General features: G+C 72.3%; 392 protein-coding genes, 7 tRNA genes, 1 other RNA gene, 1 pseudogene and 1 riboswitch (1 of these 402 cut by a window edge). Of the genes and pseudogenes, 230 read left to right on the forward strand and 171 right to left on the reverse strand.

Annotated features, from left to right (window positions below):
• The first annotated feature begins 131 nt into the window (after positions 1-131).
• Positions 132-755, forward strand: coding sequence for a GntR family transcriptional regulator (locus ACFQQL_RS11500; protein ID WP_382394445.1), 624 nt, complete (start codon positions 132-134; stop codon positions 753-755).
• A gap of 18 nt (positions 756-773) precedes the next feature.
• On the opposite strand, the gene ACFQQL_RS11505 is transcribed toward ACFQQL_RS11500, so the two are convergent.
• The 18 genes from ACFQQL_RS11505 to ACFQQL_RS11590 all read right to left on the reverse strand — a co-directional run bounded on the left by ACFQQL_RS11505 (position 774) and on the right by ACFQQL_RS11590 (position 20,544).
• Positions 774-1,574 carry an SDR family oxidoreductase gene (locus tag ACFQQL_RS11505; protein ID WP_382394447.1) on the reverse strand — a complete coding sequence of 267 codons (801 nt, stop codon included), beginning with the start codon at positions 1,572-1,574 and terminating at the stop codon, positions 774-776.
• A complete protein-coding gene (locus ACFQQL_RS11510; protein WP_382394449.1) occupies positions 1,528-2,448 on the reverse strand; it encodes a sugar-binding transcriptional regulator in 921 nt (306 codons plus the stop codon). Before ACFQQL_RS11510 ends, ACFQQL_RS11505 begins: the two co-directional genes overlap by 47 nt.
• Positions 2,449-2,604: 156 nt before the next feature.
• A complete protein-coding gene (locus ACFQQL_RS11515; protein WP_382394451.1) occupies positions 2,605-4,059 on the reverse strand; it encodes a sugar ABC transporter ATP-binding protein in 1,455 nt (484 codons plus the stop codon).
• Positions 4,060-4,079: 20 nt separating this feature from the next.
• Positions 4,080-5,024 (reverse strand): substrate-binding domain-containing protein, encoded by a 945-nt coding sequence (locus tag ACFQQL_RS11520; protein WP_382394453.1) that lies wholly within the window; start codon positions 5,022-5,024, stop codon positions 4,080-4,082.
• A 44-nt stretch (positions 5,025-5,068) separates the two neighbouring features.
• Positions 5,069-6,067, reverse strand: a complete 999-nt coding sequence (locus ACFQQL_RS11525) for an ABC transporter permease (protein ID WP_382394455.1) — start codon at positions 6,065-6,067, stop codon at positions 5,069-5,071.
• 46 nt (positions 6,068-6,113) lie between these two features.
• A complete protein-coding gene (locus ACFQQL_RS11530; RefSeq protein WP_382394457.1) occupies positions 6,114-6,923 on the reverse strand; it encodes an SDR family NAD(P)-dependent oxidoreductase in 810 nt (269 codons plus the stop codon).
• A gap of 26 nt (positions 6,924-6,949) precedes the next feature.
• Positions 6,950-8,428, reverse strand: a complete 1,479-nt coding sequence (locus ACFQQL_RS11535; RefSeq protein WP_382394459.1) for an FGGY-family carbohydrate kinase — start codon at positions 8,426-8,428, stop codon at positions 6,950-6,952.
• Positions 8,421-9,392 (reverse strand): transketolase family protein, encoded by a 972-nt coding sequence (locus tag ACFQQL_RS11540; RefSeq protein WP_382394461.1) that lies wholly within the window; start codon positions 9,390-9,392, stop codon positions 8,421-8,423. Before ACFQQL_RS11540 ends, ACFQQL_RS11535 begins: the two co-directional genes overlap by 8 nt.
• Positions 9,389-10,267, reverse strand: a complete 879-nt coding sequence (locus ACFQQL_RS11545; protein ID WP_382394463.1) for a transketolase — start codon at positions 10,265-10,267, stop codon at positions 9,389-9,391. The genes ACFQQL_RS11540 and ACFQQL_RS11545 overlap by 4 nt, the downstream gene beginning before the upstream one ends.
• A gap of 127 nt (positions 10,268-10,394) precedes the next feature.
• Positions 10,395-11,390, reverse strand: coding sequence for an acetamidase/formamidase family protein (locus ACFQQL_RS11550; RefSeq protein WP_382394465.1), 996 nt, complete (start codon positions 11,388-11,390; stop codon positions 10,395-10,397).
• 49 nt (positions 11,391-11,439) lie between these two features.
• A complete protein-coding gene (locus tag ACFQQL_RS11555; protein ID WP_382394466.1) occupies positions 11,440-12,867 on the reverse strand; it encodes an aminomethyl transferase family protein in 1,428 nt (475 codons plus the stop codon).
• A 17-nt stretch (positions 12,868-12,884) separates the two neighbouring features.
• Positions 12,885-14,525, reverse strand: a complete 1,641-nt coding sequence (locus ACFQQL_RS11560) for an FAD-dependent oxidoreductase (protein ID WP_382394467.1) — start codon at positions 14,523-14,525, stop codon at positions 12,885-12,887.
• Positions 14,417-16,069, reverse strand: a complete 1,653-nt coding sequence (locus tag ACFQQL_RS11565; protein WP_382394468.1) for a thiamine pyrophosphate-binding protein — start codon at positions 16,067-16,069, stop codon at positions 14,417-14,419. Before ACFQQL_RS11565 ends, ACFQQL_RS11560 begins: the two co-directional genes overlap by 109 nt.
• Entirely contained in the window at positions 16,066-16,797 is a 732-nt protein-coding gene (locus ACFQQL_RS11570) for an ABC transporter ATP-binding protein (RefSeq protein WP_465254052.1), read from the reverse strand. The genes ACFQQL_RS11565 and ACFQQL_RS11570 overlap by 4 nt, the downstream gene beginning before the upstream one ends.
• Positions 16,798-16,849: 52 nt before the next feature.
• Positions 16,850-17,425, reverse strand: coding sequence for an ABC transporter permease (locus ACFQQL_RS11575; RefSeq protein WP_382394472.1), 576 nt, complete (start codon positions 17,423-17,425; stop codon positions 16,850-16,852).
• A gap of 236 nt (positions 17,426-17,661) precedes the next feature.
• Positions 17,662-18,528: an ABC transporter permease gene (locus ACFQQL_RS11580; protein WP_382394474.1), complete on the reverse strand. Its 867-nt coding sequence runs from the start codon at positions 18,526-18,528 to the stop codon at positions 17,662-17,664.
• A complete protein-coding gene (locus tag ACFQQL_RS11585) occupies positions 18,525-19,466 on the reverse strand; it encodes an ABC transporter substrate-binding protein (RefSeq protein ID WP_382394476.1) in 942 nt (313 codons plus the stop codon). Before ACFQQL_RS11585 ends, ACFQQL_RS11580 begins: the two co-directional genes overlap by 4 nt.
• Positions 19,467-19,644: 178 nt before the next feature.
• Complete coding sequence (locus ACFQQL_RS11590) at positions 19,645-20,544, reverse strand: MarR family winged helix-turn-helix transcriptional regulator (protein WP_382395374.1); 900 nt, start codon at positions 20,542-20,544, stop codon at positions 19,645-19,647.
• A gap of 279 nt (positions 20,545-20,823) precedes the next feature.
• Here ACFQQL_RS11590 and ACFQQL_RS11595 point away from each other — a divergent pair, with 279 nt between their 5' ends.
• From ACFQQL_RS11595 to ACFQQL_RS11620, 6 genes are all read left to right on the forward strand, one after another.
• A complete protein-coding gene (locus ACFQQL_RS11595; protein ID WP_382394478.1) occupies positions 20,824-22,800 on the forward strand; it encodes an FAD-binding monooxygenase in 1,977 nt (658 codons plus the stop codon).
• A 5-nt stretch (positions 22,801-22,805) separates the two neighbouring features.
• On the forward strand, positions 22,806-23,744 hold the full coding sequence (locus ACFQQL_RS11600) for an amidohydrolase family protein (RefSeq protein WP_382394480.1): 939 nt from the start codon (positions 22,806-22,808) through the stop codon (positions 23,742-23,744).
• Between the two features lie 185 nt (positions 23,745-23,929).
• Positions 23,930-24,685 carry an RraA family protein gene (locus ACFQQL_RS11605; RefSeq protein WP_382394482.1) on the forward strand — a complete coding sequence of 252 codons (756 nt, stop codon included), beginning with the start codon at positions 23,930-23,932 and terminating at the stop codon, positions 24,683-24,685.
• A gap of 202 nt (positions 24,686-24,887) precedes the next feature.
• Positions 24,888-25,775, forward strand: a complete 888-nt coding sequence (locus ACFQQL_RS11610; protein ID WP_382394484.1) for a carbohydrate ABC transporter permease — start codon at positions 24,888-24,890, stop codon at positions 25,773-25,775.
• Positions 25,772-26,695 (forward strand): carbohydrate ABC transporter permease, encoded by a 924-nt coding sequence (locus ACFQQL_RS11615; protein WP_382394486.1) that lies wholly within the window; start codon positions 25,772-25,774, stop codon positions 26,693-26,695. The genes ACFQQL_RS11610 and ACFQQL_RS11615 overlap by 4 nt, the downstream gene beginning before the upstream one ends.
• A gap of 43 nt (positions 26,696-26,738) precedes the next feature.
• Complete coding sequence (locus tag ACFQQL_RS11620; RefSeq protein WP_382394488.1) at positions 26,739-28,112, forward strand: ABC transporter substrate-binding protein; 1,374 nt, start codon at positions 26,739-26,741, stop codon at positions 28,110-28,112.
• A 28-nt stretch (positions 28,113-28,140) separates the two neighbouring features.
• On the opposite strand, the gene ACFQQL_RS11625 is transcribed toward ACFQQL_RS11620, so the two are convergent.
• Positions 28,141-29,544: an amidohydrolase family protein gene (locus ACFQQL_RS11625; RefSeq protein ID WP_382394490.1), complete on the reverse strand. Its 1,404-nt coding sequence runs from the start codon at positions 29,542-29,544 to the stop codon at positions 28,141-28,143.
• A 134-nt stretch (positions 29,545-29,678) separates the two neighbouring features.
• On the opposite strand from ACFQQL_RS11625, the gene ACFQQL_RS11630 reads away from it, so the two are divergent.
• Positions 29,679-30,593 carry a GntR family transcriptional regulator gene (locus ACFQQL_RS11630; protein ID WP_382394492.1) on the forward strand — a complete coding sequence of 305 codons (915 nt, stop codon included), beginning with the start codon at positions 29,679-29,681 and terminating at the stop codon, positions 30,591-30,593.
• Positions 30,594-30,617: 24 nt separating this feature from the next.
• On the opposite strand, the gene ACFQQL_RS11635 is transcribed toward ACFQQL_RS11630, so the two are convergent.
• Positions 30,618-32,222 carry an FAD-dependent monooxygenase gene (locus ACFQQL_RS11635; protein WP_382394494.1) on the reverse strand — a complete coding sequence of 535 codons (1,605 nt, stop codon included), beginning with the start codon at positions 32,220-32,222 and terminating at the stop codon, positions 30,618-30,620.
• A gap of 141 nt (positions 32,223-32,363) precedes the next feature.
• Between ACFQQL_RS11635 and ACFQQL_RS11640 the strand changes: the two genes are divergently transcribed.
• The 3 genes from ACFQQL_RS11640 to ACFQQL_RS11650 are packed head-to-tail and all read left to right on the forward strand — an operon-like array spanning position 32,364 to position 35,370.
• The gene (locus ACFQQL_RS11640) at positions 32,364-33,377 is read left to right on the forward strand and encodes a zinc-binding dehydrogenase (protein ID WP_382394496.1); all 1,014 of its coding nucleotides are present in this window, start codon (positions 32,364-32,366) and stop codon (positions 33,375-33,377) included.
• On the forward strand, positions 33,374-34,963 hold the full coding sequence (locus ACFQQL_RS11645; protein WP_382394498.1) for a class I adenylate-forming enzyme family protein: 1,590 nt from the start codon (positions 33,374-33,376) through the stop codon (positions 34,961-34,963). Before ACFQQL_RS11640 ends, ACFQQL_RS11645 begins: the two co-directional genes overlap by 4 nt.
• A complete protein-coding gene (locus ACFQQL_RS11650; protein WP_382394500.1) occupies positions 34,960-35,370 on the forward strand; it encodes a PaaI family thioesterase in 411 nt (136 codons plus the stop codon). The genes ACFQQL_RS11645 and ACFQQL_RS11650 overlap by 4 nt, the downstream gene beginning before the upstream one ends.
• A gap of 72 nt (positions 35,371-35,442) precedes the next feature.
• Here ACFQQL_RS11650 and ACFQQL_RS11655 read toward each other — a convergent pair whose 3' ends face one another.
• Genes ACFQQL_RS11655 through ACFQQL_RS11665 form a run of 3 tightly spaced genes read right to left on the reverse strand, consistent with a single transcriptional unit; the run spans position 35,443 to position 37,984 of the window.
• Entirely contained in the window at positions 35,443-36,177 is a 735-nt protein-coding gene (locus tag ACFQQL_RS11655; protein ID WP_382394502.1) for an SDR family NAD(P)-dependent oxidoreductase, read from the reverse strand.
• Positions 36,174-37,682 (reverse strand): sodium:solute symporter family protein, encoded by a 1,509-nt coding sequence (locus tag ACFQQL_RS11660; protein ID WP_382394504.1) that lies wholly within the window; start codon positions 37,680-37,682, stop codon positions 36,174-36,176. Before ACFQQL_RS11660 ends, ACFQQL_RS11655 begins: the two co-directional genes overlap by 4 nt.
• The gene (locus ACFQQL_RS11665) at positions 37,682-37,984 is read right to left on the reverse strand and encodes a hypothetical protein (protein ID WP_382394506.1); all 303 of its coding nucleotides are present in this window, start codon (positions 37,982-37,984) and stop codon (positions 37,682-37,684) included. The genes ACFQQL_RS11660 and ACFQQL_RS11665 overlap by 1 nt, the downstream gene beginning before the upstream one ends.
• Positions 37,985-38,113: 129 nt before the next feature.
• Between ACFQQL_RS11665 and ACFQQL_RS11670 the strand changes: the two genes are divergently transcribed.
• The 6 genes from ACFQQL_RS11670 (at position 38,114) to ACFQQL_RS11695 (ending at position 46,042) form a co-directional block, all read left to right on the forward strand.
• The gene (locus ACFQQL_RS11670; RefSeq protein ID WP_382394508.1) at positions 38,114-39,052 is read left to right on the forward strand and encodes a LysR family transcriptional regulator; all 939 of its coding nucleotides are present in this window, start codon (positions 38,114-38,116) and stop codon (positions 39,050-39,052) included.
• Between the two features lie 112 nt (positions 39,053-39,164).
• Complete coding sequence (locus ACFQQL_RS11675) at positions 39,165-40,712, forward strand: sodium/proline symporter (protein WP_382394510.1); 1,548 nt, start codon at positions 39,165-39,167, stop codon at positions 40,710-40,712.
• Between the two features lie 67 nt (positions 40,713-40,779).
• Complete coding sequence (locus tag ACFQQL_RS11680) at positions 40,780-41,517, forward strand: enoyl-CoA hydratase/isomerase family protein (protein ID WP_382394512.1); 738 nt, start codon at positions 40,780-40,782, stop codon at positions 41,515-41,517.
• Positions 41,517-43,070, forward strand: a complete 1,554-nt coding sequence (locus tag ACFQQL_RS11685) for a class I adenylate-forming enzyme family protein (RefSeq protein WP_382394514.1) — start codon at positions 41,517-41,519, stop codon at positions 43,068-43,070. Before ACFQQL_RS11680 ends, ACFQQL_RS11685 begins: the two co-directional genes overlap by 1 nt.
• Positions 43,071-43,355: 285 nt before the next feature.
• Positions 43,356-44,591 carry a Gfo/Idh/MocA family protein gene (locus ACFQQL_RS11690; RefSeq protein ID WP_382394516.1) on the forward strand — a complete coding sequence of 412 codons (1,236 nt, stop codon included), beginning with the start codon at positions 43,356-43,358 and terminating at the stop codon, positions 44,589-44,591.
• A 167-nt stretch (positions 44,592-44,758) separates the two neighbouring features.
• Positions 44,759-46,042 (forward strand): sulfatase family protein, encoded by a 1,284-nt coding sequence (locus ACFQQL_RS11695; RefSeq protein WP_382394518.1) that lies wholly within the window; start codon positions 44,759-44,761, stop codon positions 46,040-46,042.
• Positions 46,043-46,063: 21 nt separating this feature from the next.
• On the opposite strand, the gene ACFQQL_RS11700 is transcribed toward ACFQQL_RS11695, so the two are convergent.
• From ACFQQL_RS11700 to ACFQQL_RS11735, 8 genes are all read right to left on the reverse strand, one after another.
• Positions 46,064-47,116 carry an ABC transporter substrate-binding protein gene (locus ACFQQL_RS11700; RefSeq protein ID WP_382394520.1) on the reverse strand — a complete coding sequence of 351 codons (1,053 nt, stop codon included), beginning with the start codon at positions 47,114-47,116 and terminating at the stop codon, positions 46,064-46,066.
• Between the two features lie 35 nt (positions 47,117-47,151).
• Positions 47,152-48,018 (reverse strand): ABC transporter permease, encoded by an 867-nt coding sequence (locus ACFQQL_RS11705; RefSeq protein WP_382394522.1) that lies wholly within the window; start codon positions 48,016-48,018, stop codon positions 47,152-47,154.
• Positions 48,015-48,776, reverse strand: a complete 762-nt coding sequence (locus ACFQQL_RS11710; protein ID WP_382394524.1) for an ABC transporter ATP-binding protein — start codon at positions 48,774-48,776, stop codon at positions 48,015-48,017. Before ACFQQL_RS11710 ends, ACFQQL_RS11705 begins: the two co-directional genes overlap by 4 nt.
• Before the next feature lie 33 nt (positions 48,777-48,809).
• Complete coding sequence (locus tag ACFQQL_RS11715) at positions 48,810-49,916, reverse strand: zinc-dependent alcohol dehydrogenase (protein WP_382394526.1); 1,107 nt, start codon at positions 49,914-49,916, stop codon at positions 48,810-48,812.
• A gap of 48 nt (positions 49,917-49,964) precedes the next feature.
• On the reverse strand, positions 49,965-51,206 hold the full coding sequence (locus ACFQQL_RS11720) for a Tm-1-like ATP-binding domain-containing protein (protein WP_382394528.1): 1,242 nt from the start codon (positions 51,204-51,206) through the stop codon (positions 49,965-49,967).
• Positions 51,206-51,847, reverse strand: coding sequence for a class II aldolase/adducin family protein (locus ACFQQL_RS11725; RefSeq protein WP_382394530.1), 642 nt, complete (start codon positions 51,845-51,847; stop codon positions 51,206-51,208). Before ACFQQL_RS11725 ends, ACFQQL_RS11720 begins: the two co-directional genes overlap by 1 nt.
• Positions 51,848-51,881: 34 nt before the next feature.
• A complete protein-coding gene (locus ACFQQL_RS11730) occupies positions 51,882-52,775 on the reverse strand; it encodes a creatininase family protein (RefSeq protein ID WP_382394532.1) in 894 nt (297 codons plus the stop codon).
• A gap of 66 nt (positions 52,776-52,841) precedes the next feature.
• Complete coding sequence (locus tag ACFQQL_RS11735; RefSeq protein WP_382394534.1) at positions 52,842-53,882, reverse strand: LacI family DNA-binding transcriptional regulator; 1,041 nt, start codon at positions 53,880-53,882, stop codon at positions 52,842-52,844.
• A gap of 432 nt (positions 53,883-54,314) precedes the next feature.
• Between ACFQQL_RS11735 and ACFQQL_RS11740 the strand changes: the two genes are divergently transcribed.
• The 5 genes from ACFQQL_RS11740 to ACFQQL_RS11760 are packed head-to-tail and all read left to right on the forward strand — an operon-like array spanning position 54,315 to position 59,184.
• Positions 54,315-55,250, forward strand: a complete 936-nt coding sequence (locus tag ACFQQL_RS11740) for a nucleoside hydrolase (protein ID WP_382394536.1) — start codon at positions 54,315-54,317, stop codon at positions 55,248-55,250.
• 13 nt (positions 55,251-55,263) lie between these two features.
• The gene (locus tag ACFQQL_RS11745) at positions 55,264-56,559 is read left to right on the forward strand and encodes an ABC transporter substrate-binding protein (RefSeq protein ID WP_382394537.1); all 1,296 of its coding nucleotides are present in this window, start codon (positions 55,264-55,266) and stop codon (positions 56,557-56,559) included.
• Positions 56,559-57,428: a carbohydrate ABC transporter permease gene (locus ACFQQL_RS11750; RefSeq protein WP_382395376.1), complete on the forward strand. Its 870-nt coding sequence runs from the start codon at positions 56,559-56,561 to the stop codon at positions 57,426-57,428. Before ACFQQL_RS11745 ends, ACFQQL_RS11750 begins: the two co-directional genes overlap by 1 nt.
• Positions 57,428-58,264 carry a carbohydrate ABC transporter permease gene (locus ACFQQL_RS11755; RefSeq protein ID WP_382394539.1) on the forward strand — a complete coding sequence of 279 codons (837 nt, stop codon included), beginning with the start codon at positions 57,428-57,430 and terminating at the stop codon, positions 58,262-58,264. The genes ACFQQL_RS11750 and ACFQQL_RS11755 overlap by 1 nt, the downstream gene beginning before the upstream one ends.
• Entirely contained in the window at positions 58,261-59,184 is a 924-nt protein-coding gene (locus ACFQQL_RS11760; protein ID WP_382394541.1) for a ribokinase, read from the forward strand. The genes ACFQQL_RS11755 and ACFQQL_RS11760 overlap by 4 nt, the downstream gene beginning before the upstream one ends.
• Here ACFQQL_RS11760 and ACFQQL_RS11765 read toward each other — a convergent pair.
• Positions 59,124-60,215, reverse strand: coding sequence for a LacI family DNA-binding transcriptional regulator (locus tag ACFQQL_RS11765; protein ID WP_382394543.1), 1,092 nt, complete (start codon positions 60,213-60,215; stop codon positions 59,124-59,126). The genes ACFQQL_RS11760 and ACFQQL_RS11765 overlap by 61 nt on opposite strands.
• 32 nt (positions 60,216-60,247) lie before the next feature.
• On the opposite strand from ACFQQL_RS11765, the gene ACFQQL_RS11770 reads away from it, so the two are divergent.
• On the forward strand, positions 60,248-61,405 hold the full coding sequence (locus ACFQQL_RS11770) for a nucleoside hydrolase (protein ID WP_382394545.1): 1,158 nt from the start codon (positions 60,248-60,250) through the stop codon (positions 61,403-61,405).
• Between the two features lie 16 nt (positions 61,406-61,421).
• Here the strand turns inward: ACFQQL_RS11770 and ACFQQL_RS11775 are convergent, their stop codons facing one another.
• Positions 61,422-62,519 carry a glycoside hydrolase family protein gene (locus ACFQQL_RS11775; protein WP_382394547.1) on the reverse strand — a complete coding sequence of 366 codons (1,098 nt, stop codon included), beginning with the start codon at positions 62,517-62,519 and terminating at the stop codon, positions 61,422-61,424.
• Positions 62,520-62,652: 133 nt separating this feature from the next.
• Positions 62,653-63,996, reverse strand: coding sequence for an aminotransferase class I/II-fold pyridoxal phosphate-dependent enzyme (locus ACFQQL_RS11780; protein WP_382394549.1), 1,344 nt, complete (start codon positions 63,994-63,996; stop codon positions 62,653-62,655).
• A gap of 74 nt (positions 63,997-64,070) precedes the next feature.
• Here ACFQQL_RS11780 and ACFQQL_RS11785 point away from each other — a divergent pair, with 74 nt between their 5' ends.
• From ACFQQL_RS11785 to ACFQQL_RS11805, 5 genes are all read left to right on the forward strand, one after another.
• Positions 64,071-65,054, forward strand: coding sequence for a hypothetical protein (locus tag ACFQQL_RS11785; RefSeq protein WP_382394551.1), 984 nt, complete (start codon positions 64,071-64,073; stop codon positions 65,052-65,054).
• 5 nt (positions 65,055-65,059) lie between these two features.
• The gene (locus ACFQQL_RS11790) at positions 65,060-65,866 is read left to right on the forward strand and encodes a deaminated glutathione amidase (RefSeq protein WP_465254053.1); all 807 of its coding nucleotides are present in this window, start codon (positions 65,060-65,062) and stop codon (positions 65,864-65,866) included.
• A gap of 19 nt (positions 65,867-65,885) precedes the next feature.
• The gene (locus ACFQQL_RS11795; protein ID WP_382394555.1) at positions 65,886-66,827 is read left to right on the forward strand and encodes an ABC transporter substrate-binding protein; all 942 of its coding nucleotides are present in this window, start codon (positions 65,886-65,888) and stop codon (positions 66,825-66,827) included.
• A 3-nt stretch (positions 66,828-66,830) separates the two neighbouring features.
• On the forward strand, positions 66,831-67,793 hold the full coding sequence (locus ACFQQL_RS11800) for an amino acid ABC transporter permease (protein ID WP_382394557.1): 963 nt from the start codon (positions 66,831-66,833) through the stop codon (positions 67,791-67,793).
• Positions 67,794-67,867: 74 nt separating this feature from the next.
• Complete coding sequence (locus tag ACFQQL_RS11805; protein WP_382395378.1) at positions 67,868-68,617, forward strand: amino acid ABC transporter ATP-binding protein; 750 nt, start codon at positions 67,868-67,870, stop codon at positions 68,615-68,617.
• Between the two features lie 28 nt (positions 68,618-68,645).
• Here ACFQQL_RS11805 and ACFQQL_RS11810 read toward each other — a convergent pair whose 3' ends face one another.
• A complete protein-coding gene (locus tag ACFQQL_RS11810) occupies positions 68,646-70,013 on the reverse strand; it encodes an endonuclease/exonuclease/phosphatase family protein (protein ID WP_382394559.1) in 1,368 nt (455 codons plus the stop codon).
• Positions 70,014-70,175: 162 nt separating this feature from the next.
• Between ACFQQL_RS11810 and ACFQQL_RS11815 the strand changes: the two genes are divergently transcribed.
• Positions 70,176-70,871: a cyclase family protein gene (locus tag ACFQQL_RS11815; RefSeq protein ID WP_382394561.1), complete on the forward strand. Its 696-nt coding sequence runs from the start codon at positions 70,176-70,178 to the stop codon at positions 70,869-70,871.
• On the opposite strand, the gene ACFQQL_RS11820 is transcribed toward ACFQQL_RS11815, so the two are convergent.
• The 4 genes from ACFQQL_RS11820 to ACFQQL_RS11835 all read right to left on the reverse strand — a co-directional run bounded on the left by ACFQQL_RS11820 (position 70,868) and on the right by ACFQQL_RS11835 (position 74,522).
• On the reverse strand, positions 70,868-71,524 hold the full coding sequence (locus ACFQQL_RS11820) for a response regulator transcription factor (RefSeq protein ID WP_382394563.1): 657 nt from the start codon (positions 71,522-71,524) through the stop codon (positions 70,868-70,870). The genes ACFQQL_RS11815 and ACFQQL_RS11820 overlap by 4 nt on opposite strands.
• A complete protein-coding gene (locus ACFQQL_RS11825) occupies positions 71,517-72,683 on the reverse strand; it encodes a sensor histidine kinase (RefSeq protein WP_382394565.1) in 1,167 nt (388 codons plus the stop codon). The genes ACFQQL_RS11820 and ACFQQL_RS11825 overlap by 8 nt, the downstream gene beginning before the upstream one ends.
• Positions 72,684-72,700: 17 nt before the next feature.
• Positions 72,701-73,819 carry a hypothetical protein gene (locus ACFQQL_RS11830; protein ID WP_382394567.1) on the reverse strand — a complete coding sequence of 373 codons (1,119 nt, stop codon included), beginning with the start codon at positions 73,817-73,819 and terminating at the stop codon, positions 72,701-72,703.
• Between the two features lie 79 nt (positions 73,820-73,898).
• Positions 73,899-74,522: a TetR/AcrR family transcriptional regulator gene (locus tag ACFQQL_RS11835; protein ID WP_382394569.1), complete on the reverse strand. Its 624-nt coding sequence runs from the start codon at positions 74,520-74,522 to the stop codon at positions 73,899-73,901.
• Between the two features lie 160 nt (positions 74,523-74,682).
• On the opposite strand from ACFQQL_RS11835, the gene ACFQQL_RS11840 reads away from it, so the two are divergent.
• The 6 genes from ACFQQL_RS11840 (at position 74,683) to ACFQQL_RS11865 (ending at position 81,550) form a co-directional block, all read left to right on the forward strand.
• A complete protein-coding gene (locus ACFQQL_RS11840; protein WP_382394571.1) occupies positions 74,683-75,768 on the forward strand; it encodes a Gfo/Idh/MocA family protein in 1,086 nt (361 codons plus the stop codon).
• Entirely contained in the window at positions 75,765-76,625 is an 861-nt protein-coding gene (locus tag ACFQQL_RS11845; RefSeq protein ID WP_382394573.1) for a hypothetical protein, read from the forward strand. Before ACFQQL_RS11840 ends, ACFQQL_RS11845 begins: the two co-directional genes overlap by 4 nt.
• Positions 76,626-76,672: 47 nt before the next feature.
• On the forward strand, positions 76,673-77,938 hold the full coding sequence (locus tag ACFQQL_RS11850) for an ABC transporter substrate-binding protein (protein ID WP_382394575.1): 1,266 nt from the start codon (positions 76,673-76,675) through the stop codon (positions 77,936-77,938).
• Between the two features lie 15 nt (positions 77,939-77,953).
• On the forward strand, positions 77,954-78,916 hold the full coding sequence (locus tag ACFQQL_RS11855; RefSeq protein ID WP_382394577.1) for a carbohydrate ABC transporter permease: 963 nt from the start codon (positions 77,954-77,956) through the stop codon (positions 78,914-78,916).
• Positions 78,913-79,797, forward strand: a complete 885-nt coding sequence (locus ACFQQL_RS11860; RefSeq protein ID WP_382394579.1) for a carbohydrate ABC transporter permease — start codon at positions 78,913-78,915, stop codon at positions 79,795-79,797. The genes ACFQQL_RS11855 and ACFQQL_RS11860 overlap by 4 nt, the downstream gene beginning before the upstream one ends.
• Positions 79,798-79,939: 142 nt before the next feature.
• The gene (locus ACFQQL_RS11865; protein ID WP_382394581.1) at positions 79,940-81,550 is read left to right on the forward strand and encodes a serine/threonine-protein kinase; all 1,611 of its coding nucleotides are present in this window, start codon (positions 79,940-79,942) and stop codon (positions 81,548-81,550) included.
• Between the two features lie 23 nt (positions 81,551-81,573).
• Here the strand turns inward: ACFQQL_RS11865 and ACFQQL_RS11870 are convergent, their stop codons facing one another.
• The 3 genes from ACFQQL_RS11870 to ACFQQL_RS11880 form a co-directional block, all read right to left on the reverse strand.
• A complete protein-coding gene (locus ACFQQL_RS11870) occupies positions 81,574-82,653 on the reverse strand; it encodes a sugar kinase (RefSeq protein ID WP_382394583.1) in 1,080 nt (359 codons plus the stop codon).
• A complete protein-coding gene (locus tag ACFQQL_RS11875; RefSeq protein WP_382394585.1) occupies positions 82,650-83,282 on the reverse strand; it encodes a bifunctional 4-hydroxy-2-oxoglutarate aldolase/2-dehydro-3-deoxy-phosphogluconate aldolase in 633 nt (210 codons plus the stop codon). Before ACFQQL_RS11875 ends, ACFQQL_RS11870 begins: the two co-directional genes overlap by 4 nt.
• Positions 83,283-83,412: 130 nt before the next feature.
• Positions 83,413-84,540, reverse strand: a complete 1,128-nt coding sequence (locus ACFQQL_RS11880; RefSeq protein WP_382394587.1) for an NDMA-dependent alcohol dehydrogenase — start codon at positions 84,538-84,540, stop codon at positions 83,413-83,415.
• A gap of 123 nt (positions 84,541-84,663) precedes the next feature.
• Between ACFQQL_RS11880 and ACFQQL_RS11885 the strand changes: the two genes are divergently transcribed.
• Entirely contained in the window at positions 84,664-85,662 is a 999-nt protein-coding gene (locus ACFQQL_RS11885) for an ABC transporter substrate-binding protein (RefSeq protein ID WP_382394589.1), read from the forward strand.
• Between the two features lie 7 nt (positions 85,663-85,669).
• Here ACFQQL_RS11885 and ACFQQL_RS11890 read toward each other — a convergent pair whose 3' ends face one another.
• A complete protein-coding gene (locus tag ACFQQL_RS11890) occupies positions 85,670-86,311 on the reverse strand; it encodes an MFS transporter (protein WP_382394591.1) in 642 nt (213 codons plus the stop codon).
• Between the two features lie 198 nt (positions 86,312-86,509).
• On the opposite strand from ACFQQL_RS11890, the gene ACFQQL_RS11895 reads away from it, so the two are divergent.
• From ACFQQL_RS11895 to ACFQQL_RS11910, 4 genes are read left to right on the forward strand one after another with little or no spacing between them, the layout of a single operon-like run.
• Positions 86,510-87,952, forward strand: coding sequence for a PTS ascorbate transporter subunit IIC (locus ACFQQL_RS11895; protein WP_382394592.1), 1,443 nt, complete (start codon positions 86,510-86,512; stop codon positions 87,950-87,952).
• A complete protein-coding gene (locus ACFQQL_RS11900; RefSeq protein WP_382394594.1) occupies positions 87,949-88,251 on the forward strand; it encodes a PTS sugar transporter subunit IIB in 303 nt (100 codons plus the stop codon). The genes ACFQQL_RS11895 and ACFQQL_RS11900 overlap by 4 nt, the downstream gene beginning before the upstream one ends.
• Complete coding sequence (locus ACFQQL_RS11905) at positions 88,242-88,688, forward strand: PTS sugar transporter subunit IIA (protein ID WP_382394596.1); 447 nt, start codon at positions 88,242-88,244, stop codon at positions 88,686-88,688. The genes ACFQQL_RS11900 and ACFQQL_RS11905 overlap by 10 nt, the downstream gene beginning before the upstream one ends.
• Entirely contained in the window at positions 88,681-89,388 is a 708-nt protein-coding gene (locus ACFQQL_RS11910) for a sugar isomerase domain-containing protein (RefSeq protein ID WP_382394598.1), read from the forward strand. Before ACFQQL_RS11905 ends, ACFQQL_RS11910 begins: the two co-directional genes overlap by 8 nt.
• 39 nt (positions 89,389-89,427) lie before the next feature.
• Here ACFQQL_RS11910 and ACFQQL_RS11915 read toward each other — a convergent pair whose 3' ends face one another.
• From ACFQQL_RS11915 to ACFQQL_RS11925, 3 genes are all read right to left on the reverse strand, one after another.
• On the reverse strand, positions 89,428-90,609 hold the full coding sequence (locus ACFQQL_RS11915; RefSeq protein WP_382394600.1) for a hypothetical protein: 1,182 nt from the start codon (positions 90,607-90,609) through the stop codon (positions 89,428-89,430).
• A gap of 51 nt (positions 90,610-90,660) precedes the next feature.
• The gene (locus ACFQQL_RS11920) at positions 90,661-91,272 is read right to left on the reverse strand and encodes a hypothetical protein (protein WP_382394602.1); all 612 of its coding nucleotides are present in this window, start codon (positions 91,270-91,272) and stop codon (positions 90,661-90,663) included.
• Positions 91,273-91,356: 84 nt separating this feature from the next.
• Positions 91,357-92,217: a dihydrodipicolinate synthase family protein gene (locus tag ACFQQL_RS11925; RefSeq protein WP_382394604.1), complete on the reverse strand. Its 861-nt coding sequence runs from the start codon at positions 92,215-92,217 to the stop codon at positions 91,357-91,359.
• A gap of 228 nt (positions 92,218-92,445) precedes the next feature.
• On the opposite strand from ACFQQL_RS11925, the gene ACFQQL_RS11930 reads away from it, so the two are divergent.
• Positions 92,446-93,477, forward strand: coding sequence for an Rv2578c family radical SAM protein (locus ACFQQL_RS11930; protein WP_382394606.1), 1,032 nt, complete (start codon positions 92,446-92,448; stop codon positions 93,475-93,477).
• A 17-nt stretch (positions 93,478-93,494) separates the two neighbouring features.
• On the opposite strand, the gene ACFQQL_RS11935 is transcribed toward ACFQQL_RS11930, so the two are convergent.
• Positions 93,495-94,286: an NAD-dependent epimerase/dehydratase family protein gene (locus ACFQQL_RS11935; protein ID WP_382394608.1), complete on the reverse strand. Its 792-nt coding sequence runs from the start codon at positions 94,284-94,286 to the stop codon at positions 93,495-93,497.
• Between the two features lie 163 nt (positions 94,287-94,449).
• Here ACFQQL_RS11935 and ACFQQL_RS11940 point away from each other — a divergent pair, with 163 nt between their 5' ends.
• The 10 genes and pseudogenes from ACFQQL_RS11940 to ACFQQL_RS11985 all read left to right on the forward strand — a co-directional run bounded on the left by ACFQQL_RS11940 (position 94,450) and on the right by ACFQQL_RS11985 (position 105,983).
• The gene (locus tag ACFQQL_RS11940; RefSeq protein WP_382394610.1) at positions 94,450-95,421 is read left to right on the forward strand and encodes an asparaginase; all 972 of its coding nucleotides are present in this window, start codon (positions 94,450-94,452) and stop codon (positions 95,419-95,421) included.
• Positions 95,422-95,487: 66 nt separating this feature from the next.
• On the forward strand, positions 95,488-96,366 hold the full coding sequence (locus tag ACFQQL_RS11945) for a polysaccharide deacetylase family protein (protein ID WP_382394612.1): 879 nt from the start codon (positions 95,488-95,490) through the stop codon (positions 96,364-96,366).
• A 79-nt stretch (positions 96,367-96,445) separates the two neighbouring features.
• Positions 96,446-97,654, forward strand: a complete 1,209-nt coding sequence (locus ACFQQL_RS11950) for a hypothetical protein (RefSeq protein ID WP_382394614.1) — start codon at positions 96,446-96,448, stop codon at positions 97,652-97,654.
• 216 nt (positions 97,655-97,870) lie between these two features.
• Complete coding sequence (locus ACFQQL_RS11955; RefSeq protein WP_382394616.1) at positions 97,871-99,037, forward strand: DUF4185 domain-containing protein; 1,167 nt, start codon at positions 97,871-97,873, stop codon at positions 99,035-99,037.
• A gap of 120 nt (positions 99,038-99,157) precedes the next feature.
• A complete protein-coding gene (locus ACFQQL_RS11960; protein ID WP_382394618.1) occupies positions 99,158-100,423 on the forward strand; it encodes an ABC transporter substrate-binding protein in 1,266 nt (421 codons plus the stop codon).
• Positions 100,424-100,432: 9 nt separating this feature from the next.
• Positions 100,433-101,356 carry a carbohydrate ABC transporter permease gene (locus ACFQQL_RS11965; protein ID WP_382394620.1) on the forward strand — a complete coding sequence of 308 codons (924 nt, stop codon included), beginning with the start codon at positions 100,433-100,435 and terminating at the stop codon, positions 101,354-101,356.
• Entirely contained in the window at positions 101,356-102,192 is an 837-nt protein-coding gene (locus tag ACFQQL_RS11970; RefSeq protein WP_382394622.1) for a carbohydrate ABC transporter permease, read from the forward strand. The genes ACFQQL_RS11965 and ACFQQL_RS11970 overlap by 1 nt, the downstream gene beginning before the upstream one ends.
• 19 nt (positions 102,193-102,211) lie before the next feature.
• Entirely contained in the window at positions 102,212-103,030 is an 819-nt protein-coding gene (locus tag ACFQQL_RS11975) for an SDR family NAD(P)-dependent oxidoreductase (protein WP_382394624.1), read from the forward strand.
• Between the two features lie 137 nt (positions 103,031-103,167).
• Complete coding sequence (locus tag ACFQQL_RS11980) at positions 103,168-105,207, forward strand: glucosidase family protein (RefSeq protein WP_465254054.1); 2,040 nt, start codon at positions 103,168-103,170, stop codon at positions 105,205-105,207.
• A 129-nt stretch (positions 105,208-105,336) separates the two neighbouring features.
• Positions 105,337-105,983: pseudogene (locus ACFQQL_RS11985) on the forward strand (dihydrofolate reductase family protein).
• A gap of 16 nt (positions 105,984-105,999) precedes the next feature.
• Here the strand turns inward: ACFQQL_RS11985 and ACFQQL_RS11990 are convergent.
• Both ACFQQL_RS11990 and ACFQQL_RS11995 read right to left on the reverse strand, forming a co-directional pair.
• Positions 106,000-106,848 carry an SMP-30/gluconolactonase/LRE family protein gene (locus ACFQQL_RS11990; protein WP_382394629.1) on the reverse strand — a complete coding sequence of 283 codons (849 nt, stop codon included), beginning with the start codon at positions 106,846-106,848 and terminating at the stop codon, positions 106,000-106,002.
• Between the two features lie 36 nt (positions 106,849-106,884).
• Positions 106,885-108,192 (reverse strand): cytosine permease, encoded by a 1,308-nt coding sequence (locus tag ACFQQL_RS11995; RefSeq protein ID WP_382394631.1) that lies wholly within the window; start codon positions 108,190-108,192, stop codon positions 106,885-106,887.
• Between the two features lie 160 nt (positions 108,193-108,352).
• Between ACFQQL_RS11995 and ACFQQL_RS12000 the strand changes: the two genes are divergently transcribed.
• Positions 108,353-109,876: a hypothetical protein gene (locus ACFQQL_RS12000; RefSeq protein ID WP_382394633.1), complete on the forward strand. Its 1,524-nt coding sequence runs from the start codon at positions 108,353-108,355 to the stop codon at positions 109,874-109,876.
• A gap of 105 nt (positions 109,877-109,981) precedes the next feature.
• On the opposite strand, the gene ACFQQL_RS12005 is transcribed toward ACFQQL_RS12000, so the two are convergent.
• Positions 109,982-111,667: a sodium:solute symporter family protein gene (locus ACFQQL_RS12005; RefSeq protein WP_382394635.1), complete on the reverse strand. Its 1,686-nt coding sequence runs from the start codon at positions 111,665-111,667 to the stop codon at positions 109,982-109,984.
• Positions 111,664-111,999 (reverse strand): DUF4212 domain-containing protein, encoded by a 336-nt coding sequence (locus ACFQQL_RS12010; protein ID WP_382394637.1) that lies wholly within the window; start codon positions 111,997-111,999, stop codon positions 111,664-111,666. Before ACFQQL_RS12010 ends, ACFQQL_RS12005 begins: the two co-directional genes overlap by 4 nt.
• 280 nt (positions 112,000-112,279) lie before the next feature.
• On the opposite strand from ACFQQL_RS12010, the gene ACFQQL_RS12015 reads away from it, so the two are divergent.
• The 5 genes from ACFQQL_RS12015 to ACFQQL_RS12035 all read left to right on the forward strand — a co-directional run bounded on the left by ACFQQL_RS12015 (position 112,280) and on the right by ACFQQL_RS12035 (position 117,059).
• The gene (locus ACFQQL_RS12015; RefSeq protein ID WP_382394639.1) at positions 112,280-112,729 is read left to right on the forward strand and encodes a hypothetical protein; all 450 of its coding nucleotides are present in this window, start codon (positions 112,280-112,282) and stop codon (positions 112,727-112,729) included.
• A 72-nt stretch (positions 112,730-112,801) separates the two neighbouring features.
• The gene (locus ACFQQL_RS12020; RefSeq protein WP_382394641.1) at positions 112,802-113,173 is read left to right on the forward strand and encodes a 6TM ABC transporter family protein; all 372 of its coding nucleotides are present in this window, start codon (positions 112,802-112,804) and stop codon (positions 113,171-113,173) included.
• A complete protein-coding gene (locus ACFQQL_RS12025; RefSeq protein WP_382394643.1) occupies positions 113,170-114,888 on the forward strand; it encodes a sodium/solute symporter in 1,719 nt (572 codons plus the stop codon). Before ACFQQL_RS12020 ends, ACFQQL_RS12025 begins: the two co-directional genes overlap by 4 nt.
• On the forward strand, positions 114,875-116,203 hold the full coding sequence (locus tag ACFQQL_RS12030) for a histidine kinase (RefSeq protein WP_382394645.1): 1,329 nt from the start codon (positions 114,875-114,877) through the stop codon (positions 116,201-116,203). Before ACFQQL_RS12025 ends, ACFQQL_RS12030 begins: the two co-directional genes overlap by 14 nt.
• A 115-nt stretch (positions 116,204-116,318) precedes the next feature.
• Complete coding sequence (locus tag ACFQQL_RS12035; protein ID WP_382394647.1) at positions 116,319-117,059, forward strand: LytR/AlgR family response regulator transcription factor; 741 nt, start codon at positions 116,319-116,321, stop codon at positions 117,057-117,059.
• A 3-nt stretch (positions 117,060-117,062) separates the two neighbouring features.
• Here ACFQQL_RS12035 and ACFQQL_RS12040 read toward each other — a convergent pair whose 3' ends face one another.
• The 13 genes from ACFQQL_RS12040 to ACFQQL_RS12100 form a co-directional block, all read right to left on the reverse strand.
• Positions 117,063-118,265 (reverse strand): MFS transporter, encoded by a 1,203-nt coding sequence (locus ACFQQL_RS12040; protein ID WP_382394649.1) that lies wholly within the window; start codon positions 118,263-118,265, stop codon positions 117,063-117,065.
• 88 nt (positions 118,266-118,353) lie between these two features.
• The gene (locus ACFQQL_RS12045) at positions 118,354-121,533 is read right to left on the reverse strand and encodes a DEAD/DEAH box helicase (RefSeq protein WP_382394651.1); all 3,180 of its coding nucleotides are present in this window, start codon (positions 121,531-121,533) and stop codon (positions 118,354-118,356) included.
• Between the two features lie 221 nt (positions 121,534-121,754).
• On the reverse strand, positions 121,755-125,138 hold the full coding sequence (locus tag ACFQQL_RS12050) for a GH92 family glycosyl hydrolase (RefSeq protein ID WP_382394653.1): 3,384 nt from the start codon (positions 125,136-125,138) through the stop codon (positions 121,755-121,757).
• Positions 125,135-126,391, reverse strand: coding sequence for a glycoside hydrolase 5 family protein (locus tag ACFQQL_RS12055; RefSeq protein WP_382394655.1), 1,257 nt, complete (start codon positions 126,389-126,391; stop codon positions 125,135-125,137). The genes ACFQQL_RS12050 and ACFQQL_RS12055 overlap by 4 nt, the downstream gene beginning before the upstream one ends.
• A complete protein-coding gene (locus tag ACFQQL_RS12060; RefSeq protein WP_382394657.1) occupies positions 126,388-127,419 on the reverse strand; it encodes a LacI family DNA-binding transcriptional regulator in 1,032 nt (343 codons plus the stop codon). Before ACFQQL_RS12060 ends, ACFQQL_RS12055 begins: the two co-directional genes overlap by 4 nt.
• 27 nt (positions 127,420-127,446) lie before the next feature.
• Complete coding sequence (locus ACFQQL_RS12065; protein WP_382394659.1) at positions 127,447-128,325, reverse strand: carbohydrate ABC transporter permease; 879 nt, start codon at positions 128,323-128,325, stop codon at positions 127,447-127,449.
• A complete protein-coding gene (locus ACFQQL_RS12070) occupies positions 128,325-129,167 on the reverse strand; it encodes a carbohydrate ABC transporter permease (RefSeq protein WP_465254055.1) in 843 nt (280 codons plus the stop codon). The genes ACFQQL_RS12065 and ACFQQL_RS12070 overlap by 1 nt, the downstream gene beginning before the upstream one ends.
• Positions 129,168-129,342: 175 nt before the next feature.
• Positions 129,343-130,629: an ABC transporter substrate-binding protein gene (locus ACFQQL_RS12075; RefSeq protein WP_382394663.1), complete on the reverse strand. Its 1,287-nt coding sequence runs from the start codon at positions 130,627-130,629 to the stop codon at positions 129,343-129,345.
• Between the two features lie 237 nt (positions 130,630-130,866).
• Positions 130,867-133,902, reverse strand: coding sequence for an alpha-mannosidase (locus ACFQQL_RS12080; protein ID WP_382394665.1), 3,036 nt, complete (start codon positions 133,900-133,902; stop codon positions 130,867-130,869).
• A 50-nt stretch (positions 133,903-133,952) separates the two neighbouring features.
• Complete coding sequence (locus tag ACFQQL_RS12085) at positions 133,953-136,652, reverse strand: hypothetical protein (RefSeq protein ID WP_382394667.1); 2,700 nt, start codon at positions 136,650-136,652, stop codon at positions 133,953-133,955.
• The gene (locus ACFQQL_RS12090) at positions 136,649-137,518 is read right to left on the reverse strand and encodes a carbohydrate ABC transporter permease (protein ID WP_382394668.1); all 870 of its coding nucleotides are present in this window, start codon (positions 137,516-137,518) and stop codon (positions 136,649-136,651) included. Before ACFQQL_RS12090 ends, ACFQQL_RS12085 begins: the two co-directional genes overlap by 4 nt.
• Positions 137,515-138,456, reverse strand: coding sequence for a carbohydrate ABC transporter permease (locus tag ACFQQL_RS12095; RefSeq protein WP_382394670.1), 942 nt, complete (start codon positions 138,454-138,456; stop codon positions 137,515-137,517). Before ACFQQL_RS12095 ends, ACFQQL_RS12090 begins: the two co-directional genes overlap by 4 nt.
• Positions 138,453-139,778 carry an ABC transporter substrate-binding protein gene (locus tag ACFQQL_RS12100; RefSeq protein ID WP_382394672.1) on the reverse strand — a complete coding sequence of 442 codons (1,326 nt, stop codon included), beginning with the start codon at positions 139,776-139,778 and terminating at the stop codon, positions 138,453-138,455. Before ACFQQL_RS12100 ends, ACFQQL_RS12095 begins: the two co-directional genes overlap by 4 nt.
• Positions 139,779-140,077: 299 nt before the next feature.
• Here ACFQQL_RS12100 and ACFQQL_RS12105 point away from each other — a divergent pair, with 299 nt between their 5' ends.
• From ACFQQL_RS12105 to catC, 7 genes are all read left to right on the forward strand, one after another.
• Positions 140,078-140,746: a sortase gene (locus ACFQQL_RS12105; protein WP_382394674.1), complete on the forward strand. Its 669-nt coding sequence runs from the start codon at positions 140,078-140,080 to the stop codon at positions 140,744-140,746.
• Positions 140,747-140,991: 245 nt separating this feature from the next.
• The gene (locus ACFQQL_RS12110; RefSeq protein WP_382394676.1) at positions 140,992-142,326 is read left to right on the forward strand and encodes a short-chain fatty acid transporter; all 1,335 of its coding nucleotides are present in this window, start codon (positions 140,992-140,994) and stop codon (positions 142,324-142,326) included.
• Positions 142,323-143,369 carry a cyclase family protein gene (locus tag ACFQQL_RS12115; protein ID WP_382394678.1) on the forward strand — a complete coding sequence of 349 codons (1,047 nt, stop codon included), beginning with the start codon at positions 142,323-142,325 and terminating at the stop codon, positions 143,367-143,369. Before ACFQQL_RS12110 ends, ACFQQL_RS12115 begins: the two co-directional genes overlap by 4 nt.
• Positions 143,366-144,061, forward strand: coding sequence for an SDR family oxidoreductase (locus tag ACFQQL_RS12120; RefSeq protein WP_382394680.1), 696 nt, complete (start codon positions 143,366-143,368; stop codon positions 144,059-144,061). The genes ACFQQL_RS12115 and ACFQQL_RS12120 overlap by 4 nt, the downstream gene beginning before the upstream one ends.
• Entirely contained in the window at positions 144,058-145,023 is a 966-nt protein-coding gene (locus ACFQQL_RS12125) for a 3-hydroxyacyl-CoA dehydrogenase (protein WP_382394682.1), read from the forward strand. The genes ACFQQL_RS12120 and ACFQQL_RS12125 overlap by 4 nt, the downstream gene beginning before the upstream one ends.
• A 5-nt stretch (positions 145,024-145,028) precedes the next feature.
• Positions 145,029-145,325 (forward strand): YciI family protein, encoded by a 297-nt coding sequence (locus ACFQQL_RS12130; RefSeq protein WP_382394684.1) that lies wholly within the window; start codon positions 145,029-145,031, stop codon positions 145,323-145,325.
• A gap of 34 nt (positions 145,326-145,359) precedes the next feature.
• Positions 145,360-145,638, forward strand: coding sequence for a muconolactone Delta-isomerase (gene catC, locus ACFQQL_RS12135; RefSeq protein ID WP_382394685.1), 279 nt, complete (start codon positions 145,360-145,362; stop codon positions 145,636-145,638).
• A 31-nt stretch (positions 145,639-145,669) separates the two neighbouring features.
• Here catC and ACFQQL_RS12140 read toward each other — a convergent pair whose 3' ends face one another.
• Positions 145,670-147,220, reverse strand: coding sequence for an ATP-dependent DNA ligase (locus tag ACFQQL_RS12140; RefSeq protein WP_382394686.1), 1,551 nt, complete (start codon positions 147,218-147,220; stop codon positions 145,670-145,672).
• Positions 147,221-147,331: 111 nt separating this feature from the next.
• Here ACFQQL_RS12140 and ACFQQL_RS12145 point away from each other — a divergent pair, with 111 nt between their 5' ends.
• The 5 genes from ACFQQL_RS12145 to ACFQQL_RS12165 all read left to right on the forward strand — a co-directional run bounded on the left by ACFQQL_RS12145 (position 147,332) and on the right by ACFQQL_RS12165 (position 154,666).
• Complete coding sequence (locus ACFQQL_RS12145) at positions 147,332-148,267, forward strand: DNA-3-methyladenine glycosylase family protein (protein WP_382394688.1); 936 nt, start codon at positions 147,332-147,334, stop codon at positions 148,265-148,267.
• 264 nt (positions 148,268-148,531) lie between these two features.
• Complete coding sequence (locus tag ACFQQL_RS12150) at positions 148,532-150,097, forward strand: sugar ABC transporter ATP-binding protein (protein ID WP_382394690.1); 1,566 nt, start codon at positions 148,532-148,534, stop codon at positions 150,095-150,097.
• On the forward strand, positions 150,094-151,119 hold the full coding sequence (locus tag ACFQQL_RS12155; RefSeq protein ID WP_382394692.1) for an ABC transporter permease: 1,026 nt from the start codon (positions 150,094-150,096) through the stop codon (positions 151,117-151,119). The genes ACFQQL_RS12150 and ACFQQL_RS12155 overlap by 4 nt, the downstream gene beginning before the upstream one ends.
• Positions 151,120-151,145: 26 nt before the next feature.
• On the forward strand, positions 151,146-152,177 hold the full coding sequence (locus ACFQQL_RS12160; RefSeq protein ID WP_382394694.1) for a substrate-binding domain-containing protein: 1,032 nt from the start codon (positions 151,146-151,148) through the stop codon (positions 152,175-152,177).
• Positions 152,177-154,666, forward strand: coding sequence for a glycoside hydrolase family 172 protein (locus tag ACFQQL_RS12165; RefSeq protein WP_382394696.1), 2,490 nt, complete (start codon positions 152,177-152,179; stop codon positions 154,664-154,666). The genes ACFQQL_RS12160 and ACFQQL_RS12165 overlap by 1 nt, the downstream gene beginning before the upstream one ends.
• Before the next feature lie 93 nt (positions 154,667-154,759).
• Here ACFQQL_RS12165 and ACFQQL_RS12170 read toward each other — a convergent pair whose 3' ends face one another.
• Positions 154,760-156,406: a fucose isomerase gene (locus tag ACFQQL_RS12170; RefSeq protein WP_382394698.1), complete on the reverse strand. Its 1,647-nt coding sequence runs from the start codon at positions 156,404-156,406 to the stop codon at positions 154,760-154,762.
• Between the two features lie 153 nt (positions 156,407-156,559).
• On the opposite strand from ACFQQL_RS12170, the gene ACFQQL_RS12175 reads away from it, so the two are divergent.
• The 6 genes from ACFQQL_RS12175 (at position 156,560) to ACFQQL_RS12200 (ending at position 163,278) form a co-directional block, all read left to right on the forward strand.
• Positions 156,560-158,200 (forward strand): hypothetical protein, encoded by a 1,641-nt coding sequence (locus ACFQQL_RS12175; protein WP_382394700.1) that lies wholly within the window; start codon positions 156,560-156,562, stop codon positions 158,198-158,200.
• Positions 158,201-158,328: 128 nt separating this feature from the next.
• Complete coding sequence (locus ACFQQL_RS12180) at positions 158,329-159,408, forward strand: glycoside hydrolase family 172 protein (RefSeq protein ID WP_382394702.1); 1,080 nt, start codon at positions 158,329-158,331, stop codon at positions 159,406-159,408.
• 120 nt (positions 159,409-159,528) lie between these two features.
• Positions 159,529-160,887: an ABC transporter substrate-binding protein gene (locus ACFQQL_RS12185; RefSeq protein ID WP_382394704.1), complete on the forward strand. Its 1,359-nt coding sequence runs from the start codon at positions 159,529-159,531 to the stop codon at positions 160,885-160,887.
• A 3-nt stretch (positions 160,888-160,890) separates the two neighbouring features.
• Entirely contained in the window at positions 160,891-161,832 is a 942-nt protein-coding gene (locus tag ACFQQL_RS12190; RefSeq protein WP_382394706.1) for a carbohydrate ABC transporter permease, read from the forward strand.
• Positions 161,832-162,758, forward strand: a complete 927-nt coding sequence (locus ACFQQL_RS12195) for a carbohydrate ABC transporter permease (RefSeq protein ID WP_382394708.1) — start codon at positions 161,832-161,834, stop codon at positions 162,756-162,758. Before ACFQQL_RS12190 ends, ACFQQL_RS12195 begins: the two co-directional genes overlap by 1 nt.
• A gap of 76 nt (positions 162,759-162,834) precedes the next feature.
• Entirely contained in the window at positions 162,835-163,278 is a 444-nt protein-coding gene (locus ACFQQL_RS12200; protein ID WP_382394710.1) for a hypothetical protein, read from the forward strand.
• 30 nt (positions 163,279-163,308) lie between these two features.
• Here the strand turns inward: ACFQQL_RS12200 and ACFQQL_RS12205 are convergent, their stop codons facing one another.
• Positions 163,309-163,689: a MerR family transcriptional regulator gene (locus ACFQQL_RS12205; protein WP_382394712.1), complete on the reverse strand. Its 381-nt coding sequence runs from the start codon at positions 163,687-163,689 to the stop codon at positions 163,309-163,311.
• Between the two features lie 84 nt (positions 163,690-163,773).
• Here ACFQQL_RS12205 and ACFQQL_RS12210 point away from each other — a divergent pair, with 84 nt between their 5' ends.
• The 3 genes from ACFQQL_RS12210 (at position 163,774) to ACFQQL_RS12220 (ending at position 166,330) form a co-directional block, all read left to right on the forward strand.
• Positions 163,774-165,024, forward strand: coding sequence for an MFS transporter (locus ACFQQL_RS12210; protein ID WP_382394714.1), 1,251 nt, complete (start codon positions 163,774-163,776; stop codon positions 165,022-165,024).
• A gap of 87 nt (positions 165,025-165,111) precedes the next feature.
• Positions 165,112-165,912, forward strand: coding sequence for a helix-turn-helix transcriptional regulator (locus tag ACFQQL_RS12215; protein ID WP_465254056.1), 801 nt, complete (start codon positions 165,112-165,114; stop codon positions 165,910-165,912).
• Positions 165,905-166,330 carry a VOC family protein gene (locus ACFQQL_RS12220; RefSeq protein WP_382394718.1) on the forward strand — a complete coding sequence of 142 codons (426 nt, stop codon included), beginning with the start codon at positions 165,905-165,907 and terminating at the stop codon, positions 166,328-166,330. The genes ACFQQL_RS12215 and ACFQQL_RS12220 overlap by 8 nt, the downstream gene beginning before the upstream one ends.
• Positions 166,331-166,353: 23 nt before the next feature.
• Here the strand turns inward: ACFQQL_RS12220 and ACFQQL_RS12225 are convergent, their stop codons facing one another.
• Positions 166,354-169,317, reverse strand: coding sequence for a helix-turn-helix transcriptional regulator (locus ACFQQL_RS12225; protein ID WP_382394720.1), 2,964 nt, complete (start codon positions 169,315-169,317; stop codon positions 166,354-166,356).
• Between the two features lie 52 nt (positions 169,318-169,369).
• On the opposite strand from ACFQQL_RS12225, the gene ACFQQL_RS12230 reads away from it, so the two are divergent.
• The 6 genes from ACFQQL_RS12230 (at position 169,370) to ACFQQL_RS12255 (ending at position 178,620) form a co-directional block, all read left to right on the forward strand.
• Positions 169,370-170,383, forward strand: a complete 1,014-nt coding sequence (locus ACFQQL_RS12230; protein WP_382395380.1) for a PHP domain-containing protein — start codon at positions 169,370-169,372, stop codon at positions 170,381-170,383.
• Positions 170,380-171,966 (forward strand): DUF7059 domain-containing protein, encoded by a 1,587-nt coding sequence (locus tag ACFQQL_RS12235; protein WP_382394722.1) that lies wholly within the window; start codon positions 170,380-170,382, stop codon positions 171,964-171,966. Before ACFQQL_RS12230 ends, ACFQQL_RS12235 begins: the two co-directional genes overlap by 4 nt.
• A gap of 156 nt (positions 171,967-172,122) precedes the next feature.
• Positions 172,123-175,644 (forward strand): bifunctional proline dehydrogenase/L-glutamate gamma-semialdehyde dehydrogenase, encoded by a 3,522-nt coding sequence (locus tag ACFQQL_RS12240; protein ID WP_382394724.1) that lies wholly within the window; start codon positions 172,123-172,125, stop codon positions 175,642-175,644.
• Entirely contained in the window at positions 175,641-176,297 is a 657-nt protein-coding gene (locus ACFQQL_RS12245; protein WP_382394726.1) for a GntR family transcriptional regulator, read from the forward strand. Before ACFQQL_RS12240 ends, ACFQQL_RS12245 begins: the two co-directional genes overlap by 4 nt.
• Complete coding sequence (locus tag ACFQQL_RS12250; RefSeq protein ID WP_382394728.1) at positions 176,294-177,280, forward strand: ornithine cyclodeaminase family protein; 987 nt, start codon at positions 176,294-176,296, stop codon at positions 177,278-177,280. Before ACFQQL_RS12245 ends, ACFQQL_RS12250 begins: the two co-directional genes overlap by 4 nt.
• The gene (locus ACFQQL_RS12255) at positions 177,277-178,620 is read left to right on the forward strand and encodes an MFS transporter (RefSeq protein WP_382394730.1); all 1,344 of its coding nucleotides are present in this window, start codon (positions 177,277-177,279) and stop codon (positions 178,618-178,620) included. The genes ACFQQL_RS12250 and ACFQQL_RS12255 overlap by 4 nt, the downstream gene beginning before the upstream one ends.
• Before the next feature lie 71 nt (positions 178,621-178,691).
• Here ACFQQL_RS12255 and ACFQQL_RS12260 read toward each other — a convergent pair whose 3' ends face one another.
• From ACFQQL_RS12260 to ACFQQL_RS12295, 8 genes are read right to left on the reverse strand one after another with little or no spacing between them, the layout of a single operon-like run.
• The gene (locus ACFQQL_RS12260) at positions 178,692-179,567 is read right to left on the reverse strand and encodes a sugar phosphate isomerase/epimerase family protein (RefSeq protein WP_382394732.1); all 876 of its coding nucleotides are present in this window, start codon (positions 179,565-179,567) and stop codon (positions 178,692-178,694) included.
• An 8-nt stretch (positions 179,568-179,575) separates the two neighbouring features.
• Positions 179,576-180,361: an SDR family NAD(P)-dependent oxidoreductase gene (locus ACFQQL_RS12265; RefSeq protein ID WP_382394734.1), complete on the reverse strand. Its 786-nt coding sequence runs from the start codon at positions 180,359-180,361 to the stop codon at positions 179,576-179,578.
• Between the two features lie 49 nt (positions 180,362-180,410).
• Positions 180,411-181,460 carry a sugar ABC transporter substrate-binding protein gene (locus tag ACFQQL_RS12270; protein WP_382394736.1) on the reverse strand — a complete coding sequence of 350 codons (1,050 nt, stop codon included), beginning with the start codon at positions 181,458-181,460 and terminating at the stop codon, positions 180,411-180,413.
• Between the two features lie 59 nt (positions 181,461-181,519).
• Entirely contained in the window at positions 181,520-182,506 is a 987-nt protein-coding gene (locus ACFQQL_RS12275) for an ABC transporter permease (RefSeq protein WP_382394738.1), read from the reverse strand.
• On the reverse strand, positions 182,507-184,099 hold the full coding sequence (locus tag ACFQQL_RS12280) for a sugar ABC transporter ATP-binding protein (RefSeq protein ID WP_382394740.1): 1,593 nt from the start codon (positions 184,097-184,099) through the stop codon (positions 182,507-182,509).
• Positions 184,096-185,166 carry a zinc-dependent alcohol dehydrogenase gene (locus tag ACFQQL_RS12285; RefSeq protein ID WP_382394742.1) on the reverse strand — a complete coding sequence of 357 codons (1,071 nt, stop codon included), beginning with the start codon at positions 185,164-185,166 and terminating at the stop codon, positions 184,096-184,098. Before ACFQQL_RS12285 ends, ACFQQL_RS12280 begins: the two co-directional genes overlap by 4 nt.
• A 10-nt stretch (positions 185,167-185,176) precedes the next feature.
• The gene (locus tag ACFQQL_RS12290) at positions 185,177-186,136 is read right to left on the reverse strand and encodes a transketolase family protein (RefSeq protein ID WP_382394744.1); all 960 of its coding nucleotides are present in this window, start codon (positions 186,134-186,136) and stop codon (positions 185,177-185,179) included.
• A complete protein-coding gene (locus tag ACFQQL_RS12295; protein WP_382394746.1) occupies positions 186,136-187,026 on the reverse strand; it encodes a transketolase in 891 nt (296 codons plus the stop codon). The genes ACFQQL_RS12290 and ACFQQL_RS12295 overlap by 1 nt, the downstream gene beginning before the upstream one ends.
• 268 nt (positions 187,027-187,294) lie before the next feature.
• Here ACFQQL_RS12295 and ACFQQL_RS12300 point away from each other — a divergent pair, with 268 nt between their 5' ends.
• The 9 genes from ACFQQL_RS12300 to ACFQQL_RS12340 all read left to right on the forward strand — a co-directional run bounded on the left by ACFQQL_RS12300 (position 187,295) and on the right by ACFQQL_RS12340 (position 195,870).
• On the forward strand, positions 187,295-187,825 hold the full coding sequence (locus ACFQQL_RS12300; protein ID WP_382394748.1) for a MarR family winged helix-turn-helix transcriptional regulator: 531 nt from the start codon (positions 187,295-187,297) through the stop codon (positions 187,823-187,825).
• A gap of 63 nt (positions 187,826-187,888) precedes the next feature.
• Positions 187,889-188,791 carry a class I SAM-dependent methyltransferase gene (locus ACFQQL_RS12305; RefSeq protein ID WP_382394750.1) on the forward strand — a complete coding sequence of 301 codons (903 nt, stop codon included), beginning with the start codon at positions 187,889-187,891 and terminating at the stop codon, positions 188,789-188,791.
• A gap of 106 nt (positions 188,792-188,897) precedes the next feature.
• Positions 188,898-189,854 (forward strand): ABC transporter ATP-binding protein, encoded by a 957-nt coding sequence (locus ACFQQL_RS12310; protein WP_382394752.1) that lies wholly within the window; start codon positions 188,898-188,900, stop codon positions 189,852-189,854.
• 5 nt (positions 189,855-189,859) lie between these two features.
• Positions 189,860-191,026: an ABC transporter permease gene (locus ACFQQL_RS12315; RefSeq protein WP_382394754.1), complete on the forward strand. Its 1,167-nt coding sequence runs from the start codon at positions 189,860-189,862 to the stop codon at positions 191,024-191,026.
• Positions 191,023-192,186: an ABC transporter permease gene (locus ACFQQL_RS12320; protein WP_382394756.1), complete on the forward strand. Its 1,164-nt coding sequence runs from the start codon at positions 191,023-191,025 to the stop codon at positions 192,184-192,186. The genes ACFQQL_RS12315 and ACFQQL_RS12320 overlap by 4 nt, the downstream gene beginning before the upstream one ends.
• A gap of 44 nt (positions 192,187-192,230) precedes the next feature.
• Positions 192,231-193,163, forward strand: a complete 933-nt coding sequence (locus tag ACFQQL_RS12325) for a 5'-3' exonuclease (RefSeq protein WP_382394758.1) — start codon at positions 192,231-192,233, stop codon at positions 193,161-193,163.
• Between the two features lie 52 nt (positions 193,164-193,215).
• Positions 193,216-193,653 carry an SAM-dependent methyltransferase gene (locus tag ACFQQL_RS12330; RefSeq protein ID WP_382394760.1) on the forward strand — a complete coding sequence of 146 codons (438 nt, stop codon included), beginning with the start codon at positions 193,216-193,218 and terminating at the stop codon, positions 193,651-193,653.
• A gap of 210 nt (positions 193,654-193,863) precedes the next feature.
• The gene (locus ACFQQL_RS12335) at positions 193,864-195,219 is read left to right on the forward strand and encodes an HNH endonuclease (protein ID WP_382394762.1); all 1,356 of its coding nucleotides are present in this window, start codon (positions 193,864-193,866) and stop codon (positions 195,217-195,219) included.
• A 225-nt stretch (positions 195,220-195,444) separates the two neighbouring features.
• Positions 195,445-195,870 carry a VOC family protein gene (locus ACFQQL_RS12340; protein ID WP_382394764.1) on the forward strand — a complete coding sequence of 142 codons (426 nt, stop codon included), beginning with the start codon at positions 195,445-195,447 and terminating at the stop codon, positions 195,868-195,870.
• 89 nt (positions 195,871-195,959) lie between these two features.
• On the opposite strand, the gene ACFQQL_RS12345 is transcribed toward ACFQQL_RS12340, so the two are convergent.
• The 3 genes from ACFQQL_RS12345 to ACFQQL_RS12355 all read right to left on the reverse strand — a co-directional run bounded on the left by ACFQQL_RS12345 (position 195,960) and on the right by ACFQQL_RS12355 (position 199,364).
• Positions 195,960-196,664 (reverse strand): response regulator, encoded by a 705-nt coding sequence (locus ACFQQL_RS12345; RefSeq protein WP_382394766.1) that lies wholly within the window; start codon positions 196,662-196,664, stop codon positions 195,960-195,962.
• Positions 196,661-197,767 carry a sensor histidine kinase gene (locus tag ACFQQL_RS12350; protein WP_382394768.1) on the reverse strand — a complete coding sequence of 369 codons (1,107 nt, stop codon included), beginning with the start codon at positions 197,765-197,767 and terminating at the stop codon, positions 196,661-196,663. The genes ACFQQL_RS12345 and ACFQQL_RS12350 overlap by 4 nt, the downstream gene beginning before the upstream one ends.
• A gap of 79 nt (positions 197,768-197,846) precedes the next feature.
• Positions 197,847-199,364 carry an FAD-dependent monooxygenase gene (locus tag ACFQQL_RS12355; RefSeq protein WP_382394770.1) on the reverse strand — a complete coding sequence of 506 codons (1,518 nt, stop codon included), beginning with the start codon at positions 199,362-199,364 and terminating at the stop codon, positions 197,847-197,849.
• Between the two features lie 171 nt (positions 199,365-199,535).
• Here ACFQQL_RS12355 and ACFQQL_RS12360 point away from each other — a divergent pair, with 171 nt between their 5' ends.
• From ACFQQL_RS12360 to ACFQQL_RS12385, 6 genes are all read left to right on the forward strand, one after another.
• Positions 199,536-199,814, forward strand: a complete 279-nt coding sequence (locus ACFQQL_RS12360) for an SHOCT domain-containing protein (protein WP_382394772.1) — start codon at positions 199,536-199,538, stop codon at positions 199,812-199,814.
• 86 nt (positions 199,815-199,900) lie between these two features.
• Positions 199,901-200,503 (forward strand): TOPRIM nucleotidyl transferase/hydrolase domain-containing protein, encoded by a 603-nt coding sequence (locus ACFQQL_RS12365; RefSeq protein ID WP_382394774.1) that lies wholly within the window; start codon positions 199,901-199,903, stop codon positions 200,501-200,503.
• A 155-nt stretch (positions 200,504-200,658) separates the two neighbouring features.
• Positions 200,659-202,179, forward strand: coding sequence for a molybdopterin-dependent oxidoreductase (locus ACFQQL_RS12370; RefSeq protein WP_382394776.1), 1,521 nt, complete (start codon positions 200,659-200,661; stop codon positions 202,177-202,179).
• Positions 202,176-202,970, forward strand: coding sequence for an MBL fold metallo-hydrolase (locus ACFQQL_RS12375; protein ID WP_382394778.1), 795 nt, complete (start codon positions 202,176-202,178; stop codon positions 202,968-202,970). Before ACFQQL_RS12370 ends, ACFQQL_RS12375 begins: the two co-directional genes overlap by 4 nt.
• Positions 202,971-203,074: 104 nt before the next feature.
• A complete protein-coding gene (locus ACFQQL_RS12380) occupies positions 203,075-204,073 on the forward strand; it encodes a serine hydrolase domain-containing protein (RefSeq protein ID WP_382394780.1) in 999 nt (332 codons plus the stop codon).
• A 60-nt stretch (positions 204,074-204,133) separates the two neighbouring features.
• On the forward strand, positions 204,134-205,108 hold the full coding sequence (locus ACFQQL_RS12385) for an aldo/keto reductase (protein WP_382394782.1): 975 nt from the start codon (positions 204,134-204,136) through the stop codon (positions 205,106-205,108).
• A 53-nt stretch (positions 205,109-205,161) separates the two neighbouring features.
• Here the strand turns inward: ACFQQL_RS12385 and ACFQQL_RS12390 are convergent, their stop codons facing one another.
• The gene (locus ACFQQL_RS12390; RefSeq protein WP_382394784.1) at positions 205,162-206,268 is read right to left on the reverse strand and encodes an NAD(P)/FAD-dependent oxidoreductase; all 1,107 of its coding nucleotides are present in this window, start codon (positions 206,266-206,268) and stop codon (positions 205,162-205,164) included.
• Between the two features lie 62 nt (positions 206,269-206,330).
• Between ACFQQL_RS12390 and ACFQQL_RS12395 the strand changes: the two genes are divergently transcribed.
• From ACFQQL_RS12395 to ACFQQL_RS12405, 3 genes are read left to right on the forward strand one after another with little or no spacing between them, the layout of a single operon-like run.
• The gene (locus ACFQQL_RS12395; RefSeq protein ID WP_382394786.1) at positions 206,331-207,320 is read left to right on the forward strand and encodes an adenosine deaminase; all 990 of its coding nucleotides are present in this window, start codon (positions 206,331-206,333) and stop codon (positions 207,318-207,320) included.
• Positions 207,317-207,949 (forward strand): DNA-3-methyladenine glycosylase I, encoded by a 633-nt coding sequence (locus ACFQQL_RS12400; RefSeq protein ID WP_382394788.1) that lies wholly within the window; start codon positions 207,317-207,319, stop codon positions 207,947-207,949. The genes ACFQQL_RS12395 and ACFQQL_RS12400 overlap by 4 nt, the downstream gene beginning before the upstream one ends.
• 9 nt (positions 207,950-207,958) lie before the next feature.
• Complete coding sequence (locus ACFQQL_RS12405) at positions 207,959-209,596, forward strand: AMP-binding protein (RefSeq protein ID WP_382394790.1); 1,638 nt, start codon at positions 207,959-207,961, stop codon at positions 209,594-209,596.
• Here ACFQQL_RS12405 and ACFQQL_RS12410 read toward each other — a convergent pair.
• Together ACFQQL_RS12410 and ACFQQL_RS12415 are read right to left on the reverse strand one after the other, a co-directional pair.
• Entirely contained in the window at positions 209,593-210,282 is a 690-nt protein-coding gene (locus tag ACFQQL_RS12410; RefSeq protein WP_382394792.1) for a hypothetical protein, read from the reverse strand. The genes ACFQQL_RS12405 and ACFQQL_RS12410 overlap by 4 nt on opposite strands.
• Positions 210,283-210,414: 132 nt before the next feature.
• A complete protein-coding gene (locus ACFQQL_RS12415; protein WP_382394794.1) occupies positions 210,415-211,140 on the reverse strand; it encodes a purine-nucleoside phosphorylase in 726 nt (241 codons plus the stop codon).
• Positions 211,141-211,310: 170 nt separating this feature from the next.
• On the opposite strand from ACFQQL_RS12415, the gene ACFQQL_RS12420 reads away from it, so the two are divergent.
• From ACFQQL_RS12420 to ACFQQL_RS12440, 5 genes are read left to right on the forward strand one after another with little or no spacing between them, the layout of a single operon-like run.
• A complete protein-coding gene (locus tag ACFQQL_RS12420; protein ID WP_382394796.1) occupies positions 211,311-212,546 on the forward strand; it encodes a glycosyltransferase family protein in 1,236 nt (411 codons plus the stop codon).
• Positions 212,536-213,849 (forward strand): glycosyltransferase, encoded by a 1,314-nt coding sequence (locus ACFQQL_RS12425; protein ID WP_382394798.1) that lies wholly within the window; start codon positions 212,536-212,538, stop codon positions 213,847-213,849. Before ACFQQL_RS12420 ends, ACFQQL_RS12425 begins: the two co-directional genes overlap by 11 nt.
• On the forward strand, positions 213,849-215,039 hold the full coding sequence (locus ACFQQL_RS12430; RefSeq protein WP_382394800.1) for a glycosyltransferase family 4 protein: 1,191 nt from the start codon (positions 213,849-213,851) through the stop codon (positions 215,037-215,039). Before ACFQQL_RS12425 ends, ACFQQL_RS12430 begins: the two co-directional genes overlap by 1 nt.
• The gene (locus tag ACFQQL_RS12435; RefSeq protein WP_382394802.1) at positions 215,036-216,844 is read left to right on the forward strand and encodes an ABC transporter ATP-binding protein; all 1,809 of its coding nucleotides are present in this window, start codon (positions 215,036-215,038) and stop codon (positions 216,842-216,844) included. The genes ACFQQL_RS12430 and ACFQQL_RS12435 overlap by 4 nt, the downstream gene beginning before the upstream one ends.
• Positions 216,831-219,227: a phosphotransferase gene (locus tag ACFQQL_RS12440; RefSeq protein ID WP_382394804.1), complete on the forward strand. Its 2,397-nt coding sequence runs from the start codon at positions 216,831-216,833 to the stop codon at positions 219,225-219,227. Before ACFQQL_RS12435 ends, ACFQQL_RS12440 begins: the two co-directional genes overlap by 14 nt.
• A 4-nt stretch (positions 219,228-219,231) precedes the next feature.
• Here the strand turns inward: ACFQQL_RS12440 and ACFQQL_RS12445 are convergent, their stop codons facing one another.
• Positions 219,232-220,437 (reverse strand): cobalamin-independent methionine synthase II family protein, encoded by a 1,206-nt coding sequence (locus ACFQQL_RS12445; protein ID WP_382394806.1) that lies wholly within the window; start codon positions 220,435-220,437, stop codon positions 219,232-219,234.
• A 95-nt stretch (positions 220,438-220,532) separates the two neighbouring features.
• Between ACFQQL_RS12445 and ACFQQL_RS12450 the strand changes: the two genes are divergently transcribed.
• Genes ACFQQL_RS12450 through ACFQQL_RS12460 form a run of 3 tightly spaced genes read left to right on the forward strand, consistent with a single transcriptional unit; the run spans position 220,533 to position 222,428 of the window.
• The gene (locus tag ACFQQL_RS12450; protein ID WP_382394808.1) at positions 220,533-222,074 is read left to right on the forward strand and encodes a sodium-dependent transporter; all 1,542 of its coding nucleotides are present in this window, start codon (positions 220,533-220,535) and stop codon (positions 222,072-222,074) included.
• The gene (locus tag ACFQQL_RS12455; protein ID WP_382394810.1) at positions 222,071-222,223 is read left to right on the forward strand and encodes a methionine/alanine import family NSS transporter small subunit; all 153 of its coding nucleotides are present in this window, start codon (positions 222,071-222,073) and stop codon (positions 222,221-222,223) included. Before ACFQQL_RS12450 ends, ACFQQL_RS12455 begins: the two co-directional genes overlap by 4 nt.
• Positions 222,207-222,428, forward strand: a complete 222-nt coding sequence (locus ACFQQL_RS12460; protein WP_382394812.1) for a DUF2283 domain-containing protein — start codon at positions 222,207-222,209, stop codon at positions 222,426-222,428. The genes ACFQQL_RS12455 and ACFQQL_RS12460 overlap by 17 nt, the downstream gene beginning before the upstream one ends.
• A gap of 11 nt (positions 222,429-222,439) precedes the next feature.
• Here ACFQQL_RS12460 and ACFQQL_RS12465 read toward each other — a convergent pair whose 3' ends face one another.
• Together ACFQQL_RS12465 and ACFQQL_RS12470 are read right to left on the reverse strand one after the other, a co-directional pair.
• A complete protein-coding gene (locus ACFQQL_RS12465) occupies positions 222,440-223,498 on the reverse strand; it encodes an ATP-dependent DNA ligase (protein ID WP_382394814.1) in 1,059 nt (352 codons plus the stop codon).
• Between the two features lie 15 nt (positions 223,499-223,513).
• Positions 223,514-224,608, reverse strand: a complete 1,095-nt coding sequence (locus ACFQQL_RS12470) for a DNA polymerase domain-containing protein (RefSeq protein ID WP_382394816.1) — start codon at positions 224,606-224,608, stop codon at positions 223,514-223,516.
• Between the two features lie 156 nt (positions 224,609-224,764).
• Between ACFQQL_RS12470 and ACFQQL_RS12475 the strand changes: the two genes are divergently transcribed.
• The 3 genes from ACFQQL_RS12475 to ACFQQL_RS12485 are packed head-to-tail and all read left to right on the forward strand — an operon-like array spanning position 224,765 to position 229,514.
• A complete protein-coding gene (locus ACFQQL_RS12475) occupies positions 224,765-225,796 on the forward strand; it encodes a 3-oxoacyl-ACP synthase III (protein WP_382394818.1) in 1,032 nt (343 codons plus the stop codon).
• On the forward strand, positions 225,793-228,537 hold the full coding sequence (locus tag ACFQQL_RS12480; RefSeq protein WP_382394820.1) for an alpha/beta fold hydrolase: 2,745 nt from the start codon (positions 225,793-225,795) through the stop codon (positions 228,535-228,537). Before ACFQQL_RS12475 ends, ACFQQL_RS12480 begins: the two co-directional genes overlap by 4 nt.
• Complete coding sequence (locus ACFQQL_RS12485; RefSeq protein WP_382394822.1) at positions 228,534-229,514, forward strand: NAD-dependent epimerase/dehydratase family protein; 981 nt, start codon at positions 228,534-228,536, stop codon at positions 229,512-229,514. The genes ACFQQL_RS12480 and ACFQQL_RS12485 overlap by 4 nt, the downstream gene beginning before the upstream one ends.
• 7 nt (positions 229,515-229,521) lie before the next feature.
• Here ACFQQL_RS12485 and ACFQQL_RS12490 read toward each other — a convergent pair whose 3' ends face one another.
• Entirely contained in the window at positions 229,522-230,349 is an 828-nt protein-coding gene (locus ACFQQL_RS12490) for an aldo/keto reductase (RefSeq protein ID WP_382394824.1), read from the reverse strand.
• Positions 230,350-230,472: 123 nt separating this feature from the next.
• Here ACFQQL_RS12490 and ACFQQL_RS12495 point away from each other — a divergent pair, with 123 nt between their 5' ends.
• The 3 genes from ACFQQL_RS12495 to ACFQQL_RS12505 all read left to right on the forward strand — a co-directional run bounded on the left by ACFQQL_RS12495 (position 230,473) and on the right by ACFQQL_RS12505 (position 233,702).
• On the forward strand, positions 230,473-231,240 hold the full coding sequence (locus tag ACFQQL_RS12495; RefSeq protein ID WP_382394826.1) for an HAD-IIB family hydrolase: 768 nt from the start codon (positions 230,473-230,475) through the stop codon (positions 231,238-231,240).
• 130 nt (positions 231,241-231,370) lie between these two features.
• Positions 231,371-231,880: a pyridoxamine 5'-phosphate oxidase family protein gene (locus ACFQQL_RS12500; protein ID WP_382394828.1), complete on the forward strand. Its 510-nt coding sequence runs from the start codon at positions 231,371-231,373 to the stop codon at positions 231,878-231,880.
• Positions 231,881-231,938: 58 nt separating this feature from the next.
• Entirely contained in the window at positions 231,939-233,702 is a 1,764-nt protein-coding gene (locus ACFQQL_RS12505; RefSeq protein WP_382394830.1) for a hypothetical protein, read from the forward strand.
• A gap of 48 nt (positions 233,703-233,750) precedes the next feature.
• On the opposite strand, the gene ACFQQL_RS12510 is transcribed toward ACFQQL_RS12505, so the two are convergent.
• The 3 genes from ACFQQL_RS12510 to ACFQQL_RS12520 form a co-directional block, all read right to left on the reverse strand.
• On the reverse strand, positions 233,751-235,697 hold the full coding sequence (locus tag ACFQQL_RS12510; protein ID WP_382394832.1) for an HNH endonuclease signature motif containing protein: 1,947 nt from the start codon (positions 235,695-235,697) through the stop codon (positions 233,751-233,753).
• Between the two features lie 183 nt (positions 235,698-235,880).
• Positions 235,881-236,939, reverse strand: coding sequence for a glutathione S-transferase family protein (locus ACFQQL_RS12515; protein ID WP_382394834.1), 1,059 nt, complete (start codon positions 236,937-236,939; stop codon positions 235,881-235,883).
• Between the two features lie 55 nt (positions 236,940-236,994).
• Positions 236,995-238,215 (reverse strand): amidohydrolase, encoded by a 1,221-nt coding sequence (locus tag ACFQQL_RS12520; RefSeq protein WP_465254043.1) that lies wholly within the window; start codon positions 238,213-238,215, stop codon positions 236,995-236,997.
• A 137-nt stretch (positions 238,216-238,352) separates the two neighbouring features.
• Between ACFQQL_RS12520 and ACFQQL_RS12525 the strand changes: the two genes are divergently transcribed.
• Positions 238,353-238,913, forward strand: a complete 561-nt coding sequence (locus tag ACFQQL_RS12525) for a hypothetical protein (RefSeq protein ID WP_382394838.1) — start codon at positions 238,353-238,355, stop codon at positions 238,911-238,913.
• 54 nt (positions 238,914-238,967) lie between these two features.
• Here the strand turns inward: ACFQQL_RS12525 and ACFQQL_RS12530 are convergent, their stop codons facing one another.
• Positions 238,968-240,446: a glutamate-cysteine ligase family protein gene (locus tag ACFQQL_RS12530; protein WP_382394840.1), complete on the reverse strand. Its 1,479-nt coding sequence runs from the start codon at positions 240,444-240,446 to the stop codon at positions 238,968-238,970.
• 85 nt (positions 240,447-240,531) lie between these two features.
• Between ACFQQL_RS12530 and ACFQQL_RS12535 the strand changes: the two genes are divergently transcribed.
• Both ACFQQL_RS12535 and ACFQQL_RS12540 read left to right on the forward strand, forming a co-directional pair.
• Positions 240,532-242,127, forward strand: coding sequence for a metallophosphoesterase family protein (locus ACFQQL_RS12535; protein WP_382394842.1), 1,596 nt, complete (start codon positions 240,532-240,534; stop codon positions 242,125-242,127).
• A 58-nt stretch (positions 242,128-242,185) separates the two neighbouring features.
• Complete coding sequence (locus ACFQQL_RS12540; RefSeq protein WP_382394844.1) at positions 242,186-242,980, forward strand: vitamin K epoxide reductase family protein; 795 nt, start codon at positions 242,186-242,188, stop codon at positions 242,978-242,980.
• A gap of 47 nt (positions 242,981-243,027) precedes the next feature.
• On the opposite strand, the gene ACFQQL_RS12545 is transcribed toward ACFQQL_RS12540, so the two are convergent.
• Positions 243,028-243,477: an HIT family protein gene (locus ACFQQL_RS12545; RefSeq protein ID WP_382394846.1), complete on the reverse strand. Its 450-nt coding sequence runs from the start codon at positions 243,475-243,477 to the stop codon at positions 243,028-243,030.
• Between the two features lie 86 nt (positions 243,478-243,563).
• Here ACFQQL_RS12545 and ACFQQL_RS12550 point away from each other — a divergent pair, with 86 nt between their 5' ends.
• From ACFQQL_RS12550 to ACFQQL_RS12585, 8 genes are all read left to right on the forward strand, one after another.
• The gene (locus ACFQQL_RS12550) at positions 243,564-244,871 is read left to right on the forward strand and encodes an ABC transporter substrate-binding protein (RefSeq protein ID WP_382394848.1); all 1,308 of its coding nucleotides are present in this window, start codon (positions 243,564-243,566) and stop codon (positions 244,869-244,871) included.
• A 61-nt stretch (positions 244,872-244,932) separates the two neighbouring features.
• Positions 244,933-245,400, forward strand: coding sequence for a MarR family winged helix-turn-helix transcriptional regulator (locus ACFQQL_RS12555; protein WP_382394850.1), 468 nt, complete (start codon positions 244,933-244,935; stop codon positions 245,398-245,400).
• A gap of 177 nt (positions 245,401-245,577) precedes the next feature.
• Positions 245,578-248,538 (forward strand): leucine--tRNA ligase, encoded by a 2,961-nt coding sequence (gene leuS / locus ACFQQL_RS12560; RefSeq protein WP_382394852.1) that lies wholly within the window; start codon positions 245,578-245,580, stop codon positions 248,536-248,538.
• A gap of 144 nt (positions 248,539-248,682) precedes the next feature.
• Entirely contained in the window at positions 248,683-250,332 is a 1,650-nt protein-coding gene (locus tag ACFQQL_RS12565; RefSeq protein WP_382394854.1) for a BCCT family transporter, read from the forward strand.
• A gap of 173 nt (positions 250,333-250,505) precedes the next feature.
• Positions 250,506-252,206, forward strand: a complete 1,701-nt coding sequence (locus ACFQQL_RS12570) for a carbon starvation CstA family protein (RefSeq protein WP_382394856.1) — start codon at positions 250,506-250,508, stop codon at positions 252,204-252,206.
• The gene (locus tag ACFQQL_RS12575) at positions 252,203-252,451 is read left to right on the forward strand and encodes a cory-CC-star protein (protein ID WP_382394858.1); all 249 of its coding nucleotides are present in this window, start codon (positions 252,203-252,205) and stop codon (positions 252,449-252,451) included. The genes ACFQQL_RS12570 and ACFQQL_RS12575 overlap by 4 nt, the downstream gene beginning before the upstream one ends.
• A gap of 1 nt (position 252,452) precedes the next feature.
• Positions 252,453-253,427, forward strand: coding sequence for an ArsA family ATPase (locus ACFQQL_RS12580; RefSeq protein WP_382394860.1), 975 nt, complete (start codon positions 252,453-252,455; stop codon positions 253,425-253,427).
• A gap of 30 nt (positions 253,428-253,457) precedes the next feature.
• Positions 253,458-254,432, forward strand: coding sequence for an aldose 1-epimerase (locus tag ACFQQL_RS12585; RefSeq protein ID WP_382394862.1), 975 nt, complete (start codon positions 253,458-253,460; stop codon positions 254,430-254,432).
• Here the strand turns inward: ACFQQL_RS12585 and ACFQQL_RS12590 are convergent.
• Positions 254,350-256,350, reverse strand: coding sequence for a TRAP transporter permease (locus tag ACFQQL_RS12590; protein ID WP_382394864.1), 2,001 nt, complete (start codon positions 256,348-256,350; stop codon positions 254,350-254,352). The genes ACFQQL_RS12585 and ACFQQL_RS12590 overlap by 83 nt on opposite strands.
• Before the next feature lies 1 nt (position 256,351).
• Positions 256,352-257,341: a TAXI family TRAP transporter solute-binding subunit gene (locus tag ACFQQL_RS12595; RefSeq protein WP_382394866.1), complete on the reverse strand. Its 990-nt coding sequence runs from the start codon at positions 257,339-257,341 to the stop codon at positions 256,352-256,354.
• 210 nt (positions 257,342-257,551) lie between these two features.
• Between ACFQQL_RS12595 and ACFQQL_RS12600 the strand changes: the two genes are divergently transcribed.
• The 4 genes from ACFQQL_RS12600 to ACFQQL_RS12615 all read left to right on the forward strand — a co-directional run bounded on the left by ACFQQL_RS12600 (position 257,552) and on the right by ACFQQL_RS12615 (position 263,046).
• Complete coding sequence (locus ACFQQL_RS12600; RefSeq protein WP_382394868.1) at positions 257,552-258,364, forward strand: helix-hairpin-helix domain-containing protein; 813 nt, start codon at positions 257,552-257,554, stop codon at positions 258,362-258,364.
• Complete coding sequence (locus tag ACFQQL_RS12605) at positions 258,361-260,784, forward strand: ComEC/Rec2 family competence protein (RefSeq protein ID WP_382394870.1); 2,424 nt, start codon at positions 258,361-258,363, stop codon at positions 260,782-260,784. Before ACFQQL_RS12600 ends, ACFQQL_RS12605 begins: the two co-directional genes overlap by 4 nt.
• Positions 260,785-260,813: 29 nt before the next feature.
• On the forward strand, positions 260,814-261,815 hold the full coding sequence (holA, locus tag ACFQQL_RS12610) for a DNA polymerase III subunit delta (RefSeq protein ID WP_382394872.1): 1,002 nt from the start codon (positions 260,814-260,816) through the stop codon (positions 261,813-261,815).
• Between the two features lie 79 nt (positions 261,816-261,894).
• A complete protein-coding gene (locus tag ACFQQL_RS12615) occupies positions 261,895-263,046 on the forward strand; it encodes a glycosyltransferase family 4 protein (RefSeq protein ID WP_382394874.1) in 1,152 nt (383 codons plus the stop codon).
• A 97-nt stretch (positions 263,047-263,143) separates the two neighbouring features.
• Here ACFQQL_RS12615 and rpsT read toward each other — a convergent pair whose 3' ends face one another.
• The 3 genes from rpsT to ACFQQL_RS12630 form a co-directional block, all read right to left on the reverse strand.
• Positions 263,144-263,404, reverse strand: a complete 261-nt coding sequence (gene rpsT, locus ACFQQL_RS12620) for a 30S ribosomal protein S20 (protein ID WP_382394876.1) — start codon at positions 263,402-263,404, stop codon at positions 263,144-263,146.
• Positions 263,405-263,619: 215 nt separating this feature from the next.
• Positions 263,620-264,201, reverse strand: coding sequence for a type II toxin-antitoxin system PemK/MazF family toxin (locus ACFQQL_RS12625; protein WP_382394877.1), 582 nt, complete (start codon positions 264,199-264,201; stop codon positions 263,620-263,622).
• Positions 264,202-264,218: 17 nt separating this feature from the next.
• The gene (locus tag ACFQQL_RS12630) at positions 264,219-264,794 is read right to left on the reverse strand and encodes a hypothetical protein (protein ID WP_382394879.1); all 576 of its coding nucleotides are present in this window, start codon (positions 264,792-264,794) and stop codon (positions 264,219-264,221) included.
• 155 nt (positions 264,795-264,949) lie between these two features.
• On the opposite strand from ACFQQL_RS12630, the gene lepA reads away from it, so the two are divergent.
• The 3 genes from lepA to hemW are packed head-to-tail and all read left to right on the forward strand — an operon-like array spanning position 264,950 to position 268,750.
• Complete coding sequence (lepA, locus tag ACFQQL_RS12635; protein ID WP_382394881.1) at positions 264,950-266,824, forward strand: translation elongation factor 4; 1,875 nt, start codon at positions 264,950-264,952, stop codon at positions 266,822-266,824.
• On the forward strand, positions 266,821-267,474 hold the full coding sequence (locus tag ACFQQL_RS12640) for an MOSC domain-containing protein (protein ID WP_382394883.1): 654 nt from the start codon (positions 266,821-266,823) through the stop codon (positions 267,472-267,474). Before lepA ends, ACFQQL_RS12640 begins: the two co-directional genes overlap by 4 nt.
• Positions 267,440-268,750 carry a radical SAM family heme chaperone HemW gene (hemW, locus tag ACFQQL_RS12645; protein WP_382395382.1) on the forward strand — a complete coding sequence of 437 codons (1,311 nt, stop codon included), beginning with the start codon at positions 267,440-267,442 and terminating at the stop codon, positions 268,748-268,750. Before ACFQQL_RS12640 ends, hemW begins: the two co-directional genes overlap by 35 nt.
• On the opposite strand, the gene ACFQQL_RS12650 is transcribed toward hemW, so the two are convergent.
• Positions 268,747-269,640 (reverse strand): DUF3097 domain-containing protein, encoded by an 894-nt coding sequence (locus ACFQQL_RS12650; RefSeq protein WP_465254057.1) that lies wholly within the window; start codon positions 269,638-269,640, stop codon positions 268,747-268,749. The genes hemW and ACFQQL_RS12650 overlap by 4 nt on opposite strands.
• 116 nt (positions 269,641-269,756) lie before the next feature.
• Here ACFQQL_RS12650 and hrcA point away from each other — a divergent pair, with 116 nt between their 5' ends.
• The 21 genes from hrcA (at position 269,757) to ACFQQL_RS12755 (ending at position 300,907) form a co-directional block, all read left to right on the forward strand.
• Positions 269,757-270,776, forward strand: a complete 1,020-nt coding sequence (hrcA, locus tag ACFQQL_RS12655) for a heat-inducible transcriptional repressor HrcA (RefSeq protein ID WP_382394887.1) — start codon at positions 269,757-269,759, stop codon at positions 270,774-270,776.
• 63 nt (positions 270,777-270,839) lie between these two features.
• A complete protein-coding gene (gene dnaJ, locus ACFQQL_RS12660; protein WP_382394889.1) occupies positions 270,840-271,970 on the forward strand; it encodes a molecular chaperone DnaJ in 1,131 nt (376 codons plus the stop codon).
• Between the two features lie 2 nt (positions 271,971-271,972).
• A complete protein-coding gene (locus ACFQQL_RS12665; RefSeq protein WP_382394891.1) occupies positions 271,973-272,746 on the forward strand; it encodes a 16S rRNA (uracil(1498)-N(3))-methyltransferase in 774 nt (257 codons plus the stop codon).
• A gap of 101 nt (positions 272,747-272,847) precedes the next feature.
• Positions 272,848-273,876: a PhoH family protein gene (locus ACFQQL_RS12670; protein ID WP_382394893.1), complete on the forward strand. Its 1,029-nt coding sequence runs from the start codon at positions 272,848-272,850 to the stop codon at positions 273,874-273,876.
• Positions 273,877-273,888: 12 nt separating this feature from the next.
• The gene (gene ybeY, locus ACFQQL_RS12675; RefSeq protein ID WP_382394895.1) at positions 273,889-274,341 is read left to right on the forward strand and encodes an rRNA maturation RNase YbeY; all 453 of its coding nucleotides are present in this window, start codon (positions 273,889-273,891) and stop codon (positions 274,339-274,341) included.
• A gap of 10 nt (positions 274,342-274,351) precedes the next feature.
• Complete coding sequence (locus ACFQQL_RS12680) at positions 274,352-275,632, forward strand: hemolysin family protein (RefSeq protein WP_382394896.1); 1,281 nt, start codon at positions 274,352-274,354, stop codon at positions 275,630-275,632.
• On the forward strand, positions 275,629-276,618 hold the full coding sequence (gene era / locus ACFQQL_RS12685) for a GTPase Era (protein WP_382394898.1): 990 nt from the start codon (positions 275,629-275,631) through the stop codon (positions 276,616-276,618). Before ACFQQL_RS12680 ends, era begins: the two co-directional genes overlap by 4 nt.
• Before the next feature lie 282 nt (positions 276,619-276,900).
• On the forward strand, positions 276,901-278,409 hold the full coding sequence (locus tag ACFQQL_RS12690) for an alpha/beta hydrolase family protein (protein ID WP_382394900.1): 1,509 nt from the start codon (positions 276,901-276,903) through the stop codon (positions 278,407-278,409).
• Positions 278,410-278,505: 96 nt separating this feature from the next.
• Positions 278,506-279,351, forward strand: coding sequence for a PP2C family protein-serine/threonine phosphatase (locus ACFQQL_RS12695; RefSeq protein WP_382394902.1), 846 nt, complete (start codon positions 278,506-278,508; stop codon positions 279,349-279,351).
• A 5-nt stretch (positions 279,352-279,356) separates the two neighbouring features.
• The gene (locus tag ACFQQL_RS12700; protein ID WP_382394903.1) at positions 279,357-280,799 is read left to right on the forward strand and encodes an FHA domain-containing protein; all 1,443 of its coding nucleotides are present in this window, start codon (positions 279,357-279,359) and stop codon (positions 280,797-280,799) included.
• Positions 280,796-282,421: a serine/threonine-protein kinase gene (locus ACFQQL_RS12705; protein ID WP_382394905.1), complete on the forward strand. Its 1,626-nt coding sequence runs from the start codon at positions 280,796-280,798 to the stop codon at positions 282,419-282,421. Before ACFQQL_RS12700 ends, ACFQQL_RS12705 begins: the two co-directional genes overlap by 4 nt.
• A 43-nt stretch (positions 282,422-282,464) precedes the next feature.
• A complete protein-coding gene (locus ACFQQL_RS12710; protein WP_382394907.1) occupies positions 282,465-283,169 on the forward strand; it encodes a hypothetical protein in 705 nt (234 codons plus the stop codon).
• Positions 283,170-283,312: 143 nt separating this feature from the next.
• On the forward strand, positions 283,313-289,519 hold the full coding sequence (locus ACFQQL_RS12715; RefSeq protein WP_382394909.1) for an Ig-like domain-containing protein: 6,207 nt from the start codon (positions 283,313-283,315) through the stop codon (positions 289,517-289,519).
• 43 nt (positions 289,520-289,562) lie between these two features.
• Positions 289,563-290,558 carry an AAA family ATPase gene (locus ACFQQL_RS12720; RefSeq protein WP_382394911.1) on the forward strand — a complete coding sequence of 332 codons (996 nt, stop codon included), beginning with the start codon at positions 289,563-289,565 and terminating at the stop codon, positions 290,556-290,558.
• 10 nt (positions 290,559-290,568) lie between these two features.
• Positions 290,569-291,855, forward strand: a complete 1,287-nt coding sequence (locus ACFQQL_RS12725; protein WP_382394913.1) for a DUF58 domain-containing protein — start codon at positions 290,569-290,571, stop codon at positions 291,853-291,855.
• Positions 291,852-294,161, forward strand: coding sequence for a transglutaminase TgpA family protein (locus ACFQQL_RS12730; RefSeq protein WP_382394915.1), 2,310 nt, complete (start codon positions 291,852-291,854; stop codon positions 294,159-294,161). The genes ACFQQL_RS12725 and ACFQQL_RS12730 overlap by 4 nt, the downstream gene beginning before the upstream one ends.
• 102 nt (positions 294,162-294,263) lie before the next feature.
• Positions 294,264-296,327 (forward strand): FHA domain-containing protein, encoded by a 2,064-nt coding sequence (locus tag ACFQQL_RS12735; protein WP_382394917.1) that lies wholly within the window; start codon positions 294,264-294,266, stop codon positions 296,325-296,327.
• Between the two features lie 132 nt (positions 296,328-296,459).
• Positions 296,460-298,223: a 2-isopropylmalate synthase gene (leuA, locus tag ACFQQL_RS12740; protein WP_382394919.1), complete on the forward strand. Its 1,764-nt coding sequence runs from the start codon at positions 296,460-296,462 to the stop codon at positions 298,221-298,223.
• A gap of 21 nt (positions 298,224-298,244) precedes the next feature.
• Positions 298,245-299,357, forward strand: a complete 1,113-nt coding sequence (locus tag ACFQQL_RS12745) for a hypothetical protein (RefSeq protein WP_382394921.1) — start codon at positions 298,245-298,247, stop codon at positions 299,355-299,357.
• 36 nt (positions 299,358-299,393) lie between these two features.
• Entirely contained in the window at positions 299,394-300,125 is a 732-nt protein-coding gene (gene recO / locus ACFQQL_RS12750; protein WP_382394923.1) for a DNA repair protein RecO, read from the forward strand.
• Positions 300,122-300,907, forward strand: a complete 786-nt coding sequence (locus ACFQQL_RS12755; protein WP_382394925.1) for an isoprenyl transferase — start codon at positions 300,122-300,124, stop codon at positions 300,905-300,907. Before recO ends, ACFQQL_RS12755 begins: the two co-directional genes overlap by 4 nt.
• Here the strand turns inward: ACFQQL_RS12755 and ACFQQL_RS12760 are convergent.
• Genes ACFQQL_RS12760 through ACFQQL_RS12775 form a run of 4 tightly spaced genes read right to left on the reverse strand, consistent with a single transcriptional unit; the run spans position 300,868 to position 303,929 of the window.
• Positions 300,868-301,290, reverse strand: a complete 423-nt coding sequence (locus tag ACFQQL_RS12760) for a Fur family transcriptional regulator (protein WP_382394927.1) — start codon at positions 301,288-301,290, stop codon at positions 300,868-300,870. The genes ACFQQL_RS12755 and ACFQQL_RS12760 overlap by 40 nt on opposite strands.
• Position 301,291: 1 nt before the next feature.
• Positions 301,292-302,212 carry a metal ABC transporter permease gene (locus ACFQQL_RS12765; RefSeq protein WP_382394929.1) on the reverse strand — a complete coding sequence of 307 codons (921 nt, stop codon included), beginning with the start codon at positions 302,210-302,212 and terminating at the stop codon, positions 301,292-301,294.
• Positions 302,212-303,012, reverse strand: a complete 801-nt coding sequence (locus ACFQQL_RS12770; RefSeq protein WP_382394931.1) for a metal ABC transporter ATP-binding protein — start codon at positions 303,010-303,012, stop codon at positions 302,212-302,214. Before ACFQQL_RS12770 ends, ACFQQL_RS12765 begins: the two co-directional genes overlap by 1 nt.
• Positions 303,012-303,929: a metal ABC transporter substrate-binding protein gene (locus ACFQQL_RS12775; protein ID WP_382394933.1), complete on the reverse strand. Its 918-nt coding sequence runs from the start codon at positions 303,927-303,929 to the stop codon at positions 303,012-303,014. Before ACFQQL_RS12775 ends, ACFQQL_RS12770 begins: the two co-directional genes overlap by 1 nt.
• A 186-nt stretch (positions 303,930-304,115) precedes the next feature.
• Between ACFQQL_RS12775 and ACFQQL_RS12780 the strand changes: the two genes are divergently transcribed.
• The 3 genes from ACFQQL_RS12780 (at position 304,116) to dusB (ending at position 308,084) form a co-directional block, all read left to right on the forward strand.
• Positions 304,116-305,519: a glycine--tRNA ligase gene (locus tag ACFQQL_RS12780; protein WP_382394935.1), complete on the forward strand. Its 1,404-nt coding sequence runs from the start codon at positions 304,116-304,118 to the stop codon at positions 305,517-305,519.
• 70 nt (positions 305,520-305,589) lie between these two features.
• Positions 305,590-306,867, forward strand: a complete 1,278-nt coding sequence (locus ACFQQL_RS12785; protein WP_382394937.1) for a YibE/F family protein — start codon at positions 305,590-305,592, stop codon at positions 306,865-306,867.
• Entirely contained in the window at positions 306,864-308,084 is a 1,221-nt protein-coding gene (dusB, locus tag ACFQQL_RS12790; RefSeq protein WP_382394939.1) for a tRNA dihydrouridine synthase DusB, read from the forward strand. Before ACFQQL_RS12785 ends, dusB begins: the two co-directional genes overlap by 4 nt.
• A gap of 20 nt (positions 308,085-308,104) precedes the next feature.
• Here dusB and ACFQQL_RS12795 read toward each other — a convergent pair whose 3' ends face one another.
• Positions 308,105-309,901: a glycoside hydrolase family 13 protein gene (locus ACFQQL_RS12795; protein ID WP_382394941.1), complete on the reverse strand. Its 1,797-nt coding sequence runs from the start codon at positions 309,899-309,901 to the stop codon at positions 308,105-308,107.
• A 113-nt stretch (positions 309,902-310,014) separates the two neighbouring features.
• Complete coding sequence (locus ACFQQL_RS12800; RefSeq protein WP_382394943.1) at positions 310,015-311,148, reverse strand: hypothetical protein; 1,134 nt, start codon at positions 311,146-311,148, stop codon at positions 310,015-310,017.
• Between the two features lie 120 nt (positions 311,149-311,268).
• On the opposite strand from ACFQQL_RS12800, the gene ACFQQL_RS12805 reads away from it, so the two are divergent.
• The 4 genes from ACFQQL_RS12805 (at position 311,269) to ACFQQL_RS12820 (ending at position 315,730) form a co-directional block, all read left to right on the forward strand.
• Positions 311,269-312,582 carry a deoxyguanosinetriphosphate triphosphohydrolase gene (locus tag ACFQQL_RS12805; RefSeq protein ID WP_382395384.1) on the forward strand — a complete coding sequence of 438 codons (1,314 nt, stop codon included), beginning with the start codon at positions 311,269-311,271 and terminating at the stop codon, positions 312,580-312,582.
• Complete coding sequence (dnaG, locus tag ACFQQL_RS12810) at positions 312,582-314,573, forward strand: DNA primase (RefSeq protein WP_382394945.1); 1,992 nt, start codon at positions 312,582-312,584, stop codon at positions 314,571-314,573. Before ACFQQL_RS12805 ends, dnaG begins: the two co-directional genes overlap by 1 nt.
• A gap of 143 nt (positions 314,574-314,716) precedes the next feature.
• Positions 314,717-315,532, forward strand: a complete 816-nt coding sequence (locus ACFQQL_RS12815) for a DUF4352 domain-containing protein (protein ID WP_382394947.1) — start codon at positions 314,717-314,719, stop codon at positions 315,530-315,532.
• A gap of 125 nt (positions 315,533-315,657) precedes the next feature.
• Positions 315,658-315,730, forward strand: a tRNA-Asn gene (locus tag ACFQQL_RS12820).
• Positions 315,731-315,815: 85 nt separating this feature from the next.
• Here ACFQQL_RS12820 and ACFQQL_RS12825 read toward each other — a convergent pair.
• Positions 315,816-316,319: a hypothetical protein gene (locus ACFQQL_RS12825; protein ID WP_382394949.1), complete on the reverse strand. Its 504-nt coding sequence runs from the start codon at positions 316,317-316,319 to the stop codon at positions 315,816-315,818.
• 73 nt (positions 316,320-316,392) lie between these two features.
• Between ACFQQL_RS12825 and ACFQQL_RS12830 the strand changes: the two genes are divergently transcribed.
• A tRNA-Ile gene (locus tag ACFQQL_RS12830) sits at positions 316,393-316,466 on the forward strand.
• Positions 316,467-316,497: 31 nt separating this feature from the next.
• On the opposite strand, the gene ACFQQL_RS12835 is transcribed toward ACFQQL_RS12830, so the two are convergent.
• Genes ACFQQL_RS12835 through ACFQQL_RS12845 form a run of 3 tightly spaced genes read right to left on the reverse strand, consistent with a single transcriptional unit; the run spans position 316,498 to position 319,657 of the window.
• Complete coding sequence (locus ACFQQL_RS12835) at positions 316,498-317,316, reverse strand: ABC transporter permease (RefSeq protein WP_382394951.1); 819 nt, start codon at positions 317,314-317,316, stop codon at positions 316,498-316,500.
• Positions 317,313-318,317, reverse strand: coding sequence for an ATP-binding cassette domain-containing protein (locus ACFQQL_RS12840; RefSeq protein ID WP_382394953.1), 1,005 nt, complete (start codon positions 318,315-318,317; stop codon positions 317,313-317,315). Before ACFQQL_RS12840 ends, ACFQQL_RS12835 begins: the two co-directional genes overlap by 4 nt.
• On the reverse strand, positions 318,314-319,657 hold the full coding sequence (locus ACFQQL_RS12845) for an FAD-binding oxidoreductase (protein ID WP_382394955.1): 1,344 nt from the start codon (positions 319,655-319,657) through the stop codon (positions 318,314-318,316). Before ACFQQL_RS12845 ends, ACFQQL_RS12840 begins: the two co-directional genes overlap by 4 nt.
• A 207-nt stretch (positions 319,658-319,864) precedes the next feature.
• Between ACFQQL_RS12845 and ACFQQL_RS12850 the strand changes: the two genes are divergently transcribed.
• The 6 genes from ACFQQL_RS12850 (at position 319,865) to ACFQQL_RS12875 (ending at position 323,987) form a co-directional block, all read left to right on the forward strand.
• Positions 319,865-320,635: a sensor histidine kinase gene (locus tag ACFQQL_RS12850; protein WP_382394957.1), complete on the forward strand. Its 771-nt coding sequence runs from the start codon at positions 319,865-319,867 to the stop codon at positions 320,633-320,635.
• The gene (locus ACFQQL_RS12855) at positions 320,632-321,294 is read left to right on the forward strand and encodes a response regulator (RefSeq protein ID WP_382394959.1); all 663 of its coding nucleotides are present in this window, start codon (positions 320,632-320,634) and stop codon (positions 321,292-321,294) included. Before ACFQQL_RS12850 ends, ACFQQL_RS12855 begins: the two co-directional genes overlap by 4 nt.
• Positions 321,295-321,343: 49 nt before the next feature.
• Positions 321,344-322,009, forward strand: a complete 666-nt coding sequence (locus tag ACFQQL_RS12860; RefSeq protein WP_382394961.1) for an SGNH/GDSL hydrolase family protein — start codon at positions 321,344-321,346, stop codon at positions 322,007-322,009.
• Between the two features lie 63 nt (positions 322,010-322,072).
• On the forward strand, positions 322,073-322,783 hold the full coding sequence (locus tag ACFQQL_RS12865) for an SGNH/GDSL hydrolase family protein (RefSeq protein ID WP_382394963.1): 711 nt from the start codon (positions 322,073-322,075) through the stop codon (positions 322,781-322,783).
• Positions 322,784-322,837: 54 nt separating this feature from the next.
• Positions 322,838-323,326: a peptide deformylase gene (gene def, locus ACFQQL_RS12870; RefSeq protein WP_382394965.1), complete on the forward strand. Its 489-nt coding sequence runs from the start codon at positions 322,838-322,840 to the stop codon at positions 323,324-323,326.
• Between the two features lie 160 nt (positions 323,327-323,486).
• A complete protein-coding gene (locus tag ACFQQL_RS12875; RefSeq protein WP_382394967.1) occupies positions 323,487-323,987 on the forward strand; it encodes a DUF3145 domain-containing protein in 501 nt (166 codons plus the stop codon).
• Between the two features lie 72 nt (positions 323,988-324,059).
• On the opposite strand, the gene ACFQQL_RS12880 is transcribed toward ACFQQL_RS12875, so the two are convergent.
• From ACFQQL_RS12880 to aceE, 10 genes are all read right to left on the reverse strand, one after another.
• Entirely contained in the window at positions 324,060-325,034 is a 975-nt protein-coding gene (locus tag ACFQQL_RS12880; RefSeq protein WP_382394969.1) for a hypothetical protein, read from the reverse strand.
• A 150-nt stretch (positions 325,035-325,184) separates the two neighbouring features.
• Entirely contained in the window at positions 325,185-327,776 is a 2,592-nt protein-coding gene (locus ACFQQL_RS12885; protein ID WP_382394971.1) for a DUF4153 domain-containing protein, read from the reverse strand.
• On the reverse strand, positions 327,773-328,462 hold the full coding sequence (locus ACFQQL_RS12890) for a response regulator (RefSeq protein WP_382394973.1): 690 nt from the start codon (positions 328,460-328,462) through the stop codon (positions 327,773-327,775). The genes ACFQQL_RS12885 and ACFQQL_RS12890 overlap by 4 nt, the downstream gene beginning before the upstream one ends.
• A 75-nt stretch (positions 328,463-328,537) precedes the next feature.
• On the reverse strand, positions 328,538-329,770 hold the full coding sequence (locus ACFQQL_RS12895) for a beta-ketoacyl-[acyl-carrier-protein] synthase family protein (RefSeq protein ID WP_382394975.1): 1,233 nt from the start codon (positions 329,768-329,770) through the stop codon (positions 328,538-328,540).
• Between the two features lie 94 nt (positions 329,771-329,864).
• Positions 329,865-330,113, reverse strand: a complete 249-nt coding sequence (locus ACFQQL_RS12900) for an acyl carrier protein (protein ID WP_382394977.1) — start codon at positions 330,111-330,113, stop codon at positions 329,865-329,867.
• A gap of 80 nt (positions 330,114-330,193) precedes the next feature.
• The gene (locus ACFQQL_RS12905) at positions 330,194-331,207 is read right to left on the reverse strand and encodes a beta-ketoacyl-ACP synthase III (protein WP_382394979.1); all 1,014 of its coding nucleotides are present in this window, start codon (positions 331,205-331,207) and stop codon (positions 330,194-330,196) included.
• Positions 331,204-332,127, reverse strand: a complete 924-nt coding sequence (locus ACFQQL_RS12910; RefSeq protein ID WP_382394981.1) for an ACP S-malonyltransferase — start codon at positions 332,125-332,127, stop codon at positions 331,204-331,206. The genes ACFQQL_RS12905 and ACFQQL_RS12910 overlap by 4 nt, the downstream gene beginning before the upstream one ends.
• Positions 332,128-332,256: 129 nt before the next feature.
• Entirely contained in the window at positions 332,257-333,471 is a 1,215-nt protein-coding gene (locus tag ACFQQL_RS12915; protein WP_382394983.1) for a PucR family transcriptional regulator, read from the reverse strand.
• Positions 333,472-333,525: 54 nt separating this feature from the next.
• Complete coding sequence (locus ACFQQL_RS12920; protein ID WP_382394985.1) at positions 333,526-334,107, reverse strand: hypothetical protein; 582 nt, start codon at positions 334,105-334,107, stop codon at positions 333,526-333,528.
• A 221-nt stretch (positions 334,108-334,328) separates the two neighbouring features.
• On the reverse strand, positions 334,329-337,082 hold the full coding sequence (gene aceE, locus ACFQQL_RS12925) for a pyruvate dehydrogenase (acetyl-transferring), homodimeric type (RefSeq protein ID WP_382394987.1): 2,754 nt from the start codon (positions 337,080-337,082) through the stop codon (positions 334,329-334,331).
• Positions 337,083-337,364: 282 nt separating this feature from the next.
• On the opposite strand from aceE, the gene ACFQQL_RS12930 reads away from it, so the two are divergent.
• The 3 genes from ACFQQL_RS12930 (at position 337,365) to ACFQQL_RS12940 (ending at position 338,400) form a co-directional block, all read left to right on the forward strand.
• Positions 337,365-337,787, forward strand: a complete 423-nt coding sequence (locus ACFQQL_RS12930) for a DUF3052 domain-containing protein (protein ID WP_382394989.1) — start codon at positions 337,365-337,367, stop codon at positions 337,785-337,787.
• Positions 337,784-338,266 (forward strand): peroxiredoxin, encoded by a 483-nt coding sequence (locus ACFQQL_RS12935; RefSeq protein ID WP_382394991.1) that lies wholly within the window; start codon positions 337,784-337,786, stop codon positions 338,264-338,266. The genes ACFQQL_RS12930 and ACFQQL_RS12935 overlap by 4 nt, the downstream gene beginning before the upstream one ends.
• 60 nt (positions 338,267-338,326) lie before the next feature.
• Positions 338,327-338,400: transfer RNA gene (locus tag ACFQQL_RS12940), tRNA-Val, on the forward strand.
• Positions 338,401-338,403: 3 nt separating this feature from the next.
• On the opposite strand, the gene ACFQQL_RS12945 is transcribed toward ACFQQL_RS12940, so the two are convergent.
• Complete coding sequence (locus tag ACFQQL_RS12945; RefSeq protein WP_382394993.1) at positions 338,404-339,108, reverse strand: haloacid dehalogenase type II; 705 nt, start codon at positions 339,106-339,108, stop codon at positions 338,404-338,406.
• 45 nt (positions 339,109-339,153) lie between these two features.
• On the opposite strand from ACFQQL_RS12945, the gene ACFQQL_RS12950 reads away from it, so the two are divergent.
• A complete protein-coding gene (locus ACFQQL_RS12950) occupies positions 339,154-340,473 on the forward strand; it encodes a hypothetical protein (protein ID WP_382394995.1) in 1,320 nt (439 codons plus the stop codon).
• Here the strand turns inward: ACFQQL_RS12950 and ACFQQL_RS12955 are convergent.
• From ACFQQL_RS12955 to ACFQQL_RS12965, 3 genes are read right to left on the reverse strand one after another with little or no spacing between them, the layout of a single operon-like run.
• A complete protein-coding gene (locus tag ACFQQL_RS12955; protein ID WP_382394997.1) occupies positions 340,376-340,927 on the reverse strand; it encodes a hypothetical protein in 552 nt (183 codons plus the stop codon). The genes ACFQQL_RS12950 and ACFQQL_RS12955 overlap by 98 nt on opposite strands.
• On the reverse strand, positions 340,924-341,514 hold the full coding sequence (locus tag ACFQQL_RS12960; RefSeq protein ID WP_382394999.1) for a hypothetical protein: 591 nt from the start codon (positions 341,512-341,514) through the stop codon (positions 340,924-340,926). Before ACFQQL_RS12960 ends, ACFQQL_RS12955 begins: the two co-directional genes overlap by 4 nt.
• On the reverse strand, positions 341,514-342,110 hold the full coding sequence (locus ACFQQL_RS12965) for a hypothetical protein (protein WP_382395001.1): 597 nt from the start codon (positions 342,108-342,110) through the stop codon (positions 341,514-341,516). The genes ACFQQL_RS12960 and ACFQQL_RS12965 overlap by 1 nt, the downstream gene beginning before the upstream one ends.
• A gap of 57 nt (positions 342,111-342,167) precedes the next feature.
• Between ACFQQL_RS12965 and ACFQQL_RS12970 the strand changes: the two genes are divergently transcribed.
• Both ACFQQL_RS12970 and ACFQQL_RS12975 read left to right on the forward strand, forming a co-directional pair.
• Positions 342,168-343,316, forward strand: coding sequence for a Nif3-like dinuclear metal center hexameric protein (locus tag ACFQQL_RS12970; RefSeq protein WP_382395003.1), 1,149 nt, complete (start codon positions 342,168-342,170; stop codon positions 343,314-343,316).
• Complete coding sequence (locus ACFQQL_RS12975; RefSeq protein ID WP_382395005.1) at positions 343,313-344,047, forward strand: zinc ribbon domain-containing protein; 735 nt, start codon at positions 343,313-343,315, stop codon at positions 344,045-344,047. The genes ACFQQL_RS12970 and ACFQQL_RS12975 overlap by 4 nt, the downstream gene beginning before the upstream one ends.
• Here ACFQQL_RS12975 and ACFQQL_RS12980 read toward each other — a convergent pair.
• On the reverse strand, positions 344,031-344,849 hold the full coding sequence (locus tag ACFQQL_RS12980) for a YaaA family protein (protein ID WP_382395007.1): 819 nt from the start codon (positions 344,847-344,849) through the stop codon (positions 344,031-344,033). The two genes, ACFQQL_RS12975 and ACFQQL_RS12980, sit on opposite strands and share 17 nt — an antisense overlap.
• Positions 344,850-344,888: 39 nt before the next feature.
• Between ACFQQL_RS12980 and rnpB the strand changes: the two genes are divergently transcribed.
• Positions 344,889-345,258: RNase P RNA component class A (gene rnpB / locus ACFQQL_RS12985), an RNA gene on the forward strand.
• 23 nt (positions 345,259-345,281) lie between these two features.
• On the opposite strand, the gene ACFQQL_RS12990 is transcribed toward rnpB, so the two are convergent.
• The 4 genes from ACFQQL_RS12990 to map all read right to left on the reverse strand — a co-directional run bounded on the left by ACFQQL_RS12990 (position 345,282) and on the right by map (position 347,546).
• Positions 345,282-345,491, reverse strand: a complete 210-nt coding sequence (locus ACFQQL_RS12990; protein ID WP_382395009.1) for a PspC domain-containing protein — start codon at positions 345,489-345,491, stop codon at positions 345,282-345,284.
• 33 nt (positions 345,492-345,524) lie between these two features.
• Complete coding sequence (locus ACFQQL_RS12995) at positions 345,525-345,734, reverse strand: PspC domain-containing protein (protein WP_382395011.1); 210 nt, start codon at positions 345,732-345,734, stop codon at positions 345,525-345,527.
• Positions 345,735-345,882: 148 nt separating this feature from the next.
• Positions 345,883-346,647: a polyphosphate--glucose phosphotransferase gene (ppgK, locus tag ACFQQL_RS13000; protein ID WP_382395013.1), complete on the reverse strand. Its 765-nt coding sequence runs from the start codon at positions 346,645-346,647 to the stop codon at positions 345,883-345,885.
• Positions 346,648-346,673: 26 nt separating this feature from the next.
• The gene (gene map / locus ACFQQL_RS13005) at positions 346,674-347,546 is read right to left on the reverse strand and encodes a type I methionyl aminopeptidase (protein WP_382395015.1); all 873 of its coding nucleotides are present in this window, start codon (positions 347,544-347,546) and stop codon (positions 346,674-346,676) included.
• A gap of 36 nt (positions 347,547-347,582) precedes the next feature.
• Here map and ACFQQL_RS13010 point away from each other — a divergent pair, with 36 nt between their 5' ends.
• Positions 347,583-347,771 carry an SPOR domain-containing protein gene (locus ACFQQL_RS13010; protein ID WP_382395017.1) on the forward strand — a complete coding sequence of 63 codons (189 nt, stop codon included), beginning with the start codon at positions 347,583-347,585 and terminating at the stop codon, positions 347,769-347,771.
• Here the strand turns inward: ACFQQL_RS13010 and panB are convergent, their stop codons facing one another.
• Positions 347,772-348,590, reverse strand: coding sequence for a 3-methyl-2-oxobutanoate hydroxymethyltransferase (gene panB, locus ACFQQL_RS13015; protein ID WP_382395019.1), 819 nt, complete (start codon positions 348,588-348,590; stop codon positions 347,772-347,774).
• A gap of 119 nt (positions 348,591-348,709) precedes the next feature.
• On the opposite strand from panB, the gene glnA (ACFQQL_RS13020) reads away from it, so the two are divergent.
• A complete protein-coding gene (gene glnA, locus ACFQQL_RS13020; protein WP_382395021.1) occupies positions 348,710-350,047 on the forward strand; it encodes a type I glutamate--ammonia ligase in 1,338 nt (445 codons plus the stop codon).
• Positions 350,048-350,064: 17 nt separating this feature from the next.
• Entirely contained in the window at positions 350,065-353,109 is a 3,045-nt protein-coding gene (locus ACFQQL_RS13025) for a bifunctional [glutamine synthetase] adenylyltransferase/[glutamine synthetase]-adenylyl-L-tyrosine phosphorylase (RefSeq protein WP_382395023.1), read from the forward strand.
• Here ACFQQL_RS13025 and ACFQQL_RS13030 read toward each other — a convergent pair.
• Positions 353,100-354,734, reverse strand: coding sequence for a lytic murein transglycosylase (locus tag ACFQQL_RS13030; protein ID WP_382395025.1), 1,635 nt, complete (start codon positions 354,732-354,734; stop codon positions 353,100-353,102). The two genes, ACFQQL_RS13025 and ACFQQL_RS13030, sit on opposite strands and share 10 nt — an antisense overlap.
• A gap of 260 nt (positions 354,735-354,994) precedes the next feature.
• On the opposite strand from ACFQQL_RS13030, the gene ACFQQL_RS13035 reads away from it, so the two are divergent.
• A complete protein-coding gene (locus tag ACFQQL_RS13035) occupies positions 354,995-355,264 on the forward strand; it encodes a hypothetical protein (RefSeq protein WP_382395027.1) in 270 nt (89 codons plus the stop codon).
• A 99-nt stretch (positions 355,265-355,363) separates the two neighbouring features.
• Here ACFQQL_RS13035 and ACFQQL_RS13040 read toward each other — a convergent pair whose 3' ends face one another.
• Entirely contained in the window at positions 355,364-356,767 is a 1,404-nt protein-coding gene (locus tag ACFQQL_RS13040) for a hypothetical protein (RefSeq protein ID WP_382395029.1), read from the reverse strand.
• Positions 356,768-356,924: 157 nt separating this feature from the next.
• Here ACFQQL_RS13040 and ACFQQL_RS13045 point away from each other — a divergent pair, with 157 nt between their 5' ends.
• Entirely contained in the window at positions 356,925-357,305 is a 381-nt protein-coding gene (locus ACFQQL_RS13045; RefSeq protein WP_382395031.1) for an MmcQ/YjbR family DNA-binding protein, read from the forward strand.
• 215 nt (positions 357,306-357,520) lie between these two features.
• Here the strand turns inward: ACFQQL_RS13045 and glnA (ACFQQL_RS13050) are convergent, their stop codons facing one another.
• On the reverse strand, positions 357,521-358,945 hold the full coding sequence (glnA, locus tag ACFQQL_RS13050) for a type I glutamate--ammonia ligase (protein ID WP_382395033.1): 1,425 nt from the start codon (positions 358,943-358,945) through the stop codon (positions 357,521-357,523).
• Between the two features lie 163 nt (positions 358,946-359,108).
• On the opposite strand from glnA (ACFQQL_RS13050), the gene ACFQQL_RS13055 reads away from it, so the two are divergent.
• Positions 359,109-359,465 carry an RDD family protein gene (locus ACFQQL_RS13055; RefSeq protein ID WP_382395035.1) on the forward strand — a complete coding sequence of 119 codons (357 nt, stop codon included), beginning with the start codon at positions 359,109-359,111 and terminating at the stop codon, positions 359,463-359,465.
• 68 nt (positions 359,466-359,533) lie between these two features.
• On the opposite strand, the gene ACFQQL_RS13060 is transcribed toward ACFQQL_RS13055, so the two are convergent.
• Genes ACFQQL_RS13060 through lipB form a run of 3 tightly spaced genes read right to left on the reverse strand, consistent with a single transcriptional unit; the run spans position 359,534 to position 361,979 of the window.
• Positions 359,534-360,259, reverse strand: coding sequence for a DUF4191 domain-containing protein (locus tag ACFQQL_RS13060; protein WP_382395037.1), 726 nt, complete (start codon positions 360,257-360,259; stop codon positions 359,534-359,536).
• Between the two features lie 18 nt (positions 360,260-360,277).
• On the reverse strand, positions 360,278-361,300 hold the full coding sequence (gene lipA, locus ACFQQL_RS13065; protein WP_382395039.1) for a lipoyl synthase: 1,023 nt from the start codon (positions 361,298-361,300) through the stop codon (positions 360,278-360,280).
• Between the two features lie 10 nt (positions 361,301-361,310).
• Positions 361,311-361,979, reverse strand: coding sequence for a lipoyl(octanoyl) transferase LipB (lipB, locus tag ACFQQL_RS13070; protein ID WP_382395041.1), 669 nt, complete (start codon positions 361,977-361,979; stop codon positions 361,311-361,313).
• Between the two features lie 124 nt (positions 361,980-362,103).
• Here lipB and ACFQQL_RS13075 point away from each other — a divergent pair, with 124 nt between their 5' ends.
• Together ACFQQL_RS13075 and ACFQQL_RS13080 are read left to right on the forward strand one after the other, a co-directional pair.
• A complete protein-coding gene (locus ACFQQL_RS13075; protein ID WP_382395043.1) occupies positions 362,104-364,248 on the forward strand; it encodes an MMPL family transporter in 2,145 nt (714 codons plus the stop codon).
• An 88-nt stretch (positions 364,249-364,336) separates the two neighbouring features.
• Positions 364,337-365,674: a protein kinase domain-containing protein gene (locus ACFQQL_RS13080; RefSeq protein WP_382395045.1), complete on the forward strand. Its 1,338-nt coding sequence runs from the start codon at positions 364,337-364,339 to the stop codon at positions 365,672-365,674.
• A gap of 86 nt (positions 365,675-365,760) precedes the next feature.
• Here ACFQQL_RS13080 and sucB read toward each other — a convergent pair whose 3' ends face one another.
• Both sucB and lpdA read right to left on the reverse strand, forming a co-directional pair.
• The gene (gene sucB / locus ACFQQL_RS13085; RefSeq protein WP_382395046.1) at positions 365,761-367,584 is read right to left on the reverse strand and encodes a 2-oxoglutarate dehydrogenase, E2 component, dihydrolipoamide succinyltransferase; all 1,824 of its coding nucleotides are present in this window, start codon (positions 367,582-367,584) and stop codon (positions 365,761-365,763) included.
• 24 nt (positions 367,585-367,608) lie between these two features.
• The gene (lpdA, locus tag ACFQQL_RS13090) at positions 367,609-368,988 is read right to left on the reverse strand and encodes a dihydrolipoyl dehydrogenase (RefSeq protein WP_382395048.1); all 1,380 of its coding nucleotides are present in this window, start codon (positions 368,986-368,988) and stop codon (positions 367,609-367,611) included.
• Positions 368,989-369,166: 178 nt separating this feature from the next.
• Here lpdA and ACFQQL_RS13095 point away from each other — a divergent pair, with 178 nt between their 5' ends.
• The gene (locus ACFQQL_RS13095; protein WP_382395050.1) at positions 369,167-369,502 is read left to right on the forward strand and encodes an oxidoreductase; all 336 of its coding nucleotides are present in this window, start codon (positions 369,167-369,169) and stop codon (positions 369,500-369,502) included.
• A 14-nt stretch (positions 369,503-369,516) separates the two neighbouring features.
• Here ACFQQL_RS13095 and ACFQQL_RS13100 read toward each other — a convergent pair whose 3' ends face one another.
• Positions 369,517-371,019: a leucyl aminopeptidase gene (locus ACFQQL_RS13100; protein WP_382395052.1), complete on the reverse strand. Its 1,503-nt coding sequence runs from the start codon at positions 371,017-371,019 to the stop codon at positions 369,517-369,519.
• A gap of 38 nt (positions 371,020-371,057) precedes the next feature.
• On the opposite strand from ACFQQL_RS13100, the gene ACFQQL_RS13105 reads away from it, so the two are divergent.
• Genes ACFQQL_RS13105 through ACFQQL_RS13115 form a run of 3 tightly spaced genes read left to right on the forward strand, consistent with a single transcriptional unit; the run spans position 371,058 to position 372,891 of the window.
• Positions 371,058-371,411 carry a hypothetical protein gene (locus tag ACFQQL_RS13105; RefSeq protein WP_382395054.1) on the forward strand — a complete coding sequence of 118 codons (354 nt, stop codon included), beginning with the start codon at positions 371,058-371,060 and terminating at the stop codon, positions 371,409-371,411.
• Positions 371,408-371,869, forward strand: a complete 462-nt coding sequence (locus tag ACFQQL_RS13110; RefSeq protein ID WP_382395056.1) for a hypothetical protein — start codon at positions 371,408-371,410, stop codon at positions 371,867-371,869. The genes ACFQQL_RS13105 and ACFQQL_RS13110 overlap by 4 nt, the downstream gene beginning before the upstream one ends.
• Positions 371,866-372,891, forward strand: a complete 1,026-nt coding sequence (locus tag ACFQQL_RS13115) for a quinone-dependent dihydroorotate dehydrogenase (RefSeq protein WP_465254044.1) — start codon at positions 371,866-371,868, stop codon at positions 372,889-372,891. The genes ACFQQL_RS13110 and ACFQQL_RS13115 overlap by 4 nt, the downstream gene beginning before the upstream one ends.
• On the opposite strand, the gene ACFQQL_RS13120 is transcribed toward ACFQQL_RS13115, so the two are convergent.
• From ACFQQL_RS13120 to ACFQQL_RS13130, 3 genes are all read right to left on the reverse strand, one after another.
• Positions 372,833-374,278: an HNH endonuclease gene (locus ACFQQL_RS13120; RefSeq protein WP_382395058.1), complete on the reverse strand. Its 1,446-nt coding sequence runs from the start codon at positions 374,276-374,278 to the stop codon at positions 372,833-372,835. The two genes, ACFQQL_RS13115 and ACFQQL_RS13120, sit on opposite strands and share 59 nt — an antisense overlap.
• Before the next feature lie 90 nt (positions 374,279-374,368).
• Positions 374,369-375,382 (reverse strand): aldo/keto reductase family protein, encoded by a 1,014-nt coding sequence (locus ACFQQL_RS13125; protein WP_382395060.1) that lies wholly within the window; start codon positions 375,380-375,382, stop codon positions 374,369-374,371.
• Between the two features lie 44 nt (positions 375,383-375,426).
• Positions 375,427-376,002, reverse strand: a complete 576-nt coding sequence (locus ACFQQL_RS13130) for a DUF3043 domain-containing protein (protein ID WP_382395062.1) — start codon at positions 376,000-376,002, stop codon at positions 375,427-375,429.
• 42 nt (positions 376,003-376,044) lie between these two features.
• On the opposite strand from ACFQQL_RS13130, the gene ACFQQL_RS13135 reads away from it, so the two are divergent.
• Positions 376,045-377,403: a dipeptidase gene (locus ACFQQL_RS13135; RefSeq protein WP_382395064.1), complete on the forward strand. Its 1,359-nt coding sequence runs from the start codon at positions 376,045-376,047 to the stop codon at positions 377,401-377,403.
• A 36-nt stretch (positions 377,404-377,439) separates the two neighbouring features.
• Here ACFQQL_RS13135 and ACFQQL_RS13140 read toward each other — a convergent pair whose 3' ends face one another.
• Positions 377,440-377,838, reverse strand: coding sequence for a DUF4333 domain-containing protein (locus ACFQQL_RS13140; protein WP_382395066.1), 399 nt, complete (start codon positions 377,836-377,838; stop codon positions 377,440-377,442).
• A gap of 51 nt (positions 377,839-377,889) precedes the next feature.
• Here ACFQQL_RS13140 and ACFQQL_RS13145 point away from each other — a divergent pair, with 51 nt between their 5' ends.
• From ACFQQL_RS13145 to ACFQQL_RS13170, 6 genes are all read left to right on the forward strand, one after another.
• Entirely contained in the window at positions 377,890-379,017 is a 1,128-nt protein-coding gene (locus ACFQQL_RS13145; protein ID WP_382395068.1) for a glycerate kinase, read from the forward strand.
• A 113-nt stretch (positions 379,018-379,130) separates the two neighbouring features.
• Complete coding sequence (gene erpA / locus ACFQQL_RS13150) at positions 379,131-379,484, forward strand: iron-sulfur cluster insertion protein ErpA (protein ID WP_382395070.1); 354 nt, start codon at positions 379,131-379,133, stop codon at positions 379,482-379,484.
• A gap of 88 nt (positions 379,485-379,572) precedes the next feature.
• On the forward strand, positions 379,573-380,514 hold the full coding sequence (locus ACFQQL_RS13155) for an FKBP-type peptidyl-prolyl cis-trans isomerase (RefSeq protein WP_382395072.1): 942 nt from the start codon (positions 379,573-379,575) through the stop codon (positions 380,512-380,514).
• Between the two features lie 131 nt (positions 380,515-380,645).
• Positions 380,646-381,554, forward strand: a complete 909-nt coding sequence (gene ctaC / locus ACFQQL_RS13160; RefSeq protein ID WP_382395074.1) for an aa3-type cytochrome oxidase subunit II — start codon at positions 380,646-380,648, stop codon at positions 381,552-381,554.
• The gene (ctaD, locus tag ACFQQL_RS13165) at positions 381,554-383,329 is read left to right on the forward strand and encodes an aa3-type cytochrome oxidase subunit I (protein WP_382395076.1); all 1,776 of its coding nucleotides are present in this window, start codon (positions 381,554-381,556) and stop codon (positions 383,327-383,329) included. Before ctaC ends, ctaD begins: the two co-directional genes overlap by 1 nt.
• Entirely contained in the window at positions 383,326-383,775 is a 450-nt protein-coding gene (locus tag ACFQQL_RS13170; RefSeq protein WP_382395078.1) for a cytochrome c oxidase subunit 4, read from the forward strand. Before ctaD ends, ACFQQL_RS13170 begins: the two co-directional genes overlap by 4 nt.
• 24 nt (positions 383,776-383,799) lie before the next feature.
• On the opposite strand, the gene ACFQQL_RS13175 is transcribed toward ACFQQL_RS13170, so the two are convergent.
• From ACFQQL_RS13175 to ctaE, 8 genes are all read right to left on the reverse strand, one after another.
• Positions 383,800-384,666: a carbohydrate ABC transporter permease gene (locus ACFQQL_RS13175; protein ID WP_382395080.1), complete on the reverse strand. Its 867-nt coding sequence runs from the start codon at positions 384,664-384,666 to the stop codon at positions 383,800-383,802.
• Complete coding sequence (locus tag ACFQQL_RS13180) at positions 384,663-385,544, reverse strand: carbohydrate ABC transporter permease (RefSeq protein ID WP_382395082.1); 882 nt, start codon at positions 385,542-385,544, stop codon at positions 384,663-384,665. The genes ACFQQL_RS13175 and ACFQQL_RS13180 overlap by 4 nt, the downstream gene beginning before the upstream one ends.
• Positions 385,541-386,929 (reverse strand): ABC transporter substrate-binding protein, encoded by a 1,389-nt coding sequence (locus ACFQQL_RS13185; RefSeq protein ID WP_382395084.1) that lies wholly within the window; start codon positions 386,927-386,929, stop codon positions 385,541-385,543. The genes ACFQQL_RS13180 and ACFQQL_RS13185 overlap by 4 nt, the downstream gene beginning before the upstream one ends.
• A 148-nt stretch (positions 386,930-387,077) precedes the next feature.
• Positions 387,078-387,704: a superoxide dismutase gene (locus ACFQQL_RS13190; RefSeq protein WP_382395086.1), complete on the reverse strand. Its 627-nt coding sequence runs from the start codon at positions 387,702-387,704 to the stop codon at positions 387,078-387,080.
• Positions 387,705-387,832: 128 nt separating this feature from the next.
• Complete coding sequence (gene qcrB, locus ACFQQL_RS13195; RefSeq protein ID WP_382395388.1) at positions 387,833-389,653, reverse strand: cytochrome bc1 complex cytochrome b subunit; 1,821 nt, start codon at positions 389,651-389,653, stop codon at positions 387,833-387,835.
• Positions 389,654-389,655: 2 nt separating this feature from the next.
• Complete coding sequence (gene qcrA / locus ACFQQL_RS13200; protein WP_382395088.1) at positions 389,656-390,711, reverse strand: cytochrome bc1 complex Rieske iron-sulfur subunit; 1,056 nt, start codon at positions 390,709-390,711, stop codon at positions 389,656-389,658.
• Positions 390,708-391,490: a cytochrome bc1 complex diheme cytochrome c subunit gene (qcrC, locus tag ACFQQL_RS13205; protein WP_382395089.1), complete on the reverse strand. Its 783-nt coding sequence runs from the start codon at positions 391,488-391,490 to the stop codon at positions 390,708-390,710. Before qcrC ends, qcrA begins: the two co-directional genes overlap by 4 nt.
• A gap of 51 nt (positions 391,491-391,541) precedes the next feature.
• Positions 391,542-392,198, reverse strand: coding sequence for an aa3-type cytochrome oxidase subunit III (gene ctaE / locus ACFQQL_RS13210; RefSeq protein ID WP_382395091.1), 657 nt, complete (start codon positions 392,196-392,198; stop codon positions 391,542-391,544).
• Positions 392,199-392,462: 264 nt separating this feature from the next.
• Between ctaE and ACFQQL_RS13215 the strand changes: the two genes are divergently transcribed.
• Positions 392,463-392,918: a response regulator transcription factor gene (locus ACFQQL_RS13215; protein ID WP_382395093.1), complete on the forward strand. Its 456-nt coding sequence runs from the start codon at positions 392,463-392,465 to the stop codon at positions 392,916-392,918.
• On the forward strand, positions 392,915-393,976 hold the full coding sequence (trpD, locus tag ACFQQL_RS13220) for an anthranilate phosphoribosyltransferase (RefSeq protein ID WP_382395095.1): 1,062 nt from the start codon (positions 392,915-392,917) through the stop codon (positions 393,974-393,976). Before ACFQQL_RS13215 ends, trpD begins: the two co-directional genes overlap by 4 nt.
• Positions 393,977-393,978: 2 nt before the next feature.
• On the opposite strand, the gene ACFQQL_RS13225 is transcribed toward trpD, so the two are convergent.
• From ACFQQL_RS13225 to ACFQQL_RS13245, 5 genes are all read right to left on the reverse strand, one after another.
• Positions 393,979-394,161 carry a hypothetical protein gene (locus ACFQQL_RS13225; protein WP_382395097.1) on the reverse strand — a complete coding sequence of 61 codons (183 nt, stop codon included), beginning with the start codon at positions 394,159-394,161 and terminating at the stop codon, positions 393,979-393,981.
• A gap of 98 nt (positions 394,162-394,259) precedes the next feature.
• A complete protein-coding gene (locus ACFQQL_RS13230; RefSeq protein WP_382395099.1) occupies positions 394,260-394,541 on the reverse strand; it encodes an Lrp/AsnC family transcriptional regulator in 282 nt (93 codons plus the stop codon).
• A gap of 14 nt (positions 394,542-394,555) precedes the next feature.
• Positions 394,556-396,361, reverse strand: coding sequence for a DEDD exonuclease domain-containing protein (locus tag ACFQQL_RS13235; RefSeq protein ID WP_382395101.1), 1,806 nt, complete (start codon positions 396,359-396,361; stop codon positions 394,556-394,558).
• Positions 396,362-396,418: 57 nt separating this feature from the next.
• Positions 396,419-398,251 (reverse strand): AMP-dependent synthetase/ligase, encoded by a 1,833-nt coding sequence (locus ACFQQL_RS13240; RefSeq protein WP_382395103.1) that lies wholly within the window; start codon positions 398,249-398,251, stop codon positions 396,419-396,421.
• 137 nt (positions 398,252-398,388) lie between these two features.
• A complete protein-coding gene (locus ACFQQL_RS13245) occupies positions 398,389-398,862 on the reverse strand; it encodes a hypothetical protein (protein ID WP_382395105.1) in 474 nt (157 codons plus the stop codon).
• A 119-nt stretch (positions 398,863-398,981) separates the two neighbouring features.
• On the opposite strand from ACFQQL_RS13245, the gene ACFQQL_RS13250 reads away from it, so the two are divergent.
• Genes ACFQQL_RS13250 through ACFQQL_RS13260 form a run of 3 tightly spaced genes read left to right on the forward strand, consistent with a single transcriptional unit; the run spans position 398,982 to position 402,189 of the window.
• Complete coding sequence (locus ACFQQL_RS13250; protein WP_382395107.1) at positions 398,982-400,208, forward strand: pyrophosphate--fructose-6-phosphate 1-phosphotransferase; 1,227 nt, start codon at positions 398,982-398,984, stop codon at positions 400,206-400,208.
• A 16-nt stretch (positions 400,209-400,224) separates the two neighbouring features.
• Positions 400,225-401,577, forward strand: coding sequence for a class II 3-deoxy-7-phosphoheptulonate synthase (locus tag ACFQQL_RS13255; protein WP_382395109.1), 1,353 nt, complete (start codon positions 400,225-400,227; stop codon positions 401,575-401,577).
• A 9-nt stretch (positions 401,578-401,586) separates the two neighbouring features.
• A complete protein-coding gene (locus tag ACFQQL_RS13260; protein WP_382395111.1) occupies positions 401,587-402,189 on the forward strand; it encodes a molybdopterin-dependent oxidoreductase in 603 nt (200 codons plus the stop codon).
• 6 nt (positions 402,190-402,195) lie between these two features.
• Here ACFQQL_RS13260 and pknB read toward each other — a convergent pair whose 3' ends face one another.
• On the reverse strand, positions 402,196-404,130 hold the full coding sequence (gene pknB, locus ACFQQL_RS13265) for a Stk1 family PASTA domain-containing Ser/Thr kinase (RefSeq protein ID WP_382395113.1): 1,935 nt from the start codon (positions 404,128-404,130) through the stop codon (positions 402,196-402,198).
• 78 nt (positions 404,131-404,208) lie between these two features.
• Positions 404,209-405,684: a LysM peptidoglycan-binding domain-containing protein gene (locus ACFQQL_RS13270; RefSeq protein ID WP_382395115.1), complete on the reverse strand. Its 1,476-nt coding sequence runs from the start codon at positions 405,682-405,684 to the stop codon at positions 404,209-404,211.
• Positions 405,685-405,822: 138 nt separating this feature from the next.
• Here ACFQQL_RS13270 and ACFQQL_RS13275 point away from each other — a divergent pair, with 138 nt between their 5' ends.
• Positions 405,823-406,194, forward strand: coding sequence for an Rv2175c family DNA-binding protein (locus tag ACFQQL_RS13275; RefSeq protein WP_382395117.1), 372 nt, complete (start codon positions 405,823-405,825; stop codon positions 406,192-406,194).
• Positions 406,195-406,216: 22 nt separating this feature from the next.
• On the opposite strand, the gene ACFQQL_RS13280 is transcribed toward ACFQQL_RS13275, so the two are convergent.
• Positions 406,217-407,305: a polyprenyl synthetase family protein gene (locus ACFQQL_RS13280; RefSeq protein ID WP_382395119.1), complete on the reverse strand. Its 1,089-nt coding sequence runs from the start codon at positions 407,303-407,305 to the stop codon at positions 406,217-406,219.
• Between the two features lie 147 nt (positions 407,306-407,452).
• Here ACFQQL_RS13280 and ACFQQL_RS13285 point away from each other — a divergent pair, with 147 nt between their 5' ends.
• The 6 genes from ACFQQL_RS13285 to ACFQQL_RS13310 all read left to right on the forward strand — a co-directional run bounded on the left by ACFQQL_RS13285 (position 407,453) and on the right by ACFQQL_RS13310 (position 415,351).
• Positions 407,453-408,565, forward strand: coding sequence for a DUF4192 domain-containing protein (locus ACFQQL_RS13285; RefSeq protein WP_382395121.1), 1,113 nt, complete (start codon positions 407,453-407,455; stop codon positions 408,563-408,565).
• A 69-nt stretch (positions 408,566-408,634) separates the two neighbouring features.
• Positions 408,635-409,042 carry a universal stress protein gene (locus tag ACFQQL_RS13290; RefSeq protein ID WP_382395123.1) on the forward strand — a complete coding sequence of 136 codons (408 nt, stop codon included), beginning with the start codon at positions 408,635-408,637 and terminating at the stop codon, positions 409,040-409,042.
• 65 nt (positions 409,043-409,107) lie between these two features.
• Positions 409,108-409,197, forward strand: a riboswitch (glycine riboswitch).
• 94 nt (positions 409,198-409,291) lie between these two features.
• Complete coding sequence (gene gcvT, locus ACFQQL_RS13295) at positions 409,292-410,440, forward strand: glycine cleavage system aminomethyltransferase GcvT (RefSeq protein ID WP_382395125.1); 1,149 nt, start codon at positions 409,292-409,294, stop codon at positions 410,438-410,440.
• 10 nt (positions 410,441-410,450) lie between these two features.
• Positions 410,451-410,834: a glycine cleavage system protein GcvH gene (gene gcvH, locus ACFQQL_RS13300; RefSeq protein WP_382395127.1), complete on the forward strand. Its 384-nt coding sequence runs from the start codon at positions 410,451-410,453 to the stop codon at positions 410,832-410,834.
• On the forward strand, positions 410,831-413,707 hold the full coding sequence (gcvP, locus tag ACFQQL_RS13305) for an aminomethyl-transferring glycine dehydrogenase (RefSeq protein ID WP_382395129.1): 2,877 nt from the start codon (positions 410,831-410,833) through the stop codon (positions 413,705-413,707). Before gcvH ends, gcvP begins: the two co-directional genes overlap by 4 nt.
• A 96-nt stretch (positions 413,708-413,803) precedes the next feature.
• A complete protein-coding gene (locus ACFQQL_RS13310; RefSeq protein WP_382395390.1) occupies positions 413,804-415,351 on the forward strand; it encodes an RNA polymerase sigma factor in 1,548 nt (515 codons plus the stop codon).
• Positions 415,352-415,546: 195 nt separating this feature from the next.
• Here the strand turns inward: ACFQQL_RS13310 and ACFQQL_RS13315 are convergent, their stop codons facing one another.
• A complete protein-coding gene (locus tag ACFQQL_RS13315; RefSeq protein WP_382395131.1) occupies positions 415,547-415,762 on the reverse strand; it encodes a DUF7455 domain-containing protein in 216 nt (71 codons plus the stop codon).
• 94 nt (positions 415,763-415,856) lie between these two features.
• Between ACFQQL_RS13315 and ACFQQL_RS13320 the strand changes: the two genes are divergently transcribed.
• From ACFQQL_RS13320 to ACFQQL_RS13330, 3 genes are all read left to right on the forward strand, one after another.
• On the forward strand, positions 415,857-417,998 hold the full coding sequence (locus ACFQQL_RS13320) for a DNA gyrase/topoisomerase IV subunit B (protein ID WP_382395133.1): 2,142 nt from the start codon (positions 415,857-415,859) through the stop codon (positions 417,996-417,998).
• Between the two features lie 67 nt (positions 417,999-418,065).
• The gene (locus tag ACFQQL_RS13325) at positions 418,066-419,127 is read left to right on the forward strand and encodes a GNAT family N-acetyltransferase (protein WP_382395135.1); all 1,062 of its coding nucleotides are present in this window, start codon (positions 418,066-418,068) and stop codon (positions 419,125-419,127) included.
• Positions 419,128-419,397: 270 nt separating this feature from the next.
• Positions 419,398-420,468, forward strand: coding sequence for a GNAT family N-acetyltransferase (locus ACFQQL_RS13330; protein ID WP_382395137.1), 1,071 nt, complete (start codon positions 419,398-419,400; stop codon positions 420,466-420,468).
• 265 nt (positions 420,469-420,733) lie between these two features.
• On the opposite strand, the gene ACFQQL_RS13335 is transcribed toward ACFQQL_RS13330, so the two are convergent.
• Positions 420,734-423,181 (reverse strand): DNA gyrase/topoisomerase IV subunit A, encoded by a 2,448-nt coding sequence (locus ACFQQL_RS13335; protein WP_382395139.1) that lies wholly within the window; start codon positions 423,179-423,181, stop codon positions 420,734-420,736.
• 80 nt (positions 423,182-423,261) lie between these two features.
• Between ACFQQL_RS13335 and ACFQQL_RS13340 the strand changes: the two genes are divergently transcribed.
• The 4 genes from ACFQQL_RS13340 to ACFQQL_RS13355 are packed head-to-tail and all read left to right on the forward strand — an operon-like array spanning position 423,262 to position 428,369.
• Entirely contained in the window at positions 423,262-426,000 is a 2,739-nt protein-coding gene (locus ACFQQL_RS13340; RefSeq protein WP_382395141.1) for a GNAT family N-acetyltransferase, read from the forward strand.
• Between the two features lie 4 nt (positions 426,001-426,004).
• Positions 426,005-426,580: a DUF5998 family protein gene (locus ACFQQL_RS13345; RefSeq protein WP_382395143.1), complete on the forward strand. Its 576-nt coding sequence runs from the start codon at positions 426,005-426,007 to the stop codon at positions 426,578-426,580.
• Positions 426,577-427,722: an alkaline phosphatase family protein gene (locus tag ACFQQL_RS13350; protein ID WP_382395145.1), complete on the forward strand. Its 1,146-nt coding sequence runs from the start codon at positions 426,577-426,579 to the stop codon at positions 427,720-427,722. Before ACFQQL_RS13345 ends, ACFQQL_RS13350 begins: the two co-directional genes overlap by 4 nt.
• A complete protein-coding gene (locus ACFQQL_RS13355; protein WP_382395147.1) occupies positions 427,722-428,369 on the forward strand; it encodes a thymidine kinase in 648 nt (215 codons plus the stop codon). Before ACFQQL_RS13350 ends, ACFQQL_RS13355 begins: the two co-directional genes overlap by 1 nt.
• Before the next feature lie 36 nt (positions 428,370-428,405).
• Here ACFQQL_RS13355 and sepH read toward each other — a convergent pair whose 3' ends face one another.
• Positions 428,406-429,512 (reverse strand): septation protein SepH, encoded by a 1,107-nt coding sequence (sepH, locus tag ACFQQL_RS13360; protein WP_382395149.1) that lies wholly within the window; start codon positions 429,510-429,512, stop codon positions 428,406-428,408.
• Between the two features lie 202 nt (positions 429,513-429,714).
• Here sepH and ACFQQL_RS13365 point away from each other — a divergent pair, with 202 nt between their 5' ends.
• Positions 429,715-430,542 (forward strand): inositol monophosphatase family protein, encoded by an 828-nt coding sequence (locus ACFQQL_RS13365; protein ID WP_382395151.1) that lies wholly within the window; start codon positions 429,715-429,717, stop codon positions 430,540-430,542.
• Between the two features lie 174 nt (positions 430,543-430,716).
• Complete coding sequence (locus tag ACFQQL_RS13370) at positions 430,717-431,016, forward strand: DUF4193 domain-containing protein (protein WP_382395153.1); 300 nt, start codon at positions 430,717-430,719, stop codon at positions 431,014-431,016.
• Positions 431,017-431,032: 16 nt separating this feature from the next.
• Here ACFQQL_RS13370 and ACFQQL_RS13375 read toward each other — a convergent pair whose 3' ends face one another.
• A complete protein-coding gene (locus ACFQQL_RS13375; protein ID WP_382395155.1) occupies positions 431,033-431,524 on the reverse strand; it encodes a DUF3093 domain-containing protein in 492 nt (163 codons plus the stop codon).
• Between the two features lie 86 nt (positions 431,525-431,610).
• On the opposite strand from ACFQQL_RS13375, the gene ACFQQL_RS13380 reads away from it, so the two are divergent.
• The 3 genes from ACFQQL_RS13380 to ACFQQL_RS13390 are packed head-to-tail and all read left to right on the forward strand — an operon-like array spanning position 431,611 to position 433,396.
• Positions 431,611-432,306 (forward strand): DUF3710 domain-containing protein, encoded by a 696-nt coding sequence (locus ACFQQL_RS13380; RefSeq protein ID WP_382395157.1) that lies wholly within the window; start codon positions 431,611-431,613, stop codon positions 432,304-432,306.
• Entirely contained in the window at positions 432,303-432,683 is a 381-nt protein-coding gene (locus tag ACFQQL_RS13385; RefSeq protein WP_382395159.1) for an OB-fold nucleic acid binding domain-containing protein, read from the forward strand. Before ACFQQL_RS13380 ends, ACFQQL_RS13385 begins: the two co-directional genes overlap by 4 nt.
• Complete coding sequence (locus ACFQQL_RS13390) at positions 432,680-433,396, forward strand: DUF3159 domain-containing protein (RefSeq protein WP_382395161.1); 717 nt, start codon at positions 432,680-432,682, stop codon at positions 433,394-433,396. Before ACFQQL_RS13385 ends, ACFQQL_RS13390 begins: the two co-directional genes overlap by 4 nt.
• Here ACFQQL_RS13390 and ACFQQL_RS13395 read toward each other — a convergent pair.
• Positions 433,311-434,030: a potassium channel family protein gene (locus ACFQQL_RS13395; RefSeq protein WP_382395163.1), complete on the reverse strand. Its 720-nt coding sequence runs from the start codon at positions 434,028-434,030 to the stop codon at positions 433,311-433,313. The two genes, ACFQQL_RS13390 and ACFQQL_RS13395, sit on opposite strands and share 86 nt — an antisense overlap.
• Positions 434,030-434,701, reverse strand: coding sequence for a potassium channel family protein (locus tag ACFQQL_RS13400; RefSeq protein WP_465254045.1), 672 nt, complete (start codon positions 434,699-434,701; stop codon positions 434,030-434,032). The genes ACFQQL_RS13395 and ACFQQL_RS13400 overlap by 1 nt, the downstream gene beginning before the upstream one ends.
• Before the next feature lie 63 nt (positions 434,702-434,764).
• Here ACFQQL_RS13400 and ACFQQL_RS13405 point away from each other — a divergent pair, with 63 nt between their 5' ends.
• The 5 genes from ACFQQL_RS13405 to dxs all read left to right on the forward strand — a co-directional run bounded on the left by ACFQQL_RS13405 (position 434,765) and on the right by dxs (position 444,379).
• Complete coding sequence (locus ACFQQL_RS13405; protein ID WP_382395165.1) at positions 434,765-436,741, forward strand: APC family permease; 1,977 nt, start codon at positions 434,765-434,767, stop codon at positions 436,739-436,741.
• Positions 436,738-438,030 (forward strand): class I SAM-dependent RNA methyltransferase, encoded by a 1,293-nt coding sequence (locus ACFQQL_RS13410; RefSeq protein WP_382395167.1) that lies wholly within the window; start codon positions 436,738-436,740, stop codon positions 438,028-438,030. The genes ACFQQL_RS13405 and ACFQQL_RS13410 overlap by 4 nt, the downstream gene beginning before the upstream one ends.
• Before the next feature lie 189 nt (positions 438,031-438,219).
• A complete protein-coding gene (gene acnA / locus ACFQQL_RS13415; protein ID WP_382395169.1) occupies positions 438,220-441,045 on the forward strand; it encodes an aconitate hydratase AcnA in 2,826 nt (941 codons plus the stop codon).
• 61 nt (positions 441,046-441,106) lie between these two features.
• Entirely contained in the window at positions 441,107-442,366 is a 1,260-nt protein-coding gene (locus ACFQQL_RS13420) for a serpin family protein (protein WP_382395171.1), read from the forward strand.
• Between the two features lie 99 nt (positions 442,367-442,465).
• Positions 442,466-444,379, forward strand: coding sequence for a 1-deoxy-D-xylulose-5-phosphate synthase (gene dxs / locus ACFQQL_RS13425; RefSeq protein WP_382395173.1), 1,914 nt, complete (start codon positions 442,466-442,468; stop codon positions 444,377-444,379).
• A 1-nt stretch (position 444,380) separates the two neighbouring features.
• Here the strand turns inward: dxs and ACFQQL_RS13430 are convergent, their stop codons facing one another.
• The 3 genes from ACFQQL_RS13430 to ACFQQL_RS13440 are packed head-to-tail and all read right to left on the reverse strand — an operon-like array spanning position 444,381 to position 448,359.
• Entirely contained in the window at positions 444,381-446,498 is a 2,118-nt protein-coding gene (locus ACFQQL_RS13430; RefSeq protein ID WP_382395175.1) for a 3-hydroxyacyl-CoA dehydrogenase NAD-binding domain-containing protein, read from the reverse strand.
• Positions 446,495-447,733, reverse strand: coding sequence for an HRDC domain-containing protein (locus ACFQQL_RS13435; RefSeq protein WP_382395177.1), 1,239 nt, complete (start codon positions 447,731-447,733; stop codon positions 446,495-446,497). The genes ACFQQL_RS13430 and ACFQQL_RS13435 overlap by 4 nt, the downstream gene beginning before the upstream one ends.
• Positions 447,734-447,774: 41 nt before the next feature.
• A complete protein-coding gene (locus ACFQQL_RS13440) occupies positions 447,775-448,359 on the reverse strand; it encodes a DUF3000 domain-containing protein (RefSeq protein ID WP_382395179.1) in 585 nt (194 codons plus the stop codon).
• Between the two features lie 98 nt (positions 448,360-448,457).
• Between ACFQQL_RS13440 and ACFQQL_RS13445 the strand changes: the two genes are divergently transcribed.
• The gene (locus tag ACFQQL_RS13445) at positions 448,458-449,708 is read left to right on the forward strand and encodes a carboxylate--amine ligase (protein WP_382395181.1); all 1,251 of its coding nucleotides are present in this window, start codon (positions 448,458-448,460) and stop codon (positions 449,706-449,708) included.
• Positions 449,709-449,715: 7 nt separating this feature from the next.
• On the opposite strand, the gene treZ is transcribed toward ACFQQL_RS13445, so the two are convergent.
• The 3 genes from treZ to glgX are packed head-to-tail and all read right to left on the reverse strand — an operon-like array spanning position 449,716 to position 456,163.
• Complete coding sequence (treZ, locus tag ACFQQL_RS13450) at positions 449,716-451,467, reverse strand: malto-oligosyltrehalose trehalohydrolase (RefSeq protein ID WP_382395183.1); 1,752 nt, start codon at positions 451,465-451,467, stop codon at positions 449,716-449,718.
• Positions 451,464-454,019 carry a malto-oligosyltrehalose synthase gene (gene treY / locus ACFQQL_RS13455; protein WP_382395185.1) on the reverse strand — a complete coding sequence of 852 codons (2,556 nt, stop codon included), beginning with the start codon at positions 454,017-454,019 and terminating at the stop codon, positions 451,464-451,466. The genes treZ and treY overlap by 4 nt, the downstream gene beginning before the upstream one ends.
• A complete protein-coding gene (gene glgX, locus ACFQQL_RS13460; protein ID WP_382395187.1) occupies positions 454,016-456,163 on the reverse strand; it encodes a glycogen debranching protein GlgX in 2,148 nt (715 codons plus the stop codon). Before glgX ends, treY begins: the two co-directional genes overlap by 4 nt.
• 173 nt (positions 456,164-456,336) lie before the next feature.
• On the opposite strand from glgX, the gene ACFQQL_RS13465 reads away from it, so the two are divergent.
• Positions 456,337-457,272: an SDR family NAD(P)-dependent oxidoreductase gene (locus ACFQQL_RS13465; RefSeq protein ID WP_382395189.1), complete on the forward strand. Its 936-nt coding sequence runs from the start codon at positions 456,337-456,339 to the stop codon at positions 457,270-457,272.
• Here ACFQQL_RS13465 and ACFQQL_RS13470 read toward each other — a convergent pair.
• On the reverse strand, positions 457,263-457,808 hold the full coding sequence (locus ACFQQL_RS13470; protein ID WP_382395191.1) for an HNH endonuclease family protein: 546 nt from the start codon (positions 457,806-457,808) through the stop codon (positions 457,263-457,265). The two genes, ACFQQL_RS13465 and ACFQQL_RS13470, sit on opposite strands and share 10 nt — an antisense overlap.
• Between ACFQQL_RS13470 and ACFQQL_RS13475 the strand changes: the two genes are divergently transcribed.
• Positions 457,789-457,953: a hypothetical protein gene (locus tag ACFQQL_RS13475; RefSeq protein WP_382395193.1), complete on the forward strand. Its 165-nt coding sequence runs from the start codon at positions 457,789-457,791 to the stop codon at positions 457,951-457,953. The two genes, ACFQQL_RS13470 and ACFQQL_RS13475, sit on opposite strands and share 20 nt — an antisense overlap.
• Positions 457,954-458,323: 370 nt before the next feature.
• Here the strand turns inward: ACFQQL_RS13475 and ACFQQL_RS13480 are convergent.
• Positions 458,324-458,395 (reverse strand) — tRNA-Val (locus ACFQQL_RS13480).
• A gap of 101 nt (positions 458,396-458,496) precedes the next feature.
• Positions 458,497-459,342 (reverse strand): aminotransferase class IV, encoded by an 846-nt coding sequence (locus tag ACFQQL_RS13485; RefSeq protein ID WP_382395195.1) that lies wholly within the window; start codon positions 459,340-459,342, stop codon positions 458,497-458,499.
• A 115-nt stretch (positions 459,343-459,457) separates the two neighbouring features.
• On the opposite strand from ACFQQL_RS13485, the gene ACFQQL_RS13490 reads away from it, so the two are divergent.
• From ACFQQL_RS13490 to ACFQQL_RS13500, 3 genes are all read left to right on the forward strand, one after another.
• A tRNA-Gly gene (locus ACFQQL_RS13490) sits at positions 459,458-459,530 on the forward strand.
• 33 nt (positions 459,531-459,563) lie between these two features.
• Positions 459,564-459,634: transfer RNA gene (locus tag ACFQQL_RS13495), tRNA-Cys, on the forward strand.
• 15 nt (positions 459,635-459,649) lie between these two features.
• Positions 459,650-459,709 (forward strand) — tRNA-Val (locus tag ACFQQL_RS13500); it runs 15 nt beyond the window's last position.

Here is a 459,709-nt window from a genome sequence, read left to right on the forward strand (position 1 = left end):
CGCGACCTCATTATCGATAATGTTGGTGATAACGATCGGTCGCTGAGTCAACCACGTGGGCGGTGAGGCAGGCAAACGGCATGCGAAACTGCTTCCTCCGACCGACGAACGACCCGAGAGGATGGCCGCGGGTGTCCCTGCTCGAGCAGCTGGAGGAGGAGATCGTCCTCGGGCTGCGCTACCCGCGCGAGAGACTCGTCGAGGACGACCTGATGCGCGACTTCGGCGCTAAGCGCCATGTCGTGCGCAGCGCCCTCGTCGAGCTCGAGAACCGGGGGCTCGTCGAGCGCCGCCCTAACGTCGGCGCGTTCGTCAAGGCGCACACCGCCAAGGAGGTGCGCGACCTCTACGCCGTGCGGGAGCTGCTGGAGACCCACTGCGCGAGCCTGATCCAGGTGCCGGTCTCGCAGGACCGGGTCGAGGAGCTGCTGGAGATCCAGCAGCAGCACGACGACGCGATCGCCGCCGAGGACCTGCGGGCCGTGGTGCGCGCCAACACGGCCTTCCACCAGGCGCTGTTCGCCCTGGCCGACAACGACGTGCTGGTCGCCGCGATCCGTCGACACGCCCAGATGGCCTACCCGATCAGGTCCGTCACGGTGACCAGCCCCGAGTTCCTCAGCCGCAGCCGGGACGAGCACTGGCAGATGATCCGTGCCCTGCAGGACGGTGACACCGCCGGCCTGGCGGAGGTGTGCCGGGCCCACCTGCTTCCGTCGCGCGACGCGTATCTCAGGCGGCTGGGGCCCGGGTAGGGATGGGTCCGAGAGTCGTCACCAGCAACAGAAGCCACCATCAACCAGGAGATCGACGCCTGTGCAGAACGATGCGGCAGACGAGAGGAGGAACACCGTGGGGCCGGCGATCTCCTCGGGCTCGGCCATGCGCTGCATGGGCGTCTCCGACGCGAACTGGCTCATTTGGTCGGCGACCTCCGGACGGGTGTTCATCGGGGTGGCCGTGTAGCCAGGGCTGATCGCATTGACCCGTACGCCACGATCTGCCCACTCCGCCGCGAGTGACTTGGTCAGGTGCTGAACAGCCGCCTTGGCGCTGTTGTAGTGGACCTGCTTAAGACCTCGGTTGGCGATCGTGCCCGACATCGACGCGATGTTCACGATGGAGCCGCGCCCACGTGCCAGCAATGCCCGACCCTGGGCCTGGCAGCTCAGGAAGACGCCGGTGACGTCGACGTCGTACAGCGTCTGCCACTGTTCGAGGGGCATGTCTTCGGCTGGAGCAGCGTTGGCGATCCCCGCGGCGTTGACGGCGAGCTCGAGCGGGCCGAGGGTGTCCTCAATTCGTTGAACGGCCTCGGTGAGCTGGTCGAGCGACGTGACGTCGCACGCAACCGCGAGGGCGGATGCGTCGTGCGCCTCGATCGCGGCGGTCGTCTCGGACATGTCGACTCCGGGCCGGTCCAGACACGCGACGTGCGCCCCGGACGCGGCCATCCCGATCGCCGCAGCCTGTCCGATTCCGCTCGCCGCCCCTGTCACCAGGCCGACCTGCCCCGCGAGCGAGAAATCAACTCCTCGGGACTTCAACGAGTGCGTCCGACTGGTCTCCATCATCAATTGCCTCTCCGCCAATCTCGTCGACGAGACCGTGCGCCGTGTTCTCGTCGGTGATGAGCACGTTCACCCATCCGCCACGCAGTACCGCGCGGATCGCTTCCAACTTGCCCGGTCCTCCAGCGACTCCGACTCGTCTGGGGATCTCCTTGAATGCTCCGGCCCCGATCCCGACGACTCGCTGATCCAGGTCCGTGCTCAGGTGGGTGCCCTCGGGATCGACGAACTTGAGTACGACGTCGCCGACGGCACCGAGCTCCCGGAGGGCGTCCATCTCCTCGGCCGGCACCGAGTTGCCCGACCGCAGCAGGAGGGGGGACGGGTCAAGACTGCCGATGCCTACGAGTGCCACGGTCAGCGCACTCCACATGCCTGCCGTGCGTGCCACCTGAGCATCCTCGAGGAGCGCGTCACGGACCGCGCGCGATGACACCAGACCCGGCGCCTGCAGGAAGTAGGGTTCGGCGCCCGTCACCTCGCTGAGGCGAGAGGCGAGCCGTGTCGCATCGAACTGCACCTCGGGTCGCCCGACACCACCCAGCAGCTGGACGACAGCCTGGGCCGACCGGGTTCGCGACTTCGTCATCGCGTCGACAGCCTCGAGCAACGTCTCCGACCATGACGAGATTCCGACGACATCTGCGCCGGTGAGCGTCGCCTCGATGTACTTGCCCGCCACGCCGCCGATCGCGGCGAGCAGGGCCCGATCGGTGATTCCCTGTGTGTGCACGACGACCACGTCGAGCAGGCCGTACCGGTCCCTGACTGCGTCCTCCAGCTCAGGTTCCAGGCCTGCGGGCGGGATCACCGAGATGCGGACGATCTCCCGGTCATGTGCCTCCTTGAGGAGGCGGGAGACACGTGATTGGGACATGTGCAGCTGGTTGGCTATGGTCGGCTGCCGCAGACCCGACTCGTAGTACAGGCGAGCCACTTTCGTCACCAGCTCGAGGTCTCCCTGGCTCCTCGCACCTCGCGAGCGGTGTCGCTTGGCCGGGATGTCGTTCACGAGCTCGCCTCCGTCGTCCTGCTAGACCGTTGCCAGTGCCATGATGCGCTCCGGTGTCATCTCTGACCGTTCGATGATTCCTTGCTGAGCACCCTGCGCGAGAACCATGATCCGGTGCGACAACCCCATCACCTCCTCCAGGTCGGAGCTGACAACGACGACCGCGAGTCCTTGCTCCGCAAGCCCTCGGACGACGTCGTAGATCGCGGCGCGCGCGCCGACGTCGATGCCCCGGGTCGGCTCGTCCAGCAGGACGACCCTGGGACCGAGCTCGAGCCACTTGCCGATGACGACCTTCTGCTGGTTACCGCCAGACAATGCCTCCGCTCGTGTCTCCGACCTGCCTTTGATCTTCATGGAGTTGATCACGCGCTGACCAAGCTGGGCGACCCGGGACCGGTCGATCCGGCCATGGCGCATCACCTTGGAGAAGTTCGTCAGCATCGTGTTGTCACCGACGGTGAGGTCGGCAACGAGGCCATGATGACGGCGGTCCTCCGGGACGAGCACGACGCCGTTCGTGATGGCTTCTGGCACCGAACCGGTGCGGATCCGCCGACCGGAGACCCGGACGCTGCCCGCGGTTGCCTGGTCTGCGCCGGCAATTGCCCGAACGAGTTCCGTCCGACCTGCGCCGACGATGCCCGCAATCCCGACGACCTCTCCCGCCCTGACTGAGAACGTCACGTCCCGGAAACGGTCGTCCGCCCCCGTGAGTCCCTCGACTTCGAGGACGACGTCCTCGGCCGGGTCGGGCATTCGGGGGAAGAGGCGGTCCACGGAGCGCCCCACCATCTCCGTAACCAGTCGATCCACCTCGACATCGCTGCTCTCATGCTCGGCGACCTTCCGCCCGTCCCGCAGCACGACGATGCGATCCGCGATCGTCCTGATCTCGGCCAGTCGATGGCTAACGTAGATGAACGAGTGACCTCGTTCCTTCAGCTCACGGATCCTGCTGAACAGCGCTTCCGTCTCGCTCTGACCCAGGGCGGCCGTCGGCTCGTCGAGGATCAGTAACTTGGCGTTCTGAGCGAGCGCCTTCGCGATCTCGACCTGCTGCTGTGCAGCCACGCTCAGATGGCGGACCAGGGTCTCCGGGTCCGGCTGGAAGCCCAGGCTCTGCAGGACCTCGGCAGCCTCGGCGAGGAGGCGCCTGTGGTCGACGAACCCGTGCGCCCCGGTGGGCCAGCGCCCGATGACGACGTTCTCAGCGGCGCTGAGCTCGGGCAACAGCCGCATCTCCTGATGGATGAGGGCGACGCCTGCCTCGAGCGCAGATCCGGGAGAGGGCGGGCGATAACGCTCGCCGAGCCACGTCATCTCGCCCGCGCTGGGTTCGGTCAGCCCGGCGAGGATCCCGGCGAGTGTCGACTTGCCGGCTCCGTTCTCGCCGAGGAGCGCGACCACCTCTCCGGGGCCCACGTCGAGATCGACGTCGTCGAGCGCCTGCGTCCCTGGGTAAGCCTTGCTCACGCCACTGATGCTGAGGCCACTCACGGGTGCTCCTCGATGAACTCCTCGACATTCTCCGGAGTGGTGAGGATCCCTTCCTGCAACTGTTCGGCCGGGAGGTCTTCGCCGTTCACCAGCTGGATGGCGGAATCGAACGCGAGCCTGCCCATGTGCTGTGTCTGCTGCGTGATGGTGGCATCGATGACGCCATCCCGAACGGCCTCCAGACCGGCGACATCGCCGTCGAATCCGACGATGAGGATGTCCTCGCGTGAGTATCCCGCTCCGCGGGCAGCCTGCGCGGCGCCGAGTGCCAGCGCGTCAGCTCGACCGAAGAAGATGTCGATGTCCGGGTTGGACTGCAGCATGTCCTGAGCAATGTCGAACCCCTCGTCCTGGTGCCAGCCCTCGGAGGCCTGCCGGGCGACTTCTTCGATGTTCGAGTCTTCGAGAGCCGCCTCGAACCCCTCGTTCCGCGCGATCTCCGGAGTGGTTCCGATCTGTCCCTGGATGACGCCGAGCCGACCCTCCCCGCCGGTCTGCTCGACCACCCAGTCGCCCAGCTCCCGGGCGGCCGCCACACTGTCGGTGGCGATGAAGGTGTCTCCCGGCGCGTCCTCCGGATTGCGGTCCACGGACACGACGGGGATGCCGGCCTCGCGTGCGTCGCGGACAGGCACCGATGCAGCAGTAGCACCGGCGGGGATGTAGATGATCGCGTCGACCTGCTGTGTGATGAAGTCTTGAACCTGACTGACCTGGCGGGAGGCATCACCACCGGCATCAGCCAGCACGATCTCGACCCCCTCGGCCTCGCCCTTGGCCTGCACGGCCTCACGGATCTGGTTGAAGAAGTCGGCTTGTTGATTCGCCACCGCGAGGCCGATCGTGACCTGCTCATCGTCGGACTCGGCGGTGAGCGCACATCCGGTGACCATGCTGGCCACACCGGCCACCACGGCCATTGCTGTCAGTCGCTTTGTCATGATCTCTCCCTCGAGACGTCGTGCTTGGGACGGCTTGGAAATGGCTATTTGTTTCGCTGGCGGAGGATGTCCGCCATCACGGCGAGCGCGATGACGACGCCGATGAAGATCTGCTGCATGAATGGCGAGACGCCCAGCAGATTGAGTCCGTTGCGGAGGATGCCCATGATCAGGACTCCGGCGATCGTCCCGGCCATGCGTCCGGTCCCGCCGCTGAGGCTTGCGCCGCCGATGACGACCGCCGCGATGACGTCGAGCTCGAGGGCGGTGCCGGCCGACGGTTGGGAGGAGTCGAGCCGGGTGGCCAGAACCACGCCAGCCACGCCAGCCAGCAGACCGGTCCAGACATAGGTCATCGTCACGATGCGACGGACCTTGATGCCGGCGAGACGTGCAACCTCCTTGCCGCCGCCGATCGCGTAGAGGGAGCGGCCGCCGGGCCGATAGCGCAGGTACAGGCCACCGATGATGAATGCGAGCACCATCACGACGGTTGTTACCGAGAGGAACCCGAGGAATCCCGATGAGGACAGTCTGAAGAACCAGTCCGGGTAGCCCACGATCTGCTGGCCGTCGGTGATCAGGTTCGCCAACCCGCGAGCGACCGACAGCATGGCCAGTGTCGCGATGAACGGTGGAAGCTTGGCGACCGTGACGCCGAGCCCGTTGATGAGGCCACACAGGCCGCCCACCGCGATTGCAGCGAAGATGGCGAGCCAGGTGGGAAGCCCACCGGCGTGTGACAGCCAGCCGAGCACCATCGTCGAGAGGGCCAGTACCGAACCGACTGAGAGGTCAATGCCACCGGCGATGATCACCATGGTGGCGCCGACGGCGATGATCGCGAGGACTGTGACTTGGTCGAGAATGTTGAGAAAGTTGTTCACGGAGAAGAATCCGGGCGTCGTCAAGGACAGGACGACGAACAGGACTCCGAGTCCCGCGAAGGCACCGCCAGAGCCGGCGAGTCGGGAACGCAAGGTCCCCCGAGCGTCGGGCGGACGCTCGAGGTCCAGCTGGCTTGGGGCTTGGGTCTGAGACATGGGTCGCTCCGTTGCGTGGTCGGAAGGGGGACCAAGTTGCGACGGCCTAGTTCATGAACATGCCGCCATCGACGTTGAGTGCCTGGCCGGTGATGTAGCTACCGGCATCTGACGCGAGGAACAGCAGGGCATTGGCGATGTCACCCTCGGTGGCCGCCCTACCGAGCGGGATGCTGGCGATGGCCTCGGCGACATACTCTCCGGGCTCGTACCCACCGAATAGTCGGCCCCACTCGCGGTCGTTGTACTCCCACATCGGTGTCTCGACGATGCCGGGGCAATACGCGTTGACGCGGATGTTGTCGGGCGCGAGCTCCTTCGCCAGGGACTGCGTCATACCGACGACCCCGAACTTGGATGCCGCGTAGCTCGGTGTGTACATAAAGCCCTGGCGGGCCTGGCCAGAGGCGGCGTTGAGGATCGTTCCGCCCCCAGCACGTCGGATCAGCGGGTGCGCCTCCCGGATGGCGGTGAACTGTCCGGTCGTGTTGACGGCCAGCACCCGGGCGAAGTCGTCCGTCGTGGTCTCGGCGAGCTTCTTGATCGAGATGATGCCGGCGTTGTTGACCAGCACGTCGAGCTTGCCCCACGTGTCACCGACACGCTCGAACACCGCCCGCACGCTGGTCGCGTCCAAGACGTCCGCTACAGCACTCTCCACGGTGAGTCCGACGGCGGACAGACGCTTGGACGTCTCGTGGACCGAGTCATCGAGGTCGGTGAGAAGCACGTCGGCGCCGCACCCGGCGAACGCTTCGGCGACCGTTGCTCCGATGCCACGCGCGCCGCCCATGACGACGGCCGTCTTCCCGGCGAAGTGTCCTTCGAAGATCTGTGAGTAGGCGTTCTGCGACATGAGGTGTTCCTCTCTCGACGTCGTGGTCAGACGTCGGCGAGTGGTGGGACGGGCATGCGCGACCTGGCCACGGCATGCGCCCAGCTGGTAATCCGTTGGAGGCGATCGGCGGGCCTGAGTGACGGCGCGAACTCGTCGCCCCGGCGGTGAAGGCCATCGAGGTCGGCCTCGCTCCAGAGCCCGATGCCGAGGCCGGCCATGTGTGCTGCGCCGAGCGCGGAGAGGCACGTTGCGGCGGGCCGGATGACTTTGCGGTCGCTGAGGTCGGCTTGGCACTGCATCAACCAGTCGTTGCTGGCCGGCCCTCCGTCCGCGAGAACTGTCGCGATGCGCCCGTCGACCAGGTCGTCGGCCCGGGTCAGGACGTCCTCGATCTGCAAGACGACGGATTCCATCGCTGCGCGTGCGAGATGTGCGGGTCGGCTGCCCAGGTCGAAGCCCTCGACGATCGCGACGGCCTGCTCGTCCCACCACGGCGCCCCGAGACCGGAGAACGCCGGCACGATGTTGACGTTGCCGCTGTCAGGAACACTCTCGGCCAGCACCGCCAGCTCGTCAGTGGGTCGCCCGAGAATCTCGGAGAGCCACACAAGGGTCGCTCCGGTCGCGAGGATGTTCCCCTCGAACGCGTGCGCCGCTGTTTCGGTCTGCCACGCCAGCGTCTCGACCAGGCCGGCGTCGCCAGGGACCTGGTGATCCGTGAGGCCCATCACCGAGGATCCGGTTCCATAGGTGGTTTTCACCGTTCCCGGTTCTCGCACACCGTGTGCGAAGAGGGCGGCATGCGAGTCGCCGAGTACGCCTGCCAAAGCAACGCCGGCAAGGCCGGGTAGGGGCTGGTCGAGAGGCGTGGAGAGGTCCGACCGGACCACGTCGGGGAGTGACTGCCGGGGAATGTCAAACAGTTCGAGAAGGCCCTCGTCCCAGTCCCCGGTGCGGACGTCGAGGAGTTGGGTCCGGCTCGCGTTGCCCGCCTCGATCTGGAACCCCCCAGTGAGCTGATACACAAGCCAGCTGTCGACCGTGCCCAGGCGGATGCGGCCCCGTCGCGCCTTCGACCGATCGGGATCGATCTCGTTCAGGAGCCACTCGAACTTGAGCGCTGAGAACATCGGGTCGATGGGCAGCCCGGACGTGGCGCGGACCTGAGCCGCATGATCCGCCTTCAGCTCGGTCGCGCGCTTAGCCGTCCGCCGGTCCTGCCACCCGAGCACCGGAGCGAGGGGCTCACCAGTCTTTGCGTCCCATGCCAATGCTGATTCTCGTTGGGTGCTCAGCCCGATCGCGCCCACGTGCCCTGGAACCAGCTCAGCCATGGCGGTCAACGCAGTTCGAACGCTCTCGAGGAGCTCGAGTGGGTCCTGCTCGACCCATCCGGGGCGGGGTTTCGCGAGGGAGAGCGGGACGCTTGGCCCTTCGCGGACGGCGCCGTCGGCGGAGAGCGCGACCGCCTTGGTCGAGCTGGTGCCCTGATCGACTGCGAGAACGTACGCCGTGTCAGACATCGGAAAGCGCCTCGCGCACTGCTGTGCTGATCGCAGAGGCCGTCAGACCGAAGTAGTCGAGGAGGTTGTCGTTGCTGCCGGTCGGGGCGAACTCGTCACGGACGCCGAGGATGCGCATCGGTAGGCGCCTCTTGGACTGTGCCACCTCGACAGCGATCCCGGCTCCGAGTCCTCCGGAGATGTTGGCCTCCTCGACGGTGACGAGGGCATTGACCGATGCCGCGGCGTCGGCGATGGCTGCGCGGTCCAAGGGCGCGACGTATGCCGCGTTGACGACGCGCACCTCGATGCCCTCCGACGCGAGCAACTCGGCGGCCCGGAGAGTACGCGAGACCATCGTTCCGATGGCGAAGACGGCCGCGTCATCCCCGTCCCGGAGCGTGGTCCAGTGTCCCCGTTCGAGCCGCGCACCCTCGGGCGTGACGTCGGGGACCTTGAACCTCCCGACGCGGATGAACGTGGGGTGGTCTGCGGCCGCGGCGATCCGGAGGGCTTGCCGTGTCTCGAGACGGTCCGCGGGCACGACGACGTCGAGGCCCGGCAGTGCGCGGAGCCAGGAGAGGTCCTCGACCGAGTGGTGAGTTGGTCCCAGCTCGCCGTACGCCATGCCCGGGCTCATGCCACACAGAACAACCGGGTATTGGCTGTATGCGAGATCTGCCTTGATCTGCTCGAGGGCGCGGCCGGTGAGGAAGGGGGCCGCTCCGCTGACGAAGGGCACGAATCCGCCGTTGGCTAGGCCGGCGCCCACACCGACGAGGTTCTGCTCCGCGATGCCGACGTTGATGAGTCGGTCGGGGAACTCTGACTTGAATCCGCCCAGCTTCGATGAGCCGACAGAGTCGTTGCACACCGCGACGACTCGTGGGTTCTCGCGCGCAAGCGCGATCAGTTCATCCGCGAAGGCATCGCGATTGTCGTACTCCGCCGGCTGGACGTCGCTGCCTCCCGTGGCTGTGCTCATGCCAGCTCCTCGAGCGCCGTTCGTACCTGTTCGTCAGTCGGCACCTTGTGGTGCCACGAGACGTCGTCCTCCATGAAGGAGATGCCCTTCCCCTTGGTGGTGTTGGCGACGACTGCGACGGGCCGCCCCCCGGAGGATGGCTCGAACGCATCGATGAGCGCCTCGAAGTCGTGCCCATCAACGGTCCGGACCTCCCAGCCGAAGGCATGGAGCCGTTCCGCCAGCGGGTCGAGAGCGTTCGTCTCCTCTGTCGGGGCACCTTGCTGAAGACGATTGCGGTCGATGACCGCGCACAGGTTGCTGAGCTGGTAGTGCGCGGCGGACATGAGCGCCTCCCAGTTGCTTCCCTCTTGCATCTCGCCGTCGCCGAGCACGGCAAAGACGCGATAGCGCGCTGATCGCAGCATCCCGGCATGGGCGATCCCGACGGCGATCGGCAGTCCGTGTCCGAGTGGACCGGTATTGGCCTCGACGCCGGGAACCTTCAGTCGATTGGGGTGGCCGTTGAGGCGGGATCCCGGTGCCATGAACGTGCTGAGCTCGCTCGAAGGGATGAACCCGCAGGAAGCGAGCGCCGTGTAGAGCGCCCCGGCGCAGTGCCCCTTGGACATCACGAGCCGATCGCGGTCAGGCCATGCCGGGTTCGCGGGATCGATACGGAGAATGTGGCAGTACAAGACGGTGAGGATGTCTGTGACCGACATGTCGCCGCCGATGTGCCCCTGTCCCGCCTCAGAGATCATCCGGACGTTTTGCCTTCTCCGCTGCCGCGCTTCCTCGGTGAGGAGCGCGCTGCGCTGCAAAGCAGAGGCATTGGCGAGGTCTTCCTTCAGTGAACGCCACAGATCAGTCTGTGCGACATCGTTGGCGATCATGCATATCCATTCAGTAGCGACTGGGTGTGCGGAGTCATGACAGCACCGTACGGATGGCGTGTCAACTGCCTCGGCGCTATGCCGAGTCCTGTTCGCGGCCCGGAACTGCGGTGACCGGTTCGGTCGGTTACGCCACCAGGTCCTTCGGCACGTAGGCGACGACGAGCTGGTTCCCGTCCACCGCCTCGGCGATGACGAAGTCGACCGCGAGGCTGCACAGGCGGTACGCCTCGGTGACCGACAGTGCGCCGTCGGTCTGCTCGCGGATGAGGGCGATCGCCTCGGTGGTGGCGATCTTGAGGGCCTCGTCGAGGTCGGTGTGGGCGCCCATCGCGAGGTGGTGGCCGGGCAGCTCGGCCCTGGGCCAGGTCAGGCTCCGGCCCTTGCGCAACGTGAACCGGGCGGTGAAGGACGTCGAGTGCTCGACGGCGGTCTGGTCGACCTCGCCGTGGCCCTGGGCGCCGTGGGTGTCGCCGACGTAGAACTGCGCGCCGGGCTGGAACACGGGCAGGTAGATCGTGGAGCCGGCTGTCAGGTCCTTGATGTCCATGTTGCCGCCCCACCGGTCCGGTGGGTTGGCGGAGACGAAGCCGGCGTCGTCGGGCGGGGCGACGGCGGTGATGCCGGCGAACGGGCGGAACGGGATCCGGATGCCGTGGCCGAAGTCGTAGGCGCGTTCCTGCTCGTCCAGCCGCAGCAGCCGGGTCGAGGGCTCGGGGATCAACCCGGTGCCCCTGAGGACTCCGGAGTGCGGGCCGGTCACGTTGACGCCGTAGGGCACCCGGGGCGCCAGGTGCAGGACGTCGACCTGGAGCACGTCACCCGGCTCGGCACCCTCGACGTGCACCGGGCCGGTCAGCACGTGTCCGGACGAGCCCGGCGTGCGGGGGATCGTCGCGATATCCGCCAGCTCGGGGATCACCTCGTCCGCAGGGACGCCGAGCTCCTCGAAGTACGCGACGGGCCCCTGCTCCGCGGAGACGCCGAACTGGTTGACCGCGTCGATCTTCACCACCGCACCGGACGGCACGGTCAGCACGGGCTCACGGCTGGTGGGGAACCATCCCCACAGCGAGGTCTCCTTGGTGGCTTTGAGGTACGCGTCGTACGCGGGCTCCGTCATGCGGTCATTCGACCATGCTGGTGTTTCGCGACATCCCGCATGCGCCGTGTCAGCGACCGCCCGTTGCCCCGACCGCCGCACTCCCTCGCTGGCGCACCGTGGCTGCGTACGGTGCCTCCGCCACGGTCGCACGCACGGTCGTCTGCTGGTGCAGCTCGACTTGGGGCTTACGGGAGCCGCCATCGGGTTCGCCCCAGACGATTTCGACCTCTTTGCCCGGTGTGGCGTGCTCGACGTCGATCATTGCGAGCGAGAGCAACTTGCGCTCGTTGATGCTGTAGCCGGTCTTGGTGGCTAGGCCGATGAGTCCTCCGTCGAGGCTCCGCACCTCGTCGCGGTGCATGAGGTTGCCATAGTCAGCGACCGGGAGCTCGAGATACTTGTAGGGAGTTCCGGGGTCGAGGAGCGAGCCGACGATGCGCAGGACGTCGTCCTTGTTCCAGACCAAGGTCACCTTGGTCCGGGCCGGGTTCGCCGCGAATGATTCGAGCGCCTCTTTCCCGATGAAGTCGTGGTCGAACTTGACGAGCTTCCCGTAGCCCATGTCGAACGGCGTGACGTAGTACGCCTCGATGCTGTCTGGGCGGAAGCTCCCGGCGAGCTGGAACCGTCCCTCCCAGCCGGTGGCGGGTAACCACTCCCGGTATGGGCGCAGCTCCTCGCCCGTGTATACACCAGGCAGCGGATACGCCATCCACCCACCTTCGAAGCTCGCGCTGTAATAGGTCTTCGCGCCGCCTCGGAGGAGCCCGTGCTGCGCGCCCGCCTCGAGGATGGCATCGCGCACGACGTCGCGGTGCAGATAGTCTCCCGAGATCTCCACGCCCCGGTGGCCGGACATGCTGTGGCGGAGAACCATGACGTCGACGCCTGCGATCGTCAGCCTCGCAGTCCGGAAGAACGGAATGTCAGGGGGCGTGCCGTCCACGATCTCGTCGAAGATCGCCCCGGCGTTGGGTCCGTCCAGCTGGAACCGGAACTTGGTTCGACGGCCCGTAGGGTTGTCCGACGTGTTGTTGTCCCGCTCGAGGCGCACGTCCCAGGAGCCGGTGGCGGCGTGGTACTCGATCCAGTTGAGCAGAGGGGTGCTACTCACCAGCTCATAGGTCTCGCCACCCAGGTCGTAGAGGATGCAGTCCCCGATCATGTGGCCGCGAGGGGTGCAGCCGATGAACTGCTTTGCTCGGCCGGGCTGCAGGTTCTCGAGGCTGTTGACGCCGATGTGACCGAGCAACCTTCGGGCGTCGGGGCCCGAAACGAAGAGCTCCGGCATGTGGTGCGACTGGTCGAAGAGGATCGCCGTCTCGCGCCATGACCGCTGCTCGTCACGCCAGTTGGTGAACTCCTGGCGGACAGGGGTCAGGTCGGGCCGGGTACGGCTGTGGGCGCCTGGGGTGTCGTTGTACAGGTAGTCGACAAGGTCTGGGGTCGCGTCGATCAGGTCCTGCAGCGAGCGCGTGCTGGCTTCAGCGGTCACGGATTTCGATTCCTCTCTCAAACGGGTCCGTCAGTTGATCGGGAACGTCGTGGTGAAACGGCTGGTGTGCCGACGAAGCCACGGCCCACCCCTGCCTGTTTCGCCGCCCAGCCGCCTGCGACCCGGCCGCTGAAGAGGGACGGGCCGAGCATCGTTCCCTCGAGCGCGGCGGCACCGTTGATGTGACCGCCGGCCATGCCCGCGACCTCACCCGCCGCGTACAGTCCGGCGATCGGCTCCGACTTCTCGTCCAGGACGCGGCACCTGAGGTCGGTCCGCACACCACCGAGCGTCTTGCGTGCGAGCGGGAACATCTGGATGGCGTAGTACGGCGCCACCCCAAGGGGTGAGCATCCGGCGAGGGGCTTGCCGTGATCCGGGTCGCGCTCGAGAGCCGCGGCGAAGAAGCTGTTGTATCTCGTGATCGTCTGTGCGAAGACCGCCGTGGGCATCCCCGTCGCGATGGCGAGCTGCTCGAGCGTGTGGCCCTTCTTGATGTGTGGTGAGGTCTCGAGCAGTTCGTTGACCCGCTCCCTCGAGGAGACGTCGCCCGTCTGGTAGTACGGGTCCGCGATCTCTAGCGACTTGGCCATCGCCGAGTCGAGAACGGCCCAGCAGTGGCGAGGCCGCTGGGCAAGTAGGGCTGGGAGGGCGCTCTTGCCGCCAGAAAGCGCCTCATTGTGGAATCGTTCGCCCCGTTGGTTCACCCAGACGTTGCCCGGTACTTTCCGGAAGACGAACCCGCGGTGCTCCGAAGTGTCGCGTGGGTCCGGCGTCGCGTGGACGTAGAACCAGATGTTGTCCATGTGACAGGACGCTCCGCCGGCAGCTGCTACGAGACGGTGACCTGAGCCTGTGGCCCCACGCCCGGACCCGAGCAGGATGCGTTCTCGGGCAAGGTCGGGCCGCTCGGTCAGGACCATCTCGAGATTCGACGCGAAGCCCCCGGTGGCTACCACCACCGCCCTCGCCCGGATTCGGATCGGAACGTCTTCGCCTCGGCGGCCTTCCAGGCCGCAGACACGTCCGTCCTCGACGAGCAGTCGCCGGACCTTCGTCGAGGTCAGCAGCTTGCCGCCGCGTTCGTCGAAAGCAGCGATGAGAGCGCGCATCATGCCCAGGCCACCGTTCTTCGGTCGGGTCCATCGGGGAACGGTGTTGCCCTCGTGATGGCTTAGTCCGATCCATCGGATCCCGTGCGTCTCGGCCCAGTGGTACACATCGTGCAGCGAGTGCTCGACGTAGAAGCGTGCCCAATCCGCGTCGACGGTCGGGCCACCCCAGGCGAGCCAGTCTGCAATCGCAAGTTCGGGGCCGTCTTCGATCTCGGACTGCTGCTGGAGCGGCGTGTCCACGACTAGGCAGCCGCCACCGGAGATGATCGCGGTACCACCAGCGGCGTCGAACTGCTCGATGACCACGACCCGTGCGCCTGCGTCGCGGGCCTCGATGCCGGCTGCTACGCCAGCCGCGCCCGCACCGACGACGGCGACGTCGGTCTCGAACGTCTCGCCGCGTGGAGGTGCGGTGTGCCGGTCTCGTCGGGGAGTCAGCGTTCGGCCCCGTCGGTCGTTCGGTGGTCGTACTCCTTGTACCGGGGTGCGTGCACGGCCCTGGTGATGTGAAAGTCGAGAAAGAGTGGTCCGGTGCGGTCCCACGCACTCAGTGCATGGCCGAGGTCGTCGAGGGACTCGACGACGACGCCGCTTGCTCCGAGCCCGATTGCCGCCTTGGCGAGGTCGGCGACCCCGAAGATCGCCTCATCGGGCGAAAGGTCTGCGTACTCCGCGAGGAGGAGTTCGGACCCGGCGGCGCCGTCATTGAAGCAGGCAACGACGAGGGGGATACGTTCACGGACCGCGACCTCGAGATCGCCCATGGCCATGTAGAAGCCGCAGTCGCCGACGACAAGGACGGTGGTCCGGTCCGGACGCCCGACCGCCGCACCGAGGCTCGGGCCAATCCCGGAGCCGACAGCTCCGAAGTCCGCGGTCCACAGCATGGTGTCTGGGCCCCGGTGACGCATGTGTGTGATCGGCCAGGATGTGAAGTGCCCGCTGTCGACAACCACGGTCCGCTCTGCAGGAAGCAGTCGGTCCAGCGTGGAGGCGACCGCTCGTGGGTCGAGCTGGTCAGTTGCCGAGACGTCGTCCCAGGGCTCCGCGGCCGGTGCGGTGGGTAGGCTCCGGGCCGGTTCGAGAGGGCAAGCCTCAAGCCTGCTGACGAGCGTCCGTGCCACGACGATGGTGTCCCCGTGCACGGGGACGGCCACGCGGTCATGCTTGTTGAGCGCCAGCTCGTCTGCGTCGACTTGCACGACGACCTTGCCAGTGAGGTACGTCGAGGAACGGGTCTGCAGGTGGTTGAGGCTCGCACCGAAGGCTAGGACGCAGTTCGCCTCGTCGATCGCCTGCTTGCCCGCTGCGTGCGTGAAGCCACCGAAGATGCCGAGGTTCGCGGGTGAGTCGTTGAAGATGCCGATGGCCTTGACTGACGTCGCGAGGTACGCCCCGGTGAGCTCGGCCAGACGTGCCAGCAGTGCGGTTGCCTCCGGGTGCGCCGCGCCACGCCCGGCGAGGATCACCACCTGCTTCGCGTCACGCAGCGCATGCTCGGCTGCGTCGATCGCCGCGTCCGACGGCACAACTGGGGCTGTCGTGACGTCCACCAGCCGGGTCGCGTTCTCGACGTCGTCGGCGCTGGCCGCTGTCTCGACCCCGTGCGGGATGACGAGCGCCACGGGCGAACGGGTCCGCTTCGCGGTCAGGTACGCGCTGACGGTGTCGTGCGCGGCGGTGTCTGCGCTCACTCGCACGACGGGCACGCCGATATCGGCGAGGATCCCGTCTGCGGCCAGCCCCTGGACGCCCGCCTCGAAAGGGTTCTGCCGGGGCGGGACCGCTGAGGTGTCCGGAAGGAGTAGGACCTGCGGGCTTCGAGCTTTGACGGCGGTCCGCAGGGCCGTCATGGCGTTGGTCAGTCCAGGTCCTTGGATCACGCTGCTCCAGCCGACATCTCCGGTCGCGCGCGCGTAGCCGTCAGCTGCGCCGACGACGGCGTTCTCGTGCCGGAGGTGGTGAAGGGCGGCGCCCGCATCCGCGAAGTGGTGGATGACGTGCATGTTCGTCCCACCCATGAGCATGAACAGGTGCTTGGCACCCAGTCGTACGGCCGCTGCCGCGATGACCGCGGCGGTGATCACGCTGATGCCTCCGTCGTCGCCCGCGTGATCAGCTTGAGAACGTCGGTTCGCAGCTCGGCGAACCGAGGCAGACTCTTTGTCGTGACCTGACTGCGCGGTCGCGGCAGGTCGACGCCGATCACGTCTGTGACCACCGTCGGTCGGCCCGACATCACCACCACGCGGTCTCCGAGGTAGACCGCCTCGTCGATGTCGTGAGTGACGAGGACGACGGTCAGGCCGGTGTCGTGGCGGACCCGCAGTATGAGGTCCTCGAGGTCGGCGCGGGTCTGTGCGTCCACGGACGCGAACGGCTCGTCCATGATCAAGAACTCCGGGCGGTATGCCAGTGCGCGGGCAATCGCCACCCGCTGCTGCATCCCGCCGGAGAGCTGCCAAGGGTAGGAGTCGGCGAACCCGTCAAGGCCTACCTCGTGGAGCGCCTCATCCACCGCCGACTGCCGGTCGCGCCGGTCGGGGATGGTGTTCTTGAGCGGCAGACCGACGTTGCGCCCCACCTTGAACCAGGGCATCAGCGAGCGGCTGTAGTCCTGGAACACACAGGCGATCTCCTTGGGTGGGGAGTCGATGACGGTCCCCGTACGCGTTAGGGTCACCGATCCGCCGGAGCGGGGGAGCAGTCCGGCAAGGCAACGCAGCAGTGTGGTCTTGCCCGCGCCGGACGGGCCGACCACCGTGACGAACTCACCCTCCTCGACGGTGAAGGTGATGTCGCGAAGCACCTCCAAGGGGCGTCCAGAGACGTCGTACGTCTTCTGCAGACGATCGATCGTGAGCACGTCAGTCCTCCCGTTCTTGGGCGTACCAGCGGAGGAGCCTGCGCTCCACCAGGACGAAGAGGCCGTTGACGAGGACACCGAGGATGCCGAGCAGCAGCATCCCGGACCACATCAAGGGCACCTGAAAGCTCTGCTGCGCCTGCAGGGTGACGTACCCGATGCCGTTGGTTGCGGCGACCAGCTCCGTCACGACCATCATCACGAAGGCGACGCTGAGCGCGATGCGCATCCCGGCGAGCACCTGTGGCGCGGCCGCAGGGAGTTGTACGTGGAGCACGCGCTGGGCCCTTGTCAATCGGTAGGAGCCGGACACGTCCTCCAGCACGGGATCCACGCTCCGGACGCCGTCGATCGTGTTGAGCATGACCGGGAAGAGGGTGACGAAGGCGATCAGGGCGATCTTCGGCACGTCGCCGACACCGAGCAGGACGATGCTGACGGGGACGAGTGCCGTCGCCGGGAGGGCGCGGCCGAACTGCAGAGTCGGGTTCAGGGCGCGGGCGACGAGCGGTAACCGTCCGAGGAGAGCGCCGAGCGCGACGCCGACGACCACGGCGATCGCGTACCCCGTGACCATGCGTCCAAGGCTTGGCAGGACGTCGGTGACGACCCGTGTGGACAGCCAGTTGTCGGCGAAGGCCTGCAAGATAGTGCTCAGCGGCGGATAGAAGGGCGACGCGCTGTTGGCTGACCCGAACCACCAGGCGACGATGATGCCGACAGGGATGATGAGTGAGGTCGCGATCCGACTGGGGTGGGTCGGCGACTGCCTGCGGTTCCGCGCGGCGGTGGCTCTAGCGTCGCTGGGCGCGGTCATGACTGCTTCTTCCGGTGCGAGCTGTGCCAGTGCAGGAGGCGGCGTTCGAGGGCCTCGAGCAGGAAGTTGATGAACACCCCGAGCAGGCCGACGATGCCGACGAGCGCGTACATCTCTGGGTAGACGCCGTTTGTGGCGTAGACGGAGATGTCCCGACCCAGCCCGTCTACGGTCGTGATGATCTGGACCGCGACGACGACCACCAACGCATGCAATGCTGCGATCCTTAGCCCGGTCGCGATGAACGGGGAGACCGCTGGCAGGACGATCTGCACGAGTCGCTGGTGGGGCTTCAGGCCGAAGACTCGACCGGTGTCCTTGAGGATCGGTGGCACCCCGACGACCCCGTAGTACGTCTGGAACAGCATCGGCCAGACCGTGCCGACAGCCGCGAGGATGTAGCAGGTCTGCGGTGTCGCGCCCAGTACGAGCACCAGGACGGGCAGGTAGACCACGGCTGGAATGAAGCGCAGGAAGTCCAGGACGTAATGCGTGAGGCGGTGCAGCAGTGGCACGGATCCGACGGTCACGCCGAGACCGACACCGACAACTGCTCCCGACGCCAGGCCGGCGGCGAACTGACCGATGGTGGCCATGAGGCTCGCCACGAACTCAGGTGTCGGTACGAGCCCGACAGCCGCTTGCACGACAGCGGTGAACGGGGGCACTTCGTCGGGCAGAGCTCCGACCCTGCTGAGCAGCTCTTCGACCACGACGATCGCCACCGTCGTGACCCACGGGACAGAACGCTCCAGCCGGCGTCGCCCAGGGGTCGCAGCGCTCGCTCCGACGTTGCCGGACCGTTCGGGACCGCTCGACTCGGTCGACATGTCCTTCGTGCGTGAGGTGAGGGTTGCCTTCACGGCGCGATGATCTCGTCGAGGCCCGGGGCCTCCTCGAGCACGCCGTACTTGACGAGAAACTCTGCTTCTCGCTCGATGGTCTCCCGGTCGATCTCCGCGGTGTACATCGGCAGGGGAGCGGCGTCGACCAGTGCGGCGTCCGTGCCCGTCTGGTCGACGATGTAGGAACGAGTCTCTTCCGGGTGCTCGTTCGCATAGTCGGACGACCGCTGCAGTGCAGTGCGCCACCGCTCGAGAACTCCGGGGTTCTCCTCGATGAACTGCTGGGCCATGTAGTACGTGGTGTTGCCGTTGTTGGGGTTGTCGAAGGCAATGGCTGCCGAGTCGCCGATGTCCCGGAAGCCCTCTTGCCGGAGGGCGGTGGCGAATGGCTGGAGCGTGCTGATTGCGTCGACATCGCCCTGGCGCAGTGCCGTGGCCGCGTCCGGGAAGGGCAGCTGGAGGAACTCCACCGTGCTTGCGTCGCCACCCTCTTGCTCGATGGCTTCGCGGATCCAGAACTCCCAACAGCATCGGAGCGAGTTGACGCCCACGGTGTGGCCAGCCAGGTCAGAGAACGACTCGATGTCACTGTCTCCGGGCACAAGGGTCTGGTATTGGGTGCCTGCAGGGTCTTCGCGGTCGTTGACCGAGCCCGAGACCATGACCACGGGTATGCCTTCAGCGACTGCCGTGATCGCCGGTGAGAGGGCGCCAAGCGCCACCTGGAGCTGACCGTTGATGAGCTGCGGGATCGCTCCAGCGCCGGTCGCTGAGTCGTCCAGGGTCAGGTCGATGCCTTCCTCTTCGAAGAACCCCTGCTCGACCCCGATGAAGAGAGGGGCCGAGGTCGGAGACGCCGCGACGCCGGCGGTGATGGCAATTATCTCTTGTCCGCCTTCGCCGCCGTCGGCCGGGCTGCTACCACAGGCAGCCGTCAGGCTGAGGCTGAGCGCCACCCCGGTCAGCGCGATGCGGTCCCTTTGTCTGCGAAACAACGCTCGGTCCTCCAGTCGTTGAGTGTCGGAGCGTGCAGGCCGCCATCGCAGCTAGGCCGCCAGTGGCCTTTCGTACGTACACGAACGGTAGACCTGCGTTGCATTCGGTGCAAGGGTCTGCCGACCTGACCGCGAAGGATCAGCGGTAAGCGACCGTGTGCAGAAGGTCGACGAAGCGGTCGATGTCTTGCCCGGACAGTGGTGCAGTCAGGTCCTGCTGTACGAGCGCTACCGTCGGCGTGATCTCCTGCAAGAGCTGGCGGGCCGTCTTGGTGAGCACGACCAGCTTTCGCCGGCGGTCCTTCTCGTCTGGCGCTCGGGTGACGAGGGCTCGTCGCGCCAGCCGGGCGACGATGTCGGCCGTGCTCGACTTGTCGAGAGAGGCGAGGTCGCCCGCCGTCCGCTGGTCGATCGGCGAGTTCCAGGCCAGTGCGGCGAGAAGGCCGTACTGGGGCGGCGTGAGGGTCGTCCCGACGCGGCGCGCCCAATGTATGCCGTGCAGCTGTTCTCCGCGCCGGATGAGGTGGCCTGGTGTGGTCGGCATGGGGAGGGCGCGACTCTGGCTGGGCTCAGGCGGCAGCTTTGGAGGGTCGCCGCCATAGGCCACCCGGGCCAGAGAATTGATGAACCAGGCGCGTTCGTCCGCGGCCAACGGTTCCAGGAGCAGCCGCTGGATCTCTGCCACCCGCGGCGTGATGTGTTGCAGCGCAGCCCGGGCCGGAGCCGTGAGGGACAGGAGGTAGCGGCGGCCGTCGGACGGGTCGCGGTGGCGGCTGAGCCACCCGTTCCGTTGCAGGCGGGCGACGATGTCCGCCGCTGTCGATGTGTCGAGCGAGGCCAGTCGCCCGGCGGAGCGCTGGTCGGTGGCCGGGCGCTGCGTGAGTGCGCTGAGCAGGGCGTACTGCGGTCCCGTGAGATCGCCGTCGAACTCCTCTGCCCATCGCGCGGTATGCACTTGCTGCGCTCTCCGAAGCAGGTGGCCGACAGTCGTGCCGAGCGGGAGTGTGACGGCCGCGCTCTTCGGGGGTCGTCTCTCCACAGCTGACAAGTGGTCCACTCTCCCGTCTCGCATTCGCTTCCGCGTGGCCGTACCAGCGACTCGCCTGGCGAGCAGCCTAAGGCGTAGCCCGTCCTCGAGGTATTGGAGCCATGAAGGATCGACGCTAGGTTAATCCGTATACGGAGTACTGTTCGTCGCGACGGCTGCGGGAGGTCAGTCCCGGCACGACGACGTCGGGGATCGCCGTGGAGTCGACTCAACGAAGTCTCGAATCCGAAGCGACCTGGCGACCAACAGGATGCGCAAGAGGGTGATCCCATGCAGTTCCATCTGAACGGCTTCCAGCACGGCGACCCAGAGCTCCATCCGGTCGATCCTCGGCGATCGCGCACCGAGCCGCTCCGGACCGGCGACGAGGTAGACGTGCTCATTGTCGGGAGCGGACCTGCAGGTCTGGTCCTGGCCGCGCAGCTGGCGGCCTTTCCCAGCATCGCCACGCGGATTGTCGAGCGCCGCTCAGGTCCGCTCGAACTCGGTCAGGCTGACGGGGTCGCCTGCCGGTCGGTCGAGATGTTCGACGCCTTCGGCCTCAGCGAGCGCTTGCTCAAGGAGGCCTACTGGGTGAACGAGACGGTTTTCTGGCGGCCGGATGCCGTGGGCAGCAGCCGGATAACCCGGAGCGGCCGCATACAGGACGTCGAGGACGGGTTGTCGGAGTTCCCCCACGTGATCGTGAATCAGGCCCGGATCCACGGGTTGCTGCTCGACGTCATGGGGCGGTCACCCAGCAGGCTGACGCCCGACTATGGAGTCGAGATGACCGGGTTGAGCATTCCCGAGGACGGCGACGCACCAGTCGACGTCACGCTCCGGAGAGCGGGCGACGATGCCACGGAGGAGATACGAGTCCGGGCGCGGTACGTGGTCGGCTGCGACGGTGCGCACAGCACGGTGCGCGAGGCGATTGGTCGCGCACTCCGGGGAGACTCGGCCAACCAGGCGTGGGGAGTGATGGACCTGCTCGCCGTCACGGACTTCCCAGACGTCCGGTTCAAGGCCGTGATCCAGTCCAAGGCGGGAAACATCGTCCTGATTCCGCGCGAGGGTGGCTACCTCTTCCGGCTCTACATCGAGCTCGATGAGCTGGAGCCCGGAGAGCGTGTGGCTTCACGAGGCATCACCGTTGACACCCTCATCGATACTGCCCGTCGGATCCTCCACCCGCACACGCTCGACGTGCGTCACGTCGTGTGGTGGTCGGTCTACGAGATCGGTCAGCGACTCACCGACGGGTTCGACGACGTCCGGGCACCTGACGTCGACGCCTGCCTACCGCGGGTCTTCATCACTGGTGACGCGTGCCACACGCACAGTCCCAAGGCCGGGCAGGGCATGAACGTCTCGATGCAGGACGGGTTCAACCTCGGCTGGAAGCTCGCCGCAGTGTTGCAGGGTCGATCAAGGCCCGAGCTCCTGCGCACGTACTCGGCGGAGCGGCAGGCAGTCGCACAGCGCCTTATCGACTTCGACCGAGAGTGGGCGGCGATGCACAGCGCCCGTACCGAGCACGCTGGGGATGAGACGGTTGCGAGCGATCTCCCGGGGTTGCAGCGGCTATACACCGAGCAGGGCCGGTTCACTGCCGGCGTCGCGACCCGGTACGAGGCCTCGGTGATCTGCCGGCCGTCCTATCACCAGAGGCTTGCAGAGGGCTTCGTCATCGGGGAGCGGTTCCACTCCGGGCCCGTCGTCCGGCTGGCCGACGCCAAGCCGATGCAGCTGGGGCACGTGGCGGAGGCCGACGGGCGCTGGCGCCTCTACGCCTTTGCCGACGCTGCTGACCCCCGTGACCCCAGCTCGCCACTCTGGCGCCTGTGCGACTACCTCGCCAACGATGAGGCATCCCCTGTCCGTCGCTTCACGCCGGCCGGCGCGGACATCGACGCGGTGCTCGACCTTCGCGCCGTGGTGCAGCAAGGCCACCGGGACCTGTCCGTCGTCGGCATGCCAAGCCTGCTGCTGCCGCACAAGGGACGCTATGGCTTGGTGGATTACGAGAAAGTGTTCTGCCCGAACCTGAGGTCGGCCCCGGACATATTCGACCTGCGAGGTATCGATCGGGATCGCGGTTGCATCGTCGTCGTCCGGCCGGACCAATATGTTGCGCACGTCCTGCCGCTCGATCACCACGACGAGCTTTCGCAGTTCTTCGGTGCCTTCATGGTGCAGGCCGACGCCCGAACCGCCGGGGGCAGCAGCGCCGTCCGGCCGGGCGAGACCGTGACGAGGAGGTGACTTCCGTGCCCGGCAAGATCGACACCCACGCGCACTACGTTCCGCCCGCCTACCGGCGATACCTGGAGGAGGAGGGCTTCTTCGGTGGGCAGGCGACGCCTCGATGGAGCTCGGATGAAGCACTGGAGATGATGGCGACGTTGGGCGTCGACACCTCGGTGCTCTCTGTCGCCCGGCCCGGATTCTGGTTCGGCGACGTCGAGCGCGCGGCGGCGATGGCTCGACAGGTCAACGAGTATGCCGCTGACCTGGTCCGCGACATGCCCGATCGATTCGGCCTGTTCGCTGCCCTGCCGTTACCCGATATCGACAGTGCGCTCCGTGAGGTCGAGCACGCGTTCGATGAGCTCCGGTGTGACGGCGTGGTCCTCCTCGCGAACTGCGATGGCGTCTACCTCGGCGACCCGCGCCTTGAAGAGCTGATGGCCGAACTGGACCGGCGCGAAGCGGTGGTGTTCGTGCATCCCAATGCACTTCCGGCTGATCCGGTCCCGGGCGTACCTGTTTTCGTCGCCGACTTCCTGCTCGACACCACACGCGCGGCACTCAACATGGTCCGTCACGGCGTGTTGCGCCGGCATTCACGACTCAAGGTCATTCTCTCTCACGGCGGCGGCCTGCTGCCCTATGCCGCCCACCGGATTGCGAGCCTGACGCCGACAGGGGAGTCGGGAGTGGTGGACCGGGAGGGATTCCTGGAAGCCGCCCGGTCGTTCTATTTCGACACGGCGCTCACCAGCAGCCCGGACAGCATGCCGAGCCTGCTCGCGTTCGCCCGGCCGGGACACGTTCTCTACGGCAGTGACTGGCCGTACGCGCGGGAGGACAACTCCGAGTACTTCACAGAGCAGCTCGATCGCTATTGTCTCGACGACCACGCGAGGCGCTCGATCGAGCGTGGTGCTGCAGAGCACCTGATACCGCGGCTGGGCCACGACGAATAGACGCTGTCGCGTCCCCTTGGCCGCCCCGCGCAATCCGCCGACGGCCCGCACCCGGCAGACTCCGCCTTCCTGCGCGCGTTCGACGTCGTCGTCTCGCTCACAGAGCACGCCCGACCCGGGGTTGCTTGGACGAGGCGTCTACTGTAGACAATAGTCGCGAACTGCTCAGCGTAGAGAGGAACACGATGACGTCGCCGACGACCACCCTCGAGAAGGCCGACCCGAACGACCTGAACAGCCTCTACAAGTACCTGCGGGTCTGTGACGTGGCGGATGCTCTCGACGGGATCGGCTACTTCAACCTCACGCTGATGTCGCGCGAGGTGCGCCCGCTCTGGGAAGGCATGAAGTTCTGGGGGCAGGCCGCCACCATGCGGTGCGTCCCCGCCAACAAGCCGATGTGGAAGCTCGACAGCACCGAGGACATCGTCGACGCCCACCGCATCTGGTTCGAGCGTCACGGGCACCGCAAGCTCCCCGGCGACCTCCCCCCGGGCCACGTCGTGGTCATGGACTCCGGCGGCGGCCCCGAGGTCGGTTTCTGGGGCTCGGAGAACACCATGGCCGCGGTCGCCGCCGGCGCCGTCGGCATCGTCAGCGACGGGTACTGCCGCGACACCGGCGAGGTGATCCTCCAGCGCACCCCCGTCGCCGTGCGCCGGCGCGGGCGCACGATCATCCCCGGCCGCATCGAGGTGGTCGAGGTGCAGGGCACGATCTCCTGCGGCGGCGTCCAGGTCCGCCCCGGCGACATGGTCGGGTGCGACGACGACGGCGTCGTGGTGGTTCCTGCCGAGGTGGCGCAGGAGGTGGCCACGCACGCGCGGGCCATCCTCCTCGCCGACATGCACAAGCGGCGCAAGCACTACAGCACGCTGGGGATCCAGCCCGACAGCACCGTCGACGTCGAGGCCGTGCTCGCCTACTACGACGGCGTCTGATCCGACACGGGTCCCGCGGCCCCGATCGGCCGCGGGACCCGCAAACCCCCTGTCCGTTCCCGACCACTCAGCGAGGTCTGGGCGCCCAGGCGCACCGACGCGCACCCCTGGAGGAGGACCGGTGGCAACACTCTCGACCGGGACCACGGCGGCCCCCGGACCGGCCCCGGACCGTCAGCCCGCACGGGAGCGGTCCGGATCGATGAGCCGACGCACGCGTGAGGCGATCGCCGGGTACGGCTTCCTCGCGCCGTGGATCGCCGGGATGGTGCTCCTGACGCTCGGCCCGATGGCGTACTCGCTCTACCTCAGCTTCACCGACTACGACCTCATGTCGCCGGCGCAGTGGATCGGGACGGGCAATTACGAGCAGATGGCCGCCGACCCGCGGCTGGCCGCGTCGGTGATCGTGACGCTCAAGTACGTGGCCGTCTCGGTCCCCGCCGTACTCGCGTTCTCCCTCGGCGTCGCGATGGCCCTCAACAAGGGCATGCGGTTCCTGCCGGTCTACCGCGCGGCGTTCTACCTGCCGTCCTTGATCGGGACGAGCGTGGCCATCGCGGTGCTGTGGCGGCAGGTCTTCGGCGGCGACGGCATCGTCAACGCGGCGCTGGGCACGCTCGGCATCAGCGGCCAGAGCTGGATCGGCAACCCCGACTCGGCGCTGTGGACGCTCGTGGTGCTCAACGTGTGGACGTTCGGCTCCACGATGGTCATCTTCCTCGCCGGCCTGCGCCAGATCCCCACCGACCTGTACGAGGCAGCGGCGGTCGACGGCGCCGGACCGATCCGCCGCTTCCTCAGCGTCACCGTGCCCCTGCTGACTCCGCTGATCTTCTTCAACCTGCTGCTGACGACCGTCAACGCCTTCCAGGCCTTCACCCCGGCCTACGTCGTCAGCGGCGGGACCGGCGGACCGCTGGACTCCACGCTCTTCTACACCCTGTACCTCTACCTGCGCGGCTTCGCCAACCTTGACATGGGCTACGCCTCCGCCATGGCGTGGGCGCTGGTGGCCGTGCTCGCCGTCTTCACCGCGGCGCTGTTCGCCACGTCGCGGTACTGGGTCCACTACGGAGACGAACGATGACCGCCACCGTCAGCTCCACCGGGCGCGCACGCGACCGTGCCACCGGCGAGCCCGCCCCGCCGCGCCAGTTCTTCGGACGGCGTCCGGTGCGCAACCGGCTCCTCGCCGGGATCGTGCGGCACGCGACCCTCATCGCCGTGCTGGCGATCGTGCTCTACCCGCTGCTGTGGATGGTGGGGGCGTCGCTGCGGCCCAGCAACGAGGCGTTCGGCACGCTGAGCTTCTGGACGTCCAACCCGACGCTGGAGAACTACCGCGCGGGGTGGAACTCCGGGTCGTTGAACTTCTCCCGGTTCTTCCTCAACTCGCTGGCCATCACGGCGCTGTGCGTGATCGGGAACGTCGTGGCCTGCTCCATGGCCGCCTACTCCTTCGCGCGGCTGAACTTCCCGTTCAAGCGCTTCATGTTCGCGCTCATGCTCGGCACGATGCTGCTGCCGTACCACGTGACGATGGTGCCCCAGTACGTGCTGTTCAACGAGCTGGCGTGGATCAACACGATCCTGCCGCTGACGGTGCCGAAGTTCCTGGCCACGGACGCGTTCTTCATCTTCCTCATGGTCCAGTTCATCCGGACCCTCCCGCGCGATCTCGACGACGCCGCGCTCCTCGACGGCTGCGGCCACGTGGGCACCTTCTTCCGCGTCGTCATCCCGCTGTCGCTGCCGGCGCTGGGCACCACCGCGCTGTTCACCTTCATCAACACCTGGAACGACTTCCTCGGGCCCCTGCTCTACCTCAACCGTCCGGAGCTGTGGACGGTGACCCTCGGCCTCAACGGGTTCCTCGACGCGACCGGTGAATCGGCCTTCGGGCCGCTCTTCGCGATGGCCACGTTGTCCCTGGCACCCGTCGTCGGGTTCTTCCTCGTCGCGCAGAAGCTGCTGGTCGAGGGCATCGCGACGACGGGACTGAAGTAACTGCCGATCGATCACTGAACGGTCATGACAGAGAGGACACCTCATGACTCCCACGACACGGCTGCGCAGGTCGGTCGCGGCAGCGGCCACGGCCGGCACATGCGTCGCCCTCATCGCCGCCTGCACCGGCGGCACGTCCATCGGTGAGAGCTCCGGCGGGGCGAGTCCCGGCCAGACCGTGGACGGCACCGGGCCGGTCGAGGGGACTGTCCGGCTGGCCTACTGGGGCTCGGGCCCGCGGATCGAGCGCACCCAGGCCGTGGCGGACCTGTTCCGCGAGGAGCATCCCGAGGTCACGATCGAGCACGAGAGCGCCGACTTCGCGCCGTACTGGGAGCGGCTCAACGTCCAGGCGTCGAGCGGCAACATGCCGTGCGTCACCCAGACCCAGGGGCGCCAGCTCAACGACTACACCACGCGCGACGCACTTCTCCCGCTGGAGCCGATGATCGAGTCCGGCGCCATCGACGTCAGCGACCTGCCCCAGGACGTGCTCGACACCGGGCGAGGGCTGGACGGCAATCTCTACATGGTCCCGTACGGCGCCGCCTACGACGCCGTCGTCATCAACGAGACTCTCGCCGAGGAGGCAGGGGTCGGGCTGCCCGAGGAGGGCTACACCTGGGAGGAGTTCGGGGACTACCTGCGTGAGGCCCAGGAAGGCCTGCCCGAGGGCGTCAAGGCCGCGAACCTCGGCGGCGGACTGCCGAACTACTTCATCGCCTACGTCCAGGGCACCGGCCAGGCGCTCTTCGACGGCAACCAGATCGGCTTCGACGAGCAGGTGCTGGTCGACTACTGGAGGTTCTGGGACGAGCTGCGTCAGGACGGCGTCACGACGACGCCGCAACAGTCCTCGGAAGAGCCGGACCAGACCGAGCAGCGGTACGTCGCCCAGGGCAGGGTCATGGTCGACAACCTTCCCGGCAACGCCCTCACGCCCGCGCAGGAGACCCTCGACGGGCTCGCGCCGGGACAGCAGCTCACCAGTGCGCCGGCCCCGTGGGGCGAGGCGGGGCAGGGCAATGCGCTGTTCACGTCGGGCTTCTCGATCCCGGCCAACTGCACCAACGCCTCCACGGCGGCCGCCTTCATCGACTTCTGGGTCAACAACGACGACGCCGGCCAGGCCTTCGCCTCGGACAACGGGGCCGCTACCAACACCCGGCATCTGGAGCAGCAGCTGGACGATCCGGAGCTCCCCGCGGAGAAGCAGCACGAGCTCCGGCTCTACCAGGACATCGTCGATCGCGAGCCGGAGTCGATCCTCTACCCGCCGGGCTACCAGGCGAACTTCGAGGACACCTTCACCCGCCACTGGGAGTCCATCGCCTTCGGCGAAGCCAGCGTGGAGGAGGCAGCCCACGCGTTCTACGAGGAGGTCAACGCGGCACTGGCGGCCGAGTCGACCGGGTAGGGAAGTAGGTACGTCCCGGGGCGGACCGTCACTCCGCCCCGGCGGCGATCCGCGCCGCCGTCGCCAGCAGCTCTCGGCGCTCGGCGGGGCCGACGTGGTGCCCGTCTGCGACCACGGAGTGGATCAGCCGGGTGTTGCGGATGTCGGCGAGCGGATCCGCGTCCAGCACCACGAGGTCTGCCACGCGGCCCGCTTCGACCGTGCCGGCCCAGTGCTCCCGGCCGAGGAACCTGGCCGGCTCGATCGTGGCGGCCTGCAGGGCCTGCAACGGGCTCAGCCCTGCCAGGACGAGCTGCTCGAGCTCGACGTGCAGGCTGAACCCGGGGAAGAGGCCCGGCCCGACCGAGTCCGTGCCGGCGAGCAGCCGCACCCCCGCCTCGGACATGGCGCCCACGGTCGCCCGTCGCCAGGTGAGCAGGTCGCGGTGCTGCACGTGCTCCTCGGCCGACCGGCCACCGCCGCAGTAGATGTGCCTGGTCAGGAACTCCCAGGACTCCGGCGTCCCGGGGACCAGGTAGTCCATCCGGGGGTCATCCAGCCGGATCGACTCCGGCTCGTCGACGGCCACGTGCACGGCGAGGGTAGGGGTGTAGGCGACGTCCGCCGCGACGAGCCGGTCGAACACCGAGCCCGCCGCCACGCGGTCGTACGTGGCGATCGCGTCCCACTCCACCTGGGCCACCTGCTTCAACCAGCTCCCGAGATGGAACTCCGGTGACGTCTGGATCGCGGCCAGCGCGGCCTCGAGACGGTCCATGTCCGACGATGCGGCAGTCCAGATGCCGCCGAACATGTGCTCGAAAGACCGCTGTCCGGACTCGATCTGCTCGACGAAGGGGACGTTGTCCGACCGATGGCCGGCGACCGGCACATCGCGCCGGTGCGCCTCGGCGAGGACGGCCCGGTAGCACTCCGGATCGAGCCGGGAGTACACCTTGACGAAGTCGGCTCCCGCGTCGACGGCCTCGCCCACGGCTCGGCGCGCCTGGGCGGGGTGGCCGATCGCCACGACCGGGGCGTCGGGGACGTCGGACCACAGTGCGGGGTCACCGTCGAGCAGCGGGCTGGCGATGGTCATCCGTGGTCCGAGGAGCGACCCGGAGTCCACCAGGTGGCGGATCCGGTGCAGCGAGGGGCGGCCCCACATCTCGCGGACCGCCGTCACGCCGTTGGCGATGTAGAGGCTGGCGAAGTGCCTGGGGTCGAGGGTCTCCGACTCGCTGTGCACGTGCATGTCCGTCAGGCCCGGGATCAGGTACTTGCCGCGGACGTCGTGGACGACTGCCCCGGGCGGAGTGGGCACCTGCGCTGCGGGGCCGACCGCCGTGATCATCCGGTCGGCGACCGTCACGGTCTGATTCGGTCGAGGCGGTGCGCCGGTGGCGTCGATGACGGTGGCGCCGACGTAGGCATGAACCCTCTTGTGTGACATGCGTACACCGTATGGCCGGCCCGGCGCAGACAGCACTGCGGTTAGTGCACTTCTTCCAGAATCCGCATGATGGCAGGCAAGCAGGGCGCCATTGCCTGTGCGGTGGTGCGGATCGCACTAGTACACTGGCACTCGTGGCGCCATCGGGCGAAGGACCCTCGGAGCGGATCGCGGCGAGTCTGCGGGAGCAGATCGCGAACGGGGATCTCCGTGCCGGCGATCGAGTCCCGTCGACTCGGCAGCTCGTCCGGGACTGGGGCGTCGCCATGGCGACGGCGAGTCGCGCCCTGGCGATCCTCCGGGACGAGGGCCTGGTCTCCGCGCGGACCGGCTCGGGAACGGTCGTGCGAGGCGGCCGGGGAGCGGGCGCAGCGTCCTTGACGCGAGCCCGCATCCTCGCCGTCGCCATCCAGATCGCCGACCGCGAGGGGCTGGAGGCGGTGTCGATGCGGCGGCTGGCCGGAGCGCTGAAGGTCGCCCCGATGTCGCTGTACCGGCACGTCGCCGGCCGCGAGGAGCTGGAGGTCCTGATGGTGCGCGCCATCTTCAGGTCCAACCCGCTTCCCCAGCCGATGCCGACCGGATGGCGGCAGCGACTCGAGACGGTCTACCGGCTGCAGTGGCGGCTGTACCGGTCCCACCCCTGGCTGGCGGAGCTGACCCTGGTCACCCGGCCGCCGTTGGCTCCGGAGGCGATGCTGCACAGCGAGTGGACTCTCGAGGCGCTGGCCGAGCTTGACCTCGACCCGCACACCCGGGTCCGCGTGGCCCTGGCGCTCCCGGCCCTGGTCCACGGCCTGGCGCTCGGGGCGCTCCGCGAGATCCACGCACAGCGGGAGACGAGCCTGCGGAACGAGCAGTGGTGGGCGACGATCGACGCCGAGGCGTCCCAGCTTCTGCAGGGCGGGGACTTCCCCCGGCTGTCCGAGCTCGACGCGCTCGGTGCCGGCGCGTCCGGGCTCCGCGGGCTGGACGACGCGTTCGAGCTCGCCCTCGGCCACTACCTGGACGGCCTCACCGCCGCCGCCCACCGGACGGGAGGGTCCTGACCGTCGTGCCGGGCCGGAGAGACGTCACCGGCCGGTCGCGCGCGCGAGCACCGCCTCCGCACCGGCAGCATCCGCCGCGTCATCCGTGCCAGCCGACCCGGCCCAGGCGACGTACTCGTCCGGCCGCACGAGGACCAGCCCGCTCTCGTACCTCGTCGCGGACGCGGCATCCAGCACGACGACGTCGAGCGGCACGCCCAGCTTCTCGGCCGCCGCACGGAACGGCTCCGCCGTCGTGGCGTCCGCCGCCAGCAGGGTGAAGGCGCTGCCGAGGGCCGCGAAGACCTCGCCGCCGTCCGCGGTGGTCCCCGGGGCGAGGTGGTGCCCGGCGCGTGCCCGCATCTGGTGGCCGCCCAGGGCACTCGGTGCTGCGCCGTCGTCCGCGCCGACGATGACGGGGGAGCCCGCGTAGTTCGGCTCGAACGCGTCCACCTCGCGCTCGGCGCCGTCGTCGCGGTGCCGCCACGCGGCCTCGAACGCGGCCCGGTCCGCCGCCGGGTCGTAGGCGGCGAGGAAGTCGCGGTCGTCGCGGATGGACCGGTCGATGAAGTCGTCACGGGTGGAGGCGAAGACCGGACGGCGCTCCGCGTCGTAGGAGTCGAGCAGCGCCGGCCCGGCCCACCCGTGCAGCTGCGCGGCGAGCTTCCAGGCGAGGTTCCGGGCATCCTCGAAACCGGAGTTGATGCCGTAGCCGCCGTAGGGCGGGTGGCTGTGTGCGGCGTCGCCGGCGATCAGCACGCGCCCGGCGCGGCCCGAGCGGTAGGAGTCGGCCAGCGCGAAGCGCAGGTCCCACTGGCCCAGGTACTCGACAGCGAAGTCGAACTCCTGGCCGACCGCACGCGCCAGCAGCTCCCGCAGGTCCACGTCGCGCACGTCGGCGGCGTCCACCGGCGCGTGGAAGAACCACGTCTCCTTCGCGTCCACCCGCCCGAAGAACTGCCAGTACCCCTCCAGCCCGGGGTTCATGACGTTGACGAACGCGACGCCCGGGTGGCGCTCCATGATCCGGTCGAACTCCGCGGAGCGGAACACCAGCAGCACCATGACGCGGTCGTGGTCGGCGAGGGTCTGGGTGATGCCCGCTGCCTCACGCACGCGCGAGCGGCTGCCGTCGCACCCCACCACGTAGCTGGCGCGGATCTCGCGCCGCTCGCCGTCACGGGACTCCATGCCCACCGTCACGCCGTCCTCGTCCTGGCGGATCGCGTCGGCGGTCCAGCGGTGCAGCACGCTCACGCCGTCCAGCTCGGTGGCCCGGTCTCGCAGCACGGTCTCCGTGGCGTACTGGGGGAGCCGCTCGTTGGCCGCCGCGTAGAACTCGCGTACCCAGGCGCGGTTGAGCCACGGGTACCGGTACTCGCCCAGCAGGCTGCCGTACGCCGTCATACCGCCGGCAGGCTGGTCGGCGCCCATGGTGCGCGCCGCCCGCAGCCTGTCCTCGATGCCCCAGCGGCGGAAGTGCTCCATGGTGCGCTGGGTGAGGTTCTGCCCCTTCGGCACCCGCTGCGGGGTCGCGTGCCGCTCGATCACGGTGCAGGCCACGCCCTGCTGGGCGAGGCTGATCGCCAGGGCGGTGCCGACCGGTCCGCCGCCCACGACGGCGACGTCGGTGTCGTTCTTCGTTCGCATCGGCCATGACTGTAACCAGTGCGGACCGCCCGTCTCGGACGTGTCCACGCCACGGTCCGAACCGGCCGCCGGCCCCGACCGGCGGACGTGAGAAAGTAGCGCCAGGACCGCCGAGACCGACTCCCTGGAGGACGACCGACCGTGGTGGATGCGACGCCGTCCGGCGCACCCGAGCAGATGCGTGCCGCGCTGATCGTCGAGCGCGGCGGACCCGAGGGGCGCGTGGTCGGGGAGCACCCCGTCCCCGACGTCGGACCGGACGACGTCCTCGTCCGGGTGCGGGCCTGCTCGCTCAACCACCTCGACGTGTTCGTCCGCAAGGGCGTGGCCGGCAAGCACCTGCCGCTGCCGCACATCTCCGGCGGCGACATCGCCGGCGAGATCGCCCGCGTCGGCCGGGACGTCACCGGCGTCGCGGTCGGGGACCGCGTCCTCATCGACCCGCTCGTGCACGGCAAGGCCCTCGGCGAGGACATGCAGGGCGGGCTCGCCGAGTACGCGGCCGTCCCGGCCGCCAACGGCATCCCGCTCCCGGACGACGTCGACTTCGTGACGGCCGCCGCCCTGCCCATCGCCTACGGCACCGCCCGCCGCCAGCTCATCACCCGCGGTCGGCTCCAGGCGGGGGAGACCGTGGCCATCCTCGGCGCCGCCGGCGGGCTCGGCACCGGCGCCGTCATGATCGCCAAGGCGATCGGCGCCCGCGTCATCGCCTGCGCCAGCACCCCGGCCAAGCGCGACCGGCTCACCGAGCTCGGCGCCGACGTCGTCATCGACTCCAGCGCCTCGGACTGGGGCGCCCAGATCTGGAAGGCCACCGGCAAGCAGGGCGTGGACCTCATGGTCGACAACACCGGCGCCGCCACCTGGCAGGACTCCATCCGGGCCACCCGCGCCGGCGGCCGCGTGGTCACCTGCGGCGCCACCAGCGGCTACGACGTCACCCAGTTCCAGCCCTACGTCTGGGTCCGCGAGCTGGACATCCTCGGCAGCAACGGCTGGCGCCGCGAGGACCTCGAGGCCCTCCTCGCGATGGTCCGCGACGGCACCCTCGCCCCGGTCATCGACAGCACCTACCCGCTGCAGGACATCCGTGCCGCCGAGCAGCGCCTGGAGGACCGCTCCGTCATCGGGAAGGTCGTCATCACGCTGTGACCGACCCCGGCACCCGCGACAACCTCGCCGTCCGGCTCCTCGCCGGCAGCGAGGCGCACCCGGGGCGGACCGCGATCCGGCAGGCCGATGACCGCATCAGCTATGCCGCGCTCGCCGAGGCGGTGCGCACCACCGCCGCCACGCTGCGCGCCGCCGGCGTGGGACCGGGGGACCGGGTCGCGCTGCTGTTCGGCAACCACCACCGCTTCGTCGAGGCGCTCCTCGGCGTCATCTGGGCCGGCGCCGTCGCCGTCCCGCTCAACACCCGCGCCGGCCGCACCGCGCTGCAGCACGTCATGTCCGACGCCGCACCCGCCGTGCTGCTCAGCCACGGCCCGCTCGCCGAGCGGGCACGCGAGCTGGCGGGCGGCGCCCGCCTCCTCCTGGCCGGCCAGGTCGGCTGGGACGACGGCGGAACGGGCGCCCCAGCGCCGTCGGACGGTGACCGTGCGCCCGCCCCGGTGCACGCCGACGACGTCTGCCTCCAGCCCTACACCTCCGGCTCCACCGGCAACCCCAAGGGCTGTCTGCTCACCCACGGCGGCCAGCACTGGAACGCCAGCACCGTCGCGCAGGTGTGGGAGCTGCAGGAGGACGACCGCGGCCTCATCACCGCGCCGATCTACCACAAGAACGCCATGATCTGCGTGATCAAGCCGCTCCTGCTGACCGGCGGCACGATCGTGATCGGCCGCGGTCCGGACCCCGCCGGCATCCCCGCCGAGGTGGCCGAGCACCGCTGCACCTACACCACCGGCGTCCCCGCCACGTACGAGATGCTGCTGGCCAGCGGCGAGCACACCCGGCACGACCTCGGCTCCCTGCGCTTCGTCATCTGCGGCTCCGCGCCGCTCTCGGAGGCCCTCGGGCGCAGCTTCGCCGAGGGGCTCGGTGCCCCGGTCATCGAGGCGTACGGGTTGACCGAGGGTGGGCCGCAGGTTCTCATGAACCCGCGCACCGCCACCCCGCGGTACGGCCTGGCCGGCCGGCCCATGCCCGGCGGCGAGGTCCACCTGCTCGACGTCGAGGAGATGCCGGCCACGCCCGTCGCCGAGCTGCCGCAGGTGCCCACCGGGCAGGTGGGGGAGATGTGGGTCCGCAACCCCGGCGTGACGGCCGGCTACCACCGGCTGCCCGAGGTCACCCGCGAGCGGATCTCGGTGGACGGCTGGCTGCGCACCGGTGACCTCGCCGTGGCCGACGACGACGGGTACTTCCGGGTGCTCGGCCGGGCGGACGACATGATGAACGTGGGCGGCGAGAACGTCTACCCGCTCGAGGTGGAGCAGCTGCTGCGCGGCATGCCCGGCGTCCAGCAGGCCGCCGTGGTGCCCGCGCCGCACACCCGCAAGGGACAGGTGCCGGTCGCGTTCGTGGCGGCCGAGGGCCTCACCGAGGCGGAGGTCAAGGAGTACGCGCTCGCCAACGGCGCCGCCCACGCCCACCCGCGGCGGGTCTGGTTCCTCGACGCGCTGCCGCTCGGAGGTACCGGCAAGATCGACTACGCACGACTCGCCGCGCTGGTCCGGGAGCACCTGGCGGACCGGCCGTTGGGCGCGGCGGCCGACGGAGAGGACCGACCATGACCGTGGACATCGCCACCGTGCGGGAGCTGCTCACCAGCCCCGCCTACCACCGGTGGCTCGGGCTGGAGCTGGTGGACGCCTCCGACGGCACCGTCACCATCGGCATGACCTGCCGCCCCGACCTGACCGCCGACGTGGCGGGCAGCTACGTCCACGGCGGCATCCTCGCCACCCTCCTGGACGTCGCCGGCGACTTCGCGCTCGTCTCCCAGCTCGGCGTGGGCCTGCCGACGATCGACCTGCGGGTGGACTACCTGCGGCCCGCCCGCCCGGGCGACACCCTCCTGGCGACCGGGACGGTGGTGCGCCGCGGCCGGTCCCTGGGCGTGGCCGACTCGAAGGTGGTCAACGGCGACGGCAAGGAGCTCGCCGTCGGGCGCGGCGTCTACAGCACCGCCGTCGCCTAGACCCGCCCGCGACTCGTCATCCGTGTGCCGAGTCGCAGGATTCTCGGGCGGGCGTGGGGTGCGCCCGATCCCTCAGCGGCCGACGAGGTTCGCCCCGCCGTCGACCGGGAGCACGACGCCGGTGATCCAGGCCGCCTCGGCGGAGAGCAGGAACGCGACCGCCGCTGCGACGTCCTCCGGGTTGCCCACCCGGCCCAGCGGGTACTCCGCGGCCCGGCGCTCCAGCAGCGCCGAGTAGTCCTCGGCCGCCATGCCGCCGGTCACCCAGATGCCGGTGTCCACCAGCGACGGGCGCACGGCGTTGACCCGGACCGGCGCGATCTCCAGTGCCAGCGCCCGGGTGAACGCCTCCACCCCGCCCTTGGCCGCCGCGTAGGCGCTCGCGGACGGCTGCGGATTGGCCGCGATCGAGGAGCTGAGCGTCACCACGGCGCCGCGGGCAACCCGCAGCGCCGGCGTGAAGGCCCGGCAGGCGTTCATCGTGCCCAGCAGGTTCACCTCCACCTGGCGGGTCAGGTCAGCCACCGGCGCCTCAGCCAGCGCGCCTCGGGTCACGGCGCCCGCGCACGTGACGAGCGCGTCCACGCGACCGAGCTCGGCCTGCACCTGCTCGGCAACCCGCGCGAGCGCGTCGGCGTCCGCGACGTCGGCCTGGTGCTCCACGGGAGGCGTCCATCCGCCGTCGGCATCGGCGCGGTGCCGGGCGATGCTCACCACGCGGTAGCCGCGGCGATCCAACCGCTCGCCAACCGCCCGGCCGATGCCGGCGGAGCCGCCGGTGACCACGGCGACCGGTGCGTCGCTCACCGGGTGGCCTCCGCCGTCGTCGCGGGCTCCTCGAACAGGCGGAAGTGCCGGTCGAGGTGCGCCGTGCTCGGCGGGCGCGTCAGCAGGCTGACGACCACGAGCACCACGACACCGAGGATCGCCGCGGGCATCGCGGGGTGCCACCCGGCCAGGTTGACCGGCAGCCAGCCGCGGTCGAGGGAGAGGAACAGCGCCTCGGAGACCACCATCGAGGACACCGCGCCGGCCGACGTCGCGCGTCGCCAGTACAGGCCCGCGAGCAGCGCGGGGAAGATGAGGAACACCGCGGGCCAGGTGATCTCGACGATGATCCCGATGATGCTCTCCGGGCCGAAGAACGCCACGAGCAGCCCGCCACCGACCAGGACCGGCAGCATGGCGCGGGTGGTGATCGTCAGGGTGCGGTCCAGCGCCCGCTCCGACGCGCCGCGCCGCGCCGCCACCGGGCGCACGTACTCCTTCGCGACGATGGAGCTGAGGGTGAGCACGATGGAGTTCGCGGTGCTGCCGGTGGCCGCGACGATCGCGAGGATCGCCAGCAGCAGCAGCCACTGCGGCAGCACCTCCACGATCATCGCCGGGTAGATCGACTCCGGATTCTCGAAGCCCGGCCGGGTCGCCACACCGACCATCGCGATGTAGAAGCAGCAGATGTAGATCAGGCCCGTGCCGATCGGGAACGTGATCGCGATGAACTTCAGGGTGGAGTGGCTGCGGGCCGCCATCCACCGCTGCTGCAGCTGCGGCATGGTGAAGTGCGAGGCGGCGAAGATCACCAGCACCGAGATGAGGTACGGCAGGCTGAACAGGGCGTCGCCGCCCGGGTTGGACAGCAGCTCGGACTGCTCGCCGACGGTGTCCATGAGGTTGGTGAACCCGCCGGTCTGGGTGAGCACCAGGATGAGCATCGCGACGGCGAGGATCACGTACATCAGGGCGCCCTGGACCACGTCCGTCCAGACCACCGACCGGAACCCGCCGCTCATCACGTACAGCGTCACGACCACCGCGAGGAACACGGCACCCGCCCAGTAGGGGATGCCGCCGCCGGTGACGGCCTCCAGGGTCAGGCCGCTGCCGCGGAACTGCGCACCCATGTATGGCACCAGCGCGACGATGACGATCACTCCGGCCACCAGGCCGACCGAGCGGGAGGCATACCGGTCCGTGAGGTACTCGGTGACGTTCACCAGGCCGTAGCGGCGGGCCACCAGCCAGATCCGCGTGCCGGCGAAGTAGATGATCGGCCCGACGGCGGCCGTGGTGGCCACCTGGATCCAGGACCCGATCCCGTTGCTGTAGAACTGCCCGGTGATCCCGAAGTAGCTGAAGGCGCTGAACAGGGTCGCGGTGACGGTGAAGAACGCCGGGAGCTTGGCCAGCTTTCGGTTGCCGAGGACGAAGTCCTCCATCGTGGTGGACGTCTGCCGGTTCCCGAGGTAGCCCAGGTAGATCAGCAGGACCGAGAACGCGATGAGGCCGATCCACATCATGGTGACCGACATCAGCGGGCCTCCTCGGGCTCGGCGGGACCGCTGGGTTCGGTGCGCGCGATGCGCGCCTCGTGCTCGGCGTTCGCGCGCCGCACGACGGCGGCGTACGGGTCCCACCGGTAGGCCAGCCAGGCCAGGTACGCCGTGAAGAGCCCGGTCCAGACGACCCAGAAGAACAGCGGCGCCGGGATGACTCCGAGGATGATCGGCGTCGCCGTCCCCTCCGGCCACGGGTAGACCATGAGAGCGGCCAGCACCACGCCGAGGACGACGGCGAGCACGGCCCTGGTGCGATTACCGCGCGACACAGTCATCGGTCCTACTTTCCGCGGCCACGGACGGCCGCCGGGATTCGTTGTCGGGGTCAGTGTCGTCTGCGAAGGACAGGAGCGACGCCGCGGACCTCCCGTATTCCCGAGCGGTGAGATCCCTATTCTCGTCGGATGGCCCTCGACCCCACGACACTCCGCACTCTCGCCGCCGTCATCCGTGGGGGTTCCTTCGCCGCTGCCGGGCGCGAGCTGGGCTATACGGCCTCGGCGGTCTCGCAGCAGATGTCGGCTCTCGAGCGGTTGCTGGGCCTGCAACTGTTCGAGCGGCAGGCGCGAGGCGTCACCAGCACCGAAGCGGCGCAGTACCTGTACGAGCGTGCCGGAGAGCTCCTCGATCTCGTCGACCAGCTCGAGGGCGATGCCGAACGCCTGGCGGCAGCGCAGGCGGGGCGACTGCGTATCGGGAGCTTTGCCTCGGCCGGTGCGCCCATCGTCGCGCAAGTGATTGCGCGGTTTCTGGTCCGGCGGCGTGACGTCGAGATCTCACTGGACGAGGGAGAGCCGCACGAGCTGTTCCCACGCGTGGTCGACGGAGACCTGGACGTCGCTCTCGGCTTCCGTTACGACCTCGTCGCCACCGCATGGCCGCGTGACGTACAGCTGACGCACCTCATGGTCGAGGACGTGCACGTCATCGCTCCGCGCAAGCATCGCCTGGCCCGCAGGGACGGAGTCGACCTGTCCGAGCTGGCCCGCGAGCGGTGGATCGCAAACACTGAGGACACCGCGGCCAGCCGCTGCCTCGTCGCACTCGGCGCGAGCGAGGGGTTCACCCCGCACATCGCATTCCGTAGCAACAGCTTCGCGACCGTCCGTGGTTTCGTCGCCGCGGGTCTCGGCGTCGCGATGATCCCGAACCTGGCTCACGAACCCGACGAGGCCATTGCGACCTTGCCCATCACCCGGCGGCTTCCGCAGCGGAAGATCGTGGCCGCGACGCGAAAGGTCCATGACAATCCGCTGACGAACGCCTTCCTCGCCGCCATTCGCCACGTCACGGCCTCCATGACGAGCACCCCGGTGGCTCCTGGAGCCATAAGCGATTCTTAGGCTCAGCCTCGCCAGTTGGCATCGCGTCCCCCTGTTGTGGGCGCGACCTGCGCCACCACGATCGGTAGCCAGCGGAGCACCACGGCGGTGAGCCACACAGATCGGAGACCACATGGCTGGCAGCACGATGTCCTCGGTCATCACCTTCAGCGTGTACCTGGTGGTCATGTTGGCCATGGGAGCGTGGTTCGCACGCAAGAACACGGAGTTGAGCGACTTCGCCATCGGCGGCCGGCGACTGGGCACGTTCGTCGCGACGGTCAGCGCCAAGGCCACCGACTCCAGCTCCTGGGTCTTCCTCGGCCTTCCCGGAGCGTTCTATGTGAGCGGGATGGCCAACATCTGGACGAGCGTGGGCCTGACGATCGGGTTCTACGTCAGCTGGCGAGTGGTGGCAGCTCGCTTGCGCGAGCATTCTGAGCGCGGATTCGACTTCCGGACCGGCGCAGCGGCGGAGTCCGTCACCCTTCCGGCTTTCCTCGCCAACCGGTTCCACAGCGACCTGCTCAGGGTCGTTTCGTCGGTGATCATCCTCGGGTTCTACGTCGTGTACGTCGGATCCGGGTTCGTCGCCGCCGGGCTCATGTTCCACCAGGTCTTCGGCGTTCCGACCGCGACCGGCGTGCTGCTCGGGGCGAGCGTCGTCATGATCTACTCCTGCCTCGGCGGATTTCTCGCCACGAGCTACACGGACGTTGTACAGGGCTGCATGATGTTCGCCAGCCTCGCGATCGTCTCGGTGGTCGCACTGGTCAGCGCCGGTGGGCCGGCCGCCGTCGCCGAATCACTCGCGGCGCGCAACGGCAACCTCATGTCACCTTTCGTCGAGGTCGCGTTGACGGACGGTGAGTGGGTGACCGGCCGATCAGTCGCCGTCGTCGCGATTCTCTCGGGACTGGCCTGGGGACTCGGCTATCTGGGTCAGCCACACATCCTGGCGCGATTCATGGGACTGCGCTCGTCGTCGTCGGCGAAGAACGGGCGCCGACTCGGACTCTTCCTCTCCATCACGCTGCTCGGATTCGCCGCCGTGATCGGGATGCTCGCGATCGTCAACTTCGGGCCGTCGCTGGCCAACCCCGAGAACGCCTACCTCGAGATGGTCGCCTCGCTCGTTCCGCCGTGGCTCGCCGGCATCTTCCTGGCCGGCATCCTCGCCGCGATCATGAGTACCGCGGACTCGCAGCTCGTGGTGGCTGCTACCACCCTGTCCGAGGACTTCTACCGCGCATTCGTCAAGCGGAACGCCACCGAACGTGCCCTGGTCTGGATCAGTCGCGGGACGGTGGTGGCCGTCTCGATCGTCGCTGCCCTCATCGCCCTGCGCGGCGGCACGGTGCTGGACCTGGTCTCCTACGCCTGGGCAGGCTTCGGTGCCGCTTTCGGACCAGTGATCCTTGCTGCCCTGTACTCACGCCGGACCACGCGGCTGGGGGCGTTGTGCGGGATGGCTGCCGGGGGAGTGACGGTGGTCGTGTACCCGATGGTCGACCGGATCGGACTCTACGAGATCATCCCCGGCTTTGCCGCCGGCCTGCTCGGAATCTGGCTGGGCAACCGCTTCGGTCCCGGTCCGCACCCGGTGGCGACCGAACAGTTCGACCTCGTCAGTACGCCTGCCGGGACGGAGCATGCGGCCGCCGTGGACTCGCGTCCCTGAGCCACGCGCACGAACCACGTACGAGACAACGAGTGGAGGACTCTTGGGAGTAGTCACGCAGGAGATCGTGAACGGCTGCGGAGTCGTCACCCTGGACAATCCGGATGCGCTGAACGCATGGACGCAGGCCATGCAGCGCACCGTCGCGCAAACCGTCCGTGATCTGGACGCCAACCCCGACGTGCGCTCCATCGTCATCACGGGTGCGGGGGACCGCGCTTTCTGCTCCGGGCAGGATCTCAACGAGCTGACCGAGTTCACGTCGGAGAACGTCGAGGATTGGCTGGACGGGTTCGCGCAGGTCTACGACGCCGTGCTCGGAGCGTCGACACCGGTCGTGGCAGCCCTGAACGGTGTCGCTGCGGGGTCCGGTTACCAACTGGCCCTGGTGTGCGACCTGCGTGTGGCGCATGACGGCGTTCGCATCGGCCAGCCGGAGGTCAAGTCCGGCATTCCGAGCATCACCGGGATGTACCTGACGTGGCAGTCCCTCGGACACGCCAAGACGGCGGAGCTCATGCTGACCGGGCGGCTGATGGACGCGGCCGAGGCTCACCGCCTCGGTCTCATCGCGGAGATCTGTGCCCCTGAACGAGTGCTCGAGCGCGCAATCGAACGAGCCGGTGAGCTCGCGAGCCAGCCCGCCCACGCCTTCACGATGACCAAGCGGTATCTGCACAGCATGCTCCGTCCGGGCCTGCAGGATGCATTCGCTGCAGCGCTGGACATCGACAAGGCCGCATACAGCGCCGGCGAGCCGCAGGACACCGCCGGCCGCTTCTTGTCCCAGCGAGCGAACGACTGATGCCCGTCCATCGGACGCCATCGGTACCGACAGATCTCGACGTCGACCTCGCCCAGGACCTCGCCGGCCTCGCCGCGAGGGAACCGCATCGGATGTACGCCCGTGAGCGCGGGCGGTCGGTCACGGTCGGAGACCTCGACGCCGAGGTGGATCGGGTCGTGTCCGTGCTGGCGGAGGCCGGCGTCGGGCCCGGTACCCGCGTCGCGGTGTCACTGCCGAACTCGGCCCTCCATATCGCGGTCGTCTTCGCCCTGATGCGTCATCGCGCTCTGTGGGTCCCGCTGAACACCAAACTCAAGGGCGCGCCGCTGGCCCACCTCCTCGACGACTCGGGTGCGACGCATCTCATCGCGGAGCGCGACGGCTCGATCGCGCAGGCGGTCGACGCCCAGCTACGAGCGGAGCACGGATGCGGTCTGGACGTGCTGGCGTCGTTGTCTAAGGACGCCGGCGTAGTCCTGTCCCGCGGCCGCGAGGTAGGTGACGTGCCGGATCCCATCCCGGACACCGCCCTGCTGATGTACACCTCTGGCACCACTGGGCCGCCGAAGGGGGTTCGGGTCACCCAGGCGATGCTGCGCGCCGCCGCGCTCGGGGCGGTGGAGGTCACGGACGTCGCCGTCGGGGACGTCCTGTATCTGTGGGAGCCGATCTTCCACATCGGCGGGGCGCAGGTGCTGCTGATACCGCTCTACACCCGCGCGTCGCTCGCGATCACTGAACGCTTCAGCGCCTCTCGCTTCTGGACCGAGGTGCATCAGTTCGATGTCACCCACATCCACTACTTGGGCGGGATTCTCCAGATCCTGCTCCAGTGTCCGGAGACCGACCTCGAGCGTGACAACCGGGTGCGGGTGGCGTGGGGCGCGGGTGCCACGCCCGCGGTCCGGGAAGCTTGCGCCAAGCGGTTCGGCTTCGCGCTCCACGAGACCTACGGCATGACAGAGACCTCGAGCATCGTGACGGTCAATCGTGGCGTCGCCGATCACGGTGTCGGCAGTCCGCTGCCGTGGTTCGACGTGCGTATCGCCGCAGACGACGACGAACCGGGTGCGGTCGGCGAGATCTTGGTCCGAGGGCACATCCCCGGTCTGTTGACCCCCGGTTACCTCGGCCGGCCGGAGGCCGACGCTGCCGCGCGCGACGGTGACTGGTTCCGGACCGGTGACAACGGCTACCTGGACGAGACGGGGCATCTCCACTTCGTGGGCCGGGCCAGCGACAGCATCCGGGTCCGCGGAGAGAACGTCTCTGCGTGGCAGGTCGAGGACGTTGTCGCCCGGCACCCCGACGTCGATCGATGCGCTGTGGTCGGCGTACCGTCGGACGTCGGTGAGTCGGACATCCTGCTCCTCATCACGAGCCCGCGTCCGCAGATGGTCGACGCGCGAGCCGTTGTCGAGTGGGCATCGGATCACCTGGCCCCGTTTCAGCTCCCGCGCTATGTCCGTGTCATCGACGAGATGCCGCTGACACCGAGCCAGCGGGTGGCCAAGCACGAACTGCCGCGTGGGCTCCAGAACGCGATCGACTGCGCACCCCGCCCCATCTGACGGAACATGCCGGGTGCGCCGCCCCCCCGCGACGCGGTCACGGGAACCACGGGAGCATCGACGCCCGTCCGAACGGGCCCGACCACGCCGGACGAGACCCGCGTGCCGCTCGCCGAGGTTCCCGGGCTCGAGGTGGATACCGCACTGGTGCTCACCGGCCGCTCACCAGCGGCCGCCTGATGATCAGCTGGCGGACATCCCCATCGACCCCCGACCGGTTTCGTGGTGGTCTAAGGATGCGCAAGCCCTCGCGCACCCACCCCCGTGACGAAGGAGTCGTCCCGCATGACCTTCAACCTCGGCATCGTCGGTGCCGGTCAGTTCTCCGGGCACTTCGCCGCGCTGTTCGACCTCCACCCCGGTGTGGGTCGCGTCAGCGTGACCGACGTGCTCCCCGACCGCGCCCACCGGCTCGTGGAGGAGATCGGCCTGGCCGGCACGCACGAGGACTATGACGCGATGCTCGCGGACCCGGACGTCGACGCCGTCGCGATCTTCACGCAGCGCTGGACCCACGGGCCGCTGGTGCTCCAGGCGCTCGAGGCCGGCAAGCACGTCTACTCGGCCGTCCCGATGGCCACCTCGCCCGCGGAGATCTCCGCGATCATCGAGGCCGTCTCCCGCACCGGCCTGACCTACATGATGGGGGAGACGAGCTACTACAACCCCGCCACCGTGTTCGTGCGCAAGAAGCACGCCGCCTGTGAGCTCGGGCGGGTCTTCTACACCGAGGGCGACTACCTGCACGACATGGACCTCGGGTTCTACGACGCCTACCGCTACAGCGGCGGCGAGGCCTGGAAGTCCACCGCAAGCTACCCGCCCATGTGGTACCCGACCCACTCGATCGGCGGCGTCCTCGGCGCGGTGCCGGGCCACGCCGTCGCGGTGAGCTGCGTCGGCGTGCGTGACCACCTCGACGACGGCGTCTTCGACACCGAGGTGTCGATGTTCGACAACGACTTCTCGAACATGACCGCGCTGTTCCACCTCGCCGACGGCGGGACGATGCGGATCAACGAGTTCCGGCGGGTCGGCTACCCCTCGCCGCTGCGCGAGAGCCGCTTCCGCTTCTTCGGCACCGACGGAAGCTTCGAGCAGCTCGCGACCACGTCGGTGTGGCAGGACAAGCAGGGCGTCACCGACGTCTCGGACCAGATCGCCACCCGCACGACGCTCAGCCACGACGACCCCATGCTGGCCGACGTCGCACCCTCGCTGCGCGAGGCGTTCACCTCCGGCCACGCCCCCGTCCACGACGACGACGCGCGCCGCCTCCCGGAGACGTTCGCCCACGCCCCGAACGGCCACGAAGGTTCCCACCAGCTCCTCGTCGACGACTTCGTCCGCGCCGTCGGGCAGGGCACCGTGCCGACCGTGAACGCCTGGGTCGCCGCCCGCTTCACCCTGCCCGGCCTGGTGGCCCTGGAGTCGGCGCGCCGAGGTGGCGAGCTGCTGCCGATAGAGGATCTCGGACCGGCACCGGAGCGGCTCGACGCGGCGGCACGCGGGCGCGTCTAGACGCCCCGGCCCGGCGCGGGTCACGCGCGAACGGCTACCGGCGTCTCCTTGACGGCTGTGCCACGCCAGTCCTACGGTCGCTGAAAACGATTACATCAGGGGGCGGGATGGCACAGCGGGGACCGGTCGGGGTCGGTAGGCGGGATCTGCTCGTCGGAGGTGCGGCAATGCTGGGTGCCGGTGCCGGTGCCGGTGCCGGCACGCCGTCGGCGGATGCGGAACCGGCGGCCGCGGCAACGTCGACGGGGCCACCCTCGTCCCGTCCGCCCAACATCCTCGTCGTCTATCTCGACGACCTCGGCTACGGCGACCTGAGCTGCTACGGCTCGCCCATGATCCAGACGCCGAATCTGGACCGACTGGCGCGCCAGGGCACCCGCTTCACCCACGGCTATGCCGGGCACACCGTGTGCACGCCGTCACGAGCCGGTCTCCTCACGGGTCGGGTCCCGCCGCGTGCGGGCCTGCCGCACGTGCTCTTCCCCGAGGACACCAAAGGCCTGTCGGCGGACGAACGCACCATTCCCGAGTACCTCAAGCAGGCCGGCTATACGACGACGTGCATCGGCAAGTGGCATCTCGGCTCGCAACCGGAGCACAACCCCACCCGGCACGGGTTCGACCACTTCTTCGGGGCGCTCTACAGCAACGACATGAGGCCGTTCCAGCTCTGGCGGGACGAGGAGATGGTCGAGGACCCGGTGGACCAGTCCACTCTGACCCGCCGGTACACGGAGGAGGCCATCGCGGCGATCGACCGTGCGGGTGACGATCCGTTCTTCATCTACCTCGCCGAGACGATGCCGCACCTGCCGCTCGCCGTCGAGCCGCGCTTCGAGGGCCAGTCCGAGGCCGGCGAGTACGGCGACGTCGTCGAGTCGCTGGACCACTACCTCGGGGTGCTGTTCGAGGCACTGTCCACCCGGGGCCTGGACGGGAACACGCTCGTGATCGTCACCAGTGACAACGGGCCGTGGTACGACGGCGACAGCGGCCCGTTCCGCGGCCGCAAGATCGGGACCTACGAGGGTGGGTTGCGGGTCCCGTTTATCGTGCGGTGGCCCGGGGTGGTGCCGCGCCGTGAGCACGACTTCCCGGTGACCGTCATCGACCTGCTGCCCACGCTGTGCTCCTACGCGGGCGTGACACCCGACCCGGACGTGCGGCTCGACGGCACGAACGTCCGGCGCGTCCTCGAGGGACGGCGAAGCGTGCCCCGCACCCCCATCTACTACTTCGACGACAACGACGGCAGCCTCGCCGCCGTCCGGGACGGCGGCTGGAAGCTGCACGTCCAGCGCCAGGACGGGACCACCCGGCGGCTGCCGGAGCTGTACGACCTCGAGCGAGACCCGGGGGAGAGCTACAACCTGGCCAGCCGGCACCCGGACGTCGTCGAGCGCCTCGCCGGGATCATCGACGAGATGGAGGCCGAGCTCGCGCCGGCCTGACGGCGCGCGCCCCGGTGAGCCTCACTCGCGCTCCTGCACCTCACCCAGCTCCTGCACCGCCGCCTCGATGGGCTCACGGTTCACGAGCGTGCCCAGGTCGACCTCCGCACCGGGAGCCAGGGTCTCCATCTGCGACATGCGCTCGATCGTGTACCGGAGGCGATCCTCCTCCAGGCCCACGTTCTGCGGGAACGCCTGGACGTCCTCCATGTAGACCTCCCACGCCTCGTCGATGACGGACTCCTCCATCGACGTCGCCTCCGCGATGATCGGGACCACCCGGTCACGCTCCTCGTACATGGCCCGGTGCGCCCTGGTGATCGCCTCGGCGAAGCCGCGGGCGGCCTCGGGGTCCTCCTCGATCCAGGCGTTGTCGGCGAAGTACGCGCCGTAGAAGTAGTCCGGCTCCACCTCGTAGAGGTTCACCAACGGGTGCAGGCCGGGGTCCTCCTGGGCCGCCTGGATGCTCTGCTCCGGGTGGAGCACGGCGGAGGTGATCTGGCCCTGGACCAGGCCCGAGACGTAGGCGTCCGCCGAGACGGAGACGTAGCTGACGTCGTCCTGCGTCATGCCGGCGTCCTCGAGGACCATGCGGGTCATGGCCTCGCGGAAGGCGCCGATCTCCTGGATGCCGAGGTCCTTCCCGGCGAGGTCTTCGACTGACTGGACGTCCTCGGGGACGACGAGCTCGACCTCGAGCCGGTCGGCATAGCTGGCGAACACCGAGATCTCCGCTCCGCCGGCGACGGCGTTGATGACGGGCTCGATGCTGGCGCCGCCGACCTCGAACTCGCCGCCGACCACGCCGTTGGTCACCGAGGTGCCGGACCGCAGGTTAGAGACCTCCACCTGCAGGCCGGCGTCCTCGAAGTAGCCGAGCTCTTGGGCCACCGCGACGTCGGCGTTGGCGAAGCTCGTGACGGACGTGGGCAGGGCGACGCGGACCTCGGCGGGCCCGCCGTCGTCGCTGCCGGCGGTGCCGGAGCAGGCCGCCAGGGCGGCGCCGAGCGTCAGCGCGCCGGCGATGGCCAGACCGCGGCGCACCGGCCGCGGAGCCGAGAGGGGTGCAGACATCGTGGTCACTTCCGTTCGGTTGTCACGCGGGGGCGTCAGGCGTCACGGCGCCACGGCGCGAGCTGCCGCTCGACGATGCCGAGGATCGCCGTGAGGACGACGCCCATGAGGGAGAGGGTCACGATCGGCACGAAGGTCCGCGCCGTCTGGAACGAGTTCGAGTTCGTGACGATGAGGTTTCCCAGGCCGGAGATCGCGGTGAAGAACTCCGCGACGATCACGCCGACCAGGCCACGTCCGATCGCCAGCTTGATGCCGGTGAACACGTACGGCAGCGACGCCGGGACGAGCAGGTCGCGCCACACGGCACGCTCGGGGGAGCAGAAGGACCGGGTCACCTCCAGCAGCTCGGAGTCGACCTCCTCCACGCCCCGCGTGGTGTTGATGACCACCGGGAAGAAGACGAAGAACGCGACGATGAAGATCTTGGCCGTGTCCCCGAAGCCGAACCACAGCACGATCACCGGGATCAGGGCCACGGCGGGCAGCGCGTAGAGCGCGCTGATCGGGATGTCGAGGACCTCCTTGGCCACCCAGCTGCGGCCGGCCAGCAGACCGGTGCCGATCCCGAGCACCACCCCGATCACCGAGCCGATGGCCAGGACCGAGCCGGTCTGCCACGTCGCCGTGAGCCACGTGCCGTCGGCGACCATCTCGATAGCCGCCTGCACGATCGCCACCGGGTAGGTGAAGAGCACCGGGTTGACGCTGCGGCCGTAGAGCTCCCACGCGAGCAGCAGGAGGGCCAGTGCGGCGTAGCGGACCACGATCCGCCGCCCGCGGGTGGGCTGGCTGATCCGCATCGCCCGCCGCTGCCTGACCTCCTCCTGGGACGCGGTGGTCGCCAGCGGGTCCACGCGGCGCGGCTCGACGTTGTTCGGGTGCGTCGGAGAGGTCGTCATGCGGCTGCCCTCCCGGCCTCGAGCGCGCTCCACAGCTCCTTGCGGAGCGTGAGGTAGTCGGGATGGCTACGGACGGACTCCAGGGTGCGGGGCCGGTCGATGGGGGAGCGGACGTCGAGCACCACGTGGGCGGGTGGGCCGCCCAGCACCACGATCCGGTCGGACATGATGATCGCCTCGTCGAGGTCGTGGGTGACCAGCAAGGCGGTCCGGGGCTCGGACTCGATGAGATGGATGACCTCCTGCTGCATGACCTCGCGGGTGATGGCGTCCACCGCGGAGAGCGGCTCGTCGAGCAGCAGCAGCTCGGGCTCGAGCACCAGCGCGCGGGCGATGCCGGTGCGCTGCTTCATCCCGCCGGAGAGCTGGCGCGGGTACTTCCTCCGGGCGTCGTCCAGGTGCATGACGTCGAGCAGGCGCTGGACCCGCTCGGTCGGCTCCTGGCGGTGCTGGACCCGGACGCCGTAGAGGATGTTCTCCTCCACCGTCTTCCACGGGAACAGCCCGAAGTGCTGGAAGACCATCGCCACCCGCGGCTCGGGTGTGCGCAGCGGCTCGCCGTGCAGCTCAGCCCGACCGATCCGCGAGCTCAGCGGCAGCAGACCGCCGAGTGCGCGCAGGAACGTGGTCTTGCCGCAACCGGACGTGCCCACGATGCTGACGAACTCGTCGTCGTCCACCGTCAGGGACATCCCGTCGATGATGGTCGCGTTCTTGAACGTCACGTGGACGTCCTCCACGCAGAGGGTCTGCGTCATGTCACTCACTCCTTCTGGGGGCCTGGTGAGCGGTCAGAGACGGATGACCGCCTTGAGCGGGTCGCCGTCGCGCTCGCGGACGACGCGCAGCGCCTCGGCGATGTCCTCCAGCGGGAACTCGTGGGTGACGAGCTCCTCGCCCTTGAGCCGCCCCATCTCGGCGAGCGCCAGTGCGCGGCGGACGTTGTTGCCCCCCTCGCCGCGCGTGGTGTGGACCTGGACTCCCTGCCGGACGACGGCGGAGAGGTCGATGGTCACCGGCTCCGGGTAGAAGGCGACGACGAGGATCGTCCCGCCGCGGCGGACCGCGTCGACGCACTGCTGGGGCGTCGCCACGTTTCCGGAGGTCTCGATGACGACGTCGGCGCCCTCGCCGCCGGTCAGGCGGCGGATCTCGGCGACCGGGTCGGTGCGGCGCGCGTCGACCACGTGGTCGGCACCGAGGCCGGCGCCGCGGGCGAGCCGGCTCTCGCGGGTCCCGACCAGCACGACCGTGCGCGCGCCGAGCTGCTTGGCGGCCTGGACCGTCATGAGCCCGACCGGCCCCGGCCCGAAGACCACGACGTCCTGCCCGAGCAGGTACCCGCCGATCATGTCGATCCCGAACAGGCCCGTGCCCGCCGTCGTGATGAGGACGGCGTCCTTGTCCGAGACGGCGTCCGGCATCCGCGACAGCGCCGCGACGTGGTGGATCGCGTACTCCGCGAACCCGCCGTCGACGGTCATGCCGGAGGCCTTGTGGCCCTTCGCGACGTCGCCGTAGTTCAGGCAGGCCGTGTAGCTGCCCGCCATGCAGTTCTCGCACCGGCCGCAGCCGTGGTGCGCCTCGATGCAGACCCGGTCACCGACGGCGACCTCGTCGACCGTCTCGCCGACCTCCACGACAGTCCCCGCCCACTCGTGCCCGGGCGTGTAGGTGCCGTACGGGGGCGTGCCGGGGAAGTGCCCGTCGTAGATCTTCAGGTCCGTCCCGCACATGCCGCAGACCGACACCTTGACGAGGACCTCGCCCGGCCCGGGCCGTGGGACCGGTTTGTCCACCACCCGGATGTCACCAGGGCCGAACATCACCGCCGCCCGCATCGTCTGGGGTACCTCGCCCGCAGGACGTGGCGTCGGTGCCACCTGTTCCGCAACCATTCCGTGCTCCTTCGCTCTCGGTCGTGCGTCCGCACACCCTCCAGGGCGTCAGCGGGCGGCGGGCATGAGCTCCAGCAGGGTGGAAGCCGCCGCCGCGGCGAACGCGGGATCGTTGATCGTGACGTCGTGCAGCTCGAGGCGGACCCGTGGGTCGAGGTCGGACTCGAGCACCTCCACGAACGCCCGGTTGGTGTCCGGGTCGTGGAGGACGCCGCCGGGGCTGCCGACCCCGGACCAGCCCTTGAGCGGGATGAGGACCGCGGCCGGGCCACGCGCGGCGTTGAGCCGCTCGGCCACCAGCCGGCCGACGTCCCGCAGCTCCTCCGCAGAGGTGCGGACGTTGGTGTTGTACGGGTTGTGCACGTGGACCGGCCGGTCCCGGTAGCGCTCCGGGATGGACTCGAGGGCGCCGAAGCAGAAGTACTCCAGCCCGCCCGGCGCCACCACCTGCGGCACGCCGCGGCGTCCGGCGGCGGTGAGCCGGCCGGGCCGGACCGGCGCGTAGATGTCGGCCGGCTCCAGCTCGCCCAGCACCTCGTGGGTGGTGAGGTCCAGGACGCCGGTGAGGATGCCGTCGTCGACGAGCCGCTCCATCGCCGAGCCGCACGCGCCGGAGGCGTGGAACGGCACGGACGCGACACCGGCCCGGTCGAGGTGCTCGATCGCCGCGACGACGGCCGGCTCGGTGTTGCCGAACGCCGTCACCCCGACCGTGGGCCGGCCGGGCTCGTCGCCGGCGGGCCCGTCTAGCACCGCCCGCGCCATGGCGACCACACCGGCCGCCGCCCGCCGCAGGATCATCCCGGTCACCCGGTTGGGACCGCCGAGGAGGTCTCCGACGGAGAACTGCATGGTGATGTCGGAGTCCCGCACGTAGTCGCGCACGTTCCCGGACGCCACGGTCGAGACGATGAGCTTCGGCGGTCCGATCGGCAGCTGCCGCATGGCGATCGCGGCGACGGCGCTGCCCTGGTTCCCGCCGACGGCGACCGCACCGTGCAGCTCGCCGGCGGCGTGCCACTCGGTCAGCTGGGCGCCGGCCGCCTCGCCCATCGTGGCCATGGCCTCGCCGCGCGGGCCGGCCCGCAGGTCTGCGAGATCCCGCCCGGTGCGGGCCGCCAACGCCTCCGCCGCGACGTCGACCGGGGCACCGTGCCCGGTGCCCAGCCCGACGTCGACCACGCGGGCGGTGCCGCCCGCGACCGCGACCTGATCCGCGAGGTAGTGCGCCTCGGCGGCCTTGGTGTCCACCGTGGCCAGGACGGCGATGACGGGTCCGTCGGCGGACATCAGCCGCCCTCCGCCGTCGGGTCCGGGTCATCGGCGAGCTCGACGTCGCCGGGCGGCCTGGCGGCGAGGATCCCCGCCGCCAGGGCGACCCGCGCGTTGTCCTCCATGTAGTCGGTGCGGTGCACCGCCGTCGCGAGGTCCGGCCCGACGGCGATCGTTCCGTGCTCGCGCATGAGCACGACCCGCACCTCGGTGCCGGTCATGACCTTCTCGACGGCCTCGGCCAGCTCCGGGGAGCCCGCCGGCAGCAACGGCACCTCCGCGATCTCACGGACGTGCCCGCGGGCCGCGGCGGTCACCAGCGGCGGGACCTGCCCGGCCACCGAGAACGCCACCGACAGCGGTGGGTGCAGGTGGGCGACGGCGCCGACCTCGGGCCGGGCGCGGTAGATGGCGGCGTGGAAGCGCCACTCCTTGCTCGGGTTCCGGCCCGGGTCGAGGACCTCGCCGTCGAAGGACATCACCACCGTGTCCTCGGTGGTCATGTCGCCCTGCGAGCATCCGGAGGTCTTGATGACCATCGTGCTCGTGCCGGGACAGCGGATCGAGTTGTTGCCGCTGACCCCGGGGACGAGCCCACGCTCGAAGCTGCGCCTCGACAGGCGCACGAGCTCCTCGCGAAGCGCGTCGGTGCCGGTCATGGGACCACCTCCCTGTGGTCGCCGCGGATGGTCGTCAGGCCCGCTCGGGATAGTCGGAGCGGACGTCGCCGACCTCGAACCCGCGGACCTCCTCGACGTACGCCGCGAGGTGGTCCGCCATGGCGTCGAACATCGCCAGACCCTTCTCCTTCGTGGCCCGGAACGGGTTGCCGATCGTCGCGGTGTCCGAGTACTCGTGGTGCTCCATCGGCACCCAGATGTTCTCCGAGCCGCGGAACTTCACGGTCCCGACGCCGTCGATCTTGGAGAACGCCTCGCCCATGTACGCGGGAGCGTGGGCGCGGTCGTCGACGGCGCGATCCATGTGCACGAGGTTGTCCGCCGTCGCCATGAGGCAGGCGGTCTCGAGCTCCGAGGAGTGCCAGCCGGGTGTCTCCTCCGGGGGGTTGTCGAACAGGTGCTGGACGACGTTCGCCTCGCGCTCGGTGGGTGTCTTGTAGAAGGAGATGTACGCGCCGGTGTGGTACCTCAGCTGGCGCATGAGCTCGTCGATCGGCTTGGTGTTCGAGCCGTGGTGGGAGACGAAGACGATCTTCTTGACGCCGTGGAAGATGAGGCTCCGGGCGACGTCGTGCAGCACGCGCCGGTACGTCTCCGCGCGCAGCGTGATGGTGCCCGCGCCCTCCTCGTTCCGGCCCATGTGGTGAGGGGAGTAGCCGAACGGCTGCAGCGGGGTGTGCAGCACGTCCACCGCCTCGGCGGCCCGGTAGACGACCTCCATCGTCACGTAGCTGTCCGTCCCGAGGGGAATGTGCGCCCCGTGCTTCTCGGTGCTGCCCATCGGGATCAGGACGGTGTCCTGCCCGGGCTCCGCGAGGCGCTCGGCGACCTCCGCGAACGACATGCCCAGGATGTTGTGCTTCCGCTCGCTCGCGGCATCGGTCTTGGCGTAGTCCTTCACCGACATTGTTGAGAACTCCTTCGTCTCGATCGACCTCTGCGTCGTGCCGGGGGAGTGCTGGTGCGCCGGCTGTCAGGTCCGGGCGCTCCGGGCGGCTCGTGGCTCGCCGTCGGCGGCAGGTCTCGCGCCGCAGCTCGCCCGCACGACGATCTCGCCGTCCACCGTGCGGTGGCGGGTGCTGGTGTCCCCTTCCTCTCGTTCCAGGATCAGCTGCATGGCCTCCGCCCCGAGCCGGCCGGAACGGAGGGAGTACGTGGTGAGCGCCGGACGGACGTAGGCCGAGATCGGCGTGTCGTCGAAGCCCGCGAGGGCGACGTCGTCCGGGACGCTCAGGCCCAGGTCGTGGGCCGCCGCCATGGCGCCGATCGCCATGCGGTCGTTGGCGGCGATGATCGCTGTCGGCCTGGCGGCCGCCTGCAGCAGCTCCATGGCCGCGGTGTAGCCGCCTTCCTCGGTGTAGCCGCCCCGCGCGGTCGCCGGGGGTTCGAGCCCGGCGGTTCGCAGCACCCGGCGCACGCCCTGCTGGCGCAGGCGGGTAGCGGTGGAGCCGCGGCTGCCGGCGAGGAACGCGACGCGCTCGTGCCCGAGGCCGAGGAAGTGCTCGGCCATCACCTGACCCGCCCGGACGCCGTCCGCCTGGACCGTGGAGAACGTCTCCGACGGTCGGCCGACCAGCACCACCTCGGTGCCGTAGGGGGCCACGTGCTCGGGTGTCAGGCGGATCTCCTCGCCGCCGCCGAGGACCACCAGCGCCGCCACACGACGGCGCAGCAGCGCCTCGAGGGCCGCGGCGGCGCGCGTCCGGCGCCTGTCGGTGCTGGAGAAGAGCACCTGGTAGCCCGCCGCGTGGGCGGCATCCTCGATGCCCCGGGTGACCTGCGCGTAGTACTGGTTGGCCATGTCCGGCGCGACGACGCCGACGAGGTGAGTGTCCCGCCTGCTGAGGTCGGTGGCGCTCTGGTTGGGCCGGTAGCCGAGCGCCTCGATGACCGCCTCGACCCGCTCCCGCGTCCGCGCGCCCACCGGGTAGTCCGAGCCGGACGCGATACGCGACACGGTCGCGACCGACACACCCGCGGCCTCGGCCACATCGCGGATCGTGACGACTGCCATCGTTGCGCCTCCCGCTCGGACGGACAGGACCTCGTCCCGGCGCTCGGGACTGGTGCAGCGCCGAAAGACAGTAACCGGCTACTGCTATAAACGCTTGTGCGGCAATTAATAGAAACCGCTTACTGTCGACCGTAGGCCCGCACCCTCCACCCCGTCAACCCGTGAGAGGCCGGCGCTCGGTGAGACGTCGCTCGGTGCAGCTCGCTCGCTGCCCCGGTGTGCGCGAGCCCGCGGCGGCCGGGGGCAGGCTCCACGGGCAGGCGGGAGGTGATCGGCGCGTGCTGCGAGCGGTCGACGGCAGATGGGCAGGAACGTGCGGTTCAACTCGTGTAGAGAGTCCCTTGTCGGCGTGTGTCTACTCGAGTAGCATCCGAGTGCCGGCGCTACCGAGGACCCGCTCTCGACGGATGAGAGCCGGTCGGACAGGACCTCATGAACGACTTCCCACCACTCGCCCACGCTCCCGGGGCCCGCGAGGGAACTGGCCGCACGTCTTTCGTCCTGGACACCGACATCGGGTCCGACGTCGACGACCTGCTCGCCCTCGCGATGACGCTCGGGTCACCGGAGCTCGACCTGACGGCGGTGACCACGGTCTACGGTGACGTCGAGCTGCGGGCCCGCATCACCGCGCGAGCGTTCGCGGCCGCCGAGCGACGGGCGCCGAGCATCGCGCCGGGCCTGCGCACCCCACGCTCCGGTCGCGAGGTCTGGTGGCCGGGTCACGAGGGCGAGACGATCGAGGACCTCGACAGACAGACGTACCGGACCCGGCGGGAGGCGGTCGCCGAGCTGGGCGACGCGAGCACCCTCGCGGCGATCGGCCCCCTGACGAACGTCGGGGCGGCGGTGGAGACGCCAGGTCGGTCGGTCGAGCGGATCGTGATGATGGGCGGTTGCTTCGACGGCGAACGGGTCGAGCACAACGTCCGGTGCGACACGGCCGCCGCCCACGCGGTCCTGAGCTCCGGCATCGACCTGACCGTGGTCGGCCTGGAGCAGACCGAGCGCATCAGCCTGGACGAGGCCGACCTCGCCCGGATCGGTCGCAACACGACCCTCGGGCGGCTCCTCGACGGTGAGGTCCGCCGGTTCTGGAGGTTCGTCGGCCGTTCCCGAAACACCCCGCACGACGCCCTCGCCGTCCTGGTCATGGCCCGCCCGGACCTCTTCGAGCTCCGGCGCGGCCACGTGAGCCTCACCGGCGACGGCGAGCAACCCGGCCTGACGACCTTCGTGGCGGACGACGGCGGGCCGCACCAGATCGTCACCGACTACGACCTGACGGCCGCGCACGACGAGATCGTCGCCCGGATCGCGACCGCCTGCCACGGCGGCAGGCCGGATCTCCGGGTAGCAGAACGATGACAGGAGACACGAGATGAAGACGACGACGCGCACGCTCGCAGTGCTCACCGGATCGCTCGCTGCGGCATCGATGCTCGCAGCGTGCTCGACCGGACCGACCGACGGAGGCGAGGACGGCGCGATCACCCTCACCTTCGCGAACGCTGACCCCGCCGAGACGTGGGCGCGGGTGATCGAGGCCTACGAGAGCGAGCACCCGGATGTGCAGATCGAGCAGCTGAACATCCCCTACGAGCAGTACACGAGCACGATCAATCAGCGGCTCGCCGGCGGCAGCAGTGGCATCGACCTGGTCGTCGTCGACGCCGGCGGAGCCGCACGAGACTGGGACAACCGTGGATTCCTCGCCGACATCAGCGACCTGCGGGACGAGGCGACCGACGCCGCCGTCAGTCCCGACATCGTGTCCTCCCGCGAGGTGGACGGTCGCCTGCTGGCCCTCGCGCCGTGGACCTCCTCGCAGTTCCTCTACTACAACACCGACGTCCTCGAGGCCGCGGGCGTGGAGCCCCCGCCGGCCGACCCGACGGCGCCGTGGACCTACGAGCAGCTGCAGGACGCTGCCCGTGCCGTGGCGGACGCAGGTGCGGCCCAGTACCCGTTGCTGTTCGACCAGTGGGACACCTACTACCAGCTGCAGATGCTCGGGGAGTCGGCCGGTGGCGGAAGCGGCATCGACGAGAACGGGGACGTCGACCTCACGAACGACGGGTGGCAGCACGCGCTGACCTGGTACCGGTCGCTGTTCGAGGAGGGGCTATCCCCGCGAGGGGTGACCAACGACCGGAACGGTGCCCTCTTCCAGACCGGGGAGGCCGGCTTCATCCTCTCCGGACCGTGGGGCGTCTCGGTGGCCAACGAGGGCGACATCAGCTACGGCGTCGCCCCGGCGCCGTACTTCGAGGGTGGCGAGCCGGCAACGTCCACCGACTCCTGGGCGGTGGGGGTGACCGCGTCGTCCCAGTATCCCGACGCCGCGAAGGAGTTCCTCCGGTTCATCACGATCGACCCCGAGGGCAACGCGACATCGGCCGAGGTCGCCGGGATCACGCCGACCAACGCGGAGGCCTACGCGCAGTACGCCGACAGCGTCGAGGCGTCGGCCGAGGGCGCTGCGGACACGTTCGGCGAGATCATGCAGCACCAGCTCGAGAACACCTCGGTGCATCGGCCGAACGTCATCGGCTACAGCGTGTTCGAGCCCGCCGCCGGCCAGGCGTTCTCCGACATCCGCAACGGCGCCGACCCCGCCGAGCGCGCCGCCCAGGCCGAGGACGAGATCGAGGCCCAGATCGAGCGGCTCCGGTGATGATGGCGCGCCGGACGAAGCACCTCCTCGTCGCGCTCGGGATGCTGGCGCCGGCGCTGGTCGTGCTCGTCACGATGCGCGTAGTCCCGATGGTCGGGGCCGTGGCGCAGAGCCTGCAGCACATCTCCCTGGCGACGGGGGAGACGACCTTCAGCGGCCTGGACAACTACATCTACCTCTTCACGGAACCGGGCTTCTACTCCGTGCTGACGGTGACCCTGCTGTTCAACCTGGTGCTCAACCCGGTCATCGTGGTGATCGCGACGGCGGTCGCCCTCCTGCTCGCGCAGACCATTCCGCTGGCCGGCCTGTGGCGCTCGCTGGTCTTCGTTCCGGCCGCCGTCCCCGGCCCCGTGGTGGCACTGATCTGGAGCGTCACGCTCCAGCCGGACGGCCTGGCGAACGCGCTCCTCGAGGCCGTCGGACTCCCGCCGCAACCGTTCCTCACCTCGAGTGGCCAGGCCGCCTTCTCGATCGGCCTGATGGTCACCTGGGGTGCGCTCGGCTACTGGATGGTCTTCATCACGGCCGGCCTCAAGGACATCCCCGAGAGCCTGCTCGAGGCTGCGGCGCTGGACGGCGCGGGCTGGTGGCGACGGCTGTTCTCCATCGTCCTGCCCCTCGTGAGGCGACCGATGGCGTTCGTGCTCATCGCCTGCACCGTCGGGTCGTTCCTGCTCTTCGCGCCGGTGCAGCTGCTCACCCAGGGCGGCCCGAACGGCTCGACGAACCTCATCATGTTCGACATCTACAACCGCGCCTACCTGCTGGGGGATCTCGGCGTCGGCCAGGCCGAGGTCGTGGTGCTCATGGCGATCCTCTCGGTGATCGTCGCCGTGCAGTTCCGGCTGATGCGGGAGGAGAGCTGATGCGTCATCCGCGGTGGATCACGGTTCTGCTGACCTTGGCGGCGGCGCTCACCGCGCTGACCGTCTTCATCCCGCTCTGGTGGGTGTTCGTCTCCTCCCTCCGCCCCGGGAACTCCTTCGTCGAGCACGTGACCCCCTTGTCCTGGCTCGCGTTCGTGCCGAGCGGCGGGGACTTCAGCAACTACGAGGTGCTGCTCAGCGGGCCGTTCGTCCGGGGCCTGCTCAACAGCCTCCTCGTCTCCGGGCTGACGATCGTGTTCGGGCTCGCCGTCGCGGTGCCCGCGGCCTACGTGCTGGCGACGATGTCGTTTCCCGGCCAGCGGCTCGTGTTCAGCTTCATCGTCGTCGTCGCGATGATTCCGTTCGACACGATCGCGATCCCGCTGTCTGCGCTGTTCCAGACCTGGGGCCTGTCAGACACCTACACGGGTCTGGTGCTGCCGGCCCTGGCCAACGGGTTCGCGATCTTCGTCCTCCGGCAGTTCTTCATGGGCATACCCCAGGAGCTCGTCGACGCGGCCGAGGTGGACGGCCTGGGACGGTTCGGCACGCTCTGGCGGATCTTCCTACCGCTCTCGCGCCCGGCCCTCATCGGAGCGGGGATGATGCTCTTCCTGTCGCAGTGGCAGGCGTACCTCTGGCCGCTCCTCATCGGCACCTCTCCGGAGCGACAGCTGGCGCCGATCGCCCTGGCGAACCTCAGCACCATGTTCTCGGTCGACCTCGGTCAGATCCTCGCCGGGGCGTTCGTCCTCAGCGTGATCCCGATGCTGCTCCTGCTGATGTTCCAGAGGCAGTACACCGCCTCGCTGTCCACGACGGGCATGAAGGGATGACGCCCTCCGTGTGCGTCGTGGGTTCCCTCAACCTCGACCGCGTCGCCCACCTCGCACGGCTCCCCACCACCGGAGAGACCCTCCACGCGGAGGGCGTCGCGCTGCTGCCCGGCGGCAAGGGGGCCAACCAGGCCGTCGCGGCCGCCCGGCTCGGTGGGGACGTGGCGATGGTCGGTGCCGTGGGGGAGGACGAGGCGGGCAGGACGCTGCTCGCGGCCGCCCGGGCCGACGGCGTCGACGTCGACGGCGTGGCGCGCGTCGCGGGCATCCGGACCGGCGAGGCGCTCATCCTCGTCGCGACCGGTGGCGACAACGTCATCGTGGTCTCCCGCGGCGCCAACTGGACCGTCGAACCGGCCGGCGTCCGGGCGTCGATGCCGTCAGCAGACGTCGTCGTCACCTCGCTGGAGATCCCCGACGACGCCGTCCTGACGGCCGCCCGACGGGCCCGGGAGCTGGGGGCGCACTTCGTGCTGAACCCCTCGCCGTACCGGCCGCTCGATGGGCAGCTGCTCGACCTGGTGGACACGCTCGTCGTCAACGAGACCGAGCTCGCCGAGCTCGCGGGCCGTCAGGACGGCGACCTCGAGGACGCGATGCGCACCGTCCGGACGGGCCGGCACCAGACGCTCGTCGTCACGCGGGGAGCGGCCGGAGCGGCAGTCCTCGGAAGTGGTGCGGACGGCGTCGAGCACGTCGCCGCGCCACGGGTCGACGCCGTGGACACGAGCGGGTGCGGCGACGCCTTCACCGGGGCGCTGGCCCTCGGGCTCGCCGCCGGGCACCGGGTCACCGAGACGCTGCCGCGGGCCCTCGCCGTCGGGGCCTTCGCCGCCACGCGGAGGGGAGCCCAGCCGTCCTACCCGTCGGCCGCCGAGCTGGCGGCCTGGCCGGCGGTGGCGTCGTCCGGAATCCGCTGAGTGGTCTGGTCGCACCCGCACGACCGTCGGACGACGAGCTGCACGGGGATCGATCGCGCCTCGTCGGGAGGGCTTTCGCCCAGCACCATCGCCAGGGCCGTCTCGACAATGCGGTCGACAGGCTGGCGCACGCTCGTCAGCGGCGGGTCGCTGAACACGGTCTCCTCGGTGCCGTCGAACGAGATGACGGCGAGCTCGTCCGGGACGGCGATGCCGAGCTCTCGCGCGGCGAGCAACAGACCCGTCGCCTGCACGTCCGAGGCGACGAAGACCGCGTCCGGGCGGGGCGACCGTTGCAGGAGCTCCCGCCCGGCGACCAGACCGCCGTCGCGCGAGAAGGGGGCGTGGACCACGAGGTCGTCGTCCGCCGGCAGGCCGGCGGCGAGGGCGGCCTCCTGCCACCCGCTCCGGCGGGCGGCCGTTCCGGGCGCCCCCTCGGGGCCGGCCAGGTGACCGATCCGCCGGCGTGCGTGCTCGGCGAGGTGGTGCACCGCCTGGCGCGCGCCGTCGGCGTTGTCCACCACCACCGAGGCCTGCCCCTTCGATGTGCGCTGGTCCAGGTAGACCACCGGCGTGGTCCCGACGTCGGCCGTCGAGCCGGGTTCGAGGCTCACGACGATCAGGCCGTCGACCCGGTGGGTGACGAGCGACTCGATCTGCGCGCGTTCCCGCTCGAGGTCGCTGTGCGAGTCGCCGAGGAGCATGGCGTACCCGGCCGAGAAGGCTCGGTCGGACAGGACCCGGGCGAGCGTGCCGAAGTAGGTGTTGGAGATGTCGGGGACCACGAGGCCGACGGCGTGGGCTCGCTGCATCCGCAGGGCCCGGGCGACGGCGTTCGGACGGTAGTCGAGGTCACGCATCGCCGCGAGCACCCGCTCGCGGGTCGCCGCCGCCACGGGGCGGGGACCGTTGTTGACCACGTAGCTCACGACCGCGGTGCTGACGCCGGCACGGCGCGCGACGTCGGAGCGCGTCGCGACCCGTCGCGCCGCTCCACTCGGCTCGGCTGGATCCACTGCTGCGTCCCTCACTGCTCGTCGGTCAACTCGAGTAGAGTACCGAGGTGCCTGTTCCGGTGATCTCGGTGACCGACCTCTACCATCCTCCGGAGGATCCTGGCGACAACTTCGACATCCTGCTGCCCTTCGGGTACGACCGGGTCGACCTGCGTGCCGTGATCCTCGACGCCTCCATCGAGAAGCGCGAGTCCGTGTCCGAAGGTGTGCGCGGGTACCCCGGCCCGCGCGAGCCGGGCCTGATCCCGGTGGCCCAGCTCAACGCAGTCTTCGGCACCCGCGTCCCGTGCGCCGTCGCGCCCCTGGCGCGCATGCGCTCGCCGGAGGACGCCATGCTCGACGTCCCGCGCTTCCAGCAGCAAGGGCCCGAGCTGCTGCTCGAGACGCTGCGTGCCTCCGACGAGCCGGTGCAGATCATGTCGTTCGGCTCGGCCCGCCCGATCGCGGTGGCACTCAACCGCGACCCGGACCTGATGCGCGAGAAGGTGGCGCGCGTCCACCTGTCTGCCGGGTCGACGAGCCTGGACTACCTCGAGTGGAACGTCTACCTCGACCCGGTCGCCATGCGCCGTCTGGTCGAGTCCGACCTCCCGCTCGCCCTCTACCCGTGCGCCACGGAACGCGACTGCTACTCCTACGGCCCGCACAATACGCTCTGGTGGTTCGAGGACCTCGCCTGGATCGAGGACATGCACCCGGCGCTGCGTCGCTATCTCACCTACGGCCTTGGTGCCTGTGACCGGATCGACTTCCTGCGCGCCCTCGACGAGGACGCTCCGCAGGGGATCAAGGACCGGGTCTACCGACGTCGTCATGCCGTCTGGGAGACCGCCGCCTGGATCACGGTCGCCGGTGCGGCACTGGTGCGGCACGCGGACGGCAGGGCCGAGATCGTCGGGGCCGAGGAGGTCCGCGACGGCGACGTCGTCGTCCCGAACGAGCAGGTGCCGTGCAGGGTCGCGTCCCACGAATCGGGTCTGTACACCTTCGAGCTCATGCCGGACGGGCCCAGCCGGACGACCGTCTTCAGGCGTGCTGACCCGTTCGACTACGAGGACGCGCTGCGCGAGGCGCTCCCTCGTCTGTATCGCTCGTTCGTCCCGGAGGCGTGGGCCGGATCGACGACCGGCCCGGTCCGGGACCGCCCTCCGACGCGGTACGCCGGGCCGATGACGGCGGCGCCGGTGACGGCGACCGCTGACTGACGCGCAGGGCAACGGCTCACTGCCCGTGCCCGGGCCGGTCCACCACGGTGCCGGTGATGGACCACAGGTCGTATTCGAACAGGGAGTCGCAGGTCGCCTGCGACCAGTCCGGGTCCTCGACCGTGGGCAGGCTCTCGCAGCTGTCGGTGAAGACGATCTCGATCCGTTCCCGTGCCGGCAGGTAGCCGTGCCACGTGCGCACGAGCCCTGCGTTGTGGTTCCGCGGGTGGCCGGTGACCTGCTGGTCGACGTCGGCCTCGACGCTCCACTCACCGCCTCCGGACAGCACGTTCGCCATCGGCATGCTCGCGAGCTGGACCGCCTCACCGATCCACCACGGGTTGAGCTCGGGGTACGGGTGCTGCTCGCGAACGGTGTAGACGCGGCCCCGGTCCCGGTCCAGCGCGACGTCGTACCCGTTGAGCCAGTCCGGTCCGCCGTCTGTGCCCACGAGGCCATCCGTGGTCAGGAGCGTGGGGGGACCCACCTCGGGGGTGCGCATGTCGCCGAGGTCCAGGACGCGCTGGTAGGCGCGCGTCGAGGTGTCACCCCGGGTGTAGAAGAGCATGACCCGACCGGACCCCGGCGCCAGCGCGACGGCGCTCGGCTGCCCGACGCCCCACTGGTCCTGTCGGTCGAAGGTGACCAGCGGGTCGGGATACTTCACCCACGGCCCTTCGGGGGCCTTGGCGAACGCGACGCCGATCTGGTTGTGCGCGCTCGCGTCGAGGTCGTTGCCCAGGTAGAACATCGCGTAGCCGTACCGCTCGCCGTCGAGGCGGAAGGAACCCGAGATGACGCTCGGGTCGCACACGTGGAAGCTGTCCCAGGCGGGGGCCGGTGACGCCTGCAGCACCGACCGGGACTCCACGACCACACCGTCCACGACCTTGGTCATGTAGATGTGGTCCTTGATGGCGTCGGCCTCGTCGTTGTGGCATGTCCAAATCCACTCGGTGTCGCCGTCCCGGACGACCGACGGGGCGTAGGTGTAGAAGCCGGGCGGCGGGTCGTAGACCTCGGACAGTGTCGTCCGGTCGAGGACGACCTCCGCCGTCGCCGCGGGCGCCGTGGTCGCGGTCAGCGAGGCGGCGACCGCGATCGTCGCGGTCACGCGAGCCCATCGGCTCCCATGGTCGGTGCGCATCATCGACACTCCCTGTGCTCGTGGGGGCGACCGCGACGAGTCTACTCGAGTAGTGCACGGCTGGGCCGCCGGAGCTCGTGGGCCTGTGGATCTCCGCGCCCTACCGGGCCTGCGCGGCGAGCGCGACGGCGTCGGCGACCCGTTCGACGTCGGGGATCGGCAACGACGTCACGATGCGGATCCCTGCCGGCGGGCGCCCGTACCAGCTCGCCCCGACGCCCATGGTGGCCACGCCGTGGGACGCCAGGACGAGGGCGGCCGGATGCTCGGCGAGGACGGGTACCCACAGCGCGAGGTGACCACCGCCGCGCACCTCCAGCCCGCGCTCGCGCACGAGGTCGGCGAAGCGCGCACGCCGCTCCTGGTACACCGTGCGGGCGTGGGCGACGGCGGCCCGGGTGTGCTCGTCCGTGAGCATCCAGGCGAGCGCGTTCTGCAGGATCCGGCTGGTCCAGCCGTCGCCGAAGTGCCGGTAGGCACGCACCCGCTCCACCGGTGCCGACGCGCCACCCATGACGCCCAGCCGCAGGTCCGGCGAGTGCGACTTGGAGTAGCTGCGGACCATGACGGTCCGGTGGGGGAGCACGGCACCCAGCCCGCGGTAGGCGACCTCCGAGAGGTCGCCCCACGGGTCGTTCTCGATGACGAGCACGTCCCGCGGCTCGAGGATCGCGGCGAGCTCGTCCCGCCGCTCCGTGGTGAGCGTGGCACCGGCCCAGGAGGAGTCCCGGGGCTCGTACACGAAGGCCACCGGGCGGTGCCGCAGCGCCGCCCGCAGGGCGTCCGGCCGTGGGCCGTCCGCGTCCACGGGAACGGGCAGGACGCGAGCGCGGACCTCGTCGAGGATGTCGAACAGGCGCGGCGTGGCCGGCTCCTCGACGGCGACGTACTCGCCGGCCACCACGCTCGTGCTCAGCAGGGCGTAGAGCCCGTCGTAGCCCCCGCGCGAGGCCAGCCACGCCTCGGCGGGGAACGGCCAGGTGGCGGCGGCGGCCTCGGCGAGCGGCCGGCTGATCGGCTCCACCTCGTAGGTGTGCATGTGGCTGTCGTCCAGCGCGGCCTGCAGGGCCGGGCCCAGGTCCGGCACCAGCGCCGGGTCGGGCACGGCGCGGCTGAGGTTGAGGGTCTGGGCGTCCCAGAACCGCACGAGGTTCTCGTACCGCAGCGGGCTGGCTCCGCCGACGCCGCTGGCGACGCGGATCCCGGCGCGCCCGCCGCCCTCGAGGAACCGCTGCTGCTTGAGGGTGGTCCACGCCGCGGACACCGTCCCGGGGCCCACGTGCAGCAGCGGCGCGAGCGCCCGGACCGTGGGAAGCCGGGTGCCCTCGGCGAGCGTGCCGTCGCGCACGAGCCGCGCCACGGCCGCCGCGATGCCTGCGGCGCTCGCCTCGTCGATGCGCTCGGCGAGCCACTCGGGTGTGCAGGAGTCGTCGATGTCCGCCACGGTGTCCACGGTACGTTCAGTAACGTTCCTAGAAATTGTTTCTGAGGTGCGGATCACAATAGCGTCGTCCGCCAATGAGCCCTCGACCCGTGCGTATCGGCACCCGGCACTGGGACCACGTCACCCCGATCGCCCTCGGTGACGTGATCTCGGACGTGCCGCTCGCCCACCGACGCCTCGAGACGACGCCGGACCTGTGGACCTCGACCGAGCTCGACGTCGCCGAGACCTCCCTGAGCCGCTACGTACGGGCGCGGGCGGCCGGTGACACCCGGGTCACAGCGCTGCCGGTGTTCGTCATGCGTGGCTTCCGGCACCGCTGCATCGTGGTCCGGGAGGACGCCCCGTTCGAGCGGCCGGCCGACCTCGCCGGCGGACGGGTCGGCCTGACCGGCTGGCCGGACAGCGGCAACGTGTGGACCCGTGCCCTCCTGCTCGACGCCGGACTCGCCCTGACCGACGTCGCGTGGTGGGTGGGACGCCTCGCGGCGGACCATCCGAACTTCGACCGGCTCGGTGGCACCACCCCTGGTGCGCACGTCCGCGTGCTGGATCCCGAGGACTCCCTGCTCGGCGCGCTCGGCGGCGGCCGGCTGGACGCCGTCATGACACCGTTCATGCCGCCCGGCTTCTACTCCGGATCCGGGCTGCGGACGCTGCACCGGGACAGCCGGGCCGCCGAACGGGCCTACTTCGAGCGCCACCGCTTCGTGCCCGGGATCCACCTCATCGCCGCCCGGACCGAGCTCCTGGAACGCTCGCCCGCACTTGCCCAGGAGCTGCTGGACGTGTTCGAGCGGGCCAAGCAGACCGCCGTACGGCGCCGGGTCAAGCTCCAGGACGTCCTGCCCTGGCTGAACGAGGAGATCGCGGCGACCGTCCCCGTCTTCGGCTCCGACTGGATGCCGTACGGCTGGGCCGCCGACCGCGCCATGGTCGCGGAGTTCCAGCGCCAGCTCCTCGCGCAGGACCTCCTGGAGGAGCCGGTCGCGGAGCGCGACCTCTTCCCGTGGCCCGTCGACCCCACCGTCCCGTCCCTCCAGGAGCAGCCGCTGTGAGCAGCCTGACCGCACGCGCGGCACAGTTCGCCGCCAGCACCGACTGGTCGCAGAACGCCGTGGCCGTCGAGCGCGAGATCGACCTCGCCGAGCACGACGGCGTGGACCTCCTCGTCCTTCCCGAGGGCGTCCTCGCCCGCTTCACCGACCAGAAGGAACGCATCCGCGAGTACGCCCAGCCCCTGGACGGCCCGTTCGTCACCCGGGTGCTGCAGGCGACCCGCGGCACGACGGTGACGGTCGTCCTCGGCGTGCACGAGACCTCCGACACCGACAAGCCGTACAACACCCTCCTGGCCGTGCGGGACGGCGAGCTCGTCGCGCGCTACCGCAAGATCCACCTCTACGACGCGTTCGCCGCCCGGGAGTCGGACAACATCACCGCGGCTGACGTGGTCCCGCCCCTCGTCGACGTCGCCGGGTTCCGCGTCGGCCTCATGACCTGCTACGACGTGCGGTTCCCCGAGCTGGCGCGGTTGCTCGCGCTCGCCGGCGCCGACGTGCTCGTGCTGCCCGCGGCCTGGGTGCGCGGGCCGCTGAAGGAGCACCACTGGAGCACGCTCGTGACGGCACGCGCACTGGAGAACACGACCTACGTCGTCGCCAGCGGCGAGTGCGGGGAGGCGAACATCGGCCGCAGCCTGGTCCTCGACCCGCTCGGCGTGGCCGTGGCGCAGGCCGGCGAGGGACCCGACCGCATCACGGCGCTCCTCAGCCGGGAACGGCTCACGGACGCCCGCACGCGGCTCCCCGTGCTCGAGAACCACCGGTTCGACGTCTCACCGACCCCGCGACCGCTGCCCGTCCGCTGATCCGACCGGAAGGAAGATCATGAACCGCTCACGCACCCTCGTGGCGTCGGCACTCGCCGTCTCCGCCGTGCTGCTCACCGCCTGCACCCCGGACCCCGGTTCCGAGCCGTCCGCCGACGGCGGCGGGGACACCTCGGGGGCGACCGAGGAGGTCACGATCCCCGAGCAGGAGGTCGACCAGGAGCTCCACGACGCGCTGCCCGCCGAGATCCGGGAGAGCGGGTCGATGGTGAGCGTCAACAGCGGCTCCTTCCCTCCGTACACGATCGTCGGCTCGGACGACCAGGTCACCGGCGCCACCGCCGACCTGGCTACCGCCCTCGGCCAGCTGCTCGACGTCGAGATCCGGCACGACACGGTCGACGGCCTGGCCAGCGTGCTGTCCGGCATGGACGCCGGCCGGTACGACATCTCCCTCGGACCCGTCGGCGACTTCACCGAACGCCAGCAGCAGGCCACCTTCGTCGACTGGGTCCAGGAGTTCGTCGTCTTCGCCGTCCCGACCGGCAACCCTGCGGGCATCGAGGACCTGGACTCCACCTGCGGGAACCGCATCGCCGTCCAGTCCGCGGGCTCGGCCGAGGAGGTCATCAAGGAGCAGTCCACCGTGTGCGAGGAGAACGGCCAGGAGCCGATCGACGTGCAGTCCTACCGGGACCAGCCGCAGTCCGTCCTCGCCGTGCAGTCCGGGCGGGCGGACGCCTTCTTCTCCTCGCAGGCACCCCTGACGCACTTCGTGGAGGAGTCCGGCGGCGAGCTCGAGCTCGCCGGCACCGGCCAGCCCAACGGCTTCGACAACCTCTACCAGGGTGCCCTCGTCCCGCGGGACTCCGAGCTCGCCGACGTCCTCCTGGCGGCCTTCGAGGAGCTGTACGCCAACGGCACCTACGAGGCGATCATGACGAAGTGGGGCCTCGAGGCGAACATGCTCGAGGAGCCCGGCATCAACCTGGGGAGCTGACCCGTGAGGACCGCCGAACCGGCCGCACCGGCCGGGTCCGCCGACGCCGAGGAGGGCCTCGACGTCTCCCGCGCCGCCCGTCGGCCGCACCCGTGGCGGTGGGTGGGTGCCGCCGTCGTGGCGGTGCTGCTGGCGATGCTCGCCAACATGCTCATCACGAACGATCGCTTCGAGTGGGACGTGGTCTTCGCGTGGCTGACGGCCGAGTCGATCATGAAGGGGCTGGGCGTCACGCTCCTGCTCACCGTCATCGCCATGACCATGGGCATCGTCCTCGGCGTGGTGCTGGCGATCTGCCGGATGTCGGACAACCCGCTGCTCGCCGGCACCTCGGCCGCCTATATCTGGTTCTTCCGCGGCACTCCGACGCTGGTGCAGCTGATCTTCTTCTACAACCTCTCGGCCCTCATGCCGCAGCTCTCGCTCGGCATCCCGTTCGGGCCGGAGTTCGTCACGTTCCAGACGAACGCGCTGATCACGCCGCTGCTGGCGGCCATCCTCGGCCTCGGGCTGAACGAGGCCGCCTACATGGCAGAGATCGTCCGCGGCGGGCTGCTGTCCGTGGACCCCGGGCAGCGGGAGGCCGGCGCCGCCGTCGGGATGTCCGAGGGCCGGATCCTGCGGCGGATCATCCTGCCGCAGGCGATGCGGTTCATCATCCCGCCCACCGGGAACCAGGTGATCAGCATGGTCAAGGCGACGGCGCTGGTCAGCGTGATCGCGCTCTCGGACCTGCTGTACACCGCCCAGTCCATCTACAACCGCACCTTCGAGACCATCCCGATGCTCGTGGTCGCCTGCCTCTGGTACCTCGTGATCACCTCCGTGCTGTACGTGGTGCAGGCGAACATCGAGCGCCACTACAGCCGGGGCGACCGGCACCGGAAGGCCGGGTTCTGGGACTTCGTCCGCATCCGGCCCAAAGGACCGGCCACCCCGCCGTCGGCCCAGGGAGCACCAGCGTGAGCACCGACCCGACCACCGAGCCCACCACCGACCCGGCAAGTGCGGACGCCGCCGACGGCGCGGCCGCCCCGGTCCTGGACGCGCGCGGGGTCCGCAAGAGCTTCGGCCACCTCGAGGTCCTCACCGGCATCGACCTGCAGGTGCACAAGGGGGAGACCGTCGTCGTCCTCGGGCCCTCCGGGTCCGGGAAGTCCACCTTGCTGCGCTGCGTGAACCTCCTCGAGAAGCTCGACGGCGGACGCATCCTGGTGGGCGGCCGGGACGTCGGCTACGACGTGCGGCGGGGACGGCTGCACGAGCTCGCGCCGGCCGAGATCGCGCGGCGGCGCGCCCGCATCGGCATGGTGTTCCAGCAGTTCAACCTGTTCCCGCACATGACGGCCCTGCAGAACATCATCGAGGGCCCGGTGGGTGTGCTCGGCGAGCCGCGCGAGCAGGCCGTCGCCCGGGCGCGCGGCCTGCTCGCCCGCGTGGGCCTGGAGGGCCGGGAGTCCTCCTACCCGCGGCAGCTCTCCGGTGGTCAGCAGCAGCGGGTCGCGATCGCCCGGGCGCTGGCCATGTCGCCGGAGCTGATGCTCTTCGACGAGCCCACCTCCGCGCTCGACCCGGAGCTGGTCGGCGAGGTGCTGGCCACCATGCGGCAGCTGGCCAGCGAGGGGCTGACCATGGTGGTGGTCACCCACGAGATCACCTTCGCCAAGGAGGCCGCGGACCGGGTGATCTTCATGGACGGCGGGCAGATCGTCGAGCAGGGCCCGCCGGGCGAGGTGCTCGACAGCCCGCAGAACGAGCGGACCAAGGCGTTCCTCGCGCGTTTCCTCTGACGCTCGCGCCCGTGCCCGGCGGCCGGAGTCAGCCGACCCGCTCCTCGCGGCAGCCCAGGACCTCCTCGCCGCGGACCACGCACGCTCGCAGCGTCGTGCCCGGCGTGAGCCGGCCGTGCCAGTGCTCGGTGGTGCACCGGTCACGTGAGGTGCCGCCGTCCTCGACGGTCCGCACGGCCGGGTCCGTGCCCGGGCGGTGGAGGCTTGCGCGCACCAGGGTGCCGTCGTCGGTGTCGGTGCCGGCGTTCTTGCACGCGGTGAGGCTGCCGCCGCCGGGACCGACGGCGGCCTGCCCCCAGCCTTCGGTCCCGTCCGTCCCGGCGGGGACGGCGGCGTGCGCCACCACCGGCGGCCGGCGGACCTGCAGGTCCGTCACCACGGCCAGGTGGTCGGCCGCCTCCCGGTCCACCAGCGAGACGTGGGCGTCGCGCACCGTCAGGTTGGGGGAGGCGTACACGTAGTCGATGCGCCGGTCCGGGTGGTCGCCGTCGGGCCGGCCGTGGGAGCCCGGAACCGTGACGCCGTCGCTGCTGTCGGCGACCCGGGTCCACGTGTCGATCAGGCCGGCGTCGGCGATCCGGGACTGCAGGAGGCTGTTCGCGGTCGGGACGCCGGCGGCGTCGGCGGGGCGCATGTTGAAGTCGCCCGCGAGGAGCGTCGGGTCGTCCACCGCGCCGATGTGCTCCAGGACCGTCGCCACCTGGGCCTTCTGGTCCTCGACGTGGGCCTGCGTGGCGGGCGCGCTGTGGTGCGTGACGAAGACGCGGACGTCACCGAGGGCCGGGACTCGCACGGTGACGCCGAGCATCCCGCGGCGGTCCCGGCCGCCGGGGTCGGCGTGGTCCGTGGGGAGGGTGACGTGCTCGGGGCCGTCCGGGTGTCCCGGGCCGGTCGGGAAGGGGTACTTCGAGAGCACCATGTTCCCGCACGTGTACGCGGCGTCCGGGCCGGACGTGGCGGCGCCGCCGGTTCCTTCGCCGGGTGAGTGCACCCCGCAGCCGGGCCCGGAACCGTCGTCGTGACCGGACGGGATCGTCTCGGTGGCGGCGTAGTAGCTGTACCGGTAGCCGTGCTGCGCGAGCAGGGCGGCGAGCTCGGCGGGCTGGTCGCCGTGGCCGCCCGGCAGTCCGTCGCCGTCCTGGTGGACCTCGTTGAGGGTGACGACGTCGGGGTCCTCGGAGCGGATGACGGCGGCCACCCGCTCCAGGTCCGGCTCGTCGCCACCGAGCGGCACGCCGTACTGGATGTTCCAGGTCATCACGCGCAGGCCGGCGCCACCCGACGGCGCGGGTGCGGCCGCGGCGGGGCCCGCGGCTGCCGCGCCGGCCAGGACCAGGCCAGGGATGACGCCGAGGACCAGCGCCAGGAGCGGGAGCTGCCGCAGCCGTCGTGCCACCACGTCGATCCTTCCTCGACCGGGTCGGAGACGGACCCGAGTCAACAGTCCGCGCGGGGTCACGTCAACGGTCTCGCGCACGGTCGGCGCCCGGTCGGTCAGGCACGTGCTGCGCGCGCCCGCAGGGCGGGCGTTGATCGCGTCGGCCCGTACGATCCACGCATGCGCCTGGTCGAGCTCAGCCACGTCATCGAGAACGGCACGGTCACCTACCCGGGCCTGCCCGCGCCGCGGATCGGGGAGCACCTGAGCTTCGCGGACTCCCGGAGCCACTACGCGCCGGGGACGGAGTTCGCCATCGGCCGGATCGAGATGATCGCCAACACCGGGACCTACCTCGACACGCCCGCCCACCGGTACCGAGACGGCCACGACCTCGCCGCGCTCCCGCTGGAGAGGTGCGCCGACCTCCCCGCCGTCGTGGTCGACGCCGCCGGCGCCGTCACCGCGGAGGACCTGGCCGGCCGGCAGCTCACCGGGGCAGCGGTCCTGGTCCGCACCGGCTGGGACGTGCACTGGGGGACCGGCCGGTACGGCGAGGCAGACCACCCGCACCTGACCGCCGACGCCGCCGAGGCGCTGGTCGCCGCGGGCGCCACCCTGGTGGGCATCGACTCCGTCAACATCGACGCGACCAGTACCGGTGAGCGGCCGGTGCACAGCGCGCTGCTGCGCGCCGGCATCCCAGTCGTCGAGCACCTCACCGGACTGGACCAGCTGCCGGTCACCGGTGCCCGGTTCACCGCGGTGCCGCCGCTGATCTCCGGGATGGCGACGTTCCCGGTGCGGGCCTTCGCGGTCGTGCCCGTGCGGGAGCCGCGCGGGCCCGGGTCCATCGAGGGCGACGGGGGCGTCTAGGGCTCCACGAGCCCGCTCCGGTAGGCGAGGACCACCGCCTGGGTCCGGTCCCGGGCCCCGAGCTTCGCCAGCAGCGACGCCACGTGCGTGCGCACCGTCTCCACCCCGAGCACGAGCGTCTCGGCCACCTCGGCGTTGCTCATGCCCTGGGCGATCAGCCCGAGCACCTCCGACTCGCGCGGCGTCAGCGGCGGCCCGGTGTGCCGGACCGTGCGGGCGCGCGGGCGCAGCAGGTCCCGCACGGCCTCGGGGAACAGCAGGCTCTGCCCGCCCGCGACGGTGCGCACCGCCTGGACCATCTCCTCCGACGTCGCCCGCTTGAGCAGGAAGCCGGACGCCCCCACGGTGAGCGCGTCGCGGACGTACTCGTCGTTCGCGAACGTGGTCACCACCAGCACCTTCGGCGGATCCGGCAGTCGCAGCACCAGCTCGGTGGCGCGGATGCCGTCGATCCGCGGCATCCGGACGTCCATGCACACCACGTCCGGCCGCAGGCCGCGGGCCAGGGCCACCGCCTCGGACCCGTCCCCGGCCTCGCCGACCACCCTCAGGTCGGGCTCGGCCTCCATGATCAGGCGCATGCCCTGACGGACCAGCGGCTCGTCGTCCACCAGGAGCACCGAGATCTGCCCGGCCGGGCTGGTGTCACTCACGCGCCGCCCCCTCCGGCACGGGCAGCGTGGCCCGCACGACCCACGTCTCGCCGTCGGCGCCGGCCTGCACCGTGCCGTCGAAGAGCGCCACCCGTTCTCGCAGCCCGGCCAGGCCCCGACCGCCCGACCGCCGGACGGCACCGCCGCCGCGCGGGTTGACCACCTCCACGGTGACCGTGTCGCCGGCGCGCGCGACGGTGAGGCGGGTCGCGCCGTCGCCGCCGTGGCGGTGGGCGTTGGTCAGCGCCTCGGCGACGATCCGGCGGATGTTGCGCTGCAGCATCGTCGGCAGCCCTTCCGGCAGGTCGATCGTGGCGACCACGTCGAGCCCGGCCCGCCGGTGGGCGTCCACCACGGCGTCCAGGTCGAGCGGGGCGACCGTCCCCGGGCGGTCCTCGCGCAGCACCGCGAGCATCTCGTCCAGCTCGGCCAGCGCCTCCCGGGCGGTGTCCTCGATGGTGCCCAGGGCGGCAGCCGCTCCGGGCGGGTCCTGCTCCAGCACGCGCCGGCCGGCCGCGGCCTGGACGCTGACGATCGTCAGGGCGTGGCCGATGCCGTCGTGGAGCTCGCGGGCCAGCCGGGTCCGTTCCGCCTCGCGCGCCGCCCGGTCGACGGCGACGTCGAGCAGGTCGTGCGCCGTCGGCCCGAGCATCCGTCCGGCGAGGCGTGCGGCCACGGCGCCCGCCGCCCACGGCAGCCCGAGCGCGACGAGGGCGACGAGCACCGCGAGTGCCCCCCGCGCAGGGCGAGGGAGCCCCGCCGTCGGGACCTGGAGGGTCGCCGTGAGGTCCCGCCCGCCGATCGCCTCGACGAGGACGAGGACGGCCGCCGGGAGGATCGCGAAGAGCCCGAACGCCACCAGCAGACCACCGACCAGGTGCAGGAGCACCCAGCCGGCGGTCTGTGCGCGGTGTGCCGTCCGTGGACGTCGCGGCGCGACGAGCTCGGCGTCCGTCCCGAGCATCGTCCGGGCGGCGGTCACCTCGAGCTCCCGCACGCCCGGGACGAGACTCAGGGCCCCGCAGCCGAGCATCGAGAGGACCACGGTCGCCCAGAGGGGTACCGCAGTTGTCGCCGCGACGAGGACGACGGCCAGTCCGATGGCGGCGCCGAGCATGAGCCACGCGGACCGGCGGACCAGCAGTCGGAAGGTCCGCATGGGGTGATTCTTCCCGATCAGACGGTCGCCGCACCGGTGGACGCCGGCACGTCAGGGATCGAGGTCTCCCCGCGGCGGTGCCCGACATACCCCCACACGGCCAGCGCGAGCGCCGGGCCCCAGAACCAGCACGGGAAGGCGACGGCGGCCGTGAGGAACTCCGCCAGGCCCTCGCGGGCCCCGGTGTAGAGCATCGGCACGGCGGTGAAGATCAGCACCGTGGCGACGACTCCACCCGGCACGGCGGCCGCGGCGACGGGCACCGGCCGGCTGGCGACCCGTGGCATCCACCGCGGCCACACCTCACCCCAGCGCCGGATGAGCCCCAGGGTGAGGACGATGCCGAGCCAGGCGCCGCTGGAGAGCGTCAGTCCCCAGATCCGGGTCGACATGGTGAGGTCCTCGGCCGGGATGTCGAGACTCCACGGCGTCAGCCAGGTCAGCCGCATCAGGGCGTACGGGAGCGGCCCGAGGGCGGCGACCACGGTGAAGAGCTTCCGGTGCCGCGTCACCCAGGCGGTGGCGCGGGCGGCTGCCGGAGTCCCCGCGGCCGCGGCGGCGGCCGCGGCCGCCCACGCGAAGCCGACGCCGATCAGGAGCAGGACCACGACCAGCCGGGGCCACGCCTCGGCGAGGCCGGTGCCGAGGTTGCCCAGGACGCCGCCGATCGCGTCCCGGCCGAGGATCACGCCGGCCCCTGCCGCGAGCAGGGCCGGGAGCCCCAGGGTCCAGCGCGCGACCGGGTAGCGCCGCGTCACCTGGAGAAGGATCAGCAGCAGGATCGCCGGCATCGCCATCGCGACGAGGTAGCCCGCTGTCGCCAGCGTGCCCATGCTGCCCAGCACGATCCCGAAGGTGAGGACCTGCAGCACCGCCGTGGCGACGATCGCGCCCCGGCTCACCACCCCGGCCAGGGCGGCGATGCCGGCGGCCAGACCGAGCAGGGCGACGATCGTGTGCACGACCGTGGCGGCGGTGGTGCCCGCGAGCGAGGCGAGCATGGCGTTCTCGGGGTTCGAGTAGAAGAAGCCGGTGTCCGGCCGGGTCAGCCAGATCAGGCCGAGAGCAGCGGCGAGGCCGGTGGTGGCGGTGGCGCCGGCGAGAGCGAGTCGAGCGGTTCTGTGTGGTGTGCGCATGGCTCCACGCTCGTCGCGGCGACGCTGCCGCACCTCCCCCGCGCGGGGGAGGTCACGCCCCGAGCGGGGGACCGGCGGCTCAGGCCTGCCAACGCTCGATCGAGGACTCGATGTACCTTGTGACGTGGCCGACCAGGTCGATCTGCGGGGTCAGGAACCACTGGATCTCGATCCCGTCCAGCACGGCGAGGAGGTTGTTCGCCTCGTACCGCCGGGTGGCCGGGTCCATCGGCCGGATCTCGCCCAGCTCCTCCGCCTCGGCAAGCCACTCCTCGAAGTTGCGCTGCGTCCGCGCGTAGCGCATGACCATGAACGGGTGCGCCGGGTGCGAGGGGTCGGTGGCCTCGGTGGCGAGCGTCAGGTAGACCTCGAGCAGGCCGGGATGCTCGGTGTGCCAGACCATCCGGTCGCGCACGCCGCGCACGGCGGCCAGGCCGGTGTGCCTGCGGGGCGCGTCGACCTGCTTCTCGTCCCACACGCGGAGCACCTCGAGGAGGAGCTGCTCCTTGCCGCCGAAGTGCTTCAGCACGGCGGCCGGCGTGATGCCGGCGCGGTCGGCGATCTCACGGATGGTGCTGGCGCGGTAGCCGTACTCGCTGAAGACCTCGACCGCCTTGTCGATGATCTGCGCCCGCCTGCGGATGCCGCTGCGGTACGGCCCTCGCACGCGTCGGGTCTGGGTCTGGGACTGGGGGTTCGTCACGAGCCTCCTCGCTTCGGGCCGCTCCGGGACACTCCACGTCCCGGCATTGACCTCTGACGCGAGTCCATCTAGTGTCGCCGGGGCCAAAGGTACCGCCAGCGTAACTATTCGTGTCGGCGGGACACCAGGGGTGAGACGACGCGGTCCTCGAAAGGAACACATGCCATCTCGAAGCGCCAGTGTCGGCGTCGTCGGCGCGGGCGCCGCGACCCAGGCCATCCACCTCCCGACCGTGGCCCGGTTCCCCGAGCTGCAGGTCACGGCGGTCACCGACGTCGACCAGGAGGTCGCCGCGGCCGTCGCCGGACGGGTGGGTGCGACGGCGGTGCCGACCCTGGCGGACATGCTCACCCCCCGCGCTCCCGACGTCGTGGTCATCTGCACGCCCAACGCCTTTCACGCCGAGCAGGTGATGGCCGCCTGCCGCGCCGGCGCCCGAGCCGTGCTGTGCGAGAAGCCGCTCGCCACGTCCCGGCAGGAGGCGGAGGCGGTCGCCGAAGTCTCCCGGGAGACCGGCGTGCCGGTGGTCGTCGGCACCATGCACGCCTACGACCCGGCGTGGCAGGCCGCGACCCGGCGCTGGGCCGAGTCCGGCGCGAGCGCCCACACCGTGCGCATCGCCGCCCACATCCCGCCCAACCCCTCGACCGAGGACCTGGCCACCGAGGTCGCCGGGCGGCCGGCCGCGTCAGCCGGGCGGGCGACGTCGGCGCGCCCGACGCTCGAGGAACGCCTCGCGCGCCTGCGTGGCGGAGTGCTCGGACTGGCGATCCACGACCTCCCGCTCGCCCGGCAGCTGCTCCCGGACGCGAGCCCACGGGTGATCGCCGTGCGGGAACCCGCCCCCGGCGGCTACGTGATCCTCGCCGACGTCGGCGGCCGGCACCTGGAGGTCCTCGGCGGCTCCACGCGGACGTGGCTGCCCGACTGGACGCTCGAGGCGATCGCCGACGACGCCGCGCTCCGCGCCGACTTCGGCCCCTCCTACGTCCACGGCGAGTCCGCCGTCGTCGAGCTGTCCGAGGCCTCGGGGGAGGCCGGCTTCACCGGCAGCCGGCTCGGACCGGCCACCGAGAACGGGTACGTGCGGCTGTGGCGTGCGATCTGCGACATCCTCGACGGCCGCACGGCCCCGCCGGTGCTCGACACCCTGGTGGCGGACCTCGACCTCGCCGTCCAGCTCGCCGACCGGGCCACCGAGGTGCTCGTCTCCCACGAGGCCGCGACGGCGGAGGTGACTGCATGACCGCTGCGCCCATGACCATCAGCCACGACGGCCTCGACGACGAGCAGCAGTCCCGGCTCGTCGCCACCCTCGCCTCCCTGCCCATGACGTTCCGCCCGGCGAAGGCCGGCCGGCCCGGGGACGTCGTCGCGGTCGGGGGACCGGACTGGGCGCTCCGCACCGACCGGGCGGCCGCCGCCGGTGCCCGCGGCATCCTGCTGCTGGACCCCTGGCCGCTCGAGCACCCAGCCCTGCGCGAGGTCGCGGCCGTGCGCCGCCCGGTCGTGGTCGACACCGGGTGGCGTCACAACCCGGCCGTGGACACCGTCCGCGACGGCGTGGCCCGATACCGCAGGCCCGGCGCCCTCCTCGAGGTGCGCTCGGCGGTCCGGCCGGGTGAGGACCTCGTCCGTGCCGCCGTCGGGCCGCTCGACCTCGTGACGGCGGTGGCTGGCGGGCTCGCCGGGCTGGAGGTCCTCCGGCACGACGCGCGCCACCTGGTGCTCGGCGGCGAGCTGGCCGACGGCGGAGACGTCCTCCTCACGGTCCTCACCACCCGCGCACGACCGCGGTCCACGTCGCTCACGGTCGCCGGCGACGACGGTCGCGCGGAGCTGGCGCTGCCGGACCCGGGCACCGCGGCGCCCGGCGTCGCCGCGCTGGTCGGCCCGGCCGGCCGGACGGTTCTCCCGCACGTCTCGGAGTCGGCCCGTCGCGGCGCCCTGCGGTGCCTGGCGGCCGCTGTCGAGACCGACGCCGCACCCGACGATCTCCCGCGCCTCCTGGACGCCGCCGCCCTGCTGGCGGCGGCGATCGAGGAGGGGCGACGCTCCGTCCCCGGAGCACAACCCACCCACGACACGACGGGGGTCCTGTGATGCCACGATCGTCTCCATACAGGCCGGGCGGTGTGAGCCGGCGGACGATGCTGAGAGCCGGTGCGGCGGGCGCCGCGGCCTTGGGCCTGTCCAGCTGCGCTCGCTGGGGGTTCGCGAGCGAGACCCCGCAGCTGAAGTTCTGGAACATGCCCTGGGGCGGCACGACGTTCAACCCGCTTGACCGGCAGATCACCACCGGCTTCGACGGCAGCCCGCCCGCCACGTACCAGGTGATCCAGTGGGCGAACTTCGTCCCGACGTTCACCTCCGCCGTCGCCTCGCGTACCGGGCCGGCCGTCAGCTCGGGGGGCGGCACCCAGGCCTTCCAGTTCGAGGACCAGGGTGCCATCGCCTACGCCGACGACCTCATCGCCGGCTGGGAGTCGAACGGGCTGGCGGAGGACTTCCTCCCGGGCCTGCTCGAGACGATGCGGGTGCCGAACGGCTACGCCGCCGTGCCCTACAACCTCGACATGCGTGTCCTGTGGTACAACCAGCGGCTGCTCGAGGAAGCGGGTGCCGCACCGCCGACCGACTGGCCGTCCTACCTGGAGGCCTGCGCCGCGCTCAAGGAGATGGACGTCTACGGGTACGGCACCGGCACCGGGGCCGGTGCCTTCACGGGCACGCACGCGCTGGTGTGCTGGATGATCAACAACGGCGGCGGGCTGTTCAACGAGAACCAGGAACCGGACTTGGTCACCCCGCAGAACATCGAGGCGATGGAGTTCGTCCTCGAGATGGTCGAGCAGGGCTACGTCGACCCCCGCAGCCCGTCGTACTCGGCCGACAACGTCCAGAGTCAGTGGGAGGCCAGGGCGTTCGGGATGGGCTTCGAGGGCGGAGGCCTGGCGAACAACATCGGCGGCCAGATCAAGGAGGAGCTCGCCGTGCTCTCGCCGCTGACCTCGCCGTCGGGCGAGAAGGGCGCCCTGTTCTTCCCGAACAACATCATGATGTACACCGACACCCCGAGCCAGGCGGCCTCGGAGGAGTTCGTCACCTACTACTACGAGAACATGGCGCCGCTGTGGACCGAGCAGACGGGCATCGGGCTGCCGCCGCTGACGTCGATCACCCAGACCGACGGGTTCCGGGCCGATCAGAACGCCGTGAAGATCATCGAGGAGTGGCAACCCATCGCCCGCACCTGGGCGGCGCCGGGCGGTGACGCCCTCTTCGTCGGGGTGACCGCCGCCGACGGCACGCCCGCGATGACCTCGTTCGCCCAGACGATCCTGAGCGGCCGGACCGATGCCGAGTCGGCGCTGACGCAGTTCCAGCGCGACCTCGAATCGACGCTCATCTCCTAGATCGGGGACCTGAACATGACGCAACGATCGCTGAAGGAAGGCCTCGACCGCGCCCAGCGCGGGGTCGCTGTCGCGGGACCCGGCAGGCCCGGCAGGCCGCGTGAGCGGCGCCAGGCCGGCCCGAGCGGGCGCACGCTGCTGGCGTTCGCCACGCCGGCCATCGTCCTGCTGCTCCTCATCAACCTCTACCCGCTCATCTACGCCGCCCTGCAGAGCGTGCGCAGCGGCACCCTCATCGACACGGGCGACTTCGTCGGCCTGACCAACTACGGCAACGTGCTGTCCGACCCGAGGTTCTGGGACAGCGCGGTCTTCACCGTGGTCTTCGTGCTCGTCGGCGTCTTCGGCAGCTGGGCGATCGGGCTCGGGCTGGCGCTGCTGCTGCGCTCGCACATCCCCGGCGGGGTGCTGTTCAAGGTGCTGCTGCTCCTGCCGTGGGTGGTGCCCGTCGTCGTCTCGGCGACGGCGTGGAACTGGCTGGTGGCCACTCCCCAGAGCCCGATCCCGGTCATCGCCTCGGCCATCGGGCTGGGGAACGTCAACTTCCTCGCCGACCCGACCCTGGCGCAGATCACGGTCTGCGTCTTCAAGGTCTGGATCAGCTTCCCGTTCATGATGATGATGATGTCCGCCGCGCTGGCGTCGGTGGACAAGAACGTCTACGAGGCGGCGAAGATGGACGGCGCCAGCCGCTGGCGCGAGCTCACCCAGATCACGTTGCCGCTGATCTCGAAGACGACCTACGTCAGCTGGGTGCTGATGACGATCTTCTGCGTCAACGACTTCCCGACCATCTATCTGCTCACCGGCGGCGGACCGGTCGACGCCACCAGCACGCTGGTCGTCCTCGCCTACCGCACCGTGTTCCAGGAGTTCGACACCGGCACCGGCGTCTCGATCGCGTTCCTCATGACCGCGGTCCTCATCGTCGTCTCGGTCGTCCTGTACCGCCGCATCAGGAAGGTGAACGTCGCATGAGCACCACGGACACGCTCCTGACGACGAGTGAGAAGGCACCCTCCCGGGGCGGAGGCACGCCCGTGAGCCAGCGGGAGCTGCGCGGCAGGTGGTGGCGCTTCGCGCTCATCACCGCGGTCACCGCCGTCGTGCTCGTGCCGATCGGGGCCGTCGTCGTCCTGTCGTTGCGTCCGTCGCTGGGCAGCGAGTCGGACGCCTCGGTGACGCTGGAGAACTTCGCGATCATCTTCCGGGACACCAACGTGCGGCTCTGGCTGGAGAACAGCCTCATGGTCAGCGCGGTGACGGTCGTGATCTCGCTGATGGTGGCGGCCCCGGCTGGCTACGTGCTCTCCCGCGGGCGGCACAGGCTCGTCTCGGGCTTCGCGCTCGTGCTGTTCATCGTGCAGTCGTTGCCGCTGGTGACGGCGGTGATCCCGCTGTTCATCCTGTTCGCCCGGCTCGGCCTGGTCGACAACCTCAGCGGCGTGACGATCGTGTTCGTCGGCATGACGATGTCGGTGGCGATCTGGATGATGGCGGCCTACTACGACTCGATCCCCATCAGCCTCGAGGAGGCCGCCTGGATCGACGGGTGCACGGTGCTGGGCAGCTTCGTGCGCGTGGTGCTGCGCAACTCGCTGCCGGGTGTGCTGTCGACGGCGATCTTCTCGTTCCTGCTGTCGTGGAACGACTACCTCGTGGCCCTGGTGTTCCTGCGATCCGACTTCGTCTACACGCTGCCGGTGGGCCTGCAGTCGTTCTTCCAGCAGAACGCGACGAGCTGGGGCCTCGTCATGGCGATCGCGGTCATCATGATGCTGCCGCCGGTCCTGCTGTTCGCGCTGCTGAACAGGTACTTCAGCATCGGCGGAATCGGCGGGTCGCTGGCGGGCCAGTGACGCGTCAGTGACGGCCCGGGTCGTGGGCGCGCGGGGCTACCGGCCCGTGGCGCCCACGGCCCGGCCGTGTCGTCAGGGGTGAGGCGACTGGCGGCCGGTCCGGCGACGTGACGGGCGCGTCGGTGCCGTCATGATGGTGGGCATGACGTCGGACCTGCTTCTCGGCCGCTACGAGCTGGGCCGCCTGCTCGGCAGGGGCGGCATGGCCGAGGTCTGGGAGGCGCGCGACACCCGGTTGGGTCGGCGCGTGGCGGTCAAGACCGTGAACCTCGCGGCCGCCCACGACCCGACACTCGGCGAGCGGCTCCAGCGTGAGGCCCGGGCCGTCGCGAGCCTCAAGCACACCGACATCGTCACCGTCTACGACGCCGGCCTCGAGGACGATACGGCCTACCTCGTCATGGAGCTCGTGGACGGGACCGACCTGGCGACGACCCTCCGCGAGGGCCCACTCCCGCCCGGCGAGGCGGCGCGCGTCGGAGCCCGGGTCGCGGGTGCGCTCGCGGCCGCACACGGCGCCGGGGTGGTCCACCGGGACGTCAAGCCCGGCAACGTGCTGCTGCACGGCGACGACGTCACTGTCGTCGACTTCGGCATCGCCGTGGCCACGCAGGCCGCCGGGGCGACGCTGACCGCGCCGGGCACCGTGATCGGCACGGCCGACTACATGGCGCCCGAGCAGGCCGAGGGTGGCGAGGTCACGGCGGCCACCGACGTCTACGCGCTGGGCTGCCTCGTCACCGCCATGACCGTGGGCCGGCCCCCGTTCGCCGGTGACCACCCGATGCAGGTCGTGCGCCAGCACCTCGACGCCACCGCGCCGCGGCTGAGCGCCGCGATGCCCGACGTCCCGCGCGAGCTGGACGACGTGGTGGCGCGGATGCTGGCCAAGGACCCGACCGCGCGGCCGAGCCTCGAGGAGGTGCGGCGCACACTGGAGCGCGTGGCCACCGACGCCTCGGGGGTCGGGGCGACGGCAGCGGTCGGGACGCCCGACGCCGAGGCCACCGCTGCGATGGCGTCGGCGTCGACCGCGGCGATGCCGGCGGGCGGCACCACGGCGGTGATGCCGGACGGTACGACGGTGGCGATGCCGGCGGGCGGGACGGCCGTGATGCCGGCGGGCGCCGAGCCACCCACCGAGACATCGAGCGAGGCAGCCGGTCCTCGCCGTCGTTGGTTCCTCGCCGTCGCGGTCGCGGCTGCGCTGCTGGTCGCGGTGATCGCCGTCGCCCAGCTCAGCGGCAACGGTCAGGAGCCGGCGGCCGGCGGCCCGACCGCGGAGGAGACAGCGCCGGATCGGGTCGAGACGACCGAACCCGAGACCGATCCCGAGGCCGCCACGACCCCTCCTCAGGAGGACCCGGGCCCGGAGGGCCCAGGTGGTGAGGGCCCCGGCGGCGGTCCCGGGCGTGCAGGCGAGGGTGGCCCCGGCGGGGGACGCCAGGGCGAGGGCAACGCCGGCCACGGCAACGCCGGACGCGGCAACGCCGGACGCGGCAACGCCGAGGCTCCCGATGACGACATGGGCCAGCTGATCTCCTCGCTCGGACTCGAGCCCGACGTCGAGCGGGACCTACTCAGGAAGTGGGAGGAGGTCCTCAAGGCCGTCGACGAGGGCAAGGAGGACAAGGTCGAGGACCGCACCGAGGACTTCGGTGACCGTGTCGACGAGCTCGAGGGCGAGGGCCGGATCTCCGAGGATCAGGCCGAGGCTCTCCAGGACGGTCTCGACTCCGCGTTCGGCGACTGAGAGGGCCGCTGGAACGAGCGGGATCACGCCCGCTCCCAGGGGTCGGTAGGAACGTCGTCGTCGACTGCGGCGGCGATGTCGGCCCGCCAAGACTCGGCCTTGCGTCGTGGGATCGGTGTGCTTGTCAGCAGGTCGGCGCCACGCACCCACCGCACCGCGTCGCGGGCGTCCGGCAGGCCCTGCGTGTCCCCGAACGCGCCGATGACCCCTGCGGCGAGGTCCGAGCCGAGCTCGGCCGCGGCGCGCGGTGAGGCGCCGGTCAGCCGGGCCGCGAGGTAGCCGCCGAGGAACGCGTCTCCGCCACCGACCGGGTCGACGACGCGCGTGGCCCGGCTCGCTAGGTGCACCGGTGCGCCTTCGGGGCCGGGGTACCAGCAGCCGCGCTCACCGCCCTTGAGGACGACCTCGCCGACGCCGCGGTCGCGGGCTGCGGCGAAGACCGCCGCGGGCTCGGTGGCACCGAGGACCGGCTCGGACTCGTCGTCGCCGAGGACGAGCAGGTCGGTGCGGGGCAGGATTTCCCCGAGCGTGGCGACCACGGCGTCGAGGTCGCCGAAGCCGGGGCGGAGGTTCACGTCGACGACGACGCTCGTGCCGTGGTCCGCGGCGCGTGCGGCCAGTGCGGTGACGAGATCGCGCGGTCCCGCGCCGAGCGCGGCGGTCAGCCCGGAGAGCACGACGGCGCGCGGCGGCTCGTCCCAGACCCGGGCCGCGTCCGTCGTCGTCATCGCCGAGGCGGCCGAGCCGGACCGGTAGTACGTGACCCGGCGGGCGCCGTCGGGTGGCACCTCGCGCAGCAGCAGCCCAGTGGGGCGGCCGGGGTCGGTCGCGACGAGCGCGTCGTCGATGTGGAGGTCGGCCATGGCGCGGCGGATGCGATCGGCGGGGGAGTCCGCGCCGAGCCGGGTGAGCAGCGCGGCGCGGCCGCCGAGCCGCGCGACGGCGGCGCACAGGTTGTACTCGGCGCCGGCGACGTCGACCAGCATCGTCTCGGCGTCCGCGACGGTCCGCGGGGGCGTGGCCTGCAGCAGGAGCATGACCTCGCCGACCCCGACGACGTCGAGACGCTCCCCGAGGGATCGGGGCTCAGGTGGCCAGCTCATCGGGCCGTGAGCCCGGCGGACCATGCGGCCTGCAGGGCGCTCGCCCGGTCGGTGAGCACGTCCCAGTGAGCGGCAGCGACGGTGCCCTCGTCCACCAAGGCGCTGCCGACGCCGACGCCCACGCAGCCGAGCGCGGCGTAGGCCCGTGCATTCTCGGCGTTCACGCCACCGGTGGGGACGAGCGGGACGTCCGGCAACGGCGCCTGGACGGCCTTGACGTACGCCGGTCCGCCGAGCGCGTCGGCCGGGAAGACCTTCACCGCTGCCGCACCCTGCTGCCATGCGGCGTCGATCTCGGTGGGGCTCAGGGCGCCCGGGACGATCGGCACGCCGGCGTCGCGGGCCACCGCGAGCACGCCGGAGACGGTGGTCGGGGTGACCAGGAACTGGGCACCGGAGTCGATCGCGCGGCGGGCGTGGTCGGGGGTGCGCACGGTGCCGACCCCGACGAGCGCGCCGCCGTCGTCGCGCCACCGCCCGATCGCCTCCAGCGCCCCCGGCGTGTCGATGGTGACCTCGACGGCACCGACACCGCCGGCGACCAGCGCCCTGGCGATCTCGTCCACGGCGCGCTCGCGGCGCAGCCGGACGATCGCGATGATCCCGGACGGCGCACCCGTCTCAGGCATGGGGACCTGCTCCTTCGTCGTCCTGACCTGGCAGCTGCGACCCTATCCGGCGCCAGGCGGGAACCTGGAGCGGGCGTCGTCCCTGCTCCGCGTTTCGGCGAACGTGGATTCGCGCAGCGGTCAGGCGAGCTCAGTCGAAGACGATCCCGCCGCGCACGTTCCGGCCCTCGAGCAGGTCCTGGTACCCGGCGGCCAGCTCCTCCAGCCGATAGGTGCGGCTGATGAGCTCGTCGAGCTTGAGGTGCCCGGCCTGGTAGAGCTGCAGCTGGCGCGGGATGTCGGCGCGCGGGTTGGCCGCCCCGTAGATGGCGCCCTGGATGCGCTTCTGGAAGCGGGTCAGCTCCAACGGCCCGACCGGGATGGAGTCCTCGCTGGCCGGCGCGATGCCGGTGATCACCACCACGCCGCCCTTGCCGATCGCGGCGACCGCCTCCGCCACGTGTGCGCCGGTCACCACGCCGACCGTCACCAGCGCCCGGTCGGCGCCCTGCCCGTTCGTGACCGAGCGGGCGTACTCGGCCGCCTCGTCCATGGTGGCGAACGCGTGCGTCGCGCCGACCTCGAGCGCCTTCTCGCGCTTCAGCTGGACCGGGTCGACGGCGATGACCGCCACCGCGCCGGCGTGCCGGGCGCCCTGGACCGCGTTGATCCCGATCCCGCCGATCCCCATGACGACGACGACGTCGCCCGGCCGGGTCTCCGCGGCGTACACCGCCGTGCCCCAGCCCGTCCCGACTCCACACCCGAGCAGCCACAGCGTCTCCAGCGGCGCGTCGTCGGGCAGCTTGACCGCCGAGTCCACGGAGACGACCGTGCGCTCGGCGAAGGTGCCCAGCGCGCAGAACTGCCCGACCGGTGTGCCGTCCTCGAGCTGGAATCGGTAGCTGTCGAGGTCGTCGAACCGGCTGCCGCGCAGCAGGTAGGCGCCGAGGTTGCACAGGTTGGTCATGCCCTCGTTGCAGTACCGGCAGCGCCCGCAGCTCGGGATGAAGGAGAAGACGACCTTCTCGCCCACGCTCCACCCGGGCGTCCCCGGGCCGACCTCCTCGATGATCCCGGTGCCCTCGTGGCCGCCGACCATCGGCAGGTGGCTCGGGACGGAGTCGCCGGTGACCAGGTGGTAGTCCGAGTGGCACAGCCCGGCTGCCACCATCTTCACGCGGATCTCGCCCTGGCGGGGGTCGTCGAGGCCGAGCTCGACGAGCTCGAAGTCTCCGGGGGTCTCGCGGATGATCGCGGCGCGTGTGGTGGTCGGCATGGCGGACGAGCGTAGGGCGGGCACGCCCGTCCGCGGCGGCCGCTTTCCGCCCAGTGGCAGAGCGTCTTCCGGAGTGCCGCGGCGCGGGGCACGATCGGCGCGACCTGGCGACGGAGGCAGCTCATGGGAACACGTCCGCACCGGACGACGATCGGCATGATCGGCGTCGCGACCGCGCTGTGCCTCGCTGCGTGCGGCGGGGCGACGGGAGCCGGCGAGGATCCGTCCGGCGGCGGGGAGGAGGCGGCCGGCGGGCTCACGCCCGTCACGATCGGCGCGATCCCGACGGCGGACGCCGCGGTGATCGAGCTCGGTGACCGGCAGGGGTTCTTCGAGGAGGAGGGCCTGGAGCTGACCATCGACCAAGGGGCCAGCGGTGCCGCCGTCGTGCCGGCGGTGGTCAGTGGCGAGTACCAGGCCGGGTTCAGCGCCACGCTGTCGGTGTTCCAGGGTGCCGAGCAGGGCCTGCCACTGGCGATGATCGCGGTGGCCAACGCCTCCTGGGGCGACCCGGACCGCGGCCAGAACGACATCATCGTCAACCCCGGCCAGTTCGAGACCGCGGCCGACCTCGAGGGCGAGTCGGTGGCGGTGAACTCACTCGGCGGCTACGCGGAGCTGCTCGGCCGGGCATCGGTCGAGGCCGCCGGCGGTGACCCGGACGCGGTCGAGTTCGTCGAGCTCCCGCTCCCGGACCAGGTACAGGCGCTGGAGACCGGCAACGTCTCGGCGTTCGTGGCGGGGGAGCCGTTCGGCACCATGGCGCTCGAGCAGGGCATGGTCTCCCTCGCCAACACCCACTGGGACCTCTCGCCCGAGCCATTCGTCATGGGCGCGTGGTTCATCAACCGGGAGGCGGCGGAGGCTGACCCGGAGCTCTACGGCGCCCTGCAGCGTGCGGTGGAGCGGTCGCTCTCGCACGCCGCCGCGCACGAGGAGGAGCTGCGCGAGCTCACGCCGGACTTCACCGGCATCTCACCGGAGGTGGCCGCGGTGACGCCGCTGAGCAACTTCGACGCCGAGCTCACCGCCGAGGGGCTCGCGCCGATCGCGGATGCGGCCCGCCGGTACGGGATGGTGGGCTCCGAGGTGGACCTGGAGTCGCTGATCTGGAGGCCGTGAGCGGCCCTCACGCCCGACGGCGCGCCGAGACCGCCTCGTAGTACTCGGTCGACTCCCGGTTCCACAGCAGCACGAGGATCGAGACGGCGAGCAGCAGCCGCAGCACCCCGAACGCGAGCTGGGCGGGCAGGGCCGTCTGCTGGCCGATGCTGAACAGGAAGCCCACCACCGCCAGACCGCCGAAGACCGTCGCCACGACCCTGGCCCAGGACCGGCCCTGACCGTTCTTGACCGCCATCCACACCCACAGCAGGACGGCGATGAGCGGCACGGCGACCGAGACCGTGAACACGAAGTCCGCCATCTGCCCCGCGAGCCCCGGCGCGCCCTGCTCGGTGGCCACCTGCTCCGCCATCTGGCGCTGCGCGTCACGCGTGGTGCTCGCCGCGATCGTGTCGAAGAGCGACATGACGGCGCCGACGTACATGAGGATGACGGCGAGCCGCAGCGGCCGCGGCCGCTCGAGTGCCGCGGGCCCGTCCTCGCCGGGCCCCGCCCCTCCGGGTCCTGCGGGCCCGGACGCGTCCGGTCCGCCGCCCGGCCCGTCCTGCGCGCCGTACCGCGGCGGACCCTCGGGGGGCAGGCGCTGGCCGAACCGGGGCGGCTCCGGCTCGCCGGGCTGACGCTGCGGGTCGTTCGGGTCCGACATGGCTCTCCTCGGTCACGGCGGCGTGGGGCACCAGTCTGCCGAAGATCGTGGCCGAGCGGCAGTACGGTTGCCGCCGACGTCGCAGGTCATGGCGCTCCCGGCCGGTGCGACGCGCCTCACCCGGCCGCGTTGACCGGCACCGCCGGCGGGGATACGTTCCGGACGGTCGGCAACCGTCCCCGCGCGCAGGAGCTACCCATGGAGATCGTGCAGAGCGTCCTCGCCGGCATCGCCAACAACATCTTCAACCAGGTGCCGATCCTCATCGGGATCATCGCGCTGGTCGGACTGCTGCTGCAGCGCAAGCCGAGCGAGACGGTGGTGGGCGGCACGCTGCGGGCGGTCGTCGGCGTCGTCATCCTGACGATCGGCGTGGAGATCTTCACCGGTGGGCTGTCCGCGTTCCAGGCCATCGTGGCCTCCGCCGTCGGGCTGGACCCGCCCACCTCGAACAGCACGCTCAACGACTTCCTCGCCGGCGCGGGCTCCGCGGTCCCGCTCATCATCGCCGTCGGGTTCGCGGTGCACCTGATCCTCGTGCGCGTCTTCCCCGCGGCCCGCTACGTCTACCTCACCGGCCACCTGATGTTCTGGATGAGCATCGTCATCGCTGCCTCGCTGGTGGAGGTGTTCGACGGGCTGCCGCGCACCACGCTGATCCTGGCCGGCGCCGTCATCATCGGCTGCTACTGGACGCTGCAGCCGCTGTGGGTGGCCCCGCTCATGCGACGCCTGATGGGGCACGACCAGTTCGGACTCGGGCACACGACCTCCACCGTGGCGCTGCTGGCCGGCTACGGCTCGCGGGCGCTGCGGCTCGGCGACGCCGCCGAGCACGACTCGGAGAAGCTGAAGCTGCCGCGCCAGCTCAGCTTCTTCAAGGACATCAACGTCTCCACGGCGCTCGTGGTGACCGCGATCATCCTGGCGGCCATCGCCTTCGCCGACCCGGCCGTCGTGGAGGAGCAGATGGCGGGCTCGGAGCTGTTGCCGTGGGCGTGGGGTCTGACCCAGGCGTTGCGGTTCGCCGCGGGCATCGCGATCCTGCTGTTCGGGGTGCGGATGTTCCTCGCGGAGATCGTCCCGGCGTTCAAGGGCATCTCGGACAAGGTGCTGCCCGGCACCCGGCCCGCGCTGGACATCCCGGTGACCTTCCCGAAGGCCCCCACCGCGGTGATGATCGGCTTCCTCTCCTCGACCGTGGTGTTCCTCATCCTCATGGGGGTCTTCGCCGCAGCAGGCTGGTTCGTCCTCGTGCCGCCGATGATCATGCTGTTCTTCGGCGGCGGGTCCGGCGGCGTCTTCGGCAACGCGGTCGCCGGCTGGCGCGGCGCGATCTTCGGCGGCGTGGTCAACGGCGTGCTGCTCGCGTTCGGGCAGTGGATCGGGTGGGGGCTGTACGGCGACACCGCCCCGGAGATCGCGACGCTCGCCGACCCCGACTGGTACGCCGTCGGGTGGCTGCTGCTCGTCCTGGCCCAGGCGCTCGCTCCGCTCGGCGCGGCGGGCGCGACCTGGGTGGTCGCCGCCGCGGTCCTGCTCGCCACGGTCGTGATCCTGCTGGTGCTCTCGCGCAGAATGACTCCCGACGACGCCTCCGCGGAGGCCGTCACCCCGAACAGGACGGAGGACGCCGCATGACGGACCGCCCCGACCCGCTGAAGGTGCTCGCCGTGTGCGGGCTGGGGATGGGCACCTCGCTCATCCTGCGCATGACCACCGAGACCGTCCTGCAGCGGCTCGGGATCCCGGCGCAGGTGGAGAACAACGACATCTCCTACGCCCGGTCCGCCGACGCCGACGTGATCGTCGGGCAGGGCATGCACACCTCCGAGCTCGACGGCGCCGCTCCGGTCACGGTCACGGTCGAGGACTTCGTCGACGACGCGGCGCTCGAGGCCCGGCTCAGGCCGGCGCTGGAGGAGCAGGGGTGGCTGTGACGCCCGGCAGCGTCCCGGTCCGCGCCGTGCTCGACGTCGACGCCCCGGACTGGCGGGCGGCGGTACGCGCCGGTGCCGAGCTCCTGGTCGAGCTCGGCACCGCAGACGAGGCGTACGTGGCGGCCTGCGTGCGGTCGGTCGAGGAGAACGGCCCCTACATCGTGCTGACGCCGGGCGTGGCCCTGGCACACGCGCAGGCACCGGACGGCACGACGACGGAGGGCCTGGCGGCCGCCCGGCTCGCCGAGCCCGTGGCGTTCGGGCACCCCAGCAACGACCCCGTGGACGTCGTGCTCGCCTTCTCCTCGGGCGGCTCCCACATGGCGATGATCAAGGCCCTGGGGACCGCGCTGTCCGGTGGGCTGGCGGACATGCTCCGCGGTGTCGGCGACGCGCGGGCCGCCGAGGAGCTGCTGGCCGGAGGGGTCCGTGTCTGATGCGCTCCGGGCGTACACCGCCGCAGCCCTCACCCACCTGCAGGACGTGGTCGCGGCCAACGCGGCGGCACTGACCGAGGCGGCCGGCCTGGTGCTCGCCGCGTGGCGCGCGGACCAGCTGGTGTACTCCCTCGGCTCCGGGCACTCGACCTCCGGCGTCGTGGAGACCTTCTACCGCGCGGGCGGCCTGCCGTTCGTCCGGCCGCTGTGGCACCCCGACCTGCTGCCGCTGAACGGTGCCGGCGCCTCGACCGAGGCCGAGCGCCGCACCGGTCTGGGCGGGGAGCTCGTGACCGACGTGGCCGAGGGGGACGTGCTCGTGGTGTTCTCCAGCTCGGGGATCAACCCGGTGCCCGTCGAGGCGGCGCTGGCCGCCCGTGACGCCGGTGCATCCGTGGTGGCGGTGACCTCGCGTGCGGCGTCCGACGCCGGACCGTCCCGGGCCGGGACACGGCTGTACGAGGTCGCCGACGTCGTGCTGGACACGCGCGTCCCGCCCGGGGACGTCACCTGGCCCGCGGCGGACCCCCGCACCGCGCCGCAGTCCTCGCTGGCGAACGCGCTGCTGTGGAACGCCGTGCTGGTGCTGTGCGCCGACGCCGAGCCGGCCGTGCCGTTCTGGCGCAGCGCCAACGTGGGCGAGGGCCCCAGCAACGAGACGCTGCTGCACCGGTACGGGACGCGAGTGCCCGAGCTGTAGGGAGCCTCCGGCCTCGGGCTGCGTGAGTCGCGGCGGAGGTCAGACCCGGGGTGAGCCGGCTGCCCGGTAGTAGCCGAGCGCCTCGGCGAGCTGCGCGATGCGCGGGTCCTGCGGGTCGAGCGGCCCGAAGGCCGCGATGTTCGCGAGCGCCTCGCGGTGGGTGTCCAGCGGGTGGTCGTCGTACACGGTCATGAGCCAGACGAACGCCTCGCTCGCCTCCGCCCAGTGCGGCGGCATGACGCGTACGGTCCCGCGCTCGGGCGCGGCCGGGTCGCTCAGCGCGCGGTGCACCTGCGCGGCCGTGCTGTCACGCCCGGCCTCCGGCCCTCGGTAGCCCCCGCCGGCCTCCGCGAGGCCGGCCGCCAGCGCCAGCACCATGACCGACTCGACCGGCTGGTCGGCGGGCGGGACGGGCCACCCGTCGGGGCCGGGCCCGACCGCCTGAGGATCGCCGAGCTCGGGTGCCTCCAGCTCGGGAGCGACCGGCGCGGGCGTGCCCGGCGCGGGCACGCCCGGCGGAGCTGCGTCCGGTGCCCCACCGGTCGAGGCACCGGCCATCTGCGGCGCGGCCTGGGGTGGAGCCGTGCGGGACGTCACGACGGACTGCCAGTCCGCCTCGCCGAGCATCAGCGCGGCCGCCTCGGCGGGGGAGACCTCCCCGGTCTCGACGGCGCGGCGCAGCTCCTCGCGTCCGGCCCAGAAGTCGTGCCGGAACTGCTGGGCGGGCCCGCGCATCCGCTGGGACACCTCCCACAGCCACAACCCGATGCCGATCGGCAGCAGACCGGGCACCACGAACCCGAGCAGCCCGGCGCCGAACGCGATCGGGAACGCGCCGAGCATGGCCTGCGGGCCGGTGAGGTCCGTCGTTGACGCGCTGCCGGCGATCACCGCGTAGACGATCAGCCACACGAGGAACCCGCCGGTGAGGATCCCGGTGCCGTAGCACCGCACGAGGCTCTTCTGCTTGCGGTCCCGCGGCGGTCGCTCCTCAGGGACCGCAGGCAGCGGTTGACCGGCCTCGAGGACCCGGACGTCGCTCTCCACGATCGACGTGGCCCAACCGAGGAGCTTGTCCTGGTACCTCCTGGCCACCCACTCCCCGAGGAAGCCGCCGACGATCGCCGAGGTGAGGGTCGTCGAGACCCAGCTGGGCACCTGCTGGATGACCCCGAAGCCGTACCGTGGACCGCCCGGCCCCGAGAAGGGCATGAAGCTCATGACGGGCAAGTGTGCACCACGGCATGGTCTCGGTCACCGGGTGGGCATGGGCTAGCCCCGCTCGCCGGCTGGTCTTGCCCGCGCACGGACGTACGCGGAGGAGGCCGGCAGCCACAGCAGCACGACCGCGGCCAGGCCCACGCCGACGTATGCCAGCCAGGGCAGGAGCCCCGGCAACATCTGCGGGTCGTCGAACCCCGGGGGCATCACGCCGGCGTAGGCGTCGGCGATGGCGTGACTGACGGCCAGCATGTTGCCGAGGTTGAACGCCGCGAGGACGGTCGCGACGACCCGTGCCCAGCGCCGGCCTCGCCGGTTCGTGATCGCCATGACGAGCCAGACGCTGGCGACGCCGAGGATGGCGATGGCGACAACCGTGGCCAGCATGCCGACGACCAGGCCGCTCCCGGGTAGCCCGCTCGTGCCGGCCTCGTCCTGGAGCGTGAGGTCCCGGCCGGCACGCACTCCGCCGGTGAGGACGAGGATCGCGACCGCGACGGTGACGGCGGCTCCGAGGTACATGAGGGCGACGGCGGCCCGGACGGTGCCCGGGCGGCGTGGCGTGACGAGGGCCGGTGCGGGTCGCGGGTCGGGCGTGACGTGGCCAGGGTCCGTCGGGACTGCTGCGTACGGATCGCCGACGCCTTGCTGCCGGTCCGGCATCTCGGTCCCCCTCGTCGCGACGGTGTGACGGACCTCAGTCTGCCGGGGTCGGCCGCACCGCGTGAGGGGCTGTGGACAACCCGCTCAGGGATGCTCCGCGACCGCGGCGGCGATCAGGTCCTGCACGTCCTTCGTGACCGTCGGCATGGCCATCCGGTGCCCCCAGACGGCGCCGTCGCGTGCGGACATGGCGGCCTTGAGACGCGAGATGCTGGCACCCACCAGGGGCAGCATCTCCTCGATGACCGCCTGGGCGGCGCGCGCCTCCTCGTCGTCTCCGTCGTCCAGCGCCGTGGCGAGCCGGGCGTACGTCGCGGGGAACGCCGCCGACAGCGCGGCGATCACCCCGGCACCGTCCTCCTCGACGACGGCCGGCAGCGTTCCGCCGTCGCCCGAGTACAGCTCCTGGTCCTGCTGGAGCGCCGGGGCGTACTCGCCGCGGCGCGCGCTCGCGCGTCCGGACAGCTTCACCCCCGCCACGCCGGGCAGGGCCATGATCTCGGCGAAGACCTCGGGGTCCAGGTCGGAGCCGGTGCGCTCCGGGAAGAGATAGGCGTACAGACGCACCTCGGGGAACGCCGTCGTCACCGCGCGGTAGTGGTCCACGATCGATGCGCCGTCGCCCTGCAGGTAGTAGGGCGTGACGAGGGCGAGCCGGTTGAGGCCGGTCTCGACGGTGGCCTCGGCGAGCCGGAGCACCTGGTGCGTGCTGCCGTGCCCGACGTGCGCGATGACCCGTTCCCGGCCGAGCGTCTCGCGCGCGGCGCGGAAGAGCGCGAGGCGCTCCGGGTCGTCGAGCGAGACGAACTCGCCGGTGGTGCCGGCGACCAGCACGCCGGCCACGTGAGGCTCGATCCGCTGCAGCGCCGCGTCGAAGGTGGAGAGGTCAACCTCGCCGTCGACGGCGAAGGGGGTGGGGATGGCGGTGACGACCTGCGCGGGCACGGGACTCCTGTCGGCCGGTGGTTGGGGGCGGTTGCGAGCCTGCCACGGGTCGGGTGCCCGGACCACCGGGATTCGGCGCGGGGGACTCGCTCGTGCACCTGCTCGGACGAAAGCGCGTCGTCGTGGTCCCGGGTCCGCGCCGGCCCACGTCTCTCGCGTGCCGACCGCTCGGGCGGACACGGTGCGTCAGCCGTGGACATCGGATCGAATACATGTTCGAATGCTGCTGTGCGATGGGAAGCCCAGCGGATCGACGGGACGGACCCGCAGGCGCTGCTGCCCCTCAAGGGGCTGGTCCGCAGTGTCCGGACGCCCGAGTTCGACGGCGTCACGTTCCACGAGGTGCTCTGCAAGAGCGCGCTCAACCGCATCCCGGCTCGATCCAGCATGCCGTTCACGTGGACCATCAACCCCACGCGGGGATGCCTCCATGCCTGCTCCTACTGCTTTGCGCGGAAGACGCACGAGTACCTGGACCTGGACTCCGGTGCGGACTTCGACACGCAGATCATCGTCAAGACGAACGTCGTCGACGTCCTGCGGCGCGAGCTGGCCAGGCCGTCGTGGCAGCGCGAGCACGTGGCCCTCGGCACCAACTCGGACCCGTACATGCGGGCGGAGGGGCGCTACCGGCTCATGCCGGGGATCATCCAGGCGCTCGCGGACTCCGGGACGCCGTTCTCGATCCTCACCAAGGGCCCGCTGCTGAAGCGGGACCTGCCGCTGCTCGTGGAGGCGGCGAAACAGGTGCCGGTCTCGATCGCGGTCTCGATCGCCCTGCTGGACCCCGATCTGCAGCAGCGTCTCGAGCCGGGCACGCCTGACCCGCGGGCCCGGCTGAACCTGGTCCGCGCCATCACCGACGCCGGGCTGGGCTGCAACGTGCTGGCGATGCCCGTCCTGCCCTGGCTGACCGACTCCGAGGAGCAGCTCGACGCGCTGCATGCCGCGCTGGCCGAGGCGGGCGCCGGCGACGTCACGACAGGTGCCCTGCACCTGCGGCCGGGGGCGCGCGAGTGGTTCATGGCCTGGCTGGCGCGGGAGTACCCGCAGCTCGTGCCGCGGTACCGGCGGATCTACGGGCGCGGCTCGTACGCCTCGAAGGAGTACCGGACGTGGCTCGGGGAGCGGGCCGGCCGGATCCGCCGTCGGCACGGCTTCGACCGGCGCGCCGAGCGCATGTGGCGTGAGCGTGATGCCGCCTCGACGCCGCAGGAGTCGCCCCCGTCCGTGGAGCCCGCCCAGCCGGCGCTGTTCTGACCGTCGCCTCGTGCCCGTCAGTCCGGCGTCTGCTCCACCATGCCGTGCCCGAGCACGTCGGGGCCGTCGTAGGTCTCGACGGCGTCCACGTACGCCTCGCCGTCGTCCTGCGGCTCGTACCCGAGGCCCCGGGCCGTGGACAGGTCCCACCAGGCTCGGGTGTTCGCCGAGATGCCGTAGGCCACCACGTGGCCCTCGACGGGACCGGCCAGGGCCGCCTGGACCAGGCGGACCGCGTCGCCCGGGCTCAGCCAGATGCCCAGGTCGAAGGTCGACGCGGGCCGGTCCGCGCACAGCCCGATCCGGAGCGAGACGACTTCGAGCCCGTACTTGTCGGCGTACAGGCTGCCCAGGGCCTCCATCGCCGCCTTGGAGACGCCGTAGAAGGAGTCGGGCCGTACGGGCCGGTCCGTCCGCGCCACCTCGTCCGTGGGGTAGAACCCGACGGCGTGGTTCGAGCTGGCGAGCACCACCCGCCGTACGCCGGCCTGCCGTGCCGCCTCGAGCACGCGATAGGTGCCGTCGATGTTGGTGCGGCGGATCCGGCTCCAGACGTCCTCGCTGGGGATCCCGGCCAGGTGGACGACCGCGTCGGCGCCCGTCATCGCCTCGCGCAGCACGTCGGAGGACTCCTCGAGGCTCACGTCCGCGGTGAACGCCTCCTCCTCCGGCCGGCCGTCCTCGACCGGTGTGACGTCGAGCAGCCGGAGTCGCCATCCGCGCTCGGCGAGGCCGCCGTCGACCGCTCGCAGGTACTGCCCGATCCGCCCCGATGCCCCGCTGACCACCACGGTCCCCGTTGCGCTCACCGCGCCTCCTCGCTCCGTTCCTGCTCTGCGGGACCAGGGTGGCGAAGGAGGGGCAGTGGCGCACGGCGAGCGGCGAGACGCCTGCCCGGACCCGCGCCCGACGCTCCGGTCCGCCGTGGCGCCGGTTCGCGCCGGCGCCGTCGCGTGAGCACACTGGGGCCACATGAGCCGCGTCGTCGTGATCGCCACCGGAGGAACCATCGCCTCGGCAGGTCGAGGGGATGACGGCGCCGTCGCCATGCACAACGCCTCGGACCTGCTGACCGGCGCCCCGGTGGACGACGTCGAGGTGATCGGCCGCGACCTGTTCACCATCGGCTCGTTCCTGCTGCGCCACCACGAGCTGCGCCTGCTCGCCGAGGCCGTGACCGAGGAGCTCCGCCGTGACGGCGTCGACGGCGTGGTCGTCACCCACGGCACCGACACGATGGAGGAGAGCGCCTACCTCCTCAGCCTCGTCGGTGACGGCGAGAAGCCGGTCGTGCTGACCGGCGCGCAACGGACCGCCGACCAGCCCGACACCGACGGTCCCCGTAACCTCCGGGACGCGATCGCCGTCGCCGCGTCGCCGCACACCCGGGGCTGCGGCGCCCTCATCGTCTTCGCCGGCGGGATCTACGACCCCGCCCGGACCCGGAAGCACCACACCATCGCGACCGGCCCGTTCCGCACGGGCGACGGCGGACCCGTCGGGACCGTCCGCGACGGGCACGTCTCGCTGACCGCACGCCCCGTCCGCCCGGCACCGCTGCCCGTGCCCGGCCCGAGGTTCGACGAGACGCGCGTCGACGTCGTCACCGTCCACCCCGGCGCCGACGCGGCACTCGCCCGGGCGGCCGTGGAGGCGGGCGCCCGCGGCGTCGTGCTCGCCGGGACCGGGGTGGGCAACGGCAACCACGCACTGCTGGACTGGACGCGCGAGGCCGTCCCGAGCGGCACGGTCGTCGGCCTGTCCACCCGGGTGCCCGAGGGCCCGGTCGTGCCGATCTACGGCAACGGCGGCGGCGTGGACCTCGTGGCCGCGGGCGCGTTGGTGCTCGGCGGCGTGCCGCTGTTCCACAGCCGTCTGCTGCTCGCGCTGCTGCTGTCGACCGGAGAGGACGTCACCCAGGAGGTGGTGGACCGCTACCTCTGACGGGCGGCTCCCGACTCCGGGGGGCGCCGGCGCACCGCAAGGCACCGACCGAGACGGAGGACCATCGTGGCCAAGGACATCTTCGTGGCGTTCGGCATCGACGTCGACGCCGTGGGCGGCTGGCTGGGCTCGTACGGCGGGGAGGACTCGCCCGACGACATCTCGCGCGGACTCTTCGCCGGAGAGGTCGGCGTGCCCCGGCTGAACACCCTGCTGGAGCGGTACGGCCTCCCGGCCACCTGGTTCTGGCCGGGCCACTCGATCGAGACCTTCCCCGAGCAGTTCGAGCAGGTGGTCGCCGCCGGCCACGAGATCGGCGTGCACGGCTACAGCCACGAGAACCCGATCGCGATGAGCCGGGAGCAGGAGTCGGCCATCCTCGACCACTGCATCGGCCTCATCGAGAGCCGGACCGGCCGCCGGCCGACCGGCTACGTGGCGCCGTGGTGGGAGTTCTCGCGGGTGACCAACGAGCTGCTGCTCGAGCGTGGCATCACCTACGACCACTCGCTCATGCACCGGGACTTCGAGCCCTACTACGTCCGCGTGGGGGACACGTGGTCGAAGATCGACTACGACAAGCCGGCCGAGGAGTGGATGAAGCCGCTGGTCCGGGGCGAGGAGACGGACCTCGTCGAGATCCCGGCGAGCTGGTACCTCGACGACCTGCCGCCCATGATGTTCATCAAGACCAGTCCGAACAGCCACGGCTTCGTCAACCCGCGCGACATCGAGCAGATGTGGCGCGACCAGTTCGACTGGGTCTACCGCGAGTGCGAGTACGCGGTCTTCACGATGACCGTCCACCCGGACGTCTCCGGCCGCCCGCAGGTGCTGCTCATGCTCGAGCGGCTCATCGAGCACATCAGCGGCCACGAGGGCGTGCGGTGGTCGACGTTCGACGCCATCGCGCAGGACTTCAAGGCGCGCCGACCGCGCGACTGAGCGGACCATCCGGAGGAGTTCACACCGGGTTCGGGAGGCGTTGTCCGGCCGTTCGCCCGTGCGCACAACCATCGTCCGCATGAGACGACACGGACGTAGGAGACGACCCGCGACCGCCCTGCTGACCGCCGCCATGGTCGCCGGGACGGGCGTGCCCGCCCTCGGAGCACCGGCCGCCGCGCACCCCGGCCACGGGACGCCGGGCGGCCCGCACGGTCACGACCTGCCGGCCCACATCGACGGCGGAGCCTGGGACGCCGGCCACGTGCAGGGCATCGCGGTCGACCGTCGCCGCGGGTACGTGTACTACTCGTTCACCACGATGCTGGTGAAGACGGACCTGGCGGGGAACGTCGTCGGGACGGTGACGGGCCTGACCGGTCACCTCGGCGACCTCGACCTCAACCCGCGCGACGGACGGGTGTACGGCTCGCTGGAGTACAAGGACGCCGAGGCGTTCTACATCGCCGTCATCGACGTGGACGAGGTCGACGAGATCGGCATGGACGCCGAGACCTCGGGCGTGCTCACCACGGTGCACCTCCAGGAGGTCGTGGACGACTTCACGGCCGACATGGACGGCGACGGCGTCTTCGACGGCGACGTGGCCGACACCGCCGACCACCGGTACGGGTGCAGTGGGATCGACGGCGTCTCCTTCGGGCCCGCCTTCGGCCATCGGCACGGCCGGCAGCACGGCCGGCAGCTGCTGTCGGTCGCCTACGGGGTGTACTCCAACACCGAACGGTCGGACAACGACCACCAGGTGATCCTGCAGTACGACGTCAGCCGGTGGCGTCACCTCGAGCGCCCGCTCAGCGAGGCGGAGCCGCACCGCTCCGGCCCGCGCGAGCCGGCCGGCAAGTACTTCGTCCGCACGGGGAACACCAGGTACGGCGTGCAGAACCTCGAGTACGACCCGTACACCGGCAACTGGCTGCTCGGGGTCTACCGGGGCGAGAAGCCGCAGTTCCCGAACCACTCGCTGTACATCGTCGACGGCGCCGCGCCACCGGTCCGCGGACCGGTCGTCGGCCAGCCGGAGCCGGAGGAGGGCATGCTGCTCTCGTTGGTCGAGGACGGCCGGCTGCACGAGCCGTCCGGCGTGCGAGGCTGGGAGTTCACCGCCGACGTCGGCATCGAGTCCTTCGGCGACGGCACCTACTACGTGGCCCGCCAGTCCGACGTCGTCGTCGACGGCCGGTCGCTCGAGGCGGCGGACCTGTACCTGCACCGGTGGACCGGCGAGGTACCGACGCCGTTCGAGCAGGTCGGCGGCACCCGGTAGCGCGACCGGCCGGCCGTCGGCACCGCTGCGGAACGCCGCAGTCCGACCGGGGAGGCCGTTGTCGCGCCCCCCGTCTGGTGGTTAGATCTGTCGGGTGCCAAGGGGTCATGCGGACGTCGCGTCGGCCGCGCCGACGACCCCGGGCGTGGGTCTCGCCGGAGAGGCCCGGAGAGGACTCGAGGTGACGCGCTCCCGACGACGTGCCGAGGTGCCCTCGTGAGGCGCTCGCGCACCGCCGTCGCCCTCGCCGGAGGTGTGCTGGCCGCGCTCCTCGCACCCCTCGCCACGGCCGCGCCCGCCGTCGCCGGACCGCGGCCCGACCCCGGCCGGGAGTGCACGCTCACCCACGCGACGATCTCCGCGACCGCCCGGCCGCACGCGCCCCTCACCGACCTCTTCACCACGTACGCCGACGCCGGCGCCGGCTGGACGGGCGCCGACTCCACCTACTCCGTCCCGCTGCGCGACGGCAGGCTGGTCTGGATCTTCTCGGACACCTTCCTCGGCCCCGTCGCCGAGGACGGCTCACGCCCCGAGGACACCCCGTTCCTCAACAACTCGCTCCTGGTCCAGGACTGGGGCCACCTCCGCACCGTCACCGGTGGCACGCGGCAGGAGCCCACGAGCCTCGTCGGGCCCACCGACGACGCCGACTGGCACTGGTTCGGCGCCGGCCTGCCCACCCCGTCCGGCGACCTGCAGGTGGGCGTGCTCGGCTTCGACCGCCTCGGCGAGGGCCAGTGGGACTGGGAGTGGAGCCACAACTCGCTGGCCACGATCGACACCGAGACCTGGGACGTCACCGACCTCGCCCCGCTGCCGTCCGAGGCCGGTGTGCAGTGGGCGTCCTGGTACGCGCGCACCGGTCCCGGCGGGACCGTCTACGTCTACGGGGTGGAGGACCTCGGCGAGGAGAAGTACCTGCACGTGGCCAAGGTGCTCGGCGGCGACCTGACCGACCCCGACACGTGGCGCTACTGGGACGGCACCGGGTGGACGCGTCAGGAGACCGGCTCCGCCCGGGTGCTGCCCGACGTCGCCAACGAGTACAGCGTGACGCCGTACCGCGACGGGTACCTGCTGATCACGCAGGACACCTCCGAGCCGTTCAGCCCCGCGGTCGAGGCCTACGTCGCCTGCTCGCCGCAGGGCCCGTTCCGCCACGCGACGACCCTGTTCGACATGCCCGAGGTGGGACCGGAGGGCAGCTACGGCAACCCGAACGTCATCGGGTACAACGCGCACGAGCACCCCGAGCTGCGCTCCGAGGACACCCTGACCGTCACCTACAACGTCAACTCGCTCCAGAACACCGACCTGTACGACGACGTGAGCATCTACCGGCCACGGTTCGTCGAGGTCACGCTCGACGTCGAGCCCTGAGACCCGACACACCGGACAGCCATACCCGACCCGACCCCCTCACACTGATCCACCCGACCGCCCACCCTCATCCACCCGACCCGCCCGACCGCCCACCCCCTTTCACGACGAGGTGAACACATGAGGAAGCACGCGCCTGCCGTCGGCGGCCTGACCGCACTGGCACTGGCCCTGGCCGCCTGCGGCGGCGGCTCCGGCGACGGCGGAGGCGGCGGTGAGGACGGCGAGGCCACGATCTCGTTCTTCACCGACAAGGCCGCCTGGGAGCCGGACTTCGACGCGATGAACGAGGCCTCGGCCGGTGCGGGGATGACGCTGGAGTTCACCGGCTACTCCGACCCCGCCGCCTACGACTCGTTCATCACCCAGTCCTTCCGGACCAACGACGTGCCCGACCTGTTCACCTGGCACACCGGGCCACAGCTCGGCGAGCTCGTCGAGCAGGGACTGGTCGCCGAGACCACCGACCTGTGGACAGAGTTCGAGGAGCAGGGCCTGGTCCCGGAAGGGCTCATCGACAACTACACCTACGACGGGCGTCAGTACTGCGTCCCGCTGCACGTCTCCTACTGGGCGATGTACTACAACATCGCCACCTTCGAGGAGTACGGGCTTCAGGAGCCGCAGACCTGGGACGAGCTGATGACGACCGCCCAGACCCTGGTGGAGAACGGCGAGGTGCCCTTCCACCAGATGAACATCATCTTCGAGTTCGTGTGGTTCATGGCGATGCTCGCGGGCAGCTCGCCGGAGACCTACGAGGGCCTGCAGACCGGCGACGCGAGCTACCTCGACCCCGAGGTCGTCGAGGTCATGGAGCAGTGGGGCCGGATGATCGATGACGGCTACTACGTGGACCCCGGCGTGCAGACCGACCCGCAGACCCTGCTCTCCAGCGGGGACGTCGCGATGGCCTACTTCGGGACCTTCTTCACCGGCCAGCTCGAGGAGGCCGGCGCCGTCTCCGGGGAGGACTACGGCGTCTTCCCGATGCCGAACCTCGACCCGGACACCGCGCAGCAGCAGATGGTCCTGGAGACCGGGCCGCTGTGCGTCGGGTCCGGCGCGGAGAACGAGGAGGCCGCGCTGGAGTACAGCTCCTGGTGGCTGTCGGACGCCGCGCAGACCGAGTGGATCGCGGCGCACGGGGACGTCCCGGTCAACCCGAACGTCGAGACCTCCGACCAGGAGCTCGCGGACCTGGTCCAGACGGTCAACGACGGCGACTTCCAGATCCAGCAGCGCTACCTGGAGGCCACGCCGCTGCCGGTCTACAACGCCTCAACCGAGGTCTTCGGCGAGTTCGTCACCAACGGCGGGGACCCGATGCCCGCCCTGGAGCGGCTGCAGTCCGAGGCGGAGGCCTACTGGGCCGAGCAGGAGTAGCGGGCGAGGATGACAGCCACCGCGGTGCGGCGGTCGGCTCGGACGAGCCCATCGCCGCGCAAGCCTCGCCCGACGTACCGCTGGTCCTCTCGCGCGTTCGTGCTGCCGGCGCTCGCCGTCGTCGTCGTGCTGCTCTACCTGCCGTTCGTGTGGACGGGCTACCTGAGCCTCACCGAGTACGACGGCCTGGGCGACCCGGAGTGGGTGGGCCTGGCGAAGTACGCGGAGATGTTCACGGACGAGGGCTTCCTCGCCGCCGTCGGCAACACCCTGCTGTGGGTGGTCGGCACCCTGGTGCTGCCGGTGGGCCTGGGCCTGCTCATCGCCGTCCTCGCGCACGACCTCGAGGGCTCGTTCTGGTACCGGCTGCCCTTCCTGCTGCCGTACGCGATCTCCGGCATCGCTGTCGGCGTCATCTGGACCTTCATCCTGCAGACCGACGGCGCCCTCACCCAGGCGCTGCGGTTCCTGCACCTGCCGGGGACCGAGCTGAGGTGGCTGCTGGACGCCCCGCTCAACACGATCGTGATGATCCTGGCCGCCACCTGGCAGGGCGCGGGCGTCAACGCCCTGCTGTTCGGCATCGGGCTGCAGTCGATCCCCAAGGAGCCCCTCGAGGCGGCCCGGCTCGACGGCGCCTCCGGCTTCACCCTGTTCCGCACCATGACCTGGCCCATGCTGGCGCCGCTGACCACCGTGGTGGTCGGGCTGTCGATCGTCGGGTCGCTGAAGACCTTCGACATCGTCTGGGGCATGACGAAGGGCGGGCCCGGAACCTCCTCGGAGACCCTCGCCCTGAGCATGTACAAGGCGTCCTTCGTCGACCACGACTACGGCCTGGGCGCCGCCATCGCGGTGTTCCTCACCGTGGTCACCGTGGCCGGGTCCGTGCTGTACCTGCGCCGCCAGCTCGCCCCGGCGAGGGAGCTGTGATGGGCCGGCCGACGAGCCGCGCGCGGGCGGACACCGCGCGCAAGGCGATCCTCATCGGGCTCGGCCTGCTCTGGCTCGCGCCGGTCTACCTCATGCTCGCCAACGCGGCGAAGACCAACGAGCAGTACGGCGCGGCCTCCGTCTGGCAGCCCGGCTTCGGCGGCCTCGTGGAGAACGTCACGACCGCCTGGGGCCGCGGCGACATCTCCGAGGGCGTGCTCTCCACCGCCCTGTACAGCCTGGTCTCGCCGCTGCTGGCGGTGCTGGTCGGCGCCGCGGCCGGCTTCGCGATCGTCGCGCTGCGGCTGCGGCACGGGTTCTTCTGGTTCGTGGTGATCTTCTCCTCCACGGTCTTCCCGATCCAGATGATCCTCATGCCGCTCTTCCTCGCGTACGTGCAGGTGGAGATCTTCGACACCCGCGCCGGGATGATCCTCATCTACATGGTGATCTCGGTGCCGTTCTCCGCGTTCGTGATGCGCAACTTCTTCTCCGGCATCGCCCGGCAGGTCTTCGAGGCGGCCGTCGTGGACGGGGCGTCGACCTGGCGGATCTTCTGGCGGATCTACCTGCCGATGTCCTCCAGCGCCCTGGTCGCCGTGTTCATCCTGCAGGCCACGTTCATCTGGAACGACCTGCTGCTCGGCCTCACCCTCACCCAGTCCGCCGAGACCCGCCCGGTCATGACGGCGCTCTCGGCGCTGCAGTCCACCTACGGCGGCTCCACCATGCCCACCGTGCTCACCGGCGGGCTGCTCGTGTCCATCCCCACCGTCGCGCTGTTCCTGCTCACCCAGCGCGCCTTCACCCGCGGCCTGTCTCTGGGCCAGTTCTGACTACAGGAGGTTGACGCCCATGGCATCCGACGACGCACGCACCTGGGACGGCAAGGTCGCCCTCGTCACCGGGGCCGCCGCCGGCATCGGCGCCGCCGTCGCCGAGGCGCTCGTGACCCGCGGCGCCGTGGTCGTGGCCCTGGACCGTGACGAGGCGGCCCTCGAGGCGACGGCCGCCGCGCTCGAAGGCGGCCCGGGACGCCTCGAGCCGGTGGTCGTGGACCTGACGGACACCGCCCGGCTCGCCGAGGTCGCCGCGGACGTCGAGGCACGGCACGGCGGCCTCGACGGCGTCGCCTGCGCCGCCGGGATCCAGCGGTACGGGACCGTGGAGACCACCACCCCGGAGCTGTACCGGGAGGTCATGGACGTCAACGTCGGCAGCGCCTTCAACACCTGCCGCGCGATGGTCCCGCTGCTGCGCGCCAGGGGCGGGGGAGCGGTCGTGCTGGTGGCCTCCGTGCAGGCCTTCAACGTCCAGACCGACGTCGCCGCCTACTCGGCCAGCAAGGGCGCCCTGGTCACGCTCGCGAAGTCCATGGCGCTGGACCACGCGCAGGAGAGCATCCGCGTCAACGCCGTCTGCCCCGGTTCGGTCGACACCCCGATGCTGCGGTGGGCAGCCGGGCTGTTCGCCGGGGAGCGGACGGCCGAGGAGGTCGTGGCCGAATGGGGCCGGTCCCACCCGCTGGGCCGGGTCGCACGCCCGGCCGAGGTCGCCGAGGCGATCGAGTTCCTGCTCTCGCCACGCGCGTCGTTCGTCACCGGCACCTCGCTGACGGTCGACGGCGGACTCACGGCCGGCATCGCCGTCGCGCTGCCGGACAGCGACGCATGAGCGCCGGCACGGGCCCGGCCGCCTGGACGGCGACCGGCACCGCGACCGGCGGCCCGAGTGGAACCGCGGCCGGGACCCGCGTCATCCCCACGGTCGAGGACTTCACCTCCGCCGTCGTGGTGGACGCCTACGACGACATGATCAACCCGCCCGGCCTGACCAACCACGTGACGACCGCCCAGGTGGACCACGACGTCCTCGCGGTGCGCTCGCTCAACGTGCCGCCGGTCTCGCAGGGCGACTGCGTCACCGGGCAGCTCTACCTCGGCGGCCGGCTGGCCCGCTCGTACGGCGAGCCGGTCGAGTGCCGGTGGCGGCCCGACCGCGTCACCCGCCGCACCACCATCGACGGGTGGCGCATCGAGACCACCACCGTGTGCCCGCCCGGCGAGCCCGGCGTCGTGGTGCGGGCCGAGGTCACCAACACCGCCGCGCACGCCCGCGAGCTGCGGTTCGGCGCCTGGATCGACTCCACCGTGGTGCGGCAGGACGGCCCGTGGCTGCGGGCCGAGCCGCCGCAGGCCGCGAACACCATGACGGTCGCCGGGGCGCGGCGCATCGGCCGGCCCGAGGACGGGTCCGCCGTCGCCGTGCAGGGCCTGGTCTCCGGCCGCGGCGGCGAGGCCGCCGACGTCGCGGGAACGCCGCGGCTCGTCGAGGAGCGCCGTGAGGTGGCCGCGGGGGAGACGTGCGTCCTCGCCTACGTGCACACGATCGGGCCGGACGAGGCGACGGCGACCGCGGCCTACGACCGGATCGCGCGTGACGTCGCCGGGGCGATCGAGGCGTCCCGCGCGGCGTGGGACGCGAGCCTCGCGGCGATGTTCACACCCGGGAACCCGGAGTTCGGCGGGTGCCTGCCGGTGCTGGAGACCAGCGACGACGCGCTGCGCACCCTGTACTGGTGGGGCGCGCTGGGCGTGCTGTGGTTCCGGCGGGACAACCCCGCCTCGGTCCTCGGCCGCACCTACGACACCCTCATGCCGCGGTACTGGCAGACCACGACGTTCATCTGGGACTACTCCCTGTCCTCGACCGTGCACGCGCTGCTGGACCCCGGCGTCATGCGCCGGCAGATCACGCACTGGGTGGGGCTGGACATCGAGCGGCACTTCGGCACCGAGTGGCTCACCGGCGGACCGGTCGGCTACTGGTACTCGGTCAACCACTACGCCATGACCAGGCTGGTGGCCGACTACCTGCGCTACCACGGCGACCGCGACTTCCTCGCCGAGGCCGTCACCACCCCGTCGGGCGAGCGGCGCACCATGGCGGAGAACGTCCGGGCGTGGGCCCGCGCGTGGCACCGGATCCGGTCGGGCTCCGGCCTGGCGGACTACGGCGGCATCGACAACCTCCTGGAGTGCGTGAGCACCTACGTGCACGAGGTCGCCTCCCTCAACGCCGCCAACGTCTGGTGCCTGCGGACCGCGGCCGAGGTCGCCGAGCTCGAGGGCGGTGCCGACGCGCCGGCCGCGGCCGCCCAGCTGCGCGCCGAGGCGGACGCGCTCGTGCCACTGGTGAACGCGCTGTACGTCGACGGCGCCGGGTACTTCCACGCCCGCCAGCCCGACGGGTCGTTGGTGGAGACCCGGCATGCCTACGACTTCGCCACGGTCGGCACGACGATCGCCGCCGACCTGCCCGCCCGGCAGCGCCGGGAGATGGTCGAGTTCTTCGTGCGGGAGCTGCGCACCCCGTCCTGGATGCGGGCGCTCTCGCCCTGGGACGAGAACGCCGGCTACTCCGTGCGCGCCGACCACCAGTGGAACGGCGCCTACCCCGCCTGGCCCCCGGACTCCGCCCGCGCGGCGATCGCGCTGGGCCGCCCGGAGGTGGTCCTGGAGTGGCTTGACGGCCTGGCCCGCAGCGCGAACCAGGGGCCGCCGGGGCAGGCGCACTTCGTCGAGGAGGCCGTCACGCCGATCGACGGCGGGGCCCGGAAGACCCCGCCGCAGCTGCCGTACATCATCGACTGGTCGTGCTCCTCCGCGGGTGCCTGGTGCGAGCTGGTGCTGCGCGGCATCTTCGGCATCGAGGTGTCCCTCGAGGGCACCGTCACCGCCGGTGGCTGCATCGCCGACCTCGACCCGGGAGCCCGGCTTCGTGGACTCGTGGTGCAGGGCCGCACCTACGACGTCGGGGCGGACGGGGCGGTCACCGCCTCACCCGCCTGACGGGCCCGGCTGCGCGGACGACGCGCGCCCGGTCAGAGCCCGTCGGGCCGGCCTTCCGCTCGGCTCCCCTCGGCCCTAGATTGTGGTTCCGGGCCGCGCGCCGCGGCGCGGTCCGAAGATGGAGGGGGCATGTCGCTCACCCGCGTGCACAACTTCTCGGTCTCCCTCGACGGCTTCGGCACGGGCGAGGGCCTCAGCGTCGAGGAACCGTTCGGCCACGCCGGTGAACGGCTGCACGAGTGGATGTTCGAGACCCGGTTCGGCCGGGAGATGCTCCGCCGGCCCGGGGGACCACCGGGATCGACGAGGCCTTCGTCCGGCAGCACGAGCGGGGCTTCGGCGCCGAGATCATGGGGGCCGGGAAGTACGGCTACCCGGGCTGGCACGAGAACGCCGGGTGGCGGGGCTGGTGGGGGAGCAACCCGCCGTTCCACACACCGGTCGTGGTGCTCACCCACCATGTGCGGGCGCCGATCGAGATGGACGGCGGCACCACCTTCCACTTCCTCGACGCCTCACCCGCGGACGCACTCGAGCATGCCCGCGAGCTGGCCGGGGGCAAGGACGTCCGGCTCGGGGGCGGGGCCACGATGATCCGCGACTTCCTCGTCGCCGGCCTCGTCGACCACATGCACGTCGTCCAGGTCCCCATCGTGCTGGGCCGCGGCGTGCGGTTGTGGGACGGGCTCGAAGGGCTCGAGGAGACCTACGACCTCGAGGCCGTCTCCGCGCCGAGCGGCGTCACGCACCTGACCTTCTCCCGCCGGGCAGGATGAGGCACCGCGCCGCCGCTCAGCCGGCGAACTCGCCCACCGGCAGTCCCGGCACGTCGACCTCGACCCGGAACACGGCACCCGCACCGGGCAGCCCGGCGGGCAGGTCGCGACGGGAGGTGGTGAGGAACAGGTCCGTCAGGTCCGGCCCACCGAGCGTGCACGCGGTCACGTGGGGGACCGGCACGTCGATCTCCTCCAGCAGCTCACCCTCCGGGGAGTAGCGCAGCACGCGGCCGGCGCCGTACACCGCGACCCAGATGGTGCCCTCGACGTCCACGACGAGCCCGTCCAGGTCGCCCTCCGACCGGTCCCGCTGCACCAGGGGCCGGCGGTTCGTCAGGCGGTGGTCCGCGACGTCGAAGACGTCCATCCGGCCGGCGCCCGAGTCGACGTAGTAGGCGCGGGCGCCGTCCGGTGAGAAGCCGAGGCCGTTGGAGATCGTCACGCGGTCGAGCACCTGCTCGACCCGCAGGTCCGCCGTGACCCGGTACAGGCCCGCGGCCTCGGGCTCCTGCTCCCACTCCGTGGTGCCGAGGTAGAGGCTGCCGTCGGGGGCCACCGCGCCCTCGTTCGAGCGCAGCCCCGGTCCGCGACCGACGTCGACGAACCGGGTCGGCTGTCCGTCGACGTCGTCGGCGAGACCCAGCCCGTGCTCGACGGCGACGACGTACCCGCCCTGCCGTCGCGGCCGCACGAAGGCGGCCACTCGCCCGACCTCGATCCGGTCCACGGCGCCGTCCGCCCGCAGCGTGAGCACGCCGCCGGCGAGCATGTCCACGAACCGGAGCCCGCCCCAGGCGTCGGACCAGACGGGGCCCTCGCCGTGGTCGGTGACGACATCGGTGACCTGCTCGACGCTGCGCATGGCGGTCAGTGTGGCAGGGCGTCGTGGGACCGGGACTCAACGGGCCGGTGCGGCGCCTCGCCTCTCGACGGCCGCCGCGACCGGCGCCGCCGCCGCGGCCACCACGATGCCCAGGATCGCCGGGCTGCCGAACCCGCCGTAGGTGCTCGCCAGCGCGGCGGCCGCGCCGGCGAGGTAGGCGACCAGGCCACCCACCCGCACCATGGGCACCTCCGAGAGGTCGGTGCCGGGGTCCTTGCCGCGCCACACGAGGAAGAACGTGCCGATGATGGCGCCGCCGAGCGGTGGGATGACCACACCGAGCAGGCTGAGGAACTGCACCAGGTGGTCGGCGATGCCGGTCAGGGCCAGCGCGATGCTCACGATGACGCCGCCGACCACGAACGGCCGCTTGTCCGGCTTGCCGAACAGCTCCGACCCGGCGACCGCGAAGGCGTAGGCCGTGTTGTCGTTCGTGGTCCACAGGTTCGTCAGCAGCAGGAAGAGCGCGAGCCCGACGATGCCCATCGCCAGCAGCACGTCGACGAAGTCGCCCTCGCCGAACGCCGCGACCCCGACGCCGCCGAAGAACAGCATCGCGAACTGCACGACGAGCACCGAGACGAGGGTCAGCAGGAAGGTCTTCGTGGCGCCGGCGGAGAACCGCGTCCAGTTCCCGATCTGCGAGCCGCCGGAGATGAAGGTCGCGATCATCATCGTGATCGCCGTCCCCGCGCCGATGCTGCCGGCCTCCGTGCCCCCGCCGGCGAGCAGCTCGTCCCAGCCGCCCGCCTCGCCGACCGAGCGGGCCGTCACCCACAGGCAGAGCACCATCATGAGGGGGACCGAGACCCAGGAGAGGATCTCGATGCCCTTGAACCCGAAGTACGCGGTGGACGCCATGAGGACACCGCCGACGATCATGACGAGCCACCCGGCGGTGAACCCGGTCGAGGCCTCGACCAGGCTGGCGAGCACGCCGAGCGAGACGCCGTACCAGCCGAGCTGCGTGCCGCCGAGGACGAAGGACGCCCACTTGCCGCCCGCCTTGCCGAGGATCAGCCGCGAGACCAGCGCGGTGGTCAGCCCGGTGCGTTCGCTCACCACGCCCAGCAGCGCGATGTAGGCGGCGAGCACCACCGTGGCCACCGCCGCGAGGCCGAGGAACTCGCCGAACGGGAAGGCGGTCACCACCTGGCCGCCCGCCACCATCGTGGGCGTGTAGAAGAAGAACCCCGCGATGACGACGGCGATCGCGAGCGTCCCGTGCCGTGCCGACCTCGGAACCCGGCTGAGCGGGTAGTCGCGGTCCTTGGGTGCGCTCGGTGCGGTGGGCTGGGAGGCGTCGTCGACGACGGAGGTCATGGGTGGGTACTCGCTTCCTGGGGTGACGCCCGGACGCTAGCAGCGTGCTGTTACGCGCGTGTTGCCCGCCCGCACCGTGGTGGGGAGAGGTCCCCACCGCGGGACGCGGTCACGGCGCCGGAACCCCGATAGCCTTCGCGGACGGGGAACGGGGGACCAGATGAGCCAGGACGACCACGGCAACGCCGACGACGGCGCGCACCGCCCGGGGGCACCGTGGGGGCCGCAGGACGGCCGGCAGGGGGCGGACGGACCACCGGGACCACGGGGCCCGTACGGGCCGCAGCAGGGTCCGTGGCAACAGGGGGCCCCCGGGCAGCAGCCGCCCGGGCAGAGCCCGCCGGTGCCCGGAGCGCCGGGTGCCTGGCAGGTTCCGCAGCAGCAGCCGTGGCACGGCCAGCAGCACGGGCCGCCGCAGGCCCAACAGCCGGCCCACGGCCAGCAGCACCACCAGCAGCAGTACGGACGGCCGGTGCCGCAGCAGCACCACCACGCCCCGCAGTACGTGCCGCACCAGCAGCAGTACCAGCCGCACCCGCCGCAGCAGCAGTACCAGCAGTACCAGCAGCAGTACGGGCAGCACCCCCAGTACCAGCAGCAGCCGCATTACCAGCAGCAGTACGGGCAGCACCCCCAGTACCAGCAGAAGCCCCCGAAGAAGCTCGGACGCGGTGCCCGAGCCGCCCTCCTCGGAGGTGCGGGCGCCGTCGTCGTGGCGATCGCCGTGGTCGCCGCCGTCGTCCTCTGGCCGAGCCCGGGCCGGGTCCTGTCGGAGGCACGCCCCACCAGCCCTCAGGAGCTCGTGGAGGGGTACCTGGGCGCCGTGGCCGAGGGGAACGCCGCCGAGGCGCTGTCCTACCTCCCGACGGACCAGCGGCCCCAGGACGAACCCCTCCTCACCGACGAGGCGCTCGCCCGTTCGCTCGAGATCGCCCCGATCAGCGAGATCGAGGTGGGGGAGGTGGTCGAGGGGGACGCCACCGCCGAGGTGAGGGTCAGCTACCTCATGGGCGGCGAGCCCGTCGACACGGTGTTCCTCGTCGTCGACCGCGCCGGGAACGGCAAGTGGCTGCTGGACGGCGGGCTCGCCCAGATCTCGACGCCCAACCTCACCGGCCTGGACCTGACGGTCAACGGTCAGGACGTCGCGGGCGGACCGCTGAACGCCTTCGTCGGCACCTACGAGATCGCGACGTCGGCCCAGCACTTCCGGCTCGAGGGCGGACCGCTCCAGGTCACCGCCCCCGGTCCCCACGACACCGGCGGACTCACGGCCTCTCTCACCGACGACGGCGTGACCGCGTTCCGGGACGCCGTGCGGGAGTCCGCCGAGCAGTGCGTCTCCTCCTCGGCCCTGGACGCGAACTGCGGCCTGGGCCTGGAGGAGAACGCCGACGACGGAACCCGGCTGCACGACGGAACGATCGACCGGAGCCTGAGCCGCCAGGCGCGTGACCAGCTGGACCAGCTCGAGCCGCTCCTGCACCTGGAGGAGGACATCACCCAGGTCACGGGGATGCTCGGCAACGCCCGGGTGAACGTCACGGCGCGGTGCACGCAGAACGGCGTGACCGGCCCCTGCGAGCTCACCAGCCCGCTCCAGCTCGGCGGGCTGCTCGGCCTCGTCACGGTCGACATGGCGTCCGAGGACCCCGCGGTCACGTGGGCCGTGGACGGCAGCTGACCACGCATCCCACGCGAGAGGGCGGATGTGGTCGTCCCCCATCGACCACATCCGCCCCCTCCGTCTCGTCCGGGCCCGCCGGCGGTCCGGCCCCCGGCGGCGGCGTCAGGACTTCGTCGAGCTCACCCGTGCCGCCGGGTAGCGGATCTCCTCGACCATCTCCTGCACGTGCTCCGACGGCGGCCGCGTGACCGACGACACCAGGATCGTGACCACGAAGTTCACCAGCGCGCCGACGGCGCCGATCCCCTCCGGGCTGATGCCGAGGATGTGGTCGTTCTCGGGGGTGCCGAAGACTTCCAGCGTGTAGATCATGTAGCTGCCGGTGAAGGCCAGGCCGGCGAGCATGCCCGCCGCCGCTCCTGCGGCACTCGCCCGTTTCCAGAAGATCCCGAGGAGCAGCACCGGGAAGAACGTCGAGGCGGCCAGCCCGAACGCGAAGGCGACCACCTGCGCGACGAAGGCCGGCGGGTTGATGCCGAAGTAGATCGCCACCAGCACGGCGAGACCCATCGCGACCCGCCCGGCCAGCAATCGCTGGCGGTCGGTGGCGTCCCGCTTGACCACACGGAAGAACAGGTCGTGCGAGACCGAGGAGGAGATCACCAGCAGCAGACCGGCGGCCGTGGACATGGCCGCCGCCATGCCGCCGGCCGCGACGAGGCCGACGACCGGGGCAGGCAGGCCCGCGATCTCCGGGCTCGCGAGCACGAGGATGTCGTTGTTGACGAGCAGGTCGTACCCGCCCTCGGCGAACGCCTCCGCGTCGTTCGTGATGGTGTTGACCGCGTCCGAGTTCTCGGCCACCGAGACGAGCCCGGTCGCCTGCCAGTTCTGCACCCACTCCGGCAGGTTGTCGACGGACACCCCCTGCACGCCCTGGAGCAGGTTCAGCTTGGTGAAGGCGCCGACCGCGGGAGCGGTCGTGTAGAGCAGCCCGATGAAGAACAGCGCCCAGAAAGCCGAGAAGCGTGCGCCGCGGACGGTCTTGGTCGTGTAGAAGCGGATGATCACGTGCGGCAGGCCGGCCGTGCCGAGCATCAGCGACATCGTCACGAGGAAGACGTCGATCTGCCCGCCCGGGCGGCCCGAGAACGCCTCGGTGTAGGCGGCCAGCCCGAAGTCCTGGCTGAGCGCGTCCAGCTCGGCCAGGATCTGGCCGAACGAGACCTGCGGGACAGGGATCCCGGTCATCTGCTGCGCGACCGCCACGGCCGGGATGAGGTAGGCGATGATCAGCACCGTGTACTGGGCCACCTGGGTCCAGGTGATGCCCTTCATGCCGCCGAGGACCGTGTAGGTGAAGATGATCAGCGCGGCGACGATGACGCCGCCGGTGATGTCCAGGCCGAGGAAGCGGCTGAAGACGATGCCGCCGCCGTTCATCTGCCCGACGACGTAGGTGAAGGAGACGATGATTGCCGCGACGGCCGAGATGAGCCGGACGGTCTCGGAGTACCGGTCGCCGACGAACTCCGGCACCGTGAACTTGCCCCACTTGCGCAGGTACGGGGCGAGCAGGAGCGCCAGCAGCACGAAGCCGCCCGTCCAGCCCATGAGGTAGATGGAGCCGTCGGAGCCGAGGAAGGCGATGAGGCCCGCCATGCCGATGAACGACGCCGCCGACATCCAGTCCGCGGCCACCGCCGCACCGTTGGCGACGGTCGGGATGCCCTGGTCGGCGACGTAGAAGCCCTCGGTGTCCTTCACCCGGCTGCGCCAGGCGATGACGATGTAGATGCCGAAGGTGACGACGATGAAGACGAGGGTCCAGATCTGGATGTCGCTCACGGCTGATCACCGTTCCCGTTCCGCTCGCTGACGCCGAACTCCTCGTCGAGCCGGTCCATCCGGAGGGCGTAGACGAGGATGAGGATGATGAAGGTGTAGATCGAGCCCTGCTGGGCGAACCAGAGGCCCAACGGGAACCCGGCGATCACGATGGAGTTCAGCGGCTCGATGAAGAGCACGCCGCAGCCGAACGCGACCACGAACCAGATGACCAGCAGCACCAGCATCAGCCGGAGGTTCTTGCGCCAGTACTGCTTGCGCCACCCGTTGTCCTCGCCCCCACCGGGCGGCGGGCTCCCGCCCAGCTCGCCCTCGTGAGCCGTGTCGGCCATCGGACGCTCCCTTCGTCGCGATCGGCCCCGTGCGTCCTCGCCCGGGGCACGTCCTGTCCGTGTCCTTGATCGGCGAGCGAACCGCACCCCGCGTGGCCGGCACAAGCGACGCGCCACGGACGGCCGGTTGGGATTCGCGAACGGTCGCCCTGCGCCGTCGACCGGTGCGACGCGCCGGCCACGACCGCTCGTCGGCCTGTATCGACCGTTCGCGCGCCGGTGCGGACCGTTCGCCCCTCGCGTTGCCGCTGCGGCGTCCGCGTCGCCTAGCATCGACGACATGGCCTCGACGACGAGCTCACCCGCCGGCACGGCGGGCACCTCCGCACCCGGCCCGCAGAAGCGCATCCTGCACCCGGGCAGCGTCGGCATGCTCCTCGGCGGCCTGCTCACCCTGGTCGGCTCGCTGCTGCCCTGGGTCATGACGCCGCTCGGCAACCTCGCCGGCACCGCCGGTCCGGGGCTGTGGACGCTGTGCGCAGGATTCCTCGGCATCGCCGGCGCCGTCCTGCCGTACCGCCGGGTCGCACTGGCCCACTGCCTCCTGGCCGGGGGCGTGGCCGGAGTCATCGTGGGCTGGCAGGTCGCGCGGCTGGCCCACCTCAGTGCCACCACCGACGCGTGGGGACAGCTGCTGCCGGGGATGGGACTGGTCATGGTGGCCGGCGGCACGGTGGTGCTGCTGCGCACCGGCATCCGCCTGCTGCGGACCCCCGCCACCACCACCTGACCCGCGCCGTGCGCCGGCCGGAACCTCCCGTGCGCCAGCCCGTTGCCCGCACCAGGTGCATAGGGTGTGCGCATGCTCGACGGCGACGACGGCGACGACGGCGACGACCTCGCCCGCGAGCGTGACCTCGACGCCCGCGACACCCCGGCCGAGGTGGACGCCGCGTTCCGGACCCTGCGGCGCGTCGCAGTCGGCTACTTCGTGCTCTTCCTCGCGGTCGTCGGCGGGTTCCCGGCCCTGTCCCTGACCCTGGACTGGTGGTCCGACGCGCGGCTCGTCGGCAACATGAGCCCGGGCTTCGTCATGGCGGCGTTCGGGCTGTACGCGGTCTTCGTGGTGCTCGGTGTCGCCGCCGCGAGCCTCTCCACGGCCGTCGAGGACCGCATGCTCGGCGGTCCCGACGGCGACGAACGGCCCGAGACCCCGGCCGAGGACGTCCCGTGAACCTCGCCAGCGTCGTCGCGCTCGCCGTCGTCGGCGCCATCGTCGTGGGCGTCGCGCTCGCCACCCGGCCGCGCGGGACGTCCACGCTGGACTTCTACCTCGCCGGACGCCGGGTCGGCGTGCTCACCAACGCGTGGGCGATCTGCGGCGACTACTTCTCCGCCGCGTCCTTCCTCGGCGTCGCGGCGGCCGTCTACGTCTCCGGGCTCGACGGCGCCTGGTACGCCGTGGGCTTCGCCGCCGGGTTCGTTCCCCTGCTGCTGTTCGTCGCAGCCCCGCTGCGCCGGTTCGGCGAGTTCTCCATCCCGGACTTCCTCGCCCGGCGCCTGGGCTCGGAGCGGGTGCGGCTGGTCGCCGTCGCCGTCGTGCAGCTCGTCATCCTCTCCTACCTCATCCCGCAGTCGGTGGGCGCCGGCATCACCTGGCAGCTGCTCGTCGGCCAGGGGATCCTCGGGCTGCGGCCCTACGAGACGGGCGTGCTCATCTCCACCGCCGTGGTCGCCGTGGTCGTGGTGCTCGGCGGGATGCGGGGGACCACCTGGAACCAGGCCGTGCAGTTCCTCGTGCTGCTCGCCGCGCTGGTGTGGCTGGCCGCGGTCGTGATCGGCGAGGGCTTCCGGTACGGCGACGCCATCGACAGCCTGGGAGCCGAGCCGCTCGCCAACCCGACCGAGGAGGACGGGCGGTGGCGGCTCGAGCCCGAACGCAGCCAGATCGACCCGGACGCCCCCGCCACCTTCGGCGAGCCCGGATCCCGGTACGGCGCGCTCGGCCAGTTCGCGCTCGTCGTCACCCTCGCCCTGGGCACGGCAGGGCTGCCGCACGTGCTCAACCGGTACTTCACCTCGCCCACCGGGAAGGCGGCCCGCGTGACGACCGTCTGGGTGCTGGGTCTGGCGGGGACCTTCTACGCGCTCGCCGTCATGCTCGGCACGGCGGCACGAGCGCTCGTACCCGGCGCCGTCGACGAGCACCCGTGGCTCGCCGGGCTCACGGTCGACGGCGTGCTGCGGGTCCCGGAGCACGCGCTCCCGGTGCTCGGCCGCATCTACGGTGGCGACGCCGGGCTCGGCGTGATCGCCGCGGGTGCGCTGGTCGCGGTGATGTCCACCATCGCCGGGCTGCTGCTGGCGTCCGCCGCCACCTGGGGGCACGACGTGTACGAGCGGCACATCAACCCGCGCGCGACCCAGCGTCAGGCGGTCCAGGCCGGCCGCACCGCCACCGTGGTGGCGGCCGGCGCGGCAGCGGTGCTCGCCCTCGTCATCCACCCGGACGCCTTCACCACGTCCATGCCCTCCATGGTGGCGACCATGGTGACCTGGGCCTTCGCCGTCGCCGGGTCCGCGTTCACCCCCGTGTTCATCCTCGCCATCTGGTGGCGCGGCACGACGGCGGCCGGTGCCGAGGCCGGGATGGTCACCGGGGCCGTGCTCGCCGTGGTGATGTTCACGACCGGCAACGCGGTGGAGCCGTGGGTCCTCGAGGAGGTCCTGGTGACCCCGACCGTCGTCGCCGCACCCGTGGCGGCGGCGGTGACCGTGCTGGTCTCGCGGCGCACCGCCGCGCCACCGGACGTCGACGAGGCGTTCGTCCGGATGCACGGGACCGCGGCGGACCGGCGGGCCGAACGGCTGGCCCGGCTGACCGTCGGGGAGCGTGGCCGGCGCGGGCGGCGGTTCTTCGGCATGAGGGGGCCTCGTGCGCGGCGGTAGCGGTCTGCTCGCGGGTGTGCTCCTGCTGGTGTGGGGGTTGGTGTACCTCGTCACGCAGGTGCTGGTGAGCCCGGCCCTGGGCGTGCTGCCCACGGTGGCCGCCGGCACGGCGCTGAGCGTGGCGGCGGTCCTCGGCTACCCGTCGGCGCTGCGCGGGCCGCGCGGGCCGCGCTGGGCGCAGCGGCCGGTGGAGGAGCGGGAGCGGCCGATCGCCGCCGCCGGTCGCTCGATGCCCCTGCGGTCCGGGCTGACCACCGACGCGGCACGCCGCACCGTGGAGCTGCTGCGGCCGATGCTCGGCGGGGACGCCGTGGCCATCGCGGACCGGGACCAGGTGCTCGCCTTCGTGGGCCCCGGTTCGGACCACCACCGCGTGGGCGGCGCCCCGCAGACGCGGACCACGGCCCGGGTGATCGAGCGGCGGCGCACCGTCGTGGTGCCCGACCGGGCCGGGCTGGCGTGCAACCACCCGGACTGCCCGCTGCAGTCCGCCGTCGTCACGCCGCTGGCCATCGGGTCCCGCGTGGTCGGCGCCCTCGGTGTCTACCGCGTGCACCCCGACCCGCCGCCGCGCGGGCTGGTGGAAGACATGGCGAGCATGCTCTCGCTGCACCTGGAGCTGGCGGAGATGGACCGGGAACGGCGCCTGGCGGCGCACGCACGGCTGGACGCGCTGCGCGCGCAGATCAACCCGCACTTCCTGTTCAACATCCTCAACACCATCGCCTCCAAGGCCCGGACGGATCCGGAGGAGGCGCGTCAGCTCCTGCTGCGGCTGTCCGACTTCTTCCGGTACGCGGTGCGGCAGGACGGCCACTTCGCCGAGTTCGCGCAGGAGTACTTCTTCGTGCGGACCTACCTCTCGCTCGAGCAGGCACGGTTCGGCGACCGCCTGCGCGTGCGGTACGACATCGACCCCCAGGTGCTCACCACCCGGGTCCCCGTGCTGACCATCCAGCCGCTGGTGGAGAATGCCGTCAAGCACGGCATCGCGGACAAGGTCGAGGGCGGCACCATCCGGCTGCGGGCCCGCGTGGACCCGCTCACCCGGACCACCTCGATCCGGGTCTCGGACGACGGCGTGGGCATGCGGCCCGAGGTGCTCGCACGCCTCTCCGACGGCGAGCGGGGTGGCCCGCCACCCGAGAGTGACGCCACGGCGGACGGAGAGCCGGGACGCGCCCGCGGGGGAGGTGTCGGGCTGCGGAACATCTCCGAGCGCCTCGACTCGCTCTTCGGCGAGCGGTACGAGCTGAGCATCACCCCCGCCCCTGGCGGCGGCACCGTCGTCGACCTCCGCATCCCCCTCCGCTGACCCGCCGAGTTGTCAATGCTGTGCCGAGTCGTCACTCCCACCCTCCAGCCGCGGCGGCGACGCCGCGGTCCCCGACGTCGACGAACCGTGAGCCTGGGGCGACTACCCTGACGGGATGCGCCCCCGCGCCCTGATCGTCGACGACGAGGCCCCGGCCCGGGAGGAGCTGCGGTACCTGCTCGAGGAGATCGGCCAGGTCCAGGTGGTCGGCGAGGCCACCAACGGCGAAGAGGCACTGCTGCTGCTGCGGTCCCTCGACTACGACCTGGTGCTCCTCGACGTGCGGATGCCGGGCGGCTCCGGGCTCGAGGTGGCCGCCGCGCTCCGCGACCTCCCGCACCGCCCGAAGGTCATCTTCACCACCGCCTACCCGGACCACGCCGTCGAAGCCTTCGACCTGGCCGCGGCGGACTACCTCGTCAAGCCGTTCGACGCCGACCGGCTCCGGCGGGCCGTCGACCGTGCCCTCGCGTCGGAGCGCACCGAGGAGGGGACGGCGGCCGGGCAGGGCTCCGCCGTCGAGCCGTTGTCGCGGATCCCGGTCCAGCGAGAGGGACGGACGGTCCTCGTCGACGGCGCCTCGATCGTCTACGCGGCCGCCGCGCGCGGGTACTCCTCGCTCAAGCTCGCCGACGAGCGCGTCCTGGTCTCGCTGTCCCTCAACGAGCTCGAGCGCCGCCTGCGCGGGCACTTCTACCGGGCGCACCGGTCCTACCTGGTCAACCTCGACCACGTCCGGGAGCTGGTCCCGGACTTCCGCGGCGCGCTCGTGCTGGTGATGGACGACCGGCAGCGCAGCCGCGTGGAGGTCTCCCGGCGGCACGCCCGCGAGCTGCGCCGTCGGCTGGGCCTGTAGCCGTCAGCCCGGCCGGCGGTGGGTGACGGAGACGAACGACCGTCGGCCGTGCACCAGGTAGTACAGCCCCGCGGAGGCGAGCACGACGGCGGCCAGCAGGAGGTACATCACCCGGTAGCCGGACGCGCCCGCGACCACGCCGAGCAGCGCCGGCGCGACCCCCGTGCCGATGTCGACGGCGAGGTAGAACGTCGAGACGGCGACGCCGAGGCGCTCCTCCGGCACGAGGCCGACGGCGGCCGCCTGGGAGGAGGAGAGGATCGTGCCGAAGCCGAACCCCACGAAGGCGGCGGAGATCACGACCATGACGTCCGACGTCGCGACCCCCAGGACGCCGAGCCCGACGGCGAGCGAGGCGATGGCGGGCACGATGACGACGTTGTCGCCGCGCCGGTCCTGGATCCGGCCGACGAAGAGCCGGGCCACGAACAGCACGACCGCGTAGACGAGGAAGAAGGCGCCGGCGCCCGCCCGGAGCCCGGCACCGTTCGCGTAGGAGTCGAGGAACGCGATGACGCCGGAGTAGGCGGAGGCGACGACTCCGATGAACACCGCGAGCGGCGCGACCTCCCGCGCCAGCAGGTCGCGAGCCCGGAAGTGCTTGAGCCGGTCACGCTCGGCGGGGGAGAGGTCCAGCTCCGGCACGCGCAGCAGCAGGGCCACGACGAGGCCGGCCGCCGAGATGACCACGGCGCCCCAGAACAGCCCCGAGTACCCGAGGGCGTCGATGAGGGTGAGCCCGAGGAACGGCCCGACCCCGGTGGCGACCGTGTTGCTCAGCGTGAAGTAGCCGGTGCCCTCGCTGCGCCGCAGCGGCGGGATGGTGCTCTGCGCGATCGTGATCGCGGCCGTGCTGGTCATCCCGAACGCCACGCCGTGGACGAAACGCTCCACGAGCAGCAGCCCGAGCGACGTGGTGGGCAGGTAGCTCAGCGACGCCAGCAGGAACAGGACGAGCGCCAGCAGGAGCGTCCGGTGCCGGCCGACCAGCTCGAGCACGTTTCCGCCGACCGCCCGGGCGAGGATCGCCCCGACGATGAACATGCTCGCGGTGAGGCCGGACATGCTCTCGCCGGTGCTGAACGTCTCGGCCGCGTAGCGCGCCAGCGTGGTCATGAGGAGGTAGAAGACCGACGCGGCGCAGAGGTTGACGACGGTGGCGAGGACGAAGTCGCGGGTCCACAGCGGCTCGTTCCTCGTGGTCATCGTCCTCCCTCCGGCTGTTCAACCTAACGACGGGTTCCCGGACGCGCGCGGGCGTCTCAGCCCGCGTCCGCAGGTGCCTGGCACGGCTCTAGTCGAACAGCGCCCGGATGTCGGCGGCGTCGATCGAGGTGGAGGACGCACCGCCGGAGTCGATGACCTGGCCGAACAGCTCGGCCTTGCGCGCCTTGAGCTGCATGACCTTCTGCTCGATGGTCTCGGCGGCGACGAGCCGGTAGACGTGCACCTTGCGCTCCTGCCCGATCCGGTGGGCGCGGTCGACGGCCTGCGCCTCGGCGGCCGGGTTCCACCACGGGTCCAGCACGAAGACGTAGTCGGCCTCGGTGAGGGTCAGGCCGGACCCGCCGGCCTTGAGGCTGATGAGGAACACCGGGGCGGACCCGGTGCGGAACTCCTCGATCACGGCACCGCGATCCCGTGTGGACCCGTCGAGATACGTCGCATCGATGCCGTGCTCCTCGAGCGCCTCGCGCACCCGCGCGAGGTAGGAGGTGAACTGGCTGAACACCAGGGCGCGGTGACCCTCGGCGGTGACCTCGCGCAGGTGCTCCAGGAGCACGTCGAGCTTCGCCGAGCCGCCCGTGTCCTCCTCGCCGACGAGGGCCGGGTCGAGCGCGAGCTGCCGCAGCTTGGTGAGGGCACTGAAGATGGCCACCCGGTTCTTGTCGAAGTCCGCGACGAGGCCGAGGATGCGCTGCCGCTCCTTCGCCAGCCACGCGTCGTACAGGCGCCGGTGGCGCGGGGTCAGGGTGACCTCGAGGACCTGTTCCTGCTTCGGCGGCAGGTCGTCGGCCACCAGCTCCTTCGTCCGGCGCAGCATGAACGGCCGGATGCGACGCCGGAACCGGTCCAGCGCTGCCTCGTCGCCGTCTCGCTCGACCGGCCTGACCACCCGGTCGGCGAACTGCTTGGGCCACGGGTACAGGCCGGGCACCGTGAGCGACAGCAGCGCCCACAGCTCCATCAGCCGGTTCTCGAACGGCGTGCCGGTCACCGCGAGCCGGAAGTCGGCCTCGACGGCGCGCGCCGCCGCGTACGTCTTGCTGAGGTGGTTCTTGACCTGCTGGGCCTCGTCGAGGACCAGGCCGGCCCAGGGCCGGTCGGTGAAGGCGTCCTTCTCGAGGCGCAGCAGCGTGTAGGTCGTGACCACCAGGTCGGACTCCGCGGCGATCTGCGCCACGTCGTCCGTCCGGCGGCGGACGACCCCGACGCGCAGGTGCGGGGCGTGCCGTGAGGCCTCGGTCTCCCATGCGGTGACGACGCTGGTCGGGGCGACCACGAGGAACGGGCTGCCGGTGCCGTGCTCGCGCGCGTGCTGGACGAGCGCCAGGACCTGCAGGGTCTTGCCGAGGCCCATGTCGTCGGCGAGGATCCCGCCGAGGCCGTGCTGGTGGAGGAACGCGAGCCACCAGAAGCCCTCGAGCTGGTAGGGCCGCAGCTCGCAGGTCAGGCCCACCGGCTCCGGGCGGGGCAGCTCGGTGAGGTCCCGCAGCGCGCGGGCGCGCTCGACCCACGCCGCGGCCTGCTCGGAGATCACACCGGCCTCGGCCAGGTCGGCCCAGACGCCGAGGTCGTGCGTGCCGACGCTGATCCGGTCGCCGTCCCGGTCGCGCAGCTCGGACGCGGCCTCGACGACCTCCCGGAGCTTCTGCAGCTCGGGCACGGCGGTGGGCAGGTAGAGCCCGCTGGGCAGGACGAGGAACTCCTCGCCGAGGGTCAGCGCGGCCAGCACCTGGGCCAGTGGAACGGCTTCGCCACCGACCCGGACCGTGACGGCGAGGTCGAGCCAGTCGGTGTACCCGGGGTCCTCCTCGAGCTCGAGAACCTCGAAGGAGACCTCCGGCGCGTCGGTCGCCTCCCGGAAGTCGGGCCGCTGCTCCTCGGTGACCGTGACGTCGTCGAGGCCGCGCAGGTACGGCAGGTCGTGGACGGCGAGCGTGAGGGCGTCCCCGCCGGTCACCGCGGCGTGCCCGCGGATGCCCGCCGGGACGGACGCGAGGATCTCCTCCTCGACGCCCCGGGCCCGCACGCCGCCGAGGTCGTCGACGTCGCCAAGGGCGCACCGGCCGACCGCGCCGTAGGACCACGCCCACCGCAGGTCGGCCGCGGTCGAGCTGTGCCACGTGACGGTGAGCTCGAGGCTGGGACGTAGCGGTTCGGGGATCTGCACGGAGCCGTCGTGGGAGCGAACCGCGACGTGCTGGACGAGACCGGCGAGCCGGTCGTGGAAGGCCTCGCTGTCACTCGCGGGCACGTCGACCGGGCCGGCGAGCAGCAGACGTTCGGCGGTCGCCGGGAGCGGTGCGGCCAGCGGCGCGACGAGGAGGTGCCCGTCGTCCAGGAGGACGGCGGTGGTCGGGCGCGCACCGCCGAGCAGGATGACGTGGTCGCCGTCCCACAGCTCGTCGTCGATCGCGAGCGTCAGCCGGAAACGGGTGCGGGTCTCCGCGACGACGGCGTCCGCCGCGAGCACGAGCGGCTCTTCGCGCACGCTCACCGAGCGCAGGGCGCCGGCGGTGATGAGCTCGATCCCGGCGTCGCGCGCCGCGGCGAGCTGGCGCGGCAGGCGCGCCCCGAAGGCCTGCAGCGGCGGGCCCTTGGCGGTGGAGGAGCTGCCGTACGCGCGCATTCCGAGGTACAGCGCCTCGAGCGGCTCGACCTGCTCCGGCGGGACCCGACCGGAGGCGATGAGCCGGTCCAGCTCCGACCAGCCCGCCGAGGCGCGGACCCAGGTGTTCCTCGCGCCGCGTCGCATCGGGCGCAGGTGGATCGTCGGCTGGTTCGCGTGGTGGTAGCGGGACGGTGGCGACATCGACAGCTGCAGCGCCATGGGCTGCTGCTCGCCCGACCGGCTCGCGGCATCCCGGCTCACCGCGGACAGCTCGCGGGTGAGCGCGTCGAGGTGACGCTGCCAGGCGGGCTGCGCGGGGACGAAGGACTGGCGCAGCGCCAGGGCGAGGGCGGCGCCGTGCTTGCACATGCTGCCGACCGGGCAGCTGCACACGCTCGAGACCCAGCCGTGGCCGGCCGGCGTGCCGCCGGGACGGCCCAGGTCGGCGTGCAGCTCGACCTGGTAGGGCAGCGGGTCGGTGCCGTGCACCGCAGCCTTCGCCGTGACCGTCTCGGTGCTGAGGTCCTCGACCGACGGCTGCCCGAGCAGGCGCTCGACGTACCCGCGGGCACGGGCCAGCGTCTGGGGACCGAAGTGACGGGCGAGGAGGTCGTCCGTCAGAGCCGCGAGAACGTTCATGTCGCGAGCCATCGTGGCACGCGGCACCCACGTGGCGACCGCCGTTGTGGACGGCGCGGCGTCCGCGCGGACGCTGTGGAGGCGGGGGGCACGGCGCACGCCCCGTGAGGCTGCTCAGCCTCCCGACCAGGGACTCGACCAGCGGACTGAAACGGTTTAGTGGTTACGATGGCCTCGGCCGGACCGGCAAGCCGCGCAGGGGGAGGCTTGGCCGGGACGCGTCAGGCGGTGAGAAGCTCGACCTCGGCGAGGGCGCCGGGTGTCGCGAGCACCAGCCGGACGTCCCGCAGCGCGACGGGTTCGGCGAGCACGAACGGCCGGAGCTGACCGGGCCAGGGGAACACCTCGTCCTCCCGCTCGTCGACCACCCGCCACCCGCCGTCCTTCCCGCGCACCTCGAGCCGCCACGCGGACGGCGCCGCGCGCCCGTCGACGGCGGAGGTGAGGGTGTAGCAGCGCAGCTGCGGTTCCGGCGACGGAACGTCCGTCGTACCGCCCGCCTGCCAGGTCAGCCTCCCGGCGGGCAGGTCGGCGGCGGAGTCGTAGGAGTCGTCGCCCAGTGCCGTGAGCTCCGGCTGCTCCGTGCCGGGAGCCGGGCACGAGGGACCGGCGTCGGGCGTGAGGCGCCACGAGCCGGCACCGGACATGTCGCGCCACGGGCGCAGCGGCGGACGGGGGAAGGTGAGCGGGGCGTCCCGGCCCCAGTCGCCGGGCGTCTGCGCCATGGTGAACCGGAGCGTCGCGCCGCCACGCAGCGCGCCGTGCTCGAGCACGGGCGCCGGCACCGGGAGACCGTCCAGCTCCAGGCCCTGCACGTACGGCGCCTCGGGTGCGTTGCCGGGCGCCTCGACCACGAGGTCGCCGTCCGGCCGGTGCACCACCGCACGGGTGAACAGCGGCGATCCGGCCGCCCAGCGCGAGGAACCCACCTCGAGCGGGTAGAGGCCGAGGGCGGAGAGCAGCCACCAGGCCGACATCTCGCCGTTGTCCTCGTCGCCGTGGTAGCCCTGGCCGATCTCGCTGCCGGTCCACAGCCTCACCAGGATCTCCCGGACGGTCTCCTGCGCCCGGTCCGGCCGCCCGGCCGCGAGCCAGATGTACGGGATGTGGTGCGAGACCTGGTTCGACTGCCCCAGCTGACCCATGCGTACGTCGCGCGCCTCGACCATCTCGTGGATGACGCCGCCGTACCCGCCCGGCCGGTCGGCGCGCTCCGGCGTCGCGAAGAACTCCTCGAGCACGTCCGCCAGGCCCTCCGGCCCGCCGTGCAGCTCCGCCAGGCCGGCGGGGTCGTGCGGCGCGTGGAAGGCGAAGTTCCAGGCGTCGGACTCGGTGAAGTCCCCGCCCCAGTCGCGCGGGTCGAACGGCTCGGCGAAGGCGCCGTCCCGGCCGCGGCCGCGGAGGAACCCGGTGGCCGCGTCGAAGAGGTGCCGGTAGCCGCCTGCGCGCTGCTCCAGGTACGTCGCCTCGTCGAGCAGTCGCCGCACGTGGCGCGGCGCACGGCCGGCCGGCACATCATTGACGACTCGGCACAGAGTTGACGACTCGGCGGGAGGGGGTGGGGAGGTGCCGGCGGGACCTGCGCCGGTGGCGAGCCGGCGGGCCATGCGGGCGAGCGCGAGGTCGTTGATGTAGCCCTCGAGGCTCCAGGACACCGACTCGTGCACGTCCTCGTCCCGCGCCACCCAGCCGCGGTAGGTCGCGTGCGCGAGCCCCTTGCGGCCGACGCCGGGCTCGGTCGGCGCCGCGGTCGCGTTGCGCAGGCCCGCCACGTAGGTCCCCTCCGGGTCGGGCAGCAGGACGTCGCGGAGCAGCAGGTCCGCGAACGCCACGTCCGAGGACGTGCCCGTCATGAGGTCGGCATAGCCGGGGGAGGACCAGCGGGCCACCCAGCCGCCGTCGCGGAACTGCTGGACGAACCCGTCCGCCAGCCGGCCGGCCAGCTCCGGGTAGAGCAGGGCGTAGGCCGACCAGCAGGTGCGGTAGGTGTCCCAGAAGCCGTGGTTGACGTACAGCTCGCCCGGCAGCACCCGGCCCGGCGGGTCGGACACCGGTGAGGCGTGCACCGGCCTCGGCTCCGCGGCGCTCCCGGCGTTCTCCCACTGCGAGGACGGGTACAGGTTGAGCCGGTACAGGTTCCCGTAGAGCGTGGCCAGCTGCTCCTCGCTGGCCCCCTCGACCTCGACGACGGCGAGGCGCTGCTCCCACGCCGTGCGCGCGGCCGCCTCGACCTCCTCGAAGGTGCGGCCGGCGAGCTCGAGGTCGTAGGTGTGCCAGGCCTGCTCCAGGCCGACGAAGGACGTCGCGACCCGCAGCTCGACGGCCCGCCCTCCGCCCGGGCCGCCCGGGCCGTCCCGGCCGTCCAGGCCGTCCAGGCCGTCCAGGTCGATGGTCGCGTACCGGGCGTGCGGCCGGTTCCCACGCGCCGCGCCGTGCGCCACCACCGGCGCGTCCAGCCGCCCGGCGACGAACATCCGGCTGCGCCCGACCGACAGTCCCGAGCCGGTCTCCACCCAGCCCGACAGCGTGCCGTCCGCGTGCCAGGTCAGCTCGCAGGGGCCGTCCGGTCCGGCGCCGTCGGTGCTCACCGCGTCCACGAGCACGTGCCCGCGCGCGGTGCCCGCCGGGAACGTGAACAGCAGGACGCCGCCGTGGTCCGTCGGCGTGACGTCCACCCGGTGGCCGCCGTCGAGGGGGACGCCGTACCGGTGCGGCCGGGCGATCTCCTGGCCGTGGTCGAAGCCGAGCCCGCGCGCCGCCGGGGTGGCGTCCGGCACGTCCTCGCCGGCGGCGAGGTGGAAGGCGACCTGGTTCCGGTCGCCCATCCACGGGCTGGGCACGTGCGAGACGCCGACGCCCTCCAGCCGGGGCCGGTTGTCCGGGCCGTTGTGGCCGGCCCAGGAGTACAGCCAGGAGTGCGAGGTCGCGTCGGTCAGCGGGACGAGGAGGCCGAACCCGTTCGGCACGGCCGTGGCCGGCACGGTGTTCCCGCGCGAGTAGGCGCCCGAGGAGTGGGTCCCGCGGCGCGTGTCGACGTGGTCCACGGGGTCGCGGCGGGCGGGCCGGTCCGGGACCGCGATCGCGACGTCGTCCCACCAGACCTCGACCGGCTCGCCGTCGCCGGGCTGCTCGAGCACGACCGCGAGGGTGGTCACCCGCCGGCCCACGGCCTTCGCGAGCGCGACGCGGACGAGGTTCCAGTGGTCGGGTAGCAGGATCTTCGCCGCGCCCTGCCCCGCGGCGGTGGCCCGCATGCCGTGCTGGTCGACCGGGTCGAGGTCGGACAGCCAGGTGCCGTCGTCGAACCGGCAGTCCAGCGCGGCCCAGGTGCCGCGGTAGGCGAGGTCCGGCTCGAGCACGGGACAGACGGCGTAGCTCAGCTCGGTGCCCGCCGCGACGGGCACGTCGAGGCCGTCGAGGAGGACGGCACGTCCAGGGCCCGGGGCGTGCACCCGCAGTGAGCGGGGACCGGTGAGACCGGCACGGGGCCGGCCGGCGGGCAGATGCTCCGGCCCGCCGGAGACCTCGACGGACCAGCCTGCGGGCACCGGCACGCCCGGCACCGGCTGCCCCACCTCGAACGACGTCGCGAAGCCGGTGCTCATGCGGTCGCACCGACGGTGGCGGCGGTGGTGCCGGCGCCGGCGGCGCAGGTGACGAGGCTGACGGCACCGGCCGGCAGCGCGAACCGCGGTGGCGTGCCCGCCTCGGCGGCCTCGACCCACGCGGCGAACAGGGGCGAGCCGGGAGCGCTGGCCGAGCGCACGACCCGGCCCGCATCGTCGGTCGGCAGCTCCCACACCTCGGCGGCCGGCGCCGGGGTGCGTGTCGCGAGTTCCCGCAGCTCGGGCAGGACGTCCCGGACGGCCGCGCCGAGCGGTTTGACGGACCGGTCCGCGGCGAGCAGGCCGAGGGAGTACTCCAGCTCGGGGAAGTCCGCCAGCGAGCGGTCCACGTCGTGCGAGCACCACCACGTCACGCCCCACAGACCGGGCCGGGCCACGGCGCGCCGCAGCGTCTCGCGCGCGAAGTCCGGGACCCGGTCCGCGCCCAGGTGCGGCACGGGGGCGCCCACCTCCTGCAGCCACAGCGGCCGGTCCGGCCCGCCCCAGGCCGCGGCGAGCTCGAGCAGGTACCGCGCGAACCAGGTGTGGGCCGGGTGGTCGGGCGGGAAGTGCCGGGCGACGCCGGTGAAGACCCAGGAGTGCACCGTGGTGACGTCGCCGATGCCCGCCGCGTGCTCGGGCGTCACGCCGGAGGAGTCGACGAACCACACGTCGTCGTCGAAGGAGTGGCTGTGCACCCGGCCGGGCGCGCAGTCGTGCGCGGCGGTGAGCAGCCGCTCCAGCCAGCGTCCCGCCACCTGCGGGCCCAGCGCCTGCCGGTCCGGGTGGATGGCCTTGCCGAACTGGTTGGTCTCGTTGCCCAGCGTCAGGCCGAGGAAGCCCGGCCGGCCGGTCAGGGCCGATCCCAGCGCCGTCACCAGCCGCTCCTGCGCCTCGACCACGGCCTCGTCCGCGAAGATGTTGCGGCGGTGCCAGCTGAGCACCCACGAGGGCAGGAAGTCGAAGCTGGACAGGTGTCCCTGGAGCACGTCCACGCTCGTGCCCAGCCCGTGCTCGTGGGCCACGTCCACGACGGAGACCACGTCCGCGACGGCCCGGTCCCGGATGAGCGTCCGGTTCGGCTGCAGCGTCTCCCACAGCGGGAAGATCCGCACGTGGTCGAGCCCGAGCGCGGCGAGCGAGCCCATGTCACGGGCGACCGCGTCGAGGTCGAGGTCGTACCAGGAGTGGAACCAGCCCTCGCTCGGTGTGTAGTTCGCGCCGAACCGCATCCCGCCCGCAGCGCCGCTCACGAGGCCGCTCCCGTGCTCTCCCGTGCCGTGAGCTCCGGGACGGGCGCCTGGACGACGTCCTCGACGTCGGAGCCACCCAGCCGCGCCAGCAGCACCTCCGCGACCAGGCCGCCGAGCGCGAAGGTGTCACGGGTCATGGCGGTCAGCGGCGGGGCGACGAGGCGCGCCAGCTCGGAGTCGTCGAACGAGACCACCGACACGTCCGCCGGGACGCTCAGCCCCGTGTCGCGCAGCACCGTCAGGCCCGCGAGAGCCTCGACGTCGGAGTCGTAGATCACCGCCGTCGGCGGGTCGGGGAGGCGCACGAGCTGCTTGGTCACCGCGACCGCCTCGGTCTCGGAGAAGTCGGTGGGCACCGAGACGACGTCGAGGTCGTGCTCCCGGGCGGCGGCCTCGAGCGCCGCGACGCGGCGCCGGGAGTGCACGAACCGGGGGATGCCACCGACGTGCCCGACCCGGCGGTGCCCGAGGGCGACGAGGTGCTCGACGATCTGCCCCATCGCCGCGTAGTCGTCGATGAAGACGGCCGGTACCGGCTGGGGCGAGCCGTCGCCGCCGACCAGGACGGCCGGCACGTCGAGCTCGGCGAGCACCGCGGGGCGCGGGTCGTCCACCTCGAGGTCGAGCAGGACGAACCCGTCGGTGCGCCGCTCCGCCGACCAGCGCCGGTAGACCTCGACCTCGGCCGCCTTGTCTTCCACCACGAGGAGCTGGAGCGCCACCATGTCGCCCGAGAGGCGGGCCTGCAGGCCCGAGACGAGCTGGGCGAAGAAGGGCTCGATGCCGATCGTGCGCGCCGGCCGCGCCACCACCAGCCCGACGGTGTCCGCCTGCTTCCCGCTGAGTGCCCGGGCCGCGCGGTGCGGGTGCCAGCCGAGCTCCTCCACCGCGTCGAGGATGCGCTGCCGGGTCGCGTCGCTGACGCCGGGCCGGCCGTTGAGGGCGAAGGAGACCGCGGCGGTGGACACACCGACCCGGCGGGCGATGTCGGCGATGGTCGGCCTGGCGCCGTTCCCCGTGGATGTCATGTCTCTCTGCTCGTCGTCCGTTCCGGTTCAGCCCTTGATAGCGCCTTCGTCGACGCCACGGAAGAAGTACCGCTGCAGCGAGGCGAAGAAGATGACGATCGGGATGAACGCAATCATGGTGCCGGCGGCGATCACGCGCGGGTTGGCCGAGAAGGTCCCGTTGAGGTACTCCAGCCCCACCGTCAGGGTGAAGTTCTCCGGCGTGGTCAGCACGATGAGGGGCCACAGGAAGTCGTCCCAGGCGCCGATGAACGCGAAGATCGTGATGACGGCGATCATGCCCTTGACGTTCGGGACCCCGATCCGCCAGAACCGGTGCCACACGTTCGCGCCGTCCACGATGGCGGCCTCGTCGAGCTCCTTGGGCACGGCGAGGAACGCGGTGCGCATGAGGAGCACGTTGATCATGCCGATCGCTCCGGGCAGGGCGACGCCGAGGAGCGTGTCGGCCAGGCCGAGCTCACGGATGGTCAGGTACTGCGCGACGAGCGTGGCCTCGCCGGGCAGGAGCATGGTCATGAGGATGGCGCCCATGATGGCCTTGCTGCCCCGGAACCTCAGCTTCGCCAGCGCGTAGCCGGCCAGCGTGGCCCCGATGACGTTGCCACCGACCACCACGGCCGCCACGAACATGGAGTTCGCGGCGAACCGCAGGATCGGGACGGCCTGGAAGGCGCGGACGTAGTTCTCCAACGTCGGGTCCTGGGGGAGGAACTGCGGCGGCTGGGTGTAGATGTCCTCGCCGGGCCCCTTCAACGACGTCGAGAGCTGCCACAGGAACGGACCGACCGTGATGACCAGCACGAAGGCGAGCAGCAGGTAGCGCACGGCCATCTCGCGGCGGGACATGGTCGAGAAGCCCCGGGCGCCGGAGCGGTGGGTGACCTGACGCGTTCCGGAGGCCATCAGTCCTGCACCTTCCTGTTGATGCGGGCCAGGAGCAGCAGCGGCACCAGGGTGAGCAGGAACAGCAGGATGGACAGGGCAGAGGCGTAGCCGAGGTTCCCGCTGAAGCCGCGCGCGTACATCTGGATGAGCATGACCACCGAGACGTCCTGACCGCCGATGCCGCCGGTGCCGTTGGTGAGCATGTACAGCTCGGAGAAGATGCGCAGCGCGGAGACGATGATGAGGATCGCGACGAGCATCATGGTGTTGCGCACCCCGGGCACCGTGACGGTCCAGAAGCGTCGCCACACCCCGGCCCCGTCCATGGCGGCGGCCTCGTGCAGCTCGCGGGGGACCCCGCCGAGCGCCGAGAGATAGATGATCATGTAGTAGCCGAGGCCCTTCCAGATCGTCAGGCTGATCGCGGAGAACAGCACCAGCCAGCGGTCCGTGAGGAAGGGGATGGCCTCGGAGACGAAGCCGAGGTGCCGGGCCATCGAGTTGATGAGGCCGCGGTCGTCCAGCATCCAGTTCCAGATCAGCGCGACCACGACGGCGGAGGCGACCACCGGCGTGTAGAAGACCGTGCGGAAGAACGCCATGCCGGCGAGCTTCTTCTCCACCAGCAGCGCGAGGGCGAGCGGGAGCAGGAGCAGGAACGGCAGGCACACGATCATGTAGATGACCGAGTTCAGCAGCGCCGTGGCGAGCTGGTCGTCGTTCAGCATGCGCTCGAAGTTCGCCAGCCCGATGAATCCGCCGCCGGCCAGCGGGCGGACGTCGGTGAAGGCGAGCAGCACACCGTTGACGGACGGCCACAGGTTGAACGCGCCCAGCGCGACGAGGGCCGGCAGCACCATGAGCCACGGCGCGTACCACGCGTGGGTGCGGGCGGCGACCCCACCGGTGGTGGCGGGGGCGGGGCGGCGCTCGCGGACGCCCGGCCGTGGGGGCGCGGAGGTCTGGAGGGTCATCGGGTCTCTCTCGTCGGGGAGGCGGGGCGGCGGGCCGGATCCCGGCCCGCCGCCGCGCGTGTCACTGCTGCAGGAGCTCGGTGCAGTGCTCGACCGACCGGTCGAGCGCCTCCTGCGCCGTGATGTCGCCGTTCATAGCGGCCGCGATCTGCTGGTTGACGTAGGTCGTCATCGCCTCGCTGACCTGGACCGGCTGGAGCAGCTCCGCCTCCGGCAGGGACTCGAAGGCGATCTGGGCCGCGTCGCCCTGCGGCGTGCCGTCGGACTCGAACGCCGCTCCCTCCTGCGAGGCGGTCGTCGAGGGGAAGATGCCCGGCACAAGCTCGGCGAAGGCCTCCTGGTTCTCGGCGTTGGTGACGAACTGGGCGAGCGCGACGGCCGTCGCGAGGTTGTCGGAGCTCCGCGCCACGGACACGCCCTGGACGTACATCGGCGGGGTGTCCATCGCCGGGGTGGCCACGATGTTCCCCTCCATCGACGGGTTGTTCTCCAGCACGCCCTCGATGAAGTTGCCGCTGCCGGTGGACCAGGCGACCTCGCCCTGGGTGAACATCTCGCTGTTGCCGAGGTAGGCGTCGGTGAGGACGTCCTGCGGCATCAGGCCCTCCTCGTAGGCGTCGACGTACTGCTGGAGCAGCTCGACGGCCCCCGGGGTGTTGAAGACGAACTCGGTCCCGTCCTCGTTGAGGATCGGTACGCCCGCCGCGGCGAAGTCGCCGATGCCCGGCTTGCGGCTCAAGAGGTAGTCGCCGGTCTCCTCGTGCATGGTCCGTGCCTGATCGAGGAGCTCGTCGAACGTTGTGGGTGCCGCGGCGGGGTCGAGGCCGGCGGCCTCCATCATCTCGACGTTCCAGTAGTTCACGTCGGTATTGAGGTACCACGGGTAGCCGTACGTGCCGTCCAGGCCGGGGTACTGGTAGGCGCCGAGGGCGCCCTCGACATAGGTGTCGCCGGCGGTCTCGTCCGCGGAGGCGACGTCGAGCAGCAGGTTCTGCTCGGCGAGGGGGAGCGCGAAGTCCGGCGGCAGGTTCGTCACGTCCGGGAGCTCACCCGCCTCCGCCTGGCTCAGGACCTTCTCCGAGTACCCGTCCCCGGGCTGGTCGAGCCAGGTGACCTCGGTACCGGGGTACTCCTCCTCGAAGTCCGCGATGAGGTTCTCGACGTACTCGGTGAACCGGGGACGCAGTGCCCACGTCTGCAGCGAGACCTCGCCGGTGATCTCGCCGTCGACCTCCGCGGGCTCCTGGGCGCCGCCGCCGTCGTCGGCGCCCTGGCTCAGAGCGCACGCGGACAGTGCCGCGACCGCGCCGAGGGCGGTCAGCGACGCCCCGAGCTTCCTGATGTGCATGACTACCTCCTGGTGCGCCGTCGCCGCGGGAGGGATCCGCGGACTTAACCGTTTAAGGAACGGTCCGCGGAGAACACTCCGCCGCACCGGCCCTGCGTGTCAAGCGGGGCGGCCCGCCGTGACCAGACCGTGACGAAGCGCGCCGCGCGGCCCCGCCACCGCACGGGCACGAGCCCTGGTGCCCGTCCCCCACGCGGAGGCGGACGCCAGGGCTCGGCCGGCGGCCGGGGCCGGTGCTCAGGCGAGAGAGAACCGGAGGGTGCGCACCTCGAACGGGCCGAGCGCGACCGGCACGGTCCCGGCGTCGGCCTGGACGGGGCCGAGGTCTGCGCCGTCCTCTTCGAGGAGGGTGACGGTGCGGACCCCGGTGACCGGGGCGTGCACCGTCACAGAGCCGTTCGCCCGGCGTCCCAGGGCCTCGTAGACGCGGACGACCAGGTCTCCGCTGCGGTCGTCGGCGAGCTTGACCGCCGAGACCACCACGCCGGCCCCGTCGGAGGAGACGAGCGGGTCGAACCCGGTGGCGCCGCGCACGACCCGTTCGGCGAGGTTCATCGTGGTGCCCGCCTCGGTGGCGAGGGCGGCGTCCGCGCCGATCACGAGGCCGTAGCGGTGCGTCTGGGTGCCCTGGTCCGTCTCCGGGTCCGGGAACCGCGGGGCGCGCAGCAGGGACAGGCGCAGCGTGGTGGTCACCGGGGTCTGGGACGGGTGCTCGGCGACGTCGCGGGTGACGTCGTAGCCGTACACCGAGTCGTTGACGAGCGCGACGCCGAAGCCCGGCTCCTCGGCGAGGACGAACCGGTGCATGGACGTCTCGAACTTCGCGGCCTCCCACGAGGTGTTCGTGTGGGTGACGCGCTTGTGGAAGCCGAACTGGGTCTCGGCGGCGGTGTGCTCGGCGCGCACGTCCAGCGGGAAGGCGACCTTGAGGAACTTCTCGGCCTCGTGCCAGTCGGTGGTCTGGGCGAACCGGAGCGTCCGGCTGCCGGGCTCGAGGGAGATCACCACCTGTGTGCTGGAGCTGCCGAAGCCGCGCTCCACGGTGACCGTCGCCACGCCGTCGTCGGTGAGGCCGGCCGAGATCGAGGTGACCTCGCGCAGGTCGGTGACGTTGTTGCGGTAGAACCGGTCGACGTCCCAGGCGTCCCACATGTTCGGGAAGTCCTGGTGCAGCTGGAGCACGCCGGCCTCGCGGCCGGGCGCGATCGCGTCGCGGCCCGTCGCCTTGTCGAGCGCGGAGGTGATGTGGCCCTCGCCCGTGACGGTGACCGCGACCAGGTCGTTCTCCAGCACCCAGCCGTCCGCCGTCTGCTCGAGCGTCGCCGCGCCCTGCGCCGCCACCTCGCTCGCGAGGGCGCCGCCGAGCGCGGGCACGTCGTGCCGCCGGTACGGGGCGGGGTTGACCACGACCGCCTGCTCGCCCTCGCCCACCAGCGCCGCGAGGGCGGCCGTGATGATCGCCTCCGCGTCCGCACGGATCTCCTCGTACGCGGCCACGGCCTCGCGGTGCACCCAGGCGATGGACGTGCCGGGCAGGATGTCGTGGAACTGGTGCAGCAGCACGCGCTGCCACAGGTCGTCGAGCTCGTCGTAGGGGTAGTCGAACCCGGTGCGGGCGGCCGCGGTGGCGGCCCAGGCCTCCGCCTCGATGAGCAGGTGCTCGCTGCGTCGGTTGCCCTGCTTGGTCTTGTGCTGGGAGGTGAGCGTGGCGCGGTGCAGCTCGAGGTACAGCTCGCCGACCCACACGGGCGGGTCCGGCAGCTCACGCCGGGCCCGGGCGTAGAAGTCGTCCGGGTGCTCCCAGCGGACCTTGGCGCTGCCCTCGAGGTCGGCGAGCCGTTTCGCCTTGCCGACCATCTCGCGGGTGGTGCCGCCTCCGCCGTCGCCCCAGCCGACGGGGGCGATCGAGCCGGTGGCGCGGCGCGACTCGCGGAACTGGCGGCTCGCCTTGGCGACCTCGGCGCCGGAGAGCTGGGAGTTGTAGGTGTCCATCGACGGGAAGTGGCTGAAGACCCGCGAGCCGTCGATGCCCTCCCACAGGAAGGTGTGGTGCGGGAAGACGTTGACCTGGTTCCAGGAGATCTTCTGCGTGAAGAACCAGTCGAAGCCGGCCCGGCGGATCAGTTGGGGCAGGGCGGGGGAGTAGCCGAAGCTGTCCGGTAGCCACACGCCGTGCGTGCGCACGCCGAGCTCGCGCTGGAAGAACCGCTGGCCCTGGGAGAACTGGCGGACCATGGCCTCGCCGGCCGGCATGACCGTGTCCGACTCGACCCACATGCCGCCGAGGGGCAGGAACCGGCCCGCCGCCACGGCCTGCTTGATCCGCTCCCAGACCTCCGGACGGTGCTCCTTGACCCACGCGTACTGCTGGGCGGAGGACATGCCGTAGACGAAGTCGTCCGTGCGGTCGATGAGGTCGGCCATCGAGGAGGTGGTGCGGGCGACCTTGCGGATCGTCTCGCGCACCGGCCAGAGCCAGGCGGAGTCGATGTGGGCGTGACCGACGGCGGAGATGACGTGCGCGCTGGTCTCGGCGGGGCTGGCCAGCACGTCGGTCAGGCGGGCGCGGGCGTCGGCCGCCGTGGCGGGGATGCGCTGCAGGTCGAGCACGTCGAGGGCGTCGTCCAGGGCCTGCAGGATCCGCATCTTCCGGGGCCCCGTGGGCAGCTCGTGCGTGAGCTCGAGGAGGACCTCGATGTCGAGCGCCAGCTCGTGCACCTCGGTCTCGAAGATCGCCAGGTCCAGCCGCCGCGTGGCGTAGAGCTTGCGCGGGGAGGAGGTGCGGATGTCGCCCTCCTGCGTGGGCAGGAAGGGGTGGTAGTCGAGGATGACGGGGTTGGAGGCCGCCTCCAGGTAGAGCTCGACCTCCTCGCCGCCGGCCGCCTTCTCGGTGATGGTGACGCTCTGGTTGCGGGGGTTGAGCGACTTCACCGGGCTGCCGTCCGCGCGGTACACGAGCGCCTCGGCCTGGAAGCCGGGCATGTTGACGTCGAAGCCGAGGTCGACGACGGCCTCGACGGTGCGGCCGGCCCACTCGGCCGGCACGGCGCCGCGCAGCCGGAACCAGGTGGTGCCCCAGGCGGCGCCCCACGGGGCGCCGACCTCGTACGGGGTGTAGTCGAGAGCCAGACCGTCCGTGGGCTGGACGGGCTCACCCGGCAGCTCGTGCCAGGCGACCTCCAGCGGGGCGGGGTGAGAGTGGACGGCAGGCCAGAGGCGTTCGGTGAGAACGCGCTTGGCCCGGCCGGTGGTGAGACTGACGTCATCGTGCATGGGTTGGTGAACCGCTTCAGTAGTCGGGGGACGGCCGCCCACGACCCTAGCTACTCGGCGAGCAGCGGGGCCAGACCGGCGCGCGCGTCTCCGATCGGCAGGTCGAGGGTCGCGGCGCCCCAGCGGACGGTGGCGGTCGCCTCGTCGAACCCCAGCCGGACGGCGGGGTTGTCCAGGTGCGGCTCGACCTCGGGGACGCCGTCGCGGAACCCCTCGGGTGCGCCGTCGACCAGGAAGGCGGTGGCCGCGGTGACCTCGAGCGTCGCGCCGCCCGGGACCTGCCACCGCACCCCGGGGTCGCCGGTGCCGTGCGGGTGCCAGGTGGGCGCGCTCGCCGCGAGGGCCTCCACCCAGCCCGCGAAGTCGCCGTCGCGTTCTCCGCCGACGGCGACGACCCACACGGCGCCCCGCCCACCGGTGCCCTCGGCCGGCAGCCACTCCTGCCAGGCCGTCTCGCCGAGCCGGCTCGCCGAGACGCCGCCGGGCGTGGCGACGGCGACGCACCCGGAGCCGCGGCGCACCGCCAGCCAGTCGCCGACCTGCCGGTGCTCGTCCGCCTGCGCGACCGGCAGCCACAGGTGGGTGCTGGCGACGGGATCGGTGGGGGTGAACCGCTGGACGTGCACGAGCGCGTTGCGGTGCTGGTGCACCCGGGGCAGGACCCGGTGCCCGGCCCACGCGTTCGGCCGCGCCGAGTTACCGGTGCCGGGGGCCGGGTGGGTGACGAAGACCTGCAGCTCCCGCCCGAGGGTGGCGCCCCAGACGTGCTCCTGCAGCCCGGGCAGGCCGGCCCGGTAGTCCTGGACGGAGGACAGCATGACGTCGGGGGTGCGCCACACCCGCAGGTCGGAGCGGTAGGGCCGGGACAGCAGGTCCGCCTCGAACGCCAGGCGGCCGCGGTACACCTGCCGGCCCCACCAGTTCTCCGGCGGGTCGGAGGCCAGGGCGCGGACCACGTCCGGCACGCGGTAGCTGCGGGCGAGCGCGAGCGCGGTGGCGGGTAGGACCGCGTCGTTGAGCGTCCCCACGCCGGCCACCAGCCGCAGGATCGGGGAGGTCTCCTCGAACCGGGCGCTGCGCAAGGTGTGCACGTAGGAGCGGCCGTGCGCCGCGCCGTGCACCCCGCGCCAGGAGTTCGCGGCCAGGGTCACGAGGAGCTTGTCCAGGAGCGTGCGGGCGGCGACCACGAGGGGCTCGTGCGCGCTCAGCTCGATCAGGGCGCACAGGGCGTAGGTGTCGATGGCGAGGTAGGCGTTGGAGTCGAACTCGCTGAAGCCGCCGGCGAGCTTCCGGTCGATCCAGCCGGCCGCACGGCGAGCCGCCTCCGCCGCGTGCTCGGCGCCGGTGCGGCCGTCGACCGTGAAGACCTCCTCGGGGTAGGTCTCCCCGGCGAGCAGCTCGGCGACGTGCCACACCAGCTGGTGGTTCTCGGTGAAGTAGCACATCGCGTCCAGGCCGGGCTGGGTGATCCAGTACTTCAACCCGGTGAGGGCGGACGCGACCCGGCCCGCCAGATCCGCGGGCCAGGCGGACCCGGGCACGCGACGGACGGCGAGGAGCAGGGCGAGCGCGTCGAAGTCCGCGCAGTCCGCCCGGCCGGTCACTCGATCCAGCGCCGCGGCGAGGTCGGCGGGGTGGACGGTGGTGCCCGGCCCGTCGAGCTCGTACCGGGCCAGGAGTCCCGCCACCCCGGTGCGCCCGGGCGGCCCGGCCCCGACGTGCTGGAGCAGCTGCCGCCGCCAGGTGGCGGGGTCGCCCGTCGGCTCCTCCGTGCTGTCCGGCGGGAGGACGGCGACCCGGAACGTGCGGTGGGGCGGGCAGCGGTCGTCGTCGACCCGCACCGTGACGACGTGCTCGCCGAGCTCCGGCGCGAGCCGGTAGGGCGCGATGCCGCGATCGTCGGCGCGCACGTGCTGCCAGTCGCCGTCACCGACCCGGACGCGGAGCGCGACGCCGGGCGGCGCCTCGAGCGTCGCGGTCGTCGAGTCCTGCGCCCACGAGCGGGACGCCACGCGCTCGAGCACTGCATCCGCGAGCGACGCGGCGGTCTCGTCGGCGCCCGGCGAGGGGATGACCACCCGGACGGGCAGGCCGACCACGCGCAGCGCGGCGACGTGCCGGCACTCACGGAAGGCGACCTGCCAGGTGGCGAGGTGGACCGCCGTGGTCCCGGACGGGAGCCGGACGCGGGCGGTGTGCACCTCCGGCTCCATGTAGGACACCGTCCGCCCCGCCAGCTCCACCCGTCCGTCGAGCCACAGCACGAACGGCCCGGTGGTGCGGACCTCGAGGGTGCGCCACTCGGCCTGGTCCACCTCGAGGACCGTGGCCGCGAGGGACCACCGGTACTCCGGGATGGGGCAGAACGCCGACCAGTCGAGGAGCCCGTCCGGCCCGGTCCGCGTCCTGCGCCAGGTCGCGTGGCGGTCGGTGCCGTCGGTGCGCCAGCACAGCGGACCGCCCTCGACCGGCTCGGGCAGCTCGGGCGGGTCGGTGGGGAGGGGATGCGCGGCCGCGAGCCGCTCCTTGAGCGGTCCGACGTCGGGACCGTTGGTGAGCACCCAGCGGGCGGCGCGCTCGTCGTCGGACCGCCACGGGTCGCCGTCGGGGTTGACGTGCTCCGCGAGGTCCGTGCACGGCGCGGCCCAGGTGGGCGAGACCAGCCAGTCGCGGACGGTGCCGTCCGCCGTCGTCGTGTGGGCGGTGCGGTCGGTGGGTGCGAGCGGGTCCGGGATGGCTGGGTCGGTCACTTGATCCCTGTGTTTGCGATACCGGTGGCGATCTGTCGCTGGAAGAAGAGGAACAGGATGACGACGGGCACGATGGAGACCACGCTCATCGCGAGGATGAGGTTGAAGGGGACCGTCTCCTCGGCGTTGAACCGGGCGAGCGCGACGGGCAGGGTGTAGACGCTCTCGGACTGCGCCACCACCAGCGGCCAGAGGAAGTCGTTCCACCGCCACATGATCGAGAAGATCGCGACGACGGCGAGCGCCGGCTTGGCGAGCGGCAGCACGATCCCCACGAAGGTCCGGAACTCGCCAGAGCCGTCCACGCGGGCCGCCTCGATGAGCTCGTCGGGGATGGTGAGCATGTACTGCCGGAGCAGGAACACGCCCGTGGGGGTGGCGGCCGCCGGGATGATCAGGCCCCACAGGGTGTTGACCATGCCGAGGCTGGCGACCACCTGGTAGACGGGGATCAGGATGACCTGCAGCGGGATCATGATCGTCGCCAGCGTCAGCAGGAAGAGCGCGTTCTTGCCGCGGAAGTTGTACTTCGCCAGGGCGTAGCCGGCCATCGAGTTGATGACCAGCGTGAGCACCGTGGCCCCGATCGTGACGAGCACGCTGTTGCGCAGGTAGGTGACGAAGTCGAACCGGGTCAGGGCCGCGGTGTAGTTGGTCAGCGCCCAGGACTCCGGCAGGAAGGTCGGCGGCCGGGCGGCCAGCTCGGTCGGCGACTTGAACGAGCCGAGCACGGTCCACACGATCGGCACCAGCGCCACCAGGGCGAGGGTGACCAGGATGACCACGCGCAGCGCGTCGGAGACCCGGACGGGGCGGGAGGACGTCGTGGTCCAGGTGGTGGGGGACTCGGGGCTCCTCGCGCTCATGCCGCTTCCCTCCGGCGGCCGATCGCCCAGTTCACGAGCGTCAGGGCGAAGATCGCGCAGAACAGCAGCACCGAGCCGGCCGCCGCGACGCCGTACCGGATCGGCGAGACGAAGCCGTTCTCGTAGATGTACTGGACCATGAGCGTGGTGGCTCCCACGGGCCCGCCTCCGGTGAGCGTGAAGATGAAGTCGAACGCCTGGAACCCGTGGATGGTCGCGAGGATGCCGACGACGAGCACGGAGGGTTGCAGGAGGGGCAGGGTGATGCGCCCGAACTGCGTCCAGCCGTTCGCCCCGTCCATGCGAGCCGCCTCGTACAGCGAGGGGTCGATGCCCTGCAGGCCGGCCAGCAGGATGAGCATGTAGAAGCCGATCTGCATCCACACACCGACGCCGATCACTGCCACCAGCGCGAGCGTGCTGTCCACGAGCCACGGCACCTGCCCGATGCCGAAGAGGCCCAGGAAGGTGTTGACCAGGCCGCCCTGCCGCTCCAGCATCCAGTCCCACACCAGGCCGACCACGACCGGCGAGAGCAGGACGGGGACGAAGAACACGGCACGGAAGAACGTCCGGCCCCGGCCCTGCTGGTCCACGAGCACCGCCAACGCCACCCCGATGACGGCGGAGAGGATCACGTATGCCGCGGCGTAGAACACCGTGTTGCGCACCACCTCCCAGAACTCGGGGTCGGTGAGGATGCGCTCGTAGTTCCCGAGACCCTCGTACGTGAAGGTACGGCCGTTGGAGGAGTCAAACCGCGAGATGTTCACGCCGTTGATGGCCGGCCAGATGACGAACACGCCGAAGATCAGCATGTTCGGCAGCAGGAACAGGTACGGCGCCGCACGCAGGCCGAGTGGCTTGCGGGCGCGGCGGGCCCTTCCTGTCCCGCCAGGTAGGGCACGGCGCCCGGTCGCGGGAGGGGCGGCCGTCACCCGGACGTCTCCTCCACGAGTGCCTGGGTGGAGTCCTGCAGGTCCGTGATGGCGGTCGGCAGGTCCTTGTTCCCGGCCACGACCTCGGACATCTCGTTGATGAGCTCGGTGGCGGAGGCCGAGAACGCCGGGTCGCCGTTCGCCTCGTACCCGAGCTCGGGCGTGCGCCCGAGGTCCTCGAGGAACACGTCCATGTCCTCCTGCCGCTCCGGGTAGGTCACGCCGGACTCTGCGAGGTCGGCCCGGGTGGGCAGGAAGAGGCTGTGTGCGACGAACCGCTCCTGGTTCTCGGCGGTGTTCATGAAGCGGATGAACTCGGCGGCCAGGGCGGGGTTCTCGGACTCGGAGAGCGCGGCCATGTACTTCCCGCCGGGGAACCCGCCGCACTCGGTGGCGCACGGGTTCGGCGCGGCAGCCCAGTCGAACTGCGCGTCGGCCGCGAACTGGGCGACCTGCCAGTTCCCCGAGAGGTACAGCGGGGCCTCCTCCGCCAGGAAGATCTCGTTCCCGCCCTCGTAGCGCGACCCGGAGCCGAGCCAGAAGTCGCGCGGCATGGCGTCCTCCGCCATGAGGTCCATCAGCGGGCTGAGCGCCTGCTCGGCGGCGTCCGGGTCGAGCGCCATCTCGCCGTCGGCCACCAGCGCGGTGCCGTGCTGGCTGAGCACGGTCGAGACGCGGTGGCCGGAGACGTCCATGACCATCGAGTAGGGCGTGCCCGCGGCGGACCTCACCTCCTCGACGGCCTGGAGCATCTCGTCCCAGGACCACGGGTCCGCCGGGTCGGGCAGCTCGACCCCGGCCTCCTCGAACATGTCGACGTTGATGAACGGACCGTTGAGGGTCAGGTCGGACGGGATGGCGAGCAGCTCGCCGTTGTCGCCGGTCGCACCGGTCAGCGGGCCGGGGAGGAACTCCTCCGAGTAGTTCTCCCCGAGGTAGGCGCGCAGGTCGAGCAGGTCGGGCTCGAAGTCGGCCAGAGACGTGAGGCGGACGACGTCGGGTGGATCGCCGCCGGAAAGACGTGCCTGGACCGAGGTGACCAGGTCGGCGTAGGGGAGGATCTCGAGCTCGACGGTGACGTCGTACTCCTCCTCGAACTCGGCGATGAGCTCGCGGGTGATCTGCTCGTCGGGTCCGTCCGTGAAGTACACGTAGTTGAGGGTCTCGCCGGCGAACTCGGCGGGATCGACACTCTCGACCTCCGGGGGGCCGGTGGGCTCGTCGTCGCCCTCGCCCTCGACCTCACCGGGGGCGCACGCCGCCAGCAGCACGCCGACGCTCGCGAGAGCAGTCAGCCGGATCGCGATGTGTCTCCTGCGCACAGCATCCTCCTCGATCGACCGGTCCGCCGTGGGCGGGCCACTGTGTCCGGTACGCGCGTGCCGGACGGCCAGAAGCGCACTGCAGACCATGCACGACGACGGCGCACCGTGAACAGAGCCGAGTCCCGGCGCGGCCGATGTTCCCGCGCTGTTCATGACCCGTTCACGTGCCCCTCAGCCGCGGCACGGCGCCGGTCGCGCGGCCCGCTCGTTGTCACGGAACATTCACCGGGCAGGTCTGGCAGGTCCGGCGTCTTCGGGTCATAGTGGTGTGTCGGAGACTGACCACGAGGAGATTGATGAGCACCACCGGAGAGGCCGGGCGCCGGCCCCGGCTCCTGATCGCACTGGTCGTCGCCGTCGTGCTGGTGCTGGCCGGGGGCGTGGCCGCGCTGGCTCTACGGTCCGAGCCGGCTACCCGCGGTTACGCGGCCGTCGAGCGGCCCGAGCCGCCGCAGCCCGAACCGGCCCCTTCGCCGGAGCCGCAGGAGCCGCGGGACCCGCTGGCCGACCTTGTGGTGCCGGAGCCGGTCTCTGAGGGGGAGACCTTCGGGACCATGCGGGTGCCCAAGTGGCGTGCCGAGTTCCCCGTGAACGAGGGCATCAGTGACGCCGTGCTGAACAGCCCTGGCGTGGGCAGGTTCCCCACCAGTCAGATGCCCGGCGCCGAGGGCAACTTCGCGATGGCGGGACACCGCACGCTGCACTCCGCGCCGCTGTATCGGATCAACGAGCTCGAGGTCGGTGACGAGATCATCGTGACCACCGACGACGGCGAGTACACGTACACGGTCAGTGAGTACGAGATCGTCAGCCCGGACCAGGTGCGCGTCATCGAGGAGGACCCGCACAACCCCGGCGGCCCGGCTGTGGGGCGGCTCCTGACCCTGGTTGCGTGCCACCCGCTCGGGTCGACGGCGCAGCGCTGGATCACCTACGCCGAGCTGGAGTCCTTCGAGGCAGCCTGAGAGCGGACTGGCGTCCGACCAGGCGCTGCGCCTTCTGGCCCGGTCGCGCGTGGCCGGGGCCCTTCCTCTACCCGTTGAGACCTGCCCCTGCCCGTGGGAGCGGTGTGTGACGCGCCGAAGCTTCCGCATTGCGCACGCATGTGCGCATGTTGGCGACTCTGGTAACGTCCGGCGGCGGCAAAGATGCCTCACGGGTCGCTCCGAGGGGCGCACGCGTGAGCGGCACCCTCGAGGGAGACAGGCCTGTGAACGCTGTTGCGAACTTCTTCACCCGTCTGGTGAACCGGTACCTCCCGGACCCGCTGGTCATTGCGATCGGGCTGACGGTCTTCACGGTGCTCCTGGCCATCGCCTTCCAGGGCACGAGCCCCGTGGACGCGGTCCGGTACTGGGGCGACGGCTTCTGGGACCTGCTCGAGTTCACGATGCAGATGACCGTCGTGCTGCTCTCGGGCTATATCCTCGCCAAGACACCGCTGGTCGACGGGCTGCTGGACCGCCTGACCGGCCGCATCTCCTCCCCGCGCGCAGCCATTGTCGTCGCGACGCTCGTCGGCGCCGTCGGCAGCTGGATCAACTGGGGCTTCGGCCTCGTGATGGGCGGCATCGTCGCTCAGAAGCTCGCCATGAACGTACGCGGTCTGCACTACCCCCTGGCCATCGCCGCGGGTTACTCCGGCTTCGCGCTCTACGGGATCGGACTCTCGGGCTCCGTCCCGCTCCTCATCGCCACGCCCGGTCACTTCCTCGAGGACCGGATCGGGATCGTCCCGCTCGGGGACACGGTCTTCTCACCGGTCCTGCTCCTCACCTCCCTCGCCGTCGTCCTCCTGCTGCCACTCTTCAACACGCTGCTGCTCCCCAAGGACCCGGCCAAGGTCGTCGAGATCGACCGGTCGACGGTTCCTGCGCCGCCCTCGATCGACCGGGACGCACTGAGCGAGCGGACTCTCGGTCAGCGGATGAACGACAGCCCGTGGGTCGGCATCGTCATCGGGGCGATGGCACTCCTCTACGCCATCCTCTACTTCACCGACGGCGGCACGCTCGACCTGAACGCGGTGAACTTCATCTTCCTGTTCCTCGGCATCACCCTCTTCGCCCGACCGTCGCGCTTCCTGGCCGCCGTCGCCGACGGCATCAGGACCATCGCCGGGATCGTGATCCAGTACCCCTTCTACTCCGGCATCATGGGCGTGCTCGTCGGATCTGGACTGGTGGTCGCGTTCGCGAACGCGTTCAGCGAGTTCTCCAGCGGGCAGACCCTGCCGCTCTGGTCTTTCGTCTCCGCCGGGTTCATCAACATCCTTGCCCCCTCCGGCGGCGGCCAGTGGGCGGTGCAGGGTCCCGTCATGGTCGAGGCGGCACAGTCGCTGGGCGCCGATGTCGCCGCGACGGCCCTGGCCGTGCAGATCGGTGACCAGTGGACCAACATGATCCAGCCGTTCTGGATCCTGCCCGTCCTGGCCATCTCCGGACTGAAGCTTCGCGACGTGATGGGCTATCTGGTCCTCGTCCTTGTCTTCCTGGGGCTGATCTTCGGCACGGCCGTCACCGTCTGGGGGTTCATCTCGGCATGATCCTGCGGTGGAACCGGCGGCCGGAGGGTTCGACCTGGGGCGACTTCGGCGCGGACGACGTCCTCGGGCGGCTCAATCTGCTCACGCCCGAAAAGGTTCGGGAGGGCGTCGCGGAGGTCCGTGAAGGGCTTGCGATCCCGCTGAGTCTCCCGCTCGACCGGCCCGGCGGTCCGGTGCTGAACCCGAGCCGGCGCCCGCCGGTCGTGCGCCCGACGTTGCGGCGCGGACGGGTCAACCTGAACTGTGCCATGTCGGAGCTCGAGCCGGGTCTCACCGACGTCATGTGCGACGACCTCGTTGTCCTGCACACGCAGTACTCGACCCAGTGGGACTCGTTGGCCCACGTCGGTTCGATGTTCGACGTCGAGGGCGACGGAACTCCGCGACCGGTCTACTACAACGGTTTCCGGGCGGGCGAGGACATCGTCGGACCCGCGACGCCGGAGCATGCGGGCGCCGACTCGCTGCCCGGTCCGAGCACGAGCTCGGCAGGGCCGCTCGGGATCGACACGATCGCACAGACCGCCGTGCAGGGACGCGGGGTGCTGCTCGACCTGCGCGCGCATCTCGGCGATGCCCGGCAGCCGGTCGCACACGCTCAGCTGACCGAGATCATGGCGGCCGACGACGTCGTCGTCGAACCGGGGGACATCCTGGTCCTACACACCGGCTTCGCGCAGCACGTCCTGGACATGGGTGAGGAGATCGACGCCGAGGCGCTCGACCGGGTCGGCGCCGGGCTCGACGGACGCGACCCTGAGCTCCTCGAGTGGGTGACGGACTCGGGCGTGGCCGCGATCGTGGCGGACAACTACGCCGTCGAGGTCTTCCCCGCGCGCGCCGTCGACGGGCCGGCATCCTTCCTTCCACTGCACGAGCACTGCCTGTTCCGGCTCGGCGTCCCCCTCGGCGAGCTGTGGTACGTCACCGAGCTGGCCGCGGCCCTGAGGGAACGCCGCCGCTCACGGTTCCTGCTGACCGCGCCGCCGCTCAGGCTCCCCGGGGCCGTTGCATCTCCGCTCACCCCGGTGGCGACGCTGTGAGCGACCGTGTCCTCATCACCGGCGGGGCGAACGGCATCGGCGCTGCGATCGCCGCGCGGGGCCGCGCCGACGGGTTCGACGTCGTCGTCGCGGACCGCGCCGGAGGCGACGTCGTCGTCGACCTGACCGACGTGGACGCGACGCGTGCCGCTCTCGAGACGGAGCTGGCCCGCGGGCCGATCACCCGCCTCGTCAACAACGTGGGCGCCGTGTTCCCGGCAGCGGTGGAGGAGCAGCGCCCCGAGGAGATGCAGGCTGCCTGGGACCTCAACGTCCGGCCTGCGCTGACCTGCATGCAGGCGCTGCTGCCCGGCATGAAGGCGGCCGGCTTCGGACGAGTCGTGAACGTCTCGTCCCGGGCCGCTCTGGGCAAGGAGCTGCGAACGGCGTACAGCGCGACCAAGGCCGCGCTCCTGGGCATGACGCGCACCTGGGCGCTGGAGCTGGCTGGGCACGGGATCACGGTGAACGCCGTGGGGCCCGGCCCGATCGCGACGGACCTCTTCGAGCGGGCCAACCCGCCCGACAGCCCGCGGACCCGCGCGATCGTCGAGGCGGTGCCGGTGGGGCGGATCGGCCGGCCGGAGGACGTCGCACACGCCGTCGCCTACTTCCTCGACTCCGGCAGCGGATTCGTCACGGGACAGACGCTGTACGTGTGCGGCGGGCTCACGGTGGGGCTGAGCGAATGACGGCCGGCACTGGTGATGCGGGGCAGCTCACTGTCGGTGTCCTCGGCGGCGGCGCGCTCGGCCTCGGCTTCGCTCTCCGCGTGGCGCTCTCTCGCCATGTTGCCCTCGTCTACGAGCCCGACGAGTCACGACGGGGTGAGCTGGGCGAGGAGCTGGCGGACCGACTGGCGACCCTCGGGCGGTACAACCTCCTCGACGAGACGCCGGCCACGGTCGCGCGTCGCGTCGTCATCGTCCGCGGACTCGCCGAGGCCATCCGTGGCAGCGCCCTCGTGCAGGAGTGCGTTGCCGAGGATCTCGATATCAAGCGCGCCGTGGTCGCGGACGCGGCTGCGGATCTCGGGGAGCGCACGCCGATGGCGAGCTCCTCCTCGGCTATCGGACCGTCGCGGATCTTCTCCGCCTCAGCGGTCGAGGACCGCGGTCTCGTGGGGCATCCCCTGAACCCGCCCCACTTGATTCCCGTGGTGGAGGTGGTGCCCTCGCCGATGACGGACCCGCGCGTCACCTCCCGCGCGGAGGAGGTGTATCGGGCCATGGGCATGCGGCCGGTGCTGGTGCACAAGGAGGTCGACGGATTCGTGACCAACCGTCTGCAGGCGGCACTGCTGCGCGAGGCCTACCACCTCGTCGCGGACGGCGTGGTAGCGCCTGACGACGTCGACGCGCTCGTTCGTGACGGCCTTGGTCGACGGTGGTGCTTCATGGGGCCGTTCGAGACCGCCGACCTGAACACCCGTGGAGGCATCGCCACGCACGCCGAGCGGCTGGGACCGGCGTACGCCCGCTTCGGAAGGGAGCGCGAGGGCCAGGACCCGTGGCGCACCGGTGCCGTTGAGGAGGTCACGGCGGCGAGGCGCGAGATCCTTTCTCTCGAGGACTGGCCGGAGCGGGTCCGGTGGCGGGACGAGGAGATAGTCCGGCGAATGGCGCGTCGGCTGGCCGTGGAACAGGAGGAGTGAGGACTATGCCGTACCTGGTCGAGACCTTCGACAAGCCCGCATCCGGCGCGTTGCGCGAGCAACTGCGGCCGGAGCACCTGAACTTCCTCGACGCTCACCGGCACATCCTGCTGGCGTGCGGCGCCAAGCTCTCCGACGACGGAGAGTCGGCCGACGGCGGCATCTACCTGCTCGATGTCGACACCAGAGGCGAGGCCGAGGAGTTCATCGCACAGGATCCGTTTACCCGGGGTGACCTTTTCGAACGCGTCGAGGTTCGGCGGTGGCGGAAGGCGTACCTCGCCGGCGAGCGCTTCATCTGACGGCCGGTCGAGGTTCTGATCGAAGGGAGACCACATGCTCTACCTCGTTCGCATGGACGTGGACATCCCCGACGCCGTAGGCCTCGAGGAGGCTGATGCGTTGAAGGCCAGGGAGAAGGCCTACTCGCAGGAGCTTCAGCGTGGCGGCGAGTGGGTCGGCATCTGGCGGGTTGTCGGTGAGTACGCGAACTACTCGCTCTTCGACGTCGACTCGCACGACCGACTCCATGAGATCTTGTCGAACCTGCCGTTGTTCCCCTACATGACGATCCAGGTCACCGCTCTCGCCACCCACCCCTCGGCGATCGGCTGAGCGGAGCTGCTCGGCTGCCAGTCCGGCCGTGCTAGCCCGGGAGTGCTGCGATCGTGCGCACGGTCTCCACGGTGTCCGCCTCGGCGGCCGTCTTGTCGTCGCGGTACCGCAGCACCCGGGCGAACCGCAGCGCCATCCCGCCGGGGTAGCGCGACGATCGCTGCACCCCGTCGAACGCGATCTCGACCACCTGCTCCGGCCGCAGAGTGACCACCCAACCGTCATCGGAGACCTCGAGCTCGCGGAAGCGCTCGGTCTGCCAGGCGAGCATCTCGTCGGTCATCCCCTTGAACGTCTTGCCCAGCATCGTGAACCCGTCGCCGTCCCGCGCGCCCAGGTGGATGTTCGACAGCCACCCCCGCCGCCTGCCGGAGCCCCGCTCGACCGCGAGGACCACGAGGTCAAGCGTGTGCCGCGGCTTCACCTTGATCCACGCCGAGCCACGCCGACCCGCGTCGTAGGCGGAGTCGAGCTTCTTCAGCACCAGGCCCTCGTGACCTGCGGCGACCAGATCCGTGAAGAACTCCTGGATCTCCTCAGCGTCCGCGGTCACCCGCCGGGGGATCCGCGACTCCTCGGGCACGAGCTCCTCGAGCACTGCGAACCGGTCGCGCGCCGGGGAGTCGATGAGGTCGGTCCCGTCCCGGTGGAGCACGTCGAAGAAGAACACGCTGAGCGGGACCTCCTCCCGCAGGGCGGCGCCGTCGCGGCTCATGGTGCGGGATCCGGTCTCCTGGAACGGTCGCGGGCGGCCGGCCTCGTCGAGCGCCACTGCCTCGCCGTCGAGCACGACGGCATCGCTCGCCAGGCCGAGCGCCGCCTCGACCACCTCGGGGACGCGGTCCGTGATGTCGTCCAGGGACCTGGTGAACACGGCGACGTCGTCCCCGCGCCGGTGGACCTGTACCCGGATGCCGTCGATCTTCGCGTCGGCGGCCACCGGCACCGCGCCGCCCGTGCCGTCGCCGAGCTTCTCGAACGCCTCGGAGACGTCCGTGGCGGAGGCTGCCAGCATCGGACGCACGGGACGGCCGACCTCGAGGCGGAACGACTCCAGCGCCCCCGCCCCGCCGGAGAGGGCCGCCTGAGCGATGGGACCGGACAACGCGCTGAACATGGCGGCGCGGCGGACCGACCCGATCGGGACCTCCGCGGCAGCGGCGATGGCATCCAGCAGCAGCGAGTCGAGCGCTCCCTGCCGGAGCTCGCCGACGATGAGCGCGCGCAGGTAGTCCTGCTCCGCGGCGGTCGCCGCCGCGAACAGCTCGGCGACGGCGGAGGCACGGGCGGCGTGGGAGCCCGCGCCGGCCAGGGCGGCGGTCCGCTCGAGCGCGGCGTCGACGTCGCCCGGCGTCAGTGTCGCGGACCCGGCCGGCTGCGGAAGGTCCGTGAGGCTGCGCCAGCCGATCCCGGTGCGCCGCTGCCGCGGCCGGCCCGAGAGGTAGGACGCCGCGATCTCCACCTGCGGCGGTGGCCCGGCCGCGGCCGAGCGCAGCGCCTCGGCCAGCAGCTCCCGCTTGCGCAGCCGAGATCGCGTCGCGGACAACGCCGCGTGCGTGGCCACCAGGTCGGCGAGGAGCACGGCACGATCCTGGCACGTCGCCCCCACACGGTCCCGCCGTCGGCCTCGCGCACCCCGGACGACGCACCGCAGGCGACGCACGCGTCGGCGGCCCTCCCTACGCTGGACGGCGTGCCCTCCCCACCGCCCGCACCCGACGCCGAGCACGTCTGGGAGCCGGACTGGCCGCTCCGGCCCGGCCCGACCCTCGGCGCGCTGCGGCACGGCCCGGCGGACCCCACCGTCCGCGCCGGGTCCGGCGTCTGGTGGCGCGGCGTCCGCACGCCCGAGGGGACCGCGACGCTGCGGCTCGACCTCGGTGGCGCAACCGTCCGCGCCGCGGCGTGGGGAGCCGGTGCCGCCTGGGCTGTCGCAGCTGTCCCGAGCTGGCTGGGTGCCAACGACGACGCCGCCGGCTTCGAGCCCGGCCGGCATCCCGTCGTCGCGCGGCTGGCGCGGCGTTTCCCCGGACTCCGGCTGCCCCGTACCGGACTTGTCATGGACTCCCTGGTCCCCGCGGTCATCGAGCAGAAGGTCACCGGCACGGAGGCGTTCGCCGGCTACCGGCGGCTCGTGCACCGCTTCGGAGAGCGTGCCCCGGGGCCGGGGGACCAGCTGCGGCTGCGGGTGGCGCCCTCGGCGGAGGTCCTGGCGCGGATCCCGTCCCACGAGTGGCTGCGGCTCGGCATCACGCCGGCACGCAGCCGCACGCTCCGCGGTGCCGCGCGGGTGGGGCCGTCACTCGAACGGGCCGCCACGGTGGACTCCGCCGAGGCGGACCGGCGGCTGAGGTCGCTGCCCGGCATCGGCCCGTGGACGTCGGCCGAGGTACGCGTCCGTACGCACGGCGACCCCGACGCCGTGAGCTTCGGCGACGCGAACGTCTCCCGTGACGTCGGCTGGGCCCTCACCGGCCGCTACGGCGTCGACGACGACGGGCTGGCCGAGCTGCTCGAGCCCTTCCGTCCGCACCGGTACCGCGTGCAGCGTCTGGTGGAGCTGGCCGGTCTGCGCCAGCCGCGGCGAGGTCCCCGCATGCCGCTGCGCACCCACCTCCCGACCGGCTGACGAACACACCACCGTCCGAGCGCACCACCCGTCCGAGCCCACCCGCGAACGCAACGCCGAGGGACCGCCCGACCGGCCCGCGGCACGGTGTTGACACCTCGCGCCGGGAACCCTAACGTCATCCCGCAACGGTCAGTAATCGATTTCCATCGACGTGCGCAGCGCTGGCCGGTACACAGACGTACGAACCCCGCCGCGCCACGCCGTCGTGATCGCGTCCGCCCCGGGGTCCCGTCGGAACGGCCCGCAACGAGGGGGAGGGACGTGGACGACCGAACGGCGTCGGCTGCCGTCCCGCGCCTACGCATGGAGGGGATCGTCAAGCGTTTCGGCGGTGTGCAGGCGCTCGCCGGGGCGGACCTGACCGTCGGCCGGGGCGAGGTCCTGGCACTCCTCGGCGAGAACGGCGCCGGGAAGTCCACGCTGATGAACGTGCTGTCCGGGGTCGTGACGCCGGACAGCGGCACGGTGGAGGTCGACGGCGAGGTCCGCCGCTTCCACGGCCCCGGTGACGCTCAGCGCGCGGGCGTCGCCATGATCCACCAGGAGCTCGACCTGGTCCCGCAGGGGTCGGTGGCATCGAACCTGTTCCTGGGGGACGAGCCCCGCACCGCGTTGGGCGTGGTGAGTCGATCGGCCATGCGTACGCAGGCCACCGAGCTGCTCTCCGACCTCGGCATCGACATCGACCCGGACGTGCAGGTCCAGGAGCTCCGGGTCGGCGAGCAGCAGATGGTGGCGATCGCGAAGGCGCTCCGGCTGGACGCCCGCATCCTCGTCATGGACGAGCCGACCTCCGCGCTCACCGAGTCCGAGGTGCGGACCCTGTTCGCGCTGCTGCCGGCCCTGCGCCGGCAGGGCATGGCCACCATCTACATCTCGCACCGGCTGGACGAGATCACGGAGGTCGCCGACCGCGCCACCATCCTGCGTGACGGTCGCACGGTCGGCACCGTCTCGCTCGGCCGCGCCACCGACCCGTCCGAGGTCATCCGGCTGATGATCGGCCGGGCCGTCGAAGAGGTCTTCCCGGAGCGGCCGCCGCCCGGCGAGGACGTGCGCCTCGCGGTGACCGGACTGTCCGTGCCGCGGCACCCACTCTCCGGTCGGCGCGAGCCCGCCGGGATCGACCTGACCGTGCGCCGAGGAGAGATCCTCGGCCTCGCCGGTCTCCTGGGCTCCGGGCGCACCGAGCTGCTGGAGGCGCTGTACGGCCTCGCGGGAGAACGGGCCACCGGCAGCGTCGAGATCGACGGCGAACGGGTCCGGATCACCGCACCGTCGGTGGCGCTGCGGCTCGGGATCGGCTTCGTGCCCGAGGACCGCCGCGCCGCCGGGCTCGTGATGCAGCAGCCCGTCGGCGCGAACATCCTGCTCAGCGTGCTGCGCCGGCTCTCCCGGCGAGGGCTGCGCAACCGCCGGGCGGAGCGTGCCCGCGTCCGGGAGTCCGTGGACCGGCTGCGCATCAAGACCCGTTCGGCGGACGCGATCGTCGCGACGCTCTCCGGCGGGAACCAGCAGAAGGTCGTCTTCGCGCGCAACCTCCTGCGCGACCCACGCATCCTGCTGCTCGACGAGCCCACCCGCGGCGTCGACATCGGCGCCAAGTCCGAGATCTACCACCTGCTCGCGCGGCTCGCCGCCGACGGTCTCAGCGTCGTCGTCGCCTCCTCCGAGGTGGGCGAGCTCGTCGGGCTCTGCGACCGCATCGCGGTGCTCCGCGGCGGCCGCGTCGTGGACGTCGTCGACCGGGCGGACGCGGACGAGGAGTCGATCCTCGCGGCGGCGGCCCTGCCCCGCGGTCTGGAGAGCCCCGAGGAGGTCGCATGAGCGAAGCAGGCACGGGCGCCGCCGTCGAGCAGAAGCGCCGGTTCGTCATCCCGGCGAAGGTCTTCGCCGTCCAGAGCTACCTTGCCCTGGTCCTGGTGCTCGTGGCCGCCGTCATCTTCTCGCCGCGCCGGGGCGGGGAGGTCGTCTTCCTCGCGCCGGAGAACCTCCTCAACATCATCCGCGCGACCTCGGAGATCGGCATCATCGCGATCGGGATGACCTTCGTCATCCTGGTCGGCGGCATCGACCTCTCGGTGGGCGCCGTCCTCGGACTCGCGGCCACGGGCTCCGCGAGCCTGCTCATGGTCAACGGCATGGGCGTGGTCCCGACCGTCCTGATCATCCTGCTCCTGGGCCTGGTCTTCGGCGCCACCCAGGGCCTCATCACGGCGACCTTCGGGATACAGGCGTTCATCGTCACGCTCGCGGGCCTGCAGATCGCCCGCGGGCTCGCCCGGATCTGGTCCGGCGGACAGGGGATCCCGATCGCCTACGGCGACGGCCCGGGCACCGCGCCGGACACCTTCGCCCTGCTCAACTCCCGGACGTTCAACGGCACCGTCCCGATCCCGGCGCTGATCTTCCTGGCCGTCAGCGTCATCGCGATCCTGCTCGTCCGGCACACCGTGTTCGCCTCCCACGTCTACGCGGTCGGCGGCAACGAGCGGGCCGCCCGGCTGTCCGGGGTCAACACCACCCGCATCAAGGTCGCGGTCTTCGCCATCGCCGGGCTCCTGTCCGCGCTCGCCGGGATCATCCACGCCGGTCAGCTCAACCAGGGCAGCCCCAACGACGGGATGGGGTACGAGCTCGACGCGATCGCCGCCGTCGTCATCGGGGGGACCAGCCTCATGGGCGGGATCGGCACGATCCCGGGGACCATCGCCGGCGCGGTGCTCCTCGGTGTCCTGAACAACATCCTCGCGCTGAACAACATCGACTCGAACGTCCAGCTCCTCATCAAGGGCGTGATCATCGTCGTCGCCGCCGGAGTCCAGGCGTTCCGCCCCGGGCAGAAGTGACCCGGGCACGACCAGAAAGGCACACCATGCGCACACCAGCCCTGCGACCCCGGCGGGTGGCGGCTCTCGGGCTCCTCGCCGCCACCACCGTGGGCCTCGCGGCCTGCGGCACCGAGAGCGACGCCCCGGGCGTCGGTGACAACACCGGCGGCGGTGGGTCCCCGGCGGAGTGCGAGGGCCAGGACGGGGAGTACCTCATCGGGATGAGCCAGGCGAACGTCGCGGAGCCGTACCGGCAGCAGATGGACGACGACATCCGGGCCGCCGCCGAGGAGGTGCCGCAGTTCGAGGTCGTCTTCGCCGACGCCGCCCAGGACAACGCCAAGCAGGTCAGCGACGTCGAGAACTTCCTCGCCCAGGGGATCGACCTGCTCATCATCAGCCCGAACGAGGCCGCCCCGCTGACCGCCGTCGTGGAGCGGGCCTACGGCGAGGGCATCCCGGTCATCGTCCTGGACCGCAAGATCGAGGGCGACTCCTACACGCAGTTCATCGGGGCGGACAACTTCGAGATCGGCCGCGCGGCGGGGGAGTACGTCGCCACCGAGCTGCTGCCCGACGGCGGGAACGTCGTCGAGATCAAGGGCCTGCCCGGCTCCACGCCCGCGCAGGAACGCTCCGAGGGCTTCGCGGAGGGCATCTCTTCCGTCCCCGAGATCGAGGTGGTCGCCGACGGCGTCGGCGACTGGCTGCGGGAGCTGGGCCAGAGCCAGGCGGAGGCCATCTACCAGGCCAACCCGGAGATCGACGTCGTCTACGCCCACAACGACCCCATGGCGGAGGGTGCGTACCTCGCCGCCCAGTCGGCCGGGCGCGCCGAGGAGATGGAGTTCATCGGCATCGACGCACTGCCCATCCCCTCCGGCGGGATCCGCGCCGTGGAGGAGGGTCGGCTGTCCGCGACCTTCGTGTATCCGACAGGCGGGCGCGAGGCGGTCGAGACCGCCCAGCAGATCCTTCTCGAGTGCACCGAGGTCGAGCAGGAGCAGGTCCTCCAGACGCAGCTGGTGACCGAGGAGAACGCATCCGAGCTGTACACCGAGCTGGGAGGTCAGTGATGAGACGTCGAGCCGCCGCACTTGTTCCGGCCGTGGCGCTGGTGGCCGCGGGGCTGTCCGGGTTGGACGGGCTGTCCGCGGCAGGCGCCGCCCACGCCGTGCCCGCGCCCGACGTCGGCCCGGTGGGCTGGGAGACCTATCGCCAGCTGGACCGGCTCCCGGAGCTGACCACGGGCGTCCAGACCCGCCAGTTCTCCAGCTTCGACCGCACCGGTGGCAACAACGACGGGTTCGAGGGCACGTACTCCTGCCTGCGCGAGACGGCCTCCGGCTGCGTCCTCGCAGAGGACACCGGCGCCGGCGAGGTGCAGTCCATCTGGTTCACCCGCGACGGCGGTGACGTCACCGCCACCGGCAACATCGTCATCGAGCTCGACGGCGAGACGGTCCTGGACGCCTCGCTGCAGGACGTCGTCGACGGCGAGGTCGGCGGGCCGTTCGTGCACCCCTTCGTGGCCAACGCCGACCAGTCCTCCGGCGGCGTCTACCTCCGCGTGCCCATGCCGTACCGGGAGTCGATGCGGATCTCGACCACGCAGAACCCGTACTTCTACCACGTCTCCCACCGGAGCTTCCCGACGGCGCAGGGCATCGAGACCTTCGACCCGCAGGAGGTCCCCACCGACGTGCTGGCAGCCGCCCGGTCCTGGGGCGAGGAGGATCCCAAGCCCGCCGCCGCCCGTCCCCGCACGTCCGACACCGAGCTCCGGCTCGCGCCGGGGGAGCGGGTCCGCCTCCTCGACGCACACGGTCCCGGCGTCGTCGACGAGCTGCGCCTGCGGCTGCCGGAGGTCATCGGGTCCCCGACGGGTGAGACCGTGACCGACGACGGTCGTGCGTTCACCGGCTCCTCGACCTTCACCGTCGCCGTCGACCCCGACAACGAGGGCGTGCGGCTGACGCGCCGGTTCGACACCATCTCCACCGACCAGCGCGCCACGGTCTGGGTGGACGGCGAGCAGGTCGGCACCTGGGAGCCGGTCGGGCCTGCGCTCGGCTGGGTCACCCAGACCGTCGACCTGCCTGCCTCCGTCACCGCGGGCAAGGACGAGATCACGATCCGCAACGAGTTCGTCTCCGCGGGGATCGACTACTCGGAGTTCCGCTACTGGGTGGACTCCGTCGTCGGTGGTGCGGAGGTCCGTACCGACGAGGTCGACGTCGGCCCCTCGCAGGAGGCACGCGCCAGCGAGGCCGCGCACGACTACCAGATCGTCGACCAGACTTGGCAGGGCGAGCAGACCTACCAGCTCCCGCCCGACCGGACCGACGAGGAGGAGGTGGTCCGCTCCGACGAGCTGCTCCGGGGCCTGCGGCTGCGGATGACCTTCGACGGCGCACGGACCGTCGACGCGCCGGTCGGGGAGTTCTTCGGCTCCGGCCTCGGCGAGGCGGAGGTGCACGCCCTGATGTACGCGATGGAGACCGCGCCGGACGGCTCATACTACTCGTGGTGGCCGATGCCGTTCCTGCGCGGCGCCCGCGTCGAGCTGGTCAACACCTCGGACCACACCCTGCGCTCCGGTGACGCGTCGGTCACGTTCGACCGCGACCGGGGCCGCGCGGCGGGGCTGGCCGACCGCGGTCAGGGCTACTTCCAGGCCACCTCCCGCGCGGGAGACACCGTCGACGGCGAGGACTGGGTCTTCCTCGACGTGGCCGGCGCCGGCAAGTTCGTCGGCGTCAACCACACCATGGAGGGGCACATCACCAGCGGCAACGTCCGCAACTACCTCGAGGGCGACGAGCGCGTCTACGTCGACGGCTCCCGCACCCCGCAGATCCACGGCACCGGCTCCGAGGACTTCTACCAGGGCGGCTGGTACTTCAACCGCCAGCAGTTCTCCAACCCGATGAACGGGGCGCCGGAGATGGAGACCGGGTCATTCGGCTGCACGTACCAGTGCGACGCGGCCTACCGGCTCATGATCGGGGACGCGGTCGCGTTCGGCTCCGGCCTCCGATTCGGCATCGAGCACGGCCCGGAGGCGAACGAGCCCGGCCACTACGGGTCCACCGCCTTCTGGTACGGGCACCGGGAGCGTCCGGCGCTGCGGGTCACCGACACCCTCGACGTCGGGTCTGCGGAATCGGAGGCCGACCACGGGTACGTCTCCGACGGCGAGGTCGCCACCCTGACCTCGACCTACGAGGGCGACCACGACGACGTGCAGGTCACCGACACGGTCGAGCGCACCACGGGACCCGTGTCGTTCACGCTCGCCGTAGACCCGCGGAACGACGGCGTCACCCTGCGTCGCACGTCCGACCAGGTCCGGGCGGGCCAGGCCGTGCGGGTCACGGTCGACGGCCGGGACGCGGGCGTGTGGCGCCAGCCCCTGGCCAACGAGACCCACCGGTGGCTCGAGGACACCTTCGAGCTCCCGGCGTCCCTGACCCACGGCCGCCGGGCCCTCGACGTCGAGCTCGTGCCCCTGGAGGACGGCGCCTGGTCGGCGGCCCGCTACGAGGCGCTCAGCGCGGGCTGACGCCGACCGCGCCGGGCGCGCTGACGCCCGGCGCGGTCGACGCCCGGCGCGGTCGACGCCCGGTACCGGGGCGTCGGTGGCGAGTGAGCCCGCTCAGATCGCGACGTCGCCGCAGAGGTGCACCTGCACCCCGAGCGCGTCGAACATGGCGACCTTGGCGAGCAGGGCCTTGTCCGCCGTGGCGGCGTCGGGCGCGTAGGCGACCTGGGCGTGGTTGGCCTGATGGCGGGCCATGAACTGGTCCCGCGTCACGCCGTGCAGCACCACGTGCGCGATCGGCCACTCGGGGTTGGTGGACTCCTTGCGCCGACGCGTCTCCTCCTCGGGGAGCTCGACCACGCTGGCGCGGCCGATGTCCACGTGCAGCCCGCCGTCGGCGATGAACACGCGGGACCAGACGATCTCGCCCGGCTTGGAGACGCCGTTGATGGTGGCGCCGCCGGCCGGGAAGAACACCGTGCCCTGCCGCCAGCCCTCCGCGCCGGCGTACCCACCGGTCAGGTGCGAGGCCGGCACGGAGCCGGAGATCTCGTAGACCCAGACGAACCGGCCGTCGTAGTCCTCGCCCCAGCGCACGTCGTGCAGCGTGGTGGCCGGGTCCAGGCCCATCGCGGTCCAGATGCGGTTCGTGACCAGCGCGTCGACGGCCACGCCCTCGTCGACCTCGTTGAAGTGGGGGAGCGGGGCGCCGTCGTAGAGCACCCGGGAGCCGTCGCGGCTCGTCACCGGCGGCCGGGAGACGTTGTTCAGCAGGCCCTCCGGCAGGTCGGAGGCGGGGCAGACGTTCTTCAGGCCCTGCTGGTACTGGATGCCGACGGCGTCCAGGCCGAAGTCGTCGGACAGGCGCAGGGCGGAGATGTACATCTTGTACTGCCAGCGCAGCTGGTCCTCGGTCAGCTCGGTGGCCGGGTCCGACCCGAGCCGGAAGGTCATGCCCGCCTCGCGCAGCCACGCCCCGACCGCGTCCGCCTCCTCGTCCGGCACGGTCTGCATCTGAGCCCAGAGCTCGGACTGGGAGAGCCGCTCCTTGTAGATGCCCAGGGGGTTGAGCATCTCGTCGTCGATGATCGCGTTGTACATGCCCATGCAGCCCTCGTCGAAGACGCCGATGATCGCCTTCTCCGTGCGCAGCTGCTCGGCCAGCGCGACCCCGAGCTCGGTCTCCGCGTTCTGGGGCAGCGCGGGCAGGTCGCGCACGTGCGAGGTGTCGTGCGTGACGCTGCCGGTCTCCAGCCAGGTGGCGAGGTGGCTGCGGAACCACTCGTCGGTGCCGTCGACCGTCCACAGCGTGGAGTACTGCACGCCCGCCTTGGTCAGCGACGCGTTGAGGTTCAGCAGCCCGACCAGGCCCGGCCAGTCCGGCGCGAAGTTCGCGACGGTGAGGATCGGGCCGCGGTGCGTGCGCAGGCCCGCCAGCACGTGGTGCGAGTACTGCCAGTTCGCGATCGCGACGATCAGCGGCGCGTCCGACGGGACGTTCTTGAAGACCTCGAGGCCCATCCGCTGGCTGCTGACGAACCCGTGCTCGGCCGGCTCGAAGGCCCGCACGACGTCCTTGCCGGCGGCCCGGACCTGCTCCGTGACGAGCCGTTCGAGCTCGGCCTGCAGCGGCCAGGCGGCGAGGTTGGCGGGCTCGCGCGAGTCGCCGCTCGTCGTCAGATAGACGGTCCCGGCAGGGGTGCTCTTGGGGGCTGCCGTGCTCGGCAGGCGGTACGGGCTGAGATCCGTGGACGAAGACATGCGGCGATGGAATCAGAAAACGATTACTCTCACAAGTACCTCGGCACTCGATGCGTGCCGAGGGCCGCACCAGCACCAGCACCCGCGCCCGACCCGGGCCGGCACCCGTGCCGCGCCCGACCCGGGCCGGCCCGGCACCACCCGCGAGGAGACATGACCCAGACCCCGCCCGCCTCCGACTTCTTCGCGACCGTCCAGATCGAGGAGGGCGCCTCGGTACGCACGGACAGCGACGGTGACCTCTGGCCGACGGCCTGGGCGGACGACGGGCACCTGTACACCGCGAACGGTGACGGCGCCGGGTTCTCCGACGGGGAGTACACGGACATCGTCGTCAGCCGCATCGAGGGCACGCCCGAGACCGGCCTGACCGGCGAGCGGCTGGCTGCCGGTCGCGACGTCGCCCCGATCTGGGGCGACCCGGCGCTGGTGAACTCCAAGCCCACCGGCATCGTCGCCGTCGACGGGAACGGCGACGGGCGCGACGAGCTGTACCTCGCCGTGCAGGATCTCGCCTGCACGCCGGAGAGGATCTTCGACGAGGCGCCGGCGGCCGGCGTCGTCGCCTCCGACGACTACGGCCGTACCTGGCGCGCCCCGGACGGGCCGATGTTCACCGACCACCTGTTCACCACCGTGATGTTCCTCGACCTCGGCCGCTCGCAGGAGCACGCCCGGGTCCTCGGCACCGACGGCACGGAGGGCGTCGGCTTCGTCTACGCCTACGGTCTCGACGGCAACTGGCGCACCTCGATGCGCCAGGTCGTCCCCGACCCGCAGGAGCTCTTCCTCGCCCGGGTCCCGGCAGGCCGGGTGCTCGACCGCGACGCGTGGGAGTTCTGGACCGGCACCGGCCCGGACGGCGGAGCGCGCTGGAGCCCGCGCATCGAGGACAAGCGCGCGGTCCTCACGGACCGGCGCCGCCCCTACGCCCCGGCCGCGGACGCCGCCACCGTGCCCCGCGCGCCGGAAGGGCCGTCGGTGATCGCACAGGGTGGCGTCGTCTACGTCGCGCCGTTGCGGCGGTTCGTGTACAGCTCCTGGTGCGAGTTCACCTTCGAGCTGTACGAGGCCCCCGCGCCCTGGGGCCCTTGGCGGCACGTCCACTCCCACGACTTCGGGCCGTTCCCGTGGACGGGCCCGCTCGGCCCGCACCCGCGGCACGGTGGCTACGGCACCACCATCCCGTCGAAGTTCATCTCCGCGGACGGGCAGGACATGTGGCTCCAGTCGAACTGGTTCGTCCGCGCCTCCAGCTATTCCGGCAGCGCGTACCACTTCTCGCTGCGCCGGGTCCGCCTGGGGGTGCCCGAGCCCGGTGCCGCCACCAACTCCCCGGACCCGCGACGCAACCTGGCGCGGGGCACCGGCGCCGTCCCGATCGCCCGGATGACCCGCAGCGGCCACCCCGAGGTCCTGGCCGACGGCTCCACCGAGCGCGCCGAGGACAGCTGGAACGGATCCGCGAAGACGCATGACCACTGGGGCTACACCTGGACCCGCCGGTACCGCGTGGACACCGTCCGCTGGGTCTCCGGCGCGCGCGACTACAACGGCGGCTGGTTCGCCGAGCCGCCGGTGGTCGAGGTCCGTCGGGCCGGACGCTGGCAGCCGGTGCGCGAGCAGCGCCTCGACCGTCCCTACCCGGCCGATCCCACGGCGACCGGCCGCCGAGCCTTCACGGCACGGTTCGCGCCGGAGGAGTGCGACGGCGTCCGGCTGGTCGGCCCGCCCGGCGGGTGGGCCCGCTACACGACCCTCAGCGAGCTGGAGGTCTACCTCGCCGACGGCTGAGAAGGTCACCGTTCGGTGACGGCCGGGCAGGTTCGCTTGACGCTCCCCGAGTCCCGCAATACCGTCCAGAAATCGTTTACTGACGCCTCTCCCGAGGCACCCCTCGACATGCGGAGGACGCGACCCCGATGCCATCCGGATACGGCTCCTACGGATCCAGCCTGCGTGACCTGCCCCGGCTGCGGAACCACCGCCGCCTGCGCGCGTCCAGCTGGGACCGCACCGGCGGGAACGAGGACCGCCTGACCGTCCGTCCGGGCGAGACGGTCGAGCTCGCCGACATCCGAGGTGCCGGCTCGGTGAACCACATCTGGATGACCGTGGCCCCGCGTGACCCGCAGACGCCGGACAGCGCCGACCAGGACCACCTGCGCCGCCTGGTGCTGAAGATCTACTGGGACGACTCGCCGGCCCCGAGCGTGCTGGTGCCCCTCGGTGACTTCTTCGGCGTCGGCCACGCCCGCACCGCGAACTTCGCCTCCCTCCCGCTGCAGATGAGCCCGCAGGACGGGAAGGGCTTCAACTCCTTCTTCCACATGCCCTTCACCACGCGCGCCCGCTTCGAGCTGACGAGCGAGTGCGAGGAGGAGGTCATGTGGTTCTACTACTACATCGACTACGACGCGTTCGACGCGCTCGAGGACGGCCTCGGCCGCTTTCACGCGTCGTGGAACCGGCAGGTGCCCACCGACGGCGAGGACCAGGGCACCCAGACCAACTCCGAGTACCTCTTCGGCGGCACCAACCTCACCGGCGAGGGGAACTACACCATCCTCGAGACCACCGGACGGGGCCACTACGTCGGGTGCGTCCTGAACATCACGAACCTGCGCCACACCTCCGACTGGAACTGGTACGGCGAGGGCGACGACATGATCTTCGTCGACGGCGAGCCGTTCCCACCGAGCCTGCACGGGACCGGGACGGAGGACTACTTCAACACGGCGTGGTGCCCCTCGCAGAGCTATGCCGCGCCGTACCACGGTCTGACGCTCCCCGGCGGGGAGAACTGGAGCGGTCAGATCTCGACCTACCGCTTCCACGTCGAGGACCCGGTCACCTTCACCCGCTCGATCCGGGTCACCATCGAGCACGGTCACGCCAACAAGCGGTGCGACGACCTGTCCTCGGTCGCCTACTGGTACCAGGCGGAGCCCGCGTCCGGCCTGGAGCTGCCGGCGGTCGAGCACCGGCTGCCCCGGCTGTGAGACCCACCGAACGTGCGGCCCTCGCGGGAACCTGACCCGCCGGCCGCCTGACTCACCGGCCTCGCCGCGCACGGCGAGGTCTCCACCGGCTCGCTCGAGCCACTCATCGAGGAGGATGGGATGTACTCCATCAACAAGCGCCGCCTCGGCGGCATCGGCACGGTTGCCGCGGCAGCCGTGGTGCTCGCCGCCTGCAGCGGCACGCCCGAGGGCGGGCCCGGTGGCGGCGGGGGCGGCGGCGAGCCGGCACCCGAGGGCGCCACCACCGTCGAGTTCTGGCAGACGAACTACACCGACGAGGAGAACGAGTGGTACGAGGGGATCGTCGAGGCCTTCAACGAGTCCCAGGACGACGTCCACGTCCGGCTCACGGTCGTCCCCGGTGACGCGTGGGACCAGCGGATGACCGCCGCGCAGGCGGCCGGCAACGCGCCCGACGTCTACACCCAGAGCTACGGCAACATCCCCGACGGCGCCCGGACCGGCCAGCTGCACCCGCTCGGTGACCTCATCGGCGCCGAGGCCTGGGACGACCTGCAGGACAACGTCCGCGGCATGGTGTCCTACGACGGCGAGGAGTACGCCTACCCGCTGCTCGTCGAGCCGTCCGCGGTGCTGTACTACCGCACCGACCTCTTCGAGGAGGCGGGCCTCGAGGGGCCGCCGCAGACCTGGGACGAGCTCGAGGAGTACGCGGCCACGCTCACCTCGGACTCGGTCTTCGGCCTGCGCCTGGCCCAGAACGCCAACGACCTGGCCTGGTCCACCTGGGGCTACCAGCACAACGTGGCCGGCCACCTGCCGATCAGCGACGACTGGTCTGAGCCGGCCGCCACCGACGAGTACGCCCCGCTCCTGCAGGCCTTCCAGGACATGTTCGAGGCCGGCTCCATCCCGCCCGCCGACGGCCTGGCCTACCCGGACGCCTCGACGTTCGGAGACGGCGAGTACGCCATGATGGCGAACGGCTCGTGGGCGGCGAGCCAGCTGCTCGCGGACTACCCGGACCTCGTCGAGAACGTGGCGGTCGCCCCGATGCCGACGTTCGACGGTGGGACGGGGCAGACCACCGCGACCCTCGGCGGCTGGTCGCTCGTGGTGGACGGCAACTCCGAGAACCCCGAGGCCGCGGCGTCCTTCATCGAGTGGGCGCTCGGCGGCGACGTCGAGAACGTGCTGCCCTTCTTCGAGGCGACCGTGTACTCGAAGGTCTCCCCGCGCGAGTCGGTCGCCCAGGCGATCAGCGAGTCCCCCGACGTCGAGGACGTCAACCCGTTCAACCAGGTCATCCAGGAGGAGATCGTCCCCTTCGCGGAGCCGGAGCCGACCTACCCGTTCAACGTCAGCCTGGCCATGGGTGAGGCGATCGAGGCGGCGATGCAGGGCACCGACGTGGACCAGGCGCTCGCCGAGGCGACCGAGAAGATCCGGGTCGAGATCCAGAACTCGCAGCTCGCCGGCACCGGTCCCGGGGCCTAGGCCATGGCCGCTGTGACCACCGGCTCGGGCGCCGCCACCGCGGCGCCCGAGCCGCCCGCACCGAACCGGCCGCGCCGCAAGGACAACCGGACGGCCTTCCTCATGCTGGCCCCGGCGCTGGTGCTGCTGACGACGTTCGTCATCGTGCCGCTGCTGTACGCGTGGTTCGTCAGCTTCCAGCGGTGGAGCTTCTACGAGCCGAGCGTGTTCGTCGGGCTGGCCAACTTCCGCATGGTGCTGGCCGACCCGACGTTCCGTGAGTCGATCGTCCGCGGCCTGGTGTTCTCGGGCATCTCGGTGCCCACGATCCTGGTCATCGCGTTCGTCTTCGCGAACCTCGTGAAGTCCATGGGCGCGCGGATGGCCACCGTCTTGAAGGTGAGCATCTACATCCCGACGGTGATCTCCGGCGTCATCGCCTCGATCGTGTTCGTCCTCGTCTACGAGTACCGGCAGGGCCTGGTGAACTACCTGCTCAGCCTCGTCGGGGTGGCGGACGTGCCCTGGCTGGGGTCGGCGGAGACCGCGCTGTACGCGCTGACCGTCCCGCAGATCTGGCTCGCGCTGGGCCTGGCGTCCCTCATCATGCTCGCCGGCCTGCTGGACATCCCGGAGAGCTACTACGAGGCCGCCGAGCTGGAGGGGGCCAACTGGTTCCAGCGGACCGTCTTCATCACGATCCCGCTGATGAAGAACATCATGCTGTACCTGCTGGTCACGACCTTCGTCGCGACGATCCAGCAGTACGAGCTCCCGCTGATCATGACCACCGGCGGGCCGACCCAGTCGACCCTGCTGCCGAACCTGCTGATCTTCCAGCGGTTCACCAACGACCTGTACCCCGGATACGCGATCGCCGGCGCCCTCCTGCTGTTCCTCGTGCTCGGCGGGCTCTCCGCCGTCATCTTCCGGCTCATCAACTCCGAGAAGGCGGTGGACGACTGATGACGATGACCGGACAGACCTCGGCGACGACCCTCGGCGCCGAGGTGGCCGCTGCGGCGGACACCCGCACACCACAGCGCCGGCTGCGCCGCTCGGCCCGCAGCACGGGACCGCTCGGCACCGTCGCCCGTTACCTGGCGTCCGCCGTCGTGGTGGTGGCGGCGCTGCTGCCGCTGGCGTGGATGACGATCTCCGGGTTCAAGGCCCGCAGCGAGGTGGTGACCTCCCCGTTCCAGTTCTTCCCGGACATCTGGTATCCGCAGAACTACGTCGAGATCGTCCAGGACCCCGCGTTCATGCGGGCCCTGGGCGTGACGTTCGGCGGGGCGATCCTCTTCGCGACCCTGAGCCTGACCGTGAACTCGATGGCGGCGTACTGCTTCGCGCGACTGGACTTCGCGTTCAAGCGGACGCTGTGGGCGATCGTGCTCGGCACGATGTTCATCCCGCAGATGGCCATCCTGCTGACCTCCTACATCGTGGTCACCAGGATGGGCATGCTGAACACGCTCGCGGTCCTGGTCATCCCGGGCGCCACGGCGGCGGTGCACATCTTCTTCATCCGCCAGTTCTACCTGGGCATCCCGACGTCGATCGAGGAGGCGGCGCTGCTCGACGGGTGCTCGCGGTGGCAGATCTTCCTGCGGATCTTCCTGCCACTGTCCAAGCCCGTGTTCGTCGTCGTCGGCATCACCTCGTTCCTGGCGTTCTGGAACGCGTACGTGTGGCCGATCATGACCATCACCGAGCCGGACAGCTCGCTGACGCAGATCCAGCAGTACCTCGCCACGTTCCGGTCCGAGCGCCGGGTCGAGTACGGGATGCTGCTGGCCGGCTCCACCCTCGCGGCGCTGCCGGTGATCGTGCTGTTCCTCGTCTTCCAGCGGTACATCATCAGCGGCATCCGCATCTCCGGGATCAAGTAGCCCGGGAGCCGGTGGCGGCGCGGACGCGTCGCCGCGGGCCGTGCCGTCGGGTGCGTCGCGCGGCAGGATGGTGCCCGTGAACGGTTTGCCCAAGGAGGCGCGGGACCGCGTCCGGGTCTCGGCGATGTGGATCGTCGTGAGCGCGGTGTGCCTCGGCGTGCTGCTCATGCTGTACGCCCTGCTCGTCGGCTTCGACCGGGAGCGGCAGGCCCCGGTCGAGGCCGTCGCGGCGGACGGGAACGACCTCGTGGTGCGGTACGTGGGCGGGGTCCCCGGGTGCGGGGACCCCGGGCGGGTCGAGGTGAGCGAGTCCGACAGCGAGGTCGAGCTGTCCGCGTACGTCGTGGTCCGCCACGCGACCCGGCACGACCGGATGTGCGCGCAGATGGCCGTCCCTCTGATCACCACCGTGCGGCTCGCCGAGCCGCTGGGGGACCGGGTGGTGCGGGACGGCATGCGGCCCGGCGCCGAGGTGCCCGTGGCCGACGGCCTGGCCGACCTCGCCCCGCCCGAGGGGTGAGGCGAGGGCGCTGGGCCTCAGTGCTGGGCCTCAGCGCTGGGCCGGCAGCAGATCCTGGTGCTCGGTCCTCGCCAGGAAGCCGCGGATCGCCTCGCGGCTCTTCGTCAGGCACGCGATCCGGCTGTCGATCTGGCCGAGCTCGGCGGTGAGCTGCTCGGCGAGGGACCTGGTGCAGGTGGCCGCGAGCTCCGCGGAGCGCCGGCCCTCGATGTCCAGGATGGCGCGGACGAGGCGGGTGGGGACGCCCGAGCGGACAAGCCCGGCCACCCGCTCCACGCGGGCGACGTCCTCCTCGGTGTAGGAGCGGTAGCCGTTCGCCGCGCGGTCCGCGGAGAGGAGTCCCTGCTGCTCGTAGTAGCGCAGCAGCCGCGGCGCCACGCCGGTACGTCGGGCGAGCTCACCGATCTTCATGGCCGACCCCTCGTGGTCACGGCCGACTCCTCTCGACGAATGGCCTTGACATTGACATCAATGTCAAAGTCTAGCGTCGCGGGCATGAGCGTGAACCGGACCGGCGAGACCCTTCCGTGGCCCGCCCTGCTGACCCTGGGGCTGGCGGTCTTCGTCGTCGTCAGCGGCGAGATGATGCCGACGGCGGTGCTGCCCACCCTCGCGGCGGACCTCGACGTGCCGGTCGCCCAGGCCGGGCTGCTCGTCTCCGCCTGGGCCCTCACCGTCGTCGTGGCGAGCTTCCCCCTGGCCCGTCTGACGGCGCGCTACGACCGCACCACCGTCATCGCCGTCGCCATGAGCGTCTTCGCGTTCGCGACCCTCGTGACGTCGATGGCGGGCAGCTACGGCCTGGCGATGGGCTCCCGGCTGGTCGCCGCGGCGGCGACCGGCCTGCTGTGGTCCACCGTCAACGCCCACGCCGCCTCGATCGTCCCCGAGCACCGGATCGCCCGCGCGACGGCGATCGTGCTCTTCGGTGGCACGCTCGGCACCGTCGCAGGCATCCCGGCGGGGAACGCCGTCGCGGAGGCGGCCGGATGGCGCCTGCCGTTCGTCGCGCTCGGTGTGGCCGGGCTGCTGACCGCCGTCGCGGTCCGGGCGGTGCTGCCGCGTACGCCGGTCCTGGGGACGACGCACACCGGTCACGGCACGGGGACGTCGGACGCCGAGGCCGGCGGCGCGCCCCGCCGGGTGCTGCGGCACGTCCTCGTGATCGGGGCGCTGGGCGGCCTGACGCTCGTCGCGCACTTCGCCGCCTTCACGTTCGTCGCCGAGCTCTTCGCGCCCAGCACGCTGCCCACGCCGTTGCTCCTGGTGGTGTTCGGTGCGGTCGGTGCCGGGGGCGTGGTCCTGGTGGGCGCCGCGAGCGACCGGCACCCGCACCTCAGCCCGGTGGCAGTGTCGCTCCTGCTCACGGCGAGCCTGGCGAGCATGCTCGCGTTCGGGCGCTCGGCGGGGCTCGACGTCGCGGTCGTCGTCGCGTGGGGCGTGGTCACCGGCGCCATCGGCCCGGCCGTGCAGGTGGCGATGATGCGCGCCGCGGGCCTCGCCCACCGCGCCACCGCCGGCACCCTCATGCCGGTGGCGATGAACCTCGGCATCGCCGTCGGCGCCGCGCTCGGCAGCGGGGTGGTCGACCGCTGGTCCGTCCAGCTCCTGCCGGTCCTCGCCACCGGTGCCGCGGTCCTCGCCTCGGTCGGGTTCGCGGTGCTCGCGAGGCGTCTGCGACGGCGGACGATCGGTGGCCTGGAGCCGGTGCCCGCCGACGGTGCGGGGGCCGCGAGCGTCGGATGACCAGCGTACGGTCGTGTCATGGCTGAGCCCGAGCCCGGCTGGGAGTTCGCCACGGCGCCGCCCCGCAGTGCGCCGGGCGTCTCCGCGATGGTCGGCTACCGGGCACTGGGCCTGCCGGCGCCGCTGCACCGGGGGCTGCCGTCCTCACGGCTGACCTTCATCGTCACCCTCGACGAGGGCGTGGAGGCGGCGCCGACCGAGCCCGGGCTCGCAGACGTGCGGCCGGTACCGGTGATCCTCGGGGGTCTGCACACGACCGCCTCCTACGTGCGGCAACGGCCCGGACAGGCGGGGGTCCAGCTGGCGCTGCACCCGCTCGCCGCCCGGGCGGTGCTCGGCGCCCCGGCCGCGGAGCTCAGCGTCACGGACTTCGACGGCACGTCGTTCCTCGGCGCGTGGGCCACCCGCCTGCACCAGCGGCTGACGGAGACCACCGGCTGGCCCCAGGCGTTCCGCCTCGTCGCCGAGGAGCTCCTCGCGCGCTCGGCCCTCGACCGGACGCGGCTGCGGCCCGAGCTGGTGCATGCGTGGCACCTGCTCGAGCGCTCCGGCGGCCGCATGCCGGTGGAGATGGTGGCCAGGGAGGTCCAGCTCTCGGCCCGGCACCTCGGCACGCTGTTCCGGCGGGAGCTCGGCCGGTCCCCGAAGGCCGTGGCCGGGCTCATGCGCTTCGAGCACGCCTCGAGCGCGATCGCCGAGCGCATCCGCCGCACCGGCCGCACCGAGCTCGCGCGGGTCGCCGCGGAGACCGGGTACGCGGACCAGGCCCACCTGTCCCGCGAGTTCAACCGGTACACGGGCACCTCTCCCCGCGGCTGGATCGCCGAGGAGTTCCGGAACATTCAAGACGGCGGCCACGGTCGTGCCGCAACCTGGACGCATGACTGAGCACACGGACAGCACCACGACCGGACCGGCCGTCTTCGTCACCCTGCACGCGCACGACGCGTCCGGCCTGATCGACTACTACGTCGAGACTTTCGGGTTCGTCGTCACCGCGAGGTACGCGCAGGACGACGGCACCGTCGATCACGCCGAGCTGCGCTGGCCCGAGGGGCCCGGCGGCGTCATGCTCGGCACCCACCGTCCCGACGCCGCGTGGTCCCGCCCGCCCGGGACGGTCGGCGCCTACGTGGTCACCCGGGACGTCGACGGCCTGTACGAGCGCGTCGTCGCCCGCGGTGCCGACATCCTGCGGCCGCTGGACGACACCGACTACGGCAGCCGCGAGTTCGCCGTCCGGGACCCGGAGGGGAACCTCTGGTCCTTCGGCACCTACGCCGGGGCAGCTCTCCCGGAGTCCTGACCCCGCGGCGTGCGTGCCGGGAGTCAGCCCAGCAGACCGTCACGCCGGGCGATCGCGGCCGCCTCGGTCCGGCCCGCCGCGCCGAGCTTCCCGAGGATGTTGGAGACGTGGACGCTGACGGTCTTGGTGGCGATGAACAGCTGCTTGCCGATCTCCCCGTTGGTGCGGCCCTCCGCGAGCAGGGCGAGGATCTCCAGCTCCCGGGCCGTCAGCCGGGACCCTGCCCCGCCGGCGCGACCGGTTGGGCCCCGGTCCGTCCGCTCGGACGCGTCCAGCTCCTCCAGCAGCACGACCCATCCGAGGTCCTCGGCCGTGGCCCGCGCGGCGGTGGCCTGCTCGCGGGCGGCCTGGCGGTCGCCGAGCAGGTGCAGGGTCTGGGCGTACGAGGTGCGCACGCGGGCCAGCTCCGGCAGGTGCCCCAGCGTCTCGAACGCCGCCACGGCTGACGTCCAGGCCTCGACCAGCTCCTCGCGCCCGGGCGGGTCGACGCCGGCGAGCCACCGCACGCGCAGGTGCTCCGCCACCAGCCTGCGCTCCCAGGCCGCGCCCTCGACGCCCCACCGGCCGGGCAGCGCGGCGAACCGCTCGCCGACGAGCCGGCCGTCGGCGAGCAGGCCGTCCGCCCGCTCCGCCAGGGCCCGCCGCTCGGCAGCGCTCGTCGCCGGCACGGCCCGGGCGAGCGCCGAGAGGGTCTGCGCGGCGAGGCGAACCTTGCCGGCGAACTGGTCGGTCCAGATCCGGCCCAGGACCGCGACGACGTCGTCGTAGCACGCGGTCGCGGCGGCCGCGTCGGCGCTGCGCCCGTACGCCTCGATCTCGATCGCGGCGGCGTACACCGCTATCCCGCCCTCCTCGGGCCACAGCGGGCGCAGGGCGCGCAGCCGTCCCAGCACGTCCTCGCCCCGGGCGGCGAGCACCTCGAGCCGGGCGACCTCGAGCAGCGCCCGCGGCACGGCGGCGCCCCGCTCGTCGTCGGCGAGCGCAGCCAGCGCGAGCGCCTCGTCCCACGCGCCGCGCGCGTACAGGACGAGCACCAGCTGCCACCGGCTCTCCAGGCTGTACGGCGCCCACGGCAGCCCGGCCGCGAGCCCGCGTTCCATCGCCGAACGGAACCACCCCACGGCCGCGTCCCAGTCGGCCTCGTCCTGGTGCGAGCGGGCGAGGAGCCACCGGGCACGCAGCTCGGCGTCGATCGCGTCCGCCCCGGCCGCCTGCCGGACGGCCTCCTCGAGCGCCGCGCGGACGTTCTCGGCCACGGTGCCGAGCGTCGTCGCCACCTCGGAGGCGAGCTTGGGCAGCTCGAGCCGCTCGGCGAGCGTGAGGGCCTCGGCAGCAGCACGCCGGGCCTCCTCCTGCAGCTGAGGGTCTGGGCTGTGTCCTACGGACCCCTCCAGCGCCGTGAGGATCCGGGCGTGGTCGGCCAGCACCCGGGCGCGGTACCGCTCCTCGGCGCCCTCCGCCATCGCCGCCGCCTCGCGGGAGAGCGCCAGGAAGTCCTGGTCGGTCTCGGTCATGAGCAGCAGCGTCGCCCGCAGGCTCAGCAGCCGGGCACGTGAGCCGGCCGGATGATCGGCCGGCAGCCGGGCCAGCTCCTCGCCCACGAGCGCGGCGGCGCGGGTCACGTCGCCCGTCGCCCGCAGCGCATCGGCCGCCCGGGCCACCACGTCGGCGTGGTCCACACCCAGCCGTGCGGCACGGCCCGGCTCGGCAAGCGCCTCCAGCGCGTGCTCGTAGTGGCGGGCCGCCTCCTGCGGGGCACCGACCGTGACGGCCTCGTCACCGGCCTCGATGTCCGCGAGCGTGGCCCGGTCCTGGTCGGCGGCACGCCGCGCGTGCCGCGCGAGCTCCGCCGCCGAGCCGCGCGCGGCACCCTCGGTGAGCGCCGAGACGTACTGGGCGTGCATGCGCACCCGCTCGCTGGGCAGCAGGTCGTCGTAGACCGCCTCCCCGAGCAGCGCATGGCGGAAGGAGTACCGGTCGCCGTCGGCGAGGAGCAGGTTCATCTCGACGGCCTGACGCACCCCGGCCTCCAGGTCGCCGGGCGACATGCCCGCGGCCGCCGAGAGCAGGTCGTGCGAGACGCTGCGTCCCGCGACGCTCGCCACCCGCACGACCTCGCGTGCCGCGTCGGACAGACCGTCCAGCCGCACCAGCAGGACGTCGACCAGGTCCTCCGGGACGCCGCGGCCGTCGGTGCCGGACGCGACCAGCTCCTCGACGAAGAACGCGTTCCCCTCGGCGCGCGCCACGATGTCGGCCAGCCGGTGCTCCGGCAGCCCGGCGGGTGCCAGCGCCGCGGTCAGCTCCCGCACGGCCGCGTCCGGGAGCGGCGCCAGCGCGAGGCGGTCCAGCTCCGGCAGCCGCGTCCAGGCGGCGACCTGACGCCGCAGCGGGTGACGGCGGTGCAGGTCGTCCGACCGGTAGGACGCAACGATCGAGACCGGGTTCTGCAGCGGCCGGGTGAACAGGTAGCCGAGCAGGTCACGGGTCGACTGGTCGGCCCAGTGCAGGTCCTCGACGACCACCAGCAGCGCCGACTCCCGCGCCGCCGCGTCCAGCAGGTGGTGGACCGCGTCGAACAGCTCGGCGCGGTCGAGGTGGTCCGGCTCGGCGGCCTCCGGCTGGGGCTGGTCGCGGGTGCGGCGCCCGGGACGCAGCCGGGTGATCGCCGGGTAGGACGCCGCCACGTCCTCCACCAGCTCGGGCGCGTCCGCCTCGAGCCGGCCGAGGACGTCGCTGAAGGGCAGGTAGGGCAGTGCGCTCTCGGCGAAGTCGAGGCAGTGGCCCACCACCACCCGCCAGCCCGCCTGGCGTGCCCGCTCGCCCAGCGCCGTCAGCAGCCGGGTCTTGCCGACCCCGGCGTCGCCGGCCAGCAGCACCGCACCGCGCGCGCGGCCACCGGTCCCGCCCGTCACGCCGAGCAGCGACGCGAGTTCCGTCAGCTCGGTGTCACGGCCGATCATGGTCGGGCTGGTCTGGGTGGCCACGACGCCCATCATGCCGCGCCCGGCGACGTCCCGGCCGCGTACCCTGATCGCCGTGGACCCGGTCTCGGCGCTCGAGCGCGTGGCGTACCTGCTGGAGCGGGAGCTGGCGGAGACCCACCGGGTCAAGGCGTTCCGCAAGGCGGCCCGCCGCCTCGCGGCCCTGGACGAGGCGGAGCTCGCCCGGCACCTCGAGGCGGGCACCCTCACCTCGCTCCCGGACGTCGGCCCGCGCACCGCCGCCGTCGCCGCGTCCGCGGCGAGCGCCGAGGTCCCCGCCTACCTCGCCGAGATCGAGGACCGTGCCCGGTTCCCGCTCGTCGCCGGCGGGGAGACGGTCCGTTCCTGGCTGCGCGGGGACCTGCACAGCCACAGCGACTGGTCCGACGGCGGCAGCCCGATCACCGAGATGGTCGAGGTCGCGATCGCGGCCGGGCACTCCTACCTGGCCCTGACCGACCACTCGCCCCGCTTGACGGTGGCCCGCGGTCTGTCGCCCGAGCGGCTCCGCGAGCAGCTCGACGTCGTCGCCCGCCTCAACGCGGAGTATGCACCCTTCCGCCTGCTCACCGGGATCGAGGTCGACATCCTCGAGGACGGCAGCCTCGACCAGGACGCGGACCTCCTCGCCGAGCTCGACGTCGTCGTCGCCTCGGTCCACTCCAAGCTCCGCATGGACGCCGCTGCCATGACCCGCCGCATGGTGACCGCCGTCGCGAATCCCCACGTCGACGTCCTCGGCCACTGCACCGGCCGGCTGATCACCGGTGGACGCGGCACCCGGCCGGAGTCGGCGTTCGACGCCGAGATCGTGTTCGAGGCGTGCCGGCGCTTCGACGTCGCGGTCGAGATCAACTCTCGGCCCGAGCGGCGCGACCCGCCCACCCGGCTGCTCGAGCTCGCCCACGACATGGGCTGCCTGTTCACCATCGACACCGATGCGCACGCCCCCGGCCAGCTCGACTTCCTCGACCACGGGTGCCAGCGTGCCCAGACGCTCGGCATCGCCCGGGACCGCATCGTCAACACTCGCGACCTCGACGACCTGCTCGCCTGGACGGCCGCATGAGCGCGCCGCCGCCGGACGCAGCGGGCGCAGGGGCCGCAGCGGACGGAGTGGCCGCGGGGGACTCCGAGGATGCCGCGGACCGGGCGGCCGACCTCGCCGCCGACCTGCGGGACGCCGGCTTCACCTCGGTGGCGGTCCGTGGGGCCTGGGGCGCCTCCGCGGACGACGCGGTCGGGCGCGGTCTGCGCGCCCCGGCCCTGCACGCCCTGGGCGGCCGCGCCGACCCGCTCGCGACCCTCGGGCGGCTCCTGGTGCTGGGCGTGCCGCAGCCCGTGGCGACGGTCGACGCCGCGCTGCCACGGACCCGGGCGGCCGGGCTGGTGCGGCTCGGCCTGGCCACGCAGCAGGAGCAGCACGTGCAGGCGCGGGCGGTGCTGCGTCCGCAGTCGTTCGTCGACGCCGCGGGCGAGGGGGAGTGGTGGATCGCCTCCGACCTCGACGAGGTGGCCCTCGGCGCCGGCGGCCTCCCGCCCGACCACGTGCTCGGCGCCGGCGGCGCCTCGCTCACGCTCGCCGGGCTGCAGCTGCCCACGCCCGCCCGCCGGGTGCTCGACCTCGGTACGGGCTGCGGCATCCAGGCCCTGCGCGCCACCCGCTACGCCGCCGAGGTCCTGGCCACCGACCTCTCCGAGCGCGCGCTGGCCTTCACCCGCCTGAACGCGGCGCTCAACGGCGCCCCCGGGATCCACACGCGGCACGGCAGCCTCTTCGAGCCGGTCGCCGGTGAACGGTTCGACCGGGTCGTCTCCAACCCGCCGTTCGTCATCACCCCGCGTGCGGGCGGCGTCCCCGCCTACGAGTACCGCGACGGCGGCCTGGTGGGGGACGCCCTCGTCGAGCAGGTCGTCACCACCGCGGGCGAGCACCTCGAGGTCGGCGGGGTGGCGCAGCTCCTCGGGAACTGGGAGTCGCGGGACGGGCAGGACGGGCTCGAGCGCGCCCGCGCCTGGGTCGCGGCCTCGACGGTCCCGGTGGACGCCTGGGTGGTCGAGCGCGAGCACCTCGACCCGGTCGAGTATGCCGAGCTGTGGATCCGCGACGGCGGCACGCTCCCGGGCACGGCCGAGCACGAGCGACTCCTGGAGGCGTGGCTGGCGGACTTCGACCGGCGCGGCGTGACCGGCGTCGGCCTCGGTTTCGTGCTGCTGCGGCGTCCCGGCGGTGCGCCCACCCTGGCGCGGTACGAGCGACTCCCGCAGCGTCTGCCCCGGGAGGCGACGCTGGGCACCCACCTCGCCGAGGCGCTCGCCGTGCACGACGCGCTCGCACAGCTGGACGACGACGCCCTGGCCGCGACGGTCCTGCGCACCGCCCCGGACGTCACCGAGGCCCGGCACCACCACCCCGGCAGCCCCGACCCGAGCGTCATCGAGCTGCGGCAGGGAGCGGCCTTCGCCCGGACCGTGACGGCCGACCCGGCGCTCGCGGCGCTCGTCGGGGCCTGCGACGGCGAGCTCGCCGTCGGTCCCCTCGTCGCGGCCATCGCCGGGCTGCTCGAGGTCGACGCGGGGGAGCTGCGGCAGGCCCTGCTGCCCGAGGTCCGCGGACTCCTCGTCGACGGGTTCCTCACCTTCGGCGCCTGATGGGTCCAGGCGTGACGTACTCCTCACGTCTGGACCCGTCAGTGCCGGGCGGCAGGGTGCGCGCACGTCGCCGGGGCCGCGCGTCGGTTTGACCCGACATGACCCGGGCCATACCTTCGCCGGAGGTAGTTAATCACTCATCAGCTCGGAGGCATCATGGCGGTACCCGAAGCAGGCAGGCCCGCGGAGGCGGCGCCGGCCTCCGCCCGCATCGCAACCCCAGCCGACCTCGCCGCCCTCACCGACGACGCCGTCGCCCTCGCCGAGGCGTGGCTGCGCGCCACCGAGGCGGGCCAGGACGACGCCGAGCGCGCCACCTCCGCCCAGCTCGCCGCCCTCGTCGGCGACCCCGCGGGCCTCGACCTGGCCGTCCGCTTCGTCGACCGCGTCGCCCGGCCGGAGGACGCGCGCGTGGCCGCGAAGGAGCTCGCCGGCATCTCCGCCGGGTCGGCCGGCTTCCTGCGTCCCACGGACCGGGCACTGCTCGGCGTCGGCGCCCGCGCGGCGCGCCTGGCGCCCGGCGTCGTGGTCCCGCTGGCCCGCAAGCGCCTCCGTCAGCTCGTCGGCCACCTCGTCGTCGACGCCCACGACCCGGCCCTCGCCGAGCACCTCGCCCGGGCCCGCACCGAGGGCTTCCGCCTCAACATCAACCTCCTCGGCGAGGCCGTGCTCGGCGAGGCGGAGGCCGCCTCCCGCGCCGAGCGCACCCGCGCCCTGCTGCAGCGCGAGGACGTCGACTACGTCTCGATCAAGGTCTCCTCCCTCGTCTCCCAGATCTCGACGTGGGACGAGGCCGGCACCGTCGAGCGCGTCCTGGAACGGCTCCGGCCGATCTACCGCGCCGCGAAGGCCCGCAGCCCGCACGCCTTCGTCAACATGGACATGGAGGAGTACCGCGACCTCGACCTGACGATCGCGGTCTTCACCGCCCTGCTGTCCGAGCCGGAGTTCCACGACCTCGAGGCCGGGATCGTGCTGCAGGCCTACCTGCCGGACTCCGGTGCCGCGTTCGAGAAGCTGGCCGCCTTCGCCGCCGAGCGCCATGCGGCCGGCCGCGCCGCCATCAAGGTGCGCCTCGTCAAGGGCGCCAACCTCTCCATGGAGAAGGTCGAGGCCGAGCTGCACGGCTGGCGGCAGGCCCCCTACGCGGACAAGGCCGACGTCGACGCCAACTACCTCCGCCTCGTCGAGCGGGCGCTGCGCCCGGACCTGGCCGGCGCGCTGCGGATCGGCGTCGCCTCGCACAACCTCTACGACGTCGCCGCCGCGCACCTGCTGGCACGGCGACGTGCTGTCGAGGACTCGCTCGACGTCGAGATGCTCCAGGGCATGGCCCCGTCCCAGGCCCGGGCCGTGCGGGACGCCGTCGGCACGGTCATCCTCTACACCCCGGTGGTCGCACCGGAGGACTTCGACGTCGCCGTCTCCTACCTGGTGCGCCGGCTCGAGGAGAACGCCCAGCCGCAGAACTTCGTGCACAGCCTGTTCGCCGGCGACGACGCCGCGATGACCGGGCAGGAACGACGGTTCCGGGACTCCGTGGCCGCCGTCCCGACCGCCCCGAGCACGCCGCGCCGCACCACCGAGCGGGAGCCGGCCGGGGAGACGTTCACCAACGCCACCGACTCCGACCCCGCACTGCCGGCGGTGCGCGACTGGGGCCGGGCCGCTGTGACCGCGGAACCGCTGACCCCGACCTCGCGGACGCTCGGCTCCGCCGACGAGGTCGACCAGGTGCTCGCCACCGGCCGTTCCGCGCAGCCCGCGTGGGCGGCCCGCCCGGCCGCCGAGCGGGCGCGCGTCCTGCGGCGTGCCGCGGACGAGCTGGAGGCGCGTCGCGCCACCCTCGTCACCCAGGCGGTGCACGAGGGCGGCAAGACCATCGACCAGGTCGACCCGGAGGTCTCCGAGGCCGTCGACTTCGCCCGGTACTACGCCGACCGCGCCGAGGAGCTCGCCCCCGGCGCCTCGCTGCACACCGACGGCGCCTCCTTCACCCCGGACGTGCTCACCCTGGTGACCCCGCCGTGGAACTTCCCGGTCGCCATCCCCATCGGCGGCGTCCTCGCCGCGCTCGCCGCAGGCTCCGCCGTCGTCATCAAGCCCGCGCCGGCCGTGCCCGGCTGTGCCGAGATCGCCGTCGGAGCACTGCACGCCGCCGGCGTGCCGCCGGAGGTGCTCCAGATCGTCCGCTGCGACGAGGGCGACGTCGGGCGCCACCTCGTCGCCCACGACGACGTCGACACGGTGATCCTCACCGGCGCGGCCGAGACCGCCGAGACGTTCATCTCGTGGCGCACCGGACGCGACCGCGGCCCGCGCGTGCTGGGGGAGACCTCCGGCAAGAACGCGCTCGTCATCACCCCGGCCGCCGACTACGACCTCGCCGTCGCGGACCTCGTGAAGTCCGCCTTCGGGCACGCCGGCCAGAAGTGCTCCGCCGCCTCGCTCGGCATCCTGGTGGGCTCGGCGGGCCGTTCGGAGCGGCTGCGTCGCCAGCTCGTCGACGCGGTCTCCTCGCTCCGGGTCGCCTGGCCCACCGACATCGGCGCGACCATGGGCCCGGTCATCGAGCCGCCCGGCGAGAAGCTCCGCCGGGCGCTGACCACGCTCGAGCCGGGCGAGTCCTGGCTGGTGGAGCCCAGGCAGCTGGACGAGTCCGGCCGGCTGTGGTCACCCGGCCTGAAGGAGGGCGTCCGGCCCGGCTCGTGGTTCCACCTCACGGAGGCCTTCGGCCCGGTGCTCGGGCTCATGCGCGCCGAGAGCCTCGAGGAGGCGATCGCGCTGCAGAACGCCACCCAGTACGGGCTCACGGGTGGGCTGCACTCCCTCGACGAGGACGAGATCGCCACCTGGCTGGACCGTGTCGAGGTGGGCAACGCGTACGTCAACCGGCACATCACCGGCGCGATCGTGCGGCGCCAGTCCTTCGGCGGCTGGAAGGCATCCTCGGTGGGCCCCGGCGCCAAGGCGGGCGGTCCGAACTACGTGGCCCAGCTCGGCACCTTCGCCCCGGACGGGCTGCCGGCCACCCAGGCCGACCTCGACCTGGACATGCGGGCCGCCCTCGCCGACTACACCGGGCTCGTGACGTCCCAGGCGGACCGGTCCTGGCTGCGGGCCGCCGTCGCCTCCGACGCCGCGGCCTTCGACGCCGTCCTCGGCCTGGAGACGGACGAGTCGGGCCTCGCGGCCGAGGCGAACGTCTTCCGCTACCGGCCCGTCCCGGTGACCGTCCGCACCGTCCCGGGGTGCGCCGCCGTCGAGCTGGTGCGGGTTCTGCTCGCGGCCGAGCTGGCCGGCAGCCCGGTCTCGGTCAGCCTGGACCCCGAGACGTCCGCGGCCCTGCGGGAGCTCGGGCCGAGCGGGGAGAACGCCCGCGCCGGCCTTCGGCGCCTCGGCGACCTGGACACCCGTGCCGAGCCCACCGAGGACTTCGTGGAGCGGATGCGCCACGAAGGGGCCGGGAGGATCCGCGTGGTCGGCTCCGGACCCGAGACCGAGGAGATCGTCGACGCCCTCACCGCGCCCGGCGTGAGCGTGCTCGCCGGCCCGGTCCTGGCCACCGGGCGGCGCGAGCTGCTCACGGTGCTGCGGGAGCAGGCCGTCTCCCAGACCCTGCACCGCTTCGGCCACCTGCCGCCGGAGCGGCACGACGACGCGGAGGCGTGGCGGTGAGGCTCGCGCGGGCCTCGCTGAAGGACCAGGCGCTCGCGGTCATCCGCGAGTCCATGCTGGCCGGCGACATCCGACCGGGCGAGACCTACAGCGCGGCGTCGATGGCGGCCCGGCTCGGCACCTCGAACGGCCCCGTCCGCGAGGCCATGCTCACCCTGGTCGAGCAGGGGATCATGCAGGTGGTGCCGAACGTCGGGTTCCAGGTCACGCCGTTGACGGACGCCGACCTCGACGAGATCTACGACCTGCGCCTCATGCTCGAGGTGCCCGCCATGCGCCGCCTGGCGGGGCAGGGCGTCGCCGGACGTGACGCCGAGGCCCGCGAGCACGCCGAGCGATGTGCCCGGGCGGCGGCCGAGGGCGACGTGCGGGCCTTCATCACCGCGGACCGTGACTTCCACCTGACCGTGCTCGGGCTCCTGGGCAACGCCCGGCTGACGAAGTTCGTCGAGACGCTGCGGGACCAGACGCGGCTGTACGGGCTCAATCTCGCCGGGGCGGAGAAGCTGCGGGCCTCCGCAGCCGAGCTCGTCGAGCTGCTGGACGCCCTCGAGGCGCGCGACGCCGACCGTGCCGAGGCCGTCATGACCTCGCACCTGGAGCAGGTGCGCGACGAGTGGATCGGACCTGCCCCGGAGGAGGTCGCGGGATGAGCCTCACCTTCGCCGGCATGCGCCTGATCTCCGCCGAGGAGGTGGCCGCCACCACGTCCTACACCGATGCTGTCGACGCCCTCGAGGCCGCGCTCCGGAGCGGGCTGGACCCGGAGCACGACACCCCGCGCAGCCGGGTCGAGACCGACGCCGGCGAGCTGCTCGTCATGCCCGCCACCCTGCCCGGCCACTCGGGGGTCAAGACGCTGTCGCTCACGCCCGGCAACGCCGGCAGCGACGTCCCGGTCATCCAGGGCGGGTTCCTGCTCATGGAAGGCCCGGCCCAGCGGCCCGCCGCCTACATCGACGGCATCGCGCTGACGAACCTGCGCACGCCGGCGGTCTCCGCGCTCGCGGTGCGCCACCTCGCGCCCGAGCCGGCCGGTCCGGAACGGGTGACCGTCTTCGGTACCGGGCCGCAGGCACGCGGCCACGCCCGCGCCCTGCTGGAGACGCGTGAGGTCGCAGAGGTGCTCGTGGTCGGGCGGCCCGAGGCCGCCTCCGCCGTCGTGGCCGGGCTGGCCGAGCAGCTCGACGGCGCAGCGGCCCGGGCCGTGGACCGTGCCGACGCGGAGGCCGTCGCGCAGGCCGTCGCCACCTCGGACGTCATCTGCTGCTGCACCAGCTCGGCCGAGCCCGTGCTCGACGGCGAGCTGGTCCGCGACGGGGCCGTCGTCGTCGCGATGGGGTCCCACGACCCGGACCGCCGCGAGGTCGGCGACGCGCTCGTCCGCCGCGCCTCCGCCGTCGTCGTCGAGGCCCGCACCGCCGCGCTGCGCGAGGCCGGCGACGTCGTGATCCCGCTGAGCTCCGGCGTGCTGGCGCCGGACCTGCTGGTGACGCTGCAGGAGCTCGTCACCGGCGTCCGAACCGTGGACCGCGGCCCGCGGTTCTTCAAGTCCACCGGTATGTCCTGGGAGGACCTCGTCGTCGCGACGGCGGTCTACGACGCCCACGGCGACCCGACCCGAGGAGAACGATGACCGGAAGCACGTCCCCCGCCACGGCGTCGAAGCCGCGGACGAACCTCAAGGTCCTCGTCGGCAGCCTGAGCGGCAGCTCGATCGAGTGGTTCGACTTCTTCCTGTACGCGACCGCGGCGGCGCTGATCTTCGACCGGCAGTTCTTCCCGACCGAGGACCCGGTCGTCTCCCTCATGCTCAGCTACCTGTCGCTGTCGCTGACGTTCTTCATCCGGCCGTTCGGCGGCATCGTCTTCTCCCACATCGGTGACCGCATCGGCCGGAAGAAGACCCTCGTCGTGACCCTCTCGCTCATGGGTGGGGCCACGGTGGCGATCGGCCTGCTGCCGACGTACGAGTCCGTCGGCGTGCTCGCGCCCGCTCTGCTCATCCTCATGCGCGTCATCCAGGGCCTGGCGATCGGCGGGGAGTGGGGCGGTGCGCTGCTGCTGGCGTACGAGTACGCCCCGCGCAACCGCCGCGGGCTCTTCGGCTCGATCCCGCAGACGGGCGTGACGATCGGCATGCTGCTCGCCACGATCGCGTTCGGTGCGGTCTCCGCCCTGCCCGGTGACGCCTTCGAGAGCTGGGGCTGGCGCGTCCCCTTCATCGCGAGCATCGTGCTGGTGCTCATCGGCCTGTGGATCCGCGGCGGGCTGGACGAGACGCCGGCGTTCCGGGCCGCGAAGGCCTCCGGCGACGTCGCCCGCCTGCCCCTCGTGGACACGCTGCGTCACCACTGGCCGGCCGTCCTGGTCTCCATCGGGGCCAAGGTCGTGGAGACCGGCCCGTTCTACATCTTCGCGACGTTCGTGGTCTCCTACGCGACCTCCGACGCGCTCGGCTACGGCCGCCCGACGGTCCTCAACGCCGTCAGTGTCGGCGCCCTGATCGCCTGCGCCATGATCCCTCTCATGGGGCGGCTCTCGGACACGCTGGGCCGTGCTCCGGTCTACCGGATCGGGGTGGTCGCGATCGCCGTCGTGGCGGTGCCGTTCTTCCTGCTGCTCGACGTGCAGGCGGGCTGGGCGGTCTTCGCCGCCGTGGCTCTCGGCCTGGGCATCGCGTGGCCGCCGGTGACCGCGACGCTGGGCACGATGACCTCGGAGATCTTCTCCACGCGCGTGCGGTACACCGGGGTGACGCTCGGCTACCAGATCGGGGCCGCTCTCGCCGGCGGGACCGCACCGCTCATCGCGACCTGGTTGCTGCAGGTCTCGGGCGGCTCCTGGACGCCGGTGGCCCTGTTCATCATCGTCACGGCCGCGATCTCCTTCGCCGCCACGCTGGCCGCGCCGGCGCTGGCTCGGATCGAGGCCGCGCGGGACCCGGGGGAGAGGGCCGCCGACGCGGCGGGGTGAGGGGCCGGCCGGGCTCCCGACGGCCGCGGCTTGGCCGACTCAGGCTGGGACCGACTCAGGCTGGGACCGACTCAGGCTCGGACCGCGTCCCGGATGAGGTCGGCAGCGTCGGCGGCGAGCCGCAGCCCGTCGCCGTACGGCTCGCGCCAGATCGCCAGCATGTCGCTCGCCGGCAGACCCAGCACGCCGCGGCTGAAGGCCTCGATGCCGATGGGCCCGCGGTAGCCGGCTGCGACGGCGGTCGCGACGACGGCGGCCACGTCGACGGACCCCGAGGCGAGATGGCCGCGGCCGGACTGGCCGAGCTCGAGATAGCCGAGCAGCGGCACGGCGTCGCGCACCGCGGCCCTCATGTCGGCCTCCTCGACGGCCATGTGGAACGTGTCGAGATGGATCCGCAGGTTCGCCGAGCCGGACATGGCCACGTACTCGACGGCCTGGGCGGCCGTGTTGAGCGCCGACGTCTCGTACCGGTTGAGCACCTCGAACGTCATCCGCACCCCGGCCTCGGCCGCCTCGTCGGCGACGGCACCGACCTCGCGTGCCGAACGCTCCAGGGCGTCGGCGGAGGTCGGACCGCCGGGCGGCCCGAACTGGCCGTACGGCACCCCGTTGAGCTGGTCGGAGCCCAGGTCGGCGGTGAGCCGGACCATCCGCCGCAGGACCGCTGACCCCGCGGCGCGCACGCCGGCGTCGGCGGAGGAGACGTCGGCCTCAGGCGTCTGACCGGCGATGGGCACCGGCACCAGCCCGCGTGCCGCGAACGCCTCGCGGAGAGCCGGGACGTCGATCGCGTCCGGGTCCACGGGGGGTAGGACGACCCGTGAGTAGCCCGCCGCGGCGAGAGCGTCGAGCGCTGCCGGGAGGGCCGGGTCGTCGAGGCCGGTCACGACGACGTTGAGGTGACAGCCGAGTGCGAGGTCCGCGACGTGTGCGTCGTGTGTCATCGGGGGCCTCAGAACGCCGGCAGCGCGCCCAGCCGCTGCTTGAAGACGGAGTAGCCGTCGTCGACGTGCACGACCGTGCCGTTGATGACGCGCGACTCCTCGGACGCGAGGAACGTGACGACGTCGGCGATCTCCTCCGGCTCGGTGAGCTTGTTCCGGAGCTGCTCGGCGGCGAACGTGCTCCTCAGCTCGTCACTGAACTGGTTGATGATCGGCGTCCCGACGCGTCCCGGCGTGATGGCGACGCACCGGATGCCGTACTGGGCCAGCTCGTACGCGGCCGAGCGGGTGAAGGAGATGACGGCGGCCTTGGCGGCCGAGTACGTGAACGCCAGCTCGGCGGCCTGCTCGCCGTAGATCGAGGAGGTGCTGACGATCACCCCGGGCGTCTGCTGCCGGACGAACTGACGGGCCGCAGCAAGGATCCCGTAGTACACGCCGTGCTGGTCGACCCGGATCATCGGCTCGTAGTCGACCGCCGGATCATGGTCGAGGAGGGCCTTGCCCCCCGCGATTCCCGCGTTGTTGAAGATGACGTCGAGCCTCCCGAAGACGTCGACGGTCCGCTGCACGGCGGCCTCGACCTGCGAGAAGTCCGAGACGTCGACCTCCACGGCGGTGGCCGCGCCCGCGTGGCCGCCGGCGTCGACCTCGGCGACGACGTCCTGCGCACTCGCCCGGTCGATGTCCGCCACGGCCACCTTGGCCCCGGCACGGGCGAACCTGTGCACGGTGGCCCGGCCGATGCCGCTGCCGCCCCCCGTGATGAGCGCGACCTTCCCGTTCAGTGTCATCTCTCTCCTGGTTCCTCTCGACGGTGCCGGTCCGATCCGTGCTGCCGACTCAATCGGTGACGCCCAACGTCGGCTCGAAGCTGTCGACGTTGCCCGGATCGACCAGCTCGGCCTCCACCTCGACGTAGTTCTCCTCCGGGAGCGTCGCGGAGGTCGCGTACGCGTCCATGTGTCCGAGAACCTCGTCCGCGACGGCGATCCAGTCCTGCGAGGCGGTCGCATACATCGGACCGCCCGCCTCGATGGCCTCGGTCGTCTCGGCGAGGGCGTCGACCCCGGTCACGTAGACCTCGTCCTGCCCGGCCTCGTTGATCGCCTGCACGGCGCCGAGCGCCGCGTCGTCCCAGCCGACCCACACCCCGTCGAGCCCGTCAGGGTTCGCCTGCAGGTAGTCGGTCACGAAGTTCAGGGCCTCGGTCCGCCCCGTCCCGGGGTCGAGCGCCTGCCTCATCTGGCCACCGGCGATGGTTGCGCCGGCCTCCTCGAGCATGTCGACGGCGAGGTTGCTGCGTGCGTGGATGCCGACGTGCGGGTCGTGCCCGATGACCATGACGTCGCGGCCCTCGAGCCCGCCCATGGCCTCCTCGAGCGCGTCGACGGTGATCTCGGCGATCTGCTCCTGGTCGAAGGTCACGTCGACGGCGAAGTCCGGGTTGGGCTCGACACCGCCGTCGATCGAGAAGATCGGGATGCCGGCGTCGTGCGCGGCCTGCACGAGCGGCTGGGTCTGGCGCGGGTCGGGGAAGCCCGCGAGGATCGCGTCGGCGCCCTGCCCGATCGCCGTCTGGACGTCGCTGTTGATCTTGTCGTAGTCGAACTGGCTCGTGTAGAGCGTGACCTCCCAGTTCTCGCGCTCGTTTCCCTGCTCGGTGAAGTAGTCGAGGGTGAGCTTGCCGGCCGGCGTCGCATAGCCGGCCGTGAAGGCCGCGACGCGGAAGACGCCGTCGTCGCCCATGCCGTCGCTCTGCCCGCCGCCGGCGGCGTTGCCGCCACCTCCGCCGCCCTGTCCGGTGTCGATCGTGCAGCTCGTGACGAGCGAGGCGGCGAGGACGCCTGCGCCCGCCGCCGCGAGCACCTGTCGTGTGCGAGACGTACTCATCAGGAGACTCCCTTGCTTCGTGATGGCTGTGTCGTGATGGCTGCGTCGTGGCGGGCCGGTCAGGTGGTCTTGTTCTTCAGGCTGGAGAGCAGGACGGCGGCGACGATGATCACGCCGATGAGGACCTGCTGGACGTAGGTGTTGACGCCGAGGATGTTGAGGCCGTTCTGGACGACGCCGATGATCGCGACGCCGATCAGGGAGCCGCCCACGTTGGCGCGCCCGGAGCGGAGCACCGTCTTGCCGAGGAACACCGCCGCGACGGCGTACATCATGAGGTTCTCGGCACCGCCTGACCCGGCGCTGCCGAGCCGGCTGACGAGGACGACGCCGGCGAGCGCGGCGAGGATGCCCGCCGAGACGAAGGCGAGGAAGCGGGTGGGTCGTACGGCGACCCCGGAGAGGCGAGCCACCTCGGCGTTGCCGCCGATCGCGTACCACTTCCGGCCGAGCGTGGTGAAGCGCAGGACGAGCCAGACCACGATGGCGACGACGATCGCGTAGACGACGGGGAACGGCACACCGTTGACCCGCGCCTGACCGATGATGCTGAAGGTGTCCGGCCAGCCGTAGAGGGTGGTGCCGTCCGTGACGATGAGGGTCAGCCCCATGCAGGTGGTCATCATCGCGAGCGTCGCGATGAACGGAGAGAGGTTGAAGACCGCGACCAGGACGCCGTTGACCGCACCGATCGCGGCGCCGACGGCGAGCGCCAGCAGGATCGCCGACGGGATCGAGGCGCCGTCGATCATGAGCGCACCCGCGGTCGCGCCGGCGAGCGTCGCGGTCGTCCCGACCGAGAGGTCGAAGTCGCCGACGACCATCACGATGGTCTGCGCCACCGCGACGATCGCCAGGATGGCGACCTGATAGAGGATGTTCGTGATGTTGCCGGGGCTGAGGAAGCCCCCGCCGCCGACGATCGTGAAGACCGCCACGAGCACGACGAGCGCGACCATCGTGGAGGACTGCCAGATCCACGGCAGGATCGGGCCGCGCCGGGCCGGGGCCGCCGCCTGGACGGTGAGCGTGTCTGTCGCGGCCATTCATGCCCTCCTTGTTGTCCTCGGGTCGGTCTCCTCGCACTCCGCTCGTGCCTCGCTCGTGCTTGTCGACCTCCGTGTCCTCGGGTCGGTCTCTGTCGACGCACGTCCGTACGCGTGGGTGAGGATCAGCTCCTCGTCGGCATGCGCGGCGTCGACCACGCCCACGAGCCGGCCCTCGTGCATCACGAGCACGCGGTCGGCCAGGCCGATGAGCTCGGGGATCTCGCTGCTGACGAACACGACCGTGGTGCCGCCGGCCGCGAGCTCGCGGACGAGGCGATAGATCTCCGCCTTCGTGCCGACGTCGATGCCCCGGGTGGGCTCGTCCATGAGGAGGACCTGCGGGTCACGCGCAAGCACCTTCCCCAGCACGACCTTCTGCTGGTTGCCGCCGGAGAGCTGCCCGACCGGCTGGCCCGCGCTGCGCGCCTTGATCCGCAGGTTCCGCATGGCGTCACGTGCGAGCCGTGCCACCCGACGCCCCGAGACGACCCCGCCGGCGGAGACCGACGCGAGGTTCGGGATCGAGAGGTTCTCCTTGACCGGTGAGTCGAGGATGACGCCCTGACTGCGCCGTTCCTCCGGCACCAGCGCGAGGCCGTGCCGCAGCGCCTGACCGACGCTCCGGCCGGGGTGGGGCGTGCCGCCCACCTCGACCAGGCCGCCGGAGCGTCGCTGCGCGCCGGCGAGCAGCCGCAGGAGCTCGCTGCGTCCCGAACCGGCGAGGCCCCCGATGCCGAGCACCTCGCCCTTCCGGGCGCTGAACGACACGTCCCGGACACGCGCGCCGGCCAGGGACTCGACGCGCAGCGCGACCGTCTCCTCCGCGCCCCCGCGGCTCGGGTAGAGGTCCTGCTGCTCCCGCCCCACCATCGTCCGGATCACCTGGTCGATCGAGGACTCCGCGACGTCCTGGGTGAGGATGGTCCGCCCGTTCCGCATGACGGTGAGGCGGTCGCAGACGTCGAAGACCTCCTCCAGCCGATGCGAGACGTACACCACCGCAACGCCCTCGTCGCGCAGCCGACGCAGGACGCGGAAGAGGTCCTCGATCTCGGAGTCGGTGAGCGCCGCCGTCGGCTCATCGAGGATCAGGACCCTCGCGTCGATCGAGAGGGCGCGCGCGACTGCGACCATGGTCTGCTGCACCGGTGAGAGCTCGCCCGCCAGCCGGCGCAGGCCGATCCGCTGTCCCAGGCGGTCGAGCTGCTGCTGCGCGCGCCGGCGCATCGCACCCCACCGCACCACGCCTGCCACCGACGGAGCGCCCTCACCGAGCACGATGTTCTCGGCGACGCTGATGCTCGGAATGATCGACAGCTCCTGGTACAGCGCGACGACGCCGGACTCCTTCGCGGCGCGGACGCTCGCGAACTCCGCGGGCGCGCCGTCGATGCGGACCTCGCCGTCGTCGGGGCGGTACAGGCCGGTGACGACCTTGATGAGCGTGGACTTCCCCGCGCCGTTCTCCCCGAGCAGGGCGTGGATCTCCCCGGCCCGGACCGCGACACTCGCCTCGTCGAGGGCGAGCACGCCGTCGAACCGCTTGACGAGGCCCACCGTCTCGAGGGCGGGCGGCGACTGGACGTTCACGCCGTGGCACCGTCCTCGAGGTCGTTGCAGCGGATGACGACCTTCGGGTGCCGGCCCGAGACGTGCACCGCGAAGGCCTCCGGGGCGTCCTCGAGCGGGTACACGACTTGGGTCAGCTCCTCGACCTCGAGGTGGCGGAGCAGCTGCAGTGCCCGCGGGAACGCGTAGGGCGAGACGAAGACGCCGGTGAGCGTCAGCTCCTTGAGGTACAGGTGGTCCGAGAGGTTGAGCGGCATCTCGAAGTCGGCCGGGTACATGGCCCCGTACACGACCGTGCCGCCGTGCGCGGCGAGGTCGAGGAGCCCGTGCACGGCTCGCGGCGAGCCCGAGGCGTCGATGACGACGTCGTAGCCGCGGCCACCGGTGATCTCGTGCGCCCGGGCGGGCTGGTCGTCCGCCGTCGGGTCGATGACGTGCTCCGCGCCGTGCCGCAGCGCCATCTCCCGGCGGTCCGCGATCGGCTCGATCATGGTCAGCGACGTCGCGCCGAACCTCGCCATCACCTGCAGGGCGAGCTGCCCGATCGGCCCCCCGCCACAGATCGCGACGCGGTCCCCGACTCGGACGCGGGTCTTGTCGGCGATCCGCACGGCGACAGCGGTCGGCTCGAGCAGACACCCGGTGAGCAGGGTGACGTCGTCGGGAAGCCGGTAGACCTGCGAGGCGTGCCAGGTGACCGTCTCGGCCATGCCGGGCCGGTTGTAGTCCTGGAGGTGCTCGCAGAACTGCTGCCGGCCGTCCTGGCAGGGCCGGCACGTGCCGCAGAACCGCAGGAAGTTGCCCGCGACACGGTCCCCGATCGCAAGTTCGGTCCGATCCGCAGCGGCGTCACCGAGGGCCTCGACGACGCCGGAGATCTCGTGCCCGAGGCCGATCGGGACGTCGGTGCCGAAGTACCCCTCGGCGAGATGCGGGTCGGACCCGCAGATCGCCGCGTAGGCGACGCGGATGCGCACGTCCTCCGGTCCGAGCGGATGGTCGGGGAGGTCGACGATCCCGATCTGCCCGCGCGTGGCCTCCTCCGGGTCGCGGAGGCTGCCGATCCTGGTCACCGCAACGGTTCGCACGTCCCCTCCCTCAGCGTTCCGCCGCGCGCCGGGTCGCGGCCAGGGTGGCCTCGAGGCCGTACCCGTGCTTGTCGCGGAGCTGCTCGTCCTCGCCGAACCCGGCGTAGACCTGCGGGACGCCGAGCCGTTCGAACGCCGTCAGGCGGAGGCCGCGGTCGGTGACGACGTCGGAGATCCGGCTGGCGAGGCCGCCGTACGCGAGGTGGTCCTCCAGGACGACGAACCGCCCGTCGGTCTCGGCGGCGCAACGCTCGACGAGGTCCGCGTCGAGCGGCTTGAGGGTGAACATGTCGACCACCCGGACGGAGAGGCCCTCGCCGGCCAGCTGCTCGGCGGCCTGGAGCGACTGGGCGACGACCGTGCCGTGGGTGAAGATCGTGACGTCGGTGCCCTCCCGCGCCACGATGCCCTTGCCGATGCGGACCTCGTGCTGCCCCTCCTCGTAGAGCACCATGTCCTGCTTGCCGACCGCGAGGCGGATGTAGAGCGGGCCCTCCATCGTCATCGACTGCCGGAGGACCTCGCCGACCATGCGCGGGTCGCCGACCGAGGTGACCGTCATGTTCGTCAGGGCGCACATGAGGGCGAGGTCCTCGACGGCGTAGTGGGTGGATCCGCCGTTGCCGACCAGGCCCCCGTGGGTGCCGATGATCTTGACCGGCAGGTTCGGGTAGCAGACGTCGCTGCGCACCTGCTCCAGGGCACGCATGCTGAGGAAGGGCAGCATGCCGGACACCACGGGGATGTTGCCGTCGTAGGCCAGCCCGGCGGCGATGCCGACGCACACCTGCTCGGCGAGGCCGACGTCGATGAACCGGTCGGGGAACTTCTCGCGGAACTCCACCAGGGTGGCGCCGATGTCCGGGGTGAGCACCCACAGGTTGTCGTAGGTGTCGCCGAGCTCGGCCAGCGTCGAGCCGATGACCGACCGCGCCGAGAGCATCTCGCCGAAGGTGAACGTGACAGGCATCAGGCGGACTCCTTCTCCCGGGTGGCGGCACCGCGACTGGTCTCCAGGGCGAGCAGCGCCTTCTGCAGGTCTTCCCGGCCGAGGGAGCCTGCGTGCCAGGCGAGGTTGCGCTCCATGAAGTCGACGCCCTTGCCCTTGACCGTCTCGCAGATCACCACCGTGGGCCGGTGGCTGTCGGGAGCAGGCAGGGCGTCGAGGGCGGCGACGAGCTGACCCATGTCGTGGCCGTCCACCTCGACCACGTCCCAGTCGAAGGCGCGCCACTTCTCCGGGTAGGGCTCGAAGACGACCCGTTCCCCGGCGTGGCTGGTCATGAGCTGGCGGTTGCGGTCCACGAAGGCCACGAGGTTGCCGAGCTCGTTGCTGCGGGCGGCCATGACCGCCTCCCACACCGAGCCCTCGCCGGTCTCGCCGTCGCCCAGGAGGCAGACGACGCGGTGGTCCTCGCGGCGGTGCCGCGCGGACAGGGCCATCCCGACTGCGAGAGGCAGCCCGTGGCCGAGAGAGCCCGTGGAGCACTCGACGCCGGGCAGCTGCACCTTGCACGGGTGCATCCCGTAGGCGCTGTCGAGCTGCCCGTAGGTGCGGACGATCTCGTCGTAGGTGAAGAAGCCGCGCATCGCCATCGCGATGTACATGCAGACCGCGGCATGGCCCTTGCTCAGCACGAACCGGTCTCGGGCCGGGTTCGCGATGTCGCTCGGGTCCACCCTGAGTCCGTGGTGGAAGAGCACCGTGAGGATGTCGGCCACGGACAGGTCGCCGCCGATGTGGACGGCGCCCTCGTAGGTCCCGCACAGGTGGAGCAGCTTCTGGCGGAGCTCGTACGCGAGGTCCTCGAGCTCCCCGATGGTCTTGCGGTCCGGACCGGTCAGTGTCGTCTCGCTCATCTAGCCTCCCGACGGCGGCGGCCGGCGAGTGACGTCAGGGGCGTCCTCGTCGAGCCCTTCCGTACCTCGCGTCCCCTCGTCGGAACGCGACGGCGGCGACGCTAGCACCGTCGCGTTTACGTGTAAACAGGGATGTACGTAAACTCGACTGGCCGACGGCGCCCCGCCCGGGTCGCAGGGCGGCCGAGGGCGGACCGAGGACGGCTCCTCTGACAGACTCGGACACGGACGAATCGGCGGCGAGCGGCCGACTGAAGGCGGGAGCCTCATGGGAACGAACGGTGAGCATCGGGTCGGTCAGACGCCGCCCGAGAGCGCCGTCACGGAGCCCCTCGCCGAGATCATCGATCCGGAGAACTTCACCCCGCGTCTGCTCGCGTTGCTGTCGAACGCGCTCGTCTGGCGCGAGTCCCACGAGCTGCGGCGGCGGTTCGGGCTCGGAACGAACGACTGGCGGGTGATCTCCGCGATCGCCATTCGTCCGGGCGTCTCCGCCACGTTCGTCTCGGGATTCCTCGGCCTCAACAAGGCGGTCGTCTCCAAGAGCGTCAGCACCCTGGTGGGTCGCGGCCTGGTGGTGCTCTCCGACGGCCCGCGAGGCTCGCGACCGATGTACCTGACCGCGGGCGGCGCCCAGATGCACGAAGACATGCTCCCGATCTCGATGCGCGGCCAGGAGATCATCCTGGCGGACCTCTCGCCCCAGGAGATCGGCAGGCTGAACACCCTTCTCCGGCGGATGCTGGAGAAGACCCGTGAGCTGCGAGTGCTGGAGAGCGAGGCCGACGCGGCGGGGTGATGGGGCGCGAGGCGCCGATAATCCGTCGCCCGCGACGGCGATGCCCGGCTAGCGTCGCCGCTCGTGGCCCAGGACTTCGAACCGATGCAGCCGGTCAAGGTCGATCACGCGGAGGCGATCGCGGCGAACCGCGCCAACTGGGACGACCGCGCCGTCGTGCACGTGGCGAGCCGGGACTACGGCGTCGAGGACTATCTCACCGACCCGGACCACGTCTCCGGCGTCGCGGCCGAGGACCTGCGCCTGCTGGCGCCGCACCTGCCGAACGGCACCGACCTCACCGGGCTCGACGTCGTGCACCTGCAGTGCCACATCGGCACCGACACGCTCTCGCTGGCCCGGCACGGAGCCCGGATGACCGGCGTGGACCTCTCACCCGGGTCCCTCGCCGCCGCCCGCGAGCTCGCGGCCCGGACCGGCACCGAGATCCGGTACGTCGAGGCCGAGGTGACCGCGGCCGCCGCGGTGGTGGGCGAGACGTTCGACGTCGTGTACACCTCGATCGGCGTCCTGCCCTGGATCCCCGACCTGGCGGCCTGGGGCCGGACCGTCGCCGCCCTGCTGCGGCCCGGGGGAGTGTTCTACCTGCGCGACCAGCACCCGTTCCTCACCACCATGGACGACACCCGCGGTACCGGTGAGGACGGCGACGGCGAGCTGGTCGTGGCCTACCGGTACTTCGGGGACAGCTGGGCACAGACCTACGACGAGGCCCTCACCTACACCGACGGTGACCACTCCCGGATCGAGAGCACCCGGAACTACGAGTGGCCGCACCCGGTCTCCGAGGTGGTCGGGGCGCTCCTGGACGCCGGGCTGCGCCTGACCGGCCTCGAGGAGCACCGCACCCTGCCGTGGCCCGCGCTGCCGCAGATGCGGCCGGCCGACGGCGGAGGGTGGGAGCTGCCGCCCGGGCAGCGGGACCGGCTGCCCGTCGCGTTCTCGGTGGTGGCCCGCAAGGACTGACCAGGGCACGTTCAGCGAACCGTTTCCGAATTGCAACCCGGTCCCACGGGCGCCCACCAGCACGGACGGCATCCTGGTGACGGTCCCGTCCCGACTGAGGAGTGTCATGACCGCAGGTCCGGCGTCGTCCGACGTCCTGGTGGTGGACGGCGTCGTACGCCGCTTCGGCAAGCTCACCGCGGTCGACGGCGTCTCCTTCCGTGTCGCACCGGGCGAGACGTACGGCCTGCTCGGCCCGAACGGCGCCGGCAAGACCACCACGATCTCGATGGTCGCCGGGCTCGTCCGGGCGGATGCGGGGACCGTCCGCGTCATGGGCGAGGCCGTGGGGCCGGACAAGATCGCCGTGCGCCGGCACATCGGGCTGGTCCCGCAGGACCTCGCGATCTACCCGGAGCTCACCGCCCGCGAGAACCTCACGTTCTTCGGCAGGCTGCAGGGTCTGGAGCGGCGGGACCTGACCCGGCGCGTCGGCGAGGTGCTCGAGCTCGTCGGTCTCGACGAGCGGGCCGACGGCGCCACCAAGGAGTTCTCCGGCGGCATGAAGCGCCGCCTCAACATCGGCGTCGGGCTGCTGCACCGGCCGGCGCTGCTCATCCTCGACGAGCCGACCGTCGGGGTGGACCCGCAGTCCCGCAACGCCATCCTCACCTCGGTCGAGGCGCTCTCCGTCGAGGGCATGGCCGTGCTGTACACGACGCACTACATGGAGGAGGCCGAGCGGCTCTGCGACCGCATCGCCATCATCGACTCCGGCCGGATCCAGGCCGAGGGGACCCGGGACGAGCTGGTCCGGCTCACCGGCGGCATCGACCACGTCCGCCTCACCGGGAGCGGCGACGTGGATGCCGCAGCGGCGGCTCTCGGTGACCTGCGCGCCGTCGAGCGGGTCGACGCCGACGGCCAGGTCCTGCTGCTCACCGTGCGGGACGCGTCCTCGGCCGTCGCCTCGCTCGTCACGGGTGCGACCGGCGCCGGCATGAGCCTCAGCGACGTCGAGATCAGCCGGCCGAACCTGGAGTCGGTGTTCCTGCACCTGACCGGCAAGGCGCTGCGGGACTGAGACCGATGCGAAACCTGTGGACCCTCACGCGCGCGGACCTGCGTCAGCGCCTGCGTGACCGCTCCGTGCTCATCTTCGCGCTCGTGGTCCCGCTCGCCCTCATCTCGGTCCTCAACCTCGTCTTCGGCGGCGTGGAGGACCTCGAGCTGGAGCCGGTCACGGTCGCCGCCTCCACCCCGGCCGATGACATGCTCGGCGAGGTCCTGCTGACCACCTACGGCCAGATGGACGGCATGGACGTCACGGTCGAGCAGGTGGGCGCCCGGGAGGCGCGCGGCATGGTCGACGACGGCGAGGCCCACCTCGCCGTCGTGGTCCCCGGCGGGATCAGCGCGGACCTGGAGGCGGGGCGGGACGCCACCGTCGAGATGGTCGAGGGTGACGACGCCGGCGTCGAGGTCGACGTCCTGCAGTCCGTCACCCGGTCCGTGCTGGACCAGTACCGGGCCGGGGTGGTCGCAGCCGCCGCGGGCGGCGAGCTGGGACTGACACAGGCGGAGCTCGGGTCGATCTCCGAGCAGGTGGCCGCGGCGACGTCCACGATGACGGTCGTCGAGGGCGAGGCGCCGGACCAGCAGCTCGACACCGGCGCGGCGCTCGTGGCCGGCCAGGCGGGCCTCTTCCTGCTCTTCACCGTCGGGTTCGGCGTGCTGGGCATGCTGACCGAACGGAAGCAGGGCACCCTCGCGCGGCTGTGGTCCACCCCGGTCCGGCCCGGTCTGGTGGTGCTGTCCAAGGCACTGGTCAGCCTGCTGCTCGGTGTGGTCGCCACCGGCGTGCTGCTCGGCGTGGGCGCCCTGCTGTTCGGTGCGGACTTCGGCTCGCCGCTCGTCGTGGCGGTGCTCGTGCTCTGCGTCGTGATCGCCGCGACGTCGCTGATGTTCATCATCGTGCGGCTGGCCCGCACGGAGGAGCAGGCGAACATCGTCCAGTCGATCCTCGCCATCGGTCTCGGAACGGCGGGCGGGTCGTTCTTCCCGATCAGCGCCTCGGGCGCGCTGGGCACCGTCCTCGACCTCAACCCGGTGGCGGCGTTCACCCGCGGCCTCGGGATCTCCCACGGCGGCGGCGGGCTCGGCGACGTCGGGGGACCGATCCTCGTCATGCTCGGATTCGCCGTCGTCTGCCTGCTGCTCTCCCGCGTCGTGCCCGACCGGGGAGGCGTGCTGTGAGGGCATCGCTGACCATCGCGCTGACGGAGCTGCGCCGGTTCCTCAAGGACCGTTCCAACATCTTCTTCGTCTTCATCTTCCCGCTGCTGCTCGTCCTGGTCATCGGGGCACAGTTCGGCGACGCCGCCTCGTCGGGACGCGTGGTCCTCGTCGGCCCGCACGGCGAGCTGCGCGCTGCCGTCGAGGAGCGGCTCTCCGACGACGGCGTCACGGTGGCGGGCGCGGACGAGGCCGGCATGCTCGAGCAGGTGGCGCGCGGCCGTGCCGACGTGGGCGTCGTCGTCGACGGCGGCGACGACGAGGCCTACCAGGCCGGCGATCCGGTGGAGCTGGAGGCCTTCGCGAGCAGCGAGGCCTCCTCGGCGTCCGCCGTCCAGGTGGTGCGCGCGGCCGTGCAGGACGTGGCGCTCGCCCACGGGCAGGTCCTCGCACTGACCTCCGCGGGAGCGGGCGAGGACGCCGCCCGCCGGGCGCTCCAGAGTGCGGAGTCGTCGGTGGGGTCCGCGCAGGTCGAGGTGGTCGACACCTCACAGATCGCGCAGGCGTTCGCCGGGATCGGGCAGTTCGACGTCGGCGCCGGCTCGCAGCTGCTGCTGTTCGTCTTCCTCATGTCGCTCGCCGGCTCCGCGACCCTCATCGAGTCCCGGCGGCTCGGCGTGGTGCGCCGGACCATGGCCGCGCCGGTCTCCGCCGGGCGGGTGCTCGGCGGGCAGGCGCTGGGCCGGCTCGTCATCGCCCTGTTCCAGGGCGGCTACATCATGGCGGCCACCGGGCTGTTCTTCGGTGTGAGCTGGGGCAACGTGTGGCTCTCGCTGCTGGTGCTGCTGATCTTCGGCTGCGTCTCCGCGGGAGCGGGCATGGTCCTGGGCTCCGTGATGGACAACGAGGGCGCGGCCTCCGGCGCCGGAGTCGGGCTCGGGCTCGTGCTCGCCGCGCTGGGTGGCTGCATGGTGCCGCTCGAGCTCTTCCCGGACACCCTGCAGACGGCCGCCCACCTGACCCCGCACGCCTGGGCGTACGAGGCGTTCGCGGCGATCCAGCGTCACGACGCGGGGCTCGTCGAGATCCTGCCCGAGCTCGGGGTGCTGGCCGGGATGGCGGCGGTGCTGCTCGTCGTCGGGGGCATCACGCTGCGTCGGTCGCTCTCGCGCGCGATGTGAGTCGAGTCGCCGGGGATGTGAGCGCCGTGCGGCATGCTGTGCGCATGACAACCCGGCCGCTGCTGCTCCTGGACTCTGCGAGTCTCTACTTCCGTGCCTTCTACGGCGTCCCGGACTCGATCACGGCGCCCGACGGCACGCCCGTGAACGCGGTGCGCGGGTTCCTCGACATGATCGCGCAGCTCGTGACCGACCGCCGGCCCGCCCGGATCGTCGCCTGCTGGGACGAGGACTGGCGTCCCGCCTTCCGGGTCGCGGCCATCCCGTCCTACAAGGAGCACCGGCTCTCCGAGGACGGCGTCACCGAGACGGTCCCGGAGGCGCTGACGCCGCAGGTGCCGCTGATCGTCGAGGCGCTGGCCGCGCTGGGGATCGCACGCGTCGGCGCCGCGGGCCACGAGGCCGACGACGTCATCGGCACCCTCGTGGCTCGCGAGACGGACGGCGGGTCGGGTACGCCCGTCGAGGTCGTCACGGGGGATCGCGACCTCTTCCAGCTCGTCGACGACGCCGCCGGCGTCACCGTGCTCTACACGATCCGCGGCCTGAAGAACCTCCAGGTCACCGACCAGGCGCTGCTGCGGGAGAAGTACGGCGTCGCCTCCGGGCAGGCCTACGCCGACATGGCGACGCTGCGGGGTGACCCGAGCGACGGGCTGCCGGGCGTGCCCGGGGTGGGGGAGAAGACGGCCTCCTCGCTGCTGGCGAAGTTCGGGGATCTCGACGGGGTGCTGGCTGCCGTCGAGGCTGGACAGGTCAGCGCTGGTCACCAGGCGAAGTTCGCCGCGGCCCGCGACTACCTCGCCGTTGCCCCCGGGGTGGTGCGGGTGGTCCGGGACGCGCCCGTCGGCGAGGTCTCGGACGCCGTCCCCGCCGCCCCGGCCGACCCGGACGCGCTGACCGCGCTCGCCGAGCGGTGGAACCTGGGTGGCTCGGTGACCCGGGTGGTCGAGGCCCTGGCCAGGAACAGGGGCTGAGCTCGGGCCGGAGCGGCCACGTACGCGGCCAGACCGTGGTTGGGTACGGAGCATGGTGCTCTCGCCGCGCCTGCGGGCGGTCGTCGACGCGTTGCCGTTGCGGCCGGGGATGCGCGTGCTCGAGATCGGTGGCGCGCCCGGTGCGGCGGCGCGTGAGGTCGCGACGCGCATCGGCGAGCGCGGTCACGTCCTGGTGGTCGACCGCTCGGCCAAGGGCATCGCGCTGACGGAGCAGCACGCCGCCGACGAGATCCGTGCCGGCCGGATGGGCGTGCGGTGCGTGGCAGCCGAGGACTTCGAGCTGTTGCCCGGTGAGGCCCCGTACGACCTGGCCTTCGCCGTCCGGGTCGGGGCGCTTGACGGGCGCCACCCTCGCGCGGGCGAGAGGGCCAGGGGGCGGATCCGGGCGGCACTGACGCCCTCGGGTCGGCTCTTCATCGACGGCGGTGACCCGTTGCGCGAGGTGGAGCTGGGGGAGCGCACGGGCTGATCGGGTGCGGCGGCGCCGGGGGCGGACATGCCGGCTTGTCCACAGGCGCGTCCGAAGTGACATGGTGTCCACATTTTCGTTGGAATGACGCCAAAAACCTTGACTGTCGAACAGGCGTACGAAAGAATGGGCGAAGGTCGATGAGGACAGCGACCGAGGACGGTCGAGACAGCGGCGGAGGAGCCGCGCGAAGGAGCGAGGGAGGGTCCGTTGACCACCGCGACGATGATGGGTCTGGACAGCGATCTCGACGCGTTGTCGGTGGCGGACCGGGTCGCCCTGGCCGAGCGGGTGTTGGCCTCGCTGACGGACACGGATCTGCAGGGCCTCGGTTCCCGGGAGCTGTTGGAGACGCTGGATGGCTTGGAGCGGGTCGAGCGGCGGCTCGATGCGGTGACGATGCGGGCCCTGGTGGCCGCCGAGACCGACGGGATGTGGGCCACGAGCGGTGCCCGGTCGTTCCCCGCCTGGTACGCGGCTCGGACCGGTCGATACATCGGCACCGCCCGCAGCCGGACCCGCACGGCGAGGCGGCTGCGGGACCACCTGCGCGCCACAGCCGAGGCGCTGGAGGCCGGAACGATCACCACCGGGCATGCCGAGGCGATGGCCCGGCACGCGGTGAAGTCCGATGCCACCCGTGCCCGGCTCACCGACGAGCGGCACGGCGAGAGCTTCCTGCTGGAGCACGCCGGAATCCTGGACGCCGGCCGGTTCAACACGTTGGTCAGGCGCTGGGCCACGGCGGCCGACCCCGACATGGCCGAGCGGGCCTGGCGTGAGGAGTCCGGGCGCGAGGAGGTCACCCTCGCCCCCACCCTGGACGGGTACCACCTGCAGGGCTGGCTCTCCACCGAGTCCGGCCAGGTGCTGGCCGAGGCGCTGGAGGCCCGCACCGGCGTCCCGGCCGCGGGCGACGACCGCACGCCGGCACAGCGGCGCGCGGACGCCCTGGTCGGGTTGGCACGGCTGGGCCTGGACTCCGGTGTCCTGAAGCCTGGGGCGCGGGTCCGGCCACACCTGGCCGTGCACGTGCCCTACGAGACCCTCACCAGGCTCGTCCAAGCCTCGAAGCCCACGAGCGACGCGACCGGCGACGGCGGGGATGCTGGCGGGACCGTGATCACCGCCGCGCTCGACCCGGCCGTCATGGTGGGGGTCGAGCCGGCGACGCTGCCCGACGGTAGCCCGCTGGCACCGGGCCAGCTGGCTCGGCTGGCGTGCTCCTCGGGCCTGCACCGGGTGATCTTCGGCCCGGACGGTGAGGTCCTGGACAGTGGCCGGGAGGAACGGCTCTTCACCGCGGGACAGACCCGCGCGATCGTCGCGCGAGACCGACATTGCCAGTACCCCGGCTGTCACGCCCCTCCGGGGGAGGGCGAGATCCACCACTGCCTGTGGTGGTACGAGCACGGCGGCGGCACGAGCACCGCGAACGGGGTCCTGGTCTGCTGGCACCACCACGACCAGATCCACCAGCACCACCTCACCATCAGACGCGACCACGGGACGTGGGTCTTCACCAGGCCCGACGGCAGCCGGGTGGCACCACTACGGCTCGTGTGACGCCCGCTCGCCGACCCGATGCCACGTCATGGGTCTGAGCTGCGCGTGGGTTCGAGCCAGGACATGCGGAGCTGGGCGCCGGTCTGAGCCGACACGTGCAGCGGGTGTGGCCGGGAACGATGCGCAGCGGCCCGGTTGCCGCGAGGTTCCGTGGCAAAGCGGGCGTGCCGGATGGCGTGACACGGAAGAGTGGGTCAGAACCGCAGAGCCGCACGAGGAGGCGTCATGTTACGAGGACTGACCACCCACACCTGCTACGTCCCCGACGTCCCGGCGGCCGTGGCCTGGTACCGCGAGCTGCTCGGCGTCGAGCCGTACTTCATCCGCCCGTCGCCGGAGGAGCCCGCCTACGCCGAGTTCCGGATCGGTGACCACGAGGACGAGCTCGGCCTCATCGACACCCGCTACATGCCGCCGTCGCGGGCGGACCGAGGGGTCGGCCGCGAGACCACCTACTGGCACGTCGACGACGTCGCGGCCACGCGCGATCGCATCCTGGAGCTGGGCGGCACCGAGGTCGAGCCTCTGGTGGAGCGTGAGGCCGGATTCGTCACCGCCGTCGTGGCAGACCCGTTCGGGAACGCCCTCGGCCTCATGCACAGCCCCCACTGGCTGGGGCAGCTCGACCACGAGGGGGGAGACGGCCGTTGAGCACGGCCGGATCCTCCCCTCGCCGACGGGCGCGGCAGGCAGGGACCCGTAGCGCGGCAGACAGGGACCCGTGGACCGTGGCGCCCGGATCAGCCCGCCAACCCCGACTGGTAGGCGAAGACCACGAGCTGTGCCCGGTCGCGCGCCCCGAGCTTGATCATCGCGCGCGAGACGTGCGTGCGGGCGGTCGCGGGGGAGACGAACAGCTGCTCGGCGATCTCCTGGTTGCTCAGCCCCTGCGCCACCAGCGCGACCACCTCGCGCTCCCGGTCGGTGAGCGTGTGCAGGTACGGGTGCGGCGTCGTCGTCCGGCCGGCGCGGGCCGCGAACTCCTCCACCACCCGGCGGGTGACCGACGGAGAGAGCAGCGCGTCCCCGGCCGCGACGAGCCGGATGGCGCGCAGCAGGTCCGGCGGTGAGGTGTCCTTCAGCAGGAACCCGCTCGCGCCGTGCCGCAGCGACTCGAACACGTACTCGTCGATCTCGAAGGTCGTCAGCACCACCACGCGGGTACCGGCGAGGTCCTCGTCCGCGCAGATCCGCCGGGTCGCCTCGAGCCCGTCGATCCCCGGCATCCGGATGTCCATGAGCACCACGTCGGGCTTGAGCCGTACCGCCTCGGCCACGGCGGCCAGGCCATCCCGGGCCTCGCCCACCATCACGAGGTCCGGCTCGCTGTCGACCAGCGCCCGCAGGCCGACGCGCACGAGGTCTTGGTCGTCCGCGACCAGCACGGTGATCGGTGCCCGGCCCGAGGACGGATCCGTCGCGGTCGTGTCTGCTCGCCCGGTCACAGCTGCTCTCCCAATGGAATGACCGCCTCGACCTCGAACGACCCGTGCGCCGGTCCGGCCCGGAACGCGCCGCCCAGGGCGGTCACGCGCTCCCGCATGCCCGGGATACCGAGTCCGCCGGCGACCGCTGGAGGCCCGTCCGGCGGCAGGGGACTGGTCACCCGCACCAGCAGGTTGCCGTCGCGGTGCTCGATCGTCACGCGGGCGCGGCGTTCCGCGGCGTGCTTGAGGACGTTCGTCAGCGACTCCTGCACCACCCGGTAGGCGACGACGTCGACCGCGGCGGGGACGGGCCGGCCGCGCTCCGGCCAGGTCAGCGTCACCGACATGCCCGACGCCTCCATCCGGGCCGTCAGGTCCGCCAGCCGGTCCAGGCCCGGCCCCGGCTCGCGTGGTGCCCCACCGCCCTGCACCGCCGCGAGCGTCCCGCGCAGGTCCCGCAACGCCTCACCGCTGGTGTCGCTGATGGCGTGCAACGCCCGCCGCGCCTGGGCGGGGTCGTCCAGGTGCAGGGCCACGTCCGCCTGCATCTTGATCGCCGCCAGGCCGTGACCCACGACGTCGTGCACCTCCTGCGCCACCCGCAGACGCTCCGCGTCCACCCCCTGGCGGACGGCGTCGGCGCGTGCCCGGTCCGCCGCCTCGGCCGAGTTGCGGACCGCCGCCCCGATCGCGAACGGCACCACCGCCCAGGCAGAGCCCGGGAGCACACCCGTGACCGTCCGGCCGTCGGTGAGCACGTGCGCCACGAGCACGACGGCGGACAGCGCCACCCACGGCAGGGCCCCGCGCGGCGGGACGTGCCGGGCCACCGAGTACACCGCGACGGCGTAGCTGACGAGTACAGGGCCGTAGGTGTACCCCACGACGAGGTATGTCCCCACCAGCACCGCCACGACGGCGAGCACCAGCCGTGGTCGGCGACGGCGCCACAGCAGCGCCAGCGGGCAGGCCCCGACCAGCACGAGCGCGAGCCAGTCGACCGCACGGTGCGGCATGTGCGCCCAGCGGCCGGCCGCGACCGTCATCGGCACCGTGCCCAGCAGCACGAGCGCGGGCACCACGTCTGCGGCGCCCCACCGACGCGCGGCTGCGTTCCTCACGGGCACCACTGTGTCGCCCAGGACGCCTCGGCGCCTCCGTCGCACGGCGGCCCTGCGCGTACGTCACCGGGCGTACTCATCACCTGTGCGGCTCGACCGCTGCGCCGTGGTAGCCGTGTGCCCGGAGCAGCGACGTGAACGTGGCTGCGGCGTCCCGCGGTGCCGCGGCGGCCGCGACGAAGCCGTCGGGGCGCACCAGCAGCCACCTCCCCGGCGTCAGGCCGAGGTCCTCGCGCGGGTCGAACCGGTGCGTCCGGGCCACCAGGGCAGGCAGCCCGGCGAGCGGCGGCAGCTGCGGCCCGTATGCATGGACCTGCCACGTCGCCGCCGCGAGGCTCGCGTGGTTGGCGCCGGTCCACGGCAGCCGGCGTCCGACCACCGGGTCGCGGCGTCCGCGGGCGCGCTCGGCGGCGCTCATCCAGTAGTGGATACGGATCTGGCCGACGTACTGGGCCAGCCGCTGTGCGACCGGAAGCCGCGGCAGCACGGTGGCCACCGCCGGAGCCAGCAGCGGCACGAGCAGGCGGCGCAGCCGCACGGCCCTCGGCGATGGGTCCGTGACCGCGGCGAAGAGTCGGTCCGTGGTGCTCACCAGGCGGCGGGCGACCGGCATCCGCTCCTCGGCGTACCGGTCCAGCAGCCTCTCGTCCGCCCGGCCCGCGGAGACGTCCGCCAGCTTGAACGCGAGGTTGTGGGCGTCCTGCAGGCCGGTGTTCATGCCCTGGCCGCCCACGGGTGAGTGGATGTGGCCGGCGTCGCCCGCCAGCAGCACACGGCCGGAGCGGAACCGTGACGCCACCCGGTGGTGCACGCGGTAGGTGGTGAACCAGGTGGAGTGGTCGAACTCGACGCCGAAGTCGCGTGCCACCTCAGCGCGGAGCGTCTCCTGCTCGGGCACCTCCTCCGGATCGGGCACGACGCCGATCACCCGGTGATGGCCGGGCTCGCCCATCGGGAACGTCAGCAGGAACGAGTCCGGTCCGAGCCGGACGTTCACGGCCGCCTCGCTCACCCCGCGCACACCGTGCGCGTCGGCGAGCCAGAACGTCTGCGGGTTGGTCATCCCCTCGAAGGAGATGCCGGCTGCGGCACGGACCGCGGAGGAGGCACCGTCCGCCCCGACGCACCACCGGGCGGTGACCGTCCGCCGTCCGCCCGGCCCGTCGAGCTCGGCCTCGACGTGGTCCCCGTGATCGGTCAGGTCCACCAGCCGGTGCTGCCACGAGACCCGCCCGCCGAGACGCCCGAGGTGCTCCGCCAGGAGCCGCTCGTTGACCGACTGCTCCAGCAGGTGGATGCCCGGGTACGGGGTGCCGCGGGTCGCGAGCCGTCCGAGCGGGATGGCGCCGGGTGCCGGCCGCGACTGCCACCCGGGCCGCAGCCGCGGTGCCCACGTGGCCCGGTCGCGGACGGCGTCGACCATCCCGAGCTGGTCGTAGATCTCCATCGAGCGGGCCTGGACGGCGAGCGCACGCGACTCCCGTGTCGGTCCGTCCTGGTGGTCGACGACCTCGTGGTCCACGCCGAGGCGGGCGAGCCAGCACGCGAGCATCAGCCCTGTCGGTCCGGCGCCGGTGACGAGGACCTCGGTATCCATGAGCACACCGTAGACCTCGCCCCCGCTACGTCGGCCGTCGTACGCGACGGCGGCCGCCGTACGCCGTCCCACGTCACCGAGGACCAACACCCCGCTGACGACGGCGCGCCCGTCGCCGACCAGCCTGGAACCACGCCCGGACACCGGTCCGGGCCCGAGAGGAGATCGATCATGACCACGTTCCTGCAGACCGTCCCGCTCCTCGCCGAGGGCTGGGGCCACCACGGTGCCGGCGGCGGCCCGGGCTGGTGGATCGCCTTCCCGATCGCCTGGTTCCTCCTGCTCGCCGGCGGCATCACCGCGATCGTCCTGACCGCCCGCCGACGGCACCGCCTCGCGGGCCTGCGCGCCGGAGAGGCACGCCTCGCCGAGCGGTACGCCGCGGGCGAGATCGACGAGGAGGAGTACCGCCGCCGCATGACGGGTCTTCGCGGTCTCACGGACCGCTGAGCCGCCCGCTCGAGGGTGCCGGGACCGGACACGAAACGCCCGGTCCCGGCACCCTCGTCGCGTCTCGCCGTATCGTCGGACACGCCGTGGACGCCACACCCGCCCCCGTTCCGCCGCCGGCCGTACCGGTCGACGGCGCGAGCTCGGTCGTGCTCGTCGAAGGCACCTCCGACGCGACCGCCCTGCGCACGCTCGCCGAGCTGCAGGGCCGGGACCTGGCCGGAGAGCGCGTCGCGGTCGTGCCGATGGGCGGTGCGACGAGCGTGGCGAAGTACCTCCAGCGGTTCGGTCCGCCGGGCCTGGGCCTGCACGTGGTCGGCTTGTGCGACACCCGCGAGGAACCGTTCGTGCGGCGTGGTCTCGCGGCCGCCGGCATCGCCGAGGTGACCAGCCGCGAGGAGACCGAACGGGCCGGCTTCTCGGTCTGCGTGGTCGACCTCGAGGACGAGCTCATCCGTGCGCTCGGGCCGGCCGGCGTGCTCGCCGTGCTGGAGGAGCACGGCGACCTCAGCCGGTTCCGCCGCTTCCAGCGCCAGCCGGCGCACCGGCGGGAGCCGGTCGCGCACCAGCTCCGCCGCTTCCTCGGCACCACCAGCGGACGGAAGGCGCTCTACGCGCAGCGGCTCGTCAAGGCCGCCGGACCGGACCGGGCACCGGCGCCGCTGCGGGCCGTCCTCGCCCGGGTGTGAGCAGACCGCCGCGATCGGAGCACACCGCCGATCGGGCACGTGCGCCGGCACGGAGCGGCCTACGCTCGAGGCGCGTGCACGCGCGAGGACATCCGGACGGGCCACCCCGCCCGTACCTCCTCCAAAAGAACCGTCGTCGCACGCAGGGAGGGACCATGGCCACCACACGCGCGTCCGCGGCGCTCGCCGGCCTCGGCGTGACGGGTGGGTCGGTGGGGCTCGCGGAGCTGTTGACCCGGCTCGCCGGCACCGGACCGGGCCCCGTCGAGGCCGTCGCGGAGGCCTTCATCGACGCCACGCCGGCCTGGCTGAAGGACCTGGCCATCGCCCTGTTCGGCACGGCCGACAAGGTCGCGCTCGGCGTCGGGATCGTGGTCGTCATGGCGGGCCTCGCCGTCGCGGCGGGCCTGGCGGAACGGGCCCGCACCGTCCGGGGAGCCGTCCTGCTGGCCGTCCTCGCCGTCGTCGCCGCGGTCGCCACGCTCGTGCGGCCCGACGGCGGAGCGCTCGCCACGTGGCCGGTGCTGGTCTCCGGGCTCGCCGGGGCGCTCGCGCTCGTCGGCCTCCTCAGACCCGCACCGCTGGACCCCGCCCGGGCGATGGCGGACCGCAAGGTCCTCGACCGGCGCCGGCTTCTCCTCGGCGCCGGCGCGGTCGGCGGTCTCGCCGTGGTGGGCGGCTCGGTCACCCGGTTCGCCGGCGGCACCCCAACCGCCGGCGCGGCGCCGCTGGACCTGCCCGTGCCCGCCTCGCCAGCACCACGGGTCCCGCCGTCCGCGACGCTGGACGTCCCGGGCCTGACGCCGTGGCGCACACCGAACGCGGACTTCTACCGCATCGACACCGCCTTCGTCGTCCCGCAGGTCGACCCCGAGAGCTGGACCCTGCGCGTCCACGGCCTCGTCGAGCGTGAGGTGGTCCTCACCCTGGACGAGCTGCTGGCCGAGGACCTCGTCGAGGCCTGGATCACGCTGTGCTGCGTCTCCAACGAGGTGGGCGGCAGCCTCATCGGGAACGCCCGATGGCTGGGCCTGCCGGTGCGTACCGTGCTCGAACGCGCCGGTGTGCGCGACGATGCGGACATGGTGCTCTCGCGCAGCGTCGACGGGTTCTCCGCCTCCACCCCGCTGGAGGTGCTCACCGACGATCGCGACGCGCTGCTCGCCGTCGGCATGAACGGCACCGAGCTGCCGCCCGAGCACGGCTACCCGGTCCGCGTCGTCGTGCCCGGCCTGTACGGCTACGTCTCGGCCACCAAGTGGCTCGCCGAGCTGGAGGTCACCCGCTTCGCCGACCGGACCGCCTACTGGACCGACCGCGGCTGGTCCCCGCGCGGCCCCGTGAAGATCTCCTCCCGCATCGACGTGCCTCGCGGTGCCCGCACCCTCACCGCCGGCGAGGTTGTCGTCGCGGGCGTCGCCTGGGCCCAGCACACCGGCATCGCGGCGGTCGACGTCCGGATCGACGGCGGGCCCTGGCAGGCCGCCGAGCTCGCGGACGAGCTGTCGGTGGACACGTGGCGCCAGTGGGTCTACCGGTGGGACGCACCCGCCGGCGACCACAGTCTCGAGGTCCGGGCCACCGGCCACGACGGCGAGGTGCAGACCGAGGAGATCCAGGGCGTGGTGCCCGACGGCGCCACCGGCCTGCACCGGGTGGAGGTGGTGGTCGAGTGACCCCGCCGTGGACCGGCGGCCGCACGAGCGAGCGCGCCACCTGCGTCCTCGCGCCCAACCCGGGCGTGATGACTCTCGAGGGGACGAACACCTGGGTGCTGCGTGAGCCGGGCGCCCCGGAGGCGGTCGTGGTCGACCCCGGTCCGGACGACGACGCGCACCTGGCCGCGGTGCTCGAGACGGCGGGCGCCGATGGCGGCCGCGTGGCCCAGATCCTGCTGACCCACCATCACCGGGACCACACCGACGGCGTCCCCGCCCTCGCGGCCGCCACCGGCGCACCGGTCCGCGGGGCCGGCGAGGGCCGCCCGTTCGGCGACGGCGAGCGGCTCGAGATCGGCGGGCTCGTGCTGCAGGTCCTCGCCACGCCCGGCCACACCGCCGACTCCGTGTCCGTCATGGTGCCCGAGGACCGGCTGCTGCTCACCGGCGACACCGTCATCGGCCGCGGCACCACCGCCATCGGCATCAACGGAGACGGCGACCTCGGCGACTACCTGCGCACCCTCGACCAGCTGAGCACGCTGGCCGATCTCGGCTCGTTCGACCGGATCGGCCCGGGCCACGGTCCCGTCATCGACGACCCTCAGCCAGTCCTCGCCGATCTCAAGGCGCACCGGTGGAAGCGGCTCGAGGAGGTCCGTGCCGCGGTCGACGCGGGCGCGCACGGTGTCGACGAGGTCGCTCGCGCGGTCTACGGCTCGCTCGCAGCTGACCGGCGCTGGGCGGTCGAGCACAGCGTGCGGGCCCAGCTGCACTACCTGAATATCCGCCACGACCTCACCGACTGATCACTGCCGTGCTGTCCCGCCGAGCCCTGTTGCGCGGTGCGGGCATCTGCGGTGCCGCCGGGGTCGTCACGACCGCCTGCGCGGCGCCGCGTACGCTTGCGGTGGTGGCTGAGGACATCGACAAGTACCTGCGGGAGAGCCTGGCGGGGCCCGCCGCCGTCACCGTCGCCGTCGTCCGCGGCGACGACGTCGTCTACGCCAAGGGTTTCGGCCTCACCGACCGCGTGCAGCACGTCGCCGCCGGCGTCGGCACCGTCTACGACATCGGATCCGTCTCCAAGCAGTTCACCGCTGCGGCGGTGATGTCGCTGGTCGACGCGGGTGCGGTGACCGTCGACGACCGCATCGCCGACCACCTCGACGCGCCGTGGTCACAGGAGGCGGCGGACATCACGCTCCACCACCTCCTCACCCACACCTCGGGTCTCGGCGACCTTGGGATCGGCGACTACGAGCCGCTCACCATGGCGGACATGATCGCCGGCGCGGCGCGGGCGCGCCTGCACTCGCGCCCGGGCACCGCTCACCGCTACGCGAACCTGAACTACAGCCTGCTTGCGGCCGTGGTCGTCACGGTCGGCGGGCTCGGGTTCGAGGAGTACCTCGCCGAGACGTTGTTCGCAGCGGCCGGGATGGCGGAGACCGGGTGGCTGCTGCCAACCTGGGACCGGCTGCGCGTCGCGCAGCAGTACGACGCCTCCGGGCGGCCGCAGGGCAGGCCGAACGAGCTGCCGTGGGCAGCCGACGGCCCGCACTGGGCGCTGCGCGGCAACGGAGGTCTGCTCTCGACCGCGCCAGACATGATCGCCTGGCACCGGGCACTGCGCGCCGGGACCGTCCTCAGCGCGGAGTCTGGGCGGGCCATGTTCACCCCGCACGTGCCCGAGGATCCCCACGGCGAGGGTCACTACGGCTACGGCTGGGCGATCTGGACCGATGACGGCGGGCGGGTCGCCGGCCACGACGGCGCCAACGACTGGTCCTACTGCAGCGTCATCCGTGGACTGGACACCGACGACATGGTCTTCGTCGCGACCAGCACCGGCGGACCGGCCTTCGCGGACCGCGACCTGGCGACGGAGCTCAGGGCCCGGCTGCGGTGATCTGAATGGGCTGCGGACTCCCTGCCGTCCGGTGACGGCCCGGCGGCTAGCCTGGCGAGCATGGACCACGTACGACTCGGACGTTCCGGACTCGCCGTCTCCGTCGTCGGACTCGGGTGCAACAACCTGGGCCGGCCCGGCACCGCCACCGAGACGGAGGAGGGGACCGCCGCCGTCGTGCACGCGGCCCTCGACGCCGGGATCACCCTCTTCGACACGGCGGACACCTACGGTGCCGAGCCGGGCCTCAGCGAGACCCTCCTCGGACGGGCGCTCGCCGGCCGCCGGGACGAGGCCGTGGTGGCCACGAAGTTCGGCATGGACGCCCGCGGCGCCAACGGCACGGACTTCGGTGCCCGCGGGTCGCGGCGGTACATCGTCAAGGCCGCCGAGGCCTCCCTGCGCCGCCTCGGGACCGACTACATCGACCTGTACCAGCTGCACCGCCCCGATGCGCAGACCCCGGTCGAGGAGACCCTCTCGGCGCTGGACGACCTGGTCCGCGCCGGCAAGGTCCGGTACGTGGGGCACTCCAACTTCGCCGGCTGGCAGATCGCCGAGGCGGCGCACACCGCGGAGCAGGGCGGGTTCACGCCGTTCATCTCCGCGCAGAACCACTACAGCCTGATCGAGCGCAGCGCCGAGCGTGAGGTCACCGAGGCGGCCGAGCACTACGGGCTCGGCGTGCTGCCCTTCTTCCCCCTCGCGAACGGCCTGCTCACCGGTAAGTACTCGGGCGGCACCGCGCCGGAGGGCAGCCGGCTGAGCAGCGGACCTCGCAGCGGGTGGCTCGAGAACGAGGAGCTCATGGGGAAGGTCCGCGCGTACGGCGACTTCGCGCGCGAGCGCGGCCTGAGCGAGGTCCAGGTCGCGTTCTCGTGGCTCGCCTCCCGGCCGAGCGTCGCCTCCGTCATCGCCGGCGCCACCCGTCCCGAGCAGGTCGGCCAGAATTCCGCGGCCGTCGGCTGGGTGCCGACCGAGGAGGACGAGGCGGAGCTCGACGCGATCTTCGCGCCCGGCGCCTCCTCGCTCTGACCCGGCCGTCCGCGTTCTGACACGACCGTCCGCCCGGCGCGCGAGCCGAGCCCTCAGGCCGGCGAGGGTGCGAGGCCGGCGATCTCCGGTGCCTCCTCGCCCAGGATCGCGCGTGCGAGTGCGTCCCCCACGAGGGGGCCCATGGTGAGCCCGCCCGCTCCGAACCCCGTCGCGACCCAGACCCCGTCCTCACCCGGCACCTGACCGACCACCGGCATCTCGGCGAGCGGCCGGAGCCCGACCCGCGTCTCGACCAGGGTGGCGTCCGCGAGGCCCGGTGCCACCGCCAGCGCGTCCTGCAGCACCTGCGCCTGCCCGGCGGCCGTGATCCGCGGGTCGAACCCGCTGCCGGTCTCACGCGTGGCACCGACCACCACCCGGCCGCCGTCGAACGCCACCAGGTAGTGCGGGGCGACCGGGGTCACGGTCGGCCAGCCCGAGGTGTCCACGCCGTCGAGGCGCAGGTGGGTGATCTGACCCCGCTGGGGCTCGACCGGCACGACGGCGTCCGCCAGGAGCCGGGGCGTCCACGCCCCCGCGGCAACGACCACGGCGTCGGCCTCGAGCGGCGTGCCGTCCACGGCGACGACCGACCGCTCGCCGTACCGCGTCAACCGGGCCCGCTCGGTGACCTGCCGGGCCCCGTACCGGCCGGCCGCCGACAGCAGGGCGTCACGCAGCGTCCGGCCGTCCACCCGGCCGCCGCCGGTGAGCAGGACGCCGCCCAGGTCTTCGGCGAGCGGCGGGAAGAGCTCGCGCGTCTGCGCCGGGTCCAGCCGCGCCACCTCGCCGGCCACCGGACCGGCCGCGGCGGCCCGGCGGCGCAGCCGCTGCTCGGCCTCCTCGAGCACGGCGGGGTCCCGGTGCACGACGAGGGCGCCCGTGCGGCGGTAGTCCGTCGAGGTGACCCCCGCCGCGGACAGCCGCTCCAGCAGCGTCGGGTAGTAGCCGCCGCCCGCGGCGTAGAGGTCGTAGTACGGCCCTTCCTCGGTCACCGTCCACGGCGCCACGATCCCCGCACCCGCCTGCGTCGCCTGACCGTCCGCGCCGTCGTCGACGACCGTGACGGCGACACCGCGGGAGGCGAGGGCGAACGCCACGGACGCACCGGCGATGCCGGCACCCACGACGACAGCGGAGGAGGTGGGGGAGGTGACCACGGCACCATTCTCACCACACCAAAGCCCTGGGTCGTGTCCCCGCCCCGCCCTACCCTGGCGCCATGCCCACCATGCCCACGGTCGAGCTGCACCTCCACCTCGAGGGCACCCTGGAGCCGGAGCTGATCCTCGCCCTCGCGGAGCGCAACCGCGTGGACCTGCCGTACGCGGATCCCGAGGATCTCCGCTCCCGCTACGAGTTCACGGACCTGCAGTCCTTCCTCGACCTGTACAACGCCAACCTCGACGTCCTGCGCACCGGGGAGGACTTCCACGACCTCACCGCCGCCTACCTCGCGCGCGCGGCCACGGCGGGCGTGCGTCACGCCGAGGTGTTCCTCGACCTGCAGTCGCACACCGGGCGCGGCCTGCGACCGGAGGAGGTGCTCGACGGCGTCACCGCCGCGCTGGACACCTCGCGGGAGCGCGGCCTGACGAGCGGCCTCATCGTCACCCTCATGCGCCACCTCCCGCCCGAGGGCGCCGTCGAGGCCGTCCGGCAGGTCCTCGACTCCGGCGCGGAGGTGCTCGGCATCGGCATGTGCTCGACCGAGCTGGTCCGCCACGCGCGCGACTTCGCCCCGGCGTTCGGCCTCGCCCGGGCGCACGGGCTGCGACTGACCTCCCATGCCGGGGAGGAGGGCCCGCCGCAGCACGTCGCCGACGTCCTCGACATCCTCCACGTGGAGCGCGTCGACCACGGCGTCCGCGCCATGGAGGACCCGGCTCTTGTGGAGCGGCTGGCCGCCGACCAGGTGCCGCTGACCGTCTGCCCGCTGTCGAACGTGCGGCTGGGCGTCTTCCCGTCGCTCGGCGAGCACCCGCTGCGGCGCATGCTCGACGCGGGACTCCTGGTCACCGTGAACTCCGACGACCCCGCCTACTTCGGCGGCTACGTGGACGAGAACTTCCGGCAGGTCACCGCGGCGCTCGACCTGAGCGCCGACCACCTGCGCACGCTCGCCCGCAACGCCGTCGAGGCGGCCTGGGTCGACGACGCCCGGCGGGCCGAGCTGCGCGACGAGGTCGCCGGCTGGGCGGCAACCCCGTGAGCGCGGAGCTCGTCGTGGGCGAGGACGGACTGGCCCGGCCGGCCTGGGCCGCGACCGACCCGCTCATGCGCACGTACTACGACACCGAGTGGGGCATGCCCGTGCGCGGCGAGCGGGCGGTCTTCGAGCGGCTCAGCCTGGAGGCCTTCCAGTCCGGGCTGTCGTGGGCCACCGTGCTGCGCAAGCGGCCCGCCTTCCGCGAGGTCTTCCACGACTTCGAGGCCGACGCCGTAGCCGCGTTCACCGACGACGACGTCGCACGGCTGCTCCAGGACGCGCGCATCATCCGCAACCGGGCCAAGATCGAGGCGACGCGCACCAACGCGCGCGCCACGGTCGCGCTGCGCGCGGACGGCGGCCTGGAGGCCCTGGTCTGGTCCTACCGGCCCGCCCGCACCCCGGTGCCGCGCACCATGGCCGAGCTGCCCACCACGAGCCCAGAGTCGGTCGCGCTGTCCAAGGACCTGCGCCGCCGCGGCTTCGCGTTCGTCGGCCCCACGACCATGCACGCCCTCATGGAGGCGATCGGCATCGTCGACACCCACCTCGTCGGCTCCCACCGCCGCGGCTGCTCCGGCCTGTGGAACCCGGACGGCACGCCGCGCGAGGCCGCCGACGCGCTCGGGTAGCCTGCCGCCGTGCGCGGCACGTACCACGAGGTGTGGCGGCGGGTGGCGGCCGCGGTGCCGGACCGTCCCGCCGTCGTCTCGTCGCGGGCCACGCTCACCTACCGGGACCTCGACCGCGACGCCGCCCGGCTCGCGGGACTGCTGCGCGAGCGGGGCGTCGGCGCCGGCGACACGGTCGCGATCTATTCCCACAACAGCGTCGAGTACCTCACGGTCGTCTTCGCGGCCCTCACGCACGGGGCGGCGCCCGTCCCGCTGAACTTCCGGTACCGCGCCAATGAGGTCCAGCCGCTGCTGGAGATGGTCTCGGCCGCCGCCCTGGTGTACCCGCGCTCCCTCGCCGAGGTCGTCGCCGCCGTCCGGGACGCCCGGCCGGAGATGCTGCTGCTCGAGATCGACGACGGCGCCAGCGGGTCGGCGGGCCGGGATTCCGCGGCCGGGGGCCCTGCGCTCAGCGGTGCCGTGCCGTACACCGCGCTCGAGTCCGCCGCCGAGCACCGGCCCGACCCGCTCCCCGCCGACGGTGACCTCCTGCTGTGCACGGGCGGCACCACCGGCCGCCCCAAGGCCGTCGTGTGGTCCGTGGCCGAGCTGTTCGCCGGCCAGCAGTACGCCACCTACGGCACGCTCGGCCTTCCGCTGCCGGGGACGCTCGACCAGGCGGTGCAGATCGCCCTCGACCCGGCCACACCGCGCACGGTCGTCCTGCCTCTCGCCCCGTTCATGCACGGCACGGCGCTGTTCAACAGCATGAACGTCCTCCTGCTCGGCGGCACCGTCGTGGTCCTCGACTCGTCCCGGCTCGACCCGGACGAGGCGGTGCGACTGGCGCGGCAGGAGGGGGTCACCCGCCTCATCATCGCCGGGGACTCGGTCGCCCGCCCGGTCCTCGACGCGGCCGAGCGCGCGCATCCCGCCGGACTGCCCGCCCTGACGTCGGTCATCTCCTCCGGCATGCGCCTCAGCGACGAGTCCAAGGCCCGGCTGCACGCCCTCGGCACGGTCACCGTCTCGGACTTCCTCGCCTCCACGGAGGGCGGGCCCTACGCGGTCGCCGTCTCCACCGGCCCGCAGGACCTGCCCGCCCCGCTCCGGCTCTTCCCGGGCGCGGTCGTCCTCGACGAGCACCACGCCGAGATCCAGGACCGCCCCGGCGCGGTGGGCTTGCTCGCCTTCCGGGGCGGCCTGCCGACCGGGTACCTCGGCGACCCGGACCGCACGGCCGAGACCTTCCCCGTCGTCGGCGGCCGGCGGCACGTCGTGCCCGGGGACTGGGTCCAGGTGCTGGGAGACGGCGAGGTCGAGCTGCTCGGCCGGGGGAGCGCCGTGGTCAACAGCGGCGGGGAGAAGATCTACCCCGCCGAGGTCGAGGAGGCGCTCATGACGCACCCGGACGTCACCGACGCCGTCGTCTTCGGCATCCCGGACGAGCGGTGGGGTGAGGCCGTGACCGCCGTGGTCGCCGTCGTGCCGGGATCCTCGGTCACCGGTGCCGACCTCGCCGCGCACGTCGGCACGCGGCTCGCGGGGTACAAGAAGCCGCGTCGGGTGGTGCTGCGCGACCGGCTCGAGCGCAGCCCCACGGGCAAGATCGACCTGCGCGCCCTGCGCGCGGAGGTCGCGAACCTGCCCGGCCGGCCCGCCTAGCGCGCGGGAGCCACCACGTCACGCCACTGCTCAGGGGCGAGCGAGGGCGTGGGTGTCGACGCGCCACGCGTCCCGCGCTGCAGCGCCCGGCAGACGGCGATGGCCTCGGTCAGCAGGACGCGCAGACGCTCGTCGCTGTCCGGCACGCACGCGGTGGCGATGCCCGGCACGGCGAAGTCGAGGATCACCGGCCCGGGGTGGAACCGGACCGGGCCGATCACGCCCTGGCTGATGAACCGCTTCGCCCACTGCGCGGCCAGCGGGGCCTGCGCGAGCGCCATCTCGGTGGTCGGTCGGAGGGTGTCCGGGTCGCGGCCGTCGGCCGCCGCGAGCATCCGGTCGACGCTGAGTGCCCCGACGGCGAGCGAGCGCTGCGTCTCCTCGGCGACCACCGGCAGCGCCGTGGTCGCGGTGAGCAGTGCGATCTCGTGGTCCCACCGCGGGTCCGTGCTCGTCAGCCCGATGACCGACGGCACCAGCGGCGCGAGCGTCGGCCGGCCGGCGTCGGAGGTGCAGTCGTTGACCAGACGGGCGAGGTGCGCCAGCAGCCGGTGCGTGCAGGCGGGCCGGTCGCTCCAGCGCTCGCCGGCGAGGTGCGAGGCCAGCTCCATGAAGCACGCGCCCTTGCGAGGGTTCCGGTGCTTGCCGCGCCCGAGCATCGGCAGGATGTCGTAGTCGTTGTCCATGACCTCTGCTCCCACTCCGGAGTGATCGCTGTCACACCAGGATGCGCCTCCGGCCCGGGGTGGCGCAACGGGAACTGGGTGGTCTACGGCGTGGCGACTTGACGAAAAGGAGTGCCGACGTCGCTCAGGCAGTCACTCCGACGGGCTGTGCGCGGCAGCGAGCCCCAGGGTCAGCGCCCGCTGGAAGTTCTGCTCACGCTCGGCCGCCGAGAAGTCCCCGGTGGAGTCCAGGAGGTGGTCGGAGATCGTGCAGACGGCCAGGGCCTGGCGTCCGTGCTCGGCGGCGATCGCGTACAGCGCGGCGGCCTCCATCTCCACCGCGAGGGTGCCGTAGTCCGCCAGCAACCGGATCTGGTCGGCCGGGTTGCCGTAGAAGTGGTCGCGGGAGACCACGGGCGCCACATGCACGGGCACCTCCGGCCCGAGCCCTTCGGCCGCGGCGACCGCGGCTGCCACCAGCGGGTAGGAGGCGACGGCGGAGAACCGGATCCCCGGGATGCGACGGTCGTTCATCGCCGAGTCGGTGTGCGCGCCGAGCGCCACCACCACGTCCCCCACGCTCACCGCGGGGGACAGGCCACCGGCGGTCCCGACCCGCACGATGCGCCGGACGTCGTAGTGACTGAACAGCTCGTTGGCGTAGATGCCGAGGGACGGCATGCCCATGCCGGACGCCATGACGGTCAGCGGCTTCCCGTCGACCTCGCCGGTCCAGACGCCGTTGCCGCGGACCTCGGAGACGAGCCGCGCGTCCGGCATGAGCTGGGTGGCGATCCGTTCCGCCCGCCTCGGGTCACCGGGGAGCAGGACGGCAGGGGCGATCTCGCCCGGCTGGGCGGCGATGTGCGGTGTGGGCATGCGGCACATCGTCGCACGAGGGGCCGGGCGCACCGGCCCAGGGTGACCGTCCCCGTGCCGCCATCCCGCTGACCTGGAGGTTCATGAAGGGTTTCTCATCTGTTCATCATCTCCGGCTCACCCGGCCCGGGCATCGTGGTCCGCGAACGAGGCCTTCGACAGGAGGAACGATGAGCGTCACAGCAGCGCCGGGCCCGGTCCGCACCGCACGAACCGGTGCCGGCCGCCGGCTCCGGGTCGCGCTGTACTCCCACGACGCGCAAGGGCTCGGCCACGTGCGCCGCAACCTCGCGATCGCCCACGCACTGTCCGTGGTCGACCCCACCCCGGACGTCCTGCTGCTGACCGGCGCCCCCGAGGCGGTCACCGCGCACCGCCCGGCCGGGTGCGACCTGGTCTCGCTCCCGGCGATGACAAAGAACGGGTCGGGCGAGTACGGCGCGCGGCACCTCTCGGTCGACGACGAGCACGTGCTGGCCATGCGCCGGGCCGTGCTGACCGCCGCCATCACCTCCTTCCGGCCGGACGTCCTCGTGGTCGACAAGCACCCCCGCGGCCTGCGGGGCGAGCTCGAGCCCACTCTGCGCGCCCTCGCCGACGCCCCCACCAAGGTGGTGCTCGGCCTGCGCGACGTCCTGGACGACCCGCAGGTCGCCCGGCACGAGTGGCGCGCAGACCGGGGGACCGCGGCCGTGAGCCGGTGGTTCGACCAGATTTGGGTCTACGGCGACGCCGGTGTGCACGACCCCGTCCTCGACCTCGACCTCCCGCACCGGCTCCGCGAGCGCACGGTGCACACCGGGTACCTGGCGCACGGCCGCCAGGGGGTCCTGGCGGCGCGTGCCACCCACGTCGAGACGCCCTACGTCCTGGCCATGGTCGGCGGCGGGTCCGACGGCGCCGCCCTCGCGGAGACGTTCGCCGCCATGCCTCTGCCCGCCGGGCACAACGGCGTCCTCGTCACCGGACCTCAGATGCCGGCCGAGCAGCGCCTCCGCGTGCGCCGCGTCGCCGCCGGACGACCCGACATGCACGTCCACGACTATGTCGAGGATGCGCCCGAGCTCCTCGCCGGCGCGGCCGCCGTCATCGGGATGGGCGGCTACAACACCGTCTGCGAGGCCATGGCGGCCGGCACCCCCATGCTCGTCGTGCCCCGCGTGACCCCGCGCAAGGAGCAGCTCGTGCGTGCCCGTGCCCTGAGCGCCGTCGGCGCGGTCGAGCACCTCACGCCCGACCGGCTCGGCACCTGCACACTCGCCGCGTGGGCCGCGGACGCCGTCGCCCGCGGGCCTCGACGCCCGGCCGCGCGCCTCGACCTCGACGGCTTGGCCCGCCTGCCGCACCTGGTCACCGACCTGGTCGGGGGCACCGCCGCGCGGAAGGAGAACGCCGATGTCGCCTGAGGCCACCCGTCCCGGCGCCGAGCCGACCGGCCGCGTCGGGTACGTCCTGAAGATGTACCCGCGGTTCTCCGAGACCTTCGTCGTCTCGGAGATCCTCGCCCGCGAGGCGCGTGGGGTGGAGATCGAGATCTTCTCCCTCCGCCCGCCGGTGGATCCGCGGTTCCACGACACCCTCGCCCGGGTCCAGGCCCCGGCGACCTACGTGGCCCGTCCGCGCAAGGCCGAGGAGCTGTGGGAGTCCATGGCACGCGCCCGGGAGGTCCTTCCCCGGCTGCCCGAGGTGCTGCCCGAGCTGCTGCGTGCCGACGCCTCCGACGCCGCCCAGGCGCTCGACCTCGCGGTCGCCGTCGTGCAGCGCGGCCTGACGCACCTGCACGCGCACTTCGCGTCCCTCGCGACCACGGTCGCCCGCCTCGCGTCCCTCCTCACCGGAGTCCCGTACTCCTTCACCGCGCACGCCAAGGACCTCTTCCACGAGGACGTCGACCACGACGAGAACGCCCGCAAGATCACCGACGCGCACCACGTCGTCACCGTCTCGGACTACAACGTCCGGCACCTGGCCGAGCGCTACCCGGAGGCGGTCGCCGCGACGCCCGTCCACCGCATCTACAACGGGCTGGACCTGGAGGCGTTCCCCTTCGTGCCTCCCGCCGACCGGGTGGGCGAGCGTCTCCCGACCGTGGTCGCCGTGGGACGGCTCGTGGAGAAGAAGGGCTTCGACGTCCTCGTCCGCGCCGTCGCCGCCCTGCGCGAGGCCGGCCGGCCCGTGCGCTGCCGGATCGTCGGCGGCGGCATGCTCGAGGAGGACCTGCGGGCGCAGGTCTCCGCCCTCCACCTCGGCGACCTGGTCGAGCTCACCGGCCCGCTCCCGCAGGACCGGGTGCGCGAGGCGGTCGCCTCGGCGGACGTCTTCACCGCGCCCTGCGTGGTCGGCGCCGACGGCAACGCCGACGGGCTGCCCACCGTGCTGCTTGAGGCCATGGCACTCGGCACGCCGTGCGTCTCCACCGACGTCACCGGGATCGGCGAGGCCGTGCGGCACGAGAGCACCGGCCTGCAGGTCCCGCAGCACGACCACGGCGCCCTCGCCGGCGCCATCGTGCGCGTGCTCGACGACCCGGCCCTGGCCCGGCGGCTCGTGAACGCCGCCCGTGCCCTGGTGGAGGCCGAGTTCGGCTCGGCCGGCCAGGCCGCCCGACTCGAGGCCGTCCGGCGCGATGTGCGCCCGGCCGCCCGCCCCCTGGCGGCCGGCGCGCCGGACGGCCTCGACCCTCTGCTCGTCGGCGCCGGGAGGTCCTGATGCGACGCATCGCCTACGTCTGCGCCGACCCCGGCATCCCCGTCTTCGGGACGAAGGGCGCCTCGGTGCACGTCCAGGAGGTCGTGCGCGTCATGCTCGACCGCGGCGCGCGGGTCGACCTGTTCTGCCGCCGCACCGGCGGCGAGCCGTCCGGCCCGCTGGCCGAGGCCGTCACAGCCGGCCGTCTCACCGTCCACCGCCTCGAGCGCATCGCCGGCCCCGCCGAGGTCCGGGAGCGGCGCCTGCTGCACGCGGACGCAGACATGCGCGCGGCCCTCGCCGCGGCCGCCGGTCCCGACGGGTACGACCTGGTCTACGAGCGCTACGCCCTGTTCAGCCGCGCCGGCACGCGTTACGCCGCCGAGCACCGGGTGCCCAGCGTGCTCGAGGTGAACGCGCCCCTGCCGCTGGAGCAGGCCCGCCACCGCGGCCTCGTGCACGTCGCCGAGGCGGACGCCGTGGCCCGCGACGTCATCGGTGCGGCCACGGCCGTCGTGTGCGTGTCCGAGCCCGTCGCGGCCTGGGCCAGGCGTCAGGCACCGCGGGCCCACGTCGTGGTCGAGCCCAACGGCGTCGACACCGACCGCGTCCGCCCCGCCGTGCGTCGCGGACCCACTCCGTACACGGTCGGCTTCGTCGGCACCCTCAAGCCGTGGCACGGGACCGAGACGCTGCTGGAGGCTTTCGTCCTGCTGCACCACCAGGTGCCGGACGCCCGGCTCCTGCTCGTCGGTGACGGCCCGCTGGCCGAGACGCTCCGCCGTCGGGCGGGCGAGCTCGGCGTGGGCGACGCGGTGACGTTCGCCGGCGCCGTCGACCCCGCCGAGGTGCCGGTGTGGCTCGGGGCAATGGACGTCGGCGTCGCGCCCTACCCGGCCGATGACGCCGAGACGTACTTCTCGCCGCTGAAGATCCTCGAGTACATGGCCGCCGGGCTGCCGGTCGTCGCCTCCGCAGTCGGGCAGGTCCCGGAGCTCGTCGACGACGGCGCCACCGGCGTCCTCGTCCCCGGCTCGGACGCCGCGGCGCTCGCCGCGGCTCTCGGCGCTCTGGCGGCTGACCCCGCCCGACGCCGCCGCCTCGGCACGGCCGGCCGGGACCACGTGACGGCGACCCGGACCTGGACCCGGGTCGTGACCAGGTCCCTCGCGGCCGCTGGGGTCGAGCTGCCGATGGAGGTGCCCGCGTGAGCGACGCCAAGCCCGCCGACCTGCGCACCGCCATGCCCGCGCTGCGTCGCACCCTCGCCTACCTGCGGCCGCACCTGCGCCCCCAGCGCACCCTCCTCGCCGGCGGCTTCCTGGCGTTGTTCGCCGAGGTCCTCTTCCGGATCCTCGAACCGTGGCCGCTGAAGTTCGTCATCGACGCGGTCGTCGCACCCGGTGCGCGCCAGGACCCCGGCATCTGGCAGCTGCTGCTCATCTGCGCCGTCGCCGTGGTCGCCGCCGCCGGGCTGCGGGCGCTGGCGTCGTACCTCATGACCGTGTGCTTCGCGCTCGCCGGGACCCGCACCATGACGGCCGTGCGGGCCGAGGTGTACGCGCACGCCCTGCGGCTCTCGCTGCGGTTCCACTCCGCGACGCGGTCCGGCGACCTCATCAACCGGCTCGTCAACGACGTCGGACGGCTCCGGGACGTCGCGGTCACCGCGGCGATGCCGCTCGTCGGCAACGTCGTCACCCTCCTCGCGATGCTCGTCGTCATGCTGGTGCTGGACTGGCGGCTCGGGCTCGTCGTGCTGGCCGCCTTCCCGGTCTTCCTGCTGCACTCCCGCCGCAGCGCGACCCGGATCACCTCCGCGGCCCGCAAGCAGCGCAAGCGGGAGGGGGAGCTCGCCGGCGCGGCGGGGGAGTCCTTCGGCGCCATCAAGGTCGTCCAGGCCTACTCGCTGCACCGGCACCTGGAGGCCGGGTTCGCCGCCTCCAACGACCGTGAGCTCTCCGAAGGCGTGCGGGCCACCCGACTCTCTGCCGGTCTCGAGCGGTGGACCGACGTCCTGGTCGGCATCGCGACCGGTGCGGTGCTGCTCGTCGGCGGCATGTCCGTGCTGCGTGGCCACCTGACGCCGGGAGAGCTCGTCGTCTTCGTCCAGTACCTCAAGGGCGCGTTCAAGCCGATGCGCGACCTGGCCAAGTACACCGGGCGCATCGCGAAGGCCGCCGCCTCGGGCGAGCGGATCCTCGACCTCGTCGAGACCCGGCAGGAGATCGCCGACGCGCCGGGCGCCCACCGCCTGTTCCGGCCCGCCGGGCAGGTCACGCTCGACCACGTCTCGGTGACCTACGGCGACGGCACGATGGCGCTCGACGACGTCAACCTGTCCGTGCCGCCCGGCACCAAGGTCGGTCTGGTGGGTCACTCCGGCTCCGGGAAGTCCACCCTCGCCTCCCTGCTGGTGCGTCTGCAGGACCCGGTCTCCGGAGTGATCCGCATCGACGGGCACGACCTGCGCCAGGTCACCCTGGCATCGCTGCGCTCCCGTGTGGCCGTCGTCCTGCAGGAGTCGGTGCTGTTCACCGGCACGGTGCGGGAGAACATCCGGCTCGGGAACCCGGACGCCACGGACGAGGAGGTCGAGCGGGCCGCGCGGGCCGCCAACGTGCACGAGTTCGTCGAGCGGCTCCCGGACGGCCTCGACACCGTGGTCGGCGAACGCGGTGAGACGCTCTCCGGTGGCCAGCGCCAGCGCATCGCCATCGCCCGCGCCATGCTGCGCGACGTCTCGGTGGTGGTCCTCGACGAGGCCACGACCGGGCTCGACGCCGGGAACTCCGCGACGGTCCGCGAGGCCCTGGACCGGCTCTGCGAGGGCCGCACCACGTTCGTGATCACCCACGTCCTCGCGGACGCCCTCGACTGCGACCACGTGGTGGTCCTGGAGCGTGGCCGCGTGCTCGAGCAGGGCAGCCCCGCCGAGCTCGCCGCGACCCCGGGCTCACGGCTGGCCGTCCTGGGCGACATCTCCGACCTGGGAGCGCGCCGTGCACAGCGATGACCGCGACCTCGCCGCCGCCGACCCGGGCCTCCCGGCGCTGGCAGTGCTGCTCGACCGGGACGCGCTACGCCGGCACCTCACGACCAGCTGGGACGTCGTCGACGCCGAGGTGAACTACCTGCGCTACAAGCCCGGCGTGTCCATGCTCGCCGGGATGCTCCTCACCCGGCCGGACGGGCGCCGGGTCCCGGCGTTCGCGGCCGCCTACCCGCCCGGGGCGCGCTCGAAGATCGACAAGACCCTCCGGCGCGCGGCGCACGCGCACGCCGCTGCGCGCGCCGACCGCGACGGCGGGCTCGTGGTGGGCGAGGCCGCCGCAGACCGCGAGCTGCCGGGTATCCGCACGGTCCGCGGCGCCGAGCCGCTCGTGTACAAGCCCGGTCGCCGCTGGGTCGGCCTCGACCGGGACGCCGGCGTGCTGCTCAAGGTGCACCGGCCCCGGGCCGCCGGCCGGCACGCCGCCGCGCACCGGCTCCTCGACCCGCACCTGCCGACCGCGGAGCTGCTCGACGTCGACACCCGCACCGGCGTGGTACGCACCGCGTACCTTCCGGGCGTCACGATGGACGACGTCGAGGCGGGCGCTGACACCGGCGCTGACGCCGGGGCGGGGGCCGACGCACGACGGGCGGTCGGCGCGCTGCTGGCGCGGTTGCACGCGGCCCCGCTGCCCGGCGCCCTCGAGCGGCCCGACCGGCGCCGCCTGCTCTCCGCGGCGCTGGACGGGCTCAAGGCGGTCGCGCCGGACCTGACCGGGCAGGCGCGAGCCGCCGCCCAGCAGGTGCTGCACGTGCTCGACGTCCGGGACGGCGCACGCGGACCGGCCCTGACACACGGCGACTTCTCCGCCGACCAGGTGGTCGTGCGGCCCGACGGCACCCTCACGGTGATCGACCTGGACCGCGCCGGGGTGGACGACCCCCTCGTCGACCTGGCCTCGTGGGCCGCGGCCGAGCTGGCCGGGTGCGCCGCCGAGGCCGGCGTCGGGCCGACCGCCGCGACACCGCACCCGGCCACGCTGCTCGGCGAGGTGCTCGACGGCTACCGCGGCGCCGGGGGCGCGGTGGATGACCGGGTGCTGCTCGCTCTCACCGCCGGCGCGGTGCTGCAGCGGGCCACGGAACCGTTCCGCGCGCACCGGACCGGCTGGGCCGAGCAGGTCGCGGACCTCGTGACGACCGCCCGCGACCTCGCCGCCGAGGCCGCCGCCCCGGGCCTGACGAGCGCCCCCGCCGTGCCCTCTGCTGTGCCGGCAGGCGTCGCGCCCCGGCTCCCGACCGGGGTGCGCGACGGTGGGACCCGCTGGACCGTCGCCCGTGCGTGGCCGCGCGGCACCGACCGCGCCCTGCTGGAGCTGGAGGACGGCACGGGCCGGCGGAGCGCCGCGCAGTGGTTCGCCGGCCCGGAGGACCTCGCGGACGCCGCGCGGCGGGCTCCGGCACCGGCGCGCACGGTGGGGCAGGTCCTGCTGCAGCCCGAGGGCGCCGACCGGCGGCTGCCCGCGCTGGTCGAGGTGCTTGACCGGCCCGGCGCCAGCCTCGTCGCACACCGCCCCGGTCGCCGCGCGGTCGTGCGCGTCGCCGGGGAGCCGGGCACGGGGTACGTGGAGTACGTCAAGGTCGTGCGTCCGTCGAAGGCCGCGGACCTCGCTTCCCGGGCACGCCGCGTCCTCGGCCTCGACGCCGCCGTCGTTCCGGCGCTGCTCGGCGCGGACCCGGCGGCCGGCGTGCTGCGCTTCTCCGCCGTCGGCGAGCTCACGCTGCTGGACGCGGGCGCCGACCCGCGGGTCGGGGACGCCGAGCTGGCGGACGCCTGGCGGCGGGTCGGTCAGGTCGTCACCGAGCTGCACGGGCTGGACCAGGAGGGCCTGCCCCGGCACGGCGTCGCGGAGGAGCTTGCCGCGCTCGAGGCCTGGACCGTCCCCGCCGTGCACCACGGCCTGCTCGACCCCGAGCGGGTGCGGGCCGCCGCGGCGACCGTCGAGGAGGGCCTCCGTGAGGAGAGTGCCCCGTACCTCGGCGTCCTGCACCGTGACCTGCACGACAAGCAGGTCCTCCTCGACGGGCCGGGCGGACGGCTCGGCCTCATCGACGTCGACACCCTCGCCGTCGGGGAGCGCGCCCTGGACGTGGCGAACCTCCTCGTGCACCTCGAGCTGCGAGAGCGGCAGGGCCTGCTGACGCCCGACCGGGCCGCCCTCGCCCGGACGTCGCTGCGCCGCGGCCTGCCGCAGGAGGACCGGCTGTGGGCGCGCGTCCCCGCCTACGCGGCGGCCACCCGGCTGCGGCTGGCGGGTGTGTACGCCTTCCGGCCGCGCTGGTCCGCGGTCGCCCGCGACCTGCTGACCGCGTGCAGCACGACGGCGGCGCCGGCGTCGCTGTGACGCCCTAGCCCCACAACCGGCGCGTCGCCAGCTCCGCCCCCTGCACGAGCGCCTCGAGCTTCGCGACGGCGATCTGGGGATGGATGCGCCCGCCCAGCCCGCAGTCGGTGGAGGCGATGACGTGCTCCCGGCCCACCCGGCGCGCGAACCGCTCGATCCGGTCCGCGACCAGCTCCGGGTGCTCGACGACGTTGGTGGCGTGCGAGACGACGCCGGGCAGGATCACCTTGCCCTCGGGCAGCGCGACCTCGTCCCACACCCGCCACTCGTGCTCGTGGCGCACGTTGCCGGCCTCGAAGGAGTACGCGCCGGCGTTGATCGACAGCATGACCTCCACGATGTCCCGCATCGCGATGTCGGTGGTGTGCGGGCCGTGCCAGGACCCCCAGCACAGGTGGAACCGGATGCGGTCCTCCGGCAGGCCCCGCAGGGCGTGGTTGAGGGCCTCGACACGGACCCTGGTGAACGCGACGTAGTCCTCGACGGACGGCTCCGGGGTGATCTGGTCGAAGTTCTCCGCGACGGACGGGTCGTCGATCTGCAGCAGCAGACCCGCGTCGATCACCGCCCGGTACTCCTCGCGCAGCACCTCGCCCCAGGCGTGCAGCAGCTCCTCGTCGGTGCCGTAGTGGCGGTTGGCGATCCGGGAGGCGCTGCCGGGGGAGAGCGCCGTCACGAAGCCCTCGGGCGCGCCGGTGACCTCGAGCGCGGCACGCAGGTTCGCGGTGTCCTGCGCGATGGCGTCCTGACCGGTGTAGCGCAACGGCCCGGTCACCGTGGGGAACGCCTTCGGGCGACCCATCATCACCCCCGAGGCCGGGTCGGCGTAGGCCTCCGCGAAGCGCTGTCGGTCACGCCGGTGCAGGAATCCGGTCAGCCGCACCTGGCCCGGTGCGGACAGCACGTCGTCGGTGGCCCAGGACTGGTCCTCGTCGAGCTCGAGGCCGCCGGTGCGCTGGAAGGAGTAGGACCACCAGGCGCCGTAGTCGACCGGCGAGGACATGGACTTGCCGAACTCGCCGTCGTTCACGACGTCGATCCCGGCCTCGCGCTGCCGGCGCACCACGTCGCGGACGGCGTCCGCCAACAGCTCGGCGAACCCCGCCGGGTCGTCCCCCCGCTCGCGGGCCTCGTTGGCGGTGATGAGCTCGGGGGTGCGGGGCAGCGAGCCCGCGTGCGTGGTGAGGATCCGGTCCGTGGAGCGCAGCATGCCGCCATCGTCCCACCGGCGGTCGTGTCCGGGCCGTGGACGGACGGAGGGTCCCGGAGGCCGAGAATCCGCGGTGGGGTCTACGATGTCGCGCAATGTCTACGCAGAAGACCGCACCGCACGTCGGCCGTGAGCAATGGACCGGGCAGCTCGGGTTCCTCCTCGCGGCGGTCGGGTCCGCCGTCGGGCTCGGCAACATCTGGCGCTTCCCGGGCGTGGCGTACGAGAACGGCGGCGGCGCCTTCCTCGTGCCCTACCTCGTCGCCCTGCTGACGGCGGGCATCCCGTTCCTGCTGCTCGACTACTCGCTCGGTCACCGGTTCCGGGGCGGCGCACCCACGGTGTTCCGGCGGCTGGGTCGGCGATTCGAGTCGGTCGGCTGGTTCCAGGTCGCCGCCTCGTTCATCATCGCCACGTACTACACGGCGATCATCGTGTGGGCGCTGCGGTACACGTTCTTCTCGGTGAACCTCGCCTGGGGTGAGGACCCCGCCACGTTCTTCGTCGAGGACTTCCTGCACGACGCCGGACCCACCCTGACGACCGACATCGTCGGTGGCCTGTTCTGGCCGCTGCTCGGGGTCTGGATCGCCGCGCTGCTGGTCGTCGGGCTTGGCGTGTCCCGCGGCATCGAGAAGACGACGAAGGTCTTCATCCCCCTGCTGCTGGTGATGTTCCTGATCCTCGTGGTGCGGGCCCTGTTCCTCGAGGGCGCGGTCGAGGGGCTGGACACCTTCTTCACGCCGAACTGGGCGGCCCTGGGGGACCCGGCCGTGTGGATCGCGGCGTACAGCCAGATCTTCTTCTCGCTGTCCATCGGCTTCGGCATCATGATCACCTACGCCAGCTACCTGCGCCGTCGGGCGAACGTGGTCCGGGTCGGCTACGTCGCGGCGTTCGCGAACTCCTCTTTCGAGCTGCTCGCCGGCATCGGCGTCTTCGCCACCCTCGGGTTCATGGCCGCGCAGCAGGGCGTCGGCGTGGGCGATCTCGAGGGCATCACGGGCGTGATCCTCTCCTTCATCACCTTCCCGCAGATCATCTCGATGATGCCCGGCGGCCCGATCTTCGGCGTGCTGTTCTTCGGCTCGCTCGTGCTCGCCGGGTTCACGTCGCTGGTCTCGATCCTGCAGGTGGTCTCCGCCGCCGTGCAGGAGAAGTTCGGCCTGAGCCGGGTCCAGGCCGTCGCCGCCGTCGGCGGCCTCGCCGCGGTCATCTCCCTGGCGCTGTACTCCACGACCTCCTCGCTGGCGGTCCTCGACACGGTGGACAAGTACACGAACGAGGTCGGGGTGATCGTCTCGGCGATCGTGGCCTGCGTCCTCGTCGGGGTGGTCACCCGCCAGCTGCCGAACCTCCAGGCCCACCTCAACGCCATCTCGACCGCGCGGGTGGGCACGTGGTGGCGCGTCCTCGTCGGCTACGTGGTCCCGCTCGCGCTGGGCTACGTCTTCATCCGCGGACTCATCGAGCTGGTCACGGTGCCGTACGGGGAGTACCCGTGGGCGTTCGTCAACGCGGCCGGCTGGGGTGCCGTGGGGTTCCTGGTCCTCGTCGCAGTGGTGCTGCCCCTGCTGCCCTGGCGGAGGCCGGTGGACGACTTCGTGCCCGAGTCCCTCGAGGGGAGGTTGTCATGAGTGCCGTCGCGATCGTCATGATGCTCGTCGCCATGGTCGTGGTCTGGGGCGGCCTGGCGACCGCCGTCGTCTTCCTGCTGCGCAACCCCGGCCACTACGACGACGAGAGCTTTTCGAGCGAGGACCCGGCGGGTGAGGCCCCGGGGTGACGCCGACGCCGCTAATCTGACCGTCGTGCCACGCCAGATTGAGCCGGCTGAGGCGACGACGCAGGTCCATCCGATCGCAACGCCTGGAGACCGGGGTCAGGTCACTCTGGACTTCGATGCTCACGGACGGCTACTCGGGATCGAGATCCTGACGGCTAGCAGCGTGCTCGAGGAGAGCGTCATCGCTACCGCCGAACGGCCGTAGCGAGAATCAGATCAGGCCAGCACGTCGGCGAGCCGGTACGTGACCGGCTCCTCCAGCTGGGCGTAGCCGCACGAGGTCGGGTCGCGGTCCGGGCGCCAGCGGCGGAACTGCGCGGTGTGCCGGAACCGGTCGCCCTCCATGTGGTCGTACGCGACCTCGACCACGAGGTCCGGCCGCAGCGGCACGAAGGAGAGGTCCTTCGTGGCGTTCCAGCGGCTCACCGCGCCGGGCATCCGCCGGCCGGCGTGCGCCTCCTGGTCCGCCCACGCACCCCACGGGTGCTCCTCGAGCCGGACCTCACGGTACGGCGCCAGCTCCTCCAGGAGGCTCTTGCGGCGGGCCATCGGGAAGGACGCGGAGACCCCGACGTGGTGGAGCGTCCCGCCGTCGTCGTAGAGACCCAGCAGCAGCGAGCCGACCACGTCACCGGACTTGTGCCACCGGAACCCGGCGACGACGCAGTCCGCGGTCCGCTCGTGCTTCACCTTGAACATCGTGCGCTTGTTCTGCTGGTAGCGGCCGTCGAGGGGCTTGACGACGACGCCGTCCAGGCCCGCGCCCTCGAACGTGTCGAACCACTCGTGCGCCTCGGCCAGGTCCGCGGTCGCGCGTGTCAGGTGGATCGGTGCCCGTGCCGGCTCCAGGGCCTCCACCAGCCGGGCACGCCGGGTCGCGAACGGCTCATCGGTGAGGTCCTCGGAGCCGATCACGAGGAGATCGAACGCGACGAACGACGCCGGGGTCTCCTCCGCCAGCAGACGCACGCGGGAGTCGGCCGGGTGGATGCGCTGCTGCAGCGCGTCGAAGTCGAGCCGGTCGCCGCGTGCCACGACCACCTCGCCGTCGAGGACGCACCGGTCGGGCAGGTTGGCGCGGAGCGCCTCGACGAGCTCGGGGAAGTACCGGGTCATCGGCCTGGTGTTGCGGCTGCCGAGGACCACCTCCTCGCCGTCGCGGAAGACGATGGTGCGGAACCCGTCCCACTTCGGCTCGGTGTGCCCCAGGTCGGGGATCTCCTTGACGGACTTGGCGAGCATGGGCTCCACGGGCGGCATCACGGGCAGATCCACGTCAGCTCCTCCTGCTCATCGGCGGTTCTCCTGCTCGATGCGGTTGCCGTGCTCGTCCCAGTGCTCGGCCACCTTCTTGCTGGGCTGGACACGCGGCGGCTCACCGGGCTGCTTCGGGTAGTCCGGCGGCCAGTTCAGCTCGCCGCCCGGGAGGGACTCCCACAGGTGCAGCAGCGGTTCGATCGAGTACGCCTCGGCGTCCATCCCGGCCCACGGGTCGCCCTCCGAGAGGTACTCCGGGATCGTCGTCAGGTTGAACGTGCGAGGGTCGGTGACCTCGGCCAGGCGCTCCCACGTCATCGGCGTGCTGACGGGGGCGCCGGGGCGCGCCCGCAGGCTCCAGGCGCTGGCGATCGTGCGGTCGCGCAGGTTCTGGTTGTAGTCCAGGAACAGCCGGGTGCCGCGTTCCTCCTTCCACCAGGCGGTGGTCACGCCGTCGTCGCGGCGCTCCAGCTCCCGGCCGAGGCCGATGGCGGCGTGCCTGACATCGTCGAAGGTCCACCGCGGCTCGATGCGCACGTAGATGTGGACGCCCCGGTTGCCGCTGGTCTTCGGGTAGCCGCGCAGGCCCAGCTCCTCGAGGAGCTCCCGGGTCACCTCGGCGACCCGCTGGGCGTCGGTGAAGGAGGTGCCCGGCTGCGGGTCGAGGTCGAGACGCAGCTCGTCCGGGTGGTCGACGTCCGGGCGGCGCACGGGCCAGGGGTGGAAGGTGAGCGCACCCATCTGCGCCGCCCACACCAGGGACGCCGGCTCGGTGGGGCACAGCTCGTCCGCGGGGCGTCCGCTGGGGAACGTGATGCGCACCGTCTCGACGAAGTCGGGCGCACCCTTCGGGAGCCGCTTCTGGTAGAAGCCGTCACCCTCCCGGTCCTGCGGGCCGGTGGCCAGTCGCATGCCCTCCCGCCAGCCGTCGGGCCAGCGTTCCATCGCCGTCGGGCGGTCTGCGACGCTGCGCAGCATCACCTCGCCGACGGCGGCGAAGTACTCGCAGACCTCGAGCTTGGTGATCGCGGGCGTCCGATCCGTGGCCTCGTAGACCACACGGTCGGGGCTGGAGACGCGGACCTCGCGCTCGCCCGCCGTGACAAACGCTGCAGGTGTCTTGGCCATGACCCCAACTCTTCGTCTCGATCTGCGTGAGCGGGTGTCTGAGCAGCTGCGTCGGCACCCTGGCACTGAGGGAAGCGTAGAGGGTCGGTGTGAGTGTTCTCCCACGCAATCGCCACAGTGTGCCGGTGGCACCGACGGTTCCGTAACCTTGGCACGGTGAACCATCCGGGTAACTCGACGTTCCGCTACCGCGACAGCGCCATCGTGGGTCTGTCCCACATCGAGGCGCCGCGGGTCGTGACGTCTGCCGAGTTCGAGGAGCGCCTCGCCACGGCGCGCTCCCGGCTGCGGCTGCCCGCCAACCTGCTCGAGCGCGTCAGCGGTGTGCGGGAGCGGCGCTGGTGGGACGAGGGCACCGCTTTCGAGGACATGGCCGCCGAGGCCGGCTCGAAGGCGCTCGCGGAGGCCGGGGTGGACCCGGGCGACGTCGGCCTGCTCATCAACACCTCGGTGTCCCGCAACCAGCTCGAGCCGTCCGTGGCGGTGCGGGTCCACGACCGGATGGGGCTGTCCAGTCGGGCGCTGAACTTCGACATCACCAACGCGTGCCTCGGATTCGTCAACGGCATCCAGATGGCGTCCGCGATGATCGACGCCGGCCAGATCGACCACGCCGTGGTCCTCGGCGCCGAGGACGTGAGCCGCACCCAGGAAGACACGCTGGCCCGGCTGGCCCAGGAGGACTCCACCCGCGAGGACTTCGCCGACCAGTTCGCCTCCCTCACGCTGGGCGACGGCGCCGCCGCCGCCGTCGTGGGACGCGCGAGCGACCGGCCGGACGGCCACCGGGTCCTCGGTGGCGTGGCCCGGGCCGGCACCGAGCACCACGGCCTGTGCGTGGGGTCGTTCGGGAAGATGACCACGGACACCAAGAACCTGCTCGCGAAGGGCCTCCGACTCGTGGTCGGCGCCTGGCGCGAGGCGGAGTCGGACGGGTGGGACTGGTCCGCCATGGACCGGTACGTCACCCACCAGATCTCCACGCCCTACACGAACGCGATCGTGGACGCCGTGGACCTCGACCCGCAGGTCGTGCCGATCACATTCGACCGGTGGGGGAACGTCGGACCCGCGTCGATCGCGATGACGCTCTCCGAGCAGGCCGAGAGCCTGCGGCCCGGCGACCGGGTCATGTGCCTGGGCGTCGGGTCGGGACTGAACACCGCCATGCTGGAGCTGGCCTGGTGAACCAGGCCGGCGAGCGGTGGCCGGGTGTCCCGGCGGCCTGGTCGCGGCAGACCGTCGTGGACGGGCACACCTGGCACTACCTGGACAACAGCGCCTCGCTGGAGGGTGGCCCCGACCGCGCGGGCCCGGGCGGCCCGGTCCCGCCGCGTGGCACCGTCCCGCCGCGTGGCACCGTCCTGGCCGTGCACGGCAACCCCACCTGGTCCTACCTGTGGCGCTCGGTGCTGGCCGCCGGGGCACGCGCGGGCTGGCGCGTGGTCGCGGTGGACCAGCTCGAGATGGGCTTCTCCGAGCGCACCGGGACGCACCACCGGCTCGCTGACCGCGTCGCGCAGCTCGGCGCGCTCACGGACACGCTCGGCCTGTCTGGTCCCGGGTGGGACGGGCTCCCGGTGGTCACCCTCGGCCACGACTGGGGCGGAATCGTCTCCGCGGGCTGGGCCCTCGACCATCCTCGTGAGCTCGCAGGGCTCGTGCTGACGAACACCGCGGTCCACCAGCCGCCGAGCCACGCCGTGCCCGTGCTGCTGCGGCTGGTCCGGCACCGGCGGGTGCACGGCGGCGCCACCACGCGCACGCCGGCGTTCCTCGAGGCCACCCTGGCGCTGTCCCGCGGGATGCCCGAGGAGGTGCGCGACGTCTACCGCGCGCCGTACCGGGACCCGGCAGGGCGGCAGGGCATCGGCGACTTCGTCGAGGACATCCCCGCCACCGGGACGCACCCGAGCCGGCACGAGCTCGACCGCATCGCCGCGGGCCTGCGGGACATCGCGGTCCCCGCGCTGCTGCTGTGGGGTCCGCGCGACCCGGTCTTCTACGAGCGGTTCCTGCACGACCTGCGGGACCGGCTCCCGCACGCGGCCGTCCACCGGTTCGAGGGCGCGGGGCACCTGCTGCCCGAGGACGCGGACGTCGCCGGCACCGTGGTGCGCTGGCTGGAGCGCACCTTCGGGGAGCCGGACGCCGTGCCGGAGATCCTCCAGCGCGAGGAGGCGTCCGCGCCGTTCGAGCCCGTGTACGCGGCGCTGGAGCGGATGGGGGCGACCGCGCCCGGCAAGCCGGCGGTCGTCGCCCTCGACGGGGACGGGCTGAGCGAGCTCGCCTGGGGCGAGCTGGCCCGCCGGGTCGAGCACCTGGCGCTCGGGCTCGCCGACTGCGGTGTGCGACGCGGGCAGCGCGTCGCCCTGCTGGTGCCGCCCGGGGTGGACCTGACCACCGCGCTGTTCGCCTGCCTGCGCCTCGGCGCCGTCGTCGTGCTCGCGGACGCCGGTCTCGGCCTGCGAGGTCTCACCCGCGCGGTGCGCAGCGCCGCGCCGGACCACCTCATCGGGGTCGAACGTGCCCTGGTTGCCGCGCAGGTGCTGCGCTGGCCGGGTCAGAAGTTCATCGTCGCCCCGAACTGGCACGTCGCGGGCTACACACCCCCACGCACGGCGCACAGCCGCCGGCGGACGTTCGGGATCGCCGGCTCCCTCCGGGAGCTGCTCGCCCGCGGCGCCACCCTTGCCGAGCAGGGCGTCAGCCTTCCGCCGGGGCCCGGCGCCGAGGACGACGCGGCGGTCCTCTTCACCTCCGGATCCACCGGGCCGGCCAAGGGCGTCGTGCACAGCCACCGCAGCCTGTCCGCCATGCGCGACGCCGTCGGCGCGGCCTACGGCCTCTCGCCCGAGCGGTCCTTCGTGGCCGGGTTCGCGCCGTTCGCGCTCCTCGGCACGGCGCTCGGGGCGACGAGCGCCACGCCCGCGGCCGACGTCACCGCGCCCGCCACGCTGACCGCGGCGGCGCTGGCCGACGCCGCGGGGGCGGTCGACGCCCACGCCGTGTTCGCCTCCCCGTCCGCGCTCGACAACGTCGTCCGCACGGCCACGCGCCACGACGCCGGAGGCCGCGACCCGCTCACCGCTGGCCAGCGCGCGGCGCTGGGGCGCGTCCGGCTGTTCCTGTCCGCTGGGGCGCCCATCGCGGCCGAGCGACTGGCCCGCGCGCTCGAGGTGATGCCCAATGCCGAGCCGCACACGCCGTACGGCATGACGGAGGCGCTGCCCGTCACGGACGTGTCGCTGTCTGAGATCCGCGCGGCCGAGGAGGACGCCCACGCCGGCATGCCGGGTGCCGGGAACGGCACCTGCGTGGGGCGGCCCGTGCCGGGCTCGCGCGTGCTGATCGTGCCGCTCGACGACGACGGCGAACCCACCGGGGAACCGACCGGGGCGCCCGGGACGACGGGGGAGATCCTCGTCACCGGGCCGCAGCTGAAGGACCGCTACGACGTGCTCTGGGCCACCCAGGACCGGTCCGCCGCCTGGCCGGGCTGGCACCGCACCGGCGACGTCGGTCATCTGGACGCGGCGGGCCGGCTGTGGGTGGAGGGCCGCGCCGACCACACGATCGTGACGGCCGGCGGGGTGCTGACCCCGGTCGGGATCGAGAACGCCGTGCTCGCGGTCCCCGGCGTGGCGCGTGCCGCCGCCGTCGGGGTCGGTCCGCGCGGCACCCAGCAGGTGGTCGTGGTCGTGGAGACCGACCCGGCGGTGCACCGGGGCGCGCGTGCGCCGGGCGGGCTGGCACCGGACGGGCTGGCGCGCGCCGTGCGGGCGGCGTGCGCGCCGCGGCACGTCGCGGCGGTGCTGCGGGTGCCGAGGATCCCGACAGACGTGCGGCACAACGCGAAGGTCGAGCGCCGCCGGGTGGCCGCCTGGGCGGGCCGGCTCGTCGCGGGGGAGCGGGCAGGCCGGCTGTGAGAGTGCTGGTCACGGGGGCCAGCGGCATGCTCGGCCGCGCCGTCGCCGAGGCGCTCGTGGGCCGGGGCGAGGACGTCACTGTGCTGCAGCGCGGGGCCGCGGGCGTCGCCGGGGCCCGGGAGGTCCGCGGCTCGGTCACCGAGCCGGACGTCGTGACCCGTGCGGTGGCCGGGCAGGACGCCGTCGTGCACCTGGCGGCGAAGGTCGGCGTGACCGGCAGCCTCGCCGACTTCGAGGCGGTCAACGTCCGCGGCACGCGGCGGCTCCTGGACGCGGCCCGGGCTGCGGGCGTGTCACGGTTCGTGCACGTCTCCTCGCCGTCGGTGGCGCACACCGGGACCTCGATCGTCGGTGAGGGCGCCGGACCGGCGGATCCGTCGCGTGCCCGCGGCAGCTACGCGCGGACCAAGGCGGCCGCCGAGCTGGAGGCGCTCGGTGCCCACGCGGCGGGCTTCGCCGTCGTGGCGGTCCGGCCGCACCTGGTGTGGGGGCCGGGCGACACCCAGCTCGTGCAGCGGGTCGTGGAGCGTGCGGCCGCCGGCCGGCTGCCGGTCGTGGGGACCGGGGCACCGCTTGTCGACACCTGCTACGTCGACAACGCTGTCGACGCGCTGCTGGCCGCGCTGGACCGGGCCGAGCAGGCGGGCGGCGAGGCCTTCGTCGTCACCGACGGCGCGCCGCGCGCCATCGCGGACGTCATGGGCGGCTGGTGCCGCGCGGCCGGGGTGGCTGCGCCGTCGTGGCACGTCCCGGCCGGGCTGGCCCGGACGGCCGGGTCGGTCGTGGAGGCCCTGTGGGGGCTGCTGCCGGAGCGGGTGGTCGGGGACGACGTGCCGCCGATGACGCGGTTCCTGGCCGAGCAGCTCTCCACGGCGCACTGGTTCGACCTGCGCCGCACGCGCGAGGTGCTGGGCTGGGAGCCGCGGGTGAGCGTGGAGGAAGGGCTGGAACGGCTGACCCGGGCGTTCCGGAGGTGAGGACGCGCTACTCCTCGTGGGTGTCCGGGTCCCCGCCGAGGCGGCGTTGCGGCAGCGACGCGATGCGGGCCATCTGCTCCTCGTCCAGCGTGAAGCCGGCGATGTCGAGGTTCTCCCGCTGCCGCGTCGGGTCCCCGGACTTGGGCAGCGGCTGCGCACCGAGCTGGTGGTGCCACCGCAGGACCGCCTGAGCGGGCGTGACGCCGTGGGCCTGCGCGACCTCCCGGACGGCCTCGGCGTCGAGGATGCCGCGGCCGCGGCCGAGCGGGCCCCAGGACTGGGTGAGGATGCCGCGCGTGGCGTGGGCGGCGCGCATCTGCTCCTGGACGAAGCCGGGGTGCAGCTCGATCTGGTTGACGGCCGGCGTGACCCCGGTCTCGGCGATGACGCGGTCCAGGTGGGCGGCGGTGAAGTTCGAGACGCCGACGGACCGGACGACGCCCTCGTCGCGCAGCCGGATGAAGGCCCGCCAGGTGTCGACGTAGAGGTCACGCGCGGGCAGCGGCCAGTGGATGAGGTAGAGGTCCAGCCGGTCCAGACCGAGCGCGGCGAGGCTCCGCTCGACGGCCCGCAGCGTCGCGTCGTAGCCGTGGTCCGGTCCGGCGAGCTTGCTGGTGACCGCGATCTGGGAGCGGGCGATCCCGGACTCGGCGACGGCGCGCCCGACCTCGGCCTCGTTGCCGTAGCTCGCAGCGGTGTCGATGAGGCGGTAGCCCGCCTCGAGGGCGGAGGCCACCTGCTCGGTCGCGTCGGACCCGCGCAGTGTCCACGTGCCGAAGCCGATGGCGGGCAGGGTCGTGCCGTCGTTGAGGGTCAGGTCGGGAAGGGAGGTCACGGCCGCATCGTGCCACGGGGCCCGTCGGGCATGCATAATCTGCGGGACCGTTCCCCTCGACCCGCCGACGACCCGCCGACCGACGACCCCGCCGAGCCGCACGCGGTGCGGAGGAGGAGAGACATGACGGCCCTGATCGCCTTCGACCTGGACGACACCCTCGCCCCGTCGAAGTCACCGATGCCGGCACGGATGGGTGCCGCGCTGGCGGCCCTCCTCGACGTCACCCCGGTGTGCATCATCTCCGGTGGGCACCTCGGCCAGTTCCGGGACCAGGTGCTCGCGCACCTCGACGCGACCGACGCCCAGCTGTCCCGGCTCCACCTCATGCCGACCTGCGGCACCCGTTACCTGCGCTGGTCCCGCGGCGACTGGACCGAGGTCTACGCCCACGACCTCACGGACGAGGAGCGGGAGAACGCCTTCGCCGCGCTCGAGGGAGAGGCGCGCCGTCTGGGGCTCTGGGAGTCGCAGACATGGGGCGAGATCCTCGAGGACCGCGGCTCGCAGATCACCTTCTCCGCGCTCGGGCAGCATGCGCCGCTGGATAAGAAGAAGGCGTGGGACCCCAGCGGTGAGAAGAAGGAGCGGCTGCGGGACGCGGTTGCCGCGTTGCTCCCGACGCTGGAGGTCCGGTCCGGGGGCTCCACGTCCGTGGACGTGACCCGGGCCGGCGTGGACAAGGCGTACGGGATGGAGCGGCTCGCGGAGCAGACCGGGATCCCGGTCACCGAGATGCTGTTCGTCGGGGATCGGTTGGACCCGGGCGGCAACGACTACCCGGTGGTCCGGCTCGGGATGCCCACCCGGCCGGTGGCCGACTGGGAGGAGACGGCCGCGTTCGTCGAGAGCTTCGTCGAGGAGGCGCGTCGGGAGCGGGTCCGGACCTGATCGCTGGCGGTCGCGAGGCGACCGGCGCCAGGTCTGTCGGTCCGGCGGCGCCAGGTCTGTCAGTCCGGCGGCGCCAGGTCCTCAACCGGCCGGCCCTCGGATGTCACCGCGGAGCACTAACGTCGCGTTCATGAGCGCTTCGACGTCACCGCGGATCGACCGGCCGGACCTGCCGGAGGGGTACGGGCTGCCGGAGAGCTCCGACGGGCTGTTGTCCTGGCGGCAGGTCGAGGAGCGGCTGACGTCCGCGTTGCACTACTGGATCAGCAGCATCCGCCCGGACGGCCGGCCGCACTCCGTCCCCCGGTGGGGCGTGTGGGTGTCCGGACGCTTCTACTACGACGGCGCACCCACCACGCGGCACACGCGGAACGTCGAGCGGAACCCGGCGGTGACGCTGACGCTGGAGAGCGGCACCGAGGTGGTCATCGTCGAGGGTGAGTCCGCCGCGACCCGAGCCTCGGCGGACGGGCTCGGGGCCGAGCTGTCCCGGGCGTTCGGGAAGTACGCCGCCTTCGGCTACGAGCCCGGTCCGGACTCCTGGTCCGGACCCGACGGCGGGGGGCTGCGCGTCATCACCCCGAAGAGCGCGCTCGCCTGGTTCTCCTTCCCGAAGGACTGCACCCGGTTCCGCTTCTGACGGTCGGCGGGTTCCTCGACGTCGGGGACGCGAGTCGTGCGCACGCTGCGCGGACGCCGTGCCTAGCCTGGTTCGGGCCCGGCTTCCGGACTACCGAGGAGGCGCCATCCGTCACCTGCGCGTGAGCCTCGCCGCCCTGCTGTCGTGCGCGCTCGTCGCGTGCGCGCCGGGTGTGCACCGCACCGTCGACCAGCCAACACGACCTCCGGCTGTGGTCAGCCAGCCCACGGCACCGCCGGAGACGGTCGTGCTGCCCGGCGGCGGGGCGGCCCGGCTCAGCGCGCAGGCCGCGCTGACGTTCTTCGACGCCGCTCCGCTCGCCGTGGTCGCGGACCCGCTGTCCGCCGTGCGAGGTGCATCGCTCGCGGTGGACCTCGGCGTTCCCGTCCTGGTGGCCGGCGACGATCCATCGGCAGATGTCCTCGAGGCCCTGGACGACCTCGGCACCGAGACCGTCCTGGCCGTGGGGGAGCCCGGGCTGCCGGACGGGCTGGACGTGGTCCCCGCGCCGCAGGACGTGGACGAGCTGGCCGCCCTGGTGCGCTCGGACCTGGAGACCTCGCCCGTAGCGCCCGGGGACGAGGTCCGCGCGGTGGCCGGGCTCGAGCCGGGCACGCTGCTCGTGGAGGACGCGACCGGGGACGCGGGCACCGGGGACGCGACGGAGGACGCGACCGGGGATGCGAGCAATAGCGGAGGCTCGACCGACGACCCGCGGAGTGCGGACTCGTCCGACGACGCTGGCGGTCCGGCCGACGACGCTCGCTTGCCGTACAGCGAACGGCCCGAGGCGGTGGCGCGCGACGTCGTCGTCATGTCCACGGGAGCGGCCGCGCAGGCAGCTGCTGCCGCGAGTGCCCGGGCGGCCGGGGCGCAGGTCCAGGTCGTGCCGGATGGTGACCCGCGGGCGAGCAGCGAGACCGTCCAGGCGACGGCAGAGCACGCGCCGGACGTCGTCGCCGGCCTGGGGAGCAGTTTCGGGGATGCCGAGACGCTCGCGTGGCGGACCGCGACGGCTGCCACCGGCACCGAGCTGCCGGGTGGTGGGCAGCTGATCCTGCCGGGCAGGACCTACGTGGCGATCTACGGCAGCCCGGGTACCGGGGCGCTCGGCGTGCTCGGCGAGCAGGACACCGCCGAGACGGTCCGGCGAGCGGCAGAGCATGCCGAGCCGTTCCGCCGGCTGACTGACACGCAGGTCGTGCCGACCCTGGAGATCATCGCGACGGTGGCCACCCGAGGGGCGGGACCGGACGGCGACTACTCGAACGAGCTGCCGCTCGAACGCCTCCGGCCCTTGGTCGACGCAGCCGCCGAGAACGGGCAGTGGGTGGTGCTCGACCTGCAGCCCGGACGCGCCGATTTCCTCAGCCAGGCCAAGCGCTACGAGGAGTTGCTTCGTGAGCCGCACGTCGGGCTCGCGCTCGACCCGGAATGGCGGCTGGGACCCGACGAGGAGCCGATGCAGCGGATCGGCCACGTGGACGTCGGCGAGGTCGATCAGGTGGTCACCTGGTTGGCCGACCTGACCCGCGAGGAGCGGCTGCCGCAGAAGATGCTGGTGCTGCACCAGTTCCGGACCGACATGATCCCTGGCGTGGATCGGTTGGACACCTCGCGCGACGAGGTCGCCGTCCTCCTCCACGCCGACGGGCAGGGGACGCAGGGCGACAAGCTCGACACCTGGCGGAGTGTGCGCGCCAACGCACCGTCCCTGCAGTGGTGGGGCTGGAAGAACTTCTACGACGAGGACAGCCCGATGCTCGGCCCGACCGAGACGATGGCGGTCGAGCCCACGCCGAACTACGTCAGCTACCAGTGAGGCACCTCGCGCCGTCTCCGGTGGGTCGAGGCGCGCCGGCGGATCGCCTCAGAACGGCGGCTCGCCGTAGAGGTCGGGATCGTGTGGTGAGCCGTCACCGGGATCGTGCGGGGCGGGCCGCTCCGGTGGGGGCTCGCTCTCGGAGGATCGGTGACGCCGATGTCCGAGGTGGACGATGGTGCCGTTGGCCTGGCGGCGATACGTGTGCCCGGTCGGGCTGGTCCAGTCGAAGACACCACCCTGGTGTTGGGTGACCGCGAAGTGCCCGAGGCTCTTGTGCCGGTGGTCGGTGCTGCACAGGGCGCCGAGGTTGCCGAGTGCTGTCGGTCCGGGGCCGAAGGGGATGGTGTGGTCCAGGTCGCAGGCTTGGGCGCGCACGCCACAACCTGGGCGGACACACGTTCGGTCACGTTCGCGGACCAGGCGGGCCAGCGCGGCAGGGGGGCGGTACGTGGTGCGGCCGAGGTCGACGACGGTGCCGCTGGCGGGGTCGGTCAGGATGCGCCGGATGGTCGAGTCGGTTGCCAGGGCCCGCGCGACGGGTGCACTGATGGCGCCATAGCCGTCGAGCTCGGCCGGCTCTGAGCCGCCCAGCAAAGTGCTGATCGGCATCGTGACGTTGAGCCTGACCGGGGCGCCGCCGAGGCTGCGTACCGGCCAACCGGCGGCGCGGCCTGTGGCGCCAGCGGCGTCTGCGCGGCCGGACTCGTCAGCCTCGCCGACCTCGCCAGCCTCGCCGGTCTCGCCGGACTTGGGTGGCGCACCGGGAAGGCAGGCTTGGTCCGCCGTGGCGGTCGCGCCGGGAGCGTCGGGCCGGGAGAGGGTGCTCTGGACAGCAGGAGCGCCGATCCAACCGGTCGTGAGCGCGTCGAAGCCGATCCCCGCGAGGATGTCCGCGCGCAGCTGGTCGGTGGTGCGCCGATCGCCGTCGGCGCGTGCCGTTCGGGCCGCGGCGTCGAGCGCCGCATCCAGCGCCACGGCGCCCTCGGCCGGCAGGTAGGCGGAGATCGAGGCCATCCCGTCCGGTAGCGCCCGTGCGTGGTTGACGCGACGGCGTGAGCGGGCCGCGGCGTGACGCTGATCGGCGCCCTGCGGGTCGATCGCGGCGATCGCGGTGGTCAGGTCCTTGGCCAGCTTCGGCGAGGTCGAGCCGGGCGCTGTGGGTAGCACCGCTTCCTCGACCTCCAGCACCAACGGCTCGGGGAGCTCCTCCAGATGCGTGGCCATCACCTCGGCCTTCGCGAAGGAGAGCTCTCCGGTCTCGACGGCCTCGGAGGTGGCGGCCATCGGGCCGGCCAGCATCCGGCCGGTGCGGATCAGCTTGCCCGCAGCCTGCCGAGTGATCGCCAGCCGCATCGCCAGCTCGGTGGCCGCCCTCGGCACGCCCGACGAGGAGGAGGCTGCGGGGTGACTCGGCGCGGTCGGGATCGGCGGCCCGATGCGCGGGTCACCGCTCGGCTGCGGTAGTGCGGGCGGGCCGTACAGGTCCTCGAGGCGCTGCTCGACCAACGCTGCCGCATCGGCCTGCCGGGCCTGGGCGTATGCGGCGACCTTGCCCCACAGCGCAACGACGTCGACCACGTCGCCTGAGTCGAGCTCGGCCATGTCCAGGCGATCCAGCAGGCGCCCGAGAGCGATGCCGGTCGTGGACTCTGCCTGGTCGAGCAGCTGCCGGAGCGGCTCGGGGCTCGCGGGCCCGTCCAGCCCTTCGATCGCTTCCAGGGGAGTCGCCCACCCCACCCGAGCCGCCGGGGCGGACGACGCGCCTGCCTCCGGGGGCTCGACCTCGGCCTCAGCGGGTTCGGCCGAGGGGCACTGACGGAGCGCCTCGTCCAGGACCACCACGGGGGCTCTCGGGGCGGCCAGCACACGCCGGAGGTCGCCCCCGTGCTCACGGATGTGCCGGATGATGCCGGCCAGCAGCAGGTGCTCGAGGACGCTCGGGGGGACCGCTCCCGCCCGAGAACCAGGGCAACTCGCTGCTGCATCGAACATGTGTATGAGACTACGCGAGGGGTGTGACATGGCGGTCGCGCCGTCCATCGCCTGGGGGCAGGACGGCATCGCGAGCTCTCGAACCCGCCCCACGACTGAGTGGTGCCCGGCCAGGAGTGGGGCGGAGGGGCATGCCGATCGAGCCGCCGGAGATGCGTCGCGGCTACCCGCGCAGCCCGACCCTCAGACGGGTACGAGCGGATTGTGCCCGGCAGTGACCTCCTCGCCGGCGCGGACCGGCCCGGGTGGAGTGCCGTCCCCGAACGGCCGCCCGCCCAGCTCCTCGCGACCGTGCGGGCTCAGCCAGCCCGACAGGTCCGGGCCCTGCGGGACGATCTGGGTCGGGTTGATGTCCGTGTGGACCACGTAGTAGTGCTGCTTGATCTGCACGAAGTCGACCGTGTCGCCGAAGCCGGGCGTCTGGAACAGGTCCCGCGCGTAGCCCCACAGGGCGGGCATCTCGCTCAGCTTGTTCCGGTTGCACTTGAAGTGCCCGTGGTAGACGGGGTCGAACCGCACCAGCGTGGTGAACAGCCGCACGTCCGCCTCGGTGATCGTGTCACCGACCAGGTACCGCTGCCCGGTGAGCCGCTCCTCGAGCCAGTCGAGAGCGGCGAAGAGCCGCCCGTACGCCTTGTCGTACGCCTCCTGGGAGCCGGCGAACCCGCAACGGTAGACCCCGTTGTTGACCTCGGTGAACACCTTCCGGTTCACCCGGTCGATCTCGTCCCGCAGGTGCTCCGGGTACAGCGCCGGAGCGCCGTCGCGGTGGTGCGCGGCCCACTCGCTGCCCAGGTCCAGAGTGATCTGGGCGAAGTCGTTCGTCACCACCGCGCCGGACGGCACGTCCACGATCGCCGGGACGGTGATGCCGCGCGGGTACTCGGGGTCGCGCTTGAAATACGCCTCCTGCAGCCAGTGGATGCCCAGCACCGGGTCCTTCCCGTCCGGGTCCAGGTCGAACGTCCAGGAGCGCGCGTCGTGCGTCGGGCCCGGCAGGCCCAGGGAGATCGCGTCCTCCAGCCCGAGGAGGCGCCGCACGATGATGGTGCGGTTCGCCCACGGGCAGGCACGCGCCGCCACCAGGCGGTACCGGCCCGGCTCCACCGGGTACCCGTCGGCGCCGTCGGCCGTGATCCGCGTCCCGATGTACCGGGTGTCGCGGACGAACTCCTTGCCCTTGGTCGTGTACTTCCCGCCCTGCGAGTGCTCGGGCCGCTCCGCGGTCTGGCTCGTGTCCACGAAGCCGAGCCTACGACGGCGCACCCGGAGGCTCACGCTGGGCGCACCCGGACGCTCAGCCGAAGCGCTCGGCCCGCTCCCGCACCCCGGTCTCACGCGCGTACACCTCGGCCCCGGAGATGAACACCCGCTCCACCGTGGAGTACACGTCCAGCGGGTCGCCGGACCAGAGCACGACGTCGCCGTCGAGGCCCGGACGCAGCGCGCCGATCCGGTCGTCGAGCCCGAGGATCTCGGCCGGGTTGATCGTCAGCGCGCGCAGCGCCACGTCCCGGTCCAGCCCTTCCTTCACGGCGAAGGAGGCCTGGTGCACCAGGAAGTTGATCGGCACCACCGGCGCATCGGTGGTGATGGCGACCTTGACGCCCGCGGCGGCGATGGCGGCCAGGTTCGCGATGGCCCGGTCACGCAGCTCCCACTTTGATCGGGAGGTGATCATCGGGCCGAAGATGACTGGGATGTCCTTCTCGGCCAGCACGTCGGCGACCTTCGCGCCGTCGGTGCCATGGTTGACCACGAGCCGGTAGCCGAACTCCTCGGCGAGGCGGATCGCCGTGGCGATGTCGTCGTGCCGGTGGGTGTGCTGGTCCCAGTAGAGCTCGCCGTCGAGCACCCGGACGAGGGTCTCCTTGGTGAGGTCGCGCTCGTGGGGCTTGCCCTCGCGAGCGGCGTGGTCGCGCGCGACCCGGTAGTCCTGGGCCGCCAGGAACGCCTCGCGGATGATCTTCGCGACGCCGAGCCGCGTGGACGGGGTCTGCTTCTTCTCGCCGTACACCCGCTTCGGGTTCTCGCCGAGCGCCGACTTGACCGACACCGCCGCCTTGATGACCTGCTCGTCGACCGTGCGGCCGCCCCACGTCTTGATCGCCACGGTCTGCCCGCCGATCGGGTTGCCCGACCCCGGCTTCACGACGGCGGAGGTGATCCCGCCGCCGAGCGCGTCCCGGAACCCCTCGTCGTCGATGAGGATCGCGTCGAGCGCGCGCACCGCGGCCTGGTTCGGCCCGGTCATCTCGTTGACGTCCTCACCGGCCCAGCCGACCGACTCCTCGACCACGCCCAGGTGCGCGTGGGACTCGACGAACCCGGGCAGCACCCAGCGGCCCGCCGCGTCGACGACCTCCACGCCGTCGGGGACGGCGACGTCCGCGCCGACGGCGGTGATGGTGCCGTCCTGGACCAGGACGGTGCCGTTCTCGATGGGATTCCCCTCGACGGGCACGACGTAGCCACCGACGACGGCGACCGAGGAGCTGGTGCTGGCAGTTCGAGTCACGACGACCATCCTGCCGCGCCGCGCCCCGGTCCATCACCGCCGCTCCGCGTGCTGAGATGTGCCGGCGGCCCGGACCTGGCAGGCTTCCGCGTGAGGCCCTTGTACGAGGGCCGCGAACGCCAGCGGGGGAGGACACCGTGAGCGAGACAACCACGCCATCTGGGTCGGACCCGGGTTCCGCGTCCGGCTCCAAGCGCTTCGGCCGCAGGAGCGAGGACGCCACGTCGAGCTCCGCAGCCACCTCGAGGCCCGCCACGGCCGGATCGAGCACGACGAGCTCGGGGACCACGAGTCCCGGCACCACGGGTTCCGGGACCACGGGGTCCGGGACCACGGGCTCGGGAACTGCCGGCACGAAGCGCGGCACCGGCTCGGGCGTCCCGAAGCCGGGTGCCCCGAAGGGCAACCCGGTCGCCTGGACCGCGTTGCTGGTCGCCGTCGTGCTGACGATCTGGCAGGCGGTCTACTCCCTGACGGTCCTCGGCATCGACCCGCCCGACCAGGAGACCTTCACCTCGGTCTCGCTGTTCATCACCCTCGTGCTCGGCCTGGCGGCCCTCGTGCTCGGCATCGTGAGCATCGCCCAGCGCCGGGCGCCGCGCTGGCCGGGACTCGTCGGGCTCTCGGTGGGGATCTACGCCTTCATCGTCGCGGTCTTCTCGTGGATCGGCGGCCTCATGAACCAGGGCGGCGCCTGAGCCGACGTCCGAGCCGACGTCCGAGCCGACATTAGAGCGGCCACTCAGGGCACGTCACGGCACCGGCCAGGCGTGCACCGGCTCGTTGCTGTGCATGTGCTGCACGTACTGCTCGAGCATGGCGGTCAGTGCCGCCCAGCGGTCCATACCGCGGGACTCGAACCGCTGGGTCGCCGCGACCTGCCACGACGCCCCGTTCACCCGGAGCCGCGCCCGGTCCTCGATGACCTGGAGGTACCGGTCGACGGCGTCCCGGGCGACGCCCAGCCGCTCCAGCCCGGTCTGCGCCATCGGCAGCAGCGTCCGTAGCACCAGCTCGTCCCACTCCACGTGACCGAGGCCGGGCCAGTACAGACGCGCGTCGGCCCCGTAGCGTGCGGCGTTGTGGAAGTTCTCCCGGGCCGCGTCGAAACTCATCCGGGACCACACCGGGCGCTGCTCGTCCAGGACCATGGCCACGGACGCGCCGTAGAAGAACGCGGCGTTCGCCAGCACGTCGAGCACCGTGGGCCCGGCGGGCAGCACCCGGTTCTCCACCCGGAGGTGCGGCCGACCGTCGGAGACGTCGTACACCGGGCGGTTCCACCGGTAGATCGTGCCGTTGTGGAGTCGTAGCTCGGACAGCTGCGGGGTTCCCCCGGCCGAGAGCACCTCGAACGGGTCCTCCTCCGAGGTCTCCGGAAGCAGCGCCGGGTAGTAGCGCACGTTCTCCTCGAAGAGGTCGAAGATCGAGGTGATCCAGCGGTCCCCGAAAGGCACCTGCGGCCGCACGCCCTGGTTGCGCAGCTCCGGCGGCCGGGTGTCGGTCGACTGGAGGAACAGCTCCGGGCGCGACTCCGCGAGCAACCGGTGCCCGAACACGTACGGTGAGTTCGCGCCGAGGGCGAGCTGCGGGCCGGCGAGCGCCTGGGCCGCGTTCCAGTAGCGCGCGAAGGTGTTCGGCCGTACCTGCAGGTGGAACTGCGTGGAGGTACACGCCGCCTCGACGGCGATCGTGTCCGCGGTGACCTGGAGCCGCTCCGGCCCACGGATGTCGATCTCCACGTCCTCCTTGCGGGCGGTGAGGATCGCGTCGTCGAGCAGCCGGTAGCGCTCGTCGGGGGAGAACCACGACCGGCCCGGCTCGGGCGCCCGCAGCGTCGGCAGGATCCCGATCATGACGATCCCCGCCCCGAGGTCGCCGGCGCGGTCGCGGGCGCGGTTGAGGTTCTTCCGCAGCGACGACTCGAGCTGGCGCAGCGACTGGCCGTCGATCCGCCGGGGCTCGACGTTCAGCTCGATGTTGAACCGGCCGAGCTCGGTCTGGTAGCGCAGGTCGTCGACGTGGTCGAGGACCTCGGAGTTCTTCAGCGCCGGCTGGAAGTCCTCGCCGACCAGGTTCAGCTCGATCTCCAGGCCGGTGCGCCACTCGTCCTCGATGAACGAGCCGGAGTCGAGCATCTCCTCGAGCGCGTCGAGGCAGCGCCGCACCGCGCGCCGGTAGCGAGTGTGGTCCGCCCGGGTGTACGCCCGGCCGGCGACGTCCTTCCCCATGCACCCTCCTCGAGCCGCCTGGCGTGAGCATGACAGCCGTCACGGCATCGCGCACCCGACCCGCCCTCGGGAGAGAATGCTGCAGATGGAGGACGTGCCTGGACCACCGCGCCGCTGGGAGTGGTGGCACCGGCAGACACCCCTGACCCGCAAGACCATCCGCACGACGCTCACGCTGCTGGTCACGGGTGTGGTGGCCGTCGCCATCGGGGTCCCGACGGCGTCCAGCAGGTCCTCACTCGGACCCCACGCGGCCGAGTATCACGTGACGCTCGACAGCCAGGTCGCCATCCAGATGGGTCCGCTGGGCGCGATCATCCTCGACTCGCCGCTGCCGGGTCCGCTGGGCGCCGAGGTCGTGGTCCAGGAGATCCCGACCGACGTGGAGGGTGCCTCCGCGCCCGACTCGCCGGTGCCCGGGCTGCTCGCCGACCTCGCCGCCTACGGCCAGCTCTTCGCCCGGCCCGAGGTGGCCGTTGCGGACGCCGTCCGCTCACTCGTCGGCGACGCGCTCGGCCGGACGGCGGTGGCCTGGTCGCTCCTCCTGGTCCTGATCGCAGCGGGCCGCCTGGCCGCCGGCGGACACCTGCGGGACGAGGTCCGCCACGCGCTCGCGCGCCCCGGCGTGGCGGTGCTCGCCGCCGGCGGGCTGATCGCCGCGACCGCCGCCGTCGTGGTGCCCGCGGTCGTGCGGGACGAGCCGGCCGGGTACAGCCCGCGCGTGCTGGACGGCACGCCGATGGAGGGCGCCGTGATCACCGGCCGCCTCGCGGACGTCGTCGCGGTGTACGGCACCGCGGTCCGCGACGCGGTCGAGGAGAACGAGGCGTTCTACGCCGAGGCGGCGGACAACCTCGCCAGGGCGCTCGCGACCGACCCCGCCCCCGCGCCGCCGCCCGTACCGGACGAGGCGGGCGCCGAGGGGGCACTTTCCGACCCGGTCACCTTCCTGCTCGCCGCCGATCTCCACTGCAACGTGGGCATGGCGGCCGTCGTGCGGTCCGCCCTCGAGCACACCGGAGCCGTCGCGCTGCTCGACGCGGGCGACACCGTCACCAACGGCACCTCGCCCGAGTCGTTCTGCGTCGAGACCTTTGCGGACGCGGTGCCCGACGGCCTCCCCGTCCTCGTCGCGACCGGCAACCACGACTCCGTGGTCACCGCCGACCAGGAGCGCGACGTCGGGTGGACCGTGCTGGCCGGGGACGTGGTCGAGGTCGAGGGCGTCCGGTTCCTCGGCGACACCGACCCCACGCTGACCTCGCTCGGTTCCGGGACCGTGCAGGAACGGGACGAGACCGTCGAGGAGATGGGTGACCGGCTCGCCGACGTGGCGTGCGGCGCGGCGGACGGCGGTGACGGCGTCGACGTGCTCCTCGTGCACAACCCCCGGGCCGGCGAGGCCGCGCTGGACCGCGGGTGCGTGCCGCTGCAGCTTTCCGGCCACTGGCACCGCACCGACGGACCCGCGGTCCTGGGCTCCGGCGTCCGCTACGTGAGCACCTCCAGCGGCGGGGGCGCCGGCGGCGGGGTGACGATCGGTCCGCTGACGTCGGACGCGGAGCTCACCGTGCTGCGGATCGACCGGGACACCGGCCGGCCGCTCGACCATCGGCGGATCGTGGTGGACACAGACGCCCAGGTTCGGCTGGCACCGTGGGAGTCCTTCCCCGTCCCGTGACACCGGGCGCGGCCCCACCTGACGCATACTGCTGCACGAGCACCGACGAGAGGACCTCATGAACAGGTCGACACCGGTCGACGGGCGCCGTGACGATCCGGGGCGTGACGACACCGGGCGCGAGGGGCCCGCGGGCGAGGAGCCCGGGGCGGCGCCGGACGCCCGCGCGGACGGCGCACCGGAGGAGGACCTCGACGACGACGAGCTCGCCCGGATCGATCAGGAGCTCGCCCGCCTCGACAAGGCCCGGCCCACCGAGCACCAGCTGGCCGGCGGGGCACCGCGAGAGCTCGGGTGGCTCCTCACCGTGGGTGGTCTCCTCGGGCTCTGGGCCGCCGTCGAGCTCGTGCTCAGCGAGATCAAGGTGGCCGGCGACCCGAACGCGTCGCTGGCGTGCGACTTCAACCCGCTCATCGGCTGTGGCAGCTTCATCACCACCTGGCAGGCGCACGCGTTCGGCCTCCCGAACGCCGTGGTCGGCACCGTCGCGTTCGCGGCCGTGATGACGGTCGGGGTGCTCCTCCTGGCCGGGGCGCGGCCGGCGCGATGGTTCTGGGTGGCGCTCACCGCCGGCGCCACCGGCGCGATCGCGTGGGTCTTCTGGTTCCAGTACCAGGCCTTCTTCAGCATCGAGATGCTGTGCCCGTACTGCCTCGTGGTCTGGGTCGTGAGCATCCCGATCTTCGTCAATGTGGTCGCCCGCGCGGCGCAGGCCGGCCACCTTCGGCTCGGTGAGGGCCTGCGCCGCGCGCTGGTGCTGGACCGGTGGCTGATCGTCGCGGTCTGGTACCTGGTGGTCCTGCTGGTCGCGGTCGTCGTGTTCTGGGACCGCTGGCTGCTCGTCCTCGCCTAGCCGCCGGCCTCGGCGCACGCCACAGACGTCTCACCCGGGCGCGGACCTCACCCGAGCGCCGGCGAGTCCATGGCCGCCGGGACGTGCGCGCCGTGACCGGCCTCGCGCAGCGCAGCGCGGACCCGCTCGGTCGCCTCGTCCAGACGCTCACCGGGCGTGTTCGGCCGGGCGTTGGCGAAGGTCAGGGACTGCTCGTCCCACGCGGGCAGGACGTGCAGGTGCAGGTGCGGCACCTCGAAGCCGGCGACGAGCACCGCGGCGCGGGGCGCACCGAACGCGGCCTGCTGCGCGGCGCCGACGTGCTTGGCCACCACCGCCAGGTGCGCGAGGACGTCCTCGTCGGCCGCCGTGTACTCCTCGATCTCCGCACGTGGCACGACGAGCATGTGCCCGTCCGTGATGGGCGCGATGGTCGCGAAGGCGACGCACGCGTCGTCCGACCAGGCGAACCGGCCCGGGACCTCGCCGTCGATGATCTTGGTGAACAGCGTGCTCATGGCGCCATGGTGGCACGGGTGCGTCGCCCTGCTCACCCGCACGGCTACGCTTGCGTAAGCGGTTACACCCTCACCGAGGAGGAGACATGCGAATCCGACGCTCACGAGTCGGCGCGGCAGCGGCGCTCACCGCCGCGACGGCACTGCTCGCGGCCTGCGCCCAGGAGCCCCCTGGCGCCGGTGACGACGGCGGTGACGACGGCGGACCCGTCGAGCTCCGGCTCGCGTGGTGGGGCAACGACCTGCGCAACGAGCTGACCCAGGAGGCCATCGACGCCTTCGAGGAGGAGCACCCGAACATCACCGTGGTGCCGGAGTTCGTCGACTGGGGCGGCTACTGGGACCGCATGGCGACCTCCGCCGCGGGAGGCGACATGCCCGACGTCGTGCAGATGGACGAGAAGTACCTGCGCACCTATGCCGACCAGGGCTCGCTCGCCGACCTCTCCACGTACGACACCCTCTCCACCGACCGGATCGACCCGACCGTGCTGCCCTCCGGAGAGGTCGACGGCCAGCTCTTCGGGGTCGTGAACGCGGTCAACACCTTCTCGGTCGTCGCCAACGCCGGGCTCCTGCAACAGGCCGGCGTGGAGGTGCCGGACGACGAGTCGTGGACGTGGGACGAGCTGGCCACCATGTCCCAGCAGGTCAGTGACTCGGGCGGCGGCGCCGTCGGGCTGCAGTACCTCGGGACCGGCGACAGCGAGCTGCAGATCTGGGCGCTCCAGCGGGGCGAGACGCTGTGGACGGAGGACGGGCAGCTCGGCGCCAGCCGGGAGACCCTCGTCTCGTTCTGGCAGTACGTCCTGGACCTCACCGAGTCCGGTGCCGCGAACCCGGCGGCGACGGCGCAGGAGCAGATCGCGTCGGGCCAGGAGGCCTCGGGCACGGCCACCAACCAGGCCGCGTTCGGGGTGTGGTGGTCCAACCAGTACCGCGCGCTGTCCGCCTCCAGCGGCGAGGAGCTGCACCTGCTGCGCCCGCCGCTCTCGGCGGCCGGCGGCGACCGCGGCACCTACAACAAGCCGTCGATGTACTGGTCGGTCTCGGCGCACAGCGAGCATCCCGAGGAGGCGGCGATGCTCGTCGACTTCCTCGTGAACTCGTCCGAGGCGGGGGAGATCCTCCTCGCCGAGCGCGGCGTGCCGAGCAACCTCGACGTGCGCGAGGAGATCACCGGCTCTCTCGACCCGGAGGACCAGGACGTCGTCTCGTTCCTGGACGAGGTCTCCGGCGAGGTGGGGGAGACACCCCCGCTGACGCCGGCGGGTGCCAGCGACGTCGAGCAGCTCATCCAGCGACTCACCTTCGAGGTGCTGTTCGGCGAGCAGACCCCCGAGGAGGCCGCGGACGCGTTCCTCGCCGAGGTCGACTCGATGGTCGGCGGGTGAGTGCCGCCCAGCTGCGCCGGACCTCGTAAGGTGCTGCACGACGAGGACGGAGGCTGCGCCGATGAACGGTCACGAGACCAGCGCACGGGTGGCGGCCGAGGCGTGGGAGTCCCTGTTCCGCGCCCAGGTCGCCCTCATGCGCCGGTTCGAGGAGAGCGGCGACTTCGCACCGTTGCGGGCCCGGGAGTACGACGTGCTCTTCACGCTCAGCCGGGCACCGGCCGGCCGGCTGCGGCTGCGCGCCCTCAACGAGAACATCCTCATCACCCAGCCCTCGATGAGCCGGATGGTCGAGCGTCTCGAGCGTCGCGGCCTGGTCCGGCGCGACCGCGCCGACGACGACGCACGAGGCCTGGTCGTGTCCCTCACCGAGGAGGGCGCCGCCCTGCAGCGCTCGATCGCACGGCGCCACGTGCGCACCCTGCGCCGGCTGGTCGGCGGTGCGCTGAGCGAGGACGAGCTGCGGGCGTTGACGGACCTGACCACCAAGCTCCGCCGGCGCCAGGAGGAGATACGGAGCACGGGGTGAGGTGACCCGCGGCGTCCTGCGCTAGGCTGGGCGTCGATGACGGCTGTGGCGCTCCTGCTTACCCAGCCGCGCTGACCTTAGCGGGCACTCGCGCGAGTGCCGCACCAGCGCGGCTCACCTCCCTGCCCGGGAGGTCTTTTCATGTCCGGAGCACCACCACCCGAAGCCGAGGGAACGATGAGCGAGCAGACCGGCCGCACCGGCCACGACGTCGAGACGCGCCCGGCCGCCGTCGGGGCGGGCACCGCCCAGGCGGAGCCCGACGCGCCACCGCACCGCTACACGGCCGCACTGGCGAACGAGCTCGAGCTCGCCTGGCAGCGACGGTGGGCCGAGCGAGGCACCTTCCACGCCGCCAACCCGACCGGGGACCTGTCGGGGCCGGAGGTGCCCGCCGAGTCGTTCTACCTCATGGACATGTTCCCCTACCCCTCGGGCAAGGGGCTGCACGTCGGCCATCCGCTGGGGTACATCGCGACGGACGTCATCGGTCGCTACCAGCGCATGAAGGGCAAGAACGTCCTGCACGCGCTGGGCTACGACGCGTTCGGCCTGCCGGCCGAGCAGTACGCCGTCCAGACCGGCCAGCATCCTCGGGTCACCACCGAGCAGAACATCGCCACCATGCGGGGCCAGCTGCTGCGGCTGGGTCTGGCGCACGACGACCGGCGCAGCTTCGCGACCACGGACCCGGAGTTCATGCGGTGGACCCAGTGGGTCTTCCTGCAGATCTTCGAGTCCTTCTACGACCCCGCGGCGCCCCGTGAGGACGGCGGCCGCGGCCGGGCCCGCCCGGTCTCGGAGCTGGTCGCCGAGTACGAGGCGGGCACCCGCCCGACGCCGGACGGCCGGCCCTGGTCCGCGCTCACCGACTCCGAGCGCCACGAGGTGGTCGACTCCCAGCGCCTCGCGTACATCTCCGACGCCCCGGTGAACTGGTGCCCAGGGCTGGGCACGGTGCTGGCCAACGAGGAGGTCACCGCCGACGGCCGCTCCGAGCGTGGCAACTTCCCGGTCTTCAAGCGCAACCTGCGGCAGTGGATGCTGCGCATCACGGCGTACGCGGACCGGCTGGTCGACGACCTGGACTCCATCGACTGGCCCGAGAAGATCCGCACGATGCAGCGGAACTGGATCGGGCGCTCCACCGGCGCGGAGGTCGACTTCGCCGTGGTGGGGCATCCGGAGACCGACGCGCTGCGGGTGTTCACCACCCGCCCGGACACGCTGTTCGGCGCCACCTTCATGGTGGTCTCCCCCGAGCACCCGCTGGTGGCCGACCGCACCGCGCTGCCGGCGTCGTGGCCGGCAGGCACCAAGGACGCGTGGACCGGCGGCGCCGCGACCCCGGCCGAGGCGGTCGCGGCCTACCAGGCCGCGGCGGCGGCGAAGACCGACGCCGAGCGGCAGGACGAGGGACGCACCAAGACCGGCGTGTTCACCGGCCTGTTCGCGACCAACCCGGTCAACGGTGCCGCGGTGCCCGTCTTCACCGCCGACTACGTCCTCATGGGCTACGGCACCGGCGCGATCATGGCCGTGCCCGGCCAGGACGCGCGGGACTGGGAGTTCGCCGAGCGGTTCGAGCTGCCGATCATCCGGACGGTCCGGCCGCCGGAGGACAGCACGCCCGTGGAAGGCCCGTACCTGGGCGAAGGCCCGGCGATCAACTCCTCCAACGAACGGGTCTCGCTGGACGGCCTGGGCGTCGCGGACGCCAAGGCGCGGATCATCGCCTGGCTCGAGAGCGAGGGTGCCGGCCGCGGCACCACCACCTACCGGCTGCGGGACTGGCTGTTCTCCCGGCAACGCTACTGGGGCGAGCCGTTCCCGATCGTCTACGACGAGGACGGCCACCCGCACGCCATCCCCGACCGGATGCTGCCCGTCGAGCTGCCAGACGTCCCGGACTACTCGCCACGGACCTACGACCCCGACGACGCCGCCTCGCAGCCCGAGCCGCCGCTGGGCCGCGTGCCGGAATGGGTGAACGTCGAGCTCGATCTGGGTGACGGTCGGCGGACCTACCGCCGCGAGACCAACACCATGCCGAACTGGGCCGGCTCCTCGTGGTACGAGCTGCGGTACCTGGACCCGCGCAACGACAAGGCCGTGGTCGACCCGGCGATCGAGCGGTACTGGATGGGGCCGACGGCGGACAAGCCCGCCGGCGGCGTGGACCTGTACGTCGGCGGGGTGGAGCACGGCGTGCTGCACCTGCTGTACGCGCGGTTCTGGCACAAGGTGCTCTACGACCTGGGGCACGTGAGCTCCTGCGAGCCGTTCCACAAGCTGTTCAACCAGGGCTACATCCAGGCCTACGCCTTCGCCGACGCCCGCGGCCAGTACGTGCCGGCCGACGAGGTCGAGGAGGTCCCCGGTCCCGACGGCGAGGGTGGCGAGGCGACGTACACCTGGCGCGGCCAGCCCGTCACCCGCGACTACGGGAAGATGGGCAAGTCGCTGAAGAACGTCGTCACGCCCGACGAGATGTACGCCAGCTACGGTGCCGACACGTTCCGCGTCTACGAGATGTCGATGGGGCCGTTGGACGACTCCCGGCCGTGGGACACCCGCGCCGTGGTCGGCTCCCAGCGGTTCCTGCAGCGGCTGTGGCGCAACGTCGTCGACGAGGCGACCGGGGAGACGACCGTGGTCGACGCCCCGGCCGACGAGCCGACCCGCCGGCTGGTCGCGCGGACCGTCCACGAGGTCGAGGCCGAGATGTCCGCGATGCGGGTCAACACCGCCATCGCCCGGATGATCGTCCTGAACAACCACCTGACCCAGCTCGGCACGGTGCCGCGCGAGGCCGTGGAGCCGCTGGTGCTCATGGTCGCGCCGGTCGCCCCGCACATCGCCGAGGAGCTGTGGGCCCGGCTGGGCCACGCCGAGTCGCTGGCGCACGAACCGTTCCCGACGGCGGACCCCGAGCTGCTCGTCGAGGAGACCGTGACGTGCGTGGTCCAGGTCGCCGGCAAGGTCCGCGACCGGCTCGAGGTCCCGCCGTCGATCGACGAGGAGACGCTGCGCGAGCAGGCGCTGGCGGCCCCCGGCGTGCAGCGTGCACTGGCCGGACGAGCGGTGCGCAAGGTCATCGTCCGCGCACCGAAGCTCGTCAACGTCGTCCCCGGCTGAGGCCCGACGGCCGGCGGCCGGGCACTCCCCCCGGCGCGGAGCCCGGCGCGTCGCGGTTGGACATCCGGCGGAAAACCCTCAAAGGTGGGTGCCCGACCGGGCGCCGTCGACCGCGGCGCATCCGCCGACGGAAGGTCCGCCAGCATGCTGGAGTCCCTCGCTCAGCGACTAGGACTGCGTACCAACCCGACCATCTTCTTCGTCTCGGCCGGGCTGATGGTGCTGTTCCTCGTCCTCCTGCTCGGCTTTCCCGGACCGATCGGCGCCGCGTTCGGCGTCGCCCGGGACTGGATCGTCACGAACCTGGGATGGTTCTTCATCCTCGGGGTCACCGCCTGGTTGATCTTCCTGGCCTACGTGGCGCTGAGCCGCTACGGCCACCTGCGCCTCGGCGGGGACGACTCCCGGCCCGAGTACAGCAACCTGTCCTGGTTCGCCATGCTCTTCGCGGGCGGCATCGGCACGGTTCTGATGTTCTGGGGAGTCGCCGAGCCGATCTCGCACTTCGCCCAGCCGCCGTTCGCGGGCGTGGAGCCGTTCTCGCCCCGGGCGGCCGAAGAGGCGATGTCCATCTCGCTGTATCACCTGAGCCTCCACACCTGGGCGATCTTCACCCTGCCCGGCCTGGCCTTCGGCTACTTCGTCTATCGCTACAACCTGCCGCTGCGCGTCAGCTCGGTCTTCTACCCGTTCCTCAAGGACCGCATCCACGGACCGATCGGCAAGACCATCGACATCTTCGCCGTCCTCGGCACGCTGTTCGGCCTCGCCGTCTCCCTCGGCCTGGGCACCTCGCAGATCGCCGCCGGCCTCGGCGAGCTGTTCACCTCGATCACGGACAGCACGCCCGTGCGGGTCATCATCATCGGCGTGCTGACCGCGGTCGCCACGACCTCGATCGTGGCGGGCCTGGACAAGGGCGTGAAGCGGCTGTCGAACATCAACATCCTCATGGCCGTCGGGCTCATGCTCTTCGTGCTGTTCTTCGGCGACACCGTGTTCCTGCTGCGGCAGGTCATCGAGTCTGCCGGCCACTACGGCCAGAACATCATCGGGCTGTCTTTCTGGAACGACGCCATGGCCCGCTTCACCAAGGAAGGCGGCTGGGGCTGGCAGCAGACCTGGACCGTCTTCTACTGGGCGTGGACCGTGACCTGGGCGCCGTTCATGGGCGTGTTCCTGGCCCGCATCTCCAAGGGCCGCACCATCCGGCAGTTCGTCGTGGGCGTGCTCCTGGCCCCGTCGGCGTTCACGCTCGTCTGGTTCGTCATCTTCGGCTGGTCCGCCATGGTCTCGGACGGCATCGGCACCGGCGAGATGGGCGAGATCGCCCGGCGCGTGGTGGTGGACGAGGAGGTGCCGATCGCGATGTTCGAGTTCTTCTCGAACTTCCCGGCGGCGACGCTCGTCTCCGGCCTCGCGGTCGTCGTCGTCGCGCTCTTCTTCGCGACGTCCTCGGACTCGGCGTCCCTCGTCGTGGACATGCTGTGCGTCGGCACGGACGACGCCGGCCCGGTGCGTCAGCGTGTCTTCTGGGGCGTCTCGGAGGGTGCCCTGGCGGCCGCCCTCATCATCCTCGGCGGAGACGCGGGGCTCGAGGCGCTGCAGACCGTCATCACGGTCGTGGGGCTGCCGATCTTCATCCTGGTCTTCCTCACCGTCCCGTGCCTGCTCAAGGGGCTCAGCTCGGAACGCCGCAAGGCCATGGAGCTCCGGTTCGGTGACGTTCCGCCGCGGGCGTCCGAGCCCGCGGAGCGGGATCGGGATGCCAAGGAGTCGGCTGTCGGCGGGTAGGACGCGGCCGCCCTCCGCGGTCGTTGCCTGCCCGCACAGCCGGCGCTCCGCGTGTTGCCACGGCGTGTGCGGGAGGCTCCGCTAACCTGTCGGCTGGACACTGACGGTTCCGGCAGGTGCCCGTCGCCGACGTGCACCGGCGCCGAGTCGACGACGACAGAACGGAGCCTGGCATGAACTCGCTCGTCCTCGCCGTGATCGGCGTCGCCATGATCGTCGCGGGGTACCTGCTGTACTCGAAGTACCTCGCGGGGCGCGTCTTCAAGCTCGACCCGGTCCGGAGCACGCCGGCGCACGCGATGCGCGACGGCGTGGACTACGTGCCGACCAACAAGTACGTCCTGTGGGGCCACCACTTCACCTCGGTGGCCGGCGCGGCCCCCATCGTCGGACCCGCGGTCGCCGTCATCTGGGGGTGGTTGCCGGCATTCCTGTGGGTCACGATCGGCACCGTCTTCTTCGCCGGCATGCACGACATGGGCGCCCTGTGGGCATCGGTGCGCAACCGCGGCCAGTCGATCGGCGCCCTCTCGGGCCGGTACATCGGCAAGAACGGGCGCAACCTGTTCCTCGTCGTGATCTTCCTGCTCCTGCTCATGGTGAACGCCACGTTCGCCATCGTGATCGCGAACCTGCTCATCGCGACCCCGACCGCCGTGATCCCGGCGTGGGGTGCGATCGTCGTGGCCATCGGTGTCGGCCAGGCGATCTACCGGTACCGCCTGAGCCTGCCGGCGGTGACGGTCGTCGGCGTGGTGCTGCTGTACGCGCTGATCCTCCTCGGCGACCGGTTCCCCGTGGTCCTGCCCGAGACGGTGATGGGGCTCCCGTCGACCGCGGTGTGGGTCGTGCTGCTGTTCGTCTACGCCGGCATCGCCTCCGTGCTGCCCGTCTGGCTGCTGCTCCAGCCGCGCGACTACATCAACGGCATCCAGCTGTTCATCGCGCTCGGCATCCTCTACGTCAGCGTGCTCATCGCGAACCCGACGATCGTCGCGCCCGCGATGAACCAGGCGGTGCCCGAGGACACGCCGAGCCTCGTCCCGCTGCTGTTCGTCACCATCGCGTGCGGCGCGATCTCCGGCTTCCACGGCATGGTCTCCTCGGGAACCTCCTCGAAGCAGCTCGACAAGGAGACCGACTCCCGCTTCGTGGGGTACTTCGGTGCCGTGGGCGAGGGCCTGCTCGCCCTCGGGTCGATCATCGCGTGCACCGCCGGCTTCCGGACGCTGGCCGACTGGGAGGCCGTCTACACCACGTTCTCCGTCAACGGCGCCGGCGTCTTCGTCGAGGGCGGTGCCTCGATCGTCAACGCGGGCCTGGGCCTCCCGCCGTCGCTCAGCGCCACGATCCTGGCGACGACGGCCGTGCTCTTCGCGGCGACCACGATGGACACCGGGCTGCGGCTGCAGCGCTTCGTCATCCAGGAGGTCGCCGAGGTGGTCGGGGCCAAGGTCGGCAAGGCGGTCGCGACCGTCGTCGCCGTCGTGGTGGGACTGGGACTGGCATTCGGTGCCGGCGCGGACGGAGCGGGCGGCCTGACGATCTGGCCGCTGTTCGGCACCACGAACCAGCTACTCGCCGGCCTCACGTTGTCGATCCTCGCGATCATGATGATCCGCAAGCGCCGCCCGGCCCTGCCGATCGTGCTGCCGCTCGTCTTCCTGCTCGCCATGACGCTCTACGCGCTGGTCGTCCAGCTCGGTGCGTGGATCGCCGAGGGCAGCTGGATGCTGGTGATCCTCGACGTCGTCATCCTCGTCGCGGCGCTCTGGGTCATCGTCGAGGCCGTCGGGGCGATGAGCCGCACCCGGCGGGACCCGCCGGTGGACGACGACGCGGAGGACGAGGCGTTGGCGGCGGCAGAGCGGTGACAGGCCGGCTCGGTGCGGCGCTGCGGGAGTTCTACGTCGCGCCGTACCGGAGGACGTTCGCGCGCGCTCGCCGCGACGAGGACGACCTGTTCACCATGCTCGTGCTCGGCGAGGCGCTCGGGGTGCCGGACCCGGCCGCGTACTACACCGTGGAGCTCATGCCGGTGATCTACGAGCGCTTCCACGACTGGCACCGCCGGATGGGCATGGACCGCTCCCCGCTGGAGCACGTCGGGTGCTGCTGAGGTGCTGAGGACGCTCGCCGCGCGGCGGCGGCTGCTCTTCGTCGGCGGCAAGGGCGGGGTCGGCAAGACAGCCGTCGCCTCCGCGCTCGCCCTCGACCAGGCCCGCGCGGGCCGACGGGTCCTGCTCGTCTCGACCGACCCGGCGCACAACCTGGGGCACCTGTGGGGCCGGGATGTCGGCGACCGCCGCACCCTGCTCGGCCAGGCCGGCCCGGGCCGGCTTGCCGGCGTGGAGATCGACCCGGACCGGGCGACGGCGGAGCACCTCGACGCCGTCCGCACGACGATGCGCCGCTACCTCCCCGAGCACCTCACCGGTGAGATCGACCGGCACCTCGAACGGGCCCGCGACGCGCCCGGTACGCACGAGTCGGCACTCCTGGACCGCGTGGCCGAGACCGTCGAGACCTCCCTGGCCGAGGGAGCGGACGACCTGGTCGTCGTCGACACGGCGCCCTCCGGCCACACGGCCCGGCTCATGGGCCTGCCGGAGACGATGTCGGTGTGGACCGAGACCCTGCTGCGACGGCAGAGCCGGTCCCGCCGCTTCGGCGCCGCGTTGCGGGGCCTGGACGAGGCTGCGGAGCCGCCGGACCGAGTGTCCCGCGACGAGGAGCTGCACAGGATCCTGACCCGCCGCCGCGACCGGTTCGCCCGGTTGCGGGAGACCCTGCTCGACGAGGCCACGACCGCCTTCGTCGTCGTGCTCGTGGCGGAGCGGGTGCCCGTGCTGGAGACCCTCGAGCTCCACGCGCAGCTCGAGCGCACCGGCGTGCACGTCGGCGCACTGGTGGTCAACCGGCGCTCGCCCGCAGACGCCGGCGGGTTGCTCGCCGAGCGGCACCGCGCCGAGGAGCGTCACCTGACGCACCTGCACGAGGCCGTGACGGACCTGCCGGTGGTCCAGCTGCCGCTGCTCGCCCGTGACGTGCTCGGCGAGGACGGGGTCGCCCGACTCGCCGCCCACCTGCCGTGACCCAGCGTCCGCGCCGGTAGGTTGGGCGCCGTGGAGAACGACGACGACGCCACCACCTGGCACCTCGCCCACCCGAGCGGCTCCTCGCTGCGGCTCGCCGCGACGGGCGCCACCCTGCTGAGCTGGCAGGTCCCGGGCCCCGACGGGCCGCACGACCTGCTGGACGGCTACACCTCGGCGGCGGAGCTCGCCGAGCGCGACGGCTACCGCAATGCGGTGCTCGCGCCGTGGTCCAACCGGATCCGGGACTCGCGGTACACCTTCCAGGGTGAGGTGCACGACGTGGGGCCGGGCGAGACCGGGATACGCGACGGCCTGCACGGCCTGGTCACCCGGCAGGTGTTCGAGCGCGTCGCCGGCACCGACGGCGCAATCACCGTGCGGACCTCCATCACGCCCGACACCGGGCCCGGCTACCCGTTCGCCGTCGACCTCGAGGTGACCTACCGGCTGACGGCGGGTCCGGCGGGCGAGCAGGCACTCACCGTGGAGATGGACGCGACGAACGTGGGCGACGGCCCTGCGCCGGTGGGGCTGGGCTGGCACCCGTACTTCCGCCTCCCCGGCCACCCCAGCATCGACGAGCTCGAGCTGACGATCCCGGCCCGCACCCGCGTCCTCACCGACGCGGGCATCATCCCGTTGCCCGGGGACGAGGCGTTCGAGCCGGTGCAGCCGCCGGGCGACGTCGGGCTGAGCCCGATCGGGGCGACCGTGCTGGACCAGGCGTTCACGGACCTCCTCCCCGGCCCGGACGGCACGGTGGCGTCGGTGCTGCGCTCCCCGCGCACCGGCGACACGCTCACACTGTGGCAGCAGGCCGCCGAGGCCAGGATCGTCCACGTGTTCACCGGGGACCTCCTGGCCCGGGACCGCCGGGCCTCGGTCGCCGTCGAGCCGTGCAGCTTCGGCGGCGACGCCCTCAACCGCGAGACCGAGGCGATGGTGCTGCAGCCGGGCGGGCGTCGTCACCTGCGGGCGGACGTGGTGTACGAGCGCGGGTGACCTGCAGCAGGACCGCCACGGCCATCGCCGCCATGCCCGCCACGGAGACGGCCACGGCGGGGTAGATCAGGGCGGCGCCGCCCACCACCAGCAGGATCCGCTCGAGCGCCGTCGCGCGCACCACGAGGTGACCGGCCAGGCCCGAGGCCAGCGCCAACATGCCCACGAGCACCGTGACCAGAGTCAGCGCCAGGTCGAGCGGGTCGGCGTCGACCAGCAGGATGCTCGGCTCCAGGACGAACACGAAGGGCACGAGGAACCCCACGAGGGCGATGCGCAGCGCCGTCACCCCGGAGCGCATCGGGTTCGCGCCCGCGATGCCGGCACCCGCGTACGCGGCGAGGCACACCGGTGGCGTGATGTCGGCGAGGATCCCGAAGAAGAAGACGAACAGGTGGGCCGCGACGAGCGGCACGTCGAACTCGTTCAGCAGGATGGGGGCGGCGACCGTCGCCGTGACCACGTAGTTCGCCGTCGTCGGCAGCCCCATGCCCAGCAGCAGGCAGGCGACCATCGTGAAGAGGAGCACGAGCAGGAAGCTGCCCTGGGCGAGCTCCAGGATGCCGCCCGCCAGCTTGCCCCCGAGCCCCGTCGCGGTCACCGTGCCGGCGACGATCCCGGCGGTGGCGCACGCCGCGATGACCGGCAGCGCGGTCCGGGCGCCGGCCTCCAGGACCCGCACCAGGGCGGCGGGGGACAGACGCGTGTCCTTGCGCAGGAAGCTGAGGACGAGTGCGGCGGCGATGCCCCAGAGGGCGGCGTTCGCCGGCGTCCGTCCGGACAGCAGGAGGCCGACGATCACCACGAGCGGCAGGAGCAGGTCGAGCCGACGGACGAGGTCGCGTCCCTTCGGCAGCTCGGCGGGCGGAAGGCCGCGGATCCCGCGCCGCTTGGCCTCGAAGTGCACAGAGAGGAAGACCCCGACGAAGTACAGCACCGCCGGGATGACCGCGAGCACGATGATCTCCCGGTACGGCACGCCGGTGTACTCGGCCATGATGAACGCCGCAGCGCCCATGATCGGCGGCATGAGCTGGCCGCCGGTCGACGCCGACGCCTCGGTGGCGGCCGCGACGTGCGGCCGGAAGCCTGCCCGCTTCATGATCGGGATGGTGAACGACCCCGAGGCGACCGTGTTGGCCACCGAGGACACGGAGACCATGCCCTGCAGGCCGCTGGCCACCACCGCCGCCTTCGCCGGCCCTCCGGCGTAGCGCCCCGTCGCCCGGAAGGCGAGGTCGTTGAAGAACCCGCCGATGTTGGTCCGGATGAGGACCACGGCGAACAGCAGGAACAGGAAGATGAACGTCGAGGAGACCTGGATCGGCGTGCCGAAGATCGACCGTGCGGTGAAGAACGTCTCGACGGCGAAGGTGTCCCAGTCGCGCCCGCGGTGCGGGAAGACGGGGGAGTGGTTCCCGAAGATCCCGTACAGGATCGCGACCGCGGCGATGATGACGATCGGCAGGCCCACGCAGCGCCGGGTGGCCTCCAGGACCAGCAGGATCCCCGCGACGGCCACCGCGTGGTCCAGGTCGCTGTAGCCGAGGATGCGGACCTGCGTGCCGGTGATCCAGTCGTACTGCACGACGATGTACAGGTTCGCGCCCAGCGCCGCCAGGGACAGCGCCACGTCGTACCACGGCACCCCGCGACGGTTCGGCAGGCGCTTGCTCGCCGGGTACAGCAGGAAGATGAGCGAGGTGGCGCCCGCGAGGTGGATCGCACCCTGCACGAGGGAGGCGCGGGAGCCGAACAGGCCGGTGAAGAGCTGGAAGAGCGTGAGGGCGACGGACAGGCCGCCGATCAGCCAGGCCCACCAGCCGAGGTCCGTGCGGAACCGGCTCGCCGTGTCGTGCTCGCGCAGGACCTCCTCGGTGCGTCCCGCCCCGTGCGCCACCGTGTCGCTCCCAGCCACGTCAGAGGACGCCCTGCTCCTCGTAGTACTGCTCGGCCCCGGGGTGCAGCGGGATGTCACCCTGCCCCACCAGTGCCTCCTCGACCGTGATGAGGTCGCTCTGCGGCAGGGTGATGTCGCCGGCGTTCTCGTACACCGCGCGGGTGAGGTCGTACCCGAGCTCCGGGCTCACCTGGGTCGTGGAGGCGACCAGGGCGGCGAACACGGACAGCGTCGTGACGTCCTCCTCGAGGAAGTCGTAGGTGCCGGCCGCCAAGGTGTAGGTCGCGAAGTTCGTGTCCGCGGCGATCTCCTCCGCGATGTCCGGCTCCACGGGCAGGAGCCGCACGTCGTTGGTCGCGGCAAGCTCGTTGAGCGCGCTCGACGGCGTGCCGATCACGAAGATCGAGGCGTCGAGGTTGCCGTCCTGGAGCAGGCCCTGCGCGTCACCGAACTCCTCCTCGAAGGGTTCGTACTCGCCGGCCTCGATGCCGTAGGCGGACAGGATGGCCTCGGCGACCGCACGCGTCCCGCTCCCCGGCGGGCCGACGGCGATCCGCTCGCCCTCGAGGTCGGCAACCGACTCGTACCCGGAGTCCGCGAGCGTGATGATGTGCGCCGCCTCCGGGTAGAGCTTTCCGATCCAGCCGACGTTGTCGACCGCCGCCCCCTGGAAGTCCCCGGTCCCGGCGACCGCCGAGATGGCGGTGTCGTTCTGGGTCAGGCCGAGCTGCATCTCGCCCTGGTAGATCTGGCCGAGGTTCTCCACCGACGCCCCGGTCTCGATCGCGTTGACCGTGACCCCCTGGATGTTCTCCTCGAAGATGTTCGCGTACTCGGTTCCCAGCGGGTAGTAGGTACCGGAGGCCCCGCCGGTGCCGAAGGTCAGGCTGGTGAGGAAGTCCTGGCCGCCGCCTTCTCCGCCACCCTGGCCGCCGTCGTTGTTGCACGCGGCCAACGCCACGACCGTCGCCCCCGCCGCCAACGTGGCCGCCATCCGTCGAACCCGCATCGATCTCCTCCTCGACACCGCGGGGCCGCTCGGGTCGCGCCCCCCGCACCGGTCGCTCACCCTAACGTCGGCCCCGGCGCCGGCGGCCGCCCGTTACTGAATCGTCACCTGGCCGTCCCCCCGGCGTCCGTGCCGCCGTGATGACACCGTGTCCACAGCGGGGCGGCGGCGCCCGTCGCGGCGCCGCCCAGACGACCTACCGTCGCCCGCGTGGAGGCACGTCGGTACGAGCGGGGGACACGGCTCCGCGCCCTCGCGTCCGCCGCGTACACGGCGAGCGCAGGTCATCTGGAGGTGACGCCCGAGGACGACGTCATCCCCGCACGCCGTCGGTGGGTGCCGACCCTGCGGGGCGCCGTGGTCGCCGGGCTGGGTGTGCTGGCGCTCGGGGCCGTGCTGGCCGGCCTGGCGTGGCTCGGCCGCCCCGCGGACCCGGTACCGCTCCCGGCAGGACCTTCGGTGGGTGCCGGCCTGCCGCAGTCGCCTGGCGCCGCGGCGAGCCCCGGACCGACGAGCGAGATCACCGGGCCTGACGCCGGGGTGGGTGCGAGCCCTGCGGACGCGGCCACCGAGGCCGGGAGCGTCGTCGTGCACGTGGCGGGCGAGGTCCGCGAACCGGGTGTGGTCGAGCTGCCTGGCGGCTCCCGCGTGGCCGACGCCGTCGAGGCGGCAGGTGGTGCCCGGCAGGAGGCGGACCTGGGCGCGGTGAACCTCGCCCGGGTGCTCGTCGACGGCGAGCAGGTCTACGTGCCGCTGGTCGGCGAGGCGGCGCCCCCCGCCGACGCCGGGGCGGCGGGGCTGGATCCCGGTGGCGCGGCGGGCGCTGCCGGGGGGCTAGTGAACCTCAACACCGCCACGGCGGCGGAGCTGGAGGAGCTGCCCGGGATCGGACCGGCCCTGGCCGCGAGCATCCTCGAGTGGCGCGATCTCAACGGGGCCTTCGCCACCGTGGAGGACCTCGACCTGGTCTCCGGGATCGGACCGGCCACCATGGAGGAGCTGCGCCCCCTGGTGACGGTGTGAGGCGGCCGGCGGTCAGCGATGCCGGCCCGCCGCCCGTGCCGGTGGACGCCCGGCTGGTGCCGGCCGCGCTGCTCGCCTGGGTGGCCGCCTTCGGGGCGGTCGCGGCCGCACCGGCCACATCGCTGGCGGCGGCCGGTGTCGGAGTCACGCTGGCCCTCGCGGCGCTCGGGATGCTGGTGGCGGAACGTCGTCGACCGTTCCGTGCGCGGCACCGCGCCGTCTCCCGCACACCGCCGGCGGGTGCGCTGCTGCTGTCCGCTCTGGTCGTCACCGCGGTGCTCCTCTCCGCGGCGGCCCAGGTGCACGGCCGAGCCACTGGCCTGCTGGCGGAGCTGAGCGAGCTCGGAGCGAGCGCCGTGGTCACGGGCCGTGTCGCCGCCGAGCCCCGGGCCGTCGCGGCACGCGAGTGGGAGACGGCGGGCCGGTACCGCGTGGTGCTGACCGTCTCCGAGGCCGCTGGGCGTGGCCGGACCGGCACCGTGCGGGCGCCGGTCGTCGTGCTCGGCCCGGCCGCGTGGGGCGAGGTGGTGCTCGGCGACCAGGTGCGCGTGCGGGGCGCGCCGGTCGCGACGGAGCCCGGTGATGATGCGGCGGCGCTGGTCTTCACCGAGGACGCACCGGAGCGGCTCGACGACCCGCCGTGGCACCTGCGGCCCGTGGTGACGCTCCGCGCAGCGCTGCGCGGCGTCACCGCGGGCCTGCCCCCGCAGGGCCGCGGCCTGGTGCCGGGCATCGCGATCGGGGACGACCGGGAGCTGCCCGCGTCGCTCGCCGAGGACATGCGGGCGACCTCCCTGACCCACCTGACTGCGGTCTCCGGCGCCCACGTCGCGATCCTGCTCGGCGCCGTCCTGGCGGTGTGCGTGTGGCTGCCGCGCCGTGCCAGGGTGGCCGCCGGCGTCGTGGCGCTCGTCGGTTTCGTCGCGCTGGTGCGGCCCGAGCCGAGCGTCGTGCGGTCGGCCGCCATGGGCGCCGTGGTGCTCGCCGGGCTGCTGCTCGGCCGCCCGGCGCGGGCCCTGCCCGCGCTGTGCTCGGCCGTCGTGGTGCTCCTCCTCGTCGACCCCTGGCTGGCGCGGTCCTTCGGCTTCGCGCTCTCGGCGCTCGCCACCGCCGGCCTGGTCCTGCTCGCGCGGCCCTGGGGCCGGTGGCTCTCCCACGTGGTACCCCGGTGGGTGGCGACGGGGGTGTCGGTCCCGGCCGCCGCGCAGGCCGCCTGCGCCCCGGTGGTCCTGCTGCTCGAGCCCGCGGTGGCGCTGTACGCCGTCCCGGCGAACCTCATGGCGGCTCCGGCCGTGCCGCCCGCCACCGTCCTCGGGGTGGGCGCCACGATGGTGGCGCCGTGGTGGCCCGCCGCGGCCGAGGCGATGGCGTGGGCGGCGGCCGGGTGCACGTGGTGGATCGCCCTCTCGGCGCAGACCTTCGCCGCACTGCCGGGAGCCCAGCTGGCATGGCCCGGCAGCGTCGGCGGCGCCGTCGTGCTCGCCGCGGCGACCGTCACGCTCGTGCTCGTGCTCGCCCGCGCCGGCCCGCCCCGGGCCGGGCCGTGGGTGCCCGCCTGCGGCCTCACCCTGCTGGTGCTGCTCGCCCCCGGGCCGCGGGAGGCCGTGACCGGGATCCTGCCCGGCGCCGGACCGCCGGAGAGCTGGGTGGCGGTGCAGTGCGACGTCGGTCAGGGCGGCGCCTTCCTGCTCCGGTCCGGTCCGGAGTCCGCGGTCATGGTGGACGTCGGCGAACCGGGCTCCGGGGCCACGCAGTGCCTCCGGGACGCCGGCGTGCGGCGGCTCGACCTCCTGGTGCTCACCCATCCGCACGCCGACCACGTCGGCGCCCTCCCGGAGGTGCTCGAGGAGGTGGCGGTCACCCGCGCCCTGGTGGGACCGGGGGTCGAGCCGGCCGCGACGGTGCACGCGGTGGAGACCCAGCTCGCCCGGGCCGGGATCCCCACCGAGGCCGCGACCGCGGACGGTGCGGCGGCCACAGGCCGCGCGGGCGACGTCGCCTGGCAGGTGCTGTGGCCCACGTCCGTCGCGGCCCGCACGCTCTCGGCCGACGCGGTCAACGACGCCTCGCTCGTGGTCCGGCTCGCCGCGCCGCACGTCGAGGCCGTGGCCCTCGGTGACGTCGAGCTCGACGGGCAGGCCGGCGTCGTGCGCGCGCTGGTCCGCGAGCCCGTCCGGCCGGACGTCGTGGTCATGGCGCACCACGGTTCACCGCGGCAGGTGCCGGCTCTCGCCGACGCACTGGCGCCGCGGCTGACCGTGGTGAGCGTCGGCGCGGACAACGACTACGGCCACCCGGACGCCGACGCGGTCACGATGTACGCCCGGCACGGCACCGTGCTCCGGACCGACCTGTGCGGCCCGATCACCCTCGTGGGGCGCGCGGGCGAGCTGGCGACCGTGTCGGGTTGCGGGCCGTGAGCGTGGGCGGGCGTGCGTACGCTTGGCACGTGCCCCCCACTCGCCGCCGCCCGCGTTCCCCGGGCCTGACCTGGGACCGCGCCGAGCTGGCGCCGGTGGTCCTCGTCCGGGGACCCGAGGGACTGCTCGCCGACCGTGCGCTGAGCCGGTTGCTCGCCCAGGCGCGTGAACGGGACCCGCAGGTCGAGACCACCCGGCTGGACGCCGCGGCGTACGAGTCCGGGCAGCTCGAGATGTACGCCAGCCCGTCGCTCTTCGGGGAGCGCCGCTGCGTCGTGGTGGACGGCGCCGAGGCCATGACCGACGCGTTCCTGGCCGACGCGCTGTCCTACCTCGAGTCGGTTCCCGACGACGTGTGGCTCATCGTCCGGCACAACGGGGGAGCCCGCGGCAAGAAGCTCCTCGACGCCGTGGCCGGTGGCGGGCACCCGGTGGTGGTCTGCGACCCCGTCAAGCGGGACGCCGACAAGGCAGACCTGGTCCGCGGGGACTTCGCGCGTGCCCGGCGCCGCATCGAGCCGGACGCCGTCCAGGCGCTCGTCGAGGCCACCGGGGCGGACCTGCGTGAGCTCGCGGCGGCGACCAGCCAGCTGATCGCGGACACCAGCGGCACCGTCACGTCCGAGACCGTGCTGCGCTACCACGGCGGCCGGGTCGAGGCCACCGGCTTCGCCGTCGCGGACGCGGCCGTCGCCGGTGACGCCGGCCAGGCCGTGACGTTGCTCCGGCACGCCGTGACCACCGGGACCGGGCCCGTGCCCGTCGTCGCTGCCCTGGCACTCAAGCTGCGCACGCTCGCGAAGGTCGCGGCCACCCGCGGCCGCTCGGGCGTCAGCGTCGACGAGCTCGGCCTGGCGCCCTGGCAGGTGGACCGGGCGCGCCGCGAGCTGAACCGCTGGACGCCCGAAGGGCTCGCCGACGCGATCACCGCCGTCGCTGCGGCCGATGCCGAGGTCAAGGGCCTCGGGCGGGACCCGGTCTTCGCCGTCGAGCGGGCGATCCTGCGGATCACCGCTGCGCGGGGCCGCTGACCCGAGCGTTCACCTCTGCGTCACCGGACACACCGCGCCCCGTCGTCACCCCGACACCTCGTCGCGGGACCGTATCCGTGTGCGAGTCGCGATCGTGACCGAGTCGTTCGTCCCTTCGGCGAACGGGGTCACGACGTCCGTGCTCCGGGTCCTGGACCACCTCGCCGCGCGCGGCCACGAGGCCCTCGTGGTCTGCCCCGGTCCGGCACCGGAGCGCTACGCGGGCTTTCCCGTCCGGGAGGTGCCGTCCTTCAGCTACCGCGGCTTCCGGGCCGGCATGCCCAGCCCGACCCTGGCCCGGCACCTGGACGGCTTCGCCCCGGACGTCCTGCACGCGGCCGCCCCCTTCGCGCTCGGCGCGCAGGCCCTCATGACCGCCCGCCGTCGGGGCATCCCCACCGTGGCGGTGTTCCAGACGGATGTCGCGGGCTTCGCCCGGAAGTACGGGCTGAGCGCCACGGCCCCGGGCATCTGGCGGTGGCTGCGCACGGTGCACAGCCACGCCGACATCACCCTGGCCCCGTCCACCGCCACGCTCCGCGACCTGGCGGTGGCCGGCATCGGGCGCACCGCGTGGTGGGGCCGCGGCGTCGACGCCGAGACGTACCACCCGCGGCACCGCACCAGCGAGGAGGGGCGGGCGCTGCGTCGTCGCCTGCTGGGCGACGGGCGGATGCTGGTGGGGTACGTCGGGCGGCTCGCGCCGGAGAAGCGGGTGGAACGGCTCGCGGCGCTGCCGCCGGAGGACGTCCGCATCGTCGTGGTCGGTGACGGGCCGTCACGCGACGCGTTGCGTGAGCGGCTGCCCGGCGCCACGTTCCTGGGGCGCCTGGACGGCGAGGAGCTCGCCCGGGCGTACGCGGTGCTCGACGCCTTCGTGCACACCGGCACGCACGAGACGTTCGGCCAGACCCTGCAGGAGGCCATGGCCAGCGGCGTCCCGGTGGTCGCGCCCGCGGCGGGCGGGCCGCTGGACGTCGTCGCGGACGGTGAGACGGGCTACCTCTACGCCTCGGAGGACGACGCCGCGCTGGCCGGGGCGGTCCGGCTGCTGGCCGCGGACCCGGCGCGTCGTGCCCGGATGGGGGAGGCCGGCCGGCGGCGAGTGCTGCCGCGGTCCTGGACGGCGCTCGGCGACGCCCTGCTGGGGCACTACGCCGCGGTCATCGACCTCGCCGAGGCCAGGGCGGCGCGTCTCGTGGCGTCGTTCGAGCGGCCGGTCGCCGGCTGAGCGGGCCCGCCCGGCCTGCCGACCATCCGGCCCGAACGCGCGACGGCGCCGCACCCGATGGTGCGGCGCCGTCGGTGAGGTCGGCGGGAGCCGTGCCTCAGAGCTTCTCGATCTGCTTGGCGAGCTTCGACTTCCGGTTGGCGGCCTGGTTGGCGTGGATGACGCCCTTGGTGGCGGCCTTGTCGAGCTTGCGGCCGGTGGTGCGCAGCGCAGCGGCGGCGGCGTCCTTGTCACCGGCGGCGATGGCCTCGCGGACCTTGCGCACGTGCGTCTTCAGCTCGGACTTCACGGTCCGGTTGCGCAGACGCCGCTTCTCGTTGGTGAGGATGCGCTTCTTCTGGGACTTGATGTTCGCCACGTTCCGTCTTCCTTGTGCGAATCGCCGGAGCGATGTGTCTTGGGCGGTCGGTGAGGGTTTCGCCGCGACCGGGACTGGGGCGTGGGGATACCTCGTGGTTGGTCGGTGGCTGGGTCCTGCGCCGACCGGGCGCTGACCCGAGCGTCGATGCTACCAGCCGGGCACCGGACAGGTCAGGTGGCGTCGGCGTGAGCCGGGTCTCCTCACGGTGGACCTCAGCCGCCGTGGTGAGCCCGCAGCGCGGCGACCACCTCGCGGAACCGGTCCGCGCCCACCGCGCCGCCGGATCGCCGGACCGCGCCCGCGTCCACCAGCAGCAGCCGGTCCAGGCGTGCCTCGCTCGGCCGGCGACGGGCGTCCCAGCCGCCGACGCCGACGTCGACCCAGTGGCGCCCGTGGCGCGCCTCCTGCTCGGCGTCGCGGTCGTGGTCCTGGGAGGTCATCTGGGCGACCAGGTACGCGCCGTCGACCCGGGCGAGGACGAGCACCGGCCGGTCCTTGCCGCGCCGGGGATCGTCCTCGTAGGGCACCCACGTCCACACCACCTCGCCCGGGTCGGGCAGGCCGTCCGGCTCCGGTCGGTAGTCCATGGCGGGCAGACCCAGCCGCCCGACGTCGTACACCCGGGTCGCAGGGCCACCGGGGGCACCCGGGCCGCTGCCGGGACGGCGTGCCGGCCGGGGTGTCGGGCGAGGAGTCCGCCCTGGGCGGGCGCCACGGCGACGTACCGCATCCCGCGCGGCCCGGACGGCCGAGCGGCCGAGGATCCCGGCGGCCCGGCGGAGGAAGGAGCTCATGTCGGGGCGCCCAGGCGTCAGGCCGCCAGCAGCAGCGCCGTGACGAACGCGCCGAGCAGCCCGAGCGGGATGGCACCGAGGGTGCCCAGCAGCGCGACCACGGTCACCCGCAGGTCGTCGGCGAGGTATGGGGCGTTCACGGTGCCGCCCGCGGCCACCCGGGCGGCGCGCTGGGCGGCCTCCAGCCGAGGCAGGAACCGTGCGGTCCGCAGCGTCCCCTCGGCGGCGGCGTCGTCGAGGACGGCCAGCTCCTCCTCCATGGCGCGACGGCCCGGGTCGTCGGTGCCCGCACCGACGACGATCACCTCGGACCCGCCGACCACGCGCACGTCCAGGTCTCGGGTCTGGCGCTGCAGGCGCTCCCGCCGCACGGCCAGCACGAGGACCGGCAGCGCGAGGAGGACCGCGAGCGCCAGCGGCACCCACGCGACCCACGTCGAGCCGCCGGTACCGAGGAACGCGGCGAGCAGGCCGAACAGCCCGACGGCGCCCGCCGCGGTCGTGAGCAACGCCGCCCCCGGGCGCCGCGCGACCCGCACCAGGGTCGGGATCACCCGGTTGAGCATGTCGCCGGTGGCAGTGGGCCCAGCCATGCCTCCACCTTCGCACGCCGCCGCGCGCCGCAGCGCGGAATCGTCCCACGGCGAACACGGCCACGCGCCCTCACGACCCCTCGGCGCCCGCGGGCCCGGCCCGCATGGGACGATGGGGCCCGCCCCTCCCGAGATCCCGAGCACGAAGGAACCGCGTGTCACCCGCTCCGCACAGCTCGAAGGTCGACCGCGCGGCCGCGCAGCCGGCGCCGGCCGCGACCCCGCCCGACCTGCTGCGCAACTTCTGCATCATCGCGCACATCGACCACGGCAAGTCGACGCTGGCCGACCGCATGCTCCAGCTCACCGGCGTCGTCGACGAGCGTGCCATGCGGGCCCAGTACCTCGACCGGATGGAGATCGAGCGCGAGCGCGGGATCACCATCAAGTCGCAGGCGGTCCGGATGCCGTGGGCGGTCGCGGACCGGATCTACGCCCTCAACATGATCGACACGCCCGGGCACGTCGACTTCTCCTACGAGGTCAACCGGTCGCTGGCCGCCTGCGAGGGCGCGATCCTCCTGGTCGACGCCGCACAGGGCATCGAGGCGCAGACCCTGGCCAACCTCTACATGGCCATGGAGAACGACCTGACGATCATCCCCGTGCTCAACAAGATCGACCTCCCCGCCGCCCAGCCGGAACGGTACGCGGAGGAGCTCGCCGGGCTCATCGGCGGCGACCCGGAGGACTGCCTGCGGGTCTCCGGCAAGACCGGTGAGGGGGTCCAGGACCTCCTGGACCGGCTCGTGGCGGAGGTCCCGCCGCCCGTCGGTGAGGCCGATGCGCCGGCACGGGCGATGATCTTCGACTCGGTCTACGACACCTACCGCGGCGTCGTCACCTACGTGCGCGTCGTCGACGGCCGGATCGACCCGCGCGAGCGGATCCAGATGATGTCCACCGGCGCCACCCACGAGCTCCTCGAGGTCGGCGTCATCTCGCCGGAGCCGAAGCCCTCCGCGGGGCTCGGCGTCGGCGAGGTCGGCTACCTCATCACCGGCGTGAAGGACGTCCGCCAGTCGAAGGTCGGTGACACCGTCACCACGGCCACCCGGCCCGCGACGGACGCGCTCGGGGGCTACCGGGAGCCCAAGCCGATGGTGTTCTCCGGCCTGTACCCGGTGGACGGCTCGGACTACCCGGTGCTGCGCGACGCGCTGGACAAGCTCAAGCTCAACGACGCCGCGCTCGTCTACGAGCCGGAGACCTCGGTGGCGCTCGGGTTCGGCTTCCGCTGCGGCTTCCTCGGACTGCTCCACCTGGAGATCGTCCGGGAGCGGCTCGAGCGGGAGTTCGACCTCTCGCTGATCTCCACCGCCCCGAACGTCTCCTACGACGTGACCACCGAGGACGGGACGACGACGAAGGTCACCAACCCGAGCGAGTTCCCCGAGGGCAAGGTCGCCTCGATCCGCGAGCCGGTGGTGCGGGCGACCATCCTCGCCCCCAGCGAGTTCGTCGGGGCGATCATGGAGCTGTGCCAGTCCCGGCGCGGGAACCTGGGTGGCATGGACTACCTGTCGGAGTCCCGCGTCGAGATCCGGTACGTGCTGCCGCTGGCCGAGATCGTCGGCGACTTCTTCGACCAGCTGAAGTCCCGCACCCGCGGTTACGCGTCGCTCGACTACGAGGCGGACGGGGACCAGGAGGCAGACCTGGTCAAGGTGGACGTCCTGCTGAACCACGAGCAGGTCGACGCCTTCTCCGCGATCGTCCACCGCGAGAAGGCCTACTCCTACGGCGTCTCCATGGCCGGGAAGCTCAAGGAGCTCATCCCGCGCCAGCAGTTCGAGGTGCCCGTCCAGGCGGCCATCGGCTCCCGCGTCATCGCCCGCGAGACGATCCGTGCGCTGCGCAAGGACATGCTCGCCAAGTGCTACGGGGGTGACATCACCCGGAAGCGCAAGCTGCTGGAGAAGCAGAAGGAGGGCAAGAAGAAGATGAAGAGCGTCGGCCGGGTCGAGGTGCCGCAGGAGGCCTTCGTCGCCGCCCTGACCTCCGACGCCCCCACCGGTAAGAAGCAGTGACCGCCGGCCGTGTCACGCACGTGTGCCGCGTCGCGGCACTGCACGAGGACGGCGGTGCGGTGGGCGTCACGGCGATCGACAAGCGGGCCGTGGCCGGCCGCGTGCGGGCGGGGCGGCTCGGCCTGCGCGGCGACGTCCAGGCCGACCGGGAGCACCACGGCGGCGAGGAGAAGGCGCTCTACGCGTACGACCAGGCCGAGGCGGACCTGTGGTCGTCCGAGCTGGGCGAGCAGGTCCCGCCCGGACGTTTCGGCGAGAACCTGCGGACCTCCGGCGTCGTCGTCGATGACGCCCTGATCGGGGAGCGTTGGCGGATCGGCGAGCGCCTCGAGGTGGAGGTCACCGGGCCGCGCACGCCGTGCGCGACGTTCGGCAGGTGGCTGCGGCAGGAGCGGTGGGTCCGGCGCTTCAGCGACCACGGCCGCACGGGCGCCTACCTGCGCGTCCTCACACCGGGCGAGGTGGCTGCCGGCGACCCCGTGACCGTGATGCACCGGCCGCCGCACGAGGTCACCGTGTCCCGCTGGTTCACCCGCCGTCACCCGGACGACGCACGCGCGCTGCTCGCCGCGGAGAGCGTCGACGGCTGGGTCATGGCCGACTACCTGCGTGCCTATGTGGAGCGCGCGGCGGACCGCCGAGACGACTGACGTGCCGCAGCTGCCGGACGGCGATCCCGCACCCGACGACGGAGCCCTGCCGCGCTCCGCGGCCGCCGACGCACGCAGCCGGGATCTCGGGGTGTACCTGCACGTCCCGTTCTGCCGGGTCCGGTGCGGGTACTGCGACTTCAACACCTACACGAACGGTGAGCTCGGCGGCGGCGCGAGCGCCGCGGCGTACGCCGAGACCGCGGTGAGGGAGATCGAGCTCGCCGCCGACGTGCTCGGCGAGACCGAGCTCGTCGCGGCCGGGATGCCGGAGCGGACGGTTGCCACCGTGTTCGTGGGCGGCGGCACGCCGACCATGCTGCCGCCCGGGGACCTGGCCCGGATGCTCGGCGCCGTCCGGGACACCTGGGGCCTCGCCGACGGCGCCGAGGTGACGACCGAGGCCAACCCCGACTCGGTGGACCGCGCCGCACTCGTGGCGCTCGCCGAGGCGGGTTTCACGCGGGTGTCCTTCGGGATGCAGTCCGCCGTACCCGCCGTGCTGGCGACGCTGGACCGCACCCACGACCCCGCCCGCGTGCCCGACGTGGTGCGGTGGGCCCGGGAGGCGGGTCTGGAGGTCTCCGTCGACCTCATCTACGGCACCCCGGGCGAGACTCTCGAGGACTGGCGCGCGAGCCTGGCGGCCGCCGTCGAGATGGCCCCGGACCACATCTCGGCGTACGCGCTGGTGGTCGAGCCGGGCACCAGGATGGCCGTGCGCGTCCGGCGCGGGGAGCTGGCGATGCCGGACGACGACGACGCGGCCCGCAAGTACGAGCTCGCCGACGAGATGCTCACCGCCGCCGGCTACCGGTGGTACGAGGTCTCGAACTTCGCGCGGACGGACGCCGGCGACGGGCCCGAGGAGGTCCCGCGCCATGCCTCCCGCCACAACCTCGCGTACTGGCGCGGACAGGACTGGTGGGGCGTCGGGCCCGGCGCGCACAGCCACGTCGGAGGTGTGCGGTGGTGGAACGTCAAGCACCCGCTGGCCTACGCGAGACGCCTCGAGGAGGGGCTCAGCCCGGCCGTCGGCCGCGAGGTGCTCGACGTGGCTGAGCGTGAGACCGAGCGGATCATGCTCGGTGTGCGGCTGGCGTCCGGCGTGGATCTCGCGCCGGAGGGCCGTGCGCTGCGTCCGCGGTACCGGCACGCGCTGGCAGACCTCGTGCGCGAGGGCTTGGTCGAGCCGGGGCCGGCCGAGACCGGGCGGGTCGTCCTCACGCTGCGCGGACGGCTCCTCGCGGACGCCGTCGTGCGGGCGCTGACCTAGGGCGCCGTGACGAAGTCGATGAGCTCCTCCATCCGGCCCAGCAGGGCGGGGGAGAGGTCCTTGTAGTCGCGCACCCGGCCGAGGATGCGCTTCCAGCCCCGGGCGACGTCGCCCTGGTCGGCGTGCGGCCAGCCGAGGGCCCGCAGCGTGCCGACCTTGATGTCCTGCCCGCGGGGCACGTCCGGCCAGGCCCGCAGTCCCACGCGCTCGGGTCGCACCGCCTGCCAGACGTCGACGTACGGGTGGCCGAGGACGAGCACGTGCGCACCCTGCGGACCGCGCCGGACCCGTTCTGCGATCCGCTGCTCCTTCGACCCGGGCACCAGGTGGTCCACCAGGACGCCGGCCCGGCGTGTCGGGCCGGGCCCGAAGTCCCGGAGCGCCGCCTCGAGGTTGTCCACGCCGTCGAGCAGCTCGACCACGACGCCCTCGACCCGCAGGTCGTCGCCCCAGACCCGCTCCACCAGCTCCGCGTCGTGCCGGCCCTCGACCCAGATCCGGGACGCCCGGGCGACCCTGGCCCTCCGCTGGGGCGCGGCGATCGACCCCGACGCGGTCAACGCCCGGCCTCCGGCGGTCCGCGGCCCGGACGCGGGCCGCTGCCGGGCGGGCGCCGTCAGCCGGACGGGCTTGCCGTCCACCCAGAATCCGGCACCGAGCGGGAAGGACCGGGTGGCGCCGCGACGATCCTCCAGCACCACCAGGTGGACCCCGCCGGACTTCTCGACGCCGACCACGGCGCCCACCCAGCCCGTTGCGACCTCCTCGACCACGAGACCCGGCTCGGCGGGCCGCTCGGTCGTCGTCGGCCGGTGCGCGTAGGCGCCGGACCGGTGCGGGTCGGAGGCAAGGACGTCGGTGCCGTAACGGTCTGCAGTCACTCTGGCAATCTAGGTGTGCCGGTCGCCGGTGCGCGGCAGCCGGGGCGCGTGGCGCGTAGCATTAGCACTCGGGGCAGGAGAGTGCTGACGGACACCAGTGCCGAAGAGTGCCGGGAGGAGGCCGGATGAGCGAGGAACGTAGGCTCGACGTCCTGCGCGCGATCGTGCAGGACTACGTCTCCACCCGGGAGCCGGTCGGTTCCCGGGTGCTCGTCGAGCGGCACAGCCTCGGCGTGTCCCCGGCCACGATCCGCAACGACATGGCGGTGCTCGAGGAGGACGGCCTCATCGCCCAGCCGCACACCTCGGCCGGGCGCATCCCGACGGACAAGGGCTACCGCCTCTTCGTGGACCGGATCGGGACCGTGAAGCCGCTGTCCACGGCGGAGAAGCGTGCCATCCAGGGTCTCCTGGACGAGGCGGTCGACCTGGACGACGTGGTCGAGCGGACGGTGCGGCTGCTCGCGCAGCTGACCCACCAGGTCGCCGTCGTGCAGTACCCGTCGCTCAAGCGGCTGAGCCTGCGTCACCTCGAGCTGGTGCCGCTGGGCCCGGAGCGGCTCCTCGTGGTGATCATCACCGACACCGGACGGGTGGAGCAGCGGACCGTGGAGACCGTCTCCGACCTCGACGGCCAGGTCGTCGGCGAGCTGCGGGCGCACCTGAACGTCATCGGTGCCGGCCGGAAGCTCGAGACCATCACCCCCGAGCTCGACGCCCTCCCGCAGCAGTTCGCCCCGGAGCACCGCGACCTCGTCGAGGCGGTGGCCGAGCAGCTGAAGGACGCCCTGCGGCTGGACGCCGAGGAGCGCATCGTCATGGCCGGCACCGCCAACCTGGCCCGCGCGGACCTCGACTTCACCCGCACCATCTCGCCGGTCCTGGAGGCCCTCGAGGAGCAGGTCGTGCTCCTGAAGCTCTTCTCCGAGATGGCGCAGGACTCCATCGCCGTGCGCATCGGCTCCGAGAACAAGGACGAGGCGCTGTCCGAGGCGGCGATCGTCACGAGCATCTACGGTGGTGAGGAACCGTCGGAGGGCGTCGGGCGGCTCGGCGTCCTCGGACCCACCCGCATGGACTATCCCGGCACCATGGCGTCGGTGCGCGCCGTGGCCCGGTACCTCTCGCGCATCCTCGCCGGCTGACGCCGCGCGACGCCGCCACCCGAGCACCGCCCCACGACTCAAGCCCCAGCAGAGAGAGCCACGGTGAACGACTACTACGAGATCCTGGGTGTCTCCCGCCAGGCGAGCGCCGAGGAGATCAAGAAGGCCTACCGCAAGCTCGCCCGCACCCATCACCCCGACGTCGCAGGTCCCGACGCCGCGGACCGCTTCAAGGACATCAGCCGCGCCTACGAGGTGCTCTCCAACCCGGAGAAGCGACAGCTGTACGACATGGGCGGGGAGTCGGCCCTGGGCGGTCAGGGCGCCGGTGGCGGATTCGGCGGGTTCGGCGGCTTCAACGACATCTTCGAGACGTTCTTCGGTGCCGCGGCGGGCGGCACCACCCGCGGCCCCGTGCCGCGTGCCCGGCGCGGCCAGGACGCGCTCGTACGCCTCGACGTCGAGCTCGTCGACACCGTGTTCGGCGCCACCAAGGAGCTGCAGGTGGACACGGCCGTGGTCTGCCCCACCTGCCAGGGCACCTGCTGCCGCCCCGGCACCTCCCCGCGCACCTGCGAGGTGTGCCACGGCCGCGGCTCGGTCCAGCGGGTCACCCGGTCCTTCCTCGGTCAGGTCATGGCCACCACCACCTGCTCCGCCTGCCAGGGCCACGGCACGGTCATCCCGGAGCCGTGCCAGGACTGCGCCGGCGAGGGCCGGGTGCGCACCCGGCAGACGCTGCGGGTGGACGTCCCGTCCGGTGTGGAGACGGGCACCCGCATCCGGATGACCGGCCAGGGCGAGGTCGGCCCGGGCGGGGGACCCGCCGGCGACCTGTACGTGGAGATCCGCGAGCAGCCGCACCCGGTGTTCGTCCGCCGCGGCGACGACCTGCACTGCACCCTGCCGCTGCCGATGACCGCCGCCGCGCTCGGCACCGTCACCGTGCTGGAGACCCTCGACGGTGAGCGGGAGATCGACATCGAGCCCGGGACCCAGCCCGAGCAGGTGTACACGCTGCGCGCGCTCGGTGTCGGCCACCTGCAGCGGTCCGGCCGCGGCGACCTGCACGTCCACGTCGACGTGCAGGTGCCCACGCGGCTGGACGATCGTCAGCGTGAGCTGCTCGCGGAGCTGGCGACCCTGCGCGGCGAGGAGCGGCCGGAGCCCCGGCTGGCCGCCTCGGGCTCCGGCGTCTTCTCCCGGCTCCGCGAGAAGCTCGCCGGACGCTGAGCGTGACGCGTCCCGTCTTCCACGCCGAGGCGGCGGTCCTGGGTGCCGCCCGCCCCGGCGAGGACATCACGTTGCGCGGGGACGAGGCGCGGCACGCGGCGACGGTGCGGCGGCTGCGCCCGGGCGAGGAGGTCGACGTGGTCGACGGCGCCGGCCGCCGCGTGACCGGGACGGTCGTGGCGGCGGAGCGGGACGGACTGACGGTGTCCGTGACGGCGGTCGTCGACGAGCCGCGCCCGGCGCCCCGTCTGGTGCTCGTGCAGGCCCTCGCGAAGGGCGGCCGGGACGAGCAGGCCGTCGAGGCCGCGACGGAGCTCGGCGTCGACGCCGTCGTGCCGTGGCAGGCGGACCGATCGGTCTCCGTCTGGACCGGCAAGCCCGAGCGTGCCGCCAAGGGGCGGCGCCGCTGGGAGGCGGTGACGACGGCGGCCGGCAAGCAGTCCCGTCGGGCGAGCTTCCCGGCCGTGCGGGACCTGGTGACCACCGCGGGACTGCGGACCGCCGTCGCGGGGACCGTGGCGGGCGGCGGCACGGTGCTCGTCCTGCACGAGGCGGCGACGACGTCGCTCACGACCGTGGCTCTGCCGCAGCGGGAGGCGGACACCGAGGTGGTGGTCGTCGTCGGGCCCGAGGGCGGCATCACCGACGAGGAGCTGGCGGCGCTCGGGGACGCCGGCGCGCAGGTGGTGCGGGCAGGACCGCACGTCATGCGCAGCTCCACCGCGGGGCCTGCGGCGCTGGGCGTGCTGGCGTCCCGCACGGGCCGCTGGGAATGACGCTGCCCGGGCACGGCGCGGGCCGATATCCTGGTGCGACGCCGCGCACCCGCGGCAGGCACCCGAAGCGAGGGAGACCAGGGCCGTCAGGGCCCGCAACCATGTCGCAGCAACCTGCGCCCGAACCGTCCGCCGACCTTCCCGTCGGCCACGTCCAGCATCAGGTCACGGTTCCCGAGTCCGTCCCGATGGTGATCCTGCTCGGTCAGCGCGACGAGGCGCTCCGGGCCGTGGAGCGAGGCTTCCCGACGGTGGACGTGCACGTCCGTGGCAACGTCATCGCGCTGACCGGCCCGAGTGGCGACGTCGGCACCGCCGAGAAGCTGATCGAGGAGCTCGTCTCGGTGGCGAGGTCCGGCCAGCCGCTCAGCGGCGACGCGGTGGACCGTGCGGTGACGATGCTGCGCGACGCCGGCCCGGAACGGCCCGCCGACGTCTTCACCACCGACATCCTCTCCGCGCGGGGCCGGACGATCCGTCCGAAGACCCTGGGGCAGAAGCGGTACGTCGACGCCATCGACTCCTCGACCATCACGTTCGGCATCGGGCCCGCGGGCACCGGCAAGACGTACCTGGCCATGGCCAAGGCCGTCGGCGCGCTGCAGGCCCGGCAGATCCGGCGGCTCATCCTCACCCGGCCGGCCGTGGAGGCGGGGGAGCGCCTCGGGTACCTGCCCGGCACGCTCACCGACAAGATCGACCCCTACCTGCGGCCGCTGTACGACGCCCTGCACGACATGCTCGAGCCGGAGTCGATCCCGAAGCTCATGGCGGCGGGCACCATCGAGGTGGCGCCGCTGGCCTACATGCGGGGACGGACGCTGAACGACTCGTTCATCATCCTCGACGAGGCGCAGAACACCTCGCCCGAGCAGATGAAGATGTTCCTGACCCGGCTCGGTTTCGACTCCAAGGTGGTCGTCACCGGCGACGTCACCCAGGTGGACCTGCCCGCCGGGACGCGCTCCGGGCTGCGGGTGGTCCAGGAGATCCTCGACGGGATCGACGACGTGACGTTCTGCCGCCTGACCAGCGCTGACGTGGTCCGCCACCGCCTGGTGGGCGACATCATCGACGCCTACGAACGCTGGGACGCCACCACGCAGCCGACGCGCCCGCGGCGGAGCTGAGGAGACGCGGTCTTGAGCACCGAGGTCACCAACGAGTCCGGCCACGAGGTGGACGGCGAGGAGTTCGCCGCCCTCGCCCGGTACGTGCTGGACGAGATGCACGTCCACCCGCAGGCGGAGCTGTCGATCCTGTTCGTGACGACCGACGTCATGTCCGAGCTGCACGAGCGCTGGATGGACGAGCCCGGACCCACCGACGTGCTGTCCTTCCCGATGGACGAGCTGCGCCCGGGCCGCAGCGGCGAGGACCCGGTGGAGGGGACGCTGGGAGACATCGTGCTGTGCCCAGAGGTCGCCGTGGCCCAGGCCAAGGCGGCTGGGCACTCGACGGTCGAGGAGCTGCTCCTGCTGACCACGCACGGGATCCTGCACCTGCTGGGCTACGACCACGCCGAGCCGGAGGAGGAGAAGGAGATGTTCGCCCTGCAGCGGCGCCTCCTGCTCACCTTCCTCGCCGGGCGGTGAGGCACGCACGATGAGGGGTGAGATCCCGGAGTGGTGGCTGCTCGCGCTCACGCTCGGCGGCCTGGTCCTCGGGGCGGTCCTCAGCTCGGGTGAGGCTGCGCTGCAGCGGGTCACCCGCGCCGCGGTCGCCGAGATGGAGCCGGGCCGGCGCACCGACCGGGTGGAGCAGCTGCTCGAGCGTCGCGACGACGCCGCCGGCGGCGCCGCGTTCGTGCGTGTTCTCGCGGAGATGACGGCGGCGGTGTGCCTCACCCTCGCCGTCGCGGACCTGCTGGAGCGATGGTGGCAGGTGCTGGCCGTGTCGGTAGCGACCACGGCACTGCTCCTCGCCGTCGTCGTCGGGGTCTCGCCGCGGCGGCTCGGTCAGCGCAACCCGACCGCGGTGCTGGCCGCCGTCGCGCCGATGCTGACCGCGCTCGGCTCGGCCGCCCGCGGGGTGGGGACCCTGGTCCGGGCGCTGTCCCCACGACCCACCCAGACGGAGGTCGAGGCGCGCGAGGAGCGCGAGGAGGACCTGCGCGACATGGTTGACCGGGTGAGCGAGTCGGAGGAGATCGAGGAGGAGGAGCGGGAGCTCCTGCAGTCCGTCTTCCGGCTCGGCCAGACCCTCACCCGCGAGGTCATGGTGCCGCGCACCGACATGGTCACGGTCGACGCGGACGAGACGCTGCGTCGTGCGCTCAGCCTCTTCACCCGCTCGGGCTACTCCCGTGTCCCGGTGGTCGGGGAGTCAACCGACGACCTGCGCGGGGTCCTCTACCTCAAGGACGTCATCGCGCGCGTGCACCGGGGCCGGGACCCCGAGTCGGCGACGGTCTCGGACCTCATGCGGGAGCCGAGCTTCGTGCCGGAGACCAAGCCGGTCGACGAGCTCATGCGGGAGATGCAGGCGGGCAGCGTGCACATCGCCATGGTGGTCGACGAGTACGGCGGCATCGCGGGCCTGGTGACCATCGAGGACCTGCTGGAAGAGCTCGTCGGGGAGATGGTGGACGAGCACGACGTCGGCGAGCCGGAGGTCGAGGACCTCGGGGACGGCACCTACCGGGTGCCGGCCCGGCTGCCGGTGGACGAGCTCGGCGAGCTGTTCGGCCTCGAGGTGGGCGACGACGACGTGGACTCGGCCGGCGGCCTGCTCGCCAAGGCGCTCGGCAAGGTCCCGCTGGCCGGGGCGCAGGTGGACGTGCTCGGGCTGCACCTGGTTGCCGAGCGTGTCGAAGGCCGACGGCGGAGGGTCTCCACGCTGGTGGTGTCCCGGGCGCCGGAGGCGGAGGACGTGGTCGAGGCATGAGGTTTCCCAGCGACGACGAGCTGACCGGCGAGACGGACGCCCTCGCCGGGCTGGTGCCGACGGAGTGGCCCGAGGACTTCCGGTCCGGGTTCGCATGCCTGGTGGGCCGGCCGAACGCCGGGAAGTCCACGCTGACCAACGCACTGGTGGGCGAGAAGGTCGCCATCACCTCCGGTCGCCCGCAGACCACGCGGCACGTGGTCCGCGGCATCGTGCACCGCCCGGACGGGCAGCTCGTGCTGGTCGACACCCCGGGTCTGCACCGGCCCCGCACCCTGCTCGGGCAGCGCCTCAACGACCTGGTGCGCGAGACCCTGGGCGAGGTCGACGTCGTCGTGTTCTGCCTGCCGGCCGTGGAGAAGATCGGGCCCGGCGACCGGTACATCGCGCGTGAGCTCGCCGAGCTCCGCACGCCCGTGGTGGCGGCCGCCACCAAGGCCGACACCGTGCCGCGAGACCGGCTCGCCGAGCACCTGATCGCGGTGGACCGCCTCGGGAAGGAGCACCGCGAGTTCGCCGACATCGTCCCGGTCTCCGCGGTCACCGGGGAGCAGGTCGACGTGCTGACCGAGGTCCTGCTCGGGCACCTGCCACCCGGCCCGCCGCTGTATCCCGAGGGGGAGCTCACCGACGAGCCCGAGCAGGTCATGGTCGCCGAGCTCGTCCGTGAGGCGGCGCTGGAGGGCGTGCGAGACGAGCTGCCGCACTCGCTGGCGGTCGCCGTCGAGGAGATCGTCGAGCGACCCCGGCGCGAGGGCGACCAACGCCCGCCGATGCTCGACGTGCACGTGAACATCTACGTCGAGCGCGACTCGCAGAAGGCCATCGTCATCGGCAAGGGCGGGTCCCGGCTGCGCGACGTGGGCACGCGGGCGCGCACCGGCATCGAGGCGCTGCTCGGCGCGCGGGTCTATCTCGACCTGCACGTCCGCGTGGCGAAGGACTGGCAGCGCGATCCGAAGCTGTTGGGGCGCCTGGGGTTCTGAGCGGTGCCTGGGGCTCCGAGGCTGGGGCTCCGAGGACGAGGGGGCGTGCCGGAGGCGGTCCGCTCCGCTCGTCGTCGCTCGTTCCTCGCTCCTCCTTGCTCCGTGCCAGGCCCAGCCAGCCTCCGGCACGCCCCCTCGTCCTCTCCGCGTGGCCGCTCACCCTCGCCCCTCGCTCTCGCCTGGAAGTTTCGTCTTGTACAACGAGACGTTCTTTCCAGACGAGTCGTGGCGGCTGCGGGGCGGGTCGCCGGCTGACCCGGGTGCGGTGACTACCCTGACCAGGTGAGGTATCGCCGGCTGGGGGCCAGCATCGTGCTGGTCCTGCTCCTCGGGCTCGTCGGGTCCCTCGCCGGTCCCGGCTGGAACCCGCAGCCGCTGGAGCAGACGATCGTGCCGCAGGCCACGGAGACCACCATCGGCTCCGACGCACGGACCGATCCCGTCGGCACGTACGACGTCACGACCGAGGTGGTCGAGGTCCCCCTCGAGGAGGGCGTGACGGTCGAGGCCACGATCGCCGCGCCGGTCGGTGCCGCGGGGGAGCGGCCGGGCGTGCTCTTCATGCACGGGGCCGGGACCGCCACGCACGAGAACTTCGGTGACATCACCCGGGACCTGGCCAGCGCCGGGATCGTCACGATGGTCCCGGACAAGCGCAGCGACACCTACAGCACGCGCGACCGGGACTACGTCGCCATGGCCGAGGACTACCTGGACTCCTTCGGCGTGCTCCGGGAGTGGCCCGGCGTCGACGCGAGCCGGGTCGGGGTGTACGGCGAGAGCGAGGGTGCGATGTCCGCGCCGGTCGCCGCGGTGCTTCAGGACGCCGTGGCGTTCGTGGTGCTTGTCTCCGCCCCGGTGCTGCCCATCCGCGAGCAGGGGGCGTTCGCTGCCGACAACTACCTGCGTGACGTCGGCGTGCCCGACCGGCTGCTGCGGGCCATCCCGCGTCTCATCGGCGGATCGTTCCCGGGCGGGGGCTTCGAGTACTTCGACTTCGACGTGCGTCCCTACCAGCAGCAGCTCACCCAGCCGGTGCTCATGGTGTACGGCGCTGCGGACACCTCCATGCCGATCGTCCAGGGCGCCCAGGTGCTCGCGGAGGACCTGGACGCGGCGGACAACGACGACTACACCATCCGGTACTACGCGGGCGCGAACCACGGCATCCGGATCGAGGACGTCCTCGTCCCGGCGTTCCCGAGGGACCTGTCGCGCTGGGTCCAGGGACTTCCGGACACGGCCGGCGCGTCGCCGGTCATCGCCGGGGCGGAACCGGTGCAGTCGTTCCGGGTCGACGCCGTCGACCGCCCGCGGTGGTACGCCACGGGTGACATGATCGTCCTGACCCTGGTGGCCGGCCTCGGGCTGCTCCTGGTCGGAGGCGCCGGTGCGCTGGCTGTCGGGATCGTCCGCCGTCGCCGGCGCATGCAGGACCACCACGGCGTCGGACGCCTCACCGCGGGGCTCACGATGGCGACACTGGCCACCTGGGTGCTGTTCGTCGCCTACCTGGCGGGGGTGGCGTCGCTCGCCCTCAACTACGACCACGACGCGGTGCTCGTCCAGGGTGGGTGGCTCGTGGTCCAGGGCGCCGGCGTGCTCGCTGCCGCCATGGTGGTCCTCACCGTCGTCGCCGGCCGCCGCACGTGGCGCGACCGCGGCCCACGACGCGGCGGCGGACGAGCCGGGCTCGTCGCGTCCCTCCTGCCGGTGGCGAGCGTGGTCGCCGGGAGCCTCGTGCTGCTCACGTCCGCCGCGTACTGGGGCGTCTACCCGACCGTGCTGTAGGTTCCTGCGCCCAGACGCCTCACCGACCGCGTGAGTCGGTCATGCGCAGGTCATGGCACCCTATGGGGTGGTGAGGACGGCAGAAGGGGCGGGACGTTGACGCAGTGGGGTGTGGCCAGCGACGCCGGTGGCCGGCGCAGCGTCAACGAGGACGCCGCGTTCGCGAAGGACCCGGTCTTCGTGGTCGCCGACGGCATGGGTGGGCACGCGCGGGGGGAGATGGCCAGCCAGACGGTCGTCGAGGGTTTCCGTGGGCTTGCCGGTAGCGGGTCACGGCACATCACCGCGCAGGCTGTGGTCGACGTCGTCCGCGAGGCGGCGGCGACGATCCGGCGGACGATGGCCGAGGAGGTCGTCGCCGGCTGGGTCGAGACGGACGGCCGGGACCCGGTGGCGGGCACCACCGTCGCCGGCGCGGTGCTCACCGAGCAGGGCGACGAGCTGTACTGGCTGGTGCTGAACGTCGGGGACTCACGCGTGTACCGGTTCTCCGGGGGCCGGCTGCACCAGGTGACCGTCGACCACTCGCTCGTCCAGGAGATGGTGGACGCCGGCACGCTGGACGCGACCGAGGCGCGCACCCACCCGCGGCGGAACGTCATCACCCGGGCGATCGGCACCGGTCCCGACTGCGAGGTCGACTTCTGGATGCTGCGGGTGCAGCGGGACGAGCGGCTCCTGGTGTGCACGGACGGCCTGAACGGGGAGCTGGACGACGACACGATCGCCGCCGTGCTGGCCACCGTGGCGGACCCGGGCGAGGCCGCTGCCGCGCTGGTCCGGCACGCGGTGACCGGAGGCGCGAGCGACAACGTCACGGCGCTCGTCGTGGACGCACCGGACGAGGCGAGCGCGGACGACACGACGGCGCGCACGCCCGGTGGGGTAGAAGAGGACGACGAGGACCTGAGCATGACGCTCCCGGGCGGCGAGGGGAGATGACCGGAATGGGCACGAGCACGGGCTCGGTCGTGCACGAGTACCGCACGGGCACCTGGATCGCCATCGTCAACGAACGGTCGGTCGCCGTCCTGCACCCGGAGCTGGGGGTCGCGGCCGCGCGGGACCTGTGGCGGCTGACGCGCAGCGGGTCGCGCCTCGGCACCTGGGTGGAGCACCTGGCGACCCGCGGGATCCGGACGCTGCCGTCCTTCGCGATGGTCGAGGCGCGCCCCGAGGGGCTCGGCATCCTGGTGCGTGGCGACCTGAGCGTCCAGGTCGGGGGCGAGACGATCAGCGCTGCCGGCTTCACCACCTGGCGCGAGGCGGTGCTGCCCGGTGACGACTTCACCATCAGCGGTGCCGGCACCGCGTCCGCCGACGAGGAGACCTGGCTGCCCGTGGGCGCCGGGATTGCCCTCGTCTCGGCACTGCGCAGCGTCGGGGACGACGGCGACGACGACCTTCGTGCCGGCCTGCAGGTGGCCGCGGAGCCGGCGGACCAGGACGAGGAGGACCTCGAGCTCACGCTGATGAAGGCGCCGGCGCTCGCGGCCGCCATCGGCCGCACGACGGCGGATCCCGAGTCACCGGCCGCGGAACCGGTGGACCCGACGGCGGGTCACGGGCCGTCGGAGGCGATCCGTGCGCCGGACGAGCGGGAGGCCGAGCTGACCCGGCCGCCCGAGGACGACGAGGCGGTCACCGGCACGACCACGGCCCCGACCAGCGGCATCATCTCCGAGGTGCCGTGGGCGCGGCATGGCGGGTCGTCGTCCGCGGTGCCCCTCCCGGGCGGTCCGACGCCGCCGATCGAGCCGGCGGCTGTGCCACCCTCGGGTCCGGTCGTGCCCGGTACCTCGCCTGACGCCGCGGGCGCGGCCGAGGGCACGTACGCCTCGACAGCGGGCGAGGGCCCGTACGCCTCGACATCGGGTGAGGGCACGTACGCCGGGATGCCGGCCGCTGCCGAGCCTGTCCCCGCGTGGGACGAGGGCGACCACGACGGCGAGACCGTGATGCCGTCCGAGCTGCCCGAGCTCCCGGACGACGCGGCCGCGACGCCGTACCAGGAGCCGTTCGCCGAGCCCCCGGCGCAGGGTCTGCAGCTGCTGATGTCCACGGGCACGGCGATCGCGATCACCCAGCCGTTGCTGCTCGGCCGGGCGCCGGAGTCCTCCCGCTTCCGCGGCAGCGAGGTGCCGCGGCTGGTCACCGTCACCAACCCGGAGCGCGACATCTCGGGAACGCACGTCGAGATCCGCCCGGCCGGAGACCACGTGGTGGTCACCGACATGAACTCGACCAACGGCACCGTCGTCTTCCTGCCCGGCCAGCCGTCGTTCCGGTTGCACCCGGGCTCCGGCGTGCCCGTACCGCCGGGCGGGGTCATCGAGATCGGCACCGGGGTCACCGCGACGGTCATGGCCGGCGGTGAGGGTGGCACGTGAGCCCGCGTCGCGCCCCTGCTGAGCATCCCGACCTGCCCGGTTACACCTTCGAGAAGGTTCTCGGCTCGGGCGGGTTCTCCGACGTCTACCTCTACACCCAGCACATGCCGCGGCGGCGCGTGGCGATCAAGGTGCTGACCAAGGAGGCGACGGAGGGGCAGCCGCGCGAGCAGTTCATCGACGAGGCGAATCTCATGGCCGCGCTGTCCGGCCACTCCTCGATCGTCGACCTGTACCACGCCGGCGAGTCCGCCGACGCCCGTCCGTACCTGGTCATGCAGTACTGCCCGCTGCCGAACCTCGCCGAGCGCATCAAGGTGCGTCCGCTCGGCGTCGCGGAGGCGGTGGGGATCGGGGTGCGGCTCGCCGGCGCCCTCGAGACGGCGCACCGCGCCGGCATCGTCCACCGCGACATCAAGCCGGCGAACATCCTCACCAACGAGTACGGGCGCCCCGCGCTCACCGACTTCGGCATCGCCGGCCTGACGTCCACGATGCTCGAGGAGACGGCGGGCCTCTCCATCCCCTGGGCGCCGCCGGAGTCCGTGGACGGCACCACCGTCCCCGGCGTGGAGGGCGACGTCTACAGCCTCGGGGCGACCGTGTACACGCTGCTCGCGGGACGTTCGCCGTTCAGCCGCCCGGGCGGGCCGAACAGCCGGCTCGACTTCACCATGCGCATCCGGCGCGACCCGGTCCCGCCGATCGGGCGGGGCGACGTGCCCGCCTCCCTCGAACGGGTCCTGGCGAAGGCGATGGCCAAGGACCCGCGGCAGCGCTATCGCTCGGCGCTCGAGATGGGCCGCGCGCTGCAGCTCGTCGAGCAGGAGATGCGCCTGCCGCTGACCGACATCGAGCTGCCCGACACCTCCTGGCTCGGCGGGGGCCAGCCGGGTTCCGAGAGCGCCCCGCACGGCGCGGACCAACGGACCGTGGTCCGGCACGTCGTCGAGGTGGATCCGCACGCCGGCACAGGGGGGACGGCCGCCCGGTCCGGCGAGGACGCGACCGCGCTCCGCGGCGCGGTCACCGTGGCGCCGCAGGGAGGTCAGCACGACGCGACGCGGCTGCGGCCCGGCCAGGTCGCGCCCCAGGGCGGCGCGCCCGGCAACGCCCAGGGCGGTCATCCCGGTCACCAGGGGTATGTCGGCTACGCGTACGGACCGCAGGGCTACGGCGACGCCGGAACCGAGGACGGTGGCGGGTCGCGCCGTCGTTCCGTGGTCCTGACCGTCGTCGCCGCCGTGGGCGCGCTCGTGGTCACTGCGGGCGTCATCTACCTCGCGGGTCGCTACACCGGCGGGCCGGGGGAGGACCCCACTCCGACCGGCAACCAGACCGTGGTCGTCCCGGACGCGGTCCCCTCGCCGGTGGACCTCGACGGACGACGTCAGGGAGACACCGTGACGTTCACCTGGGGCGTTCCCCGGGATGTCGAGGATCCCGAGGAGATCGGCTTCACCTGGCAGCGCACCGAGCCGGGGGCGCCACCCGACGTGTTCCCGACGGACGAGGCCCGGGCGGTCGTCGAGGACGCCCCGGACGAGGTGTGCGTCGCGGTGAAGCTCCGGCTGGCGAACGGCCAGACCTCGAACGTGCCGGCGACGACATGCGTCCGGTGAGCGTGGAGAGCCCTGTCAAGAGACCGACGGAGGGGGACTGACGATGGGCATGCAGGTGGAGTTCGCCGGTGACTGGTTCGAGGTGTCCGACACCGAACCGTTCGTCATCGGCAGGGAGGGGCCGCTCGAGATCGACGACAACCCCTACCTGCACCGAAGGTTCCTCGAGATCACCCAGCACGCCGGCCTGTGGTGGCTGGAGAACGTCGGCTCCCGGCTGTCGGCGACGATCGCCGACCCGGACGGCAACACCCAGGCGTGGCTCTCGCCCGGCGCCCGGCTCCCGGTCGTCTACGCACGGACCACGGTGCTGTTCACGGCCGGCCCCACCACCTACGAGCTGCTGCTGGAGAACGACGACCCGACCTTCCTGCCCACCCGGCCGGCCGAGGAGGTGGAGATCGGCGAGACGACCATCGGTCCGGTGACCTTCACCGAGTCCCAGCTGCAGCTCGTCCTCGCCCTCGCCGAGCCCGTGCTCACCGGACGCGGCTCCACGACGTCGATCCCCACCTCGCAGGAGGCGGCCGCCCGGCTGGGGTGGGCGATCACCCGGTTCAACCGGAAGCTGGACAACGTCTGCGACAAGCTCCACCGCCACGGGGTCCGCGGCCTGCGCGGCGGGCCTGGCAAGCTCGCGGTGAACCGGCGTGCACGGCTCGTCGAGCACGCGGTGGCGTCGCGCTTGGTCACCGCCGACCAGCTTGCGCTGCTGGACCAGGCGGACCCCGCGGACGACGGCGACTGAGGAGCCAGGGGAGGCCCACCCGATGGGGAGCGCTCCCCATGGGACGGGCGGAGCGTACCTTCTGGGTTCCGGACGCGCTGATATAGCATCTCGAAGGTTCGTAAGACCACACAAGGCCAGACTGCGACCCTGGGGGACAGCTCGTGCGTGGGGGGAAGACCCGCGGCACGTCGGAGGGCACGGCCCGTCCGACCGGGCGTGCCGCCGAGCGCAAGCGCCGCAACCGGCGCCGCCTCGTCGGCGGTGCGGTCGTCGGCGTCGTCGCCGGCGGCATCATCGCGGCGAGCCTGCTCTACGACGGGATGACGACCGCGGACGTCCAGCTGCACGACGGTGGCGTCTGGGTGACGAACGGCAGCGAGCTCCTCGTCGGCAGGGTCAACTACCCGGTGCAGCAGCTCGACGGGTCGCTCAGCGGTGGCAGTGACGACCTCGACGTCCTCCAGGAGGGGTCACGGGTTCTGTCCGTGGACTCGGGCATCGACGTGATGTCCGCGGTGGACCCGGCCACCGTCAGCCAGACCGAGGGCGCCGTGACCCTGCCGGCCGACCACCAGGTCGGCATGGGCGGGGGCGTGGTGTCCGTGCTCGACGTGGGCTCCGGGAACCTGCGGACCGCCCCGTTCTCCGGCATGGGCATCCTCGCCGACGAGGAGTCCGAGCCCCAGGCCCAGCTCGGCGCGAACGCACTGATGGCGGTGGGGCGGGACGGCACGGCTTACGGCGTGTCCACCGCGGACTCGACGGTGACCGTCCTGCCGAAGGGGACCGAGCAGCGGCAGGCCGAGGTCGCCGAGGCCCGGGAGGCCGGCGAGGAGGTCGAGCCCGTCGAGCTGGAGACAGCGGACCTCGGCCTGGACCCGATTCGGTTCGAGGGCGGCGAGACCCAGACGACGGTGGTCGGGGAGACCCCCGTGGTGCTCACCCGCACCGCCGAGGACGAGCTGTACCTGCTGCGGCCGGACGCCGAGCCCGTGGACCTCACGGGCCTCGAACTCGACATCTCCCAGATCCGGCTCCAGCACGTCGGCCCCGAGCGGGACGAGGTCATGCTCGCGACCGCGGACGCCCTGGTCAGGGTGCCGCTGGACGACGGCGAGCCCACGGTCGTGCGAGCCCCGGCGAGCGGCCGTCCCGCCGCGCCGCTCGTGGCCGGGGCGTGCGTGCACGCCGCGTGGGCCGGCGAGGACAGCACCTACCTGCAGCAGTGCGGCGACGGCGCGGCCACCGAGGCCGCCATCCCCACCACCACGACGGACGCCGAGCTCGAGTTCCGCACCAACCACGGTCTTGTCGTCCTCAACGACACCCTGGCGGGCACCGTCTACATGGTCAACGAGGCCATGACGATCGTGGAGAACTGGGAGGACGTCACGCCGCCGGATGCCGTCGAGGAGCTCGAGGAGGAGTCCCAGCAGGACATCACGGACGAGATCCCGCTGAACCGGGACCAGGAGAACCGTGATCCCGTCGCCGAGGACGACACCTTCGGGGTCCGGCCCGGCTCGACGACGATCCTCGAGGTCCTCGCCAACGACTCCGACCCCGACGGCGACCTGCTCACCATCGAGTCGGTCGACGGCTTCCCGGAGAACGTCGGGGACGTCAGACCGGTGATGGGCGGCCGGGCGCTGCAGGTCACCGCGCCGGAGGACGCCTCGGGCGCCGGCGGGTCGTTCACGTACACCGTGAACGACGGCCGCGAGGGCACCGACAGCGCGTCGGTCTCGCTCGCCGTCGTGCCCGAGTCGCAGAACAGTCCACCCGAGCAGCTCCGGCCCATCCGGATGACCATCGCCTCCGGCGCGACCGGCTCGGTCAACGTCCTGCAGCACATGCGTGACCCCGACGGTGACGAGATGGTCGTCGTGGGCGCCGAAGGCCCGGAGGACGACACCGTCCGGTTCACTCCGGACGGCACCGTCGAGTTCGTCGACTCCGGTGTCGACTCGGGCGCCAAGCAGGTGGAGGTCACCGTCTCCGACGGGCAGGAGAACACGACCGTCACCCTGAGCGTCGACGTCCGGCAGGAGGGCAACATCCCGCCCACGCCGGTCTTCGACTACGTCAAGGCGACGACCGGGGAGGAGGTCGTCGTCGAGCCCCTGGCCAACGACACCGACCCCGACGGCGAGCCGCTGCGACTCGCGGACGTTCGCGGCAACGGCGACGGCACGGTCATCCCGGACTACGACGACGGCAGCTTCCGGTTCACCGCCGAGCGTGCCGGCTCGTACTACCTCACCTACGTCGTCGTGGACGACTCCGGGAAGGACGCCACCGGCCTCGTCCGGGTGGAGGTGGCCGATCCCGAGAACGGTCCGCCCGTCGCCGTGCAGGACACCGCGCTGCTGCCCGCCGGCGGGTCGGTGCTGGTGGACGTGCTCACCAACGACGAGGACCCCTCGGGCGAGCTCCTGGCGGTCCAGCAGGTGGACGTCCCCCCGGAGTCGGGGCTGGTGGTGTCCGTGCTCGAGCACCGGATCCTCAAGATCAGCGCGCAGCAGGTGCCGACGCAGCCGATACGGTTCAGCTACACCGTCTCCAACGGTGACGACACGGCCGACGGTCAGGTCGTCGTCATGCCCGTCGAGACCGACTCCGAGTCCCAGCCGCCGGTGGCGGAGGACGACACGGCAACGGTCCGGGCCGGCGACTTCGTGACGATTCCTGTCCTGCAGAACGACACGCACCCGGCGGGCCTGGAGTTCGAGCTGGCGGACCGGCTCGCCGAGGCGCCTCCGGCGGGCCGTGGGCACCTCTTCGCCTCCGGTGAGACGCTCCGCTTCCGGGCACCGAACCAGCCGGGCACGGTCAATGCGGTCTACCGGATCCTCGACTCCGCGGGTAACGAGGCCTCCGCCCGGGTGACCATCCATGTCCAGGCGGACAGCGACCGCAACTCCGCTCCCGTCCCCGAACCCATCGACACCCGGGCGTTCGGCGGTGAACGCATCCGCATCCAGGTGCCGATGTTCGACATCGACCCTGACGGCGACTCGGTGCAGCTGCTCGGCACCGGCGACGCGCCGGAGCTCGGCCGGGTGGTCGAGGTCGGACCCGGCTACTTCGACTACGAGGCCTTCGGCAACCTCTCGGGCACCGACGAGTTCACCTACATGGTCCGCGACCGGCTCGGCCTCGTCGCCGAGGCACCGGTGCGCGTCGGCGTCGTGCCGCCTCCCGAGCTGAACCGGTCACCCGAGGCACAGGACGACGCCATCAGCGTCCGGCCCGGACGCGAGGTCACGGTGGACGTCCTGGCCAACGACACGGACCCGGACGGTGACCCGCTCTACCTGCCCACCGGCCAGCTCGGCGAGCCGTTCGACCCGGTGGACGGCGTCGACATCTCGGAGGAGGACGGCGTCCTGAAGGTCGTCACGCCCGACGAGCCGACGACCTTCGCGATCGCGTACCACGTGACCGACAACCGTGGCGGCCGCGACACCGGCGTCGTCGAGGTCACCGTCTCGCCCGACGCGCCGCTGCAGCCACCACTGGCGCGGGACGACCTGGTCGAGGCCGCCGACATCATCGACCACGACACCGTGACCGTGCCCGTCCTGGACAACGACGAGGATCCCGACGGCACGACCGACGCGCTGCGGGTCAGCGTGCCCGACGCACCCGAGGGCGTCACCGTCGTGGACAACCAGGTGCAGGCCCCCGTGCGGCCGCACCGGCAGGTCATCAGCTACCAGGTGGAGGACGTCGACGGGAACACCGGGTTCGCATTCATCGACATCCCCGGGGTGGAGGACACCGGGCCGGTCCTGCGCACCGACGTCGACCCGATCGAGGTCCGCACCGGCGAGACCCGGCAGATCTCGATCGAGGACTACGTGGTCAGCCCGACCGGCGGTGACGTGCGGCTCACCGACAGCGCGTCGGTCACCGCCACGAACTCCAACGGCGACAGCCCGGTGCTCGACGCCACCACCCTGCAGTTCACCTCGGCGGACGGGTACTCCGGTCCTGCGTCGATGACCTTCGAGGTGACGGACGGCGAGTCCGCCGAAGAGGGCCTCAGCTCGGTCCTGACCTTGCCCATCACCGTGCTCCCGGACGGCAACAACACGCCCCCGACCTTCGCCGGCGGCTCGGTCGAGGTGGCACCGGCCGGGGAACCCGCGGTGCTCAACCTGCGGAACCTCGTGCAGGACCCCGACACCGCGGACTTCAACCAGCTCGACTACGAGGTGGCCGAGGAGCCGGACGGCATCGACGCGACGATCGACGGGCCGTACCTGTCCGTCTCCGCCGACGTCGACACGCCCGCTGGGAGCGTCCTGGAGATCGGTATCACCGTCGCCGATCCCGTGAACGACCCCGTGCCGGGCACCGTGCGGGCCACCGTCGTGGAGTCGACCCGGCCGCTGCCGGGGGTGCAGGACCGCGACCTGGGCACCGTCGAGCAGGGGGAGCCGGTGACCGTGCCCGTCCTGGAGGGCGCGTACAACCCGTTCCCGGGCGAAGACCTTCGGGTGGTGCAGGCCGGACCCGAGGCCGGGAACATCGGCACGGACCACTCGGACAGCCAGGTGACGGTGACCCCGGACCCCGACTTCGTGGGCCGAGGTGTGGTCGTCTACGGCGTGCAGGACGCCACCGGCGACGCGCGGCGTCAGGTCGAGGGCCGCATCAGCATGAACGTCATCGGCGCACCGGAGCGGCCCGTGCCGCCGCGGGTCGAGGACGTCGGCGACGAGATGGTGGTGCTGTCCTGGACGGCGCCCGCCAACAACGGTGCCCCGATCACGGGCTACACGGTCGAGGCCTCCGACGGATCCACCACGCAGTGCGCCACCACCACCTGCACCATCAACGGGCTCACCAACAACGTCGAGTACCGGTTCTCCGTCACCGCGACCAACTCGGTCGGGGACTCCGAGCCCTCCGGGCAGTCCGCCGTCGCCCGGCCGGACGTCAAGCCCGAGCGGCCCGCTCCGCCCACCGTCGCGTTCGGCGACCAGGAGATCGACATCGAGTGGAACGAGCCCCACACCGACGGCTCACCGGTCGAGTCCTACGACCTCATGATCTCCCCGTCGCGGGGTGGCGGCCAGGTCAACGTCACCGGCACCAGCTACACCTGGACCGGGCTGCAGAACGGCCAGGAGTACCGCGTCCAGGTCCGTGCGCGGAACCAGGCACCGGACCCGTCCGAGTGGTCCGGCTGGTCGCAGGGCGTGGTCCCGGCCGGCCCACCGGCACGGCCCGCAGCCCCGCAGGTGCAGCGGGTCGACGACCCGGTGGCCGAGCAGATCACGGGCTCGTGGCGGGCGCCGCACCCGAACGGTGACGCCGTCTCCGAGTACCGCGTCACGATCTTCCGCAACGGCTCCCAGTTCCGGCAGTTCACGACGTCGGAGACCTCGTTCCAGGAGGACGCGCCGGCCGGCTCGGACTACACGGCGACCGTCGCGGCGCGCAACAAGGCCGGGTGGTCCGACACCTCGCCGCAGTCGCAGTCCGTACGCTCCTACGCACGGCCGTCCCAGCCCGGCAGGCCGACGGCCACCGCCACGGGCAGGGACGGCGAGGTGCAGCTGGAGTTCGCGGGTTCCCAACCCAACGGCGACCCGATCCGTGGCTACCAGGTCTCGGTGAACGGCGGCGGCTGGCAGACGCTCCCGGACAGCCACCGGGTGGGCGGCCTGAACGACGGCGGGCAGTACACCTTCCGGGTCCGGGCGCTGAACGCCTACGCCTCGCCGGCGTCCGCGGCGTCCAACACCGCCGTGCCGTACGGGCCGCTGGGCGAGATCCAGCTCTCCGTGCGTCGTACGGCGGACCGGACGATCACGTACAGCTGGGACCTCCCCGAGCCGAACGGCCGCCGCCTCACCGGAGGTTCTATCCGCGTCGAGGGCGGGCGAGGCGGCACGGTCGTGCATCGCTGGCCGAACCCCGACACCGGCACGCAGAGAGTCGAGGCCGACTACAGCCGGACGGTGACGGTCACCGTGACGGTCGAGCGCGAGGACGGTGCGCGGCGGACCGCGCGCGGGAGCGCGAGAACGGTCAACCCGCCGCCGCCGCCGGACCCGTCGATCCGGTTGGTGCGCGACCGCGACGGCTATCACCGGCCCGGGCACCCGGACGGCACGTGCACCCACTCGTCCTGTGCCTACATCGACTTCGCGTACAGCGATCTGCCGGCCGGGAACTACCGGATCGAGATCCACGCCAGCCAGACGACGGAGGGCAACCCCTGGCGCACGTACAACGCGCACCTGAGCGGGAACAACCGCTGGAACAGCACGGCCTATCGAGGCAACCCCGGCGAGACGGTCACCGTGCGGATCTTCGGGCCGGTGAACGAGTCCGACTCCGTCCGCTGGTAGTCCACTCCGCCCGACAACCCCTAGGAACGAGGCAGCAGCCCAGATGACGACCGCCGCGACCACCGAGGTCATGACCCAGGACCAGGCCACCTGGTTCGCCGACACCTTCAACCGGATCGTCGGCAACGTCTCCCACGCCGTCCTCGGCAAGGAGAACGTCGTCCGGCTGGTGGTCACCACGTTGCTCTCCGGCGGCCACGTGCTCCTCGAGGACTACCCGGGTACCGGCAAGACCCAGCTCGCCCGGGCGCTGGGCCAGACCCTGCAGGCCACCTCGAGCCGCATCCAGTTCACCCCCGACCTGCTGCCCTCCGACGTGACCGGCGTGTCGATCTTCGACCCGAAGACGCAGAGCTTCGAGTTCCACGAGGGCCCGATCTTCGCCAACGTCGTGCTGGCGGACGAGATCAACCGCGCCTCGCCGAAGACCCAGTCGGCGCTCCTGGAGGTCATGGAGGAGGGCCGGGTCACGGTCGACGGCGTGACCCACCGCGTGGGACAGCCGTTCGTGGTGCTCGCCACCCAGAACCCGATCGAGCAGGCCGGCACCTACCGCCTCCCCGAGGCGCAGCTGGACCGGTTCCTCATGAAGACCTCGGTGGGCTACCCCGACCACGGCGCCACCGTGCAGATCCTGCACGGCTCGGCCCAGCGGGACCGCGCCGGGGCCCTGGACCCCGTCATCACCGGCCAGGCCGTCTCGGACATGGTCGCCCTCGCCGACACCGTGCACGTGGACGCCTCGGTCCTGGAGTACGTCTCGACCATCATCGCCGAGACGCGCCGGGCGCCCGGCGTGGTCGTCGGCGTCTCGGTCCGTGGTGCGCTGTCGCTGGTGCGCGCGGCGAAGACGTGGGCGGCCGCGCACGGGCGGAACTTCGTGATCCCGGACGACATCCAGGAGCTCGCGGAGCCCGTCCTCGCGCACCGGTTCGTCCTGGAGGCCGAGGCCGAGTTCGAGGGCGCCTCGGCGGCCGACGCGATCTCCACCGTGCTCTCGGACGTGGCGCCCCCGACCGCTCGGGCCACCGGCGCCTGAGCCACACCCGATGAGCAGCTCCGTCGGTGAGACGACCGGCCGGACCACCGGTTCGTCGCGCACCACCCTGACCCAGCGCCTGTCCACCATCCCCGGAGTGCAGGGGGCGCTGGACCGTACCCGCGCACCGCGGGAGGTCGCCCTCCGGGCGCTGCGCTGGGTCGGGGCGATCGGCTGGGTCGTCCTCGCCGCGGGACTGCTGACCTGGTACCTCGGCAGCCGGTTCGTCTGGCTCGAGCTCCTCGTCGCGGGCGTGGCGCTCGTGACGGTGTTCGTGACCGCCCTCGTCTTCACCCTCGGCCGCCAGCCGTACGCCGTCGAGCTGCGCCTCTCGGACCGGCGCGTGGTGGTGGGCGAGCGCGCCATGGCGGGCGTCGTGGTCCGCAACACCTCGCACCACCACGTCCTGCCGGCCCGCATCGAGATGCCGGTCGGGGCCGCCCAGGTCGAGTTCGCGCTGCCGGGGCTCGCCGGCGGCGCCGAGCACGAGGAGCTGTTCGCGATCCCCACGGCCCGCCGCGCCGTCATCGACGTCGGCCCGGTGCGCTCGGTCCGTGGCGACCCGCTCGGCCTCGTCCGGCGCGCCATGACGTGGACCGACGTGCACGAGCTGTACGTCCACCCGCGCACCGTCCGCCTGGCCTCGACGGCGGCGGGCTTCCTGCACGACCTCGAGGGGGAGACCACCAGGGAGATCACGCCGTCGGACCTGGCGTTCCACGCCCTGCGTGAGTACCGCCCCGGGGACGACCGGCGACACATCCACTGGCGCTCGACCGCGCGGACCGGGACGCTCATGGTCCGCCAGTTCGAGGAGACGCGCCGCTCGCACATCGTCGTCGGCCTCAGCAGGAACGGGTCGGACTACTACGACGAGGACGAGCTCGAGGTCGCGATCTCCGCGGCCGGCTCCCTCGGGCTGCAGGCCCTCGAGGAGGAGAAGGACCTCACCGTCCTGACCAGCCACGAGTCCCTCCCGGCACTCTCACGGCGTCAGCTCCTGGACGGTCTGACGCGGCTGGAGAGCGGCAGCGGGGCCGTCGGTGTCATCTCGATGGCGCACACGATCGCCCGTGAGGTGGAACGCGCGTCGCTCGCCATCCTGGTCTGCGGCTCGACCGTCACCCCGCACGACCTGCGTGCCGCCGGCGCGGTGCTGCCGGTCGGCGTGCGGGCCCTGGCCGTGCGGGTCGACGGCGACGCCGCGGCCGGTGTGTCCACCGTCGGCGTCGTGACCGTCGTGACGGTGGCCCGCCTGGAGGAGCTGGCGCGCACCTTGCGGAAGGCCATGCGATGAGCGAGACGGCCACCCGCGAGGAGGGCGTCCTCGGTCTGCTGCGCCGCCGCTGGATCGACATCGGCGTCGTGCTGGCGCTGGTCCTGGCGGCCCACACGCCGCTGCTGCCGGTGTTCGGCACGGTGCGGCTCGTCGTCACCGTGGTCGTGGCCGCGCTGGTGGGGACCGCCATCGCGGTTGTCGGTGCGGCGCGCCGTTGGGGTCCGCTGCCGATGCTGGGCACGCTCGTCGTCGTCTTCGCCGCGCTGTCCGCGCTCGGCGCGCCACAGACCGCCCTGGCCGGCATCGTCCCGACCCTGGAGACCCTGGGGGCCGTCGGGCAGGGCGTCGTGACGTCCTGGAAGGACGTCGTGACGATCCTCCCGCCGCTCGGCCCGAGCCGGAACATGCTCACCGCGCCGTACGTGCTCGCGCTCGTCTCGTCCTGCGTCGCCGGCACGCTGGCCCTGCGGACCCGGCGGGTGGTGTGGGCCCTGATCCCGCCCGCCGTCGTCCTCGTGGGCGCGATCCTGCTCGGCACGATCGACGTCACCACCGCGATGCCGCTGGGACTCGGCATGGCCGCCGTCGCACTGGTCTGGGGGAGCTGGCGCACCGGGCGCCTGCACACCAACCGCTGGGCCGGCGTGGCGGCGCTGGTCGTCGTCGGTCTCGTTGCCGGCACCGGAGCCGGGCTGCTGGCACCCCGGGAGGGTCGGCTCGTGCTGCGCGAGTACGTCCAGCCGCCCCCGGACCTGCACGACTACCCGAGCCCGCTCGCCGGCTTCCGCGAGCACGTCAAGGACCATCGCGACGAGGCGATCATCACGGTCGACGGCCTGCCCGACGGCGCACAGGTCCGGCTGGCGACCCTCGAGGAGTACGACGGGACCCGGTGGGCGGTCGCGGATCCGGAGTCCGGCACGGGCGAGTACCTGCGCATCGGTGACCGGATCGAGCCGACCCTCACCGACGGGCTGCACCGCGCCAGGATCACCATCGGTGCCTACGACCAGGTCTGGGTGCCGACCGTCGGCCAGCCGTACGACCTCGACTTCGCCGGGCCGCGTGCCGACATGCTCGCGCGCGACTTCTACTTCAACCGCGCCACCGGCACGGGCCTGACCACCGCCGGGCTGCGTGAGGGCGACACGTACGAGGTCCTCGCCGCGGTCCCGCAGGTGCCCAGCGACACCGCGCTCGAGGGGGCTCCCCTGGCCGAGGTGAGCCAGCCGGAGACGATGCCGCCCGACGTCATCACCGCGGTGGGGCAGACGATGGCGGGTGACGCCAGCACTCCGATCGCGCGTATCCGCGCGGTGGAGCAGGCCCTGCAGCAGGGATACTTCTCTCACGGGCTCGAGGGCGAGGCGCCCTCCCTGGCCGGCCACGGCGCGGCACGTCTCGACTCCCTCCTCGGCGGTGACGACCCGATGGTCGGCGACGAGGAGCAGTACGCCGCCGCGATGGGCCTCATCCTGCCGTCGCTGGGGATCCCGGCGCGCGTGGTCATGGGCTTCGAGGTGCCGCAGGGCAGCGAGGGCGACGTCGAGCTGACCGGGGACGACATGTCCGCCTGGGTCGAGGTGCCCTTCGAGGGCCACGGCTGGGTGCCGTTCTACCCGACGCCGGACGAGGACCGGATCTGGCAGGACGAGGAGACCATCCCGCAGAGCATCCCGCAGCCGCAGGTCCTCCAGCCGCCGCCACCGGCCCAGGAGCCGCCCGACGCACCTCCGTCCGACCGGCAGGACGTCGACATCGAGGACGACGAGCAGGAGGAGGAGACCAACATCCCGATCGCCGTGTACATCGTGCTCGGCGGCCTCGGGCTGCTGCTCCTCCTCATGCTGCCGCTCCTGGTGATCGTGCTGGTCAAGGTCCGCCGTAGCCGCAGACGACGCCTGACCGGGCCGGCCTGGGCGCGGTTCGAGGGCGGCTGGGCCGAGTTCCTCGACACGGCGACCGACCTCGGCGTGGACGTCAGGAGGACGGCGACACGCACCCAGGCCGCACGTGAGGTCGTGGCGGCGCTGGCCGCGCCCGTGGCGAAGGGACGCCGGAGGCGCGCACCCGCGCCGGTGGACGCCTCGCAGGCCGGAACGGAGTCGCTGGCCGCCGGCGCCGACCACAGCACGTTCGGTCCCGTCGTGCCGGACGACGGCGGGGCGGCACGCTACTGGAACGAGGTCGACACCTCGCTCGGGTCGCTGCGCAACGCGGTGGGCGGTCGGCGGTGGTGGCGCGCCCGCGTCTCCACCCGGTCGCTCGGCAAGGCCAGACGACAGCAGGAGCGCGCGGCCCGCGCGCGGCGAAACCGCAGGTGAGCGGAGCGGTGGGGAGTACTCCCCATGGCGGGTGCGCGACAGCGGCGCCCCGCGACCGGTAGGAACGTACCGGCGGGTCCAGTGGCAGCGGGGAGGAAGCAGGTGCCGTTCGTTCCTCCGGTCGCACGGACCTATCTCACCGCGGCCACGGTCGAGGACCCGTCGTCATCGAACGACACGCTCGCACCGCTGAGACGGGAGGCGCTGGACGTCCTCGACGGGGCGTTCCGGTCGCGGGCGCGTCTGGTGGTGGGGGCGCTGGCCTGGGCGCTCGGCGTCGTGGCGGCCGTGCTGGGGGCGGTCGCGTACGAGGCGTGGCGGCGGCAGGCCGGTGACCCCGCCGTCCCGTGGCTCGCTGGGGGAGCCGCGGTGACGGCGCTCGGCGCGCTCGTGCTGGGGGTCGCCGTCGTGCGTGCCGGGAGCATCCTCTCGCGCGCGATGGCGCGCTGGCTGGCGACCGGCAGGGGCTGGCGTGGCGGAAGTGACCCGGGCAGCGGGCTCGCGGTGCGGGCCGGTCTCGGCCTGGCCGCGCTCGCCACGGCGACCGGCGCGTTCGTCGGGCTCGGCCTGGAGGCACTCTCCGGCGTGCAGGGTGCCGCGATGCTCACCGACAAGACGTACCAGGGGCAGGCCGCCCTGAGGACAGGCGGAGCAGTGCACGTGCCGTCCCTGCTGGTGATCGCCACGATCGGGGCGGCGACGGGGATCGCGGCCGCGTGCCTGCTGTCCGGCGCGCACCGCATCCGAACCGCCGCCTGGCATCCGGCTCCGGTGCTCGCGGAGCCGGGGGGCGACGCCGACGCCGGAACCGGGCAGACTGCATCCATGCTGTTCGTGCCAACCGCGGCCCGCGTCTACCTCGCGCCGGGAGACTACCGGCGTGACTGGGCGACGTACGGCTCGATGACCATCCGGCGCCAGTCCGCCCTGCGCACCCTGCTGCCCGCCTACACCGATGTCGCCCGGTTCGGCGTCGGAGTCCTCGCGTGGGCGGTCGGCCTGTTCGCGATCGCCCTCGTGCGGGCCGGGCTCGCCGGGACCACGGTGCTCGGTGTCGGCGGCACGGTGGCGCTCGTCGTGGGAGCGGTCCTGGCGGTCCTCGGCGTCGGCACGGGCGCGATGGTGGTGCTGGCCGGGTCCCGGCTCGCGCGCGCCCTGGCCCTGTGGGCCATGCTGCCGCAGCTGGTTGACCGCGACGGCAACCGCCTGCCCCCGGGAGCGCCGGTCCCGGCCGGCGGCGCGGGTTCGGGTGCCCCGGCGGGAGCCCTCGTGCCGCGGCTCGTCGGTGCCGTCGTGGCCGCCGCCGTGGCGGTGTGGTGGACGGTCGGCGTGGTGCGGGACCTCGGGACGGCGCTCGAGCCGTACGCCGGCGGTGCCGATCTCGGGGTGGCGGCGGTGGCCGTCGTCGGCGGAGTGATCGCCTGGAGCGCCGCGGTGACCAGCGCGCTCGGGTGGTACCGCGTCCACGCGGCACTGACCGGTCGGAGCGGGCCCCGCCAGCTCGCCGCGGCGCTGCGCGAGCTGCACGGGCCGGCGAGGACGTCCGAGGGCACGGCGACGTCGGCCTATGCGCCCGAGACGGGATACCAGCAGGGGTGGGACCAGCAGCAGGGGTGGGACCAGCAGCAGGGGTGGGGCCAGCAGCAGGGGTGGGACCAGCAGCAGGGGTGGGACCATCAGCAGGGGTGGGGCCAGCAGCAGGACTGGGGCCAGCAGCAGGACTGGGGCCAGCAGCAGGCGCAACCGGCGGTGCCCGAGGCCGACGTGGCGCCGCACCGCTCCGAGGTGCCACAGGTCCGCGTCGACGGCCGGCTCCTCGGACCCGGGACGAGCCTGGTCGGGCGTTCCCCTGCCGCACGGGACGGTGAGCACGTGGACCAGACCCTCGCCGTCGAGGACCGCACACTGTCCAAGACCCACCTGACCGTCCGGGTGGGCGTCGACGGCGTCTTCGTCACCGACCGTGCGTCGACCAACGGCACCACCCTCGTGACCATGGACGGCGAGCAGCGGCTCGAGCCGTGGCAGGAGACCCTCGTCCCGCTCGGTGCCCGGGTACGCGCCGGCGCCACGGTGCTGAGCGTCGCCGCGAGCGAGCCCGACACGCTCGACCGTGCCGCGGACGTGGACGAGACGATCATGCGCCCGGACCGGCGTGAGGCATGACGCGCGGGTGCGCTAGGCTCGGCGGCGTGAGTCACCTGCTGCTCCTTCGTTGCCGCGGCGAGGCCAGATAGCAAGCCGGCCCCTCGTCGCGGCGGTCGTCGTGCCCGGCACACCAGCGACGAGGGAGACCGAATGAAGACGCAGCACCACATCACGTCCCAGCGCCCGTCCGGCATGCCGATCGGCAAGTACCGGGCCTTCGCCGACAACCCGGCCGTCAATCCCGGACTGTCCGACCGCACCTGGCCGGACCGGCGCATCACCCGCGCACCGCGGTGGCTGTCCACCGACCTGCGGGACGGCAACCAGGCCCTGGTGGAGCCGATGAACGCCGAACGGAAGCGCCGCATGTTCGACCTCCTCGTGCGGATGGGCTACAAGGAGATCGAGATCGGCTTCCCGGCCGCCTCCCAGACGGACTTCGACTTCGTCCGGTCGCTCGCGGAGGAGGGCGCCGTCCCGGACGACGTCACCGTCTCGGTCCTCACCCAGGCCCGCCCCGAGCTGATCCACCGCACCATCGACTCCCTGGTCGGCATGCGGCAGGCGAACGTCCACCTGTACAACGCCACCGCGCCGGTCTTCCGCGACGTCGTCTTCCACAACGACCGGGAGGCCACCCAGGAGCTGGCCGTCGCGGGCACGCGGGAGGTCGTCGCCTACGCCGAGAAGGTGCTGGGCGAGGACACCGTGTTCGGGTACCAGTACAGCCCGGAGATCTTCGTCGACACCGAGCTGGAGTACGCCCTGCAGGTGTGCGAGGCAGTCATGGACGTCTGGCAGCCCGAGGACGGACGGGAGATCATCCTCAACCTGCCCGCCACGGTCGAGCGCGCCACCCCGAACCTCTACGCCGACCAGATCGAGTGGATGAGCCGGAACCTGAGCCGGCGCGAGCACGTCGCCCTGTCACTGCACCCGCACAACGACCGCGGCAGCGGGGTGGCGGCCGCCGAGCTCGGCCTGCTGGCCGGCGCGGACCGCATCGAGGGCTGCCTCTTCGGCCAGGGCGAGCGGACCGGCAACGTCGACCTGGTCACCCTGGGGCTGAACCTGTTCAGCCAGGGCATCGACCCGATGATCGACTTCTCGGACATCGACGAGGTCCGGCGCACCGTGGAGCAGTGCACCCAGATGGACGTCCATCCCCGCCACCCGTACGGCGGCGACCTGGTCTACACGTCCTTCTCCGGCTCGCACCAGGACGCCATCAAGAAGGGATTCACCGCCCGCGCGGAGCGGGTGGCCGCCGCGGGTGGCGAGGAGTCCGCCGTCGTGTGGGACCTGCCGTACCTGCCGATCGACCCCAAGGACGTCGGCCGCACGTACGAGGCGGTCGTCCGGGTGAACTCCCAGTCCGGCAAGGGCGGGGTCGCCTACCTGCTGTCCTCGACCCGTCACCTCGACCTGCCGCGACGGCTGCAGATCGAGCTCTCCGGCATCGTCCAGAAGCACACCGACGCGTACGGCGGCGAGATCGACGCCGAGAAGCTGTGGTCGATCTTCGCGGACGAGTACCTGCCCCACACCGCCGCCATGGGCCTGGAGCCCTGGGGCCGCTTCGCGCTGGAGGGCACCACGCTCACCAGCGGCGGCGAGGGCGGCGAGGCCGTCCTCACGGTGACGGTCGTCGACGACGGGGAGCGGAAGGTCCTCGCCTCCACCGGCAACGGCCCGATCGACGCGTTCGTCAGCGCTCTGCAGGAGACCGGCGTCGAGGTCGCCGTCCTGGACTACGCCGAGCACGCGCTCTCGGGCGGCGAGGACGCCACCGCGGCGTCCTACGTCGAGTGCGCCGTCGACGGTCAGGTGCTGTGGGGCGTCGGGATCGACCCGTCCACGATGACCGCGTCGTTCAAGGCGATCGTCTCCGCGGTCAACCGCGCCGTGCGGTAGTTCTCTGCCAGGATCAGCGGCATGGCGGTGAGGCAGGGGGACCCGGTGGTGCGCGACTGGCGCCTGCCGGCGGCCTGGGAGGCCCAGCAGAGCACGGATGTCTTCGGCGACGGCGGGCCACCCCTGTTCGTCGACGCCTGGGACGTCATGGCGCCGCCCGGCGGCGCGGTGACGGTCGCGGTCTGCACGGAGGAGATGCCGGGCGGCACCCCCGACCGGCGCCCACCCACCCTGCTGCTCGAGCGCCGTGCCCTGCGGGTGTCGGCCGCCGAGGCCCGCCGGCGGCTCGCCGACCCCCGACGCGCCGACCCCGGGATGTCCTCCGGACCGAGCCACCGGGTGGTCGAGGGGAGGTACGGCCCGGTCGCGGTGCTGTGCAGCCGCCCGTGGGGGATGAGCAGCGGCCCGGACGTCCGCGTGGTCGCCGTGGTCGTGCCCGCGGGATCGCGTGACGCCGTCGTGCTGACCTTCACCTGGGACGACGAGCACGGGATGGAGGGCCTCGAGGCCCTCGCCGCGCGCACCCTTGACGGCCTGGAGCTGGTCCTCGAGCAGCACCCCGGCGAGCCCGGGCCCGGCCGGGCGGGAGCGCCGCGCGGGCACGGCGCGGAGTTCCCGCCGCAGCACTGGGTGGGGACGTGGAACGCGGGCCTTCCGGGCAGGGTGGCGGCGCGCGTGACCGCCGCGGTCCGGCTGGTGCTCGGCGGGACGGGCTTCGCCCGCGCCTGCTGGCTGACCTGGCTGCTGCTCGCCGTGGCCGCCCTGGCGCCGCTGTTCCTGGCGGGCACCCCGGCGGCGGGGATCGCCCTGGGGGCGGTGGCCGTCCTCGGCTCGGTGCTGCCGCTGCTGCTCGCCTGGCGGTCCTGGACGCTGCTGCACGGGCTGGTCACCGACGTCGGGTCCGTGCCCGAGGCGCGGCCTCCCGACGCCCTCACCAGGCCCACCGGCCTCTGGTACTACCTCGCGACGGCGCTGCTGCTCGCCGTCGTCGTGCACGGCTCGATCCTGTCCTCCACGCACGTGCGGGACGTCGGGGCGCTCGTCGTGTGGGTGGTCGTGCACGTCGCGCTCGTGGCGGCGGAGTGCGGCCGTGACCTGGCGCCCTGGCTCCGGCAGCGCCTTGCGGCGCGGTAGACGCGTGGATCGTCGTCCGGCTGGGATGATGGACCGGTGAAGCTCTACCGGGACGAGGCCGTGGTGCTGCGCACCCACAAGCTCGGGGAGGCGGACCGGATCATCACCCTGCTCACCCGCGAGCACGGCCAGGTCCGGGCGGTCGCCAAGGGCGTGCGGCGCACCACGAGCAAGTTCGGGGCGCGGCTGGAGCCCTTCGGCGTGATCGACGTCCAGCTGCACCACGGCCGCAACCTCGACACGGTCACCCAGGTGGAGACGATCGCTCCGTACGGCCGCCCGATCGGCGTCGACTACGGCCTGTACACCGCCGCGACCGCGATGGCCGAGACGGCGGCTCGGCTGACGGAGATCGAGCGGGAGCCCGCCCCGCAGCAGTACCTGCTGCTGGTCGGCGCGCTGCACGCGCTGTCCACCCGTCGGCACGCCGCGTCCCTGGTGCTGGACTCCTACCTGCTGCGTGCCCTGGCCGTGGCGGGGTGGGCGCCGAGCTGCTACGACTGCGCGCGGTGCGGGGCGGACGGGCCGCACCGGGCCTTCAACGCGGCTGCCGGCGGTGCCATGTGCGCCTCCTGCCGTCCGCCCGGGTCCGCCTCGCCCGCGCCCGAGACGATGGATCTCCTCGGCGCGCTGCTCTCGGGGGAGTGGGACGTCGCCGACGGCTCGGACGAGCGCCACCGCTCGGAGGCCTCCGGCCTGGTCGCGGCGTACCTGCAGTGGCACCTGGAGCGGCAGCTCCGTTCGCTCAGGATGGTCGAGCGGGCATGAGGCGGCCCGTTCCGCCGCCCGCGCACCCCTCGGGTGCGCGCGCCCCGGACGTGCCGCGCGAGCTGGTCCCGCGCCACGTCGCGGTCGTCATGGACGGCAACGGCCGCTGGGCCAACGCGCGCGGCCTGCCCCGGACCGAGGGCCACCGCGCCGGCGAGGCGGCGCTGCTCGACGTGGTCGCCGGCGCCATCGAGATCGGTGTCACGCACGTCTCCGCGTACGCCTTCTCCACCGAGAACTGGAAGCGGTCGCCGGATGAGGTGCGGTTCCTCATGGGCTTCAACCGGGACGTGCTGCACCGGCGCCGGGACCAGATGGACTCCTGGGGGGTGCGCGTGCGGTGGGCCGGCCGCCGGCCCCGCCTGTGGCGCTCGGTCATCTCCGAGCTGGAGAGGGCCGAGGAGCAGACGCGCCACAACACCGTCTGCACGCTGACGATGTGCGTGAACTACGGGGGCCGGGCGGAGATCGCGGACGCGGCGGCCGCCATCGCGCGGGAGGCGGCGGCCGGTCGTCTCGACCCCCGGCGCGTCAGCGAGCGCACCGTGGCCCGTTTCCTCGACGAGCCCGAGCTGCCGGACGTCGACATGTTCCTGCGCACCGGCGGCGAGCAGCGCACGTCGAACTTCCTGCTGTGGCAGTCCGCGTACGCGGAGATGGTCTTCGTGGACACGGCGTGGCCCGACGTCGACCGCCGCACCCTGTGGCAGGCGGTCGAGACCTACGCGCGGCGGGACCGGCGCTACGGCTCGGCGACGGACCTGCCGGCCGGACCGGGCTGAGCAGCCGCGCACGCGGCGCAGGTGCCGAACAGCTCCGCGATGTGGTCGACGTCGACGAAGCCGTTCTCCTCGGCGACCTTCGTGGCCCACCTCTCGACCGGGGCGCCCTCGACCTCCACGGTCCGTCCGCACTCCTTGCAGACGAGATGATGGTGGTGGCTCTCGCGGGCGCAGCGGCGGTAGAGGGCCTCCCCGTCGTCCGCGCGCAGCACGTCCACCGTGCCCGCGTCCGCCATGGACTGCAGCGTGCGGTACACCGTGGCCAGGCCGACCGAGCTGCCGCCCGCACGGAGCGTCTCGTGCAGCTGCTGGGCGCTGCGGAAGTCTGCGGTCTCGTCGAGCAGCTCCTGGACGGCCGCCCGCTGCCGGGTCATCCGCAACATCTCAGGACCCTCGCTCTCCCACGGCTTCCCGAACCTCGACATCGTCCTCGACGTCCGAGTGCGGCTCGTCACGCGGCCCCGGACGCCGGAGGAACGGTCGCACGATCGATACTACGGCGTACACGCCGATCGCCAGGACCACGATCGTGGCGCCGGGTGACAGCGGGTAGCGGAAGGTGATCAGCAGGCCGGCCACGCACACCGCGAGCCCGACCGCCATCGCCGCCGTCATGGTCGCGCGGAACGACCGGGTGACCAGCTGCGCCGTCGCGACGGGGACGATCATGAGGGCCGAGACCAGCAGCACCCCCACCACCCGCATGGAGACCGAGACGGTCAGGGCGGCCATGACGGCCACGAGGACCGTCAGGGCCCGCACCGGCAGCCCCGCGGCGTGGGCGAACTCCTCGTCGTGGCACAACGCGAACAGCGGGCCGCGCAGACCGATCCCGACGCCGAGGAGCACGACGGCGAGGATCGCCGTGAGGATCACGTCCTCGAGGGTGACGGCCGCGATCGAGCCGAAGAGGTAGGCGTTGAGGTTCGACGTGGTGCCGCCGGCCAGGGTGATGAGCAGCACGCCACCGGCGATGCCGCCGTAGAAGAGGATGGCCAGGGCGATGTCGCCGCTGGTCTTGCCGCGGGCGCGCACGGTCTCGATCAGGATCGCTCCGACGACGGACGCGACGATCGCCCCCGGGACGGCCAGGGCCCCGTGGTCGGACAGCCCTGCGGCGCTACCGACGAGCCACCCGAGCGCGACGCCGGTGAGCGCGACGTGCCCGATGCCGTCGCCGAGCAGCGCGAGGCGCCGTTGGACCAGGTAGGTCCCCATGACCGGCGCCGCCACCCCCACCAGCACGGCGACCGCGAGCGCACGCTGCATGAGCGGCGTGCTCAACAGCTGAAGGACCTCCGCCATCAGCGCACCTCCTCGCCCGTGCGCCAGTCGACGGTGAGCTCGGGGACGTGGTGGTCCGGCGGTCCCTCACCGGCGTGCGCATGCTCGTGGTCGTGCCCCGGTGCGTCGTGGCCCGGGACGGCCGGCGGCGGTGCGCCGTCGTGCACCACCCGCCCGTTGCGGAGCACGACCGCACGATCGATGAGGGGACCGAGCTCGCCCGGCTCGTGCAGGACCACCAGCAGCGTCCGGCCGGCGGCGCGCAGGCCCCGCAACGTGGCCGCGAGCGCCTGCTTCGAGGCCCGGTCGATGCCTGCCAGCGGCTCGTCGAGCACCAGCAGGTCGGGGTCGCGCACCAGCGCACGGGCGATGAGGACCCGCTGGTGCTGCCCGCCGGAGAAGATCTGGACCGAGTCCTTCGCGCGGTCCGCGAGCCCGACCTGCTCGAGGGCCTCCATGGCTCGCACGCGGCCGGCGCGGCCGACCCGGAGCCGCGCGGAGCTGAGCAGGCCAGAGGTGACGACCTCCAGCGCCGTCGCGGGGACGCCGGCGGCCGCGGTGACCCGCTGGGGGACGTACCCGATCCGGCGGAAGTCGATGCGGCGGGTCGTCACGTCCTGGCCGTAGACCCAGGCCTGCCCGCGACGGATCGGCACCACGCCGACGAGGGCCTTGACGAGCGTCGACTTCCCGGAGCCGTTCGCGCCGAGCAGGGCGACCGCCTCGCCGTCGCGCACGGTCATGTCGACGCCACGCAGCACGGTCGAGGCACCGAGCGTCACGGTGAGGGACTCGGTGCGGATCGGCGGAGGAGTGGACATCAGGCGCAGCGTAGACCCGTGGTGAGCGCGTCCAGGTTCGCGCGCATGGCGTCGAGGTACGTGCCCTCCTCGGGTGCCGTCTCCAGGGGGTTGAGGACGTCGACCTCGATCCCGAGATCGTCCGCGAGGGATTCCGCCACCGCGGGGTTGACAAGGCTCTCGGTGTAGATGGTCTCCACGCCCGAGCTCTGCACGACCTCACGGATCTCGGCCATGCGCGCCGGAGAGGGCTCGGACTCCGGGTCGACGCCGGAGATGCCCGCCTGCTCCAGGCCATACCGTTCCGCCAGGTACCCGTACGCCTCGTGCGCCGCGACGATCGTGCGGCTCTCGCAGTCCTGCAGGGCCGCTGAGTACTCGGCGTCGAGATCCTCCAGCTCGCCCCGGAGCCGCTCGGCGTTCGCGGCGTAGTCCTCCGCGTGGTCCGGGTCCATCTCCGACATGTCCGCCGCCACCGCGTCGGCCACGTCCGCGAGGCGGAGGGGGTCGAGCCAGAAGTGCGGGTCCGTCCCCTCGTGGTCGTGGCCCTCGTGCCCGTGCTCACCGTGCTCGCCGTGCTCGCCGGCCGCCTCCTCGCCGTGGACGTGCGCCGCGTTGCTGACGTCCAGCACCCGAGCAGGCTCGACCACGTCGAGCGCGTCGTCGAGGGCGGGCTGGAAGCCGGAGAGGTAGACGACGTACGAGCCCTCCAGCCCGGCGACCGCGGCCGTGGAGAGCTCGAGGTCGTGCGGATCCGTCCCGGCGGGCGTGATCGGTTCGACCGTGAGGTGGTCGCCGGCCACCTCGGAGGCGACGAGCTGCAGCGGGTAGAGCGCCGCGTAGGCGTCCGGGCCCCCGCCGGCAGCACCCGAGCAGGCGGTGAGCGCGAGTGCCGAGAGCGCAGACACCGCGAGCAGGGGGCGGCGAGGCACGTTCATGAACACGATTCTCATCTCGAGGTGGCGGGGTGTCAAAGCGGCCGGCGAGTGAGCACGCTCACCACCGGCCGGCGGCACGCGGGAGGCGTGGGGCGGGCGAGCGTCGGTAGGTTGGGGGGCCGCGACATCTCGTCGCGCGCCCGCACCAGCCAGGTGCGGGTCGGACGCCGACCAGGAGAGCACACCGTGGCCACCGCTTCCCGCCTCGACAACGTGACCAACCTCGCCAAGCGACGGGGCTTCGTCTTCCCGTCGGGAGAGATCTACGGCGGTACCCGGTCGGCGTGGGACTACGGCCCGCTGGGCGTGGAGCTCAAGGAGAACATCAAGCGGCAGTGGTGGCGCGCGACCGTCACCTCCCGTGACGACGTCGTCGGGCTGGACTCCTCCGTCATCCTGCCGCGGCAGGTCTGGGTCGCCTCGGGCCACGTCGGCGTGTTCACCGACCCGCTCACCGAGTGCCTGAACTGCCACAAGCGATTCCGTGTGGACCAGATGCAGGAGGAGTACTTCGAGAAGCACGGAGCGAAGCAGGACCTCGAGAGTCCGGACGCCGTGCCGCTGGAGGGCCTGGCCTGCCCGAGCTGCGGCACCCGCGGGCAGTGGACCGAGCCGCGCGACTTCAACATGATGCTCAAGACCCACCTGGGACCCGTGGAGGACGAGTCCGGCCTGCACTACCTGCGGCCGGAGACGGCGCAGGGCATCTTCGTGAACTTCGGCAACGTGATGACCGCGGCGCGCAAGAAGCCCCCGTTCGGCATCGGCCAGATCGGCAAGTCGTTCCGGAACGAGATCACGCCGGGCAACTTCATCTTCCGCACCCGGGAGTTCGAGCAGATGGAGATGGAGTTCTTCGTCGAGCCCGGGACCGACGCCGAGTGGCACCAGTACTGGATCGACGCCCGCACCGACTGGTACGTGGACCTGGGGATCTCCCGGGAGAACCTGCGCCACTACGAGCACCCGCAGGAGAAGCTCTCCCACTACTCGACCCGCACCGTCGACATCGAGTACCGGTTCGGCTTCACGGGCAGCGAGTGGGGGGAGCTCGAGGGCATCGCGAACCGCACGGACTTCGACCTGACGACGCACGCCGAGCACTCCGGGCAGGACCTGAGCTACTTCGACCAGGCGAAGAACGCCCGGTGGGTGCCGTACGTCATCGAGCCGGCCGCGGGCCTCACCCGCTCGCTCATGGCCTTCCTCGTCGAGGCCTACACCGAGGACGAGGCACCCAACGCCAAGGGCGGGGTGGACCGCCGCACCGTGCTGCGGCTCGACCCGCGGCTCTCGCCGGTGAAGGCCGCGGTGCTGCCGCTGTCCCGGAACGAGAAGCTCTCGCCGGTGGCCCGGGACCTGGCGGCCGAGCTCCGCCGGTACTGGAACGTGGAGTTCGACGACGCCGGAGCGGTGGGCCGTCGCTACCGGAGGCAGGACGAGATCGGCACCCCGTACTGCATCACGGTCGACTTCGACTCCCTGGAGGACCAGGCCGTGACGGTCCGCGACCGGGACACCATGACCCAGGAGCGGATCGGGCTGGACAAGGTCCGCGGATACCTCGCCGAGCGCCTGCCCGGCTGCTGACCACGCGGCGGGAGGGGTGGTTGCGGCGCGTCGTGCCGGACCGGGGGGAGCCGGCGGGTGAGCATGAGGCGTGGCTCATTCGCACACCCATGACGAGGTGACCCTGCCCCGGCGCGAGGCGCGGCGGGTCCGTTGGGTGCTGACCGCACTCGTCGCGCCGCTGCTGCTGGCGACCATCGCGGGCCTCGTGGCTCTCTGGCCGCGCGGCGAGACGGAGATCGGCTCGATCCCCGTGACGGGCACCGGGATGAGCGTCGAGACCGGGACCGTGGTCGAGGTGGTCGACGACGGCACGGGCGGGTCCGCCGACCCCGGCGCCCCGCAGGGCGGCGGGGCGGAGCAGGCCGGGGGACAGGTGCGCGTCGAGCTGTCCACCGGCCGCGGCGCCGGGCAGGTCGTGCCGGTGCAGGTGCCGCCCGAGATCATGGCGAACGGCATGGAGGCGGGCGACGAGCTCCGGCTGCTGTTCAGCCCCCAGGCGATGGGCACGGGCAGCCCGTACGTCTTCTGGGACTTCGAGCGCCGCGCCCCGGTCGGCTGGCTCGCGCTCGGCTATGGGCTCGTGGTGCTGGCCGTCGCCCGGCTGCGGGGCCTGGCCGCCATGGCCGGGCTCGGCGCGTCCCTGGCCGTCATCACCGTCTTCGTGATCCCGGCGATCATGCTCGGCTCCTCGCCGGTGCTGGTGGCCCTCGTCGGCTCCGCCGCCATGCTCTTCTTCTCCCTCTACCTCGCGCACGGGATCTCGATCCGGACCACGACGGCCCTCCTCGGGACCTTCGTCGGTCTCGCCGTGACAGTGCTGCTGGCGACCTGGGGGACCCGGGCCGCCAACCTCACCGGCTCCACGAGCGACGCCTCGCTGTTCCTCAACAGTCACTTCCCGAACCTGTCCCTGACCGACCTGCTGCTCTGCGGCATCGTCATCGCCGGGCTGGGCGCGCTGAACGACGTGACGATCACGCAGGCGTCCGCCGTGTGGGAGCTGCACGCCGCCGACCCTGCCGCCTCGCGGCGCACGCTCATGGGTCGGGGCATGCGGATCGGCCGGGACCACATCGCCTCCACGGTGTACACGCTCGCCTTCGCCTACGTCGGAACGGCCCTGCCCGTGCTCATGTCCGCCGCGCTCATGGACCGTGCGGTCATGGACACGCTCATGGCCGGTGAGATCGCCGAGGAGATCGTCCGGACCCTCGTCTCCTCCATCGGCCTCGTCCTGGCCATCCCGGCCACCACAGGCATCGCCGTCGCCCTGGTCCGGACGTCGGCGGGGCGCGGGCGGTCGGAGCGATCTCACACCGGCGGGGGGCTGCCCGAGGGCGCGGGAACCGCGACAATGGCGGGATGACCGCGCGGACCACGACCCAGGCGCCCGCCCGGCCGGCCCTGCAGATCGGCCCGGTCGGCGTGGGCAGCCCCATCGTGCTCGCCCCGATGGCCGGGGTCACCAACCCGCCCTTCCGCAAGCTGTGCCGCGAGGCCGGCCTGGCCGGTCTCCCCGGCGACGCCGCGGCGGCCGCCCCGGGCCTGCACGCTCCGGCGGGCCTGTACGTGACGGAGATGATCACCTCCCGGGCGCTGGTCGAGCGCACGCCGGAGACGATGCGGATGATCACGCCGGACCCGGACGAGCCGGTTCGCTCCGTCCAGCTCTACGGCGTGGACCCCGCCACCGTCGGGTCGGCCGTCCGGCTGCTGGTGACCGAGGACCGCGCCGACCACGTGGACCTCAACTTCGGCTGTCCCGTGCCCAAGGTGACCCGTCGCGGCGGGGGAGCGGCCCTGCCGTGGAAGCGCGACCTGTTCGACGCCATCGTCACCGAGGCGGTCAGGGCGGCCGGCGAGGTGCCCGTGACCGTGAAGATGCGGATGGGCATCGACGACGACCACCTCACCTACCTCGACGCCGGACGGCTCGCCGAGCGGGCCGGCGTCGCCGCCGTCGCCCTGCACGCGCGGACCGCCGCGCAGCACTACTCCGGTCAGGCCCGGTGGGAGACGATCGCCCGGCTCAAGGAGACGGTCCGCGGCGTCCCGGTGCTCGGCAACGGCGACATCTGGAGCGCCGAGGACGCGCAGGAGATGATGCGCACCACGGGCTGCGACGGCGTCGTGGTCGGACGCGGCTGCCAGGGCAGGCCGTGGCTGTTCACGGACCTGGTGGCCGCCGCGCACGGCTCAGCGGCGCGGGTGACGCCGGGCCTGGCCGAGGTCGCCGCGGTCGTGCGGCGCCACGCCGAGCTCATGGTCGAGCACTTCGGGGACGAGGACCGCGGCCTGCGCGAGATGCGCAAGCACATGTCCTGGTACCTCAAGGGCTACGTCGTGGGCGGCGAGGCACGCCGGCAGCTGGCGCTGGTCAGCACGCTCGCCGAGCTGGAGGAGCGCCTCGCAGCCCTCGATCTCGACCAGCCCTACCCGGGCGAGGGCGCGGAGGGGCCGCGCGGCCGGGCGGGCAGCCCGAAGGACCCGCACCTGCCCGAGGGCTGGCTGCGCAGTCAGGACATCGACGAGGAGCTGCGCGCCTCGCTCTCGCTCGCCGAGCTGTCCGTCTCCGGCGGCTGAGCGGGCCGCGGGGGACGCCGCTACGCGCGCCGGGCCCAGACCGTGGTGTCCGTCGGGACCTGTCCGTCGGCCAGGGGCCCGGAGACGATGGCGACCTCCCAGCCGTCCGGGAGGGCGACCGCGTCCTGACCGAGGTTCGTCAGCACGAGCACGTCGTCGCGTCCGGCGCCGGAGTTGACGACGGCGATGACGTCGCCCGCCGTGTCCGGCTCGCCGAGCGTGGGCTCCCAGTCCAGCGAGCCCAGGCCCAGGCCCAGGTCGTGGCGGAACCGCAGCGCCCGGCGGTACAGCTCCAGCGTCGAGTCCTCCTCGCCCGCCTGCGCGTCGACCGCGTAGGGCGCCCACTCCTGCGGCTGCGGCAGCCACGCTTCGCCGGTGGCGGAGAACCCGAACGCCGGGGCGTCCGCCTCCCACGGGATCGGCACCCGGCAGCCGTCGCGGCCCTTCTGCGCACCCGCGGTGCGGTGGAACGTCGGGTCCTCGCGGACCTCGTCCGGCAGCGCGGTGTGCTCGGGGAGCCCGAGCTCCTCACCCTGGTACACGTAGGCGGAGCCGGGCAGCCCCAGCATCAGCAACGACGCCGCGCGGGCACGTCGTAGGCCCAGTGCGGCGTCTGGCTGCGGATCGGCGGGGCCGATGCCGTTCGGCCCCTTCCCGGTGTGCTCCGGGTCCAGGCCGAGGCGGGTGGCGTGACGGACCACGTCGTGGTTGGACAGCACCCACGTCGTCGGCGCCCCCACCTCGTCGTTGACGTGGTAGGACTCGGCGATCACCGTCCGCAGCCGGGGCGCCGACCACCGGGTGACCAGGTAGGAGAAGTTGAACGCCTGGTGCATCTCGTCCTCGCGCACGTACCGGGCCAGACGCTCCAGCGGCTCCACCCACGCCTCGGCCACGAGGATGCGGTCGCCGGCGTACTCGTCGAGGACCTTTCGCCACGAGCGGTAGATCTCGTGGACGCCGTCCTGGTCGTAGAACGGCGGCCGGCCGGGCAGCGTCCCGGGAAGCGGGTCCCCCTCGGTCTGGCCGGTCGCGGGCTGGTCGGTGCCCTCGACCATCCGGACGCGGCCGGACCAGTCCGGCAGCCCGGGGGCCTTGACCAGGCCGTGGGCGACGTCCACCCGGAACCCGTCCACGCCGCGGTCGAGCCAGAACCGCAGGATGGACTCGAACTCGGCGCGGACCTCGGGGTTCTCCCAGTTCAGGTCCGGCTGGCTGGCGTCGAACAGGTGCAGGTACCACTGCGTGTCGTCGGCCCAGGCGCTGCCCGGTGCGTCCGGACGCTCGCTGACCCGCGTCCAGGCGGCACCGCCGAACACCGAGTCCCAGTTGTTCGGAGGCTCCTCGCCCACCTCGCCGCCACCCTCGCGGAAGATGTACCGGGATCGCTCCAGACTGCCCGGCCCGGCGGCGAGCGCCTGCCGGAACCACTCGTGCTCGTCCGAGGTGTGGTTGGGCACGAGGTCGACGACGACCCGCAGCCCGAGGTCGTGGGCACGCTCCAGCAGCGCGTCGGCGTCGGCGAGGCTGCCGAACCGTGGGTCGATGTCCCGGTAGTCCGCCACGTCGTAGCCGGCGTCCCGCTGCGGGGACCGGTAGAACGGCGAGAGCCACACCGCGTCGACGCCGAGCGCCGCCAGGTGCTCGAGACGGGACGTGATACCGGCCAGGTCGCCCATGCCGTCGCCGTCTCCGTCCGCGAACGAACGCGGGTAGATCTGGTAGATCACCGCGTCGCGCCACCACTGATCCTGCGCGGGATCCTGGACGTGCAGGGCGGTTCGCCGAACAGTTGTCGCCGGGCTGACAGCGTTCACTGGTCTCCTCGGATCGGTGGTCGGTCGATGTGATCGCCCAGCGTGGCACGGGCCGACGGCCTCGCGCACATGTGCCCGGCGCGTCTCAACCCGGCGCGGCCGCCCGGTGCCGGTCAACCCAGCGCGAGCCAGACGGTGGTGTCCGGAGGCAGGAACACGAGGCCGTCGCTGGGCAGCGGGAGGTCGTCGCTCGCGTGCAGCACCTCCCGGTCCGAGGGGACGGCGACGGTCTCCCCGCTGAGGTTCGTCAGCACCAGCAGGTCGCGGGTCAGTAGGGCCAGTGTGCTCGGCCCCGGGGCGTCGTCGACCCAGGCGAGCGGTCCGGTACCGAGCCCGAGCTCGTCCCGGAGCCGGAGCGCGTAGCGGTACCGCTCGAAGAGGCTTCCCGGCGTGCCCCGCTGCTCGGCGGCCATCGCGGCAACCTCCCGGATGGTGCCGACCGGGTCGTCGGGGCGGGGCGCGACGCCGACCGCCTCGCCCTGGTGGATGTACACGGTCCCCGGCAGGGCCAGCATGAGGAGGGTGGCGGCCCGGCGCCGGCGCCGGGCGGCGCCGTCGGCGCCGAGCCCCCAGACGCCCCCGCCGCCCAGGTCACTGAGGGTCCACGCGGGCACGGCGCCCGCGGCCTCGCGCTGCAGGTAGGTGTCGGAGACCACCGCGCGCAGGTGGCCGGCGTCCCACTCGGTGATCGCCAGCGCGTCCTCGCGGGTGACGTGCAGCCAGTGCTCGTGCAGGTGCTCGGTGACCAGCTCGGGGTGGCGTGCCGAGATCGCGGCGGTCAGGACCGCGTCGTGCTCGGCGGCGAGCGCGTGCAACGACCCGAGGTCCGCCTGCGGGGGCCCGGTGAGGATGCCGAGATCCAGGCCGTCGGCCCCGGCACCCAGCCAGGCGTCGGCGCGCGCGAGGGTGGTCGCGGCGGGGACGTCGGCGAGCGAGACCACCAGACGAAGGCTGCGCTGGTGCACGCGCCGGACGAGCTCGGCGACGGTCTCCTCGTGCTCCGGGTCGGCCGGATCCACGTCCGGGACGCGCAGCTCGACGGCGGTCGCGCCCAGGCGTGCCACGTGGGAGACCTCGCCGGACAGCGCGGCGACCGCAGCGAGGTCCGCCGGGCCGTGGACCTGGTACACGACGGCGCGGCGCCACCATGGCACCGGGGCCCGGCTGGGGCGGTGCACGAGCGTGGTGATCACCTGCCCCGCGGGGGTGATCGGCGGGGCGGGCTCGGCCGGCTGGGTCTCGGACATCGCCCCCATTGTGGCCGACGGCCGACGCACCGCACGTCCTGGCCGGTCCTGCCGCGGTCCACACCGCCCGGTGGAGCGCTGCGTGCTCCTCCGCCCTCGGCGTAGTCTCCGGGTGTGACCATCTCGCCCGACGCCGTCGACCGCGCCGGCCGCCGGGTGTGGCCGCGGGAGACGGCGGCGTACTCCGCCCACGACACCGAACGGTGGGTCACCGAGTCCGCGAAGAATCCGAGGCGGTCGGCGTTCGAGCGGGACCGAGCCCGCGTGGTGCACTCCTCCGCCCTGCGGCGGCTCGGCGCGAAGACCCAGGTTCTCGGCCCGTCCTCCGACGACTTCGTCCGCACCCGGCTGACCCACTCCCTGGAGGTCGCTCAGGTCGGTCGTGAGCTCGGCAAGGTGCTCGGCTGTGACCCGGACGTGGTGGACACCGCGTGCCTGGCCCACGACCTGGGGCACCCGCCGTTCGGGCACAACGGCGAGCGGGCCCTCGACGAGGTCGCCCGTGAGGTCGGGGGGTTCGAGGGCAACGCCCAGACGCTCCGGCTGCTGTCCCGTCTGGAGCCGAAGATCTTCACCGACGACGGCGTCTGCGTGGGCCTCAACCTCACCCGGGCCAGCCTGGACGCGGCCACGAAGTACCCGTGGCCGGCCGGGCAGGGACCGCTGCGCCCGGACGGCAAGCCGAACCGGAAGTACGGGGTGTTCGGGGAGGACGCCGAGGTCTTCGCCTGGCTCCGGCAGGATGCGCCGGAGGGCCGGCGCTGTCTCGAGGCCCAGGTGATGGACCTCGCGGACGACATCTCCTACTCCGTGCACGACGTGGAGGACGCGATCGTCGGCGGCCGAGTGGACCTGGCCGCGATCCGGCGCGCACCGGAGCAGGAGCGGGTCGTCAGCCAGGCCCGCGACTGGTACGACCCGCCGGTCAGCGACGACGAGCTCGGCGCCGCCCTGGAACGGGTGATCTCCGACCCGGTGTGGGTGCCGGGCTACGACGGCTCCCGCCGGGACCTGGCCCGCCTGAAGGACATGACGAGCCAGCTCATCGGACGGTTCTGCGCGGCGGCCGAGGACGCCACCCGGGCCAGCTTCGGCGACGGTCCGCTCGCTCGCTACGACGCCGACCTCATGGTCCCGGACGAGACGCTGGCCGAGATCGTCGTGCTGAAGGGACTGGCCGCGGTCTACGTCATGGCGCCCCGGGAGCACGAACCGGTGTATCTCGCGCAGCGGACCATCCTGTTCGACCTGGTCGACGCGCTCCTGACCGCGGGCGCCGACCAGCTCGAGGCGCCCTTCGCCGCGGACTGGCGCGAGGCGGGGGACGACGGCGCACGGCTGCGCGTGGTCGTGGACCAGGTCGCCTCGCTCACCGACACCTCGGCGCAGCAGTGGCACGCCCGGCTGCGCGGCATGCTCTCGGAGGTGTGGTGATGGCCGGGCTCATCCGGCGCGAGGACATCGCCACGGTCCGCGAGCGAGCTCGCATCGAGGAGATCGTGGGGGCCTACGTCACCCTCAAGACGGCCGGCGTCGGGTCGATGAAGGGGCTGTGCCCCTTCCACGACGAGCGCACCCCGTCCTTCCACGTGCGCCCGCAGCTCGGCCTGTGGCACTGCTTCGGCTGCGACGAGGGCGGCGACGTCATCTCCTTCATCCAGAAAGTCGACCACCTGCCGTTCGCGGAGGCCGTCGAGCACCTCGCCGGCAAGGTCGGCGTACAGCTGCGCTACGAGGACGGCGGGGACGGCCGTCGCCGGGAGGAGCCGGGGAGACGGCAGCGCCTCGTCGAGGCCCACCGGGTGGCGGAGGAGTTCTACGCCGCGCAGCTCGACAGCCCCGAGGCGGCGCCCGCCCGGCAGTTCCTGGCCGAGCGCGGCTTCGACCGGCAGGCCGCGACGACGTTCGGCGTCGGGTACGCCCCGAAGGGCTGGGACAACCTGCTGCGCCACTTGCGCGGCCGCGGTTTCACCGAGCCCGAGCTGAACGCCTCCGGCCTCGTCTCGCAGGGCAACCGGGGCGTCTACGACCGGTTCCGCGGCCGCGTGATGTGGCCGATCCGGGACGTCACCGGGGAGACGGTCGGCTTCGGGGCGCGCCGCCTGTTCGAGGACGACCAGGGCCCGAAGTACCTCAACACCCCCGAGACACCGATCTACAAGAAGTCCCAGGTGCTGTACGGGCTCGACCTCGCGAAACGGGCGATCGCCAAGGAGCGTCGCGTCGTCGTCGTGGAGGGCTACACGGACGTCATGGCGGCGCACCTCGCGGGCGTGGCCACGGCCGTGGCCACGTCCGGCACGGCGTTCGGGGCCGACCACATCCGAATCGTGCGGCGGCTGCTGGGTGACCGGGCTGACGCCGCGGCCGGCGTCATCTTCGCCTCGGGCGCCACGCACGGCGGCGAGGTCATCTTCACCTTCGACGGCGACGCCGCCGGCCAGAAGGCCGCGCTGCGCGCCTTCGAGGAGGACCAGCGGTTCGCGGCACAGACCTTCGTCGCGGTCCAGCCGGACGGCCTGGACCCGTGCGACCTGCGCCTGCAGCAGGGGGACGGCGCCGTGCGCGAGCTGGTGGCGTCGCGCCAGCCGCTCTTCGCCTTCGCGATCCGCTCCGTGCTCGCCCAGCTGGACCTCACGACGGCGGAAGGCCGGGTGGCCGCGCTGCGTGCGGCGGCACCCGTCGTCGCCGGGATCCGGGACCGGGCCCTGCGCTGGGAGTACGCCCGGTCGTTGGCGGGGTGGCTCGGGATGGAGGAGATCGCCGTACGGCGGGCCGTGCAGAGCGCCGAGCGGGCGCCCCGGCCCTCGGGGGGCGAGGCCGGCGGAGCCACGACGTCTCGCAGCGAGTACCCGGCGGGATCGCCGGAGCAGCGCCGCGACCCCGGCAGCAACGGCGCCGCACGTCCCGCGTCGCGGGAGGACCCGGTGGCGCGGCTCGAGCGGCAGGTCCTCGAGGTGGTGCTCCAGCTGCCGCAGCACGCGCTGGCGGCCGGCTTCGACGACCTGGCGCCGGACACCTTCACCGTGCCGGCCTACCGGGGCGTGCACGACGCGATCCGCGCCGCCGGCGGCACCCGCGCGTTCGGCGAGCAGGTGGAACGGCTCTCCGCGGAGGGGCACGGCGACCCGGTCGCACGGGCCTCCGGGTGGTGGGCGGAGGAGCTGCGGGAGAACTCCGTGGGCCCGGTCGCGGGAGTCATCACCGAGCTGGCCGTCGCCCCGCTCCCGGAGGACCGGCCGGAGGCGCTGGCCGCCTATGCGCGGGGGGTCCTGGTGGCACTGCTGCGGATGGGGCTCACCCGGCAGATCGCGGACGTCAAGGGGACGTTGCAGCGGACCGACCCGCAGGACGCCCGCTACGGCGAGGTCTTCGCAGAGCTCATGGAGCTGGAGAACCGACGCCGCGCCCTGACCACCGGGTGACGCGTGGGGGCCGTCAGCCGCGGCACGCCGCGGGTATGCAGGATCGTGACGCGGCGGGCACGTGCAAATCTGAGGAAGTTCTGTACCGTCGTTACCTGGAAAGATCCTTCTGAGACGGGCGCACGCTGGAGGGGGAAGCGAGCTTGCAGCAGCGGTTCGACCGGTCCGTCGTCCCGTCCGGGGACGACGCGGAGGTCGAGCATTCCCCCGAGGCGCCCGAGCAGACCTCGGAGCACGAGGGCTCGAGCCTCGAGGAGCTTCCCGAGGCCATCGAGGAGGCGGACGAGCACAAGCACCACCACGACGGGAAGGGCCGCGACGGGAAGTCCCGAGGCATCGCGCTCGGCGCCGTCATCGTGCTCGCGGTCGTGGCCGGGATCGTCTTCGGTGCGATGAGTGGCGCCCAGGACGGTGCTGCCGCGCCCGAGACCGTCGACAGCCCGCCGCCGCAGGCCGATTCCGCCACCGGGACTGTGCTGCCGGTCTCACCCGCGGGTGGTGCCCCGGTGGAGGGTGCGGACCTTCCGCCGTCGTCCCGGGTGATCCCGGTCGGGGAGACCACGCAGGTGGGCGCCTTCACGGTGACGTTCGGCCCCACCGACTCCGACTCTGCCGACCGGGTCGAGGCGGGGGACGCGACGTACCACGACGAGCTGCGGGACGGCGAGGTCCTGGTGACCGCGACGGTGACCGTCCGCAACGACGGTGACCACGCGCTCGACCCGGCGGTGGACCTGCTGGCCGGCTATCTCGGCGGTGACGGACGCGAGTACGACATGCTGCGCGGCCCGTTCTGCATGGCCGAGGACAGCCTCTACGACGTCGGCAACCTGGCGGCGGGGGCCAGCGTCACGGGGACCGTCTGCCAGGGCATGCCCAAGGAGGCCGTCGAGGGCGGGGTGTGGGTCCTGCGACCCGCGACCGACTACGGCCAGGTTGCCCACTTCGCCGCCCGGTAGGCACACGGCCGGACGCGGCACTCCTCCGGGCCGCGATCGTTCGCGCCGAACCGGGCGATGTGACGTGCATCAAGGTCACATGACTTGGTCGCGTCAGGCGTCTTGACTACAGTGTCCTGGGTCGATCCCCCGTAGCTCAGTTGGCAGAGCGTTCGACTGTTAATCGAAATGTCGCTGGTTCGAGCCCAGCCGGGGGAGCCCTTCATCGCGGTGGTCACGCCGCGTCACTCCTCACCCGTGACAGCCCGGGAGCGTGCGGGCGGCCCGACGAGGGGCCGCGCCGCTATGTGGGCAGTCCCACAGCGGCGCGTGCCCGCCGCTCCACCTCGTCGACGACGCGCGTCTCCTCGCCGTCCCCGCGGAGGGTGCCCGTGACGGTCACCTGGGAGAGCAGCGCGCCGGTCTCGTCACGCCGGATGTAGACCTTGATCTGGGCCCCGGTGGCGGTCTCGGCGGCGTCGGAGTGGACCACGGACGCCTGTACGCGCTCTCGCAGGGCGGCGGCGAAGGAGGCGACCTCGTCACTCGCGGTGCGCAGCTCGAGCGGCGACCGGCTCCCGTCCACCCACGTGACGGTGACCGTGCGGGTCTCGCCGTCCCACCGGCCGCGCTCGACGGTGTGCCACGGGTGCCGCTGCGTCACGCCCTCCTCGCTCGCCACCAGCAGCTCCGCGCCGGTCACCACCGCCCACCGGCCGTCCGCGAGCTCGGCCGTGGCGTACGGCGAACCCGGGAGGAGGGCGCGGATCGTGCGGGGGAGTCGCGACGAACGACGACCGAGGATCATGGCGTCACGGTAACGCCCGGCCGCTGGGTACGCTTGACGGCGGTCCGCGGTTCCGTGACGAGCCCCGCGGCACGCCCCTGTAGCTCAGCCGGTCAGAGCAGCGGACTCATAATCCGTCGGTCGCGGGTTCAAGTCCCGCCGGGGGCACCTGAGGCGCCCCCGGCGTCACCTCCGGCCCTCACATCCGGCGTCGGTAGGCGTACACCGCCAGCGTGCCGAAGACGACGAGGAAACCGGCTCCCCACAGCAGGGTCAGCACCGCCGCGTCTGCCGCGGGTCCGCCCAGCAGCAGGGCCCGGCAGGCCTCGATGGCGTGGCTGACCGGATTGATCTCGGCCCAGGTCTGGAGCCAGCCGGGCATGGTGTCGATCGGCGCCACCATGTTGGTGCCGAAGACGAGCGGGAAGGGCACGAGGAAGGCGACGGTGGTGACGAGGTTCTCGTCCCGCAGCAGCACGGCCACCCACACGGTGAGCCAGCTCAGGCCGAAGCCGAACGCGATCGCCACGCCGACGGCGGCCAGTGCCTGTCCGACCCCCGTCTCGACCCGGAAGCCGAGCGCGTACCCCAGGGCGAACAGCGCCACGCATGCCACGACGTACCGGATGGCGTCGCCGAGCACCGACCCGATGAGCGGTGCGGCCCGCTCGATGGGCAGACTGCGGAACCGGTCGAAGACGCCCTTCTTCATGTCCAGCACGATGTTCAGCCCGGTCGACGTCTGACCGACCAGCACGGTGGACAGCACGAGAATGCCCGGGAAGAGGTACTGCAGATACTCGCGCGACGAGCCGGCCACCGCGCCGCCGAAGAGATAGACGAACAGCAGGAGGAAGATGACCGGCAGCATCAGCGCGTCCAGCACCATGCCCGGGTTACGCTTCGTCTTCGTCAGACTCCGGCCGGCGAGCGCCAGGCTCTGGCGCATGCCGGCACCCCGGCGTGGTGCGTCGACGGCGCGCGGCGCCACCGCGCGGTCGGTGACGGTGGACGTCATGAGGCGACCCTCTCTTCGGCGTCGGCGGTGGCGCCGGACTCGGGCGGTGATTCTCCGGCGACCGCGGTCGTCCCGGTCAGGCTCAGGAAGACGTCGTCCAGACTCGGCAGCCGCAGCGCCAGCTCGGCCACCGACACCCCGGCCGCGGACAGGCCCTGGACGAGGCGAGTGAACGTCTCGTCATCGTCGACCGGCACGGTGAGCGCCCCGCCGACCGGATGCACGGCGGACCCCTGGGTCACGCGGGCGACCACCTCCGCCGCGCGGGCCAGGTCGGCCGGGTCCCGCGGCCGGACGACGGCGGTCTGCCGTCCCGCGGTCTGCTTCAGACCCGCCGGGGTGTCGTGCGCGATGACGCGACCGTGGTCGATGACGGCGATCTCGTCGGCGAGGGCGTCTGCCTCCTCGAGGTACTGGGTCGTGAGGAGGACGGTCACCCCGGCCCCCACCAGCGACCGGACCGTGTCCCACATGTCGTCGCGCTTGCGCGGGTCGAGGCCGGTGGTCGGCTCGTCGAGGAAGACCACGGACGGGTCGCCGACCAGCCCTGCCGCGAGGTCCAGGCGCCGGCGCATGCCGCCGGAGTAGGTGGAGAGCCTCTTGTCGGCGGCGTCGCGGAGCCCGAACTCGTCCAGGAGCTCGTCCGCCCGCAGGCGCGCGCGCCGGGTCGGCAGGTCGAGGAGCTTGCCGAACAGGACGAGGTTCTCCCGCCCGGTGAGGTCCTCGTCGACGGTCGCCGCCTGGCCGGTGAGGCCGATGAGGCGGCGCACCGACCGCGCATCGCGGACGACGTCGTACGCGCCGACCCGCGCCCAGCCCTCGTCGGGCCTGGTCAACGTCGCGAGGACGTTGATCGCGGTCGACTTGCCGGCGCCGTTGGGGCCCAGCACGCCGAGCACCGTTCCGGTCCGGGCGGCCAGATCCAGGCCCGCCAGGGCGGTGGTGTCGCCGAACCGCTTCACCAGTCCTCGCGTCTCGAACGCGATGTCGGGGTCGCTCATCCGGCCGGCTCCTCGTCTCGTGCGGGCACCACGTTGTGAGTGCGGCGGAACACGTTCTCCGGGTCGTAGCGCCGCTTGAGGGCCGCCAGCCGTGCCCGGATCGCCTCGGGGTATACGGCGGCGACGTCGTCCTCGGCGGCGGTTCCGAGGAAGTTCACGTACGCGCCCAGGCCCCGGCTGATGGCCTTCCACGGCGCGAGTGCCTCGTCGAGGGCTCGGTCGGGCATGTCGGCGGGCATCATGATGACGACGACGACCATGGCTTCGGCGTCCCGGTGGGCGAACGCGGTGGCGTCCGCCGGCACCCGCGCGACCGCCCCGCCGAGGCTGCGCAGCTCGAGCGCCGCTCCCGGGTGCGCCTCGAGGACCTGGGCGATCGTCGTGATCATGGCGTCATCGAGCTCGGGCACCATCGCGTTAGTCACCCCGGCCCGGATGCCCTCGGGGGGCTCGTGCCCGTCCAGCAGGATGTCCGCGTACGGGTGCGTGGTGACTGACGAGTCCACGACCGGCGCCAGGTCGGCCAGAGGGCCGAGGACGGCGGACGACGTCGCCTCGTCACCGACGTAGCAGCACGTCAGCATCGCGGTCGGACCGGCGCCGCCCGTCGCGGGCAGCACGGCCAGCGAGGTGGTCAGCTCGTCGGGCGCGGCCCGCATGTGGTCGCGCCAGCCGCGCAGCAGGGCCGCGACGTCGCGCAGCTCGTAGGTGATCGTGCCGAACACGACCGTCTCCACCGGCTGGGCGACGAAGTCGAGATCGACGACGACGCCGACGTTGCCGCCGCCTCCCCGGATCGCCCAGAACAGGTCGGGGTTCTCTGCGGCGCTCGCTCGCAGGATGCTCCCGTCGGCGGTGACGATCCGGGCACCGACCAGGTTGTCGATGGCGAGACCGTAGCGCCGGACCATCCACCCGATGCCGCCGCCCAGGGTCAGTCCCGAGACCCCGACGCTCGTCGTGTCGCCCGCTGTGAGGGCTAGGCCGTGCGGTCGCAGCGCGCCCGCGACCGTGCCCCACGTCGCCCCGGCACCCACGCGCACCCGGCGCTGTTCCGCGTCGACAAGCTCGACGCCGTCGAGGCGGCGGAGGTCCACGACCATCCCGTCGTGGCCGGTGCTGAACCCGGCCATGCTGTGACCGCCCGAGCGCACGGTCAGGGTGTGCCCGTGGGTGATCGCGTATCGCACGGCGGCGGACACCTCCTGCGCGTCCGCCGGCCGGACGATGAGGTCCGGGGTTCCTTGTGCCGCGAAGGTGCGGCTCGTCTCCGCATAGTCCGGGTCGCCCGGCTGGACGACCACACAGGGCAACGTCAGCTCTGCCGTGTCCTCGCTCATCGACTCTCCTCGTTCGTGGTTCGCGGCCGCAGCACGCGACCTGTACCGAGCGTCGCGTTCGGAGCGGGTGCGGCGCGTCCGGCGGTGGAGGTGTCTTCCGACTGGGCCCGACGGCGTACCCACCCCGCCGCCTACCCCCTAGGGCATACGCCGCAGGTATACCCTCGGAGGGTCGGCACGGCGCGGGCGGGTGTCTAGGCTCGGCACATGCGGACCGATCGTGGATGGAGCCGGTTCTACGCCCTGGGCTGGTTGGCCTCCGCCCTGGTCGCGACCGTCGCCTTCCGCCAGTGGCAGGCCTACGTCCGGGAGGTCGAACGACGTGCGGAGGAGGCCGAACAGACACGGGAGGAGGCCGCGCGCCGGCGAGCCGTGGAGGAGCGTCTGCACATCGCCCGCGAGCTGCACGACTCGCTCACCCACAGCATCTCGGTGATCAAGCTCCAGGCGGGTGTGGCCGCTCACCTGGCTCGCAAGCGCGGCGAAGATCCGCCCGACGCGTTGCTGGCCATCCAGGACGCGAGCGCCGACGCCGTGCGACAGCTCCGTGGCACTCTCGACGCGCTTCGTGAAGACGTGCCCGTGGACGGGGTCGGCATCGAGAATCTCGCTTCCCTGGTTCAGCGTGCCCGTGCTTCCGGGGTGCGCAGCTCATTGACGTTCGAGGGGCGGCCCGCCCCGGCCCCAGCAGAGGTCGACCAGGCTGCGTACCGCGTTGTCCAGGAGGCACTGACGAATGTCAGCCGCCACGGCGGTAGTGAGGCCACGGCGTCCGTCCGGGTCGAGTACGGGCCAGGCACGATCACAGTCCGGGTCGAGGACGACGGCGCCGGGTGTACCGCGCCGCCACGGCCCGGGCACGGGCTGACCGGGATGCGCGAGCGGGTCACGGCACAGGGCGGCAGTCTGTGGACAGGCCCGCGTCCGAACGGCGGGTTCGCGGTTGTAGCCGAGTTCCCGCTGACGGGGCGGGCATGATCCGGGTGGTACTGGTCGACGACCAGCCGCTGATACGGAACGGCATCCGGGCGCTGTTGGACGCCGAGGAGGGCATCGAGGTCGTCGGCGAGGCGTCCGAGGGACTTGAGGGTGTGGAGGTCACCCGCCGGCTCCGGCCCGACATCGTCCTCATGGACGTCCAGATGCCCGGGTTGGACGGGATCGACGCCACCCGGCAGATCGCCGACGACGCCCGACTCGACGAGGTGCGCGTCATCATGCTGACGAACTTCGGTCTGGACGAGTACGTGTTCTCGGCCCTGCGCGCCGGAGCCGCGGGATTCGTAGTTAAGGACGCCGAGCCCGAGGACCTCCTGCATGCGTTGCGCGTGGTCGATCGTGGCGACGCGCTGCTGTCCCCGTCGATTACGCGGCGCCTGATCAGCGAGTTCGTGTCCCGACCGCCCGACGTGGTCTCGACCGAAGCCGTGGTCGAGCTGACACGGCGCGAGCGAGAGGTGGTATCGATGGTCGCGCGCGGTCTCAACAACGACGAGATCGCGGAGCGGATGGTGATAAGCCCGGGCACGGTCAAGACGCACGTGAGCCGAGCGATGATGAAAGCGGGTGCCCGGGACCGTGCCCAGCTGGTGGTTCTCGCGTACGAATCGGGGTTGGTGACTGCGCGCGAGCGTTGACCGGGCGCAGGACTGTCGGATATCACGGCCCGGAGTGCACCATGGAACGGTGCGACCACCGGGGACCTCCTTGCTGATCGGCGGCGGAGTGGTGTTCGCGTTCCTGGCCGTCGGGTGTGCCTCTGCGGACGGCGGCGGTACCGGGGTCACCCCGGAGCCCGCGGACGGTGCGATCCGGCTCGCCGCCGTCGGGGACTCCATCACCGAGGCGGACAGCCCGGACTTCGGCGCGGGCCGCCTCGGCACCGAGTCGTGGGTGCATCACGCCGTCGGCGAGGACGTCGCGCTGGTGGGCGGCTGGGCGCAGTGGGGCGCGACGACCGCGGAGATGGCCGCCGCCGTGGAGCCCGAGGACGCCGACGTGCTGGTGATCATGGCCGGGACGAACGACCTGGGCGGTGGGGAGCCCAGGGAGGAGACGCTTGCGAACATCCGCGACATCGCGCAGACCGTCGACGCCGAGGACGTGGTCCTCTCGGCCGTCCCACCGCTCGACCGCACGCCCGACGTCGCGACAGCACTCAACGCCGACCTCGAGGCCCTCGCCCGGGACGAGGGGTGGCACTGGGTTGATGCAGCGGCTGCCGTGCGGGACGGGGAACGCTTCGCGGAGGGCACCACCGTCGACGGCGTGCACCCGACCACACGTGGCGCAGAGCTCATCGGCGCCCGGGTGCGCGCCGTTGTCCTCGAGGCGGCGGGACGCGGGACATGACGATGCGATAACAGGGCCCGGGAAGGGAGGCGTCGTGGCGACCGGCTGGTGCAGGATGGCCCGGTGCGCCGAACACTTGCCGGCATCCTGCTGCTGATCGTCCTGGGCCTGTCCGCCTGCGCGACGCCGGACGGCGCCGAGCGCGCGGCGGGAGGCGCCGCGGGCGACGGCGGCGCAGCGGCCGCAGGACCGGAGCGGCCCGGTGCGGCGCACGACCCGCAGCCGCACACCGTCCGGATGGCCGCCGTGGGCGACTCCATCACCGAGGCGCGCAGTCCCGACTTCGCCGCAGGCGACCTCAACGACCTCACCTGGGTGAGCCACGCCGTCGGCGACGACCTCGAGCTCGCCGGCGGGTGGGCACGGGGCGGTGCCACCACGGCCGAGATGGCCGCCCACGTCACGCCGGTGGACGCCGACGTCCTGGTCGTCCTCGGCGGCACGAACGACGTGTGGCAGGGCCTGACGGCGGACGGGCACGCCGAGACGCTGGCGAACATCCGCCGCGTCGTGGACACCGTCGGCGCCGACGAGGTCGTGCTCTCCGCGATCCCGCCGCTGGACCGCATGCCGGCGGCCGCCGCCGCGCTCAACACCTCGCTCGAGGACCTCGCGCACGACTCCGGGTGGCACTGGGTCGACGCCCCGGCCCCGCTGCGCGAGGACGACCGCTTCGTCCCCGGCCTCGCCCGGGACGGCGTCCACCCGACCCGGGAAGGGGCCGAGCTGCTCGGTGCGGAGCTGCGCCGGGCGGCGCTCGAGGCCGCCCGCTGAGCGCGCAGCCGGACGGTTCACGACCGGCCCTGAGGGCATGCCACGATGTGCTCCATGGCCATGCGTGAGATCCGTGTCGTCGGCGATCCCGTGCTGCGCACCCCCTGCGAGCCGATCACCGACATCGATGCCCGTGTCCGGTCCCTCGTGGACGATCTGCTCGAGACGGTCGACGAGGAGGGACGGGCGGGCCTGGCGGCCAACCAGATCGGTGTGAGCCTGCGGGCGTTCTCCTGGAACATCGACGACGAGATCGGGTACGTCCTCAACCCGCGGATCGTGGCGCAGTCCGAGGACGAGTTCCAGGACGGCGACGAGGGCTGCCTCTCCGTCCCGGGGCTCTGGTTCCCCACCACCCGCGCCTGGTACGCGCGGGTCGAGGGCATCGACGTCGACGGCAAGCCGGTGGTCGTCGAGGGCGAGGAGCTCATGGCGCGCTGCCTGCAGCACGAGTGCGACCACCTCGACGGCAAGCTCTACCTCGACCGGCTGGAGAAGGGTGTCCGCCGGAAGGCGATGAAGGCCGTCCGCGAGCAGCTCTGACGTGTCGCGCCGACGCGGTTGATCGCGCCCGTGCGCGGGTGCTGGCTTCCGCGGCGAATCTGCGGCACACTGAAGGTGTTCGCCGCGCGAACATGTCGTGCCTGGAAGGGCCGAGGTCGTAGGGGAAGACGCACCTCGAACCGGACCAGGAGGAGTCGACATGAGTGGTGCCTTCACCCGCGGCGTCATTTTCGTGCACTCTGCGCCCCGTGCGCTGTGCCCGCACATCGAGTGGGCCGCGGGCACCGTGCTCGACGCCCGTGTGGCCCTCGACTGGACGGCCCAGCCGGCCGCGCCCGGCATGTTCCGTGCCGAGCACTCGTGGGTCGGCCCCGTCGGTACGGGTGCGCGTCTGGCATCCGCGCTGCGCGGCTGGACCCACCTGCGGTACGAGATCACCGAGGAGCCGAGCCCCGGCTGCGACGGTGGCCGCTGGTCCCACACGCCCGAGCTGGGCATCTTCCACGCCCAGACGGACAGCCACGGCAACGTCGTGGTCCCGGAGGACCGGGTGCGCGCCGCCCTCGAGCACGCCGCCGACCCGGTCCGGCTGCGGCAGGAGCTGGACCTGGCGCTCGGCCAGGCCTGGGACGACGAGCTCGAGCCGTTCCGGTACGCCGGCGCCGGCGCCCCCGTGCGCTGGCTGCACCGCGTCGGCTGACAGCCCGCCAAGACACCATGCTGTCCCGAATTCACCACCGGATACGAGGCCGAGTTCGGGACAGGGTGGTGCCTACCGGAACCGGCGCGGCATCCGGGGCCGCGGGACACCCGCGCGCAGGAGCTTCCGCTCCAGGGGCGTCCGGCGCCACATGTCCTGCCAGTCCCACCTCACGAATCCGGTGAGCTGCGCCCGGAGCTCGTCCTCGCGCCGTTTCTCGTCCACGACCCGCCGCGCCGCGCCGGCCGCTCCTGCGCCGTCGAGGTACTTCCCGTCACCGTCGGCCTCCCCGCCGACGCCTGCGTCGCGCCAGTAGAAGTCGAGGTACGCCTCCTGAGCGAGCTCGGGCAGCCAGAAGCGCACCTGGAGCTCCGGCTCGGCGAACCCGAGCTCCTCGATGGTCAGCCGGCTCATCGACTCGAACGCGGACTCGGCCTTGGGGGTGCACCGGTCGAGCACTGCCTCCACCTTGTGTCGGCGCGGGTACGGCACGAGACGCTCGTGCTCGGCCTGGATCCGCTCCCGCGTCGTCAGCGGCGATGCGGTGCCGTGGCGCGGTACGTGGATTGCAGCGTCGAACGCTGGAAGCGCGGCAGAGAGGGGAGCGTGCCGCGCGAGCTGGATGAGGGTGAGCTCGACGGAGGTCGTCACGAGGCCGTCGACCACCGCAGTGCGTCCTGCGGTGTCGCAGGCGACGTGGACGACGCCACGCCTACGCCTGGCGTGGCGGTCGCGGGCCAGCACGTAGACGTCCTCCGGCCACCGCCCCACGACGGGCAGGCCCAGCAGGGCCGCCGCCGAGTACGAGGTGAAGATCGCGTCCTTCATCCGACGTGCTGCCGCCAGGACCGTCCGGCGGTAACGCTGTGCGTCCTGCTGCGCGGGCGACAGTCCGGCGTCGTGCTCGACCACTCGATAGACCCCGCGACCGACGCGTTCGATCTCCCCGTGCCGGAAGGCGGTGTCCAGGTCGGCCCTGAGGCCCAGCTCCGCCACGTCGCGGTAGACGATGAGCCCGTGCGGGTCTGTAGGGAGCGGTGATGCCATCGACCCATGACAGCGCAGTGGCAGGACGGTGACCCCGGCGACCGGACCGTTCTGTGGACGAGCCGGCATCGGCGGACCGCCCCACACCACCTTGTCCCGAGATCACCACGGGATACGAGGCCGAATTCGGGACAGGGTGGTGGCTTGCGCTCAGGAGGCGCCGGCGGTGAGCTCCGCAGGGCAGCCGAGCTCGTGCGGCGGAGCATCGGCGGGCGCGGTGTGGGCGGCGGCGCGTGCGCGTCCGTAGTTCCACTCGAGCAGGTCTGTGGGCCCGCTGGTGTCCCAGCCGAAGCATCGGGTGAGCTCCTCCGGCAGGCCGGCGGCGATCGTGGGCCGCGCGTCGTCGCTGAGGCCTGCCAGGTACGCCAGGTCCAGGTTCCCTGTCTCCTCGTAACGGTCGATGTTGCGCTGCGCGACCCAGGCGTCCGGGTTGGCGAGCCCGATGACGAGCAGGAAGCCGGCGCCGGAGAGCAGGGCCGCCCGCGGCAGCCAACGGCCGCGTAGCCGGATGCCCGCCACCATGACCAGCACGACGACGAGCCCGAGCCAGACCTCGAAGGCGTCGACCAGCACGCGCAGCACCGTGTATCCGTACGCCTCCTGGTACACCGCCATGCGGTAGAGCGCCGAGGCGACCACGACGAGGGTCAGCACGCACAGCACACCGAGGGCGACCCGGAGCACGACGCGGTCCCGGACGGTCGCCCGGGGTGCCTTGCGCACCGCCAGCGCGACCGAGGCGAGCGTCAGCGCGGTCGCCACGGTGAGCTGCCCGAACCCCTGGTGGACGTACTCGGCGTAGCTCAGCCCGGTGACGGTCCGGACGTAGGCGTGCCCACCCCACATGGCCGACGCCTGTGCCACGGTGAAGCCGGCGAACGTCGCCACGACGAGCCCGATCGGCACCAGCCACTCCCACGCCCGGGCCACCGGCTGGGCCTCCGGCAGCGCCAGACGTTCCACGGGCGGCGGGTTGAGCGCCACGTAGCAGCAGGTCAGCACGAGGCCGGCGACGACGACGAGGAGGAACGTCCGGAGCGTCAGGTCCTCCCAGTCCCAGTCGGGCACGAGGTCCGCGACCCAGGTGCCGAAGATCGCGTCGCCGGAGGCGAACAGACCGCCGAACACCACGAGCGCCACGAGCGAGACCGCGGCGGTGCGCAGCACGGGCCACAGCAGCCGGTGCCGGCTGGTGCTGGTGACGGTGCGCCCGAGCAGCGGCAGCCCGCGGACGGCCGCGAGCACCCACGAGGCCGCGCCGGCGGCCATCGGCACCAGCCGGCGGGCGTCGGTGAGCGCGGTCGTGACGAGCACGGCCACCACCAGGAGCGACAGGACCGCTAGCCATTCCGCGTCGCGGAGGACCACGAAGGATCCCAGGCCGGCGGACAGCGCCGCGGACAGCAGGGTCCATGGACTGGTGCGCCGTACCGACCTGCTGAGCACGAGCGCGCCGCCGCCGAGCAGCACGAGCAGCGCGCCGAGGCCCAGGTCGTGGTCGGGGATCACCAGCGCGGCGAGCGCGCCGACCAGCAGCGACCCCAGCAGCGCGACGGGCGCTGTCACCAGGCCACGCTCGGGCCACAGATCGGCGAAGAGGGTGTCGAGGAACGAGCGTTCCTCGGGGATGACGACGCCGGAGGGTTGGGCGGCCCCGGCGGGCATGGTGATCACGGGAGTCTCCTTCGCGGGAGGCACGGGCGCGGGCGTCCGTGCACGGTCGGCCGGTGGTGCGGAACGGGGTGCGCGCGGCAGCACCGCGCGGATGGTGGCGCCTGGGGCGCCGTCGTCCACGACGGCGATGGAGCCGCCGTGCAGCTCGCACACCCACGCGGCGATGGCGAGCCCGAGGCCGGTGCCGCCCCCGCCGTCGTCGGCGGTGCCGAACCGGAAGATCTCCTCCTCCTGGCCCGGCGGGATCCCGGGACCGGCGTCGGCGACCTCGAGGAACCAGCGGTCGGCACCCTGGGCCCCGGCCCGCACGGCGACGGTGGAGCCCGTCGGTGCGTGACGGGCGGCGTTGTCCAGCAGGTTGGCGACGACCTGCGCCAGTCGGTCGGCGTCGGCCGCCACGGTGAGGTCCGCGGGCTCGACGGAGACCGTGTACTCGACCAGCCGGCCGTCGACGCGGGCCTCGCCCACGGCCGCGACGAGCAGGTCGATGACGTCCACGGCCGCCACGTCGAGCGGGGCCGCGCCGGTGTCCACCCGGGCCAGGTCCAGCAGGTCCGCGACGAGCGTGCCGAGCCGCTCCGACTGCGCCAGCGCCGACTGCAGTGCCTCGTCGTCGGGCCGCACCACGCCGTCCACCAGGTTCTCCAGCAGCGCGCGCTGCGCGGCGAGCGGGGTGCGCAGCTCGTGCGAGACGGTCGCGAGCAGCCGACGGCGCTGCTGGTCGGCCGCCTCCAGGTCGACGGCCATGGTGTTGAACGCCCTGCCGAGCCGCCCGACCTCGTCCGCGGAGGTCGCCGCGACCCGCCGCGAGTAGTCGCCCGTGGCCATCGCGCCCGCGGCGTCGGTCATCTCCCGCAGCGGAGCGGTCATCCCGCGCGCCAGCCACTGCGTCACACCGAGCGCGGCGGCCACGGTGACCGGGACCGTGAGCAGCCCCGAGACCCCCGCCCGGTTGCCGATCTCGGCCACCAGCGCCGCCACGACGATGGACACGCCCACGAGGAGCCCGATCTTGAGCTTGATGGACCCGACGCGGTCCAGCGGCCGCTCCGTCCCGCGGGGGGTCATCGGACCTCCAGGGCGTACCCGACACCGTGCACGGTGCGCACGCGGTCGGCCCCGATCTTGGCCCGCAGCGCCTTGACGTGCGTGTCGAGCGTGCGGCTGCGGTGCGCGTCCGCCCAGCCCCACACCTGCAGCATGAGCTCGTCGCGACCGTGGACCCGCCCCGGTTCGGCGGCGAGCGCGACCAGCAGGTCGAACTCGAGCGGGGTGAGGTGCACCGCCGCGCCGGAGACCTCGACACGGCGCCCGGCAACGTCGACGCGGAGCGGGCCGAGCACGATGGGCGCCTGCTCGCGGCCCTCGGCCGCCAGCTCACGGGCCCGCTCCACGCGGCGCAGGAGCGCCCGGACACGGGCGACGACCTCGCGCATGCGGAACGGCTTGGTGACGTAGTCGTCGGCGCCGACGCCGAGCCCGACGAGCACGTCGGTCTCCTCGACCCGGGCGGTGAGCATGAGCACCGGCACGGGACGCGACGCCTGGATGCGGCGGCAGACCTCGATGCCGTCGAATCCGGGCAGCATGACGTCCAGCAGGACGAGGTCGGGATGGCCGGACTCGAAGGCCTCGACGGCGCCGGGGCCGTCGTGCGCCTGGTCGACGGCGAAGCCCTCGGCGACGAGCCGGTCGGTCAGGGCCTGGTTGATCGTCCGGTCGTCCTCGACCACCAGCAGTCTCGATGTGCTCACGAGAGCGAGCCTAGGAGCGCGTGGCTGAGGTTCCCGTCCGGTCGGTGTGAGGGTCCTGTGAAGATCCTGTGCGGGTCAGGCGGAGGTGACCAGCACGGCGGCGTTGTGGCCACCGAAGCCGAACGCGTTGTTGATGGCCGCGACCTGCCCCGCCGGGAGCTCGCGTGGGGTGTCCCGCACCAGGTCGATGGTGATGCCCTCGTCCATCGTGACGACGTTGATCGTGGGCGGGGCGACCCGCTCGCGGACCGCCAGGATCGTCAGTACGGTCTCCAGCGCCCCGGCGCCACCGAGCAGGTGGCCGGTCATGGACTTCGTGGCCGAGACGGCGGTGTCGTCGCCGAGGACGCGGCTGATCGCTGCGGCCTCGATGCCGTCGCCGAGCGGCGTGGAGGTGGCGTGCGCGTTGACGTGCACGACGTCACGACCGCTGAGGCCGGCGTCCTCCAGCGCGATGCGCATGGCGCGCTCCTGGCCGCCGCCCTCGGGGTCGGGGGGCGCCACGTCGTAGGCGTCTGCGGTCATCCCGATGCCGGCGACGACGGCGTGCACCGTGGCGCCGCGCGCCTCCGCGTGCTCGGCGGACTCCAGGACGACCACGCCGGAGCCCTCGCCCATGACGAAGCCGTCCCGGTCGACGTCGTACGGGCGGGAGGCGCCCGCCGGGTCGTCGCTGCGGGTCGAGAGGGCCTGCATCTTGGCGAAGGCCGCCATCGGCAGCGGATGGATGGCCGCCTCGGTGCCGCCGGCGATGACGATGTCCGCCCGGCCGTTGCGGATCATGTCGACGCCGTAGCTGATCGCCTCCGCGCCCGACGCGCAGGCCGAGACCGGGGCGTGCGCGCCGGCCTTCGCGCCGTACCGGATCGAGATGTTCGCGGTGGGGGAGTTGGCCATGAGCATCGGCACGGTGAGCGGCATGACCCGCCGCGCGCCCTTCTCCCGCACCGTGTCCCAAGCGTCGAGGATCGTCCACACCCCGCCGATCCCGGTCCCGACGACGGCACCGAGCCGTTCGCCGTCGACCTCGGGGGAGCCGGCGTCCGCCCACGCCTCCGCGGCCGCGACGACGGCGTACTGGGCGGAGGGGTCGAGCCGCCGGGTCTCCTGACGGGTGAGGACCGTCTCGGGCGAGACGGCGACCGTGCCGGCGAAGTTCACCGGCACCTGGTACTGCTCCACCCAGTCGTTCTCGAGATGGTGCACGCCGGACTTGCCCGTGAGCACCTGCTCCCAGGTGGAGGCGACGTCCCCGCCGAGCGGGTTCGTCGTGCCCAGACCGGTGACGACGACGGTGCGCTGTGACATCGAGCTGCTCCTGGGTCTCGACCCGCCACCTGGGCGGGCCCTCGGCTTCGGTGGTGCAGGGTGCACGGGGCGCGTCGGCGCCCCGTGCACGGCGTCAGCCCTGCGCCTTGGTGATGTAGCTGACCGCGTCCTGGACGGTGCGGAGGTTGCCGACCTCCTCGTCGGGGATGCGGACGTCGAACTTCTCCTCGGCGAGGGTGGCGATCGTCATCATCGACAGGGAGTCCACGTCGAGGTCGTCGGTGAAGGACTTCTCGGGCTTGACCTCCTCGGCCGGCAGCCCGGTCTCCTCGTTGACGATCTCGGCCAGTCCGGCCAGGATCTCCTGCTCGCTGTGAGCCATGTCTTCTCCGTCCCTGTGTTGCGGTTGTCGGTGCACAGTCTGGTGGGTGGGGTGGGCGCCTGTGACGCAGGCGCGCGGGTCTAGGGCAGGACCACGACCTGAGCGGCGTACACGAGGCCGGCCCCGAACCCGATCTGCAGGGCGATGTCCCCGCTGCTGGCCGCCCCTTCCCGCAGCAGGCGCTCGGCCGCCAGCGGGATCGACGCGGCGGAGGTGTTGCCGGTGTCGGCGATGTCGCGGCCGACCACGACGTCCTCCCGCAGGCCGAGCATCTTCACCATGTGGTCGATGATGCGCATGTTGGCCTGGTGGGGGAGGAACACGTCGATGTCCTGCGGCGTCAGGCCGGCCGCGGCGACGGCCTCCTCGGCGACCTTCGTCATCTGGAAGACCGCCCACTTGTACACGGACGGCCCCTCCTGCCGCAGCGTCGGCCAGTCGACCTCCCCGGCGCGGCCGTCGCGCAGCTCGAGCCAGGAGTGGGTCTGCTTGATGAGGCCCGCCTGGGAGCCGTCCGACCCCCACACGGTCCGGCCGATGCCCGGGGTGTCCGAGGGGCCCACGACGACGGCGCCCGCCCCGTCCCCCAGGAGGAAGCTGATCGACCGGTCGGTCGGGTCGATGAAGTCGGACATCTTCTCCACCCCGACCACGAGCACGTGGCGGGCGGTGCCCGCGCGGACCAGCGCGTCCGCCTGGGCGATCCCGTAGGAGTAGCCGGCACAGGCGGCGGAGATGTCGTAGGCCGAGGCGGGCGTCGCGCCCAGCCGGTCGGCGAGGACGGCGGCGAGGGAGGGCGTCTGCTCGAACCAGGTGACGGTGGCGACGATGACCACGTCGATCGCGGCGCCGTCGATCCCGGCCTTGCCGAGCGCTTCGCGGGCCGCCTCCTCCGCGAGGTCGGCGACCGAGACGTCCGCGCCCGCCCGGCGCCGGGTGACGATGCCGGTGCGCTGCCGGATCCACTCGTCGGAGGAGTCGATCGGCCCGACGATCTCGTCGTTGGGCACCACGTGCTCGCCGCGCGCGCCACCGATCGCGAGGATCCGGGCGTGCTCGACCGGGGTGGCCGCGCGCAGGGCGGGTCTGGTCATCGAGCACCTCCGTGACGGGCGACGAGGTCGCGTGCTGCGGTCAGGTCGTCGGGGCCGGTGAGGGCCAGCGTCTCGACCCCGGGCAGCGTACGCCGGGCGAGGCCGGTGAGGACGCCGCCGGGGCACAGCTCGATCGCAGCCGTGACTCCGAGCTCGACCAGTCGCTCGCAGCACAGGTCCCAGCGCACCGGGCTCGCCACCTGGTTCACGAGCCGCTCGACGGCGTCATTGCCCGAGGTGACGACGGCGCCGTCGGCGTTGGACAGCAGCGGCACGGTGGGGTCGGACGGCGTGAGGGCGTCTGCGGCTGCACGGACCTGCTCGACGGCGGGTGCCATGTGCTCGGTGTGGAAGGCGCCGGCGACCTGGAGCGGAATGACGCGCGTCCGGGCGGGCGGGGCCTCGCCGAGAGCCTCCAGCTGCTCGGCGGTGCCCGCGGCGACCACCTGGCCGCCGCCGTTGACGTTCGCGGCGGTCAGGCCGTGCCGCTCGAGGGTCTCGGCGACCTCCTCCGGCCGGCCACCGACCACCGCGCTCATGCCGGTCGGACGCGCGGCGGCCGCGTCGGCCATGGCCCGGCCACGCTCCCGGACGAGCCGCAGCGCGTCGTCGTCGGACAGCACGCCGGCGACCGCGACGGCAGCGAGCTCGCCGACCGAGTGGCCCGCGGTGGCACCGACGACGCCACGCTCGAGGCCGAGCGCATGCAGGCTGAGGAGGGATGCCGCGACAAGCAGGGGCTGCGCGACGCGGGTGTCACGGATCGTGTCCGCGTCCGCCGTCGTGCCGAGCGACCGCAGGTCGAGCCCGGTGACGGCCGAGTACGCCTCGAGCCGCTCGGCCGCGCCGTCGAGCTCGAGCCACGACTCGAGCATCCCGGGTTTCTGGGCGCCCTGACCAGGGCACAGGAGGGCTAGCACCGTCCCAGCCTCCCGTCGGCGGGGAGCCGGACGCGCCTACGACGCCTACCAACTCCCCGAGAGGCCCTTGTCGGAGTCCTACAATGCGCGCTGCGACGCCGGCCGTACCGTGAGACGTCCGTCACGCGATCACACGCCCCGGTGGGCGACGGCCGACTCCGAGAGCCGGCCGACGGCGAGCGCGATCTGCAGCACGAGGCCCTCGCGGGCGTCCGTCGGGTCCCACCCGACCACCTGCCCGATCCGGCGCAGCCGGTAGCGGACGGTGTTCGGGTGCACGTAGAGGGCACGGGCCGCGCCCTCGAGGGACCGACCCTGGGCGAGGTACTCCTCGAGGGTCTGCACCAGGGGCCTGCCGGCCGCGACGAGGGGACGGTAGAGCTCCTGGACGAGCGTGCGGCGGGCGAGCGGGTCACCGTTGAGCATGCGCTCGGGCAGCAGCTCGTCCGCGAGCACCGGCCGCGGTGCTCCGGGCCAGGCGGCGACGGCGAGCATCCCGGCGAGCGCGGCCCGGGCGGAGCGGCCGGCGTCACCGACCTCGCCCGCCTCGGGGCCGAGCACCACGGGGCCGGGTCCGAACCGGGGGAGCAGCGAGGAGGCTGCGGCGCGCAGGTCGCCCTCCCCGCCGAGCACCACGACCACTCGCTCGCCCTGGATCCCGACGAGCGCGTCCTGCGCGGCGCGGCGGCACGCGCGGCGCAGGTCGGCGGTCCGGCGTTCGTCCATGTCCGGCGGCGCCTGGCCCACGACGACGAGCGTGCCGCCCTTGCCGGACCAGCCCAGGGCGGAGATCCGCGAGCGCAGGGTCTCGTCCCCGCCGCGGATGAGCGAGTCGACCACGAGCGCCTCGAGGCGGGCGTCCCACGCCCCGCGGGACTCGGCGGCACGGGCGTAGACCTCGGCCGCGGAGAACGCGACCTCGCGCGAGTAGACGAGGACGGCCTCCCGCAGGTCGGCCTGCTGGCCCTCCTCGGCGAGCTTGACCGCGTTGTCCTCGACCACCTCGACGACGATGCGTACGAGCTGGAGCGTGTGCTGCAGCGAGATGGAGCGGGTCAGCTCCGGCGGGGCGGCCCGGAAGATCTCCTGGGCGTTGTAGGAGCCTTCCTCCGGAGTCTCGTACCAGTTGATGAAGGCGGCGATCCCGGCCTGGGCCACCAGCCCGATCCAGGAGCGGTCCTCGGCGGCGAGGTCGCGGTACCAGTCGAGCTCGGCGTCGAGCCGCCGCAGGGCCTCGGTGGTGAGCATGTCGGTGCCGCCCCGCAGGCGCCGCACGACGTCGGAGCTGCCCGTGTCGCGTCCGCCGCGGCGCTGCCGGGCGGCTGCGGGCTCGGGTGAAGGCATGGGGTGAGCATAGGCGAGCGTTGTCGGATGCCTACAAACCCGCCCGGGCCGTGGTCAGGCGTTCGACCCCGCCTCGGCGGCGGTGACCTCCGGCTCGAGCTGCGCGACCGCGTCCTCGGTCCCGGCCTGCTGACCGTCGGCGGCCAGGGCGGCCAGCAACCGCCGGGCTTCCGCCGGGCGGTGCGCGTCCAGGGCCGCCCGGATCACCTGCACACCCGCCTCGACCACGTGCTCCTTCGCGTTCCAGTGCCCGACACCCAGGCCCAGACCCTCGCCCGGCAGGTCCGCCTCCCGCAGCATCCGGACGGACTCGGCGAGCGCGACGCCGGAGTGGTCACGTTCGCAGGCACCGCCCAGCCGGCGCATGGCGCCCTCGCGGTCGTCGTGCAGCGAGAGCCGGGCGAGCTCGACGAGGGCGTACCAGGAGCGCGGGTTGCCGGCGATCTCCTCGGCGAGCGACCACACGGCCAGGTCCGCGGCACGGTCCCGCGGGCTGACATGGCTGTCCGCGATCAGCGGGTCCGCCGGTGCCGTCGCCGCGGCGTGACGCCGGACGAGCTCGGCGAGCGCCTTGAACGCGTCGATGTCGTTGGGGTTCTTCACGAGCTTGGCGCGCAGCTCGTCCTCCATCGCCATCTCCGCTCCCTGGTCCTGACCGCCGTCCCTCGTGGCTGACGGACGCCGGACACCCACGCGCGTCGCGGGCGTCCGCCGCGCGAGCAACGAGCGGAGCCGATCGATCCACGACATGCTCTCGACCCTATCCGGTGCCCACCGACGGCGCCCGGTCACTGACGAGCAGACCGACGAGCCGACCGAGCGAGCGGACGGAGCGAGCCGACCGGGCGAGCAGGGCCTCAGGCGTCGCCGCCCGCCGTGCCCGAGACCCCGGCGTGGACGTTGAACAGGTCGTACTTCTCGATCGCCTGCCGCACGACGTCCCGGTCGACCTCGCCGCGGTCCGCCAGCGCCTGCAGCGCACGCACGGTCATGGAGTGCGCGTCGATGAAGAGCTGACGGCGCGCGGCCGGCCGGGTGTCGGAGTAGCCGAAGCCGTCGGCGCCGAGCACGTAGTAGTCGCCCGGGACCCACGGACGGATCGCGTCCTGCACCTGGTGCTCGAAGTCCGACGTCGCGACGAACGGCCCGCCGGCGTCCCGCAGCTTGGTGGTCACGTACGCCTCGCGCGGCTCCTCGCCCGGGTGGAGGAAGTTGTGGTCGTCCGCGGCGACGCCGTCCCGGCGCAGCTCGTACCAGCTGGTCACCGACCACACGCCGGCGCGTACGCCCCAGTCCTCGGCGAGCAGCTCGCGGGCGTGGACCGCCCACGGGACCCCGACGCCGGAGGCGAGCAGCTGCACCCGGGGCCCGTCACCCTCGGGCGCGGAGACCTGGTAGATGCCCCGCAGCACGCCCTCGACGTCCAGGTTCTCCGGCTCGGCCGGCTGCTGCATCGGCTCGTTGTACACCGTGAGGTAGTACATGACGTCCTTGTCCCTCGAGTCCGCCTCGTCCTCGCCGTACATGCGCTGCAGGCCGTCGCGGACGATGTGCCGGATCTCGTAGGCGTACGCCGGGTCGTAGTGCACCACAGCGGGGTTGGTCGAGGCGAGGACCGGGGAGTGGCCGTCCATGTGCTGCGTGCCCTCGCCGGCCAGGGTCGTCTTGCCGGCCGTGGCCCCGATGATGAACCCGCGGGCGAGCTGGTCGCCGGCCGCCCAGAACTGGTCGCCGGTCCGCTGGAACCCGAACATCGAGTAGAAGATGTAGACCGGGATCATCGGCTCGCCGTGCACCGCGTAGGCCGTGCCGAGGCTCTGGAACGCCGCCGCAGAGCCGGCCTCGTTGATGCCGGTGTGGAGGATCTGCCCCTGCTCGGACTCCTTGTAGCTGAGCATGAGGTCGTGGTCCACGGAGGTGTAGTTCTGGCCGTGGACGTTGAAGATCTTCGCGGTCGGGAAGATCGAGTCGAGGCCGAAGGTGCGCGCCTCGTCCGGGATGATCGGCACGATGCGGCGGCCGATCTCCTTGTCCTTCATGAGCTCCTTGAGGAGGCGGACGAACGCCATGGTCGACGCCACCTCCTGCTGCCCGGAGCCCTTCTTGAGGATCTCGTACGGCTTCTCGTCCGGCAGCGTGAGCGGCTTGCGCTCGGTGATCCGCTCCGGGATGTAGCCGCCGAGCGCCTTGCGCCGCTCGAGCATGTACCGCAGTGCCTCGTCGTTCTCGTCCGGGCGGTAGTACGGGGCGTTGTACGGGTCCTCGAGCTGCTCGTCCGAGATCGGGATGCGCAGCGCGTCACGGAGCATCTTCAGGTCCGTGGTCTTCATCTTCTTCATCTGGTGCGTGGCGTTGCGCCCCGCGAAGGACGGTCCCAGCCCGTAGCCCTTGACCGTGTGGGCGAGGATCACGGTCGGCTGCCCGGTGTGCTCGGACGCCGCCTTGTAGGCGGCGTAGAGCTTCCGGTAGTCGTGGCCCCCGCGCTTGAGCGCCCAGATGTCCTCGTCGCTCATGTTCTTCACGAGCTCCTTGGTCCGCGGGTCGCGGCCGAAGAAGTGCTCCCGGACGTAGGCGCCGTCGTTCGCCTTGTAGGTCTGGAAGTCCCCGTCCGGGGTGGTGTTCATGAGGTTGACCAGGGCGCGGTCCTTGTCCGCGTTGAGCAGCGCGTCCCACTCCCGGCCCCAGATGACCTTGATGACGTTCCAGCCGGCGCCGCGGAACTGGGCCTCCAGCTCCTGGATGATCTTGCCGTTGCCGCGGACCGGGCCGTCCAGCCGCTGCAAGTTGCAGTTCACGACGAACGTGAGGTTGTCGAGGTTCTGCCAGGAGGCGAGCTGCAGCATGCCGCGCGACTCGGGCTCGTCCATCTCACCGTCGCCGAGGTAGGCCCAGACGTGCTGCTGCGAGGTGTCCGTGATCCCACGCTCGTGCAGGTACTTGTTGACCCAGGCCTGCTGGATCGCCTGGGCCGGCCCGAGGCCCATCGACACGGTCGGGAACTCCCAGAAGTCGGGCATGCGCCGCGGGTGGGGGTAGGACGGCAGGCCGCGGCCGCCCTCCGGGTGGGAGTACTCCTGGCGGAAGCCGTCGAGGTCCTGCTCGGTCAGCCGGCCCTCGAGGAACGCGCGGGCGTAGTTGCCCGGCGAGGCGTGTCCCTGGAAGAAGACGTGGTCGCCGCCACCGGGATGATGCTTGCCCCGGAAGAAGTGGTTCATGCCCACCTCGTACAGGGTCGCCACGGACGCGTACGAGGAGATGTGCCCGCCCACGGCGATGCCCGGCCGCTGCGCGCGCGTCACCATGACCGCGGCGTTCCACCGGATCCAGCCGCGGTACTTGCGCTCGACCGCCTCGTCACCGGGGAAGTACGGCTCCTGGTGGACGGGGATGGTGTTGACGTACGGCGTCGTGATCGGGTTGGGGATCGCGACCGAACGCTCCCGCGCGCGCTGCAGCAGGTTGAGCAGGATGTACCGGGCGCGCGGCCCGCCGCGGGTGTCGATGAGACCGTCCAGCGACTCCAGCCACTCCTGGGTCTCCTCCGCGTCGATGTCCTTCACCTGGCTGAGGAGTCCGGCGATCAGCGGCGAGGACTCGTCTCGTGAACTCACGCGTTCCCTCTTCTCACATCTTGCGTCGGCGGTGACGGCACGGTCTGCGACACCTCAGGGTAGGCACCATTGTCGTGCCACGGGGCCGCCGGGTCGAACCACCGGGCCCCCGTTCGGTGTGACACCGGACACCCACCGCCGCCGCGACGGCGGCCCGGCTCACCGATCGCCAGGCTTGCGGTAGGACCCGCCACTACGGTGGGCTTGAGCATCCGATGCGGGCGCCGACCGGCGTCCGACGAGAAGCAGGAGCCGCACGGCTCTGGGGAGGAAAGGACGCACGTGGCTGTCAGCGCGGGAGCCGGAGCCAGCAGGTTCGGCTTCACCACCGGGCAGGTGATCCAGGAGTTCCTCTACGACGACGACGTCGACCCCGCGGTGCGCCGGACCGTCGAGGAGGCGACCGGCAACGAGCTGGTCGACGAGGACTACGGGGACGTGTGCGACGGGGCCGTGATCTGGTGGAGGGCGGACGACGGCGGCCAGGAGGACCTGACCGACCTGCTCGTCGACGCGCAGTCCAACCTCGACGACGGCGGCCTGATCTGGGTGTTCACGCCGAAGCCCGGCCGTGAGGGGCACGTGGTGCCGGCGGACGTCGAGGAGGCTGCCCGCACCGCGGGGATGCTGGCGACGTCGGCCACGTCGGTGGGGGCGGCGTGGAACGGCATCCGCATCGCCGCTCGGAGCCGGTCGCGGCGGTGAGCGCGCCTGGCGGGTCGGGCCTTCCGTCCGTCGGCTCGCCGGCGCCGGATCTCGAGCTGCCGGACACCCGCGGCACGCCGGTGCGGCTGAGTGCGCTGCGGGGCACCCCGGTGGCGCTCGTGTTCTACCCGTTCGCGTTCTCGCACGTGTGCCACGCCGAGCTGGCGGAGCTTCGGGACCACCTGCCGGAGTTCACGGGGCGCGGGGTGCGCGTCCTCGGGATCTCCACCGACTCGATGTTCACGCTGCGCGCGTGGGACGACGAGGAGGGGTTCGGTTTCGACCTGCTCTCGGACTTCTGGCCGCACGGTGAGGTCTCGCGGTGCTACGGAGTCTTCGACGACGCGAAGGGGCATGCACGCCGAGGCAGCTTCCTCCTGGACGCCGACGGGATCGTGCGCTGGTCGGTCCTCAGCCCCGCCGGGCAGGCGCGTGACCTCGCCGAGTACCGCGCGGCGCTGACGAGGCTCCCGAGCTAGCCCACCGGCGCCGGGACAGCGGCGGTCCGGGCTACGCTGTCGGGGCGCCTGCGGGCGCACGGGCCTGTAGCTCAGTTGGTCAGAGCGCCGCGTTTACACCGCGGAGGTCGTCGGTTCGAGACCGGCCGGGCCCACCGTCACCCGTCGTCACCCGCCCGGGCGAGCTCCCGGATCCGGGCGTGCAGCTCCGCCAGGTCGGTCACGTGCAGGTCGACGTGGTCCTCGGGTCCGGGCGGGTCGCCGCCGGGACGCGGGACGTAGGCCGTGCGCAGGCCGGCCTGCGCCGCCGCCCGCAGGTCCCACGCGTGCGCGGCCGCCATGACCACCGGCGTCGCTGTGACCGGCACGCTGCGTAGCGCCAGCGCGTAGAGCGCGGGGTCGGGCTTGTAGGTCCCCACCTCCTCCGCGGAGAGGAGCTGGTGCCAGCGGAGCCGCGCGTGGCCGGCCAGGCCGGTGAGGGTCCGGCGGCTGGCGTTCGACAGGCCCACCACCGTGACGTCCTCGGCCAGTGCGTCCAGGCCCGCGACGCTGTCCGGCCACGGCGCCAGCCGTGCGGAGGTGTCGGCGAGGGCGGCCACGTCGTCGGCGGCGAGACGGCCCTGGTCCGCCAGGGCACGGAGGGCCTCGGCGTCGAGCTCGTGACTCGGGGCGAACGCCCGTCGGCCTTCGACGACCGCGCGCTCCTCGGTGGCGACGTGAGCCAGCCATCGCGCAACTACGTCGCCGGCTGCGGGGGTGCTGAGGCCGGTCCGGGCCGAGACGGCCCGGGTCATGCTGCCGGCCTGGTCGACGACCGTGCCGAGGACGTCGAGGACGAGGACGGGTCTGGCGCTGGTCCGCACCGTGCCCATGCTGGCACGAGCGGGCCGCTCGCTACGATGCCGCGCGTGGGGGACATCCTGCGGAACACCGGGCGGCTGATCGCGGCCCGCTGGCCCGAGCTGCTGGCGTTCGCGCTGGCGGGCGTCTACCTGTCGTACGTAGGCCTGCTCGGTGCGGCGACGCTCGCGGCGACCCAGAACCGGTACGTCGGCCTGCTCGCGCTGCCGTTGCCGATCCTCGTGCAGCTCGGCGCGTTCGTGGGCATGTTCCTGGTGCTGCGACCGCTGCTGCCGGCGTACCAGGAGCGGCTGGCGGCGGGACAGCTCGACCTCGACGTGCGGGAGACCAGCGGTGCGCGGCGGCGCTCCTCGGAGGTCACCACCTTCGCTGCCCAGGTCATGGTGCCGTTCTTCGTCATGTACTCCGCGTGGAACTTCCTGCAGGAGGACGTCGACCAGTACCAGTTCGAGGTCCGGCGCCGCATCTTCGACTCGTACGAGGAGGCCGCCGAACGGTTCACGCTCGAGCTCAACTGGATCAACGTGTCCCTCATCGCCGGCGCGTTCGTGCTGCGCCTCGCCATCCATCAGCTGCGCCGGGTGCTGCCGGCGTGGGTGGCCGCCATCGAGGTGTACCTCGAGGCGCTGTGGGTGTTCCTGCTCGCGCTGCTGGTCACCGAGCCGTTGCGGGCGATCCCGGACTGGTTCGCGGGCCGCGCGTTCGTCGGGTGGTGGACGCGGGTGTGGGACGGGCTGCTCGAGGGGGCCCCGCCGCTGCAGGCGCTGTGGGGTGTCCTCGTCCAGGCCGCGCAGGTCGTGGGGGAGACGCTGAGCACCTTGGCGCTGCCGCTCGCCTGGCTCGCCCTGACCGGCATCATCCTGGCGCGCCGGCTGGGCGAGCGCACCGCCGTCGACCTCGTCAGCACCAGGTCCCACGGTGTCCGGCGGGCCCGCGAGCGTCGCCTTCCGGTCCCGGTGCGGTTCGTCGCCGACGAGCTGGTGGAGGACGTCAGGCTCCGAGCCGACGCGCTGGTCGACGTGGGGCACGTGGTGGTCCGCGGCGGCCTGGTGACCATCACCGGCTTCATGCTGGCCTACACCGCGATCCAGTCCGGTGCGGACTGGCTGTTCCGCGGGATCGTCGTGCTCATCGGGCCGCACGAGCTGCTCTGGTGGCAGTCGGTGTACCCCGCGGTCAGCTCGGTCGTGAGCGCCCTGGCGGACCTCCTGCAGGTCGCCCTCCTGGCCGCGACGTTCGACCACTGCCTGGGCCGGATCGGTGACGCCGCTACTGCAGCGGCACCCGGACGTACCGAGGCAGCTGGGTCCCCGTCGAGATCTGCACCGTCATCGGACCGGAGCGGAGCGCCGTCCCCGGCACCATGAAGGCCATCTGGAAGTCGGCGTGGTCCGTCTGCTCGAGCACGCCGGAGTACCAGAAGCAGTCGCTCTCCATGCCCTCGGCGGGCATGAAGACCGTGGAGTCGGTCACCGGCTCCCACTGGCGCCCGTCGATGTCGAGGAGCACGTCGCACATCACGCTGTCGGCACCCGGGTCGTTCGGCTCGATCCGGGCCGTGACGACGACGAGCACCGTACCGGGCACCAGCTGCGAGCCCTGCGGGTCGTGCAGCACGTCGTGCCGGTCCACCGTGATCGTGAAGTCGTGGTAGCTGACCGGCTCGCCCACGGAGGCGTCGACCGGCTCGCCCTGGACCCAGTTGAGCCTCTCGCGCCAGTCCGTGAGGTACCAGGTCACCGCGAACGCGGGCAGCATGACGGCGAGGCTCGCCAGGGCGGCGACGTGCCGCCGGAACCAGCCGCGCTTCGCCGCACTCACTTGACGACCCGTTCGAGCGGGTCGGACAGCTGCACACGGTCCTCGTGCCGGACGCCGTCCAGACTCATGTCGAACACGAGGACGGAGTCGAGCGTGGTGTCGAGGCCGGTGTGCGCGGCGATCTCGATGCGCACGTCACCGTCGCCGTCCACGACGTGGCGCGGGACGTCGAACACGACCTCGCCGTACCGGTGGATCCCGACGGCGAGGGGTGTCGCCCAAGGGCTGCTGTAGTCCAGGCGGTTGTTGAGGGAGCTGTACCGGACGCCGTCGACGAGCAGGTCCGCATGACCGAGCGTCCCGGGCCCGACCACGGTGGCGGCGGCGACCGGGACGATCACGAAGACGCCGTCGGCCTGGAGCTCGGACACCTCGATGCCGTCGACCTGCAGGGTGTCGGCCGTCCGGACCGCGGTGCCCTCGGGAACGGCGGCGGCGTCGAGGTTGCGTCCGACGAGCCGTTCGCCGGCGTCACCCTCGACGGCGATCGGTCCCTGCTGCTGCCACGAGTCGGGTCCCAGCTCGCTGGCCGCCCAGGTGGCCGCGACCAGCCCCAACGCCGTCAGGTAGTGCAGCGCCCCACGCATCACAGGCCACCCTCCTGGACCGGGACGGACAGGGCCGCGGTGGGCTCGGGGTGTCGCCAGCCCGGCAGGTAACCGGCCTCCTCGACGAACCGGCGGTCCCACAGCGAGACGACGACGTCCTGGCCGGCGGGGATCGCGTCCGGTCGCACCTCGTACACGAGCCGGATGCGGGTCGGGAGCGCGGGCTGGAATGCGTCGAGGCGGGAACCGTCCAGGTGCAGCAGGGTGTAGTCGCGGACCCAGGGGCCTGCCTCGGGGTGCAGCGCGGCGACCTGGAACGGATCGATGATGGGCTCCTCCAGCAGGTTCTCCACCTCCAGGTCGAGGACCACGACGTCGTTGGACTCGTCGAACGGGCTGTAGCCGGGCAGCGACGACACGAGGTGCGCGCCCCGGACCCGGACCGACATCTCGCCGTTGCGGTGCTCCTCGCCGACGGCGATCTCGTCCACGCCCGGCGGAAGGCCCTCGTACGTGTCGGGGCCGCTCGCCCAGGCCACACCGCCCAGGGCGAGCAGGGCGTAGCCGAGCGTCACCGCGAGCACCACGACGGGGTGCTCGCGCGCGTAACGGCGAAGCCACCGGAGGCTGGGCACGGCCCAAGCATAGGGAAGCGGCCCGAGCCGGCCAGGGCCCGGGATACGCTCGTGCGGATGACCGACCTGCTCCTCGCCGATCTGCTCTCCGTCCTGGAGCGCCACTACCCACCCGGCACGGCCGAGGACTGGGACGCCGTTGGCCTGGTCGCGGGTGACCCGGCTCAACCGGTCCGGAAGGTGCTGCTCGCCGTCGACCCGGTGGAGGATGTCGCTCGGGAGGCGCTGGAGATGGGTGCCGACCTGCTCGTGACCCACCACCCGCTGTACCTGCGCGGCACCTCGAGCGTCGCCGCGACGAACCCGAAGGGCCGGGTGGTCCACGACCTCGTGCGTGGCGGGTGCGCCCTCTACACCGCGCACACGAACGCCGACGCGGCAGAGGGGGGCGTCTCGCAGGCCCTGGCCGACCTGCTCGGCCTGGTGGACGTCCGGCCTGTGGCGCCGCTGCCCGCTGACGCCCTCGACACCCTGGTGACGTTCGTGCCGCACGAGGCGACGACGGACGTGGTGGACGCTCTCGCGGCGGCCGGGGCGGGCCGGCTCGGGGAGTACGAGCGGGCTGCGTTCGTGGCACCGGGTACCGGCACCTTCCGCCCGCTCGCCGGGGCGAACCCGACGATCGGGTCCGTGGGGCGGACGGAGGAGGTCTCCGAGGACCGCATCGAGATGGTGCTGCCCCGGGCTCGGCGCTCCGCCGTCGTGCAGGCGTTGCGGGCCGCGCACCCGTACGAGGAGCCCGCCTTCAGCCTGCTCGCCCAGGCAGATCCCGGCGCCGCAACCGGGACCGGGCGGATCGGGCGGCTCGCCGAGCCGGTGACGCTGCGGGAGTTCGCCGCCCGGGTCGCCGACGCCCTGCCGGCGACGCCGCAGGGGATCCGCGTGGGTGGGGAGCTGGACGCGGTCGTCAGCACCGCCGCGGTCTGTGGTGGCTCGGGGGACTCGCTCCTCGGCCGCGTGCGCGCCCTGGGCGCCGACGTCTACGTGACGGCCGACCTGCGGCACCACCCGGCGTCCGAGCACCTCTCCGGCGGCCGGCCGTTCCTCGTGGACGCCACGCACTGGGCGAGCGAGTGGCCGTGGCTGCCGCGGGCCGCGGATCTACTGCGTACCGCGGCCGAGGCGCGCGACGCTAGGTTGGACGTGCACGTCTCGACACTCGTCACCGACCCGTGGGAGCTCGTGCTGGAAGGAGCCCGCTCGTGACCACCGCCCCCAAGGACGCCCAGCGGCGGCTGCTGGACCTGCAGGCCCTCGACACCCGGATCGCCAAGCTCGCGCACCAGCGGCGCACGCTGCCCGTGCTGGGCACGCTGGAGGAGCTGCAGGGCCGCGCCGAGGACGTGCACCGCGCGCAGGTGGAGGCGAAGACCGTGCTGTCGGACACCCGCCGCGAGCTGAATCGCGCCGAGGCCGACGTGGAGCAGGTCCGCAACCGCGCGGCACGCCACCAGGCCCAGCTCGACTCCGGGCAGGGCCTGTCCCGTGAGCTGGTGGCGCTGCAGAACGAGCTCGCCCAGCTCGCGGACCGTCAGGCCGTGCTGGAGGAGGCCGAGCTGGAGGTCATGGAGCGGCTCGAGGAGGCCGAGAAGCGGGCCGCGGAGCTCCAGACGCAGGAGGAGGCCATCGCGGCCGACATCGAGCGGCACACGGCCGACCGGGACGCGTCGTTCGCCGAGATCGATGCCGAGCTGGAGAAGACGCGTGGCGAGCGGGAGGAGCTCGCCGCACAGGTCGACGCGGAGCTGCTGGACCTGTACGAGTACGCCCGGTCCCGCACCGGCGGGTTGGGCGTCGTCGCGCTGCGCGGGCACCGCACCGAGGGTGTGAGCATCGACTTCACGCTCAGTGAGCTCTCCGCGATCGACAGCGCCCCGGAGGACGAGGTGCTCGTCTCCGAGGAGCACGGCTACGTCCTGGTCAGGCTCGACGACTGACGAGCGTGAGGGTCCAGCCCCGCGGCCGGTGGTCCAGCTCGACCGCGTCCACCTGGCCGGTGTTCTCCCCCTGTGCCGGCTCGTCCCGGGTCACCATCTCCTCGGCCGCCGCGGCCACGTCCTGCGCCGAGCGGAGCGGCCGGCCCGGCCGGGTGAGCAGGTGGTGCACGAGGAGCCCGCGGGCGTGCTTGGCGTTGTGCGAGACCACCTGACGGCGGCCGTCGTGCTCCCGCACCACGCGGACGTCGACGTGGTCGCTGCCCGCGGGCGGTCGCCAGGACGCCGCGTAGGTGGCCGACCGGCAGTCCACGACGACGTCGCCGACCGCCTGCTCGTCGAGGACCTCCGGGAGGTGCTCACGCCAGTAGGCGGACAGCTTCCGCCGCGGCTCGAGCCCGGGCAGCGTGACGTCCATCGACAGCCGGTAGGCCGGGATCCGGTCGCCGGGTGCCAGGACTCCCCAGAGCCCGGAGAAGATGCGGACCGAGGCGGTGGCGCGGCGTCGTGCCGTGCCCGTGAGGTGGCCGAGCCGGGCCGCGGCGAAGAGCACGCCGGTGTAGACCGTGGCCGCGGGCCCGGCCGGTGCGGTTCGCAGGGCGGTGTTCGCGCGGACCTCCTCGGCGAGGCCGGCACCGACGCCGAGGATGCCGGTGGCGTCGGGCCGCGCCGAGCTGTCGATGAGGTGGTCGAGCACCCGATCACGGGCGCCGGCGAGGCCGGGCGCCGAGAGTTCGGCGAGGTCGACGGGACGGCCGTGGGCGGGAGCGGTCTTGCCCTCGGACGGGGGAAGGAGCAGGAGCACCCCGGGATGTTAACCGGCCGCTAGAATCGGCTGCGCGGATGAGTCGGCCAGGCGGTCGCGTCACACCTGCGGGTGTGCCGAGGAACGTCCGGGCTCCGTAGGGCAGGGTGGTGGGTAACACCCACCCGGGGTGACCCGCGGGACAGTGCCACAGAAAGCAGACCGCCGTCGGGCCCGGCCCGGCGGTAAGGGTGAAACGGTGGTGTAAGAGACCACCAGCGCGGCGGGTGACCGTCGCGGCTCGGTAAACCCCACCCGGAGCAAGACCAGACAGCAGGCGTATGAGGGCGGCCCGCCCGAGCCTGCGGGTAGGTCGCTGGAGGCGTGCGGCAACGTACGTCGTAGATGGATGGCCGCCACCGCGGCGCAGGCCGCGGGACAGAACCCGGCGTACCGGCCGACTCATCCGCCCTTACGGCCCTCGCCGCCGCGTCACTCGTTCGGCATGAGGATCCACAGGATCAGGTAGACGAACAGCTGGCTGCCGGGGATCACCATGAGGATCAGGACGAAGAGCAGGCGGGCCGCCCACGGACCCAGGCCGAAGCGGCGGCCGAGCCCCGAGCAGACGCCGGCGATGATGCGGTTGTTGCGGGTGCGGACGAGACCCTGCCGGGACATGGACATGCGGACGTCGGACATGGATGTCTCCTTCGATCGTGGTGGCCGGTCGTCTCAGGCCTCGTCTGGCATGAGGATCCATAGCACGAGGTACGTGACGAGGCTCGGGCCCGGAATGACGAGCAGGAGGAGGAAGACGAGCCGCAGCGCCCAGGGGTGTACGCCCAGGCGGCGGCCGAGCCCGGCACACACCCCGGCGACGATGCGGCCGCCACGGGGACGGACGAGGCCGCTGCGGGCCAACGATGCGCGGATGTCGGACATGTTGGGGCTCCTCTCTCGGGGACTACCTCAAGCATGCGGCTTCCGGCGGCCGAGGACATCCGGGGCGGACCCTGATCGGACCCTGACTGCGGCCGGCCTCGGGCCAGGGGAGGGTGAGCCCGGCCACCGGACGATGCGGGGGCCGGCGTCAGTTGTGACCGATGGCGGCCAGGTGCGCCGCCCCGACGATGCCGGCGGTGTTGCGCAGGCCCGCCGGCACGATGGGGGTCTTCAGCTCGAGCAGCGGCAGGAACTTCTCGTGCTTCTTGCTCACCCCGCCGCCGACCACGAAGAGGTCGGGGGAGAACAGCATCTCCACGAACTCGTAGTAGCGCTGCAGCCGCTTGGCCCACTTGCGCCAGCTCAGCCCTTCGGCCTCCTTGACGGAGGAGGCGGCGCGGTCCTCGGCGTCGTACCCGTCGATCTCCAGGTGGCCCAGCTCGGTGTTCGGCACGAGCTTGCCGTCGAGGAGGAAGCCCGAGCCGATCCCGGTGCCGAGCGTCGTGACGATGACGACGCCGGGCGTTCCCTTGGCGGCACCGAAGGCGGCCTCGGCCACCCCGGCGGCGTCGGCGTCGTTGACCGCGGAGACCGGCCGCCTGGTCGCCTCACTCATGAGTGACGGCACGTCCACCCCGGTCCACGACTGGTCCAGGTTGGCGATGAACGGCACGACGCCGTGCTTGACCGGCGCGGGCACGGTCAGTCCTACCGGCACGTCGTCCGCGAGATCGAACGAGTCGACGAGCTCGGCCACGGTCGCCGCGACGGCCTGCGGGGTGGAGGGCTGCGGCGTCGGGATGCGGAGCCGGTCGGCGATGAGCTCGCCGGTCGCGAGGTCGACCGGCGCCCCCTTGATCCCCGAGCCTCCGATGTCGATCCCGAAGGCGACGGCGGTCCCTGCTGTGCTCATGACGCTCCTGTCGGTGTGCGGGCTTCTCACGGACGGGTGAGGATCTCGGCGCCGTCGTCGGTGACGACGACGGTGTGCTCCCACTGCGCGCTCCGGGACCGGTCGCGCGTCACGACGGTCCAGCCGTCGTCCCACTGCTCCCAGTCGGGCGACCCCAGGGTGAGCATGGGCTCGACGGTGAAGACCATGCCGGGGACCATGACGTCGTCGTGGGCGGGGGCGCTGTCGTAGTGCGGCACCACGAGCTCCGAGTGAAAGGCCTCGCCGACCCCGTGGCCGGTGAACTCCCGGACCACGCCGTAGTCGTACCGCCGTGCGTAGGACTCGATGACACGGCCGATCACGTTGACCTCCCGTCCGGGCCGGATCGCGCGGATTCCTCGCTCCATCGCGGTCCGCGTGCGCTCGACCAGCAGCCGCGACTCCTCGTCGACGTCACCGACGAGGAACATCGCGTTGGTGTCACCGTGCACCCCGTCGAGGTACGCCGTGACGTCGATGTTGAGGATGTCGCCGTCGGCCAGGACGGTGCTGTCCGGGATGCCGTGGCAGATGACCTCGTTGACGGAGGTGCAGATCGACTTCGGGAAGCCCCGGTAGCGCAGGGTGGAGGGATAGGCGCCGTGCCGGACGAGGAACTCGTGCCCGAGCACGTCCAGCTCCTCCGTGGTGGTGCCGGGCGCCACGTGCGGCCCGAGGTGCTCCAGGGTGCGTGCGGCGAGCCGGCCGGCGCGACGGATGCGCTCGACGGTCTCCGGGCTCTTGACGTCGGACGCGGTGACCCGCTCCGGTCCGGTGCGTCCGACATACTCGGGCCGGGGGATCTCGGCGGGAACGGCGCGGACCGGGGAGACGGTCCCCGGCACCAGGGTGCCGCGGGGAGCTCGGTCGGCCAGCATGGTGGTGAGTCTATTGGGGCACGACGAGGAGTCGATGTGAGCGAGCAGGACGAGTACTACTACGACCTCGGATCGGGCCAGGTGGTCCGCGGCAAGGCCCGCGGGTGGACCAACCGCATGGGGCCCTACCCGACGGCGGAGGAGGCGGCTCGCGCGATGGAGCACGCCAAGGAGCGCAACGAGGAGTGGAACGCCGAGAACCAGTCCTGGGACGAGGAGCGGTAGTTACTCGAACGAGTGCTCCGCGGCGGGGAACGTCCGCCCCCGCACCGCCTGCGCGTATGCCTGGGCCGCACCCCGCAGCTCGGCACCGAGCTCGGCGAACCGGCGCGCGAATCGCGGCGACCAGGACGTCATGCCCGCCATGTCCGTCCACACCAGCACCTGGCCGTCGACGTCCGAGCCGGCGCCGATCCCGATCGTGGGGACCTCGAGCACCTCGCTGACCCGGACGGCCACCGCGGCGGGCACCATCTCGAGCACGACGGCCACCGCCCCAGCCTGCGCGACGGCCAGGGCGTCACCGACCAGGCGCTCGGCGGCCTCGTCGTCGCGACCCTGCACCCGTTTGCCGCCCAGCAGGTTCTCCGACTGCGGGGTGAACCCGACGTGCCCGACCACCGGGATGCCGGAGCGGGTCAGCAGCGCCACGTGCTCCGCGAGGTGGGCGCCGCCCTCGAGCTTGACGGCGTGCGCCCCGCCCTCCTTGAACATGCGGACCGACGTGGCGAGGCACTGCTCCGGGCTCGCCTCGTACGAGCCGAAGGGCAGGTCGGCGACGACCAGGGCGCGGCGTACGGCGCCGCTGACGGCACGGACGGCCGGGATCATCTCCTCCACGGTGACCGGGATGGTGCCGGAGTAGCCGAGCATCGTGTTGCCGATCGAGTCGCCCACGAGCAGGACGTCGATCCCGGCCTCGTCGAAGATGCCGGCCGTGACGGCGTCGTAGGCGGTCAGCATCGTGATCGGCTCGCCCCGCTCCTTGGCCTGGCGCAGGTGGTGCACCCGGACACGACGGGGCGCGGGCGCGGCGTCGGACATCTCTCCTCCTGGCAGCCGTGGTGGACGTGCCCAGCCTATGCCGCGGCCGTACGCCATGATGGGGGAGTGCGGCGTCACCGCGGCGCTGGCCCGGAGCAGGCGGAACGAGGGAGTGGTCGATGGACAAGCAGCAGGAGTACGTGCTCCGGACGATCGAGGAGCGCGACGTGCGCTTCATCCGGCTCTGGTTCACCGACGTCCTGGGCGTGCTGAAGTCCGTCGCGATCGCGCCCGCCGAGCTCGAGGGCGCGTTCGCCGAGGGCATCGGCTTCGACGGCTCCTCCATCGAAGGGCTCTCCCGGGTCTACGAGTCCGACATGCTCGCCAAGCCCGACCCTTCCACCTTCCAGGTGCTGCCGTGGCGCGGCGAGGAGAACGGCGTCGCGCGGATGTTCTGCGACGTGCTCACACCCGCCGGCGAGCCCGCCAAGTCCGATCCGCGCAGCGTGCTCAAGCGTGCGCTGAACAAGGCGGCCGACGCCGGGTTCACCTTCTACGTCCACCCGGAGATCGAGTTCTACCTCTTCCACGACGTCTCCTCGCCGGAGGAGAAGCTCGTGCCGGTCGACACCGGCGGCTACTTCGACCACGTGGCCCGCGGAACGGCGCACGACTTCCGCCGTGACGCGATCACCGCGCTGGAGTCCATGGGCATCTCGGTGGAGTTCTCCCACCACGAGGGCGGGCCCGGGCAGAACGAGATCGATCTGCGGTACGCCGACGCCCTCTCCATGGCGGACAACATCCAGACGTTCCGCACCGTCATCAAGGAGGTGGCGCTGCGCCAGGACGTCCTCGCCACGTTCATGCCCAAGCCCCTGGTGGACGCGCCGGGCTCGGGGATGCACGTGCACATGTCCCTCTTCGAGGGAGACCAGAACGCCTTCCACGACCCGTCCGGCGAGTTCCACCTGTCCGGGACGGCACGGAAGTTCATCGCCGGGCTGCTGCGCCACGCGTCGGAGATCACCGCGGTGTGCAACCAGCACGTGAACTCCTACAAGCGGCTGTGGGGCGGCGGCGAGGCGCCGAGCCACATCTCCTGGGGCCACAACAACCGCTCCGCGCTGGTGCGTGTGCCCATGTACAAGCCGGACAAGGGCGGCTCCGCGCGGGTGGAGTACCGGGCGCTGGACTCCGCGGCGAACCCGTACCTGGCGTTCGCGGTGCTGCTCAACGCGGGCCTGAAGGGCATCGAGGAGGACTACGAGCTCCCCGAGGGGGCCAGCGAGGACGTCGCGGCGATGAGCCGCGCCGAGCGCCGGGCCCTGGGGATCAAGTCGTTGCCCGCGTCGCTGCGGGAGGCGATCGAGCTGATGGAGTCCTCCGAGCTGGTGGCCGAGACGCTCGGCGAGGACACCTTCGAGTACTTCCTGCGGAACAAGCGCACCGAGTTCGAGGAGTACCGCAACCAGGTCACCGCGTACGAGCTGCAGCGGTTCATCCCGGCGCTCTGAGGACCGCGGGTGATGCCATGACCCGGCAGGTCTCGCGCACGACGACGCTGCGGCGGCTCGGGTTCGCCGACGCCGAGATCGCGGTGGGTCGCCTCGAGGACCCGGCACTCGCCACGCACGTCGCCCGGGCGACCGGCGCCGGCGCATCGCTGGAGGAGGCACTGGGTCGGGTCGCCGACCCCGACCTGGCCCTGCTCGCGCTGCTACGTCTTGCCGAGGCGGCCGCGCAGGGACCGGCCGAGGAGCCGCTCGGCCGGCTGCTCGTCGAGGACGGCGAGCCCCGGCGGCGTCTCCTGGCCGTGCTGGGGCTCTCGACGGCGCTGGGCAACGCGCTGGTCGCGCGGCCGGAGGCCGTCGAGCTGCTCCTGGACCACCCCGGGGAACGGTCGGTGCTGACCCACCGCGACGGCGAGGTGCGTGCCGACGCCCTGCGGGCGGTGGGCGCCGACCCCGACCACGTCGCCCCGGTCGCCGGGCTGGGCGGCGAGGACGGCGTGGCCGCGTTGCGCCGCGCCTATCGCCGCCGCCTCCTGCAGATCGCGGCGGACGACCTCACCTGCCCGGATCCCCTCGAGGCCTTCCCGCAGGTCGCCTCGGCGATCGCGGACGCGGTGGCCGCGGCCCTCGAGGCGGCCCTCGCCGTCGCCCGGGCGGACGTCCCGAGGTCGGAGCAGGCGCGGCTGGCGGTCATCGGCATGGGGAAGACCGGCGGGCGGGAGCTGAACTACATCTCCGACGTCGACGTCGTCTATGTCGTCGAGCCGGCCGAGGGAGCGCAGGAGGCGGAGGCACTCCGGGTCGGGACCAGCCTGGCCACCGCCCTCGCGCGGAACGTCTCCGCCGTCGGGACGGAGCCGGCGCTCTGGCCGCTCGACGCGAACCTCCGGCCCGAGGGCAAGGACGGCCCGCTGGTGCGGACGCTCGCCTCGCACGTCACCTACTACGAGCGGTGGGCCAAAGGGTGGGAGTTCCAGGCGCTGCTCAAGGCGCGTCCCGTCGCGGGCGACGTCGAGCTCGGGCGGGCGTACTGCGACGCGGTGGCCCCGCTGGTCTTCCACGCCGTGGAGAAGGAGCGGTTCGTGGAGGACAGCCAGGCGATGCGGCGGCGGGTCGAGGCCCACATCCCGGCGGCCGAGGCGGACCGGCAGCTGAAGCTCGGTGCCGGCGGCCTGCGGGACGTGGAGTTCACCGTCCAGCTGCTGCAGCTGGTGCACGGCCGGACGGACCCGTCGATCCGTTCCGGGACCACCCTCGACGGGCTCGCGCAGCTTGCGGCCGGTGAGTATGTCGCGCGGGACGACGCCGAGCTCCTGGACCATCACTACCGGTTCCTGCGGGTCCTCGAGCACCGCATCCAGCTGCACCGGTTGCGCCGCTCCCATCTGGTCCCGACCGCGCAGGAGGACCTGCGGCGACTGGGCCGCGCCATGAGGGTCGACGGTGTCCAGGGTGCCGACTCGCTCACCGCACGGCTGCGTCAGGTGCGGCGCGAGGTGCGGCATCTGCACGAGGAGATCTTCTACCGCCCCCTGCTGCCGCTCACCGCCCGGCTGAGCACGTCCGACGTCTCGCTCGCCCCGGAGGCGGCCCGGGCCCGGCTCGCCGCCATCGGTTACCACGACCCGGCCGGCGCGCTGCACCACATCGCCGCGCTCACCGAGGGCATCTCCCGGGCGGCGAGCATCCAGCGGCAGCTGCTGCCGGTGATGCTCGGCTGGTTCGCGGAGGGCCCGGCACCGGACGCAGGGCTGCTGGCGTTCCGGAAGCTGTCCGAGGTCATCGGAGGCACGCCGTGGTACCTGAAGCTGCTGCGGGACTCCGGGGAGATGCCGCGCCGGCTGGCACAGGTGCTCTCCACGTCCCGGTACGTCGCGGACGCACTGGGACGGCTGCCGGAGGCCGTGGCCTGGCTGGACGAGGTGGGCGAGCTGAGCCCGCGCACGCCGGAAGGGCTCGCCGCCGAGCTCAAGGCGCTCCAGGCACGCCGCAGCGATCCCTTCGAGAAGGTCCTCGCGGGCCGCTACCTGCGGCGCCGGGGTCTGCTGCGTGCCGCGATCGGTGACGTGCTGGGCATGGGAGAGCCGACGCGGTCGGCGGCCCTCATCACCGAGGCGGCCGATGTGGCGCTGCAGGGGGCGTTGCGCGTGGCCGTGGCCGAGGCGACGGCGCAGGCAGGTCTGGACTCGCCGCCGTCGAGGTACCTCGTGGTCGCGATGGGACGACTCGGTGGCCGCGAGATGGGGTACGTCTCGGATGCCGACGTGCTGTTCGTCCACGACCCGCTGCCGGACGCGGACGAGGAGCTCGCCACGCGCGTGGCCCTCGAGGTGGCGTCGCGGGTGCGGTCCTCGCTCCAGCAGGCCGCGACCGAGCCGGTCCTCGAGGTCGACGCGGACCTGCGGCCGGAGGGGCGCAACGGTCCGCTGACGCGGTCGCTGGCGTCCTACGCCGAGTACTACGAGCGGTGGGTCGAGCCCTGGGAGCGGCAGGCGCTGCTGCGTGCCCGGCCGGTGGCCGGCGACGCGGAGCTCGCGGCCCGGTTCGAGGCGATGATCGATCCGCTGCGCTACCCGGAGGGCGGTCTGCCGGACACCCAGGTCCGGGAGCTGCGCAGGATCAAGGCCCGGGTGGAGAGCGAGCGGATGCCGCGGGGGGTGGCTCCGAGCCGGCACGTCAAGCTCGGTCCCGGTGGCCTGAGCGACGTCGAGTGGACGGTGCAGCTGCTGCAGCTGCGGCACGGGGGAGCCGTGCCCGAGCTGCGGACCACCGGGACGCTGGGGGCCCTGGACGCCCTCCGGGCGGCTGAGCTGGTGCCGGCCGAGCAGACCGCGCTGCTCGCGGAGGCGTGGCTGCTGGCCTCGCGCATCCGGGACGCGATCGTCCTCGGCTCCGGCCGGACGAGCGGACGGCGGGCCGACGTACTGCCGCACGAGGTGGGCGAGCTCGAGGTGGTCGCCCGGATCCTCGGCCACGAGCCGGGCGGGCGGCTCGACCTGGAGGAGCGGTGGTTGCGCACCGCGAGGAGGGCCCGCGCCGCGGCCGAAGAGCTTTTCTACGGCTGATCGAGGGCGTGCTCGCCGACGGCCTCGACACGAAGGACCTCGTGGTCGACGGTCCCGGTCACGGTCACCTCCGTGGACTCCAGCCCGGCCAGCTCGTTGCCGAGGGTCTCGACCGTGCCGTCGCCGTCCAGGTCAGCGGGCGCCGACCTGGAGGTGTCAGCGACATGCACCGCGCTGCCGCCGACCGTCCAGCCGCCGCCGGCCACGCGGGCAAGCTCGCCCGTCAGGGTCTCTCGGACGGGTTCGGCGGGACCCTCGTCCGGTGTGCTGCCCGTCTCCTCGTCCGTGGGCTGCTCGCCCTCGATGGGTGTGGCCGCGGGCTGCTCGTCCGTGGGCGGCTCGTCCTCGGTGGGGGCGGTCCCGGGCTGCTCGTCCGTGGGCGGCTCGTCCTCGGTGGGTGTGGCCGCGGGCTGCTCGTCCGTGGGCGGCTCGTCCTCGGTGGGTGTGGCCGCGGGCTGCTCGTCCGTGGGCGGCTCGCCCTCGGTGGGGGCGGTCCCGGGCTGCTCGTCCGTGGGCGGCTCGCCCTCGGTGGGGGTGGTCCCGGGCTGCTCGTCCGGCTGAGGGGTCGAGGGCTCGCTCGGCTCGGCGGGTGGTGTCGGGCTCTCGGACGGGTCCGGTTCGGCGGGTCTGTCGTCACGGGGCGTCTCGCGCCCGTGCAACCGGCCCGGCTCGTCCCGCGGTGCCGGCCGGTCCGACGGCCCCGGTTCATCCTGCGGCCCGTTCTCCCGGCCGCTGTTCTCCCGGCCGCCGAGGGCGCCGCCGACACTGGTGCCGGGCACGTCGGGCCCGGATGCTGTCGGGCCCACCGGGAGTGTGGGAGTCGTCCCGGTCCGGTAACGCTCCATGAGCGCCAGGACCAGGTCGGCGTAGGCGTCCGAGTGGTTGTAGCGCAGCACCGCGGCGCGCAGGTCCGCGGGATCGGACAGGTCGGCGTCGCCGGCGCAGAGGTAGACGGCGGCGCCGAGCGCGGCGTCGTGGATGTCGTTCGGGTCGCTGACCCCGTTGCCGTCGCCGTCGGACGCGACGGCCGCCCAGGTCGAGGGGATGAACTGCATCGGGCCCACGGCACGGTCCCAGACCGTGTCGCCGTCGTACGCGCCACCGTCGGTGTCGCGGATCGCTGCGACGGGGCCGACGCCGTTCAGCGGCAGGCCGAGGATGCGCGGCGAGGTGAGGCCGTCGGCGCCGACCACCGCACCGCCGTACCGTCCGTGGTTCGACTCGACCTGGCCGATCGCGGCCAGCAGCGTCCAGTCCAGGTGGCAACCCGGGTCGAGCCGGGCGAGGTCGGAGGCTGCGTCGCGGTACGCCTGCAGGACGACCGCAGGAACGCCGCCGGATGCGGTCGCCGACCCGGCCGTGATGACCTCGGAGGTCGTGCGCCCGGGCTCCCGTGCGTGCCCACGACTGACGGTGACGGTCACCGCCCACCCGTTCTGCGAGTCGACCCAGTCGGCGTGGGGCGTGGTGCGGACGGGAGTGCTGACCGGCGCGGGCTCGACATCGCGTGGTCCGTCCGGTCGTGAGGCGCCCGTCCCGGCGTCGGGCGCCCACGCCGACGCCGGGAGGGGCAGCAGGACTGCCAGGCTCAGCACGATGCCGACGATCCGTGACTTCGCGCCCATCGGTTGGCCTCCCCGTCGAGCTTCCGCGAGTCCAGTTCGACCGTAGACCCAGGTCAACCGGCCTGCCACAGGAACGGACCACCCACAGGCGGCATGCCACCCCGTCGGCTACGTCTCGGCCGGGCACGGATCACTGCGCCCAGACGCTGTCTCTCCTGCATGGCCCGAATCAGGGGTGATGTCCGTGACCTCCCCGATGTCGCGGCAGCTCGTACGGCGCACGCTGGTGAGCTCAGGTCCGCGAGTGTGAGGAGTGCACCATGCTGATGCCGACCCTCTCGGTGACGGCGATCGGTCTCGTCGTCGCGGCAGTCTGGATGATCCGCGGCCGGCCGGCCACCGCCACGCTGCTGAAGGGTCTCGTCGGCGCCTGGCTGGGTTTCCTGGCCGGCGCGCTGGTAGGCGTGGTCTTCGACGTCGTCCTGCTCGACGGCATCTATGTGGCGTTGTTCGGCCACGCCTTTGCCGTGGTCGGGGCGGTGCTCGTCGTCATCCGGAGGCCTGCTGTCACCGATGAGACCAGCGGATAGGCTGCCGAGGGTGACCTCCGATGGTGCCGCCGGCGGCGACGACTCTGGCGATGACACACCGGGGCGGGGGAGCTTCGGCTGGGCGGCATACACCTGAGGTCATCGCTCGGGGGCGGTCCGGGCCTCCTTGGGCGTGAGCGAGGGACCGATCGAGGCCGGGTCAGGCTTCTTCTTGCCGTCTTCGCCGACCATGCGTGGTGCCGGTTTGACGGGCCAGCGCTCGACGACGCGGCAACGCAGGTCGTGCCCGTGGATGGCGGCGCCGGCGTTCCACAGGATGGCGAGCAGGACGACGGCGACCGAGACGACCAGGGTGATCTGCGCCTGCGTCACGAGACCACCGAACGTCTCACGGGCGCCGCCGTAGAGCGTCGCGACGTCCTCCATGCCTCCGGTGCCGAGGCTGTGGACCGCCCACCCGAACGTGACGCCCAGCGACGCGACGACGGTCAGGGCCTGAGCGAGCACCACGGGCTGTCGAGCGGCGTACTTCTGCAGCAGGGCGCCGGGCGGCCGAGGTGCCTCCGGGTCGTTCAGCGCGTCGGTCAGGATCGCCCGCTCGCCCTGCTGGACCGCGGACCCGGCGAAGTACCCGAGGATGGCGAGCACGACGCCGACGCCCATGAGGGCTGCGAAGAGCCAGATGCCGACGTCGAGCACAGCCTCGATCCCGGCGGCGTGGTCCACCCGTGGGCCGGCCTCGGTCGTCGAGCGATGCGGGTGGGTGACGAACAGCCACAGCTGTAGGAGGCCGAAGCCGAGGCCGAGGCACGTTGCTGCGGCAACCTCGTATCGCGTCGCCACCGTCTTCCGCCGACGGAGCGTGTCCGGGAGCCCCGCCCCGTCCGCGTTCGTCCGGGAGGGTGCGGGTGCCGCACGGTTCCACGCCGCTCGCTCCTCGACGGTGGTCCAGTGCGCCGCGATCGCGAGTCGCCGACGGCGGTAGGCAGGCCGGCCGAGGAGTGAGAGGACGACCAGCAGGCCGCAGGCTCCGGTCACCGCGACGATGGTCGCGAGGAACTCCATCTCGCTGTCGTTGACGGTGAAGGCGGCGACGACGCAGAACAACAGTCCGAGCCCTGCGAGGCAGACCGAGAAGAGGAAGAAGGCGAAGAACGGCGGTTCGGCCGCCACGAGGTCGACCTGGCTCGGATGGGGCACGGCGGTGCGTGGGGCGCCGCGTGCTGCTGCCCGGGCGAGGGCTCGGGAGGTGATCGTCTCGCGCAGTGCGAACAGGACCGTGGTCAGCAGCCCCACTCCGAAGGGCAGGGCGAGCACGGGCGCCGCCGCGGCGCGCGCGAGCTGGTCCAGTGCCGTGCTCGTGCCCGGATCTAGCACCCCCTCCTCGGCGACCAACCCGACTGCGAGCATGAGCAGGAACGCCAGCCCGGTGCCGAGAAGGAACGGAATGAGCGCGTTGATCGCCGCGTTCACCAGCTCGCCGACGAGCCCGACCGGGTAGACGCGCCAGTGTGGACGGTCAGGGTGGGGCGGCTGGGTCACGGTTGTGGTTCCTGCTCGGTGGGCCTCGGGCAGAGCAGACTATGCAGTGCACCGGTCCGAACGGCAAGGGCCTGCGACTGCGCGGTCGCGGGACCATGGCCGAGGCATGCACACCGCCGCCGGGGCAGAACCCGGCGACCCCCGGGAAGGAGAGTCCGTGGACCTGCTAGCCCTGCAACACCGGGCCGCCGAACGCGCCGAGGAGCTGCCCGGTTCCGAGCTGACCCACCCCTTCGGCCCGGACTGGGACGTCTGGAAGGTCCGGCAGAAGGTCTTCATGCTCCAGACCGACATCACCGGCGAACCGCTGGTCATCCTCAAGGCCATCCCCGAGGACGCCCGGGAGCTGCGTGAGACCCACACCCACGTCACGGCCGGCTATCACATGAACAAGAGGCACTGGATCACCCTGCACGCCGGCGGCGACGTCGACGCCGACCTCGCCGCGGAGCTGGTGACGGAGTCCTATCTGCTGGTGGTCCGGAAGAACGTGCCGCGACGGGAACGGCCGGTGGACCCGGAGACCTTCGGCCGCTGAGGCGCTCCGGAGGCGCCCCGGCACGAGAGGCGCCATCGGACGCCTTCCAGGAGTCGACATCGTCCTGGTGCCAGGTCTGGTGCCAGGTTCGGGCCACCGGCTTCTGCGACACACACAACCAAGAACGGCGACTGACGCTGGAAGACGTCGAGAGACGTCTCCGCAGGTCAGCCGCCGTTCTCGGCAACTACTGAGAGGGGTTGGAGAGCCCCGGATCAGATGTCGTAGTACAGCTCGAACTCGTGCGGGTGCGGGCGCAGCCGCAGCGGGTCGATCTCGTTCTCGCGCTTGTACTCGATCCAGGTCTCGATGAGGTCCTCGGTGAACACGTCACCCTGGGTGAGGAACTCGTGGTCCGCCTCGAGCGCGTCGAGCACCTTCGGCAGCGAGTCCGGGACCTGACCGATCGCGGCGTGCTCCTCCGGCGGGAGCTCGTAGAGGTCCTTGTCCACCGGCTCCGGCGGCTCGATCCGGTTCTGGATGCCGTCCAGGCCGGCCATGAGCATGGCGGAGAACGCGAGGTACGGGTTCGACGAGGGGTCCGGCACGCGGAACTCGATGCGCTTGGCCTTCGGCGAGGAGCCGGTGATCGGGATGCGGATGCAGGCGGAGCGGTTCCGCGCCGAGTAGACCAGGTTCACCGGCGCCTCGAAGCCGGGAACCAGGCGGTGGTAGGAGTTCACGGTCGGGTTGGTGAACGCCAGCAGCGACGGCGCGTGCTTGAGCAGACCGCCGATGTACCAGCGTGCCGTGTCGGACAGGCCGCCGTAGCCGCGCTCGTCGAAGAACAGCGGCTCGCCGTCCTTCCAGAGCGACTGGTGGGAGTGCATGCCCGAGCCGTTGTCACCGAACAGCGGCTTCGGCATGAAGGTCGCCGTCTTGCCCGCGTTCCACGCCGTGTTCTTGACGATGTACTTGAACTTCAGCACGTCGTCGGCGGCGTGACGGAGCGTGCCGAAGCGGTAGTTGATCTCCTGCTGACCGGCCGTGCCCACCTCGTGGTGCGCGCGCTCCACCTCGAGCCCGACGTTCTGCATCTCGGTGACGATCTCGTCGCGCAGGTCGGCGAACTGGTCGGACGGGGAGACGGGGAAGTACCCGCCCTTGTACCGAGTCTTGTAGGCCTGGTTGTTCCCGTCCTCCTCACGGCCCGTGTTCCACGCCGCCTCGTTGGAGTCGAGGTAGTAGAAGCTGGAGTGCTGGTCGGTGGAGAACCGGACGTCGTCGAAGATGTAGAACTCGGCCTCGGCGCCGAAGTAGGCGGTGTCGGCGATGCCGGTCGTCTTCAGGTACGCCTCCGCCTTGGCGGCGATGTTCCGCGGGTCGCGGGAGTAGGCCTCACCGGTGAACGGGTCGACGATCGAGAAGTTCACCACGAGGGTCTTCTGCTTGCGGAACGGGTCGACGAACGCACTCGTCACGTCGGGGACCAGCTTCATGTCCGACTCGTGGATCGCCTGGAACCCACGGATCGACGACCCGTCGAACATCAGCCCGTCGGTGAAGGCGTCCGGGGTGAACGCCTCCACCGGGATGTTGAAGTGCTGCATGATGCCCGGCAGGTCGCAGAAGCGGACGTCGACGAACTTGACGTCCTGCTCCTTCGTGAAGGCGATGGCTTCCTCGGGTGTCGAGAACATCCGATAGCTCCTTGAGGGTGGGGTCCAGGGGACGGCCAGGATCTCGGCTTGCGAACATCCCGACGCTAGCCCGGGGCAGTTACCCCAGTGTCACCCGGATGTGTCAGGCACGTTACGTCCGTCCATCCTCCGACCATCGCGGACGCCCGGTTAGGCTCGTGCGGTGCCCGATCCCGAGCTCCCGCCCACGGCCGGCCCGCTGCGGCGGCTCGTTGGTCTTGCCATCGACTGGGCGCTCGCCTCGGTGCTCAGCGCGGGCTTCTTCGATCTGGCTCCGATGGCGACACTCGGGATCTTCGCCCTCATGACCGTCGCCACGGTGGCCGTCTTCAGCGCGAGCCCGGGGCACCTGGTCGCCGGCCTGGCGGTCCGCACGCCGGGCCGAGGTCCCGCCGGGCCGGTGCGGGCCCTGATCCGGACCGTGCTGCTGTGCCTCGTGATCCCCGCCGTCGTGTGGACCGGGGACGGCCGCGGCCTGCACGACGTCGCCGCCGGCACCACGATCACGAAGATCCGGTAGCAGACCTACCCTCACGCTCCGCTCCGGCCGGGTGCTCGTTCCTCGCCCCCAACCTCCGCTCGCGTTCGTCAGCGACCCTTGAGCGCCTTCCGGTCGGGCCGCGCCCGCATGGGGTCCACACCCTTCGGCACCGGCAGCTTCGCGCTCCCGAGCGCCTGCATGCGCTTGGCGACCTGCGCGACCTCAGCGGAGGTGAGCCGCTTGGGCAGGCGCTGCACGGTGCGGATGAGCTTGCCGATCGGCACCTGTCCGTCGTCGTTGCCGTACTGGACCAGGTGGACCGGCACGTTCGGGGCGACCCGCGAGACCTTGCGCTTCTCGTCGTTCAGCATCCGGTTCACCCGGTGGCTCGGACCCTCGGAGATCAGCACGATCCCGGGCCGGCCGATCATCCGGAAGACCACGTCCTGCGTCCGGGGGTTGACCGCGACCGGCTCCTCCTCGAGGTTCCAGCCGCGCCGGATCTGGCCGAGCACCGCGCCGACGGCCCCGGGGCGGCCGTCGATCTGCTTGTAGCTGGCCTTCCGGACCTGCACCGCGAGGATGACCATCATGAGGGTCACCGACAGCAGGAGCCCGAAGAAGCTCATGTAGATCGGGTGACCCCAGGCGAAGCCGATGGCCAGCGCCGCGCCCATGACGAGGACGAACGTGCCGATCAGCAGCCAGGTGATGGACGGGTAGACCTGCCGCGTGAGCTTGTAGGCGTCACGGACGTTGTGGTACCAGCGCTGCTTCTTCTCCTTGGGTGCAGCGTCGCCGGTCGACTCGGAGTCAGACTTCGTTCGGGCCATGATCCCCAAGGATACGTGTCACGAGCCGACCGGGACGCCCAGCCGGCTGACGACGGAGCTCGCCTCCTGCCGGGAGGTCGTCTCCTCGGTGAGGTGCGCGAGCGCCTCGGGCACGGGACGGCCCTTCTTCGTCATCGCGCGAGCCCAGAGGCGCCCGGCCCGGTAGGACGAACGCACCATCGGTCCGGCCATGACGCCGAGGAAGCCGATCTCCTCGGCGATCTCGGAGAGCTCGACGAACTCCTCCGGCTTGACCCATCGCTCGACGGGGTGGTGCCGCACCGACGGGCGCAGGTACTGGTTGATGGTGAGCAGGTCGCAGCGGGCGTCGCGCAGCAGCTGCATCGCCTCGACGACCTCGTCGAACGTCTCACCCATGCCCAGCATGAGGTTGGACTTGGTCACCAGGCCTTCCTCGGCGGCCATCGTCAGCACCCGGAGGGACCGCTCGTAACGGAAGCCGGGTCGGATGCGGCGGAAGATGCGGGGCACCGTCTCGAGGTTGTGGGCGAGGACCTCCGGCCGCGAGGAGAAGACCTCGGCGAGCTGGTCCGGGTCGGCGTCGAAGTCCGGGATGAGCAGCTCCACGCCCGTCCCCGGGTTCTGCTCGTGGATCTGGCGCACCGTCTCCGCGTACAGCCAGGCCCCGCCGTCGTCCAGGTCGTCGCGGGCCACACCCGTGACCGTGGAGTACTTCAGGCCCATCTGCCTGACCGAGTCGGCGACCTTCATCGGCTCCATGCGGTCCAGCGGGGACGGCTTCCCGGTGTCGATCTGGCAGAAGTCGCAGCGACGGGTGCACTGCGAGCCACCGATGAGGAACGTCGCCTCGCGGTCCTCCCAGCACTCGAAGATGTTGGGACAGCCGGCCTCCTCGCACACCGTGTGCAGACCGCGACCGTGCACCAGCTGCTTGAGGTCCCGATACTCCGGACCCATCACGGCCTTGGTCTTGATCCACTCGGGCTTGCGCTCGATGGGCGTCTCCGCGTTACGTGCCTCGACGCGGAGCATCCTGCGGCCTTCGGGCTTGACGCTCACCCTCGTGATCCTACGCAGAGACCGGGGCGGGTTCGCGACCGGCCACGAGGGGTGTGAGCGCGCTCACCAGCTCGGCGGCGAGATCGTCGGCGAGGTCGAGCGGGGTGACCTGCCGGCCGGTCTCCACGCTGAGCGTGGTGACGTCGGCGTCGTCGATGCCGCACGGGATGATGCGGTCGTAGGCACTCAGGTCCGGGCAGGCGTTGAGGGCGATCCCGTGCATCGTCACGCCGCGCGCCACCCGCACCCCGACGGCGCACAGCTTGCGGTCCCGTCCGCGGGCGTCGGCGCGGACCCACACCCCGGAGCGTCCCTCGACGCGGCCGGCCTCCACGCCGTGACGGGCCGCGACGGCGATGACCGCCTCCTCGAGCGCTCGGACGTACGCGACGACGTCGATCGGCTCGGCGAGCCGCACGATGGGGTACGCGACGAGCTGTCCCGGGCCGTGCCAGGTGATGCGGCCGCCACGGTCGACGTCGACGACCTCGGTGCCGTCGGTCGGTCGCTCGGCACGCGAGGTGCGCTTGCCCGCGGTGTAGACACTCGTGTGCTCGAGGAGGAGCACCGTGTCCGGTCGGGCGCCGTCGACGACGGCGGTGTGGATCTCACGCTGGAGCTCCCAGCCGCGGTGGTAGTCGACGAGGCCCGAACCCAGGTCCACGCGCTGCAGCTCCACCCGCCGATCGTAACCCCGCTGCGCAGGACCGGCCGGCCCGTACGAATTGCGGAGGTCCCGCAGCGACCTGACGATGAGCCGACCCGTCGACAGCACGGGCGTGTCATGAGGATCGGGACAACCCATGAAGCGCAGGTCCGCCGCGTTGGTGGTGCTCCTCGTCGTGGCCTGGCTCGTGGTCGCCGCGTACGGCGGGCGGGCGCAGGGCACCCTCTCCGAGGTCCAGCAGAACGACGACGCCGCCTTCCTCCCGGACAGCGCCGAGTCGACCCGCGCGGCACGCCTCGCCGAGGAGTTCTCGCAGGGGACCACCTTGCCCGCCCTCGTCGTGCTGCGGCCGGCGGACGGCGCGACGGTGACGCCGGAGGACCTGGCCGAGGCCGGGGACCTGGCGGCCCGGATCCCCGAGCTGCCGATGCCCGGTGGGGGAACCCTCGCCGACTCGCTCACCGGCGACGTCCCGGTCGTGCCGGCCGAGGACGGCCGCGCCGTGATGCTGCCCGTGGCGCTCGACGGAGAGCTCGCGGAGGACCAGGTCGAGGGCGCGGAGGAGAGCCTCGCCGAGGTCGCCGTCGCCGAGCTGCGCGGACTAGCCGCGGAGCGGCTGCAGGGGACCGGTCTGGAGGCCTGGGTGACCGGCCCTGCCGGATTCGTGGCCGACCTCGTCTCGGCGTTCGGAGCAATCGACGGCATCCTGCTCGCCGTCGCGCTCGGCGTGGTGCTGCTCATCCTCCTGGTCGTCTACCGCTCGCCGTTCCTGCCGTTCACCGTCCTGCTGACCGCGGTCTTCGGGCTCTGCGCGGCGGCCCTCGTCGTCAAGCCGCTCGCGGAGGCGGGGACGCTCGTCCTGAATGGCCAGAGCCAGGGGATCCTCTCGATCCTGGTCGTCGGGGCTGCCACCGACTACTCCCTGCTGCTGGTGGCCCGGTACCGGGAGGAGCTGCACCGCCACGAGGCGCCGGCCGCCGCGATGCGCGCCGCCTGGCGGGCGTCGTGGGAGCCCGTCGCGGCCAGCGCCGGCACGGTCGTCGTCGGTCTGCTCTGCCTGCTCCTGTCGGACCTGCGGTCCAACTCCAGCCTCGGTCCGGTGGCGGCGATCGGCATCGTGTGCTCCGTCCTGGCCGCGCTGACCCTGCTGCCGGCACTGCTCCTGCTCCCCGGACGCCGTGCCCGCCTCGTCTTCTGGCCCCGGGTCCCGCGGCGCCCCGACGACCCGGGGCTGCGGGGCCGGCACGCGGCCACCCGCCCGGACCTGTGGTCCAGGGTCGCGAACCTGGTGAGCATCCGCGCGCGGCCGGTGTGGGCCGGGACGGCGCTCGTGCTGCTCGCCGGCGCGGCGTTCGTGCCATCGCTGCGCGCCGACGGCACGAGCGAGAGCGACGTGTTCCTCGCCGAGGTGGGCTCGGTCACGGGGGAGGAGGTCCTCGCCGAGCACTTCCAGGCCGGTGCCGTCCAGCCCGCCGTCGTCCTGACCAGCGAGGGCACCGGCCAGCAGGTGGTCGACGTCGCGGGCCGGGTCGAGGGCGTGGGCTCGGTGCGGACCACCAGCTCCGAGGGCGAACCCCTCGTCGTCGACGGCACGGTGCAGGTCGAGGTCGTCACCGAGGACGCGGCCGAGACGCTGCGTGCGCTGGAGACGGTCGGCAGGTTGCGGACGGCCGTGCAGGAGGTCGCTCCGGAGGCCCTTGTGGGCGGGCCGGCGGCCGAGCGGCTGGACACGCAGGCCGCCGCCGCTCGGGACCTGCGCACCATCGTCCCGGTGGTGCTCGCGGCGATCGTCGTCCTGCTGGCGCTGCTGCTCCGAGCGGTCCTGGCACCGCTGGTGCTCCTCGTCGCCAACGTGCTCTCCTTCGGGGCCACGATGGGACTGAGCGCCGTCGTGTTCAACCACGTCCTCGACCTTCCCGGCGCGGACCCCACCGTGCCGCTGTACGGGTTCGTCTTCCTCGTCGCCCTGGGGATCGACTACTCGATCTTCCTCATGACGCGGGTCCGGGAAGAGTCGCTCGTGCACGGGACTCGCACCGGCACACGGCGCGGGCTGGCGGCCACCGGTGGCGTCATCACCTCTGCGGGCCTGGTGCTGGCCGCGACGTTCAGTGCCCTGGCCGTGGTCCCGCTCCTGTTCCTCCTCCAGATCGCCTTCATCGTCGCGGTGGGTGTGCTCATCGACACGTTCGTGGTGCGGAGCCTGCTCGTGCCCGGCGCGGTGCACGACCTGGGCCGGCGCGTGTGGTGGCCGTGGCGGCGGGCCGTGCCTCCGGACTGAGACGAGATCCGTCCACAGCGGCCAGGCACACCGGCGGGCCTGTGGACAACGCCTGCGGCGCGCGGGGTGTACGTGGTTCTCTCCGGTCATGAGCGTCACCGACCTGCTCACCAGGCGTCGCACCCGCGACCCGGGGCGGCCGGTCGTGCCCGGCTACGCAGTGCACGGGCCCGTCGGGTTCGGCGCGGCCGGGCCGACCTGGGGAGCCCGGGACGAGACCGGGCGGGCGGTGGTGATCTCCTTCGTCCGCCTGCCCCCGGGCGACCGTGGCGCGGCGCTGCTCCGACGGCTGGCCGCGTTGCGCTCCACCGTGCACCGCCACCTCCCGGGCGTCCGGGACGTCGTCGCGCTCGAGGACGGCCGTTGCGCGATGGTCACCGAGGAGGTGCCCGGCCCGACGCTGGCGACCGTGCGCACTGCCCGCGGCGACCTCAGTCCCGGGGCGGCCGGCCTCGTGCTGGCCGGGCTGGCGTCGGCGGTCGGCGGCCTGCACGAGAAGGGCGTCATCCACGGGGACGTCGCGCCCTCCAACGTGATCCTCACGGCCGAAGGGGTGCCGGTGCTCGTGGACCTCGTGGGCGACGTCACGCACGAGAAGGGCACGCCGGGCTTCGTGGCGCCCGAGCGTCGCGTGGGCGCTCCGGCCAGCACGGCGGCCGACGTGTGGTCCCTCGCCGCCGTGGTGCGGTGGGCGAGCGGGGACCACCCGGACGTCACCCGTGCGCTGGCCGACGCCCTCTCGCCGGACCCGCGAGAGCGTCCCCGCGCGGCGGAGCTCGCTGCCCGGTGGACCACGCTCGGTGAGCCTGAGCAGGTCGAGCTGCCGTCCGTCGCAGACCTGGCGCAGGCAGGCCTGCGCGACCGGTCCGCGACCACCCAGCTCGCCACCACCCGGCGGGCCCGTGGCAGGCATCGGCGGCAGACGGGTCGACGGCGTGCGGTCGCCGGGGCGGGCGCGGCCGTGGTGGCGGGCCTCGTGGCCACCGCCGGGGCGGCCACCGACTGGGCGAGCGGCACGGAGCAGGTCAGCGACGAACGGGCCGCCGCGGCGGTCACTGCGCTGCTCGCGGCGCGTGACGAGGCGCTGGCCGCCGGAGACGTCCGTGCGCTGCGGGAGCTCACCGTGCCGGAAAGCACCGCCGCGGCGCGCGACGCCGACCTCATGAGGGGCTTCGGTGACGCGGGCGTGCGACCGGACGGACTGCGCACGAGGGTCGAGCGTGTGCGCCTCCTCGATCGGGACGCATCGCTGGACGGACCCTGGCGGGCGGAGGTCGTCACGCGGCAGGAGGAGTACGTCCTGAGAGGGGCGGGTGAGGTCGACGGCACGGTCGTGCCTGGGCAGGAGCCGCGGTGCACCGTCCTGGAGATCGTCGGGCCGCGCTGGCAGGTGGCGGACGTGGCGGCGTGCCCCGGTGACGGCTGAGGCCCGGCACCAGTGGTGACGGCTGAGGCCCTGCAGCGGTGACGCTGCAGGGCCTCAGCCGAGTCGTGATCGGATCCGGGTGAGGATCAGACCCCGAGGTCGGTCTCGAAGGAGCCCTCTTCCAGACGTGCCTTGACGGCCATGAGGAAGCGGCCGGCGTCGGCTCCGTCCACCAGGCGGTGGTCGTACGTGAGGGAGAGGTAGACGATCGAGCGGATCCCGATCGTCTCGTTGCCGTCCGCGTCCTTCACCACCATCGGCCGCTTGGTGATGACACCCGTGCCGAGGATGGCGACCTCCGGCTGGTTGATGATCGGGGTGTCGATGAGCAACCCGGCAGATCCGGTGTTCGTGATGGTGAAGGTCGAGCCGGAGAGCTCGTCCGGCTTGATCTGGTTCTTCCGGGCCCGGTCCGCCAGGTCGTTGACCGTCTTGGCGATGCCCCCGAGCGTGAGGTCGCCGGCGTCCTTGACCACCGAGACCAGCAGGCCGCGGTCGGTGTCCGTGGCGATGCCGATGTGCTCGGCGTCGTGGTAGCGGACCTGGTCGCCGTCGATCGTCGCGTTGAGCTTCGGGTGTCCCTTGAGCGCCTCGGTCACGGCCTTGACGAAGAAGGGCAGGAAGGTGAGCTTCGTGCCCTCACGCGCGGCGAACGCGTCCTTGGCGCGGGTGCGCAGTGCCGCCACCCGCGTCATGTCCACCTCGACGACGGACGTGAGCTGAGCGGAGGTGTCGAGCGACTCCTTCATGCGGCGCGAGATGACCTGCCGCAGGCGCGACATCTTCTCGGTCGTCCCGCGCAGCGGTGAGACCTCGACCGGCTTCGGCGCGGCGGGTGCCGCGGCGGCCGGGGCCGGTGCTGCCTGCTGGGCGGCGGCGGCCTCCTCGACGTCCTGCTTGCGGATGCGGCCACCGACGCCGGACCCGGTCACGGTGGACAGGTCGACACCCTTCTCGGCGGCGAGCTTGCGCACCAGGGGCGTGACGTACGCGGTCCCGGCACCCACCGTCGGCCGCTCGCGCGCCGGTTCGGGGGCGGCCGGCTTCTCCGTGGCCGGCTCCTCCGCGGCCGGGGCCTCCTGCTCCTGGGCAGGTTCCGTCGGCGCCGGTTCGGGGGTCGCGGCCGGCTCGGCCTCCGCCGGCTGCTCGGCCGCGGCAGGCTCCTCGGCGGGCGTTTCCTCCGCCTCCTCGGGCGGTGCGGCCTGCTCGGCCGCGGCGGGTGCGCCGTCGCCCGAGCCCACGATCGCGAGCTGCGCGCCGACCTCGACGGTCTCGTCCTCCGCGGCGAGGATCTTCAGGACGGTGCCCGCGACGGGCGAGGGCACCTCGGTGTCGACCTTGTCCGTGGAGACCTCGAGGAGCGGCTCGTCCACCTCGACGGTGTCGCCCTCGGCCTTCAGCCAGCGGGTGATCGTCCCCTCCGTGACGGACTCGCCGAGTGCCGGCATGGTCACCGCCTCGCCGGACGCGTCCCCACCGCCGGAGGCCTCACCGCCGCCGCTGGGTGCGGACGCCGTCGCCTCCTCCTGAGCCTCTGCGGGCTCCTGCGGCTCCTCCGAAGCGGGCTGGGCCGCCTCGACCTCCTCGGAGGCCGGTTCCTCGGAGGGCGTCGTGTCCTCGGAGGGCGTCGTGTCCGCGGATCCGTCGCCCGCGTCCTCGCCGCCACCGGCGGAGCCGTCCCCGACGACGGCGAGCTCGGCGCCGACCTCGACCGTGTCGTCCTCCTCGACGAGGATCTTCTCCACGACGCCGGCCACGGGCGAGGGCACCTCGGTGTCGACCTTGTCGGTCGAGACCTCGAGCAGCGGCTCGTCGACCTCGACCCTGTCCCCGACCGCCTTCAGCCACCGGGTGACCGTGCCTTCGGTGACGGACTCACCCAGCGCCGGCATCTTCACGGACTCAGACATGTCCTGGAATCTCCTTCGATCGGGTCAGTTGTGGGAGTGCAGCGGCTTGCCGGCCAGGGCCAGTGCTGCCTCGCCCAGGGCCTCGTCCTGCGTCGGGTGGCCGTGGACCAGGGCGGCGACGTCCTCCGGGTAGGCCTCCCAGTTGACGATGAGCTGTCCCTCGCCGACCAGCTCGCCGAGCCGTGCGCCGAGCATGTGGACGCCGACGATCGGACCGTCCTGCTCGCGGACGAGCTTCACGAAGCCGGCGGTCTGGAGGATCTGGCTCTTGCCGTTGCCGCCCAGGTTGTACTCGAGGGTGACGACCTTGTCCTCGCCGTACGTCTCCTTGGCCTGTGCCTCGGTGAGACCCACGGAGGCGACGTTCGGCTCGCTGTAGGTGACGCGCGGGATGCCGGACTCCACGATCGGCGGGGGGTTCAGGCCCGCGATCTCCTCAGCGACGAAGATGCCCTGCTGGAAGCCGCGGTGGGCCAGCTGCAGACCCGGGACGATGTCGCCGACCGCGTAGACGTTGCCGACCCCGGTGTGCAGCCGCTCGTTCGTGAGGACGAAGCCGCGTTCCATCGGGATGCCCTGCTCGGCGTAGCCCAGGCCGTCGGTGGCCGGGCCGCGCCCGACCGCGACCAGCAGCAGGTCCGCCTGGTAGGTCTTGCCGTCCTGGGTGGTGACCGTCACGCCGTTCTCGTCCTGCTCCACGCCGGAGAACATCGTGCTGGTGTGGAAGGCGATCTTGCGCTTGCGGAACGCGCGCTCGAGCCCCTTCGAGAGGGCCACGTCCTCGTTCGGGACGAGGTTCGGCAGGCCCTCGAGGATCGTGACCTCGGTGCCGAAGGAGCTCCACAGCGAGGCGAACTCGACGCCGATGACGCCGCCGCCCAGCACGATCGCGCTCTGCGGGACGAAGTCGAGCTCGAGTGCCTGCTCGGAGGTGATGACGCGGCCGCCGATCTCGAGCCCGGGGAGGGTCTTGGAGTACGAGCCGGACGCGAGGATCACGTTCTTGCCGGTGTACCGCTTCCCGTCCACCTCGACGGTGTCGGGGGAGACCAGCGTGCCCCAGCCCTGGATGACCTCGACCTTCCGGGAGGAGACCAGGCCCTGCAGCCCCTTGTACAGACGGCCGACGATCCCGTCCTTGAAGCTGCTGACGCCGGACATGTCGATGCCGTCGAGGGTGCCCTTGATCCCGAAGACGTCGCTCTCGCGGATCGTGTCCGCCACCTCGGCGGAGTGCAGCAACGCCTTGGTGGGGATGCAGCCACGGTGCAGGCATGTCCCGCCCACCTTGTCGGCCTCGACCATGGCGACGGACATGCCGAGCTCGGCGGCACGCAGCGCCGCCGCGTAACCCCCGCTCCCGGCACCCAGGATGACGATGTCGTACTCCTGCGATTCAGCCACGTACCTCTCCTCGAGTGCGCGAGATCAACCCTACGGGTTCAGTGTCAGCGAAGTGTCGCCGGTCATTGTTCCACCCGGTCGGCCGGGCGTCGCATCCGGCCGCGTTCCGCGCCGTGCGGTATCTCACACGCCAGGCGTCACCGGTCCGTCGGGCGGTGGCCGACCGTACCGTGAAGGCATGGGCCTGTTCACGAGGTGGGGTCACCGACGTCGTGCGCGCGCGACGTCGCCACGTGCCGAGGACCGTGCCGCGCGGGAGCGGACGCTGACCCACTTCCGGGAGTTCGTCGCCACACGGAAGGGCGTCGAGGCCTACGTCGAGCCGGCGACGGCGAACGACCCGGTCACCGTCGTGCTCGTCGCCACGACGGGGGAGTGGACCCGGCGCCGGGTTCCGGACGCGCCGTCCGGCTTCGCCCTCGCGCGTGAGCTCGGAGTGCCCGCGTACGACGTGCTGCGCACCGGGTACCCGCCGCGCATGCGGCGATGGAGCTCGCAGAACCGGCACCGCTGAGCCGCCGGTCTGGGTCAGCGGGAGCCGGCGGCCTCGAGGAGGCCGAGAAGCGTGCGGACCCCCATGCCCGTTCCGCCCTTCGGGGTGTACCCGTAGGGCCCGGACTCGTTGAAGGCCGGGCCTGCGACGTCGAGGTGGGCCCACGGAACCTCACCCACGAACTCCTTGAGGAAGAGGCCCGCCGTCAGCATGCCGCCCTCCCGGCCGCCGACGTTGGCGATGTCCGCGACGGCGGAGTCCAGCGAGGCGCGCAGCTCCGGCGGCAGCGGCATCGGCCAGAGCTGCTCCCCGGCCTCGTCACCGGCCGAGACGACGGCGGAGCGGACCTCGTCGTCGCCCATGACACCGGCGACCCGGGACCCGAGCGCGACGACCTGCGCACCGGTGAGCGTCGCGACGTCCAGGACGGCGTCCGGCTTCTCCTCGACGGCCGCGACGAGCGCGTCGGCCATGACGAGACGGCCCTCCGCGTCGGTGTTGAGTACCTCGACGGTGGTGCCGCCCCGCATCGTGACGACGTCCGACGGGCGCTGGGCGCCACCGCCGGGCATGTTCTCCGCCAACGCCAGCCAGCCGGTCACCTTGACGGGCAGGTTCAGCGCCGCGGCGGCGAGCACGGCGTGCAGGACGGTGGCGGCGCCCGCCATGTCGTCCTTCATGTTCTCCATGCTCTTGGCCGGCTTGAGCGACAGGCCGCCGGAGTCGAACGTGATCCCCTTGCCGACGAGCGCGTAGTGGGCGCGGGGACGGGTCGGGGAGTGGACCACCTTGACGAGGCGGGGCGGACGGGAGCTGCCCTGGCCGACCCCGAGGATCCCGCCGTAGCCGCCGGCGGCGAGCTGCTTCTCGTCCAGGACCGTGACCGAGACCTTCGACCCCTTCGCGGCGGACCGCGCGGCGTCGGCGAACGAGCCGGGGAAGAGGTGCTTGGGCGAGGCGTTGACGAGGTCGCGGGTGCCTCGGACCGCGTCCGCGACGACGACGGCCCGGGCGAGCGCGGCCTTCGCGTCCTTGGTCTTCGCGACAGGGGAGGCAAGCTGGAGGCGGGCCACCGGAGCCGGGTCGGAGCTGCGGTAGGCGTCGAAGCGGTAGGCGCCCATGAGCGCGCCCTCCGCAACGGCGGCCAGGCCGACGGTGTCGCCCGCCGGAAGGGCGAGCACGGCGGTGTCGGTGCCGGCCAGGGCGCGGGTGGCGGCACCGGCGGCGCGGCGGAGTGCCTCCGGGGCCGGGGTGTCGGACGTGCCCTCCAGCGGGCCGACGCCGGTGAGCACGACGACGCTGGCGGCGACGCCGTCGGGGGCGGGGACCCGGACGACCTCGTCGGCCTTGCCCGTCACGCCGAGCACCGGCAACAGGTCCGTCAGGCGGGACAGCGCCTTCGACCCGAGCGCGGAGGACAGGATCCGCGGCGCTGAGTCCTTCTTCGACCCGGCCTTCGTGCCGGGCGCGACGGCGACCACGATGGCGTCGGCGCTGGTCTTGGCTGGGTCCTTGGCGATGAGCTCGATGTCCGTCACGGTCAGCGATGCTATCCCGACGGCGGTAGGCTCCCGGGGTGCTCGCCTGTGTCCTGACCGCTGCGGCGCTCAGCGGCCTGCTGGGGGTGTGGGCGCTCTGGTACGTGGTGCGTGGGCGTCCCGTCCTGTTCAAGCAGCTCGTCGGGGCGGCGGTCGTGGAGGTCGCGCTCGTGGCCCAGCTCGTCGCGGCGCTCGTCGCGACCGGCGCGGGCGCGAGTCCCACCGAGCCGTGGACCTTCTGGGGGTACGTCATCACCGCACTCTTCCTGCTGCCGGTCGCCGCCGTCTGGGCGATGGCCGACCGCACGCGCACGAGCTCGCTCGCCCTGCTCGTCGTGTGCGTGGCCCTGGTGGCGATGCAGGCCCGCATCTGGCAGGTCTGGGCGGCATGAGCAGCGGCGACGACGAGCCGGTGCGCACCACACCGGCCGAGGACACCCGGCGGCCGGCGTACGGGCTGGGCCGGGTCCTGATCCTCGTCTACGGGATCTTCGCGCTCGCGGCGTCCGCCCGGGCGACGGTGCAGCTGATCGCGCGGGCGAGCGAGGCGCCCGTCGCCTACGGACTCTCCGCGCTGGCGGGGGCGGTGTACATCGCGGCGACGGTCGCGCTCGCCCACAACGGCCGGCGCATGCGACGCCTGGGTTGGACCGCGGTGCTGTTCGAGCTCGTCGGAGTGGTGGCCGTGGGAACCCTCAGCCTGCTGGAGCCACAGCTCTTCCCCGACGACACCGTGTGGAGCCGGTACGGCGCCGGCTACGGGTACGTGCCGGCCGTGCTGCCGCTGCTGGGCATCGCCTGGCTGTGGCACAGCGCGCCGGCCCGGATCGCCGCCCGGAGCGACCGGTGAGCCTGTACCGGCTGCTGTTCCGAGCCGTTCTGGTCCGACTGGACCCGGAACGGGCGCACGTGCTGGCGATGCGGCTCATCCGGGCCGCCGGCGCGGTGCCGGGCCTCTCCGGTGCCGTGCGGGCGGCCCTCGGGCGCCGCCCCGGGCACCCGGTCACCGTTCGGGGCCTGGCGAGGCCCGTCCCCGGCGTGCTGGGTCTCGCGGCCGGTCTCGACAAGGACGCCGACGCCGTCTCCGGGCTGGACATGCTCGGATTCGGGTTCGTCGAGGTGGGGACCGTGACCGCGCATCCCCAACCGGGCAACGAACGGCCCCGTCTGTGGCGAGAGCTCGGTCTGCGTGGGCTGCGCAACCGGATGGGGTTCAACAACGAGGGCGCGGCCGCGGCGGGAAGGCGGCTGCAGGAGCTGCGCCGCACGCGGCACGGCCGCTCGATCGTCGTCGGGGCGAACATCGGCAAGTCCAAGGTGACGCCGCTGGCCGAGGCCGCCGCCGACTACGAGATCTCGGCGCGGGAGGTGGCGCGCTGGGCCGACTACCTCGTGGTCAACGTGTCCTCCCCGAACACGCCGGGCCTGCGAGACCTGCAGGCGGTGGACTCGCTGCGGCCGATCCTGCTGGCTGTGCGGCGGGCCGCGGGGGAGGCAGCCGGCCGGGACGTCCCGCTGTTCGTGAAGATCGCGCCCGACCTGGCCCCGGAGGACCTCGATCGCGTGGCGGACCTGGTCCTCGAACTCGGGCTGACCGGGGTGGTGGCCACGAACACGACCATCGACCACGACCTCGGCCCGGGCGGACTGTCCGGCGAGCCGTTGCGGGAGCGGTCGAGGGCGGTCGTGGCACGGCTGCGCGCACGGCTCGGACCGGACCCGACGATCATCGGCGTCGGCGGGATCACCGACGTGGCCGACGCTCGCGCCATGCTGGACGCAGGCGCGGACCTGCTGCAGGCGTACTCGGCGTTCATCTACTGCGGGCCGGCCTGGCCCGGGCGGATGAACCGCGCCCTCGCGCAGCGCTGAGTCCGGGCGCGCGGGTGCCTGGTCTCCCGGGCGGTGGTGGAGCCTGGGAGCGGTAGGTGCGTCCTGACGGGGTGCGGGTGAGCACCGAGTGGCGCCCCTCCGGTGGGTCACGGTCGGTGCGTTGTCGCCAGCCTGGTGCCTGCTTGGCGTGGTTGCAGGCCTCGCACAGGCCCTGGCCGTTGGCCTCGCTGGTGGGTCCGTCGACCTCGCGGGGGACCACGTGGTCGAGGTGGCGGATGGGCGCGTCGCAGTACGGCATCCGGCAGATGCCCTGGTCCCGCTGCAGGAGGACATCGGCGAGGGCGCCGTCGAAGCAGCGTTGCTTCGAGGACATCGCGACGAGTCGTCCGGCCGGGTCGGTGTACAGGCGCCGGACCCATGCACCGGCGCTCTCGCTGAGCGCCTCGGAGAGCAGCAGTCGCGCGACCTGGGCGGGGACGACCTGGGTCGGCACCCCGGCGGCCGTCACGACGGCGGCCTCGTCGGCGCCACCCAGGAGCGCGGCGTCGGACATGGTGACGTTCACCGTCACCGGGACCGCGGGCGGACCGGGGTCGCTCGCCGAGCCGGTGTCGGCCGGGTGGTCGGCGGACTCGCCGTCGTGACCGTCCCCGAGCAATGGCAGCCCCGTCGTGCGCGCGACGAAGAGATCGGCCATGAGCTGGCCGCTGCCGCGCGCGTCACCGTCTCGGCGGATGGCCTCGGCGTCCCGGGTCAGCGCCGCATAGGCGGCGACGCCCTGCCCGAGCGGCAGCAGGGCGGTGACGTAACACATGGACTCCGGTGCCGGCCGGATGCTGACCCGCCGCTCGGCGGCGCACCGGGCGGCCCGCTGCACGAGCGGCTCCTGCTTGATCGCGATGGCCGCAGACCTTGCGAGGGCCACGAGCCGGCGCGTCCCGACGCCGTCGAGCTTGGCCGCGTCCGCGCAGACCTGCTTGTCGACCGCTCGCCTCTGGTCCACCTCGAGGCACACGGTCTCTCGCGCGAGCAGCATCGCCCGCCACTCGCTGAGGGTTCCGTCGCGGAGGCGGGCGCTCGTGTGGGGCAGGTCAGCCCGGAGGATCCTGGCGAACGCCAGCAGGTTGCGGCCGCGGTGCGTCGACTCGCGGCGTGCGAGCGCGATCTCGGTGGCCACGCCACGGCCGCGCCGGCGGGCCGGCACGCCGGCGATCCGCTCCTCCTCGCGGCGGGCGCCGTCCAGGTGGACGGAGGCGTCGGCCTGGACGGCGCTGGCAGTGGCCTTGAGCTGCTCGAGCTCGCCGATCAGGCCGACGAGAGCTCCTGGCTCAGTGGGCAGGCGTCCCTCGGCGAGCCGGGTACGGACCTGCCGCACCAACTTTTCCGTGAGCTCGGTCTCCTCCGTGAGCTCCGTCGCCGTGGACATGCTCGAACACTAGTGCGACCCACTGACATGGAGGTCAGGGACGAGCCGTGCTGTGGACAGGATGTCCGTGTGCGGGTTCTGTGGACGGCCTCAGCTCGGCCGCGTCTGGGGTGCGTTCGCCGCCGTCATGCCCGGGTCCGCGGCCACCGCGTCGCCGAGCACCTCCTCGATCCGGCTCATCGCGTCCTGCGGGATGCTCACGCCGGACGCCTTGACGTTCTCCGCCACCTGCTCCGGGCGCGAGGCGCCGATGATCGCCGCCGCGACGTTCTCGTGCTGCAGCACCCAGGCGAGCGCCAGCTGCGCCATCGTGAGGTCCAGGTCCCGAGCCACCGGCCGCAGCTCCTGCACCCGCTCGAGGATGTCGTCCTTCATCCACCGCTCGATCATCGTCGCGCCGCCCTTGCGGTCCGTGGCGCGGGACCCCGCGGGGGCCTCCTGGCCGGGCCGGTACTTCCCGGTGAGCACGCCCTGGGCCACCGGGGAGAAGACGATCTGGGAGATCCCGAGCTCCGCGGAGGTCGGGATGACCTCGCCCTCGATCACCCGGTAGAGCATCGAGTACTGCGGCTGGTTGGAGATGACCTGGAAGCCGAGCTGCTTCGCGTGGTCGTGCGCGAGCCGGAGCTGCTCGGCGGTCCACTCGCTCACCCCGATGTACAGCGCCTTGCCCTGCCGTACGACGTCCGCGAAGGCCTGCATCGTCTCCTCGATCGGGGTCTCCGTATCGAAGCGGTGCGCCTGGTAGACGTCCACGTAGTCCGTCCGCAGCCGCCTCAGGGAGGCGTCGATGGACTCCATGATGTGCTTGCGGGACAGCCCGGAGTCGTTGTGCCCCTTCGGCCCGGTCGGCCAGTACACCTTCGTGAGGATCTCCAGCGACTCGCGCCGCTCACCGCGCAGCGCCTTGCCGAGCACCTTCTCGGCCTTGCCGTTCGCGTAGGCGTCCGCGGTGTCGAACGTCGTGATCCCGGCGTCCAGGGCGGCGCGCACGCACGCACCGGCAGTGTCGGCATCGACCTGCGAGCCGTGGGTGAGCCAGTTGCCGTAGATGATGTCCGAGATCTTCAGGCCCGAACGGCCCAGGTACACGTGATTGACCATGAGCGTGATCGTACGGGCGCCGGCAACGCGGCCCGGACGGCGTCTCAGGTGGGGAACTCGCCCCGCTTGACCTGAGGCTTCGGCTGACGCATGCGGCGGAAGTAGAAGGCGCGCGTGAAGGCGTACAGCCCGGTCCAGCGCGGGATCTCGTCCTCGTCGAAGGTCTTCCGCAGCCGCCGCTTGAGCAGCTGGACCATGAGGAGCCCGTCGATGATCGATACCAGGAGCATCCCGTACGTGCCGATGACGATGACGTTCGCTAGGCCTCGATAGGTCCCGACGAACATCATCGCGATGATGAGCAGCAGCGCGATCGGCATGAAGAGCTCGGCGATGCACCACCGGGCGTCGACGTAGTCGCGGGCGTACCGTCGGGGACGGCCCTTGTCCCGCAACGGCAGGTACCGCTCGTCACCGGTGATCATCGCCTGGCGCTGCTTCTGCCACAGCTCGTTCCGGCGCTCGCGCGCGATGCGCTTGGCCTCCTTGCGGTCGTTCGGCACCAGGGGACGCTTGTTCCGCGCCTCGGCCTCGCGCCGCTTCGGCGTGGGGCGGCCCTTGCCGCCCGGGCGCGGCTCGACCTCGGGCTCCTCGACAGGCGTGTTCTTGCGTCCGATCACCCCAGCAGAGTAGTCGAGCGCGACGGCGTTAGGCTCGCCGTCGTGACGACCGACGACCTCACCCGCCGCACCCGAGACGCCTTCCCGGCGATCCGCGCCGACCTCGAGAAGCTCGTACGCATCCCGAGCGTCTCCTCCTCCTCGTTCGACCAGACGCACGTCGACGCCTCTGCCGAGGCGGTCGCCGCCCTGCTGCGCGACGCCGGGATGCCCGAGGTCGAGATCGTCACCGCCACCACGGCCGACGGCGCGACCTCGCGGCCCGCCGTCATCGCCCACCGTCCCGGCCCCGACGGCGCACCGACCGTCCTGCTCTACGCCCACCACGACGTCCAGCCACCCGGCGCACCGGAGCTGTGGGAGACCGAGCCCTTCGAGCCCACGCTGCGTGGGGACCGGTTGTACGGGCGCGGCGCCGCCGACGACAAGGCCGGGATCATGGCGCACGTCGGCGCGCTGCGCGTGCTCGGCGACGAGCTCGGCGTCGGCGTCACCGTCTTCGCCGAGGGCGAGGAGGAGATCGGCTCGCCGACCTTCCGCGACTTCCTGCGGACCTACGCCGACCGGCTTCGCGCCGACGTCATCGTGGTGGCCGACTCCGGCAACTGGAAGATCGGCGTGCCGGCCCTCACCACGTCGCTGCGCGGCCTGGTCGACTGCGAGGTCGAGGTCCGCGTCCTGGACCACGCCGTGCACTCCGGCATGTTCGGCGGGCCGGTCCTCGACGCCGTCACCCTCATGGCCAGGCTGGTGGCCACCCTCCACGACGACCAGGGCGATGTGGCGGTCCGCGGCCTCGTCGGCTCGGACGCCACCGACGTCGACTATCCCGAGGAGGACCTGCGTGCCGACGCCTCCGTCGTCGACGGGTACCGGCTCGCGGGCACCGGGCCGCTTGCCGCCCGGCTCTGGCGCAAGCCGGCGATCTCCGTGATCGGCATCGACGCCACCAGCGTCGCGGCGGCGTCCAACACGATCGCGCCGGTGTGCCGGGCGAAGCTGTCCATGCGGATCGCGCCCGGTCAGGACCCGGGCGAGGCCGAGCGCCTGCTGCACGAGCACCTGACCGCCCACGCGCCGTTCGGTGCCGCGGTCACCGTCACTCCGGGCGAGCGCGGCCAGGCCTTCGACGCGACCGAGGACACGCCGCACATGCGCACCGCCCGCTGGGCCTTCACGCAGGCCTGGGGCACGGAGCCGGTCGACATCGGCGTAGGCGGCTCCATCCCGTTCATCGCCGACCTCAAGGAGCTCTTCCCGGACGCCGAGATCCTGGTGACCGGCGTCGAGGACCCCGACTCGCGGGCGCACAGCGAGAACGAGTCGGTCCACCTCGGCGAGCTGGAGAAGGTCGTGCTCGCCGAGTCCCTGCTCCTCGCACGCCTGGGCGGACGAGCCTGAGGCACCCGGGAGCCTGCGCGGCCCTCGGGCGCCGGCTCAGGAGTCGGTCGGCTCCGGCGAGCCCGACTCCTCCCCGTCGGGTGAGCCGTCCTCGTCGGAGGGCGTGTCCGAGACCTCGACGTCGAAGTCCACGTGGCCGGTCTCCGGGTCCACGCCCGTGACGGTCGCGGTCACCGGGAACACCGTGTCCGGGTCGTCCTCGGTGGTCATCTCGCAGGTGGTCTCCGCGCCCCGCTCGGCGGGCAGCTCCTCCTCGCAGGAGACCTCCGGCCGGACGGCGTAGTCCTCTTCGACGGAGTCCGCGATCGCCTCGGCGAGGGCGTCCGGCGAGACCGGCTCGACCTCCGGCTCCGCGCCGCACCCGAGCAGCACGAGGACGACGGCGAGTCCGCCGGTCACGGCACCCGCACGCCGGGCCCAGAGGCTTCCTGTCATGGCACGCATCGCGCCGATCGTGCCACAAGGAAGGCACGGCATGATGGCCCGGTGCACGTCCTCATCGCCCCGGACCGGTTCTCCGGCCCCCTCAACGCGGTGCAGGCCGCTCGCGCGCTGGCCTCCGGCTGGGCGGAGACCGTCCCGACCGACCGGCTCTCCCTGTTGCCCATGTCCGACGGCGCCGCGGGCCTGCTCGACGTCGTCATGGCCGCCCGCGGCGGCTCCCTGGTGCCGGTCAGCGCGGACGGCCCGCTCGGCGCACCGACGGTCGCCGCCGTGCTCCACGTGCCGGGCGACGGGGGAGGCACGGCGTACGTCGAGGCCGACCAGGTCCTCGGCACGCACCTGGTACCCAGGGAACGCGCCCACGCTGCGAAGGACGGCAGCTCGGCCGGTCTTGCCGCCCTGCTCGAGGCCGCCGTCGCGACGAACGCCGGCCGCATCGTCGTCGGGCTGCCCACCGTCGCCGCGACGCACGACGGCGGCCGCGGCCTGCTCGGCGCGCTCGGCGGCGCGACGGCCGCCCGCGAGGTTCTCGCGCGGCGTGACCTGGTCCTCGCCGTCGCGGACGACCTCCCGCTGCTCGGTCTGCACGGCGCCGGCGCGCTGCTCGGCGAGGACCCCGACGTCGGACCCGCCCTGGCCCAGGAGCTCGAGCGCGACCTCGGTGCCATGACCGCCGACCTCGAGCGGCAGGCCGGTCCGCCACCGAACCCGGTGCTGCTGTCGGCCGGGACCGAGGAGCGTCACGGCCGGCTGGCGAGCAGTCCGGGAAGCGGAGCGGGCGGCGGCGTCGCCTTCGCCCTGCGCCTGCTCGGCGCGCGCCCCATGCCCGGCGCCGACGTCGTGGCCGGCGCGGTCGGCCTGGCCGGTGCCGTGGCGCGGGCGGACCTCGTGCTGACCGGCTCGGCGGTCTTCGACGCCCCGGCCCTCACGCAGTCCGTCGTCGCCACCGTGGCCCGCACCGCACTGGACCGTGCGCTGCCGGTGGTCGTGGTCGCCGAGGAGATCCGCACCAGCCGCCGTGAGGTCGCGCCGCTCGGCATCTCGGGCACGTATGAGGTGCAGGACACGTCCCGACTGCGTCCCCGCCTCGCCGCCCCACCGGCGGCCGACCTCGAGACCGCGGTCCGGGCGCGGGCTCGCCGGCTCGCCCGCACCTGGTCGACCTCCTGATCGGGAACGACGTACCCTGGTGAGGGAACAACGGCGGGCCGTCGGCGTTATCGCTGGTGCAGCCCGCCAGGGCCGGGACCGCCCGGCCGTCCGACGAGAAGCTGGAGAGTGTCATGAGCGAGACCGCCGAGCAGGTCGCCACCCACGGCGTGGTCCTCACCGACGTCGCCGCGAACAAGGTCCGCACGCTGCTGGAGCAGGAGGGCCGGGACGACCTGCGCCTCCGCGTCGCCGTGCAGCCCGGTGGTTGCTCCGGCCTCATCTACCAGCTCTACTTCGACGAGCGCTTCCTCGACGGTGACGCCGTCCGTGAGTTCGAGGGCGTGGAGGTCGTCGTGGACCGGATGAGCGTGCCGTACCTCGACGGCGCGACCATCGACTTCGCGGACACCATCGAGAAGCAGGGCTTCACGATCGACAACCCGAACGCCGGCGGGTCCTGCGCCTGCGGCGACTCGTTCCACTGACCGAACCCGCTCACCGCGGCCCCGCGCCGGAGTTCCGGCCGGGGCCGTCGTGCTGTCCGGCTCCCGCCCACCCCATCCAGGAGACCTCGTGCGTACCCGTCTCACCGCCGTGACCGCTCTCGCTCTCGGTGCCGCCCTCACCCTCGCGGCCTGCGGCGAGGAGGAGCCGGCCGGGGAAGGCACAGGCGAGGAGACGGCCACCGGGACGGCGGAGCTGCCCGACGTCGAGGGCGGGTTCGGCGAGCCGCCGACCCTCGAGTTCGGACCCGGCCAGGCGCCGGCGGACCTCGAGACCGAGGTCCTGCAGGAGGGTGACGGCGCGGAGGTCGGCGCCGACGACTTCGTGGTGGCCGACTACCACGGCCAGGTCTGGGACGTGGACGAGCCCTTCGACACCTCGTTCCGGCGGGATGCGCCGTCCGGCTTCAGCCTCAACGGGGTCGTCCCCGGCTGGAAGCAGGGACTGACCGGCACCCACGTCGGGGACCGCGTCCTGCTCTCCATCCCACCGGACCTGGGCTACGGCGCCGAGGGCACCCAGGACGGCTCGGTGCCTCCGGACTCGACCCTCGTCTTCGTCGTCGACGTGGTCGACCGGCTCGACCCCGACGTCACCGGCGAGGCCGATGCCGAGCCGGTCGAGCCCGCGCCGGACCTCCCGGTGACCGTCGAGGGGGACCTCGGCGCGCCGGCCACGATCTCCGTCGACGAGGGCGCCCAGCCACCGGCCGAGGTCTCGGCGACGACGGTCGCGACCGGGAGCGGCGCGCCCGTGCAGCCGGGGCGGGCGGCGCTGATCCAGTTCGCGGTGACGAGCTGGGACAACGGCCAGCAGCAGAGCACGTGGGAGAGCGACGGCGTGACGTCGGTCACGATCGGACAGGGCAGCCTCTTCGACCAGCTGGCCGACGCTCCTGTCGGCTCACGAGTCGTCATCCAGGCCCCGGAGCAGCAGGGGACCGGGCAGACCGGGCCGCAGCCGGCCATCGCCATGGTCGTCGACGTTATCGACGTCATCGAGCCCCGCTGAGACGTACCGTCAGAAGGTGCCGCGTCGATGGGGCGGAGCATCGGCCGTGGCCACTAAGGTAGGACCCGCACCACCAGCGCGTCGGAAGGTCAGAACCCGTGCCACCCACTCGCCGTAGCAGGCGTCCGGTCGTGCGTTCCCTCGCCCTCACGGGCGTGGTGTCGCTCGCTGCGGCGGCGTGCGCGCCCGCCGACCAGTTCCCGAGCGAACCGGGCGGCGGCGTCGACGTCGGCTTCCTGCCGACGGAGCGCGGCATGACCGACCGGACCGACGCGCTGATCGACCTGTGGAACGGCTCCTGGATCGCGGCGCTCGTCGTCGGCGTGATCGTCTGGGGCCTGACGATCTGGTGCGTGGTGGCCTACCGGAAGCGCAAGAACGACAGGCAGCTCCCGGTGCAGCTGCGCTACCACGTGCCGCTCGAGCTGCTGTACACGCTGGTGCCGCTGCTCATGGTCGGCGTCCTGTTCTACTTCTCCTCGGGCGTCACCAACGACTTCCAGCGCGTCGGCCAGAACGAGGCCGCCGGCGTCGACAGCAACGCCTACGTGTCGGTCCCCGCCGAGGACACCGAGGCGGACCTCGCCATCGAGGTGTACGGCAAGCAGTGGAGCTGGGACTTCAACTACGTCACGGACGGGGTGTACTCCTCGGGCGACCGCGTCGAGCTCACCGGCGAGCCCGGACCGGAGGAGACGCTCCCGACGCTGTACCTGCCCGTCGGTGAGACGGTGACGTTCACCCTGCACACCCGCGACGTCGCCCACTCCTTCTGGATCCCTGCCTTCCTGTACAAGATGGACCTCCTCCCCGGCCGGGTGAACACCTTCCAGGTCACCCCGCAGGTGGAGGGGACGTACTCGGGCAAGTGCGCCGAGCTGTGCGGCGAGTACCACTCCGAGATGCTGTTCAACGTCGAGGTCGTCGACCGTGCGACCTACGACGCCCGCATGCAGGAGCTCCGCGACGCCGGCCAGACGGGCCGGATCGGCGACGAGCTCAACCGCCAGTACCTCGTGACGCAGGAGGACGAGCACTGATGGCGACCACCTCCGCACTGCGCCCCGAGACGATCCCTGGCCTGCGTCCCCAGCGTCAGAGCCTCGGCAAGAAGCTCGTCGGCTGGATGACGACGACCGACCACAAGGTCATCGGCAACCTCTACACGACGACGTCGTTCGTGTTCTTCATGATCGGCGGCGTGCTCGCGCTGCTGATGCGTGCCGAGCTCTTCGAGCCGGGGATGCTGCTGCAGTCGAAGGAGCAGTACAACCAGTACTTCACGATGCACGGCACGATCATGATGCTGCTGTTCGCGACGCCGCTGTTCTCGGCGTTCGCCAACGCGCTCGTGCCGCTGCAGATCGGCGCACCGGACGTCGCGTTCCCGCGCCTGAACGCGTTCTCGTACTGGCTGTTCTTCTTCGGCGGCCTGCTCGTCGTGGGCGGGTTCCTCACCCCCAAGGGGGCCGCGAGCTTCGGGTGGACGGCCTACACGCCGTTGTCCAACGTGGTCTTCTCACCCGGTCTCGGGGGAGACCTGTGGGTGCTCGGGCTGGCGATGACAGGTTTCGCGACGATCTTCGGGTCGGTGAACTTCGCGACGACGATCATCACCATGCGCGCACCCGGCATGACGATGTTCCGGATGCCGATCTTCACCTGGAACGTCCTCATCACGTCGATCCTGGCGCTCATGGCGTTCCCGGTCCTCGCGGCCGCGCTCTTCGGCCTCGCGATCGACCGCCTGATGGGCGGCCAGATCTTCAACCCCGAGGCAGGCGGCTCGCTGCTGTGGCAGCACCTGTTCTGGTTCTTCGGGCACCCCGAGGTCTACATCATCGCCCTGCCGTTCTTCGGCATCATCTCCGAGGTCATCCCGGTCTTCTCGCGCAAGCCGCTGTTCGGCTACAAGAGCCTCGTCTTCGCCACCATCGCCATCGCGGCCCTGTCCGTGACCGTGTGGGCGCACCACATGTTCCCGACCGGCGGGGTGATGCTCGCGTTCTTCTCGCTGATGACGATGCTCATCGCGGTCCCGACCGGCGTGAAGTTCTTCAACTGGATCGGCACCATGTGGCGGGGGAAGATCACCTTCGAGACGCCGATGCTGTACTCGCTCGGCTTCCTGGTGACGTTCCTCTTCGGCGGCCTGACGGGCATCGTGCTGTCCAGCCCGGCGATGGACTTCCACGTCCACGACACCTACTTCGTGGTGGGCCACTTCCACTACGTCGTCTTCGGGACCGTGGTGTTCGCGATGTACGCCGGCTTCTTCTTCTGGTGGCCCAAGTGGACGGGCCGGATGCTGGACGAGCGGCTCGGGAAGATCCAGTTCTGGATCCTCTTCATCGGCTTCCACACCACGTTCCTGGTGCAGCACTGGCTCGGCGTGCAGGGCATGCCCCGTCGCTACGCCGACTACATGGTCGAGGACGGCTTCACGCTGTACAACCAGATCTCCACGATCGGCGCGGTCCTCATCGCGATCTCCACGCTGCCGTTCCTGTGGAACGTGTACAAGACCATGCGTGGCCCTCGTACGGTGTTCGTCGATGACCCCTGGGGCTTCGGCAACTCGCTCGAGTGGGCGACCGGTTCCCCGGTGCCGCGCCACAACTTCACCTCGCTGCCGCGCATCCGGTCCGAGCGCCCCGCCTTCGACCTGCACCACCCCGAGGTGGCGGCCATGGACCAGGCCGAGCCGAACCGCGACCTGCTCGACGCCGCCTACGCCGGCGCGCCCCGCACCGGGCGGGACCAGGTGGTCGAGGAGCGCCAGCAGCGCAACGACCAGGAAGGTGACCAGCGATGAGCCGCGACTCTCAGCAGTCCCACGAGACCGAGCGACCCAGCAAGCCGCTCGCCATCGAGGCCTGGCTGTTCCTCGCCGGCGTGTTCGCCTTCATCCCGGTCGCCGTCATCTACGGGTTCGTGGCGGACTGGGAGCCGGTCGGCACCACCGGCCTGTTCCTGCTCGCGGCCCTCTCTGCGTTGGCCGGCGGCTACCTGTGGATCACCGGGCGGCGCATCGACATGCGGCCCGAGGACAACCCGACGGCGGACATCGACGAGCGCGCCGGAGAGGTGGGCGTGTTCTCCCCGCACAGCTGGTGGCCGCTGGTGCTGGGCATCGCCACGACGCTCGGCTTCCTGGGCCTGGCCATCGGCTGGTGGATGGTCGGCCTCGGGATGTTCATCGGCCTCGTCGGCCTGGTGGGCCTGCTCTTCGAGTTCTACCGCGGTCAGCACGCCCACTGATCCGCCGTCCGGGCCGCGGGCCCGTCAGCCCTTCACGGCGCCTTCGGTGAGACCGCCCCGCCAGTAGCGCTGGAGCACCAGCATGAGGATGGCGAGCGGCACGATGCTGAGCAGCGCGCCACCGATCGTCAGCTGGAAGAACTGGGGCAACCGGTCGGTCTGCGCGAGCCAGGTGTCCAGGCCGAGGGTGATCGGGTAGAGCTCCTCGTCCGCGAGCATCACCAGCGGCAGGAAGTAGTTGTTCCAGATCGCCACGAACTGGAAGAGGAACACCGTCACGAGGGCGGGCGCCAGCTGCCGCAGGACCAGCGTGTGGAAGATCCGCAGCTCCCCGGCGCCGTCGAGCCGCCCGGACTCCAGCATCGAGTCCGGGATGGCGGCCTGCGCGTAGATGCGGGCCAGGAACATCCCGAACGGTGAGATCAGCGACGGGATCAGCACCGCCCAGTAGGTGTTGGTGATCCCGACCGCGCTGAAGACGAAGAACAGCGGCAGCGCGGTGGCCGTTCCCGGCACCAGGACGCCGCCCAGCACCAGGCCGAACACGGTCTCCCGCCCACGGAACCGGTACTTCGCCAGCGCGTAGCCGGCGGCCGCGGCGAAGTACGTCGCCACGAGCGCGCCGACGCCCGAGTAGAGCAGCGAGTTGCCCGCCCACCGGACGAAGACGCCCTCGTTGACGGTCAGCACGTCCCGGAGGTTCTCCAGCAGCTGGAACTCCGGCCCGAACCAGAAGCCGTTTGTCGAGAAGAGCGCGTCGCTCGACTTCGTCGCGTTCACCACCACCCAGTAGGCGGGAACGACGAAGTAGATGGCGACGAGCGTCAGGATCGAGGTGACCAGGATCTTGGTGGACGCCTTCGCCCCGGCGGTCCGGTTCTCGGCGCTCATCGGCGGCCCCCTCTCGACGCCAGCGCAAGCGTGACGAACGACAGCACGAACGCCGCGACCGCGATGATCACGGCCTGGGCCGCGGCCACCCCGAACTCGTTGTACTGGAACGCGTAGGTGTACGCGGAGAGGTTCGGCGTGTACTCGCTGTCGATGCCGGAGGAGAGCGGGGCGAGCACCCGCGGCTCGGCGAAGAGCTGGAGCGTGCCGATGATGGAGAAGATGACGGTCAGCAGCACCGCGGGCCGGATCAGCGGGAGCTGGATGGACATCGCGACGCGGAACGCACCCGCGCCGTCGATGCGCGCCGCCTCGTACACCTCGGTCGGCACCGACTTCAGCTGCGCGATGATGATGAGCATGTTGTAGCCGGTGTACGTCCAGGTGACGATGTTCGCGATGCTCCAGAGCACGAGCTCCGGCGCCAGGAAGTCGACCTGGATCCCGACCATCCCGAGCACGTCGATGATCGGGCTGAGCCCGGGGATGTAGAGGAAGGACCACAGGATCGTGGCGATGACGCCGGGGATCCCGTAGGGGAGGAAGTACGCCGTCCGGAACAGCCCCGGCCACCGCGCGGACGCGCTCTCCAGCAGGAGCGCCAGGACCGTGGCGGCGACGATCATCACGGTCACCTGCACGACCCCGAACAGGATCATGCGCCAGATGGAGGCGATGAAGTTCTCGTTCGCCAGAGCGGTCAGGTAGTTCTCGAACCCGGCGAAACGGGTGGTGACACCGTCCTCGCCGAGCAGACCGCTGCGCTCCACCGTCAGCAGGCTCTGCCAGACGGCGATCGCGATCGGGATCACGTAGCAGATGACGAACAGGACCAGGAAGGGCGAGAGCAGGAGCCAGGGCGCCGCGCGGTGCCTCACGAGGCCACCTCCGCGTCGAGACCCACGTCCCGCATGATCCGCAGCACCTCGTTCTGCGCCCGGGGGAAGAAGTCCACCAGCGGGGCGCCGCCCGTGACCCGGGCCCGCATGCCGTCACCGAGGATGTTGTTGAGCCGCTGGGTCATCGGAGGCCACACCCAGTCCAGGTTCTGCCCTTCCGCCATCGGCTGGATGACCTCCTCGTTGTAGCTCTGGCCGCTGAAGAACTCCGAGGGCTGCTCCCGGACGGCGCCGATGTAGTCGGCGGCCGGGGACCAGCCGATCCCCGAGAACTCGACCATGGCGTCGATGCCTGCCGGGTCCGTGCACATCCAGACGAGGAACTCCAGGGCCTCGGCCGGGTGCTCGGAATGGGCCATCACCGCGGCGCTGGAGCCGCCGAGCATGGCCGAGGCGAAGCCCATGTCCTCCCACCGGGGCATGGGGGCGACGGCCCAGCGGCCGGCGCCGTCGGGGACGCCCTCGATGAGGGCGTCCCCCCACGATCCGCCCGTGTAGGACAGGATCTGGTTCTGGCCCGCGGCCGCCATCCACGGCGTGGTGAACGGGCCGTAGCCGGTGCCGACGAGCTCGTCCGCGATGACGCCGTCCCAGAACTCCGCGACCTCGAGCGTCGCGTCGCCGGCCATGTCGATGATCCAGCCGTCCCCCTCCGGGCGGAACCACTGCGCGCCGGCCTGCATCGCCACGAAGACCGGGAACGAACCGTCGCCCGGGTCGAGGGTCGCGATCCAGCGGCTATTCCCGGAGCCCTTGACCTCCTGCGCCAGCTCCCGCCACTCGGGCCAGGTGGCGGGCGGCGCCCCGCCGATCTCCTCGAGCATCTCGCGGTTGTAGAAGAACGCGCCGGGACCGGTGTCCTGGGGGATCGCCCAGACCGAGTCACCGACGGCCACCTGGGACCAGGCACCGGGATCGAACGCGGACTCGTGGTCGGCCGCCCCGTACCGGCTGAGCTCGACGAGGGCACCCGCGAGGGCGAACTCGGGGACGCTGCGCAGCTCGACCTGTGCGATGTCCGGACCGCCGCCCGCCGCGACGGCGGACAGGATCTTCGCGTAGCCGCCACCGTCGCCGCCGGGGATCCATGCGGCCTCCACACGGATGCGGTCCTGGGTGTCGTTGAAGATGTCGCAGACCCGCTGCAGATCCTTCAGCCAGGCCCAGTAGGTGAGGGTGACGGGTCCGTCGGCCGGGGCGATCGTGGGAGCGGCGTTGACGTTCTCGCCGGCTGCCATGGCTCCGCAGCCGGCGACGGATGCCAGGCCGAGCGCGCTGCTGCCGAGCAGGAAGCCCCGGCGGGTCAGCCCCGGGCCGGGGGGCCTCATCGAGGCGCGCGCACGATCCGGACGGGGCTCGACCATCCTTGGTCCTCCTCGAGCAGGCGGCTAGCCGATCGTTCGCCGAATATAGCGACGGCACGGGTCCGTTCCGCGCTTCCGCTGCTCTTCCGCGCGTCGCCCGGACGCACGAGGGCCCCGGGCGAACCGCCCGGGGCCCGATGGCCGTGTGTCAGGCCGGGACGATGAGGCCGGGGGCCTGCGCGGTGGCCTTCGTCAGGCGAGCCGCGACGTCCTGCCAGTTCACGATGTTCCAGAACGCCTTGACGTAGTCCGCCTTGACGTTGAGGTAGTCGAGGTAGAAGGCGTGCTCCCACATGTCGAGCTGCAGGAGCGGGATGGTGCCGACCGGCACGTTGTTCTGCTGGTCGTACATCTGGAAGATCACCAGCCTGCCCGCGACGGAGTCGTAGGCGAGGACGGACCAGCCGGACCCCTGGATGGAGGTCGCGTTGGCGGTGAAGTGGTTCTTGAAGCCGTCGAAGGAGCCGAAGGAGTCCTTGATGGCCTCGGCCACCTCGCCCTCCGGCTCGCCGCCGCCGTCGGGGGAGAGGTTGTTCCAGAAGATCGTGTGGTTGACGTGGCCACCCAGGTTGAACGCGAGGTTCTTCTCGAACAGGTTGACGGCGGACAGGTCACCAGACTCCCGCGCCCCGGCCAGCTTCTCCAGGGCCGCGTTCGCACCGTCGACGTAGGTCTTGTGGTGCTTGTCGTGGTGCAGCTCCATGATCTTGCCGCTGATGTGCGGCTCGAGAGCGCTGTAGTCGTAGGGAAGGTCGGGCAGCGTGTACACGGCCATGTGTCCTCCTCAAGGATCGGGCGGCGGGTGCCGCGTATCGGTCGGTCCGCAGCAGCAGGACCGCTCGTCAGTCCCAACCTATTAGGTCGGCCGATGTTCCCGCCCGTCCAGAGGCTGGACCGGAAGGATCAGTCCCGTTCCTGCCGGGCCAGCGTCGCGATCGAGCCACCCGCGTGCGTGGGCGTCGTCTCCTCGTGGTGCTCGCCGTCGCCGTCGCCGTCGGAGGAGTACGCCGGGTGCGTGACGTCCAGGGCGCCGCCGTGGACGCCGTCGATGCTGCTGGTCTGCGCAGCCTCGACCTCCGCCGGCTCGTGGTGGTCGTGGTGCGCCGCCGCCAGCTCGGCCGGTGTCACCGGCTCCACGCGGTCCTCGTAGAAGAACGAGGACAGGCGGCGGCGGACGTTGTCCAGGCGGTAGCCGGGACGGTCCACGCCGTTCCGGTCGGTCGCCGGGCCGACCTCGATCGGCCGGCGGGCGTCGTGGGCCACGAGGATCCAGCGCTCGTGGTCGGTGAGCGGCTTGTGGACCTCCATGAAGGCGCCGTTGGCGAGCTGCACCACGCGCCCCGTCTCGTGCCCGTGCAGGGCGAGCTCGCGGTCGCGGCGCTGCAGCCCGAGGCAGATCCGCTTCGTCAGGACGAACATCAGCACCGGCAGGAGGAAGAACGTGATGCGGAAGAACCAGGTGATGTCGTTGATCGAGAGGTGGAAGTGCGTGGCGATGAGGTCGTTGGACCCGGCCAGCACCAGGACCCCGAAGGCCACCAGGTAGGCGACGCCGAGCGCGGTGCGCACCGGCGCGTTGCGGGGACGGTCCAGGACGTGGTGCTCCCGCTGGTCCTTCGTGGCGGCCGCCTCGATGAACGGGTAGAGCGCCAGCAGCGTGAACAGCAGCCCGGGGATGATCACACCGGGGATGAGGATGTTCAGCGAGAGGGTGTAGCCGCCGATGACGACCTCCCACCCCGGCATGAGGCGCAGCGCACCCTCGAGGAAGAGCATGTACCAGTCCGGCTGGGCGCCCGCGGACACCGGCGAGGGGTCGTACGGGCCGTAGTTCCAGACATTGTTGATGGACATCGTCGCGCCCATGAGCGCGATGAAGCCGAACACGATGAGGAAGAAGCCCGCCATCTTGGTCACGTACACGGGGAAGGCCGGGTAGCCCACCACGTTGCCGTCGCTGCGGCCGACACCGGGGTACTGCGTGTGCTTGTGCACCACCATGAGCACGAGGTGCACCGTGACCAGCGCGACGATGAGCGCCGGGATGAGCAGGATGTGGACGGTGAACAGCCGCGGGATGATGTGCACACCCGGGAACTCACCGCCGAACAGTCCGTAGCTGACGTACGAGCCGAGGATCGGGATGGCCTTCGCCACGCCGTCGGCGATGCGCAGGCCGTTGCCCGAGAGCACGTCGTCCGGCAGCGAGTAGCCGGAGAAGCCCGCGGCCAGGCCGAGGATCATCAGGGTGAAGCCGACCAGCCAGTTGATCTCGCGGGGCTTGCGGAACGCGCCGGTGAAGAAGATCCGGAAGGCGTGCACCACGATCGCGGCCATGAACAGCAGCGCGGCCCAGTGGTGCATCTGCCGCATGAGCAGACCGCCGGGAACCTCGAACGACATCCAGACGGTCGAGTAGTACGCGACCGACATCTCCAGGCCCTGATGGCTCTCCGGCAGCGCGTCCTCGGGGTAGTGGGTGTGCGCCATCGAGGGCTCGAAGAACATGGTGAGGAAGATGCCCGTGAGGATGAGCACCACGAAGCTCCAGAGGGCGATCTCGCCCAGCAGGAACGACCAGTGCTCCGGAAAGATCTTCCGCCCGATGAACTTGACGGCCTTCGCGACGCCGACGCGGCTGTCCAGGATGTCGGCCGTGGCCTGGACCGGCTTGCCCGGGCGGTACTCGCCGGACGGCCGGGCGGTCGGGGTGGAGGAGGAGATGCTCACGTCAGACGCTCCCAGTAGCTCGGGCCGATCGGCTCGTCGAAGTCGGCGCGGGCCACGAGGTAGCCCTCGTCGTCGACGGCGATCGGCAGCTGGGGCAGGGGTCGCTTGGCCGGTCCGAAGACGACCTTCGCCTGGTCGGTCATGTCGAACGTCGACTGGTGGCACGGGCACAGCAGGTGGTGGGTCTGCTGCTCGTAGAGCGCCACCGGGCAGCCGACGTGGGTGCAGATCTTGGAGTAGGCGACGATGCCGTTGTAGGACCAGTCCGCCTTCTCGGCCGGCTCCTTGAGGATGTCCGGGTCCATCCGGACCATGAGGACGACGGCCTTGGCCTTCTCCTCGTAGAAGTGCTCCTCCTCGTTGAGCCCGTGCGGGATCACGTGGAAGACCGAGCCGATCGTGACGTCGCTCGCCCGGATCGGTGTGTCGTCGGGGTCGCGCGCGAGTCGCCGCGCCCGGGTGCCGTCGGGCAGGGTGCCGGAGAACTCCTCCGGGGTCTCGCCCCAGATCGTGTGACGGAACGCGCCGGTGTTCCAGTCACCCCCCAGGTTCCCCACGAAGGGGACGAGGTAGGGCAGCGGGGCGAGGGCGACGGCGCCCACGGCGGCCCCCTTCAGGAGCGGGCGGCGTCCGATGCCGGAGTCCTCGACTCCGTGCCTCATCATGTCGCCGGCGACCTGCCGGGTCTCGTCGTCGCTGCGTTGCGGGTGACGCTCCTCGACGTACTCGACGTTCGACATGAGCGTCTTGGACCAGTGGATCGCCGCGACCCCGATGCCGAGCATGCCGACACCAAGGCCGAGGCCGAGGAACAGGGTGCTGTACCGGACGGATTCGCGGGTGTCGTCGAGCGGGATCGCCACGTAGGCGACGATGGCCCCGATGGAGGCGAGGGCGCTGATCAGCAGGATGAGGGCGATGATCCGCTCGTTCCGCTTCGCGGCCCGCGGGTCGGTGTCGGCGAGCCGGCCCCGGTGCTCCTCGAGGCCAGGGTTCTCGAAGAGCTCCGGTTCCTGCGCCCCGCGCGGCGCGACGTGCTGCTCGGTGCTCACGACGACTTCGCTCCGATCCACACCGCGGCGATGATGAGGCCGCCGATGCCGACGATCCACACCCACAGTCCCTCGGAGACCGGCCCGAGCGAGCCGAGGGTGATACCGCCGACGGACGGCTCACGCTGCTCCATGAGGAAGGCGATGATGTCCTGCTTGCCCTCGGGGGAGATGTTCGCCTCGTTGAACACCGGCATGGACTGCGGGCCGGTGAGCATCGCCTCGTAGATCTCGGTGGGCGTCGAGTCGTACAGCCCGGGCGCGAACTTGCCCTCGCTCAGCGCGCCGCCCGCGCCGACCGCGTTGTGGCACATCGCGCAGTTCGTGCGGAACAGTGCGAGGCCGTTGGCCGAGTCCCCGCCCTCGGGGTCGACCATCTCGGCGCTCGGGATGGCAGGGCCGGGCCCCAGCGAGGCGACGTACGCCGCAACCTGGGAGATCTGCTCCGGGTCGAACTGGGGCGCGCGGACCTCCGCCTGCGGGGAGTTGTTGGCCATCGGCATGCGGCCCGTCGCCATCTGGAAGTCGACCGACGCGGCCCCGACCCCGATGAGGGACGGTGCGACGTCCGTGCCCTCGCCGTTCAGGCCGTGACAGGTCGAGCAGTTGGCCTGGAACAGCTCCCGTCCGGCCTCGACGTCCTCGGCCGAGTCGCCGGCGGCGGCGGTGGCGGGCTCGGGGGCGAAGGCGGCGTAGAGCGCGCCGGTCAGGATCAGGGCGAGCAGCAGGAGGGCGGCCGGCGCGAGCCGGCTCCTCCTGCCTGCGGCAAGTGCCTTCACGATGGGACGTCCTCGCTCGGGTCTGGGCGTATGGCGGTCAGCGGGCTTGGGTCAGAGATGGATGAGTGCGTAGTCGAGCACGTAGATGACGAAGAAGAGGCCGATCCACACCACGTCGACGAAGTGCCAGTAGTAGGACGTGACAACGGCGCGGCCCGCCTCGAGGTGCCCGAAGCGCTTCGCGGCGAAGGTCGAGCCCAGGACGTACAGGAAGCCGACGAGGCCGCCGATGACGTGCAGCGCGTGGAAGCCGGTGGTGATGTAGAAGACCGACCCGTAGCTCGACGTCGAGATACGCACCCCGTGATGGATCAGCTCCGTGTACTCCGTGACCTGGCCCGCGACGAAGATCGCGCCCATGATGAAGGTCAGGACGTACCACTCGAGCATGCCCCACTTCGCCACGTTCAGCAGTGATCCGGTGCGCGTCGCCTGGAACCGCTCGGCCGCGAACACGCCCATCTGGCAGGTCACGGAGCTCAGCACCAGGATCGTGGTGTTCCCGAGCGCGAACGGGAAGTTGAGGACGCTCGTGGCCTCCGCCCACGCCTCCGGCCCTGCGACGGACCGGTGCGTGAAGTACATGGCGAACAGACCGGCGAAGAACATCAGCTCGCTGGAGAGCCAGATCATCACGCCGACCGAGAGCGTGTTGGGGCGCTTGATGTGCACGGGCCCCGCGGCGGCTACGGCGGTTGTTGACGACACCCCGTCATTATGGCCCAGACCAGGGGCGTTCTGGCCAGTTCGCGACGTGCGCGGCGTGCCAGCGGAGCGCTCGGGCCCGAGCGGGCAGGACGCTCGTCCCACGACGGTCCGGGTTTCGCCGTGCAGGCGGCGTCCTGACGGCGCCCAAAGTGTGACCCTGACCACCGCACCGGGCTCGTGTCGGCGACCATTAGCATGGCCCGCAGGCCCGCCCCGAGCGGGCCTGGTGCCGCGAGAGACGCCGACCCGCGCAGGAGGACTTCGATGACCAGTGCCCAGGACCACCTGATCGGGAGTGCATCCGGGCCGGCCGCGGAGGAGGACGTCGTCGACCTCCTCGTCTACAGCGACGACGTCGACACCCGCCGGGCGGTCGTGCAGGCCATCGGCCGACGCGCCGGCAAGGGGTTGCCGCGCGTCCGGTGGACCGAGGCCGCGACCCAGGACGGGGTGCTGAGCAAGGTCGCCGAGGGCAGCTTCGCGGTCCTCGTGCTCGACGGCGAGGCGGCGAAGGTCGGGGGGATGGCGATCGCACGGCAGCTGAAGAGCGAGATCTACGAGTGCCCGCCGGTGGTGGTGCTGACCGCGCGTGCGGAGGACCGCTGGCTCGCGACCTGGGCCGACGCTGACGCGGTGGTCCCGGCGCCGTACGACCCGATCGCGCTGCAGGAGGCGGTCGCGGGACTGCTGCGCCGGCAGCTCGACGGGCAGCACGGATGAGCGAGGCGCCTGGCGGACGCTGGTCGGACCTGCTCGCGCGCGTGATCGCGCGCGAGAACCTCACCGCCGAGGAGACGGCGTGGGCGATGGACCAGGTCATGACCGACCGCACGAGCCCGGGGGTCCTCGGCGGGTTCCTGGTCGGCCTGGCGACGAAGGGCGAGACGGTGGAGGAGGTCCGCGGCTTCGCGGACGCCATGCTGGCGCACGCCGAGCCGATCGACGTCGACGGGAGCGACGTCGTCGACGTCGTCGGGACCGGCGGGGACCGCATGCACACCGTGAACATCTCGACGATGGCGTCGTTGGTGGTGGCGGGCACCGGCGTCGGGGTCGTCAAGCACGGCAACCGGGCGGCGAGCTCCTCCTCGGGCAGTGCCGACGTCCTCGAGGCGCTCGGGGTCGGCCTGGGCATCCCGATCGACCGGGTGGGCCACGTCTACGCCGAGGCCGGCATCACCTTCTGCTTCGCGACCGTGTTCCACCCGTCCATGCGGTTCGCCGGACCGACCCGGCGCGAGCTGGGCGTGGGGACCGTGTTCAACATCCTCGGCCCGTTGACCAACCCCGCTCGTCCGGGCGCGGGGGCGATCGGCGTCGCCCGGGCCGCCGTCGCGCCGCTGGTGGCCGGCGTGCTTGCCGGGCGGGGCACCAGCGCGCTGGTCTTCCGCGGCCGGAACGGTCTCGACGAGATGTCCGCGACGACGCTCAACGACGTCCTCGAGGTCCGTGCCGGCACCGTGGTGGAGCACACCGTGGACGCCGTCGCGGACCTGGGGCTCGAGGCGACGACGGTGGAGCAGCTCCGCGGGAAGGACGCCGCGCACAACGCGGACGTCGCACGCCGGTTGTTGGGCGGCGAGGGCGGCCCGGTGCGTGAGGCCGTGCTGCTCAACGCCGCGGCCGCGCTCGTGGCGCACGGCCGGCTCCCCGGGACCAGCCATCAGGAGGGCACGCTCGTCGACCGGCTCCGCGCCGGGCTCGAGCATGCCGCGCGGGCGGTCGACTCCGGCGCCGCGGCCGCGGTGCTGGAGCGGTGGGCGGCGCTGACGCGGTAGGGCTAGGTCCGCTCGCGTGCTCGTTCGGCGCGGCTGCGGTGCCTCCCGACGAGGTAGCCGCCGATGGCCACGACCACCAGCGCGACGGTGGCCAGGCTGACCTCGGTGACCAGGTGCTCGTACCCGAGTGTGAACTGCCCGAAGTCACTCGTTGCTGGCGCTTGAAAGCCGCTGTCTTGCGACATGTAGTCCTCCGTGAGTGTCCGGTGCCCTCGTGCTCGTCAGTCCTCGGTGCCGGCTGGTCGGACTTCCTCGCGCTCCGCTCGTTCCTCGCTCGCGCTCGTCAGTCCTCCAGCCCAATGTGGAAGGCCTGTTCGAGGTCGTGCTGGGAGTACGCCTGGAACGCGATGTAGGTCTGCGTCCCCAGCACGCCGGGAACCTTGCCGAGGCGGTCCGCGACGACGTTCGCGAGGTCCTCGTGCTGGCGCACTCGGGCGATGGCGATCAGGTCGATGTCCCCGGTGACCGAGTAGACCTCGCTGATGCCGTCCAGGTCGGCGACCTCCTGGGCGACCTCGGGGATGCGGGCGACGTCGGCGTCGATGAGCACGATGGCGGTGAGCATGCCGCCATCATTCCCTAACCGTGGTCCCGACGTCGCCCGGCCGGGAGGTTGTGCCGGGCGGCACCCCGTACGGGGCATGCCAGCGGCACCGGCGCGTCCTCGACGCGCACCAGCCGGACACCGGGCTGGAAGAGCCACGTGACGACGAGATCGGTCTCCTCGACCGGCGCCGCCCCGCAGGCCGCCTCCGGCGGCGGCACCACCTCGGCCCCCGCCCGCAGCGCCTCGATGACCGGCAGGGGGTCCTGGCCCCGGCCCGCCACCGCCGTGCCCGCGAGGCGGCCGAACCGGACCAGCACGATCTCCCAGCCGCCGGACTCGTGGCGGCGGGCCGCCACGATCTCCGGGTTCGCCAGGACCGGACGTAGCCGCTCCGCCCGGCGGGCTCCCTGCAGCAGGGCCAGCAGCCGGTCCCGCTGGGTCGCCGCCTCCTCGAATCGCTCCTGCCCGGCCAGCTGGGCGATCTTCCCGTGCAGCGCGGCCACCGCCCGGTCCACCTGGGCGCGCAGCGCCTGCCGGGCGGGTGCGATGGCGGTGGCGTAGTCGTCCGTGTCCTGGCCGCCGACGCAGGGGGCGCCGCAGCGGTCCAGCTCGGCGAGGGCGCACGGCGAGGCGCCGGGGCGGGGCGTGACGGGCAGCCGCGGCGTGCAGCGCCGGACGGGCGAGACCTCCTGCAGCGCCTCCATGGCGGCGGTGGCGGCCCGCTGGGTCGTGAACGGCCCGAGCGCCTCACCCACGTCGTCGGCCGGGACGCGGCGCACGACGCTGAGACGCGGAAAGGCCTCGTCCGTCAGGCGCAGCCAGGGCCGGCGCTGCGGGCGGCGGGACCGGCGGTTGTACGGCGGGTCGATCTCGGCGATCAGCCGGAGCTCGCGCACCTGCGCCTCGAGCACCGTGGCGCACGGCACGGGGCGCACCTCGACCGCGATGTCCAGCATCTCGCCGATACGGCGCCGCTTCTCCCCGGCGGTGAAGTACTGCCGCACCCGGCGCCGCAGGTTCGTCGCCGTGCCGACGTACAGCACGTCCCGGTTCGGACCGAGGAACTGGTAGACCCCGGGCGTCTCGGGCAGGCCGTCCGCGAGGGTGGCCTTGCGTCGCCGCCGCGGCGGGACCGGATCGGTCGCGGTGCGCAGGTCCTCCAGGTGGGTGACCCCCAGGGGCGCCGCGCGGTCGAGCAGGCCGTGCAGCACGTCCACCGTCGCGCGGGCGTCGGTGAGGGCGCGATGGTCCGGCGTGACGGGAGAACGGAACAGCGAGGCGAGCGTCCCCAGCCGGTGGTTCGGCGCCTCGTCCCGGGTGACGACCCGGCGTGCGAGCGCCACCGTGTCCAGCACCTGCGGGGACGGCCAGCGCAGGTCCATCCGATCGGTGGCGTGACGCAGGAAGGAGACGTCGAAGGAGGCGTTGTGGGCGACGAGCACCGTCTCCGGCCGACCGGCGACGGCCAGACCGGCAAACTCCAGGAACGCGGGCAGGACCTCCGAGACCGGGGGCGCGGCCACCACCATCGAGGTGGTGATGCCGGTCAGGACCGTGATCTGGGGCGGGATCGCCACGCCCGGGTTGACGAGCGTCTGGAACTCGCCGAGGACCTCACCGCCGCGGACCTTCACGGCGCCGATCTCGGTGATCTCCGAGCTCGTCGGGCCCCCGCCGGTCGTCTCGAGGTCGACGACGACGAACGTCACCTCGTGCAGCGGTGTGCCGATCTCCTCCAGGCCCAGCTGGACGGGCCGGCCCGTCCCGGCGGCCGCACGCGTGACGTCGTCGAGGGGGAGCCGACCGCCGGGCGCGGTCCCGAGCAGCGTCGGAGCCATGCCCGCGACGGTAGGCCGGGCCGCCCACACGGGCGGTGACCGACACCCGGGAGGTGCTCAGCTGCTCCGGTGCGCGCGGGTCGCGGCGGCGGTGGCGTAGAAGTCGTCGATCGTGCCGGCGAAGTCGGTGAGCACGAGGTTGCGCTTCACCTTCATCGACGGGGTCAGGTAGTCGTTCTCGACCGTGAAGTCCACGTCCAGCACGGTGAAGTCGCGGATCTGCTCGGCCTGGGACACCTTCGCGTTGGCCCGGTCGACGGCGAGCTGGAGGTGCTGCCTGACGAAGGGGTCGGCCGCGGCCTGCTCGACGCTCAGCGCCTCGCGGTCGTGCGTCTGGAGCCACCCGGGGAGCATCTCGGCGTCGAGGGTGATGAGCGCCCCGACGAACGGGCGCTGGTCGCCGACCACGACGCACTGCGAGACGAGCGGGTGCGCGCGGATGTGGTCCTCCAGCGGCGCGGGCGCCACGTTCTTCCCGCCCGCGGTCACGATGATCTCCTTCTTGCGGCCGGTGATGCGCAGGTAGCCGTCCGCGTCCATGGAGCCGAGGTCGCCGGTGCTGAACCACCCGTCCTGCAGCGCCTCGGCGGTGGCGTCGGGGTTGTCGTGGTAGCCACGGAAGACCTGGATGCCCTTGACGAGGATCTCCCCGTCCTCGGCGATCCGGACGGAGGTGCCGGGCAGGGGAAGGCCGACGGTGCCGATCTTGATCTTGTCCGGCACGTTGACGTGGGTGGGTGCCGTCGTCTCGGTCAGGCCGTAGCCCTCGAGCACCACGAGGCCGACGCCGCGGTAGAAGTGCCCGAGCCGCTCGCCGAGCGGTGCGCCACCGGAGACCGCGTACTGCGCCTGGCCGCCGAGGGCCGCCCGGATCTTCCCGAGCACCAGCTTGTCTGCCACCCGGTGGCGGGCTCGCAGCACCGGCGACGGGCCGGAGGGGGTGTCGAGCGCGCGCGAGTAGGCGATGGACGTCGCGGCGGACCAGCGGAAGATCTTGCCCTTCAGACCGCCGCCGGCCTTCTGCTCGACGCTGTTGTAGACCTTCTCCCACACCCGGGGGACCGAGAGGATGAACGTCGGCCGGAACGTGCCGAGGTCCGCGACCGCCTGCTTGACGTCGGGGGTGTGGCCCAGCGGCTTGCCCCCGAGCAGGACCACCACCTCGACGAAGCGGGCGAAGACGTGCGCGAGCGGCAGGAACAGCAGTGAGCGGGCGCCCGCGGGGCGGAACACGACCGACAGCCGTTCCAGCGCCTCGAGGCACAGCTCGACGAAGTTGCCGTGGGTGAGCTCGACGCCCTTCGGGCGGCCGGTCGTGCCCGAGGTGTAGATGATCGTCGCGAGCGACGCGAGGCCCAGCTCGGCCTGCCGGGACTCGATCTCCGAGTCGGGCACGTCCGCCCCGAGCGCCTCGAGCGTCTCCAGGCCGCCGTCGTCGATCGACCAGACCTCGCCGAGCCGGGGGACACCGTCGTCGATGGTGCGCGCGGTCTCGATCACGGCGGCGAGGGTGCTGTTCTCGACGACGGCCACCGCGCAGTCGGAGTCGGACAGGATCCACTGGGCCTGGTCGGCGGAGGAGGTCTCGTAGACCGGCACCGGCACCGCGGCCGCGTACCAGGCGGCGAGGTCCACGAGCGTCCACTCCAGGCGGGTGCGCGACATGATCGCCACGCGGTCGCCGGGCCGGACCCCGGCGGCCACCAGACCCTTGGCGATCGCCGTCACTCGCTGCAGGGTCCACGCCGCGCTGTGCGGCACCCACGTGTCACCGACCTTCTCCTCGTACAGCACCCGGTCCGGGTGCTCACGGGCCTGGTCCACGAGGTAGTCCGTGATGGAGCGGGCGGGATCGACGTCGATCCTGCGGGGCGTGGTGAACTCGTCCATGCTGTCTCCGTCGGCAGGTTGGGAGGGCGCGGTGCCGTCCGGCTCATCGGTGCTGTGCTGGCCCACAGTATCCGTCACACCGGGCCGCTCGTCGCCGATCCGCGTCCACCACGGCGGGTCTGCCGGGGTGCGGCGGGTCAGACCACGGCACCGTCGCCGTCGTCGCCGTCCTCGTCGCGGTGGGCGGGCATGCGCCACAGCAGCAGGCCGACGCCGCACAGCAGGGTGGCCCCGAGCCCGACCGTCACCCAGCGGCCGGGGGAGGTCACCACGAAGAGGACCAGGCCCACGAGGAGCGACCCCACCGTGGCGACCCAACCGAGGGTCAGCGCCGGGTCGGAGTGCTGGAGGGGCTCGGGGTCGGGCGGCACGTACCGGTCGCCGTCGGGATCCTCCTGCTCGAGGTAGTCCCGCGGCCCGAGCGGCCGTGGCTGGTGCGTGGCGGTCGCTCCGTCCCCATCCGCCTCGAGGTCGGGGTCGCGGTCGGACCGCTCGTCCCGCGGGACCTCGAGCTCACCGAGCTCTGCGGTGAGCTCCGCCCAACGCTCGGCGACCTGGGCGTCGTCGAGCGGCCCCGGTTCGCTGGCGCCGTCGCGGGAGGGTCCGGCCATACCCGCACTCTATGGCGGGAGCCGCCCCGCGCGCTGCCCCGTGCTCCTCGGGCTTCTAGGATGGGCTGGCACGACGTCGTCGTGCGCCGCCAACGTGAACGTCCAACGGAAGGTCGCCGATGCCGGTCCGCCGCGTAGCCCTGCTCACCGCCGGAGGGTTCGCCCCCTGCCTGTCCTCCGCCGTCGGCGGACTGATCGAGCGCTACACCGAGATCGCCCCCGAGGTCGAGATCATCGCCTACGAGCACGGCTACCACGGTCTGCTCAGCGGCACGAAGATCGTCGTCGACGAGCAGGCGCGCCGCCACGCGGGCGTGCTGCACCGGTTCGGCGGCAGCCCGATCGGCAACTCGCGCGTCAAGCTCACGAACACCGCCGACCTGGTCAAGCGCGGCCTGGTGCAGGAGGGGCAGAACCCGTTGGCCGTGGCGGCCGAGCAGCTGCGGGCGGACGGGGTGGACGTGCTGCACACGATCGGCGGGGACGACACCAACACCACGGCCGCCGATCTCGCGGAGTACCTCGAGGAGAACGGCTACCACCTGACCGTCGTGGGCCTGCCGAAGACCATCGACAACGACATCGTGCCGATCCGGCAGTCCCTGGGCGCCTGGAGCGCGGCGGAGCAGGCCTCCGAGTTCGCGCAGAACATCGTGGGCGAGCATCGCGTGAGCCCGCGGATGCTCATCGTGCACGAGGTCATGGGACGTCACTGCGGGTGGCTGACCGCCGCGGCCGCGGAGCGTTACCGTGCATGGCTCGACACCCAGGAGTGGGTCCCGAGCCTCGGGCTGACGCGCGAGCGGTGGGACGTCCACGCCGTCTTCCTGCCCGAGCTGCAGCTGGACATCGCCGCCGAGGCCGACCGCCTGCGTGGCGTCATGGACGAGCTGGGGAACGTCAACATCTTCCTCTCCGAGGGAGCCGGGGTGCCGGAGATCGTCGCCGAGCTCGAGGCCCAGGGCGAGGAGGTCCAGCGTGACCCCTTCGGGCACGTGAAGCTGGACACCATCAACCCCGGCGCCTGGTTCGCCAAGCAGTTCGCCGAGCGTCTGGGTGCCGAGAAGGTCATGGTCCAGAAGTCCGGCTACTTCTCCCGCTCCGCGCCGGCGAACGCCGAGGACCTGCGCCTCATCCAGTCGATGACGGACCTCGCCGTGCAGTCCGGGCTCGACGGGGCCTCGGGTGTCATCGGTCACGACGAGGAGGACGCTGACCGGCTCCGGGCCATCCCGTTCGCGCGGATCGCCGGCGGCAAGGCGTTCGACATCCGCCAGGAGTGGTTCACCCGGCTCATGGCGGACATCGGCCAGTCCGTGAGCGCGGCCGCGCCGGCCGCGCACTGACACCTATCCTGCCCAGGTGAGTATCGAGGCGTCTCCCGAGGTTCTTGAGGGCCTGCAGCGCTGGCGTGAGCTTCCCGCCCGGCAGCAGCCCGAGTGGCCCGACCCGGCGGCGGTGGTCCGGGCGACCGAGGAGCTGCGCGGCTATCCGCCGCTGGTGTTCGCCGGCGAGGCGGACAACCTGCGGGAGAAGCTCGCCATGGCGGCCCGCGGGGAGGCCTTCCTGCTGCAGGGCGGGGACTGCGCGGAGACGTTCGCCGAGTCGACGGCGGACCGCATCCGCAACAAGATCCGCACCATCCTGCAGATGGCGGCCGTGCTGACGTACGGCGCCTCGCTCCCGGTCATCAAGATGGGCCGGATGGCCGGGCAGTACGCCAAGCCACGCAGCAGCGACCTCGAGACCCGTGACGGCGTCACGCTGCCGGCCTACCGGGGGGACGCGGTCAACGCGCACGGGTTCACGGAGCAGGAGCGCATCCCCGACCCGCGGCGACTGCTCGAGGCCTACCACCGCTCCGCGACCACCATCAACCTCATCCGGGCCTTCACCTACGGCGGCTTCGCCGACCTGCGTGAGGTGCACGAGTGGAACCGCGGCTTCACCGCCAACCCGGCCTACGCGCGGTACGAGGTACTGGCCGGCGAGATCGACCGGGCCATGCGGTTCATGCGCGCGTGCGGCGTCGACTTCGACGCGCTGCGCACGGTCGACATGTACACCTCGCACGAGGCGCTGCTGCTGGACTACGAGGCGGCGATGACGCGGATCGACTCGCGCTCGGGCCTGCCGTACAACACCTCCGCGCACTTCGTGTGGATCGGGGAGCGCACCCGTCAGCTGGACGGCGCGCACGTCGACCTGCTGGCACGGGTCCGCAACCCGCTGGGCGTCAAGCTCGGCCCGACCACGACGGCCGACGACGCGCTCGCGCTGGCCGAGCGGCTCGACCCGGAGAACACCCCGGGGCGCCTGACCTTCATCACCCGGATGGGTGCCGGGCGCGTCCGGGACGTGCTGCCCGGCCTGGTCGAGCGGGTGACCGGCGAGGGACGGACCGTGACATGGGTGTGCGACCCCATGCACGGGAACACCATCACCTCGCCGTCGGGCTACAAGACCCGTGAGTTCGCCACCGTCATCGACGAGGTGCACGGCTTCTTCGAGGTGCACCACGCGCTCGGGACCGTGCCGGGCGGCCTGCACGTGGAGCTCACCGGGGACGACGTCACCGAGGTCCTCGGCGGCAGCGAGCAGGTCGACGAGGCCGCCCTCGCGCGCCGGTACGAGACGCTCGTGGACCCGCGCCTGAACCACCAGCAGTCTCTCGAGATGGCGTTCGACGTCGCCGAGATGCTGCGCGGGCACTGAGGCGGGCACGTGGTGCCGCAGGTCGAGCCACCGGTGCCACCCGACCGGTTCGTCCCACCCGGTCAGCGGCTGGTGGCCGAGCCGCCGGTCATGCACTACGGGCCTGTGCCGCGGCGTCGTCCGGAGCGGTGGCGGCTGAGCGTCGGCGGGGCGACGGCGGACGGCGGCCGGCGCGACCTCACCATGGAGGAGGTGCTGGACCTGGGCGCGCTCGAGGTCACCGCGGACATGCACTGCGCGACGGGGTGGACGGCCCTCGACGAGCACTGGTCCGGGGTCGCGGCGCGGGACGTGGTGGAGCTGGTACCGCCCCAGCCGGACGTGGAGCACGTCCTGGTGGTGGCGGAGTACGGCTACGCGACGACGGTGCTGCTGGAGGATCTCGTCTCACCACGGTCGGTGCTGGCGACGCACCGCGGGGGAGCGCCGCTCCCGGACGAGCGGGGCGGTCCGATGAGGCTCGTGCTGCCCCACCTGTACACCTGGAAGGGGCCGAAGTGGGTCCGCGGGTGGGACTACCTCAGTGACGTGGTGCGCGGCTTCTGGGAGAAGCGTGGGTACCACGTGCGGGGTGACGCCTGGCGCGAGGAGCGGTACGCGCACCAGGAGTGAGCAGGCTCAGACGACCGTGAGCGTGATGACGGACGAGCGCGGAACCATGGCACCGCCCTCGGGGTCCTGCGAGCGGACGGTGCCGAAGTACCCGCCGAGCACCTCCTCGACCTCCACCTGGAAGCCGGCGTCCTCGAGCGTGGCACGCGCCTGGCCCACGTGCTGGCCGACGACGCTCGGGACCTCGACCAGCTCGGGCCCGAGCGAGACGACGAGGTCGACGGCGTCCCCGCGGTAGAGCTGCTCGCCTGGGCCGGGGGAGACGGAGACGACGGCGCCCTCGGGCACCTCGTCGTGGTGCTGCTGGGACTCCTGGTCCACCGTCAGCCCGGCGTCCTCGAGCGCCGCAACGGCGTCGTCCCGCGGCTGGCCGGTCACGTCGGGCACCTCGACGGGCTCCCGTCCCAGGGACACGACGAGATCGACGGGCCGGTCGTGCCGGACCGACTCCCCGGCTGCGGGAGCGGTCTCGATCACGGCGCCCTCCGGGACGCTGTCGTGGTACTCCTCCGAGGTGGAGCCGACGCCCAGCCCAGCGTCCTCGATGGCGGCGCGGGCGTCCTCGACGGTCTCGCCGCCCACGTCCGGCACGTCGAGCATGAGGACGCCCTCGGAGACCACGACGGTCACCGAGCCGTCCTCGTGCACGTCGGTGCCGGGTCCGGGGTCGGAGGAGATGACCGCACCGGCGGGGACGTCGTCGTGGTGGTCGTGCTCGACCCGCGCGGTCAGGCCGGCCTGCTCGATCTGAGCGACGGCGTCCTCCTCCTCGAGCCCGACGACGTCCGGTGTCGGCACCGTGGCGCCGGGGCCGACCTGGAACCACCACAGCGCACCCGCGGCGACGGCCAGGGCGAGGAGGAGCAGCACCGTGACCACACGGGTCCAGACGCGGCGCCGGCGGGGCGGTGCGGTGGTCGCGGCGTCGTCGTGGGTGATCGCGCCGATGGGGAGCGCCACCGTCCCCCGCGCGCGGACCTCGGCGGTGTGGTCGGTGCCGGGCGCGACGGGAGCCTCCGCCTCGTCGTGCCAGCTGTCCGGAGCGTCGGCGGCGGGATCCGGGTCCACGTCGGCCCGCCGGGCGAGGATCTCCGGGTCGAGCGAGGCCCGGCACCGGCGGGCGAGGTCCAGGGCCGCCGCGGCGTCCTCGGGTCGCTCGCCGATCTCGCGCGCCGTGAGCGCGGCGACGAGCTCGTCGACCTCCGCCGGCAGCCAGTCGACGGCTCGGGAGGGGGGCGGTATGTGCCCGTTGACGTGCTGGAAGGCCACCTGGATGGGCGTCTCGCCGGAGAACGGCTGGCGCCCGGTGAGAAGCTCGTAGAGCAGGACCCCGGCGGCGTAGACGTCGGCGCGGGGGTCGGCGCGGCCCTCGGTGACGATCTCCGGCGCGAGGTACGCGACCGTGCCGAGCACGGTGCCGGTGGTCGCCGCGGTCGCCTCGGTGACGGCACGGGCGAGGCCGAAGTCGGCGACCTTCGCGGTGCCGTCCGGTGTGATCAGCACGTTCTCGGGCTTGATGTCCCGGTGGACGAGGCCGGCGCGGTGCGCGCTGGCCAGGGCGTCGAGGACCTGCTCGATGGTGCCGAGGGCCTCGCCGACGGGCAGGGAGCCGCGGGTCCGGAGCACCGTGCGCAGGTTCGGGCCCTCGACCAGCTCCATGGCCAAATATGCGGCGTCACCGGTGGTGCCCTGGTCGTGCACCGCGACCACTCCCGGGTGGGCGAGCCTGGCCGCGGCCCTGGCCTCACGGCGGAAGCGAGCGACGAAGTCCGGGCTCTCCGCGAGGTGCGGGTGCATGACCTTCACGGCGACCGTGCGTTCGAGTCGACGGTCGGTGGCACGGTAGACGGTCGCCATCCCGCCGCGCGCGATCCGCGAGGTCACCTCGTACCGCTCGTCGACCAGACGGCCGATGAGCGGGTCGAGGGTCGTGGTGTCCACCGTGCGAGCGTATCCGCGGCCCGCCGAAACTCCGGGTAGGGGCGTGCCGTGTCGGCGCACCCGGCGCCGACGCCCGGCTCAGAAGCGGTTCATGTGCGCCTTGATGGCCCGCACGTAGTCCTCGGTGTCGTCGAACATGCCGTACTCACGGACCGATCCGAGCCCTTGGTAGTACGCGGCGATCCCCTGGTCGGTGGAGCTCGCGGTGGACTGCAGCGCGCGGATGATCGACACCCCGGCCACGACGTTGTCGTACGGGTCGAGGAGGTTCAGGTCCCGGCCCACGAGGTCTGAGGCCCACTCGCCGGAGGTCGGGATGACCTGCATGGTGCCGATGGCGTTGGCGGGGGAGACGGAGGCGTGGTTGAAGCCCGACTCCTGGTACGCGTGCGCCTGCGCGAGGGCCGGGTCGACGCCCATCTCGTTCGCGACCTGCACGACCATGGACTGCATCTGCTCGCGCGACGGGACACCCGCGGCGAGCAGGGCAGCCTTGTTGGCGTTGGCGGAGGCGACCGTGGCCTCCGGGTACCGGCGTCCGAGGAAGCTGTCGTCGACCAGGTTGGTGGAGGACGGGATCGTCAGCCGCTGCCCGACGTAGATCAGAGCGTCCGAGCCCAGGTCGTTGGCCGTCACGATCGACTGGGCCGGGACCCCGAAGCGAGAAGCGAGCGCGCCGACTGTGTCGCCCGAGGAGACCGTGTAGGAGATGGTCGAGCCCGAGGAGCTCGAGCCGTCCGACGAGTCGCTCGAGGAGGAGCCCGCCGAGCTCTGGCCGCCCGAGCCGCCGACCGCGAGCCGCTGACCCACGTAGATCAGGGCGTCCGAGCCCAGGTCGTTCGCCTGGATGATCTCCTCGACCGTGGTGTCGTAGCGGGCCGCGATGGCCGAGACGGTCTCACCCGCCCGCACGGTGTGGGTGCTCCCCGAGCCGGAATCCGCGGTGGTCGGCGCCGAGGTGCTCGCGGGCGCGGCCGGTGCCGCGGAGGCCCCGCCGGCGTCGCCGCTGACCCGCAGGCGCTGCCCGACGTGGATGACGTCTGCCGAGTCGAGCCCGTTGAGCCGCACGAGTCGGTCGACCGACGTGTCGTAGCGGGCGGCGATGGCCGAGAGCGTGTCACCGGCGGCGACGGTGTGCGCCGTGGTGGACGATCCGTTCGAGGCGGGCGTGGCGCTCGGTGCCTCGTCGCCGCCGGAACGGGCGGCCGAGGGGATGCGCAGCATCTGCCCGGCACGGATGAGGGCGTCGGAGCCGAGGTTGTTCGCCCGCACGATCGCGCTGACCGAGCTACCGGTGCGCGCAGCGATCCGCGAGACCGTGTCGCCCGCGACGACGCGGTAGGTCATCGTCGGCTGGTCGGTCCGGACGACGTGGCCGCCCACGCTCGCGCCATGGACCCCGGGAAGGGGTGTCATCGGCTGCACGGCCAGCGAGCCCTCGGCGTGCGCCGCCGGTGCCCCGACGCCGACCGCTGTCGCGACGACGGCGAGACCGACACCCGCACGACCTGCGTGACGGGCTGCGGTGCGACTGGTGTTCCCGCCCTTGCTCATCGATCCCCCATCGACGTGATGTGTGAAGAGGCCTGAGTGGCCTGTGATGCGATTGTGATTAATGAAGCGTGTGTGACAGTAGCGACTGATGAGGCGTGTCGACAACCTCTGGCCCGAAATCTGACCTAGGCTCTCGATGTGACTGCTGTCCCTGACGAACCGTCCGGGTGGTACTCGGTCCCCGAGGCAGCCGAGCTGCTCGGCGTCCGTGACCGGGACGTACGCGCGATGCTGCGGGACCGCCGGCTGCTGGCCGTGCCACACGGTCCGAACTCGGCGAGATCCGTCCCGGCGGACCTGCTGCTCGGTCCCGAGGTCGACGACGGGCCGGGACCGCTTCCGAACCTCCGGGGCACGCTCATCGTGCTGGCCGACGCCGGCTACGACGACGAGGAGTCCTTTCGCTGGCTGTACTCGCCGCACGAGGAGCTCGGCTCGACGCCGGTGGCGGCGTTGCGCGCGCGGCGCACCCACGCGGTGCGGCGGGTCGCCCAGACACTCGGTTTCTGAGGGGCTTCTGCGGGGCTGCTCGTCAGGCGTCGCGGCGGACGAGCGCGTCCGCGAGGCCACGGAGCTGGTCCGTGGCCCCAACGGGCAGCCGTGCCTCCTCCAGAGCGCGCAGGCCGGCGGCCAGGCGCGCGTCGATGAGCTCCTCGTGCGCCGCGACCGCACCGGTGTCACGCATGAGCTGCTGCAGCCCCGCGACGTCCTCCGCGCCCAGGTCGGGCGCGCCGATCCGGTCGCGGATGAGGGCACGGCCGTCCTCGTCGGCGCGGTCGAGGGTCATCGCCAGGAGGACTGTCCGCTTGCCCTCGCGCAGGTCGTCCCCGGCCGGCTTGCCCGTCACCGACGGGTCGCCGAAGACCCCGAGCACGTCGTCACGCAGCTGGAACGCCTCACCGAGCGGCAGCCCGATCGCGCGGAGCTGGTCGAGGAGGCGTGAGCCGGCGCCCCCGAGGAGGGCGCCGAGCACGAGGGGGTGCTCGACCGAGTAGCGGGCCGACTTGTGCCGCACGACCTGCAGGGCCCGGTCGACCGCTCCGCCGTCGCCGGCGCGCGGCCAGGGCAGCGCCTGGCTGCGCACGTCCAGGTACTGGCCGATCGCGACCTCGGCGGTCATGGCGTCGTAGACGCGGTGAGCGCGGGCGCCGGAGGCGGGCTCGGCGGCGGCCGCGGCGTCGTGCATCTCCGCCGCCGAGAACGCGAGCAGGACGTCCCCCAGCACGATCGCGCCGGCGAGGCCGTGCTGGTCCGGGTCGCCGAGCCACCCGCGGTCCCGGTGCGTGGCAGCGAACGCGCGGTGCGCGGCCGGGACGCCACGGCGCACGAGCGAGTCGTCCATGACGTCGTCGTGGACCAGGGCCGCGGCCTGGAACAGCTCCAGCGCGCTGCCCGCGAGGACCACGGCCGGAGCTCGGACGTCCGTGCCCCCCGCGGCGAGCCATCCCGCACCGCAGAGCTGGGGGCGCAGCCGCTTGCCGCCGGCGAGCAGAGCCCGCGCCGGCGCGAGCAGGTCCGTCAACGGCTCACCGACGTCCGCGACGGCGACCGTCCGTTCCTCCAGCGCGGCAGCGACCCGGTCCGAGACGGCCGTGGCCAGGCCGGCGAGGGCGGAGGACATGGTCCGACCCTACGGCGTCGCCGGGCCGTCATCGGACGTGCGCACGGCGTCGTCGCGGGCGGACACCTCCTCCACAGCCCCCCGGGCTGCGCCCGGCTGTGCACAGGCGCTCGGCGCCGGTCGGCGGTGCTGGTGCGCAATGGGTGCATGAGCGAACTCGACCAGAACAGCACCCGCACCCCGCACGAGGGCGTGCCCGAGGAGCCGGTGGTCCGCGTCAGGACGGTGGCGGACCTCCTCGCCGTCGTGCCGTACCAGCTCGGGTTCCGGCCGGACGGCTCGGCCGTGCTCCTGACCGAACGGGTGGAGGACGGCACACGCGCGCTCGGGATGATGTGCCGGACGGATCTCGACCAGCTCTGTGACCCGTGGGAGGGCCCGGAGACCGCCGCCCACGTCACCTCCAGGATCGCCGAGGAGGCCCCGGACCACCTCACCCTCGTGCTGTACACCGTCGAAGCCTTCTGTCGTGCGCGCACGGGCGGTGACCTCGACCTGGCCGTGAGGGCGCTCGACGACGCGCTGCCGTACTCCGCCCCGCCGATCGACCCGCTCGACGTGTGGGTGGTGGCCCCGGACGGGTGGGGCCACCTGGACCCGTGCGGGTGCTGCCCGGCCGAGGGCCGGGCACCGGAGGACATCGAGGAGTCACCGGCCGCGGCCGCGATGGTCCTCGCCGGGCGCGCGGCGGTCCCCTCGCGGGAGTCCTTCGCCGTCGAGCGTGCGGAGGCGTCCGCCCGCGGCGAGGCCGCGGACGGGTGGGTGCAGGAGAGGGACCGGCGCGGACGGGTCCCGACCGCCCTGTGGCGGGCGGACATGGCGCGGCTGTGGGACACCAGCGTCGGGACCGAGCCGGACGCCCGGACGCTCGGGCGTCTGCTGGCGGCGGTCGAGGACCCGCTGCTGCGCGACACGATCGTGGCCGCCACGATGTCCGGCGATGCGGCCGGCGTCGGGATGCTGGTGGCTGCGGGAGCGCTCGGCGACGTGCTGGACGCGCCGTTCCGGCCGTTGGACAGCGCCGTCGAGCCGGCGCTCGGGCTCGCGCACGCTGTCGCCGTGCACGCGCCGGACGGCGCCGGGGCACCCGCGCTCGGTGTGCTCGGATTCATCGCCTGGTGGGCGAACCAGGGGGCGCGGGCCGACGTGGTGGTCCGGCAGGCCCTCGCGGAGGACCCCGACCACCGACTCTCGTGCCTCGTCGCCGGCCTCCTCGCCGGGGCCGTCCCGCCGCCGTGGGTGGCTGACCGGGTCCCATGAGCGCACCTGGGGTGAACGCATCGGGTAACGTCCGGCGCACGATCCAAGCCGAAGCAGGACGGAGCGCGTATGGCGATCGTCGTGGGGTACGTGACCACGAGCGAGGGCGAGGCCGCGCTGTCGGCGGCCATCGAGGAGGCCCGACGGCGGTCCTCACGGCTCGTCGTGGTCCTGGCGCGCAAGTCACGCGGTGACGCGGCCGCGGACACGGCGCTCGACGCCGACGCGGACGCGGTGCGCGACCTCCTCGACGAGGCGGACGTGGCGTACGACGTCCGTCAGCTGCGGCGCGCCGACGACGTCGCCGAGTCCATCGTCACGACGGCCGACGAGGTCGGGGCCGACCTCATCGTCATCGGGCTGCGCCGCCGGTCACCGGTCGGCAAGCTGATCCTGGGCAGCAACGCCCAGCGGATCCTCCTCGACGCGCCCTGCCCCGTGCTCGCCGTGAAGCCGGTCGCGACGGCCGAGTCCTGACCGCCGGAGTCCTGATAACGTCAGACGCGGCTGTGCAGCCCCCACAAGTTCACATCGGGCCGTCACCAGTCGGCACGGGAGAGACGTCGCCTCGCGACGCACCGTAGGAGCAACCACCCCGGCAAACTCTCAGGTCCCCGCACCGTGTCGATCAGGCCACTCTGGACACGCACCGTGGATGCAGAGGGGGAACCGCTGGCAACCGCCGCGTGCCCCCGAGCACCGGCCCGACGACCCACGGAGCCCTGCATGCCCGACGAGACGCTGGAGCAACGCGGCGACTCCTCGCACGCGCGAGAGTCGCTCCGCACGCCGCTGCACGCCGTGCACCGCGACGCCGGTGCGACCATGACGCCGTTCGCCGGCTGGGAGATGCCGCTGCGGTACACCTCCGACCTCGCCGAGCACGCGGCGGTGCGACAGCGGGCGGGACTGTTCGACCTCGGGCACATGGCGCAGATCGAGGTCTCCGGACCGGGTGCCGCGGGGTCACTGGACCACGGCCTGGTGACCCGGCCCTCGGCGATGACCGTCGGCCGCGCGCGCTACTCGCTGCTGCTGGACGCCCGGGCCGGCATCCTGGACGACCTCATCGTCTACCGGCTCGCCGAGACCGAGTACCTCGTCATCGCGAACGCCGCGAACCGGACCACCGTGCTCGACGAGCTCACCGAGCGCTCCGACGACCGGACCCACGTCTCGGACCGGACGTTCTCGCGCGGGCTGATCGCCCTGCAGGGTCCGGCCGCGCCCGAGGTCCTCCAGCCACTCACGGACGCGAACCTCGACGACCTCGGGTACTACCGGGCCGTGCACGCCACGGTCGCGGACGTCCCTGTGCTGCTCGCGCGCACGGGTTACACGGGCGAGACCGGCTACGAGATCTCGGTGCCGGCGCCGTCCGCCGTCGCGCTCTGGGAGGCACTGGCGCGAGCGGGGGAGCCGGACGGAGTCCTTCCGTGCGGTCTGGCCTGCCGCGACACGCTCCGGCTCGAGGCCGGCATGCCGCTCTACGGGAACGAGCTGACCACCGCCACGACGCCGGACGACGTCGGGCTCGGCCGCGTGGTGCACATCGACCACGACTTCGTCGGCCGGGACGCCGTCCTGGCCGCGCGGCGGCAGCCGGGCGGCCGCCGGCTGGTCGGGCTCGCTGGCGAGGGCCGCCGGGCCGCGCGTGCCGGCAGCACGGTCCACGACTCCGACGGCGAGCTCGGCGTGGTGACCTCCGGCGTGCTCTCACCCACTCTCGGTCACCCGATCGCGATGGCACTGCTGGGGTCGGGTGCCGACGAGCGTGCCGCCGTCGGGACGACCCTCGAGGTCGAGGTGCGTGGCCGACGACAGCCGATGACCGTCACCGAGCTTCCCTTCTACCGCAGACCACCGTCCCGCTAGGAGATTCGTCATGAGCTATCCCGACGACCGTCAGTACACGGCCGACCACGAGTGGATCACCGTCGACGGCGAGACCGCCCGCGTCGGCATCACGACCTACGCCGCCGAGGCGCTCGGCGACGTCGTCTACCTCGACCTGCCACAGGTGGGGGACGAGGTGAGTGCCGGGGAGACCTGCGGCGAGATCGAGTCGACCAAGTCGGTGTCCGACCTCGTCGCGCCCGCCGACGGGGAGGTGCTGTCCGTCAACGAGACCGCGGTGGAGACGCCCGAGACCGTCAACGCCGACCCCTACGAGGACGGCTGGCTGTACACGATGCGGGTCTCCGAGCTGCCTGAGGACCTCATGGACGCCGACGCCTACGCCGAGTTCGTCGCAGGGCAGTCCGCGTGACCGGATTCGCCGACCGGCACATCGGGACCGGTGCGCACGACCAGCGGCACATGCTCCGGGCCGTGGGCGCCGGCGCGGTCGAGGAGCTCATGGCGGACGCCGTGCCGGAAGCCATCCACGAGTCCGGCGCACCCGCCGGGTTGCCCGTCGCGGCGTCCGAGCAGGAGGTCCTGGAGCGGCTGCACGGCCTGGCCGCCATGAACACGGTTCGGACCTCGATGATCGGCCAGGGCTACTACGACACCCACACGCCCGCGGTGATCCAGCGCAACGTCCTGGAGAACCCGGCGTGGTACACCGCCTACACGCCGTACCAGCCGGAGATCTCCCAGGGGCGGCTCGAGGCGCTGCTGAACTTCCAGACGATGGTGATCGACCTCACCGGTCTCGGCGTGGCGGGGGCGTCGATGCTGGACGAGGGCACCGCGGCGGCCGAGGCGATGCTGCTCGCCCGCCGGGCGACGAAGCGCGGCGGCCCACGGTCCCGGTTCCTGGTGGACGCGGACACCTTCGCCCAGACCAAGGCGGTGCTGCGCACCCGGGCGGCGGGCGTGGGAATCGAGATCGTGGAGACCGACCTCTCCGCCGGCGTCGCCCCGGAGCAGCTCGACGGCGTCTTCGGCGTCCTCGTCCAGCTCCCTGGCGCCTCCGGGCGGGTGCCGTCGCGCGGGGCGCTCGAGGAGCTGGTGGCGGCCGTGCACGAGCGGGACGCGCTCGTGGTGGTCGCGGCCGATCTCCTGGCGTCCACGCTCCTCGCCTCACCCGGCGAGCTCGGCGCCGACGTGGCGGTGGGGACCACCCAGCGGTTCGGCGTGCCGATGGGCTTCGGCGGGCCGCACGCCGGCTATCTGAGCGTCCACCCCGGGCTGGAACGTCAGCTGCCGGGACGGCTCGTCGGGGTCTCGCGCGACGCGGACGGTGCGCCTGCGCTGCGCCTGGCGCTGCAGACCCGCGAGCAGCACATCCGCCGCGAGCGAGCGACGTCGAACATCTGCACGGCGCAGGTGCTGCTCGCAGTGATGGCCTCGATGTACGCCGTGTACCACGGTCCGGAAGGGCTGCGTGCGATCGCCGAGGGAGTGCACGCCAAGGCGTGCCGGCTGGCCTACGCACTGCGTGAGATCGGCGTGTCACTCGCCCACGAGCACGTCTTCGACACGCTCGAGCTCGTGGTCCCCGGACGCGCGGAGGACGTGCGTCGCGCCGCGCTCGAGGAGAACATCACGGTCTGGGTGGAGGACGCCGACCGGCTCCGGGTCAGCGTGGACGAGGCGTCGACGGACACCGACGTGGCGGACCTGCTGGGCGCCGTGGCGCGCGCCCTCGGCACGACGCCGGGGCCGCTCGCGCCGGAATCGCCGGGATCGGCCCTGCCGCCGGACATGGTCCGGACGAGCCCGTACCTGACGCACCCGGTGTTCTCCACCTACCGCAGCGAGACCGCGATGATGCGGTACCTGCGGCGGCTTGCGGACAAGGACTACGCGCTCGACCGCGGCATGATCCCGCTCGGGTCGTGCACGATGAAGCTCAACGCCGCCACGGAGATGGCGGCCGTGACGTGGCCCGGGTTCGCCCGGATCCACCCGTTCGCGCCGGCCGAGGACGTGGCGGGCTATCTGCGGCTCGTGGCCGACCTCGAGTCGTGGCTCGGCACCGCGACCGGGTACGACGCCGTGACGCTCCAGCCCAACGCCGGCAGCCAGGGGGAGCTGGCCGGGCTTCTCGCCATCAAGGGATACCTCGCCGCACGCGGCGAGGCGGAGCGCGACGTGTGCCTCATCCCCGCCTCGGCGCACGGGACGAACGCCGCGTCCGCGGTGCTCGCCGGACTGCGCGTCGTGGTGGTGGGGACGGACCCGTCGGGCAACGTGGACCTGGAAGACCTGCGTGGCAAGGTGACGGAGCACGGGGACCGCCTGGCCTGCATCATGATCACCTACCCCTCGACGCACGGCGTCTACGAGGAGGACGTCCGTGAGGTGTGCGCGGCGGTGCACGACGCCGGCGGACAGGTGTACATCGACGGGGCCAACCTCAACGCATTGCTCGGCCACGCCAGACCGGGACGGTTCGGCGGCGACGTCTCGCACCTGAACCTGCACAAGACGTTCTGCATCCCGCACGGCGGCGGAGGCCCCGGAGTCGGGCCTGTCGCGGCCCGGGAGCACCTCGCTCCGTTCCTGCCGGGGCACCCCCTCGCGCAGACGCCGCAGCGCGCCGACGGCGCGATCAGCTCGGCCGCCTTCGGATCGCCGTCGATCCTGCCGATCAGCTGGGCGTACATGGCGCTCATGGGTGGTACCGGCCTGCGCCGGGCGACCGAGGCGGCGGTGCTCGCGGCGAACTACGTGGCGGCGCGCCTGGAGGAGCACTACCCGGTGCTGTACCGGGGCACCTCCGGCCGCGTGGCGCACGAGTGCATCCTCGACCTGCGCCCGCTCAAGGCCGCAACCGGGATCACCGTGGACGACGTGGCCAAGCGGCTCATCGACTACGGGTTCCACGCGCCGACCATGAGCTTCCCGGTCGCCGGGACGCTCATGGTCGAGCCGACCGAGAGCGAGGACCTCGCCGAGCTCGACCGGTTCTGCGACGCGATGATCGCGATCCGTGCCGAGGCGGACAAGGTCGCTGCGGGGACGTGGCCGAAGGACGACAACCCGCTCGTGCACGCGCCGCACACGGCCGAGTGCCTCACGGGGGAGTGGACACACCCGTACACGCGGGCCGAGGCGGTCTATCCGGTGCCGGGGCTCGTCGAGGGCAAGTACTGGGCGCCGGTCCGGCGGGTGGACGGGGCGTACGGCGATCGGAACCTGGTCTGCGCGTGCCCGCCGGTGGGGAATTTCGAGGCGGCCCCGGCGCGTTGAAGATTCGGTGCGCCGGCCTGCGGGCGGGTGCACGGACGCGGTCCCGGGCGGGAGAAGGTCCCGCCGACAGGGCTGCCTGACGCTATAATTGTAGGCCTGCGACGGTCTGAACGGATCGATCGTCGGTCTCTCGCACCCCGCCGAAAGGTCATCGTGACGCCCTCCTCTGCCTCCAAGACCAGCCGCGCAGGTCGCGCGGACCGCGCGGAGAAGAACCCCGAGAAGAAGAAGTCGCCCGCGTCGTCGCGCACGCGCTCGACGGCCAAGGGCACCTCGGGCAACGAGAAGACCACGTCGTCGCGCGCCAAGACGGCCGCCCAGGCGGCCGCGGCGCCCGCACCGGCCACGCCGAAGTCCTCGAAGTCTGCGAAGTCGTCGGGGACGACCACGGCCAAGAAGTCCACCACGACGCAGACCACGAAGAAGGCAGCGACGAAGAAGACAGCGACGAAGAAGAGCGCGACGAGCGCCGGCAAGTCCGCGAAGGCCTCGACAGCCAAGGCCGCGGACGCCAAGACCGAGGTGCTGGAGGAGGTCGAGCCGATCACGGACGCCGAGCGCGAGGACGAGAACCTCACCGAGACCGGTGAGGCCGAGACCGCCGGGAACGGCACGCTCAAGGCCGTCCCGGACTCGCCCGAGGAGGCCGAGCTCACCGAGGCCGGCGAGACCGGCTTCGTGGTCTCCGACGCGGACGACGACGACGCCCCGGTCCAGCAGGTGGTCACCGCCGGTGCGACCGCCGACCCGGTCAAGGACTACCTCAAGCAGATCGGCAAGGTGGCGCTCCTCAACGCGGAGCAGGAGGTCGAGCTCGCCAAGCGCATCGAGGCCGGCCTCTTCGCCGAGGAGAAGCTCGCCACGGAGGAGGGCCTGGCCGGCAAGCTGCGCCGTGAGCTGCAGTGGATCGCGAACGACGGCCGGCTGGCCAAGAACCACCTGCTCGAGGCGAACCTGCGCCTGGTGGTGTCGCTCGCCAAGCGGTACACGGGCCGCGGCATGCTCTTCCTCGACCTGATCCAGGAGGGCAACCTCGGTCTGATCCGCGCGGTGGAGAAGTTCGACTACACCAAGGGCTACAAGTTCTCGACGTACGCCACCTGGTGGATCCGTCAGGCGATCACCCGTGCCATGGCGGACCAGGCGCGCACCATCCGCATCCCGGTGCACATGGTCGAGGTCATCAACAAGCTGGCCCGGGTGCAGCGGCAGATGCTCCAGGACCTGGGCCGGGAGCCCACTCCCGAGGAGCTCGCCAAGGAGCTCGACATGACGCCGGAGAAGGTGGTCGAGGTCCAGAAGTACGGCCGCGAGCCCATCTCGCTGCACACCCCGCTCGGCGAGGACGGCGACAGCGAGTTCGGTGACCTCATCGAGGACTCCGAGGCCGTGGTGCCGGCCGACGCGGTCAGCTTCACGCTGCTGCAGGAGCAGCTGCACGCCGTGCTGGACACGCTCTCCGAGCGCGAGGCGGGGGTGGTGTCGATGCGGTTCGGTCTCACCGACGGCCAGCCCAAGACGCTCGACGAGATCGGCAAGGTCTACGGCGTGACGCGGGAGCGAATTCGGCAGATAGAGTCCAAGACCATGTCGAAGCTGCGCCACCCGAGCCGCTCCCAGGTGCTGCGCGACTACCTGGACTGAGCTCATGACCTGACACGAGGCTCCCGGACCCAATCGGTCCGGGAGCCTCGTCGTCGGTGGTGCCCGCGCTCGACGTGGTCCGGTGGAGCCCGGACAGCGCTGGCCATACACACGGCATGCTCCGCAGCCGACACGAAAGGGCCACCACCCGCGAAGGTGGTGGCCCTGTGTCGTGCGCGTCGGACGCGCAGCAGGTCAGTCGGCGGCGGGACGCTCCTCGGCGTGGAGCCGGTCCGTCTCGTCGTGGATGGTGGTCGCGACCTTCTGCAACGCCTCGAGGTGCTTGCGCGCGTGGTGGGCGCAGAACAGCAGCTCACCGGCCTCCATCTGCACCCGCACGTACGCCTGAGCACCGCAGGCGTCGCAACGGTCCTGGGCGGTCAGGGCGGGCATGTCTGTCGCTGTGGTCACGAGATCATGTAACCATCTCGAGCCCACATCCATGCCCCAGGGCACCGGCGGTTCGCTCCCGGCGTAGCGAGCCGCAGGCACATACGATCGACGCGTGTCTTCAGCCGTCGCAGCCGCTGCATCGCCGTCCAGCTACACCGCGCGCCACCTCTCGGTCCTCGAAGGCCTCGAGGCCGTGCGGAAGCGGCCGGGCATGTACATCGGCTCGACCGACTCGCGCGGCCTCATGCACTGCCTGTGGGAGCTGCTCGACAACGCCGTCGACGAGGCGCTCGAGGGCTACGCGAAAGAGGTCGTCGTCGTGCTCCACCCCGACGGCTCGCTCGAGGTGCGCGACGACGGCCGTGGCATCCCGGTCGACACGGTCGAGTCGGTCGGGCTGAGCGGCGTCGAGGTCGTCTTCACGAAGCTGCACGCGGGCGGGAAGTTCGGCGGAGGCTCGTACGCCGCCACCGGCGGCCTGCACGGCGTCGGTGCCTCGGTCGTCAACGCACTCTCCGCACGTCTCGACGTCGAGGTCGACCGGGGCGGGAAGACCCACCGGATGACGTTCCACCGCGGCGAGCCGGGAACCTACCGCGACAAGGGCGGCCCGTCGCCGGAGAACCCGTTCGAGCCCTTCACCTCCTCGTCGGAGCTCGCCGTGGCGGGCAAGGTCCCGCGCAAGCGGACCGGCACCCGGGTCCGGTACTGGGCGGACCGGCAGATCTTCCCCGCCTCGGCCCAGTTCTCCTACACCGAGCTGGTCGAGCGGGCCCGGCAGACGAGCTTCCTCGTGCCCGGCCTGACCCTGCGGGTGCGGGACGAGCGCGGGCTGCCGGACACGCCCGGCGCCGACGGACCTGTCGAGGAGGTCTTCCGGCACGACGGCGGAGTGGCGGACTTCACGGAGCACCTCGCGACGGACGCGCCGGTCACCGACGTCTGGCGACTCGTGGGTGAGGGCACCTTCGAGGAGACCGTCCAGCACCTCGACGCCCGAGGACACCTGGCGCCGAAGGACGTGGAGCGGGTCTGCCGTGTCGAGGTGGCCCTGCGATGGGGCACCGGCTACGACACGACGCTCCGGTCGTTCGTCAACATCATCGCCACCCCGAAGGGCGGGTCACACCAGGCCGGGTTCGAGCAGGCGCTGCTGCGGACCGTGCGCAAGCAGATCGAGGCCAATGCGCGGCGTCTCAAGGTCACGGCCAAGGACCCCAAGATCGAGAAGGACGACGTGCTGGCCGGCCTGACCGCGGTGGTGGCGGTGCGTCTCCCTGAACCGCAGTTCGAGGGACAGACCAAGGAGGTGCTGGGCACCGCGCCGGTGCGCAGCATCGTCTCGAAGGTCGTCGAGTCCGAGCTGACGAAGATCCTCACGTCGACGCGCCGCGACGACAAGGCCCACTCCGCGGCGCTGCTGGAGAAGGTCGTGGGGGAGATGCGGGCGCGTGTCTCGGCACGCCTCAGCAAGGAGATCTCCCGCCGAAAGAATGCGCTGGAGTCCTCGTCCCTGCCCGCGAAGCTCGCGGACTGCCGTAGCAACGACGTCGAGCGTTCGGAGCTCTTCATCGTCGAGGGCGACAGCGCCCTGGGCACCGCCAAGCTCGCCCGGTCCAGCGACTTCCAGGCGCTGCTGCCGATCCGCGGCAAGATCCTCAATGTCCAGAAGGCCTCACCGGGGGAGATCCTCAAGAACGCGGAGGTGGCCTCGATCATCCAGGTCATCGGTGCCGGGTCCGGCCGGACCTTCGACCTGGACCAGGTGCGGTACGGCAAGATCGTGCTGATGACGGACGCCGACGTCGACGGCGCCCACATCCGCACGCTCCTGCTCACCCTCTTCTTCCGACACATGCGCCCGCTCGTCGAGGCCGGCCGCGTGTTCGCCGCGGTACCCCCGTTGCACCGCGTGGAGGTGATCGGGTCCGGTGGGAAGAAGGGCGACGTCCGCTACACCTACTCCGAGGCGGAGCTCATCGCGCTGCTGAAGAAGCTGGAGAAGTCCGGCCGGCGGTACAAGGAGCCGATCCAGCGGTACAAGGGCCTCGGCGAGATGGATGCGCACCAGCTGGCCGAAACCACCATGGACCCCGAACGACGCACGCTGCGCCGGATCTCGATGGCGGACGAGGACGCCCTGCTCGAGGCCGAGCGCGTCTTCGAGCTGCTCATGGGGAACGACGTCGCACCGCGCAAGGACTTCATCGTCGCGGGCGCGCAGCAGATCGACCGCGAACGCATCGACATCTGACGGTTCGGGTCGCCCGGTGGCCCGCCCGCAGGGTGCGGGGACCGCGGGCCTCGGTACGATCGGGCGCATGACGGCGTCCACGGGCTCGCAGGCGACCCTCACCGAGCGGGCCGCCGCCCCGGGGCGCCTGGAGCTGCCGCCAGCCGAGCTCGGTCTGACGTGGCGTGCGCTGCACGCTGCGGACGCGGACGCGATCCTCGACCTCACGGCACGTTCGACGGCCGTCGACAAGCCGATGTCGACGCCCAGCCCGGCGCAGGTGGCGGACGCCTTCGACCCGGCCCGGACCACCGTCGTGGACAGCCTCGGCGGCTTCGCACCGGCCGACGGCGACGACGAGGCGAGCCTGCAGGCCGTCGGCGTCGTCTACCTGCCGTCCGGCGACACGGATGTGGTGCGGGCATTCCTCACCGGGACCGTGGCGCCCGAGTGGCGCACCCGCGGCGTGGGCACCGCGCTGCTGCGATGGCAGGTGGGCCGCGCACGGCAGCTCCTCGCGGCGGACGGCAGGAACCTCCCGGGACGTATCGCGACCTACGTCGACGAGCACCTCACCGAACGGCGGCTGCTGGTCACCGAGGCCGGGTTCCGGCCCAAGAGGACCTTTCAGGAGATGCGCCGCCCCGTGTCCGGCGACCCGCTGCCCGAGATCCACCTCGGGGCCGGCCTGCGCCTGGTGAACTGGTCACGCGACCTGGACGACGAGGTCCGCGAGGCCCACAACGAGGCCTTCGCGGACCATTGGGGCTCGCAACCCATGAGCCACGACTCCTGGCGGCGGGTGAACCGCGAGCTCGAACCCCGCTGGTCGAAGATCGCTCTCGCCCGCACGGCGGACGGCGGCGAGGAGGTGGCCGGGTACGCGACCACCTCCCGGCACGAGCACACGTGGGAGCAGCTCGGCTTCAGCGAGGGGTACACCGAGCTGCTGGGTGTGCGCCGCCCCTACCGCGGGCGTGGGCTTGCCCGGGCGCTCCTGGTCGCGGTGATCGAGGCCCTCGCCGAGGACGGGATCGATTCGGCCGGACTCGACGTCGACACGGTCAACCCGTCCGGTGCCCACCACTTCTACGAGCGGCTGGGCTACCAGCGGCACGGTGCCCGCACCCTCTACACGATCGAGATCTGACGAAGCGCGCAGCGGAGTGTGGGGCCGAGGCACGAGGTCCCGCCGGAGCGGAGTGCGAGGAAGATCGACCGGACGGCTTGGGATCTGACGAAGCGCGCAGCGGAGTGTGGGGCCGAGGCACGAGGTCCCGCCGGAGCGGAGTGCGAGGAAGATCGACCGGACGGCTTGTGATCTGACGAAGCGCAGTGGGGCCGATATAGCACCGAGACATCTCCCACACCTGGCGGTATGAACGTGGCCGACGTCGGAGCGACCCCGTAAGGTGCCCGCGTGCCCGACCCGACCACCAGCTCCCCGGACCAGGCGCTCGCCGAGCCGCGCGCGCCGCTGGCGGTGCGTGCGGCGGCGCCGGAGACCCTGCCCGATCTGCCGGAGGAGGCGGGGCTGACCTGGCGGCCGCTCGAGCCGGCCGACATCCCCGCACTGACCGCCCTCATCACCCACATCGAGGACGTCGACAACCCGCCGTACCGCACTGCCCCGGAGGAGGTCGCCGGCTACTTCGACGACAGCCACGACCACTCCGGCGTCGGAGGTTTCGACGCGGAGGGCAACCTGCATGCGTTCGGTCTCGCCAGGCTCCGGAAGGCGGACACCACGGTCAAGCGGGTCTTCGTCTCCGGTGGCCTGGAGCCGACCCGCCGCAACCATGGCATCGGCCGGGCGGTCATGGACTGGCAGATCGCCCGTGCCCGCCAGATGCTCTCCGTAGCCGACGGCGCCGACACGGAGGTGCCCGCCCGCATCGTGGTCCACGTGGATGACGACATGGACGGACTGGCGCACCTCGTCAGCCTCCGTGGCTTCGCGCCGAGGCGGCACTACAGCCAGCTGCGTCGAGACCTGTCGGAGCCGATCCCCGAGGTGAGCCTCGCCCATCCGCTCACCGTGGTGCCGTGGTCGCCGGCACTGGACGACGCCGTGCGCCGCGCCCACAACGCCGCGTTCCGCGAGCTGTGGGGTGCCCAGCCGCTCAGCGTGGCGGCCTGGCAGGAGGAGCGCAGCCACCACGTGGCGACCTGGAGCTTCGTGGCCCTGGACCGCTCGAGCGACCGGGCCCAGGTGGCCGGGTACCTCATGTCCGGGCGGTACGAGCAGGACTGGGACGCGCTGGGCTGGACCGAGGGGTACACCGAGATCCTCGGCGTCCTGCCGGCGTGGCGCGGCCGGCACGTCGCGACGGCGCTGCTCTCACACGCCATGCGGGCGTACGCCGAGGACGGCATGCAGTACGCCGGCCTGGACGTCGACGCGGACGACCCGACCGGGGCGATCGGGCTGTTCGAGCGTCTCGGCTACGAACGCGTCCGTGGCTCCGCCGTCTACACGATCGAGATCTGACGAAGCGCGCAGCGGAGTGTGGGGCCGAGGGACGAGGTCCCGCCGGAGCGGAGTGCGAGGAAGATCGACCGGACGGCTTGTGATCTGACGAAGCACGCAGCGGAGTGTGGGGCCGAGGGACGAGGTCCCCGCGGGAGCGGAGTGCGAGGAAGATCGACCGGACGGCTTGTGATCTGACGAAGCGCGCAGCGGAGTGTGGGGCCGAGGGACGAGGTCCCGCCGGAGCGGAGTGCGAGGAAGATCGATCAGAAGGCTTGTGATCTGATCACCCGATCGCGGTGACCGGGGCCGGCAGCGTGTGGCCGGAACCGTCGCGCCGCTCGTCGACGTCGGGGAGCGTCACGGCCTGTCCGCCGGACCCGACCGCACGCGCCGGCTCCTGGCCCACCCACGCGAGCTGCAAGGAGTCCTCTCCGCGCAGGAAGCGGTGTGCCCTCACCCCGCCCGTGGCGCGCCCCTTCGCCGGGTAACGGTCCAACGGCGTCACCTTCGCGGACCCAGGGACGGTGCCGGGCAGCGCGTCCGACGTCCCGGCGATCGTGACGACGACGCTCGCCGAGACGTCCTCGTCACGCACGACGCCGAGATGCAGCAGACGCGCCCCCTCGCCGAGACGGACGCCGGCGACCCCCTGGCCGGCACGTCCCTGAGCGCGCACGGTCGCCGCGTCGAAACGCAGCAGCTGCGCGTCGGAGGTGATGAGCACGAGCTTGTCGGTGTCGCGCGCATGCCCGGAGCCGACGACGGCGTCGCCGTCGCGGAGCGAGATCACCTGCCAGGAGTCCTTGTTCGCGGGACGGTCCCCGCCGACCCGCTTCACGACGCCGTGCGCCGTGGCGACCGCCAGCGGCGGGGCGTCGTCGTCGAGCCGTGCCAGACCGACCACGCGCTCATCGCCCTCCAGCGGGACGAGCTCGGTGACCGGGGCACCACCCGAGAGCCCGGGCGCCGTGGTCGTCGCCGGCAGGCCGGGCACGTCGAGGACCTCGAGGCGGACCAGGCGGCCGGCCGAGGTGACGGCCGCTACCTGACCGCGTGCGGTGGCCGGGACGGCGTGCGCGACGGCGTCGTGCGCCGCGCGTGGACCGGTGCGGGACGGGGTCTCTGCGTCCGCGGTACGGGCGACGAGCCCGGTCCCGGACAGCAACACCCAGCACGGGTCGTCCGGGACCTCGAGCGGGACGGCGGCGGCCGCCGCGGCGGCCTTGCCGTCGCCCTTGGCCGACGTCAGCAGCACGGTGCGCCGCGGGGTGCCGTGGTCCTTGGCGACCTGTGCCAGCTCGTCGGAGACCACCTCGCGGAGCCGCGCGTCGGAGTCGAGGATCTCCTGCAGCTCCTCGATCGTCCGGACGAGCTCGTCGCGCTCCTGCTCGAGCTCGATCCGGGAGAACTTCGTGAGCCGGCGCAGCCGGAGCGCCAGGATGTAGTCGGCCTGGTCCTCGTCCAGGTCGAAGATCGCCATCAGCCGCGTCCGTGCGGCCTCGGCGTCGTCCGAGGAGCGAATGACCTGGATGACCTCGTCGATGTCCGCGATCGCGAGCAGCAGCCCGTCCACCAGGTGTGCGCGCTCCTTGGCGCGCGCGAGCCGGAACGCCGTCCGGCGGCGGACCACCGTGAGTCGGTGCCCGACGTAGACCTCGAGGAGCTCCTTCAGCCCCAGCGTCCGGGGCTGGCCGTCGACGAGGGCGACGTTGTTGATCCCGAAGGACTCTTCCATCGGGGTCAGCCGGTAGAGCTGCTCCAGCACGGCCTCCGGGTTGAAGCCGTTCTTGATCTCGATCACGAGCCGCAGGCCGTGGTGGCGGTCGGTGAGGTCCTGCACGTTGGACACGCCCTGGAGCTTCCGGGCGGACACCGCGTCACGGATCTTCTCCATCACCCGCTCGGGCCCGACCATGTACGGCAGCTCGGTGACCACGAGGCCCTTCTTGCGGGCGGTGACGTTCTCCACGCGCGCGGTGGCCCGTGTACGGAAGCTGCCGCGCCCCGTCTCGTAGGCCTCGCGAATCCCGTCGAGGCCGACGATCTTGCCGCCCTCGGGCAGGTCCGGCCCGGGGACGAACCGCATGAGCTCCTCGAGCGTCGCCTCCGGGTGCGCGATGAGGTGCCGGGCCGCGGCGACCACCTCGGTGAGGTTGTGCGGCGGCATGTTGGTGGCCATGCCGACGGCGATGCCGGAGGCGCCGTTGACCAGCAGGTTCGGCAGCGCGGACGGGAGGACCTCCGGCTGGGTGAGCTGGTTGTCGTAGTTCGGCACCAGGTCGACGACGTCCTCGCCGAGGTCCGCCGTCATCGCCAGGGCCGCAGCCGTGAGGCGCGCCTCGGTGTACCGAGAGGCCGCGGGTCCGTCGTCGAGGGAGCCGAAGTTGCCGTGGCCGTCCACCAGCGGCAGCCGCAGGGCGAAGCTCTGCGCCATGCGCACCATCGCGTCGTAGATGGCGCCGTCGCCGTGCGGGTGGAGTCGACCCATGACCTCGCCCACCACGCGGGCGGACTTCACGTGTCCCCGGTCGGGCCGCAGACCCATCTGGTCCATCTGGTAGAGGATCCGCCGCTGGACAGGCTTCAGACCGTCCCGCGCGTCGGGCAGCGCCCGGGAGTAGATGACCGAGTACGCGTACTCCAGGAAGGAGCCCTGCATCTCGGTCGAGACGTCGACGTCGACGATCGACTCCTGCGGCGGCGGGGGCGGTGCTGCGGTCTTGCGTGGCATGGGGGGATTGTCCCCGACGCGGGCCCCGGAGGCGGGGACCGCCACGACGTGTCCGCCGACCTGCTCCTAGGCTCTGACCCATGGAGGCGTACCCGACGTGGTGGGAGGCCGACGTCGCGCTGCGCGACGGGACGCCGATGCACATCCGGCCGATCCGCCCGGACGACGCCGAGGCGTTGCAGCGGATGCACCTCGCGCAGTCGGAGCAGTCGAAGTACTTCCGCTTCTTCGCCCCGATCGGCCGGCTCAGTGACCGGGACCTGCACCGGTTCACCAACGTCGACCACCGCAACCGGGTCGCCCTGGTGCTCACGGAGGGCGAGGAGATCCGGGCCGTGGGGCGCTTCGACGTCGTCACCCCCGGCCGGGCCGAGGTCGCGTTCTACGTGGCCGACACCGAGCACGGTCGCGGCCTGGGCTCTGTCCTGCTGGAGCACCTTGCCGCGGCGGGGCGGGAGCGGGGCGTGCACACCTTCCTCGCCGACGTCCTGCCCGCCAACGCCCGGATGATCCGTGTCTTCACCGATGCCGGCTACGAGGTCGCCCAGCAGTACGAGGACGGCGTGCTGGCCGTGTCCTTCTCGATCGAGGAGACCGAGCGGTCCTGGCGGGTCATGGCCGAGCGGGAACGCCACGCCGAGTCCCTCAGCATGCGGACCGTGCTGGCGGCCCGGTCGGTGGTGCTGGCCCGGCTCGGACCGGACGACGGCGAGGGAGACGTGCTGGCGGCAGCGGCCGTGCGATCGCTCCTCACCGGCACCTTCACCGGACCGGTGCACCTGGTCGGCGTGCGGGCACCGGTGCCGGCGCCCGCAGAGCACCACGAGAGCCTGGCGGATCTCACCGGACCGGTCGAGCTCGCCGTGCTGGCCGGCCCCGCCGAGGACATCACCGACGCCGTCCCGGCGCTGCGTCGGCTCGGTGTCCGTGCCCTGGTGGTGCTCTCGCACGGCTTCGGCGAGATCCAGGGCGAGGCGGGCCCGGCGGGCATGGCGCGCCAGCGCCTGCTGCTGCGCCGCACCCGCGAGGCCGGGATCCGGCTGGTCGGGCCCGCCAGCTACGGCGTCATCGGCCAGGGGGACGCCGGCCGGTACGACATCACGCTGTGGGCAGGCGACCCCGCCGAGGACGTCACACGCGGCATCGGCCTGTTCTGCCAGTCCGGACCTGGAGGGCGGACCCTTCGCTCGACCGCCGAACGCCGCCAGCTGCCGCTCGCCAGCTTCCTCTCGGCCGGGCTGCGCGTGGACGTCTCCGGGAACGACACCCTGCAGTTCTGGTCCGCCCACGACCCGACCGCCGTCGGCGCGCTCTACCTCGAGTCCATGGGCAACCCCCGCAAGTTCTCCCGGATCGCCCGCCACCTCTCGGCGACCAAGCCGCTGGTCGCCGTCGTCTCCGGCCAGACCGGGCAGGGCACCCCGCCCGGGCACGCCGTCCGGACCTCCCGCCAGCCGCAGCGCGTCCTCACCGAGCTGCTGCGCCAGGCCGGGGTGGTCCGCGCCCGCACCCTGCCGGAGATGCTCGACGTCGCGGGCCTGCTGCTGGCCCAGCCTCTGCCGGCCGGACCGCGCACCGCGGTCGTGTCCTCCTCGGCCGCCCTCGCCGCGCTCGTCGCGGACGTCGCCGCGGCCCAAGGCCTGCAGGTCGCTGGGAGCCCGGTCACCCTCGAGCCTCTGGCCGGCGCGAAGCAGTACGCGTCAGCACTCGGCGACCTCAGCGCGCGGGACGACTGGGATGCCGTCGTCGTCGCGCACGCCCCTCCGGTCGGCGGCACCGACCCGGAGGTGGCTCGTGCCATCGCGGAGGCGGCCGCCGCCGACGGCCGGACCTGGGTGACGAGCGCACCGGGCCTGCACGGTCTCGATCCCGCCCTCCGGTCCGGCGACGTGACGGTCCCCGCGACCGCGACCGCGGAGGACGCCGTCGCCGCCCTGACCGGCGCGGTGCGCTACGCGCGCTGGCGCGCCCACGCTGCGGACCCGCTGGTCGACCGGCCCGGGGTCGACCCGGTCGGCGCCCGCGCGATGGTCGCCCGGATCGTGGAGGGCCTCCCCGTCGGGTCCCGCCGCACCCTCGACGCCGCCACCGCCGCCCGGCTGCTCGGGCACTACGGCATCGAGGTGCTCCCCGCCACGACGGTCACCGACGCCACGCAGGCCGTGGCGGCCGCCGACCGGTACGGCTACCCGGTGGCCCTGAAGACCTCCAGCGACGTGCTGCGGCACCGGGCCGACCTGGGAGGGGTGAGCCTGGACCTGTCCGACGCCGAGGACGTGCGCGAGGCGTTCGGGCGTCTGACCGCCCGGACGCGGCACATCCTCGGCCGGGACGTCCCGCTCGAGGTCCAGCCCATGGCGCCGCCCGGGGTCGCCTGCGTGGTCCGGGGCACCGAGGACGACCTGTACGGACCGGTGGTGTCCTTCGGGATGGGAGGCGATGCCACCGAGCTGCTCGGCGACGTGTCCTTCCGTATCCCGCCCCTCACCGCGGCGGACGTCTCGGACATGGTCCGGTCCGTGCGGGCCGCCCCGCGGCTCTTCGGCCACCGCAAGCTCCCGGTGGTCGACATCGAGGCGCTCGAGGACGTCATCGCGCGGACCTCGATGCTCACCGACGACCTGCCCGAGGTCGCTGAGGTGAGTCTCAACCCGGTCATCGTCGCCGAGGAGGGGGCCCGGATCGCCGGGTGCACGGTGCGGGTCGCGCGGCCCGTGCGGCAGGACGCGGGGCGACGTGCCCTGCCCTCGGGCGGCTCCGTGCCGGAGGGGACGGCGTCGGAGGAATCGTCCCGGCGGGAGGAGAGCGTGGAAGAATGAACCGGTGCTGACCGACCTCGCCAAGCAGCTACGGGCGGACCTGGACCGTGCGGGCTACTACCCGGACCTCGTGGCAGGCGTCATCGACATCGCCGTCGCCGACGAACCGGTGACCTCGTTCCTCGTCCATCCCGAGACGACCTTCGACAACACCGAGGTGTTCCGTCACCTGACGGCGCTCGTGCTGACCCCGACACGGCTGGTGGTGGCGCACGTCGACGACGCGCCGGGCAGCGAGTCCCAACCCGCCGCACTCGCCACCACCGACTCGGTGGCCGTGACCCAGATCCGCTCCGTCACCCTGACCCACGGCGTGAGCGAGCCCGCCCACGGCCACGCCCGCGAGACCCAGGAGCTGACGCTCGCCGTGAACTGGGGGACCGCCCAGTCGGTGGACCTGCAGCCGGCCACGTGCGGGGACCCGGACTGCGAGGCCGACCACGGCTACACCGGCACGCTCGCGCCGGAGGGCGTCGAGCTCCGCGTGAGCGCGCAGGCCGAGGGGTCGGCCGCGCTACGCGGCGCGCTCGACTTCGCCCGTGCCCTGTCCGCGGCGACCGGTCGGGGTCCGACGGCGTGAACGCCGACGCACCCGCGGTGCGTGCCGTGCTGTCCGCGGCCCTCGACGCCGTGGGGATGCCGACAGCCTCGGCCGGACGCACGTCCGCGCAGGACCGCGACGAGCTCGGTCTGCCCGAGGTCCCGAAGGTGTGCCTGGTGCTCCTGGACGGTCTCGGCCGGCGGATGATCGAGGAGCGCGGCGGGCACGCCCCGTTCCTGCGGTCCCGGCTGCCGGATGCACTGACACTGCGCAGCACCTTCCCGTCCACGACGGCTTCCGCCATCACGGCCGTGGGCACCGGTGAGCTCCCCGGCGCCACCGGGATGCTCGGGTACAGCCTCCGCGACCCCGTCCACGGCGGGCCGCTCAACCTCATCAGCTGGGAGGACACCGACCTCGACCCGCGCCAGTGGCAGCGCTGCCCGACCCTGCCGGAGCAGCTCCGAGCGCGCGACGACGCCCACGACCTGCCCGACGTGGTGAGCGTCGGCCCGGCCCGGTTCGTCGGCTCCGGCCTCACGCAGTGCGCGCTGCGCGGGATGCGGAACGTCACCGCCGAGTCGCTGCCGGCCCGCGTCGATGCCGCGGCCGCCCAGCTGCGCCGCGAGGACGTGGGCCTCGTCTACCTCTACTGGGGCGAGATCGACCACCTCGGCCACAAGCACGGCTGGCGGTCGTGGCAGTGGGGCGAGGAGGTCAGTGCGACCGACGGCGAGCTCGCCCGCCTCGCCCGCCTCCTGCCCGCCGGGACCCTCCTGCTGGTCACCGCCGACCACGGCATGCTCGACGTCGAGCGGCGGACCGACGTGGCCGCCGTGCCGGCCCTGGCGCGGGACGTGACCCTGGTCGCGGGCGAGGGCCGGGCCGCCCACGTGTACACCGCGGCCGGTGCGGCCGCCGACGTCGCCGCCCGGTGGCGCGAGGTGCTCGGTGAGCGCGCCTGGGTCGCAGAGCGGGACGAGATCGTGGCCGCCGGCCTGCTCGGTGCGGTGACGGACCGGGCGGACGCGGCCGGTGACCTGGTGGTGACCATGCGCGGTCGGGACGTCGTGGTCGACAGCCGGACCCAGCCCCCGGGCATGGTCGGTCTGGTCGGCGTGCACGGCGGCCTCACCGAGGAGGAGACCAGCGTCCCGCTGGTCCGCGAGGTGGTGGGGTAGTGGCCGAGCTCGTGTTCTTCGCCGGCACCATGGACTCCGGCAAGTCGACCCTGGCGCTCCAGACGGACCACAACCATGCCGCGCGCGGGCTCGGCGGGCTCATCTTCACCCGCGACGACCGCGCCGGGCCGGACGTGCTGTCCTCGCGGCTGGGGCTGTCGGTGCCTGCGGTCGAGGTCACCGACGCCACGGACTTCTGGTCCGAGGTCGTCCGGCGCCGTACCCGCGGTGTCCGCGTCGACTACCTCATCGGCGACGAGGCGCAGTTCTACACCGAGCGGCAGGTCGAGCAGCTCGCGCGCCTCGTGGACGAGATGGAGATCGACGTCTTCGCCTTCGGCATCATGACCGACTTCCGGGCGCGTCTCTTCCCGGGCTCCCAGCGTCTGGTCGAGCTTGCCGACCGGGTGGAACGGCTCCAGGTCGAGGCGCTGTGCTGGTGCGGTGCACGGGCCACGCACAACGCTCGCACGGTGCACGGCGCGATGGTCACCGAGGGTGCCCAGGTTGTGGTCGGGGACACGCACGCCGGCGACGACGTGGGCTACGAGGTGCTGTGCCGGCGCCATCACGTCCGCGGCCTGACCGCGACCGTGGCCCGCGCGGCAAGCCTCAGCCCGCAGACCCTCCCGCTCGACGACGCCTGACTGGGCCGGGGCGGGCAGGCGCAGCGCGCCCGCGCGTCACTCCGGACGGGCGCCGAAGACGATCTCGTCCCAGCTCGGCACGCTCCGCCGCTGGTTGCGCCGGGACCGGCGGCCGTTCTGGGACTTGGTGGCGCTCTCCGCGGTGGCCGACCCGCCGCTCTCCACGGGTGCCGGAGCGTCGTCCCCACGCCGCTCCTCGCCGGACCGCTCCCGGCGCGGGAGGGCCAGGACGTGCGCGTCCCGGGCCTGTTCCGGACGCGACGCCGGGGGGTGCGCTCCCGGACCCCAGAGGTTCGCCCCGTCCTCGTCGTGCGGCTCCAGCTCCGGCTGCAGCTCGAGCCGTGTGCCCCGGTTCGCGGCGAGCTCGGCCAGCAGCGTCTCGGTCTCGCCGTCCCCGGCCTGGCCCGTCGGCTCCGCGGCACCGGCGGACGCCGCGGGCACGTCGTGCGGATCCTCCGCCGGCGGTGTCGCCGGGGCGGTCGCGGGCGTCACGGCAGAGCGGGCGGATCTTGCGGACCGGGCCGAGGCCGCGCGGCCGGGGGCCACCGGGTTGAGGTGGCGACGCGGCTGCGGTGGGGTGCTCAGCTCGGTCTCCGACAACCAGCGAGCCTCGTCGTCGACCGCGTGCAACGAGCGGGTGGTCAGATCGACCGACCAGCGTGCCTCGCGCTCCTTCTCGGCCGCGACGAACGTCGCCACGACCTCCCACGGCTTGCCGGAGCGACGCACCGCGGTCCACTCGAGCGTGCTCACCTCCACGCCGCGCGCGGCGAGGCGGTCCAGCACGAGGTCACCGAGTCGCGGCGCGTCGGTGTCGCGGCCGACCCGCTGGTTCTGCGCCTGCTGCACAACCCAGTCACGTTCCGCGACCACGGGCCCCAGGTAGCGGTTCACGTGCTCGACGGGCAGACCGGAGCGCTCGGCGACCTCCTCGACGGTGGCGCCGGCGCGTAGATGGGCCTGGATGTCCTTCGGGCGTAGGCTCATGCCGCTCGCGGCATCGACCTCCAGGCGCGGGCGGTCACGGCGCACCGCGGCTCGCAGTGCGTCGTCGATGGCGAGCCGGTAGCGCCGACCCTCCTCGTCGGTGAGGGTCAGGTGCCCACCGTCACCCTGCAGCCCGAGCAGTTCGAGCTCAACCATGGAACCTCCTCGACGCGTCTTCTCCGAGCCTGCCACCCAACAGGGGCTGACCCCGGCATTGACCCCGGTGTGTTTCCCGCTCGCACCGGCATGCGAACCGCGTCCGATGGACAAAGCCGGGCCGAGTCACGACAGTGACGACAGGCGCTCCCGTGCGCCGGCCAGTCCGCCCGCAGCCAGCCGCACCGCAGGAGGTCCCACCGTGGCCAGCCACCCGACCGACGACCCGCTCGCGCTCATGGCGCTGTGCGAGGAGCTGGCGCGCGCCGCCGGCGAGCACGTGCGCGAGAGGACCGTGGACCGCGGTGGCGTGGCGCGGACCAAGTCCTCCGCGGTGGACGTCGTGACCGCGGTCGACACCGAGTCCGAGGCCCTGCTGCGCGAACGGATCGCACGCGCCCGCCCGGACGACGCCGTGCTCGGGGAGGAGGAGGGCGGCACCGCCGGGACGTCGGGTCTCACCTGGGTGGTCGACCCGATCGACGGCACCGTCAACTTCCTGTACGGCATCCCGTCCTACGCCGTGTCGGTCGCCGTCGTGCGAGGCGAGCCCAGGCCCGGGGAATGGACCCAGATCGCGGGCTGCGTGCACTCCGTGGCGGTCGGCTCCACCTGGACCGCCGCACGGGGCTACGGCGCGTGGCGCGACGGCGAGCGCCTGGCCCTGCGCGAGGGGCCGCCGCTTGCGGAGGCGCTCGTCGGCACGGGGTTCAGCTACACGGCGGACAAGCGCGGCCGGCAGGGTGAGGTCGTCGCGCGCATGCTGCCGCACGTGCGTGACATCCGCCGCATCGGTGCCGCGGCCATCGACCTGTGCCTCGTCGCCGACGGTCGCCTGGACGCCTACTACGAGCACGGCCTGAACCCGTGGGACGTGGCCGCCGGCAGCCTCGTGGTCACCGAGGCAGGGGGAGTGGTCGAGGGTCTCGACGGGGGCCCGCCGGCGCACGGGACCACCGTCGCGGGCGCGGCCGAGCTGGTGCGCGAGCTGGCCGCGCTGCTGCGCACGCTGGACGCCGCTGACGTGTGAGGTGTGTCACCGCCGTTGGGACGGCCGAAAAACCCGGTCGCACACAGCGTCGAGGTGGTGCACAATCCGGTGTCCGCGGGAACAAAAGCGCGCCACGAACGTTTCCCCGGGTGACCCGCGACCAGGGAAACTTCCCCCACCGATACGACTGAAGAACCGGAGCGTGACGCCGAGATGGCGACCGACTACGACGCACCGCGCAAGAACGAGGAAGACCTCAACGAGGACTCGATCGAGGAGCTGAAGGCCCGCCGCACCGAGAAGGGCTCGCCGGCGGTCGACGAGGACGAGGCGGAGGCCGCCGAGGGCTTCGAGCTGCCCGGCGCCGACCTGTCCGGCGAGGAGCTGTCCGTGCGGGTGCTCCCGCGCCAGGCGGACGAGTTCACCTGCGCCAAGTGCTTCCTCGTGCACCACCGCAGCCAGCTGGCCTACGAGGACGGCGGACAGCTCGTCTGCTCGGAGTGCGCCGCCTGAACCGAGCGAACCGACGTCACGCCCCCGCCTCGCGCCGGCCCGTCGCAGCGATGAGCTGTGCGGGCCGGCGCGTGCATACGAGCCAGTAGGGGGTGGCGTCCCGCTCGTCGGTCACCTCGAACCGCACCGCGGAACGCACCCACGAGCGGTGGCAGACGTAGGCGCGCGCGTCCGCCTCCGGCCCGAGCAGCCGCCGGATGCCCTCCGCATCCACCTCCTCGGCCGCGCCGAGGGCGTCCAGCGGGATCACCGCGTCCCCGGCGCTCAGGCGCGGGGCGTCGGCCGGTGCCCCGTCCGCGGGGTCGCCGGTGGGCACCACCGAGACCACCGGCGCGGTGAGACTCAGGCCCGCCGAGACCAGGACGGCGGCGACGACGCCGACCGTCACAGCCGCCCACCCGCCCCAGTAGGAGCCCGCGAGGGCGCCGGCACCGCCGGCGAGCACGGACAGCAGGTGTACCCCGGCCGAGGGAAGAAGTCGCTCGCGGAAGGCGTCGGCAGACGTCACGCGACCACTCTGCCACGCGGGTACAGTCGAGGACGGTCGCGGCGAGCGACCGCACCGACCGAACCGAGTGAGGAGACCCGACGGGGATGAGCTGGTTCTCGCGCCGACGGCGCAAGGACGACGCCGACGAGGACGCCTCGACGACCGAGGCGACCGCACCTCCGGCCGGTCCGGGCCCGCACGATGTCGCGGACGTCCCCGACCTGGGCTCGCGGGTCGACCTGGGAGCCCTGCGTGTCCCGGCGCGTCCCGGGATGCAGGTCCGGCTGGAGGTCGAGAAGCGGACCCGTAACGCCGTCGCGCTGACGGTGGCGGCCGCCGGGTCCGCCATGCAGCTCCAGGTCTTCGCGGCCCCTCGCAGCGCGGGCATCTGGGACGAGCTGCGCGAGGAGATCGCGGAGTCCGTCGCGAAGCAGGGCGGTACGACCGAGGAGGTGGCCGGCCGGTTCGGCACCGAGCTCCTCGCTCGTCTCCCGGTCAAGACCCCCGAGGGCGGCTCGGGACACCGGCCTGCGCGTTTCGTCGGCGTCGACGGGCCGCGGTGGTTCGTCCGTGCCGTTCTCACCGGCCGCGCTGCCGCCGAGGAGGCGGCCGCGGAGCCGCTGGAGGACGTGCTGTCCGACACGGTCGTGGTGCGGGGGCCGGAGGCGCACGCCCCGCGGGACATCCTGCTGCTGCGCGCGCCAGGCAAGGCCGGTCGCGAGGAGCAGGGGCAGGAGAACGACACGGACGACGGTCTGGAGCTGCTCCGGCGCGGACCGGAGATCACGGAGGTCCGGTGAGCCTGTCCGGTCTCAAGGACCGTCTGCACCGGCTGACCGCGTCACGGACGGAGCTGGCCGAGGAGGCCGAGCGGGCCGAGAACGCGGTGCCCGGCTGCGTGCGCGTCGCGGAGGTCACGGTGCGCCGCCCGGCTCGCGTGGCCGGCACGGTCACCGCTCTGACCTACCAGCCGAAGGGACGTAGCCCGTCCATGGCCGCGCGACTGTCCGACGGCACCGGCAGCATCGAGCTGATCTTCCTGGGGCGTCGAGATGTCCCGGGCATCGCCCCCGGCCGGCGTCTCGTCGCGGAGGGCACCGTCACCTCCTCCACCGGCGGCGGGACGGCCATCTTCAACCCGGCCTACCGGCTCCTGCCCGGGGCGGTGGACCGATGAGCGGGCCGGAGCAGGAGCGGCGCGAGCCGGACGAGCGGCCGGACGGGCCCGACCTCGAGGCCGTCCGAGGCGCCGCGCCCTCGGGGTTCGGCCAGCTGGCGCGCGACCGCTTCTCCCTCACGGAGGCCGTCGGCGGCGTGCGCGGGCTCGTCGAGTCGGTGGCGCCCGGGCTCGTCTTCGTCGTCGTGTTCATCGCGACCCGGGAGATCGTCCCGCCGCTGGTCGCGTCGCTCGCCGTCGCCGTCGTCGCCATGGTCGCCCGGCTCGTCACGCGCACGCCGCTGACCCAGGCCGTCGGCGGCCTGGTGGGGGTGGTGATCGGAGTCGTCTGGGCGTGGCGGACCGGCGAGGCCCAGGACTTCTTCGCCTTCGGGCTGTGGACCAACGCCGCCTACCTGCTGGCGGTGACCGTCTCGGTGCTCGTGCGCTACCCGGTGGTCGGCGTCGTGGTCTCCCTGCTCACCGGGCAGGACCTGTCCTGGCGCACCGACTCCGCCCAGCGTGCCCGGCGCCGGCGCTACGAGGCGGCGACCTGGCTCTGGGTCGGGATGTTCGCCGCGCGGCTGGCCGTCCAGGTCCCCCTCTTCCTCCAGGCGGAGGTGACATGGCTGGGCACCGCCCGGCTCGTCATGGGGCTTCCCCTGTGGGGCCTGACCCTGTGGCTGACGTGGGCTCTGGTGCGCCGGGTGCCAGCATCCGCTGCAGACCGCTGAGCTCGTCCTCGGCCGCCGCGGCCACCACGAGCAGCAGCTCGTCGCCCGCCTCGAGGGTGTCGTCCGGGCTGGGCGCGATCGGACGGTCCTCGCGGATGATCGCGGCGAGCACCGTCTCCGGCGGCCAGACCAGATCGCCGACCCGGGTACCGACGACGGGGGAGTCCTCCGGCAGTGTCAGCTCGTGCATGCTCGCGCCGGACTGGTGGAAGCGGAAGATCCGTACCAGGTCACCGATCGAGACGGCCTCCTCGACCAGGGCGGTCATGATCCGCGGGGTGGAGACCTGCACGTCCACGCCCCAGGCGTCGTCGAACATCCACTCGTTCTTCGGGTTGTTGACCCGGGCCACTGTGCGCGGCACGCCGAACTCGGTCTTCGCCAGGAGCGACACCACGAGGTTCACCTTGTCGTCGCCCGTCGCGGCCACCACGACGTCACAGTCCTGGGTGCCCACCTCGGCGAGGGCGCTCGGCTCGCAGGCGTCGGCGAGCAGCCACTCGGCCTCGGCCACGGACGCCACCCGCATGGCCGCCGGGTTGCGGTCCACGAGGGTGACCTCGTGACCATGCACGAGCAGCTCGCGGGCGATCGACCGCCCCACCGAGCCGGCACCTGCGATGACGACGCGCATCAGTCCTCCTCCTCGGGACGTGGCGGCTGGGCGAGCACCCGTTGCGCGGCGGCCACCCGGTCGGTCTCGACGGCGACGTGGACGACGTCGTTCTCCTGGAGCACCGCGCGCGCTCCGGGCACCATGCCTTTGCCGAGCCGGGTCAGGTAGGCGACGCGCGTGCCCGTGCGCTCCTCGATGAGCTCGATCTCGGTGCCGACCCAGTCCGCGTGCGGCTCGAGCGCCACCACGGAGACCGCGGAGGACGGGTCCTGGTACTCGCTCGCAGCGGTCGTCGGGATGATGCGGCGCAGCACCTGGTCGGCGGTCCAGCGGACGGTCGCGACGGTGGGGATGCCGAGGCGGGAGTACACCTCTGCGCGTCGCGGGTCGTAGATGCGCGCGACGACCTTCCCGACCCCGAAGACCTCCCGCGCCACCCGGGCGGCGATGATGTTGGAGTTGTCCCCGGAGGAGACCGCCGCGAACGCGTGCGCCTCCTCGATGCCGGCCTGGGTGAGCGCGTCGCGGTCGAACCCCAGCCCGGTCACGCGCCGACCGCCGAACTCCGACGGCAGCCGGCGGAACGCGTCGGGGTTCTGGTCCACGACGGAGACCGAGTGGCCACTGTCCTCGAGCTGGCCCGCCAGTGTCGCGCCGACGCGGCCGCAACCCATGATCACGAAGTGCACGTTCGCGACGCTACTCCGTCCGCGTGCGACCCGAGGACCACGACCCTCCTACGATGGTGCCTCGTGCCAGGTATCGCAGAGGCGTTCAAGCGGGTCCTGGTCGGCCGACCGATGCGGACCGACCGGCTCGCGACCGCGACGCTCCCGAAACGTCTGGCGCTGCCGGTGTTCAGCTCGGACGCCTGGTCGTCCGTGGCCTACGCGCCGGACGAGATCCTGCTGACCCTCTCGCTCGCCGGCCTGGCGGCACTCACCGTCTCGCCGTGGGTGGGGCTCGCCGTCGTCGTCGTGATGATGACGGTGGTGGCCTCCTACCGGCAGACCGTGCGGGCGTACCCGTCCGGCGGCGGCGACTACGAGGTGGTCTCCACCAACCTGGGACCACGGGCCGGCGTCACCGTGGCCAGCGCGCTGCTGGTCGACTACGCCCTCACCGTTGCGGTGTCCATCTCCTCGGCCGTGCAGTACCTCGCCGCCACCGTGCCGGCGACGGCGGAGCACACGACGGCGATCGCCGTCGGCACCGTCGTGGTGCTGGCCGTCATCAACCTGCGCGGGGTGCGTGAGTCCGGACGGACCATGGCGGTGCCGGGCTACCTCTTCATGGGGGCCATCGGCCTGCTGGCCTGCGTCGGCTTCGTCAAGGAGGCGACGGGCACCCTCGAGCCGGCGGTCTCCGCGTCCCTGGAGGTCGCGCCCGAGGCGGGCTTCGAGCAGGGGCTAGTGGGCGCGGCCGGCGCACTCCTGGTGCTGCGGGCCTTCTCCTCCGGCTCGGCAGCCCTGACCGGCGTCGAGGCGATCAACAACGGCGTGCCGGCCTTCAAGAAGCCCCGGGCGCGCAACGCGGCGGCGACGCTCCTGCTGCTCGGGCTCATCGGGTCCGCGATGCTCCTGTCGATGCTCCACCTGGCCCGCGCCACCGACGTGCGGTTCGTCCAGGACCCCGCCACCCAGCTGCTCCGCGACGGCGAACCCGTCGGCGCCACCTATCGGCAGGACCCGGTCGTCGGGCAGGTCGCGGCGACCGTCTTCGACGGCGTCCCGGTGCTGTACGTGCTTGTCACGGTCGCCACCGGGATCGTCCTGGTCCTGGCGGCCAACACCGCCTTCAACGGCTTCCCGAGCCTCGGCTCGGTCCTCGCCCGGGACGGCTACCTGCCGCGCCAGCTGCACACGCGCGGCGACCGCCTCGCGTACTCCAACGGCATCATCGCCCTCGCCGTCGCGGCCGGGCTGCTCGTCTTCGCGTTCGACGCGCAGGTCACGTTCCTCATCCAGCTGTACATCGTCGGGGTCTTCACCTCCTTCACCCTCAGCCAGCTCGGCATGGTGCGGCACTGGACCGGGCTGCTGCGGGTGGAGAGCCGGCCGGAGAAGCGCGCCCGGATGCGCCGCTCCCGGGCCATCAACGGCTTCGGGTGCCTCCTGACGGGCCTGGTCCTCGTGGTCGTGCTCGTCACCAAGCTCACCCACGGTGCGTGGCTGACGGTCGTGCTGCTGGCGGTCCTGTACGCGGGCATGTTCGGGGTGCGCCGGCACTACGACCGGGTGGCGCAGCGCCTCGTGGTGCCGGACCTGGCGCGGGCCAAGGCGCTCCCGGCGCGGGTGCACGGGATCGTGCTGGTCTCCCGGCTCCACCAGCCCTCGATGCGGGCGATCGCGTACGCCCGCGCCACCCGACCGTCCACCCTCGAGGCCGTCACGGTCGACGTGGACTCCCAGGACACCGAGCGGCTGCGGCAGGCCTGGGACGAGGCAGAGCTCCCCGTCCCGCTGACGGTGCTGGCCTCGCCGTACCGGGAGGTGACGCGCCCGGTGGTGGACTACGTCCGCTCCGTGCGACGGGCCTCGCCCCGCGACCTCGTGGTCGTGTTCGTCCCGGAGTACGTGGTGAGCAGGTGGTGGGAGCAGCTGCTGCACAACCAGAGCGCGCTGCGACTCAAGGGCCGGCTGCTGTTCACCCCGGGCGTCGTCATGGCGTCGGTGCCGTGGCAGCTGGACCAGGTGGACGAGCTCGACAAACCGGCGGACCCGCTGTGACCGGCGAGGACGCAGTGCTCGACGTCGGGCCGCCCGCGCACGGCGGGCACTGCGTCGCGCGGCTCGAGGGTCGGGTGGTCTTCGTCCGTCACGCCCTGCCCGGGGAGCGCGTGCGGGTGCGGGTCACCGACCGGCGGTCGCGCTTCTGGCGCGCGGACGCCGTCGAGGTGCTGCAGGCCTCGCCGGACCGTGTGCCGTCCGTGTGGCCCGAGGCCGGTCCCGGCGGCGTCGGGGGCGGCGAGCTCGCGCACGTGGCCCTGGACGCCCAGCGGGCCTGGAAGCGGCAGGTGGTGGCCGACACGCTCCGCCGCATCGGCGGGCCGGACGTCGCGGAGCAGGTCGCGGATCTGGCGGGACAGGGGCAGGACGTGCCCCCGGTGGAGGCGGTAGGTGCGGACGCGCAGACGGACGGCCTGCGCACCCGGACCCGCATCGAGCTCACCGTCGACGCCGACGGTCGGGCGGGCATGCACCGCCACCGCAGCCACGAGGTGGTCGCGCTCGAGGAGATGCCGCTGGCCCACGAGGACATCGCCGCGCTCGACCTGCTCGGCGACGGGTCCGCCTGGCGCCGCACGTGGCGCCCGGGTGCCAGGGTGGAGGCGATCGCCCCCTCGGCCGGGCCGCCGCTGGTGCTCCTCGACGGCGAGCCGGCCACCCGCGGCCGCCGCCGGAGCACCGGTCCGCCGCGGCGCACCGTCCGCGAGGTCGTGCCCACCGCGGTGGGCGAGCTGAGCTACCGGGTCTCGGGCAGCGGCTTCTGGCAGGTGCACCGGGCGGGCCCGGCGACGCTCGTCGGTGCGGTCCTCGACGGCGCGGGCACCGGGCTCGAGGGTGCGCGCGTCCTCGAGCTGTACTCGGGGGCCGGTCTCCTCACCCTCCCGCTCGCCATGGCCGTGGGGGACTCCGGTGCGGTGGCGAGCCTCGAGGGCTCGGACCGCGCCGTGCGCGACGCCCGCCGCAACCTGCACCAGTACCCCAACGCCCTTCTCGGTGCGGCGCACGTGACGGGCGACTCGGTGCGCGAGGCGGCCGGCACGGGCGACCTCGCCTCCGGCGTCGACCTCGTGGTGCTCGACCCGCCCCGCGCCGGGGCCGGCCGTGAGGTGATGGAGGCCGTCACGGCGCTGCGGCCGGCGCGCGTGGTGCTGGTCGCGTGCGACCCGGCGGCGCTCGCCCGCGACCTGGCGGCGGCGCGCGCCGGAGGGTACGTCGTGGCGAGCCTGCGCGGGCTCGACCTCTTCCCGCACACGCACCACGTCGAGGTCGTCGCGACCCTCACGCGGTGACGCGCGGGTCCGGCGCGCCGAGGTGGACACGGCATCCTGCCGCGAAGTATCTTGATGTCGAGATAAATCCGACGGACGGCGGTGGCCGAACCTGCTGGCCGTGGACGGGCGTGGGACGATGTCCCGGAGCGCACGGCTGCGCGGAGCATGACCGGCCGGTGTGCAGTCAGCATGAGCCGAGGAGTGCATGTGAGCATCGACAGCTTCAAGTCCAAGGGGACACTTCAGGTCGGCGGTACCCCGTACGAGATCTTCCGGCTGAACGCCGTCGAGGGCCTGGGGCGCCTGCCGTACAGCCTGAAGATCCTCGCGGAGAACCTGCTGCGGACCGAGGACGGCAAGAACGTCACCGCCGACCACGTCCGCGCGCTCGCCGAGTGGGAGGCCGACGCCGAGCCCAGCACGGAGATCCAGTTCACCCCGGCCCGCGTGGTGATGCAGGACTTCACCGGCGTGCCCTGCGTCGTGGACCTCGCCACCATGCGTGAGGCCGTCGCGGAGCTCGGCGGCGACGCGAAGAAGGTCAACCCGCTCGCCCCCGCCGAGCTCGTCATCGACCACTCCGTCGTCATCGACGTGTTCGGTCGCGCGGACGCCTTCGAGCGGAACGTCGAGATCGAGTACGGCCGCAACAAGGAGCGCTACCAGTTCCTGCGCTGGGGCCAGACGGCGTTCGACGACTTCAAGGTCGTCCCGCCCGGCACCGGCATCGTGCACCAGGTCAACATCGAGTACCTCGCCCGCGGCGTCATGACCAGGGAGACGGGTGAGGACGGCGTGGTGCGGGCCTACCCGGACACCTGCGTCGGCACCGACTCGCACACCACGATGGTCAACGGGCTCGGCGTCCTCGGCTGGGGCGTCGGCGGCATCGAGGCCGAGGCCGCGATGCTCGGCCAGCCGGTCTCGATGCTCATCCCGCGGGTCGTCGGCTTCAAGCTCTCCGGCTCGATCCCGTCCGGCGCCACGGCGACCGACGTCGTGCTGACCATCACCGAGATGCTGCGCAAGCATGGCGTCGTCGGCAAGTTCGTCGAGTTCTACGGCGACGGCGTGGCCGAGGTGCCCCTCGCGAACCGGGCGACGATCGGCAACATGAGCCCGGAGTTCGGCTCGACCGCCGCGATCTTCCCGATCGACCAGGTCACCATCGACTACCTGCGCCTCACCGGCCGGCCCGCCGAGCAGGTCGAGCTCGTCGAGACCTACGCCAAGGAGCAGGGCCTCTGGCACGACCCGTCCGCGCCGGGCTACGAGGAGCCTGTCTTCTCCGAGTACCTCGAGCTGGACCTGTCCACGGTCGTGCCCTCCATCGCCGGACCGAAGCGGCCGCAGGACCGCATCGCGCTCTCCGACGCCAAGCCGGCCTTCGCGGACGTGCTCCCGAACTACCTGGCCGACGGCGAGAGCATCCACGAGACCAGCCTCGACGAGGCCGTCGAAGAGACGTTCCCGGCCTCCGACCCGGTCGCGACGGGTGCCACCAACGGCGACCACGACGGCACCGCCCCGGCCGCCGTCGAGCACGCGACGCGCCGCGCGCACAAGCGGGTGCCCGTGGAGCTCGAGGACGGCCGGGAGACGGAGCTGGACCACGGCGCGGTCGTCATCTCCTCGATCACCTCGTGCACGAACACCTCGAACCCCTCCGTCATGCTCGCCGCGGGCCTGCTGGCGAAGAACGCGGTCGAGAAGGGCCTCGAGGTCAAGCCGTGGGTGAAGACCTCGATGGCGCCGGGCTCGAAGGTGGTGACGAACTACTACGAGAAGGCGGGCCTGTGGCCCTACCTCGAGAAGCTCGGCTACCACCTCGTCGGCTACGGCTGCACCACGTGCATCGGCAACTCGGGCCCGCTGCCGGAGGAGATCTCCCAGGCGGTCAACGACAACGACCTCGCCGTCGCCTCGGTGCTCTCCGGCAACCGGAACTTCGAGGGCCGCATCAACCCGGACGTGAAGATGAACTACCTCGCGTCCCCGCCGCTGGTCATCGCCTACGGCCTGGCCGGCACCATGGACTTCGACTTCGAGTCCGAGCCGCTGGGCACGGGATCGGACGGTCAGCCGGTGTTCCTCAAGGACATCTGGCCGACGCCCGCCGAGGTCGACGCCACGATCGCGAACTCGATCGACAGCGGGATGTTCACCAAGGACTACTCCGACGTCTTCGCCGGTGACGACCGCTGGCGCTCACTGGAGACCCCGGAGGGTGAGACCTTCGAGTGGCAGGAGGACTCGACCTACGTGCGCAAGCCCCCGTACTTCGAGGGCATGCAGGCCGAGCCCACTCCCGTCGAGGACGTCGCCGGCGCCCGGGTGCTCGCCAAGCTGGGCGACTCGGTGACCACCGACCACATCTCGCCGGCCGGCTCCATCAAGCCGGACAGCCCGGCGGGCCGGTACCTCGCCGAGCACGGCGTCGAGCGCCGCGACTTCAACTCCTACGGCTCTCGCCGCGGGAACCACGAGGTCATGATCCGCGGCACGTTCGCGAACATCCGGCTGCGGAACCTCCTGCTGGACGGCGTCGAGGGCGGGTTCACCAAGAACCTCCTCACCGGTGAGCAGGAGTCGATCTTCGACGCCGCCATGGCCTACCAGGAGGCCGGCATCCCGCTCGTGGTGCTCGGTGGCAAGGAGTACGGCTCCGGCTCCTCGCGCGACTGGGCGGCCAAGGGCACCGCGCTGCTCGGCGTCAAGGCGGTCATCACCGAGAGCTTCGAGCGCATCCACCGCTCGAACCTCATCGGCATGGGCGTCCTGCCGCTGCAGTTCCCGGCGGGGGAGTCCGCCGACTCGCTCGGCCTGGACGGCACGGAGACCTTCGACATCTCCGGCGTGACGGCACTCAACGAGGGCACCACGCCGAAGACCGTGAAGGTCACCGCCACGAAGGAGGACGGCACCTCGGTGGAGTTCGACGCCGTCGTGCGCATCGACACCCCTGGCGAGGCCGACTACTTCCGCAACGGCGGCATCCTGCAGTACGTGCTGCGCTCCCTGGCGAAGGCCTGACGGACCGCCCGCGACACGCGGGCACGTGACGGGGCCGGTCCTGCCTCCCTACAGTCGAGGTATGGACCGGCCCCGTCGCCGTACCGTCGCCACGCTCGTCGCGGCAGGCGTCCTCGCGTCCTCCTGCGCACCGGCGCAGGGCGAGGACCTGCGCTCCGACGCCGAGCATCGGCCGGTCCCGGTGGGGGACGCCGCCGCGCTGCCGGATGCGGTCGACGCGACGAGCCGTCTGGGAACGGCGCTCCTCGCCTCCGGTGACGCGAGCGCCAACGTGGTGCTCTCACCCGCGTCGATCGCCGTCGCGCTCGCCATGCTCGCCGAGGGCGCGGGCGGCGAGACCGCTGCCGCCCTCGACGACGCGCTCGGCGCCTCCGGGCAGGCCCGCTCCGACGCGTACAACGCCCTCCAGGCGGCGGTCGGCGAGCACGACGGCGACCCCGCCGTCGTGCAGGAGGACGAGCTGCCCGAGCGGCCGGTGCTGCACCTCGCGAACGGGATCGTCATCGACGAGGGCCGCGAGGTTGAGCAGGACTACCTGGACGCCATCGCCCGCTCCTTCGACGCCGGCATGCAGCGGGCGGAGCTGTCGGACGGCTCCGGCAAGGCCGTCCTCGACGAGTGGGTGAACGAGCACACCGGCGGACTGGTGCCACAGTCCGCGGTCGAGCCCTCCGAGGACCACGTCCTGGTGCTGCAGAACGCCGTGACGCTCGCCGCGCGGTGGGCCAGCACCTTCGCCCCGGATGACACCCGTGACGAGCCATTCACCACCGGCACGGGCGAGCAGGTCGACGTCCCCACGATGCACCAGACGCTGGATGCCGCGTACACGGAGGCCGGGGACCTGCAGGCGGTCCGTCTGCCCTACACCGAGGGCTTCGCGATGGACGTGGTCCTGCCCCCGCGCGGCACGGCTCCGGCGGAGGTCGGCGCGCAGGAGTGGTCCGCGCTCGACGCGGAGCTGAGCGCCGGGACGGGGACGCAGGTGGAGCTCAGCCTCCCGCGGGTCGACGTCCGCTCCGGAACCGACCTGACCGAGCCACTGGCCGCGAACGGGCTGGCATCGCTGTTCGAGGGGGCGGAGCTCAGCGGCATCGCCGAGGAGCTCGCGCTCAGTCAGGTCGCGCACCAGGCGACACTCGCCGTCGACGAGGACGGCACCGTCGCGGCGGCGGTGACCGAGGCCGTCGGGGTGACCTCCGCACCGGCTCCGACGGAGTCCGTCGAGATGGTGGTGGACCGGCCGTTCGCGCTGCGGATCGTCCACCTCGACACCGGCTGGCCGCTGTTCCTCGGCGCGATCAACGACCCGCGCAGCTGAGGAGTGACGACCACCGCACCGCTGCGGGTCGTGATCGGGCGCTGACGGGGGCCCGGGCGCGTATCGTGGGCACTCGCCGAAGGAACCGACGAGGAGCACATGTCCTACCTGGAGCGCGTCCGCCGACCCGCCGACCTGCGCCGCCTGCGCGGGCCGGAGCTCGAGGTCCTCGCCAAGGAGATCCGCGAGTTCCTCGTCACGTCCGTCTCCCGCACCGGCGGGCACCTCGGGCCCAACCTCGGCGTCGTCGAGCTCACCATCGCGCTGCACCGCGTCTTCGAGTCCCCAGCCGACCACATCGTCTTCGACACCGGGCACCAGGCATACGTCCACAAGCTGCTGACCGGCCGTCAGGACTTCTCCGCCCTGCGCCGGAGGGGCGGGATGTCCGGTTACCCCTCCCGCGCCGAGTCCGACCACGACGTCGTCGAGAACTCGCACGCGTCCACGGCGTTGAGCTGGGCCGACGGCATCGCCCGGGCCAACAAGCTGCGCGGCCTGGACCGCTCCGTGGTCGCCGTCGTCGGTGACGGGGCGCTCACCGGAGGGATGGCCTGGGAGGCCATCAACAACATCGCCGACGGCCAGGACCGGTCCCTCGTCATCGTCGTCAACGACAACGGCCGCTCCTACGCGCCGACCATCGGCGGCCTGGCCCGGCACCTCGACGCGCTCCGCACGCTGCGCAGCTACGAGAAGGTGCTCGACTGGGGCAAGCGGACCCTCCAGCGCTCCGGGCCGCCCGGTCGCCTCGCCTTCGAGGCGCTGCACGGGATGAAGAAGGGCATCAAGGACGTCGTCGCGCCGCAGGGCCTCTTCGAGGACCTCGGCATCAAGTACGTCGGCCCGGTCGACGGGCACGACCTGGAGTCCCTGGAGACGGCCCTCGCCCGAGCCAAGGGCTTCGGCGGGCCGGTGATCGTGCACGCCATCACCGAGAAGGGCCGCGGCTACACGCCCGCCGAGGAGGACATCGTCGACCGCTTCCACAGCGTCGGCGCGATCCACCCGGAGACGGGCCTGCCGGTCGCGCCGTCGCGGTTCGGCTGGACCGCCGTCTTCGCCGAGGAGATCGTGGAGATCGGACGACGGCGCAGCGACGTCGTCGCGATGACGGCCGCGATGCTCGCTCCCGTGGGGCTCGCGCCCTTCGCCGAGGAGTTCCCGGACCGGGTCGTGGACGTCGGGATCGCGGAGCAGCACGCGGCGACGTCCGCCGCGGGGATGGCCTTCGCGGGACTGCACCCGGTGGTGGCGCTGTACGCGACCTTCCTCAACCGCGCCTTCGACCAGGTCCTCATGGATGTCGCGCTGCACCGTGCGGGCGTGACGTTCGTGCTGGACCGGGCGGGCCTGACCGGCGAGGACGGGCCGTCCCACAACGGCATGTGGGACCTCGCGCTGCTGCGCACGGTGCCCGGACTGCGTCTCGCGGCACCGCGCGACGAGCAGACCCTGCGGAGCGAGCTGAACGAGGCCGTCGCTGTCGAGGACGCGCCCACGGTGCTGCGCTACCCGAAGGGCGCCCTGCCGGACTCGCTGCCGGCCCTCTCGCGCCAGGGCTCGGTCGACGTCCTGGCCCGGCACGGGGGGATACCGCGGGTGCTCGTGGTCGGCGTCGGCGTCATGGCGCACACGGCGGTCGAGGTCGGTGACGCCCTCGACGCGCAGGGCATCGGCTCGACCGTGGTCGACCCACGCTGGGTGCTGCCGGTCAGCAGTGACCTGGTGGACCTGGCCGGCCAGCACGACCTGGTCGTCACCGTCGAGGACGGGCTCGCCGCGAACGGGGTGGGCTCCGCGCTGCGGGACGCGCTCGCGCAGCGCAAGGACGTGCCCGACGTGCCGGTGCGGGCGCACGGCATCCCGCACGCGTTCCTCGACCACGCGAGCCGGAACGAGCTCGTCGAGGGCTTCGCGCTGCGCGGCCAGGACATCGCGCGGGAGACGGCGTCGGATGTCTCCGCGCTCGAGGAGAGCACGACCCGGCAGCGGACCGCGGAGCGTCCTTGACCTAGACGTCCGCGACGCCCGGTTCGTGGAACCGGCGGCCGGTGGCCCGCTCCGCGGCGCCCGTGCGGTCCAGGTACGGCGTGATGCCACCCAGGTGGATGGGCCAGCCCGCGCCCAGGATCATCGCCAGGTCCACGTCGCGCGGATCGGCCACGACGCCCTCGTCCAGGAGCGACCGGGTCTCCTCGGCCAGGGCGTCGCGGACGCGGTCCAGCAGCGCCTCGGGTCCGAGCGGTTGCGGTGCGGGCCGGGACCCGAAGAGCGCGCCGATGCTCTCGTCGACCGGGGAGGACGCCGTCGGCCGGCCCTCCGCGTGCACGAAGCTGCGGCCGCTGCGGACCACCTCGGCCAGGCCGGGGGAGTCGGGGTAGCGCTCGCCCAGGTTGGTCCGGAGCGTGACCAGCACGTGCTGCGCGACCGCCGCGCCCACCAGCTCGAGGAGCTGGAAGGGCCCCATCGGCAGGCCCATCGGCCGCAGCGCCGCGTCGGCGTCGGCCACCGACGTGCCCTCCTCGAGGGCGCCGAGCACCTCGCCGAGGAGCCGCAGCAGTAGCCGGTTGACCACGAAGCCGGGTGCGTCACCCACCGCGACGGCGGTCTTGCGGGCTTGCTGGGCGATCTCGAACGCCGTCGCGTACGTCGCGTCGTCCGTCTCCTGTGCCCGGACCACCTCGACCAGGGGCATCACGGCGACCGGGTTGAAGAAGTGCAGGCCGACGACGCGCTCCGGGTACGTGAGGCCCTCGGCCATCGCGGTGACCGAGAGCGAGGAGGTGTTCGTGGCCAGGATCGTGGTGGGCGCGACCACGGCCTCGAGCTCGGCGAACACCGCGCGCTTGACGTCCAGCTCCTCGAAGACGGCCTCGACGACGAGGTCGGCGCCGGCGAGATCGTCGAGGTCGGTGGTGACCCGCAGCAGCAGGCGGATGGACTCGGCGTCCTCGTGGCGGAGGTGACCGCGCGCGACGGCTCGGTCGATCTCGCTCATCACGTTCGCCAGGCCACGCTCCGCCCGTTCGGTGTCGAGATCGCGCATCGTCACCGGGACCCGCAGCGCCCGGGCGAGGAGCAGCGCGAGCTGGCCGGCCATCAGCCCGGCGCCCGCGATCCCGACCGCCGTGACCGGGCGGGGCTCGACGTCCTCCGGACGTCCCGCGGGCCGTCTCGCGCGGCGGGTGAGCAGGTCGAACGCGTACAGGCCCGCCCGGAGCTGGTCCGTCATGACGAGGTCGGCCAGGGCCTCGTCCTCCACCACGAACGCCTCGTCCCGGGACAGGGACCGCGCCGCCTCGACGGTGGCGAGGGCGCGTGCGAGGGCAGGAGCGTCGCCGGCCGCACGCGCGGCGACGAGCGCGCGACGGGCGTCGAGCGCCTGCGTCCAGGCAGCGTCGTCGGCGCGCTCGGGCCGCACCACGCGCGTGGTGCCGTCCCCGACGCCGCGAAGCCACGCCAGCGCAGGTCCCAGCGGACCCGCAGGGTCCCCCGGGTCGGCCGCCGTGAGCACGGCGTCGACGAGGCCGATGTCGAGCGCCTGGTGCGGGCCGAGGGTGCGGTTGTTGCGGGCCGGGTTGTCGATGATGACGGTGAGCGCCGCCTCGGGCCCGACCAGCCGCGGCAGGGTGGTGCAGCCACCCCAGCCCGGGAGCAGCCCGAGGTACGTCTCGGGCAGGCCGATCGCGCGGACGGTCGGCGCCGCCACCCGGTAGTCGCAGGCGAGGGCCAGCTCGAGGCCGCCACCGAGGACGGTGCCGTTGAGGTACGCCAGCGTCGGCACCGGCAGGTCGGCGAGCGCGGCGACCACGCGGTGCCCGGCGCGGGCGAGCTGAAGCACCTGGTCGCGGTCGGCGACCGTGCGGACGAGGTGGAGATCCGCCCCGGCGAGGAACGTCCGGCCCGATCCGGTGAGCACCACGGCATCGATCTCGCCGGCCGCCGCGCGCCGCGTGGTCTCGCCGAGCACGCGCTCGACGTCGGCAAGGCCGAGGGGACCCAGGGTGGCAGGGCGGTCCGACCCGTCCTCGGGCGCGAGCGTGAGCACGGTGACCGTTCCGACCCCGGGGACCTCGACGTCGTCGGGAGTGAGGACGGTGGCCCGCTCGGTGTAGCCGGACGGTGTCATGCGAGGGCCTCCGTGAGGGGGTCGGTCACGAGCTCCACCTGCCAGCGGCGGGCGCCGAGCGCGGTCAGCCGGTCGCCGAGCTTGCGGGCGGACGGGTGATCCCCGATCTCCCAGGCGAGCCGGCGCTGGGTGGCGGGGGAGAGCAGGTTCTCCTGGGGCAGCCGAAGCTCCTCGGCGAGGGCGCGCACGGTGGTGCGGACGCGGTCCAGACGTGTGGCGGCGCCGGGGTTCTTGTCCGGCCAGGAGCGCGGGGCGGGCAGGGTGCCGGGCTGCTGCGGTGCGCGCCGGGTGGGCAGGCGCTTCTCCGGGAGCTCCATCGCGCGGGCGACGGCGCCGTACCAGTAGTCCCGACGGACCCGCTTGCCGGAGAACTCCTTCAGGCGGCCCAGCTCACCGACGCTGGCAGGCTTGGCGACCGCGGCGGCGACGATCGCGGCCGCGGGCAGCACGCGGCCGGGTGCCCGGTCGAGCCGCTCCGCGAGCTCCTCCCGCGCCTCCCACAAGGATCGGGCGACGGCGAGGCCGCGAACGTCCTTGACGGCCTGCAGGCCCGAGGTGCGACGCCATGGCTCCGGTCGCGGCTCGGGCGGGGGCGCGGTCCGGACGTGCTCGAACTCCTCCAGCGCCCAGGAGAGCTTTCCGGCCTCCTCGAGGTCGCGAGTCAGGACGTCGCGCAGCTCGAGCAGTAGCTCGACGTCGAGCGCGGCGTAACGCAGCCACGACTCCGGCAGCGGGCGGGTCGACCAGTCGGCGGCGGAGTGCTCCTTGGCGAGCGCGAGCCCGAGGCAGTCGGCGACGACGGAGGCGAGGCCGACGCGGGTGCGACCCAGCAGACGCGAGGCAAGCTCGGTGTCGAACAGCCTGGCGGGCCGGAGCTCCAGCTCTCGCAGGCAGGGGAGGTCCTGGTCGGCGGCGTGCAGGACCCACTCGGCGTCGTTGGCGACGGGAACCAGGGCGGCCAGGTCCGGCAGGGCCAAGGGGTCCAGGAGCACCGTTCCCGCGTCCTGACGGCGCAGCTGCACGAGATAGGCCCGCTGGCCGTAGCGGAAGCCGGACGCCCGCTCGGCGTCGACGGCGAGCGGTCCTCGGGCGCGCCCGAGCCGCGCGACGGCGTCGCGCAGCGCAGCCTCGGAGTCGGTCACCGGCGGCACGCCGTCGGCCGGCTCGGTCAGCGGGACAGGCTCGTCGGCGATCTCTGCCGACGTCGCAGATCCCCCCTTGGTTGTCGATTGCACGAGGGCAACGGTAAACGACGCGGGCCCGGCGGCGTCGTTTCTCAGCGGCGGCGGCGGAAGGTCGCGACGTTCTCCGGCAGCGGCTCGAGCCCGGCCGCGGTGCAGGTCAGCTGGGACCAGGCGAGCAGATGGGGCCCCAGATCGGTGGTGGCCGGCGTCCACGACGCGCGGATCTCGATCTCGACCTCGCCGGAGCGCAGCTCGAGTCCGCCGAAGGTCTCCGACAGCACGCGGGTGACGGTCCCGGAGAGGTGGTGGAAGCCGGCGCCGGTGTCGGTCAGGGCGTCCGTGAGCCACGACCAGCCGACCTCACCCAGCAACGGGTCCTGCCCGACCTCGTCCTCCAGCCGGGCCTTGGCAAGGACGATGACCCGGAAGGTGCCGTGCCACGCGTCCTGGCCCGCGGGGTCGTGCAGCACCACGAACCGGCCGTGACCCAGCAGCGCGTCGGGGTCCATGGTGCGGGGCTCCGCGTTGACCTCCCCGGTCAGGGCGAGCGCATAGGGGGCGATGCGGGTCGGGGGCGGGACCTCTTCCAGCCGCAGCTCGGGGCGCAGGCGATGGCCCCGCAAGCTCGTGAGCGCGGCCTGGAAGTCCGGCGGTGCCACCGCCTCGTCAGGGGTCACTCCCACAGGTTAGGCATCTCACACCCCAGGCGGTCGCCGTGCCACGCCGATGGAGCGCCGCACTATGCTCGCCGGGACCGCCGAGAGGAGAACGCCGCGTGCCGAGCCCCGCAGACCGTGTGGACGTCCGTCCCGTCATCCTCGGCGGGGACATCGGGGCCTACGCGACGGCACGGACCTTCCACCAGACGTACGGCGTCCGCGCGGTCGTGCTGGCCGGGGTGCGGACCTGGCAGGTGGCCCGCTCGGTGGCCGTGGACCACCGGATCGTGCCCGGCCTCGGGCAGGACCCGGGCGTGGTGGTGGACTCGGTGCGCGCGGTGGTGGCCGAACGGCCCGACGCGGTGCACCTGCTGCTGGGCAGCGCGGACTGGTACGTCGAGGAGCTGGTGAGCCGGCGGATGCAGCTCGAGGGCCTGCCGGGCCGTGTGGTGGTGCCCTACGCCCACGACGCGGCCATGGCCAGGGTCGCTGACAAGGGTTCCTTCACCGCACTGTGCCGAGAGCTCGACGTGCCCGTCCCACGGACCGCCGTCATCCGCGCGGCGGACGGTCCGGACGCCGCGGGTGAGCTGCGCTTCCCGGTGGTGGTCAAGGCCGCCTCGACCACCGCCTACCACGCCGTGACTTTTCCCGGGCAGCGGAAGGTGGACCGTGCCGCGGACCCACCGGAGCTGGCGAGGATCCTGCAGCGGGTGGCCGGCGCGGGGTTCGCGGGCGACCTGCTGGTCCAGGAGGAGATCCCGGGCGGCGACCACGAGATGGCGGCCGTCAACCTGTTCTTCGACGCCGACGGCACGTGGCGCTTCGCGCAGTACGGTCGCGTGCTGCTCGAGGAGCACACGCCGGGCGCACTGGGCAACTCGGTGGCACAGGTCACCGGGTCGCACCCGGAGGCCGTCGACCAGGCGCGGCGCGTGCTCGAGCACGTGGGCTGGCGCGGATTCGCGAACGTCGACCTCAAGCGGGACCCACGCGACGGCATCCACCGTTTCCTCGAGGTCAACCCGCGGGTGGGCCGCTCCGGGTACGCGGTAACCGCGGCGGGGTACGACGTCGCCCGGATGTACGTCGACGGCTTCGTCTCGCCGGACGGCGGCCCGGGGGGACCGGGTGTGGTCGGCACCAACGAGCATCTCTTCCACGTGGTCCCGCTGCCGCTGGTACGCCGCTACGCCACCGCGCAGGACGCCGGGCTCGTGCGCCGGCTCGCGAGGGAGGGGCGTGCGACCAACCCGCTGCTCTACCGGGCGGAGCGTGACCCGCGGCGGTGGGCCGCGATCGCGGCGGCGCAGGTCAACCAGGTACGGAAGTTCGCCCGGTTCCACCCGGGTCCGCAGGCGTCCTGAGGCCGCGTCAGGGCCGGCGTCGCAGGACGGCGACGCCCGGTGCCGGGAACCGCACGCGGCCGGGGAGCAGCCGTGGCTCGTCGTTCCACGTCAGCACGGCCTCCGCGGCGGACGTCGGGACCTCGACGTCGCCCCGCAGCGCGAGCACGACGTCGAGCCCGCCGCGGCGCAGCACCAGCCATCCGTCACCGGGCTCGACGGTCGTGGCCGTGCGGTCCCCGGAGGCGATGTCCGGCTCGGCATGCCGCAACGCGACCAGGGACCGGTACAGCTCCAGGAGGGCGGCGTGGGGCTCCCGGTCCGGCTCGCCCCAGTCGAGCCGGGAGGCGCGGAACGTCTCGGGGGCCTGCGGGTCGGGAACCTCGATGTCGTGCCCGTACAGCTCGGCCCAGCCGTGCGTGCCGAACTCACGGGTGCGGCCCTCCCGGACTGCCTCGCCGAGGCCGGGCTCATGGTCCGTGAAGTACTGGAACGGCGTGGTCGCGCCCCACTCCTCGCCCATGAAGAGCATCGGCGTGCCGGTCCCGAGCAGCACGACGGCGGCAGCGACCGCGAGCAGGCCGGGCTCCAGGGCCCGGCTGGGCCGGTCCCCGAGCGCACGGTTGCCGACCTGGTCGTGGTTCTGCGAGAAGACGACGAACCGTCGCCCGTCGACGTCCTCGGGCACCGGGGCGCCCCAGGTCTGCTCCCGGAAGGTCGAGTAGGTGCCGTCGTGCACGAACACGTCGGTGAGGGCCTTGGCGAGAGTGGCGACGTCGCCGAAGTCGGCGTAGTAGCCCTGCCGCTCGCCAGTGAGCAGGGCGTGCAGAGCATGGTGCACGTCGTCGTCCCACTGTGCCGTCATGCCGCGGCCGCCCTCGGCGGTCGGGGTGACCATGACGGGGTCGTTGAGGTCGGACTCCGCGACGAGCGACAGCGGCCTGCCCACCTCGCGGCCCAGCGCGTCGACCGCGTCGGCGAGCTCGGCGAGCAGGTGGCGGGGCGAGTCGTCCACGAGCGCGTGGACGGCGTCGAGCCGGAGCGCGTCGAGGTGGAAGTCCCGGAACCAGCGCAGGGCGTTGTCGATGACGAACCGCCGCACCTCGGTGACGCCCAGGTCGACGGCGGCGCCCCACGGCGTGTGGTGCCGCTCGGTGAAGTACGGACCGAACTCGGCCAGGTAGTTCCCGTCGGGGCCGAGGTGGTTGTAGACGACGTCCAGGCACACCGCCACCCCCCGGGCATGGGCGGCGTCGACGAACCGCTGGAGCGCGGCCGGCCCGCCGTACGCGTCCTGCACCGCGTAGAGCGCCACGCCGTCATAGCCCCAGCCCCGCTCGCCCGGGAACGCGGCCACCGGCATGAGCTCGACCATGTCGATGCCGAGCCGGACCAGGTGGTCCAGCCTCCCGACGGCGGCGTCGAGCGTGCCCTCGGGTGTGAACGTGCCGACGTGCAGCTCGTACACCACGGAGCCCAGCACGGACCGGCCGGCCCATCCGCCGTCCGACCAGGCGTGCCCGCCGGCATCGAACGTGCGTGACATGCCGTGCACGCCGTGCGGCTGCCAGGGGCTGCGGGGGTCGGGGCGGGGCGGTCCGCCGTCGAGCGAGAAGGCGTAGTCCGTACCGGACGGCAGCGGCTCGGGCGCGGCCCACCAGCCGGCGTCCTCGGCGGTCATCGGCACGGGCGGCCGGCCCTCGAGGACCAGGTCCACGGCCGAGGCGTGCGGCGCCCAGACGCGCACCGGGCCGGTCAGGTTCGCGCTGGGTTCGTTCATCTCGCTTCCTCGGCTCCGCTGCGGGCAGATCTCGTTCCTCGCCCTATCCTCCGCTGCGCCGTCGTCAGCTCGAGCAGAGCGACCGGTGACGGTCCCAGCAGCTCCTCGAGCCGGGTGGAGCCGCCGTCGTGCACCGCGCCGGTGAGCGCGTCGCGCCAGCTGCCGTCCGGCAGCACGACGGTCGCATCTGCGGGGGTCCGGTCGGCGAGCCGGGTCGCGACGGCCACCACCCGCGGGCCGGTCCGGTCCGACCGGGCCAGGGCGACGGCGTGCCCGGTCGTCGTCGGCAGCGGCTGGTATCCGGCGTCCGGCCCGACGAACGAGTCCGGGTGGGTGCGGCGCAGCCGCAGCGCGGCGGCGGTGAGCCGGAGCTTCTCCTCGTCCAGGCCGGCGGGTGCGCGTCCGGCGTCGAGCTCGACCAGCGTGGCGGCCAGGCCGCCGAGGTCGACCGGGCGGCGGTTGTCCGGGTCCACCAGGGACGTGGTGGTGACCTCGGTGCCCTGGTAGACGTCGGCGACGCCCGGGACGGTGAGGTGCAGCAGGGTGGTGCCCAGGACGGTGCGCCGGACGGCGTCCGCGGTGCGTGCCACCCAGCGAGCGAAGATCTCGGAGACCTCCGGATGGGTCAGGAGTGCCGTGGCGTACGCCGTCATGGCGGCCTCACGGGCCTCGTCGGTGGCGGTCCACGTGGTCCACGACTTCTGCTCGCGGGCGGCCTTGACCAGGTAGCCGGTCAGCCGGTCCGCGGCGATCGGGCCCGCGCCGGTCCAGGTTCCGGCGAGGATCTGCCAGAGCAGGTTCTCGGTGCGGCCGTCGAGGTCGGCGGGGCGCAGGTCCGCGGTCGCCGCGCGCAGCCGGTGGACCGTCTCGACCCACTCCTCGGCGTAGGCGGCGAGCACGCCGATCCGGGAGCGCACGTCCGCGCTGCGCTTGGTGTCGTGCGTGGAGCCGGCGACCATCGTGGCGGGCCACTGCGCCTGGGTATGGGCGGCCCATGCGTGCAGCTCGTCAGGGTCCACGCCGAACCGCGTCGGGTCCCCGCCGACCTCGCACAGGCTCACCAGGTGGGTCCAGCGGTAGAACGCGGTGTCCTCGACCCCCTTCGCGGTCACGGCGCCGCACACCTGCTGGAAGCGAACCATCAGCTCCGCGCGGCGCGTCTCCTCCGTCCGGCCGGCGCTGCCGGCCTCCCGGCCCAGCAGGAGGTCGACGACGACGGCCAGCGTGTCGTGCCGGTCCGGTTCGAGGTGCCCGCGGGCGACGTCCGCGGTCTCCCGGAGCAGCCGCTCGGCGCTCGGCGGCGGATCCTCGCCGGGCACGACGTAGGCCCGGTACCGGGGGAAGGCGACGACGAGCTCGACCACGCAGTCCTGGAGCGAGCGGAAGGTGTGGTCCCGCAGGCGGATGTCCGCCCGGCAGATCTCGGCCAGGAGCGTGGTGAGCCGGTGGATCTCGGCGTAGAGGGAGGTGCTGACGATCTGCCGCTTGGCGGCCTCCACCACGCGGGCCAGGTCCGCCGGGTCGCCCGTCAGGTCCTGCATGAGTCCCGCGAGGGGCACGGCCCCGGCCGGGTCGACGTGCAACGCGTGGAGCCGCCATGCGGCGTCGTAGCCCGTGGTGCCTGCGACGGGCCAGTCGTCCGGCAGCTCCTCCTCACTCTCGAGGATCTTCTCCGCGGCGATCCACGCACCGCCGGTGGCCTCGTGGAGGCGACGCAGGTAGCCGCGCGGGTCGGCCAGCCCGTCGGGGTGGTCGATGCGGAAGGCGTCGACGTGCCCGGCGTGGAAGAGATCCAGCAGCAGGGCGTGCGTCGCGTCGAAGACCTCGGGGTCCTCGACGCGGATGGCGGCGAGACTCCCGACGTCGAAGAAGCGGCGGTAGTTGAGCTCCTCGTCCGCGACCCGCCAGTACGCCAGCCGGTAGTGCTGCCGCTCGACGAGGTCGGCGAGGGGCAGCTGCTCGGTGCCGGCCCGCACGGGGAAGGCGTGCTCGTAGTAGCGCAGGACGGGCTGCTCGCCGGCGTCCTCCTCGCCGGGGACGACGGCGGTGGTGAGGGTGAGCTCCCCGGAGGCCAGGACGTCGCCGATCCGGGAGCCGAGGACCGGCATGAGGAGGCCCTCGCCGGCGTCGTCGAGGTCGACGTCGAACCAGCCGGAGTACGGCGAGCCGGGGCCGTCCTTGAGCACCGACCACAGGGCGCGGTTGTGCCAGGCCGGGGCGGGGACGGCCATGTGGTTCGGGACGACGTCGACGACGACGCCCATCCCGCGGGCGTGCGCGGCGGCGGCGAGCGACTCCAGGGCCGGTCGTCCGCCGAGCACCTCGCTCACCCGGGTGTGGTCCACCACGTCGTAGCCGTGCGTGGAGCCCGGAGCGGCCTGGAGCACGGGGGAGAGGTAGAGGTCGGTCACGCCGAGGGTCTCGAGGTAGGGCAGATGGCGCTCGACGTCGGCGAACGTGAGGTCCGGACCGAGCTGCAGGCGGTAGGTGGTGACGGGCAGACGCCGCCCCGGTCCGGGCAGGTGCGCCGTCGCGGGCCCCTGGTCGCTCATGCCTCGTCCTCCGGGCTGCGCAGCAGCACCATGACGGAACGACCCTCCACCGTGACGGTCTCCCCGGCACCGAGGTCCCGGTCGCCGTCGTCCGGGTCGGAGGTGTCGACGGCGACGGTCCAGGTCTCCCCGTACTCCTCGCTCGGCACGGTGAACTCCTGCGGCTCCGCGTCGGCGTTGAGGAGCGCGAGGATGGAGTCGCCGACGATGCGCTCCCCGCGCTCGTCCGGTTCCGGGATCGCCTCACCGTTGAGGAACAGCATGATGGAGCGGGCGTACCAGGTGTCCCAGTCCTCCTCGTCCATGTGCTCCGCGGACGGCGTGAACCACTCGATGTCGCCGATCTCGGACTCACCGCCGTGCTCGGGCGCGCCGGCGAAGAAGCGCCGGCGGCGCAGCACCGGCTGCTCCTTGCGCAGCGCGATGAGCCGTCGGGTGAACGCGAGGAGATCGGCGCGCTCGTCATCGCCGTCGTTCGAGTCCAGGTCCCAGTCCACCCAGGAGAGCTCGTTGTCCTGGCAGTAGGTGTTGTTGTTGCCCTGCTGCGTCCGGCCCATCTCGTCGCCGTGGCAGATCATCGGCACGCCCTGGCTCAGCAGCAGCGTGGTGAGGAAGTTCCGCTGCTGGCGTGCCCGCAGCTCGTTGACCTCGGCGTCGTCGGTGGGGCCCTCGACGCCGCAGTTCCAGGACCGGTTGTGGGACTCGCCGTCGTTGCCGTCCTCGCCGTTGGCCTCGTTGTGCTTCTCGTTGTAGGAGACCAGGTCCCGGAGGGTGAAGCCGTCGTGCGCGGTGACGAAGTTGATCGACGCGACCGGCCGGCGGCCGCTGTGCTCGTACAGGTCGGCGGAGCCGGCGATCCGGCTGGCGAGCTCGCCGAGCGTGGACGGCTCGCCCCGCCAGAAGTCGCGGACGGTGTCGCGGTACTTGCCGTTCCACTCCGTCCACAGCGGCGGGAAGCCCCCGACCTGGTAGCCGCCCGGCCCGACGTCCCACGGCTCGGCGATGAGCTTGACCCGGTTGATGATCGGGTCCTGCTGGATGATGTCGAAGAACGCGGACAGCCGGTCGACCTCGTGCAGCTCCCGGGCGAGTGTGGAGGCCAGGTCGAAGCGGAAACCGTCGACGCGCATCTCCTGGATCCAGTACCGCAGCGAGTCCATGATCATCTGGAGCGTGTGCGGGGAGCGCATGAGCAGCGAGTTCCCGGTGCCCGTGGTGTCGAAGTAGTGGGCCTCGTCCCCGTCGACGAGCCGGTAGTACGAGGCGTTGTCGATGCCGCGGAAGGACAGGGTCGGCCCGAGATGGTTGCCCTCGGCCGTGTGGTTGTAGACGACGTCGAGGATGACCTCGATGCCGGCCTCGTGGAGGGCCTTGACCATGGTCTTGAACTCCTCGACCTGCTCCCCGCGGGTGCCGAAGGCGGCGTACCCGTTGTGCGGCGCGAAGAAGCCGATCGAGTTATATCCCCAGTAGTTGCTGAGCCCCCGCTCCTGCAGGTGCGGGTCGTTGACGAACTGGTGCACCGGCATGAGCTCGATCGCGGTGACGCCGAGGGTCGTGAGGTGCTCGATGATCGCCGGGTGCGCGACGCCGGCGTAGGTGCCGCGCAGCTCCTCGGGCAGGTCGGGGGCCAGCTGGGTGAGGCCCTTGACGTGAGCCTCGTAGATGACCGAGTCGTGGTACTCGTGGTTCGGCGGCCGGTCGTAGCCCCAGTCGAAGAACGGGTTGATCACCACCGAGACCATCGTGTGGTCCGCCGAGTCGTCGGTGTTCCGCTTCGCCGGGTCCTCGAAGGCGTAGGAGTAGAGCGAGGGGTGGCCGTCGATCTGCCCGTCGACGGCCTTGGCGTAGGGGTCCAGGAGCAGCTTGGACGGGTCGCACCGGTGGCCCGACGCCGGGTCGTACGGCCCGTGGACCCGGTACCCGTACCGCTGGCCGGGGCGCACGGACGGGAGGTAGCCGTGCCAGACGTGCGCGTCGACCTCGGTCAGGTCGACCCGCTCCTCCGCCGCGCCGTCCTCGTCAGGGTCTGGGAGCAGGCACAGCTCCACCCGCTCGGCCACGGAGGAGTAGAGGGCGAAGTTGGTGCCGGAGCCGTCGAAGGTGGCGCCCATCGGGTAGGGGCGGCCGGGCCAGATCTGCATGGTGGATAGGTTCGCACGTCCTGGCCCGGGCGGCGCGGTCGGTCCGGGTGTCCCGCACGGCCCGGGGAGGCGACGCCGAGCGGGGCAGCGCCCGCGTGCGCCGTCGTCCACAGTGCATACGGCAGCGTCGACGGGCCGTTGTGCGCGGAGCGTGGCGCCGCTAGTTTCCCGGCGTGCACACCTCGGCCGGCGAGGTCCGGCGTACGGCCCTCATCACGGGCGGCTCAGGAGGCCTGGGCCAGGCGACCGCGCAGGCGCTGCTGGCCCACGGCGGCTGGGACGTCATCGTCACGGGACGGGACGAGACCACGCTCGCCGCCGCCGCCGACCGGCTGGGGAAGCGTGCGACGGGACGCCGGCTCGACCTGGGATCGCTGGCCGAGGTCCGTGACTTCGCACGGGACCTGCCGTCGCTGGATGCGCTGATCTGCAACGCCGGGCTGCACGTGGTGGGGATGCGCCGGACCCGGGACGGCGTCGAGGAGACGTTCGGCGTCAACCACCTCGCGCACTTCCTCCTGGTTCGGGAGGTGCTGCCGAGGATGCGTGCGCCCGGACGGGTCGTGCTCGTCACCAGCGCCACGCACGACCCGGCGCAGCGCACCGGCTTCCCGCCGCCGCGGTACACCAGCGCCCGGGCGTTGGCGTATCCCGAGCCGTCCGCGGAGAGCGCCCTGCGGGCCGGGCAGCGGCGGTACACCGTGTCGAAGCTGTGCGCGGTCCTGGCGACCTACGAGCTCGCCCGACGGGTCCCGCGTGAACAGGCGACGTTCGCGGCCTTCGACCCCGGCCAGATGCCCGGAACGGGACTGGCGCGGGACTACCCGGGCGTCCGTGGGCTGGCCTGGCGGTTCGTCATGCCGGCGCTGGTTCTCGTGCCCGGGATCAACCGGCACACGCCGCGGCGCTCGGCGGCGCGGCTGGCGCGGCTCGTCGTGGACCCGCACCTGACGGCCGTGACCGGGCGGTACTACTCGGACGGGCGTGAGGCGCGCTCGTCGGCCGAGTCGTACGACGCCGCGAAGGCGAAGGACCTGTGGGAGACGAGTGTCGGGCTCGTCGAGGAGATCCTGGGTACGTCCGACGGCGTGCCGGCGTCTCAGCCGTAGGACACGCAGCCCCAGCCGTCACCGTCGGCGTCGAGCCGGTGGTAGTCGGGCCGGTACACGCGCACCTTCCTGCGGATGTCGGAGCAGTCCAGGTCGGGGCCCGGCCTGTTCCAGGCCGCGTTCGCCTGAGGCCTCGACGAGCCGGTCGGGCGGATGTCGACGTCCGCGCGAGAGGGCCTGAGCGCCTGGATGTTCCGCGAGCCGCAGTACGTCGAGAGCGCCCGGTCGAGATCCCTGCGCTCGTTCCGGTCCACAGCAAGGTCCCAGCGCCACTTCACCGCGATCCAATGCTTCGTGTAGGTGCACCGGTAGGACCTCACGGACGGCATCCACCGGCCGGGCTCCCGGTCACCCTTTGCGCGATTCGAGGACGCCGAGACAGCGATGAGGGAGAACCGGTAACCCAGGTCGTTGGCGAAGTGCTGCCGCGTCCTGTCGGTCCATCGCCGTGCCCCCGATCCCCACGCCTCAGCGAGCGGGACCACGTGGTCGACGTCGAACGTCGAGGCGTTTCCCGTGACCCTGCCGTCGTACATCGAGCGCCACCGACCGCCGCTGAGCCGGCACGAGCTCGACACACGCGGCTTCCTCGACGCCTCCGAGATGAGCACCTCGTTCCGAGCGTGGCACCTGTCCCTGTCGGACGTGTCCACCCAGTGCCTGAACGCGGCGCGGTTGTAGCCGCTGTTCGTCTCAGACCGCACGTCGAGCTGATTCAGGAGGGTTCGGGCGCTGATCCCCCCGGCAGCCGACGCCGGTGAGACGTCTCCGGTCACGACGGGTACGACGATGGCTGTCAGGGCGAGTGAGGCGGCAGCCAGCAGGGTGGCGATCCGTCGCATGGGCGGTTCCGATCTTGAGGTGTGGCGAGCTGTGGCGCGCGAAAAGTAGCACCGGGACCGTCAGTCCACACCGGGATTGGCACCATGACGCAGCCCACAGTTCTTCGGCTGCTGGGTCGCGACCTGGCCCCGCCTGGCCCCGCCTGGCACCGCCGGGACGACAAAAGCCCCTGACCCGCGTTTCCGCTGGTCAGGGGCCTGTCTCGCGGTGGGCGATACTGGGATCGAACCAGTGACCTCCTCGGTGTGAACGAGGCGCTCTACCGCTGAGCCAATCGCCCTGGATGCGCTGATCTGCACGACGCGCGCGAGAAGCGATCCTACTAGGCCCGGGCACCGATCGTGAAACCGCCGGCACTGAGACGCCGGACACAGCCTCGCCTCACGGGTCGGGCGTCTCCAGGTGCCGGCGTGTGTAGATGTCAGCCACGGCCTCGGTCAGCGGCCCGGGCGTCAGCTCGCGCTCGTCGACGGCGACGATGGGGACCATGCCGCGGGTCGAGGAGGTCAGGGCCGCATGCTCCGCCTCCTTGAGCGCCTCGAGGGGCATGGCCTGCTCCCGCACGTCGATGCCCTCCTCGGTCGCCCACTCCATCACCACCGCGCGGGTGACCCCCGCGAGGCAGCCCGAGTCCAGCGGGGGCGTCAGGAGCATGCCGTCGCTCTCGACGAAGACGTTCGTGCCGGTGCCCTCGCACAGCTCGCCGCGGGTGTTGGCGAAGACGGCCTCGTCCGCACCACGCTCCTTCGCCCAGGCGAGCGCCTTGGCGTTCTCCCCGTACGACGTCGTCTTCAGCCCGGCGAGGGCGCCGCGCTCGTTCCGGGTGAACGGCACGATCGCGACGCGTACCGGGCGTGGTTCGCCCACCGGGCCCACGGCCACCACCAGCGTGCCCGGCCCCCAGGCGGCCTCGGAGCCCAGCGGCCCGGGTCCCGCGGTCCAGAGGATCCGTGCCCGCCCCAGGCCCGGCCCCCACTCCTCGGCAACCTCCTTCACCGCCCGGACGACCTCCTGGCGGTCCGGCACGGGGATGCCCAGGCCTGCCGCCGAGCGCTCCAGCCGGTCCAGATGACGGGTCAACGCGAACGGGACACCGTCGAGCAGCTCGCACGCCTCGAACACGCCGTCACCGACGGTCAGACCGTGGTCGTCCGCCCGCACGAGAGGCTCCGTGTGGTCCCGGATCGCGCCGTCGAACCACAGCACCACACGGTCGTCCAGAGGCATGCTCGAACTGTGTCATCCATCACCGCCGCGTGGCCAGCGAATGTTTGGACTCTGCGGTCGCGGTGGTTTAAAGTCTTGGACGTCCCAGAAGCCGTCAGGCACCTCGGGGACGCACGCGGATGTGGCTCAGTTGGTAGAGCATCACCTTGCCAAGGTGAGGGTCGCGGGTTCGAGTCCCGTCATCCGCTCGGAGGCACCCCACCCCCCGGTGGGTATCCCAGGGTGGCGTGGCCGAGAGGCGAGGCAGCGGCCTGCAAAGCCGTATACACGGGTTCGAATCCCGTCGCCACCTCTCGACGCAGGACCCGGGCGATTGGCGCAGCGGTAGCGCGCTTCCCTGACACGGAAGAGGTCACTGGTTCGATCC

The organism is Georgenia alba (assembly GCF_042665525.1).
Taxonomy (GTDB): domain Bacteria; phylum Actinomycetota; class Actinomycetes; order Actinomycetales; family Actinomycetaceae; genus Allobogoriella; species Allobogoriella alba.

What these genes read in the sequence shown, in the direction of transcription:
- ACFQQL_RS11505 (WP_382394447.1), bottom strand. Translation starts at nt 1,574, where the DNA reads ATGATGGAGACCAGTCGGACGCACTCGTTGAAGTCCCGAGGAGTTGAT.
- ACFQQL_RS11510 (WP_382394449.1), bottom strand. Translation starts at nt 2,448, where the DNA reads ATGTCCCAATCACGTGTCTCCCGCCTCCTCAAGGAGGCACATGACCGG.
- ACFQQL_RS11520 (WP_382394453.1), bottom strand. Translation starts at nt 5,024, where the DNA reads ATGACAAAGCGACTGACAGCAATGGCCGTGGTGGCCGGTGTGGCCAGC.
- ACFQQL_RS11525 (WP_382394455.1), bottom strand. Translation starts at nt 6,067, where the DNA reads ATGTCTCAGACCCAAGCCCCAAGCCAGCTGGACCTCGAGCGTCCGCCC.
- ACFQQL_RS11530 (WP_382394457.1), bottom strand. Translation starts at nt 6,923, where the DNA reads ATGTCGCAGAACGCCTACTCACAGATCTTCGAAGGACACTTCGCCGGG.
- ACFQQL_RS11535 (WP_382394459.1), bottom strand. Translation starts at nt 8,428, where the DNA reads ATGTCTGACACGGCGTACGTTCTCGCAGTCGATCAGGGCACCAGCTCG.
- ACFQQL_RS11540 (WP_382394461.1), bottom strand. Translation starts at nt 9,392, where the DNA reads ATGAGCACAGCCACGGGAGGCAGCGACGTCCAGCCGGCGGAGTACGAC.
- ACFQQL_RS11545 (WP_382394463.1), bottom strand. Translation starts at nt 10,267, where the DNA reads ATGATCGCCAACGATGTCGCACAGACTGATCTGTGGCGTTCACTGAAG.
- ACFQQL_RS11550 (WP_382394465.1), bottom strand. Translation starts at nt 11,390, where the DNA reads ATGACGGAGCCCGCGTACGACGCGTACCTCAAAGCCACCAAGGAGACC.
- ACFQQL_RS11575 (WP_382394472.1), bottom strand. Translation starts at nt 17,425, where the DNA reads ATGGTCACGGGGTACGCGATCGCCGTGGTCGTCGGCGTCGCGCTCGGC.
- ACFQQL_RS11595 (WP_382394478.1), top strand. Translation starts at nt 20,824, where the DNA reads ATGCAGTTCCATCTGAACGGCTTCCAGCACGGCGACCCAGAGCTCCAT.
- ACFQQL_RS11605 (WP_382394482.1), top strand. Translation starts at nt 23,930, where the DNA reads ATGACGTCGCCGACGACCACCCTCGAGAAGGCCGACCCGAACGACCTG.
- ACFQQL_RS11610 (WP_382394484.1), top strand. Translation starts at nt 24,888, where the DNA reads ATGAGCCGACGCACGCGTGAGGCGATCGCCGGGTACGGCTTCCTCGCG.
- ACFQQL_RS11615 (WP_382394486.1), top strand. Translation starts at nt 25,772, where the DNA reads ATGACCGCCACCGTCAGCTCCACCGGGCGCGCACGCGACCGTGCCACC.
- ACFQQL_RS11620 (WP_382394488.1), top strand. Translation starts at nt 26,739, where the DNA reads ATGACTCCCACGACACGGCTGCGCAGGTCGGTCGCGGCAGCGGCCACG.
- ACFQQL_RS11625 (WP_382394490.1), bottom strand. Translation starts at nt 29,544, where the DNA reads ATGTCACACAAGAGGGTTCATGCCTACGTCGGCGCCACCGTCATCGAC.
- ACFQQL_RS11635 (WP_382394494.1), bottom strand. Translation starts at nt 32,222, where the DNA reads ATGCGAACGAAGAACGACACCGACGTCGCCGTCGTGGGCGGCGGACCG.
- ACFQQL_RS11650 (WP_382394500.1), top strand. Translation starts at nt 34,960, where the DNA reads ATGACCGTGGACATCGCCACCGTGCGGGAGCTGCTCACCAGCCCCGCC.
- ACFQQL_RS11660 (WP_382394504.1), bottom strand. Translation starts at nt 37,682, where the DNA reads ATGTCGGTCACCATGATGTGGATCGGCCTCATCGCGTTCTCGGTCCTG.
- ACFQQL_RS11665 (WP_382394506.1), bottom strand. Translation starts at nt 37,984, where the DNA reads ATGACTGTGTCGCGCGGTAATCGCACCAGGGCCGTGCTCGCCGTCGTC.
- ACFQQL_RS11670 (WP_382394508.1), top strand. Translation starts at nt 38,114, where the DNA reads ATGGCCCTCGACCCCACGACACTCCGCACTCTCGCCGCCGTCATCCGT.
- ACFQQL_RS11675 (WP_382394510.1), top strand. Translation starts at nt 39,165, where the DNA reads ATGGCTGGCAGCACGATGTCCTCGGTCATCACCTTCAGCGTGTACCTG.
- ACFQQL_RS11685 (WP_382394514.1), top strand. Translation starts at nt 41,517, where the DNA reads ATGCCCGTCCATCGGACGCCATCGGTACCGACAGATCTCGACGTCGAC.
- ACFQQL_RS11690 (WP_382394516.1), top strand. Translation starts at nt 43,356, where the DNA reads ATGACCTTCAACCTCGGCATCGTCGGTGCCGGTCAGTTCTCCGGGCAC.
- ACFQQL_RS11695 (WP_382394518.1), top strand. Translation starts at nt 44,759, where the DNA reads ATGCTGGGTGCCGGTGCCGGTGCCGGTGCCGGCACGCCGTCGGCGGAT.
- ACFQQL_RS11700 (WP_382394520.1), bottom strand. Translation starts at nt 47,116, where the DNA reads ATGTCTGCACCCCTCTCGGCTCCGCGGCCGGTGCGCCGCGGTCTGGCC.
- ACFQQL_RS11705 (WP_382394522.1), bottom strand. Translation starts at nt 48,018, where the DNA reads ATGACGACCTCTCCGACGCACCCGAACAACGTCGAGCCGCGCCGCGTG.
- ACFQQL_RS11710 (WP_382394524.1), bottom strand. Translation starts at nt 48,776, where the DNA reads ATGACGCAGACCCTCTGCGTGGAGGACGTCCACGTGACGTTCAAGAAC.
- ACFQQL_RS11715 (WP_382394526.1), bottom strand. Translation starts at nt 49,916, where the DNA reads ATGGTTGCGGAACAGGTGGCACCGACGCCACGTCCTGCGGGCGAGGTA.
- ACFQQL_RS11720 (WP_382394528.1), bottom strand. Translation starts at nt 51,206, where the DNA reads ATGTCCGCCGACGGACCCGTCATCGCCGTCCTGGCCACGGTGGACACC.
- ACFQQL_RS11725 (WP_382394530.1), bottom strand. Translation starts at nt 51,847, where the DNA reads ATGACCGGCACCGACGCGCTTCGCGAGGAGCTCGTGCGCCTGTCGAGG.
- ACFQQL_RS11730 (WP_382394532.1), bottom strand. Translation starts at nt 52,775, where the DNA reads ATGTCGGTGAAGGACTACGCCAAGACCGATGCCGCGAGCGAGCGGAAG.
- ACFQQL_RS11735 (WP_382394534.1), bottom strand. Translation starts at nt 53,882, where the DNA reads ATGGCAGTCGTCACGATCCGCGATGTGGCCGAGGCCGCGGGTGTGTCG.
- ACFQQL_RS11740 (WP_382394536.1), top strand. Translation starts at nt 54,315, where the DNA reads ATGAACGACTTCCCACCACTCGCCCACGCTCCCGGGGCCCGCGAGGGA.
- ACFQQL_RS11745 (WP_382394537.1), top strand. Translation starts at nt 55,264, where the DNA reads ATGAAGACGACGACGCGCACGCTCGCAGTGCTCACCGGATCGCTCGCT.
- ACFQQL_RS11750 (WP_382395376.1), top strand. Translation starts at nt 56,559, where the DNA reads ATGATGGCGCGCCGGACGAAGCACCTCCTCGTCGCGCTCGGGATGCTG.
- ACFQQL_RS11755 (WP_382394539.1), top strand. Translation starts at nt 57,428, where the DNA reads ATGCGTCATCCGCGGTGGATCACGGTTCTGCTGACCTTGGCGGCGGCG.
- ACFQQL_RS11760 (WP_382394541.1), top strand. Translation starts at nt 58,261, where the DNA reads ATGACGCCCTCCGTGTGCGTCGTGGGTTCCCTCAACCTCGACCGCGTC.
- ACFQQL_RS11785 (WP_382394551.1), top strand. Translation starts at nt 64,071, where the DNA reads ATGAGCCCTCGACCCGTGCGTATCGGCACCCGGCACTGGGACCACGTC.
- ACFQQL_RS11795 (WP_382394555.1), top strand. Translation starts at nt 65,886, where the DNA reads ATGAACCGCTCACGCACCCTCGTGGCGTCGGCACTCGCCGTCTCCGCC.
- ACFQQL_RS11815 (WP_382394561.1), top strand. Translation starts at nt 70,176, where the DNA reads ATGCGCCTGGTCGAGCTCAGCCACGTCATCGAGAACGGCACGGTCACC.
- ACFQQL_RS11825 (WP_382394565.1), bottom strand. Translation starts at nt 72,683, where the DNA reads ATGCGGACCTTCCGACTGCTGGTCCGCCGGTCCGCGTGGCTCATGCTC.
- ACFQQL_RS11830 (WP_382394567.1), bottom strand. Translation starts at nt 73,819, where the DNA reads ATGCGCACACCACACAGAACCGCTCGACTCGCTCTCGCCGGCGCCACC.
- ACFQQL_RS11840 (WP_382394571.1), top strand. Translation starts at nt 74,683, where the DNA reads ATGCCATCTCGAAGCGCCAGTGTCGGCGTCGTCGGCGCGGGCGCCGCG.
- ACFQQL_RS11845 (WP_382394573.1), top strand. Translation starts at nt 75,765, where the DNA reads ATGACCGCTGCGCCCATGACCATCAGCCACGACGGCCTCGACGACGAG.
- ACFQQL_RS11850 (WP_382394575.1), top strand. Translation starts at nt 76,673, where the DNA reads ATGCTGAGAGCCGGTGCGGCGGGCGCCGCGGCCTTGGGCCTGTCCAGC.
- ACFQQL_RS11855 (WP_382394577.1), top strand. Translation starts at nt 77,954, where the DNA reads ATGACGCAACGATCGCTGAAGGAAGGCCTCGACCGCGCCCAGCGCGGG.
- ACFQQL_RS11860 (WP_382394579.1), top strand. Translation starts at nt 78,913, where the DNA reads ATGAGCACCACGGACACGCTCCTGACGACGAGTGAGAAGGCACCCTCC.
- ACFQQL_RS11865 (WP_382394581.1), top strand. Translation starts at nt 79,940, where the DNA reads ATGACGTCGGACCTGCTTCTCGGCCGCTACGAGCTGGGCCGCCTGCTC.
- ACFQQL_RS11870 (WP_382394583.1), bottom strand. Translation starts at nt 82,653, where the DNA reads ATGAGCTGGCCACCTGAGCCCCGATCCCTCGGGGAGCGTCTCGACGTC.
- ACFQQL_RS11875 (WP_382394585.1), bottom strand. Translation starts at nt 83,282, where the DNA reads ATGCCTGAGACGGGTGCGCCGTCCGGGATCATCGCGATCGTCCGGCTG.
- ACFQQL_RS11880 (WP_382394587.1), bottom strand. Translation starts at nt 84,540, where the DNA reads ATGCCGACCACCACACGCGCCGCGATCATCCGCGAGACCCCCGGAGAC.
- ACFQQL_RS11885 (WP_382394589.1), top strand. Translation starts at nt 84,664, where the DNA reads ATGGGAACACGTCCGCACCGGACGACGATCGGCATGATCGGCGTCGCG.
- ACFQQL_RS11890 (WP_382394591.1), bottom strand. Translation starts at nt 86,311, where the DNA reads ATGTCGGACCCGAACGACCCGCAGCGTCAGCCCGGCGAGCCGGAGCCG.
- ACFQQL_RS11895 (WP_382394592.1), top strand. Translation starts at nt 86,510, where the DNA reads ATGGAGATCGTGCAGAGCGTCCTCGCCGGCATCGCCAACAACATCTTC.
- ACFQQL_RS11900 (WP_382394594.1), top strand. Translation starts at nt 87,949, where the DNA reads ATGACGGACCGCCCCGACCCGCTGAAGGTGCTCGCCGTGTGCGGGCTG.
- ACFQQL_RS11915 (WP_382394600.1), bottom strand. Translation starts at nt 90,609, where the DNA reads ATGAGCTTCATGCCCTTCTCGGGGCCGGGCGGTCCACGGTACGGCTTC.
- ACFQQL_RS11920 (WP_382394602.1), bottom strand. Translation starts at nt 91,272, where the DNA reads ATGCCGGACCGGCAGCAAGGCGTCGGCGATCCGTACGCAGCAGTCCCG.
- ACFQQL_RS11940 (WP_382394610.1), top strand. Translation starts at nt 94,450, where the DNA reads ATGAGCCGCGTCGTCGTGATCGCCACCGGAGGAACCATCGCCTCGGCA.
- ACFQQL_RS11950 (WP_382394614.1), top strand. Translation starts at nt 96,446, where the DNA reads ATGAGACGACACGGACGTAGGAGACGACCCGCGACCGCCCTGCTGACC.
- ACFQQL_RS11960 (WP_382394618.1), top strand. Translation starts at nt 99,158, where the DNA reads ATGAGGAAGCACGCGCCTGCCGTCGGCGGCCTGACCGCACTGGCACTG.
- ACFQQL_RS11965 (WP_382394620.1), top strand. Translation starts at nt 100,433, where the DNA reads ATGACAGCCACCGCGGTGCGGCGGTCGGCTCGGACGAGCCCATCGCCG.
- ACFQQL_RS11970 (WP_382394622.1), top strand. Translation starts at nt 101,356, where the DNA reads ATGGGCCGGCCGACGAGCCGCGCGCGGGCGGACACCGCGCGCAAGGCG.
- ACFQQL_RS11975 (WP_382394624.1), top strand. Translation starts at nt 102,212, where the DNA reads ATGGCATCCGACGACGCACGCACCTGGGACGGCAAGGTCGCCCTCGTC.
- ACFQQL_RS11980 (WP_465254054.1), top strand. Translation starts at nt 103,168, where the DNA reads ATGATCAACCCGCCCGGCCTGACCAACCACGTGACGACCGCCCAGGTG.
- ACFQQL_RS11990 (WP_382394629.1), bottom strand. Translation starts at nt 106,848, where the DNA reads ATGCGCAGCGTCGAGCAGGTCACCGATGTCGTCACCGACCACGGCGAG.
- ACFQQL_RS11995 (WP_382394631.1), bottom strand. Translation starts at nt 108,192, where the DNA reads ATGACCTCCGTCGTCGACGACGCCTCCCAGCCCACCGCACCGAGCGCA.
- ACFQQL_RS12000 (WP_382394633.1), top strand. Translation starts at nt 108,353, where the DNA reads ATGAGCCAGGACGACCACGGCAACGCCGACGACGGCGCGCACCGCCCG.
- ACFQQL_RS12010 (WP_382394637.1), bottom strand. Translation starts at nt 111,999, where the DNA reads ATGGCCGACACGGCTCACGAGGGCGAGCTGGGCGGGAGCCCGCCGCCC.
- ACFQQL_RS12015 (WP_382394639.1), top strand. Translation starts at nt 112,280, where the DNA reads ATGGCCTCGACGACGAGCTCACCCGCCGGCACGGCGGGCACCTCCGCA.
- ACFQQL_RS12020 (WP_382394641.1), top strand. Translation starts at nt 112,802, where the DNA reads ATGCTCGACGGCGACGACGGCGACGACGGCGACGACCTCGCCCGCGAG.
- ACFQQL_RS12035 (WP_382394647.1), top strand. Translation starts at nt 116,319, where the DNA reads ATGCGCCCCCGCGCCCTGATCGTCGACGACGAGGCCCCGGCCCGGGAG.
- ACFQQL_RS12040 (WP_382394649.1), bottom strand. Translation starts at nt 118,265, where the DNA reads ATGACCACGAGGAACGAGCCGCTGTGGACCCGCGACTTCGTCCTCGCC.
- ACFQQL_RS12045 (WP_382394651.1), bottom strand. Translation starts at nt 121,533, where the DNA reads ATGAACGTTCTCGCGGCTCTGACGGACGACCTCCTCGCCCGTCACTTC.
- ACFQQL_RS12050 (WP_382394653.1), bottom strand. Translation starts at nt 125,138, where the DNA reads ATGAGCACCGGCTTCGCGACGTCGTTCGAGGTGGGGCAGCCGGTGCCG.
- ACFQQL_RS12060 (WP_382394657.1), bottom strand. Translation starts at nt 127,419, where the DNA reads ATGACATCCACGGGGAACGGCGCCAGGCCGACCATCGCCGACATCGCC.
- ACFQQL_RS12065 (WP_382394659.1), bottom strand. Translation starts at nt 128,325, where the DNA reads ATGGCCTCCGGAACGCGTCAGGTCACCCACCGCTCCGGCGCCCGGGGC.
- ACFQQL_RS12070 (WP_465254055.1), bottom strand. Translation starts at nt 129,167, where the DNA reads ATGGTGCTGCCGGCCCTCGTCGCGCTGGGCGCGTTCAACCTGTGGCCG.
- ACFQQL_RS12075 (WP_382394663.1), bottom strand. Translation starts at nt 130,629, where the DNA reads ATGCACATCAGGAAGCTCGGGGCGTCGCTGACCGCCCTCGGCGCGGTC.
- ACFQQL_RS12080 (WP_382394665.1), bottom strand. Translation starts at nt 133,902, where the DNA reads ATGCACGATGACGTCAGTCTCACCACCGGCCGGGCCAAGCGCGTTCTC.
- ACFQQL_RS12090 (WP_382394668.1), bottom strand. Translation starts at nt 137,518, where the DNA reads ATGAGCGCGAGGAGCCCCGAGTCCCCCACCACCTGGACCACGACGTCC.
- ACFQQL_RS12105 (WP_382394674.1), top strand. Translation starts at nt 140,078, where the DNA reads ATGAGCACCACCGGAGAGGCCGGGCGCCGGCCCCGGCTCCTGATCGCA.
- ACFQQL_RS12115 (WP_382394678.1), top strand. Translation starts at nt 142,323, where the DNA reads ATGATCCTGCGGTGGAACCGGCGGCCGGAGGGTTCGACCTGGGGCGAC.
- ACFQQL_RS12125 (WP_382394682.1), top strand. Translation starts at nt 144,058, where the DNA reads ATGACGGCCGGCACTGGTGATGCGGGGCAGCTCACTGTCGGTGTCCTC.
- ACFQQL_RS12130 (WP_382394684.1), top strand. Translation starts at nt 145,029, where the DNA reads ATGCCGTACCTGGTCGAGACCTTCGACAAGCCCGCATCCGGCGCGTTG.
- catC (WP_382394685.1), top strand. Translation starts at nt 145,360, where the DNA reads ATGCTCTACCTCGTTCGCATGGACGTGGACATCCCCGACGCCGTAGGC.
- ACFQQL_RS12155 (WP_382394692.1), top strand. Translation starts at nt 150,094, where the DNA reads ATGAGCGAAGCAGGCACGGGCGCCGCCGTCGAGCAGAAGCGCCGGTTC.
- ACFQQL_RS12160 (WP_382394694.1), top strand. Translation starts at nt 151,146, where the DNA reads ATGCGCACACCAGCCCTGCGACCCCGGCGGGTGGCGGCTCTCGGGCTC.
- ACFQQL_RS12165 (WP_382394696.1), top strand. Translation starts at nt 152,177, where the DNA reads ATGAGACGTCGAGCCGCCGCACTTGTTCCGGCCGTGGCGCTGGTGGCC.
- ACFQQL_RS12170 (WP_382394698.1), bottom strand. Translation starts at nt 156,406, where the DNA reads ATGTCTTCGTCCACGGATCTCAGCCCGTACCGCCTGCCGAGCACGGCA.
- ACFQQL_RS12175 (WP_382394700.1), top strand. Translation starts at nt 156,560, where the DNA reads ATGACCCAGACCCCGCCCGCCTCCGACTTCTTCGCGACCGTCCAGATC.
- ACFQQL_RS12180 (WP_382394702.1), top strand. Translation starts at nt 158,329, where the DNA reads ATGCCATCCGGATACGGCTCCTACGGATCCAGCCTGCGTGACCTGCCC.
- ACFQQL_RS12185 (WP_382394704.1), top strand. Translation starts at nt 159,529, where the DNA reads ATGTACTCCATCAACAAGCGCCGCCTCGGCGGCATCGGCACGGTTGCC.
- ACFQQL_RS12190 (WP_382394706.1), top strand. Translation starts at nt 160,891, where the DNA reads ATGGCCGCTGTGACCACCGGCTCGGGCGCCGCCACCGCGGCGCCCGAG.
- ACFQQL_RS12195 (WP_382394708.1), top strand. Translation starts at nt 161,832, where the DNA reads ATGACGATGACCGGACAGACCTCGGCGACGACCCTCGGCGCCGAGGTG.
- ACFQQL_RS12205 (WP_382394712.1), bottom strand. Translation starts at nt 163,689, where the DNA reads ATGAAGATCGGTGAGCTCGCCCGACGTACCGGCGTGGCGCCGCGGCTG.
- ACFQQL_RS12210 (WP_382394714.1), top strand. Translation starts at nt 163,774, where the DNA reads ATGAGCGTGAACCGGACCGGCGAGACCCTTCCGTGGCCCGCCCTGCTG.
- ACFQQL_RS12215 (WP_465254056.1), top strand. Translation starts at nt 165,112, where the DNA reads ATGGTCGGCTACCGGGCACTGGGCCTGCCGGCGCCGCTGCACCGGGGG.
- ACFQQL_RS12220 (WP_382394718.1), top strand. Translation starts at nt 165,905, where the DNA reads ATGACTGAGCACACGGACAGCACCACGACCGGACCGGCCGTCTTCGTC.
- ACFQQL_RS12235 (WP_382394722.1), top strand. Translation starts at nt 170,380, where the DNA reads ATGAGCGCGCCGCCGCCGGACGCAGCGGGCGCAGGGGCCGCAGCGGAC.
- ACFQQL_RS12240 (WP_382394724.1), top strand. Translation starts at nt 172,123, where the DNA reads ATGGCGGTACCCGAAGCAGGCAGGCCCGCGGAGGCGGCGCCGGCCTCC.
- ACFQQL_RS12250 (WP_382394728.1), top strand. Translation starts at nt 176,294, where the DNA reads ATGAGCCTCACCTTCGCCGGCATGCGCCTGATCTCCGCCGAGGAGGTG.
- ACFQQL_RS12255 (WP_382394730.1), top strand. Translation starts at nt 177,277, where the DNA reads ATGACCGGAAGCACGTCCCCCGCCACGGCGTCGAAGCCGCGGACGAAC.
- ACFQQL_RS12260 (WP_382394732.1), bottom strand. Translation starts at nt 179,567, where the DNA reads ATGACACACGACGCACACGTCGCGGACCTCGCACTCGGCTGTCACCTC.
- ACFQQL_RS12265 (WP_382394734.1), bottom strand. Translation starts at nt 180,361, where the DNA reads ATGACACTGAACGGGAAGGTCGCGCTCATCACGGGGGGCGGCAGCGGC.
- ACFQQL_RS12270 (WP_382394736.1), bottom strand. Translation starts at nt 181,460, where the DNA reads ATGAGTACGTCTCGCACACGACAGGTGCTCGCGGCGGCGGGCGCAGGC.
- ACFQQL_RS12275 (WP_382394738.1), bottom strand. Translation starts at nt 182,506, where the DNA reads ATGGCCGCGACAGACACGCTCACCGTCCAGGCGGCGGCCCCGGCCCGG.
- ACFQQL_RS12290 (WP_382394744.1), bottom strand. Translation starts at nt 186,136, where the DNA reads ATGCCTGTCACGTTCACCTTCGGCGAGATGCTCTCGGCGCGGTCGGTC.
- ACFQQL_RS12295 (WP_382394746.1), bottom strand. Translation starts at nt 187,026, where the DNA reads ATGAGCGAGACGACACTGACCGGTCCGGACCGCAAGACCATCGGGGAG.
- ACFQQL_RS12300 (WP_382394748.1), top strand. Translation starts at nt 187,295, where the DNA reads ATGGGAACGAACGGTGAGCATCGGGTCGGTCAGACGCCGCCCGAGAGC.
- ACFQQL_RS12310 (WP_382394752.1), top strand. Translation starts at nt 188,898, where the DNA reads ATGACCGCAGGTCCGGCGTCGTCCGACGTCCTGGTGGTGGACGGCGTC.
- ACFQQL_RS12315 (WP_382394754.1), top strand. Translation starts at nt 189,860, where the DNA reads ATGCGAAACCTGTGGACCCTCACGCGCGCGGACCTGCGTCAGCGCCTG.
- ACFQQL_RS12325 (WP_382394758.1), top strand. Translation starts at nt 192,231, where the DNA reads ATGACAACCCGGCCGCTGCTGCTCCTGGACTCTGCGAGTCTCTACTTC.
- ACFQQL_RS12330 (WP_382394760.1), top strand. Translation starts at nt 193,216, where the DNA reads ATGGTGCTCTCGCCGCGCCTGCGGGCGGTCGTCGACGCGTTGCCGTTG.
- ACFQQL_RS12340 (WP_382394764.1), top strand. Translation starts at nt 195,445, where the DNA reads ATGTTACGAGGACTGACCACCCACACCTGCTACGTCCCCGACGTCCCG.
- ACFQQL_RS12355 (WP_382394770.1), bottom strand. Translation starts at nt 199,364, where the DNA reads ATGGATACCGAGGTCCTCGTCACCGGCGCCGGACCGACAGGGCTGATG.
- ACFQQL_RS12360 (WP_382394772.1), top strand. Translation starts at nt 199,536, where the DNA reads ATGACCACGTTCCTGCAGACCGTCCCGCTCCTCGCCGAGGGCTGGGGC.
- ACFQQL_RS12370 (WP_382394776.1), top strand. Translation starts at nt 200,659, where the DNA reads ATGGCCACCACACGCGCGTCCGCGGCGCTCGCCGGCCTCGGCGTGACG.
- ACFQQL_RS12385 (WP_382394782.1), top strand. Translation starts at nt 204,134, where the DNA reads ATGGACCACGTACGACTCGGACGTTCCGGACTCGCCGTCTCCGTCGTC.
- ACFQQL_RS12395 (WP_382394786.1), top strand. Translation starts at nt 206,331, where the DNA reads ATGCCCACCATGCCCACGGTCGAGCTGCACCTCCACCTCGAGGGCACC.
- ACFQQL_RS12410 (WP_382394792.1), bottom strand. Translation starts at nt 210,282, where the DNA reads ATGGACAACGACTACGACATCCTGCCGATGCTCGGGCGCGGCAAGCAC.
- ACFQQL_RS12415 (WP_382394794.1), bottom strand. Translation starts at nt 211,140, where the DNA reads ATGCCCACACCGCACATCGCCGCCCAGCCGGGCGAGATCGCCCCTGCC.
- ACFQQL_RS12420 (WP_382394796.1), top strand. Translation starts at nt 211,311, where the DNA reads ATGAGCGTCACAGCAGCGCCGGGCCCGGTCCGCACCGCACGAACCGGT.
- ACFQQL_RS12425 (WP_382394798.1), top strand. Translation starts at nt 212,536, where the DNA reads ATGTCGCCTGAGGCCACCCGTCCCGGCGCCGAGCCGACCGGCCGCGTC.
- ACFQQL_RS12430 (WP_382394800.1), top strand. Translation starts at nt 213,849, where the DNA reads ATGCGACGCATCGCCTACGTCTGCGCCGACCCCGGCATCCCCGTCTTC.
- ACFQQL_RS12445 (WP_382394806.1), bottom strand. Translation starts at nt 220,437, where the DNA reads ATGCTGCGCTCCACGGACCGGATCCTCACCACGCACGCGGGCTCGCTG.
- ACFQQL_RS12450 (WP_382394808.1), top strand. Translation starts at nt 220,533, where the DNA reads ATGTCTACGCAGAAGACCGCACCGCACGTCGGCCGTGAGCAATGGACC.
- ACFQQL_RS12455 (WP_382394810.1), top strand. Translation starts at nt 222,071, where the DNA reads ATGAGTGCCGTCGCGATCGTCATGATGCTCGTCGCCATGGTCGTGGTC.
- ACFQQL_RS12470 (WP_382394816.1), bottom strand. Translation starts at nt 224,608, where the DNA reads ATGGCCAAGACACCTGCAGCGTTTGTCACGGCGGGCGAGCGCGAGGTC.
- ACFQQL_RS12495 (WP_382394826.1), top strand. Translation starts at nt 230,473, where the DNA reads ATGACGGCCCTGATCGCCTTCGACCTGGACGACACCCTCGCCCCGTCG.
- ACFQQL_RS12500 (WP_382394828.1), top strand. Translation starts at nt 231,371, where the DNA reads ATGAGCGCTTCGACGTCACCGCGGATCGACCGGCCGGACCTGCCGGAG.
- ACFQQL_RS12510 (WP_382394832.1), bottom strand. Translation starts at nt 235,697, where the DNA reads ATGTTCGATGCAGCAGCGAGTTGCCCTGGTTCTCGGGCGGGAGCGGTC.
- ACFQQL_RS12530 (WP_382394840.1), bottom strand. Translation starts at nt 240,446, where the DNA reads ATGGGGAAGGACGTCGCCGGCCGGGCGTACACCCGGGCGGACCACACT.
- ACFQQL_RS12535 (WP_382394842.1), top strand. Translation starts at nt 240,532, where the DNA reads ATGGAGGACGTGCCTGGACCACCGCGCCGCTGGGAGTGGTGGCACCGG.
- ACFQQL_RS12540 (WP_382394844.1), top strand. Translation starts at nt 242,186, where the DNA reads ATGAACAGGTCGACACCGGTCGACGGGCGCCGTGACGATCCGGGGCGT.
- ACFQQL_RS12545 (WP_382394846.1), bottom strand. Translation starts at nt 243,477, where the DNA reads ATGAGCACGCTGTTCACCAAGATCATCGACGGCGAGGTCCCGGGCCGG.
- ACFQQL_RS12550 (WP_382394848.1), top strand. Translation starts at nt 243,564, where the DNA reads ATGCGAATCCGACGCTCACGAGTCGGCGCGGCAGCGGCGCTCACCGCC.
- ACFQQL_RS12555 (WP_382394850.1), top strand. Translation starts at nt 244,933, where the DNA reads ATGAACGGTCACGAGACCAGCGCACGGGTGGCGGCCGAGGCGTGGGAG.
- leuS (WP_382394852.1), top strand. Translation starts at nt 245,578, where the DNA reads ATGAGCGAGCAGACCGGCCGCACCGGCCACGACGTCGAGACGCGCCCG.
- ACFQQL_RS12565 (WP_382394854.1), top strand. Translation starts at nt 248,683, where the DNA reads ATGCTGGAGTCCCTCGCTCAGCGACTAGGACTGCGTACCAACCCGACC.
- ACFQQL_RS12570 (WP_382394856.1), top strand. Translation starts at nt 250,506, where the DNA reads ATGAACTCGCTCGTCCTCGCCGTGATCGGCGTCGCCATGATCGTCGCG.
- ACFQQL_RS12595 (WP_382394866.1), bottom strand. Translation starts at nt 257,341, where the DNA reads ATGCGGGTTCGACGGATGGCGGCCACGTTGGCGGCGGGGGCGACGGTC.
- ACFQQL_RS12625 (WP_382394877.1), bottom strand. Translation starts at nt 264,201, where the DNA reads ATGAGCTCCTTCCTCCGCCGGGCCGCCGGGATCCTCGGCCGCTCGGCC.
- ACFQQL_RS12630 (WP_382394879.1), bottom strand. Translation starts at nt 264,794, where the DNA reads ATGGCTGGGCCCACTGCCACCGGCGACATGCTCAACCGGGTGATCCCG.
- hemW (WP_382395382.1), top strand. Translation starts at nt 267,440, where the DNA reads ATGTGGAGCGCGCGGCGGACCGCCGAGACGACTGACGTGCCGCAGCTG.
- hrcA (WP_382394887.1), top strand. Translation starts at nt 269,757, where the DNA reads ATGAGCGAGGAACGTAGGCTCGACGTCCTGCGCGCGATCGTGCAGGAC.
- ACFQQL_RS12670 (WP_382394893.1), top strand. Translation starts at nt 272,848, where the DNA reads ATGTCGCAGCAACCTGCGCCCGAACCGTCCGCCGACCTTCCCGTCGGC.
- ACFQQL_RS12680 (WP_382394896.1), top strand. Translation starts at nt 274,352, where the DNA reads ATGAGGGGTGAGATCCCGGAGTGGTGGCTGCTCGCGCTCACGCTCGGC.
- era (WP_382394898.1), top strand. Translation starts at nt 275,629, where the DNA reads ATGAGGTTTCCCAGCGACGACGAGCTGACCGGCGAGACGGACGCCCTC.
- ACFQQL_RS12700 (WP_382394903.1), top strand. Translation starts at nt 279,357, where the DNA reads ATGGGCACGAGCACGGGCTCGGTCGTGCACGAGTACCGCACGGGCACC.
- ACFQQL_RS12710 (WP_382394907.1), top strand. Translation starts at nt 282,465, where the DNA reads ATGGGCATGCAGGTGGAGTTCGCCGGTGACTGGTTCGAGGTGTCCGAC.
- ACFQQL_RS12720 (WP_382394911.1), top strand. Translation starts at nt 289,563, where the DNA reads ATGACGACCGCCGCGACCACCGAGGTCATGACCCAGGACCAGGCCACC.
- ACFQQL_RS12725 (WP_382394913.1), top strand. Translation starts at nt 290,569, where the DNA reads ATGAGCAGCTCCGTCGGTGAGACGACCGGCCGGACCACCGGTTCGTCG.
- ACFQQL_RS12730 (WP_382394915.1), top strand. Translation starts at nt 291,852, where the DNA reads ATGAGCGAGACGGCCACCCGCGAGGAGGGCGTCCTCGGTCTGCTGCGC.
- leuA (WP_382394919.1), top strand. Translation starts at nt 296,460, where the DNA reads ATGAAGACGCAGCACCACATCACGTCCCAGCGCCCGTCCGGCATGCCG.
- ACFQQL_RS12745 (WP_382394921.1), top strand. Translation starts at nt 298,245, where the DNA reads ATGGCGGTGAGGCAGGGGGACCCGGTGGTGCGCGACTGGCGCCTGCCG.
- ACFQQL_RS12755 (WP_382394925.1), top strand. Translation starts at nt 300,122, where the DNA reads ATGAGGCGGCCCGTTCCGCCGCCCGCGCACCCCTCGGGTGCGCGCGCC.
- ACFQQL_RS12760 (WP_382394927.1), bottom strand. Translation starts at nt 301,290, where the DNA reads ATGTTGCGGATGACCCGGCAGCGGGCGGCCGTCCAGGAGCTGCTCGAC.
- ACFQQL_RS12765 (WP_382394929.1), bottom strand. Translation starts at nt 302,212, where the DNA reads ATGGCGGAGGTCCTTCAGCTGTTGAGCACGCCGCTCATGCAGCGTGCG.
- ACFQQL_RS12770 (WP_382394931.1), bottom strand. Translation starts at nt 303,012, where the DNA reads ATGTCCACTCCTCCGCCGATCCGCACCGAGTCCCTCACCGTGACGCTC.
- ACFQQL_RS12775 (WP_382394933.1), bottom strand. Translation starts at nt 303,929, where the DNA reads ATGAACGTGCCTCGCCGCCCCCTGCTCGCGGTGTCTGCGCTCTCGGCA.
- dusB (WP_382394939.1), top strand. Translation starts at nt 306,864, where the DNA reads ATGACCGCGCGGACCACGACCCAGGCGCCCGCCCGGCCGGCCCTGCAG.
- ACFQQL_RS12800 (WP_382394943.1), bottom strand. Translation starts at nt 311,148, where the DNA reads ATGTCCGAGACCCAGCCGGCCGAGCCCGCCCCGCCGATCACCCCCGCG.
- dnaG (WP_382394945.1), top strand. Translation starts at nt 312,582, where the DNA reads ATGGCCGGGCTCATCCGGCGCGAGGACATCGCCACGGTCCGCGAGCGA.
- ACFQQL_RS12825 (WP_382394949.1), bottom strand. Translation starts at nt 316,319, where the DNA reads ATGATCCTCGGTCGTCGTTCGTCGCGACTCCCCCGCACGATCCGCGCC.
- ACFQQL_RS12835 (WP_382394951.1), bottom strand. Translation starts at nt 317,316, where the DNA reads ATGACGTCCACCGTCACCGACCGCGCGGTGGCGCCGCGCGCCGTCGAC.
- ACFQQL_RS12840 (WP_382394953.1), bottom strand. Translation starts at nt 318,317, where the DNA reads ATGAGCGACCCCGACATCGCGTTCGAGACGCGAGGACTGGTGAAGCGG.
- ACFQQL_RS12845 (WP_382394955.1), bottom strand. Translation starts at nt 319,657, where the DNA reads ATGAGCGAGGACACGGCAGAGCTGACGTTGCCCTGTGTGGTCGTCCAG.
- ACFQQL_RS12850 (WP_382394957.1), top strand. Translation starts at nt 319,865, where the DNA reads ATGCGGACCGATCGTGGATGGAGCCGGTTCTACGCCCTGGGCTGGTTG.
- ACFQQL_RS12855 (WP_382394959.1), top strand. Translation starts at nt 320,632, where the DNA reads ATGATCCGGGTGGTACTGGTCGACGACCAGCCGCTGATACGGAACGGC.
- def (WP_382394965.1), top strand. Translation starts at nt 322,838, where the DNA reads ATGGCCATGCGTGAGATCCGTGTCGTCGGCGATCCCGTGCTGCGCACC.
- ACFQQL_RS12875 (WP_382394967.1), top strand. Translation starts at nt 323,487, where the DNA reads ATGAGTGGTGCCTTCACCCGCGGCGTCATTTTCGTGCACTCTGCGCCC.
- ACFQQL_RS12880 (WP_382394969.1), bottom strand. Translation starts at nt 325,034, where the DNA reads ATGGCATCACCGCTCCCTACAGACCCGCACGGGCTCATCGTCTACCGC.
- ACFQQL_RS12885 (WP_382394971.1), bottom strand. Translation starts at nt 327,776, where the DNA reads ATGACCCCCCGCGGGACGGAGCGGCCGCTGGACCGCGTCGGGTCCATC.
- ACFQQL_RS12895 (WP_382394975.1), bottom strand. Translation starts at nt 329,770, where the DNA reads ATGTCACAGCGCACCGTCGTCGTCACCGGTCTGGGCACGACGAACCCG.
- ACFQQL_RS12900 (WP_382394977.1), bottom strand. Translation starts at nt 330,113, where the DNA reads ATGGCTCACAGCGAGCAGGAGATCCTGGCCGGACTGGCCGAGATCGTC.
- ACFQQL_RS12905 (WP_382394979.1), bottom strand. Translation starts at nt 331,207, where the DNA reads ATGACCAGACCCGCCCTGCGCGCGGCCACCCCGGTCGAGCACGCCCGG.
- ACFQQL_RS12915 (WP_382394983.1), bottom strand. Translation starts at nt 333,471, where the DNA reads ATGCCTTCACCCGAGCCCGCAGCCGCCCGGCAGCGCCGCGGCGGACGC.
- ACFQQL_RS12920 (WP_382394985.1), bottom strand. Translation starts at nt 334,107, where the DNA reads ATGGCGATGGAGGACGAGCTGCGCGCCAAGCTCGTGAAGAACCCCAAC.
- ACFQQL_RS12960 (WP_382394999.1), bottom strand. Translation starts at nt 341,514, where the DNA reads ATGCGTGGGGCGCTGCACTACCTGACGGCGTTGGGGCTGGTCGCGGCC.
- ACFQQL_RS12970 (WP_382395003.1), top strand. Translation starts at nt 342,168, where the DNA reads ATGACCGACCTGCTCCTCGCCGATCTGCTCTCCGTCCTGGAGCGCCAC.
- ACFQQL_RS12990 (WP_382395009.1), bottom strand. Translation starts at nt 345,491, where the DNA reads ATGTCCGACGTCCGCATGTCCATGTCCCGGCAGGGTCTCGTCCGCACC.
- ACFQQL_RS12995 (WP_382395011.1), bottom strand. Translation starts at nt 345,734, where the DNA reads ATGTCCGACATCCGCGCATCGTTGGCCCGCAGCGGCCTCGTCCGTCCC.
- ppgK (WP_382395013.1), bottom strand. Translation starts at nt 346,647, where the DNA reads ATGAGCACAGCAGGGACCGCCGTCGCCTTCGGGATCGACATCGGAGGC.
- map (WP_382395015.1), bottom strand. Translation starts at nt 347,546, where the DNA reads ATGCTGGCCGACCGAGCTCCCCGCGGCACCCTGGTGCCGGGGACCGTC.
- panB (WP_382395019.1), bottom strand. Translation starts at nt 348,590, where the DNA reads ATGTCCGACGCCGCGCCCGCGCCCCGTCGTGTCCGGGTGCACCACCTG.
- glnA (WP_382395021.1), top strand. Translation starts at nt 348,710, where the DNA reads ATGGACAAGCAGCAGGAGTACGTGCTCCGGACGATCGAGGAGCGCGAC.
- ACFQQL_RS13025 (WP_382395023.1), top strand. Translation starts at nt 350,065, where the DNA reads ATGACCCGGCAGGTCTCGCGCACGACGACGCTGCGGCGGCTCGGGTTC.
- ACFQQL_RS13030 (WP_382395025.1), bottom strand. Translation starts at nt 354,734, where the DNA reads ATGGGCGCGAAGTCACGGATCGTCGGCATCGTGCTGAGCCTGGCAGTC.
- ACFQQL_RS13035 (WP_382395027.1), top strand. Translation starts at nt 354,995, where the DNA reads ATGCTGATGCCGACCCTCTCGGTGACGGCGATCGGTCTCGTCGTCGCG.
- glnA (WP_382395033.1), bottom strand. Translation starts at nt 358,945, where the DNA reads ATGTTCTCGACACCCGAGGAAGCCATCGCCTTCACGAAGGAGCAGGAC.
- ACFQQL_RS13060 (WP_382395037.1), bottom strand. Translation starts at nt 360,259, where the DNA reads ATGGCCCGAACGAAGTCTGACTCCGAGTCGACCGGCGACGCTGCACCC.
- ACFQQL_RS13075 (WP_382395043.1), top strand. Translation starts at nt 362,104, where the DNA reads ATGAAGCGCAGGTCCGCCGCGTTGGTGGTGCTCCTCGTCGTGGCCTGG.
- ACFQQL_RS13080 (WP_382395045.1), top strand. Translation starts at nt 364,337, where the DNA reads ATGAGCGTCACCGACCTGCTCACCAGGCGTCGCACCCGCGACCCGGGG.
- sucB (WP_382395046.1), bottom strand. Translation starts at nt 367,584, where the DNA reads ATGTCTGAGTCCGTGAAGATGCCGGCGCTGGGTGAGTCCGTCACCGAA.
- ACFQQL_RS13095 (WP_382395050.1), top strand. Translation starts at nt 369,167, where the DNA reads ATGGGCCTGTTCACGAGGTGGGGTCACCGACGTCGTGCGCGCGCGACG.
- ACFQQL_RS13110 (WP_382395056.1), top strand. Translation starts at nt 371,408, where the DNA reads ATGAGCAGCGGCGACGACGAGCCGGTGCGCACCACACCGGCCGAGGAC.
- ACFQQL_RS13120 (WP_382395058.1), bottom strand. Translation starts at nt 374,278, where the DNA reads ATGTCCACGGCGACGGAGCTCACGGAGGAGACCGAGCTCACGGAAAAG.
- ACFQQL_RS13125 (WP_382395060.1), bottom strand. Translation starts at nt 375,382, where the DNA reads ATGGTCAATCACGTGTACCTGGGCCGTTCGGGCCTGAAGATCTCGGAC.
- ACFQQL_RS13140 (WP_382395066.1), bottom strand. Translation starts at nt 377,838, where the DNA reads ATGACAGGAAGCCTCTGGGCCCGGCGTGCGGGTGCCGTGACCGGCGGA.
- erpA (WP_382395070.1), top strand. Translation starts at nt 379,131, where the DNA reads ATGAGCGAGACCGCCGAGCAGGTCGCCACCCACGGCGTGGTCCTCACC.
- ctaD (WP_382395076.1), top strand. Translation starts at nt 381,554, where the DNA reads ATGGCGACCACCTCCGCACTGCGCCCCGAGACGATCCCTGGCCTGCGT.
- ACFQQL_RS13170 (WP_382395078.1), top strand. Translation starts at nt 383,326, where the DNA reads ATGAGCCGCGACTCTCAGCAGTCCCACGAGACCGAGCGACCCAGCAAG.
- ACFQQL_RS13175 (WP_382395080.1), bottom strand. Translation starts at nt 384,666, where the DNA reads ATGAGCGCCGAGAACCGGACCGCCGGGGCGAAGGCGTCCACCAAGATC.
- ACFQQL_RS13185 (WP_382395084.1), bottom strand. Translation starts at nt 386,929, where the DNA reads ATGGTCGAGCCCCGTCCGGATCGTGCGCGCGCCTCGATGAGGCCCCCC.
- ACFQQL_RS13190 (WP_382395086.1), bottom strand. Translation starts at nt 387,704, where the DNA reads ATGGCCGTGTACACGCTGCCCGACCTTCCCTACGACTACAGCGCTCTC.
- ACFQQL_RS13215 (WP_382395093.1), top strand. Translation starts at nt 392,463, where the DNA reads ATGACCAGTGCCCAGGACCACCTGATCGGGAGTGCATCCGGGCCGGCC.
- trpD (WP_382395095.1), top strand. Translation starts at nt 392,915, where the DNA reads ATGAGCGAGGCGCCTGGCGGACGCTGGTCGGACCTGCTCGCGCGCGTG.
- ACFQQL_RS13225 (WP_382395097.1), bottom strand. Translation starts at nt 394,161, where the DNA reads ATGTCGCAAGACAGCGGCTTTCAAGCGCCAGCAACGAGTGACTTCGGG.
- ACFQQL_RS13230 (WP_382395099.1), bottom strand. Translation starts at nt 394,541, where the DNA reads ATGCTCACCGCCATCGTGCTCATCGACGCCGACGTCGCCCGCATCCCC.
- ACFQQL_RS13235 (WP_382395101.1), bottom strand. Translation starts at nt 396,361, where the DNA reads ATGGCTCCGACGCTGCTCGGGACCGCGCCCGGCGGTCGGCTCCCCCTC.
- ACFQQL_RS13240 (WP_382395103.1), bottom strand. Translation starts at nt 398,251, where the DNA reads ATGGACGAGTTCACCACGCCCCGCAGGATCGACGTCGATCCCGCCCGC.
- ACFQQL_RS13245 (WP_382395105.1), bottom strand. Translation starts at nt 398,862, where the DNA reads ATGGCCGGACCCTCCCGCGACGGCGCCAGCGAACCGGGGCCGCTCGAC.
- ACFQQL_RS13250 (WP_382395107.1), top strand. Translation starts at nt 398,982, where the DNA reads ATGCCGGTCCGCCGCGTAGCCCTGCTCACCGCCGGAGGGTTCGCCCCC.
- ACFQQL_RS13270 (WP_382395115.1), bottom strand. Translation starts at nt 405,684, where the DNA reads ATGAGCAAGGGCGGGAACACCAGTCGCACCGCAGCCCGTCACGCAGGT.
- ACFQQL_RS13280 (WP_382395119.1), bottom strand. Translation starts at nt 407,305, where the DNA reads ATGTCCTCCGCCCTCGCCGGCCTGGCCACGGCCGTCTCGGACCGGGTC.
- ACFQQL_RS13285 (WP_382395121.1), top strand. Translation starts at nt 407,453, where the DNA reads ATGAGCGAACTCGACCAGAACAGCACCCGCACCCCGCACGAGGGCGTG.
- ACFQQL_RS13290 (WP_382395123.1), top strand. Translation starts at nt 408,635, where the DNA reads ATGGCGATCGTCGTGGGGTACGTGACCACGAGCGAGGGCGAGGCCGCG.
- gcvT (WP_382395125.1), top strand. Translation starts at nt 409,292, where the DNA reads ATGCCCGACGAGACGCTGGAGCAACGCGGCGACTCCTCGCACGCGCGA.
- gcvH (WP_382395127.1), top strand. Translation starts at nt 410,451, where the DNA reads ATGAGCTATCCCGACGACCGTCAGTACACGGCCGACCACGAGTGGATC.
- ACFQQL_RS13325 (WP_382395135.1), top strand. Translation starts at nt 418,066, where the DNA reads ATGACGGCGTCCACGGGCTCGCAGGCGACCCTCACCGAGCGGGCCGCC.
- ACFQQL_RS13335 (WP_382395139.1), bottom strand. Translation starts at nt 423,181, where the DNA reads ATGCCACGCAAGACCGCAGCACCGCCCCCGCCGCCGCAGGAGTCGATC.
- ACFQQL_RS13340 (WP_382395141.1), top strand. Translation starts at nt 423,262, where the DNA reads ATGGAGGCGTACCCGACGTGGTGGGAGGCCGACGTCGCGCTGCGCGAC.
- sepH (WP_382395149.1), bottom strand. Translation starts at nt 429,512, where the DNA reads ATGGTTGAGCTCGAACTGCTCGGGCTGCAGGGTGACGGTGGGCACCTG.
- ACFQQL_RS13370 (WP_382395153.1), top strand. Translation starts at nt 430,717, where the DNA reads ATGGCGACCGACTACGACGCACCGCGCAAGAACGAGGAAGACCTCAAC.
- ACFQQL_RS13380 (WP_382395157.1), top strand. Translation starts at nt 431,611, where the DNA reads ATGAGCTGGTTCTCGCGCCGACGGCGCAAGGACGACGCCGACGAGGAC.
- ACFQQL_RS13390 (WP_382395161.1), top strand. Translation starts at nt 432,680, where the DNA reads ATGAGCGGGCCGGAGCAGGAGCGGCGCGAGCCGGACGAGCGGCCGGAC.
- ACFQQL_RS13395 (WP_382395163.1), bottom strand. Translation starts at nt 434,030, where the DNA reads ATGCGCGTCGTCATCGCAGGTGCCGGCTCGGTGGGGCGGTCGATCGCC.
- ACFQQL_RS13420 (WP_382395171.1), top strand. Translation starts at nt 441,107, where the DNA reads ATGGACCGGCCCCGTCGCCGTACCGTCGCCACGCTCGTCGCGGCAGGC.
- dxs (WP_382395173.1), top strand. Translation starts at nt 442,466, where the DNA reads ATGTCCTACCTGGAGCGCGTCCGCCGACCCGCCGACCTGCGCCGCCTG.
- ACFQQL_RS13430 (WP_382395175.1), bottom strand. Translation starts at nt 446,498, where the DNA reads ATGACACCGTCCGGCTACACCGAGCGGGCCACCGTCCTCACTCCCGAC.
- treZ (WP_382395183.1), bottom strand. Translation starts at nt 451,467, where the DNA reads ATGAACGAACCCAGCGCGAACCTGACCGGCCCGGTGCGCGTCTGGGCG.
- treY (WP_382395185.1), bottom strand. Translation starts at nt 454,019, where the DNA reads ATGAGCGACCAGGGGCCCGCGACGGCGCACCTGCCCGGACCGGGGCGG.
- glgX (WP_382395187.1), bottom strand. Translation starts at nt 456,163, where the DNA reads ATGCAGATCTGGCCCGGCCGCCCCTACCCGATGGGCGCCACCTTCGAC.
- ACFQQL_RS13470 (WP_382395191.1), bottom strand. Translation starts at nt 457,808, where the DNA reads ATGTACGACGGCAGGGTCACGGGAAACGCCTCGACGTTCGACGTCGAC.
- ACFQQL_RS13485 (WP_382395195.1), bottom strand. Translation starts at nt 459,342, where the DNA reads ATGCCTCTGGACGACCGTGTGGTGCTGTGGTTCGACGGCGCGATCCGG.